At 36.3% G+C, this 461,373-nt stretch carries 384 protein-coding genes, 3 tRNA genes, 1 other RNA gene and 1 pseudogene (1 of these 389 only partly in view); 221 read left to right on the top strand and 168 right to left on the bottom strand.

Annotated elements, in window-relative coordinates; genetic code table 11:
• Positions 1–795, bottom strand: the 5' portion of a protein-coding gene (locus P176_RS0102015; RefSeq protein WP_026753133.1) for a bifunctional oligoribonuclease/PAP phosphatase NrnA. It extends 225 nt beyond the left edge of the window; only the first 795 of its 1,020 coding nucleotides appear in the window; the start codon lies at positions 793–795; the stop codon falls past the left edge of the window.
• A gap of 327 nt (positions 796–1,122) precedes the next feature.
• Between P176_RS0102015 and P176_RS0102010 the strand changes: the two genes are divergently transcribed.
• Together P176_RS0102010 and P176_RS0102005 are read left to right on the top strand one after the other, a co-directional pair.
• Entirely contained in the window at positions 1,123–1,542 is a 420-nt protein-coding gene (locus tag P176_RS0102010) for a nucleoside-diphosphate kinase (RefSeq protein ID WP_026753132.1), read from the top strand.
• Positions 1,543–1,708: 166 nt separating this feature from the next.
• Positions 1,709–4,267 carry a M4 family metallopeptidase gene (locus P176_RS0102005; RefSeq protein ID WP_051605370.1) on the top strand — a complete coding sequence of 853 codons (2,559 nt, stop codon included), beginning with the start codon at positions 1,709–1,711 and terminating at the stop codon, positions 4,265–4,267.
• Between the two features lie 92 nt (positions 4,268–4,359).
• Here the strand turns inward: P176_RS0102005 and P176_RS0102000 are convergent, their stop codons facing one another.
• The 5 genes from P176_RS0102000 to P176_RS0101980 form a co-directional block, all read right to left on the bottom strand.
• A complete protein-coding gene (locus P176_RS0102000) occupies positions 4,360–4,716 on the bottom strand; it encodes a hypothetical protein (RefSeq protein WP_026753130.1) in 357 nt (118 codons plus the stop codon).
• Positions 4,713–7,121: a penicillin acylase family protein gene (locus P176_RS0101995; protein WP_026753129.1), complete on the bottom strand. Its 2,409-nt coding sequence runs from the start codon at positions 7,119–7,121 to the stop codon at positions 4,713–4,715. Before P176_RS0101995 ends, P176_RS0102000 begins: the two co-directional genes overlap by 4 nt.
• Before the next feature lie 83 nt (positions 7,122–7,204).
• Positions 7,205–7,501 carry a DUF721 domain-containing protein gene (locus tag P176_RS0101990; protein WP_026753128.1) on the bottom strand — a complete coding sequence of 99 codons (297 nt, stop codon included), beginning with the start codon at positions 7,499–7,501 and terminating at the stop codon, positions 7,205–7,207.
• A 35-nt stretch (positions 7,502–7,536) separates the two neighbouring features.
• Positions 7,537–7,959 (bottom strand): lipocalin family protein, encoded by a 423-nt coding sequence (locus P176_RS0101985; RefSeq protein ID WP_037348632.1) that lies wholly within the window; start codon positions 7,957–7,959, stop codon positions 7,537–7,539.
• 9 nt (positions 7,960–7,968) lie between these two features.
• On the bottom strand, positions 7,969–9,048 hold the full coding sequence (locus P176_RS0101980) for a DNA replication/repair protein RecF (protein WP_026753126.1): 1,080 nt from the start codon (positions 9,046–9,048) through the stop codon (positions 7,969–7,971).
• 121 nt (positions 9,049–9,169) lie between these two features.
• Between P176_RS0101980 and P176_RS0101975 the strand changes: the two genes are divergently transcribed.
• From P176_RS0101975 to P176_RS0101940, 8 genes are all read left to right on the top strand, one after another.
• Positions 9,170–9,937, top strand: coding sequence for a tol-pal system YbgF family protein (locus P176_RS0101975; RefSeq protein ID WP_026753125.1), 768 nt, complete (start codon positions 9,170–9,172; stop codon positions 9,935–9,937).
• 29 nt (positions 9,938–9,966) lie between these two features.
• Positions 9,967–10,452, top strand: a complete 486-nt coding sequence (gene ribH / locus P176_RS0101970) for a 6,7-dimethyl-8-ribityllumazine synthase (protein WP_026753124.1) — start codon at positions 9,967–9,969, stop codon at positions 10,450–10,452.
• 160 nt (positions 10,453–10,612) lie between these two features.
• Positions 10,613–10,834: a hypothetical protein gene (locus tag P176_RS0101965; protein ID WP_026753123.1), complete on the top strand. Its 222-nt coding sequence runs from the start codon at positions 10,613–10,615 to the stop codon at positions 10,832–10,834.
• Between the two features lie 4 nt (positions 10,835–10,838).
• Positions 10,839–11,126 (top strand): hypothetical protein, encoded by a 288-nt coding sequence (locus tag P176_RS0101960; RefSeq protein ID WP_026753122.1) that lies wholly within the window; start codon positions 10,839–10,841, stop codon positions 11,124–11,126.
• On the top strand, positions 11,126–12,979 hold the full coding sequence (mutL, locus tag P176_RS0101955; protein ID WP_026753121.1) for a DNA mismatch repair endonuclease MutL: 1,854 nt from the start codon (positions 11,126–11,128) through the stop codon (positions 12,977–12,979). The genes P176_RS0101960 and mutL overlap by 1 nt, the downstream gene beginning before the upstream one ends.
• Before the next feature lie 9 nt (positions 12,980–12,988).
• Positions 12,989–13,738, top strand: a complete 750-nt coding sequence (locus P176_RS0101950; protein WP_026753120.1) for a rhomboid family intramembrane serine protease — start codon at positions 12,989–12,991, stop codon at positions 13,736–13,738.
• On the top strand, positions 13,738–14,613 hold the full coding sequence (locus tag P176_RS0101945; RefSeq protein WP_026753119.1) for a rhomboid family intramembrane serine protease: 876 nt from the start codon (positions 13,738–13,740) through the stop codon (positions 14,611–14,613). Before P176_RS0101950 ends, P176_RS0101945 begins: the two co-directional genes overlap by 1 nt.
• Positions 14,614–14,617: 4 nt before the next feature.
• Positions 14,618–15,649: an endonuclease/exonuclease/phosphatase family protein gene (locus tag P176_RS0101940; RefSeq protein WP_026753118.1), complete on the top strand. Its 1,032-nt coding sequence runs from the start codon at positions 14,618–14,620 to the stop codon at positions 15,647–15,649.
• A gap of 68 nt (positions 15,650–15,717) precedes the next feature.
• Here the strand turns inward: P176_RS0101940 and P176_RS0101935 are convergent, their stop codons facing one another.
• The 10 genes from P176_RS0101935 to P176_RS19895 form a co-directional block, all read right to left on the bottom strand.
• A complete protein-coding gene (locus P176_RS0101935) occupies positions 15,718–16,032 on the bottom strand; it encodes a DUF6122 family protein (RefSeq protein WP_026753117.1) in 315 nt (104 codons plus the stop codon).
• Positions 16,029–16,649 (bottom strand): WbqC family protein, encoded by a 621-nt coding sequence (locus P176_RS0101930; RefSeq protein WP_026753116.1) that lies wholly within the window; start codon positions 16,647–16,649, stop codon positions 16,029–16,031. Before P176_RS0101930 ends, P176_RS0101935 begins: the two co-directional genes overlap by 4 nt.
• A gap of 98 nt (positions 16,650–16,747) precedes the next feature.
• Complete coding sequence (gene lepB / locus P176_RS0101925) at positions 16,748–18,328, bottom strand: signal peptidase I (protein WP_026753115.1); 1,581 nt, start codon at positions 18,326–18,328, stop codon at positions 16,748–16,750.
• A 59-nt stretch (positions 18,329–18,387) separates the two neighbouring features.
• Positions 18,388–19,089 (bottom strand): 4-hydroxy-tetrahydrodipicolinate reductase, encoded by a 702-nt coding sequence (gene dapB / locus P176_RS0101920; RefSeq protein WP_026753114.1) that lies wholly within the window; start codon positions 19,087–19,089, stop codon positions 18,388–18,390.
• 3 nt (positions 19,090–19,092) lie between these two features.
• Positions 19,093–19,695: a DUF5683 domain-containing protein gene (locus tag P176_RS0101915; protein ID WP_026753113.1), complete on the bottom strand. Its 603-nt coding sequence runs from the start codon at positions 19,693–19,695 to the stop codon at positions 19,093–19,095.
• A complete protein-coding gene (locus P176_RS0101910; RefSeq protein ID WP_026753112.1) occupies positions 19,685–20,584 on the bottom strand; it encodes a ParB/RepB/Spo0J family partition protein in 900 nt (299 codons plus the stop codon). The genes P176_RS0101915 and P176_RS0101910 overlap by 11 nt, the downstream gene beginning before the upstream one ends.
• Complete coding sequence (locus P176_RS0101905) at positions 20,584–21,348, bottom strand: ParA family protein (protein ID WP_026753111.1); 765 nt, start codon at positions 21,346–21,348, stop codon at positions 20,584–20,586. The genes P176_RS0101910 and P176_RS0101905 overlap by 1 nt, the downstream gene beginning before the upstream one ends.
• Positions 21,349–21,478: 130 nt before the next feature.
• The gene (locus tag P176_RS0101900; protein WP_231481162.1) at positions 21,479–24,322 is read right to left on the bottom strand and encodes a pitrilysin family protein; all 2,844 of its coding nucleotides are present in this window, start codon (positions 24,320–24,322) and stop codon (positions 21,479–21,481) included.
• A gap of 221 nt (positions 24,323–24,543) precedes the next feature.
• Positions 24,544–24,681 (bottom strand): hypothetical protein, encoded by a 138-nt coding sequence (locus tag P176_RS20520; protein WP_369793784.1) that lies wholly within the window; start codon positions 24,679–24,681, stop codon positions 24,544–24,546.
• Between the two features lie 67 nt (positions 24,682–24,748).
• Complete coding sequence (locus tag P176_RS19895) at positions 24,749–28,681, bottom strand: T9SS type B sorting domain-containing protein (protein WP_051605369.1); 3,933 nt, start codon at positions 28,679–28,681, stop codon at positions 24,749–24,751.
• Between the two features lie 460 nt (positions 28,682–29,141).
• Between P176_RS19895 and P176_RS0101885 the strand changes: the two genes are divergently transcribed.
• Positions 29,142–30,371 carry a tail fiber domain-containing protein gene (locus P176_RS0101885; RefSeq protein ID WP_026753109.1) on the top strand — a complete coding sequence of 410 codons (1,230 nt, stop codon included), beginning with the start codon at positions 29,142–29,144 and terminating at the stop codon, positions 30,369–30,371.
• A gap of 173 nt (positions 30,372–30,544) precedes the next feature.
• Here P176_RS0101885 and scpA read toward each other — a convergent pair whose 3' ends face one another.
• From scpA to P176_RS0101845, 8 genes are all read right to left on the bottom strand, one after another.
• Positions 30,545–32,680, bottom strand: a complete 2,136-nt coding sequence (gene scpA / locus P176_RS0101880; protein ID WP_026753108.1) for a methylmalonyl-CoA mutase — start codon at positions 32,678–32,680, stop codon at positions 30,545–30,547.
• Positions 32,681–32,729: 49 nt separating this feature from the next.
• Entirely contained in the window at positions 32,730–33,389 is a 660-nt protein-coding gene (locus P176_RS0101875; RefSeq protein WP_026753107.1) for a hypothetical protein, read from the bottom strand.
• A gap of 83 nt (positions 33,390–33,472) precedes the next feature.
• Positions 33,473–34,837 (bottom strand): methylmalonyl-CoA mutase subunit beta, encoded by a 1,365-nt coding sequence (locus P176_RS0101870; protein WP_026753106.1) that lies wholly within the window; start codon positions 34,835–34,837, stop codon positions 33,473–33,475.
• Positions 34,827–35,147 carry a septum formation initiator family protein gene (locus P176_RS0101865; RefSeq protein ID WP_026753105.1) on the bottom strand — a complete coding sequence of 107 codons (321 nt, stop codon included), beginning with the start codon at positions 35,145–35,147 and terminating at the stop codon, positions 34,827–34,829. The genes P176_RS0101870 and P176_RS0101865 overlap by 11 nt, the downstream gene beginning before the upstream one ends.
• Entirely contained in the window at positions 35,125–35,739 is a 615-nt protein-coding gene (gene udk / locus P176_RS0101860; protein ID WP_026753104.1) for a uridine kinase, read from the bottom strand. Before udk ends, P176_RS0101865 begins: the two co-directional genes overlap by 23 nt.
• A gap of 71 nt (positions 35,740–35,810) precedes the next feature.
• Positions 35,811–36,266: a cytochrome c gene (locus P176_RS0101855; RefSeq protein WP_026753103.1), complete on the bottom strand. Its 456-nt coding sequence runs from the start codon at positions 36,264–36,266 to the stop codon at positions 35,811–35,813.
• Positions 36,263–37,369, bottom strand: a complete 1,107-nt coding sequence (locus P176_RS0101850; RefSeq protein ID WP_026753102.1) for a PQQ-dependent sugar dehydrogenase — start codon at positions 37,367–37,369, stop codon at positions 36,263–36,265. Before P176_RS0101850 ends, P176_RS0101855 begins: the two co-directional genes overlap by 4 nt.
• A 31-nt stretch (positions 37,370–37,400) precedes the next feature.
• Positions 37,401–39,698 carry a TonB-dependent receptor domain-containing protein gene (locus P176_RS0101845; RefSeq protein WP_231481161.1) on the bottom strand — a complete coding sequence of 766 codons (2,298 nt, stop codon included), beginning with the start codon at positions 39,696–39,698 and terminating at the stop codon, positions 37,401–37,403.
• Positions 39,699–39,848: 150 nt separating this feature from the next.
• On the opposite strand from P176_RS0101845, the gene P176_RS0101840 reads away from it, so the two are divergent.
• From P176_RS0101840 to P176_RS0101805, 8 genes are all read left to right on the top strand, one after another.
• Positions 39,849–39,926: transfer RNA gene (locus P176_RS0101840), tRNA-Pro, on the top strand.
• A gap of 441 nt (positions 39,927–40,367) precedes the next feature.
• Positions 40,368–40,820, top strand: a complete 453-nt coding sequence (locus tag P176_RS18830; RefSeq protein ID WP_197022130.1) for a site-specific integrase — start codon at positions 40,368–40,370, stop codon at positions 40,818–40,820.
• 145 nt (positions 40,821–40,965) lie between these two features.
• Positions 40,966–43,692 (top strand): substrate-binding domain-containing protein, encoded by a 2,727-nt coding sequence (locus P176_RS0101830; protein ID WP_037348629.1) that lies wholly within the window; start codon positions 40,966–40,968, stop codon positions 43,690–43,692.
• A gap of 351 nt (positions 43,693–44,043) precedes the next feature.
• On the top strand, positions 44,044–45,363 hold the full coding sequence (locus tag P176_RS0101825; RefSeq protein WP_026753099.1) for a sugar porter family MFS transporter: 1,320 nt from the start codon (positions 44,044–44,046) through the stop codon (positions 45,361–45,363).
• 6 nt (positions 45,364–45,369) lie between these two features.
• Positions 45,370–46,989, top strand: coding sequence for a glycoside hydrolase family 32 protein (locus tag P176_RS0101820; protein ID WP_026753098.1), 1,620 nt, complete (start codon positions 45,370–45,372; stop codon positions 46,987–46,989).
• A gap of 12 nt (positions 46,990–47,001) precedes the next feature.
• Complete coding sequence (locus P176_RS0101815) at positions 47,002–50,157, top strand: TonB-dependent receptor (RefSeq protein WP_026753097.1); 3,156 nt, start codon at positions 47,002–47,004, stop codon at positions 50,155–50,157.
• Positions 50,158–50,169: 12 nt separating this feature from the next.
• Positions 50,170–51,915 carry a RagB/SusD family nutrient uptake outer membrane protein gene (locus P176_RS0101810; RefSeq protein ID WP_026753096.1) on the top strand — a complete coding sequence of 582 codons (1,746 nt, stop codon included), beginning with the start codon at positions 50,170–50,172 and terminating at the stop codon, positions 51,913–51,915.
• A gap of 106 nt (positions 51,916–52,021) precedes the next feature.
• Positions 52,022–52,909, top strand: coding sequence for a carbohydrate kinase family protein (locus tag P176_RS0101805; protein WP_037348627.1), 888 nt, complete (start codon positions 52,022–52,024; stop codon positions 52,907–52,909).
• A gap of 467 nt (positions 52,910–53,376) precedes the next feature.
• Here P176_RS0101805 and P176_RS0101800 read toward each other — a convergent pair whose 3' ends face one another.
• Positions 53,377–54,225 carry a formate/nitrite transporter family protein gene (locus P176_RS0101800; RefSeq protein ID WP_026753094.1) on the bottom strand — a complete coding sequence of 283 codons (849 nt, stop codon included), beginning with the start codon at positions 54,223–54,225 and terminating at the stop codon, positions 53,377–53,379.
• Positions 54,226–54,535: 310 nt separating this feature from the next.
• On the opposite strand from P176_RS0101800, the gene P176_RS0101795 reads away from it, so the two are divergent.
• A tRNA-Arg gene (locus P176_RS0101795) sits at positions 54,536–54,609 on the top strand.
• Between the two features lie 173 nt (positions 54,610–54,782).
• Here the strand turns inward: P176_RS0101795 and P176_RS0101790 are convergent.
• From P176_RS0101790 to P176_RS0101780, 3 genes are all read right to left on the bottom strand, one after another.
• Entirely contained in the window at positions 54,783–56,351 is a 1,569-nt protein-coding gene (locus tag P176_RS0101790; protein ID WP_026753093.1) for a M28 family peptidase, read from the bottom strand.
• Between the two features lie 95 nt (positions 56,352–56,446).
• The gene (locus P176_RS0101785) at positions 56,447–57,484 is read right to left on the bottom strand and encodes a M28 family peptidase (RefSeq protein ID WP_026753092.1); all 1,038 of its coding nucleotides are present in this window, start codon (positions 57,482–57,484) and stop codon (positions 56,447–56,449) included.
• A gap of 76 nt (positions 57,485–57,560) precedes the next feature.
• Positions 57,561–57,872, bottom strand: a complete 312-nt coding sequence (locus P176_RS0101780) for a hypothetical protein (RefSeq protein ID WP_026753091.1) — start codon at positions 57,870–57,872, stop codon at positions 57,561–57,563.
• A gap of 449 nt (positions 57,873–58,321) precedes the next feature.
• On the opposite strand from P176_RS0101780, the gene msrB (P176_RS0101775) reads away from it, so the two are divergent.
• The 7 genes from msrB (P176_RS0101775) to P176_RS0101745 all read left to right on the top strand — a co-directional run bounded on the left by msrB (P176_RS0101775) (position 58,322) and on the right by P176_RS0101745 (position 63,693).
• Positions 58,322–58,783: a peptide-methionine (R)-S-oxide reductase MsrB gene (gene msrB, locus P176_RS0101775; protein ID WP_026753090.1), complete on the top strand. Its 462-nt coding sequence runs from the start codon at positions 58,322–58,324 to the stop codon at positions 58,781–58,783.
• Positions 58,784–59,335, top strand: a complete 552-nt coding sequence (gene msrA, locus P176_RS0101770; RefSeq protein ID WP_026753089.1) for a peptide-methionine (S)-S-oxide reductase MsrA — start codon at positions 58,784–58,786, stop codon at positions 59,333–59,335.
• A 27-nt stretch (positions 59,336–59,362) separates the two neighbouring features.
• On the top strand, positions 59,363–60,925 hold the full coding sequence (locus tag P176_RS0101765; RefSeq protein ID WP_026753088.1) for a YdiU family protein: 1,563 nt from the start codon (positions 59,363–59,365) through the stop codon (positions 60,923–60,925).
• Complete coding sequence (locus P176_RS0101760; RefSeq protein ID WP_026753087.1) at positions 60,925–61,188, top strand: hypothetical protein; 264 nt, start codon at positions 60,925–60,927, stop codon at positions 61,186–61,188. The genes P176_RS0101765 and P176_RS0101760 overlap by 1 nt, the downstream gene beginning before the upstream one ends.
• Positions 61,185–61,466 (top strand): DUF427 domain-containing protein, encoded by a 282-nt coding sequence (locus P176_RS0101755; RefSeq protein WP_026753086.1) that lies wholly within the window; start codon positions 61,185–61,187, stop codon positions 61,464–61,466. The genes P176_RS0101760 and P176_RS0101755 overlap by 4 nt, the downstream gene beginning before the upstream one ends.
• Positions 61,467–61,482: 16 nt before the next feature.
• Complete coding sequence (locus P176_RS0101750; RefSeq protein WP_026753085.1) at positions 61,483–62,706, top strand: bifunctional alpha/beta hydrolase/OsmC family protein; 1,224 nt, start codon at positions 61,483–61,485, stop codon at positions 62,704–62,706.
• Positions 62,707–62,850: 144 nt separating this feature from the next.
• Positions 62,851–63,693, top strand: a complete 843-nt coding sequence (locus P176_RS0101745; protein WP_037349101.1) for a universal stress protein — start codon at positions 62,851–62,853, stop codon at positions 63,691–63,693.
• Positions 63,694–63,770: 77 nt separating this feature from the next.
• Here P176_RS0101745 and P176_RS0101740 read toward each other — a convergent pair whose 3' ends face one another.
• From P176_RS0101740 to P176_RS0101715, 6 genes are all read right to left on the bottom strand, one after another.
• The gene (locus P176_RS0101740) at positions 63,771–64,214 is read right to left on the bottom strand and encodes a hypothetical protein (protein ID WP_026753083.1); all 444 of its coding nucleotides are present in this window, start codon (positions 64,212–64,214) and stop codon (positions 63,771–63,773) included.
• A 75-nt stretch (positions 64,215–64,289) separates the two neighbouring features.
• Complete coding sequence (locus P176_RS0101735) at positions 64,290–65,135, bottom strand: universal stress protein (protein WP_026753082.1); 846 nt, start codon at positions 65,133–65,135, stop codon at positions 64,290–64,292.
• A gap of 18 nt (positions 65,136–65,153) precedes the next feature.
• A complete protein-coding gene (locus P176_RS0101730; protein ID WP_026753081.1) occupies positions 65,154–66,002 on the bottom strand; it encodes a universal stress protein in 849 nt (282 codons plus the stop codon).
• 108 nt (positions 66,003–66,110) lie between these two features.
• A complete protein-coding gene (locus P176_RS0101725) occupies positions 66,111–66,950 on the bottom strand; it encodes a universal stress protein (protein WP_026753080.1) in 840 nt (279 codons plus the stop codon).
• A gap of 89 nt (positions 66,951–67,039) precedes the next feature.
• Positions 67,040–68,086: a response regulator gene (locus P176_RS0101720; protein ID WP_026753079.1), complete on the bottom strand. Its 1,047-nt coding sequence runs from the start codon at positions 68,084–68,086 to the stop codon at positions 67,040–67,042.
• Positions 68,083–69,588 carry a PAS domain-containing sensor histidine kinase gene (locus P176_RS0101715; protein WP_026753078.1) on the bottom strand — a complete coding sequence of 502 codons (1,506 nt, stop codon included), beginning with the start codon at positions 69,586–69,588 and terminating at the stop codon, positions 68,083–68,085. The genes P176_RS0101720 and P176_RS0101715 overlap by 4 nt, the downstream gene beginning before the upstream one ends.
• Positions 69,589–69,760: 172 nt before the next feature.
• On the opposite strand from P176_RS0101715, the gene trxA reads away from it, so the two are divergent.
• The 6 genes from trxA to cysM all read left to right on the top strand — a co-directional run bounded on the left by trxA (position 69,761) and on the right by cysM (position 75,586).
• Entirely contained in the window at positions 69,761–70,060 is a 300-nt protein-coding gene (trxA, locus tag P176_RS0101710; RefSeq protein WP_026753077.1) for a thioredoxin, read from the top strand.
• Between the two features lie 155 nt (positions 70,061–70,215).
• The gene (locus P176_RS0101705) at positions 70,216–72,183 is read left to right on the top strand and encodes a heavy metal translocating P-type ATPase (RefSeq protein ID WP_026753076.1); all 1,968 of its coding nucleotides are present in this window, start codon (positions 70,216–70,218) and stop codon (positions 72,181–72,183) included.
• Between the two features lie 178 nt (positions 72,184–72,361).
• Positions 72,362–72,817, top strand: a complete 456-nt coding sequence (locus P176_RS0101700) for a pyridoxamine 5'-phosphate oxidase family protein (RefSeq protein ID WP_026753075.1) — start codon at positions 72,362–72,364, stop codon at positions 72,815–72,817.
• A gap of 1 nt (position 72,818) precedes the next feature.
• A complete protein-coding gene (locus P176_RS0101695) occupies positions 72,819–73,715 on the top strand; it encodes an RsiV family protein (protein ID WP_026753074.1) in 897 nt (298 codons plus the stop codon).
• A 199-nt stretch (positions 73,716–73,914) separates the two neighbouring features.
• The gene (epsC, locus tag P176_RS0101690; protein WP_026753073.1) at positions 73,915–74,715 is read left to right on the top strand and encodes a serine O-acetyltransferase EpsC; all 801 of its coding nucleotides are present in this window, start codon (positions 73,915–73,917) and stop codon (positions 74,713–74,715) included.
• Positions 74,708–75,586, top strand: coding sequence for a cysteine synthase CysM (cysM, locus tag P176_RS0101685; RefSeq protein ID WP_026753072.1), 879 nt, complete (start codon positions 74,708–74,710; stop codon positions 75,584–75,586). Before epsC ends, cysM begins: the two co-directional genes overlap by 8 nt.
• Before the next feature lie 157 nt (positions 75,587–75,743).
• On the opposite strand, the gene P176_RS18825 is transcribed toward cysM, so the two are convergent.
• The 5 genes from P176_RS18825 to P176_RS0101660 form a co-directional block, all read right to left on the bottom strand.
• Positions 75,744–76,130 carry a response regulator gene (locus P176_RS18825; RefSeq protein WP_081820657.1) on the bottom strand — a complete coding sequence of 129 codons (387 nt, stop codon included), beginning with the start codon at positions 76,128–76,130 and terminating at the stop codon, positions 75,744–75,746.
• Between the two features lie 9 nt (positions 76,131–76,139).
• A complete protein-coding gene (locus P176_RS0101675) occupies positions 76,140–77,153 on the bottom strand; it encodes a response regulator (RefSeq protein ID WP_026753071.1) in 1,014 nt (337 codons plus the stop codon).
• Between the two features lies 1 nt (position 77,154).
• Complete coding sequence (locus P176_RS0101670) at positions 77,155–77,595, bottom strand: response regulator (protein WP_026753070.1); 441 nt, start codon at positions 77,593–77,595, stop codon at positions 77,155–77,157.
• Between the two features lie 58 nt (positions 77,596–77,653).
• A complete protein-coding gene (locus P176_RS0101665) occupies positions 77,654–84,037 on the bottom strand; it encodes a PAS domain S-box protein (RefSeq protein WP_026753069.1) in 6,384 nt (2,127 codons plus the stop codon).
• A 725-nt stretch (positions 84,038–84,762) separates the two neighbouring features.
• A complete protein-coding gene (locus P176_RS0101660) occupies positions 84,763–86,367 on the bottom strand; it encodes an ATP-binding protein (RefSeq protein ID WP_026753068.1) in 1,605 nt (534 codons plus the stop codon).
• Positions 86,368–86,942: 575 nt separating this feature from the next.
• Here P176_RS0101660 and P176_RS0101655 point away from each other — a divergent pair.
• The 13 genes from P176_RS0101655 (at position 86,943) to P176_RS0101595 (ending at position 100,146) form a co-directional block, all read left to right on the top strand.
• Positions 86,943–87,944, top strand: a complete 1,002-nt coding sequence (locus tag P176_RS0101655) for an alpha/beta fold hydrolase (protein WP_081820656.1) — start codon at positions 86,943–86,945, stop codon at positions 87,942–87,944.
• Positions 87,945–87,951: 7 nt separating this feature from the next.
• Entirely contained in the window at positions 87,952–88,428 is a 477-nt protein-coding gene (locus tag P176_RS0101650; RefSeq protein WP_026753066.1) for an anthrone oxygenase family protein, read from the top strand.
• A 113-nt stretch (positions 88,429–88,541) separates the two neighbouring features.
• Positions 88,542–89,204, top strand: a complete 663-nt coding sequence (locus P176_RS19890; RefSeq protein WP_026753065.1) for an NAD(P)H-binding protein — start codon at positions 88,542–88,544, stop codon at positions 89,202–89,204.
• A 107-nt stretch (positions 89,205–89,311) separates the two neighbouring features.
• Entirely contained in the window at positions 89,312–90,187 is an 876-nt protein-coding gene (locus tag P176_RS0101640; protein WP_026753064.1) for an RNA polymerase sigma factor, read from the top strand.
• Between the two features lie 22 nt (positions 90,188–90,209).
• Positions 90,210–91,079: an alpha/beta fold hydrolase gene (locus P176_RS0101635; protein WP_037348622.1), complete on the top strand. Its 870-nt coding sequence runs from the start codon at positions 90,210–90,212 to the stop codon at positions 91,077–91,079.
• A gap of 20 nt (positions 91,080–91,099) precedes the next feature.
• Complete coding sequence (locus P176_RS0101630; RefSeq protein WP_081820655.1) at positions 91,100–91,462, top strand: DUF4345 domain-containing protein; 363 nt, start codon at positions 91,100–91,102, stop codon at positions 91,460–91,462.
• A gap of 33 nt (positions 91,463–91,495) precedes the next feature.
• Entirely contained in the window at positions 91,496–92,440 is a 945-nt protein-coding gene (locus P176_RS0101625; RefSeq protein ID WP_026753061.1) for an SDR family NAD(P)-dependent oxidoreductase, read from the top strand.
• Between the two features lie 168 nt (positions 92,441–92,608).
• Complete coding sequence (locus tag P176_RS0101620) at positions 92,609–93,376, top strand: SDR family oxidoreductase (RefSeq protein WP_026753060.1); 768 nt, start codon at positions 92,609–92,611, stop codon at positions 93,374–93,376.
• A gap of 2 nt (positions 93,377–93,378) precedes the next feature.
• Entirely contained in the window at positions 93,379–93,876 is a 498-nt protein-coding gene (locus P176_RS0101615; RefSeq protein WP_026753059.1) for a hypothetical protein, read from the top strand.
• A gap of 20 nt (positions 93,877–93,896) precedes the next feature.
• The gene (locus P176_RS0101610; RefSeq protein ID WP_026753058.1) at positions 93,897–94,127 is read left to right on the top strand and encodes a hypothetical protein; all 231 of its coding nucleotides are present in this window, start codon (positions 93,897–93,899) and stop codon (positions 94,125–94,127) included.
• A gap of 33 nt (positions 94,128–94,160) precedes the next feature.
• Positions 94,161–97,859: a metallophosphoesterase gene (locus P176_RS0101605; protein WP_026753057.1), complete on the top strand. Its 3,699-nt coding sequence runs from the start codon at positions 94,161–94,163 to the stop codon at positions 97,857–97,859.
• An 8-nt stretch (positions 97,860–97,867) separates the two neighbouring features.
• Positions 97,868–98,914, top strand: coding sequence for an adenylate/guanylate cyclase domain-containing protein (locus P176_RS0101600; RefSeq protein WP_026753056.1), 1,047 nt, complete (start codon positions 97,868–97,870; stop codon positions 98,912–98,914).
• A gap of 5 nt (positions 98,915–98,919) precedes the next feature.
• Positions 98,920–100,146, top strand: coding sequence for a Pycsar system effector family protein (locus P176_RS0101595; RefSeq protein WP_026753055.1), 1,227 nt, complete (start codon positions 98,920–98,922; stop codon positions 100,144–100,146).
• Between the two features lie 359 nt (positions 100,147–100,505).
• Here P176_RS0101595 and P176_RS0101590 read toward each other — a convergent pair whose 3' ends face one another.
• The 4 genes from P176_RS0101590 to P176_RS0101575 form a co-directional block, all read right to left on the bottom strand.
• On the bottom strand, positions 100,506–102,701 hold the full coding sequence (locus P176_RS0101590; protein ID WP_026753054.1) for a PepSY domain-containing protein: 2,196 nt from the start codon (positions 102,699–102,701) through the stop codon (positions 100,506–100,508).
• 9 nt (positions 102,702–102,710) lie between these two features.
• Positions 102,711–103,193, bottom strand: a complete 483-nt coding sequence (locus P176_RS0101585; RefSeq protein WP_026753053.1) for a DUF2271 domain-containing protein — start codon at positions 103,191–103,193, stop codon at positions 102,711–102,713.
• A 1-nt stretch (position 103,194) separates the two neighbouring features.
• Positions 103,195–104,685: an ankyrin repeat domain-containing protein gene (locus P176_RS0101580; protein ID WP_026753052.1), complete on the bottom strand. Its 1,491-nt coding sequence runs from the start codon at positions 104,683–104,685 to the stop codon at positions 103,195–103,197.
• A gap of 374 nt (positions 104,686–105,059) precedes the next feature.
• Complete coding sequence (locus tag P176_RS0101575; protein ID WP_026753051.1) at positions 105,060–107,315, bottom strand: FUSC family membrane protein; 2,256 nt, start codon at positions 107,313–107,315, stop codon at positions 105,060–105,062.
• Positions 107,316–107,534: 219 nt separating this feature from the next.
• Between P176_RS0101575 and P176_RS0101570 the strand changes: the two genes are divergently transcribed.
• A complete protein-coding gene (locus P176_RS0101570) occupies positions 107,535–107,756 on the top strand; it encodes a hypothetical protein (RefSeq protein WP_026753050.1) in 222 nt (73 codons plus the stop codon).
• 88 nt (positions 107,757–107,844) lie between these two features.
• Here the strand turns inward: P176_RS0101570 and P176_RS19885 are convergent, their stop codons facing one another.
• The 3 genes from P176_RS19885 to P176_RS0101555 form a co-directional block, all read right to left on the bottom strand.
• Positions 107,845–111,099 carry a T9SS type B sorting domain-containing protein gene (locus P176_RS19885; RefSeq protein ID WP_026753049.1) on the bottom strand — a complete coding sequence of 1,085 codons (3,255 nt, stop codon included), beginning with the start codon at positions 111,097–111,099 and terminating at the stop codon, positions 107,845–107,847.
• 412 nt (positions 111,100–111,511) lie between these two features.
• The gene (locus tag P176_RS19880; protein WP_051605366.1) at positions 111,512–115,489 is read right to left on the bottom strand and encodes a PAS domain S-box protein; all 3,978 of its coding nucleotides are present in this window, start codon (positions 115,487–115,489) and stop codon (positions 111,512–111,514) included.
• Between the two features lie 8 nt (positions 115,490–115,497).
• Positions 115,498–115,935 (bottom strand): response regulator, encoded by a 438-nt coding sequence (locus P176_RS0101555; protein ID WP_026753048.1) that lies wholly within the window; start codon positions 115,933–115,935, stop codon positions 115,498–115,500.
• A 708-nt stretch (positions 115,936–116,643) separates the two neighbouring features.
• On the opposite strand from P176_RS0101555, the gene katG reads away from it, so the two are divergent.
• From katG to P176_RS0101540, 3 genes are read left to right on the top strand one after another with little or no spacing between them, the layout of a single operon-like run.
• Positions 116,644–118,941 carry a catalase/peroxidase HPI gene (gene katG, locus P176_RS0101550; RefSeq protein ID WP_026753047.1) on the top strand — a complete coding sequence of 766 codons (2,298 nt, stop codon included), beginning with the start codon at positions 116,644–116,646 and terminating at the stop codon, positions 118,939–118,941.
• Positions 118,942–119,001: 60 nt separating this feature from the next.
• The gene (locus P176_RS0101545) at positions 119,002–119,280 is read left to right on the top strand and encodes a hypothetical protein (RefSeq protein ID WP_026753046.1); all 279 of its coding nucleotides are present in this window, start codon (positions 119,002–119,004) and stop codon (positions 119,278–119,280) included.
• A complete protein-coding gene (locus P176_RS0101540; RefSeq protein ID WP_197022129.1) occupies positions 119,255–119,740 on the top strand; it encodes a hypothetical protein in 486 nt (161 codons plus the stop codon). The genes P176_RS0101545 and P176_RS0101540 overlap by 26 nt, the downstream gene beginning before the upstream one ends.
• A gap of 344 nt (positions 119,741–120,084) precedes the next feature.
• On the opposite strand, the gene P176_RS20640 is transcribed toward P176_RS0101540, so the two are convergent.
• A complete protein-coding gene (locus tag P176_RS20640) occupies positions 120,085–120,357 on the bottom strand; it encodes a hypothetical protein (protein ID WP_231481158.1) in 273 nt (90 codons plus the stop codon).
• A complete protein-coding gene (locus P176_RS18800) occupies positions 120,354–120,902 on the bottom strand; it encodes a hypothetical protein (protein WP_231481157.1) in 549 nt (182 codons plus the stop codon). Before P176_RS18800 ends, P176_RS20640 begins: the two co-directional genes overlap by 4 nt.
• Positions 120,903–121,366: 464 nt before the next feature.
• Between P176_RS18800 and P176_RS0101525 the strand changes: the two genes are divergently transcribed.
• From P176_RS0101525 to P176_RS0101460, 12 genes are all read left to right on the top strand, one after another.
• Positions 121,367–121,903, top strand: a complete 537-nt coding sequence (locus tag P176_RS0101525; RefSeq protein ID WP_026753044.1) for a hypothetical protein — start codon at positions 121,367–121,369, stop codon at positions 121,901–121,903.
• A 250-nt stretch (positions 121,904–122,153) separates the two neighbouring features.
• On the top strand, positions 122,154–123,269 hold the full coding sequence (locus tag P176_RS0101520) for a T9SS type A sorting domain-containing protein (protein WP_026753043.1): 1,116 nt from the start codon (positions 122,154–122,156) through the stop codon (positions 123,267–123,269).
• Positions 123,270–123,429: 160 nt separating this feature from the next.
• Entirely contained in the window at positions 123,430–124,086 is a 657-nt protein-coding gene (locus P176_RS0101515; protein ID WP_026753042.1) for a hypothetical protein, read from the top strand.
• Positions 124,087–124,442: 356 nt separating this feature from the next.
• A complete protein-coding gene (locus P176_RS0101510) occupies positions 124,443–124,718 on the top strand; it encodes a hypothetical protein (RefSeq protein ID WP_026753041.1) in 276 nt (91 codons plus the stop codon).
• 1,796 nt (positions 124,719–126,514) lie between these two features.
• Complete coding sequence (locus tag P176_RS19875; protein WP_051605365.1) at positions 126,515–127,591, top strand: ATP-binding protein; 1,077 nt, start codon at positions 126,515–126,517, stop codon at positions 127,589–127,591.
• A 130-nt stretch (positions 127,592–127,721) separates the two neighbouring features.
• Positions 127,722–128,150: a hypothetical protein gene (locus P176_RS0101495; RefSeq protein ID WP_026753040.1), complete on the top strand. Its 429-nt coding sequence runs from the start codon at positions 127,722–127,724 to the stop codon at positions 128,148–128,150.
• A gap of 191 nt (positions 128,151–128,341) precedes the next feature.
• Positions 128,342–128,824 carry a hypothetical protein gene (locus P176_RS0101490; protein ID WP_026753039.1) on the top strand — a complete coding sequence of 161 codons (483 nt, stop codon included), beginning with the start codon at positions 128,342–128,344 and terminating at the stop codon, positions 128,822–128,824.
• A gap of 74 nt (positions 128,825–128,898) precedes the next feature.
• Positions 128,899–129,366 carry a hypothetical protein gene (locus P176_RS0101485; protein ID WP_231481155.1) on the top strand — a complete coding sequence of 156 codons (468 nt, stop codon included), beginning with the start codon at positions 128,899–128,901 and terminating at the stop codon, positions 129,364–129,366.
• A gap of 514 nt (positions 129,367–129,880) precedes the next feature.
• Positions 129,881–131,347: a potassium/proton antiporter gene (locus P176_RS0101475; protein WP_026753037.1), complete on the top strand. Its 1,467-nt coding sequence runs from the start codon at positions 129,881–129,883 to the stop codon at positions 131,345–131,347.
• A gap of 293 nt (positions 131,348–131,640) precedes the next feature.
• A complete protein-coding gene (locus P176_RS0101470; RefSeq protein ID WP_026753036.1) occupies positions 131,641–132,060 on the top strand; it encodes a hypothetical protein in 420 nt (139 codons plus the stop codon).
• Positions 132,061–132,214: 154 nt separating this feature from the next.
• Complete coding sequence (locus P176_RS0101465; protein WP_026753035.1) at positions 132,215–133,123, top strand: hypothetical protein; 909 nt, start codon at positions 132,215–132,217, stop codon at positions 133,121–133,123.
• A 158-nt stretch (positions 133,124–133,281) separates the two neighbouring features.
• The gene (locus tag P176_RS0101460) at positions 133,282–134,049 is read left to right on the top strand and encodes a hypothetical protein (RefSeq protein ID WP_026753034.1); all 768 of its coding nucleotides are present in this window, start codon (positions 133,282–133,284) and stop codon (positions 134,047–134,049) included.
• Positions 134,050–134,098: 49 nt separating this feature from the next.
• On the opposite strand, the gene P176_RS0101455 is transcribed toward P176_RS0101460, so the two are convergent.
• Complete coding sequence (locus P176_RS0101455) at positions 134,099–135,070, bottom strand: IS110 family transposase (RefSeq protein WP_026753033.1); 972 nt, start codon at positions 135,068–135,070, stop codon at positions 134,099–134,101.
• 357 nt (positions 135,071–135,427) lie between these two features.
• Here P176_RS0101455 and P176_RS0101450 point away from each other — a divergent pair, with 357 nt between their 5' ends.
• The 3 genes from P176_RS0101450 (at position 135,428) to P176_RS0101440 (ending at position 139,265) form a co-directional block, all read left to right on the top strand.
• Entirely contained in the window at positions 135,428–136,042 is a 615-nt protein-coding gene (locus P176_RS0101450; protein WP_037348617.1) for a DUF6563 family protein, read from the top strand.
• A gap of 238 nt (positions 136,043–136,280) precedes the next feature.
• Positions 136,281–136,601 carry a 5-fold beta-flower protein gene (locus P176_RS0101445; RefSeq protein ID WP_026753031.1) on the top strand — a complete coding sequence of 107 codons (321 nt, stop codon included), beginning with the start codon at positions 136,281–136,283 and terminating at the stop codon, positions 136,599–136,601.
• A 1,206-nt stretch (positions 136,602–137,807) separates the two neighbouring features.
• Positions 137,808–139,265 (top strand): S41 family peptidase, encoded by a 1,458-nt coding sequence (locus tag P176_RS0101440; RefSeq protein ID WP_026753030.1) that lies wholly within the window; start codon positions 137,808–137,810, stop codon positions 139,263–139,265.
• Between the two features lie 1,558 nt (positions 139,266–140,823).
• Here P176_RS0101440 and P176_RS0101430 read toward each other — a convergent pair.
• Both P176_RS0101430 and P176_RS0101425 read right to left on the bottom strand, forming a co-directional pair.
• A complete protein-coding gene (locus P176_RS0101430; protein WP_026753028.1) occupies positions 140,824–142,164 on the bottom strand; it encodes a PAS domain-containing sensor histidine kinase in 1,341 nt (446 codons plus the stop codon).
• A complete protein-coding gene (locus tag P176_RS0101425) occupies positions 142,154–143,503 on the bottom strand; it encodes a sigma-54 dependent transcriptional regulator (RefSeq protein ID WP_026753027.1) in 1,350 nt (449 codons plus the stop codon). The genes P176_RS0101430 and P176_RS0101425 overlap by 11 nt, the downstream gene beginning before the upstream one ends.
• Before the next feature lie 218 nt (positions 143,504–143,721).
• On the opposite strand from P176_RS0101425, the gene P176_RS0101420 reads away from it, so the two are divergent.
• The 12 genes from P176_RS0101420 (at position 143,722) to P176_RS0101365 (ending at position 166,946) form a co-directional block, all read left to right on the top strand.
• Positions 143,722–144,972: an efflux RND transporter periplasmic adaptor subunit gene (locus P176_RS0101420; RefSeq protein ID WP_026753026.1), complete on the top strand. Its 1,251-nt coding sequence runs from the start codon at positions 143,722–143,724 to the stop codon at positions 144,970–144,972.
• A 205-nt stretch (positions 144,973–145,177) separates the two neighbouring features.
• On the top strand, positions 145,178–145,858 hold the full coding sequence (locus P176_RS0101415; protein WP_026753025.1) for an ABC transporter ATP-binding protein: 681 nt from the start codon (positions 145,178–145,180) through the stop codon (positions 145,856–145,858).
• Between the two features lie 310 nt (positions 145,859–146,168).
• On the top strand, positions 146,169–148,535 hold the full coding sequence (locus P176_RS0101410) for an ABC transporter permease (protein WP_231481153.1): 2,367 nt from the start codon (positions 146,169–146,171) through the stop codon (positions 148,533–148,535).
• A 28-nt stretch (positions 148,536–148,563) separates the two neighbouring features.
• On the top strand, positions 148,564–150,963 hold the full coding sequence (locus P176_RS0101405; protein WP_026753023.1) for an ABC transporter permease: 2,400 nt from the start codon (positions 148,564–148,566) through the stop codon (positions 150,961–150,963).
• Positions 150,964–151,136: 173 nt separating this feature from the next.
• On the top strand, positions 151,137–153,554 hold the full coding sequence (locus tag P176_RS0101400) for an ABC transporter permease (RefSeq protein WP_026753022.1): 2,418 nt from the start codon (positions 151,137–151,139) through the stop codon (positions 153,552–153,554).
• Positions 153,555–153,570: 16 nt separating this feature from the next.
• Positions 153,571–155,991: an ABC transporter permease gene (locus P176_RS0101395; protein ID WP_026753021.1), complete on the top strand. Its 2,421-nt coding sequence runs from the start codon at positions 153,571–153,573 to the stop codon at positions 155,989–155,991.
• A gap of 133 nt (positions 155,992–156,124) precedes the next feature.
• Positions 156,125–158,530 (top strand): ABC transporter permease, encoded by a 2,406-nt coding sequence (locus P176_RS0101390; protein WP_026753020.1) that lies wholly within the window; start codon positions 156,125–156,127, stop codon positions 158,528–158,530.
• Between the two features lie 146 nt (positions 158,531–158,676).
• Entirely contained in the window at positions 158,677–161,124 is a 2,448-nt protein-coding gene (locus tag P176_RS0101385) for an FtsX-like permease family protein (protein WP_026753019.1), read from the top strand.
• A 395-nt stretch (positions 161,125–161,519) separates the two neighbouring features.
• On the top strand, positions 161,520–163,904 hold the full coding sequence (locus P176_RS0101380) for an ABC transporter permease (RefSeq protein WP_026753018.1): 2,385 nt from the start codon (positions 161,520–161,522) through the stop codon (positions 163,902–163,904).
• A 97-nt stretch (positions 163,905–164,001) separates the two neighbouring features.
• Entirely contained in the window at positions 164,002–164,751 is a 750-nt protein-coding gene (locus tag P176_RS0101375; RefSeq protein WP_026753017.1) for a GIN domain-containing protein, read from the top strand.
• A gap of 70 nt (positions 164,752–164,821) precedes the next feature.
• A complete protein-coding gene (locus P176_RS0101370) occupies positions 164,822–165,499 on the top strand; it encodes an ABC transporter ATP-binding protein (RefSeq protein WP_026753016.1) in 678 nt (225 codons plus the stop codon).
• 10 nt (positions 165,500–165,509) lie between these two features.
• Positions 165,510–166,946 (top strand): TolC family protein, encoded by a 1,437-nt coding sequence (locus P176_RS0101365; RefSeq protein ID WP_037349089.1) that lies wholly within the window; start codon positions 165,510–165,512, stop codon positions 166,944–166,946.
• 432 nt (positions 166,947–167,378) lie between these two features.
• Here the strand turns inward: P176_RS0101365 and P176_RS20325 are convergent, their stop codons facing one another.
• Complete coding sequence (locus tag P176_RS20325; protein WP_156032937.1) at positions 167,379–167,522, bottom strand: hypothetical protein; 144 nt, start codon at positions 167,520–167,522, stop codon at positions 167,379–167,381.
• A 429-nt stretch (positions 167,523–167,951) separates the two neighbouring features.
• Between P176_RS20325 and P176_RS0101355 the strand changes: the two genes are divergently transcribed.
• The 8 genes from P176_RS0101355 to P176_RS0101320 all read left to right on the top strand — a co-directional run bounded on the left by P176_RS0101355 (position 167,952) and on the right by P176_RS0101320 (position 174,184).
• The gene (locus tag P176_RS0101355) at positions 167,952–168,296 is read left to right on the top strand and encodes a single-stranded DNA-binding protein (RefSeq protein WP_026753014.1); all 345 of its coding nucleotides are present in this window, start codon (positions 167,952–167,954) and stop codon (positions 168,294–168,296) included.
• Between the two features lie 119 nt (positions 168,297–168,415).
• Positions 168,416–168,868 (top strand): JAB domain-containing protein, encoded by a 453-nt coding sequence (locus P176_RS0101350; RefSeq protein ID WP_026753013.1) that lies wholly within the window; start codon positions 168,416–168,418, stop codon positions 168,866–168,868.
• An 11-nt stretch (positions 168,869–168,879) separates the two neighbouring features.
• Positions 168,880–169,077 carry a hypothetical protein gene (locus P176_RS20805; RefSeq protein WP_026753012.1) on the top strand — a complete coding sequence of 66 codons (198 nt, stop codon included), beginning with the start codon at positions 168,880–168,882 and terminating at the stop codon, positions 169,075–169,077.
• Positions 169,078–169,509: 432 nt separating this feature from the next.
• Positions 169,510–169,911: a BfmA/BtgA family mobilization protein gene (locus tag P176_RS0101340; RefSeq protein WP_026753011.1), complete on the top strand. Its 402-nt coding sequence runs from the start codon at positions 169,510–169,512 to the stop codon at positions 169,909–169,911.
• A 12-nt stretch (positions 169,912–169,923) separates the two neighbouring features.
• Positions 169,924–170,955: a MobB family relaxase gene (mobB, locus tag P176_RS0101335; protein WP_026753010.1), complete on the top strand. Its 1,032-nt coding sequence runs from the start codon at positions 169,924–169,926 to the stop codon at positions 170,953–170,955.
• Between the two features lie 10 nt (positions 170,956–170,965).
• Positions 170,966–172,546 (top strand): type IV secretory system conjugative DNA transfer family protein, encoded by a 1,581-nt coding sequence (locus P176_RS0101330; protein WP_026753009.1) that lies wholly within the window; start codon positions 170,966–170,968, stop codon positions 172,544–172,546.
• Between the two features lie 73 nt (positions 172,547–172,619).
• Positions 172,620–172,907 (top strand): helix-turn-helix domain-containing protein, encoded by a 288-nt coding sequence (locus P176_RS0101325; protein WP_026753008.1) that lies wholly within the window; start codon positions 172,620–172,622, stop codon positions 172,905–172,907.
• Between the two features lie 5 nt (positions 172,908–172,912).
• Positions 172,913–174,184 (top strand): type II toxin-antitoxin system HipA family toxin, encoded by a 1,272-nt coding sequence (locus P176_RS0101320; protein ID WP_026753007.1) that lies wholly within the window; start codon positions 172,913–172,915, stop codon positions 174,182–174,184.
• A gap of 5 nt (positions 174,185–174,189) precedes the next feature.
• Here P176_RS0101320 and P176_RS0101315 read toward each other — a convergent pair whose 3' ends face one another.
• The 9 genes from P176_RS0101315 to P176_RS0101275 form a co-directional block, all read right to left on the bottom strand.
• Positions 174,190–174,555 carry a hypothetical protein gene (locus tag P176_RS0101315; RefSeq protein ID WP_026753006.1) on the bottom strand — a complete coding sequence of 122 codons (366 nt, stop codon included), beginning with the start codon at positions 174,553–174,555 and terminating at the stop codon, positions 174,190–174,192.
• A gap of 7 nt (positions 174,556–174,562) precedes the next feature.
• A complete protein-coding gene (locus P176_RS0101310; protein WP_026753005.1) occupies positions 174,563–175,402 on the bottom strand; it encodes a DUF4138 domain-containing protein in 840 nt (279 codons plus the stop codon).
• Between the two features lie 31 nt (positions 175,403–175,433).
• A complete protein-coding gene (gene traM / locus P176_RS0101305) occupies positions 175,434–176,363 on the bottom strand; it encodes a conjugative transposon protein TraM (protein ID WP_026753004.1) in 930 nt (309 codons plus the stop codon).
• 75 nt (positions 176,364–176,438) lie between these two features.
• Entirely contained in the window at positions 176,439–177,053 is a 615-nt protein-coding gene (locus tag P176_RS0101300; protein ID WP_026753003.1) for a conjugal transfer protein TraK, read from the bottom strand.
• Positions 177,054–177,064: 11 nt separating this feature from the next.
• The gene (locus P176_RS0101295) at positions 177,065–177,907 is read right to left on the bottom strand and encodes a hypothetical protein (RefSeq protein ID WP_026753002.1); all 843 of its coding nucleotides are present in this window, start codon (positions 177,905–177,907) and stop codon (positions 177,065–177,067) included.
• A gap of 2 nt (positions 177,908–177,909) precedes the next feature.
• The gene (locus P176_RS0101290) at positions 177,910–178,530 is read right to left on the bottom strand and encodes a conjugal transfer protein (RefSeq protein WP_197022128.1); all 621 of its coding nucleotides are present in this window, start codon (positions 178,528–178,530) and stop codon (positions 177,910–177,912) included.
• Positions 178,531–178,534: 4 nt separating this feature from the next.
• A complete protein-coding gene (locus P176_RS0101285; RefSeq protein ID WP_026753000.1) occupies positions 178,535–180,937 on the bottom strand; it encodes a TraG family conjugative transposon ATPase in 2,403 nt (800 codons plus the stop codon).
• Positions 180,924–181,208 (bottom strand): hypothetical protein, encoded by a 285-nt coding sequence (locus P176_RS0101280; protein ID WP_026752999.1) that lies wholly within the window; start codon positions 181,206–181,208, stop codon positions 180,924–180,926. The genes P176_RS0101285 and P176_RS0101280 overlap by 14 nt, the downstream gene beginning before the upstream one ends.
• A 2-nt stretch (positions 181,209–181,210) precedes the next feature.
• On the bottom strand, positions 181,211–181,498 hold the full coding sequence (locus P176_RS0101275) for a hypothetical protein (RefSeq protein ID WP_026752998.1): 288 nt from the start codon (positions 181,496–181,498) through the stop codon (positions 181,211–181,213).
• Between the two features lie 189 nt (positions 181,499–181,687).
• On the opposite strand from P176_RS0101275, the gene P176_RS0101270 reads away from it, so the two are divergent.
• From P176_RS0101270 to P176_RS0101240, 7 genes are all read left to right on the top strand, one after another.
• Positions 181,688–182,344 carry an N-acetylmuramoyl-L-alanine amidase gene (locus tag P176_RS0101270; protein ID WP_026752997.1) on the top strand — a complete coding sequence of 219 codons (657 nt, stop codon included), beginning with the start codon at positions 181,688–181,690 and terminating at the stop codon, positions 182,342–182,344.
• Positions 182,345–183,350: 1,006 nt separating this feature from the next.
• On the top strand, positions 183,351–183,914 hold the full coding sequence (locus tag P176_RS0101265; protein ID WP_026752996.1) for a hypothetical protein: 564 nt from the start codon (positions 183,351–183,353) through the stop codon (positions 183,912–183,914).
• A 1-nt stretch (position 183,915) separates the two neighbouring features.
• Positions 183,916–185,715 (top strand): tetratricopeptide repeat protein, encoded by a 1,800-nt coding sequence (locus tag P176_RS0101260; protein ID WP_231481151.1) that lies wholly within the window; start codon positions 183,916–183,918, stop codon positions 185,713–185,715.
• On the top strand, positions 185,688–186,506 hold the full coding sequence (locus P176_RS0101255; protein WP_231481149.1) for a LytTR family transcriptional regulator DNA-binding domain-containing protein: 819 nt from the start codon (positions 185,688–185,690) through the stop codon (positions 186,504–186,506). Before P176_RS0101260 ends, P176_RS0101255 begins: the two co-directional genes overlap by 28 nt.
• Before the next feature lie 150 nt (positions 186,507–186,656).
• Positions 186,657–187,331, top strand: a complete 675-nt coding sequence (locus tag P176_RS0101250) for a hypothetical protein (RefSeq protein WP_026752993.1) — start codon at positions 186,657–186,659, stop codon at positions 187,329–187,331.
• Between the two features lie 31 nt (positions 187,332–187,362).
• A complete protein-coding gene (locus tag P176_RS0101245; protein ID WP_026752992.1) occupies positions 187,363–188,094 on the top strand; it encodes a hypothetical protein in 732 nt (243 codons plus the stop codon).
• A gap of 152 nt (positions 188,095–188,246) precedes the next feature.
• Entirely contained in the window at positions 188,247–188,732 is a 486-nt protein-coding gene (locus P176_RS0101240) for a putative adhesin (RefSeq protein ID WP_026752991.1), read from the top strand.
• 851 nt (positions 188,733–189,583) lie between these two features.
• Here the strand turns inward: P176_RS0101240 and P176_RS0101235 are convergent.
• The 5 genes from P176_RS0101235 to P176_RS0101215 form a co-directional block, all read right to left on the bottom strand.
• The gene (locus P176_RS0101235; RefSeq protein ID WP_026752990.1) at positions 189,584–190,246 is read right to left on the bottom strand and encodes an ATPase; all 663 of its coding nucleotides are present in this window, start codon (positions 190,244–190,246) and stop codon (positions 189,584–189,586) included.
• A complete protein-coding gene (locus P176_RS0101230; protein ID WP_026752989.1) occupies positions 190,230–190,982 on the bottom strand; it encodes a hypothetical protein in 753 nt (250 codons plus the stop codon). The genes P176_RS0101235 and P176_RS0101230 overlap by 17 nt, the downstream gene beginning before the upstream one ends.
• Positions 190,983–190,985: 3 nt before the next feature.
• On the bottom strand, positions 190,986–191,270 hold the full coding sequence (locus tag P176_RS0101225; RefSeq protein ID WP_026752988.1) for a helix-turn-helix domain-containing protein: 285 nt from the start codon (positions 191,268–191,270) through the stop codon (positions 190,986–190,988).
• Between the two features lie 263 nt (positions 191,271–191,533).
• Positions 191,534–192,376, bottom strand: coding sequence for an RteC domain-containing protein (locus P176_RS0101220; protein ID WP_037348612.1), 843 nt, complete (start codon positions 192,374–192,376; stop codon positions 191,534–191,536).
• A 30-nt stretch (positions 192,377–192,406) separates the two neighbouring features.
• The gene (locus P176_RS0101215) at positions 192,407–194,806 is read right to left on the bottom strand and encodes an aminotransferase class I/II-fold pyridoxal phosphate-dependent enzyme (RefSeq protein WP_026752986.1); all 2,400 of its coding nucleotides are present in this window, start codon (positions 194,804–194,806) and stop codon (positions 192,407–192,409) included.
• Positions 194,807–195,005: 199 nt separating this feature from the next.
• Between P176_RS0101215 and P176_RS0101210 the strand changes: the two genes are divergently transcribed.
• The 5 genes from P176_RS0101210 (at position 195,006) to P176_RS0101190 (ending at position 198,404) form a co-directional block, all read left to right on the top strand.
• A complete protein-coding gene (locus tag P176_RS0101210) occupies positions 195,006–195,380 on the top strand; it encodes a hypothetical protein (protein ID WP_026752985.1) in 375 nt (124 codons plus the stop codon).
• Between the two features lie 48 nt (positions 195,381–195,428).
• Positions 195,429–196,391, top strand: coding sequence for an AraC family transcriptional regulator (locus tag P176_RS19870; RefSeq protein WP_026752984.1), 963 nt, complete (start codon positions 195,429–195,431; stop codon positions 196,389–196,391).
• Between the two features lie 109 nt (positions 196,392–196,500).
• Positions 196,501–196,947, top strand: coding sequence for a MauE/DoxX family redox-associated membrane protein (locus tag P176_RS18780; protein ID WP_197022127.1), 447 nt, complete (start codon positions 196,501–196,503; stop codon positions 196,945–196,947).
• Positions 196,944–198,020 carry a hypothetical protein gene (locus P176_RS0101195; RefSeq protein WP_026752983.1) on the top strand — a complete coding sequence of 359 codons (1,077 nt, stop codon included), beginning with the start codon at positions 196,944–196,946 and terminating at the stop codon, positions 198,018–198,020. The genes P176_RS18780 and P176_RS0101195 overlap by 4 nt, the downstream gene beginning before the upstream one ends.
• 108 nt (positions 198,021–198,128) lie before the next feature.
• Positions 198,129–198,404, top strand: coding sequence for a DUF6520 family protein (locus P176_RS0101190; RefSeq protein ID WP_026752982.1), 276 nt, complete (start codon positions 198,129–198,131; stop codon positions 198,402–198,404).
• A gap of 41 nt (positions 198,405–198,445) precedes the next feature.
• On the opposite strand, the gene P176_RS0101185 is transcribed toward P176_RS0101190, so the two are convergent.
• The 5 genes from P176_RS0101185 to P176_RS18770 form a co-directional block, all read right to left on the bottom strand.
• A complete protein-coding gene (locus tag P176_RS0101185; protein ID WP_197022126.1) occupies positions 198,446–200,623 on the bottom strand; it encodes a zinc-dependent metalloprotease in 2,178 nt (725 codons plus the stop codon).
• A gap of 126 nt (positions 200,624–200,749) precedes the next feature.
• Positions 200,750–202,153, bottom strand: coding sequence for a RagB/SusD family nutrient uptake outer membrane protein (locus P176_RS0101180; RefSeq protein ID WP_026752980.1), 1,404 nt, complete (start codon positions 202,151–202,153; stop codon positions 200,750–200,752).
• A gap of 11 nt (positions 202,154–202,164) precedes the next feature.
• Positions 202,165–205,470, bottom strand: coding sequence for a SusC/RagA family TonB-linked outer membrane protein (locus P176_RS0101175; protein ID WP_026752979.1), 3,306 nt, complete (start codon positions 205,468–205,470; stop codon positions 202,165–202,167).
• Positions 205,471–205,564: 94 nt separating this feature from the next.
• Complete coding sequence (locus tag P176_RS18775) at positions 205,565–206,716, bottom strand: FecR family protein (protein WP_051605359.1); 1,152 nt, start codon at positions 206,714–206,716, stop codon at positions 205,565–205,567.
• Between the two features lie 57 nt (positions 206,717–206,773).
• The gene (locus tag P176_RS18770) at positions 206,774–207,316 is read right to left on the bottom strand and encodes an RNA polymerase sigma-70 factor (protein WP_051605357.1); all 543 of its coding nucleotides are present in this window, start codon (positions 207,314–207,316) and stop codon (positions 206,774–206,776) included.
• A gap of 390 nt (positions 207,317–207,706) precedes the next feature.
• Between P176_RS18770 and P176_RS0101160 the strand changes: the two genes are divergently transcribed.
• Complete coding sequence (locus P176_RS0101160; protein ID WP_026752978.1) at positions 207,707–208,021, top strand: hypothetical protein; 315 nt, start codon at positions 207,707–207,709, stop codon at positions 208,019–208,021.
• Between the two features lie 403 nt (positions 208,022–208,424).
• Positions 208,425–209,036 carry a hypothetical protein gene (locus P176_RS0101155; RefSeq protein WP_037348610.1) on the top strand — a complete coding sequence of 204 codons (612 nt, stop codon included), beginning with the start codon at positions 208,425–208,427 and terminating at the stop codon, positions 209,034–209,036.
• Positions 209,037–209,043: 7 nt separating this feature from the next.
• On the opposite strand, the gene P176_RS0101150 is transcribed toward P176_RS0101155, so the two are convergent.
• On the bottom strand, positions 209,044–210,015 hold the full coding sequence (locus P176_RS0101150; protein ID WP_026752976.1) for an IS110 family transposase: 972 nt from the start codon (positions 210,013–210,015) through the stop codon (positions 209,044–209,046).
• 379 nt (positions 210,016–210,394) lie between these two features.
• Between P176_RS0101150 and P176_RS0101145 the strand changes: the two genes are divergently transcribed.
• The 5 genes from P176_RS0101145 (at position 210,395) to P176_RS0101120 (ending at position 215,818) form a co-directional block, all read left to right on the top strand.
• A complete protein-coding gene (locus tag P176_RS0101145) occupies positions 210,395–211,576 on the top strand; it encodes an AraC family transcriptional regulator (protein WP_231481147.1) in 1,182 nt (393 codons plus the stop codon).
• 92 nt (positions 211,577–211,668) lie between these two features.
• Positions 211,669–213,312, top strand: coding sequence for a serine hydrolase (locus tag P176_RS0101140; RefSeq protein ID WP_197022125.1), 1,644 nt, complete (start codon positions 211,669–211,671; stop codon positions 213,310–213,312).
• Positions 213,313–213,596: 284 nt separating this feature from the next.
• A complete protein-coding gene (locus P176_RS0101135) occupies positions 213,597–214,109 on the top strand; it encodes a hypothetical protein (RefSeq protein ID WP_156032936.1) in 513 nt (170 codons plus the stop codon).
• 354 nt (positions 214,110–214,463) lie between these two features.
• The gene (locus P176_RS0101130; protein ID WP_156032935.1) at positions 214,464–215,072 is read left to right on the top strand and encodes an ankyrin repeat domain-containing protein; all 609 of its coding nucleotides are present in this window, start codon (positions 214,464–214,466) and stop codon (positions 215,070–215,072) included.
• Positions 215,073–215,542: 470 nt separating this feature from the next.
• On the top strand, positions 215,543–215,818 hold the full coding sequence (locus P176_RS0101120; protein WP_197022124.1) for a hypothetical protein: 276 nt from the start codon (positions 215,543–215,545) through the stop codon (positions 215,816–215,818).
• A gap of 476 nt (positions 215,819–216,294) precedes the next feature.
• Here P176_RS0101120 and P176_RS0101115 read toward each other — a convergent pair whose 3' ends face one another.
• Positions 216,295–217,701 carry a BamA/TamA family outer membrane protein gene (locus tag P176_RS0101115; protein WP_026752970.1) on the bottom strand — a complete coding sequence of 469 codons (1,407 nt, stop codon included), beginning with the start codon at positions 217,699–217,701 and terminating at the stop codon, positions 216,295–216,297.
• 91 nt (positions 217,702–217,792) lie between these two features.
• A complete protein-coding gene (locus P176_RS0101110) occupies positions 217,793–218,818 on the bottom strand; it encodes an AraC family transcriptional regulator (RefSeq protein WP_026752969.1) in 1,026 nt (341 codons plus the stop codon).
• Positions 218,819–219,358: 540 nt separating this feature from the next.
• Between P176_RS0101110 and P176_RS20635 the strand changes: the two genes are divergently transcribed.
• From P176_RS20635 to P176_RS0101045, 10 genes are all read left to right on the top strand, one after another.
• The gene (locus tag P176_RS20635; protein WP_231481145.1) at positions 219,359–219,616 is read left to right on the top strand and encodes a hypothetical protein; all 258 of its coding nucleotides are present in this window, start codon (positions 219,359–219,361) and stop codon (positions 219,614–219,616) included.
• Between the two features lie 45 nt (positions 219,617–219,661).
• On the top strand, positions 219,662–220,045 hold the full coding sequence (locus tag P176_RS20630) for a 2'-5' RNA ligase family protein (protein WP_231481143.1): 384 nt from the start codon (positions 219,662–219,664) through the stop codon (positions 220,043–220,045).
• Between the two features lie 625 nt (positions 220,046–220,670).
• Positions 220,671–221,825, top strand: a complete 1,155-nt coding sequence (locus P176_RS0101090) for an erythromycin esterase family protein (RefSeq protein WP_197022123.1) — start codon at positions 220,671–220,673, stop codon at positions 221,823–221,825.
• 351 nt (positions 221,826–222,176) lie between these two features.
• Complete coding sequence (locus tag P176_RS0101085) at positions 222,177–223,754, top strand: tetratricopeptide repeat protein (RefSeq protein WP_026752967.1); 1,578 nt, start codon at positions 222,177–222,179, stop codon at positions 223,752–223,754.
• A gap of 165 nt (positions 223,755–223,919) precedes the next feature.
• The gene (locus P176_RS0101080; protein ID WP_026752966.1) at positions 223,920–224,801 is read left to right on the top strand and encodes a T9SS type A sorting domain-containing protein; all 882 of its coding nucleotides are present in this window, start codon (positions 223,920–223,922) and stop codon (positions 224,799–224,801) included.
• Positions 224,802–225,095: 294 nt separating this feature from the next.
• Complete coding sequence (locus P176_RS18760) at positions 225,096–226,958, top strand: cytochrome-c peroxidase (RefSeq protein WP_051605354.1); 1,863 nt, start codon at positions 225,096–225,098, stop codon at positions 226,956–226,958.
• 2 nt (positions 226,959–226,960) lie between these two features.
• Positions 226,961–228,970 (top strand): cytochrome-c peroxidase, encoded by a 2,010-nt coding sequence (locus P176_RS18755; RefSeq protein WP_156032934.1) that lies wholly within the window; start codon positions 226,961–226,963, stop codon positions 228,968–228,970.
• 298 nt (positions 228,971–229,268) lie between these two features.
• Positions 229,269–237,170 (top strand): LamG-like jellyroll fold domain-containing protein, encoded by a 7,902-nt coding sequence (locus tag P176_RS18750; RefSeq protein WP_081820651.1) that lies wholly within the window; start codon positions 229,269–229,271, stop codon positions 237,168–237,170.
• A gap of 87 nt (positions 237,171–237,257) precedes the next feature.
• Positions 237,258–238,163, top strand: coding sequence for a leucine-rich repeat domain-containing protein (locus P176_RS18745; RefSeq protein WP_037348604.1), 906 nt, complete (start codon positions 237,258–237,260; stop codon positions 238,161–238,163).
• Positions 238,164–239,532: 1,369 nt separating this feature from the next.
• Positions 239,533–240,252, top strand: a complete 720-nt coding sequence (locus P176_RS0101045; protein WP_156032933.1) for a CPBP family intramembrane glutamic endopeptidase — start codon at positions 239,533–239,535, stop codon at positions 240,250–240,252.
• 357 nt (positions 240,253–240,609) lie between these two features.
• Here the strand turns inward: P176_RS0101045 and P176_RS0101040 are convergent, their stop codons facing one another.
• Together P176_RS0101040 and P176_RS0101035 are read right to left on the bottom strand one after the other, a co-directional pair.
• Positions 240,610–241,821: a site-specific integrase gene (locus P176_RS0101040; RefSeq protein ID WP_026752963.1), complete on the bottom strand. Its 1,212-nt coding sequence runs from the start codon at positions 241,819–241,821 to the stop codon at positions 240,610–240,612.
• Positions 241,822–242,058: 237 nt separating this feature from the next.
• A tRNA-Ser gene (locus P176_RS0101035) sits at positions 242,059–242,143 on the bottom strand.
• A gap of 216 nt (positions 242,144–242,359) precedes the next feature.
• On the opposite strand from P176_RS0101035, the gene P176_RS0101030 reads away from it, so the two are divergent.
• From P176_RS0101030 to P176_RS18740, 4 genes are all read left to right on the top strand, one after another.
• The gene (locus P176_RS0101030) at positions 242,360–242,989 is read left to right on the top strand and encodes an NAD(P)H-dependent oxidoreductase (RefSeq protein WP_026752962.1); all 630 of its coding nucleotides are present in this window, start codon (positions 242,360–242,362) and stop codon (positions 242,987–242,989) included.
• An 82-nt stretch (positions 242,990–243,071) separates the two neighbouring features.
• Positions 243,072–243,488 carry a thioredoxin family protein gene (locus P176_RS0101025; protein ID WP_197022122.1) on the top strand — a complete coding sequence of 139 codons (417 nt, stop codon included), beginning with the start codon at positions 243,072–243,074 and terminating at the stop codon, positions 243,486–243,488.
• Positions 243,489–243,497: 9 nt separating this feature from the next.
• Positions 243,498–244,691, top strand: coding sequence for a DegT/DnrJ/EryC1/StrS aminotransferase family protein (locus tag P176_RS0101020; RefSeq protein ID WP_026752960.1), 1,194 nt, complete (start codon positions 243,498–243,500; stop codon positions 244,689–244,691).
• A 97-nt stretch (positions 244,692–244,788) separates the two neighbouring features.
• On the top strand, positions 244,789–245,760 hold the full coding sequence (locus P176_RS18740; protein ID WP_051605349.1) for a family 16 glycosylhydrolase: 972 nt from the start codon (positions 244,789–244,791) through the stop codon (positions 245,758–245,760).
• A gap of 212 nt (positions 245,761–245,972) precedes the next feature.
• Here the strand turns inward: P176_RS18740 and ribB are convergent, their stop codons facing one another.
• From ribB to pheT, 8 genes are all read right to left on the bottom strand, one after another.
• Entirely contained in the window at positions 245,973–247,124 is a 1,152-nt protein-coding gene (gene ribB / locus P176_RS0101010) for a 3,4-dihydroxy-2-butanone-4-phosphate synthase (protein WP_156033187.1), read from the bottom strand.
• Between the two features lie 35 nt (positions 247,125–247,159).
• Positions 247,160–249,031: an LptF/LptG family permease gene (locus P176_RS18735; protein WP_081820649.1), complete on the bottom strand. Its 1,872-nt coding sequence runs from the start codon at positions 249,029–249,031 to the stop codon at positions 247,160–247,162.
• 93 nt (positions 249,032–249,124) lie between these two features.
• The gene (locus tag P176_RS0101000) at positions 249,125–249,766 is read right to left on the bottom strand and encodes an outer membrane lipoprotein carrier protein LolA (RefSeq protein ID WP_026752958.1); all 642 of its coding nucleotides are present in this window, start codon (positions 249,764–249,766) and stop codon (positions 249,125–249,127) included.
• A gap of 50 nt (positions 249,767–249,816) precedes the next feature.
• On the bottom strand, positions 249,817–252,237 hold the full coding sequence (locus tag P176_RS0100995) for a DNA translocase FtsK (protein WP_026752957.1): 2,421 nt from the start codon (positions 252,235–252,237) through the stop codon (positions 249,817–249,819).
• A gap of 148 nt (positions 252,238–252,385) precedes the next feature.
• A complete protein-coding gene (locus P176_RS0100990) occupies positions 252,386–252,757 on the bottom strand; it encodes a diacylglycerol kinase family protein (protein ID WP_026752956.1) in 372 nt (123 codons plus the stop codon).
• Entirely contained in the window at positions 252,757–253,257 is a 501-nt protein-coding gene (tpx, locus tag P176_RS0100985; protein WP_026752955.1) for a thiol peroxidase, read from the bottom strand. The genes P176_RS0100990 and tpx overlap by 1 nt, the downstream gene beginning before the upstream one ends.
• Before the next feature lie 160 nt (positions 253,258–253,417).
• Entirely contained in the window at positions 253,418–254,269 is an 852-nt protein-coding gene (locus P176_RS0100980) for a phosphatase PAP2 family protein (protein ID WP_026752954.1), read from the bottom strand.
• Positions 254,270–254,273: 4 nt separating this feature from the next.
• Complete coding sequence (gene pheT, locus P176_RS0100975) at positions 254,274–256,700, bottom strand: phenylalanine--tRNA ligase subunit beta (RefSeq protein WP_026752953.1); 2,427 nt, start codon at positions 256,698–256,700, stop codon at positions 254,274–254,276.
• Between the two features lie 118 nt (positions 256,701–256,818).
• Here pheT and P176_RS0100970 point away from each other — a divergent pair, with 118 nt between their 5' ends.
• The 3 genes from P176_RS0100970 to P176_RS0100960 all read left to right on the top strand — a co-directional run bounded on the left by P176_RS0100970 (position 256,819) and on the right by P176_RS0100960 (position 259,400).
• Positions 256,819–258,048, top strand: coding sequence for a peroxiredoxin (locus P176_RS0100970; protein WP_037348599.1), 1,230 nt, complete (start codon positions 256,819–256,821; stop codon positions 258,046–258,048).
• A 73-nt stretch (positions 258,049–258,121) separates the two neighbouring features.
• A complete protein-coding gene (locus P176_RS0100965; RefSeq protein ID WP_026752951.1) occupies positions 258,122–258,880 on the top strand; it encodes a Rossmann-like and DUF2520 domain-containing protein in 759 nt (252 codons plus the stop codon).
• Entirely contained in the window at positions 258,870–259,400 is a 531-nt protein-coding gene (locus P176_RS0100960; protein WP_026752950.1) for an HAD family hydrolase, read from the top strand. Before P176_RS0100965 ends, P176_RS0100960 begins: the two co-directional genes overlap by 11 nt.
• Before the next feature lie 105 nt (positions 259,401–259,505).
• On the opposite strand, the gene P176_RS0100955 is transcribed toward P176_RS0100960, so the two are convergent.
• From P176_RS0100955 to msrB (P176_RS0100945), 3 genes are all read right to left on the bottom strand, one after another.
• Positions 259,506–260,171 (bottom strand): hypothetical protein, encoded by a 666-nt coding sequence (locus tag P176_RS0100955; RefSeq protein WP_026752949.1) that lies wholly within the window; start codon positions 260,169–260,171, stop codon positions 259,506–259,508.
• Between the two features lie 110 nt (positions 260,172–260,281).
• On the bottom strand, positions 260,282–261,658 hold the full coding sequence (gene lpdA / locus P176_RS0100950) for a dihydrolipoyl dehydrogenase (protein ID WP_037348598.1): 1,377 nt from the start codon (positions 261,656–261,658) through the stop codon (positions 260,282–260,284).
• Positions 261,659–261,841: 183 nt separating this feature from the next.
• On the bottom strand, positions 261,842–262,303 hold the full coding sequence (gene msrB / locus P176_RS0100945) for a peptide-methionine (R)-S-oxide reductase MsrB (RefSeq protein ID WP_026752947.1): 462 nt from the start codon (positions 262,301–262,303) through the stop codon (positions 261,842–261,844).
• 178 nt (positions 262,304–262,481) lie between these two features.
• Between msrB (P176_RS0100945) and glgA the strand changes: the two genes are divergently transcribed.
• The 11 genes from glgA (at position 262,482) to P176_RS0100885 (ending at position 278,652) form a co-directional block, all read left to right on the top strand.
• Positions 262,482–263,702 (top strand): glycogen synthase, encoded by a 1,221-nt coding sequence (gene glgA, locus P176_RS0100940; RefSeq protein ID WP_026752946.1) that lies wholly within the window; start codon positions 262,482–262,484, stop codon positions 263,700–263,702.
• Complete coding sequence (locus P176_RS0100935; RefSeq protein ID WP_026752945.1) at positions 263,692–264,957, top strand: glucose-1-phosphate adenylyltransferase; 1,266 nt, start codon at positions 263,692–263,694, stop codon at positions 264,955–264,957. Before glgA ends, P176_RS0100935 begins: the two co-directional genes overlap by 11 nt.
• Before the next feature lie 128 nt (positions 264,958–265,085).
• Positions 265,086–267,023: an alpha-1,4-glucan--maltose-1-phosphate maltosyltransferase gene (locus tag P176_RS0100930; protein ID WP_026752944.1), complete on the top strand. Its 1,938-nt coding sequence runs from the start codon at positions 265,086–265,088 to the stop codon at positions 267,021–267,023.
• Position 267,024: 1 nt separating this feature from the next.
• Positions 267,025–268,656, top strand: a complete 1,632-nt coding sequence (locus tag P176_RS0100925; protein WP_026752943.1) for a trehalose synthase — start codon at positions 267,025–267,027, stop codon at positions 268,654–268,656.
• A 3-nt stretch (positions 268,657–268,659) separates the two neighbouring features.
• Positions 268,660–270,570, top strand: a complete 1,911-nt coding sequence (gene glgB / locus P176_RS0100920) for a 1,4-alpha-glucan branching protein GlgB (protein ID WP_026752942.1) — start codon at positions 268,660–268,662, stop codon at positions 270,568–270,570.
• Positions 270,571–270,751: 181 nt separating this feature from the next.
• The gene (locus P176_RS0100915; protein WP_026752941.1) at positions 270,752–273,160 is read left to right on the top strand and encodes a glycoside hydrolase family 31 protein; all 2,409 of its coding nucleotides are present in this window, start codon (positions 270,752–270,754) and stop codon (positions 273,158–273,160) included.
• Positions 273,161–273,261: 101 nt separating this feature from the next.
• Complete coding sequence (locus tag P176_RS0100910; protein ID WP_026752940.1) at positions 273,262–274,092, top strand: M48 family metallopeptidase; 831 nt, start codon at positions 273,262–273,264, stop codon at positions 274,090–274,092.
• A 95-nt stretch (positions 274,093–274,187) separates the two neighbouring features.
• Positions 274,188–275,570: an MFS transporter gene (locus tag P176_RS0100905; protein WP_026752939.1), complete on the top strand. Its 1,383-nt coding sequence runs from the start codon at positions 274,188–274,190 to the stop codon at positions 275,568–275,570.
• An 11-nt stretch (positions 275,571–275,581) separates the two neighbouring features.
• The gene (locus P176_RS0100900) at positions 275,582–276,205 is read left to right on the top strand and encodes a hypothetical protein (RefSeq protein ID WP_026752938.1); all 624 of its coding nucleotides are present in this window, start codon (positions 275,582–275,584) and stop codon (positions 276,203–276,205) included.
• 89 nt (positions 276,206–276,294) lie between these two features.
• The gene (locus tag P176_RS0100895; RefSeq protein ID WP_026752937.1) at positions 276,295–277,125 is read left to right on the top strand and encodes a lipocalin family protein; all 831 of its coding nucleotides are present in this window, start codon (positions 276,295–276,297) and stop codon (positions 277,123–277,125) included.
• Between the two features lie 849 nt (positions 277,126–277,974).
• Entirely contained in the window at positions 277,975–278,652 is a 678-nt protein-coding gene (locus tag P176_RS0100885) for a hypothetical protein (RefSeq protein ID WP_026752936.1), read from the top strand.
• Between the two features lie 63 nt (positions 278,653–278,715).
• Here P176_RS0100885 and P176_RS0100880 read toward each other — a convergent pair whose 3' ends face one another.
• From P176_RS0100880 to P176_RS0100865, 4 genes are all read right to left on the bottom strand, one after another.
• A complete protein-coding gene (locus P176_RS0100880) occupies positions 278,716–279,441 on the bottom strand; it encodes a head GIN domain-containing protein (protein ID WP_026752935.1) in 726 nt (241 codons plus the stop codon).
• A 62-nt stretch (positions 279,442–279,503) separates the two neighbouring features.
• A complete protein-coding gene (locus tag P176_RS0100875; RefSeq protein WP_026752934.1) occupies positions 279,504–280,598 on the bottom strand; it encodes a hypothetical protein in 1,095 nt (364 codons plus the stop codon).
• 10 nt (positions 280,599–280,608) lie between these two features.
• Positions 280,609–281,157, bottom strand: a complete 549-nt coding sequence (locus P176_RS0100870) for a hypothetical protein (RefSeq protein ID WP_026752933.1) — start codon at positions 281,155–281,157, stop codon at positions 280,609–280,611.
• A gap of 51 nt (positions 281,158–281,208) precedes the next feature.
• Positions 281,209–281,769: an RNA polymerase sigma factor gene (locus tag P176_RS0100865; RefSeq protein WP_037349077.1), complete on the bottom strand. Its 561-nt coding sequence runs from the start codon at positions 281,767–281,769 to the stop codon at positions 281,209–281,211.
• A 228-nt stretch (positions 281,770–281,997) separates the two neighbouring features.
• Here P176_RS0100865 and lon point away from each other — a divergent pair, with 228 nt between their 5' ends.
• From lon to cmk, 3 genes are all read left to right on the top strand, one after another.
• Complete coding sequence (gene lon, locus P176_RS0100860) at positions 281,998–284,451, top strand: endopeptidase La (RefSeq protein ID WP_026752931.1); 2,454 nt, start codon at positions 281,998–282,000, stop codon at positions 284,449–284,451.
• Between the two features lie 96 nt (positions 284,452–284,547).
• Positions 284,548–285,570: a type IX secretion system protein PorQ gene (porQ, locus tag P176_RS0100855; RefSeq protein ID WP_026752930.1), complete on the top strand. Its 1,023-nt coding sequence runs from the start codon at positions 284,548–284,550 to the stop codon at positions 285,568–285,570.
• Positions 285,571–285,615: 45 nt separating this feature from the next.
• Entirely contained in the window at positions 285,616–286,305 is a 690-nt protein-coding gene (gene cmk / locus P176_RS0100850) for a (d)CMP kinase (protein WP_026752929.1), read from the top strand.
• A gap of 217 nt (positions 286,306–286,522) precedes the next feature.
• Here cmk and P176_RS0100845 read toward each other — a convergent pair whose 3' ends face one another.
• On the bottom strand, positions 286,523–286,900 hold the full coding sequence (locus P176_RS0100845; protein ID WP_197022121.1) for a LysM peptidoglycan-binding domain-containing protein: 378 nt from the start codon (positions 286,898–286,900) through the stop codon (positions 286,523–286,525).
• 283 nt (positions 286,901–287,183) lie between these two features.
• On the opposite strand from P176_RS0100845, the gene rpsA reads away from it, so the two are divergent.
• From rpsA to P176_RS0100810, 7 genes are all read left to right on the top strand, one after another.
• A complete protein-coding gene (rpsA, locus tag P176_RS0100840; protein WP_026752927.1) occupies positions 287,184–289,049 on the top strand; it encodes a 30S ribosomal protein S1 in 1,866 nt (621 codons plus the stop codon).
• A gap of 218 nt (positions 289,050–289,267) precedes the next feature.
• On the top strand, positions 289,268–289,807 hold the full coding sequence (gene pyrR / locus P176_RS0100835) for a bifunctional pyr operon transcriptional regulator/uracil phosphoribosyltransferase PyrR (RefSeq protein WP_026752926.1): 540 nt from the start codon (positions 289,268–289,270) through the stop codon (positions 289,805–289,807).
• Between the two features lie 37 nt (positions 289,808–289,844).
• Positions 289,845–290,774 carry an aspartate carbamoyltransferase catalytic subunit gene (locus tag P176_RS0100830; RefSeq protein ID WP_026752925.1) on the top strand — a complete coding sequence of 310 codons (930 nt, stop codon included), beginning with the start codon at positions 289,845–289,847 and terminating at the stop codon, positions 290,772–290,774.
• A 4-nt stretch (positions 290,775–290,778) separates the two neighbouring features.
• Positions 290,779–291,111 (top strand): hypothetical protein, encoded by a 333-nt coding sequence (locus P176_RS0100825; RefSeq protein ID WP_026752924.1) that lies wholly within the window; start codon positions 290,779–290,781, stop codon positions 291,109–291,111.
• An 84-nt stretch (positions 291,112–291,195) separates the two neighbouring features.
• Positions 291,196–292,104, top strand: coding sequence for a ribonuclease Z (locus P176_RS0100820; protein WP_026752923.1), 909 nt, complete (start codon positions 291,196–291,198; stop codon positions 292,102–292,104).
• Positions 292,105–292,192: 88 nt separating this feature from the next.
• Positions 292,193–292,840 (top strand): pyridoxamine 5'-phosphate oxidase, encoded by a 648-nt coding sequence (gene pdxH / locus P176_RS0100815; RefSeq protein WP_026752922.1) that lies wholly within the window; start codon positions 292,193–292,195, stop codon positions 292,838–292,840.
• 192 nt (positions 292,841–293,032) lie between these two features.
• Entirely contained in the window at positions 293,033–293,524 is a 492-nt protein-coding gene (locus P176_RS0100810) for a CAP domain-containing protein (protein WP_026752921.1), read from the top strand.
• Between the two features lie 669 nt (positions 293,525–294,193).
• On the opposite strand, the gene P176_RS0100805 is transcribed toward P176_RS0100810, so the two are convergent.
• From P176_RS0100805 to P176_RS0100795, 3 genes are read right to left on the bottom strand one after another with little or no spacing between them, the layout of a single operon-like run.
• Positions 294,194–296,131: an OmpA family protein gene (locus tag P176_RS0100805; RefSeq protein ID WP_026752920.1), complete on the bottom strand. Its 1,938-nt coding sequence runs from the start codon at positions 296,129–296,131 to the stop codon at positions 294,194–294,196.
• 12 nt (positions 296,132–296,143) lie between these two features.
• A complete protein-coding gene (locus tag P176_RS0100800) occupies positions 296,144–297,064 on the bottom strand; it encodes a type IX secretion system membrane protein PorP/SprF (RefSeq protein ID WP_026752919.1) in 921 nt (306 codons plus the stop codon).
• Positions 297,065–297,077: 13 nt separating this feature from the next.
• A complete protein-coding gene (locus tag P176_RS0100795; protein WP_197022120.1) occupies positions 297,078–304,121 on the bottom strand; it encodes a gliding motility-associated C-terminal domain-containing protein in 7,044 nt (2,347 codons plus the stop codon).
• Between the two features lie 392 nt (positions 304,122–304,513).
• On the opposite strand from P176_RS0100795, the gene P176_RS0100785 reads away from it, so the two are divergent.
• From P176_RS0100785 to P176_RS0100775, 3 genes are read left to right on the top strand one after another with little or no spacing between them, the layout of a single operon-like run.
• A complete protein-coding gene (locus tag P176_RS0100785) occupies positions 304,514–304,999 on the top strand; it encodes a histidine phosphatase family protein (RefSeq protein ID WP_026752917.1) in 486 nt (161 codons plus the stop codon).
• Positions 305,000–307,048 carry a polyphosphate kinase 1 gene (gene ppk1 / locus P176_RS0100780; RefSeq protein WP_026752916.1) on the top strand — a complete coding sequence of 683 codons (2,049 nt, stop codon included), beginning with the start codon at positions 305,000–305,002 and terminating at the stop codon, positions 307,046–307,048.
• A gap of 3 nt (positions 307,049–307,051) precedes the next feature.
• A complete protein-coding gene (locus tag P176_RS0100775; RefSeq protein ID WP_026752915.1) occupies positions 307,052–307,957 on the top strand; it encodes a Ppx/GppA phosphatase family protein in 906 nt (301 codons plus the stop codon).
• Positions 307,958–307,997: 40 nt separating this feature from the next.
• Here P176_RS0100775 and P176_RS0100770 read toward each other — a convergent pair whose 3' ends face one another.
• From P176_RS0100770 to P176_RS0100755, 4 genes and pseudogenes are all read right to left on the bottom strand, one after another.
• Positions 307,998–308,579 carry a tRNA-(ms[2]io[6]A)-hydroxylase gene (locus P176_RS0100770; protein ID WP_026752914.1) on the bottom strand — a complete coding sequence of 194 codons (582 nt, stop codon included), beginning with the start codon at positions 308,577–308,579 and terminating at the stop codon, positions 307,998–308,000.
• On the bottom strand, positions 308,579–309,145 hold the full coding sequence (locus P176_RS0100765; RefSeq protein ID WP_026752913.1) for a hypothetical protein: 567 nt from the start codon (positions 309,143–309,145) through the stop codon (positions 308,579–308,581). The genes P176_RS0100770 and P176_RS0100765 overlap by 1 nt, the downstream gene beginning before the upstream one ends.
• 131 nt (positions 309,146–309,276) lie before the next feature.
• A pseudogene (locus P176_RS18730) lies at positions 309,277–311,002 on the bottom strand (DNA polymerase III subunit gamma/tau).
• A gap of 159 nt (positions 311,003–311,161) precedes the next feature.
• Positions 311,162–312,142, bottom strand: a complete 981-nt coding sequence (locus P176_RS0100755; protein ID WP_026752912.1) for a hypothetical protein — start codon at positions 312,140–312,142, stop codon at positions 311,162–311,164.
• Between the two features lie 88 nt (positions 312,143–312,230).
• Here P176_RS0100755 and rnpB point away from each other — a divergent pair.
• An RNA gene (rnpB, locus tag P176_RS20170) (RNase P RNA component class A) lies at positions 312,231–312,550 on the top strand.
• A gap of 55 nt (positions 312,551–312,605) precedes the next feature.
• Here the strand turns inward: rnpB and P176_RS0100750 are convergent.
• Positions 312,606–314,024 (bottom strand): T9SS type A sorting domain-containing protein, encoded by a 1,419-nt coding sequence (locus P176_RS0100750; protein WP_026752911.1) that lies wholly within the window; start codon positions 314,022–314,024, stop codon positions 312,606–312,608.
• Positions 314,025–314,102: 78 nt separating this feature from the next.
• On the bottom strand, positions 314,103–315,500 hold the full coding sequence (gene fumC, locus P176_RS0100745) for a class II fumarate hydratase (RefSeq protein WP_026752910.1): 1,398 nt from the start codon (positions 315,498–315,500) through the stop codon (positions 314,103–314,105).
• A gap of 188 nt (positions 315,501–315,688) precedes the next feature.
• Here fumC and P176_RS0100740 point away from each other — a divergent pair, with 188 nt between their 5' ends.
• On the top strand, positions 315,689–315,868 hold the full coding sequence (locus P176_RS0100740; protein ID WP_026752909.1) for a hypothetical protein: 180 nt from the start codon (positions 315,689–315,691) through the stop codon (positions 315,866–315,868).
• Positions 315,869–315,966: 98 nt separating this feature from the next.
• Here P176_RS0100740 and P176_RS0100735 read toward each other — a convergent pair whose 3' ends face one another.
• The 5 genes from P176_RS0100735 to prfB form a co-directional block, all read right to left on the bottom strand.
• A complete protein-coding gene (locus P176_RS0100735) occupies positions 315,967–318,486 on the bottom strand; it encodes an outer membrane beta-barrel protein (protein WP_026752908.1) in 2,520 nt (839 codons plus the stop codon).
• Between the two features lie 6 nt (positions 318,487–318,492).
• Positions 318,493–318,906 (bottom strand): hypothetical protein, encoded by a 414-nt coding sequence (locus P176_RS0100730; protein ID WP_026752907.1) that lies wholly within the window; start codon positions 318,904–318,906, stop codon positions 318,493–318,495.
• Between the two features lie 79 nt (positions 318,907–318,985).
• Entirely contained in the window at positions 318,986–319,327 is a 342-nt protein-coding gene (arsC, locus tag P176_RS0100725; protein WP_026752906.1) for an arsenate reductase (glutaredoxin), read from the bottom strand.
• A 3-nt stretch (positions 319,328–319,330) separates the two neighbouring features.
• Complete coding sequence (locus tag P176_RS0100720; protein WP_026752905.1) at positions 319,331–319,948, bottom strand: HAD family hydrolase; 618 nt, start codon at positions 319,946–319,948, stop codon at positions 319,331–319,333.
• Positions 319,949–320,370: 422 nt separating this feature from the next.
• Positions 320,371–321,481, bottom strand: a protein-coding gene (gene prfB, locus P176_RS0100710) for a peptide chain release factor 2 (protein ID WP_156032930.1) whose coding sequence is annotated in 2 segments (ribosomal slippage) — positions 320,371–321,417 and positions 321,419–321,481 — 1,110 coding nt in all. Because the reading frame shifts where the segments join, the coding sequence is not laid out codon by codon here.
• 193 nt (positions 321,482–321,674) lie between these two features.
• On the opposite strand from prfB, the gene P176_RS0100705 reads away from it, so the two are divergent.
• From P176_RS0100705 to P176_RS0100695, 3 genes are read left to right on the top strand one after another with little or no spacing between them, the layout of a single operon-like run.
• The gene (locus tag P176_RS0100705) at positions 321,675–322,700 is read left to right on the top strand and encodes a low specificity L-threonine aldolase (protein WP_026752903.1); all 1,026 of its coding nucleotides are present in this window, start codon (positions 321,675–321,677) and stop codon (positions 322,698–322,700) included.
• A 39-nt stretch (positions 322,701–322,739) separates the two neighbouring features.
• Positions 322,740–322,976, top strand: a complete 237-nt coding sequence (locus P176_RS0100700) for a T9SS type A sorting domain-containing protein (RefSeq protein ID WP_026752902.1) — start codon at positions 322,740–322,742, stop codon at positions 322,974–322,976.
• Positions 322,977–322,987: 11 nt separating this feature from the next.
• Positions 322,988–324,727 carry a T9SS type A sorting domain-containing protein gene (locus P176_RS0100695; RefSeq protein WP_026752901.1) on the top strand — a complete coding sequence of 580 codons (1,740 nt, stop codon included), beginning with the start codon at positions 322,988–322,990 and terminating at the stop codon, positions 324,725–324,727.
• A gap of 12 nt (positions 324,728–324,739) precedes the next feature.
• On the opposite strand, the gene P176_RS0100690 is transcribed toward P176_RS0100695, so the two are convergent.
• The 5 genes from P176_RS0100690 to P176_RS0100670 form a co-directional block, all read right to left on the bottom strand.
• On the bottom strand, positions 324,740–325,222 hold the full coding sequence (locus P176_RS0100690) for an acetyl-CoA carboxylase biotin carboxyl carrier protein subunit (protein ID WP_026752900.1): 483 nt from the start codon (positions 325,220–325,222) through the stop codon (positions 324,740–324,742).
• 73 nt (positions 325,223–325,295) lie between these two features.
• Positions 325,296–325,961 (bottom strand): 3'-5' exonuclease, encoded by a 666-nt coding sequence (locus P176_RS0100685; RefSeq protein WP_026752899.1) that lies wholly within the window; start codon positions 325,959–325,961, stop codon positions 325,296–325,298.
• Complete coding sequence (locus P176_RS0100680) at positions 325,961–327,880, bottom strand: DUF294 nucleotidyltransferase-like domain-containing protein (protein ID WP_026752898.1); 1,920 nt, start codon at positions 327,878–327,880, stop codon at positions 325,961–325,963. The genes P176_RS0100685 and P176_RS0100680 overlap by 1 nt, the downstream gene beginning before the upstream one ends.
• A gap of 28 nt (positions 327,881–327,908) precedes the next feature.
• Positions 327,909–328,589: a PrsW family intramembrane metalloprotease gene (locus tag P176_RS0100675; RefSeq protein WP_026752897.1), complete on the bottom strand. Its 681-nt coding sequence runs from the start codon at positions 328,587–328,589 to the stop codon at positions 327,909–327,911.
• A 3-nt stretch (positions 328,590–328,592) separates the two neighbouring features.
• Positions 328,593–329,153, bottom strand: coding sequence for an NUDIX domain-containing protein (locus P176_RS0100670; RefSeq protein WP_026752896.1), 561 nt, complete (start codon positions 329,151–329,153; stop codon positions 328,593–328,595).
• A 201-nt stretch (positions 329,154–329,354) separates the two neighbouring features.
• Between P176_RS0100670 and P176_RS20320 the strand changes: the two genes are divergently transcribed.
• Positions 329,355–331,745: a DUF4397 domain-containing protein gene (locus P176_RS20320; protein ID WP_026752895.1), complete on the top strand. Its 2,391-nt coding sequence runs from the start codon at positions 329,355–329,357 to the stop codon at positions 331,743–331,745.
• A gap of 125 nt (positions 331,746–331,870) precedes the next feature.
• Here the strand turns inward: P176_RS20320 and P176_RS0100660 are convergent, their stop codons facing one another.
• Positions 331,871–332,959 (bottom strand): M42 family metallopeptidase, encoded by a 1,089-nt coding sequence (locus P176_RS0100660; RefSeq protein ID WP_026752894.1) that lies wholly within the window; start codon positions 332,957–332,959, stop codon positions 331,871–331,873.
• 124 nt (positions 332,960–333,083) lie between these two features.
• On the opposite strand from P176_RS0100660, the gene P176_RS0100655 reads away from it, so the two are divergent.
• The 4 genes from P176_RS0100655 (at position 333,084) to P176_RS0100640 (ending at position 339,150) form a co-directional block, all read left to right on the top strand.
• Positions 333,084–333,971 carry an ATP-binding cassette domain-containing protein gene (locus P176_RS0100655; protein ID WP_026752893.1) on the top strand — a complete coding sequence of 296 codons (888 nt, stop codon included), beginning with the start codon at positions 333,084–333,086 and terminating at the stop codon, positions 333,969–333,971.
• Between the two features lie 27 nt (positions 333,972–333,998).
• The gene (locus P176_RS0100650; protein ID WP_026752892.1) at positions 333,999–337,646 is read left to right on the top strand and encodes a M1 family aminopeptidase; all 3,648 of its coding nucleotides are present in this window, start codon (positions 333,999–334,001) and stop codon (positions 337,644–337,646) included.
• 185 nt (positions 337,647–337,831) lie between these two features.
• Complete coding sequence (locus P176_RS0100645) at positions 337,832–338,521, top strand: DUF4294 domain-containing protein (RefSeq protein WP_026752891.1); 690 nt, start codon at positions 337,832–337,834, stop codon at positions 338,519–338,521.
• Positions 338,521–339,150 carry a hemolysin III family protein gene (locus P176_RS0100640; RefSeq protein ID WP_026752890.1) on the top strand — a complete coding sequence of 210 codons (630 nt, stop codon included), beginning with the start codon at positions 338,521–338,523 and terminating at the stop codon, positions 339,148–339,150. Before P176_RS0100645 ends, P176_RS0100640 begins: the two co-directional genes overlap by 1 nt.
• Here P176_RS0100640 and rsmD read toward each other — a convergent pair.
• From rsmD to P176_RS0100625, 3 genes are all read right to left on the bottom strand, one after another.
• On the bottom strand, positions 339,147–339,689 hold the full coding sequence (gene rsmD, locus P176_RS0100635) for a 16S rRNA (guanine(966)-N(2))-methyltransferase RsmD (protein ID WP_026752889.1): 543 nt from the start codon (positions 339,687–339,689) through the stop codon (positions 339,147–339,149). The two genes, P176_RS0100640 and rsmD, sit on opposite strands and share 4 nt — an antisense overlap.
• Positions 339,689–340,498, bottom strand: coding sequence for a DUF3822 family protein (locus tag P176_RS0100630; protein WP_026752888.1), 810 nt, complete (start codon positions 340,496–340,498; stop codon positions 339,689–339,691). Before P176_RS0100630 ends, rsmD begins: the two co-directional genes overlap by 1 nt.
• 128 nt (positions 340,499–340,626) lie before the next feature.
• Complete coding sequence (locus P176_RS0100625; RefSeq protein WP_026752887.1) at positions 340,627–341,367, bottom strand: hypothetical protein; 741 nt, start codon at positions 341,365–341,367, stop codon at positions 340,627–340,629.
• A gap of 206 nt (positions 341,368–341,573) precedes the next feature.
• On the opposite strand from P176_RS0100625, the gene P176_RS0100615 reads away from it, so the two are divergent.
• The 6 genes from P176_RS0100615 (at position 341,574) to P176_RS0100590 (ending at position 346,905) form a co-directional block, all read left to right on the top strand.
• Complete coding sequence (locus tag P176_RS0100615) at positions 341,574–342,998, top strand: ATP-dependent RecD-like DNA helicase (RefSeq protein ID WP_026752886.1); 1,425 nt, start codon at positions 341,574–341,576, stop codon at positions 342,996–342,998.
• Between the two features lie 138 nt (positions 342,999–343,136).
• Positions 343,137–343,865, top strand: a complete 729-nt coding sequence (gene kdsB, locus P176_RS0100610) for a 3-deoxy-manno-octulosonate cytidylyltransferase (protein ID WP_037348596.1) — start codon at positions 343,137–343,139, stop codon at positions 343,863–343,865.
• Positions 343,866–343,899: 34 nt separating this feature from the next.
• Entirely contained in the window at positions 343,900–344,607 is a 708-nt protein-coding gene (locus P176_RS0100605) for an HAD family hydrolase (RefSeq protein ID WP_026752884.1), read from the top strand.
• Entirely contained in the window at positions 344,604–345,224 is a 621-nt protein-coding gene (locus P176_RS0100600; protein WP_026752883.1) for a CatA-like O-acetyltransferase, read from the top strand. Before P176_RS0100605 ends, P176_RS0100600 begins: the two co-directional genes overlap by 4 nt.
• Positions 345,225–345,272: 48 nt before the next feature.
• On the top strand, positions 345,273–346,355 hold the full coding sequence (locus P176_RS0100595) for an iron-containing alcohol dehydrogenase family protein (RefSeq protein WP_026752882.1): 1,083 nt from the start codon (positions 345,273–345,275) through the stop codon (positions 346,353–346,355).
• Between the two features lies 1 nt (position 346,356).
• Positions 346,357–346,905: a 1-acyl-sn-glycerol-3-phosphate acyltransferase gene (locus P176_RS0100590; protein ID WP_026752881.1), complete on the top strand. Its 549-nt coding sequence runs from the start codon at positions 346,357–346,359 to the stop codon at positions 346,903–346,905.
• Between the two features lie 177 nt (positions 346,906–347,082).
• On the opposite strand, the gene P176_RS0100585 is transcribed toward P176_RS0100590, so the two are convergent.
• Positions 347,083–347,559, bottom strand: a complete 477-nt coding sequence (locus P176_RS0100585) for a nuclear transport factor 2 family protein (protein WP_026752880.1) — start codon at positions 347,557–347,559, stop codon at positions 347,083–347,085.
• Positions 347,560–347,727: 168 nt separating this feature from the next.
• On the opposite strand from P176_RS0100585, the gene P176_RS0100580 reads away from it, so the two are divergent.
• Positions 347,728–348,765 carry a hypothetical protein gene (locus P176_RS0100580; RefSeq protein WP_026752879.1) on the top strand — a complete coding sequence of 346 codons (1,038 nt, stop codon included), beginning with the start codon at positions 347,728–347,730 and terminating at the stop codon, positions 348,763–348,765.
• A 262-nt stretch (positions 348,766–349,027) separates the two neighbouring features.
• Here the strand turns inward: P176_RS0100580 and P176_RS0100575 are convergent, their stop codons facing one another.
• The 6 genes from P176_RS0100575 to P176_RS0100550 all read right to left on the bottom strand — a co-directional run bounded on the left by P176_RS0100575 (position 349,028) and on the right by P176_RS0100550 (position 355,354).
• Positions 349,028–351,127 carry a DUF349 domain-containing protein gene (locus P176_RS0100575; RefSeq protein ID WP_026752878.1) on the bottom strand — a complete coding sequence of 700 codons (2,100 nt, stop codon included), beginning with the start codon at positions 351,125–351,127 and terminating at the stop codon, positions 349,028–349,030.
• A 178-nt stretch (positions 351,128–351,305) separates the two neighbouring features.
• Complete coding sequence (locus tag P176_RS0100570; RefSeq protein ID WP_026752877.1) at positions 351,306–352,046, bottom strand: shikimate dehydrogenase; 741 nt, start codon at positions 352,044–352,046, stop codon at positions 351,306–351,308.
• The gene (locus P176_RS0100565) at positions 352,039–353,058 is read right to left on the bottom strand and encodes a DUF368 domain-containing protein (protein WP_026752876.1); all 1,020 of its coding nucleotides are present in this window, start codon (positions 353,056–353,058) and stop codon (positions 352,039–352,041) included. The genes P176_RS0100570 and P176_RS0100565 overlap by 8 nt, the downstream gene beginning before the upstream one ends.
• Complete coding sequence (locus P176_RS0100560; RefSeq protein WP_026752875.1) at positions 353,058–354,026, bottom strand: DUF368 domain-containing protein; 969 nt, start codon at positions 354,024–354,026, stop codon at positions 353,058–353,060. The genes P176_RS0100565 and P176_RS0100560 overlap by 1 nt, the downstream gene beginning before the upstream one ends.
• 59 nt (positions 354,027–354,085) lie before the next feature.
• Positions 354,086–354,589: a hypothetical protein gene (locus P176_RS0100555; protein ID WP_026752874.1), complete on the bottom strand. Its 504-nt coding sequence runs from the start codon at positions 354,587–354,589 to the stop codon at positions 354,086–354,088.
• Between the two features lie 3 nt (positions 354,590–354,592).
• Positions 354,593–355,354: an MBL fold metallo-hydrolase gene (locus tag P176_RS0100550; RefSeq protein ID WP_026752873.1), complete on the bottom strand. Its 762-nt coding sequence runs from the start codon at positions 355,352–355,354 to the stop codon at positions 354,593–354,595.
• A gap of 91 nt (positions 355,355–355,445) precedes the next feature.
• Between P176_RS0100550 and P176_RS0100545 the strand changes: the two genes are divergently transcribed.
• Positions 355,446–356,897: a hypothetical protein gene (locus tag P176_RS0100545; protein WP_026752872.1), complete on the top strand. Its 1,452-nt coding sequence runs from the start codon at positions 355,446–355,448 to the stop codon at positions 356,895–356,897.
• 179 nt (positions 356,898–357,076) lie between these two features.
• Positions 357,077–358,009 carry a peptidylprolyl isomerase gene (locus tag P176_RS0100540; protein ID WP_026752871.1) on the top strand — a complete coding sequence of 311 codons (933 nt, stop codon included), beginning with the start codon at positions 357,077–357,079 and terminating at the stop codon, positions 358,007–358,009.
• A 115-nt stretch (positions 358,010–358,124) separates the two neighbouring features.
• Here the strand turns inward: P176_RS0100540 and P176_RS0100535 are convergent, their stop codons facing one another.
• Together P176_RS0100535 and P176_RS0100530 are read right to left on the bottom strand one after the other, a co-directional pair.
• The gene (locus P176_RS0100535; protein ID WP_026752870.1) at positions 358,125–358,553 is read right to left on the bottom strand and encodes a DUF4268 domain-containing protein; all 429 of its coding nucleotides are present in this window, start codon (positions 358,551–358,553) and stop codon (positions 358,125–358,127) included.
• 77 nt (positions 358,554–358,630) lie between these two features.
• Complete coding sequence (locus P176_RS0100530; RefSeq protein WP_037348595.1) at positions 358,631–359,440, bottom strand: alpha/beta hydrolase; 810 nt, start codon at positions 359,438–359,440, stop codon at positions 358,631–358,633.
• Between the two features lie 268 nt (positions 359,441–359,708).
• Between P176_RS0100530 and P176_RS0100525 the strand changes: the two genes are divergently transcribed.
• The gene (locus tag P176_RS0100525; protein WP_026752868.1) at positions 359,709–360,110 is read left to right on the top strand and encodes a hypothetical protein; all 402 of its coding nucleotides are present in this window, start codon (positions 359,709–359,711) and stop codon (positions 360,108–360,110) included.
• A 72-nt stretch (positions 360,111–360,182) separates the two neighbouring features.
• Here P176_RS0100525 and uvrB read toward each other — a convergent pair whose 3' ends face one another.
• From uvrB to P176_RS0100505, 4 genes are all read right to left on the bottom strand, one after another.
• On the bottom strand, positions 360,183–362,186 hold the full coding sequence (gene uvrB, locus P176_RS0100520; protein ID WP_026752867.1) for an excinuclease ABC subunit UvrB: 2,004 nt from the start codon (positions 362,184–362,186) through the stop codon (positions 360,183–360,185).
• Between the two features lie 79 nt (positions 362,187–362,265).
• The gene (locus P176_RS0100515) at positions 362,266–363,066 is read right to left on the bottom strand and encodes a TerC family protein (protein ID WP_026752866.1); all 801 of its coding nucleotides are present in this window, start codon (positions 363,064–363,066) and stop codon (positions 362,266–362,268) included.
• Between the two features lies 1 nt (position 363,067).
• Complete coding sequence (locus P176_RS0100510) at positions 363,068–363,454, bottom strand: hypothetical protein (RefSeq protein WP_026752865.1); 387 nt, start codon at positions 363,452–363,454, stop codon at positions 363,068–363,070.
• Between the two features lie 72 nt (positions 363,455–363,526).
• Positions 363,527–363,916, bottom strand: coding sequence for a helix-turn-helix transcriptional regulator (locus tag P176_RS0100505; protein ID WP_026752864.1), 390 nt, complete (start codon positions 363,914–363,916; stop codon positions 363,527–363,529).
• A 293-nt stretch (positions 363,917–364,209) separates the two neighbouring features.
• Here P176_RS0100505 and P176_RS0100500 point away from each other — a divergent pair, with 293 nt between their 5' ends.
• From P176_RS0100500 to P176_RS0100490, 3 genes are all read left to right on the top strand, one after another.
• Positions 364,210–365,349, top strand: coding sequence for a M14 family zinc carboxypeptidase (locus P176_RS0100500; protein ID WP_026752863.1), 1,140 nt, complete (start codon positions 364,210–364,212; stop codon positions 365,347–365,349).
• 64 nt (positions 365,350–365,413) lie between these two features.
• Positions 365,414–365,893, top strand: a complete 480-nt coding sequence (locus P176_RS0100495; protein WP_026752862.1) for an Lrp/AsnC family transcriptional regulator — start codon at positions 365,414–365,416, stop codon at positions 365,891–365,893.
• Positions 365,894–365,970: 77 nt separating this feature from the next.
• Positions 365,971–366,489 (top strand): DinB family protein, encoded by a 519-nt coding sequence (locus P176_RS0100490; protein WP_369793735.1) that lies wholly within the window; start codon positions 365,971–365,973, stop codon positions 366,487–366,489.
• Positions 366,490–366,545: 56 nt separating this feature from the next.
• Here the strand turns inward: P176_RS0100490 and P176_RS0100485 are convergent, their stop codons facing one another.
• Positions 366,546–367,046 (bottom strand): hypothetical protein, encoded by a 501-nt coding sequence (locus P176_RS0100485; protein WP_026752860.1) that lies wholly within the window; start codon positions 367,044–367,046, stop codon positions 366,546–366,548.
• Positions 367,047–367,185: 139 nt separating this feature from the next.
• Between P176_RS0100485 and P176_RS0100480 the strand changes: the two genes are divergently transcribed.
• The gene (locus tag P176_RS0100480) at positions 367,186–370,113 is read left to right on the top strand and encodes an FAD-binding and (Fe-S)-binding domain-containing protein (protein ID WP_026752859.1); all 2,928 of its coding nucleotides are present in this window, start codon (positions 367,186–367,188) and stop codon (positions 370,111–370,113) included.
• On the opposite strand, the gene P176_RS0100475 is transcribed toward P176_RS0100480, so the two are convergent.
• Complete coding sequence (locus tag P176_RS0100475; protein WP_026752858.1) at positions 370,105–370,974, bottom strand: UDP-2,3-diacylglucosamine diphosphatase; 870 nt, start codon at positions 370,972–370,974, stop codon at positions 370,105–370,107. The genes P176_RS0100480 and P176_RS0100475 overlap by 9 nt on opposite strands.
• A gap of 185 nt (positions 370,975–371,159) precedes the next feature.
• Here P176_RS0100475 and aroC point away from each other — a divergent pair, with 185 nt between their 5' ends.
• Both aroC and P176_RS0100465 read left to right on the top strand, forming a co-directional pair.
• On the top strand, positions 371,160–372,221 hold the full coding sequence (gene aroC, locus P176_RS0100470) for a chorismate synthase (RefSeq protein WP_026752857.1): 1,062 nt from the start codon (positions 371,160–371,162) through the stop codon (positions 372,219–372,221).
• Positions 372,222–372,302: 81 nt separating this feature from the next.
• Entirely contained in the window at positions 372,303–373,745 is a 1,443-nt protein-coding gene (locus P176_RS0100465; protein WP_026752856.1) for a dicarboxylate/amino acid:cation symporter, read from the top strand.
• Positions 373,746–374,034: 289 nt separating this feature from the next.
• Here the strand turns inward: P176_RS0100465 and P176_RS0100460 are convergent, their stop codons facing one another.
• Together P176_RS0100460 and P176_RS0100455 are read right to left on the bottom strand one after the other, a co-directional pair.
• Positions 374,035–374,454 carry a thiol-disulfide oxidoreductase DCC family protein gene (locus tag P176_RS0100460; protein ID WP_026752855.1) on the bottom strand — a complete coding sequence of 140 codons (420 nt, stop codon included), beginning with the start codon at positions 374,452–374,454 and terminating at the stop codon, positions 374,035–374,037.
• 74 nt (positions 374,455–374,528) lie between these two features.
• On the bottom strand, positions 374,529–376,697 hold the full coding sequence (locus tag P176_RS0100455; protein WP_026752854.1) for a DNA mismatch repair protein MutS: 2,169 nt from the start codon (positions 376,695–376,697) through the stop codon (positions 374,529–374,531).
• A 140-nt stretch (positions 376,698–376,837) separates the two neighbouring features.
• On the opposite strand from P176_RS0100455, the gene P176_RS0100445 reads away from it, so the two are divergent.
• On the top strand, positions 376,838–377,503 hold the full coding sequence (locus tag P176_RS0100445) for a uracil-DNA glycosylase (RefSeq protein ID WP_026752853.1): 666 nt from the start codon (positions 376,838–376,840) through the stop codon (positions 377,501–377,503).
• 371 nt (positions 377,504–377,874) lie between these two features.
• Here the strand turns inward: P176_RS0100445 and P176_RS0100440 are convergent, their stop codons facing one another.
• The 5 genes from P176_RS0100440 to P176_RS0100420 form a co-directional block, all read right to left on the bottom strand.
• On the bottom strand, positions 377,875–378,729 hold the full coding sequence (locus tag P176_RS0100440; protein ID WP_026752852.1) for a substrate-binding domain-containing protein: 855 nt from the start codon (positions 378,727–378,729) through the stop codon (positions 377,875–377,877).
• Positions 378,730–378,748: 19 nt separating this feature from the next.
• Positions 378,749–379,624, bottom strand: coding sequence for a nucleoside phosphorylase (locus tag P176_RS0100435; protein ID WP_026752851.1), 876 nt, complete (start codon positions 379,622–379,624; stop codon positions 378,749–378,751).
• Positions 379,614–380,552, bottom strand: a complete 939-nt coding sequence (locus P176_RS0100430; protein ID WP_026752850.1) for a DUF1835 domain-containing protein — start codon at positions 380,550–380,552, stop codon at positions 379,614–379,616. The genes P176_RS0100435 and P176_RS0100430 overlap by 11 nt, the downstream gene beginning before the upstream one ends.
• Positions 380,552–380,884: a translation initiation factor gene (locus tag P176_RS0100425; RefSeq protein ID WP_026752849.1), complete on the bottom strand. Its 333-nt coding sequence runs from the start codon at positions 380,882–380,884 to the stop codon at positions 380,552–380,554. The genes P176_RS0100430 and P176_RS0100425 overlap by 1 nt, the downstream gene beginning before the upstream one ends.
• Before the next feature lie 87 nt (positions 380,885–380,971).
• Entirely contained in the window at positions 380,972–381,919 is a 948-nt protein-coding gene (locus P176_RS0100420; protein WP_026752848.1) for an isopenicillin N synthase family oxygenase, read from the bottom strand.
• A 151-nt stretch (positions 381,920–382,070) separates the two neighbouring features.
• On the opposite strand from P176_RS0100420, the gene P176_RS0100415 reads away from it, so the two are divergent.
• Both P176_RS0100415 and P176_RS0100410 read left to right on the top strand, forming a co-directional pair.
• On the top strand, positions 382,071–384,071 hold the full coding sequence (locus P176_RS0100415) for a thiamine pyrophosphate-dependent enzyme (RefSeq protein ID WP_026752847.1): 2,001 nt from the start codon (positions 382,071–382,073) through the stop codon (positions 384,069–384,071).
• Complete coding sequence (locus P176_RS0100410) at positions 384,071–384,484, top strand: 3D domain-containing protein (RefSeq protein WP_231481141.1); 414 nt, start codon at positions 384,071–384,073, stop codon at positions 384,482–384,484. Before P176_RS0100415 ends, P176_RS0100410 begins: the two co-directional genes overlap by 1 nt.
• A 2-nt stretch (positions 384,485–384,486) precedes the next feature.
• Here the strand turns inward: P176_RS0100410 and P176_RS0100405 are convergent, their stop codons facing one another.
• Positions 384,487–385,047, bottom strand: coding sequence for a biopolymer transporter ExbD (locus P176_RS0100405; RefSeq protein WP_026752845.1), 561 nt, complete (start codon positions 385,045–385,047; stop codon positions 384,487–384,489).
• A gap of 74 nt (positions 385,048–385,121) precedes the next feature.
• The gene (locus tag P176_RS0100400) at positions 385,122–385,757 is read right to left on the bottom strand and encodes an alpha/beta hydrolase (protein ID WP_026752844.1); all 636 of its coding nucleotides are present in this window, start codon (positions 385,755–385,757) and stop codon (positions 385,122–385,124) included.
• Positions 385,758–385,824: 67 nt separating this feature from the next.
• Between P176_RS0100400 and P176_RS0100395 the strand changes: the two genes are divergently transcribed.
• The 4 genes from P176_RS0100395 (at position 385,825) to P176_RS19860 (ending at position 389,886) form a co-directional block, all read left to right on the top strand.
• Complete coding sequence (locus P176_RS0100395) at positions 385,825–386,250, top strand: PaaI family thioesterase (RefSeq protein ID WP_026752843.1); 426 nt, start codon at positions 385,825–385,827, stop codon at positions 386,248–386,250.
• Between the two features lie 2 nt (positions 386,251–386,252).
• Entirely contained in the window at positions 386,253–387,386 is a 1,134-nt protein-coding gene (locus tag P176_RS0100390) for a chorismate-binding protein (RefSeq protein ID WP_026752842.1), read from the top strand.
• A 175-nt stretch (positions 387,387–387,561) separates the two neighbouring features.
• On the top strand, positions 387,562–389,076 hold the full coding sequence (locus tag P176_RS0100385; RefSeq protein WP_026752841.1) for a DEAD/DEAH box helicase: 1,515 nt from the start codon (positions 387,562–387,564) through the stop codon (positions 389,074–389,076).
• Between the two features lie 87 nt (positions 389,077–389,163).
• Positions 389,164–389,886, top strand: a complete 723-nt coding sequence (locus tag P176_RS19860) for a hypothetical protein (RefSeq protein WP_051605342.1) — start codon at positions 389,164–389,166, stop codon at positions 389,884–389,886.
• 5 nt (positions 389,887–389,891) lie between these two features.
• On the opposite strand, the gene P176_RS0100375 is transcribed toward P176_RS19860, so the two are convergent.
• Genes P176_RS0100375 through P176_RS0100360 form a run of 4 tightly spaced genes read right to left on the bottom strand, consistent with a single transcriptional unit; the run spans position 389,892 to position 395,095 of the window.
• The gene (locus P176_RS0100375) at positions 389,892–391,355 is read right to left on the bottom strand and encodes a TolC family protein (protein ID WP_369793734.1); all 1,464 of its coding nucleotides are present in this window, start codon (positions 391,353–391,355) and stop codon (positions 389,892–389,894) included.
• A gap of 37 nt (positions 391,356–391,392) precedes the next feature.
• On the bottom strand, positions 391,393–392,742 hold the full coding sequence (locus tag P176_RS0100370; RefSeq protein ID WP_026752839.1) for an HlyD family secretion protein: 1,350 nt from the start codon (positions 392,740–392,742) through the stop codon (positions 391,393–391,395).
• 6 nt (positions 392,743–392,748) lie between these two features.
• Complete coding sequence (locus P176_RS0100365; protein ID WP_026752838.1) at positions 392,749–394,416, bottom strand: peptidase domain-containing ABC transporter; 1,668 nt, start codon at positions 394,414–394,416, stop codon at positions 392,749–392,751.
• A gap of 4 nt (positions 394,417–394,420) precedes the next feature.
• Positions 394,421–395,095 (bottom strand): TetR/AcrR family transcriptional regulator, encoded by a 675-nt coding sequence (locus tag P176_RS0100360; RefSeq protein WP_026752837.1) that lies wholly within the window; start codon positions 395,093–395,095, stop codon positions 394,421–394,423.
• A 167-nt stretch (positions 395,096–395,262) separates the two neighbouring features.
• On the opposite strand from P176_RS0100360, the gene P176_RS0100355 reads away from it, so the two are divergent.
• Entirely contained in the window at positions 395,263–395,721 is a 459-nt protein-coding gene (locus P176_RS0100355; RefSeq protein ID WP_026752836.1) for a cold-shock protein, read from the top strand.
• 73 nt (positions 395,722–395,794) lie between these two features.
• On the opposite strand, the gene P176_RS0100350 is transcribed toward P176_RS0100355, so the two are convergent.
• The 5 genes from P176_RS0100350 to P176_RS0100330 all read right to left on the bottom strand — a co-directional run bounded on the left by P176_RS0100350 (position 395,795) and on the right by P176_RS0100330 (position 401,147).
• Positions 395,795–396,166 carry a hypothetical protein gene (locus P176_RS0100350; protein ID WP_026752835.1) on the bottom strand — a complete coding sequence of 124 codons (372 nt, stop codon included), beginning with the start codon at positions 396,164–396,166 and terminating at the stop codon, positions 395,795–395,797.
• Between the two features lie 123 nt (positions 396,167–396,289).
• Positions 396,290–396,868, bottom strand: coding sequence for a pseudouridine synthase (locus tag P176_RS0100345; RefSeq protein ID WP_026752834.1), 579 nt, complete (start codon positions 396,866–396,868; stop codon positions 396,290–396,292).
• On the bottom strand, positions 396,861–399,167 hold the full coding sequence (locus P176_RS0100340) for a type IA DNA topoisomerase (protein ID WP_026752833.1): 2,307 nt from the start codon (positions 399,165–399,167) through the stop codon (positions 396,861–396,863). The genes P176_RS0100345 and P176_RS0100340 overlap by 8 nt, the downstream gene beginning before the upstream one ends.
• 96 nt (positions 399,168–399,263) lie before the next feature.
• The gene (locus P176_RS0100335; RefSeq protein ID WP_026752832.1) at positions 399,264–399,860 is read right to left on the bottom strand and encodes an SET domain-containing protein; all 597 of its coding nucleotides are present in this window, start codon (positions 399,858–399,860) and stop codon (positions 399,264–399,266) included.
• Positions 399,861–400,268: 408 nt separating this feature from the next.
• Positions 400,269–401,147, bottom strand: a complete 879-nt coding sequence (locus P176_RS0100330) for an AraC family transcriptional regulator (RefSeq protein ID WP_026752831.1) — start codon at positions 401,145–401,147, stop codon at positions 400,269–400,271.
• A gap of 99 nt (positions 401,148–401,246) precedes the next feature.
• On the opposite strand from P176_RS0100330, the gene P176_RS0100325 reads away from it, so the two are divergent.
• Positions 401,247–401,603, top strand: coding sequence for a DUF983 domain-containing protein (locus tag P176_RS0100325; protein WP_026752830.1), 357 nt, complete (start codon positions 401,247–401,249; stop codon positions 401,601–401,603).
• A 68-nt stretch (positions 401,604–401,671) separates the two neighbouring features.
• Here P176_RS0100325 and P176_RS0100320 read toward each other — a convergent pair whose 3' ends face one another.
• From P176_RS0100320 to P176_RS20315, 8 genes are all read right to left on the bottom strand, one after another.
• Positions 401,672–402,256 (bottom strand): outer membrane beta-barrel protein, encoded by a 585-nt coding sequence (locus P176_RS0100320; RefSeq protein ID WP_026752829.1) that lies wholly within the window; start codon positions 402,254–402,256, stop codon positions 401,672–401,674.
• 100 nt (positions 402,257–402,356) lie between these two features.
• Positions 402,357–403,151, bottom strand: a complete 795-nt coding sequence (locus P176_RS0100315; RefSeq protein ID WP_026752828.1) for a hypothetical protein — start codon at positions 403,149–403,151, stop codon at positions 402,357–402,359.
• A 200-nt stretch (positions 403,152–403,351) separates the two neighbouring features.
• Positions 403,352–403,903, bottom strand: a complete 552-nt coding sequence (locus P176_RS0100310) for a hypothetical protein (RefSeq protein ID WP_026752827.1) — start codon at positions 403,901–403,903, stop codon at positions 403,352–403,354.
• Positions 403,893–404,381 carry an RNA polymerase sigma factor gene (locus P176_RS0100305; protein ID WP_037349072.1) on the bottom strand — a complete coding sequence of 163 codons (489 nt, stop codon included), beginning with the start codon at positions 404,379–404,381 and terminating at the stop codon, positions 403,893–403,895. Before P176_RS0100305 ends, P176_RS0100310 begins: the two co-directional genes overlap by 11 nt.
• Positions 404,381–405,232, bottom strand: coding sequence for an alpha/beta fold hydrolase (locus P176_RS0100300; protein WP_026752825.1), 852 nt, complete (start codon positions 405,230–405,232; stop codon positions 404,381–404,383). Before P176_RS0100300 ends, P176_RS0100305 begins: the two co-directional genes overlap by 1 nt.
• A gap of 307 nt (positions 405,233–405,539) precedes the next feature.
• Positions 405,540–406,346 (bottom strand): DUF1853 family protein, encoded by an 807-nt coding sequence (locus tag P176_RS0100295; protein ID WP_026752824.1) that lies wholly within the window; start codon positions 406,344–406,346, stop codon positions 405,540–405,542.
• Positions 406,347–406,414: 68 nt separating this feature from the next.
• Positions 406,415–407,275 (bottom strand): transglutaminase domain-containing protein, encoded by an 861-nt coding sequence (locus tag P176_RS0100290; protein ID WP_037348590.1) that lies wholly within the window; start codon positions 407,273–407,275, stop codon positions 406,415–406,417.
• A gap of 156 nt (positions 407,276–407,431) precedes the next feature.
• The gene (locus P176_RS20315) at positions 407,432–408,103 is read right to left on the bottom strand and encodes a carboxypeptidase-like regulatory domain-containing protein (protein WP_026752822.1); all 672 of its coding nucleotides are present in this window, start codon (positions 408,101–408,103) and stop codon (positions 407,432–407,434) included.
• A 266-nt stretch (positions 408,104–408,369) separates the two neighbouring features.
• Here P176_RS20315 and P176_RS0100280 point away from each other — a divergent pair, with 266 nt between their 5' ends.
• Both P176_RS0100280 and P176_RS0100275 read left to right on the top strand, forming a co-directional pair.
• Positions 408,370–409,491, top strand: a complete 1,122-nt coding sequence (locus tag P176_RS0100280; RefSeq protein ID WP_026752821.1) for a DEAD/DEAH box helicase — start codon at positions 408,370–408,372, stop codon at positions 409,489–409,491.
• Between the two features lie 128 nt (positions 409,492–409,619).
• Positions 409,620–410,246 (top strand): NADPH-dependent F420 reductase, encoded by a 627-nt coding sequence (locus tag P176_RS0100275; protein ID WP_026752820.1) that lies wholly within the window; start codon positions 409,620–409,622, stop codon positions 410,244–410,246.
• Between the two features lie 70 nt (positions 410,247–410,316).
• On the opposite strand, the gene P176_RS0100270 is transcribed toward P176_RS0100275, so the two are convergent.
• From P176_RS0100270 to P176_RS0100260, 3 genes are all read right to left on the bottom strand, one after another.
• A complete protein-coding gene (locus P176_RS0100270; RefSeq protein WP_037348588.1) occupies positions 410,317–410,613 on the bottom strand; it encodes a hypothetical protein in 297 nt (98 codons plus the stop codon).
• A gap of 78 nt (positions 410,614–410,691) precedes the next feature.
• The gene (locus P176_RS0100265; RefSeq protein ID WP_026752818.1) at positions 410,692–410,835 is read right to left on the bottom strand and encodes a YqaE/Pmp3 family membrane protein; all 144 of its coding nucleotides are present in this window, start codon (positions 410,833–410,835) and stop codon (positions 410,692–410,694) included.
• Between the two features lie 91 nt (positions 410,836–410,926).
• Positions 410,927–411,844 (bottom strand): mechanosensitive ion channel family protein, encoded by a 918-nt coding sequence (locus tag P176_RS0100260; protein ID WP_026752817.1) that lies wholly within the window; start codon positions 411,842–411,844, stop codon positions 410,927–410,929.
• A 176-nt stretch (positions 411,845–412,020) separates the two neighbouring features.
• Here P176_RS0100260 and P176_RS0100255 point away from each other — a divergent pair, with 176 nt between their 5' ends.
• From P176_RS0100255 to P176_RS0100245, 3 genes are all read left to right on the top strand, one after another.
• Positions 412,021–413,088 (top strand): alkene reductase, encoded by a 1,068-nt coding sequence (locus P176_RS0100255; RefSeq protein WP_026752816.1) that lies wholly within the window; start codon positions 412,021–412,023, stop codon positions 413,086–413,088.
• 86 nt (positions 413,089–413,174) lie between these two features.
• Complete coding sequence (locus P176_RS0100250) at positions 413,175–414,224, top strand: NAD(P)-dependent alcohol dehydrogenase (protein WP_026752815.1); 1,050 nt, start codon at positions 413,175–413,177, stop codon at positions 414,222–414,224.
• Positions 414,225–414,436: 212 nt separating this feature from the next.
• Positions 414,437–414,844, top strand: a complete 408-nt coding sequence (locus tag P176_RS0100245) for a hypothetical protein (protein WP_026752814.1) — start codon at positions 414,437–414,439, stop codon at positions 414,842–414,844.
• 72 nt (positions 414,845–414,916) lie between these two features.
• Here the strand turns inward: P176_RS0100245 and P176_RS0100240 are convergent, their stop codons facing one another.
• Complete coding sequence (locus P176_RS0100240) at positions 414,917–415,915, bottom strand: NADP-dependent oxidoreductase (RefSeq protein ID WP_026752813.1); 999 nt, start codon at positions 415,913–415,915, stop codon at positions 414,917–414,919.
• A gap of 226 nt (positions 415,916–416,141) precedes the next feature.
• Here P176_RS0100240 and P176_RS0100235 point away from each other — a divergent pair, with 226 nt between their 5' ends.
• The 8 genes from P176_RS0100235 (at position 416,142) to P176_RS18705 (ending at position 424,033) form a co-directional block, all read left to right on the top strand.
• Positions 416,142–417,026 carry a YihY/virulence factor BrkB family protein gene (locus tag P176_RS0100235; RefSeq protein ID WP_026752812.1) on the top strand — a complete coding sequence of 295 codons (885 nt, stop codon included), beginning with the start codon at positions 416,142–416,144 and terminating at the stop codon, positions 417,024–417,026.
• A 106-nt stretch (positions 417,027–417,132) separates the two neighbouring features.
• Complete coding sequence (locus tag P176_RS0100230) at positions 417,133–418,686, top strand: DEAD/DEAH box helicase (RefSeq protein ID WP_026752811.1); 1,554 nt, start codon at positions 417,133–417,135, stop codon at positions 418,684–418,686.
• Positions 418,687–418,796: 110 nt separating this feature from the next.
• A complete protein-coding gene (locus tag P176_RS0100225; RefSeq protein WP_026752810.1) occupies positions 418,797–419,171 on the top strand; it encodes a hypothetical protein in 375 nt (124 codons plus the stop codon).
• Positions 419,172–419,259: 88 nt separating this feature from the next.
• Entirely contained in the window at positions 419,260–419,865 is a 606-nt protein-coding gene (locus P176_RS0100220; protein WP_026752809.1) for a fasciclin domain-containing protein, read from the top strand.
• A complete protein-coding gene (locus P176_RS0100215; RefSeq protein ID WP_026752808.1) occupies positions 419,865–420,371 on the top strand; it encodes a peroxiredoxin-like family protein in 507 nt (168 codons plus the stop codon). The genes P176_RS0100220 and P176_RS0100215 overlap by 1 nt, the downstream gene beginning before the upstream one ends.
• Before the next feature lie 146 nt (positions 420,372–420,517).
• Entirely contained in the window at positions 420,518–421,795 is a 1,278-nt protein-coding gene (locus tag P176_RS0100210; RefSeq protein WP_026752807.1) for an FAD-dependent oxidoreductase, read from the top strand.
• Between the two features lie 156 nt (positions 421,796–421,951).
• Positions 421,952–423,406 carry a membrane dipeptidase gene (locus P176_RS0100205; RefSeq protein ID WP_026752806.1) on the top strand — a complete coding sequence of 485 codons (1,455 nt, stop codon included), beginning with the start codon at positions 421,952–421,954 and terminating at the stop codon, positions 423,404–423,406.
• 66 nt (positions 423,407–423,472) lie between these two features.
• Positions 423,473–424,033: a DUF4251 domain-containing protein gene (locus P176_RS18705; protein ID WP_197022119.1), complete on the top strand. Its 561-nt coding sequence runs from the start codon at positions 423,473–423,475 to the stop codon at positions 424,031–424,033.
• Between the two features lie 57 nt (positions 424,034–424,090).
• Here P176_RS18705 and P176_RS18700 read toward each other — a convergent pair whose 3' ends face one another.
• Positions 424,091–424,930, bottom strand: a complete 840-nt coding sequence (locus P176_RS18700) for a phospholipase A (protein WP_051605335.1) — start codon at positions 424,928–424,930, stop codon at positions 424,091–424,093.
• A 186-nt stretch (positions 424,931–425,116) separates the two neighbouring features.
• On the opposite strand from P176_RS18700, the gene P176_RS0100190 reads away from it, so the two are divergent.
• From P176_RS0100190 to P176_RS0100175, 4 genes are all read left to right on the top strand, one after another.
• Positions 425,117–426,505, top strand: a complete 1,389-nt coding sequence (locus tag P176_RS0100190) for an NAD-dependent succinate-semialdehyde dehydrogenase (protein WP_026752805.1) — start codon at positions 425,117–425,119, stop codon at positions 426,503–426,505.
• 26 nt (positions 426,506–426,531) lie between these two features.
• Complete coding sequence (locus P176_RS0100185; RefSeq protein ID WP_026752804.1) at positions 426,532–427,032, top strand: pyridoxamine 5'-phosphate oxidase family protein; 501 nt, start codon at positions 426,532–426,534, stop codon at positions 427,030–427,032.
• Between the two features lie 204 nt (positions 427,033–427,236).
• Positions 427,237–428,919, top strand: coding sequence for a tetratricopeptide repeat protein (locus tag P176_RS0100180; protein ID WP_156032928.1), 1,683 nt, complete (start codon positions 427,237–427,239; stop codon positions 428,917–428,919).
• A 201-nt stretch (positions 428,920–429,120) separates the two neighbouring features.
• Entirely contained in the window at positions 429,121–429,633 is a 513-nt protein-coding gene (locus P176_RS0100175; protein ID WP_026752802.1) for a hypothetical protein, read from the top strand.
• A 52-nt stretch (positions 429,634–429,685) separates the two neighbouring features.
• On the opposite strand, the gene P176_RS0100170 is transcribed toward P176_RS0100175, so the two are convergent.
• Positions 429,686–429,958, bottom strand: a complete 273-nt coding sequence (locus P176_RS0100170; protein ID WP_026752801.1) for a hypothetical protein — start codon at positions 429,956–429,958, stop codon at positions 429,686–429,688.
• A 253-nt stretch (positions 429,959–430,211) separates the two neighbouring features.
• Between P176_RS0100170 and P176_RS0100165 the strand changes: the two genes are divergently transcribed.
• The 12 genes from P176_RS0100165 (at position 430,212) to P176_RS0100110 (ending at position 439,877) form a co-directional block, all read left to right on the top strand.
• A complete protein-coding gene (locus P176_RS0100165; protein ID WP_026752800.1) occupies positions 430,212–430,838 on the top strand; it encodes an SDR family oxidoreductase in 627 nt (208 codons plus the stop codon).
• A gap of 11 nt (positions 430,839–430,849) precedes the next feature.
• Entirely contained in the window at positions 430,850–431,605 is a 756-nt protein-coding gene (locus P176_RS0100160; RefSeq protein WP_026752799.1) for an SDR family NAD(P)-dependent oxidoreductase, read from the top strand.
• A gap of 108 nt (positions 431,606–431,713) precedes the next feature.
• The gene (locus tag P176_RS0100155) at positions 431,714–432,091 is read left to right on the top strand and encodes a nuclear transport factor 2 family protein (RefSeq protein WP_026752798.1); all 378 of its coding nucleotides are present in this window, start codon (positions 431,714–431,716) and stop codon (positions 432,089–432,091) included.
• A 147-nt stretch (positions 432,092–432,238) separates the two neighbouring features.
• Complete coding sequence (locus P176_RS18695) at positions 432,239–432,853, top strand: hypothetical protein (RefSeq protein ID WP_037348586.1); 615 nt, start codon at positions 432,239–432,241, stop codon at positions 432,851–432,853.
• Positions 432,854–432,925: 72 nt separating this feature from the next.
• Positions 432,926–433,807 carry a carbon-nitrogen hydrolase gene (locus P176_RS0100145; protein ID WP_026752797.1) on the top strand — a complete coding sequence of 294 codons (882 nt, stop codon included), beginning with the start codon at positions 432,926–432,928 and terminating at the stop codon, positions 433,805–433,807.
• Positions 433,807–434,835 carry an agmatine/peptidylarginine deiminase gene (locus P176_RS0100140; RefSeq protein ID WP_026752796.1) on the top strand — a complete coding sequence of 343 codons (1,029 nt, stop codon included), beginning with the start codon at positions 433,807–433,809 and terminating at the stop codon, positions 434,833–434,835. The genes P176_RS0100145 and P176_RS0100140 overlap by 1 nt, the downstream gene beginning before the upstream one ends.
• 182 nt (positions 434,836–435,017) lie before the next feature.
• Positions 435,018–436,286 (top strand): sorbosone dehydrogenase family protein, encoded by a 1,269-nt coding sequence (locus P176_RS0100135; protein WP_026752795.1) that lies wholly within the window; start codon positions 435,018–435,020, stop codon positions 436,284–436,286.
• Positions 436,287–436,359: 73 nt separating this feature from the next.
• Positions 436,360–437,025 (top strand): FAD-binding oxidoreductase, encoded by a 666-nt coding sequence (locus P176_RS0100130; RefSeq protein ID WP_026752794.1) that lies wholly within the window; start codon positions 436,360–436,362, stop codon positions 437,023–437,025.
• Positions 437,026–437,170: 145 nt separating this feature from the next.
• Positions 437,171–437,746, top strand: coding sequence for a Crp/Fnr family transcriptional regulator (locus P176_RS0100125; protein WP_026752793.1), 576 nt, complete (start codon positions 437,171–437,173; stop codon positions 437,744–437,746).
• A 105-nt stretch (positions 437,747–437,851) separates the two neighbouring features.
• Positions 437,852–438,250, top strand: a complete 399-nt coding sequence (locus tag P176_RS0100120) for a heme-binding protein (protein ID WP_026752792.1) — start codon at positions 437,852–437,854, stop codon at positions 438,248–438,250.
• Positions 438,251–438,331: 81 nt separating this feature from the next.
• Positions 438,332–439,438 carry an alkene reductase gene (locus P176_RS0100115; protein ID WP_026752791.1) on the top strand — a complete coding sequence of 369 codons (1,107 nt, stop codon included), beginning with the start codon at positions 438,332–438,334 and terminating at the stop codon, positions 439,436–439,438.
• 16 nt (positions 439,439–439,454) lie between these two features.
• On the top strand, positions 439,455–439,877 hold the full coding sequence (locus P176_RS0100110) for an OsmC family peroxiredoxin (protein WP_026752790.1): 423 nt from the start codon (positions 439,455–439,457) through the stop codon (positions 439,875–439,877).
• Positions 439,878–439,980: 103 nt separating this feature from the next.
• Here the strand turns inward: P176_RS0100110 and P176_RS0100105 are convergent, their stop codons facing one another.
• The gene (locus P176_RS0100105; protein ID WP_026752789.1) at positions 439,981–440,502 is read right to left on the bottom strand and encodes a 5'-3'-deoxyribonucleotidase; all 522 of its coding nucleotides are present in this window, start codon (positions 440,500–440,502) and stop codon (positions 439,981–439,983) included.
• 172 nt (positions 440,503–440,674) lie between these two features.
• Positions 440,675–441,337 carry an arylesterase gene (locus tag P176_RS0100100; RefSeq protein ID WP_231481139.1) on the bottom strand — a complete coding sequence of 221 codons (663 nt, stop codon included), beginning with the start codon at positions 441,335–441,337 and terminating at the stop codon, positions 440,675–440,677.
• Positions 441,338–441,452: 115 nt separating this feature from the next.
• On the opposite strand from P176_RS0100100, the gene P176_RS0100095 reads away from it, so the two are divergent.
• Positions 441,453–442,142 carry an ABC transporter ATP-binding protein gene (locus P176_RS0100095; RefSeq protein ID WP_026752787.1) on the top strand — a complete coding sequence of 230 codons (690 nt, stop codon included), beginning with the start codon at positions 441,453–441,455 and terminating at the stop codon, positions 442,140–442,142.
• A gap of 47 nt (positions 442,143–442,189) precedes the next feature.
• A complete protein-coding gene (locus P176_RS0100090; RefSeq protein WP_026752786.1) occupies positions 442,190–444,688 on the top strand; it encodes an ABC transporter permease in 2,499 nt (832 codons plus the stop codon).
• Positions 444,689–444,805: 117 nt separating this feature from the next.
• Here P176_RS0100090 and P176_RS19850 read toward each other — a convergent pair whose 3' ends face one another.
• Positions 444,806–449,191: a T9SS type A sorting domain-containing protein gene (locus tag P176_RS19850; RefSeq protein WP_026752785.1), complete on the bottom strand. Its 4,386-nt coding sequence runs from the start codon at positions 449,189–449,191 to the stop codon at positions 444,806–444,808.
• Between the two features lie 283 nt (positions 449,192–449,474).
• Here P176_RS19850 and P176_RS0100080 point away from each other — a divergent pair, with 283 nt between their 5' ends.
• A complete protein-coding gene (locus P176_RS0100080; protein WP_026752784.1) occupies positions 449,475–449,666 on the top strand; it encodes a cold-shock protein in 192 nt (63 codons plus the stop codon).
• An 84-nt stretch (positions 449,667–449,750) separates the two neighbouring features.
• Here P176_RS0100080 and P176_RS0100075 read toward each other — a convergent pair whose 3' ends face one another.
• A complete protein-coding gene (locus P176_RS0100075) occupies positions 449,751–450,491 on the bottom strand; it encodes an acyl-CoA desaturase (RefSeq protein ID WP_026752783.1) in 741 nt (246 codons plus the stop codon).
• 163 nt (positions 450,492–450,654) lie between these two features.
• Complete coding sequence (locus P176_RS0100070; protein ID WP_026752782.1) at positions 450,655–451,224, bottom strand: Crp/Fnr family transcriptional regulator; 570 nt, start codon at positions 451,222–451,224, stop codon at positions 450,655–450,657.
• A gap of 317 nt (positions 451,225–451,541) precedes the next feature.
• On the opposite strand from P176_RS0100070, the gene P176_RS18685 reads away from it, so the two are divergent.
• Together P176_RS18685 and P176_RS18680 are read left to right on the top strand one after the other, a co-directional pair.
• Complete coding sequence (locus P176_RS18685; protein WP_051605332.1) at positions 451,542–452,873, top strand: D-arabinono-1,4-lactone oxidase; 1,332 nt, start codon at positions 451,542–451,544, stop codon at positions 452,871–452,873.
• Complete coding sequence (locus P176_RS18680; RefSeq protein WP_231481137.1) at positions 452,842–453,516, top strand: HAD family phosphatase; 675 nt, start codon at positions 452,842–452,844, stop codon at positions 453,514–453,516. The genes P176_RS18685 and P176_RS18680 overlap by 32 nt, the downstream gene beginning before the upstream one ends.
• Before the next feature lie 80 nt (positions 453,517–453,596).
• On the opposite strand, the gene P176_RS0100055 is transcribed toward P176_RS18680, so the two are convergent.
• Positions 453,597–454,349, bottom strand: a complete 753-nt coding sequence (locus P176_RS0100055) for a DeoR/GlpR family DNA-binding transcription regulator (RefSeq protein WP_026752781.1) — start codon at positions 454,347–454,349, stop codon at positions 453,597–453,599.
• A 197-nt stretch (positions 454,350–454,546) separates the two neighbouring features.
• Between P176_RS0100055 and P176_RS0100050 the strand changes: the two genes are divergently transcribed.
• From P176_RS0100050 to P176_RS0100015, 7 genes are all read left to right on the top strand, one after another.
• Positions 454,547–456,139: a glycerol-3-phosphate dehydrogenase/oxidase gene (locus tag P176_RS0100050; RefSeq protein ID WP_026752780.1), complete on the top strand. Its 1,593-nt coding sequence runs from the start codon at positions 454,547–454,549 to the stop codon at positions 456,137–456,139.
• 67 nt (positions 456,140–456,206) lie between these two features.
• Entirely contained in the window at positions 456,207–457,700 is a 1,494-nt protein-coding gene (glpK, locus tag P176_RS0100045; protein ID WP_026752779.1) for a glycerol kinase GlpK, read from the top strand.
• Positions 457,701–457,711: 11 nt separating this feature from the next.
• Positions 457,712–458,443: an MIP/aquaporin family protein gene (locus tag P176_RS0100040; RefSeq protein WP_026752778.1), complete on the top strand. Its 732-nt coding sequence runs from the start codon at positions 457,712–457,714 to the stop codon at positions 458,441–458,443.
• Between the two features lie 21 nt (positions 458,444–458,464).
• Positions 458,465–459,244 carry a hypothetical protein gene (locus P176_RS0100035; RefSeq protein ID WP_026752777.1) on the top strand — a complete coding sequence of 260 codons (780 nt, stop codon included), beginning with the start codon at positions 458,465–458,467 and terminating at the stop codon, positions 459,242–459,244.
• A 326-nt stretch (positions 459,245–459,570) separates the two neighbouring features.
• Positions 459,571–460,044 (top strand): hypothetical protein, encoded by a 474-nt coding sequence (locus tag P176_RS0100030; protein ID WP_026752776.1) that lies wholly within the window; start codon positions 459,571–459,573, stop codon positions 460,042–460,044.
• Positions 460,041–460,295, top strand: coding sequence for a hypothetical protein (locus tag P176_RS0100025; protein WP_026752775.1), 255 nt, complete (start codon positions 460,041–460,043; stop codon positions 460,293–460,295). The genes P176_RS0100030 and P176_RS0100025 overlap by 4 nt, the downstream gene beginning before the upstream one ends.
• Positions 460,296–460,499: 204 nt before the next feature.
• On the top strand, positions 460,500–460,727 hold the full coding sequence (locus P176_RS0100015) for a hypothetical protein (protein WP_026752773.1): 228 nt from the start codon (positions 460,500–460,502) through the stop codon (positions 460,725–460,727).
• Positions 460,728–461,373 lie beyond the last annotated feature (646 nt).

Here is a 461,373-nt window from a genome sequence, read left to right as displayed (position 1 = left end):
ACCCTTGAGAGACAAACAGTAATTTACAAAGCCTTCAGTGTCCCCTTTTCTAAAATTATAGGTGTTTAGTTCTTCTTGCTTTAAAGTGATATAAGCGGTACGGTACTCTGGAACAACCTTTAGGTTTCTTAAGGCACAACCTAAAAGTTGTAACCGTTCATAACTATTGGTATCGTAGATATTATTGTGGATTTCAGAATTATTGGCTCCTTTTTCAATAAGCTTTCCTACAATGTAATGCGTATGATTTGTGGTAGACGAAAACCTAAAAGAACCAGTATCTGTCATTATGCCTGTATACAAACAAGTAGCAATGTCTTGATCAACAAGATTTGAATCGCCAAGCATCTCTATAAAATTATACACCATTTCGCAGGTAGATGACATGCTTACATCACTATAGGTATAAGTGGCATAATCATCTGGTTGCTGGTGGTGGTCTATCATCAACTTAATCGCTTTAGCGTGAGTCACAGCAAACTCCATATCGCCAATACGTCCTAGCGCATTAAAGTCTAGAGTGAAAATCAAATCAGCATCACTAATAAGTGGTTTGCAAAGATCTGTTTGGCTATCGTATTTTAGGATGGAACTTTCGCCAGGTAACCACTTTAAAAAATCGGGATAATCATTTGGAGCGATGATCACTGCTTCATGATTAGATTTTTTAAGATAATGTAATAATCCCAACGTAGAGCCAATGGCATCGCCATCTGGATTTTTGTGCGGGATGACCACAATTTTTTTGGGTGAACTTAAGAGGCTTTTTACACCTTCAATATCTGCTTTATTCATACGCTGCGAAGATACAATTTAATAGTAAATTCAAGATATTACTCATTTACTTTTGCCTAAAATTAACGGTTTAAGAATAGGATATAGAAAAAGTTGAAAACGGATTGTTTCAGAGTGTTTTGATACTAGGTTTGTATGCAATGGTTTGTGCGAGAATCCTAACTCAAGATGAGGTTTCGTATTGAGAGCAGTGTCTAGGTTTGATTGCTTTTGTGTTGTGACTTTAAGAGTGTATGGTTTGTTTCGTCATTCGCATTGAATCAATTCAATACTATTAATCTTGGATTTGAAGTTAATTGGTTTAATTTTGCACAAAATTTAAACGAAATGGCAACAAATAGAACATTTACAATGCTTAAACCAGATTCTGTTGAGAAAGGGAATATTGGTGCAATTTTAGAAAAAATCACGGCTTCCGGTTTTAGAATCGTAGCGATGAAGCTTACTCAGATGACTACTTCTGATGCTCAGAACTTTTATGCTGTACATAACGAAAGACCGTTTTTTGGAGAATTGGTAGAGTATATGACCAGAGGGCCAATAGTAGCAGCTGTCTTAGAAAAAGACAACGCTGTTGAAGATTTTAGAACCTTAATTGGTGCTACCAATCCAGAAGATGCTGCTGAGGGAACTATTAGAAAATTATATGCTGCATCTATCGGTGAAAATGCTGTTCACGGAAGTGATAGCGATGAAAATGCTGCTATTGAAAGTGCATTTCATTTTTCAGGAAGAGAGCAATTTTAAGAACATCCACGCATAGTTTTAAAAGCCCATAACTTAGTTGTTATGGGCTTTTTTATTTATCTAAACTGATGCTAAGTTGATAGGATAGCGGGTTTTTAACGACAAACTGACCTAAATGCTCATTTGGAGCCTATTTATATTATTAAATTCGTAAAAAAAAACACCTTTGAAGAAATCAGCCCTATATCTTTTTTACTCCATATTTCTCATCAATATAGTCCAAGCTCAAAAGTCTAGCGATGCGATTGATTATTTTAAAAACACTACGAATGCAACATTAACGATCAATTCAAATAGCGGCATTATTGACTTTGTGAAGTTTCCTGCTGCTCAGCCCTTAGTGCTCAAAGGTGGCAATGCAACACAAAAGGCGATGTCCTTTCTAGAACGTTACGTTGGCATATATGGCATCGCAGATGTTAATGAGCATTTTATTTTTGAAAAAATAATCACGGATAATTACGGATTGAAACACGTTATTTTTAAACAAAAATATAATGGAGTTCCTGTGTATGATGGTCAATTACGGTTTCATTTCAATAAAAATTTAGAATTAACAGCCATTAATGGTAATGTCATCCCTAATATAAAATTAGAAGTAGCGCCTAATTTAACAATGGAAGATGCCGGAGCAAAAGCCTTTAATCTTATAAATGATCAACAGATAAACAATTCTGGGGAGCCATTGAAAATATTTGAAAACCGATTGCTTGTTTTCCCTAAGGGATTAGCTCAAGGCACTCTTATTTCTAATTATTTGGTATATGAAGTTGAAATTAGAAACAATGTAGACGTACGAGAGTTTCTTTATATTAACTCTTACACAGGAAATTTAGTAGAGCAATTTACAGGCATCGCCCATGCCTTGGAAAGAGCTGTTTATGAGGGGGATTTTAATAATCAAGTATGGCAGGAAGGAGATGCGTTTCCGGGGGATTTAGATGTATGGCAACAAAATGAAGTCGCTGCCTCAGGCCATATTTATCATTTATTCAATAATACATTTGGATATGATTCTTATAACGGCGCAGGTATTTCAATGTTGACTATTAATAATAGTCCCGGAATTGATTGTCCTAATGCAAATTGGAATGGAGTAACCGCAAATTATTGTTCAGGAACCGCTTCAGATGATGTTATTGCTCACGAATGGGGGCATGCTTACACACAATATACTAGCGGACTCATCTATGCGTATCAAGCGGGAGCTATCAATGAGTCTTATTCTGATATTTGGGGTGAAACCGTAGATATCCTAAATAGTTATAGAGATGAGGATGAGGATTTATCGCTTAGAGAGGGCTGTAATAGTTCTGATCGATGGAGAATTGGAGAAGATGCCACGGCTTTTGGGTCGCCTATTCGTGATTTGTGGAACCCGCCATGTAATAATGATCCTGGTAAAGTAACCGATGGTCAATACCGATGTGGGGAACAAGATTCTGGTGGAGTGCATTCTAATTCAGGAATACCTAACCATGCCTATGCACTATTAGTGGATGGTGGAACTTATAACGGACAAACCATGAATGCTCTTGGCTTTACCAAGGCAGCTCACATTTTCTGGCGAGCACAGAACGTCTATTTAATGCCAACAAGTGGATTTTCAGATTTAGCCGATGCTCTAGAAGCGTCTGCTATTGACTTGCTGGGTATGAATTTAGAAGGAATATCCACAACTGAATTTCCTTCAGGATTATCTGGTGAAATCATTACAGAGGCAGATGTCCAGCAAGTGGTTAATGCCATGCTAGCGGTTGAGATGAGAGTCAACCCGGATGCTTGTGATTATATGCCACTACTTGCAGCATCAGATCCATTATGTGGAGCAGCAACTACAGGGCGTGCATTTTTTGAAGATTGGGAAGCAGGTACAGAAGGTTGGACTTTTGACGAGTTACCCGTGAATGAGGATACTTGGAACCCTCGCTCGTGGATTGTAGTAGGGAATTTACCAGGAGAGCAAACAGGAAACGCCATATTTGCTGCAGATCCTATTATAGGTAATTGTAGTAGCGACTTAGAAAATGGCATTATGCGTTTAGAAAGCCCTATAATTAGTCTGCCAAATATAGAAACCGGTCATTTTGATATGGCATTTGAGCATTTTGTGGCTACTGAAAACAATTGGGATGGTGGAAATTTAAAATATAAATTGAATGATGAAGATTGGCTCATCATACCAAGTACAGCGTTTACTGTAAATCCATATAATGATGCTATTAACCCTGCGAATCAAGGTAATGACAACCCTATGGAAGGTGAAGAAGCTTTCACAGGAACCGATGGTGGGTCACTTACAGGAAGTTGGGGTACGAGTGTGATTGATCTCTCTGTTTTAGGAGCAAACGCAAATGATGCCATACAGTTTCGATGGGAACTAGGTACCGATGGTTGTAACGGCAGATTGGGATGGTTTTTGGATAATATAGCCGTTTACAATTGTACTGCGGAAACTTTAGCCGTTTCAGATTTAAGTCTTAAAAATGATATTGAAATATTTCCAAACCCTTCTTCTGGACAGTTTACCATTAAAAAATCAAATACTATTGATTTGAAGTCTGCTGCCATTTTTGATATTAATGGTAGAATGATTAAGCAATTGGATTTATCTTACTCTGGAGACGAAATTTTAATAGATTTAAACAACGTGAGCTCAGGAATGTATTTTATGCAAGTAAGAAGCGATTCGTCAGAATCAACGTTTAAACTTATAAAACAATAAACACTTTATTTTAATCATTTATAATAAAAAAGCGAGGCCTTACGGCTTCGCTTTTTTATTGATATATAGCTATGATCTAGCTTTGTAACTGATTAGCGTTTTACAAATACAACATTGCATTGTTTCCCGAAAATGGCTGCTATTCCTGCGGCTAATCCACCTATTAGTCCTGTGACTAAAATCAATAGATAAGGATTTCCACTTAAGGGTAGTAATACGGCAATCTTTTGAGCCAATATAAAATCATTGTTTGCACTCACAACAAAAGCATAGAGGGACCAAAATAAAAGTATGGCTAAAAATGGTACAAAAAACACCGAAGCTTTACTTAGGCTAAAAAAAAGAGCCGAAATAAAGCCAGCAATCATTACAGACCACCATGGTAAAAACAGTGATAAAATTATCGCCAAAAATACTGTCATTATAAAATTGATGCTTATTTTTTTCATTTGGTCAAAGTTTGTGTGGCAATTATGTTTTCGTTACTCTTATAATTCTGTAAGAACAGCAATTGATGGTAATTTCCTGCAGCCCAATCATCAATAAAATTATCATAATAACGACTTCCTGGATTGCCAGATTGACCTCCCGGATAGATTCCTAGGGCTACTGGCGGCGAGCTCATTTCAACAATCATGCGCCATGATGGCCCATGATTTTCAGATGTGGCGTTTACAATGCTGCGTCCACCACCAATCGGTAGGTTAAAACGTGAAAATGCAGGTAAACCTTGTAGCAAGTGCCCAGCATAAGTCGCTTTATAGGCTTGCCAATTATAATCTCCATGTTTAGATTCCCACTCGAGAAGTTCTTGTGCTGTAGCCTTAAAGGTAGTTAAAAATAGGTCCTTAGCGGTTTCTCTCTCTGGGGTAGAAACAACATCCATAAACTCATTTTCAGAATCATTTTTAAGTAAATAAATGGTTTGGTAGGTAAAAGGAGCTTCAAGCGCCACATTTTCTACATCAAATTCATCCCAAGTGAGATCGTAGAGTTTAGTCCACCACATATCCCAAATACTTGGTCCCAAAGCCTCAATAGTATTGTTAAAATCCCAAGCTTGTATTTGAGCGTAGATTTCTTTTTCTTCGGAAGTCAAAGTTGACACATCCATCGTTTCAAAGATAAATGGTAAGAGTTCAGCAGCCTTTAAATTATAGTTGTTGTTATGAAGGGACTTGAAGTCCTCTACAGTGATGTTGTTCTTGCTTCCCAGAAAATCATTGATCACGCGATTTCTATAGGTTTCGTATCCGTCGTTAAAAACATAAAAAGGATAGTTCTCATCAACGGGGTGCTGGTTGGCAGAACTCACAAAGCCGCGTTCAGGGTTTTTTGTGTGTGCATTAAATTCCATAGGAATAAAACTTTGCCAGTCGTTATAAGACTTGCTGCCATCCATTAAAAATTTTCCTTGACCTTTCCATTTGTTTGGAAAAAGACCTTGTACCCAAAGTGCTATATCACCTTGGGTTGATGCGAATACAAAATTTTGAGCTGGAGCAATAAAATGCTTTAAGGCTTTTGTATAATCGTTGTAGTTTTTGGCCTTGTTAAGTTCTAAAAAGGTGAGCTGACTATTGCCTCCAAGATGCCCTATCCACTTCATTGCATATCCTGCACGTTCATTATCACCTTTAAAAGTATGGTCATAACTTACCGGACCATGATGGGTGTAGATCACGCTGTCTAAAACGGTTTCAGAATCACGTACTTTAATTTCCTCTACTCTAAGAGTGCTAGCTTTCCATTGATCGTCATATTTGTATGCAGATCTCGAAGTGTCTTTAAATTCAATTTTATACCAATCTAAAACGTCTCTAGTAGCATTGGTTACACCCCAGGAAATTGTATTGTTAAAACCTGAAATCACACCTAAAGCTCCAGGAAGTGTAGCACCCATAACATTTTGATTAGGTGTGCTTAATTGCATGACGAACCAAATGGATGGTAGGTTGAGTCCTAAATGAGGATCATTGGCAAGAATGGGATGTCCAGAAGCAGATCTTTTACCAGACACAGCCCAATTATTGCTACCGTTGTCTGGATTTGGTTTCTCCATAGTCTCTGCGATAGAATCTAATGGTAGTTCACTCTTTGGAGTTTCAGTCATTTTTGTATCAATATAGCTCCAATCCGTATCTTTAGGAATCACAGGATCGTTGATATCAAAAAAGTCTGGAAAAAGTAAATCAAACTTCGCTTTTCCGAAGAGACGAAGCGCATTGGTATATTCTAAATCACTATCATGCCCAGCGAGCATCTTCGTCATGTACTGAAGTAATAGCGCTGTTTTTTTGGTTGTCCATAATTCTGGTTTGTAGTTGAGCAGTTTGTATTCTACTGGCAAATCGGCATCTGTAAGTTGGTTAATGTAGCTATTAATGCCATCGCGATAGGCCTCCACTAACTTAAACGACTCAGGGCTTGCCTTCATTTTTTCCAAAGCTTGCTCAGCACCGTATCCCATACCTATACGTCGTTGTTGGCGATCGTAATCTAAGGCACCTTCCCCAATAATTTCAGAAATACGACCAGCAGCGGCATAGGTTTGAAATTCCATTTGCCATAATCGGTGCTGTGCGGTCACAAAGCCTTGAGCTCTGTAAAGATCTGTATCATTTTGTGCAAAAATATGTGGGATGAGTTGCTCATCATAATGCACGGTGACATCCTCTAATAAACCATCGATTTGAATAGTGCCATCAATATTGGTTTCGGAATCATTCTGCCAAATTCCCGTAGTGGGATTTAGAAATTTTCCCATCGGGGGAGCGCTTCCTATCTTTGTGTTTAAAGCGTAAAAAACACCAATTACGAGAATTAGGGAGAGGAGTAATTTTATAATTTTCATGTGGATGCTAAAGGTTGTGTAATTTAAATTTCAAGAGCAGAGGTTGTACTGATGATTTAATTGAAAGTTCTAAAATAATGGGTTTATCTTAAAACAAGCTTTTTAATGACGTTTTTGCCAATAGACTCGTTGAGCATGTCCACAATTTTTTGTTTGCCATAACTTAACTCCTCGCGAAGTACGCTAGAACTTAGGGCTACGTATAAAGTGTCTCTATCTAATTGAACGTCTGTAGTATAATTATTAACGCCATTGCCCATCATTTTGTTCCAAGCTTCCCTAACATCTACTTTGTCAAGACCAGCTTGAAGTTTGTTAGATTCCACAAATTCTTTGAGAATGTCGCTTATGGGCATATTATCATTATGTCGTTTAGCCATAACTGGAGATTTAAAACAAGGACGATAGCCTTTATCTAGTTAATATCAATAGGTTCATAATGCTTATAAAGGTACAAATCTTTATTGGCATTTATGATGAGCATTTCCTTTTCGTTGGCATTCAAAATCGTTTCTTTCCACGCCGAATAGGGGGTTTTATAATAGATGTTCAAACTGTCATTTTCAATTTTGAGCTCAAAGGTTTCCATGCTTTTAGAGGTCTCATAGTTGCCAAAAAGATTGGGTTTTAGTTTTTTTCTGAAACCGCTCATATTATCGGTAACTTCAATATAATCTATAGTATCGCTAAAATTATACTCTTTTTTAACACCTTCGGAAAGTGTAACCTCTTCAATTTGCCAATAGCCATCTAAGTGAGGGATGAGGCTTTCAGGGTCTTTGCTGCAACTAAAGAGCGTTAAGGTTAAGATTAAAAATAAGGGGTTTTTGTAATTCATTATATGAAGTTAGAGTTTAAAAATCTTATAGGATTGATGTACTTGTTTGACCACGTTTTCGGTTCTTTCAGCATGCGTATCACTAATAAATAATTGTCCGAAATTTTCATCATCGACTAGACCAATAATTTGTGCCACACGGTTTTCATCTAATTTATCAAAGATATCGTCTAAAAGCAATAGAGGAGTAACGCCACTTTGTTCTTTTAAAAAATCAAATTGCGCCAATTTCAATGCGATTAAAAAGGATTTCTGCTGCCCTTGACTACCAAATTTTTTAATCGGGTACGACTCAATTTCAAAAATAAGATCATCTTTATGGATGCCGACGCTTGTATACTGCAAGGCCTTATCTTTGTTAAGGTTTTTGGCTAGAAGATCACTGAGCTTGTTTTCAAATAGATGTGAGTCGTATATTAAATTAACTGCTTCATTATTATTGCTTATGGCCTTATATCTTGCTTTAAAGATGGGGATAAAGGTTTCAAGAAAGGCGCTTCTTATCTCAAAAATCTCCGTTCCGTAGGTATTTAACTGTTCATTATAAACCGCAATGGTCTGCGCGTTATAGGTGTTGTTGACGGCAAAATATTTCAGTAATGCGTTTCGCTGTGCCAGTACCTTATTGTAATTGATAAGATTGGTCAAATAGCTTTTATTGCTCTGCGAAATGACGCTGTCTATAAATTTTCTTCGGGTAACGCTACCCTCAATGATGAGGTCACGGTCGGCGGGTGAAATAATGACTAGGGGAATAAACCCGATATGATCGCTAAATCGCTCATAAGCTTTCCCATTACGCTTGATCATTTTCTTTTGTCCGCGTTTTAAAGACACGATAATCTTTTCTTTTTTCTCATTTTTCTCAAAAATACCGTCCACCACAAAAAAGTCTGAATCGTGATTGATATTTTGCGATGCAATGGGATTAAAGTAGCTTTTTCCAAAGGATAAATAGTAGATGGCGTCCAAAACATTGGTTTTTCCTACACCATTTGCACCAACAAAGCAATTTATTTTGGTGTCAAATTCAAAATCTTCACTTTCGAAATTTTTATAGTTAACAAGGCTTAGCGTATTTAAAATCATAAAAATGGGAGGAGATATCTGTTTTAAGGCTTGGGTAGACCAAGAAGGCATAAAAATAACAAATAATTTACCTTTTAAATCCCAATAAAAATTTTATTTTTGCGGGCACAAATAACGAATCATGGCATCATACAAGAAAAGAGGATATAAACCCAAAACTGAAAAGGAAAAGATTGAGGTTGAAGAAGAAAACTCAACAACAGCAGAGGTTTTTAATAGTCTAGACGAAGGCGCAAATAAAGCCGAAGACTGGGTTGGTGAAAATCAAAAAGGGATCTTTATTATTATTGGGGTTGTCGCTTTAGTAGTTTTAGGCTATTTAGGTTATGATAAGTTAGTTGCTGGGCCTAAGGCCGAGGAGGCAATGAACGAAATGTACACCGCTCAAAAGTATTTTGATGAAGCCGTTACAGGAGAATCTAAAGATTCATTGTATACATTGGCCATCAACGGAGGAGAAGGTAAATACGGAATGGTTGATATTGCTGAAGAATATAGCAGTACTCCTGCAGGGAATTTAGCAAACTACTATGCTGGTATGGCGTATTTGAACTTGAAGGATTATACCAAAGCGGTTCAATATTTAAGTGAATTTGAAACTGATGATGCCGTATTGGGACCTGTTGCAAAAGGAGGCGTTGCTGATGCCTTTGTACAGTTAAACCAATTAGAGGATGCTTTAGGCTATTATGAGCAAGCCATCTCGGCGTCTACAAATGATTATACCACACCAATGTATTTGTTTAAAGCGGCAAACGTTGCTTTAACATTAGGTAAAAAAGATAAAGCTCTAGATTATTTCAAGCGTATTCAGAATGAGTTTTCTGATGCTGACCAAGCTAAAAACATTGAGGTTTTTATTGGTAGAGCAGAGGCGAGTACTAAATAAATACATCACTTTGCTTAAACGCAAACTATATGGCAACTGCAAATCATAATTTATCCAATTACGATAAGAACACAATCCCAAATGCGAGCAACTTTCGATTTGGGATTGTTGTTTCAGAATGGAATCATGAAGTTACCGATGGCCTTTTTAAAGGAGCTCAAGAAGCGCTCCTAGATTGTGGTGCATTAGAAGACAACATTTTAAAATGGGATGTTCCTGGTAGTTTTGAATTGATCTACGGAAGCAAAAAAATGATTGAGCGCCAAGTAGATGCGATTATAGCTATTGGTTGCGTTATTCAAGGCGAAACCAAACACTTTGATTTTGTTTGTGAAGGTGTGACCCAAGGGATCAAGGATTTAAATGTAACTTCTGACACCCCAGTTATTTTTTGCGTACTTACAGACAATAATATGCAACAATCTTTGGATCGTTCTGGAGGAAAACACGGGAATAAGGGTACTGAGGCAGCAATAGCTGCCATAAAAATGGCCCATTTGCGTAGAACGTTCTAAGGAACTTCCTACAGAGGCTCATGCAAAAGGGATGAGATTTTTTTTAATAGCTCTTTTGAATATAACTTCCCCTGTTCTGTTAACAATTTTTAGCAGTTGAGCCGCCTATTTTACTGGTGAATTCTGTACTTTTGAAAGAACACAAATTTCGAATTTTGTAGTGTCTTTATTTCAACAACGTAAGCCAAAACGCTTTCAATACATTCCGCGAAGCGAAAAAGATTCCGAAGACGATAAGGCCGAAAGCCTTAAATCGCACTGGAAGTCTGTTAGAAAACAAGGTAAGCGTAAGGGTCAATCTAAAACCTTGCCCGTATTGTTGATTATTTTAGGTATGATAATTGCATTCTGGTACCTACTAACACGTTACGAAATCACATGACATTATGGGAATTTTAAGCACTAGAAAAAACAAGAAATACAGTTATACACCGCGCTACTACAAAGGTGATGGTAATCCGTACGAATTAAAACATAAGTTTGATGATTTTCGGGTAACCGCGGGGAGTAATAAGGGTATAAAGACGAAATTCAACAATGCTGTAGATGATTATAAGCACAACCAAGATACAAGTGGTGCTAATCGGAGGGTTTTAATTATTATAGGGGTTTTAATATTGGCCTTTTTATTCATTATTGATTTCGATCTTTCCATATTTTCTAATAACAACTAATGGCAGATATTATTCAATTGCTACCCGACCATGTAGCCAACCAAATTGCGGCGGGAGAAGTTGTACAACGTCCGGCCTCTGTAGTCAAAGAACTTTTAGAAAATGCCATTGATGCAGATGCAGCGATGATTAAGCTGGTGGTAAAAGATGCCGGTAAAACATTGATTCATGTTATAGACAATGGTAAAGGCATGAGCGGCACAGACGCCCGACTTAGTTTTGAACGTCATGCCACTTCCAAAATACGCTCTGCGGAGGATTTATTCAGTTTAAACACCAAAGGATTTAGAGGCGAGGCACTTGCCAGTATAGCGGCTATTGCACATGTTGAGTTAAAATCTAAGCAAGAGGAAGATGAGCTTGGGACCCATATAGAAATTGAGGGCAGTGAAATTAAATCGCAAGAGGTGACGGTAACCCCAAAGGGAACTTCAATTGCAGTAAAACACCTATTTTATAATATTCCGGCCCGACGCAATTTTCTAAAATCGAATACGGTCGAGCTAAGACACATTATTGATGAGTTTCACCGTGTAGCCCTAGCGCATCCAGATATTACCTTTTCTATGTACCACAATGGAAGTGAGAGTTTCAACCTTCCTAAGAGTAATTATAGACAACGTGTGGTCAACATCTTTGGAAATAAGGCCAATGAAAAGCTGGTTCCAGTTGAAGAAGAAACGGAAGTACTTAAGATCTCAGGCTTTGTGGGAAAACCAGAATTTGCAAAGCGCACAAAGACCGAGCAGTTTTTTTTCGTGAATAATCGATTTATTAAGAGCGGTTATTTGAATCATGCTGTAAATGCTGCTTATGACGGACTCATAAAAGACGGAAGTCATCCCAGTTATTTTTTAAAATTAACGGTTGATCCCAAAACGATCGATATCAATATACACCCAACAAAAACAGAGATTAAATTTGACGATGAGCATACGTTGTATGCCATTCTAAGATCTTCTGTAAAACATAGCCTCGGACAATTCAATATAGCTCCTGTACTTGATTTTGATAGAGACTCCAACTTAGACACACCATATACTTACAAACAACGCCAAGCTATCACGCCTTCAGTGGAGGTAGATCGGGATTTTAATCCGTTTCAATCTGGAGCATCTATGAAGGTGAGCCCCATAAAAACATTTAAAAGGGAACCCGTAGGTCAATGGGATAGTTTGTATGTGGGTTTAGAATCTAAGGGTACGCAAACACATTCTAATTTTAACGAAGTTCAGTTTGAGAGTCAATCTCATGATGGTGCTTTGTTTAATGATGAAACCTCTTTAAAAACAGCAAATACCACTTACCAACTCCATAATAAATACATTATAAGCACCATAAAGTCAGGGATGATGATTTTAGATCAACATCGTGCACATCAGCGGGTGTTGTATGAAGGTTTATTAAAAAGTATGACCATTAAAGAAGCGGTGAGTCAGCAATTGCTATTTCCTTTGCAGTTGCAGTTTTCTACTACTGAAATGGAACAATTAAAGGAGCTTCGGGAGGATTTAGAACATACTGGATTTGTGTTTTCTGAGTTTTCAAACGCAAACGTTGAGATTACTGGTGTGCCCATTAATGTTTCAGAAAGTGAAGTAGAACGTATTTTAGACCAACTCCTTAGTGACGTTCAGGATGAAGTACCTGATGCAAATTTTAGTGCTACCGATCTTTTAGCAAAATCTATGGCAAAGAGTTTGGCTATTAAAACAGGACAGTCTATGACAGCTATGGAACAAGAACATTTGGTAAACAGTCTGTTTGCTTGTAAAGCGCCATCTGTGGCGCCAGACAATAGAGTAACCTTTATTACGATGAGTGTAGAGGATTTTGATAAAAAATTTATGTAGCTAGTTATGATGAGAGGAATTACAGATGCCGTTAAACATTTGATCATTATCAATGCCATCATGTTTGTTGGTACGTTGACTATAGGGGGAGGGGAGCTGTTCTATCAATGGTTCGCACTTCATTTTCCCAAAAACGACTTGTTTCAGCCCTGGCAAATAGTAACCCACATGTTTATGCATGGTAATTTTATGCACATTCTATTTAACATGTTTGCCTTATGGATGTTTGGTACTGCCGTAGAGCAAGTATTGGGATCTAAAAAGTTTTTGTTTATTTATTTTTCTGCTGGATTAGGAGCCGTTTTGTTTCAACTGGGATTCTATTACTTTAACTATCTTCCGATTTATGCAGATTTGGTTGCATCAGGATTAACTGAAAGTCAAATTGTTCAAATGTTTACTTCAAACGAAACGATAAGCACCGTTACTCAAAATCAGTTGGGCTTGCTTAAGCAGGCTTATCCTATTTATAATGCGTCAATGGTTGGAGCTTCAGGGTGCATTATGGGAATTCTTGCCGCTTTTGGAATGATGAATCCCAATGCAAAATTGATGCTCATTTTCTTACCAATTCCTATTAAGGCGAAGTATTTTATTCCAGGTATTATTCTGTTGGATGTGATATCGGCTATTTCAGGACAGTCCTTTTTTAGCCCGAGCAATACCGCTTACATGGCTCACATTGGTGGAGCTCTTACAGGCTTTTTTATCATGTGGTACTGGAAACGCACACAGTTCAATAAAAACCGCTGGAACTAATGGCATCGCTGTCAAACGACATATCAAACAAATTGAGAAACCTCAATGTTCTTGAAAAGATCATCGCCATTAACGTATTGATTTTTTTAATAGGTTTGATTTTAGGAACTTTACAAGGGTTGCCTAGAGGTTATTCTTTACGATGGCTAGAGTTACCCAAGGATTTTTTCGATTTCCTTTTGAGACCTTGGTCTATCTTAACTTACGGATTTACGCATTACGATTTTATGCATATATTATTCAATATGCTGGTGCTTTATTTTGTGTCCCGAAGTTTGTTGAATTTGTTTTCTGCGAAACAGACCTTAAACATCTACTTTTTAGGTATTATATCTGGAGGTTTCGTATATCTATTGGTTTATAATGTACTGCCTTCGAGCATGCATGCTTCTGTAGGATCTTTAGTTGGGGCCTCAGCAGGAGTCAACGCGCTTTTGATTTTTTTGTGTACCTATTTGCCCAATAATGAAGTACGCTTTTTTACCATTAATATCAAGCTTTGGTACATTGGTGTGGCTATTGTGGTCTTTGATGTTATTGGACTCTTTGGCGTAAATCAAGGCGGTAAATTAGCCCATCTGGGAGGTAGTCTTTTGGGATATCTGTATGCCACACAACTCCAAAAAGGGATAGACATTGGCAGCGGTTTTGCGAAACTGACAGACAGCATTTCAAATTGGTTTAAACCAAAGTCAAAGCTCAAAACGGTGCACCGCAACCAATCAAAAGGTTATGCCGGCTACAACAAAAAGGAATTTAATGAGTTGAACAAGCAGAAAAAGATTGATGCCATTTTAGATAAAATCTCAAAAAGCGGTTATGAAAGTTTGACCAAAGACGAAAAAGCGATTCTTTTTCAAGCGGGCAAAGACTAAAAATATGGGCAAATTAAAGGCTTTTGAAAAGGTAATGTTCCTCATCAATTCCTTGATGGCTTTTCTATTATTGATGTCTTACATTCTCCCTTATGTCCCACCAAAACGCTTTGCATTTATTTCGGTATTGAGTTTAGGAGTTCCGTTCTTAATCATTATCAATATATTGTTTGTAATCTATTGGTTGTTTAAGGTTAAAAAGCAATTGCTTCTTTCGGTTTTAGCCCTAGCTATAGGTTATATTTATTTATTATCCCTTTATAAATTTTCGGCTTCTAAACATGTTGATGATCAAGAAAATATTTCGATCATGAACTATAATGTACGCTTGTTCAATGTGTTTAAATGGATTGACAACGATAATATAAAACAGCATATTTCAGATTTTATAAGTGAGCAAAATCCAGATGTGTTATGCATTCAAGAGTATCGTCCTGATGATGAAATTATTCTTAAAGACTACTTTAAGTATGAGCAGTTATCTGGAGATAAGGTTAAAAATGGGCAAGCGATTTTTACTAAATTTCCGATAGTGAACTCTGGATCCATTGAGTTTCCTAATACGTCTAACAACGCCATTTTTGTAGATATTGTAAAAAACAAGGACACGTTAAGAATTTATAATGTGCACTTACAATCTCTAGGAATTGATCCTACGGTTGAAAAATTAGCTCAAGAAGATTCTGAAAATTTGGTGAGACGTGTAGGCAATACCTTCAAATTGCAACAAGAACAGACGGAGCAATTTCTTCAGCATAAAAATGAATGCCCGTACCAAATGTTAATTTGTGGTGATTTTAATAATACGGCCTATTCTTATGTTTACAAAGAGGTAAAAGGTGATTTAAGAGATGCTTTTGTTAGAGCAGGTAATGGTTTTGGTAGAACGTTCGATTTTAAATTTTTTCCTGTTCGTATAGACTTTGTCTTGGTAGATGATGGCTTCGATATTAATGCCTTTAAGACCTATGATGTCAAATACTCAGATCACTATCCGGTGATGGCAAAAGTGAAGCTGAAACAGCCTAAACTTTAATGTAACCTCACAACTCATCTTGCTTTCCCATTTCCGCAGAACAGAACAATAAAAAGAATTTTAAAAAATTAGGACATCAACTGGCAGTCTACCAAATCTGCTAAAATATGTATGACAAGTCCTAAGCCGATCCATCTGGTTTTCTTCGGAAATACTAAGATGACATAAAAAGCTATGGCGTAATAGGAATGAAGAGGATGAAAGCCAATACTACAGCGGTTAGGATCTAAAATTGGTGTTGCCAATAAATGATCGACATCAATGAGAAAGCCACAAAGCATGATCAAATAGGCCTTAATCCATTTTGGTTTGTAAAACATTATGGCGGCCAATAATGGACCAAAGACGTGAATGCCGTAATGTAGGACGAAACGTAATGTCATAGTTTTACGGTCTGTTTGTTAAGATAGAGCTCTGTACTAGGACCTTCATTAAACAGTAAATCTAAGATGCTTAAATTAGATAGGAACCCATGTTTTTGTTCGAAAACTTGAGGGTATCTTGTAAAAGATTGCGGTATTTCCTTTCTAGAATTGGCCAACGAACGAGCATCTAAACTATGTTGCGTTTCTAACTCAAATTCTGTAGTTGTAGTATAACGTAATGGAAGCTGTAAACAGTCAAACACTAAGGTGAGGCATTTTAAATTAAACGCCATGAGATTGGTGAATTCTGTTTTAAAAAGTGGCAAAAGATCATCAATATAATATTCAAAAAAAGGAGAGGTGCTATAGGCAGACTCTAAAGATTTTAAATGTTGTAATTGCCAATTTTCCATATTGGATATGGCAACGTCTTTATACAATTGACGGTTTTTTTGAGAGTAGATTACAGGGATGTTTAAATCTAACCGGCCATTGGAACCGTAGATAGAAGTACGATTTCTATAGGTTTGCTTTTGATAATTATCACAAATTTCAAACACAACTGCTTCTGCCTTTAGCATTGCTGCCACATGGGCAACATTTGGAAAATAGGTAGGATGAATCAGCGTTTGCATTAGGATTGAATTAAAAATGCAGGTTAGATTTGATTTCGATTTGCCTTTTGATTGGAGTAAAAGTTAACAATCAAAAGGCAAAATGAAATGTCTATTTTTTAGGCTTTATTGCGCTTGCGCCATTTTGTATATCCAAAGATAACAGCGATCAATATTAAAAATGGTATTAGAAAGGACGTGGCCTTACCGCTGCCACTTACCGTAGTAAACCAACGTTCCCATCTTGGGTTTTTCAGTCCATCCCAGCTCATCCAGATGAGTACGGGCTTACCAACCACGTGGTCAAAAGGTACATAGCCCCAGGCTCTCGCATCAATGGAGTTGTTTCGGTTATCTCCCATCATCCAATAATAGTTTTGTTTGAAGGTATAGGAGTCTGCAGGCTTACCGTTAATAGTTATTTGGTTACCATTTACTTTGAGATCGTTATGTTCGTACTCTTCGATAATACGTCTGTAAAGTGGTAAGACTTCAGTATTTAATTTCACCGTTTTTCCTTCTTCTGGGATATAGATAGGTCCAAAATTGTTGTAGCTCCACGGGTATTGAGGCGCTCTAGGAAATAAGTTCTGGTTTAAATCTGGCGGGGTAATTCTTTTCGTAATGCTAGCAATATTGGGATGATCTTTCGCTTTTGCAGCATTGGTCTCTGTAGCTTGTACAAAATAGGTCTCTTTTTCAGGATCAAAACCAATGCGGTCTGTAATATCGTAGCGTTTAAGAATACGATACACTTGTTCATCTGAGCTAATCTGACCTTGGAAGGTGATGTCAAAAGAGAACTGTAGTTGTGCTCTTTCTGGCAACTCATTCTTTTTTCCGTTGATATAAACATAACCGTCCTTAACTTGTAATGAATCTCCTGGTACACCTACGCAACGCTTTACAAGGTTGGTTTTTTTATCTATGGGCTTGTAATAATTTCGGTCTGGATTGAAATTATTCATGTCCAACAAGGTATCTGCTGGTTGATTAAAAACAACAATATCATTACGTTCAATATCCTCAAAACCTGGCAATCTCATGTAAGGGAGTTGCAGTTTGTTTTTCCAAGAGGTCTCGTTCTCATCCTTATGGTCATTAAAAAGGTAAGACTTGACGTTCAACTTAGGAATGGTATCGTGCACCATCGGCATGGCCACGGTGGTCATAGGGACTCTAGCACCGTAATTGACTTTGCTCACAAATAAGAAATCACCCACTAACAAAGACTTTTCTAATGAAGAACTAGGAATTGTAAACGGTTGAACAAAGTAGGTATGTACAATTGTTGCTGCCACAATTGCAAAGAGAATAGAGCTTACCCAATCTCCAGAGCTGGATTTAGGATGTAAGTCGCGATTTTCAATATGGCTTACGTCAGCGACGTAATTGAGATAAAAATTGTAGAACCCCAGAGACACTATAGCTAATAGGGTATCTTGGTAGGTGTTTTTGCCAAAGCTTCTTGCTGTTTCAACCCAAACCACAGGGAACATAATCAAGTTGACGATAGGAACAAACAATAAGATGGTCCACCACCAAGGTCTGTTGATGATTTTCATTAAGATGACAGCATTGTAGATAGGAACAAATGCTTCCCAAGCGTTTGTTCCTGCTTTTTTATAAAGTTTCCAAGTCCCAAGACCGTGAATGATCTGGATAATGAGAATAAATATTAACCACTGTGTGAATGTCATATCGAAAAATTGATTTCTGAGTACAAGCTATAAATTAAAAGTAGCCGTAGCATTGCAAATTAACTAATATTTAGAACGTCTTTCATGGTAAACACGCCTTTTTTATCTTTAATATATTCTGCAGCAACAACAGCCCCTAAAGCAAAACCCTGTCTGGAATGTGCTGTGTGTTTTATTTCTATGGAATCTATCTCTGAGGTATAGCTTATGGTATGGGTGCCAGGAACGTTATCCACACGCTTGGCAGTAATTGGTAATTCTTTATGTTGAGACGCATTTAAAGACCAACTTTCAAAAGATGAATGGTCTATGATGCCTGCAGCCAATGTAATTGCAGTGCCGCTTGGAGCATCTAATTTTTGAGTATGATGTATTTCTTCAATATGGGCGTTATACTCAGGAAGTTTCCCCATTAATCTTGCTAAGGTCTTATTAAGTTCAAAAAAAACATTAACACCTAAACTAAAATTAGAAGCGTAGAGAAAAGTACCATCATGTTTTTTACAAAGCGCTGTAATCTCACTATAATGGTCTAACCAACCCGTTGTTCCAGATATTACGGGCACGCCAGCTTCTAGGCATTCTGAAATATTAGCAACAGCGGTTTCTGGAAGGCTAAAGTCTATGGCCACGTCACAGTCTTCTATAGTGTAGCTTTTGGTAGAACTATTAACTTTAAGAACAATATCATGACCTCTGTCAACAGCAATTTGTTCTATGGTTTTGCCCATCTTTCCGTAGCCTAACAAACCAATTTTCATAGTTTAAAATTTAAAATTCAAAGTAAGACCAAGATTGGCCGTATTTTCCATTTCGTTATATTTCATATGAGGTTTTAGGGCGAGATTTTCGTCGACGTTAAATTGTAGTAAATGAGCATCGACATTTGCATCAATAATGTTGAGGGCATAACCAGCTAAAGCAAGTAATAATGAGAGTTCTTTGTTTCTTCTAAACGTACGCTGGGCCCTAATTAAGCCGTCATTGGAAATAGTTGCAAATTCAGAATTTGAGTCATCCACTCCGGCCAAACGATTTTTGTATGCATCGCGATAACGGTCATACTCTTTATCATTTCGAATGTAAAAATAAGCAGGGATTCCAATAGCAGCATATACCAAAGGAATTTTCCAGTATTTTTTATTGTAGGCTTGACCCATTCCTGGGATAACTGCAGAAAAAAATGCCGCTTTTGATGGCCCTAATATGTTGAGAGGTTCACGTGAAATGGTGTCTTGTACCTTAATGAAGTTTTCTTCCATTTCTTCAACGGTAGTTTCATCTTCAGCAGGGGGTTCCTCTTGTGCAAATACTAACGTTGTAGATAAGCAGATAAAAAAGAAAAAATATAAAATTTTATTTGGCACTTTGAACCAGTTTTTTGATACGATTAAAATCTTCTTCGGAATGAAATGGGATGCTAATTGACCCCTTGCCATTCTTTGAGACCTTAACGCTTATTTTATGGCCAAAGTATTCTGAAAATTCTTTTATGCCTTTTTTAACAAACTTAGGTTGTTCCTGGGGTTCTGAGGTTTTTGAAGGTGCAGGATCGTTTAATTGTTTTACTAAAGCTTCGGTGGCTCTTACCGATAATTTATCTGAGATGATCTTCTCATAGATATCCAATTGTTTTTCTTGATCATCTACATTAATAATGGCACGGCCATGCCCCATGGAAATGAAGCCATCACGCATTCCTGTTTGAATGATAGGGTCAAGCTTTAAAAGTCTAAGGTAATTGGCTATAGTGGATCTTTTTTTACCAACACGCTCGCTCATTTGCTCTTGTGTAAGTGCAATTTCATCAATGAGTCGTTGATAGGATAGAGCAATCTCGATAGGGTCAAGGTCTTGACGTTGGATGTTCTCAACCAATGCCATTTCCAAGGATTCTTGATCATTGGCAATACGAATATATGCAGGAATGGTTTGAAGCCCTATCAATTTAGAGGCTCTAAAACGACGTTCTCCTGAAACCAACTGAAACTTATTAAACTCTAGTTTTCTAACCGTAATAGGCTGGATCACTCCTAATTCCTTTATGGAAGAAGCAAGTTCCCTTAAGGTTTCTTCATTAAAATTGGTACGAGGTTGAAAGGGGTTGATGTCGATGGCATCAATATCTAACTCTACGATATTACCAATAATGGTATCCGCATTTTTATCCTGAATCGAATTAATATCGTTGGAAGGATCTTTTAACAAGGCAGATAAGCCTCTTCCTAAAGCCTGTTTTTTTGTAGCCTTCGCCATTATGAATTTTTATTTATAATTTCCTTGGCCAAACTTAAGTAATTTATGGCACCTTTACTGCTCACGTCATATTTAATGATGCTTTCTCCGTAACTAGGTGCTTCTCCTAAACGCACATTTCGTTGAATAATAGTATCAAAAACCATATCACTAAAGTGCTTTTGAACTTCTTCAACCACTTGGTTAGACAGTCTTAAACGTTGGTCATACATTGTTAAAAGCATGCCTTCAATATCCAAGTCTTTATTGTGGATTTTCTGAACACTTTTAACCGTGTTTAGCAGTTTCCCTAAACCTTCTAACGCAAAATATTCACATTGGATAGGGATAATTACAGAGTCTGAAGCGGTAAGCGCATTTAGAGTAAGTAACCCTAAAGATGGTGCACAGTCAATGAGAATGTAATCGTAAGAGGATTTTAAATGTGAGATGGCGCGCTTCATCATGTACTCACGCTCATCCTTATCTACCAGTTCTATTTCTATAGCTACTAAATCAATATGGGCAGGAATGATATCAACATTTGGCGAATTAGTAGAAATGATACAATCTTCGGCCTTTGCGGTATGCTCTAAAAGCTGGTAAGAACCCACTTCAACAGACTCTACGTCAATTCCTAAACCAGAGGTAGCATTTGCCTGTGGGTCAGCGTCTACTAAAAGTACTTTTTTCTCTAAAACACCTAGCGAAGCAGCAAGATTTACTGAGGTTGTTGTTTTTCCAACACCTCCTTTTTGATTGGCAATTGCAATGATTTTACCCATTAAAAGATTTGGTTTTTTGAGGTGTAAAAATACGATTATTTACGACTTTATAAAATTCAAGTTGTTAACATTGAGCCATAAAAAAAGCAGCCTTTTATAGCTGCTTCTTTATGAATCAATTAATTCAGAATCATGATTCTGGATTGTGAATGCCCACAATATAATCTCCAGAAAGATATTTTTTAGCGATATCTTGAAGGTACTCTGTAGTTAAGCCTTTAACTTTAGACTCATACTCCATAATGGCATTTGGATCTTTTTGAAGATAATCGGCATTTTTCAATGCTCTTAACCAAAATCTATTTTCCTTCATTTCTTCTTTATGATCAAGCATATAGGTTTCCTTAACCTTGTCTAAATCCTTTTGCGTAGGTCCGTCTGTAACTAGTTTTTGAACTTCTGCTAAGGCTGCTTTTTTCAGTTTCTCTACATTTTCAGGACCGCAAGGAAAACTGATGTTGAAGCTATACCAATCATAGGGCATATTGCTAATATTTCCTCTAGCACCTACACCGTAAACACCACCTTCTTCTTCACGCAATTGCTCAACTAATTTAATGGTTAAAATTTCACCCAAAGTTTCTAGTGCAAAATCTTCTTTAGCTTTATATTCGGTTGGACCGTGATAAGTTATTCTAACAGAACTTTTTGGATCTTCTCCTTTTTCAATAATCTTTTCGTGCTGGCCTGTGAGAGGTCTAAAATCACTAACCTCATACATTTCGTTAGAACCTTTACCAGGCAAACTGGCTAAATATTGACTAGCGAGTTCCACAAGTTCCTTTTCATTGATATTTCCAACAAAATAAAAGTGAAAATCACCGGCATCTGCAAATCGTTCTTGGTATTTTTTATAAGCAAGATCATAATCGGCTTCATCCATTTTTTCTGGGGTTGGGAATCCTGTGTATCGCGGGCTATCACCGTACATAAATTCTCCCATTTTTATAGAAAAATAGGTTTGAGGATTAGACATCATATTTCCTAAAAAGGACTTTTGTTTTTCGATGTAAGATCCAAAGGCTTCTTCATTTTTATTCAAGGACGTAAAATAGAGATGCACTAATTGAAATAGTGTTTCTAAATCTTTTGGAGAGGCATTTCCAGAGATATCTTCACTATATGTGCCTACCCTTGGTCTTACATTAACGATTTTACCTGAAAGCATTTTGTTCATTTCATTAATATCGAAGCCGTTAACTCCCGCTTCCGATAAGCCTCCATTGGCGTTAACAGTGGCTATGTGTTCTTCATCGGTGTAAAGTGATGATCCACCATAGCTAAAGGCATCAAAAAGGATTTCATCGTTTTTGAAATCGGTAACCTTATAAGTCACTTTAGCACCATTGCTCAAGGTGAGAGTGGTAGTTCCAAGTTTATCATTCACCTTATAGTCAGTAACAGTTCCTGCTGTTGGCATATCTGTAATCATAGATTCGGCAACGGCTTTATCTTCATAAGGTTCTAAAGTTCTTTTGTTAACGTCATCTAAAAGAGATTTGACCTCTGCTTCTGTAACTTGTGTCATGCCTTCTTTTTCAGGACCAGTAAGAATGATCACTCTGTTTTCCTCTTTTATATAATCTGAAATGAGCGCATTAACCTCCTTTAATGATATGGTTGGTAATTGTTGCTTGTAAAAGTCATACTCCCAAGAGATACCAGGCATTGGTTCATTTTCTAGATAATGTCTTACGTACTCTCCAACAATTCTGTTAGATTCCATTTTGTCTTTATCTTTATAACTTTTTTCCATACGAGCCATAATGTCTTTTTTAGCACGCTCAAATTCACCTTCAAAAAAGCCATGTTGTTTCACTCTTTGATTTTCTTCAAGCAATGTTTCTAAAGCTTTTAATTGACCTGTTTCGCTGGTCATGGCAAAGGATCGGTAGGCTTCCTTCGTTTTGGCATAAGTACCTCCATGGTAGCTGAAACCATAAACAAAAGGAGGATTTGGACTGTTTCTTAATTCATCTAAGCGATTATTGATCATTTGTGAGAATAAGCCTTCTACCATTGACTCGCGATAATCTTTCAACGTATGATCTGGTTGTGCATCTTCTTTATCTTTAAAAAGCACTTGCACTTGAGAGAAAGAGGCTTCTTTGTCAGATTCTATAGCAATAAATGTTTCTTTGTGATTGGGTAGGTCAAAGGTCTTTCTTGGTTTAGGATCTTTTGGCATTTCTATACCACCAAAATGATCTTTGATTTTTTGTTCAAGTGTTGCAACATCTACATCTCCTACAGCTACTACAGCCATTAAATCTGGTCTATACCAATCCTTGTAAAAACGTTTTAAGCTATCATATTCAAAATTTTCAAGAACATCTTTAGTACCAATTGGCAGGCGGTCTGCATATTTGGATCCATAGAGCAGTTTAGGAAGATAATTTTGCATCATTCGCTCATCGGCACCTTGTCCAAGACGATATTCTTCTAAAACGACACCGCGTTCATCATCAATTTGCTCACCGGTTAAAAGGGCATTGTGAGCCCAATCTTCGATAATTTGAAATCCTTTTTCTAATTTTTCTGGATCATCACTTGGAATTGGTAAAATATAGACTGTTTCATCAAAACTCGTATAGGCATTAAGGTGCGCTCCAAATTTTACACCTATACTTTGTAAATAATCTACCAATTCATTCTTTTCAAAGTTTTTAGTGCCATTAAAGTTCATGTGCTCCATAAAATGAGCCAAACCGCGTTGATCATCTTCTTCAAGAATAGAACCAGCATTTACAACTAAACGCAACTCTACTTTATCTTCTGGCTTTCCATTATTTTTAATGTAATAGGTAAGTCCATTGGCAAGTTTCCCCATCTTAACCTCCGGGTTAAAGGGTATTTTTTCTTCGGAAGAAATCTCAGATTTAATCGCTTCTTTTGTCTCTTGTGCGAGGGAGGTTCCCGAGAGCATAAGAGTACAGATACCTACTAGTAGCTGCATTTTTGATAATTTCATCATTTTTTAGAGGGTTTTGTGGATTATTATAGATGTAATAAATATAACTAAATTTTTAGTTATAATTAAACCTAATCTGATTAATAGCCTATTCCTCATGAAATTATGAAAATAAACTATCAATTTAAATGTTTTTAAAAACAACTTCAATGTGTAATAATTAAAAAGCCCTATCCGTTGGATAGGGCAAAATTTTAGAAAAGAAACTAAATGTGAATAAATGGTTAACCCATTAAAATTTCCAATATCATAATGGCGGCATCGCTTATTTTAGTTCCTGGACCAAAAATGGCAACAGCACCAGCATCATATAAAAATAGATAATCCTGTTTCGGGATGACGCCTTCTAGAATTTGCAGCAATGGCCAAAACTACCTGTTTTGAATGTGGGTTGTATCGTTAAAACGTCAATATCTTTCTAAGAGGTTCTTAGCGTTTCAAGGCAAAATGCCCCTTGAACACGGCAGGGGCATTGGTCTTGGGATCGGTAAACTCAACCGAGAACCAGTAATCGCTTGTAGGCATCGGACTGCCGTTGTAGTTGCCGTCCCAGCCCAACTGTTGCGTACCCAGTGTCACCAAGAGTTTGCCGTAACGGTCAAAGATCCTTATGCCGGTACTGGGCCGGTTTCTTAGCGATGGTATCTCCCAAATGTCATTGTGGCCGTCACCATTGGGCGTAAAATAGGGTGAAAACCCAAGTACGGTAAACTCCACTTCGGTAGCGCCACAGCCTGCTACATCCCTTCCGGTCACGGTGTATGTGCCGTCGCCAACATTGCTGAACAACAGGCTCGTTGCGCCTTGGTCAAGTAACCGCCATGGACCACTATCCAGGCGAAACTCAAAGCTGCCCTGCCCATCAATATTCTGAACTTCCACCTCTGCCGTTGGTGAGAATGACGGACTTAAGACGACAACATCAAATATTGGTGGGCTAACCGCCTCAACCAAAGTGCTTTGTTCGTAACTGCAACCTGTACCGAAATCGGTTACGATGGCCGTGTAATTTCCTGGAACGTCAGCTAAAATACTAGATGTGTTCAGTCCCAGGGATTCACCATTGCGCAACCATTGGAAAGTAGCACTGCTTCCAGCTAGACCCGTATCAAGTACTGGTGGTGAAAACGACAGGTCCAATGGCTCGCCAGTTTGGGCATCTACACATAAAGGGAGCCGTTCTGGTAAATTGAATACAGGTAATGGATTGATATTGATTTCAAACGAGATAGGTACAGGTGAGCTACAAAGGGTCTCGGTATTGACGATATGCGCTATGATGTTGGCATTGGGCACATCCGCTACAAAACTTTCTGGATTTTCTATGGAACCATCGAGATTAAAATTTGCCCAGCCCTGGTAATACCTTACTTCTGTGGTAGTAGCAGCGTCAGGGTTGATAAGTGTATCATAAAGCCTAAGATCTATAGTGGCCAACAACTGTATTGGATCCTCACTACATAAGGTGATATCAGCAAGCGTGCTATCCTCTGCAATAAACGTGCTGGTAAGTACATTGAATTCAAATCTGGCAATGGCATAACAGTTGTTGCTATTGGCAACGCCTAGCCATAGGGTCTGTGGGTTGGATGTATTGCTAAAATTACTGGGATTAGCAATGGGATTGGCACTGTTAAGGGCGTCCGCTTCGCTTAAAAAGTACTGCACATCGAATTCGGTATTAGCAGCATTCTCAATAAGTAGTGGTTCAATGTCCGTAAGATTAAAAACGCCTGTGCTGCTATCAATGGCACATTCAGATAGCACAGCGCCGTCATCACTGAGCTGCGGCACTTCCAAAGCCTGAAGTTCCAGGCTACCCGTAAAACCACAACCGTTGGCCGTATCTTCGGTACGGAAGTAAACCGTTTGAAACCCTGCCACGGTATTTGTATAGCTCGTTGGCAAAGGATCTATATTGTTTTGGGCATTGGCCAAAGAGATATGGAAGGTTACACCAATATTGGGATTGCCAAAACTGATATCGGTAATGGATTGGTTGAGATTGAACACTGCAAAACCATCACCATCACTAGCACAGATTTGTAAGGGCGTTGGATTAAAATTAATCTCTGGCGTTCCTACGATCTCAATATCAAAAGGTGCTACGGCATAGCAAAGCGGTAGGACATCGTTGCGCTCCAAGCGTAGCCAAAGTGTCTGTGGGTTACTGGTGTTTTCATAGTTGGAAGGATTACTTATGGTATTGTTGCCATTCTGCGCATCGGCTTCCGTGGTATGATAGCTCAGGTTAAATAGAAGTGGATCTTGCTCACCAAGTGCTATGTTGGAATTCTCGGTAAGGTCAAAACTTACCGGTTCGTTGGGAAACACACAAGCCTGTATGCTCAGGTCGCTCACATTCTTCACTACCGTTAAGGGCTCGGTGGTAAGTGTAAAGCTGTCCACGGCTGCACAGCTTGTGGGTGCAGTATCTAAAGTAAGCCGTAACCAAATGGTTTGGCTAAGGGCTGTACTGGTATAGTTGCTTGGATTGGCTATGGCGTTGTTGCCATTCTGTGCCTCGGCTTCGGGAAGGTGATAGCTAAGGCTTACTGTTGATGGGTCTTGGTTACCAATGGCCAAAGGGGCATTAATTGTAAGGTCATACACCGCATCTAGCCCAAGGCTGGTACAGGCTTCTGAACTAAGGTTTTGCAGATTGCCTATATTTACCGTAAAGGTATTGAGTTGAAAGGATGCCGTAGAGAAGCAACTGGGATTAGTGCTGTTCTGGGCACGGACGTATATGGTTGCATTAGTAGTATCAGCATTATAAGCAGCTGTATTGCTAATAACATTGTCGCCACTCTGGGCATCAGCCAGGGTATTATGATAGCTTATGGTAGAAGCAGCTGGGTCTGCAATGCCCATGCTAGTGGCATTGTTAAGGCTGAGGTCAAAAAGTACAAGATCCGAACCAATCTGACACTCGTTGATATCTAGGGTCTGTTGAATCTGAGGCACGGCTTGATAGCTGACCTCAAAGCTAGGTGTAGCAAAACAGGCTGAGGACAGCACGCTTTCCACACGTACAAAAATAGTCTGTGGATTGCTTGTAGCCATAAAACTATTGGGATTGGCAATGGGGTTGCTGCCGTTTTGTGCCTCTGCATCCGAGAGGTGGTAGCTAATAGAGTATTCTTCTAGGTTTTGCACGCCCAAGGACGTGAGATTGTTTTGGGTAAGATCTATTACAGTATTGTCCTCAAGGCTACCACAAAGACTAATATCTTCTGCTGCATTAGTAATGCTTGGTGTTTGGGGCAATACCAATGGTAAGCTCACCTCATTATTAAGCACATTACTCTCATTAGTTGGGTTGCTACCGTCTTGTAATGTATTTGCCTTTAGAATAAGTGTAGTAGCATTGGGTATGTTTGGCGGAATACTAATGTTCACCGTTTGGGTTTCACTGCCATCTATGGGTAGGGCCGTCTGTGTAAAAAAACTGGATATAAACATCTCATTGCCCTCAGCGTCTAATGCAAAAATGGAATAAGGTGTGTTAGCAGGCAGTACCTCAAAACTGTTAAGGTTGTTGATGTTAAGGTTTAAGCTAATATCACGGTCATCACAGGGATCTTGGTTACTAATAACTATATTGCTGAGTGTAGCATCGGGTAGCTCTGAAGGGATGACGGTGACGACGTTTTGGATGATTCTATCAAAGGCTGATGTAAATGTTAAAGTCGCTTCTGTATCACCTACTTCAATCAAACTGGAAATATCAAAAACATCCAAATCCATATTCCATAGATCTGTTTCACCAGTATAGCTGTTAGTACTGTTGAAGGGATTATCGGTTGGGTTTAAGGCATTACTCAGTACCGAACTATTAAAGGAAATACTTTCGTTAAAAAATGAATTAGAGCTGCCATTCCATGCCAAATAGCCTATAGTCGCATTTGTATTGTCCGAGACATTTAAATTACCAATATTTATGGTAGTACTAGCATTGTCTTCTAATCCATAGACAGATACCAATCCATCATAAATATTTAGCTGTTGTATGGGCAGCGTATTATCTTCATAAACCACCAAAATTGACCAGCCAGAATAATACTGCCCTGTTGAGCAATAATTACCAATTATTGAATTTAAATCTAAATCGGAAAAATAATATATACTATTACCAAATATGCTAACCTGATTGGTAATATTTTTAAAACTACCAAAGTAAAGTGCACTACCAGTTTGTTGAGTGTCTACAGCCAAGATTTCATCTGCAACTAGAGGTATACCATTAAGATTTATAAAAGGATTGTCTGTACCTTCACCAATACCCGACCAGTACAGGTAAGCAGAAACTAATACTTGATTTGGTGTAAGGTTTAATGGGGCTGAGGACTCAGTCAACATTTGGCAAGGTGTAATTGTTTTATTATCAGCTTGATTTAATGTATTGCCGATTACAGTATAGCCATATTGCCCATTAAACTGAGCACGGAGTTCTAAGGGTACATCCGTAGGAATTTGTCCATAAGCTAAAAAATTTACAATTAAAAAAAATAATAGAGCTGATTATCTTTTTCATAACACAAAGTTAAAATTATTAATAATTCTGTAAAACATTGATAATGTTAAATATATGATAAAAAAAAACACTTTTGAGAGAATATTGTAATCGATATCCTAATTTTATTACATAAACTAAAAAATCTTAAAATTACTTTTCGTTTGCCTTGTTTTTAGTGGACTTGGCAATTCACAAAATCAATCGGATAACTTAGTAAACCAACAAATTTTAATTAATCCAGCAACTGGCAGCCCTTTTCCTCAGCAATTCAGCGGTCAAGAAATCTTTAGATTTTAACCTGGTTTGGTAACGCAACTACAGGATGGTACTGGGTTTGGCTTTGCCAGTGACCAATGGTTTAGTATCGGTCAACTCAATACATCGCCTAACCAAATGGTCTATGGGCTACGTTTTCAGCTACCTAACAAAGCGTTAACCTTTGGTTACCAAGATATTATTGATAACAGCCCTAGAATACAATGGATTGGTGATTTGTTTAATCAGGGAGATTTAGAGTTTCGGTTTGCAGATAGTTTTACCTCTACCACCTCTAACCTTATTGCAAGTATGACCAACGAAGGACAGCTTATTTTACCAGAAAGCAACACCACAGGTTTAGCAAACATTAGCGGCGTTAAGCTGGCTGTGGAAAGCGATAGTTTTAGAACAGGTATACGAGTTAATACAATACAAGCCAATACCACAGGTGAAGGGGTTGGGCTTTCTGCTACTGCTGCATTTAACCAAAGTAATGTATCTGTTAAAGGTACAGCCAATGGAGGTATTGGGATTGGTGGCAGTAATATCGCCATACAAGGCATATCTAATTTTGGTTTTGCAGGTTTTTTTAATGGCAATGTGACGGTAACAGGGACATTTAGTAATCCCTCCGACCGTAAGTTAAAAACAGAAATTAATAACACCGAAAATGCTTTAGAAAATATTAGCCAACTTAATGGCTATACGTATACCTATAAAGATCATGAGGATTTGAATTTAGCTAAGGGCTTGCAACATGGTTTAATAGCTCAAGAAGTGGAGCTTGTGTACCCAGAGCTCGTGGAAACTATCACTTATCCTATGTACAATAAGGAAGGTGAATTTGAAGGCACAGGGAGTTATAAGTCTGTAAATTATATGGGTTTAATTGCGGAGCTCACCGAAGCTATTAAAACATTAAATGTAAAAGTAAAGGATTTAGAAAGTCAATTAGAACCTCGTGTGGTTTATGAGAAGTCATTTACCGAAGAGGAGTTCGATAAAATACAAAGAAATGCCTATCAACTATCTCAAAACACACCTAATCCGTTTAGCAGTAGTACTATTATCAGTTATGCTTTGCCAGAGGGAATTGCGGAAGCTTCAATCCTTGTTTTAGATCTTAATGGTAAATTATTAAAGACCTATGATGTAAGTGAACAGCGTGGGCAACTGAGTATATCTGCAAGTGAACTCAATGGGGCAGGCATGTACTTGTACACGTTATATGTTAATGGAAAAGATATGGTTACCAAGCGTATGATACTAAAATAAAGGAAAACAAGAAGTGTACCACTTATAAAGCGTAAAGATTCTTAGATCCTTATTACACAATTAGACCCTCTGCTAAGATTGAAAACTTAATTTTAAGAGAGGGTTTAATATATTTAAGTAAGTATATTTATAGATATTTTGAATTCATGGTTTTAATCCAATAGCAGAGTTACTCAATCAATCAAAATTTCCAAAATCTGAATCGCCGCCTCACTAATTTTAGTACCTGGACCAAAAACTGCCACGGCACCAGCATCATATAAAAACTGATAATCCTGTTTTGGGATGACGCCTCCAACAATGACCATAATATCTTCACGGCCGTAATCTTTAAGTGCTGCTATAACTTGTGGAACCAATGTTTTATGACCAGCGGCCAATGACGATACGCCCAGAATATGGACGTCATTTTCAACGGCTTGTTTCGCAGCCTCTTTTGGTGTTTGAAAGAGCGGACCAATGTCTACATCAAACCCCACATCTGCATAACCAGTTGCTACAACTTTGGCGCCGCGATCGTGCCCATCTTGTCCCATCTTAGCGATCATAATACGAGGGCGTCTACCGTCTTGCTCTGCAAATGAATCGGCGAGTTCTCTAGCTTTCTGAAAGCTCTTGTCGTCTTTTATTTCTTTACTATACACACCCGAAAATGATTTTATTTGTGCTTTATAACGTCCAAACTCAACTTCAAGCGCATCGCTAATTTCACCTAAGGTGGCGCGATGTCTCGCAGCTTCTACAGCTAAAGCTAATAAATTTTCTTGACCAGATTTGGCCGCAGCTGTTAATTGCGAGAGGGCAGCATTGACCTTATCAGAATCTCTAGTCAATTTAATATGCTCGAGACGCTTAATTTGGCCAATTCTTACGGTTTGATTGTCTACTTCTAACGTAGAAATAGGGTCTTCTTCTTTACGTCTGTATTTATTGACACCTACAATAATATCCTGTCCAGAATCTATGCGGGCTTGTTTTTTTGCAGCAGCTTCCTCAATACGTAACTTCGGAATACCTGCTTCTATGGCTTTTGTCATACCACCTAATTCTTCAACTTCCTCAATCAATTCCCAAGCTTTATGGGCAATATCATTGGTTAATTTTTCTACATAAAAACTACCGGCCCATGGGTCTACTGTTTTTGTGATTTGAGTTTCCTTCTGAAGAAAAATTTGAGTGTTTCTCGCAATTCTCGCGGAGAAATCGGTTGGCAAAGCAATAGCCTCATCTAAGGCATTGGTATGTAAGCTTTGAGTGCCGCCAAATGCAGCAGCTGCCGCTTCAATAGTGGTGCGAGCAACATTATTGAACGGATCTTGTTCTGTTAAACTCCATCCTGAAGTTTGACAATGCGTTCGTAAGGCAAGTGATTTTGGGTTTTTTGGATCAAATCTGCTCACCAATTTAGCCCAAAGCATTCTTGCAGCTCGCATTTTGGCTATTTCCATAAAATGGTTCATGCCAATAGCCCAAAAGAAAGAGAGGCGAGGTGCAAAGGTGTCAATATCCATCCCGGCATCTAAACCTTTTCTAATATATTCTAAGCCATCTGCCAAAGTATAGGCCAGCTCAATATCACAGGTAGCCCCAGCTTCTTGCATATGATAGCCCGAAATACTAATGCTGTTAAATTTCGGCATATGTTGACTGCTATATTCAAAAATATCAGAAATGATTTTCATGGAGGGCGTTGGTGAATAGATATAGGTATTACGCACCATGAACTCCTTTAAAATATCATTTTGGATGGTCCCTGAGAGTTGAGCAGGTTTTACGCCTTGTTCTTCCGCAGCAACAATATAAAAGGCCATAATGGGTAGTACAGCACCATTCATAGTCATAGATACGCTCATTTTATCTAACGGAATTTGGTCAAATAAAATCTTCATATCTTCTACCGAATCAATCGCAACGCCGGCTTTTCCAACATCACCAACGACTCGTTCATGATCAGAGTCATAACCACGATGTGTTGCCAAGTCAAAAGCAACTGATAAACCTTTTTGTCCTGCGGCTAAATTGCGTCTATAAAAGGCATTACTATCTTCAGCCGTTGAAAATCCGGCATATTGGCGTATCGTCCAAGGTCTGCTCACATACATTGTAGCATAAGGACCGCGAAGATGGGGCGCAATGCCCGCTGCGAAATTTAAGTGCTCTAAAGATTTTAAATCTTCCTTGGTGTATTGCGATTTTACAGCAATACCTTCAGCCGTTTTAAAGCTCGTGCTCTTTTTCTCTTGCACAGATACTGAGTCAGACTTTTGGTCTAGATCTTTTAAATGGATATGTTGGAGGTTTCTACGCATGGGTGAATTAAAGGTTCAATTTAAAAATCATAGCATACTGATGGAGTTTCTAATGGCCATGACCTTCATGACTATCTGAACCCGCTTTTTCTGCTCTGGTCGGTTGTTTCGCGTTCTCAGTAGGTGGTGTTTTCGGTTGGGTAAAATCTACGTCTTTAAAATGATCATAGTAATTGATTAAAGCAGCAAAAGTAGAAGCGTAAGGATCATCTTTTAAAGTGTAGGCCTTACGTTGTAATTCATAACCTATCATTCGCATAGACATGCTATTAGTGCTCGTTAAAGCATTATAGGTTTTTCTTAAATCACTATTTTTCATGTTATCACCAATACACTTAAATATGGGGTGATTAAAATTAAGCTCTTGTCGCTTTTCTGTAGCATGCCATAAAGGCTTTTTAGCTTCTAATGCTTTGTAAACATCTCGTGAATGTTCACTAATTACATCATTATAACTAACACGGTTACCAATGGCAGCGCGCATGTATTGGCTATAAGCTTTGGAGAGGTTTGGTTGATCTGGGGTGTAAAATTTAATTAAGTCATCTTCAAAAGACCGCAGAGCTTCTTCAAAGAGTTTAGCGTCTGCCTGTTGGCAATTAAGGGTAGGTTCACCAGTCACGAAGGTATATTCGAGTTTTGGCTTTGATTCGGTATTGCAGTTTAATAGACAAATACTTAAAGCGAAAAGAATAAATTTTGGTTTCATGGTTATAAATTATAATGGTTATTTAAACTTTGATCTATTTGAGTATATGGCAAAAGCCCTTCATAAATAGCCTTAAATGTATCTTAAGACTCTTCTTTTAGTCTGATTTGCTCCAGTTGTTCCGATAGACGTTTAGAAATGATTGGCTCAATAAGGGTTTTTACGGGATTCGTTTTTACAAACGGATAGAGCTCTAAATCGTCTTTCATTTTATCATCTAAATTTGCATGCTTATTACTGCCCAATAGCACGAGATCTCCTGCCTCAAACTGCGCTTGCTCTTTAGCAGCACTTTCCTTGACTTTGCGTTGTATGGTTCCGTCTTTTAGTTGGTGCAATATCCCCCCGTTAGCTTCAATATCTTTGAACAACTCCAATGCTTTTTCTGCAAGCTCATTGGTCAAGGTCTCTATATAATAGCTGCCATCTGCAGGATTATCTACTTTGTCAAAGTAGCTTTCGTGTTTTAAAACTAATAATTGATTTCTAGCAATACGTTGACCAAATTCATTGTCTTTATGATAAATGGTATCATAGGCCAGATTATTGATAGTGTCTGCGCCACCAAGAATAGCACTCATGCACTCAGTGGTAGTTCGTAACATATTAACATTATAATCATAAATGGCCATGTTACGTTTAGAGGGCAAAGCTATGATGTGGCAGTTGCTATTTACTTCAAATTCTTCAGCGAGAATCGACCAAAGTACTCTGACGGCCCTCAATTTTGCGATTTCAAAAAAGTAATTTGTGCCTACGGAAACATTAAATATAACCTCTAAGTTCTGTTTTTGATCTTTAGAAAGCTTTTTATCTAAATGATTTAAATACTCGGCAGCTTGGGCTAGGGCATAGGCCAATTGTTGCGTCATTGTAGCTCCTGCATTTTGATAAATGGAAGCATCTATTGAAAACTGACCAGAATGTTTAACGATCTCTAAAAATTGGAGATGATCCTCGTTTAAATTTTTAAACCAATTTCCCGTCTTGGTTAGATTTCCTATGATATCGGTTAAGATAAACGTGTATTTTGAAGGGATGGTTTTGACGTATTCTGAAGATAGAAACTGAAGTTCAAAATAAACTGCGGTGTTATCTAATTGGATGTCTTGTAATAACTCCTTTATGATGATTTTTTCAGAAGGAATAATAAATCGAATCATTTCTGCGCCTCTAGCAATAGCATCTACAGCGATGTGTTTTGCTAAGTTGAGATCATGAACAAAGACCGTTTGGCAAATTTTAAATTCGCCTGGTCGTGTTTTGGAGACATCGGGTAAAACCTTAAAATGATCTGCGTGGTAAAAAGGCTTTACATTGATGCCTTCATTAGATTGCCAAATTAGGGTCTCGTTGTAGTCGGCGCCTTTTAGATCTACTTGTATTTTTTGTTTCCATTGTTTCGCGGAAACCTCGTCAAATTTATCAAATAAGGGTTCATTCGTCATGTGCTATCAGTTTTAAACTATCCTCATATTCAATGATATAAATATCTTCATTTTCTTTTTTCATGTAATATTTTTCGCGTGCAATACGCTCAATACCTTCATCGGTACTTAAGCTTTTGATGGCTTTTTTATCTTTAGTGATTTCTTTGCTATAATAGGTTTTTTCATCTTCCAAATCACTAATCTCGTTGTTGAGCTCATTATGAATGAGTAGCGAGTTGGCGTCAAAGAAGAGCATCCAAATAGCAAAGCCTATAGAGATAATCACAAAAATGTTCTTCAAATACTTAAGCATATTTAAGTTTTTCATTAATTATGGTTTTTACAATGCCTACTGCCACCGTATTGTATTTATTGTTTGGGATAATGATGTCTGCATACTCTTTCATAGGTTCTATAAACTGCTGGTGCATTGGCTTGAGTGTGTTTTGATAACGTGACAAGACTTCATCTAAATCGCGACCACGTTCAGAAATATCACGTTTTAAACGTCTTATCAGGCGCTCATCACTGTCAGCATGCACATAGATCTTGATGTCAAACAACTCACGAAGCTCGGGGTGCGTTAAGATCAAAATGCCTTCTACAATCATTACTTTTCGCGGGTGTGTGTGGATGGAGTCTCCAGTTCTATTGTGTTTTACAAAAGAATAAACTGGTTGGTCTACAGCAAGCCCTTTTTTAAGCGCTTTTAAATGTTGCTCTAGTAATTCAAAATCAATAGATCTTGGATGGTCAAAATTGATTTTTACACGCTCTTCATAACTGAGATGCGTTGTGTCTTTGTAATACGAATCTTGAGAGATTACACCAACCTCGCCCTCTGGCAATTCTTTGAGAATTTGGTTGACCACAGTTGTTTTTCCACAGCCTGTGCCGCCTGCAATACCAATTATGAGCATAGCTTTTTATAGAGTTTTGTTAGAACCTGATCTATCAGATTGCCTACAAATTTAGCAATTCAAAACAAAAATCAGGGTTCAATTTTTGAAACTTCTTCTACGGTTAGCATTTCACCATAAGAGTTGCCCCAACTGTTATTGATGTAGTTCATCACATCGGCCACCTCTTTGTTAGTAAGCCCCAAACTGGCCATCATATTATTATAGGTAACACTGTTAACCACAATTTTTCCAGACTTACCATATTTAATGGCTTTTATACTTTCGGTCTGTTTGTTTTTTAAATAGTCAGAATTCGCTAAAGGGGGATAAGCTTTGGGCACGCCTTTACCGTCGGGTAGGTGACAGCTCATACAGAAATCCATGTAAATAGCTGCTCCTCGTTCCATGCTCTCTTTTAGCTTATCCTTTTGTGCTATTATAGTTTCTGTTTCCGAAGACATCGCAATGGTATCGGTTCTTTTTTCAGAAGAATTACAACTTAAAACTAAAAGTGCTGGAAGAATTAATAGTATAGCTGCTCTCATTTGGTTTGAATTAATTTCACAATGCCTAAGTTTTCAATGCCGACATACATATAACCGTCAGGACCTTGTTCTATTGAGCGCACGCGACCTAAGCCATCAAGTAAGCGCTCCTCTTTTACGACTTTGCCGTTTTCGATATAGCAATTGTCTAGATATTGAAATTTTAATGATCCTACTAATAGGTTACCCTTCCAGCCGTTGTATACGTCACTCGAAATAAAAGCCATACCACTTGGGGCAATAGAGGGTACCCAATAATGTAGCGGTTGCTCCATACCTTCTTTTTTTGTAATATCTGTAAACGAAGTACCGCTGTAATTGACACCGTAACTTATTACAGGCCAGCCATAATTTTTACCAGGTTTGATAATGTTGATTTCGTCCCCACCTTTTGGACCATGTTCATGTGCCCAAATCTCGCGGGTTTCTGGGTGTATGTCCATGCCTTGCGGATTTCTATGTCCGTAAGAATAAATGGCCGTTTTAGCATTGGCAGCATCTACAAAGGGATTATCGTTGGGTATGGTGCCATCAGCATTTAGGCGGTATACTTTGCCGCCATCTCTAGTAATGTCCTGCGGGTTTTCGTCCCGATTACCACGTTCTCCAATGGTAAAAAAGAAATAGCCATTATCATCAAAAACAATTCTTGATCCAAAATGTTGTCCTTTGGTTGTGTTTGGCGTTGCCTTGTAAAGCACTTCTTTTTCAACAAGTGCGTTATTTTTTAATTTACAGCGCATCAAGGCGGTGTGTCCTCCATTATCATCACCTTCAGAAGACGCATAGGTCAAATAAATCCACCCGTTTTGCGCATAGTCTGGGTGTAATGCAATATCCAGTAGACCACCTTGGCCACGGTTGTATACTTGAGGAACTCCAGTTATCTCGGTTTTTCTACCGTCTTTAAAGTGAATGATTTCTCCTGCTTTTTCTGTAATAAGCATAGCGCCGTCTGGAAGAAAGGTAAAGCCCCATGGGATATTAAGATCAGGAACAATGACTTCATGTGTGTTATTGGTGTTAATCGGGTTTTTATCTTGAGCACAGGCGAAAAGGCTCAAAAAAAAGAGGATAAAAAAGCTGTGTTTTGAAAGCGTCATGAATCGTGTTTTAGTTTAGGCATCAAGATACTTAAAATACATAATTTAAATTTAGTCCCGAAAAATAGTTTACAGGATTTCCAGGATAATAATATCGAGGCGCACTATCTCCAAAACCGGTGGCATTGATGAGCACCTGAGCGGCATAATGTTTATCAAAGAGATTGTTGAGACCAGTAAAGATATTAAATGTTAAGCCCTTGCTTAATTGGTTCTTATAGCCGAACTTAAGATTCGTAAGCATATAACTTTCAGTATATAATAAATTGCTATCGGTTATTGGTATGGCACCAACGTATTGTTGGTTGATGTTGCCATAAAGACCCCAAGCGGTATTAAAATCAATTCCCAAATTGGCAATTTGATTGGGAACACCCGTAAGATCATTGCCAGAAAAATCAGTCTCGTTATCCACAAAGTCTTGAAAGGTGTAATTATTATAAGTATAAGATAAAAAAGAACTGAGTTGAAATGCTTCTTTTTGCAACCATTTATAATCAAGACTTAGCTCTAAACCATCATGGCGGGTTCTCCCGGCATTAATGCCAATAAATTGATCTAAAGCTGTACGACGTGATACAACGAGGTTTTTAATGTCTAAACGGTACAAAGAAGCCGTGTATTGTAATCGGTTTTTCAAAAGTTGTCCTCTAGTGCCTATTTCAAAATTCCATCCAGTTTCTGGTCGTAGATCGGTATTAATTTGCCCATCTGGTAATAACGTTTCATTGAGTGAAATAGGAGAGAAGCCATGACTAACACTTGCAAAAAGACTAATTTCTTCGGAAATGAGATGAGAAAGTCCCAATTTAGGCGATAAAATCGTGTTGTATTTAAACGTTCCTGACTGGTCTGGATTGACTTCGGAAGATGGAAAATTATCATCTAAATCGTAACTCGTTTGATTGAGGTTTAACCCAAAAGTTAGGGTGGTAAGATCAGAAAACGAATAATCAGTTTCAAAAAACAAATTAAAATAGCGTCGGTCTTCTTCAAAATCTGAAAGCTTACTGCCCTCAACACTGCCAGTTCCTGCGGGAAAATCTTCATATAGATTTTCAAATGTGCGAGCCGTGTATGTATCGTTAAAAATTTCGCCGCCAAAGGTGTAGTTAAGTGGTTTGTTGAATACTATAATATTGCCAAGAAGTCGAGTTCTTAACCCAACAGCAAAACTATTTTCTCTTAAGACATTAAAAGGTCTCGGTTCCAAAGCAGTTCTAAAAGACGTGAATACGCTTGTAATTTGTTTGAGATTGCTGTTGTATTGATGATTCCAGGATAAGCCTAAAATGCCTCGGTTAGCGTCTTCAAATCCTTGTGACTGTTGCCAAGTAAATGCTGCTTTTTCTGGATTATTTTCAAAGTCTGAAGCATTGATAGAACTAGGAATAAATGCTTTGAGATTGACGAAACTTCCTAAAACTGAAATCTCATTGGTATCATTAATATAATGTTGAGAACTTAGAGTAAAGGTTTGCCTGTTGTAATTGTTATTGTCTCGATATCCATCACTTTGTGTATGGCTGTATACCGCACGAATACTATTGTTTTTAAATCCTAGATTAAGATTGTTAATACCTTTGATCAAACCAAAAGATCCCACTGTAAGTTCATTATTTAGAGAGGATTGGTTTAAGTAAGAATTTTGAGGTTTTAAAATGATTGTACCGCCAAGACCAGCACCGTAACTGCTAGATGTCGCCCCTTTGATAATTTCTATATTTGAAATACTCGCCAGTTCAAAATCTTCTATAGTAGTTTCACCACTGCCATTTGTAAGTGGGATGTCTTTAAAATAAGCTCTAATTTTTGATGTGCCGTACAGGGTCCGTGATCCAATCCCTCTAATGGTTATACGATTTGTGTTTAAAGCGCCACTTTGCATAAAAAGTCCGGGTACACGATTGAGAATAGGAGCAAAATTGGTGTTGTTTGAACGTTCGATATCCTTTTTACTGATGATATTGATGGTAGCTGTTGCCTTTTCTAAAACAGTTGGGAGATGATTGGCGTTAACTATAACCTCGCTGAGTTTTGAAGGATTGGGTTCTAATGATATAATGCGGTAGGATGTTGTGGTCAAGTTAACAGTTTGCTCATAGAAACCAAATTTCTGTAATTTATAGTTTCCAGAATTCGGAATTCTGAAAAAACCATTACTATTTGAAACTAAGGTATCTTGGGATATGGTATTGATAATGCGCACGCGTTCAAGTGCATTACCAGAGTCTTTATCAATCACTTTTCCGTGGTAATCGATTTGAGAAAAACTGTTTAAAGAGACTAAAATGAATATAAGGAAAAGACCGTAAGGTTTGGTCATCATCTAACTTTGGTTTCTGAAATTTAACAAGCAGCAAAGTTACGAGTTTTCATGGGATAGATGCGTTGCCCAAGGTCTTGTATATTTTAATGAGAATTCCTTTTTAAATAAAGAAAAACAATTATATTTGCAACCCGTTACAGATAACCAATTCGGGGTGTAGCGTAGCCCGGTTATCGCGCCGCGTTTGGGACGCGGAGGTCGCAGGTTCGAATCCTGCCACCCCGACCATTAAAAGCCAAAAAATCATCGATTTTTTGGCTTTTTTATTTGGTAGCGTTGACAACATAGTTGTGCATTAGCAATTAAATCAAAAAAAGCCTTTAAAAACCGCTTTTTGCAGTTTTGGCTTTTGATGAGCAACAACTCCTTTTCAGAATCAACAAAGTTAATTTTGCCACCCCGACTACTTTAAAAATAGATTTAACACAAAATATTGGTAATCATATGATTATATAGGTTTTGTAGTTTTTAGGGCAACATAAAATTTGAGCTAAATTGATTTAAAAAAGTGACCTATTCGGTTACCTTTTTGAAATCACCAAAAAGAAGTAACCGAATTGTTGATTTGACTTTCGTCCAAAAGCAATTTTCAATTAAACGTCTTTGTTTGGTTAGGATATGTTTGTTTATGAATGCTACATAGACTTAAGTTATATTGATGCAATTAGTTTGGAACCTTCTGACATTCTTCACGGTATTGATGGAAAATTATGGATTATTACTCATAGGGTTACAACGAACAACCCTTTAAAAATTCCAATATTATCAAAAGCACTAGAGTTGATTAATAAATATAAAAAACATTCAAAATCACTGGCCAAAGCTACTGTTTCTCCGAAAATTTCAAATCAAAAACGCAACTCATATCTCAAGAAAATAGGAGACCTGTCTGAAAGACATAAAACCCTAACATTTCATTTGGCCAGACATACATTTTCTATGACAATAACATTAACTAATGGCGTACCAATGGAAACAGTATCAAAATTATTAGGGCATTCAAGATTGTCTACAACTCAAATTTATGCGAAAGTAATTGAAAGTAAGGCAAATGATGATATGTTGCAATTGAAGGAGAAACTAAAAAATGCTAGTATATCCAAAGTGAAAAAAGCCAACTAAAATTTTTGCTTTAAATTGGATACACTGAATCAAATCGATTCTAAATATATCAAATCAAAATTTCGCGATATTAAACCTTTTAATTTAACAGATTGTGAATTATAGAATATGAATTCTATACATTTATCAAAATTCTAATTATAAAATGTTAAGATTAATATTTTTAGTGTTTGTTGTATTGAGCTTGGTTTCCTGCAATAAGCTCGAAGATGAGAAGAAATTTAAGATTGGCTTTTCCCAAACTGGAACCAAGGATGACTGGCGAAAGTCTATGAACAAATCTATGGAAATTCAAGCGGAATTTCATCCAGAAATTGAACTTAAAATTCTTGATAGTGATGACAAGGTTGAGAATCAGATTAAAGATATTGAACAACTTATTTCCGAAAACGTTGATATTCTCATTGTATCACCGATAAAGTCAAAGCAGATTACACCAGTAGTTGAAAAAGCATTTAAAAATGGAATTCCTGTTATTATTGTGGATAGGAAAACAGAGGGCGAAAATTACACCGCGTATTTGGGTGGAGATAATTATCAAGTTGGAATTAATGCAGCAAAATATATTGCTTCCTTCTCCAATAGTCTCAAAAAAATAATTGAAATAAAGGGACTTTCTGGATCTTCGCCAGCTTTGGAAAGAAGTTTAGGCTTTGAGGAGGTTGTAACCAATAATCCAAATTTAGAGGTTATAAAAGTGATTGAGGGTAATTGGGAGAGTTATTCCATAAAAAATAGTTTAAGTAAAGTACTTGATAGTATTAAAGATGTGGATTATATATTTGCCCATAACGATAGAATGGCCTTGGGAGCATGGCAGGTTGTTAAAGAAAAAAAACTTCAAAACCGAATCAGTATTATAGGTGTTGACGGTCTAAATGGGCCAAATGGAGGCATTCAAATGGTCAAGGATAATAAATTATTGGCTACAATTTTATATCCTACAGGAGGGGATGAAGCAATACGTCTTTCTTTAGAAATATTGAAAGGAAAAACAGTAGCCAAAAACAATCTCTTGAACACTATAGTAATTGATGCTCGCAATGCTGACATCATGAGTAAACAGTTCGATAAAATTTATCAACAACAACAAGATATAAATTTTCAACAGGACAAAATTAAATTACAAGAAAAGAACTATACCTCTCAAAATATTGCCTTAAGGTTGCTTTTGGTTTTATTAATCCTCAGTATTCTTTTAGGGGTTTATAGTATTTACACAAGCTATAATTTAAAAAAGAAAAAACGGGAGTTAGAATTACAGAATCGAAAAATCACAGTTCAACGAAATCAAATTAAAAAAATAGCTAAAGAGGTCAAGGCAAGCAATGAAGCGAAAACAAATTTCTTTACTGGTCTCTCACATGAGTTCAAGACACCTATTACTTTAATATTGTCATCCATCGAATCTCTATCCGAAGAGAAGAAAATTAGGGACTCCAAAATTTTAAACGAACTCTCATTAATCTTCAACAATTCAAAACGCTTATTGAGACTTATCAATCAATTACTGGATTTTAGAAAGTTAGAAGACAGGAAATTCATATTCAGAGCATCGGAAACCAACCTTTTTACTTTTATAAATAACATCTATAAAGATTTTGAAAGGGAAGCACAAAAGCGGAATATTGATTTTAAAATAGAAGGCAACAATTTAGATTTAACCATATTCTTGGATAGAAATCTTATGGATAAGGTGTTCTTTAATTTATTATCGAATGCTTTTAAATTTACTCCAAACAATGGTAAAATCATAATTGATATTAATGATGAAAGATCTACCAATTTCGTAAAAATATCGATTAAGGATTCTGGTATAGGGATTCCCGACAATGAGTTGGAAAGCGTGTTTAAAGCATTTTACCAAGGCTCTAATAATAATAAAGCCAGCTCTGGAATTGGCTTACATATCTCTCGTGAAATTGTTGAACTGCATAAGGGAAGTATTGAGGTGCACAGCAAGCATGGTTCGGAATTTCTAATTACACTATATAAAGACAGAGCACATTTGAGCAGTGATGAAATCGTATTGGAACCAGCTATGGTTGATAATGAAGTTTCAGGTTTTAATCAAGAGTATGAGGATGATATTTACGATACCGAAGTAATATCAAAATCTGAAGAAAAATACACCATATTGATTATTGAAGACAACTCTGATTTGGTTAAATTTTTGAAAAACAAACTATCGATCTCTTATGAAATATATACATCGGACGGCAATGATGGCATAGAGAAGGCTATAGAGATAATACCAGATATAATCATTTGTGACGTCAACTTACCTGTTAAAGATGGTTTTGAAATCTGTGAAACCTTGAAAAAGGATTTACGCACATCGCATATACCAACTGTTATTCTAACGGCTTTGGGCAATAAAGAGTCTTATATTAAAGGTTTGGAATCTGGTGCAGATTTATATTTGACTAAACCATTTAGTCTGGCAATTTTAAGTCAATCCATAAAAACATTGTTGTATAACAGAGAAAAATTGAGGTACTATTATATCAATAGCATTCATAACATAGGTCAAGAGGCTGAGTTTGGAACTATCGAACAAGAATTTTTACAAAAATTGAACCTAATTATTCGAGAAAATATCGACAACTCAAATTTTACTGTAGAAAATTTAGCCGATCAATTATTAATTTCAAGAGTTCAACTATATAGAAAAATTAAAGCTATTCTAGGTATTAGCATAAGCGATTATATTCAAAATATCCGTCTGGATAAGGCCAAAGAATTATTGAAAGATTCTACATTGTCTATTTCTGAAATTGCATATGCATCAGGCTTTTCGTCTCCCAACTATTTCTCCACGGCATTTAAAGCAAAATTGAATATATCTCCAAAAGCATTTAGAGATAATTAATTCATTATTGATGTACCGTTTAAAGCGGGTTGTCATATTGACAATATTTTGATAGTTTTTAATGAATTTCTTAAATATGATATGAAAAAATGAATTATTTAAGAGATTGTCTATTCCATTTTATCATATTCAAAACGATTATCTGACCTTTTGTTGTTACACAATTGAAATTTCATGTAACATATTTACAATACAACGTTTTAGTTGAAATTTTAAAAATAATATAACTATTTAAAAATCAATTGATTAAATTTAATTAATATTTCTTTAACAATATTGTAACATATTGATACAATTTCAAATATCCGAAAGAGGTATTTGAAATACATTGTAACTTCAAATGGATACAATATGAATAAGAAAATTTTAATCTGGTCAATTACAGCTGCATTAGCAGGTTTTTTATTTGGCTTTGACGTTGTCGTCATATCTGGAGCTGAAAAGAAACTGCAATTATTGTGGGGTTCTTCAGATATCATTCATGGTGTAGTTGTAATTGGAATGGCTCTTTGGGGCACCGTTGTTGGTGCTCTTTTCGGTAGCATACCAACCAATAGACTGGGGCGTAAAAAAACACTAGTTTGGATTGGCGTCTTATATACTGCATCTGCAATCGGTTCGGGTCTGGCAAACGATCCTATTACATTTGCGATTTTTAGGTTTATTGGAGGCCTTGGTGTAGGTGCATCAACTATAGCAGCTCCTGCCTATATATCAGAGATAGCACCTGCAAAAGATAGAGGTAAATTAGTAGCCCTCTATCAGTTCAATATTGTGTTTGGTATTTTGGTAGCCTTCTTTTCTAATTATATGTTGAATGGCATTGGTGAAAATGCATGGAGATGGATGGTGGGTATAGAAGCACTTCCAGCAGCTATTTATACGGTCTTTGCTTTAACAGTGCCAAAAAGTCCAAGATGGTTATTGACAAAATTTAGAAATAGTGAGGCGAAGGAAGTTTTAAAGCTAATAAATCCTGATTTAGATCCCGAGAAATTGATGTTGGAGATAAAGGATGAAATGGATAACACGGTTCCGAATGAAAACATTTTCCTCAAGAAATATAGGTTTCCTTTAATTCTAGCATTTTCTATATCGTTTTTCAATCAATTATCAGGCATTAACGCATTTTTATATTACGCACCCAGAATTTTGGAAGAAGCAGGATTAGGAGAAAGCGCAGCCCTATTGAGTAGTATAGGTGTAGGTGTAACCAATATGCTCTTTACACTATTAGGGATCTTCTTAATTGATAAGTTGGGAAGAAAACAATTGATGTATATCTGTTCTTTTGGATATATAGTTTCATTGTCTTTAGTATCGGCAGCATTCTTTTTGAATTGGGAAGGCAATGCGATGCCAATATTTTTATTCATGTTCATCGCTTCTCATGCCATTGGGCAAGGAACTGTGATTTGGGTATTCATTTCAGAAATTTTCCCTAACCACCTACGAGGGTCTGGACAATCATTTGGTAGTTCGGTTCACTGGATATTAGCTGCAGTGGTGCCCTCATTAGTACCAGTGCTATTTTCAACCATAGGTGCTGGAGTCGTCTTTCTGTTTTTCGCTGTAATGATGGTATTTCAATTATTATTTGTAGCATTTGTTATGCCGGAGACAAAAGGTATTTCGCTTGAAGATTTAAGTAAAAAATTAACTAAAAGGTAAGAAGTAATGAAACGATTTTATTATTCAAAATTTATGTTATTGATGATTTGTGTGTCATTATTTCATAATTGTAAAAATAAGTCCACAGAGAGTCAAAAGATAGAAACTAAGGCTGATAAAGTGGCATATTCAGAAGAAGAGCTGTATCGTCCCAATTTTCATTTCACACCAAAGAAAGCGTGGATGAATGATCCAAATGGTATGTTTTATTACAATGGATATTACCATTTGTATTTTCAGTATTACCCTGACGGCAATGTTTGGGGCCCTATGCACTGGGGACATGCTGTAAGTTCTGACATGGTTACTTGGAAAGAAATGCCAATAGCTATATACCCAGATGAAAAAGGATATATATTTTCTGGTAGTGCAGTAGTCGATGTAAATAATACGTCTGGTTTTGGCAAAGGTGGAGGTGAGCCTATTATTGCTATGTTTACCTACCATGATATGGACGGTGAAAAATCTGGTAAAACAGATTATCAATCCCAGGCGATCGCCTATTCTTTAGATGAGGGACAAACGTTTACTAAATATTCTGAAAACCCTGTAATTAAAAATCCAGGAATGAAAGATTTTAGAGATCCAAAAATTGTATGGGACTCTATACATGAAAAGTGGCTTATGGTATTGGCCGCTGGTCAAAAAATTATGTTCTACAGCTCTTCAAATTTAAAAGACTGGAAATTAGAATCTGATTTTGGTAATGGAATAGGTGCACATGGCGGCGTTTGGGAATGTCCAGATTTCTTTCCAATGGCAGTTCAAGGAACAGATGAAGTAAAATGGGTGTTGTTTGTTAGTATTAATCCAGGAGGACCAAATGGAGGTAGTGCGACCCAGTATTTCGTCGGGGATTTCGATGGTAAACAATTCTCAATAGATCCATCATTTGAAAATGACTTAAATAATTCAGAACATAAATCTATTTGGATTGACTACGGAAGAGACAATTACGCCGGAGTAACTTGGGCTAATATCCCAGATACCGATGGTAGGAAGTTGTTTTTAGGTTGGATGTCTAACTGGAACTATGCTCAAGAAGTGCCTACTGAAACTTGGAGAAGTGCCATGACTATTGCAAGAGCAGTAGAACTTCAAAAAATAGATTCAAGTTATAGATTATTATTTCAACCAGTTAAAGAAATAGCCAGCTATAGAAGCACGAAATTTAAAGAAGATTCAATAATAGTTAACGGCAATACAAAACTTATAGATTCAAAATTGATGGATTTATCAAGTACAGAAATAAATTTCAAAATTTCAGATTTAGAAGATTCCGGTTTCACCTTCAGCTTGACAAATAAGTTTGGAGACAGTTTAGCCTTTGGATATAATACTAATGATAAAAACTTTTTTGTTGATAGAAGACAATCTGGAAAAACAGGTTTTTCAGAAAAATTTGCTGATCGCGTCTCTTTAGCTAAAAGAACCTCAGATAATCCAGATTTTTCAGGAACCATAATAATTGATAAAACATCTATAGAATTATTTTTTGATGACGGAGAAACAGTAATGACAGAAATATTTTTTCCAAATACACCATTCGATAAATTAAGTATTGAACCAAAAAAGAAAGAATTCTTTCTTGACCATATTGAAATTCACAAATTAAATTTTAACTAACACTAAATAATTATGAAATTAAAACAACTCATATTTTTACCTGTATTCATTCTTATGGGCTTATTGACTCAAGCACAGGTTAGCGGTACTGTTATCGCGCAAGTGGACGGTATGCCTTTGCCCGGTGTTACTATCGTTGTGTCAGGCACCACTCAAGGTACCGCCACAGATTTTGATGGTAATTATACTTTGGAAAATGTTGATCCAAATGCAATATTGGTTTTTAGCTACATAGGTTATAAAACTCAAGAAGTACAAATTAACGGACGTTCTGTAGTGAACGTTGAAATGAATGAAGATGCAGCGGCACTTGACGAAATTATTGTTACAGGATATTCTACAGAGAGAAAAGTTGATGTCACTGGAGCAATTACCGTCGTAGAACTTGGACCTGCAGAAGCCGTAAGCATGAGTTCTGGTAGTTCAGTACAGGCATTACAAGGGCGTGTTTCAGGTTTGTTCATCCAAAAGAATGGAGGAGACCCAACAGGAATTAACAATAATGTTTTAATTCGTGGTGCTACTACATTAGGTGATAACAATCCGCTGTATGTTATAGATGGAGTGCCTACTGTAAGGCAGGAGATTTTTGCAGGGTTAAATCCAAGTACTATTGAATCCGTTCAAGTGCTGAAGGATGCTTCAGCTTCTTCACTATATGGTGCACGAGCTGGTAATGGTGTTATTATTGTTACCACAAAAAATAGTGCTAAATCAGGAGGAGAAGAAAAAATAAAAGTAAGCATAAACTCCAATGTATCAGTGCTGTCAGAAAAAAAACAACGCTATGATATGCTTAATGCACAACAAAGAGGTGAGGTATTATGGCAAGCTTCAGTAAACGATGGAGCGGATCCTAATGGTGGTTACGGTGAGATTTATAACTTTGATTGGAATGGTGATTTTAATAATCCTGTATTAAATGGTGTTACTGTACAGCCTTTCGTAGGTGGAGACACCTCTGTGCCTTCTGGTGATACTGATTGGCAAGATGAACTTTATCAAACAGGTTATGTTTATAACAATGAAATCTCCGTTTCTGGAGGTACAGATAAGTCTTTTCATTTATTAAATATTGGACACTTAAGAAACACAGGGATTTTAAAATTTACAGGGTATGAAAGAATTTCAGCAAAATTAAACTCAAACTTTAATTTTTTAGACAATAGGATACGTTTAGGTATTAATACTCAATTTACAACATCAGATGAAACCTTGGCTTCTCGAGATGTTGGTAGTGCACCAACTCCAGGGTTGGGTATCACTTTGGCACCAACCTTACCCGTTTACGATGCCAATGGAAATTATGCAGGACCATTAGGAGCTGGTTATTCTGATAGGAATAACCCCCTTTTAATGCAAGATATAAATCAAGATGATAATACGGAAAGGACAAACATCTTCGGAAATATTTATGTAGAATTTGACATCGTGAAGAATCTAACTTTTAGATCAAGTTTAGGACTGGATTATGGGGATTTCAAAAGAAGAGATATTGAACGCAGAGTTTTCAATGGCTTTATAACACGTGCTGATAACAGACTTATAGAGAGCTCCAGTAAGTTTTCAAGTGTTGTATTCAGTAATACATTGAACTATCAATTAGAACTTGGAGAGGACCACAAAATAGGCGTTTTATTGGGCACAGAAGCAATAAAAACTGATTTTACAGGAGTCAGCGCTACCGCAAATACTTTCGCAGTAGAAACAGAGTCATTCTTTCAACTAAATGCAGCAACAGGCGCACGCACAAATTCAGGCTCATCGACAGGTAGTAGATTATTGTCACAGTTTGGGAAAGTGAATTATGCTTTTCAAGATAGATATTTAGCGTCTTTCACCCTTCGTAGAGACGGGTCATCAAGATTTGGTCCTGAAAACAGATATGGTGTTTTTCCAGCAGCCAGTGTTGGTTGGAGAATAGACAATGAAAATTTTTGGAAAGAGAACGATATTGTCAATGCGTTAAAATTTAGAGCAGGTTACGGCGAAGTTGGTAACCAGACTATTGGGGATGTGTCGCGATTTGGACTATTTGAAACTAGATATGGGCCTAATGAGGTTCAGTTCACTGATGGTTTTTTCGAGATCTATAACAACGTTGGTACTGCATATGATTTAAATGGAAATAACGGTGGCACTTTACCTTCGGGATTTGTATCAATACAGGCAGCAAATCCTGCTTTAAAATGGGAAACTACCAGAGAGATAAATGTTGGTGTTGATTTTACATTGTTCAATAATAATATAAAGGGGTCCTTTGATTATTTTACGAGAGAAACGAGTGATATCCTAACGACTCCTCCTATCGCTTCAGTAATTGGAGAAGGTCAATTGAGAGTATTAAATGGCGCAACCACCGAAACAAGAGGTTGGGAATTATCACTCGGGTATTCTAAAGAATTCAATAATGGTCTAAGGGTAGGAATATCAACAAATTTTGGAGCATTTAATGATGAAATCACAGCATTACCTGCTGAAGTGGTATCATCTTATCCTGGTACTATCGATAATTCTATCATTGGACACTCCCAATTTTCAATCTTCGGATATAAAACAGATGGATTATTTCAAAGTCAAGCAGATATAGATTCGAGTCCTACTCAAGTTGGTGCTAGACCTGGAGGCTTAAAATTTCAAGATTTGAATGGTGACGGCGTTATAGATGGTGATGATCGCGATTTTATAGGTACGACTTTGCCAGATTTAGAGTATGGCGTTAGAATCGATTTGAATTATAAGAATTTTGATTTGTCAGTGTTTGGGTCGGGCGTTACAGGAAGAATTGGTCAAGATCCTTATATTTTCTGGAATAACTTTGTTCAGGGTAGAGAAAATGGAGGAGTTGGTTTATTAGACGCTTGGACACCTACTAATACGGGTTCTTCAATTCCATCTTTATCATTAGCGTTCAATGACCAAAGAACATCAGACTATTTGTTTAGAAAGAATTCCTATTTTAAATTAAGAAACCTTCAATTTGGCTATACATTACCTGATAACATTACTTCAAAGTTGGGAATGACTAACTTAAGAATTTACTTTCAAGGAGAGAATCTGTTTTGGTTCACCCCAAAAGATTATATAGGTGCCGATCCTGAAAGAACGGACGTTAATAGTATTCCAGTGCCTACAACCTTATCCTTGGGGCTTAACATTAACTTTTAATAAATATTAGAAATGAAAAATATTAAAATAATAACAATAGGAATTTTAGTTACTTTTTTAGTAGCGGCATGTTCTGAAGATTTTTTAGAATACGAGCCTGAAGGTGTTTTGTCAAATGAAAATGTTGCCACAGCAGAAAACGCAGAAGCATTAGTGGTTGCTGCCTATGCAGGAATAGCAAATGATGATATGGTGGGCCCTTTAACGAGTATGTGGGTTTATGGTAGTGTACGTTCGGACGACGCCTATAAAGGCGGTGGTGGTCGTGGAGATGTTGATATTATTGATCGTTATGAACAATATAATCTAACTATTGCCGATGATCCTTCAGATTTTATGGGGCCACGAACTTGGACAAATTACTATAAAGCCATCTCTAGAGCAAATTTTGCTCTGGATGTCATTAATTCCATTCCAGATGCCGAATATCCTGATAAGGCTTTGAGACAAGCTGAATTGCGTTTTTTAAGAGCGCATTCCCATTTCATACTTAAGACATTGTTCAAAAAGATTCCTTATATAACAGAAGGTTTATCACAAGAAGAGATCTTACAAATTTCAAATGACGTCGATAATGATGACTTATGGAATACTATTGCTGAAGACTTTTTATTTGCTTACGATAACTTACCACAGGCTCAAGACCAAGTTGGCAGAGCCGATAGAAATGCTGCAGCAGCATATCTGGCTAAACTGAGACTATATCAAGCTTATGAACAATCTCCAACCCATCAAGTAACGAATATAAATGCTGCTAGATTGCAAGAAGTTATCGATTATGCAAATGAAGTGACCTCAAGTTTAGAGCCAGATTACGGAAATAATTTTTTAGATGGATTTGATAACGGTCAGGAGTCTATTTGGGCGGCACAGTTTTCAATCAATGACGGAACAATTGTTAGTAGAGTAAGTTTTGTTACTGGCCTAAACTCGCCGCATGGAACAGGATTATATGGTTGTTGTGGTTTCCATTTGGCAAGTCATAATATGGTAAATGCATTTAAAACGGATGCTTCAGGATTACCATTGTTAGATACTTTTAATAATACGAATATTTATGATGTTGTTGACGACAATGGTGAAACTGCTTTAGCTCCAGGTATTACTTTAGATCCAAGAATTGATCACACGGTTGGTATTCCTGGGCGTCCATTTAAATACCGTAACACTGTGAATACAACAGGCGATATGATCTATAACTTTGCTTGGGCGAGAGATCCTGGTGTATATGGTTATTTTGGCAATATGAAAGAACAACAGTCGCCAGATTGTTCTTGTTATGTAAAAGAAGGACCATTTGTTGGAACTTCTAAAAATATTGACTTTATACGTTATGCCGATGTGCTATTATTCAAAGCGGAAGCTATGATTCAATTAGGTCAGGTTAGTGCGGGCGTAGACATAATTAATCAAATAAGAGCTCGTGCAGCAGCAAGTACACAAAGGCAAATAGATGCAGGTGCTTCGAATGTTTACAATGTGGGTATGTACCCTTCGGGAATGTCTCAACCTGATGCATTTAAGGCGCTAATGTTTGAAAGAAGATTGGAGTTTGGTATGGAAGGGCAAAGGTTTTTTGATTTAGTGCGATGGGGAATGGCGGAACAAGTGCTTAATGGTTATTTGGAAGTTGAAAGAACGCGAAAGGACTTTCTTTCCAACGCACAATTTACAGCAGGACGTGATGAATATTATCCAATTCCACAACGTGAGATCGATTTTACCGGTGGATTGTATTTGCAAAATCCTGGCTATTAATTTTTAATTAAGAAGTTTAATTTTTTGAGTTAATTTTTGAATTGGTTTTTTAAATTCCAGAGGAAGTAATTAGTTTTATTTCTTCTGGAATAATTTTATAGATACTATGGCTAGAATAACATGTTTCGGAGAAGTCTTATGGGATGTATTTCCAACCCATAAAAAAATAGGTGGAGCACCTTTAAACGTTGCTATTAGACTTGCCTCATTGGGCAATCACGTTTCCATGATTAGTAGGATAGGAAATGATACTAATGGAGAAAAATTAGTAGATTTTATATTGGAAAATAATGTAGACACATCTCTAATACAGGTGGATGAGCAATATAAAACAGGTAAAGTAAAAGTGATGTTAAATGAAAAGGGTTCAGCATCCTACGACATTAAATTTCCGAGAGCTTGGGACAAAATAGAGTTATCTGATAAAATAAAAGACAGCATAAAATCTTCAGATGCATTTGTTTACGGAAGTTTGGTTGCTCGTGATGACACATCAAGGCATACACTCTATGAACTTCTGAAATTGGCAAAACACAAGATTTTTGATATCAATCTTCGTGAGCCTTATTATAAAAAAGAGGTCTTGATTTCATTAATGGAGGCGGCAAACTTCATTAAGTTCAATGATGATGAATTATTTCAAATCTGTAAGTCCTTAGGTTCAAAATTCAACTCATTAGAGCAAAACATTCGATACATTTCCGAAAAAACCAATACAAAAAGTATATGTGTCACCAAGGGCAGACATGGTGCAGTGTTACTATTTGAAGATTCATTTTTCTATAATAGTGGCTATCAAATTAAAGTGGTTGACACCGTTGGAGCGGGAGACTCTTTTTTAGCATCCTTGACAAGTCAGTTGCTTAATGACAAAAAGCCGCAAGATGCTATAGATTATGCCTGTGCCGTTGGTGCTTTGGTAACACAAAGTGAAGGTGCTAACCCAAAAATCTCTCAAAAGGAAATCGATAGCTTTATAAATCCTTATGAATAGAGTTTATAAAAAATGAAAATAACCTTAAAGGAATTGGCCGTTATATGCAGCGTTTCTATTTCAACACTGTCGAAGGCGTTGAACGATAGTTAAGATATAAGTAAATCCACAAAACAAAGAATTAGAATATTAAGGGAATGCTCTTTTAAATATCATAAAATTTGCATAAAAATAGTAGGATTAGATGATAGGTTAAGAAACTTATTTTTCAATCTAATCCAAATCGAAAGTTGTTATTAATACAGTTGCCTAATCGGTTATCATTGGGAGTTGTGTTATAGATTAATTTTTAATCATATTGGTGATAGGGTTCATTCCCTGCCACCGGAACAAAATAAGCCTGAAAATCTCAATAAGATGTTCAGGCTTATTTTATGATTTATTTTCTAAAATGAATGCTACTGAATATGAATGCTATTGAATAGGAGTAAGATTGCTAGCTTAAAAAACTACTTGAGCTACTCAAATTATTCAGCGGCGTAGTTAGATTCGAAAATCCTGTATTTAAAAAGTCCTACAACAATAGCACCGCCAAGTCCGTTTCCTAATAGAGTTAACGCTAAGAAAACCAGATAATCTAAAATGGAGATATCATCGGCATATAAAAAGGCTCCGAAGGCTTCAATGTTTCCAACGATACTATGATGGAAGCCTGCAAAGCCAATTGTGCCCGTTATGATAATAATGATGATGATGCGTGTTAACACGTCTACCGAGGAGTTTAAAAGCCAAGTTAACAAGCCCATCAACCAACCCGCGGTAATAGCACTAATAAGAAGTACCCAATATTCATGATCTAAAATATGAGATCCTACGGTCACCATGGTCTCTTGATCAAACAAACCTAGTTTGGTGGCCATAGACGTAATGAAAAATACAAACAGAATCCCGCCAATCACATTTCCGAAGATAACAATACCCCAAATTTGAAGTAACTCCCAAATGGTGCGTTGCCCATTTAGTACTGGTAATGCTAAAACTGAAGTCTGCTCTGTAAAAAGTGCAGACCTTCCTAAAATAACTAGTATAAAGCCTATGGGATACACAAACCCAAACATCTTGTAGATGTAGGCCTCGTCAAAGCTTCCAGCAAAAAGATAGTACAAGGTGCAAACCAGTACGTAACTAAAACCTATTTCTAAGCCAGCAATACAGGAGCTAAGAAAAACAGCTCTTTTTTTAAGCTTGAAAATTTCCTCACCTTCGTGTATGACACGACTTAAAATTTCGGTGTAATTCTTGACATCTTCAACTTCATTAGACTTTTTTTCTAAATCTTTTTGATGTGCTTCCTGTTTTTTTTCTTCTTCTTCCATTAATAATCAGAGCTGGTTAGCAAATAGTGTGTTCAAAATCAAACGGGTTGACATATAAACCCATATTTTGAATTTCAATAAGAGATTCGCTTTTTATCAAAGATAAGTGATACTTCGCTGATATAAAAAAGTGATTCTTATGCTTTTTGCTTGGGACAGAAAGGATATGCTATAATTAACCGATTGATTTTCAGTAAACCATATTTAAATAAAAATTAAGGGGAAAAAATAATGTTTTCCTTATGACTTTTTAATAGAAATCGTATATTTGCCGACCATAAGAATAAGTATCTTCTTATGTTTTTATTTCGGGCTCTTAGCTCAGCTGGATAGAGCACCTCCCTTCTAAGGAGGCGGTCGAAGGTTCGAATCCTTCAGGGCTCACGAAAACCCTTGCATCTAATGCAAGGGTTTTTTGTTTTTAATTGTCTTGTTGTTTGTAAGATCAGTTCCATTTACGGTATCTCAAAAACCTAAAGATTAAATAGATAGTATAAAAAAACCTCGCTAAATACATAGCGAGGTTTTTTGTAAACTCATATAAAATTTCTACTGTCTTATTGCGCTTTGTCCACAGTAATTCTGTCATTGCGATTGGCGAGTTCCCAAGCAGTATAAAACACGAGGCGAGCTCTGTTCTCAAGCAGATCATATTGAATTTTATCTGGTGTATCACTAGGTTGGTGGTAATCTGCATGGGTGCCGTTAAAATAGAAGATGACCGGTATGTTGTTTTTAGCAAAATTATAATGATCTGAGCGGTAATAAAAACGATTAGGATCATTATCATCATTATACTTGTAATCTAAGGTGATGTTCATATATTTTGAATTGACTTCCTCAGAAATTGTATGAAGTTCTGTGCTTAATTTATCGCTACCAATTAAGTAGATATAGTTACGATCGCCTTCACGCTCGGGATCGGTACGTCCAATCATATCAATATTTAAATCGGCCACTGTATTTTTTAAAGGAAAAATAGGATCGTTATCAGAATAGTGTCTTGATCCCAAAAGTCCTTTTTCTTCTCCAGTAACGTGTAAAAACAAAATAGATCGTTTTGGGGCGTAGCCGTCTTTTTCTGCTTGTTTAAAAGCTTCAGCAATTTCTAAAATGGCAATAGTGCCCGATCCATCATCATCAGCACCGTTATATACTTCTCCATTTTTAATGCCTTCGTGATCTAGATGTGCCGATATGACCAAAATTTCATCTGGTTTTTCAGAACCTTTAATAAAGGCCACGACATTTTCAGAAGCAACCTCCTCAGTTTTACTTGTAATGTTTATAGTGAAGCCTGTAGTTAAGACTTTAGGTTGATCTGCTGTTTGAATTTCAGGATAGATGGCTTCAGCAACTGCATTACTAATTAACATAGAAATCATTGGGATGTCATTAGACTTTAATGACATTCTGCCCGAGTTGCTAGATAATTCCAACTGTTTGTAATAGGCGCCATATTGCTCTAATAGTTCTGGATATAAAAATAATAAGGCTTTAGCACCTTTAGCTTCTGCAGCATCTCGTTTTGAAGATACAGATTGTCTGCCATTGCTCCATTTTGTGTCTAAGTTAGAACCTGAGCTTAAGTAATTGCCATCGGAATCTTTTGGTTCTCCTGCTTTTATAAGTACAATTTTATCTTTAACATCAAGGCCATCGTAATCTGAATAATTTTCAGAATCTATCCCGTAACCAGCATAAACAACTTCAGTAATATCTAATTTTTGTGTTTGTACGCTTCCAGAGACCAGAAAATCATCAAAATTCTCGAATGTTGTATCTCCAACAGAGAACTCGACGTCTGGTGTTTTTTGTTTTTGCAATGGCACGTCTTGAAAATAGGTGTCTCCAGGTAATGGAGAAGGGATGCCCATAGCGATATATTGATCTTTTAAATAGTTAACCGCCTTTTTTTGACCAGGAGCACCAGTCTCACGGCCCTCAAATTCATCTGAAGCATAGGTGTAGAGCATTTCCTTGAGCTCCGCTGAAGTAATTGTGCTCGCATAATCTACGGGATTTGCTGCTGCTTTAGGCTTAGAATTTTCAGAAGTGGTTTTGTTTGAAGAGCCACATCCTGCAAATAATAGGGCAGAAGCAATGACTATTAAGGCATTTTTCATGAAGTAGTAATTATAGTTTTAAGTTTACGATATTACGAAAATTCCACCAACCTTTTATTTTCAGGGGATTGGCTTTAACATTATTTAACGACAAATCAATAGTCTTGATCTACAATAATGCGTTTATCGGTATTGACCAAATACCAAGCCGTAGAAAAAATCAGTTGTGTCCGTTTTTGGAGAAGCTTGTAATTTATTTTTTCGGCAGTGTCTGTAGGTTCATGATAATCTTTATGTTCGCCATTAAAGTAAAAGATTACAGGTACGCCTTGCAATGCAAAATTATAATGATCTGAGCGATAGTAATAGCGGTTGGCGTCGCGCTCTGCATTAAAGGTGTAATCCAGATCTAAATTGGTAAACTGCGTATTAGCAGCCTCAGAGATATAATGTAATTCTGTGCTCAGCCGATCGGCCCCAATAATATAAATATAATTAGGGTTATTTGTATGTGCTTCATCCACACGGCCAATCATATCAATATTAAGATCGGCAATGGTATTCTTCATTGCGAAAACGGGATGCTGGGTGTAATAGAGCGAGCCCTTTAAGCCAACTTCTTCACCAGTGAGATGCAAGAATAAAATACTTCGTCTAGGTTGAAAACCATCATCGGTTGCTTTTTTAAAAGCTTGCGCAATCTCCATAATGGCCGAGGTGCCAGAACCATTATCGTCTGCTCCGTTATAAATTTCGGTATCGGTAAAGCCTTCATGGTCAGAATGTCCAGAAATGATGAGCACTTCTTCTGGGAATTCGCTGCCTTCTATATAGGCCAAAACATTTTCAGACGATTTTAGATCTCGTGAGAAAAACGATTCGGGAATAGCTTGAAAGTAATGTTCTCCTCCAAAAGGAGAGGCAATTTGATTTTGTAGGTAATAATTTTTAAGAAAGTGAGCGGCTTTGTGATGACCAACTTCTCCAGAGCGTCGTCCTTCAAACGCGTCTGATGAAAAGGCGTAAACATGTGTTTTTAATTCATCCGCGGTGATGGTCTCAGCATATTTAGAAACCACTTCGGCATCTTCAAACACGATATTGGTTTGCAGCTGCTTTATTTTCTGCTCGTGGTTTAATGTGGCGCAAGAACCAACCAACGTTAGCGATAAGGCAATCAATTGAAGTTTCATTTGGTAACTGTTGGTTTGGTTCTAGATTCCAAATAAAAGAAAATTAATCTTAGAAAATGGTATTGAGCTGTATAATTTACTGCACATCAATACTATCTGTAGCAGATTTAATTTGAAGATTTTCAACGTCTTCTAATTGATCAACTTCAGAAGGTTCTTCTTCACTATAAATGCTTTTATAAATGGTAAGACTTAAAGATAAAATGGTCAATAAAAAGATCAACTGGACTGCTTTTTTCGATTTCTGCTTAGAAATAAAAAAGGATAGAGCACCTAAAACCAATGCTAATATGGCTGGGATGTAAGCCATATTGGAGAAAGATGTGACGGCAAGAACCACCGCTGTGATGGCTGAAATTAGACCTAATAGTGTAACGATTTGTTTCATAATGTTCTTAAATCTTTAATTATGTTAGAGTGGCTTTATGCTTAATTAACGTCTCAAAACGAGATGGTTCAAATTACTAAAAGTATGTTTTGATTCTATAGTTCTAAAATTTTTACTTCGGAAATGATAAGTATTTGACCATGGTTATCAAAAAAAAGTAGGTGGTAACTGGACCAGATTAGAAATATAAAATTGCAATCGATGTCAAGACGAAATTAAACATTTATTGTGCCGAAATATTCTGCTTATATAAATAGTTCAAAAAAAACTCACGAGTTCAGCTCTTAAAATCCTCTTAATTCTAGCACTATTTACAACCAAGGTTTTAAGGTTTTCGTAACTTAGGGTTCTAGCAATAATGCCAAAATAGAAGACCGGTAAGTTGTAATGAGAAGTACTTGATTACGACAAACTTCAACTACAATAAAAATTTCAGAAAAAATAAGCTTATGATTACTTGGAAAGATGTTATCAATTATAGTGTCAACGGAAATCCCGAACCAGATCGTCGTGTTGAAAAAACAGAGGCAGAATGGCGGGAGCAACTCACTCCAGAACAATATAGAATTGCAAGACAGAAAGGCACTGAGGCGCCTGGTACAGGTGATTTTTGCAGTAAATTTGATGCTGGGCAATACAATTGTATTTGCTGTGACACCCCATTGTTTGATTCTACAATAAAATTTGAATCAGGCACGGGTTGGCCTAGCTTTACTCAGCCTATTAAAGAGAATGCCATTAAATATGAAAAAGATACCAAGTTTGGTATGGTGAGAGTAGAGGTGATGTGCAATGTTTGTGACGGACATTTAGGGCATGTTTTTCCTGACGGACCTGAACCAAGCGGATTGCGCTATTGTGTCAATTCAGATGCCATGAAAGTAGATGAAACCATTAAAGAAAACAGCTAAATGAGTACAGAGAATTTAAAACAAATCACCGTTGGCGCGGGATGCTTTTGGTGTATAGAAGCCGTTTATCAAGAAGTTAAGGGTATTAAGGAGGTCGTTTCGGGGTATACAGGTGGTACTGTACCGGGAAAACCGACCTATAGAGAAATTTGTTCAGGGTTAACGGGACATGCTGAGGTAGTGCAAGTCACTTACGATGCCAATGTGGTGTCATATGAGGACTTGTTGGTTATTTTTATGACCACTCATGATCCTACAACCTTAAATAGGCAAGGCGCCGATGTTGGTACACAGTATCGATCTGTAATTTACTATCACGATGCTGCTCAAGAAAAAATTGCGAATGCCGTAGTAAAGGCCATGCAAAGTTATTACGAAGATCCTATTGTTACAGAAATTAGCGCAGCAGAAACCTTTTACAAGGCAGAGGACGATCACCAAAATTTCTACTCAAATAATAAGGGTTATGGCTACTGCACTTTTGTTATTGAGCCAAAACTTTCAAAACTTAGAAAGTTACACGCTGAAAAATTAAAATCAGTTTCAGCATAATCTGATAACAAAAAGTATAAAACAAGCATGAAGTTAAATGTAAAAGATACCTTTAATAAAGAATTACCCGCCGATCCTGTTCAAGAAAATGAGCGTAGGCAAGTGCACAATGCTTGTTTTTCTTATGTAACTCCTAAAAAGACGGCTACACCAAAATTAATCCATGTGTCTCCAGAAATGTTAGATCATATTGGTTTAACTATGGAAGATTCTTCATCTAATGATTTTTTACAACTAGTAACGGGGAATACCGTTTTACCAGATACAAAGCCTTATGCCATGTGCTACGGTGGTCATCAATTTGGCCATTGGGCAGGACAGTTGGGAGATGGGCGAGCCATCAATCTTTTTGAGGTCAATCATAAGCACCAACAATGGGCCTTACAGTTAAAAGGGTCGGGAGAGACACCATACTCGAGATCTGCAGATGGTTTGGCCGTTTTAAGATCTTCTGTTAGAGAATACCTTTGTAGCGAAGCCATGCATCATCTTGGTGTGCCCACAACACGAGCACTCTCTTTGGCAGAAACAGGCGATCAAGTTCTTCGGGATATGATGTATGATGGCAATGCTAAGTATGAAAAAGGAGCTGTAGTATGCCGAGTGTCTCCTAGTTTTATTCGCTTCGGAAATTTTGAGATTTTGGCCGCTAGAAAAGATCATGTGGCACTCAAGCAACTTGCAGATTATACCATCAAGCATTTTTTTTCTAATTTGGGAGCGCCATCTAAGGCAGTATATGTCGCATTTTTTCGTGAGATAGCGAGAAGAAGTATTGAGATGGTTGTGCATTGGCAGCGTGTTGGTTTTGTTCATGGGGTGATGAACACAGATAATATGAGTATCCTAGGGCTTACCATAGATTATGGTCCTTATGGCTGGCTTGAAGATTATGATAAAGGTTGGACCCCAAATACGACAGATCGGCAGCATAAACGTTACCGATTTGGTGCCCAGCCCGATGTGGTATTATGGAACCTGTATCAATTGGCTAATGCCCTTTACCCTTTAATCAATGAGGCAGAAGGATTGGAAGAAGTGTTGCAGAAATTTAGAGCAGATTATGACCAAGCTTATTTAGAGATGATGCGATCTAAATTAGGGCTTGACCTTAAATGTGATGAGGATGAACAGCTCATACAACAGTTGGATCAAAATCTAGAATTGACAGAAACCGACATGACCTTGTTCTTTAGAAACTTAAGTGGTTTTACTTCGGAAACCGTCGCAGAAGGTTTAGTGTTAGTAGAAGATGCGTTCTATAACATTAATGAGGTGTCAGATAAGATACGGCAGCAGTGGAACCGTTGGTTTGAAAGCTATGCCCATCGATTGAAAAAAGAAATACAGACTTTAGAAGAGCGACAAGAGCAAATGAATAAGGTCAATCCTAAGTATGTTCTTAGAAATTATATGGCGCAATTGGCCATTGATGCCGCAAATGATGGTAACTATGAGTTAATTGATGAGTTGTTCACGCTTTTGAAAAAACCGTATGATGAACAGCCTCAATATCAAAAATGGTTTGCCAAAAGACCAGACTGGGCAAAGGATAAAGTAGGATGTTCTATGCTATCCTGCAGTTCGTAATGGATCTTTTAGAACGCATTCAAAAACTGCCTAAAGGGTATTCTGAAGTAACATTTCAACATAAGACTTATGGCGTAACAAGAACGGATTTTAATGCCGGAAAAAGTATAAAAATGTATGCGGAAGAATTGGGAGGAACCAACGTCATCAGTTTAAATATCTATCTCACATCAAAAGCCAGACTGATCAAGCCTTGTGAAATGCCCATGGAAAAAGTCATACATTTTTTAAATCACTATCAACTTAAAACACTAAGATCATGAAAGCCATCTGGAACGGACAAACTATTGCTGAAAGCGACGATACCATCGTTATCGAAAACAATCATTATTTTCCTCAAGAATCCATTGAGAAGGATTATTTCAAACCTTCAGAATCAAAATCTATGTGCCCTTGGAAAGGTCAGGCGAGCTATTATACGCTTGAAGTAGATGGCAGTAACAATAAAGATGCTGCTTGGTATTATCCAGAACCGTTTGATAAAGCGAAAGAAATTAAAAATAGGGTGGCTTTTTGGAAAGGAGTTCAAGTGGTTGAATAAAAAAAATGTAAGAACAATGCAGAGCAAAACATTAGAAATAAAGAACTCTAAAGGGCACCTTCTTCATGCCACATTAGAGCTACCTGCAAATCAAAAGCCTAATTATTTTGTCATTTTTGCACACTGCTTTTCTTGCAGCAGCAACTATAAAGCAGTGACAAATATTACGGGAACCTTAACCAATTTCGGTTTTGGTGTATTGCGATTTGATTTTACGGGTTTGGGTAAAAGTGAAGGCGAATTTTCAGAAAGTCATTTTTCTGCTAACGTAGAGGATCTCATGGCTGTTAACGATTTCCTGGCTAAAAACTATAAGGCTCCATCGCTTTTAGTGGGACATTCCTTAGGAGGAGCAGCAGTTATTGTAGCCGCGTCACAGTTAGATAATGTAAAAGCTGTGGTGACCATAGGAGCGCCTTCAAATATTCAACATGTGACGCATTTATTTTCTCATGCGGTTGATGAGGTGAAAGATAAAGGAGAGGTCGAGGTGAATATAGGTGGCAGGCCATTTGTTATAGATCAAGATTTTATTTCAGACTTTGATAAGACAGATTTGTCGGAGATCATAAAAAATCTCAGAAAACCAATTTTAATATTACATGCACCATTTGATAAAATTGTTGGTATTGAAAATGCTCAAGAGATTTATGAAAATGCCTTGCATCCCAAGAGTTTTATAAGCTTAGATGGCGCAGATCATCTTTTAACAGACGCCAAATACAGCAACTATGCTGCTAATATGATTGGTCAATGGGTAAGGGCTTATTTACCAAGTCAAAAAAATGAGATGTTAGAAACTAAAGGAGAACAGCTTGTGGCTCATTTAAATCTTCAAGAACATAATTTTACAACCAATATTCAAACCGTTAACCATAATTTCATAGCAGATGAGCCCAAATCTGTAGAAGGTGATGATTTTGGACCTTCTCCCTATGATTTTTTAAGTGCAGCTTTGGCTTCATGTACTGCAATGACCTTAAAACTGTATGCAGAACGAAAGCAATGGAACTTAAAAGAAGTGTTTGTGTACATCACTTATTCTAAGAAACATAGCGATGATCTTATGGTTGAAATTGATAAGCCTGGTCAAATAGATCATCTCAAAAAAACATTGAAATTAATTGGGGATTTAGAGGATTCTCAACGGGAAAAATTAAAAGAAATTGCTTCTAAATGTCCAGTGCATCGCACCTTGCTAAGTCAAACAGTTATTGAGACAGAACTTGTGGCTGAGTGAGACATCAAACGGAATTTAAAAAGCGAATATCGCATACACTCTAGCAAGCAAAGCATTAAATTAGAATTAGTTAGTTTAGATTGACGAATATCAGTTTTATTGTCTCTCACTAAGATTATGTTTATGGTTCTAAATAGGACAACCATGAAACGGATTCTTTTACTCACAGATTTTTCAGATAATTCTATAAACGCAATGCATTATGCCATGCAGTTCCTTAAAGAAGAGATTTGTACCTTTTTTATACTCCACACTAAAAGTTCATCCTCTTATATTAGTGGAGATCTTATAATGTCTGGCTCTAATTCAATCTATCAGTCTATCATCAAAAACGAGAAAGATCAGTTAAAGGACCTTATCGTTGATTTGGTGAAAGTCTTTGATAATGACAATTTTCAATATGAACCTATAGTTGAATATGGCGATTTAACCAATGCAGTAAATGAACTGGTGATTTCAAAGCAAATCGATTTTATCTTCATGGGAACTAAAGGTAATACTGGAGTTAAAGAAAAGGTTTTTGGCAGCAATACGATTCATGTGATTAGAAACGTCGATTGTGCAACCTTTGTGGTGCCAGATGGTTTTCTCTATAAAAAACCCGAAGAAATCATATTTCCATTAGATCCTTTTGATGCTATGAACGGTGTTGCTTTTTCTAAAGCGATCAGGGTGATCAAAAGCTTTAGTAAAAAAATACATGTTTTAAGAATTAACGAAAATAGCGTAGATGAAGAGCGAAAACATAGCGATCAAGAAACGCTAAAAACGGTACTCCATAAAGTTCCTTTTGTCTATTATGCAGTTCATGATTTGCCAAAGCATCATGCTGTTAATGGCTATGTGCAAACCAACAATATTGATTTAATAGTGCTTATAAAACATAAGGAGCTCATGTTTGAGCATTTCTTTATGGGGTCATCAACCACTAAAATTGGAAGTCATTTAGAAGTACCACTTTTGGTTGTTCATGATGAACTGGACTAAATGATGTATTGCTTGAGGTCTTAAATTATACTAAGCGCATAAAGGGCTACCACCTATAAATATTTAGGATTGGTAGCTTATTTTTTATCCATCAAATCTCTTTGTTTCCCGTCTTTGGTGATGGTTTTTATAATGTCAAACAACTGCGTTTTTAATAGTTTATATTCTTTTAAAAACTCTGCAATAGTGGCAATTAAAGTGGTGTGTACTTTAACGTACATCTTTTCTTCTTTTATTTGATCAATGCCATCCAGCATCACTTCAAGTTCATTTTGATGATCGTTCACCGCTTTAATGAGTGTTTGGTTTTGTTTTTGAGATGTATTAAGAATGTCTATAATTTCAATGTAGTTATCCTTACTGTTCTCTTCTGCTATTTCTGATGCCAATGAATTGATGAGATTTTGATAGAACAGATGTTCGTCTTTGATAAAATTTAGCTCAGACAGCCATTCTTGAGAATTATTGTGCATGTCTTCGGCACTAAGCCATTTGGAATATCGCGTTTGTGTTATTTTCATAATGAGATGGTATTAAGTGTATACTCTAAAAATTTGATCATTATTGAGATAAGATATACCTCGGCAAAACTTTATTTATTTGTTTGATGGAATCACTAGAAAAGGAATATTTAAATGAAACCCTATTTGATGGACTGTATTCTTGAAAAATAAATTTTCAAAAAAGGAGTGCTTATTATTTACCATGACCAATAAATTGATCTCATAAGTGGTCTGGAATTTATCAATCGCTTCTGGAATACTCATATCTGTGACATCATGAAAAAGCATCACGGTATTTTCAAAACTAGATTCTAATTGTAGCTTATTTTCCTTTTGTACATCGTTAAGAGCATTTCCTGTTGAAACATGCATTAAGTGCACTCGAGAGTGGTTGGATAAGGTAATTTGCTGTAATATCTTAGCCTCTATATGTTGATGGTTTACCTTTAGGTCTGTAGGAAATAAAATCTCATAAGGTGCTTTGTATTTGAAGTTAGAAGGAATGGCCAAAACAGAACAGCTAATGGCGTTAATTACATGTACGGTATTTGATCCAAAAAGCACTTCCTGAGCTCCAGTGGCACCTTTGGTCCCCATGATGATGAGGTCTATAGGCTGTGTCTCTAAAAATTCAGAGATGCACGGGACGAGTGTATTAAATCTAGCAGCTGTTTCGAAAGTGTGTTTGGGATTTACTTCAAAGGCATTAGAGACACGCAATACAAGCTCCTCTAATTGTTGTTGAGATGTGTTTCTAATAGTGTCCCCCAAGCCAAATTGAGCGGGATAGCCCATTACATATTCAGCATGATAGACAACAGGGGTATAGGTGTTTAATAAATAAAAAGTGCAGGTTTGTTCTTTAAATAACTGCATTGCATAGACAATAGCGTTCCAGGAGTTTTCAGAAAAATCGGTTGGTAATAGGATATGTTTCATGGTGCAGATGTTTCAATGTTATATGCGAGTGGTATTTTGTAATGCGAGTAATGGAATGTCTAGACCAAGACCTACTTTATCAAGGGTTGAAGGAAATAAAAGATCTTCTAAAAAAGAGTGCTGAGTATTGACCATAGTCAGCATATCCATTTGGTTTTCTTTGATGTAATTGGTTATGGTATGCGGAATATGATGACTATCTCTAAAGCAAAAATTCAATTCATTATCACTTAAAACGTTCTTGATAAATGCTTGATTGTCTTCTTGTCTAATGGATAGTTTGTCACTTTTAGAAACATATAAGATGTCTATTTTACATCTGTAAGATTTGGCTAATATGGAAAGCAATTTTAATTCACGACGCTTATATGGCATGAGGTAATTGGTAGGAAATAGAATTCGCTTTGGCTGTGTGTTTGAGTAATTGCATGGAATGGCAAGAACAGGGCATTCCACACATTTCAAAACTTGAAAGGTCTGACTTCCAAAGACGGTTTGGCGCTCATCTGATATGCCTTTAGTCCCGATGACAATTAAATCTATATGTCTTGCATGGGCGAGTGAATTGGTTTCGGAAACAAGAGTATTATTGGCAGAAATACTGTCATAAGTAAATCTGGGATTTGGCGCCAATGCATTGACATCTTTGAGCAATTGCTTTAAGCTGCTTTCGGATTCCATTTTAACTTTTTCTAAAACTGTATCAAAATGGTCTCTCGAAGTGAGTTCTTCGTGGTCATAAAACTCATTTTGATAGGCGTGCATGAATAAGAATTGCGTCTCTTGATATTTAAAAAATTCTAGAGCGTACTTTATAGCATTCATTGAATTTTCAGAAAAATCAGTAGGAAGAAGTATAGATAGCATAATGATGTCGTTGAGATAGGTGAGTGAAGTTATTATCTTTGAGCGCGGTGAACTATGATATATATCAGAGTTAGAATAATGGATTGAAATTTATAATACCAACAGCCATTATTCATGCATCACAAAAAACGGTATTTTAGTGTGATAGCTGATGTGTTCAACTCTTGAGTGAAAAAATATATTTTGCAAATAGTTGAGGTTCTTCGCCACCATGGTAATAAGATCGACATGCTGGTTTTCTACAAAATATTGAATGGCATTCTCTACTTTGTCATCACTAAGAAAATGAAATGTCGGTTTAAAGTCATCGAAATATTCATTGAGTAAATCCTTGTTGGCAATCTGTTCACTGCTTAATGTTCTATTGTGTTTGAGCATATGTATGATTCGTAAACTGGCTTTAGTTGCATAGAGTAAATCGGTGAGTTGCTGAAGGGTTTTTATGTTATAGGAGAGTAAGTAGTCTGTAGGAAATGCGATTTCGTTGAGCGCTTTATATTTTGCAAGCTCAGGAACCACTAGCGTATTACATTTTACTTTTTTGATGACGTCACCAGTATTGCTCCCCAAGATGTAACTTTTTAATCCAGATGCGCCTTTGGTGCCCATGACTATCGTGTCTATTTTTTTATTGGCGACGTGTTTTCTAATCGATTCCACCAGCACACCATAATCGGCCACTACGTGAAATTTATGATTTTTGTTATAACTGTGTTTTTTACTAAGAGTTGCAATGGTTGCTTTTAATTTGCTTTTTGAAGGCTTGATGTACATCTCTTCAATATCTTTCTGGCTGGGCGTGTACATGGTGTCACCAGGGCTGAGACCTAACATTCTGTTGACATGAAGTAAGTAGAAATCGCAGGTTGAATTCTCGAAAAAATCGAGTGCATAATGCATCGCTTTATAGGAGTTCTCAGAAAAGTCAGTGGGTAGTAAAATAGTCATTCTATACATTTCTCTTTGTGAGAGTAAATCTATAAGGAAGCCTACTAAAGAGCTATGATATTCATCATATTTTAAAAGTTAGTATAGAATCATTGTATGTCCTGTAGTTTTTTAAGGTTCAAAACTTTAATGTTTCGTCCTTCCATTTCAATAAGACCTTGTCGCTTAAACTCAGACATGGTTCTTATTAAGGTTTCTGTGGCAATACCTGCTACGCTGGCGAGATCATTTCTAGAAATCCTAATGGGATCTTCAGGTTTAGTGTTTATTTTTTCAGCAAATCTTAGTATTGTGGCAGCTGTTTTTCTTTGAACAGAGCTATAGGCCATTTGCAGGAGCTGGTCTTTAGTTTCTATAAGATCATCGGTTAATAATTGAATGACTTCTAATGTTAATGCGTGATGATTACTTAAAATAGAATCCAGTTCACTTTTCGAAATGCTTAAGGTTTTAGCGTCGCTTATAACAGTAGCCGTTTCTCTGTAAGGTATGTTTTGCGAAAAAGAGGTGTAACCAAAAAGATGATCTTTTTTTTGAAGTGCAGTAATCAGTTCTTTACCATTTTCGTCAAATCTGTAACACTTTACAATACCTTCAAGCACATAGTAAATAGTATTTGAGTGTTGACCTTCTTGGTAAATCACATCATTTTTTTGAAAAGAGGAAACTTCCCCATGCGCTTCAAACACCGCCTTAAGCCCATGTAATGACTCAGCCATGTCACTGTCCAACGTAGTTTTAACAAGCGCTTGTTCCTCTTTGAGAATGGAGACTTTTGCTAATCTACTCTCAATGGCACTCACAATCTCCTCTTCATTAAAAGGTTTTGTAAGGTAGTCATCTGCGCCAAGATTCATGCCTTTTCTAATGTCGTGCCGTTCACTTTTGGCAGATAGAAATATAAAAGGAATAAATTTTGTTTCGTTATCCTGAGATAGGCCTTTTAGAACGCCGTAACCGTCAAGCACAGGCATCATAATATCACAAATAATGAGATCAGGTCTCTGTTTTTTGGCCATCTCAAGTCCTATTTGTCCATTACTGGCTGTAATAACTCGATAATTTGAAAGTTCTAATATTTCCGAAGTATTCTCTCGTAATACGTTATCATCTTCTATTAAAAGTAAGGTTGTCATGACTGTGCTTTATTTGGGAGTTCTATGATAAATGTTGACCCTTCATTCTCTATACTTTTAAAAGTAATGGAGCCGTTGAGTTTTTTTAAATGATCTTTTACAATAAAGAGGCCAATGCCTGTACCTTGCATAAGTAATGCGTTTTCTGCCCTGAAATAGCGATTAAAAATATTTTTTTGATCCTTCTCAGGGATTCCAATGCCTTCATCTTTTATTTTGAAGGTGGTTTGGTGTTCATTTTGAGAAATAGAGATATCTATTGTGGTGTTTTCTGAAGAATATTTAATGGCGTTATAGATCAAGTTTGACAGGGATAATTCTAGAATTTTTTCATCTTGAAATAAATAGATCTCGTCTATATGTTTAGGATAATTAATTTGCTGGCCGTCTTTTAAAAGCATGTTGGCATTATAAATCACCTCATTTAAAACCTTGCTTAAATTAAACTTGGTGAACTTATAGTTGATCTTGCCATTGGCTAATTTTTCTACGGAAAGAAAGTCGCTTAAAATAGCATTGAGATATTGCACTTTATCGGTGATGGTCTTGATGTGTTTTTCTCGTTTTTCTTGCTGTTCTGTTTGTTTATACTTGCTGAGTAAAATGGTTGATGTTAGAATGCCGCTCAAAGGCGTTTTAAATTCATGAGACACCATAGACAGAAATTTTGTTTTCAAATCATTAAGCTCCTTTTCTGCAGCCAAGGCTATTTTTAATTCTTTGGTTCTTAAGGCAACGGTTTTTTCTAACGTGCTCGTGTAATTTTTCTGTTCTGTAATGTCTATGATAATGGCCAGAAATACATTTTTGTCTCCTAAGACTGAGCGCTGCAGGTGTACGTTTACGGGATATGTGCTTCCCGATTTTCGTTTGTGTATGGTGTCAAATTCTATTTTTTCTTTAGTACCATCGCTCAGGTCTTTTAATTGAATTCGAAATTGGGCTTCAGTAAAATTGGGCTTAATATCCAAAGGCGTCATAGTTACCAATTCTTCTAATCCATACCCAATATTTTTTTGTGCACCATGGTTGGCATTTATAAATTTTAAGGTCTTAGAATCAAACACATAGATTTCATTCAAAGATTCAAGAAAGATTTTAGCCAAATGTATCTTTTCTTCTTCTAGCTTTTTACGCTCAGTAATATCAACAACTAAAGCCATTATAAAATTTTGACCGTAGATATTAAATGGGTTTAAACTCGCCTCAATAGGGAAAATAACTCCATTCTTTTTTAAGCCAAAAATATCACGACCTTGACCCATTTGCCGATGCTTATTTTGCTTGATAAACCCCTTAAAATGTTGATCATGTTTAGTGTGATAATTTTGAGGAATCAAATTTTGAAGCGGAAGTTGCAACAGTTCTTTTCTATTGTAGCCAAACATAGTTTCGGCAGAGCTGTTTGCCTCAACAATGGTCTGATTTTGATCAACCACGATAACGCCCTCTGATACAGAGTCTAGGAGGATATTAAAAATTTCTTGGTCTTGCTGAAACATAGGATAAGATCTTGATTTTGAGAATAGAAAGATAGGTGATTACAGCCTGTTTCATTGATTAATCCAATAAAGCTTTATATTTATTTTAGTTGATCAATATCAGCTTTTATAATTTAGAGATTTAGTAATTTTAGTGAATCAGAATATTGAGAATTATACTAAATAAAAGATCATGAAAAGTAGTTTTAATGAGATCATTAATGATGAAACACCAGTTTTGGTCGATTTTTTTGCAGATTGGTGTGGCCCTTGTAAAGCCTTGGCGCCTATATTAAAAGAGGTCAAAGCAGAACTGGGGGAAGGTGTGAAAATTGTAAAGATCGATGTAGATAAAAACCAGCCACTCGCGGCAAAATATCAAGTTAGGGGCGTTCCCACCATGGTTTTGTTTAAGAAGGGGCAACAGGTATGGCGACAATCTGGAGTTGTTCAAAAAAATGACCTTATTAAGGTGATTACATCTCACTCATAGTTTAAAAAGCGATAAACTAATTTTTTTAAAGCTACTAAATGACTTCATTTTTTTGGTTTTAAGGTTAAAGGGTGCGGTCCGTATTATAGATATTGCCTGTAGGCTATACATTTCAAATAACATCGAATTTGATTAGCGCGTAAAAAAGAGTGGATATGAAAGATCATCAAGATGGGGCCCATGGGGGACATCAATTTTTAGGTAAAAACACAGAGCTCTATTTTGCTGTGCTTTGTGGCGTATTTCTTTTAGTTGCTTTTTTGATTGAAATGTTTTCTCAACTGTCTTTTGCTTTGGCGCTTACAGGCTATAGTATTGCGTATTTTTTTGGAGCCTATTTTATAGTTATTGAAGCTTCAAAAAAAATCATTAAAGGAGGGTTCGATATTGATTTCTTAATGATTGCCGCTGCGGCAGGGGCTGCTTATATTGGGAGTTGGGCAGAAGGAGCACTATTGCTGTTTCTTTTTAGTTTGGGTCACGCTCTTGAGCATTATGCCATGAACAAGGCTAAAAAGTCCATTGAAGCACTAGGAAATTTATCTCCAAAAACGGCCTTGGTTAAAAAAGGAGATCAACTTGAGGATGTTGCCATAGAAGCATTACAACTAAAAGACATTATTGTTGTAAAACCTAACACAAAGATAGCGGCAGATGGCGTTATTGTAAGTGGTAGTAGCACTGTAAATCAAGCCCCAATCACTGGCGAAAGCATGCCTGTAGATAAGACCTATTTGCAAGACACAAAAGATTTACCAAGCTTTATTGATATAGACAAAAAGCATGTTGTATTTGCTGGCACCATCAACGGAGATCACAGTATAGAAGTCTTGGTATTAAAGCTTACTAAAGATTCTACGGTATCAAGGTTGGTTAAAATGGTAAGTGAGGTTGAAACTCAAAAGTCACCGACACAACGGCTCACCAAAAAGTTTGAAAAGTGGTATGTGCCATTGGTTATTCTTTTGGTCGTTCTACTGTGTTTTGCATACCTAGTGGTTGATGAAACCTTTAGTGAAAGTCTATATAGGGCCATCACGGTATTAGTAGCGGCTAGTCCATGTGCATTAGCTATTTCTACACCTAGTGCAGTTTTAAGTGGCGTTGCTAGAGCCGCACAAGATGGTGTGCTGATTAAAGGCGGAAGAGCATTGGAAGATTTAGGCGAAATCACCACCATTGCCTTTGATAAAACGGGGACGTTAACCGAAGGAAAACCAAAACTCACCAATATTCTTCCGTTAGGTAATTTTGATGAAGTGGAATTGGCCAGATTGGTTTTAGAAGTAGAGAACCTAAGTAACCATCCCCTTGCAAAAGCAATCGCGAGTGACCTTAAAACAAAGTACAAGATAGATTCTCAAAATAAGGCCACTAATGTTAATGCCATTCAAGGAAAGGGGATTACTGCAACCTATGAGAACCACAAGGTATCTATTGGTAACGCCACATTGATGGAGTCTTCTGAGATCACAATTAGTGAGAAAACAAGGCTTGAAATGAATGCACTTTTAAAAAACGGTCATACGGCCATGTTGGTAGCTTACAAACAAGAAATTGTGGGTCTGGTGAGTGTTATGGATTTACCTCGGAAAACGGCCGTGGATACGTTGAAGCGTTTAAAAGCGATTGGGATCAAACGGATGATCATGCTCACGGGAGATCATCAAAACGTTGGAGATGCTATTGCTAAACAAATTGGTCTTACCGAAGCCAAGGGCAATTTATTGCCAGAAGACAAGGTTGACGCCATTAAGACATTAATTAAGCGCGATAAAAAAATAGCTATGGTTGGAGATGGCGTGAATGACGCACCAGCTATGGCTTTAAGTACCGTAAGTATAGCCATGGGAGCGGCTGGGAGCGATGTGGCTTTAGAAACTGCAGATGTTGCGCTCATGTCTGATAAAATAGAGAACTTGCCGTTTGTTATCAGTTTGAGTCGTGAGAGCAAAAGAATCATCAAACAAAATATCGCCATAAGTCTAGGCGTTGTGGGTTTATTGGTACCGGTTACTATTTTGGGGCTCACAAATATTGGCGTGGCAGTGGCATTTCATGAGGGATCTACTATTGTGGTGGTGCTAAATGCTTTACGACTACTGCGGTACAAATCCATCTAGTTTACTATCTCATGTCCAAATTGTTATTATCATCTTCATCTGATTTCAGAAATAGGTAACATGGTTATCTTTATTTCATTTAGCAATAACTTCAAGTTAATTTAAGAGAACTGACTAAAATCATAATTTAAGGATTTTAATCTTGATAGATTTACCTATTCATTTAACAATTAGCACGATGATTAGAACCTTGAACCCAAAAGAATGTAGCAGAGTCTTAGAAACCAATTACATTGGTCAGTTAGCTTACATCTATAGAAACCGGCCTTACGTAGTACCTATTACTTACTTTTTTGATAAAGACCAACATGCCATTATTGGTTACTCTGCAGAAGGGCATAAAATAAATGCAATGCGAAAGCACACGAGTGTGTCTTTGGGAGTTTCAGAAATCGACTCTGTAAATTCTTGGCAGTCTGTTTTAGCTCAGGGCGCTTTTGTAGAGCTTTCTGGTAGTGATGCCAAATCCCAATTGCATTTGTTTTCTTTGGGCGTAAAGCATTTGATTATAGAGAACGAGCATCGAGAACTGGATTTTATCAGTCAGTTTTCAAGTAAAATCCATACGGAAGATTTCCCCATTATTTTTCATATTAAAGTTGAAGAAATGACCGGTAAATTAAGAAGAAACTAAAATGAGAAAACCATCTTTGAAATATACATCTCTAGTTCTTGTACTCCTTCTGTTTTTCAATTGTAAAAACGAAAAGCATCAAGAGGTTTTAGATCAAAATGACACTCCCGAAAAGGAATACCCATTTCCAATAGATACGCTAAGCGCAGAATATACAGATAAGGACTTTTTAGATAAGTCTATTACCATAGAGCTCAAGCAAAGTAATTTAATTAAAAAAGAAGATGAAAGGGAAGCCTTTAAGGGGTTGATTTCAGATGAGCGCTATGTTGTAGATAAAAAGGACTACAAGATCAATTTTAATTATCCGGTTTTAAATGAGAATTTCAAGAACTCCAATAAAAACTTTAATGATTTCATCACCAACTACTACGCAAATGTCACCCAAGTAGCATCTGAAATTATGCAAAGCAAGCTCTTATGTGATAGCATTGCTGCAGAGAATTTTAGAGAGGAGCGCTATATAGATTATAAAATCTACATTGTTAGTGATCAACTGGTGAGTGTGCTCTTTTACAAGGAGAATTTTTACTCTGGCGCCATGCATCCTAGCTTTTCTTTTGATTGTTTCAATTTCGATTTAAACGAAGGCGCTTTCATGACTTATGAAGATTTCTTTGTTCAAGGATCTGAAGATGAATTGTTGGAAATTATCAACAAAAAAATACAGCAACAGATTCATAAGGGCGAGCTGTATTACGAGTGTTGGGAGTTGTCTTCAACCGATTTTTTCAGTAGTAAAAATAACTTTGTATTAAATGATACATACTTAGAGTTCTATTTTGATGATTGCGTGATGTGCCCATCCTACACAGGTACCTATTCTATAGAATTGCCATTGGTAGAGCTATTGCCTGTTTTAAAGAAGTATGCTTCTAATGGGTTGGTATTTCAATAGAAATGCTTTTTTTTCTACGGAAACGTGATTGCTCAAGACGCTTTCATTATGATTAAAATGTTTGGCATAAATCAATTGCCTCTATTGAAAAATTAGGATGATCGACAGAAGTTTTAAAGAAGGACTAAAAATTAATATATTTTTAGTCCTCTTTTTTTAAGTTTTATTAGAAAAATCCGTCTCTTTGAAAAAAGGAGTTATGAATTCATCGACATTGTTGGCCGCGATAAGTGATCAAAAAAGGGAAATAAAGGTTTCTGTCAAGTTAAAACAGGAATCTCAACGGTTTACCCAATTGCTGTTCAACGCTTTGTTTGATCAAGGTACAGATGCAGCACAGGCGCTTAGAGAACTGGAAGATTTATTTCTTGTGATTAGAAATCTGGCCTGTCCTGAAAAAAAGGGCAAACCCTGTAAAACATGGGATGACTTTACTGAAATCATTCCGGAGTTGTTCTGTAGTCTAAAAAAAGACGCTATGGCCATTCATAATAATGATCCGGCGGCACAGTCTATAGAAGAGGTCTATTTGGCATATCCTGGTTTCTTTGCTATTGCCATTTATAGAATGGCCAAGGAGTTTTTTAAATTAGGCTTGCCGCTCATTCCAAGATTGATGACGGAATATGCCCACCAACTTACGGGTATCGATATTCATCCTGGAGCCACTATAGGCAATTCCTTTTTTATTGATCACGGTACTGGGATTGTCATTGGGGAAACGGCAGACATTCATGATAATGTAAAAATCTATCAAGGCGTTACCTTAGGTGCGCTCAAGGTTAAAAAACAGCTTCAGAACACCAAAAGGCACCCTACCATTGAAAAGGATGTGGTTATTTATGCCAATGCCTCTATTTTAGGTGGAGATACCGTTGTGGGAGAAAACAGTATTATCGGCGGGAATACTTGGCTGACCGAGTCTGTGGCCAAAAATTCGATTGTAGTAAACAGTTCAAAAGTAGAAATCATATCAAAATCACGTAAAGAGGATGAGTAAGACATTAGTTGATCAAATAGGAAACACACCACTTGTGAAATCGATGGTTTTAAATACCAATCCCAATGTGACCTTGTATTTTAAACTCGAGGGAGATAATCCAGGTGGGAGCGTCAAAGATAGAGCTGCTTATAATATGATTAAGACCGCACTTGATGCTGGTAAAATAGATCATAATTCAAAGTTGATAGAGGCCACCAGTGGTAATACGGGTATTGCGCTAGCCATGATTGCTGGTATATTTAAATTAGATATAGAATTGGTCATGCCGGCAAGTGCCACTAAAGAGCGCGTGCAAACCATGAAGGCCTATGGTGCTAAAGTCACTTTACATCCCGATGGTATTGAGGGGGCTCGAGATTATGCTACTGAAAAGGTTGAAAAGGAAAACTACTTTTCTTTCAATCAATTTTCTAATGAAGACAATTGGAAAGCGCATTATAAAACCACTGGTCCAGAAATTTGGAGAGATACCGAAGGTCAAGTCACTCATTTTGTATCGTCAATGGGAACTACGGGCACCATTATGGGGACGTCTACCTATTTAAAAGAGCAAAATGAGAACGTTCAAATTGTTGGGGTGCAACCCACAGATGGTTCAAGTATTCCAGGAATACGCAAATGGCCAAAAGCCTATTTGCCAGAAATATTTGATGCAAAAAAAGTAGATCGAATTATTGAGGTAAGTACAGAGCAATCTGTTGCAATGGCAAGACGTTTAGCTAGAGAAGAAGGTATTTTTTCGGGTATGAGCAGTGGAGGAGCCACAACAGCAGCATTACAGCTGGCAAGTGAGTTAAAAAGTGGTGTCATCGTAAGTATAATCTGTGATCGAGGGGATCGTTATCTGTCTTCAGACCTTTTTGAATAGGGCAGAGGGAACGTCTAAATATATGGTTGACAGCTCAATGAGACCTGCCGCTAAAATTTCAGTAAAAACCTTTAAAAAAGGGACATCTTAAAATAGATTTTAAAGAAGTGGTATTGGTTGTCTTATTACCAGTTAAGCAAGGCTAACCTAAGATAGATTAGTTTTTACCGAGAATGGATTTAATGTTTTCCTTGGTTAGAGGCTTGGAAATAAACCCTTTGAGAAATTTATAGCTTTTGCTTTTTGAAATATCACTTTCATCAGTTGAAGAGGAGACCATATAGATGTTGATGTTGTTTAGAATTTCAGGAGTGAATTCCTCTAGTTTTTTTAAAAAACTCCAGCCATTCATAAAAGGCATATTGATGTCCAGTAGAACGGTAATAGGTTGAACTGAATTTTCAAAAGAGGTTAACTTATCCAAGCCTTCAACTGCATTTTCACATTGATGAATCTCTAAAGAGTTGTCTACGTGATGTATCATTTTTGAAGTGATCAATCTGTAAATATAATCGTCATCTATTATGACTAGTTGTTTTTTCATAGAGGGCACTTATTTTTGATCGATATGATTGGTTTCATTAATGATGTTTTTGACAATATCATCCATTTCATTGCTTGAAACCCTCAATTGCTTTAAGTAAAACTCTAGATTCTCTGAGCCTTCGTTCTCCATCTCAATGAGATTAATAATTCCTAATATTCTTGCTAAAGGTGCACGAACAACGTGAGACTGCGTCCAAGCAATTTCTTTTAATTTCTTATTCTGAACTTCAATAGTGTTAATATGCTTCAATGTTTCTGAAATATCGCTAGATTGTACAATAAGATCAGTAGTCGCAATACTTTTAATTTTTCTGTAATAGATCTTCACTTTAATAGTCTCTCCATTTTTTAAGATGTGTGTAAAATGGTTTTTTTTAAGATTATAATCTTGACTAGTTAGTTTATCTCTTATGATGGTTTCTTCACTTTCGGGATGCAATGCTGTAAAAGACATTTCTCGAAAATCTTCATAAGAATAGCCGTATTTTTTCTGAGCGGCTTTGTTTGCATTACGTATTTCTAAGGTCGTTGCATCTAAAAGCCAGGTGGGTTGCGGACTAAAGTTAAACAGATTCTCATAGTTGTGCTTTTCATCTTCAATTTGATAAACAAATTGGCTTCTGTTGAGCGCGTATATAATAGTTTTATGAAGTATGATTGGGTTTATTTCATCTTTAATTAGATAATCATACACCCCTATTTGAAGACTTTTTTTGGCGAGGTCTATATCTGCATATCCCGTGAGTATAATGATAGGCACATGAAAATTATAAGATAAAATTTCATTAATGAGCTTAATACCTTCTAATCCCGGTAAATGTAGATCCATTAAAATACAGGACACTTTATGTTTGGAATTTTGAAGGTAATGAATTGAATTTTCGAAATTTGAAAAATGGACAATTTCGATGCTTTTAAATTTTTCAAGCAAATAGTCTTCAATCAAAATAAAATCTCCGGGATTATCTTCAATCACGAGAACCGTTAAATCTTTTAAAAGGTCTTGAATTTGATCTGTCATATTATTCTGATAATGTGGTTAATTGCAGCCAAAACTCTTCAATTTTGAGAACGGCAGTTATAAACTCATTCATGTTAAGTGGTTTTTCCACATAACTGTTGCAGTGATTATCATAAGCATGCTTGATGTCCTTTTCGTTAGACGAGGTGGTGAGCATAACCACAGGTATTTTTTTTAGATCAGGGTCTGTTTTTATTCGTTTTAAAACTTCGTGCCCATTATAGATAGGAATGTTGATATCTAAAAGGATAAGGTCTGGTTTCGTGGCATTGGTATAGTCACCTCTCTTATATAAATAATCAAGAGCTTCTTTCCCGTTTTTTGCAACACTGAGTTCTATTTTTATCTTACATTCTTCAAAAGCCTCTTTAGTAAGAATGATATCACCTTCATTATCTTCTACAAATAAAATGTGAGCGAGTGTTCTTTTTTGCTGTTTCATAAGATTTAAAGTTTAGGGATTGTAAAATGAAATGTTGTGCCTTCTCCAGGGGTAGATTCTAACCAGATTTTCCCCCTAAAAGCTCAACGTGTCTTTTAGCAATAGAAAGACCTATACCTGTGCCTTCATAGGTATCATGGTTATGGAGTCTTTGAAAAATTACAAAGATTTTATCAAAGAACTGCGCTTCTATACCAATACCATTATCTTTAATAGAAAAGAGCCACTCTTTTTCGTTTTCTATAGCACTAAACTCTACTACAGGAGTCATACCCTCTTTCGAATATTTAAGCGCATTGTCTAAAAGGCAATGGCATACTTGAGTGATAGCAGCCTTATAATTGAAGATGCTTGGTAAATCAATACTTTTAATTACCGCCGACTTTTCTAAAATGAGCTTTCTTCTTAAATGCTCAAAGTCTGAGATCACATCATTCAAATCAATGAGCTCTTTTCTATCTTTGGGATCGCCTGCCCTTGAATATTCTAATAAGTCGAGAATAATTTGTTTCATGCGTTTCGCGCCATCTGTAGCAAAATAAATATATTGGTGGGCCTTGTCATCAAGTTGATCCCCATACTTTCTGCTTAAAAGATCCATAAAGCTAGAAATCATCCTTAATGGCTCTTGAAGATCATGAGAGGTCACAAAAGCAAATTGCTCGAGATCTTCGTTAGAGCGTTTAAGCTCCAGGTTATATTTTTTTAGCAATTCTTTATTTTTGACTTCTTGTGTAATATCTGAAGAAATACCAATGATTCCCGATAAGTTATTCTCTTCATCATAAATGGGAGAGTTGGTAATAGCTGCGTGGAAATTAGTACCATCTTTTTTCTGTACTTGAAATTCTCCAGACCAGTTTTGTCCATTCTTAAGTGCAGCCATAATTTGCTTGGCTTCTTCTTCATTGGTCTGGGTTGGGGTTAAATTTATAATATTCTTTCCAATCGCTTCTTCAGCGGTCCAGCCGTAAATAGATTCAGCAGCATGATTCCAATAATTAACAGTGCCATCTAAATCTGTTGCAATCGCAGCCTGACCGATTGTGCTTAATAAATTGGCTTTAAACTTATTGTCTTGGTCAGATTTTTTCTGTTTAGACATATCGGTCATGGCGCCTACCATACGAATAGCTTTACCGTTGATGTCTCTTACAATGATGCCTTGGTCTATAACGTAAATAATGTCTCCCTCCGGGTTAACTATTCGGTATTCTTGTTCCCATCGTTCACACTTGGGATCTGCTAACGCAGCATCTACACTATTAATGATAGTCTCCTTGTCTTCTGGATGAAAACGGTCTTTCCAGAAATCTAATTTTGAAAATGATTTTAAGGTGTTTCTACCAAAAAAATGTTCAATCGCTTCAGAGCGATAAAAGGTGTCGTTCTCAATATCCCAGTCCCAAATAGCATCATTTGTGGCTTCGGTGACTTTCTCAAACCGCTCATTAGCAAGAAGAATTTTTTCTTCAGCTTTTTTACGTTCTGTAATATCCAATATAATTGCCAAAAACCTCTTGTTTTCCCTTTCATCGAATAGTTGTAAATGCACTTCTACGGGATACATGCTTCCATCTTTTCGTAGATGATTTGTAAAAAATAAAATCTTCTCTTTTTCTTTACGTATTAAAGGTGCTACAAGATGATTAAAAGTGTTTGGCGTATAATCGGGTTTAATATCTATTGGGGTCAAGGTCTTCATTTCATCCTCAGAATACCCCAGGTTACGATAAGCACCTTTATTGACATAAGTAAATAGAAATGTTTTGGCATCGAAAATATAGATTTCATTTAAGCTGTTTTCTATAGTGACTTGAAGATTGTTTTTCTCTTGTTCTGCTTTTTTACGTTCGGTAATATCAACGTTGGAGCCCAAATAACCAATAAGCTCATCATTTTCATTAAATAATTCTTTTGCGGTACCGTTAACCCAAGTAATATTCTGTTTTTCATCTGTAAATCGGTATTCATAGCTCCATTTGCCATTTGACTTAACCGATTTGTACCAATTTTTTTGAACATATTCCAAATCCTCTGGATGTAAGGCCTTAACCCATCCCTTTCCTAAGGCATCTTTTAACTGCATGCCTGCCATTTTGAGCCATGTTTCATTAGCGTAAATACAGTCACCTTTGATATCTGTGGTATAAATGGCTATTGGTGATTGTTCTGTATACGATTTAAATTTCGCTTCACTAACTTCTATTTTTTCTTTGGCTTCTAAAATTTCTTGTTCTGCTATCTTCAGATCTGTAATATCTATATTACTCCCTATCATTCTTAAAGCATTTCCCTTTATATCTCTTGAAACAATTGCAGTTCCTTCTATATAGTGAACTGATTCATCTGGCCAAACTACCCTGAAAACTGATTTAAAATCTCTTACCCCAGTAACAGCATCATATAAATCTTTAGTTGCTCTTTCAACATCATCAGAATGAATACCATTTGTCCAAGCACTTATTGTCCCTTCAAAATCTTCCTCTTTAACGCCATATAAGGTATACATCCTATCATCCCAAGTCAAATTATCGTTTACTACATCCCAATCCCATATTCCCAATTTTGCAGATGTTGTTGCCAAACGTAATTGTTCTGATGTGGTAATTAAACTTTCTTCTACTCTTTTTCGCTCAGTGATATCAAAACGAATGGCTAAATATTGAAAGGGTTGATTGCTTTCATCTAAGAAGGGCACAATAGTAGTATCTACCCAATAATAGGAGCCATCTTTCGCTTTGTTTTTTAATTCTCCTCGCCACACTTTACCGGAACTTATAGTTTCCCATAAATTTTTAAAATATCCTTTAGGGTGATGGTTAGAATTAATAAGTCTGTGCGTTTTTCCAATAAGTTCCTTTTCATTGTACTGTGAAATTTTACAAAAGTTGTCATTTACAGACGTAATCACTCCTTTATGATCCGTAGTAGCGATGATGGCCGACTGATCTAAAGCAAATGTGTAATCTTTTAGCGCCTTCAAACTTTTCTCTAATGCTAGAGCGGCTACTTTTTGTTCATGAATATCCTGATAGCTACCATAAATTCTGGTCACCTTATGATTGACTATTTCACATTTACCAATGGCTCTATTCCATCGTTTATTTCCTTTGGCAGTAATTACCAAAATTTCTTCATCAAATTCAATGCCTTCTTCAATTAAACGATGAAGTGCTTTTTTTATAATATCCTGACTATCATCAGTATGAAATTCTATACCAGCTTTTAAAGTTGGTTTAAAGTTATGGTCTAGCTCAAGTATCTCAAATAACATGGGAGACCAATACATCTCATCGCCTTCTTGATTGATTAAGTTGAGTTCCCAACTCCCTATTCTCGAGACCTTTGTAGCGAGTTCTAATAACTCTTCGTTTTTCGCTTCTTGTGTAATATCTAAAGCGATATTATTAAATAAGACTGTACCATCTGCTAAAAAGTTGGGCATTCCAAATCCCATATGGGTACGAACTTCTCCAGTTGGTAAAACATATTTATACCGACATGTCCACTTTGATTTTGTTTCGATGGATTTGCGAATACTGGACTTAAACTCTTCCATATTACCACCCGCTTCAATTTGATTGAATAAAAGGTTTATGTTATTGGTCCACTCATTGGCCGTAAAGCCCGATGTTCTTTCCGCTCCTTTTGAAACATATCTAAGCTCGTCTGTTCCATTAGGATTTATAAGATATTGGTAGACCACGCCCGGTAAGTTTTCTGAAAGCGATAGCAATCTATTTTCTGTTTCCTTAATAGCGCTAATATCTTGAAAACTTCCATAAACTCGTGTGCACACACCATTGATGAACTCTGCTTTCGCAGTGGTACGTACCCACAATTCTTTATTATTAGAGTTGACGATAACGGCTTCAATAGTATATGGTTCTTGGTTTAGAATACATTTCTCAAAGCTTGATCCTGCTAGTTCCCGATAATCTTCTCTGTAAAAGTTAATAGCGGCATCAATGTTCGGCACAAATGAGCGGGGGTCTGTTCCGTAGATTTGATGAACCTCGTCTGACCAAAAGACAGTTTGATTCACTACATCTACTTCCCAACTTCCAATTTTGGCAAGTTTTCCAACTTGACGATTCAATTCTCGAAGCTTCTTTTCTTCAGTGATGTTCTTAGCAGCGGCATATACAATACCATATTCCGGAGCAGAGGTTGCTGTCCAACTCAACCATATTGTATGTCCTGTTTTTGTAATGTATCGATTCTCAAAGCTTTGAAGTTTCTTGCCTTTATAGAGTTTTTTTTGTTTTTTGTTAGTGATTACTCTATCATCTTGGTGCATAAAGGACACAATTGGTTTAGAACGTATTTCGTCTAAAGAATAACCAAGCATTTCTAATCCAGCGTGATTTATACGTTTGATAAATCCGTCAAAACCTGCCACACAGATCATATCTGGAGTAAAGTCAAAAATTTGGGCTAATTCAATTTCTACTTTTTTACGATTTAGTTCAGCACTAATGGTTAATTCTATTCTTTTAAAAATCGATTTATATTTATTGATAAAGGATTTCGTTTTAGGTGTTGCTATAAGTAATACGCCCAAAACGGCCTCTTTATGTATCAAAGGTATGCCCATCATACATTGGAGACCAACGTTTATTGCTGCATTCTTTCTTTTAGAGATCCAATTACCGTCAAATTCTTCCCAGATCTCGATGGTTTTGGTTTTCCAAACATAACCAGGTAATCCTTCTCCTAATTCTAAAGAGTTAATCGACTTTGTTGCTTTATGAAATGCATGTCCAGCTTCATTTTCCGCATAATTAGCAACACGATTGATGCGCTTTTCATCAATAGCGGTGAGCCATATTTCTGAAAATTCAAAATCGCCAAACGCTGTAAGTTCTCGTAAAAGATCGGTTAAACAGATAGACAGGTCGTTGTCAATATCTTGGTTAAAAATGGAATTTATGTTACTGATGAGATCTTTTTCTAATTCTCTATTCTTTTGCTCGGTTACATCGCGCTCAATCGCAATCCAATGCGTATATCTTCCAGTTTCATTAGCAATAGGTGATACTTCAAAGTTGATCCAAAACTCTTCTCCGTTCTTTTTATAGTTGATGGTGGTTATTTCATGAGATTCCCAATTTCTAAGCGCGCGGCCCAGTTTTTCTAAATCTTCTTTATTGGAATTAGGACCCTGGAGTATCCGTGGTGTTTTACCTATAACTTCTTCAGCGGTATAACCTGTCATTTTAACAAAAGCATCATTAACATAAATGATCTTAGGTCCTGGTTCATCAAAAGGTTCTGCTTCGGTAATTAAGACGGCTTCTTGAGTATTTGTAATGACACTTTCAAGCAACTTAAGTTGATGTTTTTCTTCAACCTCTTTTGTAATATCCCTAGAATTAATAACAATGCCATTTACCGCTGGATGATCTAACATATTAGTGAGTACGGTCTCAACCCATCGCCATTCATTATGTTGATTTTTGGCTCGATAGAGCTCCATGACCACTTTACCTTCGGTCGCTATTTTTTTAAGACTGGATCGGGTTTGCTCAATATCATCAGGATGAATAAATTCAAAGGCATCTCTACCGATAAAAGCTTCTGGTGGAATGCCTATAATAGCCGTACTCGAAGGACTCATATAAATATAGCGGCCTTCTAAATCGATAATAGCGTAGAGGTCATTGCCTCCTTGAACTAAGGCTTTAAAACGTTGTTCACTTCGTAATAATTTCTCTTCTTGCTCAACTTGTTCCTGGTTATCTCTTGCTACCGAATAAAATAATTTGGTAGTATCATCCCATCTTGATGACCATAAATTATAGGCAACCCCTCCATCTTTTTTTCTATACCTATTATAAAAGGTTTTAATGTTTTGACCACTTTCAATAGCAGCAGTTATCTTCTCTGATTTGGATACATCTTCCTCTAAGGTGAACTCTATATATCGCTTCCCAATCAGCTCTTCAGGGGTGTAGCCCCATTGTCTTTCAGAAGCTTTACTTACGTACACAAATTCACCATCTGCATTAAGTGTACAAAAAACATCTAAAGAAGAATCCATTAATTGATTCTCTTCATTTCTATGTTTTATAATCTTTGTAACGTTTTTCCATCGGCAAGCAACAGCAAAAATCACGTTATCATCATTTGTTAAAGGTTCAAAAGTAGTTTGACCGTATTGAGTTTCTTTTAACTCTGAATCATAATAATGATCTGCTATCTCAACATACTCTCCTTTAAATGCCTTGTTATAATTCGTTCTCCATTTTTCATATTCTTCTTTACTAAGCTCTTCACGAAATACAGAATCGTAAAGCTTTTGCTCCTTTCCTGTAATTGTATGCATAATACTCAGATAAGTTTTATTGGCATAAAGCAATTTAAAGTCAAGATCGACCATCCAAAGAGAGTCTTTGCTTTTATCATTATACAAACAGTTTAGTTGAGATGAGGTCATGTTAGAATTGATTTTTGGGGACTAGCTTAACTAATAAAATATGGAAAAGGACAGTGGTACTATAACAACAAGAATCTTGACAACAGCTTGGCTGATGAGGTAAGTTTTTAAAAGTTAGATGTTTCGTATCCATAATTGAGTTACTCAATTACGTGACAGTGGAGTATTCACGTAGGTTGGTAGTTGGTTTGCTTATTGGTTGAGAATCTAATTTAGTAAATATTTATTTAATAGTAAAAAAGCAAATTGAGATCTGTATGAAAGTATTTTGAAGTATTTCCCTTTATGGAGAACATCTCCTCGAAAAAATAAAATCAGCAAAATTACATCTCTAAACAACTTAGTATTGGTATGTCGAGCAAAAAATCAAAATATAAAAGACTTACTTACAGTAGATAACCTAATTGTACAGTAATTAGATTTTAAGTATACAGATAAGTTACGTGAAAATTCAGATTATTAAAAATGTCTCAGGAATCAAAATAATCTGTAGTTGAAAGGATAAATCAAATACCATTAACATCTAAAAATTTTGCGAGTTACTTATATTTCTTATCACAATGTAACCGGTTTTATCATAAAACCCATATCAAAGGCGGTCTTGCATGCGTTAATTATTGAATTGGGATTGCTTCTGATATTACAATTACGGCGTAGAATATGAATTGTTCCTATTTATCTCTTAATAGTTTCCATGCAACCTAATTAGAACTTAAATTTCAATATTAAGATTTGAAATATTCTTGAATAGTAAGCATTAATTTATTCTTGTTAATTGGTTTAAGCATAAAGTTGTTACATCCTACGCCTATGATCTTAGACTTGTCTTCAGATAATCCAGATGCGGTTTGCGCGATAATAATAACATCTTTATTAAATTCACGAATTTGTCGGGTAGCTTCAAATCCATTTAAAACAGGCATCTGAATGTCCATAAGTACCAAGTCAACGTCTGGATGCTCTCTCATAATATCCACAGCCTCAACTCCTGTTCTTGCTTCAAACAGTTGAGAACTATAGGTCTTTACTACAAACCTGAGGAGCATTCGAGAAACATCATCATCTTCTACAATTAATATTTTTAGCTTTAGTGGTTTCTTATTAATTATTTCAACAAGCTGTTCAGGATTGTCTTTGATTTTAGAGCTTTCAGGTTGTTGTAGTTTGGTATTGTAAGGCAGCGTGAAATAAAATGTGGTGCCTTTACCCTTGGCACTATCTATCCAAATTTTTCCACCAAGCAGTTCTACATATGCTTTAGAGATAGACAAACCTAAACCGGCACCTTGAAACGCCATTTTATTAGAAATATCAGCTTGGGTAAACCGTTCAAATATTAACTTTTGTCTCGATTTTGCTATGCCGATACCAGTATCTTTAACGTAAAACACCAACTCGGGTATCTGCTGGTCTGTTTTTAATGTATATCCCAATTCTATAGCGCCTGTCTCAGTATGTTTAATGGCATTTTTAACCAAATTGGTGAGTATGGCGTAAATTTTTTCAGCGTCAGAGTTGATAAAGGCATGATCTCCTTTTAGCGGTTTTTTAGTTGAAAAAAGAAGTCCCTTTTTAGTGGTTTCAGGAAGAAAAAATTGATGGATGAATTCAATTTTATTATTGACATTCAATTTATGAATATTGGCTTCCATCAAGCCCGCTTCTATCTTTGAAATGCTAATGATATCATTAATGATGTTGAGCATTCGTGCGCCGCTTTTTTTTATGATATCAATGTACTCTTGTTGTCTTTTTCCAGAAAGTTTAGGTTCCTTGAGTAATTCAGAAAAACCTAAAATACCATTCATAGGCGTTCTTATTTCATGGCTCATATTGGCTAAAAAAGCAGACTTCAGGCGATCGCTTTCTTCGGCGCGATCTTTCGCTTTGAGCAATTCTAGTGCTAGTTTCTCTTTTGCCTTACTTTGAACTACAAGTTCTGCATTTGCAATTGCTAATTCTATTGTACGTCTCGCTTTTTCTTGATTTTGGAAAACAAGTTCTTTATTGGCAATTACCAATTCAGCAGCCCTTTTCCCTTTTTCCTTATTTTGATAGACCAATTCTATGTTAGCTGTAACTAACTCTGCAGCACGATTGGCTTTTTCTTCATTAAGAAACTTTAATTCGAGGTTGGCAATAATCAATTGGGCTACTCGTTTTGCTTTTTCTTCATTTTCCAAGGAAATTCCAAGCAAGGCGGCAGACAGTTCTGCTTTAAGTTGGTTGCGCTTAACATCATCGATGTCTTCTACGGATGACAAAAAGTCTTCTTGTAAATCCTTAAAATCGTCTGGCAGTGACTTCTTTGAAAAGTTCTTATTGTTCATAAGTATTGGTTTGGATTTAGTAACTATTAATAGTGTATTAAGCTTTTAGACGGAGAGGATACTTAGTGTTGTTGCTAAGTGTTCTAGGACCTAAGAATAATATGGAGTAATAAAAAAAATCTTTAAAACAACATGGCAAAAAAAACAAACACTAATTCATGTTTGCTTCATATAGACCCTAGAGTTTTATTGATTTCTTTAATAATGAAAACCATTTTATGACAGTGTTATATTTAAACAAAAATGATTTTTCCGAATAAAATAAAGATAAGCTAATGAAGAGTTTATACTTAATCGCATTAAAACCATTGTTAACTCTAAAGTGATTAAGTCTTAAACTATTAAATAGTAATGATTTAACATTTAAAAACCAATGCGCGTTTTATAATTCATCCTATTAAAATATTTAATGCTGATTGAAATATGGCAAACGAAAACGAAATAAAAATAAAAAAAGACCATAATCCTTTTACACATGACTAACTCATCTGTCTAAGTAAAAAAAAGACGACACAGTTTTGATGAAAAAAGTTACATGTGTTTTCTAAAAAACGTCTAAAAAAACCTTGATAATAATGATATGTCAAATTAAAAAATGGAGAATCACTCTTTTAGTGTGTTTAGGATTTTCTCTAATGAATGGTCAAGAAGTCTATCCTGGTAAAGCAAAAAAGGTTGAAGCCAATATTTCAGATGAATTTTCTTTTGAATCGAAATACATCGACATAGGAGCTGAAAAAATTCATTATGTCGAATCTGGAGAGGGAGACCCAGTCTTGTTGCTTCACGGACTGCCTTCCTGGTCTTATTTATGGCGTAACGTAATTCCAGAAATTGATAGCAATAAACAAGTGATTGCATTAGATTTTTTAGGTTTTGGAAAATCGAGTTTTCCAAAAGACAGAAATGTGTCTGTTGAAGCGCAGTACAAAATGCTGACTGATTTTATTGAAGCCAAGCAACTCAAAAACGTGACGCTATTTGTTCAGGATATTGGCTCATTAGTGGGGATGCTCTATGTGATGCGACAGCCTGATAACGTGAAGGCAATTGCGCTCTTTGAAGCGCCATTTATGCCGGCTGATTATTTTTATAATCAGTTTCCACTTACTATGAAATTATTCACAAAACTCATCAGCAGACCACAACGTGCTGAAAGATGGATGGTCAAAAAGAATTTTGCTGGGAAAAATTTAGCAGTTAATTTCTTTACAGGTCGCAAGTTATCTAAAGAAATAAAAGACAATTACACCAAACCTTGGGATGAGAAAGAACGCCGATACGCGATGGTTAACGGCCCAGACCCAGGCTCATTACCAAAGAATAAGGGAAAAGGCGATAGTGATTTTGAACAACTTCTAAATACAATCGCTGAAGGGATGAAAAAAACCGAAACGCCTATCTTATATTTTTATGCGAAAAGAGGCCTTATCAACCAAAAAGAAGCTGTTGAATATGCACGAGAAAACTTTAAAAATTACACCGAAGTCTATTTAGGAAAAGGCAAACACTTTTTGACCGAGAGTCATCCCAAACAGATGGGCGAAGAATTTAACAAATGGTACGAAAATCTCTAATATAGGAATGAAAAAAATTCTGCCTTTTATAGCCATCATAGCATCAGCTGCTTTCGTAGGAAATATGATAACTATTGGATTGAGTCACTGTGTCCATTGGCAATCATTAGATCCGATTACGTTTATGGAAACCTTCAAGGTTGATTTTCCGCTATTATTGGGTCCAACTGCTGTAACACTAATGCCAGGATTTTTGGCAACTTTATCGCTCGTTATTTTGACCAAAGACAATAAGGAGGCCAAACGCTATTACCTTTATGCCTTTTTAGGTTTGCTTTTGACGATAATTCAAACCGCTGTATATCACTTGCCTATGAATTTTGATTTTATGGAATTAAAGTATAGCGCTGCTGAAGCGACCAGCAAATTGCAAGGTTGGGTGTTTTTTCATTGGGTACGGATTGGCGTTGCAATTATGGCAGCTGTATTTTTGATACTTGGTTTTCAAAAATCAAATCTTATAACCGTTGATAAATCGTCTTAATTTCTTATTTCTTGAGCTATTTAATCTAAACGGAATTATTTATAAGAAAAGGATTTAATTTCAATAAAAAATAGAAGTAACTATTTAATTCGGAACTTTATAAACAACAACAAATGAATAGCATAACAATTGGAGTTCTTGGAGCAACTGGCCTCACAGGTCGTCATGTTGTAAACTATGCGCTAGAACAAGGCTATAATGTTCAAGCTTTGGTAAGAAACCCCAGTAAAATAAAAATTAAAAATGATAAGCTTAAAATCGTTAAAGGGGATTTTGAAAATGTAGATGCTTTGAAAGAGACTGTTCATGGAGCAAACTATGTCATCTGCTGTGCAGGTGGAACCTACGGTAAGGACTACGACAAGGGGATGATGACACGTTTTATTGAATGCCTGTGGCCTATTCTCGATAATGAACTATCGCTAAAGGCATTCTTATATCAATCTGTCTTTTTTGCACCAAAACCGGATGGGTCAAATCCAATGCTCTTAAAATTGTTAGCACCGACTGCTGCTTTTTTTACTGGTGCCACAGAGATGTTGAAAGACAATACAACTGTTACCAAATTTATGGCATCCAATAAGAAAGATTCCTTTGATTATATCATCACACGACCAGGAAAGCTTGTAGATAAGAAAGGAAGTGTTTCGCTTGTGGCTAGCAGTAAACCAAGTTTTGATGCTATTTCATTTGAGGATTTGGGAGTGTTTAATGTGAAAACGGTAGTAGACGAAACACTCTATGGAAGCTACCCATTTGTAGCAGTCAAAAAGTAACTGTCAAATTGAAATCGATGTTTAACAGAGCATCTTAAAAATTAAAGAGTTTATCAACGGTCATAAGAAAACCGACAACTAATAAAAATAAGCAAAATCTCAACAATATGAACCCATTTTCAGCAGCATATCCATCAGACGAACTGGACAAAGAATTAATAGGACTTACCTTGAATGGCGACAAAAAGGCCTTGAGTTTATTGATAAAAAATCACCAAGCCTATATTTATAACGTGGCTTGGAAGATGACTGGAAATATTGATGATGCCAAAGATTTAAGTCAGGAAGTTTTTATTAAAATCATTACCAATTTAGGAAAATTCCAGTTTAAGAGCTCCTTCCGAACTTGGGCCTATCGTATTGTTTTCAATCATTTTATGAATGATAAGAAAAAAATGAATTTCGTGATTCCAACAAACTTTGAGGAAATGGGTGCGCACCTAAATGCAGCGCCTGATCATGACATGACTGAAGACGAAAAAGAAGAGAAAAGAGAACTGATTCGAGAAGTCAGACTTAATTGCCTTTCGGGTATGATTCTTTGTTTGAATAAAGAACAACGGCTCGTTTATATTATAGGTGAAATATTTGGTGCAGACCATACCATAGGCTCGGAAATCATGGATATGAGCAAGGCGAATTTCAGAATGAAATTGAGCAAAGCTAGAAAGGACCTTTATAATTTTATGAATAAGCAATGCGGTTTGGTCGATAAGAGCAATCCTTGCAGATGCCATAAAAAAGTAAAAACGGCGGTGGATATGAAGTTTATCAATGCAAAAGATTTGCTTCACAATAAAGCAGAATATGACACCTTTCAATCGTATTTGGGCGATGATGCCGATTTCTTAACCGCCAATGCCGATTTGAAGTATGCAGAATTACAGCAAAACCTTTCGTTTAAAAAAGATTTTGATAAAAAAGGTTTTATCGAGGACATTTTGGATAATGAAAGCTGGAAATCCATACTTAACCTTAACTAATGATTTATAAAAGTTGCAACTAATGAAGTTGAAATTTTTTAGATGGATAGCTATAATTCTTATTGCAACGGCCTCCTTGTCATCCTGCACAATATTACAATATAGAGCATCAGACAAGACGATTAAAACGCAATATCAGAAATGGGGCATCGCAACAGATTTTGCTTACTTCAAAGTTGATAGTCTCGATAGAACCTTACGTATTCAAAAAGTAGAGAAGGAGGGAAACACTATAAGTATTGTTTTTATTCACGGTTCGCCAAGTTCATCTCTTGTTTGGATGGATTTTATGCCAGATTCTACTCTAATTAAAGCAGCAAATCTTTATGCAGTAGATAGACCAGGATATGGCTATTCAGACTTTGGAAAGTCCATGGCTTCAATACAATTACAATCGTTCCTTATAAGCGAATTTCTAAAGGAAATCAAAATTAGAAATATCATTCTTATAGGGTCATCTTACGGAGGTCCCATTGCAGCGAGAATAGCTGTTCTCAATACAAATGTGGATGGTGTGATGATGATTTCCGCAGCCATTGACCCAGCTATTGAAAATGATATTTGGGCGTCCCGTTTTACAAGATGGAACCTGACGAGATGGATAGTACCAACGGGGTATAGGGTTGCAGGCGATGAAAAATCAGTTCATGCCGCAGAACTGAAAAAAATAGAAAACGATTGGTCGCAAGTCAATGTGCCTGTCTATCATCTTCACGGCGATGCAGACGATATTGTACCTGTTGAAAACTTAAAATATACCGATAGTGTTTTCACGAAAGTAGAGACTAAAATATTCCCAAATGCTGGCCATGAACTTGCTTGGCGGCATCCACAAATTATTAAGGATGAAATAATTTCATTTCTAAATACCATATATAATTCCAATCAATAGGAACTAAAAACATAACATATATGAATGCAATCATCATACAAGTATTTCTGGTCTTATACGGAATCATAGCTTTAATAACAGGATTTATGGGCATTACGGCTAAATATGACCCATCAATAAATGTGATGGCAGATAACTCTCATCGTTTTGTTGCGGCCATTTGGGCAGCTACGGCCATCGGTTTCGTTTATTGCGCTTTTAATCTTAATGAGACCGCACTTTTTCGTTTTTTAATAATAAGTCTGGTCATAGGTGGTATTGTAAGAGCTTCATCAGCATTTTTATATCATTTGACACCTTTTATTATTTTCGGCATTTTTTTAGAAGTAGTCGTTCCTCCGATTCTGTGGTATTTGCAATCCAACATTTCTTCAAATAAATAGTAGACGTTAACCTAATTTAAAAAAATCATTGTTATGAAAAACTGGACTAGAACAAATATACCTTCAGATTTAAGCGATAAAACCTATGTCATCACAGGAACCAGTTCTGGTATAGGAACCGTCATTGCTTATGAGTTGGCAAAAAGAGGGGCACAAGTCATCGCAGGCAACAGAAATCTGGAGAAGGCGCATAAAGCAATTGCAACTATCAAAAAACCATCTGATGATTTGAGTCGCCTCAAAATCTTACCATTAGACATCTCTTCATTACAATCGGTAAGGGAATTTGCTAAAGAAGTTAACACCACTTCTGATATTTCGCAAATTGATGGTTTGCTTTTAAATGCTGGGATTATGGCATTGCCCGAAAGAAAGGAATCTGTGGATGGATTGGAATTGCAAATGGCGACGAATGTGTTGGGCCATCATTTACTCACATCCTTACTCATGCCAAAAATTAAACTGGCAAACAAGGCTGTGATTGTATCCACAAGTTCATCCGCCAGCAGTACGGCAAAAGATAAAAATCTTTGGGATGATTTAAACGCTGAAAAAAAGTATGACCCTTGGGAAGTGTACGGACTATCAAAAATAGCTGCGATTCAATTCAGGGATGGATTGCGTGATTTTATTAAAGAAGACAAACTTGACCATAAGATTCATGTCCATTCCACACATCCAGGTTTAACTGCCACACCGTTATTTGATGCTTCCAAAGGTGTTTTCGCCTCGGTCTTCAGAAGTATCAGAGGCCTTTTTATGATGGATGTAGAACAAGGCGCCTTGTCGACTTTGAGAGCAGCGGTTGATGAAACACTTCCTGATGGCAGTTTTATTGGACCTGGAGGTATTACAGGGATGACTGGAAATCCTGAAGTGCGAAACGTTTACAATCCCAAGTTAGCGCTCGACCCGATTTTAAGACAGAAAATGTGGGACTATTGTGATGAAGTTACTGGTGCAGTTTGGCCAAAATAGATGTAATGAAATTAAATTTTAAGTTAATAAGCGTATAAAAAATTTGTGATGAATAGCAATTAAGGCTGGACACGTTGTTCGGCTTTTTTTTTAAAGTCTTTACACATTTGATACTTTGATGTCTAACCAATACATGGTAAACTCTATGGTCATTAATAAAAAAAAGACATGAAGCAATCAAACAATACGGTACTCATTACTGGTGGAGGTTCAGGAATTGGATTGGCATTGGCTAAAAAATTTATGGAACACGATAATACTGTCATTATTACTGGCAGAAATCTGTCCAAATTGCTCGATGTGCAAGCTGAATTTCCAAAAATCAATACGATTAAAAGTGATGTTACAAAAGAAAATGATGTGGCAGCATTGGCAGACAGAATGCAGACAGATTTTGGAGGTATTGATATTTTAATAAATAATGCGGGAATAATGAACTTGTTAGATGCTGGTCATGACGATAGCAATCTGGATCAGCAGATAAACGAGATTGAAATCAACTTTAGTGCTCCAATTCGGATGTTTCACTATTTCTTACCACAATTAAAGAAGAGTCATAACGCTGTCCTTATCAATACATCATCTGGTTTGGCTTATGTCCCGTTTGCTCAAGCTCCGGTCTATTCGGGTACAAAAGCGGGACTTCATTTTTGGACAAAATCAATTAGACCTCAATTGGCATTGCACAATATAAAAGTTGTAGAACTGTTGCCACCTGTTGTAGATACCAAGTTGGCAAAAGATGCCGATTTATCTGATGATAAATTAAAACCGATGCCGCCCAAAAAGTTGGCGGATATTTTCTGGAAAGACTTTACAAGCGGCAAGGAAGAAATAACTCCTGGAATATCAAAGCAACTTAAATTCATGAGCAGATTGGCGCCAAAATTTATCTTCAAACAACTTAATAAAGAGTTTATTCCTAGACATAAATAATTATGGACAATTTTCTAATTTTCAACATGCAAACCACAGCTGGCTTGATTACGTTTTATCTTGCCATTAAATGGTTTGTCTTCCCAAAACTTGCTAAACGCAATATTTACGATGCACTGGTACCCATGGTGCTCATTCATGGTCTCAGGTATTTGGGTATGGTATTTATGGTGGATACCCAAGTATATGATGCCTTTCCTGATGACTTGGCTTTTACCGTTGGCGTATGGGATTATAGTACCGCTATTTTAGCAATAATGACTGCCATTGCTTTGAGAAACCATTGGAAATATGCAATCCCCTTAGCTTGGGTATTCAATATTTTTGGTTTTACAGATTTGATTGTTGCTTTTCCTCAAGTGTTTGAAATTGAATTTTACAATTATTATTTAGGTACCATGTGGTGGGCATTCTCAACCATTGGAGTAGTTAATGTGATAAGTCATATCTACATCTTTTACCGTTTGTTTACATATAAAAAGGTGAAAATCAATAATTAAGTTATTCTAGTTTGACATCAATGGACATCAAAAAGACAATTATAATTGTTTTAAGAACATCAATAAAAAATGAAAAGGATATTAAAAAGGTATCTGAATATTTAAATATCCATGAGGCAATTTTTTCTTGGAATTTTGATTTAGAAGACCGGGAAAATATATTAAAGCTAAAAGCCACAAAAGAAATTCAGTTAGAAGATTTGATAGAACGTATGAAGCTATTGGGGTATGATTGCGAAGAACTATTATAAAAAATAAGGTTATATAAAAAGCATATATTTTTTATGAATAAATTAAAACTTTTATTCCTGTTTCAATTGATACTATATAGTTGTGCAACTCATCAACTTCAAATCAAAGAAGCTATAAATAAAGAAAGTCCGGTTTTAGACCGGCCAATAGCGCATACCTTTTATCTTATTGGCGATGCTGGAGTCAAGAAAGATTCATTATCAAGTAATTTACGTCGTTTTAAAGCTGAATTGAGTAAAGCCCATAATAACAGTACCGCCATCTTTTTGGGAAATAATATCTATCCTTCTGGCTTACCTAAGCAAGAGGATATTGATAGAAAGAAAGCAGAAAATATACTCAACAATCAAATCGCGACACTATCAAATTTTAAAGGAAAAACAATTTTTATTCCTGGTAACTATGATTGGTATAATGATGGTGTGAAAGGTCTAAAAAGACAAGAAAAGTACATTGAAGATAAACTAGGAAAAAACACATTCCAACCTGAAAAAGGGTGTCCGATTGAAACTGTTAAAATAGGAAATAACATTGTTTTAATTATCATAGATTCTGAATGGTATTTGACAAATTGGGATAATCAACCAACTATAAATGATGATTGTGACATAAAAACACGTACCCGCTTTTTTGAAGAAGTGGAAGATGAAATCAAAAAAGCGATTGGAAAAACGACCTTGATAGCCATCCATCATCCCATTTTTTCAAATGGACCACACGGTGGCGCATACAGTTTTTCAAGCCATTTAAAACCGTTACCAATTGTAGGTTCGATAAAAAATCTGGTCAGAAAAACAGGTGGGACATCCTTGACCGATATTCAAAATACGCATTATAATGAGTTACGAAAACGGTTGGTAACGCTCGCACAACAAAATGATAAAACCATTTTTGTTTCTGGGCACGACAACAGTCTTCAATATCTTGTTCAAGATAGTGTGCCTCAAATCATTTCTGGTTCAGGGTCAAATACGACGGCTACAAAAAATAAAAATGGAAGTCTTTTTTCTTACGGCAGTCTTGGATATGCGAAATTGGTCGTTTATAAAGATGAAAGTTCCGAAGTGATTTTTACGTCTTCCGAAGATAAGAAGGTCGTTTATAAATCGGTCGTTTTTGAGGCAAATGACCCAAATCCATCTTTTAGTTTCCCAAATTCTTTTCCTGATACGACGATGGCATCCATTTACACCAATGACGAAACCGATAAAAGTAAGTTCTATCAATTCTTATGGGGCGAACGCTACCGCGACGATTATAGCACAGACATAGAAGCAGCTACAGTCAATTTAGACACGCTTTATGGAGGTCTAAAACCTGTAAAAAAAGGTGGCGGACATCAATCCAAATCCTTACGTCTTGAAGATGGGAATGGCACTCAATATGTGATGCGTGCCTTGAGAAAACAGGCCATCCAATATCTTCAGGCAACCATTTTTAAGGACCAATTTGTCGAGGGTCAATTTGAAGACACCGCTACAGAAGGGTTACTGTTGGACGTATTTACAGGGTCACATCCCTACGCACCCTTTGTGATTGGCGATTTGGCAGATGCCATTGGCGTTTATCATACCAATCCCAAACTATTTTATGTTCCCAAGCAAAATGCGTTAGGCGATTTCAATTCGGACTTTGGAGATGAACTGTATATGATTGAAGAACATACATCGGAAGGCCATAACGATAAAGCCAGCTTCGGTTTTTCAAATACATTCATAAGTACCAATGACCTTTTTGAGAAAATACAAAAGGATGAATCCATCGTGATTGACGAAGACTCATATATCAAAGCCAGATTATTCGATATGTTGATTGGCGATTGGGATAGGCATCAAGACCAATGGCGCTGGATTGAATTTAAGGAAAATGGAAAAACCATCTATAGACCGATGCCAAGGGATAGAGACCAAGCCTTTTCAAAAATGTCTGACGGATTTGTACTTTCTGCAGCTGTTGCACTTATTCCAACCGCAAGATTGCTGCGAGCATATAAAGACGACCTGAAGGACGTTAAAGGCTTTAATATAGAACCGTATCCCTTGGATATGGCCTTTATAAAAAACGCCACGAAAGCTGATTGGGACAAACAAGTCGCAATTATTCAAAAAGGCATAACGGAACAGATAATTGAAACCGCATTTTTAAATATTCCCAACGAAGTAAGGAATGACAAGGTCGAAACCATTAAAACTATTTTAAGGGAACGCTTGAAAAATCTTCCGCAAATTTCGGATAGATATTTTAAGTTCGTCAATAAATTTGGTGTGGTCACAGGAACAAATAAAGATGATGCGTTCATCATAACCGCAAACGATGATGGTAGTATTTTGGTGGAAGCTTTCCGTAAAAAGGATGGTGGATTAACAGATGAATTCCACAGTAAAACTTACAGTCCAGAATTGACAAAAGAACTTTGGATATATGGATTGGATGACGAAGATACATTTGTTGTAAAAGGCAAAAGTAAGCGTATTAAAATCAGATTGATTGGTGGCCAAAATAACGACGATTACACAACTGATTTTGGCAAAAACATTGTTATCTACGACTATAAATCGAAAAAGAATTCGCTAGAAAACGCTTCAGAAGCAAAAATCAAATTAACCGATGATTACGAAACAAACGTCTACGATTACAAAAAACTAAAGACCAACACGAACCAATTGATACCAACATTGGGCGTCAATCCTGATGATGGTTTTAAATTAGGGGTTTCAAATGTCTTTACAACCTATGGTTTTGAACGCAATCCATTTACTTCAAAACACGCTCTAAAGGCTGAATACTTTTTCGCAACGCAAGGGTTTGATGCCTCCTACAGTGGAGAATTTGCCAACGTCATCAAAAATTGGAATCTGAACATTGACACAAGAATAACAAGCGATAATTTTACCCAGAACTTTTTCGGCTATGGTAACTCCACCCCAAATTTTGAAAGTGATGAGGAAGATGGAATTGATGCCGATTTAGATTTCAATCGAGTCAAACAACAATATGCGCACGTTATCCCATCATTTATTTGGAAAGGCTACAATGGTGCTCAATTTAAAATCGGCGCAGGCTATGAAAATGTAAAGGTTACAAGAACTGCAAATCGCTTTTTGGAAACGTATTTCGCAGCAGCTAATTCTGTTTTTACAGACCAAGAATTTTTGGTGTATTCGGCCAACTATCATTATAAAAATCAAAACAACAAAACATATCCTACATTAGGAATGGAAGTAGGTTTGACGGCTACTTTTAAGGACAATATCAACAATTCAAACAATTATGGAACAATTGAGCCACTACTGGCATTTCAACATAAAATTTCAGCCAACGACAAATTGGTTTTAGCAACAAAATTCAAAGGCCGGGTCACATTTGGCAATGACTTCGAATTTTATCAAGCCGCATCCATCGGCGCCAATAATGGGTTGCGAGGGTATAGAAACGAACGCTTTACGGGGAAGCATTACATCTATCAAAATACAGATGTGCGGTATAATTTCAACAGTATTAAAACGTCTTTGTTACCAATAAGTATTGGTATTTACGTAGGTTTCGATTACGGTAGAATTTGGGTTGACGATGATTTGGTTTCTGATAGTTCATTCAACGAAAACCAATGGAATACGTCGTATGGTGGCGGTTTTTGGATAGACGCTGTTGAATTGCTATCCGCACGTTTCGGTGTTTTTAATTCAGATGATGGCATACGGTTGTCCTTTGGTCTGGGCTTCGATTTTTAAACTAAAAAATGAAAAAAATAAGATTTCGCAGAGTTATTAAGATTACGATATTGTCTATAGCTATCGCAATTATTCAGGTATTTTATGACCATTTGGTTTTAACCAGTCACTTTGGGCTTGGAACATCTGACGACTATAGTTTGACGGCTGCGCTCTTACTCAATATCATTTCAGGTTTGCTTGGCGGTATTTCAGTTGGGCTTGCACTTAATTATATCGACGCCAAGTTTCGCGATAAGCCTTATGTTCAAAGCCTTTCAATTATCATTTTGGTGTTCATGTCAATGTGGGTCATCAGGAACATAATGGAAGGCATCGCTATTTCAGAAACCAATGACATGACGTTCAAATGGATGTTTAATTCGGAAGACGTCAAGAACATTTTGTTCTGGATGATTATTGTAATCTTGACACATTTTTTACTTCAGATGAGCAACAAATTTGGTCCGGGCAAATTGGTAGAGTTGTTTTTGGGTAAATATGATAAACCAAGTGAGGAGCAACGTATTTTCATGTTGCTAGACCTAAAGTCTTCCACCACAATCGCAGAGGAATTAGGAAACATTAAATACCATCTGTTTCTGAAAAAGGTGTTTTCAGATGTTACCAATCCTATTTTAAATTCTGGAGGGGAGATTTATCAATATGTAGGAGACGAAATCGTGATTTCTTGGCCAATTAACAAATTCAAAAATACTTTAGGATTTGCGAAGTGCTTTTTTAACATTCAATCTTTTTTAGAAAGTAAAAAACAAAATTATCTGAACGATTTTGGTGTATTTCCCATATTCAAAGCTGGTGCCCATTTGGGCGAAGTGACCGTTGGGGAAATCGGCGTCATCAAACGGGACATCACCTATTCTGGGGATATTCTCAATACGTCTGCTCGCATACAGGGACTTTGCAATGAGCTTGACAGTAAACTTTTAATTTCAGAAAGTTTGTATGATTACTCAAAAGATATAGAAGATTTTTATAGCATTGAATTTAAAGGCTCGATACCCTTGACAGGGAAAAAAGAAGTTTTGAAATTGGTCAGTATTACGAATAAATAATAGCTATGAACAACGAGTTGATTTTAAAAGCACAATACTACGTGACTAATCTCTTAACGACAAAACTTTCTCAAGATTTTAAGTATCACAATCTAAACCATACTGCCATTGTTGTTGAAGGCGCAATGGCCATTGGTAAGGGCGAAAATGTTACAGATGAAGAGATGGAAATTCTGCTAATTGCCGCATGGTTTCATGACACAGGATATGTTCATACAAAACTCGATCATGAAGATGAAAGTGCACGTATTGCTACTGAATTTTTGAAACAAGCCAATGCAAGCGATGACTTCATATTAAAAGTAAGTCGCTGTATAATGGCCACTAAAGAGGGTGCGGTTCCAAAAGAAATGTTACACAAAATCATTCGGGACGCAGATATGTTCCATCTATCTAAACAGGAGTATAAACATTTTGCGGAAAACTTAAGAGCAGAAATGGCTTTGCTTTATGATAAGAACTATACTGATTTAGAATGGCAGCATTCAAACCTCACGTTTTTGGCCAATCACCAATATTACACTAGATATGCAAAGGAATCATTCTTTGAAAGTAAAGAAAATATTAAAAAGAAGATTAGAAAAACAATCAAGAAGTTAGAGCAGGAAATTGACTCCAGATTGACCCAAGAATTAGGGGTAACTGCGGCAGAGCTAAAGGCACTAAAGAAAAAACTTATAAAAGCAGAGGGTAAACCTGAAAAGGGTATTGAAACCATGTTTCGATTAACCTCAAAAAATCATATAGACATCAGTGGAATGGCAGATAGTAAAGCGAATATTATGATTTCCATTAACACGATTATCATTTCTGTACTTTTAGGGTCTTTGATGCAAAAATTGGATAATAATCCACACCTCATTCCACCCACAATTATACTGCTAATTGTTACTCTAACTTCAATAGTCTATTCAGTACTATCCCTAAGGCCCAACATTACCACGGGAAAATTCAAGAAAGAGGATATTGCAAATCAAGACACGAACCTGCTTTTTTTTGGTAATTTTCATAAAATGAAAAGAGAAGATTACCACTGGGGAATGAATAGACTCATGGAAAACGCTTCATTTCTCTATTCTAATTTGATTGATGATATATTCTTCCTCGGCATAGTACTGGCAAAAAAGTACAATTATCTTAGAAAAGCTTATAATATTTTTATGTACGGAATAATTATATCAGTAATTTTCTTCGTGCTCTCTATCTTGTTTTTTGATGAAAGTACAATGTAATAGCAACTAAAATGACCGAAAGAATAAGAGGTCATCATCTTTAAAGGATGTTGGTTAAAAATTTAGATATTTTTTCGACGTTTCAATTATTAATGCTAATACAACTTGAAACTTTAGGAAAATAATGTTCGTGCAATATTCTACAAATAACAATCCTGAGACATATTATATCAAATACTTTTTTATTATTCGGTCACTTTTTAAAAGCAAAAAGAAAGATTACTTAAATAGTTTTTGTGTGGCACTTAAATTCAAGTCGAGGGCTGATATTGTATAAACTACGGTTGGTTCAATCGGAATGATCAAGAGCTACATAAAATATGCTAGAGATCTTTTAAATTCAACGATAGGTTATATAATTAATAACAATCCATCATAAGCTGTCCATTCTCTTCAAGTGCCTCAAGACTAAAATGTGGATGTTCCAAGAGCAGATGTTCTAAAACATCAAGAACATCGTGTTGCATAGCCAGCGAACCGCAAATCATTATGACACCGCCCTCTATGACGGTATGCAACAGAAGCTCTTTTTGTTTAGCGACCATATGTTGCACATACTGCGTTTCACCTTCTCTGGAATAGCTTTTATGAACAGTCACCGTTTGGGTATGCTCTAAAGTGTCTTTAAGGATGGCATCGTAAATTTTTGATGAAGACGCCGTTTTACCACCCCAAAATAAATGTATTTCTGTGGGATGGTGTTGTTCTATCATTCCTAAAAATGGAGCAATACCTGTACCATTGGCTATTAGCACTGCGGAAGTTGCAGCTGTAGGAAAATGAAAATCGGGATTTAGATCAATAGCTGCATTTAGAAGATCACCAGCCTTTAAGTGATATAAATACGAAGAACCGCGACCAAACTCATGTTTTTTGATGCTCAACAAGAGGGCACTGCCCATTTTTGCGATTGAATATTGCCTGAAGGTCTCTGTGTCATCTGGAAAAATGGCCAATAAATCTCCGGATTCAAAATCAACGTCCTTCTCCGGTTTTAAGAGCAGTAGAAATGTATTATCAACATTCAACTCGGTACGTTCTAAAACTTCAAAAGGCATGCGTTTACGTGTCTTGGTCTGTATTGTTGATAGTTCTAGGTGTAAGGAGAGCTGTAACATTTGACCTAAAGTTTGACTCCAGTCTTTGAATACATTAACGTCTGCATTGTTGATTTTGCAGAGTGGGAGTAAAGGTTGAAAACCGTCATTAATTTGTAAAAGTGCATCTAGCTTTAAAGCAAACTTGCAAAAGTCTGGGTAGTCTAGAGAACCAAAGCCCACAACCGCATATTGAATCTGGTGCGGCTGCTCTATTTTTGGAAATACGGCCTCAAACTTTCTGGCATTTGTAGGTGGTTCACCATCGCCATAAGTAGACGTGAGAATGATGATGTGTTTTGCTGTTGCGAAAGTCGTGTAGTTATTGAGTTCGGTGAGGTACACGCTTTTGCCCAAAGCACTTAAATTTTCATACAGACGTTTAGAAAAGTCAAAAGCCGTTCCCGTCTCAGATCCTACTAACAAGATGATTTCACAATGGTCTTTATCTGGCATTTTAGATGAGGTCTTCACTTTTTTTAGTCGTTTTAAAGTCATCACAACACCAGAATACATAAAGAATAGGATTGAGGCGCTGGCCAACATTAGAATCACCGACCATAATACATTACCCTCTCCAGTGTGGAGCAACAAGCTCCAGCGAGATGCCAATGCCACAAAGGGATATGATGCACTGCTTACTATAGTTCCCGTCTCTTGATTAACCTTTATCTCTCGATCTTGAAGCGCGATTTGATAATACTCTTCGGGATCTTCAGAAAATGGAAATTCTATGCTTCTAACCTGGTCGAGCATGGTGCTTTTAAAAAACGGAATCTCCAAAACACTGTGAAATCGTTCTGCACGATCTGTTGCTCCAGTGTGCTCATGATGAATAGAAGTGTCGGGAAGTAGATCAAACTTTTCCGCAGAAAGATAAACGCCAGTTAAGGCGAGTATCATTAAGGGGATAAAGAGCCATCTGCTCAAAATGACATGGTAACGCAATTCAAAATAATCCTTCTGTACTTTGGAAAACAAACGCTTAAAGCCACCTTGTCTTTTAGCAAGCAAGAGGAGTCCTGTAACGGTGATTAGAAATAGGAGTAGAGCGATAAGACCCACAAAAAAACGTCCGACACTTTTCAAAAAGAGCGAACGGTGTAAATTGGTGGCGAAGCTATAAATTTCAGCACGTTCTTGTACGTCACCCAATTGTTCTCCTGTACTGGGGTTGACGTAGATCTCTAGTGTTTCCATTTCCGCAGTAAGTACAGACGCCTTTACAAAGCCAGACGATTCGACCTCGAGCTCAAAAATCTCATCATATTGAGATCTTAGAGTGGCAATGGCAGTGCCTAAAGAGACGTTCTCCAAATCTTGAACCGCATAGCCTTTTGCTTGATGCGAGATGGGTTCTACAGCGAGAATAACTCCTGTAATAGAAGCTATAAGTAGAAATAGGGAAGAGGCGATAGCGAGTACGAGGTGACTGTACCGCCAAATGGAAATGGTCATAAGCTATTTTTACTGCGGAAGCATTCGCACATAACGAATAAAGCCTTTACCTTCTTTTTTGGTTTTAATATTTTCTGCGGTAAGTTCAAATTCGATATCATTAGCATAATAGCCTTTATCTTCAACTGAAGTTTCAAATCGCAGACGGTAGCCCTTGTCAATTTTATCTTCTGGTATATTTAAGACGGTCATGGTACGCTCGCCACCACTTATGGTTGCACCAGAAATGGCATCTATATTAGGCCGGTATTTGCCATAGAATTTCCACCATTCAGTGATTTCACTGTACCACTCATTATCTTTGCCTTGTACGTAAAGCGTTTCTTCATAGTCACCCGACGGATTTAAAAGAGACACCACAACATAGGCACCCTCTCCAGAATAATTGGTCATTTGTATCAAACATTTTACAGCTTTCGTTTCCGCAGTAAATGCTGTAAATAGGGCACCCGCAAGTAATAATGCAGGAATAATTTTAATAAACTTTCTCATATTATCTTAAAAAATTCAATGGAGTATGGTGTTGCTGTAGCAGTTCGTTTTCACTTGCGAGATCAAAAGCGCTTTCTTCAAAATCGGTTTTGATTTTTGTGTCAGCACCTTGAGAGATTAGGTATTTCATTAGCTCATCATTTTCAGCTTTCATAGCGGCAAGATGCAGTGCTGTTAAACCTTCGTCGTTTTTAGCATTAATATCTATAGTGGCATCCCCAAGTTTTTTTAGAACTTCAATAGCGTCATTTTTGACGGCCAAATGATACACCGTTTCTCCATTGGCTTGGATGGTATTCCATTTGATACCCTGATCTTGTAAAAGTTGGAGTTTGGCATCAAACACTTCGGGCTGCCTTTTGTTAAAGGATTCTACCAGATAAAAAGCAAGCGTGTTGCCTTCTGCATCTTTAGCAAATGTATTTATTTGAGTATCGAGTAGAAATTTGACCACATCTGGACTATTTCGTTTTACGGCAAGCATTAAAGCATTTTGTCTCTTGTTGTTTGTAGCATTAAAATCATTGACATCTTGAGCAAGCAGTTGCACCATCTTAAGTTCATTTCGAGAAGCGGCATTAAGAAAAGGCGTCTGGCCTTCAGCATCTTTTTGATTGACATCTGCGCCGGCATCTAAGAACAGTTTTAAAATTGCTGGATCAGTGGTGTTGAATGCTAGCCGATGTAAAGGAGTGCTTCCCTCAATGGTGACATTATTAGGATCAAGCCCTAAACTTTTTAAATACTCATAAACTGCTATGGGATTACTATGCCCACGACCTCCTTGCACAGCAAATAAAAAGGCGTTACCCCCTTTTGAATTTAAGGTTTTGTAATCTGCTTCTTTAGAGACGAGTAGTTTGAGAAAATCAATATTGCCTTTTTTGGTCGCATAATTAAAGATGCCGTTTCCATGATGATCTTTAGCGTCTAGCGTAAATCCTTTCTTTAAGAAAAAGTCTAATTCTTCTTGATTAGAAAGAGAAGGGGCCACTAACAATAAAAGGTTAGCTCCATGCACGTTAGTTTCATTGGTAAGTTGAACACCATGTTTTTCAAAGGCGTTATATAATTCAGGATTGGTTTGACCTGCATTGGCAGCAAACATCAAAGGTGTATTACCGTGACTGTCTAATGCCGCAGTGGATGCGCCTTTATCTAGCAAATACTTAACAATATCTATTTGACCGGCGTATGCTGCCCAGTGCAGATAAATACGACTATCATGGGTTTTTTTATCAACAGAATTCCCTTCTAACGATAACAGATATTTTACAACGGGAGCATCTGTTTTTGCCAGAATTGCATAAACCGTAGCGTCAAAGGCATTAGAATTAAAAGCCGTGGCATCGTTCCCGTTTTCAATTTTTTGCTTTACAGTGTCAAGATCAGGCTGGGTTTGCCAGAATGATCGCTCAAGTAAGCTGTTTTCTTGTTGTGACTGTACAGCGATTGAAATCAGGAAGAATAAAAAAAGGGAGAGCTGCTTCATAGTTTTGAAATTAATTAACGTCGGCAAAACTAATTATTTTTATTTGTTCTAAATAACAATTGCTAATTTATTTCTGGTCTATTAAGATTAGGTCTAAATAATATTGTAAATAAGGTGCTATTTATCAGATGTTTACGATTGTTATTTTTTGAAATTGCCATTTTCTACTTTTTGAGTTCTAAATTTTAAGTAGATAATTTTGAGCGGGTTATCGGTATGGATTGCTTCGGAAAGGAAGAAAAAGAATTGCTTTTCTATTTACTGTTGAAGAGATTATAGTGAAGCACTTGTCGATTTTACTAGAGACTAAAAGCGCTCTGCTACGAAGTTGTAGTTCATGTTTTTGATACAAGGAAATTGTGACAGACAAACAATTATTGCTCAATGACTAATGAAGCCTGATAACGCTCCGTAGCTTTTTTGAGACTTTCTGAAAGTGATTTTAGCCAATTCATATGATTGGCTATTAAATAGGCTTCCTGTAAGCCGTGTAAGGTTTCTGTATCTATTTCCGTATGTCCTTTTTTGATGTTTTCATCCCGTAGATTTGATAATTTATGGTATTTACCCATTAATTTTTCTTGAGCATCATCTACCGTATCTTCATCTAGTTTTTTATGGATTTCCGTATGGTCTAGGCGATCGTAAGCCCTTTGAAGCGTATTGGCGATTTTTTTAACAAGCACATTAAAATCTTCAGAAGCAGGTGTGGTTTTGTGATTGATGATAAAGTTTCCGATAGAGGCAATGGCAGAAATCATCGTTTGGTTAAGCGTTACAATTTCATAAATAAGCTGAAACTCTTTCTGTTTAGACTTTGGATCTTGGGTCAATCTTTGAAAGGCTGCATTTAAATTGCCAATGGCAAGAAAGGCCTCTTTTCTTGCGATGTTATAAGGGAGTTTTTGGGTTGCCGTTTCTTGATATAACTTTTGGGTTGCTAAAAGATATGCTTTGTTCATTTTTAAAGCATTTAAGAGCACTTGTTTTAAATTATCGGCTTCCCAACTAGGTAAAATAATATAGTTGGCAATAACCGCAATTACTGATCCAATTACAGTATCAATCACTCGGTACTGAATCACTTCAAAGGCATCGGGATTAATTAAGCAATACACAAAAACAATACTAATGGTGATTAGCGCTGCAGCAGACTTATAGTTTTGTTGAATCAATGCAAAAGCAAATATTAAAGAGACCACGGCTAAAATAGAATAGACCACGACATTTTGTGTGATTAATACAATACCAGCAGCAATGGCGGCACCAATAAGTGTGCCTATGATACGATCTTTTGAGCGTTCTCTTGTAAGGCCGTAGCTAGGTCTCATGATTACGATCACAGTAAGCAGAATCCAATAGGTGTTTTGAATGTTGAACAAATAGCCCAATAGATACGCAAATACAATGGCGATGGTAAGCCTCAATGCATGCCTAAACATATTTGAATTGAAACTAAAATTTTGAACAAGTACATTTAGTCTGTATTCCTGGAGGGTTAAAAAGTGACTGGAATCTTGTCTTTTAAAGGATACTTTGGAAGCGTCTTTTACATTGGCCATGACCCGTCTTATGGCTCTAATTTCTTGAAGTAACTGTTCTTGATAATCATATAGATTTTTTAATACTAAGGCGCCTTCTCGGGCTTCTGGTAATTGAACAGCTTCAATATAATCTGTGATAGAATCGTTGGCTTTTGATAAGGCCTCTAAAAGCAGGTTCTTATTAGGAATGTCATCATTTTGAATCAGTAGTTCAGACAACCGAATAAGATGGTTTCCCATAATTTTATTCAATTTCTTAGAAGCCTTTAAAAACTGTTTTTGCTTGCCAAAAATGCCGTCAATCATTTTGTAATCTAAATGCTTGGCTTCAATTAACTCGAAGATATTGATGGTGGAAAGAAAAATGAGCAGTTGTTTTTCTTCATAACGAGAGCGTCCCGATCGTTTTCGCTCGGTAAGTAATGCTTCTCTTAGCGTTTCGTGCTTTTCGTTAATTTGATGCTGCAGCGTAAAAGCTTTTTTTAAAAGCTCGTCGCGCTTTGTTTTTTTGGTTAATAATTTTGCTCTTAATTTAAGATAGTCGCCAATAAGATGAAGCGTATCAGATAAGAGTTGATTCTCATCTTTTTCGGGTGCAAGTTTTTGGAATACATAGGAAATAACCAAGTACCAAAGTCCGCCAATCCCCATTAATCCCACTTGAACAAAGATATCTTGAGTGGTTTCTTTTTGAATGGCAAAAGCCAATACCATAGCCAATAATCCAGAAAAGGAAACCAATGATGCTCTAAAGCCATATACTGAAATGAGCGACACAAAGAACGAAATGACCGCAATAGCCACCAATAGAAGTGGTAAAAATGGTTTTGAAAACAAGATGATGGTTGTAATTACCATCGTTAGTCCAATACTAATTAAGATCGCGTTGACTTTGCGCTTTACACTGCCAGGAATATCTCCGGGTGCATTTAAAAAAGCACCCACAACAACAGCCGGTGCATATTGTAAATAGCCTAAAAGATAAAGCAGACCAAAGGGCACAACAATGGCTACGCCCAGTCTAATGCCGCGGTCAAAGTTTGAACTTTTTAAAAACAATTCTAGCTGTTTGAGCTTCTCTTTCAACTGTTTTGAATTTTAATTGCAAAGTTAGGATAATTGAAGCCGGCATATGACCCCGATCGGTTATTTTAGTTGTGATGTCAAATATGGCTTTTTTTAAAATTACAATTTGATAGCAATACTATCTTGATTAAGAATGACGGCTTCTGAAAATTTCCAAGGAAGTTAATAATGACAACAATTATTCTAATCTTAAATCGTTTTAAAATAAAATATTGGACAATGGAAAATCAAAAGAAACATAAGCGTAACCTGAAAAAAATATTAGGGATAGCTTTCGGTTTATCTATTTTTGGATTTTTCTTAGATCTCAATGAACTTGATCCAAGTTTATTACAAAATGGGATAGATATTTCATTAATGACGGTGTTGTTTTTTGGTGTAGGGTTTATGGTGTATGTGATTTCAGTAGTCCTCAAAAAATGGATAGCGAAGGCTACTTGAAAGTTTCTGCAGTAAGTAAGTTGGATTTCTCATCTTAAACCAAAGACAAATAGGCAATCAAAATGCCGCCTCTAAAGGGATGTAACTTTTATCTTTTAAGTGTGAAATGACCTTTGTAAGTTGCGCCGTTACCACGCTCTACAACAAACCAATAATCATTTGTGGGCATGTTATGACCATTATAAACGCCATCCCAACCTCTATCATCTCCTCTAAAAGAGGTTAAGATTTTTCCGTATCTATCAAAAATAAAGATCTTTAGATCGGGTTCAAATTGCGATCCAGAAATTTGCCAATATTCATGTTGGTCATCTCCGTTAGGTGTAAAATATTTTCTGTAATTTAAGAGGTAAACATCCTCGGTCACTATCCCACAACCTTTTTCATCTTTAACGTAAATGGTATACTCACCCGTTTGTAAGTTATCAAAATAACCGTCTGGCTGATAATAGATACCATCAATAGAATATACGTAGTCTCCAAATCCTGAAACCTCTACAGTAATGGAATTATTGATTGAAGAAAAATCTTCAAGAACGATATTTTCTATAGTGGCTGTTCCAGAAATATCGACCGTAAAAGTTTTAGTAGCATCACAATAAAAGCCATTGTATTCTTTTGAAACGGTTACTGTGTATGCTCCAGATTCGTCTACCGATATCGATGGCGTCGTTTCGCCTGTAGACCAGAGGTAATTGGCAAAACTGGGATTGACTGAGAGCATTATAGCGTCGCCATCACAAACCAGAAGTGTTTCATCTGGTCCCAATTGAGGAGGGGATCCCAAAATCAACTTGAAAGATGTCGTTTCGTAGCAGATATTTAACGTATTGTGAATCACTCTAACGTAAATGGTCTTCATGCTGGATGTCAATTCATAAGTATCTGGAAGAGGATTAGCTCCAGTGTCAGCATCATTTTGACTTAAGTGGTAGCTTACAGTTAAATTATCTGGGTTTTGGTTGCCTATAATGATTGGGTTTTGTTGAGATAAATCAAAAATAGCTTCAGTATTTCCCACTTCGCTACACATCACTAAGTCTGGAGGCGTTAAGACACTGACGACGGGAAGTAAATCCTGCAGATTAACACTAATGTTCTCAATGCTCCCGCAGACGTCTTCTACTTTAATTTCATATGTACCAGGGCTTAAATTGGTAAAAATATTGTCGCTGCCATTCTCTATAGTTATTGGAGAAACAATCGAAAAATCATAAGGTGGTACCCCGATCACATCTACCAAGACATCTGAAGGTCCGGAGCCACCATCACAATTGAGATTATACACGCCTTTGACTTCTAATTCTGAAGTGACTTCAAATTCTGCAAAAACATCATAACACCGTTGCCCAGGATTGGGATTGTTATAGGGCTGAAAAGCTTTGATCAATCGAAACTCTCCGGTAACAAAAATATTGAAAAGCGTTTCTTCATTTTGAATTTCTCTGGAATTTGTAGTGTTGGGCATGTCACCTTCGGTATAAAGCACTCCAGTATTAGGATGACCCCAAGAATCACTTGCTGGATAATATTTTTGAAACCAATAGCTTTTGTCGTAGACATTTTGGTTAGAATCGGATATACCAACGTCAAAGGAACCACAGTTTCTTTGCAGGGTATAGATGAAAGGATCAGTGCTATAGGCCTCAATAAGTTGATCGAGAACAAATTCATTTCCGCAACTGTCAGTAAATTCAAGTGTATAGTTGCCTTCAGGGAAATCACCAACATAAAAAATACCAATTGCAGATATTTGTGAGCTGTAATCAAACGGTAAAGTCTGCTCAAAGGTATCAGGTGCAGCAGTAATTAGCATTGATTCTATATCTCCATATGGACTCGAGATGCGTAGCGTGCCAGTTTCGGTTACGCAATTGGGTGAACTAAAAATACTAAGAGGCAGTTGGGTATAAGGGGGAATGGTAAATTCTATGACGTAAATACTGCCACAATTATCTATCAATTCGAGAATGTAATCGCCTTCAGGTAAATCTTCTCCCATAAAAATGCCACTGCCGGTAATAAAGTTTGAAACGTCAACGGGGACAGTAGCTGTATAGTTTTCGGGAACTTCAGTAAATGTGGCAGAAACCGCTTCTCTGTCTGGAATATTAATGGTGACCGCTCCAAAATCAGGATTACAGCCCACGTTTGATGGGTTTACAAAAGGCTCTATAGGCTCCTCTTCAATTTCAATAGTATCTGTGCCAATTCTTCCGCAAGCATCAATAACGATAACCGAATAAACCCCATAAGGCACGCTGGCATCTTCTTGCCCAAAAGCCACCACACCGGTATTATAAGTACCGTCAACATCTTCATTAAATGCAGAAGGTTCAAAATCACTAGGAGCTTCCGTAAATAGCAAGGTATAAGGCGGTAAAAAATGTTTAACAGTCACGTTAAAACTTTTCCCGCAGAAACCTTCCGTGGTAATAATATCAACGTTAGGGTTAGGATCAATTTCTTCGGTAATTGAAACGACGTTGCCGCACAGATCCTCGGCTATAATGTTGATGTCAAAGAGCTGCTCGTCAAAAATTGAAATGGTTTCAGAAACTTCGAGTTCCATCTCAGGCCCAGAATTATAGGTAGTTGAATAGTTTACAGGAGCAGAACCATCAGGTGGAAAAATAGTATAAGTTACGGTTATTGGGTAGGCCAATACGCCTTCATTTTCGGCAATAATGGGGTTGGTAATTGTGGTTTCCTCGCAATTTTCAAGAACATTTGGCAGCTCCACAGGATCGATCTCAAAAGGATCATTAGTAAGCAAGACGGTAAAAGTCTTGGTAAGTGCATTGCCACAAGTATCATATACACGTATGACATATGAACCTTCTGGGAGATTGTCAAATGTATTCTCTGTTTGTGGTGGCACTATAACAGGTCCTGATATAATTTCATAAGACTCTGCGTTTCCGCTCAGCATGGTTACTGTTAAAGTAGCGGAGTCGCAATCGCCCATGAAAGATTGAGCAACTTCAAAATCTAGAGCAGAGGTCTCGTCGTTTATAGTGGCATCGGCACTTTGGGTATTTTGTAAATTGCCTAGGGTTTGTGTAGCCACCACCAAATAAGCACCGCTGCTTAAATTGCTAAATACGGTTGCCGTAGTTTGCGCAATGGGAGTATTGGTATCTGGATATAAATATAGGGTGTAAGTGAGGGTGGCATCAGGCGTGGTATTGGAAACCGTCATCGAGATGGATCCGTTTCCAGAGCATGTTTCATCTGTTGTTGATACCGAAAAATTAAAATCATTCAGTTGACAAAACACAGGTTGGCTTATCATAAACAACCAAAACAGAAGGTATCGCTCTACGGGAAATTTTTGATGCATCGTTTCAATGATTAACGACTGGTGAACTCAAATATACAATTAATTCATTTTTGATGAGAGAAAACTTGAGCATAATTAGCAATATCTATGAAGGGAGACAAATTTTAAGTGCTTGTTGTATGGTGGTTTATACCTCATTCAAACCAGAGAAAGGCCATTCAAAACAGTTTTGAAAACAAAAATCAATAAAAGAATTAATCATATAAAACTGCTATTTTAATCCTTGAATAAATGGTACCGAAGTGCAGTAATGCCAATCATTTAAATGTAAAGTGTCATCTTAAATATAGATGGTGCTTCTAGAGAAATCTTTTAATACTCTTCAGGTTTATATAATAGGAGAGGGTGAAGCAATATCTAAAAGCTTTAGCCTTCTATCAAACAGAAACATACTAACCTAGTTGTATTTCTATCATGGCGCAGGAATATAGATATCAAAGGTGGCGCCCTCATTTAATATGCCATTTGCTAAAATAGCGCCTTCATGGTTTTCTATAATTCTTTTTACAATAGCAAGCCCTATGCCCGTACCTGTATAAGCGTCTTTACTGTGAAGACGTTGAAAGACTTCAAATATCTTTTTACTATATTCTTGTTCAAAGCCAATACCATTATCGCTAAACCGAATATGACTGTAGGCTTTATTTTTTGATAAGGTCTTGATACCAGTTTCTGCTCCATTGACCATCTTACGCGTTATCGTTATATCTAAAGATTGAGCTTCTTTTGCAAATTTTATAGCATTGCTCATTAAATTAAGAATCACTTGTTTAAACTGAACCGTTATAATTTTAAGCTCGCAAATGTCATGAAATTTAAAGTTTACGACCTGTTGCTCCAGTTCTTCACTCAATGTTTCTTTAACATCGTCAATAATAGCATGTAAGTCAACAACCTCATAGTTATTGTCTTTAACATTGGTCCTAGAGTAAGCGATTAAATCTTGGATGAGATGTTGCATGCGAAAGGCCGAATTTTGCATCCGCTCAAAATACTTTTTGGCATTCTCAGTCAGAGTCTCGTATTCGGTTTCTATAATTCGAGAAGAAAAGGTTTGAATTTTACGTAGGGGTTCTTGCAAATCATGACTAGAAATGTACACAAAAGACTGCAACTCCTTATTCATTTTTTCAAGATCGATATTCTTTTGTTCCAGCTCTTTGGTTCGCAAGCGTACCTGTGTTTCCAATTTGGAGGTAAACATCTTTTGCTCTTGAATGTCAGTACTGGTACCTACCCATCGCTTTATAGTGCCATCAACATCACGTTGTGGAATGGCACGACTTAATTGCCAGCGATACTCACCGTTATGCTTACGAAATCGCTGCTCAAACAGATAGTTCTCTCCTGTTTGTATAGAGTGTACCCATCTTTTATAGTTTTCGATTCTATCATCTGGATGCACCATATTTAACCATCCCCTGTTATTGAGTTGGCCTTCTTTTATGCCCGAAAAGTCGTAGGCAGATTGATTAAAATAGGTAATATTACCTCTGGGATCGGCCGTCCAAATGTATTGGGGCATAGAATCTGCCAACAAGCGGAACTTTTCTTCTCTTTCTAACAATTCTTGCTGAAATCGTCGCTCTTCCGTGATATCTCTTATCGTGCCTAAAATGCGTTCGGGTTTATCGTCTGAGTCAAAAAATACTTTGCCTTTTGCATCCATCCAGTGTACCGATTTATCATCCCAAATAATCCTGGCCTGATAGTGAAGCTTCCCATCAATATAGGCTTTTTGAAAGGCGTCCTGTCTTACATCCAGATCATCAGGATGAAAGTTGGTCAGCATCTCTTCGTTTGTGAGACCTCTCTTATCTTTAAACCCAATGATTTCATAGCAACGATCTGATGCAACAACATCTGAAGTTTTAAGATTAACATCAAAAATTCCCAGCTCACTGCCATCAATTACAAGTTCTAATTTCTCTTCATTTTCCTCGATCAATTGTTTGGCCCGCACTGTTAATGTCACATCTGTGGCAACAACTATAAAACCGGAGATCGTGTCATGTTCCTTTAAAGGATGATAAAAGAAGTTAAAATATTTAATCACGTTTTCACCATCGTGATTAAACTGTACCGGCAACTCGTAGCCGTGATAGTCTTTTCCAGTTTTATAAATTTCGGCGACTATAGGTGCTAAGGTCTTTTCAACTTCAGGAACAGACTCAAACATAGGCCTTCCTAAGAAGTCATCTTCTGTTTGATTGATGAGCTGTAAATAGTGTTCGTTCGCCATTTCGGCTCTATATTCTGGGCCTCTAAAAATAGCAATCCCTACAGGAGCTTGTTTTACCGACTCACGGAATCGTTTTTCACTCTCTTCAACTTTTTGTTTGGCTTCATGAAGTTCGGTAACTTCTGCAGCAGTGTTCATTACGGCAAAAACCTTACCCTTTTCATCTATTAATGGCGTAAAACTGTAATTAAAAGCGTGAGATTTTAACTCGCCATCATGAAGAAGATCCACCCGTTGATTTTTGGCATGATATGGGATTCCTGTTTGTAATACGCTACGCAGTTGTTCAAAGATTTGTTGGTTTCGTAATTCTGGTAAAATATCAGTATATAGCTTACCCACAACATCATCTCCTTTTCCCCAAATCTCAATAATGGATTGGTTGGCCAGTGAAATGCGCAACTCTTCTCCTTGGTAGACCCCTATGGGAAATGGAGCACTTTCAACCAATGCTCGAATGCTCTGTTCGCTTTCTTCTACGATTTTTCTAGATTTTACCTGGGGTGATACATCATGACCTATGGCCATAATGCCATTGATTTTTCCATCAATATCAGAGAGAGGTTCAAAAGAAAAATTGATGTATATTTTTTCTAGAATCCCGTTTCTCAAAAATTTCAACGGCATTTCTGGAGTAGAGAAGGGCTCTCCAGAGGCTGATACATCATCAAGAAAGCCTTTGATCCCTTGGTTTAATAATTCGGGAATGGCTTCAAGAATGGGTTTGTTTAAGACATCTTGTTCTGTTCTTCCCCAAAGTTCTAATGCAAATTTATTAGCAATCTCAACGATATAATCCGTACCTCTAAAAATAGCAATGGCAACAGGTGCCTGCAAAATCATGAGTCTCAGGTTTCTTTCGTTGATTGTGATTTTGTTACGAGCTTCTACCTTTGCTGTATTATTTTGTACCCATACAGCAACCTTTATCACATTATCATGCTCGTCTTTTAACGGAGCATACACAAACGAAATGAATACCTTTTCCTCATTACCTTGACGCACAAGCTCTAATTCTACCTCGTCTGCACTAAATGCTACTCCTGTCTTGATCACGGTATGGAGTGCTTTTATGTACATTTCCTTAACTTCTGAAAACGTATCCCAGTAATACTGACCAATAACCTCATTTCGAGATTTATCAGCTATTTTAATAAAACTGTCATTAACAGTTTCGCAAATCAAAGTGTGTGCATCCAATACGCAAATGCCTACTGGAGATTCTAATATCATGGTTTGAATATGACTTTCTGCTTCTTTAGTCTTTATTTGAGCAATGGTTTGCTCGGTCACGTCCTTAAGTGCACCATTAAAACGGTAAGCTATCTTATCATCATTAAACCAAGCTCTACCCCAAGCTTGTACAGTTGTTCTTTTATTTGTAATGGCATTGATAATAGTATAGGTTTCATTATAAGCTCCGCTAGACTCGTAATTTAATGTTTTTTTTATAGCATGTATGATACGCTCTCTATCTTCTTGAACAATTGAATTGATAGCATCATTGATTTTGAGGGTTTTATGATTTGGCAAGCCAAACCAGTCTTTCAACCTTTTATTTCCCGAGAACTTATCTGTGATCGGGTTGTAATCAAAAGTGCCGAGTTGTGCCGCCTCAATAACGTATTTTAACTCTTCTTCACTTTCTTCTAAATTTGACTGGGCTTTCTGCTTGGTCGTGGTTTCTATAACGGTAGCTAAAACCCCGCCTATGTCTCCGGTATCTAATCTTATGGGACTATAGGAAAAATCAAAATAACACTCTTCTATTGAGCCATTTCTATAAATGGGGACCATCAAATCGGTAAGCCTTACAGCTTCTCCATACAAAACACGTTCAAACATGGGGCCTACGGTCTGCCATATTTCAGAAAAGGCGACTTTTGAGTTCGCTCCCAAAGCCTGCGGATGCTTGCCATGACCTAAAACAGGAATAAATGCATCATTATAAATTTGTGTAAAATCTGTTCCCCACGAGATGCACATGCCAAAAGGATTATCAAGCATGACTCTTACCATATGCTGTAAAGGTTGGGGCCAAGTCTCTGGGTTGCCTATTGGTGTCTGGCTCCAATCTTTGGCTTTAATGAGTTTGCCCATTTCACCTGCATTTTCTAAAAAATGATAAGCTTTACTCTCAGAAGTCATATTTGGGGTCAAGGTTGAATGATAAATTGGTCAAAAGAAGGTCGCGCTACAGTACTATGATTAAACAACAGCAAAGCTTTTTTAATGACTGTTTTTAAGCTTGAGAACTGTCCGGGTTTTTGGATGTAATGGTGTGCACCTAGATCAAATATTTTGTCAACAACGCTTTTGTCTAAGGAAGTAGAGAATACAATGATAGGGATGGCGCTTAAGTGATTTGACGCTTTAATCTCTGCAATACATTCCATACCCGACTTTTTAGGCATGTTGAGATCAAGAAATAAGAGGTCGGGATAGGTGTCTTCTTGGGCTGTTAGAAAATCCATCAATTCTACACCGTTATTCACTACGGTAAGGTTTACGTTATCTTTAATTTCGTCTAGGGCATCCCTAAAAAAGTCACAATCATCAATATCATCATCTGCCAATAAGAGCTGTAGCTTCATAGTTTATATTTTATTTCAGTCTAGAGCCAAATTGCGACTATCATTAAAGACTTTGATTGATGGTAAAATCAACACATACTAACATTGTTTTAGGGTAATCACTAAAAGTGAATTTTAAATTCGCACGATACTTACTCCTAAGTGAATTGTACAGAAGAGCAGAGTTATAAATCGAGCGCTAAAATAACAATTAATTTTATATGGTGTTAAGCTATAAAAATCTGATGACATCACCTTTATGCTTTGATATTCCTAATTTCAAAATAGTGTGTCATGGGTACTTAAAATGACATGATTGCGATGGTTTACACTTGTTTTAAAAGTGCAAAAAATGTCTTTCGATTTATGATTCAGTGATTTATAGATTGTAATACGGCATGTGGGATTGCAGTCGTTATCTAGCACGAAAATTTTAAGTAAAAGCAAGTATCAAATTAATGATATTTCTGTCATAAAGGCGCAAGTCTTTTTCGAGAACCCAAGGTGTCTTTTATGTAGCCGAGGTTTCAGGTCCTTTAAGTTTCCGTATTTAGAAAAAAATTAACGGCTTAATAAAAATAGTCTTAAACATTTCCCTTAATTTTAGGGAAGATTAAAACCTGACCTATTAAATTTTCTACGGAAAGTCTTATTTTCTAGTCAAATGATATCATTTAAACGGCAATGGTTTTTTTAATGATTATAAATAATAAATCAAATTAAAATATTATGAAAGATATGGATCATGGAGATGGTATGGGAAAATGCCCATTTAGAGGAACCCGCGTAGGCGGAGCATTAGGAACCTCTCCACAAGCAGATGATTGGTGGCCCAATCGTTTGCAAGTAGAATTATTACATCAAGAACAACCTGTTGCCAACCCTTTAAGTGATGAAGACTATAAAGCAGCATTCAACAATATCGATTATCAGCAGCTCAAACAAGACATTAAAGCGCTTTTGGTAGACTCTAAAGAATGGTGGCCTGCAGATTATGATAATTACGGTCCTCAAATGATACGTATGGCTTGGCACTCTGCCGGTACTTACCGTATTGAAGATGGTCGAGGTGGTGCAGGGCAAGCCATGCAACGTTTTGCACCAATCAATTCTTGGTGGGATAATGGTAATATTGATAAGTCACGCCGACTCATTTGGCCCATTAAGAAAAAATATGGAGCAGCATTATCTTGGGCAGACCTTATTGTCTTAACTGGTAATTGCGCTTTAGAAATTATGGGCTTTCCTACCTTTGGTTATGGAGGAGGACGTCGCGATGCATGGGAACCAGACCGCAGTACCTATTGGGGACCAGAATTTTGGAATGGTAAACCGTTTAAGGAATCTAAAGTAGGAGAGTACTATGATGGCCATCCAGAAGAAATGGTAACCCAAACATTACGATGGAAAGGAGCACCTTCTGACGATAATCGAGATCTCGAAAACCCATTAGCAGCAACACACCAAGCATTAATTTATGTCAATCCTGAAGGACCAGGCGGTAATGGAGACCCTATGGATTCTGCCCGAGCCATAAGAGAATCCTTTAAACGTATGGCAATGGATGATGAAGAGACCGTAGCCTTGATTGCGGGAGGACATGCCTTCGGAAAAAGTCACGGTAAAGTAAGTGCCGATAAAATAGGTCCAGCGCCAGAGGCAGCACCTATACAAGCGATGGGTATGGGATGGCAAAATCCTGAAGGAACCGGATTTGGAAAGTACACCATGACCAACGGTATTGAAGGTTCTTGGACGCCAGATCCAACACAATGGGATAACAATTACCTAATTAATCTCTTTAAGTTTGATTGGAAAAAGAAAGAAAGTCCTGCGGGAGCCATACAGTGGACCCCAGTAGATCCTAGTGCGCCTAAAACGCCAGATGCACACGTTGATGGCAAGATGGAAGATTTGATGATGATGACCTCTGACTTGGCTTTAAAAGTAGATCCAGCCTATAAAGCCATATGCGAAAAATTTCTCAATGATTTTGATTATTTTACAGATGCATTTTCAAAAGCTTGGTACAAATTAACGCACCGTGATATGGGGCCTAAGGACCGTTATTTAGGTCCAGAAGTGCCTGCTCAAGATATGTTATGGCAAGATCCAGTGCCGGCGAGAGATTATGATCTCATTGAGGCGAGTGATATTGCTAATTTAAAGCAAGAGCTTTTACATAGTGGTTTAGGTGTTTCTGCTTTGGTAAATGCCGCATGGTCTGCTGCCTCTGTTTACCGCCATTCAGACAAGCGTGGTGGAGCCAATGGTGCACGTATTGCTTTAGAACCTCAAAATAACTGGGATTTAAACAGACCTCAAGAACTTAATACAGTACTCAGTAAACTCAAAGAGATTAAAGCTAATTTTAAATCTAATCAATCTGGAAACAAAGACGTCTCTCTTGCAGATTTAATTGTACTCGGTGGTTGTGTAGGGGTAGAGAAAGCAGCAAAAGATGCTGGTTTTAATGTCAACGTACCGTTTACTGCTGGGCGTACAGATGCCTTGCCAGAACAAACAGATGTAGAAAGTTTTGATTGGCTAAAACCAGTATCTGACGGATTTAAAAATTACCACGATAGTAGTATTGGATACAACGTTCCTCCAGAGCGTATATTTTTGGACCGAGCGCAACTGTTAGCACTTTCTGCTCCAGAGTGGACGGTTTTAGTAGGCGGACTTCGTGTATTAGATCAAAATTTTGATCATTCTAAACATGGGGTGTTTACCGATAGACCAGGACAATTGACCACAGATTTTTTCCAAGTATTGACCAGTATGGACTATGAGTGGGTTCCTAAAAGTTCTGACGAAATGCTTTTTGACCTGAACCATAGAGCTAATGGAGAAACTAAATATACCGCAACACGTTGCGACCTTATTTTTGGATCTAATGCGCAACTGCGCAACATTGCCGAAGTATATGCAGCAGATGATGCTCAAGAACGTTTTGTGCATGATTTTGTGGCCGCTTGGGATAAAGTGATGATGCATGACCGTTACGATGTAAAAGACGAATAACTCAACCTACATCATGTTATCTAAATGCCCGATAGTTTTAAAATACTATCGGGCATTTTAATGAGATGTATTTTTGAGAGGGTTTTAGGTTTTAAAGGACCTATATTTGATTGGGTAAAAGGAGTTGTACAACATTTGAGAAAAGTCCTAAAAATATTATTAATTATAGTTTCGATTGGTGCAATATTCTTAATTGGATTTTTGCTTTTGGGAATAACCGCAATCCAAGACAAATACGAACCTGAACAATTTAAAAATGAAACTGAAATTTTCAAAAATCAGCAAGCAGAACCTATAAATAACATCCATCTGATTGAATTTCTCGAAAAATCCGATTGATATTTTAGCTTATAAGAAAAAGAAAGAGATGCGATTTACAACGAGCATTACAAGTGGGACTGAATTCTACTTTAAACCAAAAATAGAAGACTCTATTTTTTATGTTTATTATTATCCAGCCGAAAAATTTGATGACCCAAAAAAAATAGACCAAATCATAGTTTATAAACACAGAGAAAATAAACATAAATACGAAGACCAAACTGAAATTCTAATTGAATTAAGAATTTTTAATAAAGATGCTGATTTAGGAGAAGCTAATCTCATCGGATTTTCAAAAATAGAATTGGAATCGAAATTCGGGAATGACTTTCTGACTTTCGATAATGGAATTACTTACTCGAATAAAAATAAATTATTGATTTTGGAACTTGACAACTCTAAAGTCAAATCTTATCGATATATAAAATTAAACACCGAGGAGATTAACAACGGTTTAATCGAGCAAATATTAAAATAGAAAATGTTTTACGACTTGGTTTATGTTAGTTGTCTGTAGCTTGTATACTCTAAAAATACTACGAATTTCCCTTAAGTTCCTTTTCTTTTACTAATTTAGTTTCTTAAGATTGCAACTAAACATATACTATTACATTGACTGTAATTTAAAACAACCTTCCTAATTTATCATTTAACGTAATAGATAAGTCAATAAACTCAAAACTTAAATTATGAGAATCAGATAGAGGTTTAATCATTTTCGTTAATGATTTTCTGTCTTTCGTTACAAATGCATCAATATTTCTATTGTGAATTTGAGAAAATAATTTAATATCATTTATTACTACTTTTCTATCACCGAAATCACCGAATTTTCCAAGTTGCTAAAAATTGACCAGCAAATTTAGCATCTGCATAATCAAATTCTAATAAGCGGAATGAATTTAAAGAAAGCAAATTATCTGGATTGTCACCGACTGCATATTCACTAACAACAATAGTAGAAAGATACATTTCAATTCGATTTTCTAAAAAATACTCAAAATAATCTACTGTATTTTGGTGAAAATCCGCATCTGACTTTAATAAACGAATACAAAAGGAACTATCTAAAAGAACACTATTCATTCCTTTCATAGTCCTTCAGCTTTAATATCATCTAACCAAGTGTCTACGTTTGTTATTTTGCTTAAATTAGTAGAAGCTTTTTCAATTACTTTATCTAAAAGTGATTTGTTAAAAACAGGCTTATATTGAATGAATTCTATTAATTCTAAATCCGTTAAGGAATCATCTTCAAAACTTTTTTTACCTAGAACTTTAATTCCATAAGGTTTATATGTTTTTTTCTCACCATCCATTATCTGCTCTTTAGTGGCAGAAATTGTTAGATTTCCATACTTCTTGGTACTTATATGAAGATTAGGGTTTTTTCCACCTTCCTGATAAATTTCACCATATAGATAAAATTCACTTTGATAAAAATCTGGTGCAATCATTTCAAAATCAGTATTATAATCAATAATTAATGAGAGTTCGTTGGAAATTGAATTATTAAACTCAATTACGTAGCCTTCCTTTACTGCTTTCTTTTGAAATTTGTCAATAATTGACTGTCTTTTATAATCTAAAAAATCAAGGTTATTTCTGTTTTTAATCTCATTTGTTAATCCATTGAACAAAATAACCGCTGTAATTGATAAAAAGAATTTATGTTTAGCAGAGCCTTCCTCAATATCATATGAAATTTGTGGTCGATTTTGTTTTTACTTTCGGTTTGGATATAAGAAAGACTCTATATCTGATATAAAATCTTTAACCTCATTTATATCAATGTCTCTAGGACTTAAAGTATTGTCCTTATTAGTTACTCTTAACTCTATGTAGCCTTGTTCTTCCACCTGCCTAAAATACAAATTTACTGAATATAAAAAACTTCAGCCAACACAGTATATGATTAATTTTTAGTTCTAGTCCACTTGTAAATCCCGAGACCTAACGCGACTCGCGAATTATCTATTCAAATTGTTTTTGGTAAATTGGATTCTTGAAACTCTCAAGAAGGCATACATAATAAAGTTTCTTACAAGCAAAAAAGACTGTGAACTGGAAAAACATATCTGAAAATTGGCAAAAGTTCACTGATATGAATCATCTTATCGTAGAAAAGAACGAGAGAAATTATTTTTATGGAAAACAAAACATTTGCCAAGCAAAAGAGAAATTCAATGATTTTGAGATTTTCTATGAATATAAATTCAACAAATCCGCAGATTATGGCTCGTCTTTCAATTTAGGTCATCAAATGATGATTGTTGTTCCAGTTGAGCTCACCCAAAATGTGGGATTGAAAATGAGAAGAAACTCGCTTTGGAATAGATGGATCAAACGAAAAACAAATATCAATATTAATGCTCATAGAATGGAAGTTAAAGGCTTACTTCCCTTAGCCGACATTGAGAATTTAATGAAAACCCTGACGGATTTGGAAATCTCAATCGAGAGTTTTAACAGGTATCAAAACCCAAACATTAAGTTCGGACAAAAAGTGGTTCTTATGGAATCTAAATATCACCCCACAGAACTTAAACAATTTGAATTATCACGAACCATTACAATTGCGCTTTTGGAGGAATTAATATTTAGAAAAATAATAAAAGCTAGCACACAGCACAGTATATAATTTATTGCTGGCTCAAGCCTTTTTTGCGGACCCCGATCACTATCGGGACTCGCAGATGTTCCATTCCGGTTCCATCTTCTTTTTAGCAGGCAGGTTTAAAATTATTTGCTTAGCCTCTTCAACTTATCTTATACAATAAAGTTAGCAATAATATAATCCATAAGCTGTATATAAGATTATGGGTAATTCAACTTATAAAGCTATATTGGATTGTTATTAAAAAACCGAAACGAAGCTCTAAATAAACTAAATGAAAAAAATAATTTTAATATCTGCTTTTGTTTTAGGGACGTTCCATGCAATAGCGCAAATAACAAATATTCAAGAGAAATTTGATTTGCCAGCTTCTCTAGAAGAATCATCAGGTATTATTTTTTTTAATGATAAGCTAATAACCCACAACGACTCGGGCAATGCTAACACACTTCATGAGTTAGATACCATTTCAGGAACTGTTACAAGAATGGTAACAGTCACCAACGCCACTAATATAGACTGGGAAGATATCACTCATGATGAGACCTCAATTTACATTGGCGACATCGGTAATAATAGCGGGGATAGAACTGATTTAAAAATTTATAAAATCGGTAAGAATGACTATCTCAACGCCATTAATGTAACTGCAGAAATAATACATTTCAACTATTTAGATCAAATTGATTTTACGCCTCATCCTAATGCTACAAAATGGGATGCTGAGGCATTAATTTCTTTTGATGAAGATGACTTGATTTTATTTACCAAGAATTGGATCGATGGTGTAACAAAGGCCTACGCCATCCCAAAAAGCACGGGATCATATACTGTACAGCCCTTAGCGACAACGTTGGATAGCGGTGGCCTGATTACAGGAGCTACCTACAATCCGTTTTCAGGAAAAGTATATTTAATTGGCTATAATTCAATATTACAACCCTTAGTTTGGGTTAGTCAGATATTTACAAATAATGATATTTTTTCAGGGACTAACATTCAAACTTTACTAACGAGTCTAGGCTTTGAACAAGTAGAGGCCATAACATATATTGAGGCGAATCGTTATTTTGTGATTTCCGAATCTTTTAGTTTCGCTCCGCTATCTAGTAACGGGAAATTAATTTCATTTACCACAAATGATAATGTCTTGTCTCATACCAATCCTGACATGGCAACAAATAGTCTATATCCAAATCCTGCTCAAGATGTTATATTTATTGAATCATCACATTTTAGCTCTGTAGAAATCTATGACACAAAATCTAGACTTGTTTATAAAGGACATGCCAAAACAGTAAATATTTCAAAACTTAGTAAGGGGTTTTATTTGGTTAAAATTAATTTGAAAGACGGCACCTATGATGTTAAAAAAATAGTCAAGGATTAATTAAATAAGAAATTATAAAATAGAGTATTAGGCCATATCATGGATCAAAAGGCTTGCAGTGAAATCCTATCGGATTTTCTATCTGGATTTTATTTGTAAATTTCAATCTTTAAACACACCACAAACCCAAATTAAGGGTTGTAAATACTTGACCTAAGCTATGAAAAAACAGGTACTGCTATTGTTTTCAATTCTTTCTTTTTCTTTAACCTATGCGCAATACGAATGGACTCCTGCAGTAGTTATTTTGAAAAATAGTACGTCTTTAAGGGGATGGGTAAAGTTTCCAAAGCATTCTGGCGTCTTAATGTCAATTGGAACTACAAAATTTAAATTCAGAAAAAATAGAAAAGATAAAACTGAAAAATATGGAAGTGATACTGTGGATGAAGTAGTTTTTGGAGATGAAAAATTTGCTACAGTGCATTATAAATATGTACCAATCCAGAAGGAAAAATTTGTACTGATGGAACTCCTTGTTCAGGGAAATGCCAGCTTGTTTGCTAGAACAGTTTTAAGTAGTACTAGTATATTTGCTACTACCGCAAATATTCTTTCTGTTAATCCAAATTTTCCTGACAATCCAAATTCTAATTTTGAAACTCGTTATTATGATGGCATTGAATTTTATGTCATGAGAAACGAAGAAGAAAAAGCAACATTGTTAGTTGATCCAAATAGTTTTGAAGGACTGATTTTAAAAGCGAAGAAATATTTTTCGGATTGCCGTAAAATAGTGGATTATTTAGATGGTGAAGTATATGAGTTAAATAATATCGAAGAACTGGTTGAAGATTATAATTTGTTTTGTCAATAAAAAAAAGAGCTTATGATTTATCTTCGGAAAATCACTTCCGTAAACATTAGGCTTTGAAAAACAAACGTTCTGTGGCTAATGTTAAAAACGTTACGTTAAATTTCATTATATGAACGATTGATGGATCTATAACTGGATATAAGTAGCGTGGTTTTTTAATATTAGATAGATATTCTAAAGGTCATCTTCTTTTACAAACATACTTTTAAATGTTTAAAGGGCTTACCACTTGTCTATCCGCAGAACGGTTCCATTTGTAAAAATTAGTCAAGTTTGCTAAATTTGATGCATATAGCACACAACGTATCCTATAAAAAGGTTACCTTTAATTGGGATTGAACTTAAAAATGAGACTTATGAGTAACTTATCAATTATAAAAACTGAAATCGAAAATTATGCCGGTGATTCCAATTTAACCGAAATGCAGATTTTGGAAAAATTACAAAATCACTACTTCAAGAAAAAAGTAAACGAGAATTTGAAGCTTTACAAAAAGGGACAGAAAAAAGTGAGAGACATCACTAAAGACTTGAAAATCTCACCTAGAAAATTTTATGCACTTTTAGAGCAAAAGAAAATAAGTCATAAAAAATATAACAAGAGTGACCAAGAACAAGCTATTGATTCTTAGGTCTTTTATTAGCTTCATTTAGAACATAGATGATAGCTGATGTCTATATGTCAATCTAGTTTCGTGCTATTTTGAAAAATCCTCGTTATTTAATTTTAATAATGGCTATTTATAAAGATAAAACCTACTTAATTGGTCATTTTTTTTTTCGTCTTATTCATAATTACTACGTTACTAACTCTCTTTACTATTATTAATCTTATAGAAATAGAGGGGATGAAAGAATGTGTAAATATTAAAATCGCTTGAAATATTTCTAACAAGAATAATTGGAAAGAGGACGCTATTCATGAATAATCGGATAGTATTAATACTTTTTTTTGATAAAAAAAACTGATTACGGTAAACAGATTATTGGTGTTTACAATACTGGTCACATTTTGATAAATTAACTGTTTTTCTATATTAAAGTCATCACAAATCTTATCCAATTATAGATGGAGTCGTTTGACTAAATTTCAATAGAAATAAATTAAAATTAAATATGAGAACATCAACCTCGATCATATTCCAAACCCATTTAATAAAAAGGGTTGGATAAAAATAGGTTTAACTTGGGGTGGTTTGATGTTTTTGATCATGTCAATTGGTTTTCCGTATTATAATGAACAAGAAATATCATGGAAAACACTGTTGTTAGGGGTGATCCTTTGGTCCATAGCAGGACTAGGCTATGGTTACATTATGAAATTATTTATGAATTAGGCAACCAATAAAAAAGATAAAAATACAGCTTCCGAGAATGTATAAGCCAGATGCTGAATAGCGTTTATTTAAAAATCGAACTTTCGAAAACATCTTTAATCGAGTTTAAAGTCTATACTAGGTCCAAATCATTTTTAATAATAGGCTTTAGCATCAATGAGTACATATTATGATAAAACGGAAAATTAGAATTAAAATAAACAATTTAAAACTATAGGGATTGTTGTATTATCAGTAATATTGGTCAGTATGAAATCATAAACGGTTAAAGAGAACAAGACCTTATGTTCAAATAGAAATCTTTTCAGTAAGATCCACTAGAAATGTAGCAGATATTTATTTAACATTATTCAACTGACAAAAAAACATTTCTAAATTGATCTTCCTTTATCCAAAAAGGATTACTACCTTAGATACAATAACTAAAATCAAAAAAATAAATGAAAGGTATCGTCATAGGCATTGTAGTAGCAATCATTTTCTTTATTGTATTGTTCTACGTATTTAAATTTGTATTGATAACCTCACTTGTCATTTCAGCCGCGATCATCATTATCCCAATCCTATACCTTGTATTCAAAGTAAAAAGTGATTAAAAATTAGTATCATCTCTTTTCTTAATCAGAAAAATCAAATGCATAAGCGTTTTTAATAAACACTTGTCTTAGGTTTTTAAATCGTTCTCTTTGAATAGAGCTTCATAGTCGTGTTTCAATAAGCATTTTAATTTGCTTTTTTCTCGTTTGTCTTCATATGAAGATCAAATAAACAATATTTAAATTTTGTTTGAGAAAGGGGAGGGTATTCAGCAATTTTATATTCCAAAATGCAATTTTGAACAATAAAAAAACGGCACGCAACATACAGCACCGATAGTAATGAATGGCTTGGTTTGTATGTACTCATGAAAAAACTAAGGGATCTTCATCTACTTTGTGTTCTTTTACTATTTTAGATGTTAGTCAACGTACTGACCACGACCAAAGGCTTTAGTGACACATAAACAGACAAAGTCAAGAACCTTTAATAGGCTTCAATAATAAATGGCTGTTGCTATAGATAACATTATTCAAAAGAAAGGTTTTTAGGACATGAAAAAGGGCTTAAACATAGAAATTCTTACCAAAACATTTGACGACTTGCCTCATGGCGTAGGTATTTTTCAAGTTGTTGGTTTAAGTGATATCAAAAACATTAGATACGTCTTTATGAATAAGGTCATATTACAGGAGATGAGAAAAACACGGGAGGAGGTTATAGGGAAGAAGATTATTGAGGTAGCTCCAGAAGCATACGCTCATGAAGGAGGGTTACAAGTGATTAACGCTTACAGAAAAGTAGCCGAAGATCACGAACCTATTAATTTGGGCTTGGTTGAATATTCAAACCATATGGTCGCAGGCACATACGAATGCTCTGTTCATCATATTCAAGATGGTTTTATATACGTGATGCTTAGAAACGTAACAGAATTAGAACGAACAAAGAATGAGTTGGAGCTAAAGAACAAGGAACTCACTCAATTTGCCCACATGGTATCTCATGATTTAAAGGAACCGCTGCGTACCATTTCTGGTTTTGTGAAATTAATTGAAAATAAGCATCAAAACAAATTAGACGAACAAGCGCACAAATTATTAGATTTCATATCCAAGGCAACAGACCGAATGAGAATTTTGATTAATGATCTATTGGATTATGGTAGCATAGGGCAAGTAAAAGAAATGATGACGGTAGATTGCAAAAAACTAATTGAAGTCGTCCAGCAAGATTTGCAAGCCATAATTAAAGACACGAATGCGACTATTGATGTTGCCGAATTACCCAAAATTAGAGGGTATCAAACGGAGCTGCGCTTACTTTTTCAGAATTTAATTAGCAACAGTATTAAATTTAGTAAACCTGGGATAGCTCCTAAAATCAAAATATCTGCAAAAGAACAGGATGGTTGGACGTTTAGCATACAAGACAATGGTATTGGCATTTCAGATGAACACATGGATAAGATTTTTATTGCCTTTCGACGTTTACATTCTAAAAGCGAATTTGAAGGATCGGGCATTGGACTTGCGCATTGCAAGAAAATAGTTGAATTACATAATGGTAAGCTCTGGGTAACATCTAAATATGGAGAAGGAAGCACCTTCCATTTTACAATTCCAAGCTAATTATTATTGTTTCGCACTTTTAAACGCTAGAGTATTAAGAGCCAAAAGGTGAATTTTAAAGAATTCGAAGTGAAGTTTTTTAAATAATATATATTTGTTTGGATAGTACGAGTTGTGCAACATTTGATAAATGACTAAAATCGAATTTCTATTTCATTTACAGGGAGCAAGTTTCCAAGCACTTAAATTTGCTGAAAACTATGTGAAAACTGAATTGAAAACTAACTTCCGATATAATGTCATTTATGCAGAATCTTCAAATGACACAAATCATTCAGAATTTGATATTTACGAAAAGGATTGTGGGAAAATGAAATTGGATTTGAATGAGAACGAGGTTACTGAGCTTTTGTATAGAAAAGGTAAAGTTCCAATTTGGATTGACATTAATGTTCTAAAATCAAGTAGAAAAAGTACAACTTTCAATTTATTATGTGCCGGTAGATATTCCGATGACAAAGAGAAATTTTATTATAATCACAACGGTTCGGGACCTTTTGGAGTGAAAAGCCCAATACTACCTTGTGACTATAAAGAAGGAAAGAAATTTAAATTATAAGAAAAATGGATTTCGAAATAAAAACTATTTGTTTGCCACAATGGCTTTAAGTAATTGCAAGTTCTAGCCTACTAACTAAATTCCCAACGTATCTTCTATTCGGTTTGTATTTGGTAAATTAGATGCTTAAAATACAAAACAAACCATACACAATTACGTTCTAAATAACCCTTAAAACAAAGCCCGAAACTATGAAATATCTAAAGCCTTTCACTCTGATTATCGCCGTATTCTTTTTTTTGAGTTGTAATAGCGACGATAATAATAGTGTTCTAAATGACGAGCCAAGCGCAATTGAGATTGGAAACTATAGATTTCAATTTGAAACAAAATTTACGCTTGAAGAATTACAGGGGATTGATTCCTATGTTGGCAATGTAAATGGATCTGGAATCACCATATCTTTTGATTATGGATGGTATACAAGGCCTGTATCAAATTTACCGACGGATGAATACATAGTCACAGAAGATGAGATTAATGGACACTACAGACAAATTGTTGAGCCTATAGATTCTGAATCAAATTATACCCGAATTCATTTGTTTAAAATCAGTGATTCAATTGAAAGCCCTGATGGTTATAATTCACTAACGCTGTATACAAATAATCTAAACACCGTTGAACAAAACATGATCATTGAGGTATTCAATAACGTAACGATAGTTGAATAAATTTGAGATAATAAACTTTGGGACCAGAATTATAAATTATTTCAATAAGTTGAAAAACAAAAACGGATAGTGTCATGACTAAATCAAATGATATGAAGCTTAAAAATATAATTCTCTTTTCAATTATGATATTACTGACATCTTGTGCCTTAAAACCAATTTCTTCTGATTTTGCTTTTATCAAAACGACATTGGATAAGGTTGATCTTGATCAATTAGGAAACGGAACAATACTAATATATAACGGAGCTGACATCTTGCATAAAATTGATAATACAGCTAGGTTAAATATTTGGATTGACGGTAAACCGTTAGGACAAATTAGACCTAGTGAATATGTTATTATTAATCTTAAAAATGGAAAGCATCTCTTTAAAGCCCTACATATTGACGTCGTAAATATGAGAAGTGAGCACGATGTTAAAATTGACGAAAAAACGAAAGTCATTGAAATTAAGCCAAACATAACATCTAACCGATTAAGAGTCACCGATGAATTACCAAAGAGATTCGACAAATTTAAATATGCTGAAAAGAGATAATCAAAAACGACTTTCAACAGAGTAAATAAGCCTATACCTTTCCTAAACCAAAGTTAGGAGCCCATTTTGCTAGCTTCTAATCGTTCTATAAAAAGCCCACATCAACACGCAACTTTTTATTTGCTTGACAGTTAATAATGATATGCCATATACTAAAAGGTGATTCGTCTATAGGGATAAATTCATTCCCTTTATTATTTAACTGTCACTAATAATTTAATTGTAGTTAATTGATAAAATGTCATCGTATTGCATGATATATGGTGCTAGTAGGCGTAGTGTTGATCTTTTTCAAGAGTATTGAGTTCTAAAGCGAATGCTAACTGTTTCCTCAAAGAAGAGCCCTCAAAACACACTTCTAGATCTGGTTTGTTTACAAAAATTCTATCGCTTATCAGATTCAGTTTGTATGTCATGTTTTCGGCTCTCAAAAAACAAAATAACTACAACATCTTGGCTATTTTTTTAAAGGAGGAAGAGTACATTTGTAACCAAAGTCCTTAAAGGAAATAGCATGAATTTAACCATTGAAAACATACTTTTAGTAGGATCCTTACTGCTTCTCGTGAGTATATTGGCGGGTAAGACCTCTTATAAGTTTGGCGTTCCCACGTTATTGCTCTTTTTAGGCATAGGAATGTTGGCTGGTTCTGATGGGATTGGGGGCATTCGCTTTGATGATCCACAGTTGGCACAATTTATAGGCATCGTATCCCTAAACTTTATATTGTTTTCTGGTGGTTTAGATACCAACTGGGCCGCTGTAAAGCCCATTCTGCGCGAAGGGATTATGCTATCTACATTAGGCGTATTGATAACGGCCGTTTCGTTGGGCACCTTTGTATGGTGTGTTACAGACTTTACCATTTACGAAAGTTTACTCTTGGGCTCCATCGTATCTTCTACAGATGCCGCTGCGGTATTTTCAATTTTACGTTCAAAAAGTTTAGCGCTCAAAACCAATTTAAGACCAACTTTAGAGCTAGAGAGCGGTAGTAACGATCCAATGGCCTACGTGCTCACCATCGCATTTTTGACTTTGGTGATCAATCAAGACCAAAGCTTCTTATCCATCATTCCGTTGTTCTTGCAGCAAATGATTTTAGGGGGAATAGGAGGTATCGCTTTTGGGGTGTCTAGTAAGTATATCATTAATAAAATCAAATTAGACTTTGAAGGTCTTTACCCTGTATTGGTCATTACCCTCATGTTCATTACATTTTCAGCTACAGATTTTGTTGGCGGCAATGGGTTTTTGGCTATTTACATTTGTGCCGTTTATTTAGGTAACCAAGACCTTATTCATAAAAAAACCATCCTAAAGATGTTTGATGGCTTAGCGTGGCTCATGCAAATTGTCTTGTTCCTTATCTTAGGTCTGCTTGTATTTCCTTCACAAATCATTCCGTATATGGGCATTGGTTTACTCATTTCCATGTTTTTAATTGTCGTGGCCCGTCCCATCGGCGTATTTATGAGCCTCATGTTTTTTAAAATGAAACTAAAAAGGCGGTTCTACATTTCTTGGGTCGGTTTGCGTGGCGCTGTACCAATTGTATTTGCCACATATCCGCTTTTGGCAGGAATAGACAAGGCCAATATGATTTTTAACGTAGTATTTTTTATCTCTGTCACGTCCATATTAATTCAAGGCACAACGCTTTCCATTATTGCAAAATGGCTTAATGTTGGACTGCCAGAGACACAAAAGAAATTAAGCGCAACAGATTTACTTTTGGCAGAAAATCCCAGAGCCGAAATGAAAGAGCTTCTCATTACTCCAAACTGCGCTGCTGTAGATAAAAATATTGTAGAATTAGGCTTTCCTAAAAATGCAATTATAGCAATGATTAAAAGGGAAAATGCCTCTATCATTCCAAATGGACTAACCACAATCAAGGCACAAGATACCTTGATTGTTCTTGCAGACAGGCCTAAGATTTTTGAGGAGGTAAACACCGTTCTTAAAAAGGAATTTTAACAAGAAATCTGTATACCGATTGGGATTCACTTACACTCATTACAAAAGACAACTTTTAAAACTACAACCCCAATTCTTACAACTCCTGAAAGGAACAGTTATTCAAACACTAATTTTAAAAACACAAGGTGTTGATAACCAAAAGCTAAATATAAAAAGTTCTCTAAATAACATATATTTGTTTGAATAAAAGTTGCCAGTAATTTAAACTAAACGAAAACTGATAGAAACACATAAAAATATAAAGAGCAATGGTAAATTTATCCTTGCTAATTTTGTTAAATTTTAATCACATGAAAATATTAATCTTTCTTTTCGGTATTTTAGTTTTTACGTCATGTAATAATAATGACGATGATAACACAACAGAACAAAACCAGTATGAAACCATTGGAGAATGGCATTTAATCACTTATAGATGTTGTTTATTCGAATCTTATGAGTATACTGATGAAATTACTTGGATTTTTAATCCCGATAATACAATTGATATCGCAATAGATTCAGGAACCAATGTAAGCTCAAATATGCCTTTTAATTCTAGTGGGAATTACACATACAATATCAATGAAAATGAAGACAGGGATGAAATAATAATTGATGGTATAACTTACTATTATTTAACGAGTAATACAGGTACACAATTAATAATAGAAGATGAGATAGGTTTTTCGGCGGATGGTTTATTATTGCTTTTTGAGAAAATAGAATAAAAACTACTGGCAACACAGTGTATAATTAATTGCTTGGTTTTATACTACTTAGGAACATTCCTACGGAATATTCTATCTGTGATTTATTTGCTAAATTAGTTGCTTAACCACGCAATTAACCATATACAACAAAGTTGCCAAAAATAGTTCAAGAATGATTCATTTTTCAAAAATACTATCTAAGAAGACTGCGATATTAATTCTATTTATTGCTGCTATTAATTTAACCTACAGTCAGAATGATATAGACAAAAGGGATAAATTGCTAAACCAAGCATTTAGAGAATGGAAAAGTGGTGATTGTGAAAAATCAACATTATTATATAAAGAAGCATTTAAAATTAGTAAACCTAAATATGGTTCTCCATATTTAAACTTAGCATTTTGTGAATATCAAAATCACAATTATTCCAATGCAATTACCTGGATTAGAGAATCAATTAAAATTGGTGGAGCATCTAAGGAATATATATTAAATTTTGAAAATTTTAGTGAAATAAAAACAGAAGAATTCTTTCAAGATGTATTTGATGATTATGATGAATTGATTCAAGAATACTATTCATCAATACCTAATCTTAGCCTCTATTTGAAAATCAAAGAATTAATTTGTAGAGATCATTTTGCAAGAAGTTCTGGTAAATATTTAAATGGCTATAGTGAATCTCAATACCAGGATGCAATTCAGCAATTCAATATTGCAATGTCAAATAATGATACTATAACAGGATTAAAACTAAAAAATACAATTCTAGCCCCTCCGGAAGAAAAGCATAGAGAAACTATTTCAGATCTAACCCGTAGAGTTGATTCCCTAAATATTAGAAGACTCATTGAAATTACTCAGGAATCAGGTTGGCAGAATCAAGCGTGGATTTTACTATATCGACATATAGATAGTTATGACGAAAACAATTTTATATGGAATCATTTTATACCACTTATAAATAAAGAAATTGAAAACGGAACTGTTAGAAAAAATTTCTGGGCTGTTTTTAATTATGTGAGAAATAATAGTGACAGTAAAGGCGGTAGCGACTTGTGGAAATTAGATGAAAATTAGATTATAACATTCACTACTTTAGGCAACAACGGTTAATCGCTAATAAGCGGCACCGTTAGAAAGAAAATAATTAATTTGACCAGCGAACCAATACTAAGCCGACATATCCGTGTCCCTTACTCCGCCAACTGGCGATAACCGAGACCGTTGCCAATAACGTGAGAAAAATAACGAACAACAATTCAATTGAGGAAAATTACAATTTCCTCGAAGATATTATTGACTCCCATATTTCCGAGCTTTTAAAAGACCGGATAAAAAATCAACAGAAAATTTTAGAAATTTGTCATTTAGGTAAGTTTTTGATTTTTTTTAACGGAGACTTAAATATTTCCCAAATATCTGAAAAACCAGATTTTATTCTAAATGATGGAAAAATAAAAATTGGATTGGAACACCAAATTATTGTTGATTTCAAACCAAAAGAACGTGAAGGGTTCTTTAAAAACATATTTGACCGAGCAGAAGAACTTTTGAAAGCAGACAATACTCTACCAAACTTTTTAGCTAATTGCTACATCAAACCTTATGTTAATTTTAAAATCAATCAAAAAGAAGAATTAATTGAAACAGTTAGGGTTATCATTAAAGAATATGTACTAAACAATAATTTACCGGACAACCCAATTATCGATAGAATTACTCATACACCACACTCTCAAAAAAGTGTTTCATCAAATTTAGGAGCTTGGTGGAGAAAAGATATTTCAGCTAAAATAGTTGAAAAAGCAGTAGGAAAAAAAGAAAAAAAATTAGTGAACTATCGAAAAACTGGAATTCTGGAACAATGGCTTCTACTTGTTATTGGAAGTACAGGAGAAAGCTCATATGATATGAACAAAGATTTTGAAATGGAACTTAAAACAAACTTTAATAGAGTTTATATTTTGGAGGATTTTTATAATAATTTATATCAATTAAAATAAAAACACTATTGGTAACAAAGTACTGTGGTAAAAAACAAGTAAAATTCCATTAATTTCTCACTAGCTTACTCTTATATTCTTGATCAAATATCAAACCTGATTTAGCTATAGCAAATGCTTGTTTCAACAGCTTATTGCATACCGCTATTAGCGCAAGTTTTTTGCTCTTTCCCTTAGCGACGATTCGCTCATATAAATCACGACAATCTTTATTGTATTGACAAGCGTTAAAACTGCACATAAATAATAAATTTCTAAGTTTCTGGTTTCCTATTTTACTTATTCGTGGCCTCCCTTTTACACTGCTTCCACTTTGCCGTATCACTGGCGTTAAACCTGCGTAACTGCATAACTCACCTGCACTTGTAAAACGATCAAATCCACCTGTTAAAACCACTAGCGTAATGGCTGTTTTAGGACCTATACCAGGTATGGTTTTTAATCGCGTTAACAAATCTTGATGAACCTCTTTTACCAAAACTAATAACTTGTCCTCTAATAGTTTTATCTCTCTCTGGAGCTGTCTTAAACTACGTTTTAAAGACGTCAACACGACCTTACTAGGATTGCCCAATACAGACTCACCATGTAATTTGTTTTTAAGCATAGTGCTCTGTTTTGTATAAACAGAAAGAGCTCTATTGATTTGAAGACATTCTATTTCATTCTTAGAGTTGCCTTTCCAAAGCTTTAAGTCCACCTGCTCTGCATAAGAACAAATAAGTTTTGAATCGCTCTTGTCGGTCTTAATTTTTGATAAGCCCATCTGAATAAAACGTTTAACAGATAATGGATTCTCTACAGATACTTTTATACCTGATTCTAATAAATGGTACGCTAACTGATAATGATAATAACCCGTAGCTTCCATTACACAATGACTAGTGTTATTTAAGAGTTTTGTAAACTTCTCAAAGCCCAATCCATTGTTTTTAAACTGATAATAATTACCATCAGAATCTGTAACATCGAATACTAACGCACTAATGTCAATACCAAAATATTTAATATCTTTATTCATAAGAAAATGTTTTTTGAAAGGACAATCTACGCGAGTTTCAACGACTTGAAAGCGAGGTCTAAAAGCCTCATAGAACTGTACGAAATCTGTGTAGAAAAGAGAGGGGGTTTTCAATGTTGACGAGATCTAGGTCTCTGCGTGTATATTAACCTTATTCCTCTCTTTTGTCTTTTCTGTTTTATACTTAAATTTAGTGAATTGTAAACTTAAGACGTGTATAATTAATGGCTAGTTTTAGCTTGCTTACGAAAATCCTTACGGATTTTCTATTCCGTTTTTATTTGTTAAATTAGTGGCTTAGACACGCCACTAATTATATACATCAACGTTTTAGTGAATAAAACCTAAATCTAGAAAATGAAGATAGTGATTGCGAAAATATTTATGATAGGTATAATGATTTCTAACCTAAATGCTCAAGAGTTCAAAGAAAGTAACGGAGTATTTATAAACTTTGAACAATTTAAGTCAAATGAGCCTTGTCCATTGGAATCTATAGATTTAAAAGAACGAAGTGAGTTGTTCTTATCAGTAAACAATATTGAATCTGATTGTAAATTTAAAAAAGTAAATAAAATTATCGCTATATCATTTGATAATGAGATTTATTATAATATGCGTTTTAATGTTGAGTTTTTAACAAAGAATAAATTTTCCAAACTTCAAGTTAAAGGGAAGTATTGCGCATTCATGGTAGACGAATCATATCCGGAAAATATTCAAGGACAGGCAGGATTCAATACAGATGGACTTATAGGAGAGATTATTTTAGGTGCGAACGGTAAGAATAAAATTTATTATTTAGATACATCTAAAGGATATAAAACAAAAGTTTTGACAAAGAATAGACTTAAAGAACTATTGAGTCAAGAAAAGGATCTTTTAGATTCATTTAATAAAGAGAACGATATTACAGCGGAATTGTATTTGAACTACCTAGAAAGATTAAATAAAAAATTTGAAAATAAATAAGTTATTCACTACAACAATGTGTGTAATTCATTGCAAGTTATTACCTACTTACGAAAGTCCTCGCAGACTTTCTATCTGTGATTTAGTTGCTAAATTAGTTGCTTAACCACGCAACTAACTACACACAATTACATTGTAGCACATCTTTAGAAAGGCCCAATTGTAACATTTTCGATTCAATTAATACAAATGTGTTTAAAGTAGTAATTGAATTATAATAACTTAAAACCCATTAAAGATGAATACATTAAAAATCAAAAATGATGCAATTCTAATAAATTCTATTGGTCAAGAATTGCTATTTTTAAAAGAAGATAGAATTAGTAATAATTTAGGACAACCACTTGGCTATTTTAAAGAAAACTTCCTCTACAATATGAGTGATCAGAAATTAGGTTCCTATAAAGGACAAGAAATTATTAATCTTCAAGAAGAAGTTATTGGAAAAGTCGACAATGATGAGGTAATAAATTTATACGGACAGCCCATTATGAAAATTATTGGAAAAAAGAATGAGGACAAAATTAAAATTGGAACTACTTTCTTTTTCTTCTTTTAATAATAAATGAGGTCTTAAAGAGAAAAACACCGTGTATAATTTATTGCCAGTGCAAGTCAACTTAAGAAAATCCTCTCGAATTTTCTATTCGGTTTTTATTTGCCAAAACAACTCAATAGCCTTTAGAAAAACACGTAGAAAACATTATAAACCAACTATGAAAGGTATTTATATTACAATCATATTATGTTTTTTTATAAGCTAAGAATCATCTCAAAAAGTTGTTAAAGTAACAAAGTGTCAAAAAATTAAAAAAATAAGTTCAAAGAAATTTTGAATGAAAAATATATTACTGTTAACAATAATGATACAGCTGCCATTGATGAAATCATATTTGAATGCGTTTATTCTGCATTACACACTCAAAGTAATGTATGACGACTATGGGAAATGGAATGAGGAAATTTAATCGAGTAACAGAAATCACCCAATTCTAATTTGGAAAAATATTGACATATTTTTAAACGGAAAGAAATATAGAATTCTAACAAAAGGACTTTAGGAATGGAAACATATTTACGCATCTATTATGATTTTAGATGAAAATGAGAAATATATTTTTTGACAATGCTGTTCAGTTCTTGAAACTGAAAGAATAAATATATGATAACAACAATTACCTTTAATTTACGACTTTTATAGATTCTATAATGATTTTAGTTTGGCTTCCATTTAAAGAGTTGGGGATCATACCGTAAATATGTGTTTGTAAGGAGCGTGATAATTATTTATAATTTAAGACAATCACTTGTTCCATTATCATAAACATTGTTTAGGTCTTATGACAAATTATCTAGTATAGTATATTTTGTTATTCTTTCAAGAAGTGATTTTGTTGAGTTCACATAACAAAGCCACCTCTGTTGGCTGCAAAGGGTTGGTCACGCCCATGAACCTAAAGCCTAAACAGAGGTTCACCCGTAGGTAAGCCATGTCAAAGCCATATAAACCTCATGTCGTACTTGTATTAACATCATGGCGCATCCATGTAAGATCTCTATAATTTTATTTTAAAATGCTATTATCAAGGATTGGGGCAGATTAAAGCGTTCATAAGTTGCTAGAGGAAGGCTTTTTAAGTTGTTATATCCAATGTGAAGTCTTATTTTCATCAGTTAAAAAGTAACCGAGCCAACTAACTTGTAACAAAACAGATTATAGAGTGTCCTATAATTATGAAACATTATTCATATAACCAATCAATTAATGACAAATCTTTTTAAAGTATCAATCTACACCATCCTATTGGTGTTGCCTTTGCTGAGTGCATGGGCACAAGAATGCAACTGCACCAATTCCTTTGAAATAGCTCGAAATGCTTACGAGAAAAATTATTCTCTCTTCAAATATAAAGTTACCGATGAGAATAGGGATTTGTATGAGGCGCATTCGGATATCATGTTCGAAAAAGCTAAGAAAACAACAAATTTGAATGACTGTAAAGTAGTGTTGGAACGCTGGCTGTCTTTTTTTAGGGACGGACACGCCTACATTATGATGTCTAATGACCAAAATGGTGAAATCTATAGTGAACACATAGATCTCACAGAGAATGAATTTAAATCAAATTATCAAAAGAAATCTTACGATTCCAACCCTCTTTTAGGCATTTGGAAAAATGGTGGTTATACTGTAGCGATAATACCAAGTCCGCAAAATAATACTAAAGAAAGGGATTATGTTGGTGTTGTGTTGGAAAGTAGTAATCCAGCTTGGAAAAAGGGCGAAGTGAAACTAGAATTCAATACTGTTTTTGGCACCTCGTATGATATCAACTATATGATGGGAGATCACTCAATCAAAAAGACCTTTGGGAAACAAACAGATCGTGGTGTGCTTGAAATTGATGATCTCAGCGAATGGACGAAGCTATGGCCAGAAGTTGAAAATATTAAAAAACAGAGTGAGATTGAGCTTAAATACGATCAATTTCATATCGCTTATGTTGATAAAGTCCCATATCTAAGATTACCAGACTTCTATTCGGTAGAACCAAGTTATGTTGATAGTCTAATGCAAGCACATCACGATAGAATTATAGCTTCAGATGTATTTATAGTGGATATTAGGGGTAACGGTGGTGGTAGCGACGGAACGTACTTTCCAGTACTACCCTATGTTTTAAATGGTCCAATAGAACTTCCCTTCAATGGCTTTTGGCTCAGTGAGGATAACACAGAGTATCTTATAAACGCCATGGCTGCCAGCAAGGAGCTCACACTTGATGAATATAAACAGAAAGATAAAAAGGAATACGAGTCTTTTATAAATAACAAAGGCACATCTTATTTTAAAGGTGAAGGGACATGGACATTTACAACAGATACTATTTACAAGGGGCCTAAAAAGGTTATTATATTAATTGATGAAGGGGTAGGTAGCTCTGGTGAAACCTTTGTATATCGGGCTAATCAAAGTGATAGGGTAGTAGTATATGGTCAAAACACTGCTGGCGTAGTGGACGGATTTAATGGCTTCCCTCAAGATCTTGGTTGTCTTACAGCGGTATTTCCCACGTCTTACAGAGCACCAGACATAGCGACAAACCCTATTGATCCCTACGGTATTGCGCCAGATGTCTATGTTGATAAAGAAATCGATGTACTGTCCTATGCAATAGAACATATGAGGCGTTTACTTGAACTTGACAGTACAAATGAATAGAATGAGTCTGTTACAAGAAGTTTTTCTTGATAACAAATTATTTTACTTCTATATCGGCTAGTAATAGTATAAGCAGGTTTGGCCTAAAGTTCTATGTTTTTTTAAGATACGCCATGAAACCACAAATAAAAAGTTGACAAATCATTAGCGGCACTAACGTAAAAAAATTAAGAAATGAAAAATAAAGTACAGTCATATCGTTTAGAAAAAATATGACACAAAGCCAATTAGCTAAAAACACGTTGTACTTTAGTATTGCAATTTTTAAACCGAACTTTTCTTCTAAAACTGAATTTAGCTCATCTTCCATCAAAAATTATATTTAAGTAAATATAGGCTATGTAGAGTCCGTTAGACTTACTTTTTTTAATATAAAATAAATGATAAAGTGAGAGTGACATAATTTTTGTGCTTCGATTTCCACCGATGCACTAAAAAAATACTGACTTCAAAATAAAGTTTACCAACTTGATTACATTTATTTATATCAATCTGGTGGAGCTTTCTGAAACTTTAAGAGTTATACTGAATGAGCCCCTTTTAGACTATTATCATTTGATAGCAATTAAAATTTCAAAACTAAAAATCCTTTAAATCAAAGATTTAAAGGATTTTTTGATGCCTTTCAAAGGACTTTTAGCGGAGAATGAGGAACTATCTAATATCCTGTAAATATCTATATTACAGTGTTTTATAAATAAAATATTTAATAAACGCACCGAATTACGTACCTCAATTTTAACTGATTAGAATACAGTTATTTATCTGTTTTATACATTTGGCGAAAGGTTCTGAAAAGCAAAATCACATACTTTTTCCCAATAAAATAGAATATTAAAAAAAAATAAATTCTCAGGAATATAAATTTTATAGCTCGCAAATTTTTTTAAAATTGAGTGCAATAATTAATTAATAATATTGCTTTCAGAAACAAAGTCTTAATAAGAATCGCATATAATTTTCGTTATTCAAGTTAAGGGTGTCTTTGAATGATTACTCAAAAACGACTTTAGATCTAAAGTTTCTACCGTAAACCAAAATAACTAAATAAGAAAAAATGATGATAATAAAAAAAGAATTTTATTCATCAATTGATATAAAATCTGATGATGGTGCAATAGTTAAATCAGTACTCAACTTAGAAAGCTGGATTCAACGTTTTGTGTATGATTAGTAGCGTGGTTAAGCAACTAATTTAGTAAACAAAAACTTGCCAGAGAAAATTCCGAAGGAATTTTTAATATAAGCAATAGCCATAGCAATTAATTATACACTGCTTAAGTTAGCATTTTATCAAATTAGGTTATAAATCAGAAAGAACAAAAAAGAGGATCAAGGTTATATACGCAGAAGTTTAAGACTTCGTCAACATTGGAAACCCCCTCTCTTTTCTACACAGATTCCGTACAGTTCTATGAGGCTTTTTTTTTTCAGGTACAACATAGGAACAACATTTTGCTTGTTTTCTTTAGCAAATTAAAAATGACGTGTTTTAGTTGCAAATTATTTCAATCAACTAAAATTTGATTAGAGTCTATAAAATTTATTAATTTTATTTTTAAAATATAAGGCTAAAAACCGACCCTTCACCATCAATACTTTTCACTAAGATTTTTCCTTTGTGTAGCATCATGATTTGCTTGCAAAGGCTTAACCCAATGCCACTTCCAGCTGCTTTACTCGTGAAAAATGGTACAAATATATTTTCTAACAAGTCTTGCGGAATGCCTGAACCATTATCATAAACCTTAATCATGATATCGCGAGTTGGACTTTGGGATGCAATAACTTTAATTTGTGCGCCCTCTTGGTCTTTACAAGCATCAACCGCGTTTAGAACAAGGTTTATCAAAACCTGCTCTATCAAATGCACGTCAATATCCAACTCTAGTTTTGGAGGGGTGATATCAAATTCAATTGCAATGGATTTTGATTCTATTGAGGGTTGCATCAATAACTGGATGTTTTCAAATAGTGCTGAAGCGCTGGTTCTTTGTAATTTAAGTTGTGTGACCTTACTTAAACTTCTATACGTTTTGGCGAATTGTAATAAGCCCTCGCTTCGGTTTTTGATGGTTTTAATGCCGGCATTCAAATCTTCCAATTCTAATTTTGATTGGGGATCTGAGATATTGATTTGAACATTGCGTTGAAGTGTATCGGCTAAAGATGAAATAGGGGCAATGCTGTTCATAATTTCATGGGTCATCACGCTCAGCAATTTTTTCCATGATTCCGATTCATTTTTATTTAAGGTATCGTCTATATTCTGAATCACGATAAGTTTAAAAGCATCAGCTTCCACCTGAAACACTGTATCGGAAATCAATATTTTTATGGTTTCATTTTGAAGTGCGATAGACATAGAATTCGGCTCCCGATGATAGGTTTCAAAAACAATATTGAACAAATCTGGTTTTCGATTTTCAACAAAACGAATGTTTTTAAAAGAAGGCATGTCCAGAATTTCGCCAAACGTATCGTTGCTCCAAAGCACATCACCACTTTCAATATTAAAAGCGATGATACCGATATCTACCATCTCCAATATCTTCTGTAAATAGACATATTGGGCTTCATTTTGGGAGTTAATTTCCTTTATGGTTCTGTTGATTTCGTTAAAACCTGTGTAAAGAAACCGAATATCGCTTGGACCTCTATCTTCTGGAAACCAGCGTGAGAAATCTCGATATTTTACCGCTTCAAAAAAATCATCCATCGCTAAAAAACGGCGTTTTATAAACGAATACAGGTTTGAAATAAGATATAAGACCGCCAAACTAACAATGCTAATATAGACCGTTTGACCTTTATATATAAAATAGGCTAGCCCGAAAAGTGCAGCCACCAATAGAAGAATCCTAAAAAAAAGTTTGAAAATGTAACTTCTATAGTTCATACTTGTCGAGACGTCTATAAAGTGCAGCCCTTGTAATACCTAAGTCTTTTGCAGATTTAGAAACATTGCCCTTATTTTTTTCCAATACTTTTACGATGGCATTTTTTTCAATGTCATCTAAATTGGTTGTAGATATGCCGGGATTTGGAGTGGAGGCCCTTTCAATGGTTGAAAACACCAAGTCTTCTGGATTTAAAACGTTGCCATCGGTCATAATGACTGCACGTTCCAACACATATTGAAGCTCTCTTACATTACCCGGAAAATCGTGTTTTTTTAATTTTGTAATAAACCCAGAATCAAAGTTAAACGGACTCTTGTTATATTTTTCGGCATAAATCGTTACAAAATGTTTAGCTAATTCTGTAATGTCTGTCCCTCGCTCTCTTAATGGTGGTACAATGATATCAACGGTATTAATACGATAAATTAAATCTTTTCTGAATTTTTTCTCATCGGCCAGGATTTTTGGGTCAATATTAGTGGCGCAAATCAATCTAATATCGATGGGGATTGGCTCATTAGAGCCTAGAGGTGTTACTTGTCTGTTTTGCAAAACAGTTAACAATCGCGCTTGTTGATCAAGACTAATGTTTCCTATTTCATCGAGGAACAAAGTCCCGCCGTGAGCGGCTTCAAACCGCCCTTTTCTATCTTCACGAGCATCAGTAAATGCTCCTTTTTTATATCCGAACAATTCACTTTCAAAAAGTGAAGACGTCAATGCACCAACATCTACCTTTACAAATGGATGATGTCGTCGATTGGATTGGTCATGGAGCGCTTTTGCAACCAAATCTTTACCCGTTCCGTTCTCGCCTAAAATCAAAATATTGGCTTCGGTGGGGGCCACTTTTTTTAGTTTGGTAAAGACGTCATTCATTTCATCGCTACTCCCAATAATATCAACACCTCCAGAAATGAGATGGTCTTTTTTTGGTTGTAGGGATTTTTTTGACTCTAGAATATCCTTTATGGTTTGAATGATTTTCTCATTCTTCCAAGGCTTGACCAAAAAATCTGAAGCACCCTCCTTCAAGCCTCTAATGGCCAAATCGATATCGGCATAAGCCGTCATTAAAATGACTTCGATTCCGGGTTTCTCGTCTTTGATATGGTTGAGCCAAAAAATACCTTCATTACCAGAGTTTACCAATCCGCTAAAATTCATATCTAAGATAACGATATCAAACAGGTTTCGGTTAATTAGGGCATCTATATTACCAGGATTTTTCTCTATCACTACTTCCTTAACGAGTGGCTTTAACAGCAAACGCAAAGCGGTTAGTACGTCCTGGTCGTCGTCTATAATTAATATGTTGGCGTTTTTTATAAGCATCATTACAATAATACAATGAAAAGGTTTAAACCACTTCAAAAATAATACAAACTTCAAAATGAAAATTTTAGCTTCTGAAAACTGTACATTAATGAACATAAACTGTATCAAAAGCGGACACTTCCAATTTTGGTAAATTATATAAAACACTTGCTTTTAAAGGATTATGATTTTGGCATTATCTTCACTATAGATATATCAAAATCAGAATAAATTATATGGACGTTCCAATTCAGAAGAAAAAATTTACAACCCAGAAGATATTGACCATCGGCGGTATACTGATGCTCATCGCTTTAATCATATATGTCATATTGCAAACGTCGGGTGGTTCTAAATTGAATATAGAAAAAGAACGAATTTCCATAAGTACAGTAACCAATGATGTGTTTCAAGAGAATATTCCTGTAAATGGAATCGTCTTACCCATAACCACTATTTATTTGGATGCTTTGGAAGGTGGTCGCGTTGAAGAGAAATTTGTTGAGGATGGGGCCATCTTGAAAAAAGGTGAGCCTATTTTAAGACTGTCAAACACAGATTTAGAGCTCAGCCTTATTAATCAAGAAACTTCAGTTTATAACTTGTTGACGCAGATGCAGATTTCCCAGAATGCGGCGAGACAAAATACCATTAACCGCCAAAATCAATTTACAGATGTCGAAAATAATTTGATTGAAGCAAAACGCATTTATGATTTGAATAGCCGATTGTATGAGAAAGGCGCAATAGGACGCCAAGATTACGAATCTTCCCAGAATTTATATGAATATCAAAAAAACAGGATGGATTTAGCTGAACAGGTTTTAGCAGAAGATTCTGTGGCCACAAAGCTAGAAGTCAATCAAGCGCAGAATTCGTATGCCAGAACTCAAAGCGCTTTGGAGTTGATGCGTAAAAAAGTAGGCGATCTTGTGGTAAAAGCTCCAGTTGATGGGCAGTTAACTTCACTGGATGCTGAAATTGGCCAGTCAAAAAACAAAGGGGAACGCTTGGGACAAGTCGATGTTCTCAGCGGATTTAAAGTAAGAGTTGATATTGATGAACATTACATTTCTAGAATTTACAACGGTCAAAAAGGGACATTTAAATTTAATGATACTACTTATGTTTTAGCTATAAAAAAGGTGTTTACCCAGGTCACAAACGGAAGGTTTCAAGTAGATATGCAATTTGAAGGTGACGTCCCAGAGGGCATTAGACGCGGGCAGAATTTACAGATCAGGGTAGCGCTTAGCGCGGAAAAGCAAGCATTATTGATACCTAAAGGCGGATTTTTCCAAAAAACAGGAGGCAACTGGATTTTTAAGGTGAGCGAAGATGGCAGCACCGCATATAAGGTCGACATCAGATTAGGCAGTCAAAATACAGAGTATTACGAAGTCCTTGACGGGCTGAATCCCGATGATAAAGTGGTGACCTCGAGTTATGATTCATTTGGGGAAACTGAGGAGCTAGTTTTGAAATAGGAGAGCGATATTGAAATTGAAGAAGAAAATGAAAGCGGGAATATGAAGATAAATTTGCAAACGAAACAAAAACCGAATAGAAAAAAGTCCCAACGGGTCGCTATAAATTAGATTCCAACGCAATTGGATTTTTAAAAATAAAACCAAAACAATCAATAAAACGCCAAAGGCTCTTAGCTCACGGCTCAAAGCTAAATACTACGTTATGATACAAATTACCGATTTAGAAAAATATTACCGCACCGAGGAAGTGCAGACCATAGCGCTCAACAAATTATCCTTTAATGTGAAAGAGGGTGAGTTTGTTGCCATCATGGGGCCTTCGGGCTGTGGTAAATCTACTTTACTGAATATTCTCGGGTTGTTGGACGACCCAGATGGGGGTAGTTTCAAATTCAACGGTGAAGAAGTGGCGGGATATAACGAGCGCAAACGTTCACAATTAAGAAAACATAACGTTGGGTTTGTTTTCCAAAGTTTTAATCTTATAGACGAGCTTACGGTATTTGAAAATGTAGAGCTTCCGTTAATCTATACCGGTGTTAAACCTGCGGACCGCAAGATTAAGGTGGATGCTGTTTTAGAAAAGATGGGGATTATGCATCGCCGCAATCACTTTCCGCAGCAATTATCTGGAGGTCAACAACAAAGGGTTGCCGTGGCAAGAGCCGTGGTCAACAATCCTAAACTGATTTTGGCCGATGAGCCGACCGGTAATTTAGATAGCACCAACGGTAATGAGGTCATGGATTTATTGATTGACCTTAACGAAGCGGGAACGACCATTATCATGGTAACACACAGCGAGCACGATGCAAAGTACAGCCATAGAATTATTAGAATGTTGGATGGTCAAAAAGTGACCGAGAATATTTTGGCGCTATAGAGGGCGACATCATCCACCCGCCACGAAGTGAAACTAACGTGGGAAATTGAGTTTGAAATAAAGTTTTAATGTGAAGCATCATCATCAATCAAAATCGTACAGTTTAATCAACAATCAAATAGGCTGAAAGCACTTCAGTATAGGGAGTAATCAACCCATAGAAATATACTGAAGTGTTAAGGCCACAATCAATCAAACCTCTGTCTTCGCTTACCACGAATTCGGGTGAAAAAGAAAACGAACAGGAAATAATCAGACCATGAACTTTCTCTATTTTAAAATCGCATTTAGGTACTTGTTTAAAAATAAGATGTATTCTTTTATCAATATTTTTGGACTTTCACTAGGTATTGCGGCATTTATAATCATTTCGCTTTATGTAGGTTACGAAAAGAGTTATGATTCTTTTGAGGGGTCAGATACGGTTTACCGTGCCTATATGGATTATATAAAAGGTGATACTTATGAAGGTGGCGACGCGCAGACTTATAATCTATCCGGCCCAACGCTTCAAAAAGAATTTCCAGAGGTTATTGATAATGTTAGACTTTACAGACTAGATAAAGTAACCTTCGTAAATCAGGAAAAAATTATTGAGCAACCCAATGGAGCGTTAGTGGATTTCTCATATTTTAATATTTTCAATACAGAGTTATTAGAGGGGGATATTAACGCCTTTAAAAAACCGAATACCATCGTTTTGTCCCAAAGTTTGGCTAAAAAAATCTTTGGTGATGAAAACCCGCTATCAAAAACAATATCCGTTTTCTACGTTTCAGAAATTGTATTGGAAGTTACTGGTATTATGGAGGATGCGCCTGAAACGACGCACATGAAGCTCAACTATTTAATATCCTTTGAGACTTTAGAAAATTGGGATACATTAAGTGGGCAGGCGGAATTGAATTGGAATCAAAATAATTTTTTCACCTATCTAAAAGTAAAAGAAACCACCAATTTTGAAGCGCTCCAAGAAAAAATCAAGAGTAAGGATATTGAAAATGACCCAGATGAACGACATAATATTGAGCGCCTTTCAGATATTCATTTGCATTCAGACAAACCTTATGAGGCCGAAGCAAACGGAAGCAGTAGCCGCGTAAAATTTTTATCGGTTATTGCAATTATAATTTTAATACTGTCTTGGCTTAATTACATTAATTTATCAACCGTAAAGTCTTTAGAGCGCTCCCGCGAAGTCGGTATCAGAAAAGTAGCTGGTGCCCAGCGGTCGCAACTCATTTTTCAATCGTTAATAGAATCTTTCTGTTTATTTTTTATAGCGCTTCTAGTTGCGGTACTCCTTGTAATTACATTATTGCCAGTCTTTAATGGATTTGTAGGTAAATCTCTAGTACTGGGAATTTCAAATTTAAAATCACTATTGCCCTTTGTTGGATTGATGATATTGGGAAGTCTTTTGGCAGGTTTTTACCCAGCGCTGATTTTGAGTAATTTTTCGCCTGTAAAAGCTTTAAAAGGCAAAATAGTCAACTCCTCAAAACGGCTGAACATTCGTAAGGGACTCATTACAGTTCAGTTTTTCGCAACAATAATCCTTATTATCGGGACATTAGTGGTTGCGAAACAAATCAATTTTTTAAAAGAACAGCCCATTGGTGTAGAACTTTCCCAAGTTTTGGCATTCAAGGGATTGGTCCTTGAAGCTGTGCCAGATTCAGTATTAATAAAGAAGATAGAAGTATTTGAAAATGAACTAAGCAACTTAGCCTTCGTGGATGAGGTGGCCAGAGCATCAACCTATCCAGGCGATGGCTACGATAATTTATCTTCTTCGGTTGGGATTGAATATCCCGATGGGACTGTTGATGAGCGCCAAATATTTTATGCTTACGGGGCAAGACCTAATTATTTTAATGTCGTTGATATTCAATTTGTAGCGGGTCAAGCCTTTAAAGCAAGTAAAAAAGATAACAATCTTGAAAGTATAGTGATTAACAAAAAGTTTGCTGAACAAATGGGATACCCAGATGCGGATAAAATCATCAACAAGCAAGTTAAATTGTGGGGAGAGACCTGCACAATTACTGGAGTTATTGAAGATTATCATCATTTTGGATTAAAGAATGAAGTCCAACCACTCCTAATTTATCAGAACCAACCCGACGATAATGTTCTCATAAAACTTAATGCCTCTTCGGGTTCAGTTGCAGGAATGCAATCAAGTTTGGATAAGATTGAGACCCTTTACAAATCCATTTTCCCCAACAGCACATTAAACTATACATTTTTAGATAAAAAGTTTGAATCCCAATACGACGAAGACCGAAAATTCGGTATCGCTTTTCAGATTTTTACTGTTCTGGCAATTCTTATAGCAGCCTTGGGATTATTTGGTCTGACCTCTTACATGGCCTTACAAAGACGCAAGGAAATAGGAATTAGAAAAGTAACTGGAGCGAGTGTTTTTCAGATATTAAAATTATTGAACAAGGATTTTATTGCACTCATCATTTTGGCGCTTGTTATTGCAATTCCGGTGGCATGGTATATCATGGGGCAATGGCTCCAAGAATTTGCCTATAGAACGGAATTGAGTTGGTGGATATTCGCACTATCTGGGGTTGCTACGATTGTTATTGCTTTGGTTACTGTAAGTTTTCAATCCGTAAAAGCGGCAACATCAAACCCTGTAGAATCTTTGCGAACGGAGTAAATACTAATCAATCAAAATCGAAAAATCAATGTTTAAAAACTATATCAAAATCGCCTTTAGAAACCTATTTAAAAATAAGGTTTATTCGTTCATCAATATTTTTGGGTTGGCCATTGGTATGGCGGCGACCATTATGATTGGGCTTTGGGTAGCAGATGAACTGAGCCACAACAATTATTTTCAGAATAGGGAGACTATTGCCCAAGTTTGGCAGCACCAAACAATTAATAATAAAACCGAAACAGGTTCTGCCATTCCCATGCCTTTGGAATTTGCCCTACGTGAAAAACATAATGATAACTTCAAGCATATCATTATGTCGTCTTGGACCTTTCCCCAGTATTTAGGCTATGGCGAAAAGAACATCTCTATTCAAGGTAATTTTATGCAGGAGGGGGCTCCAGATATGCTTAACCTTGAAATTTTAAAAGGAGAGAAAAATGGGCTCAAGGAAAAAAATTCCATTATGATTTCCCAGTCAACTGCACTAACTCTTTTCGGTTCTAAAAATCCATTGGGTGAAATTATAAAAACAAATAATAAGGATGATATGACCGTGACCGCCGTGTACGAGGATATTCCTAAAAATAATTCGTTTAGCGACACAGAATATATCATGCCTTGGAAACACTATATCACGACCCAAGAGTGGCTCAAGATATCCAAGGATTATTGGGACAACAACAGCTTTCAAATGTTTGTCCAGATAAACGATAATACCACCATGGAAGCGGTAACCGATAAAATTTCAAAAGTTAAACAAATTGAAGACCCAGAAATGGTTCAGTTTGATGCTAGAATGTTTTTGCATCCCATGAAAAATTGGCACTTACGGTCTGATTTTGAAAATGGTGTCCAATCTGGTGGAAGAATAGAGAATGTATGGTTGTTTGGTATCATTGGAGGGTTTATTCTGCTTTTGGCCTGTATCAACTTTATCAATCTAAGCACGGCACGTTCTGAAAAGCGAGCTACTGAAGTGGGAATAAGAAAATCCATCGGTTCGCAACGCAGTCAATTGATATTTCAGTTTTTATGCGAATCCTTCGTCATCGTCGTCCTGTCATTTATTGTGGCCTTGGGCGTTGTTTTATTGTTCTTGAATGGTTTCAATAATTTAGCGAGCAAAATGATTGAATTTCCATGGGCGAGCGCTCAATTTTGGATTATTTCTATCGTGTTTATTTTATTCACTGCAATCTTGGCGGGAAGTTACCCAGCCTTGTATCTTTCGTCTTTTAATCCGGTTGCGGTTTTAAAAGGCACCTTTAAATCTGGAAAAAATTCTTCGCTTCCGCGGAAAATACTCGTTGTGGCTCAATTTACGATTTCCGCAGCATTGATAATTGGAACGCTGGTGGTAATGAATCAAATTCAGTTCAGTAAAGATAGACCAACGGGTTACAACAAGGAGGGTTTGATTCAAATCCCGACCATGAGCGGCGCTTTCTCAGGGAAAACCGACCTCATGCGTAACCAGTTTATAGAAAGTGGAGCGGTTTTAGAAATGGCCACCACCAGCAGTCCAACCACCGAAGTTTGGTCAAATAGGTCTGGTTATACTTGGGACGGAAAACCAGAAGGATTTCAAGAAGATTTGGCATATACTGATGTGTCTTGGGAATTTGTGGAAACCATTGGTGCAAAAATTATTGACGGTCGCGGTTTTTCGCGCGAGTTCGCTACAGATTCCAATGCCGTCATTTTGAATGAGACCGCTGTAAAATATATGGGTATCAAAGACCCAATTGGTAAATATATTAGGGATTCTGATGTAGAAGACCCAAATACGCCTTTGAAAATAATTGGGGTAATTGATGATATTGTGATGCAGTCGCCCTACAGCCCCGTCAAGCAATCTATGTATGTTTTTGATTATTACGGTAATGCGAGTTATTACAATTTGCGTTTAAATCCAGATAACAGCCTTAGCGATAATCTGGCCACGATTGAAAAGGTGTATAAATCCAATTTCCCGAATATTCCCTTTGACTATCAATTTGTAGATGAAGAATATGGTAAGAAGTTTGCTTCCGAAGAGCGCATCGCCAGCTTAGCAAGAATATTTACGATTCTGGCCATTTTTATCAGTTGTCTTGGATTGTTTGGATTGGCCTCCTTCGTCGCCGAACAGCGCACCAAGGAAATAGGTGTTCGTAAAGTTTTGGGTGCCTCCATGAACCAGTTGTGGTTATTATTATCCAAGGATTTTATAACGCTCGTGGTCATCGCACTATTAATCGCATCGCCATTAGCGTATTATATTATGGGGCAATGGCTACAAAAATTTAATTATAGAACAACGGTCACTTGGGATGTTTTGGCGATTGCCTGTCTGGGTGCATTGGCAATAACCTTGATTACCGTAAGTTTTCAGGCGATAAGAGCGGCAATGGCGAATCCTACCAAGTCGTTGCGAACGGAATAAAGCCCCTTAGCCCCCTAAGGGGGGACTGATTGTGGTAAAATGAAATGGAATAGAATCTAAGTTGAAGTCTAAAAAAACAAATACTAGTTACAGCCAGCCTCCAAATATTAAAATATCAACGTCCGTTAAGACACCGCAACTTTGCGAGAAAACCCGTATAAAAATAAAGAACCATGTTTAAAAACTATATCAAAATAGCTTGGAGAAATATAGTGAAGAACAAAGTCATGTTCGGAATTAATATACTAGGTCTAGCAGTAGGTATTGCCAGCTGTTTGATTATTATGTTGTTTGTTACAGACGAATTCAGTTATGACAGATACAATGAAAAAGCAGATGACATTGTCCGGGTAGTTTTTAAAGCAAAGATAAATGGAGAAAAGATAAATGAAGCCGTTGTAATGGCACCTGTTGGGCAAGCTCTTAAAGAAGAGTTTCCAGAAGTGTTAGATGCAACACGTTTCAGGATAATGGGTACTCCAAAAGTTGTTTATAATGATGTATCATACCGTAATGGCCGATTCGCCTATGTAGACCCTAATTTTTTTGATGTATTTACCCTTCCAATTCTAAAAGGAGATAAGGCTTCGCCTTTAAAAGAACCCAATACAATAATCTTAACAGAGGACGAAGCCATAAAATATTTTGGGAATGAGAATCCCATCGGAAAAATACTTAAAATTGATGCAGAAGGAGAACAATTTAAGGTGACGGCTATCATAGATAAAGTACCTGATAATTCACATTTTCATTTTGATATGATGGCCTCCATGGAAGGGCATAATGATGCCAAACAAAATACATGGATGAACTCTAATTTTTACACGTACTTACTCCTTAAAAAAGGAACTGACTACAAAAATCTGGAGTCAAAATTATCTGCAATTTTTCAAAGAAATGTAAGCGAACCATTGAAGGAAGCATTTGGGTTAACCTATACTGAATTTACTAAAGAAAATAAACTTGGTCTATTTCTTCAACCTTTAACTGATATCTATTTAAGTTCAGAGTTTTCTTCACGAGGTGAATCTGAATCTAGTGGAAGCTTAACATCACTCTACATTTTTGCTGCTACTGCTTTATTTATGTTAATGATAGCCTGTATTAATTTCATGAACCTTTCTACAGCTTCAGCCACAAAAAGGTCTAAAGAAGTAGGTATTAGAAAAGTTTTAGGTTCAAAAAAGAAACAAATCATTAAGCAATTTCTAACAGAATCATTTATTTCAACGTTAATCGCTACTCTTATCGCATTGATTTTTGTGATTATTATGCTTCCTTTTTTTAATGAAATTTCTGGCAAAGAACTTCAAGTCAGTTATTTATTGACGCCTAAAATTTTCGCAACAGTAATCCTATCAATACTTTTAATTAGCTTATTGGCTGGAACGTATCCTGCTTTTTATATTTCTTCTTTTAAACCAATTTTAGCTCTCAAAAGTAAATTTTCGGGTACTGGAAATACCAAAGGCATTCGAAGTGGATTGGTTGTTTTTCAATTTGTGATTTCTACTGGACTAATACTCGCAACAATCGTGGTCAGTCAACAAATGTCTTTTATTCAAAATAAAGAATTAGGGTATGATAAAGACCAACTCTTGGTCATAAGAGAATCCTATTTTCTTGAAAATAATCAAGAAGCTTTTAAAAATAAAATCTTGAGCGACCCAAGAGTCATTAATGTGACGACATCTGCTTTTGTTCCTGTAGGTGATTCAGATAACAATATGTCCTCATTTTACATTGACCAACAGTTCAACAGAAGAATGTTCGTATATAATATTGACGAAAATTATATTCCAACGATGAAGATGGAATTACTAAAAGGTAGAAATTTTTCGAAAGAGTTTGGTGTAGATTCTTTAAATGCCATCATTAACGAAACATCCGCAAGAATTTTGGGCTTTGGAGATGATGCAATAGGCAAATCAATAACTCGTGGCACAAATAATCAAGGAGGAAGACAAACCTTAAAAGTAATCGGAGTTGTAAAAGATTTTCATTACCGATCACTTCACGAAAAAATTGATCCCTTAATTATGTTAAACGACCCTTACGGTGGCTTTATCATAAGAGCAAATGTTGCCGATATGTCCGACCTCGTCAAAAGCATGTCTGCTATGTGGAACAGTTTTAATGTGGAGCAAGCTTTTAATTACACCGTGATGGATGATTCCTATAATCTCACCTATGTAAAGGAGCAAAGGTTGGGTACTATTTTGAAGATTTTCGCCTTACTGACGATTTTCGTGGCTTGTTTGGGCTTATTTGGATTGGTCACTTTTACTGCTGAACAACGAATCAAAGAAATCGGTATTCGAAAAGTATTGGGCTCAAGTGTGGCACAAATTGTAGGTCTGCTCACAAAAGATTTTATAAAGCTTATTATAATTTCATTTTTAATAGCCTTCCCTTTAGGAATCTATTTAATGAATAAATGGTTACAGGATTTTGCTTACCGTATTGACATTTCAGTTGAATCTATTCTCTTGGCCGCACTTATAACCACACTAGTTGCATTTTTAACCATCAGTTTTAAAAGCATTAAAGCCGCTACCATGAACCCTATAAAAAGTTTAAAAACAGAATAAAGCAAAACTCAAAATCATGTTTAAAAATTATTTCAAAATCGCAATCCGAAACCTCTGGAAACACAGAACGTTTACAGCATTGAATATTATTGGGCTTTCTGCTGCTTTCGGTGTGGCTATATTATTGGCCATGTTTGCCATCTATCAACTGTCTTTTGATAAATTCCATGAAAACATAGAACAGCTCTATCTGGTTTATACTCAAGATAGTACTCCAGATGGTCTTGATGCCAATACCTCAAAATCAGAGCCTTTTGCAGCAGCATTAAAAGAGGAAGTGGCAGGAATTGAGAAAATTACACGACGTAATGGCAAGAATATTTTGTTGACACATAGAGGTGAACAGTTTCAAATGAATGCCTCTTACGTTGACCCTGAATATTTGAAGATGTTCAGTTTTCCTGTCATTAGAGGTGATAAACAAAATCCGATTACTGCAGAAACAACCATTGCCATAACCGAAAGAACTGCAAAAATTTTATTCGATGGGGAAAATGCCATCGGGCAAACGGTCACTATTCTTAGGGACGGTCAAGATGTACCCTTTACTATAAATGCGATTATTGAAGATTTTCCGGAAACAAGTTCCCATGGTTTTGACGTCCTTCTTAATTTTAAGAACCAGTCCAAATCAGCCTATGCGGAAACCATTGGACGATGGGATAAGGAAAACCATGAAGTTTACCTGCAGTTAGCAAAGGGTATGACGCCAGAACAATTTGAAAACGGTACAACGGCATTTACAGAACTTCACTATAAAGATGAAATCGAAAATGCCAAACGCGACGGTGCCCAACCCGATGCCAGTGGAAATTATCGACAGTTAAAATTACTGGCTTTCGCCGATACTAGATTTGCCAATTTTAATCAGGGTGCAGTAGTTGTAAACCGAACGATGCCTTATTTGGTTATGGGTATTGCCATTTTGATTTTATGTATTGCTTGTGTCAATTTCATCAATATGAGTATTGCCAAAAGTGCTCAACGCTTGCGTGAAATCGGTATGAGGAAAACCTTGGGTGCAGGAAAGGCACAACTGTTCTTTCAATTTTGGGGAGAAAGTATTATCGTGTTCCTGATTTCTATAAGTAGCGGAATTTTAATGTCGTTTTTAGTCTTAAAGCCTTTCCAGACACTATTTAAAACCAGAGCTAATTTTGAGGTTCTAATGTCGCCATCAGTAATGATAGGACTTGTTTTTAGTGTGCTCCTAATTTTAATTATTGCGGGAGGTTATCCTGCATTGTTGATGAGTCGTTTGGGAACATTGCAGAGTCTAAAAGGAAAAATTGAGACTAGTGGAAAAAATCGCTTACGTAATAGTTTAATGGTCTTACAATTTGGGATTGCCATTTTATTGATTAGTGGCACACTTGTACTTTGGAGTCAGGTGGAGTTTATGCGTACCAAGGATTTAGGCTTTAACAAGGAGCAGGTCATCGCCTTTCCGCTCAATGGAAAACGTAACGACCAGCAAGCACTTCAGCTATTAAGAGATAAATTACAGAATAGGCCTAATATAATTAACATTACCGCATCTAATAATATTTTGGGTCTGGGTAAAGACGGTACACGTTCTACAAGCGTTTTGGGATTTGAATACAAAGGTCGAGGCATTGATACCCACATGTTAGTGGTAGATGCGAATTATGTGGAGACATTGGATTTGAAATTGATTGAAGGGCGTTCGTTCCGAAAAAATCTGGCGAGCGATAGTCTCTCGATTATCATCAATGAATCTATGGCGAAACAAATGAATGAGGATGACATATTAAATTCCAGAATAGTCTTGGATGATTCTACTGTGTATGCTGTGGTAGGGGTAATCAAGGATTTTAATTTTCAGGAAATGGATAGAAACATCGCACCGATGACCCTTTTTGCATTTCCCAATTCGAACTTAAGCAACGCTTACGTAAAAGTTGCTTCGCAAAATTTAGAACAATCCTATTCTGATGTTAAAGCCGCTTGGAAAATTATTGAACCCAACGCCGAATTTCAAGGCTCATTTTTAGACGAAAATATTGAAAGAACTCTCAGCAACGAGCGTACCATGACCACAATGATTGGCAGCGGTTCTGTTCTCGCTATCGTGTTAAGTTGCATTGGATTGTTTGCCATGTCTTTATTGATTGTTGCACAGCGCCGAAAGGAAATTGGCATTCGCAAAGTGGTGGGAGCGAGCATAGGGGCCATTACCTATTTATTAACCAAGGATTTTCTAAAATTGGTAGCTATTGCCTTTGTGATTGCGACACCAATTGCTTGGTGGGCAACCAACGCATGGTTGCAAGACTACGTTTATCGTATCGATTTGAATATTTGGATATTTCTTGCTGCTGGCGGATTGGCCCTGATCATAGCCTTAATAACCATAAGCGGAAAAACCATTGGAGCTGCGGCAGCAAATCCGGTTAAGAGTTTGAGAACAGAATAATCCCCCTTTAATCCCCTAAGAGGGAATGGAGTCGAATTCGAATTCGAAAATGAAAAATTATAAAAGATCTGCATCGTGAAATGTTGAAGTCTTTCCGCATTGAGAAAAAAAGGAATCTATAAAATATGGCATCATGATTAAAAACTATCTTAAAATCGCTTGGCGAAATATCTTTAAGTACAAATTGACTGCTATCATTAATATTTTGGGCTTAGCCTTAGGCTTGACCTCCTGCTTGATTATTTTGGTTTTTGTGGATTATGAATTGAGTTTCGACGAGCAGCATTCATATTCAAATCAAACTTATCGGGTGGTTCAGCAACAAGACTTTCCAGAGGACACTTATTATTTCAATACAACACCATTTCCACTTGCAGATGCCATTAGAACTGAAATTCCAAAGGTAGAACGTGTCACGCAGATTGCTGGTTTGACTTCGGAAACTTTGAGTGTTGAAAACATCTCAGGAATAAAGTCAGTTTACGAAGAATCTGATGTGCTTTATGCCGATGCTGATTTTTTCAAGGTTTTTGACGGCGTAAAATGGCTCGCTGGAAATAAGGCCGACGCTACTCAAGATTTAAATTCTGTTGTTCTTACCGAAAGGTTGGCAAAGAAATATTTTAATCAAGGAGCGTTAAACTATGAATCGATTATAAACAGTACCATACTATTAAATAACGAAGAATTACTATCGGTCAAAGGAATTGTAGAAAATCCAGCGGGAAATAGTAGCTATAAATTCGGTATGGTATTACCTTATAGGTTGTTCAAAAAACGAAATGAAGGATTTGCAGGCAATTGGTCTGCCACTCATATAGGCACGACTTTCGTAGTTCTTGGCGAACCGTCTAAAATCTCAAAAACTGAACTTGCAATTAACAAAATGAGCAAGAATTATTTGGATGAGATTCATGCAAAACGGGTTAGCTATAAACTTCAAGCTCTAATTGAAATACATACCGATTCACTTTACGGGAGCGGCCCTGGAGGCTACATAATGCCTAAGAAAATTTTAATGATTTCAGCAACCGTTGCAATATTCATTTTACTAATTGCTATTGCCAATTTTATAAATTTAGTTACCGCTCAATCTGTTTTAAGGTCTAAAGAAGTCGGAGTTTTAAAGGCACTGGGCAGCAGCCGTTTTAAATTGGTAATACGTTTCGTCATCGAGAATACCATGTTGGTCTTACTTTCACTCGGGCTTTCTTTTGTTTTGGTTCACCTAAGTCTGCTTGAACTAAACGCATTCTTTAGCATCATAAGTTTAGATTTGGTTTTGGGAAGCAATTTTGTCTACATGCTTATAATTGCAGGCCTACTTACCGCTTTAATTGCAACCGTTTATCCTGCGCTGGTGCTTTCAAAAATTAATCCAATACAGGCCCTGAAAAGTAAAGAACTGAATAGTTTAAAAGGAGTCAATACTCGAAAAGCTTTGATAACCTTTCAGTTTATTATTGTACAGGTTTTTGTAATTGCGGTTATTGTTGTTGGGTTGCAAATGAATTATTTCAATACTAAGGATGTTGGTTTTGAAAAGGATTCAATTGTTATTACGCCAGTTCCAGAATTTGATAAAATTGATGTTTTTAAAAATAAGTTGAATGCAATAGCTGACATTGAAAGCGTCTCTTTCGGTTCGGGTCCTCCCATGGGAATAGACGGATTATCCTTAGGAACATCGTTTCGTCTAGCATCAGAAAATCAAGAAAATGGAATGTATTCTGAAATGAAAATCGGCGATGAGAATTATTTAAACCTTTACGATTTAAAACTTTTAGCGGGCAGAAATTTTAAGACGACTAAAAAGACGTTTGATCAATTTGTGGTTAATGAGGCTTTAATAAAAACCTATAATTGGACGCCCCAAGAAGCTATTGGGAAACAACTCACTATCAATGAGGGCGAGGGAACAATTGTTGGCGTAGTTTCAGATTATCACAACAACGCCTTACAGTATGAAATCACACCTAGTATCATCATTAATTGGAATAGTTTTCAAATGAATGCTTTTATGAAACTCTCCAGCGCCAACCCAGGTGTTATAGTAGATATTGAAAACGCTTGGAAATCCAGTTTTAAAAAATCCTTTTTTGAGTACGGTTTTCTTTCCGAGGCCATAGAAAGAGAATATGCTGTTCAAAGTATGATTTATCTTGGGTTCAAAATACTGTCCTTACTCTCAATCTGTATTGGCGGTCTAGGTTTATTAGGTTTAATGACCTTTGTATTGTTATCAAAATCGAAGGAAATAGCTATAAGAAACGTTTTAGGTTCTTCAACTTCGCAAATTGTAATGCTCCTTTCGAAAGAGTACACAACACTTATTTTAGTTGCCTTTGTCATAGCAGCACCAATAACGTATTACTTAATGTTTTCTTGGCTCAAGGATTTTACATATCAAATTGAACTTTCGGTCTGGATGTTCGTAACTGGAGGTCTGTTTACATTTATAATAGCCTTTGTGGCTTGCAGTTTTCAGTCTATAAAAATGGCCTTGGTCAAACCGATAAAATATTTAAGAACAGAATAATTCCCCTTTAATCACCCTAAGGGGGAATGAAGACGAAATCGAAATCGAAATCGAAGTCGAAAATGAAAAAGTATAAAGAATGAGTATAGTAAAATTTTGGAGTTTTTCCGCATTGAGAAAAAAACGAATCTATAAAATATGGCATCATGATTAAAAACTATCTAAAAATCGCTTTGCGAAATATCTTAAAAAACAAGGTGTTCTCGCTAATCAACATCATCGGTCTTACCATTGGTTTAAGTGCAGCTTTTGTGATTGGACTGATGATTTATTATGATGCCACGTTTGATAAGTTTCATAAAGATGGCGATAGGATTTATCGTGTGGTGACTGATTTAAAGAGTCCTGACGATGTGTGGAAAATCCCAGGAGTAACATTGGCTTTGGAAGATGCTATTAAAGATAATTCAAATTTTGAAACCGTTGCCGGGTTTTACATTGAGCGCCCAGCGATAGTGGAGAACAGAGAACAGGAATTAGAGTTCAAATGGCCTAATTTTGTGGTGTTTGCCGATGGAAATTATTTCGATATTTTCAAATACAAATTCTTGGCTGGAGAGGAAACGAATGTGCTTTCAGAGCCAAATACTGTTATTTTGACCAAAGCGCGAGCTTCAGAATACTTTCCGAAGATACCCTCATCAGAAATTATTGGCAGAACCTTGGTTTATAATGATTCCTTAAATGTTACCGTCACTGGAATTGTTGAAGATTATAAAGAGCGAACCGATATTATTTTTCAAGAATTTATCTCAAGCCCTACGATTTTACAGACCAGACTTCGACAAAATTTTCTAAATAAAAACTGGGATAATACTAACTCTAATGCACAGCTTTTTGTAAAAGTCGCCAATAATGCCAATTTAACGGCTATTCAATCTCGTTTTGATGGGTTGTCAAAAGAGCACCGAAGTGAAGAGTCAATAAAATATGGTGATGAGCAGATTTTTCAACTTCAGCCATTGGCAGATATCCATTTTAATGAAGATTACGGCATTTATGATTGGTCTAAAGGTCAAGCCAGTAAATCGCTTTTGACCTATTTGGCCTTGATTGCGTTGTTTTTATTGGTATTGGGCTGTATCAATTTTATCAATTTGAATACCGCTCAGGCCACACAACGCGCCAAGGAAATCGGGATTAGAAAAACGCTGGGAAGTAGTCGCAAACAGTTGATAGGTCAATTTATGGGCGAGACGTTTTTATTGGTTTTAATAGCGTCACTGTTGTCTCTAGGACTTTCAAAATGGCTAATAACCATATTTTCAGATTTTGTACCAGACGGTTTAGAGTTTGAATTATTTAAGTCACCGCTAATTATCTTCGGAATTGTTTTACTGTTGGTGTTGGTCACGTTTCTTTCAGGGTTTTACCCAGCCTTGGTTTTATCGCGTTTCAATACAGTTTCCGTCTTAAAAAACCATTTAGCGATTGGCGAGAATAAAACGAAACTTCGAAAGTTTTTAACGGTGTTTCAATTTACAGTCGCCCAAGTGTTTATTATCGCCACGTTGCTCGTTGGTAAACAAATCAATTATTTGTTAAACAAGGATATGGGATTTAAAACTGAAGAGGTTGTTTCTGTGTTTCAACCACGCTCTGAGCAGGAATTATCGAAAAAGGAACGTTATGCTGAAGCCTTAAGTACAATCCCTGAAATTGAGAACATCAGTATTGGTGGCGTTCCTCCAGCATCAATGAATACAAATACAAGTATGGCGAATTATCGCGACGGTAAAAAGGAAATTAATGCAGAGTTGCAGTTTATATTTGGAGACAGAAGATACCTAGATGTTTTTGAATTGAAGTTGTTAGCTGGCCGCAATTACAGGAATGATACCATAAAAGAAATGGTAATCAACGACACTTATAGAAAAGTCTTAGGTTTCAAAACGCCAGAAGTTGCCATTGATAAAACAGTTGAAATCGATGAAGAACAAGTCACAATTGTTGGCGTCATGGCAGATTTTCATCAGCGTTCTCTAAAATCAGATATTAAGCCAATGGCATTAAGAGGCGATTGGTACAGACCAGATTGGAGTCAATTTCAGGCTGTTCATATAGCTTTTAAAAATACGTCTTCGGAAAATTTAAGCAGTACGCTATCTAAAATAGAGGAAGCCTATAAAACGGTGTATTCTGAAACTGATGATTACCGTATTGAATTTTTGGATGAGACGGTAGCACGTTTCTACAACCGAGAGCAAAAAGTATCAAAACTTCTCAATTGGGCAACAGGTCTTTCCATCTTAATAAGTTGCCTTGGACTTTTGGGTCTGGTCATTTACACCACCAATCGACGCGTAAAAGAAATAGGTGTGCGTAAAGTTTTGGGTGCATCGCTACTTCAAATTAATGCGCTGCTTTGTAAGGAGTTTTTGATATTGGTTGCCGTTGCTTTTATTGTCGCAACCCCGATAGCTTGGTATGGAATTCATAATTGGTTGCAGGATTTTGCTTATAAAACTAGCATCAGTGTCTGGATATTTCTGGCAGGTGGTATTGCAATGATTGGCTTCGCCTTATTGGTGATTAGCGCCAAAACCTTACAAGCGGCAAATGCAAATCCGGTGGATTCGTTGAGGTCTGAATAAAGCCCTAATCAACAAAGGGTAATAGGATTGATTAAAATTGATACGGCACCTCTTTAGACCTCACAGTTTTCAGCTTCGATGATTATTCGACTTTTAAGCACTGAACGCGTTCAAACTGATAACATAGTTAATCAGGAAATGTCTTAGTGCTTCTTTGGGTTACTCTGTTAAATAACTCAAATTTTGCTAGTTTATAAAGTGTTCGATTACGTACAAAATATGTATCAAAATCGAACACTTTCTGTTTTATGAATTATTGTAAAACCCTATATATTAGATTTTTAAATAATTGGCATCATCTTCACTATATAATAAGTGTTATTAGTTGTTCAATTCGAAGTGGAAAAATTTGAGGGAATAACTGTTTGAGGCCAGTTTATCAAAAATAGAATCTCATGTTCAAAAATCATATCAAAATCGCTTGGCGAAATTTAAAGGGCAGTCCGCTTTTTTCTACCATCAATATTTTGGGACTCACCCTTAGTCTGGCCGTTACCGCTTTACTGTTTATGTTCATCTATCACGAAAATAGTTTTAATAACATGTATGCGAAAAAAGATAACATCTATCGTGTATTGGTGGAGACTTCAGAAAGTTTCAACAGCAAAACCTATGCAAATGCGCCAGCCATGGTCGCGCCAACTGCTATTGCTGAAATTCCAGAAGTCATCGATGCCGTGCGGTTTTACAAACATGGATTTGGCGATGCGGCATACATTAATACCGATGATTCCGAATTTATCGAAAACTCCTTGTATTATGCAGACCCCAATATTTTTGACGTTTTTGATATTACCCTTGAAAAAGGCCTAGTTGCGGGAGCACTGAACAATCCTAACACAGCAATTATTTCTATAAGCACAGCAAAACGGTTTTTTGGCACCGACCAAGTTGTTGGTAAAACATTTAAGATTGACGATAAGACTGGGATAGAGATTACAGGGGTGTATGAAGACCTTCCAACAAATTCAACTCTTGATGGCAATATTTACGTATCCTTCGCCACCAGTTTTTTTGCTAGAAGACCAACGTGGTCAAATTCAAGTTTAGAAACGTATCTATTGACAGCAGAAGGTGCAAAACCGAGCATACTCAAATCAAAAATGAAAGAGATGCTTGATGAAAATGTTGAAAAGGACCAACAATGGTATTCATTAAATGTGCAGCCGTTTGACGAGGTTCATTTATATTCAACTCATTTGGATAACGGCTACAGCTCTAGAAAAGGTTCAATTGACCAAGTGAATAGTTTAACCTGGTTGGCCTTGTTGATTCTGGTTATCGCCTGTATTAACTACATGAATTTAACAACAGCGCGTTCACAAAAACGGGCGCTAGAGGTAGGCGTGAGTAAAACCCTCGGGGCCTCAGTTTCAAATTTGATAGCACGATTTTATGCCGAAACCGGATTGATGACCTTCATTTCCATCATTTTGGGCATTGTTGTCGCATTGATTTTCTTGCCTTATTTTAATCAGATTTCTGGAAAGTCTATTCCTGCCTCATTATTATTGTCTGGAACTTTTATCGCTGCAATGCTTGCTATTTGGGCGGTTACAACCCTTTTAGCAGGGTCTTATCCTGCGATTTACTTATCCAATCTTTCAGCAAAAAAAATACTGAGTGGTGGTAATACGGGTTCTAATTGGTCGGTCAACGTAAGAAAAGGATTGGTGGTTCTGCAGTTTGCGGCATCTATCGTTTTGATTATCGGTGTTTTCGTCATATATAGTCAGCTGCATTTTATTCAAAACAAAGACTTGGGATTCAATTCAAATCAAGTCATGGCCATTACAACTACTGGCATTAAGGAATCCAATACTGTAAGTTTACTCAAGCAGAAATTAGAGGCATTGCCCATTGTATCTTCAGTTGGCGCAGCGCAAGGCTACCCTGGAAAAACGGTAAGTGGTCGTTTGGTGCATAACCCTTTGGCAAACGACGGCGGATTTTCCGTACAGACCAATCGTGCAGATGCAGAGGCATTGGATGTTATGGGCTTAAAATTTCTCGCCGGAAAAAATTTACCAAAAGTCAAGACAGAAGGCGATACCTTGGTTGAAGTCGTGGTCAATAAAAAAATATCCGATTATTTAGGTCATACGCCAGAGGAAGCCATAGGAAAAACTATTTATATGCTTCCTAAAGATGCTACTATTGTTGGGGTAGTGGACAATTTTAATTTTGCGTCCTTAAGAGAGCCAATAGGAGCTTATGCTTTTCATAACCATACAAGTGAGTCTAAGGAATTTCTTTTGGTAAAAATGAAAGTTTCAGATTTGGCCCAAAGTATTTCTGCCATGGAAAGCAATTTTAAAACGGTTGCTCCCAATGTTCCATTTGACTATAGCTTTTTAGATAAAAATATTGAAAAGCTATATCTCGAAGAAAAACGTACGGCTTCCATTGCGGTTATCTTTTCAACTCTGGCAATTTTTGTGGCGTGCTTAGGGCTGTTTGGGTTAGCAGCGTTTACGGCAGAGCAGCGTCAAAAGGAAATTGGGATTCGCAAAGTTTTAGGGGCTTCCGTCGCAGGAGTCGTAAGATTATTATCAATCGATTTTGTGAAGCTGGTCTTAGTGGCATTGCTCATTGCATTTCCATTGGCATATGTCGTGATGGATAATTGGCTCAAGGATTTTGCATTCCGAATTGATATTGGTTGGCAGCCATTCGTATTTACAGGATTTTGTGCCTTGGTTATCGCCATATTAACAGTAAGCTTTCAGGCTATTAAAGCGGCAATTGCGAATCCTGTTAAATCATTAAAAGCTGAATAATTTCATAGACCTTAAGGGTTTTTGAAACCTGTGAGGTCTTATTAAATAATTTTTAAACAGAATTAAATTCAATCAATACTATAAATCAACAAAAACCATGAGAACCATTTTATATATATCAATTGTTATTTGCGCTTTTGCTGTTCAAATCGCTTCATCTCAAACCAAGACTCCGGTCAAAGACTTTGACAAAGTAATTATAAGTCCACATATTGAGAGCAAATTTGTGCAAGGCGATGAGAATTCAGTAACCATACTAAGCAGTACGGAGCCAGAAGATAAAATCAATATTGAGCTCAAGGGCAAGACGCTTCGAGTCTATCTAGACGATGCCAAAGAAACGACGAAGCAAGAGAACATTGTCAAGAATGGCATCAGCATGAAAGTCCCAATTTATAAAGGGAAAGTGCTTTCCATTTTGGTGATGTACAAAAATATTAATGAATTGTCATTAAGAGGCGAACAAGTCACGCTGTGCGAAAGTCCAATCAATATTGAAAAATTTACGCTTAAGATTTACGGAGAATCCCAAGTCACCTTTAATGAAGTTAATGTATCTGAAATTGATGTCGATGTGTATGGTGAAAGTAATTTAACCATTTTAAAAGGTAGCATCGGTTTTCAGAAAATTACCGCTTATGGCGAAAGCAAAATGAATCTGTTAGGTGTGGAAAATAAAGAATCCAAGCTGAAGGCCTTCGGCGCAGCGCAATTTGACGTCAATGTTTCCGAAGCTATAAAATTTACATCTTACGGTGAGGCCGTTTTGAGATACAAAGGAGGCGCCAAGGTGACAACGGGACTGAGTTTTGGAGATTCAGAGATTATCGCTTTAGAATCTAATTAGGAATAAAAACTAGTCTCTACAAGACATTATAAATAATAAATAGTCGTAAGACCATTTAAAAAGAGAAACCATGAAAAACACATTATTAAAATTAACCCAAGCTTCAAGGGAGGTCAAGAACGGAAGTAAAGAAGTAACCCTTTTAGACAATATCAACCTCGAGGTTCAAGAAGGCGAATTTATCTCACTCATGGGGCCATCTGGCTCTGGGAAATCTACGTTACTAAACTGTATAGGTATGCTTGATAATTTTACCGATGGCGGTTATATTTTTCTAAATGAAGTGGTACACAGCATGAAGGACAAGCAAAAGTCCAAACTCTATAAGGATTATATTGGTTTCGTCTTTCAAGCCTATCATCTCATTGATGAACTCACGGTTTTTGAAAATATAGAAACACCGTTGCTTTATAAAAACGTAAAATCTTCTGAACGAAAAGCCTTGGTTGCCGATATGTTAGACCGTTTTAACATCGTTGGGAAAAAGGATTTGTTCCCCATTCAATTAAGTGGCGGCCAGCAACAGCTCGTAGGTGTTGCAAGAGCCTTGATTTCAAAGCCAAAATTGATTCTCGCCGATGAACCGACCGGGAATCTCAACTCTAAGCAAAGCACAGAAATCATGGAGCTGTTTACCGAACTCAATAAGGAAGGTGTCACCATTATACAGGCCACACATTCAGAAAGTAATGCGGCCTATGGCTCAAGAACCATTAATCTTTTGGACGGAAAAATTGTTCAAGACTAAACCAAAATTCATGTACCTCAATATTAGAATAATTTTATGCCTCAGTTTGTTTTGCAACTTTATATCTGCTCAAAATGAATTACAGGAAAGCTATACCTTAGAAGATTGTATATCGATTGCTATTGAAAATAATCTGGAGTTAAAGTCGGCAAAACTAAGCTCAAATACTGCTGAAGTTAATTTTAAACAATCTAAAGCTAATTTCTTGCCTAACCTAAACGGAAACATCAATGTAGGTGTTAACAATGGGAGGAGTATTGACCCGTTTACCAACGATTTTATCAATCAACGGTTGACCTTTTCAAGCGCGAACTTAAATTTGGACATGACTATTTTTAATGGTTTCAGATTAATCAATCAGGCGAAACAGAATAAACTCAATATATTGGCTGCCGAAATGGAAATTGAGGAAGCCAAACAAGACCTTATACTGCGCGTCACTTTGGCGTATCTGCAAGTTTTGAACAATCGTGATATTTTAACCTTGGCCAAAAACCGATTGCAAACTACCGAAGAGCAGTTGGAGCTGCAAAAAGAGTTCTACGAAAACGAATCGGGCAACCCTGCCGATTATGCCGATATCAAAGGTCAACTTACCCTAGATGAAACCAGTATTTTATCGGCACAGAGCGGTTTCAACAGTTCAAAATTGGAATTGTTACAATTGCTTAATCTTACCGATAATGATATTGAGCTCAATGCCAAAAATTTGCTGCTGGATTTTGAGCAGTATGAGCGTTCGGCAGAGGAAGTTTATCAAGATGCCACTCAAAACCTAGCGACTTTTAAAGCTAGGGAATTGCGAGTGGACGCTTCAAAAAAAGGCGTCAATGTTGCAAAGGCGCAGTTTACACCTGAAATTTCGTTCTTTGCCGGCCTAAATACCAATTATTCAAGCGCAGCGCAACTATTTACAGAGACCGGTACCAGCTTTGTAGAGACGGGAGATTTTATCACTATTGATGGCGAGAATGTTCCCGTGCTTACTGAAAGTAGCAGTTTTGATTCAAACGATATTGGCTTTTCAGAACAATTCGATAATAACCTGAGTACGAATTTTGGTGTTTCGATGAGGGTACCGATTTTCAATGGCTTTCAAGCAAAAAATAATGTAGCGCTAGAGAAAATTAGGGTAGAAGAGTCAATGGTGGCATTAGAACAGACCCAATTGGAAATCAAAAATGCCATTGCACAAGTACATTTTGATATGGAGACTACCTACCTGCGCTACGAAAGCTTACTAAAACAAGTCACAGCCTTTGAAGAATCGTATCGCATTAATGAAATAAGGTTCAATAACGGCATCTCAAATTTTTTAAACTATGTAACCAGTAAAAACAATCTAGACAACGCAAAAATTAATTTGACCAATGCTAAGTATGATTATTTGTTGAGAACCAAGGTGTTGGATTACTATCGCGGGAATTTTAGATATGGATTATACTAAATAGGTTGTCTTTTTTTGGTTAATAAATAGATGTTCTGAAGTTTTTTAGCTATTTCGACGGCTAAAAAATAGTTTAAACGAGGTCTGTTATTAAATGGTGAGTTCAGGTAAACCTTCATAACTTATTAGATTGGATTTAAAAGTAACTCATTGGGTTTTTTTAGGTCTAGACTGAAAATGGGTTATTCGGTTGTTATAGATATAGACGCTTACATTACTTTTTTTAATTTTAAATAAGTAGCTAAAATCGATATTTAGTATCATGTTCCACTCAGCCCATTCCCTACATTCCACTTTTTCTGCTTTACAATCAGAAAAAACTTCATTTCGCGAAAAGCGCTTCCCTAAAGGTCTTGGACACAATCCCCGATTTTAGCTTTCCATTTCGATTATCCTTCCCGTCCCGATGGCTATCTAGACAGGTAAGCAACACTACATTCCTGAGCAGAAATCGTGAATTACGTCCGCTTTTCCAGAGCTGAAAGCCATCCCTTCAATTTTCTTAACAGGATTTACGGTAAACCCTTCTTTGGTGTTTCCTCGAAAATCCTTAAAAACCGAACCGCTGTCCTGCACATTTTAAGGGGTTTATAATGGAGGGTGCCTTTGTTGTTTTTCGGGTCATCGAAAAACAGGCAGGGCATAACTAATTCTAATTTACTCACAACTGCTTTTTTCGCTTAACTCTCTGTACGCTCAAACACAGCTGCGCCCAAAAAGAATTGCTAATGCCCTTATGGAACTTGTCAAGACTGTACAAGTTTTATTGAAAAATAAGGCTTCTACTTCCTTGAAAACCTGAAGACCTATCTATCGATAGGCGGGTTTTACTACGTCGCAGACACTCCTGATTTGTTCCCTAAAAGTCTTGACAAAACCCACACTATCCATTGTGCGGTGCACGAAAGAAAAGAACAAACACCCCTTAAAATTTAATCTGTTTTGAATCCATAGGGGAAATATGAACCTTGTCTGCCGAATAGGTGGGCACTAAAATCTTTTATTATGAGTACTATTAGAAATCATGTACAGTTAATTGGAAATGTTGGTGTGGAACCAACGATTACGAACCTTGAGAGCGGTAAGAAAGTCGCCCGCTTTTCATTAGCCACGAATGAGTATTACAAGGATGGCAAAGGAGAAAAACAAACCGACACGAATTGGCATACCGTTGTTGCCTGGGGCAAGACCGCCGAAATTGTGCAGAACTATGTCGAAAAGGGCAAAGAGGTAGGGATAACGGGTAAACTAAAGACCCGAACCTACACGTCCGATGATGGGAGCCAACGCTATGTAACGGAAGTTGTAGCTGATGAAATCCTTTTACTTGGAAGCAAAAATGACAAGTAAGATTTGAACATTAAGGAGGGCGTAAGTGTTTAAAGATGCGCCCTCTTTTTTATTATTCACACATTAAAATTAGATAATAATGAAATCGAAGAGTCACGATTTCCATAAAAATATAAACGATGAAAAAAGCACAAGTTAATGAAGTCAGGATTAGCTATAAAGAGGGCTTAAGGTCTTCCATGTGGCATAAAATAACAAATTCAAAAGATGCAGCCCAATTGGTCTTCGATAATTGGAACAAGGATACAATCGCCCTACAAGAAACCTTTAAGGTCGTGTTGTTGAATAACAGCAATAAAGTAAAAGCTATATTTCAAGTGTCACAGGGTGGAATAACGGGAACTTTAGTAGATGTAAGAATCTTATTTGCAGTCATTTTAAAATCCTTATCGGTAGGTATCATACTTGCGCATAATCATCCGAGTGGAAAATTGATCCCGAGTGATGCAGATAAGCGGTTGACCACTAAAATTAGGAACGCATCTGAACTGTTCGATGTAAAGCTTATTGACCATTTGATCCTAATTCCGAATGGGGATTATTATAGTTTTGCAGATAACGGGATCTTGTGAATATGGGAGCTATGATATATCTCAATTTTACCGACTTGAGTGAGGACCCTCAAAAGCGACTTTTGGAAAAATCCAAATGTGATGTGGAACGAAAATTTGGCGATGCTATCGGCAAATATGTAAAACAAAATTATTCTTGCTTTGAAACTATGATCGAAGAGGAAGCTATAAGAAATTTATATTCCTATTCCTTCGTGTTCAAGATATGAGTTCTTAAAATCCAATGGGAACACCTCTAAAATTTAGAGGTGTTTTTTTATTTGAACATTACAATTTCAATAAAAAAACGTATCTTTATTTTAGCTGAACTTCAGCTTTGATACTTATGTAGGGTTATCCTATTCTCGACTTTCGCCGATAACCATACGCATCTAAAATTAACATATTGGAAATTCATTTCCCTAAAATGGCAATTGGCTTTTTAGCCAGATTGTAAGGAATTTTTGGTACGCCATAGCGCACCGAAAAGGAGTAGCAAGAGGGTAACACGCTGCGCAATGTTAATACACTCCTTTTTTGTTTTAAACCACTAACGTTCAGTAGTTTATGATTTCAAATAAATTCTTGTTTATCAGCCATTTGCGACAAATGGCAATGAAACGCCCATTTTACGGACAGAATTTGTGACAAATCGGCGAATTATGGACTCATTTACAGGAATTAGATTTAAACGGGAAACGGCAAAGCGTTTCCAGAAATTTTCAAGAACGCACTTCAAATCCCATACAGAGGCATTGACAGCAATGCTGGATTTTTTCTTCTACAATGAAATATCCCCAAAGGAAAAATTGGGTCCTACAGGCAGAACAATCGAGGCTTCTATAAAGAAGCGTATTAATGCGGTCATTGCCATAATGCGCGATATGGAAAAGACCCAGACCAAACCTACCGCCGCCATGATGGCATCTCTTTTCCAAACCGAGGAGCCTAAAAGGAAACCCTTGATTTTGGAAAAAAAAATCATCGAAGAGAGGAGGGAGGGACGACTTCCTGACATCAAGACAGGCTTTGATGAAAAGCAAAATGATAATAACGAACTCTAATATTTTTGCGCTATGTACATTACAATAACACCTCAAAAATTGGGAAACAATTACTCGCAAAGTTCAGTTGATTTTGTAGGCTATTTAGAGAAAGAAAATCAAGGTTTGGAACAACATGAAATGGAACATTTTTTCAATCAATATGGCGATGAAATTTCCGCTGAAGAAGTGGTAAAGGAAATTGACGGAAACACCGCAAAATTGAAAAAGAAAGAACCCAAGTTTTATTCGATTACGGTCAATCCTTCAAAGTATGAATTACGAAAACTTCAGAACAGTAGTCAAGATTTAAAAACCTACACTCGCGAGCTGATGAAAGATTATGTGGCGAGCTTCAATCGAGAAATACAGGGACGGCCCATAACTATAGATGATATAAAATACTATGCAAAAATCGAACATCAAAGAACATTCAAGGGAACAGATTTTCAAATAAAAGAAAACCAAGCTTATGCCACAAAAATACTGCATCTAAAAACCGAAATCAGAAATATTCAAGAGGGACGGGGCGAAGGCGATATTAAAAAGATGAAAAAGGAAATTGCCAAACTGGAACGCCAAGCACCACATCAACAAAATGGAAAACGTATCTTTCAAGGCATGACCAAAGCGGGTAACCAAAATCATATCCATATCATCATCAGTCGAAAGGACGCCTCCAATACTTATAGTCTTTCCCCGGGGAGCAAGCACAAAGCTTCAGAAGTCATGATGCATGGCAAAACCGTCAGACGGGGCTTTGACAGGGACCAATTTTTTAATTCAGCGGAAAAGACCTTCGATAAAACTTTTGGTTACCAAAGAAACTTTGCCGAAACCTATAAGGCCAAAAAGGAGTTTATCAAGAATCCGAAAATTTATTTTGAATCGCTAATGAAATTGCCCACCAATGAAAAGGCGATTGCCTTAAAGGTCCTAAGGGAAAGCCATGTCCCAATACTACCGAGTATTCCGGTCTCTCAGGCACAGCTGGCAATGAAACTATTCAACAGATTGCGCCGTGGTATCGAAGTAGCGGTCAAATCAAGTTCTATAGGAATCTAAATCAAGACCGATGCACATGGACAGTTTTTTTACGATGTTTTTTACCTTAGGCGTCACCAGTATGTTATTTTATGGATGGTATCGGATATCAAGATATGCATTTGCTCTAAGCAGCCTTATGTTGTTTGCAATTGCTTATTTTTTATTACAATGGAATAGTTTGATTTTAGTTTTGTTAAAGGTGGTTTGCCCACTTTTATTGATCAATACGATGATGTACGTTTTCTTGCATAAAACGGAAAGATCAAAAAATGCAGATCAAAGATATCAAGTTCTTTTTCGTACTACTAAAGGAATTTTTAAGGTTGAAAATATTAAACGAGGGGCATCGGTCATCGGCTCCGCAGGAAGTGGCAAGACTGAAAGTGTCGTATACGGATTCTTAAAGCATTTCCAGAAAGAAGGATTTTGTGGTATCGTTCACGATTATAAGGATTTTGAATTGACGGAAATGGCGTATCCACTTTTTAAGGATCGGGATATTCCGTTTAAGATCATTTCCTTCGATAACATTATCCATAGGGTAAATCCTATTGCGCCTCAGTATTTAGAGAACGAGGAGAGCATCAATGAGGTGTCTCGGGTGCTAATAGAAAACCTTTTGGAGCAACGGGAATCTGGAACGACGGGAACAACTAAATTCTTTAATGATGCAGCGGAAGGTTTGATAGGTGGATTGATCTGGAAACTGAAAACCACATATCCCCAATTCTGTACGCTGCCACATTTAATTGCCATTTATCAATATTTGGACACGGATAGTCTGATCCAGTTTTTGGAAACCAATACCACATCAAGAGCAATGGCAGATGCTTTTATAAGTGGCAAAGATTCGGAACGTCAAACCGCCGGTGTAAAAAGTACCTTGGCCAATGCACTTAAGCGCATCAGTACACAACGCATTTTTATGGCCTTATCAGCAGATGAAGTGCCGTTGAACATCAATGATCCTAAAAACCCCTGCGTGATTTCCATAGTGAATAACCCAAAATACGAAACGTCGTATTCACCAGTAATCGCCACGATTATCCATACCATTACCAAACAAATGAGCGTTCGAAATTCCGAACCGTCATTCCTTTTAATGGAAGAAGCACCAACCATTCGATTATTGAACATGCATCGCATTCCAGCGACCTTGAGAAGCTATAATATTGCTACAATTTATGTGATGCAGGATAAGATCCAAAACGATATGATGTATGGAGACAAGGCCAGCAAAGCGATTTTAAGCAATTTGTCCTACCAATTTTTCGGCAAGGTCAATGACCCAGACACCGCCAAATATTACGAGCGCTTTTTCGAAATCATAAAAGATCCAACGAAGAGCGTGAGCCGTGGCCATAATCTCGACTTTGATACGAGAGTTACTACTGGCGAAAAGGAAATTCCGAAAATCAGGGCAGATGTTTTCTTTAGATTAAAGCAGGGGGAGTTTATTACGTATGCGGATGGGAAAGATCAAAAGTTACAGTTTAGATTACAGAACATTGAAAGAGAATTACCAATGAAATTGCGGAAATTTTCCAAGGTTGATTTAGCAGCAAATTTTGAGCGCATCTATGATGAAGCCAAATCAATATTTAAATAACACATAGAGATAGTTCTCTGTTTGTCGCTTATTTGTATCTAAAACAATATATTTGTTGTAAATAAGCAACAAAATGAATTCTAAAAAAGCAATAGTGCTTCCAAAGTATCTTAAGATTTTTGAGCAAATTGGGGAAAACGTAAAGCTTGCCCGTAAGCGAAGAAAGCTTACTACAGAGCAAGTTTCTGAACGTGCGGGTATTCATAGAGCAACACTGTATCGCATTGAAAAGGGTGACCCTGCTGTGGCGATTGGCTTATACTTTAATGTGTTTAGGGTACTAAATCTTCAGGATGATTTTCTAAAATTGGCGGTGGATGATGAATTCGGCAGGAAACTGCAAGACCTTGATTTATTATAAATACTATGGCAACAGGTAAATTTGATATATACGTATTTGCAGATTGGGAAGCTTTAAAAAAGCCAACTTTGATAGGCGTACTTTCAGCACACTTCGCCAAAGGTAAAAAAGCATTCAGTTTTGAGTATGACAAGTATTGGTTAAAGACCGATGCGCAACGATTGTTAGATCCAGATATGGAATTTTATTCAGGGCCACAATATCCTACCAACAAAGAGAACTTTGGAATCTTCCTTGATAGTATGCCAGATACTTGGGGTAAAACATTAATGAAACGTAGAGCTGCACAGGATGCCAGAGCTAAGAATGTAAAAGCAGATACACTGTATGAAATAGATTATCTGCTCGGTGTTTTTGACGAGAGTAGAATGGGAGCTTTGCGTTTTAAAACGGACTTGGAAGGTCCTTTTTTAGATAATGATGCACAAAATCCAACACCACCTTGGTCTTCATTGGGCGAGCTTCAAGAAGCAGTAAATCAGTTAGAAAATGATGAACAAAGTGATGCCGCTAGAAAATGGATAGCTGTTTTAATTGCACCTGGTTCGTCTCTAGGAGGTGCAAGACCAAAGGCTAATGTGCTTGATGCTCAAAAGAACTTATGGATAGCAAAATTTCCTTCTAAAACAGATGTCGTCGATAAGGCAGCTTGGGAGTTTTTAGCTTATAAATTAGCTATCGCTTCTGGAGTTGAAATGGTAACATCTAAAATAGAAAAGATAAGTGGTCAATACCATACATTTCTGACCAAACGATTTGATAGGGATAATGGAAAACGCATTCACTTTGCCTCAGCAATGACAATGACCGGGAATACAGAAGATATGATCAGGGATACAACACCTAGTTATTTGGAAATTGTCGAGTTTATTGAGAATTATGGAGTCGATGTGGAAACTAATTTACACCAACTGTGGCGAAGAATTGTATTTAATATTGCTATTTCAAATACGGATGACCACCTTAGAAATCACGGGTTTATTCTAACCGAAAAAGGTTGGATCTTATCGCCAGCTTATGATTTAAACCCTTCAATAGAAAAAGATGGTCTATCCCTAAATATAGATATGGATGATAATGCTTTAAGTTTTGATTTGGCGAAAAGTGTAGGGATGTATTTTCGCTTAAGTGAAAGTGAGATGGAAAACATACTTTCTGAAGTCCTGATGGTGGTTAAAAACTGGAAACATATTGCAGAAGAAATAGGAATAAAAAGAAGTGAAATAGAATTGATGACTGGTGCATTCAGGTGGCAATTATACAACAAGCCATTATAAAATAATCAAAAAGGTCCTTTATCACTCGGGATATTATGCGTGACCTTCCACAGGCCATCTTCTTTAACCAATTTAAAAACACCAGGCTTCGGGTCGTAAGACGTGGTGTATTTTACCCAAGCAAACTCACCATCCATAGCCTCACTGATAATACTGAAATTGGATTCTGAATGTTCATTTTCAATAAATAGAGCCTGTATGCCATGAAGGTTTGAGAAGCCTTCTGCAGTAGTATATTTTTTTAGAGTTGCTTCGTCGCCGTGGTAAAAACTTTCAGCAACAACTTTGGCGGTTTCAGAAGGGGACCCATGCTTGTGTTCTGAGCAGGAAATCAATAAAAGCACGACTGAGAAAATGACAACATTTTTCATGACAGTATTAATTGGGATGGTTAATGTAATGGTGGGACAACTTCAATTCTATATTCCGTTCACCACGTTTTTCATTAAGCTCTAAAACCAATCTACGATCCTTATCTATTGAAAACTTAGGCATGACGTAAACAAATCTTGCCACGTCATCTTCTCCAATTCTAGAGGGTAACTTATATTTGAAAATGGGCTCTTGTTGTAAGGATTGTAGGGATTTCTTTTTCCCTTTTCGTCGGGTCTCTAAATACAGGTTCAAAAAATTCACATCGTAATCCAAGCTGGATTTGTTTTCGATTCGGATAACAAAGTAAAGCTCATCCTTATCAAAAACGATATTCTCAACAGATAAGATGATGCGTTCGCGTCTTTTTTGTAGACTTCCTATGCGCTGCTCCTTTCTTAAGAGATAAGATGAAAATTTGTTGTAATAATAAGTGTCAGGGTCAATAGAGTCTTCAATACGACTTTCGTTTTTAATGTCTTTGACTAAAGGTTTTTCGTTCCCAATGCGACTTGAGATCGGAATAAAATAATTGAGCTTTGAAAGCGCTTTTCTATATTTTAAGATGAAGCTGAAGATGGAGCCGTCTCTGCTCACTACCAAAAGATTGCTTTCTTTGCCAGGTTTTGCCTGAAGTAGCCCAAAGTACTGTTCTTTGTCTCGGTTATAGGTAAATATAAAATTTTCGGAACCTGATATGCCTTGACGGATAGGCTCATGAAAAAATAAAGCCACGTTTTTAGTGTCGTTAGCGTAAATGGTATCGAGTAATTGAGCGGTTTGTGCGTTAACTTTTGCGAAAGTTGAAGTAAACACTAATACTATTATTATAATTGAATTTTTCATTAGAGTGAAATTTTAAAGGCCCATTATGGGCTCATAATTGAGGTTTTAATAGAAGTTTGTAATTGTTCAATACAGTTACTTTGACGTTCCGGTTATTTCGTTTGAGTACCTTTGTGATGCCTCCTACTTGAGGTACAGTTGGAATGTTGATGTCACCAATAACATCATCAAGGACTTCATTGGTAGCTTCTGCTCGAAAGTTATTTTCAACATAGATGCCTTCGCTACCATCTTGTAGGTCAAAGGCCTTAAGTTGGGTAGGGCGGTGTTCCACGTTTTCAATTTCAATTAGGGCGCGATTGGGCTGAAAGCTTATAAAGCCGAAAACAGCTGTGTTCTTTGGCATATGTTTTCCATTGATAACGGCCGCTTTGGTTATGCGCATTTTTAATCTGGAATTGGCCTTGACAACTTGGTCGCCATCAACTACCGCATAAATGGTGTGATCTGTGGTTCCAATGATTGAAATTTTGTTAGGTTGGGGGGAAGCGGCAAAGAAGAGCTGATGCTCCAAGCCCAGTTCTTTCGATTGGATGTTTTGTTCCTTCTTTAATTTGATGGAATCTATGGGTTCGAGGTGCTTTTGAACGATTTTTTTCTGATTGAAATGTTGACGTCCTTTATCTGAATACTGAATTCGACCCGCATTATAAATGCTGTCCACAATCCGCTCTTTTTCGCGCTCTGGTAAATTGGGATCATAAACACCCATAGAGTCAATCAGGCTCTCGTCATAAATACTGGGAGCATTGTTTTCCTTTACTTTTTTCAAATCATTGATGGCATCCAATTTAGAGGTGTACTCCTTTTGGTTGTCCTCCAGTTCTGGCACCAAGGTCTGTTGAAGACTTTCATTTTCAGTGTCATCATCCCCCATGATCATTATGGAATAGGAAATTAGAAATATGAAAATGACCGCGAGTACTGAGCCAAATACAATTTTGTTTTTTTCTATTTTCATCTATTTATGGTTTAATGTTATTACAATGGTTCGGTGTTGTTTTTATAAACTGCTGATATTTTGTAGGATGAAGGGTTATAAATCCTCACTCAGCTTTTTTAAGGTGTTTTCGAAATAATCGGTAATCAACAAGCCATGTGGATTGTTAGGAAAGTTTCGGTCCACCATAATCAGGTTTCCAGTGGAAACAAGTTCGTAGGTATCTATGATCGTACCTCTATTAATTTCAAAAACGGTCGTTGTGCTAAAGCTATAGGAGCCCTCGTTTTCTATGATCCGTGAATCAATACGTATGACTTTTTGCACTAAGGAATATTGCAACAGGCGATTATAAACACCGTCCGCTTTTTTCTGACGATACAGATTGTCTACAGAGCTATTCCCCAGCCATAAGGCCTTTTTTAGATTCCGTTCGTAATTACTGGCGTCGATATTATAGAAGTAATTGTGGAAGAGTTCCAAATGTGCCAAGGCTTCAACCTTAAAATTCTCTTTTTGGGTAACCAGCTTTAGTGGAATGATACTGCCATCTGTATTAATGGCAAAGGCGCTATTAAGAGCATTCCTATGGGTGCTAAATGCCATCCAAACGGAGATGGTACTGCATAAAAACGCGAAAACAATCACAGCCAGTACGATGAAACGATTTAGTTTTAAAATATTGTAAATGGTTTTATAAGGTGTTTTCATTCTAGGTTTGATTAATTGGTGAATAATCTCAGGGTAAAAGACGTCGCTCTCCTGTAAAGCTTAAATTTGAGAAACACAATAAAACCAACGGAGCCTAACTGGACCACAGGGGCGAAAAACCCTTGACCAAAATCAGTACCGAAGAGGTTACTCCAGAAATTGGTATTTAATTCTGTGTAAATCGCGTTCACAAATACATTCACAAGAAAGAACGCGGGAACTAACATGTAGACCGCAGCATAAAGTTTAAAAAAGGTATAGGCCAATGATCTGAATTTCTCAAATACGGCCAAACTGATGACCAATGGAAAAAAGGCCTGCATGAGCCCCAATAGAAAAAAGCGTTCAGCTAAGAACAATGGGTAAATGAAGAGATCCAGAATCCATAGTATAATGCCAATAATAAAGGCCAATATTTTAAAGCCATATAACGGTGTGAGTAAGGCTTCGTAAAGCAGGGTCATTGCATTTTTAGCAGCATCAATAAGGTTCACGTCTTCCTCTATGGGGATATCCTGCATCTGTAAAGGCAGTAACGCTGGTGCTGTGTCACGGTATTGGGATTCTATCGAGACCAGAATACCATCAAAAAAGCCTAAGAATTGGGTCGAAAAGATGACCAACAGGACTATTGCGAAATTCTTGGCGAGCTCTGTTGGGCTTAACCCCCAAGTGTAGCCATCCTTGTCTGCAACGCCTTCGTTGTATTTCTTAAGGATATTTACAAGAAAGAACAGGACGGCAAGAGTTTTCATTCCCGCGATGGTATACTGTGAGAAACTACTATCCTGTATGGTCTGGAATATGGTGTCGATGTATTCCAATCCAATGCCTAAAATGATGGTGACAGTCATTTTTAATAGTCGGTTTGGCGATTATTGATTTTATCCTGCATTTTTCTAAAAGAGATGATGTCACGATAGCGTTTGGTCTTGATATTAATTTGTGAAACCATTTCCTTAGACTCGCGCTCTTTTTCTTTTAAAATCTCAGCACGTTCGGAGTCGGTCATTTTTAGATAATCATTGGATAGGATTTCCTGAATAAAATCTGCAGTATCCAATGAGCTGTCCAAAAGATTTGTAAAGGATGCCGTAATATTCTCTATTTCGTTGACCTTGATGTAAGGGGAGTTGAGAATACTGGCGAGTTCATTTTGAACAAGATTAAAGAGTTGCTGATTGTTTTGGGCTATTTCTTGAACAGCCCTTAATTGTTGTACCGCACCCGTTACTTTTTCTAGGTTTTCCTTTTGCTGTTTTAAGAATTCTACGGTCTTTAACAGTTGGGAGGTCTGTTTGGCAGATTCGATAAGGGACTTTGCCAAACTTATAAAATTAGTGTTGTCGTAGACGGGCATTCCTTGTGCCTTCATGTTTAAGCTAAACAGTAATGCTATTGCAAGCATCACAATTTTTGTTTTAGCGACGTTCATTCTCTTCGTGAACGCTCCTTTGGTTTGTTTTGATAATGTCATAGTATTAGGTTTTTGATGTGAATTCAATAATTGCTTTTTGCATATCTTGATGCTGCTCGTAAAGCTTCATAATGTTCTCGTTTTCTTTTCCATCGGTCAAATAGGCCGCATAGACTTCCTTGGGGACTTCGAGCCTAAAAATGTTACTGTCCTTGCCAATCTTGATGAACATTTCAGTATACTTTCTAGGCCCGGAAAGATTGTTTTTTATGGATTTTAGTTGATTCAAGTCGTGACTGGATAGATGGAGTCGTTTCACCAGTTCATCATAGCCCTTTTCATTGTTGAGGCTATAAATGACCTGAGTATTTTCAAGAATACTGGCAGAAGTTGAATTATTTGGGAGTTGATTAATGGATTGCAGAATAATGCCAATAGCGCCATTTTGTTTTCGAATGGCCTGATAATAAAACTCAACGCTTTCCAAAACGTTATCAAACTTCAATTGTTTGGCAAACTCATCAAATAGAATGATGCCCCTTTCAGCACGATTTTTCCAAATGGTTCTTTGGATAGCTGACTTAATCAGCTTCAACATAACAGATAAGATTTCCTTATTGTCCTTGACTTCATCGAGTTCAAAGACAATCAAGCGCTTGTCCTCAATTTTATAGGTTTGGTCTTCATTGACTTCAAAAAGAAAGCTATATAGACCATCGCCGACATATTCAGACATCACGTGCAGAAAATTCGTGACATCGAAATAGTCGGGATGGATTTTAAGGATGTCAAGTAGCGTATCCTGATGCTTTTCAATAAAGGTATAGAACCCCGCTAATGAGTAGTTTTCTGAAGCGCTATCATAATAATGGCGCAATATTTTTTTGACGGAAACCGACTGGGCTTTTGTTACTTTTAGGTCAGAGGCAAACAATTCAAAAAGAAATACAGATAAATCCTCTAGACGCTCAGGGGTCAAATCGGTTACGTTACTAATGAAGAATGGATTGATCCCCAAATTTTTTCCGCTTTCATATCGGAGTACGGTGTACTTTTCTGGATAAAGCTTGGCAAACTTGGTATAGGATCCACCAAGGTCGATGATGACCAGTCGAACACCATTTTCAAAATATTGGCGTAAAATGTTATTGGCCAAAAAGGACTTTCCTTCGCCAGTGGGAGCAAAAATGGCAAAGTTCCTGGCCTTGATGCGTTTCTTGCCTTCATCCCATACATCTTTTATAACCGGGATGTTATAGACCCTGTCATTGAAAATGATGCCACTAGGGTCCGATTTATAATTACCATTATTGATGAATAGGCAAAGGGCATGTTTTAAATCGGTGACATAGAGATCTGTATTTGAGAAATTTGAAGCGAAGCAGCAATAACTGTTTAGAATATAATTTTTCCGTTCCTCACCTCTTGGATAGTAAGGGATGATATCCAGTTCCTTAAATTCAGTCTTGATTTTTGAGGTGATCTTGTCCAAGTCCTTGGCTTCCTTTGTCCAATAGATGATATTCAAGTGCCCTCGCACAATACGGGCATTGTCATCTGCATTGATTTGGTTGAGGATGTGCTCAATTTTTGCAAGTACCACTTTGTTTTGAGAACCAAAATTGGAGCTTTTGTTCAGTTCCTCGACCTTCTTATCCAGTAGCTTGCGCCACTTTTGCTTGTCATCCAAATAAAGGATTTGATTGACAATATGGTTCTCGTTTAGCGTAAGCCCTAATCCATCAATAAACCCTTGATGAAATACAAAATCGTCAGATGTGAATTTCTCGTTGGTTTTGCTACTCTGTACACTCTCGCCAAAGCACAGTTCGCTATTGATGGCTAGGGCATCAAAATGATTTTCGCCAATGGTAATGTCTTTCTTTTCCAATAATATATCGGTATCAAACCCTTCGTTGAATCCATTGAAATAGCTACTGGTAAGTTGACGGATCTCCTCTGGCGCCATCGGAATAAAAGCCATCTTTCTACTGTTGTTGATAAAGGATACAGAATCGCTAACAGCGTTTACAAAGATCTTGATCGTGTCATCCAACTCTTGGACCATCCCTTTTGAGATGTTACGAAAGGGATTGATGTATTTGGCATTGTTAAGTGCTTTGTTCTTGGTTAAAATAAAGAACAGATAACTACTATGCTCAAGATGTTTGCGTCCCTTAAAATGGTCGTGGGTAGCCTTTTCCAAAAAAGTATGATTGGGCAGTGCTTCAGAGGAATAGGATGTTTTGCGATAAATGTCCTGTTTATGAACGACCGTGCCTACGGGTAATGATTTTAAAGCTTGAAACCAAGCGCTGTGCATATCCTCAAAGTCTTTTTCGGACAAGGAGTAGATCTCTGGTAGATGCCCTTTGTAACAGAGCACGACATTGCCATTATTGGCAAAGACCGTATGATCTTGAATATCTGCAATGGGTGTGGAGACCGAAAGGTTAATCTTCTTCATAGTGAAGTCCAGAGTTTTGTTTATTACTGATAATTTTTGGAAAAGGAGTTGCTATTTGAAATAGTTGCGGGTTATTCGTAATTCGAGTCAATACGATATAAAGGATGGCATTGCAAATAAATACACCGATGACTGTTCCAAAACTGAACGAGAAAATGATAATCAATAAGGATGCGAGTATGGCCACCATCATGATGGCAAATAGGGAAATAGGCAGTCCAAAAATGACCGCCTTTTTCCTGATGTTTTTATAGACTTCAAATGTTTTCATCATTAGACTACAATTCCAATGAGGTACGTGAATATCCCAACAACGGCGCCTGCAATGAGTACAAAGACCAGTACCCTGGTAATTCCCTTTTTGAGATCTGCATTCTCTCCAAAGAAATGTCCGGCATTAAAGAGAAAGCCAATTAAAAAGATGACACCCAAAATGATGGGGAAGATGCTTCTTATGGTATCAGAGACATCGTTAACGGAATCTTCAATACCTCCAATTTGAGCGAATAAAGAGCTTGAAGCAAATAATAGGAGCGTTGTGGAATAAATTGATTTTTTCATAACGGAACAGTTTAAGATTTTGTGTTGTTTTCGTTATTTTAAATTTACATATATTTGATTATAAATAATTTAAAATCAAATAATTGTGAATAAAATATTATTTAAAATTAATTGAATACTGTTGCCATTATTTGATATCAAATACTATGAATTTTAAAAAGGAAGTTGTTAATAACCTGAAAACTAAAAATGAAAAAAGTACTCAAAGACGTCAGTTTTGTGATTTTACTTTTAAAAATGTGCGTCTTTTTTGGTCAAGAAATGAATACTGAAAAAAGAATTGTAATTGACGTTGGTCACGGTGGAAAAGATGCCGGTGCAATAGGTGTAAACGGCATTCAAGAAAAGGATGTGGTATTGAATATTGCCATGGAAATTTTAAGGCGTAATGAAAAGTCGGAAGCTCCGTTTGATATTTACTTGACCCGTTATAGCGACACGCTTATTTCATTATCGGATAGGACTAAATTGGCCAAGATTCTGAATGCTGATTTATTCATTTCCTTGCACTGTAATCATTCTCATAATCCGAATGCAAGAGGGATTGAGATGTACGTTGGCGAAACTCACTCTGAATATTCAAAGAAGTCTGTTTGGATTGCATATCAATTACAGAACCAGTTTAAAAAGAAATTAGGGTTTGAAATTAGGGGTGTGAAGTTTGCGAATTTTCAGGTGTTGCGGTCAACGGTTAATTATTGTCCCTCGGTGCTTTTGGAACTGGGGTTCTTAAGTAATGAGGATGAAAGTACTTATTACAATAGCCCAAATAGCTTTCATTCTTTAGCTTTGATAGTATTCGAATGTATAAATGAAATAATAGGAAGTGAAAGATTTGGGAACTGAAGTTATGGATGTGACTCATAGCATCCTATTTATATGAATAGAGGGATTTTATAAGGAAGTAAAATGTATAAAAAACATTAATAGTTGACAGTAATAACTTATAAAGCTCTGCTAAATTGATGAATCATGTTATCTGGGAAAGCTTATGTGACAACATAACTATCGAATTCATATCTTTTAAATTTGCCAGTCCCAAGAGCTGTTTGACATCATTGCTAATTATTTCATAAATAAGGCGATAAAGAAATTTAAGAGGGAATTGATGTTTTGGCAAAGTCACGGAATCCGTTTAATAAAGTTTAAGGATCTTGTTTTAAGTTTCAATCGATTCTCATAGGTTTTGTTTTTTTACATAATAGAGTAATAGCCTACAGAAATACTGTTGGTTTCAAATTTAGTTACACCAATTTAAAAAATAATGTACCGTGCTATTTAACTTGAATTTAGGTTAGGGCATAAAAATAAAGTATTGAGAATTTTTTCGTTTTTGAGCGAGTTGATCCGCTAGATTAAGTTGCTGCCATTTTTATCGTTTTTTTCTTTCTAAAATATTTCTTTTCAAAAGTTGGTGAAACACTTATTTTTCGAACTGAAGATAGAATGGAAGTAAAATATATTTGGAATTATATTTTACTAAAAATTCTGTTTTCTAAAGTGTTTATGTAATTGATTACTAGTTTAAAAAGCATATATTTATACTCCCCCACATTCTAAAATATATATTACTAAATCCATTAGTACTCGGATATCTTTGTTTGATGAAATTGAAATATTGAGTATACTTAAGTAATATTCGCAGAAAACTAGAGTCAAGTAAAAAGTGATTCTCAATTTGTTTCTGGATAACCAAATGATATAAAAAATCTATTCGGACTCAATTAAATATCATTAAAATATAACCATATTCGATTAGAACTAATAAAACTCTAATGTAAACCTACTAAAACTTTGAGGATTGCAAGTTTGAAATATTGTATAAGACAACTAATTAAACAATTATAAGATTATGAAAATTAAAATCGCTACCAATATGTCTAGTTTATATTTAGAGGTACTAGGAATCTATTTAGATAAAGCAGTAAAACACATGGATTTGGGAGAAGGTACTTTGTCTTATCCAATTGCACTTGATAAATTTGTGGTTAATACCGCTGATGCCATTCCAGAAATCATAATTGGTACTGACAAGTACATTACATTAACACTGGAGTGCAGCAATAATGAGGAAAAGAATTATGAGCCCATATTACATTATTGTAAAGGATCTGATTTGACTAAAGCTTCAGAACAATTAATAAATTGGAGTGATATCTTCAAACTCGCTAATAAGGGATCTGAGCCTGATGACAAAATTACTATTTCACCAGATGGGTTTTTGTATTTAAAATCAGACGAAACTAATAAAAACTGTACTATCGAATTGAAATCAGAAGCACCTTGGTTTGAGCGCTATATAGGTTACAGTGCTATATTATCTCTAAGTATGGAAATAGCAGAAGATGGACGAAAAAAACGCTTGTATTTTATTCTAGATCCGTTAATGAAAGTTAGCTCTAATCAAAGCAAGTAATGTGTATATAGCAATTCATTGGCGTGCATTAAATCCGTGTTTGTATAAAAAGTGTATGTGGGTTTTTGTTATATATCTAGGTTGTGTTTTTGGTGCAATTGCACAATCACAGCAAAAGGTAGATAGTCTCATATCTATTTTAGAAACTAAAACTATTACACAAAAGGAAAAAGCTAGACTTTTAAGCAAAGTTGCCTATAATCATCCTAAACCAGCAAAGTCACTTGAGTATGCGAACGCATCTTTAGAAATTGCCTTGGATTTAGACGATGTAGAACTACAAGCAGAGGCATGGGAAGAGTTAAGCCATGTTGAACGATTATTGGGGAATAATCCAAAATCGTTTGAAGCAACGTTTAAGGCATTGCGCATATATCAAAAACTCAATTTGAAAAAAAGACAGGCGGCGTCTTATGTGCAGCTCGGAGTTAACTATGTTAATGATAAGGATTATGCATCTGCAATCATTAATTTGAGTAAGGCCTGCGATATCTATAAGGCTAATGGCAACATAACTAATTACGCAATAACTTTAGTTAACTTGGGTGAAGCTTATAGGTTATCTGGCGCTTTGGAATCGGCTACGGTAAGCTTTAACGAAGTTCTCAATATCAATTCTACTCTAAATAATGATATGATTCTAGCATATGCCTTAGGGAATTTGGGTATGGTTTATGCGACGAAAGGCAAGACTCTCGAAGCTAAACAAAGATTGAAATCTGCTATAGAAATTTTAATGGTTTTGGGTGACCCTTATTCTCTATCAATTTTTTTGGCGGAAATGGGCAAAATATATAAAAGAGAAGGCCAATTAATTAATGCAGAAAGGAATTTTATAGAGGCTCTGGAATTGGCCAAAAGTAATGGCTTGAAAGAGCAAATAAAAGATATTAGTGCAATATTATCTACATTTTATGAAGATCAGGAAAACTATAAAAAAGCCTTAGACTATAAGAATGTATATCAAAAATACCAGGATAGTCTTATCAATAAAGCTAATATTCAGAAAATTGAACAGATTAAAGCGAGTTATGAAATTGGATTACGTGAAACTGAGATTTATAAACTTAATGAAATTAGTGAAAACAGAAAAACACTAACGATAGGACTCGTTATTGGTATTTTGCTTTTAGGGCTGTTTCTCAATCTATTATCAAGAGCTAATAAGAATTTAAAAGAGCAAAAGGCAATAATCAGTTTAAGGGAAAAAGAAAAAGCACTATTGTTAAGTGAGCTAAATCATCGTGTTAAGAATAATCTCCAAATGATGTCAAGTTTATTAAATCTTCAGAGCCGCGAGCTTACGGGTCACCCAGCACAAGAAGCCTTATTAACAGGAAAAAATAGAATAGAAGTACTATCCCTAGTACATAAAAAGCTTTATAAAGAAGGCGCAGAAACAAAAGTTTTTTTGAGAGACTATTTAGAAGAACTTGTACTTGGTCTTTTCTATGGTTATGATATATCTTTTAACCCAGAAATTAACATGGATAATACCAGTATTTCCATAGATAAAGCAGTACCACTTGCATTGATTATTAATGAACTTGTAGTTAATTCTCTAAAACATGCCTATAAGGATATAAAAAATCCTAATTTAAAAATACAGATCAAAGAAGTAAACGATAAGTTGGAAATAGATATTAGTGATAATGGTATTGGTTTCACAGAAAAAGAAGGGGGAAAGAAAAATTCATTTGGTATTAAACTTATAACCTCTTTAGTTAATCAATTAGATGGTAGTATTATTAAACTGCATTCTCAAAGTACACATTGGAAAATAATAGTAAAAAATGCTTAGATTTTATAAAAAAAGATAAGATGTATCATAGTACCACTAAGGTGAAAATACTAATTGTAGAAGATGAAATTTTATTGGCAACCGATATTGCTTATAACCTTGGTGACAATAACTATGACATTGTAGGTATAGCAGATACTGCAAAAAAAGCATTAGAAATTTTGGCTCGCAACAAAGATACTGATATGGTATTAATTGATATTATGCTAAAAGGAGAGTTTGATGGTATAGAGCTCGCACGATTTATAAACGATAAGTATAGTATTCCCTTTCTTTTTTTAACATCTCATGCAGACAACTATATTTTTGAAAGAGCAAAAAGTGTGAAGCCTCATGCATACTTACTTAAACCATTTAACAAACGTCAGGTCTATTTAGCAATAGAACTTGCTTTGAAGAATTTTTCTAATAAAGTTACAGAAAATGAGATTCTAGCTAAAAAACAGTTTAATACATCAGAAAATCATGTACTAAGTATAAAGGAAAGCTTATTTCTTAAAAAGAACAATCATTTCGAGCGTGTACATCTACAAGAAATCCTTTTTTTAAAAGCTGACAGTAATTATTGCACAATTTACACCAAAACAGATCATTTTATCTATTCAGTCGGACTAAATAAAATTGAAGAGCAGCTTCCAGTAACTGCTTTTATGCGTGTGCACAGAAGTTATGTCGTTAACATTAATTCGGTGAGTGGTTTTGAAGGTAATATGCTTTACATTTTGGATAATAAAATACCAGTTAGTAAATCACGCAAAGAGGAAGTCTTTAAACTTTTTAGAACTATATAAATATACACCACTTTATTTCTACATTTCATAATTAAGTACTTACTCATCAATTTTAGTTGTTTACTAAAATAATCTGCCCATTCACTCATCTATTTTCTTTTAAAGATTTTGTTTTATCAAATTTGAGAAACGAAATTTAAATAAAGAGTTATGCCTAATTCAATCTACATGTTTAATTCCAATGGCTATTTACAAGGAGCTCCAATATCATTATCTAAAGCGCAAATTGAAGATCATTTAATTGTTGTAACATGGATTTCAGACGTAGCAAAAGGTATAATGAAACAGAATTCTACAACAAAATCCAATGATGCATTATTATCTGCAATTTCTGATTATAGTAAATTTATTACTATAGAAAATAACAATGAAGCAACATCTTCTGTAAATAGTCATAAAGGAAAGATAAATATCTCTGACTATTTAAAAGATGAAATGTTTGCTAATATTGATAATAACTTCAAACTAATTTTTCAGTCTTTATTTGATGTCTTGAAAGAAGGTGCTAATAATAACTCTAGCTTTATTTTAGACTGGTGGAACTCTCTTGAGAGGCAAAATAATGCGCTTATAATAAATTTAGGAATCGCAAACCTAACCAGTGATGGGGGAATTAAATTCTCAATTCTTACAGCCAAAATAAACCAGCATATATCAAGTGGTTTTGATTTTTTCAATCCTTTAGATTTTAAAAAATCCATAGAGATTTCTACATTATTTCTCACTTGTAACTATCTCATTTCAGAATTTGAAACCAACAAGTCAGATATCGTTAGTCAATTAATGAAATCGAAAATAAATCTTCCTAAAGTAATAACAACATAAGAGTCAATATTAACAATTAAACAATTATAAAATGGAAAAATTAAAACCAAAAGTTTACGGTATTACAGGTAATGGCTCTTTAGCTATTGGGTCGCCAAATTTGACAAAAGATCAAGTAGATGCGCACGGACATTTAATTGCTTGGGTGCAAGATGTGGCAGAAGGTATTGTAAAGCAAGATCCAGAAACATGGGGAGATCCATCAAATTGGGAAGCTGAAATGAAATCTCAAGGGTGGTTTGATGCATGGGTTAATGGTGTAGTAAACTATACCAAGTTTGTTACTATAAAAAGTGACCAAAATGCTTCATCATCTAAACATTCTAGTAAAGGTTCTGTAAAAATTGGAGAATTACTAGATGCGGCAATTAAAATTTATTTCGGTGTAGAGGCTTTAGCAACTTATGAAACCATGAACGATCTGTTGGGCAATCCAAGCGTTGATGTTACTAATTTCATGAATTTCTGGTGGTCACATGTTAAGAAAACGAAAACAAACACAGGTGTTAAATTTGGTCCAGCAATTCCAGTTGACGGAGGTGATGCCGTAGAGTTTACGGCTATATTTTACTCCGTAACAGAATCTGTTGATGATTGGAGAGCTCTATTTATTGAATCAGTTAATGAAGATGTTGATATATTTACTGTTGGGTTAACATTTCAGTACTCTAACGACGACTGGAAAAAGTTTGGTCCGGAAATCATGAAGCAATTATCACCGGACATTAAAAAAAGTATTCATAATGCACCATTAGGAGGTTAGTCAAGTCTATGAGTGTATTTTAAATAGTCTTAAACACTGGATGGTTTTTCTATTGCGAACTCAATCCAGTGTTGCTTTATTTTTCTACGCTCAAATATATTTTTAATTAATTACTCAAATACAATTGAATTTTAAAAAATAATCTAAAAATTATGAGTGTAAGAGTTACAGATAAAGATATTGTCCTTTTGGGACACGGTAGCTATTCAGGAGGTCTGCAAAACACAGAACTTCCAAAAAACATTGACCTTTATATTTTGCCACCTGTCGGCTATACATTGAAAACGGATGTAGCGGAAGCGTTAATTGAACAAAGGCTAATAAATAAGTTAGAGTTGCATCATAGAGATGGAGATAATACTATTATAGATACTCCTATGGCAGTATACCAAGGTGGAAGTAATGCGCCTGATTTGAAGCTCTATGATTTAGGAAGTCTATCGGAATGGGGACGAACTACTATTGGAAGAAAAAAGAATGTTGTAACCGTAAATAGACCGACATTTTTGTCTCAATTAATTAAGGATGATCCAAAAATTAAAGAAGATCTGAGGCAACTGCCCAACGGTGAAAAATTAAAATTGTATTGGTCGGCATGTGCAGCTCAGATAAGTGGTAATAGTGCGAGCTTGATGTAAATATGTTCAGTAAACTTTATTTAGTTTATGGTTTAATTTAAATATCTAGTTTTTATAAACACTTATTAAAAGAAGGGTGGTCGATGATTACTTTTTAGTCATACCTAAATCTTAAGAAGAATCATGATGTTTTCCTTGGTTTCTTAAAGTTTTGGCAACACAATAGGGAAATGAGCGTCCATATTTTATGAGGGTTAGTAATTTGATTTCTTCAGAGTTTTGATTATAGAAAGTATTTCAAAGTAATCTTAACGAGCTACAATATTTTCTGATATAGAGGATTAGCCGTTAATTATTTCTAAAATTTACGAGGTATTGAACTTTTGTTTCTTTTATTTCAAGACAAAAGAAAATGAAACACACAAAAGTGAAAAATTAGAGTTCTGTAATTACTAGGTACATTGAATTTTTCTTAAAATTTATAGTCTTTTGGCAATCAGTGAGAATCTGTTAAAAATTTTTATTGTGCACATTTTATTTCTAATGCCATTTTAAATAGGAGTAAAATGTTCGCTTTTATTCTGTTGTTGGAAAGCGCTGATAATCGTGTATAAAATAAATTACCACGGTAATTCGATTTTATAAAACAAACGAAAATTTGGAGGCTATTTCACATAAATATAAATTATAGTTTACAATGGCGTATTTTCTTGTTTGCTGAAATACTATATATGACAGGTATAAAACTCATTATTAGAAATCTTTGCGACGGAGATTAAAAAGGGCTAGCGGATCCTTTATAACTTATCTTAATTATTATGCATTTGGGGAAGATTTGATGGTTGCATTCTTCAGGAAATGAAATCTATGAATTGGAACTTTTCATAAATTGAAATAAGTCTGAATCCATGCTACTTCCGCTTATCCCCAGCCCCCTTATCAAAAGCAATCAAATTAAACAGCTCCCGCATTCGACTACGGACACGATTGCCATAGCGTTCCTCTAATTCTTCAGCAATTAAGTTTGTTGTGACGTGTGTTTTAATTTTGTGCTTTGTTTGTTGGTACAACTCGTATCTTGATAAAAGTACTTCGCCCATCACGTTTAAATCCTTTCCGTAAAATCTGCCGGCAGGCTCTACGCCCAAATCGTCAAAACAGTAGAATTTGGTATTGCCATATGCTTCAACAGTTTTAAATCCCAGATGATTAAAACTGAAGGTTACATTTCGACACGGTATGATCTCGTATGGCCTTTGAAGCGGTACGATGTGGCGAAGCAATTTCATCATACTGGTTTTGCCACAGCCTACAGGACCAGAAAGTAAAATGCCTTTGTCAATATCAATTCCATAGGATTTACAGGTATCTCTGTCCTTGATGAAATAGGAACACAGCATTAATAGAATCTCTCTGTCTTCATCGTGAATCCTGAATTTTTTTCCGAAGAGTAACTTCCCCTTGGCATTTAGATAGATCAAGATTTTCGAAAAATCATAGAGAACGTTTTTGCCATCAAATTCTCCAAGCGAATACGCCACACCACCTTCGGTGATTTTAGAGGGGTTGTCCATAGTCTTTGTTTTTAGTGGTTCGCAAGTTGTCCTTGATTTGGGACGCTTGTTTTTTATTTGATTTATTTTCCTCATTAAAAAGTTCCGTTCTGTCCATCCAGTTTATGGCAACTGAGCGCCAATCTCGAATCTCTTTTCCATCGCTTGTCTGCCAGTTACGAGTTTGGTAATGCTCAAAGAATTTTTTGGCTTCATCGGCATTAAAACCTTTTTCTTCAAAAAAAATAAAAACAGCCTGCCAGCCCTTTGGCTTTTTTATAGAGTTTACTTGTTTGTGATTGTTTATAGTAGATCCCAAAGTAAGTCCTGTGGTGGGATGGTACTGTCCCTCGACTTGTTCTAATATGGGACGGTACTGTCCCTTTACTGGGTCATTTTTGGGACGGTACCGTTCCGCTAGCTGTTCTAATGTGGGACTGTACTGTCCCGTATCGGGCTCAGCTGTTGTAAAAAGTACAGCCATTTTGATCTTACTTCCTTTATAAGGGCTATTGGATGGAAAATAGGAAAGATAGCCCCAAGAATGAAGATCGGTCACACATCTATGGTAGTTAGATTTCGAACCAATTTTTGAGGCCAACATCAAATCCCTTCGATTTACATTAAATTCATCTGCAAAGCGGCTGCTGTTCCATTCTTGGAATAGTGCCATATACAAACTGATATGTGTGGGATTCAAACGGTCATCAAAATAGAACTTTTCAAAAGCCGCATTAAGTAGCTTTATATAATTCATGGATTAGGGGTTTTGGACGTGCTGTACACGATTGGCTTCCATCACATTTTGAATTTCTTGGGTGTCATAGTAAATAATGCCACCCACTTTGGTGTAAGGCAATGTACCATTGATCCGAAGGTTTTGTAAGGTGCCGGGACTTACTTGAAGCATATCCATGACCTCTGAAGATTTCAGGTATTTTTTAATCGTTCCGCTTGCTTGTTGGGCTAAAAGTTTCTTAATGTCATCGAGTAATTCCATTTTGAATTCCCGAAGATCGTCTGTAGTAATAATACTTGTTGGCATAATAAAATGGTTTTAATAGTAAGGGACCATCTTGTAGCTGTCAACTATTTTGATAGCCCCTGACATGATTTGACTTTCGTTCTACAAAATTGCTGCGATTTGGTGGTAAAGCTTCAATAGTGCCTCTAGAGGTGGGGGAATTTTTTGAATTTTGGAACGGACTTAAGAATGATGGTAATACGCTGAATTTATTCAGGAATTGAAGCTGTTTTTGGTCGATAAAACACAAATAAACGGATTCCCAATAGCATCCAGAGGTGGGCTTAGACATCAGAGTCCTCAAGTCGATTTTGAAGTTGTTGTTTGAGCTCGTCCAGAAATTTAGTTGGATTTGATTTTCGGGCCCTAATTTCAACGAAGGTATGATAGAAATTACCGAGTTTGATATGAAAGACCTGTTCAAAAAGGGATGCTATTTTCTTTAGCTCCACAACACTATTATTAAAAACACCAGCGCTATGAAGCGCATAGATCAATTCAATTAAATCTGTTTTACTTGAGGTCCATTTTAGGTTAGAAGAAATGGCTTTCAATGGGTAGTCTTGGTCTGCTTTTTTTTTGATCTTCAATTTTTTGATTTCCTTTTGCAAATAGCTAATGACCATATCGTGGGCCATTATTGTGGCTACAGAGGTGTCTTGGCAGGTAGAGAATTGATCGTCAACAAAGGCATTAATAGACGCTATAGGTAGGCGCAAGTTAGATTGCCCACGTGTAAAATACACATCGTCTAAAAGAGTAGATCCCCGTCGATAATAATGGTAAAACTCCAGATTATCATTAAAATACATTTGAAGTCTGGTAATATGGGTGTTAAAGTATTTGATCTGGTGCTTAGCTGTATTGCGAGGCCTTCTACTTTCAATATTGAAAATTTTAATGTAATAGATCAGTCTGCAAAGGAGCTGGGGCTTCGTATGCTTAAAAAACCGGATTTCCTCAAGTCTGGAGTTGAATCCTTGTCTAATCACCTTTTTTCTTAGCTTCTTGATGAAGACTTCTGTTTTTGAAATGCCATTTTCAGCTTTTTTTAAAATATCATCATTCCTAGACTCTATAACGTCTAAGTTGCTTTCAAATCGCGATATTAATTTTTGGTACTTCATACCTGTTGGGGCGGTGTATTCTAGTCATATTTACTGTCCCTCTAGAATTCCCAGCAATTCCAAGGCAAAATTGTCTGAGGTTTGAATAAAGGCAAACTTCTCTTCAACGGTTGCTCCTAGCTTCTTTTTTTCAAAGGATGCCGTGATTCCAAAATTGATTTGCTTGCACTCTAATGCTTTAGCTCGTTTAATGGTTTGATATAATAATTGTCGATAGGTACCATAAATTTCTAAGTACTCGTAATCCAGTCCAACTAAAGACGGAATGTAGGTTTGATTCACGTTTCTGTAACAAAACATAACGCCTATGATCTTGTCATCTTTTGGGGACTTTATCAGGATGAATTCCCAGTCCTTGTGTTCAGACATGTTTTTAAACAGTTGTATGGGATAGGGAAAAGTGTTTAATCCTAAATTATTGTTTCTAACGTGATCATAAAGTTCATGCACCCGTTGCAATGCATTGACTGATAAATGGTCTACGATGTCAACTTGTATCAAATCGGTATGGGCCAAGATATCCTTTCGTAAATGTCTTCTATTTCTCGAGGAAAGTTGATTACAGTAGTCTTCAAGACTCTCATTAGGTTTTAATTCGACCATGCAGGCCTCTGGCATTCGTATTTTTACAAAGCCCTGACCGTGAAAAAAGGCTTCCAGAAAGTGATCCTTGGGGAAATCACGAAGAACCGACATTTCTGTTTTGATGTTACTCTCAATATGTTCCAGGTTTTTTAGAAGAATGTGCAGTGCTTCTTTATGGAAATCATGCTGTGCATCGATATATAAATGCTGTCCTTCTGTAAACAGGCATCCCGTACTTAACACCATGCTGGTCATATAATAAGGGTCGTTGACGCGCTCTGCTTCAACAGCCTTAGAAGCTGTGACATTGGCTAACATATCATCTTTCCAAAGACTTGCAGATAAGAATGTCGCTAAAACCGGGTGATCCTTCTTATCGGTAATTACAATGTACCAAAAACGCCAGTTATGTTCTTTTAGCGGGTTATTGCGGAATGTTTGTTCTAAAAACCGTAGACCTTCCCAATCATGAAGTCCTTGCCCACCAATGGTCGTGTTCCACAAATCCTGATCAATATTTTCGATGGAGTTTTCAATCTGAATGGAAAGTGCGTCTGAGGCTGTCGTTTCTTTAGGTTTTGCGTTGCCCATCCTAAAGGCATGACGCACTCGGGATAGGTCGGAATTGGTCTCCTCTAGTGCTTTAGGTAAATGGTATGCCATCGCTTCAACCAATCCCTTGATGTCTTCAAGCTGATTATGTCTAGAAATGGTAATTCTAACGCCTGTATTTTTAACGGGCACTGCAGGAAATAGTCCGAGGTTGGTATAATAGCCCTCTTTCATCAACCGATTGACAAAACTATAGCCTGTTTGGGGCATACCAGTACCTATAAAGAACACTGGGGAGTCGTTATGATCAATTAATGGAAGGTCGGTTTGGTTAATGACCGTTTTGAAATACTGGATCCGCTTTTTCAAGTCCTCTTGTAATTGATAGATCTCTGGTGTCAAATGAATTTCAGCAGAGGCAGTTGCGGCAGCTACAGAAGCGGGCTCTAATTGTGCGGAAAAGGTGAGTGGGCCACCAAAGGTCTTGATCTCACGATACATTTTTTTATTGGAGCAGACCAGCACAGAACCACTCGCCCCAAATGTCTTGCTCAAGGTTCCAAACAAAAGCATGTTTTCAGATAGCTCTTCGAGCTCACTCATTACATACCCAGCGTCATTTTTTCCAATCCAACTCATCCCGTGTACGTCATCAAAATACAGGTGCAGTTGGGGGTATTTTAAGCTAAGTGTTTTTAATGCTTTAATGGGAGCATAATCACCATACATGGAATAGATCCCATCTGCCATGTACCAGATTCTTTTTCTACTGTTGGAGTAAGATTTGATTTTATCCTCAAGCATGTTCAAATCGTTATGCCTGATCATATCAATGGGCACGCTCCTGGACTTTAACATCTTTGCGGCGCTCTGCACGCTCCAATGTACTTGGTGGTCCAAAATGATGGCATCCTGATCCTTCACCGCGCTTGGGATAACGCCAATATGACCAAGGGTACTATTTTTGGTAATGACCACTGGATGGTTAAAGATGGCTGATACGCGTTCTTCTAGTTTTTGATACAAGGGATTGGATATATAAGACTTTGACAGGGGAAATTGAGTGCCATAATGCTCTATGGCATGTATCGCCGCTTTCTTTAGCCTGGGGTCTTGTTCTAGGCCTAAATATCCAGTGGTTCCAAAATGGAATAAGCTTCTTTTGTTAATGCCTATTTTTCTTCCAGAAAAGCTATCGCCATCGGCATATAAATGCAATACGCCTTGATTAATTGCATCGGTAAATATATCATTTACAGAGTCTAAAAAGTTGTTGGGTTTGATCTTTGCCATGTCTTAAAAATTTTGGTGATATAATTTAATGGGTTTTGAATGATAATGAGTTCATTTGATAAACCATAATCCTTTTTAGTCAAGTCTTAATCCTTAGCGGACAAGTATTAATCCATATTTACAAAGCTTAAAGCTGTTAGAGGTAATTTTTATATTGATTATTTAGTAATTTTAATCTTATAACCAGTTTTCAATTCATATGCAAAAAACTGAACATAATGAGTATGCTACCTATGACGTTTTGGAAGGGGTATTGCACATCACCTATGCCGATGATGTCATTCTTGATCTGCCTGCAGCTGTTCAAATCGTTAAAGACCGTCTTAACATACAACAGGGAAGGTTGATGCCTGTGTTATGTGACATCAGGCGAATAAAATCCATTAATAAAGCTGCTCGAGATTACCTCTCGATTGAGGGCTCAACGTTGGTAAAGGCGGTAGCGTTTATTGCGGAATCCCCTGTATCTAAAATGTTATCGGAATTTTATCTAAAAACCAGTAGGCCTCCAATTCCAACAGAATCATTTACAAATATTAAGAAAGCCTTGTTGTTTTTGGATACTTATAAATAAGATCATATCTATAAACGTTAGTCATTTGAAAAAAAATAAATTTATGTAATGGAAGTGGATGTGGCCCGTAGAATGAAAATTATCAATACGATGTTGTTGGAAATGGCATCGGGCAATTTTCATTTCCGTATTGAACGTTCTGAACGTAATGATAATTTGGAGGCGCTGATCGTTACATTGAATATGTTGGCCGAGGAAATTCAAGAAGCAATGATACATCAGGGCTATGCCAATACGAACGGAGTGGTGGTTGATCTGGTCCAAATGAGTTTTTTGCTGGATCATAATGGACTTGTAGAAATGTGTAATCAGCAAACCTGCACCATTTTGTCAAGATTATATGACGACACGATCGGGAAACCGTTTCATTCATTTCTCTCTAGTGACTCCGCTTCAGATTGGATATCGGCTATGCGTAAGAAAGGTAAAAAGCAGCTTCAGGATTTTTCCTTGGATTTAAAATTTAAATCAAGCCACGACCTGATCATTCCAAAGACAGCTTATATTTCTAAATTTCATCAAGGAAAAAACGGAAAAGGAAAAGTATTGATCACGGTAATCCATCATTCAAACTCCCAGAAAGAATTGGATGATACCCTAAAGTTGAAAGTGATAACGGCAGAAGATTCAGACTCAGAGGTAACCTCTCCAAAAACAAAAATCCGATTGAGCTTTGAGGATATTCGTAAGATTCGGGAAGGTCACGACATTATGGTCAATAACCTTGATAAGGATTTTCCGCCACTGAGAGAGTTTGCGCATCAATTGGGAACCAATGAGTTTAAATTGAAATACGGATTCAAGGAACTATATGGTACTAGTGTACATCGTTTTTTAATGCAAGAGCGCATGCGTAAGTCGCAAATGATGATTCAGTACACAGACTTGCCCATAAAATCCATTGCGTTGATGAATGGTTTTAAGAGCATGCCGCATTTCTCTAGAGCCTTTAAAAAACGATATGGCTATTCTCCCAGCCAATTGCGCAAAAATGCATTATCCGATGAATAGGAAATCGTATGCTTCATAGGATTAAGCTCCATTTAATCCTTATTGGTCAATAGTTTAAGGTTCTAAATACATTATAAGTACCGAACTTTATCATATCAAAACAAATGATATGAAATTGTCCAAATCTTTACCGTCTTATATACTGTCTATATCAAAAAACCTATTCATAGTGTTATTTGTGTATGCGGCGATGAGTAAGTTTTTTGACTTTCATACCTTTCAAGTACAGCTAGGTCAGTCCCCAATATTTACGGCATTTGCTGATGTTGTATCTTGGAGTATTCCGTTGACGGAATTGATAATTGCCAGCCTTTTCTTGGTGCCTAAATATGTTCCTTTGGCATTTTATGCTAGTTTTTCTCTAATGACCATGTTTACGGTTTACATCATTCTGATTCTGAATTTCAGTGATTTTATTCCCTGTTCTTGCGGTGGTGTCTTGGAAAATTTAAGCTGGACAGATCATATTATTTTTAATTCGGCCTTCATTGTTATAGCAATATTAGGGATATACGCTTATAACGCGCAAAACCAGGTAAAATCTGAAACGTTATGACATCAAAAAATAGCCTTACGTTGTTGGTTCTGGCGCTTGTTAGTACAGGTATCGTTGTTATCTTATTTCTGCTTTCTGAGAAAGAGATACATCGCAATAATGCATTCGTAAGGAGATATCCCCACCATCCAGTCAACAAGGTTTATGATCTCCCCATTACATATAATTCCTATTACATATCGGGGCGTCATCATCACAAGCTGTATTTGGGAAACAGTACAGCGCCCTTACATCTTTTAGAGGTCAATCTCAAAACTAAAGATACACAGCATATTAGCATAACTTTGGAGCCTAAGCATTTGAGGTTTCACAATCTTCAAGTGCAATTGCAGTACCCTTACTTTTTTGTTTCAGACGGGACAACGCCCTGTATATTTCGTGGACTCATGGAAGATTGGAAAGCGAAGCTTTGGACGGAAGACCTCGCTTACTTTGATAAGTCCATTCCATTGGATAGTAATACGATGGTGATCAGTACCATAGATAGTAAATCTCAAACAACAACTCTAGGGAGAATTTTCCAAAAGAATACAGGGGAGATGAGGGTAACGCTCCGTGATAGCATTCTTGAAAAACAAATTGATGGGGTTTTTGATGTGGATGGTATCATGACGGCAACTCCAAATGGTAAAACGCTGAGCTATGTCTATTTCTATCGCAATCAATTCATAATTATGGACTCCCAATTAGCAATAGTCCACCGGCAACGTACGATAGATACCGTTCAAAATGCTCAATTGGATGTAGCGATATTGGGTAATAACTCAAAGCAAATTGCTGCACCAACGCTAACAGTCAATAAGATGGCTGCAATTAATCAAGACTTAATCTTTATAAACTCTACTAGAATAGGGAAGTATGAAGAAGCGCATATGCTCAAAGAAGCTGCTATTATTGATGTGTACAATTGGAAGAAAGCAACCTATGAATTCAGTTTCTACATCTATAATATCAACAGAGACCGTCTAAAAAACTTCACCGTCATTGATAATTACGTTGTAGGGCTTATTGGAAATACATTATCAGTTTATGAAATGGATCAAAATCAATTCAAAAGGGCATCCTTGGAATGAAAATTTCAAGTGAATATCAACTAAAAATTTCTACTGGCCAGTAGCGGGGGTAAGATTGAAAACCCGAGCAATAGAGTAGATCGTATTATTAATTTAAATTTTATTATTATGAAAATTCAAAAAATTAAAGCCTTGATTCCAGTATTGGCAATCGCTTTTGCTATGACTACAAGTGCTTTCACGGCAAGCGACAAAGTAAGTGCAGATAGCGATGCTGTCATGATCACAGGGTATACGGCGAATGACATCCCAGGACAGCCATGTGAGAAGCGGCAGAATCTTAACTGTTCTGTTACTGGAAGTGAAATTTGTACTGTTGAAGGAAAACAAGTGTACCAATTTCTAAACGGCACATCGTGTTTTAGTCCTTTAAAAAGAAACTAAAATTAGATGTTTAAAAAGTAAAGGCTGTTTTATAACAGCCTTTATGTTTTAGGGACAATTTGATCTAAACATAATTCAAGATAATATTTTAATTCTCTAGTCTTTGCCTCATCTAATTTCTGGGATAATGCTTGCTTGAGGGAATATAATTCAGAATTTAAAATCCGTTTGGATTGGGCTGTATAAAATCCATTATTTTCTCCAACTCTTATTTGAGAATAGGTTCTGTCTTGTTCAACAGCATCTATAATTAAATTTAAATAGCCAATTTGAAGTTCTTGTCGATGTCTATTTAAAGGCGCTTTCTCTCCAAGCATTTTATTAAAAATCCCTTTTGTCAATCTTGACATCAATAATGTGTTAAGGTCTTTATACTCACTTTTATCTTCCATGTTTTCAAGTCTTTTCATTCTGTAGGGACTAACTAACTCAGCTAATACCATCAATTGGTAATCCATTAATATATCCGTGTCTGTTGAATATTGAAATCTGGCAGTGAACTCTGGATGTGACAACCAATCGGGAACTTCAAAGGCATTGGCAATTAAAAAGTCCATCGCCTCAAGTTGAAGATGGGCAGGCACAGGCGCATAGACTGCACCTTTTTGCGATCCAGATTTATAGTGGATGGTATAGCCGCCAATTAAAGACAACACATGTTCCATCTCAAAATGCCATAATTCTAGAGTCTTTTTATAAAGCCTTTTTAAATTGCTATTGTCTTTTTGTTTGTAATTGATTTTTGGTAAAAGTTCAATAACTCTTTTTATGTTTTTCAAACCCAGTGCAGTACTCTCTATGGGATTGTCATTGTCTACCACCTCGTCAGTACTTGCTGGACCAATTGTGCCAAACTCAGCATTATGATAAGCGTACCAAGGTACCTCTTCCTGTAAGCGTACTAATTGTTCTAATTTTGATGGAACTTCAGTCATGGGGATATGGTCATAGGTTTGATAGCCCCATTGAATCTGGTAACGATCTGCAGGGCCTGCTTTTTGGATGAGCAAATCTGGCGGAATGTGGTCTTCAGGTTGCACTATATAATTATGTCTAGCATAGCTCATAATGCTTGGTGTATGTCCCATTTGATCTAACCATTCTATATCTCGCATTTTTTTAAAGGGGTAGGCATACTCACCATAATGAGCATCCTTTATCCCAAAGGCATGACCAGCCTCATGTGCAATTATAAATTGAATCAGTTCTCCCATGAGATCATCGGGAAAGGGATATTGCTGCGCCCGTGAATCTAGAGGGGCGCATCTCACCAAATACTCATCTGAAAGACTTTGAAAGGAACTGGCAAATATAATATCAGACTTTAAAATCTCTCCAGATCTAAAATCGACTATTTTCGTGACGGTGGAACCACTTTTAGCCGCACTACCTCTTATTCCAGAGTAATTTTTCCAACGTATCATAGAGTAGTTCATACTATTTGGATTCCAATTAGGATCATCAACTGGAGCGTCCTTTACCACTATAGCGTTTTTAAATCCTGCAGCCTCAAACGCGGGAAGCCATTCCATAATACCAGCCTTTATATAGGGTTTCCATTTATGAGGTGTAATGGAGTCAAAATAAAAGACAATGGGCTGTTTTGGTGTGCTCATCTCCTTTTCTTTATGGGTCTTCTCCAATCGCCATCTTGAAATATTGGCTTTAGGTGTTCGGGCGATACTATTCATGATATCGTAGGGGTCTTCACTTGAAAATCCCATCCTATGATCAAATAGACGCGGTTCCATCGGCTCGGGTAACAGATAAAAACTGAAACTCACCTCATTTGTAATGGGTTTATGGTCTAGCATTGAAGTCATTTGGGTGATGATAATGGTCTCATTATTTAAATGCTGTACCCCATCAACATAAGATAAATTGGCAATGACGGATGGAGGTGAACCAGTAGGCCATTGTAAATTAGTGTTTAAGATAAAATCTGTGATGTCAATTTTAAAATGATCTGTATTGTTTTGAGAATCAATTATGGGGAATCTACCAATGATGCTAGCTTTGTGACGGTAATTGTGGTGCAAGGGTATGGTGACCCCTGAAGAGGATTCTATTTGAGGAATCGTCAGGATTAAATGATCCTCGTGTGTTGTCCAAATGACCTGATGATATCCTACGTCATGCCGTACAAAAAGCATGGGCACATTAAGGTTATCTGGGCTGATGTTTAAGAGAAGTCTGTCATCTTCTAAATAAGCCTGCATATTTTTGTTAGCCTGCCCCCAAGAGAGGCAGGAGACTAACAAAATAATCAAATTAAAAAAAAGTCTAGATTTGAGTCTTAATAACATTAGGGAGTACGTATAAAAATTATACATGATGCATATATTTTAATAGCCACTGTTTTGGGGCTGTAAATTAGTGTTGAGAATAAGCTCAGATTCAGGCAACGGAAAATATAAATGGGTGTCATCCCAATTGGGTTTAATAGGTGATAGTACTTCAGAAGCTTTTCCAGTGCGCTTCAAATCAAAAAAGCGGTGTCCCAACTCACTAAAGAGTTCTACACGTCTTTCTTTTAAAATGGCTTCTAAAACGGCAGTTTGGCTATCAGAATTTATTGGTGCTAAAGCTGCCCTCTCCCTTATTGCGTTTAAATAATTCATAGCCTCAGGGATGTTGTTGAGCTGAGCGTTGGCTTCAGCGGTTATCAAATAGAGTTCTGCCAATCTTAAGAGAATAGAACACTCCTGTGTGTTTCCTGTAGGGAGATTAAGCTTGTATTTAAAAGGAAAATAATAAATGTCTGAGCCCTCAGAAATAGAACCTAGCCAATTTGAAAACCGAGCGTCATTAGGTTCAAAATCATTTTTAAGATAGCTGCTAATAGCAGAATTTGGAGGTGGTGCAGTAACAAAGATAAACGTTCTTCCTTCGGCTGTGTTATCTCCGGGCATGCCTGCATCGAGCTGCAATAAGGTTTCGGTGCTATTTTTTAAGAACACCGCATTTAAATCTAATTCTAAGGCATAGTTTCCACTTAAAATAACGGCTTCGGCTTCATCACGTGCCAACTCCCAATTTTGATTATACAGATACGCTCTTGCAAGCATGGCAGAAGCCGACCAAAAATTGGCCCGAAAATTCTCGCTACCATCTGGGATATTGTCAAACAAAGCCTTGGCGCTTGAAAAATCATCAATAATATGCTGGTAGACGATGGCCTCGCTTTGTCTAGAAACCGATTGATTAACGCGGTAATCGGTGGAATTGATATAAGGAATTTCCCCGAAGAGATTCACTAAATAGAAATGGATGTAACCTCTTAAAAAATAGCACTCTCCCAAAAAACGGGACCGATCTTCTTCTGAAATGCTCGTAGAATTGGCAACACCTTCATTGATGCTATTAATGGCATAGATCAAATTATAACTGGTGTCCCACCAATTTTTTACGGCACTGTCAGTGGATAGAACGGTATGGTTTGAAAACGCTTCGGCATTTGTAAATGACAAACTATAGAGCTCCAATTCATCAGCATAATGGCCCAGTAAATAAGAAGTTCCTGAAATAGAACCATCGGTAAGGGCATTGTCTCTTAATTGGCTATAAATATGGGCAAAAGCCGCATCGATGGTATTGGCATCTTCAAATACTTCGGCGCCAATTAATTGGTTGTTGGGCGGGTCTACTTCCACGAAGTCTTCGCAAGACCATGTTATAAATGAGATCACAATGGTTAAGGAGATCCATATTAAGCTTTTGGAAGCTGTTGTTTTAGATATGATTTTCATAGTAATACATTTTAAAAAGTGAGATTGGTGCCTACGGATATCACTCGCAATGGAGGCACCGTTTGATTGTTTCTTGTTTCTGGATCTAAGCCAATGTAGTTGGTAATGGTCCATAGGTTTTGACCTCTTAAGAATAGTTCGCAACCAAAATTTTTACTGAGTTGTGGGATTTGGTAAGACAGCGAAACGGTTTTAAGCCTTAAATAAGAAGCATCTGTAATGGCAGCATCACTTTGGGTGTAAGTTCTAAAGGCCTGTAAAGCTTCTGGATCGAACCCTGATGAAAAGCCTTGAGTAGCGCTTTGATCACCTGCGGTTTGCCATCTATCCAATACCTCTATGGGTTGGTTGGCCATACCCCCAGGAAGCACCCCACCACTGGACCAGAAATTGGCGCCCAATTGTTTGGTGAATTGAAATAAAATATCAAGACTTAAATTTTTATAAGTGATGTTATTACTGACACCCCCAAAGTATTTTGGATTCAGATCTCGCACCGCCTGTCTATCGTTAGGGCTGGATATGACGCCGTCCCCATCAAAATCTTCAAACTCATAGATCCCCGTTTCAGGATTGACCCCTTTAAGTTGATACACTTTTCTAATATTTATGGGCGCTCCAATAACCAATTGATTGGCATAGGTAGAGCCCTCTAGGTTAGGGAAGGCCACTAATTTGTTTTTTGGTAGGGTAAGATTAATGGAGGTAGACCATTTAAAATGCGCTGTATCTATATTGACGCTGTTAAGTGAAAATTCCCAACCCGTGTTTTCTACTGTAGCATTAAGATTGGCATTAATCGAATTAAAGCCTGTAGTGGCAGGAAGCGGAATGCCGACAAGTTGATTGGACGAACGGTTGCGATAAAAATTAGTGCCCACCACAATGCGATCCTTTAAAAATCCAAGATCTAATGAAAATTCCAATTTTTTATTGGATTCCCAACTGTAATCGGGATTGAATAATCGGGTAGGGAAGAGACCAACAGTATTTTGGTACTGAGAAGACCCAAAAGAGTAGGTGTCCAAGTATTGGTAATCGCCAATTTGATCATTGCCTGATGTACCATAACTGGCTTTAAATTTTCCAAAACTGATAAAGGGTAAAGCCTTTTTTACCAATGCTTCTTCGGAAAAAATCCATGCGGCACCAACAGCACCAAAATTAGAAAAGCGTCTATTGGTGCCAAAACGACTTGAGCCGTCACGCCTGCCTGTAAAATTAAGGATGTATCTGCTTTTATAATTAAGATTAAGACGTCCAAATACAGCTTGATAACGGTAGCGTTCATCAATATCAGCAATGGGAAAAAGGGTGGAGGCAGCAGAGAGGTTTTCAATAAAGTTATTGTTAGAAAAGCCCAAGGCAAATTGAGAGATACGACTGGTATTGCGCTCCTGAAATGTCGCCCCTGCCAGTGCCTCGATGTTTAAAACGTCCCAAGCCTTGCTCCAATGCAATTGCGGCTCTACGATCCATGAGGTTCTTTGGGAGGTATTATGTACAGCCAAGGACGATTCAGAGCCTACCCCAAAGGCAGGATCATAGATGGTTGAGGGGGTGGTGTTGAGTTCGGTAAGGTGATCTTCGGTATACCCCAAGTTGGTGACCAGTTTGAATTGACCTATCAGTTGGTAACTCAAATTGAGGTTGCTAATCAAGGTCGAGCCATTGGCATTATAACCGCCTTCAAAACGACTTAACGGATTGCTCCAGGTTGAGTTTTCCCAATTAAGACTGCCGTCATCGTTATACAAGTTAGGAGCATTGGGTGCAAGGGTGAGGGCGTTAAAGACGATAAGGCCGTCACCGGGCAAGTTGTTTTGGTTAGAGGTGTAATTGGTAGAGAATTGAAGCGATAATTTGTCGTTTTCAGATCTATGGTTTAAACTGGCCAAACCAGAGAGCTTCTGATTACTATAGTCTCCGGGAAATACGCTAGTCTGCTTATGGGTATTGGCACTTATTAAAAACCGGGTTTGCTGATTGCCTCCAGAAATAGAACCTTGAAAATTGCTAAGGGTTGCCGTTTTACCAAACAATACCTTTTGCCAATCGGTTTCTCTTGTAGCATCCCAAGTGCCATTAATGTCATAGGCATTAAAGGGGATTGGGTCTATGCCGTCATTGGCATAGGCCTCACGTCGCATGGCTAAATACTGTGGGGTGCTTAGCACATCAAGCGAATTGGAAACGGCCCCTAAACCTGATTGCAAATTCAACCGTACTTTGGTAGCGCCATATTCCCCTTTTTTTGTGGTGATCAACACCACGCCATTGGCACCCCGAGAGCCGTAGATGGCCGTGGCATCGGCATCTTTTAAAATTTCGATACGCTCAATGTCTAGTGGGTTGATGTTGTTTAAGGGACTAATCCCGCTCCCAGGAATGCTTATTGAGGCCTGTTGTTCTCCCAGACTTGAAGAGGCATAGGGGACGCCATCAATCACATATAGGGGATCATTACCATTGGTGCGGATACTGTTTTGCCCTCTGATCTTAATATCAAAACCAGCACCAGAAACTCCTGAGGTCTGTACAATCTCTACGCCTGAGACCCTGCCCTGTAGTGCTGCTAAGGGATTGGAGATGGGCTGCTGCTCAATCTCGTGTTCTCCTATCTTCACAATATTGCCTGTACTTTCGCGCTCTTTCACCGAGTAATATCCCGCATTCAAAGTCACGGCATCCAACTGTGTGACATCCTCAAGCAGTATCACGTTCATTTGGGTTTGGCCACTGATGGCGATGGTTTGGGTTTGATAACCTAATAATGAAAATTTAAGTGTGGCATCTTCAGGTGCCATTATAGTGTAAGATCCATCAAAATCTGAGGTGGTTGCGGTAGTGCTGCCTTCAACCGAAACCAGAACCCCGGGAATGGGCATGCCGTTCTCATCGGTAATAATACCGTTGATGGCCGCCTTGTCTTGTTGAACGGGCTGAGGTTCCTTCTTACTAATAGTGATGTAATGAGCCTTGGTAATGCTAATATTGAAACTGTCTTTAGGGAGACATTGCTGCAATAGTGCTTTCACCTTAATTTTTCCTTTTTTGATCGTAACATCAGGCACATCTTTAAAAATATCAGACTGATAAATAAAGGTGCATTTGGTCTGTTTGCCTATCAGCTCTAAAACCTCGTAAATGGTCATAACGCTGTCAGTGTCAATAATAACGTTCTCATTTTGAGAATACAGCGTCTTTGAAGAAAAACTAAAAACAGTGGTACAGCAGAGCAATAACAAGGTTTTTACAAGGAGTGTTGAGAGGGCCTTCCATCGAAAGAAAAGCACGGGTGTTCGTTTAATTTGCATAGATTTGCATATTAGTTGGTTTTTAAACCGATTAGTGTATAAGGGGATTTAGCTGTAAACTGTCCAGGTAGAAGCTTTATTCCCTTTCTTTTTTTTACTGAATGGTGATGGTCTTGTGGTCTATCTCATAGCTATTTATAAAGGTTGTGGTTTGTATGCCGTTCAAAATGTCTTCAATAGCTTGTGTTTTGTTAAGCAACCCGCTAAAGGTGACCTGTTCTAAAGATGGGGATTCAAAAATAATCTCCACATCATACCATCGGGATAAAACCCGCATGATCTCTTTTAATGGGGTGTCCTTAAAATGAAAATACCCTTGGGTCCAAGCAATATGGTAATCCACATTCACTGTCGTTTTGCTCACCTGTTTGGTCTCAAGCTCGATGGCCAATTGTTCCGAAGGCTTTAAGGAAATGGTCTCACCATTGGTAAGAAGATGAATATTGCCTTCCACCAAGGTGGTATAGCTGTAGCGTTCCTCTGGGTAGGCCTTAATATTAAAGGCCGTACCAACCACGGTGATCTCTTGGGCATTGGAGACTACCTTAAAACGGTCGCCATTGTGGGAACTGCTAGGGGAGACCTCAAAATACACTTCCCCGTATAAGAGTTCTACTTTTCTGGGTTCGCCACTTTTAAATGCCACTGGGTATTTGAGTTTGCTATCGGCATTTAACCACACCAGCGTGCCATCAGATAGTTCTATTTGAAACTGCCCGCCTCTAGGTACGGTCAAGTAATTAAAGGCAACCTCAGAACTCGTAGTGCTTTTAGTGTAGGTGAGGCGCTGTCCATTACTGGAGGCCACGCTGTTGTTATAGGGTTGTTGGGTATCAAGCGCAACATCCACCCCATTATCAAGACTTAAAATGGCCTTATCGGTACCTGCGGCAATGGGACTAACGCATTGGTCTAACGGCGTGGTGTTGGTAGCATTAAAAACAAGAAAACCACCTACCGACATCAATATCAGGATCAGGGCCACCAACTTGTAAATTGGCTTACGCGAGGCTGTTTTATGGGGTTGCAGTTGGGCAAGCACCTTATTCCAATCCTTTTCGGTATCTATCTGCTCAAGTTGTTTAGCATAGGCTTTTTGGTTGGTTTCAGATAAGCTTTCTATGGCATGGCGCTTGGCAGCATCACTTAAAAGCGTTGTATTGTTGAGGTCCACAGGGGGGTGTCCCTTTTTAAGAGAACGGGCTAGGTGTTTGGCAAGCGCAAAGAGGTCACGATAAGGTGTCATAAAGTACAGTATATACCTCTATAACCACAAAAGTTTAAAAGTGTCTATAAAAACCGTTTAGAAATTTAAAAACAATTGATTCAAGTGGCTGAGTAGCCCTTTCAGTTTTTGGTACGCCATGCTTTTTTGAGTTCTTACGGTGCTGGTGGTGACCGCGAGTTCTTCGGCAATTTCGGTATTGGAATAATTGTTCATGGCCAGTTGCATCACCTTGGCTGTTTTATCGGGTAGGCTGGCAATGGCTTGGTGCAATTGGGCATAGGTCTCCACCGCAAGTAGTTGCGCTTGAAAATAATCTTCAGTGTCCATGACCTCAAAATCAGCTCTTATGGCTTCTAGCTGAATTTTATAATGTTTGCTCTTTAAATGATTGAGACATTTGTTTTTTACTGCGGTATAGAGGTAGGGCTTTGCAGCTTGAGCGCTAGCAAAGGCCTTTTGCTTTTGCCAAAGGCTTATAAACACCTCTTGCACTAAATCTTTAGAGGTATCTATATCTCTAAGGTAGCTATTGGCAAATAGGCATAAGTTGGGGTAGAGGGTATCAAAAAGCGATTGAAACCCTGTGAGACTTTTGGAATGTGGTTTGCCATGGGACATTTGCCATTGGTATTAGAGGGAATTTATTGACCAGTTCCCTGTAAATTATGAGTTTCAAGCGTTTTTGCTTAAAACTACCCAATGTTTTTAGACCTGAGAAAAGACTAAAAAAATGTGCGTGAAACTCAACTTATCATGATAGGGGTACTGGTATACCGTGCAAGGATAAGAGAGCTCACGCCCGGGACGTGAGCCTTTCTACTTATCATCTCCTTGCAAAAATTACCAGTTTTCTATCAAGAGATTCAAAGCGAAGACTTCAAATATGTTCTATACGAAGGATCGCAAATATATGTATTCACTAACAAAGGTAATAATTTTTTTTGAATCGTTCGCTTTAGCGAACAGTTTTTTTTCGATTGTTCGTTTGCTTTGAAGTGATATCATACAATGGGAAGACGAGTAGAAAAGGATAAAACTAATGAATTAAATAAAGCAAACACTTTATTAAATAAGTATTTGTGTAATTTCATTAATCAAAAATTTTTGCAAACTTATAATGACCAAAATGGAAATTTAATATCTCAAAATAAGTATGCTGCGCTGTGTGGTTTATCCTCATCAACTCTCACTAAATTAAAGAACACAGAGGGTTATGATACTCCCATGACTACGATTTATAATATTTGTAGACATGAAAAATACTCTTTGAAGAAATTCTTTGCCGAATTCGAAGATAAGTACGGTATAAACATACCAGAGTGAAATAGTGGATTTTCAAAAAACAATTTGAATCTATTCGAATTTAGAATTTTCGAAATTATTGTTTTGATGCGATGCAATAGGAGCAAATTATAGACATAAGCATCACTATTTATCTTTCCGATATTGTTTTGTAAAGTCATCTTCTTCAATCCCTAAAGGGAACAGTACATAGTACCATAAGCAATTAAAATAATAGCGAATGATCCTTATCCATCTGGGGAGTTTTGTTTTGGGCATGGTTTGATACGTTTTCAGCAAGAAAATTTGCTAATCATCTAAAAGAGAGCAATATTGGCGGTGATAATTGCCTCTAATTGGATTTGAATGTTGGTTTATCCCGTGAATTTAAAGTTATAAAAACTATATTTGATGAGATATAACGAGTTGTGTGCAAGCGAAAAAAATGACCGATAAAGAATTAAAATATTACGACAGAATCAACTCGACTTTTATCGGACGAAAAATAATTGAAGTTTTTTACCAAGAGTTGGACTATGAAACGGATTCTGAATGTTGGGAACATTCGTCTGACCTTCACTCTGTCGATATGAATGTAATTTTCAGACTCGACAATAATGAATTGATTCAAATTAAATGGGACAATGAGTTCTATTGTTACGGAATCGGATTTGATAAATTGACCGAATTAAAGAAAAAGGAAGGATTTAAAACAATTTCGCTGACTGACAATCTGAACTGGAAAAAGTTGACGCAAAAAAAAATAACTGAAATAGTTGTTCTTTGGGACGAAAGTTACAGTCAAGAAGTTGAGAAAGTGAATAATAAATTTGTGGCCAAAGGTGAAAAAAAACCAATCAAACTTCCTCAAACTTGGCAAATCGAATTCGGAAATGAAAAAATATGGATTTCAGCACTTGAGATTAAAGAAAATGAAAAGGATAATTATTATTGGGCTGACCATTTGACGATAATATTCACTGATAAAGAACAAGAAAATTATAAACTGTTAAAAAACGCCAGCACACAACAAAGTACTGTGGTAAAAAACAAGTAAAATTCCATTAATTTCTCACTAGCTTACTCTTATATTCTTGATCAAATATCAAACCTGATTTAGCTATAGCAAATGCTTGTTTCAACAGCTTATTGCATACCGCTATTAGCGCAAGTTTTTTGCTCTTTCCCTTAGCGACGATTCGCTCATATAAATCACGACAAGCTTTATTGTATTGACAAGCGTTAAAACTGCACATAAATAATAAATTTCTAAGTTTCTGGTTTCCTATTTTACTTATTCGTGGCCTCCCTTTTACACTGCTTCCACTTTGCCGTATCACTGGCGTTAAACCTGCGTAACTGCATAACTCACCTGCACTTGTAAAACGATCAAATCCACCTGTTAAAACCACTAGCGTAATGGCTGTTTTAGGACCTATACCAGGTATGGTTTTTAATCGCGTTAACAAATCTTGATGAACCTCTTTTACCAAAACTAATAACTTGTCCTCTAATAGTTTTATCTCTCTCTGGAGCTGTCTTAAACTACGTTTTAAAGACGTCAACACGACCTTACTAGGATTGCCCAATACAGACTCACCATGTAATTTGTTTTTAAGCATAGTGCTCTGTTTTGTATAAACAGAAAGAGCTCTAGTGATTTGAAGACATTCTATTTCATTCTTAGAGTTGCCTTTCCAAAGCTTTAAGTCCACCTGCTCTGCATAAGAACAAATAAGTTTTGAATCGCTCTTGTCGGTCTTAATTTTTGATAAGCCCATCTGAATAAAACGTTTAACAGATAATGGATTCTCTACAGATACTTTTATACCTGATTCTAATAAATGGTACGCTAACTGATAATGATAATAACCCGTAGCTTCCATTACACAATGACTAGTGTTATTTAAGAGTTTTGTAAACTTCTCAAAGCCCAATCCATTGTTTCTAAACTGATAATAATTACCATCAGAATCTGTAACATCGAATACTAACGCACTAATGTCAATACCAAAATATTTAATATCTTTATTCATAAGAAAATGTTTTTTGAAAGGACAATCTACGCGAGTTTCAACGACTTGAAAGCGAGGTCTAAAAGCCTCATAGAACTGTACGAAATCTGTGTAGAAAAGAGAGGGGGTTTTCAATGTTGACGAGATCTAGGTCTCTGCGTGTATATTAACCTTATTCCTCTCTTTTGTCTTTTCTGTTTTATACTTAAATTTAGTGAATTGTAAACTTAAGCAGTGTATAATTAATGGCTGGTTCTCGCCTACTTACGAAAATCCTTGCAGATTTTCTCTTCGGTTTTTATTTGCTAAATTAGGTGCCTAAACACGCCACTAATCATACACCTCAACGTTATGTGCAAGCTGAAGAAACAATTTCCCAATTCAATAACACTTAAAAACATTGGGTGAATTAATAATTTTTAACTTTAACCAAAAAAGTTCGATATTACTTATTTTCTTTTTTAACGCTATTGTATTTTCTTTTTTATTGTTAAAAAAAGGCTTTAGAGAAAATCGTCGAGACAGTTATTGGTTAGGTTTGTTTATTCTGTTATGTGGAATGTATATTTGCCCATTTATGCTGGGTTATGCTGGTTGGTACTCCATAAAGAATTATAGAGAATTTCTTTTTTTTACACCATTTCAACAACTATTTCTAATTGGTCCCATAATCTTCTTCTACACGCAAAGTCTTTTGAATAAAGATTTTAAACTTTTAAAAAAACATTACATTCATTTTTTGCCAGCAATGTTATATATGTTATACAGCATAATAATATTTATTACAGACAAATGGATATTGAGTGAATTTTATTTTTATGCAGATGGCAGAGATAAGGATTTAGCATTTTGGTATCAAATGACTGGTTTAGTCTCAATGTTATTTTACCTTATCCTAAGCCTTAAGTTTTACAAAAATTACAGAAAACTGATAGTCCAAGAGGTTAGTTATGCAGATGAAGTTTTGTTGAAGTGGATAAGCCATTTTATGATAATTTTTAGTCTTTTACTTGTTTTGCGAGTTTGCTTTTTTATTCTAAACCCTGAATGGGGAGAATTCGGTAGTAAATACTGGTATTATCTCTGTTTTTCAATTTTATTTTTCTACATAGCTATAACTGGTTATTCCAACACGATAAGAGCAACAGTTGCTTTCAACGCTGGCTTGCCTCAAAAATTAAAGATGGAAGATGAAATTCACCTTTCGATTTTTGAAAGCGATGAGATTGAAGTTTCCAATATTGAAGATTGGAAAATAAAAATACAATTGCTACTCGAAGAAAAAAAAATCTATACTAATTCTAATCTAACTTTGTCCGACATTGCATTACATTTAAATACCAATCGCAATTTAATTTCAAAAATTATTAATCAAGGTTTCAATATGAATTTTAATGATTTCATAAATTTAAAACGGATTGATGCAGTTATAGAAAAAATAAAAAATGGCGATCACATAGATAATACGCTTTTGGGAATTGCACTTGATTCGGGGTTTAATTCAAAAACCACTTTTAATAGGGCTTTTAAAAAACACACTTCACTAACACCAAAGCAATTCATTTTGAAAAATAAATACTAAAAGGGTATCAAATGATCTTTTGGAGCGATTTGCTTATTTCATTGTCATTTATTTGTGCAGAAATAAATTCATATAAAGCAAAAACAAAATCTATGAAACAAAGCTTAATTTTTACGATCCTTCTTTTATCCTTTCTAGCTAACTCACAAAATTTTGATCAAGAATTGGTCAATAAACTTGACTTGCAAATTGAGCAATATGTTGAGGGTATTTCACCCGGAATGGCTGTTGGTATTGTGAAAGACGGCGAAATAGTTTATCAAAAATATATAGGCTATTCAAATCTCGAAAATCAAATAGAGATAAACGAAACAACTAGCTTCAACATCGCGTCCAATGCAAAACAGTTCACAGCTCTGTGTGTATTAAGACTTATTGAACAAGGCAAAATTAACTTGGAAGATGATTTTAGAAAGTTTTTGCCAGATTTATACACTAACATTGAGGACAAAATCACCATATCAAATCTATTAACACATACAAGCGGTATTCGGGATGTTTATGATTTATGGGCACTAAAAGGGCAAACTTGGTGGCAACTTTTTATTGATAATAGCGATGCAATTGAACTTCTGCAAACTCAAACTGATTTGAATTTTAAACCAGGAACAAAGTATTTGTATAGTAATTCAAATTATATTTTGCTCACAGAAATAATTGAAAATATAACTGATAAAACATTTAGTGAGTTTTCAAAAGCATTATTTCTAGAACTAAAAATGCCAAACACGTCTTTTCTCACAAATTATATGGAAGTTATTCCAAATAAGGCAAGACCATATGGAAATTGGGAAGGTTGGAAAGAATATCCAGTAATAACTGAAGTCAACGGTGATGGTGCATTATTTACAACATTAAATGACCAATTAAATTGGGAAAAAAGAATACAACGTGTTGATGATAATATCTTATCAAAAAAGCTTATTAACCAAAGTCAATCTCCAATAGAAAAAATTAATTTCAAGAATTATGGATATGGACTAATGTTTGGAACTTATCGAGGTTTAGATTATTCTTATCACGATGGTAGTACAGGTGCTTACAATGCAACTTTTTTAAGATTTCCTCCTCAAAATATTTCTATACTTGTAATTTCTAATAACGGAAATGTACCCACTAATTATTTAGCAAAACAATTATCAGATATCACTTTAAATCTAGAAACTGATAACACTATATATCCGGCTGTTCCAGTAAAAATTGAAAGACTAAAGGACTTGGGAAACATTGTTGGTAATTATAAAAACGATGATGGAAAAATCATTAAAATTACTGAAAAAGATGGTTCAATTTTTAGAGAAATTTACCAACGTGACCCAATAAAACTAATAAACGAAAAGAATGGCTTATTTCATTATGAAACGAACGAGGAGCTTAAAATGAACTTTACAAATATTAAAAAAGGTCAACAAAAACTAACAATTTATCTTTCATCTCAAGAACCAAATACTTATTATAAACTACCTTTTAACGATTTAGATAAAAGTGATAAAAGAATTATAAATGGGCGATACTTCAATGATGAAACTGATACAGAAATCTTGATAAAGTTTTTGGATAATAACACTTTTTTAATCACTAAAAACGGTCGAGAACGAAAAGCCGAACTGATTTTAAAAGACTATTTAAGAATGAACTCTTATGAAATTAATATCATACGAGACGCAAAAGGAAATGTAAGTGGATTGAATGTTAAAAATGGTCGAATTGAAAATGTCATATTCAATAAAACGTGAAAAAAGCCAGCACATAATACCGTATACATCTCATAGATAAGAAGTTGTTTAATGGAATTTTAGGCATATTTGCGAAGTTCGCCAAATTCTTTCATTTGGCTTATTGAAAAGAAAGGTAAAATAAGAAAATTAAAAAATTCGGCTTGTGCTTAACCGAATAGTTAACGCTAATTTGCTGCTAAGAGCTATATATAACACCGTTGTAAACAATTATGAGACGAACTTTTCTGCTAATTTTAATAATCGTGAATTTGACTAATTTTAGCTGTCAAACCGAACAAGATTTGTCGAATATTAAAGGTGTAGAAATTTACTTATTCCAATCGGAATGTTGGAACGAAAACTCATATAACGAATACAAAACGGAGACCGAACAAAAAACATTTTCAGATAAATACGAACAGACTGAAAATATACCGATAGAAAAATGTGCATATTATATCGATTTAGAGAATTGTAAAACTAAAAATGAACCACTTTTAAACAATAATGATATTGAGAGATTTGACTGGAAGTCAAGTAAAATTCATCTTTCAAAAAGCGGAATTGAAAAATTAAAGAACCAAGAAATACCATTACGTGGATTACCATTTGTTATTAAATTAAATGGAAATAATATTTACGGCGGTTGGTTTTGGAATATGTTTTCATCTTTTGGTTGTGATAGAATATTCTCATATCCAGATAAAAATGTTAAAGGAAACGAATTGGATTTAGAATTTGGATTAGGTGGATTTAAATGCGGAAAAGACCCAAGACAAAATATGGAATTGATTGAAAAAGCATTGAGAAAATAACTGTTTACAACAAAGTACTGCTGTAAAAAACAAGTAAAAACCCGTTAACTTTTCGCTATAACACTTCGATAGGTGGCATTGTAGATCAAGCCTGATTTAGTAACTGTAAATACTTGTTTAATAGTTTATTACTAAGCCAAATTTTGATTTTAATAGAAGGGCTATCAAAGTTTAACATTACTAAATTCATTAAAAAAATCACGAATACTCTTGATCCTTTCTGGGCAATATTTTCGTAAATTAGTGTGGTTTTTTAGTTTTTAAAAGCTGGATGTTTTTGAACAGTTTTTTTATAATTTGAAGTTTTTTATTCTACAATATATAAAATGTAATAATTCGATTAGTTATGAAGCCATGAGTATGTTCAAAGGTCTGTTTTCTTCAAATAAATCAGAAATCAATTTAGAGGTTCAGCTTTTTAGAGCACTATTTGAACCAAATAAACAGAAAGTAATTGATATGATAAAAAAGGGGAAAATTAACCTTAATGCATACAGAGACAATTATTCCAACACTATTCTAATCAATGCGGTAAATTGTGGATCAGAATTTCAAGGCAACAACGATCAGTTAGAACTAATCCATTATTTGCTTGATCATAAGGTCAACGTCAATTATATAAACGATAATGGATTTAATGCTTTGCATATAGCTCTTGCTAATCACAATCTCTCAAAAGTAGCTTTGCTTTTATTAAAAAAAGGAAATCCCAACGTCAATGATGTGGAACGAAAACATGGAAATAGTCCGATTTTCACAGCCATACGTGAATATGGATTAACATTAAGGGAAGAACAAAAAGAAGTAAACCAATTGCGGTTTGAGATTATAGATGAATTGTTGAATCGTGGAGCGGAATTGAATAAAAAGAATAAACACGGAATTAATGCAGGAACTTGGCTCGAGAATATTCCGAAACAGGACAAATTGCATAAGCTGATAAATGATTATGACGGAAAATAACACCGTATAAAATCAATTGATAGTGCAAGCTTACTTACGAAAATACTCGCGGATTTTCTACCTGTCTGCCGCTAGGTAGGTTTGGTCTGTATTTGCTAAATTAAGTGCTTAAAACACGCAACTAATCTTATACAATTAAGTTGTGGTGCATTTGCGAAACTATGATAAAAACGATAATATTAATTTGAATAATTCTATTTTCAAGTTGCAAAACTGAAAATAAGAAACTTGAAAAATTCACATCCGAAATACCTCAAGTGAATGACCAATTCCAGACTTTTATTGACCAATTTCCTGAAATTAAATTACCAATAAAAATTAAAGGTTACGAAGATGATTTTCAACCATTAACTGAACTGAAAAAAGAAATAAGCTCGCCTTATGAAAAGGAGGCTTATTATGTTTTTTGAAAGATTCCAACAAATGGAACTTATGTTGCGACAATTACTCTTGGAGCAACAGATTGTTTTTTGCCAATATTGACAACCTATAAATTAAACGGAGAAAGAATTGACTCAAAAACTATTGCAGTAGGTGGTTGCGGACAAGGACCTTGTTTTGAATGCGAGGAACTTATGGAAATTGATAAAGAATTAAATATTTATACTGCTAATAAATTAAAATACTACGATTGTGATGAAGATTACAACGAAATAAAGGGAACTGAAAAAACAGAAACAATTTTTAAAAGTGGTAAACTTACAGAGAAAGGAATTATCGAATTGACTGCTGAACTGAAAAAATAAAAAAAAACACCACAACAAAGTACTGTTGTAAAAACAGAAAAAAAAATATTAGTTTTTTACTAAAACACTTCTATATTTTTCATAGTAAATCAAACTTGAATTAGTAAGAAACCAAAGCACTTATAACAGCTGCAAATACCAATGATCTATTTTGTATACTGTTTTATCAAGAGATCGGGGAGTATCGTTTTGTTTATTAATGGTTGGATGTTGGTTTACCTGAGATTTTTACTTGTAAACTGTAATATTTGGTTAGATACAACGAGTTGTACACAATATCCAAACCGACCGCAATCTAAACATCAAAATTCACCGGAATTGACCTTTTTAAGAAATATTCTGCAATAAAAGTTTTAAGAAAAGTCAGAAATAACATACCGCAAGAGTATAAAATTTTCCAACTGCATTTGCTCTACTTAAAAATTATATACACTTGCAGATTTTCACTTTCAATTGAACATTCTTTAGCAGTTAGCCTAAAATGCTTGTCCAATTCCTATGTAAAACAATTTATCCTCTTTTGAAATACCATAATCAAAAGAAATGATAGTGGATTGATTCCAAGCAATTCTTGCACCCAAACCATAAGAATATCTTATTTTATCAAAACTTAAATCTTGCCAACGATTTCTAACTGTTCCTGCATCAATAAATGGTGCTACTCCAAAAGCAAAATTTTGTTTTAGAAATTTAGTTTCGACGATTCTGTATCGTAATTCTACATTTGTAAACCAAAGTGAACGAGATAAAAATCTGTTTGCTCTATAACCACGTAAAGATTGTTTACCACCAAGTGCATTGATACTTCCTTCCGGACTCCATTGGTCTTGAAACTCAAAAAATGGTGCGTTTGAACCAAAAATATGTCCTATTCCAACCCGACCTGCTAAAACCGTCCTTTTTCCAAAAGGTAACTTTTTATAAGCACGTCCTTGAACAAAAAGTTTATTGAAATCAAATTCCGAACCTATGTATTTACTTGAATATTCGTTTGCAATTTCAAAATAATAACCTTTTGTTGGGTCTGGTTCAAAATCTCTTGTATCATAGATTAAAGCTGTTTGAAAAATGGAAACCCAACCACCGTCTAAACCTGAAATATTTCCTTGGTCAAAGTCTCTTTGCAATAATGAAAATCCGTTAGGTGCATTTGTTTCTTCTCCAGTAACTGGATTAACTGCTTCGGCCTCTTCTCCTTCAAAAGTTTTATATTGTAAATTTTGAATTTCATAACCACCCATTATTCGCCATTTTCCGTTTCCTATTGCATAATCTGCTTTCAGATTTAACATAAATTCGGTTTCTCTAAATCTATTTGACAAAGCATCTGTCACAAAATCTGCTTCTCCACCTTCTCCTGGTCGCAAAGTTTTTCTTGCGTTATCGTATTCATCATAAGTAGCAAATGTTGTATTCGGGTCTGATGGTAGACTTAAATTACCAAGTGTAGCTTCTGTTAAACCAAAATATAAGTTGGCTGGATTTTGTTGTGCTTTAAAATCAATTTTAAATCTCCAACGTGTTCCTTTATAATATGGGACATCTAACGACAATATTAATTCTCTCGCATTTGAAGTATAATAGGCTGCATTTGCTTTTAATTTTGCCAAATACGGTGTGTATGCAAATAATGGATTTGTTCGTCCTCCATTCCAATAGACATTACTTCTAACTCCAAAACCGAAACCTGTAATTGGGTCTGAAGAAAAATCTGGAATTCCTGTTATAAATGTCCCTTCTCTTTTTTTAGAAAGGTCTTCATCGGACATTTTTCTTGATTTAATAAACGATAGCGAATCTTTTACTTGCGCATTAACTGCATAATTTGAAATAGTTAAAATCAAACAAATAAATAATTTTTTTGATATTTTCTGGAACTCCATTTTTTGATCTTTTCCAGCAAAGAAAGGAAGTATTGAATTAAGTATTAAAAAAGAAGAGTCCAAAACAATCTATCTATACAAATTGGCCAATTCACGTAAGCGTTTTCTTAAATTGAGTAGGTGTTAAACCTTTAAATTTCTTGAATATAGCATTGAAAGAAGATTTAGAATTGAAACCTACATCTGTTGCAATTGCCAATAGTGTAAAATGATTATTCCGGTCGTTTTTTAACCTCTTTACAAATTCTTCAACTCTGTACTGATTTATAAAATCCTGAAAATTGATATCCATATGCTCATTTAAAACTTCCGAAATATATTGACGCTGTATATTGAGTTTTTCCGAAACATCGTGAATAGATAATTTTCCATTGAGATATAATTTATCGGTTTCCATTGCATTGATTAAATCGGATTTATATTGTTCAATTTGTTTTATGTTGAGATTAGAGTTTTTGTACTTACGTATTTCGTTTTTAGGCAATATTTCCTTGTCATTATTAAATAATTTAAAAGCAACAAAATAAAACAGAAAGGCAACAACCAATAAGAGATAAGAATTGAAATTTTGGTCGTTATAAAACGGTAATTCTGACAATCCTATTATTTTAAGAATGTCATTTATAAATGAAAACACAAATAAAATAACAATCGGAATGGCAAAATAAGTAAACCAAATTTTCCTTTTATCTGTAACAACTGAATTTAATATTAATAATAAGTAAGCCACAAAAGTTAATTCAGCAAACACTTCAAAAATTTCAACAAACAAATTCTCTTTGACCAATTGTATTTCAATTACTTCAAGGATTAAATAAAAAATATTGGGCAGAAAAAACAGATAATCGAAAGAAGAGAATTTTTCCTTTCCACTTTTGTAATACCTAAAAAACAAGAAAAGAAATGTTACAAAAAGTGTATTATCGAAAAGAAACCAATCTGTATTTTCTACAAACAGATTATTTTTATCATCACACAAAATGTAAAACAAAACAGATAATAAACTACCGAATAACAACCAAAAAGTAGTCTTTTTGTAGTCTTTGCGATTGACAAACAAAACTGAAAGGACAAAAAGGCCTTGAAGTAAAGCGATTGTTTGGATTGTTTTAAGCATTGATTTTATTTAACATTTGGTAAGTTAGAAAAATTTGTGCTTTTATTGCCATTCCATACGTTTTTACACCATCTACTTGAGCCAACGTAAAAAAGAGTATTCCATTACATTGTAACAGAAACATTTTGCAAGAAAATTTTTGAGAAACTTTAGTACTTTTAAAAAAGATTTTAGAAAGATGAATTAAGATGAGGTTTTTAGAAAAACTACAAAATTAGAACTAAAAAAAATACTGTGCACAACAAAGTACTGTGGTAAAAAACAAGTAAAAACCCATTAACTTTTAAATAAAACACTTGGATAGGTTGCATCGTAGATCAAACCTGATTTAACAATAAATGAGAGTACTTATAATAGCTGTAAATGCTCATTATCTGTTTTGGATACTATTTGATCAAGATAGGGGATTAGGTTTTAGCTTTTGATGGTTTGATGTTGGTTTATCTTGTAAGCTTAAGGTGTAAAGGCTTATATTTGAGGGGGTATAACGAGTTAGTTTAAATTAAAAAAACATCCGTAATATTTAAAAATTTGTGATTAATGAATTTGGAAAGTCACTATAAAAAACTTTACAATGAATCAATAAGTAAAATATCTTCCGACAGTTACGAAATTGACGAATTAATAGATTCTAAAAAAGACAATAGGTTTGGAATAACACTTTTGATAAGACCTTCAATTGAGATAAAAGAAAAAATTCAAAATTTTATAAAAGAAATTAAGAAGATTGAACCGAATCAATATTATTATCCAAACTCTGATATTCATATTACTGTAATGTCAATCATTTCTTGTTAAGATGGATTTGACATAAAAAAGATTGATTTAGCAAACTATATTGAATTGATTGAAAAATGTATTGTAGAAAAGAAAGATATAAATATCACTTTTAGAGGAATTACGGCCTCACCTTCTGGCATTATGATTCAAGGATTTATTGATAATAACGAACTAAATGCTATTAGAGACAGGTTGAGAACAGAATTTAAAAACTCTAATTTGGAACAAAGTTTAGACAAAAGATATTCCATACAAACTGCTCACTCAACAATTGTTCGATTTAGAACGGAATTAAGTCAAAAGAGAAAATTATTAGAATTTTTGGATAAAAATATTAATTACGATTTTGGAACTTTCAAAGTAAATGAATTTGAACTTGTTTATAATGATTGGTATCAAAGAGAGAAACACGTGAAAGAAATATACAAATTTGTTACGGAAAAATAACGTAGCCTAACACCGTGTAAAATAATTGTTTTGTTCTCGCCTACTTGTAAAATCCTAAAGATTTTTAACTGATTCGTTCCATTTTTAATAAGTTAGTTGCTCAAACGCGCAACTCTCCTTACATATTAACGTTAGCCATAATTAAGACCAAACAACCAGAATTCAATAACTTAACGCAACAAATTTAATCTTCTAGATTTGTAAAATGGAAATAAAAAACACACCATTTTTAAAGTCGTATAAGCATAAGAAAGGTGAATATTCACATAGGGCTATAGTTAATTAATGCTACTTTAAAAGTGGAAGCCTCCTTTGTCCCTTAATAAAAAGCCCCAGCCCTCTGCTATAAACCGTTGGTCATGCCCATATGCTTAATGCTTAATACAGGGTTCACCCGTAGGTAATCCATAGGTGACCCGTACAAACCCCATTTCATGCCCATATCAGCCTTATGTCGCATCCACGTAAGATCTTGGTAGTCTTCTAAAATGATCTTTATATGGCCCTAAGCAGTCTTATGAGCAGATCTGTTTATAGAAGAATGCTGTTTCAGGTCATAAAAGTATGGCCTAAACGCTTATATTTGATTGGATATAACGAGTTGGCAACAATATTAAAAAGGATTATGAATAAAATAAAAATCATACTTTTTATACTCATTGGTATAAATTTAACCTTTGCTCAGATAGAAAAAAATACTTACCAATTAAATTCAGTAGAGAATCTCTTGACAGACGATGTTAAACAGGTTTTAGACTCAAATTTAAACGATAAAAACGTAGTCTTTTTAGGAGAATCAAATCATTACTTTGGTTCTGACCTTTTAGCCAAAACTGAATTTGTAAAGTTTTTGGTTCTAGAAAAAGGATATAAAGATATCGCGTTTGAAAGCGACTTTTTCGGACTTTATTTTGACCATAATAATAACATTAAAACGAACCTATATCCTTTTTGGTCTCGTTCTATTCAAGGTAAAGAATTATTTGAATTTTTGAGCGAACATAATGTAACCATATGGGGTTTTGACAATCAGATGACATCTGGTTACACATATCATAATTTTGCGAACCAATTATCTCATATTTTAAATGAAAATTCTATTGATCTTGACAAGGACTTTATTGAATTAACCGAGACTTTCATTAAGAACAGAAGCGACGCATACAATGTGGTTGGTAAATCAAATCTGCAAATATTAGTTAATGAAATTGAACGAATATTAAAAAATGAAAAAATCGCTAAGAATAAACTATGGGTTCAATTTTTAAAAAGTTACAAAAGCGATGTTCTCATTAGTTTGACTAATAATAGTACACAACAAGCAATACCGATCAGAGATAGTCAAATGGCGAAAAACTTGGATTTTATAGTTAATTCAATGCCCGATAAAAAATTCATAGTATGGTTACATAATTCTCATATGATAAAGGACGAGTATGGAACTCAAAGCGGTCAAACTATGGGTTTTCAATTTATAGAAGAAAATCCTCATATATCATATCATATCGCATTTTCGTCAATAAATATGCCGTACAGAAAACCTAAACTGATTAAAAAATACAGTAATGACGATGCAAACTTATTACACTTTTTACCTACAACACAAAAGAATTATTTCATTGACTCAAAAGAAATCATTGTTGAAAATCCTGTTTATCAACAAAAAGAATTCGAAGGAATGTTTGTTGTCGACGATAACAAAATAAAAACAAACTGGTTCAAGCATTATGATGCTTTGGTTTTTATATCAAGAGGAGAAGACATCATATTTGTTGAATAAAATACTGTTGCTAACAAAGCCGTATATAATTTATTGCTAGTTCTCGCCTACTTACAAACATCTTATCTTTTTCCCTCTGTCAACGTGCGCTTTTGATATCGCAATTCGCTATCATGCTGTATCCCTGAAACGACTCGCAAATTTCATGAATATATTCATTTTTTTATATGTTAATCGATTAAAAGAAATAGGAATTTCCTGAGGATTCTAGAAGATTAAAATCACAATTTTAATTTACTGTAATTAACCTCCTTTTTTGGAATTTAGGCTTATTTTTGAACTTATTTAAAAACAATTATCATTAAAAAAAGTCTGCTAATCTTGTTTTTTATAGGTCTATGGCAAACTACTATGTTTGGCAATACAACTGCCTATTGTGATTCTATTATTAAAGTAAGTGTTGACTTAATGCACAGCAAAAAACATGTAGCTTCTTTGGGGTTACTGGCTGAAGTAAAAGAAATTGCAGAAAAGAACAAATGGTACAAACAGTTGTTTTTAGCCCAAAATAATATAGGGAACAACTACTTCATGCTTCTCGATTATGGGGAAGCCTTAAAACAGTATCTTGAAAGTTACAAAACAGCTACGACTTATTTAGACGGTACAGAAACAATGATTGTGCTTAATAATATAGCTATTTTGTACAGCAAAGAAAAAAAATATGACCAAGCCAATACCCATTTCAACAAAGCTTTTGTTCTAGCTAAAAAACACAATGACTCTTTAAAAATGGGGCTTTATTCAATGAATTTAGGTCTTCTAGCCAATGAAGAGAATAAACTAACTAAAGCTCGAAATTTTTTTAAAAAATCATTGCAATTTACCGAAACACCTGAAATAAGAGTGGCTACATTGGTAGGGCTTTACACTAATGAGCTGCTTCAGGGGAATACTCTAGAAGCTCGTTTAAATGCTGAAAAGTTGCTCTCAAATTTAAAAGAGGAGCAAAATAATGACAACAGAATTGATTTATCAGTGCTAATTGCCAGAGCCTATTTAACGGAAAATGATTTATCCGAAGCTTTAAAATGGACTAATGCCACGTTTCTTGAAAGTCCTGATTTAGAAAAGAAAATCGATTTATATGATTTACTCTCTCATATTTACTTTAGACTAAAATCCTATAATTTAGCTTTTCAATATAAAGATTCTGTTGCGCTTTCAAATATAAAGTTCAACACCATTAAAAATGGTAAGTTATACGAAAGCAGTGAAATCAAATTTCAAATTCAGAATTACAAAGAAAAGATTATAGAGAAGGACACTAGAAACAAGAATGAACGAAAGCTCTTTTATTTTATTTTAATTGCAATAATATTTGCCCTAATTATTTTAGTGTTGATTTTTAGAAATTATACTGTAAAAATGAAGCAAAAGCAAGTGCTTGCAAAAAGAGAACAGCAAATCACAGCAGTTAAACTTGAAAAAGAAAAAGCCGAAAATCAGTTACTAATTGAAAAAGAAAAAACAGCAATTTTAGAACGAGAAAGCTTGCAAAATGATATTCAACTCAAAAATCAAAAAATCCTATCTAAAGTTTTATACATTTCGGGGAGAAATCAATTGCTTCAGGATATCATAAAATCTTTTGCAACGCATTCTACCATAAAAGAAAACAGTACTTTCAAAAAAGATATTCAAGCTTTAAAAGAACATATAAAAACAGATGATAGTTGGGAAAATTATGTCCGTCATTTTGATGAAGTAAATCAAGGCTTCATCAAAAGATTAACCGAAAAACATGCCGACTTAACCGTTACTGATATAAGATATATTTCATATGTGTACATGAATTTGGATACCAAAGAAATTGCCACCATGCTTAATATAACTCCTGCAGCATGTAGAAAAAGAAAAGAAAGAATTGAAAAACGATTAGAACTTCCTGCTGGTGTTTCATTCTACTCCTATTTATTAAGTATATAAATCAAAAAGCGATAGGGTAGATTTGGTTTAAAAAATATAAGAAATGTCCCTCTTTCTAAACTTGTCACAGTTTGTATATATGCATGTCACAATTTGTCACAATTCAGTAAGGCCCTAATAACGTTGGGTTCACTAATTTCGAAACAATTAATTAAAATTTATATTATGAAAAAAATTTTACAAATTCTTGTTTTTATTAGTGGATTGGTAAACGTAATTGCTCAAAGCCCACAAATTGAAGGTGACGTAATGCTTTGTCCGTGGACGGATGGTACGGCAGCGGTAACCACAAATCAAACTTATGACACCTACCAATGGTATTCTAAATATTGGTTTGATTCAGAGCCATTTGTAGCCATTCCTGACGCTACATCTGCCTCTTTTACTTATGATTGGTTTACGTATGATCAATCGCTTTTTAAAGTAGTAGTTACCTTAGGAAACGATACCTATGAATCTAACGAAATCCAAATTGATAGTTACGCTTGGGCTAGTTTAACCATTATAAACGATTTGAACCCAAGTGTTTCTGTTGATAATACTAATGGTAATTTTTTATTGTGCCCAGGAGGTAGTTTTAACAATACACTAAATAGCCCTTATGACACCAATATACAATGGTATAAAGATGGTACCGCTATTTCTGGTGCCACAAGTATTTCTTATGCTATTACAGAACCAGGAAGTTATTATGTAGAGGCGGCTCCTAGTTTTTGTCCAAATAGTTCAAGTAACAATCAAGGTATACCTATGATTGTTGAATTAGATACCAGTTGCAGTTTAAATGTTAATAATGAAGAATTTGAAAACAGTATTGATTTATATCCGAATCCTGTAATCGGCAAACTTAATTTAGATATACGTAATGATGTGCAGATTAAAAATTATAGTATTATTGATTATTCTGGAAAAGTATTGATGAATGAAAACAAAGGAATTAAAACAACTAATATTTCAATTGATGTAAGTGATTTATCTTCAGGTTTGTATATTTTAATAATTGAGAGTGCTTCGGGTAAAGCAATCAAGAAATTTATAAAAAAATAAATCAAAAAACCCGAACAACAATAATGAAAACAACCTCTAAAGTTAGCTTTAGAGGTTTTTTATAACTTATTTATAAATTTCTAGTAATTCTGTAAATGAGCAATAGTTTAGAATCCCTCTAGTGTACTTCTGTACTAGCCAGACTTTTAATTTTGTAGAGGATAACTCATTCAAGCTGCTATATCGCCTTAATAACAATTCTATTCCACATTTTAGTTTGATAAACATTTCTTAACCTAACCATGACACCTGTTATAGATACCAATTATACATTAGTGGTCTTGAAAAAACCACATGCATACTCCTAAAATTTACTATCAAATCATTTACAGCTTAGCTGCTTGTGCCATTAGCATAATCTTAATATCTTTTTGTTCTATAGATAAAGAAAACCAAGGAAAAGCTTTCATAAAAAATGAATTGCTGAAATCTCATAAGGTTTTTATGGAGCTGGACGCCATTGCTGAAATGTATCAAAATAATAATGCTGAAATTGAAGATTTAAGAAGTGCCACTGAAAAAGCGAGACTTCAATTTAAGCGAATAGAGTTTTATGTAGCGTTTTATTTCCCAGAATACACCAAAAAACATTTCAATGGGGCGCCTCTTTTGCGTTTTGAGTTTGGAAATTCTAAATCGGTAGTAGAACCAGAAGGACTTCAGGTTCTGGACGAATTGGTGTTTTCTGAAGAAGCTCTTGAGAATCGATATGTCATTTTTGGTTTAGCTAAGAAGATGCAGAGTAGTTATTTTATGTTATTTGATCGCATCAGTAATAAAAATGTAGAGGATGATGACCTATTGGAAGCCATGCGTCTGCAATTAGTGCGCATTTATACATTAGGACTTACTGGCTTTGATACACCGGGATCGTTAAATGGGATTAAGGAATCGCAATATGCTTTAGAAGGTCTAAAATCATATATTGTCAATAGCATCTTTGAAGAGCGCAACACTAAGGCTTATCATAACTCTATTTCATTTTTTGATGCAGCAATAGAATATTTAGAAACTAATACAGATTTTGAAACTTTTGATCGATTGGAATTTTTGAAAAAGTATTTGGACCCTTTGTATAAAAACTTAAGGTCATTTCAAATCAAAAAAAACAAAGAGACAGCTTCTAAATATCCATCTTGGAATAGCAATAGCGAGTCTCTCTTTTCTAAAGATTTTCTGAATCCTTACGCATTTACTGAACTAACGGAGAAAGAAGATAGTGATGTGCTCAAGCATTTAGGAGAAAAGCTTTTTTACGACACCAACATTAGCGAAGATAAAAGCATGAGTTGCGCCACTTGCCATCAACCAGATAAAGGGTTTGCCGATGGTCTTCCAAAATCAATGAGCTCAATTAATGGCCAGACTGTTTTAAGAAATGCGCCCACCTTACTGAATGCCGTATATGCCGATCGATTTTTTTATGATTTAAGAGCTTATTCTTTAGAGCAGCAGGCAGAACATGTCATATTTAATCCAGCCGAGTTTAACACAGTTTATACTGACATTATTGACAAATTAAATAATGATCAAGAGTATAAAGGTGCTTTCAAAAAACTATTTGGGGATAACGGTATAGATCGAAAAAACATATCTAAAGCTTTGGCATCATATGTGCTGTCCCTACAGTCTTTTGATAGTGATTTTGATAAATACATAAGAGGAGAAATCAATATATTACCTGAGGATGTTAAAGATGGGTTCAATCTTTTTATGGGTAAGGCAAATTGCGCAACCTGTCATTTTGCACCTACTTTTTCCGGACTGGTTCCGCCGTTTTATAATGAGAATGAAACTGAAATACTTGGCGTTCTTGATAATGAAAATGGTTCCGTTACCGATGTGGATAATGATAGGGGTAGAATAGAAAATGGTATTTATAAGGAAGAAGTCTGGATTTACGATAAATCCTTTAAAACAACTACAGTGAGAAATGTAATCTATACTGCACCTTATTTTCATAACGGTGCCTACAAGACCTTAGAGTCTGTTGTGGATTTTTACAATTTGGGTGGAGGCGCTGGGATAGGGGCAGAGGTTGTGAATCAAACCTTACCTTCAGATCCATTGAATTTGACAGATCAAGAAAAGAAGGATTTGATAGCATTTATGAAAGCCCTAAGTGATAATCCGGCGAAAATCAATAAAAATAACTAACCTTGAAACATTATACTATCAGTTCTTGGGCGAGAAAAGGGTGGATAGGGAGTGTCATGGCATTGGGTACAATTGTGATTTGGACCTTATTGAGCGCTCATACCTCAGAATATGTGAATCGACAGGACGATACCACGATTGCTTATAAGGTCTTTTTAGATAAGGAGTTAGCTGCCATTTCCTTAAACATAGAGCGTTTACAAGATGTAGCCAAAGCATACAAAACCGGTGGCCAAAATTTGGAAGAATTACAGATGCGGGTGGCGAATACGAGAATGGCTTATAAACGCATTGAGGGAATGTTGACCTATTATTTTCCAGAACATATAGATGCTTATATCAATGGAGCGCCCTTAGATCATGTAACGCCAAGACCCACTAGTAAAGATTCAAAGGATCTAAATTATTATTTAGGATCTGTAGAAAATTATAAAAACTCTTTACCCTTAGATATGCTAGAAGCAGGTCACTATAGCGGAAACACATATGATATATTACCACCGGTAGGCTTGCAACGTTTGGACGAATTGGCTTTTTCTGATGAAGCACCAACGAAAATGGCAGAACTTGTGACCTTGACAGACCAACTCCATACATCCTTTAATGTGCTTAAAGAAACTTTAATTCTTCGGAAATACTATTACGATTATGAAGTGATAGAAGCTTCAAGATTGCAAATCGTCCGAATTCTAGGACGAGGAATCACTGGTTTTGATACCCCGGGTTCGTTAAATGCCATGCAAGAAGCAGCGGCATCCCTTTCTGGAATAGCAGACTTACTGCAGCCTTTAATTCAAAAAAGCAGTATAGATACCCAGAATTCACTTCAGATCCGTTTCCAAAAAGGCAAACAATATCTAAAACGGCATGATAACTTTAATAAGTTTGATAGATTGGTGTTTATCAAGTCGTATCTAAACCCCCTGTACAAAGGTTTATTAGAGTTGCAAATGGAATTGCAAATTCCGTCGTCGGCAGATAAATTCAATACCACTCCCTCATGGAACGCCAACAGCAGTAACCTCTTCGACGCAGAGTTTTTGAATCCTTATTATTATAGTATGCTCAAGGCATCAGAGGATGGTCCACAGTTACAGCAGTTGGGAGAGCGCTTATTTTTTGATACTCAATTAAGTCATGGTAATACCATCAGCTGTGCAAGCTGTCATGATCCACAACGTGCCTATGCCGATGGCGAAGCCACCTCGCTTTCCAGTGTTCAGGGCAAACGTCTCGCTCGGAATGCCCCCACACTTATTAATGCCGTGTTCTCAGACCGTTATTTTTATGATTTAAGAGCCCTTGATTTGGAAGACCAAGCAGAGCATGTGATCGCAAGTCATATGGAGTTTAATACCAGCCACGAAGAAATAATAGAAAAACTCAACCAAGATAAATCCTATGCTCAAGGTTTTAATGCTGTCTATGGAACCGATAAAATTAATAGGTATCAATTTTCCGGAGCACTCGCTTCATACGTGATTTCCCTAAACTCGTTTAATAGTGATTTTGATAAGTACATTCGTGGTGAAAAGGATCATTTAGATCCTAGTGCCAAGCGAGGCTTTAACCTTTTTATGGGGAAAGCCAATTGTGCTACCTGTCATTATGCACCTACTTTTAGCGGACTCACACCACCTTTATATAGAGAAAATGAAAGTGAAGTGCTTGGTGTCTTGAAAGAGCCAGGATCATTTCAGGTGGATCAAGATTTAGGGCGTATGGAAAATGGAATCAAAAAAGACCATCAGAACATTTATAACCGGTCCTTCAAAACTACTACCGTACGTAATGCAGGGTTAACAGCGCCTTATTTTCATAACGGTGCTTATGATTTGTTAGAAGACGTCATCTCATTTTATAATTCTGGAGGGGCCGCAGGAATAGGGCTATCTTACGAAGTTCCCAACCAAACCTTATCGCCAGAGCCTTTAGGTTTGTCTGATAAGGATATCCAGGATATCAAAGCCTTTATTGTGTCTTTAAATGATGTTCCTGACACATCTCATTAAGGGAATTTTGATGTAAACCTAGTGTTAACCAAAAACATCAATTTTTTAACAAAGCCTACAATTACATCTCTTCTTTACCAATTTAAAATATTGTTTTTAAGCAGGTTATTGTTGTTAGTGAGTATTCTACTTGTAGTATAGCCCTTTCATAATTCTTAAACAAGACTCACTTATTACCGAAAGGTTAAGAATCTCAAAGAACTTAACAATCAGTTGATTTTTAGTTAAAGCGCACGCAGGAATTGCAACCTAATTTTGGTGTATTAATTATTCAATCCATAAAAACTAAACAACTAAAATGAAAAAAACTGTACTATGCCTTAGTCTATTGTTTTCTCTATGTATGAGTTTTGGTCTAGAAGCCCAAACGGTCATTCCCGGAGATTCTTTAGTATTCGGTCCCATGTTCAGCCCTGTCTATGAAAACAAAGTCAGGGTTTGGGTGCTCACCAAAGAAAACACAGGATCTGGAGATGAAATTTCCTTATCCATGACTGCTTCTGAAAACCCTACAATCGAGATTGCAGGAACTGTATTTAATTCCGATGACCGTTTAGGGTATCACCTCCGGTCTTATGAATTTGAAAATTTGATCGTAGGGGAAACTTTTACGGCGGGCTTACAAGTAAATGGCTTATCAACAGCCAGATCTTCAATGATTACTAACGGCCAGAACCTAATTGACGATTTTGAATTCTTGGCAGGTGGTTGCGGGCGTATTTACGATACCTCCAGATGTATCGATGTGCCGGAATCCTTGACACATATTAATGGTAATCCTGAAATGTTCAACCACATGGCTGAAGAAGAAAGTGACCTTATGGTATGGCTAGGAGATGCTACTTATTTATTGGGGTTACAACATGCTATGGGCCAATGCCCTGATGGTATTGATGACTGGGCCAATAAAGATATGGCCTTTGATCGCTATATGTTTTACAGACAATTTCACGATGAGTTAACTATGGCGATGCCACAATTGGCAATTACCGATAATCACGATACGGGGCCTAATGAATTTGATAAAACCATGCCTACCTTACCAGAGATGCGTGAGATTTTTATGGATTGGTGGCCAAACCCAGAGTACTTAAGTACAACAGAAGGCCAAGGCTTACACTCATCTTACGTATATAAGGATGTAGAATTTTTTATGACCGATAATAGAAGTTATAGAGATGGTACTGCCGATCATTTTGGTGATGAGCAGTTGGAGTGGCTAAAACAAGGATTGCTAAATTCTACAGCAACCTTTAAAGTAATCATCAACGGTACACCAACCTTCAGACCAATTGGAGGGCGTAATTTCAGCGTGAGCAATCAGGCTGATGAATTGTTACAGTTCATTCAAAACAATAACATCAATGGCGTCCTGTCCTTTTGTGCAGATATCCATAACCAACGGTTTATGGTGCGAGAAGATGGAAAGTATCCTTTATATGATATCATGTCGGGTAATATCAATTCAGATATCGGTGGTAATGGTGAAGCGGGTAGCTACGCTATCAATTACAGTGCTGGTAATGATATTATGTCTGGTGTAAAACATGGTTATATGAGAACCAACGTCTATGGTGACGAAGGGGATAGACGTATGAAACTGGAATATGTAGGTTTTGATGGTGAGACCTTCTTTGAAGAAACGCTTCATGAAGATATGTTGACCAGTCAAAATTCGGATGCATTAAACCTGTCATTGGCATTTTCCAATGACGTGACAGATGCCTCTACCTATGCGCATGCCGTAGAAGGGACTAACTATACCTTCGGTGCCGACAGAGATGGCAACGCCAACAGTGCCTTGGTGTTGGAAAATAGCGCCTTAACTGTGCCTGCTGCCAATGAATTAGCATTCCAAAACAAAGCATATAGTGTGAGCTTTTGGGTGAATCCAAGCAGCTTAAATGACAATGGGTCGAGCATTCTATCCAACGGGGAGGCTAGTGCAGGAATGACTTTCGGACTATCGGACAATGGTAACTTAACCTATACTGACCATGCAACCGCAACAACTTATGAAAGTAACTATAGCGTATTGGAAGACTCTTGGTCTTTCATCACTTGGAAATATGACAATGTGCGTCGTAAGTTATCTTTGTATTATAATGGCTTTTTAATTCAAAACTGGAGCAATGTCTTGTCACCTGAAGCTTCTCCTGCAGCATTGACCATTGGTAACAATTTTGAAGGGAAACAATTTGCAGGACGTCTGGATTCGGTCATGTTGTATGGTCGTCTGATTTCTGATACGGATATTTTAGGTGAAGCCAATGTGGAAACCAACAGAGGTGAAGTTCTTAAGCTGAACGGTGGCCAACAAACATTAATCCCAACCGATTTAGTGAATCCTATTTTAGACGGTAGCCATACCATCGAATTCTGGGCAAAACTGAATACCGACCCTGGAACCAACGCTACCATTTTTTCAACACATGGGCGTATCAACAATAATACCACTGGAATTTCCTTGGAATTTCCAGATAGCAATCAACTAAACGTGGTCTATGGCAATAATACTTCTGGATGGAGCACCATCTCTAATCAAGGCGATACTTGGTCCGTAGGAGAATGGAACCACGTGGCAATCACTGCTACTGCTGGTGGTACGGTGGCCTATTATTTAAATGGCAACTTTGTTGCTGATATGCCATATGGTGGTTATGTACCAAACACCTTTGGTATGGGGCTTGGTTATAGTTTCAATTATAACAATAACTCCATCAACACAGAAATGGATGAGTTTCGTTTATGGGACAAGGCATTGTCTGCTGAAGAAATTAAGTCTGCAATGCACCATCCATTGCAAGGAGATGAAACAGAGCTGGCGTTATATTATGATTTTGCACCGTCTTCAGAAACTGAAACAAGCGTCATAAGTCAAGGATCTATTGACTATGATATGGATATTACTACTGCAGAATTAGCAACAGCTACATCTCCAGTAGGAAACATAGCAGTCGAATATCGCGATGAAGTGTCCGGCAAATGGAGTAAAAACAATAGCATAATGAATCATGGCTTAAGTTTTCCTGAAGACATTAATTTATTTACAAGTAACATCGTGGTAGGGAAACATGAAGATGCTACTATAGCAGAAGTGCCTTTAATGCCAGAGGTGTTTTACTTACAAGGAGGGTGGAAAATAGATCCATTAAACCGTCCGTTCGCCACAGTCAAATTTAATTTGACTGAAACCTTAGGGGATGCTGCAAATAGTGTAGCGACAACAGCTGGTCATTACTATCTTCTAAAGCAAGATGAGAATGCTGAAGGTTTAACCATGGTTGAGGAAGGTACTTTTGACGGTACTAATGTGACGTTTTATAATGCTAATTTGGAAGAGTCTGTGTACTATCTGGCATGGGAAGAAGGTGAGTTTGTACCTGGAAGAGGTGGAGCTTTGGCTTTATCTGATGGGCATGATATAGAAATTCATTATACGCCAGTTGAGATTGCCTTTGGTGGCGCACATACCATCGAATTTTGGATCAACTTAACAGAGGCCCCTAGTGGAAATGATAAGACCATCATCTCAAACCATGGACGCATCAATAATTTGACTACGGGTCTAACGCTAGAAGTGGGTTCCAATAATGTGGTAAACGCTGTATATGGCAATAATACCAGTAATTGGACTACGGTTAATTCAGGAGAAGGATTGCAATTGGGTGAATGGAATCACATTGCAGTGACAGCAACACCAAACGGTCAATTACAAATGTACTTAAATGGCGAATTGAAGGGATCAACGCCTATCACAGCCTATGCACCTAATAATACTTGGGAGTTTAAGTTTGGTACAAGCCAAAATTATGGTGGCGACTTTAATTATATGATGGATGACTTTCGAATATGGTCTGAAGCACGTAGTCAAGATCAAATTATAACAGATATTCACAAAGTATTGGATAACCAAGGGGAAACTTTAAAATATTATTTTGCCTTTGACCAAGAAGATAATGGCACACTTGTCAATAATGGCAACAATACCGCTGTGGATATCCTGTATACCAATGCGTCTATTTTGGATGCTACAAGCCCTGTCGCAGAAGCAACCGAAGGTTTTGAAGATAGCGTTAATGCGAGCTGGAGTTATATTAGTGAAGCTGCAGGCGGTATGTATGTAGATAATACCATTGCCGATTTTAACGAGAATATCATCTTTGGTAGAGACCAAAATAATACCATCAATACGTTACCAGATGCTGCAGAAGAAGATACTTACTATATTACTGGGGGTTGGAATCTGAATGCTATGAACATCACTACAGCAGATCTTGCTATCGACCTCTCAACAGTATTTGAAAACGTAAGTATGGTAGATGCTACAGTGGCAGACTATCTATTGATCAAAGGCGATCCACAGGCGGCTTATGAGATAGTATCCTCAGGCGCTACGGCAACTGATGGTGTCGTAATATTTGATGAAGTAACCATTACTAATGGTAATTACTTTTTAGCTTATGAAGTAGATGTTACAGCTGCAATTGATGAACAAGGTGGTGCTATAAATTTAGCAGGAAATCATGAAGTGTATATTCCTAAAGAAGGGGTAAACGCAGCACTGTCTGATGAGTTTACTATAGAAATGTGGGGAAGATTAAATGCGCCTGCAGGAAGTAACGACAAACTTTGGGGCTTTACCTACTATGGTGGTGGAGAATTTGGAATTGAGATGGAATTCGAAAGCAACCAAAAATTGGTCACAACTCGGGGTAAAGGTGTCAATGCAGGTTGGCAGCACTTGAATTCTGATCACGTCTGGAATGTAGGAGAATGGAATCATGTGGCTGTTACTTTTGTGCCCAACGGAAGTTTTAAATTTTATGTGAATGGCGAATTGGCCTCTAGTGTAGAGAATGCAGGGACCTTCGTAGATAATATATATGACTTGGCTTTAGGGAAAAATATCTTCAACAATGGAGAAACCAATGCATCTATCGATGAATTCAGAATCTGGACCAAAGCGAAGACTCAGGCAGAAATCAAAGCAGATATGTATCAAACAATAATTGGTACTGACGCCGATTTATCCTATAACTATACCTTCAACCAAGAAGACAACGGATTCTTGATCAATACAGGCACAACCAATGTGGAAGTAGCCTATACCAATGCCACAATCATTCCAGCAACCGCACCAATCCGAGTGATGGAAGCACCATTCAATACTGAAGTGACGGGTAGTTGGAGCATCAAGAATGACAATGGTAATGGCTTGTATTATGGTGACGTAATCACTGACTATAGCACGAACATCGTAGTTGGAAAAGAAGAGGGTGAAGACGTGCTACCAACAGTAGATGCTGCTACGACCGATATCTTATACTTGAACAGCAGATTTAAAATCGATCCGTTGTTTATCGCATCAGGCACTGTAAAAGTGGATGTATCTCAAGTGTTTGATAACTTAAACCAAGTGGAATTGATTGCCAATGAGTATTACTTGTTGTCAGGCGATCCAAGTGTAGCAGTAGAAATAGTAGCGTCTGGAATCAAAGAGAACAACATCATAACCTTTGAGGGACTGGCCTTTGACGAAGTGCCGCTATACTTGGCATGGATAAATATCGACGAGTATCCAATAGGGACTTTCCCAATAGCATCTGGTGGTTTATGGAAGTATAACGACACAGGGGCTGATTTGGGTACCGACTGGAGAACAAATACTTATGACGATAGCGAATGGGTATTCGGAAATGCCATCTTAGGCTACGGAGACGGTGTCGAATCCACAACGTTGGATTTTGGTCCAGATTCCAGTAACAAATATCCAACCTATTATTTCCGTCATATTTTTAATGTAGAAGATGCTTCTGCACTCGGCAATTTAGTATTTAATACTACATTTGATGATGGTTTGGTGGTCTATGTAAATGGTAGCGAGGCCTTTAGGTTGAACATGCCAGAAGGTGATATTTCCTATGACATGTATGCAGCCTCCACTATAGATGGAAGTGCAGAATCGGAATGGACAGAAACTTTGACATCTAATTTGTTACAGGATGGTGAAAATGTCATTGCGGTTGAATTGCATCAAAGAGGTGCAAGCAGCTCTGATGTGCGTTTTGATATGGAAGTGAATTTTCAATTACCAGCCTTGGAAGTTACTAGCTATCCGGTAATTAAAGATGAAGAATGGTACTATATGGATGAAGGCACCGATTTAGGAACAGCTTGGCTAGCTCCAGATTATGATGTCATTCCTTGGAACAGAGGAGACGCACCGTTCGGTTATGGAGATCCTGTAAATACAGAAGTATCCTACGGTCCAGATGCAGGTAATAAATATATTACGACCTATTATACAAAAGATGTTGAGGTCACATTGAATGATTTGACAGAGCTTGTAGAATTTGGATTGCGTAGGGATGATGGTGCTATTGTATATATCAATGGTATCGAAGCCTTCCGAAGTAATATAACAGACGGCACAGTAGATTATCAAACAACAGCAAACGCTGCAGTCGATGGTATCAATGAAAACATTTACTTTATAGAAAATGTTTCGAAAACACTATTTGTAGAGGGGGTTAACCGTATTGCTGTAGAAATACACCAAGCGAATGCTACAAGTTCTGATACACGTTTTGACTTGTATATCAAGAATACACAAGATTTAACAGTGGATTGTACCGAAGACCATATAGGGTGTTTAACTTCTATTGCGCCAACCTCACAAACCAATAATTTGATCATCTCTCCAGAACACGCTTTTCAAGTGATTATGAAAGAGGGTGATCAATATTCCATAGGTGGTGGTAACATGCCAGGAAACAATGACTTCACGGCCTATGTGGCCATCGAGGGCAGTAGCGAATTAGGGTATTTGTTCGTCAATCAGGAAAACACACCTGGTGGGGTGTCTATGTTGGATATTCATTTTAATACCGAGACCCAACTTTGGGAAGTAGATAATAGCCAAGCGGTCGATTTGTATGATGAAGATTTGGTGACAACCACACGTAATTGCTCTGGAGGGATTACGCCTTGGGGTACTGTGGTAACAGCTGAGGAAAGCACAAATTCTGGTGATGTCAATGGAGACGGTTACCAAGATGTAGGTTGGTTGGTAGAAATCGATCCTGCAACAGCATCTGTTATGGATTATGAAAATGACGGACAAAAAGATAAGCTTTGGGCAATGGGACGAATGAATCATGAGAATGTGGTCATTAGTCCAGATGCGACAACAGCATATTATGGGGAAGATGGTGGTACCAATTGCGTTTACAAATACGTTATGGATACACCGGGCAACCTTACCGAAGGAACCGTGTATGTCTTGCATATGGACTTACCATTGTCTGGCAATGACCCAAGTTCTGCAACAGGAACCTGGATCGAAGTGCCTAACGATACACAGTCCGATAGAAACAACATCAATACCATTGCAGCCAACCTTGGCGGTACAGCGTTTAATGGTGTGGAAGACGTGGAAATCAATCCTATAACAGGTCAAGTCTATTTCGCAGCGAAAGGCTTAAGCCGTGTGTACCGATTTACGGATAACGGTAACACCCTAAGTAATTTTGAAACCTTTGTAGGGGGTATGAACTATGAAATCACTACAGGCAATGGACAACAATCCGAACCTTGGGCAGGTGGAAATGACAACCTGACCTTTGATGACCAAGGGAATCTTTGGGTACTACAGGATGGTGGTAAAAACTACATATGGGTAGTGAGACCAGATCACAAACAAGGAACACCAAATGTGGAATTGTTTGCCTCTATGCCAGCAGGTTCAGAACCAACAGGATTGACCTTTACACCAGACTACAAGTATGGATTCTTCTCTGTGCAACATCCTAGCGGAAGTAATGCACCACAAGAAGATGCTACAGGAGAGGACATCACTTTTAACGCATCAACCACAATTGTATTTGCGTTGGAAGACCATTTAGGAGAAAGCGCGTTGAATGTAGAATTGCCACAAGCTGTATCAGGACCAAAATTATATCCAAATCCAACAAATGGATTGGTGACCTTGGATTTTGGAACAGCAATAGTAGGTCAGGACATAACCATCGAAGTGCGTGATATCTTGGCGAGACAATTGATGACCTATCAAAACCTTCCATTGGAAGGAAACACAGTAACATTGGACCTAAGCACCCTGAAAGCGGAAAGCCAAATCCTGTTATTGAGTGTCAAATTGAATCAGCAAAGTTATCATTTTAAAGTACTTATGAAATAAGTACTTCACATTTAATAAAATGATTTTTAATTCATGTTTAGAAGCCGACAGCAGTGTCGGCTTCTTTTCATATTAACAAAACTACCTATGCGTTATGTTATTTTTGTATTATGGATCTTTTGTGGTCTCACAATGGAGGCACAGAATGCCAATCCAAACGAGGCTCAAGTGTACAGTAATCTTACAACAGCGTTAAAAATACCAGAAGATGTCAAACAGTTAAGTTTAAGGGATCAGCACTTGTTTTATTTGCCTGATAATATTGGGGATTTACAATCATTACTTTTTTTGAATGCCATGGGAAACAATCTGGAATCCTGGAATCCAAATCTATTAGGGTTAAATACATTGGAAGTCTTGATTTTAAAACAGAATGATCTCAATTACATTCCCAAGGATATCGCGAAGCTAGATCATTTGATACTCTTGAATTTGGCAAAAAACAAACTCACAGACATCCCAGAAACTCTGGGGCAATTAAAAGATTTACAATTTCTACATTTGTCATTTAATGATATTACAGAATTACCAGAAACCATTACCAACTGTAAGCAATTGGAAGTATTGGAGCTAGATAACAATCAATTACGGTTTTTGCCTCAAAATATTGCCAAGCTAAATGGCCTAAAAACACTCAACTTGGGTTACAATCAGTTTTATGAGTTTGATCCAGCTTGGTTAATTATAAAAAATCTGGAAACGCTCAACCTAGAACACAATCATCTCATAAAACTACCCACAGAAATAAAAAACCTAAAAAAACTCAAAACCCTAGTTTTAAATGATAATCAGCTCGAGAGTCTACCAGAAGGAATAGCCAAACTACCTCAGTTGGAGTTATTATTACTATCCAACAATAGCATTACCACATTTCCGAATGACCTTTCAGGGTTAAAAAATCTAAAAACCTTGATCATATCAGGGAATACAATCGACCAAAGTGAAAAAGAAAGACTTGTAAAGGAACTACCTAATTGTAAAATATTTTGGTAAGACAGTGTTTACAGTAATGCGGTCAACATCAGTTTAAGAAGTATATGATTTATTGCTAGTTATCGCCTACTTACAATCATCTTAGCGTATTTTCTTTATACACAATTACCCAGCAGACAAGTTCGTTAAATGAGTTAATAAATAATGAAACTAATTTGTACAATAACGATTTATCTCCGTTTATAAAAACAGTCATTTGAATATGTTGAGAAGTCTTCGAGATTTAGCCAAATTTGGTTATTTACCTAAAAAGCAAAGAAAAGTAAAAGACACGGTTGTTTTAGGTCTTAAATTATATCTGATTCTATGGCTTCTGAAAGCAATATGTTTCGGCATATCGTATTTTTTGGATTATTATAATATCTTCAAAATACCAACCCATGTTAGTTTTCAACTCTTAAGAACATACCATCCACTATTCCAAATTACCTTAATTGCTATTGTGGCACCAATTGTTGAAGAATTAGCATACAGACTTGGTCTAATTTTTTCTAAAAGAAATTTAACTCTAACTATTACTGGCATATCTTATTTTGCATTTAAGAATTTTACAGAATTAGATAGAATTTATTGTATAATGCTGTCATTGGCCTTAGGGGTGATTTTTTTTTAAGCTTAAATCAAAGCACTGTGGTCAAGCTTTCCGAATTTTGGAAAAATAACAGACCTAAAGTGTTCTATGGGTTACTCCTAATATTTGGACTAATGCATTTGGTCGATTTTGAAATAACGGTAGAATTATTAATCTTCTCATTAATAGTCATATTACCAAAGCTTGTCGCTGGATTTATTTACAGTTAAGCGAGATTAAGTTCAGGAATTGTTTTAGCCATATGCTTACATAGCTTAAACAATGGATTACCTAAATTAATCCAAATGCTAACGGGATAAAAGGTGCCATTATAAAGTTTCTAAAAGACAGCGGTAGTTGTTAATGCAAATATTTAAGATTTTTGAAAATCATGGATTATCTCTTATTTACAATATATGCCAACAACTATTAGTAATACATCAAGCAATTAGTTGTTTCCTACTAATAAACCCCAATAAAGAGCTTTAAACCAAAATATCAAACCGATTGATACCTATGCAACCTTCGTTCTATGAGTTTATATTTTATTATCCCCAGAGGCGTCAGCACATCATGCCAAGTACGATTTAAATAGTTGCAAATACTCTTGATCTACTTTGGGAAATATTTGAGCCGGATAGGGGAGTGAGGTTTGTTTTTTTGATTTTTGGATGTTGGTGTATCTCGTAATTTTTAGGTGTAAACTATTAAATGGCATGAGATATAATTAATATGCCACCTATTCCTAGTGAGTAACAATAGCCAAGTTGAGTCGTCATAATTATAGAAATCAAAAAAATGATGACAGAAACCGTCCAAAAAAAACCAGGTAGAGTAAAAATTTTGGCTGTCTTTATCCTAACTATTATAATGGGATACGGTTTGTTTATATTACCAGATATATTTTTCGGAGTAACTAAAATAAACGGTGGGAAGATTGGAATTAACTTACTGCTTATAGCTTTGTTTCAATTTGTATCAATCTTGATTTTACTTTTCACTTCACTCAAAGTATTAAGAAAAGACTTTAAATATATTGGGCTTGAGTGTTCCAACTTTAAAAGTGATATCTATTTAGGACTTTTATTCGGAGCCCTGTGGGCTATACTTCAATTTGTTTTGATCATCCCTAACACAGGTGGTGCAAACCGAGCTGATATCGCAGGAATGTTAGATATGTACGACGGAAGTTTGGTTGGTACAATCTCCTTTATAGCTTTAGGTGTAATTGGTGGGGGAATATCGGAAGAATTATTTAACAGAGGTTATTTCATTAAAATTCTAAAAGATGTTTTTAAAAACCCTAAAACTGGTATTTGGATTTCCTCAATTTTATCAATTATCATTTTTTCTTTAGGTCATATGCCAAATGATAGTTTGGCCTGGTTTGATATTTTAGTTCCCACTATAATGTATACGTTACTATTCTTAAAAACAAAAAGATTGACCGCTTCAATAGTAGCACATGGCATTTATAATATGTCAACGATTTTATTAGTATATTATATTTACAATTAATAAAATTGAAAAGAACATCTAGGCTCTTCCCTTTAGTTTGTTTTCTTTTATTAATTTAGTTGCTTACAAACGTAACTGCCTACATGCGATTAACTAACTTTCATTCTAAAATACGTTGACTAAAAATTAAACACTTCAAGCTTCCGAGAAATTTCCGAAAGATAATTGAAAAAAAGGGTTTCCTTAATGATTCAATGTCTAACCGTTAAGTAGAAGCTAAAATCATATATTAGATTTTGAAATAGATATGTTTAAAGCCAATCTTCAATAAGAAGTGTTTTGCACTATAAGCAGTAGGTGAAATGTTCAACTTAAAATTCATAATATGTTGCTATATATGCAAAGCCCTTAAAAGCTTTATTTGAATTTTGATCTTAAAATGGCCATATCCTTGCTCACTTTCATATCCAAAATTTTAGCATAATGTTGGGTCGTCTTTAAATTGGTGTGACCAAGCATCTTGCTTACAGATTCAATAGGCACACCGTTTGTAAGCGTAACCGTAGTTGCGAAAGTATGTCTGGCCAAATGAAAGGTTAGGTTTTTAGTAATACCAGCCAAAGTCGCGATCTCTTTAATGTAAGCATTCATCTTTTGATTGCTTAAAACAGGTAAAACCAAATCTTTCTCGTTTAATACTCTATTATCTTTATATTTTTCAATAATCGATTTGGCTATAGGCAAAATTGGAATATTACTTCTGGTATCTGTTTTTGAACGTTTTGTCTTGACCCATTGCTCACCATCCATACCTAAGCTAATATCCCCTTTATTTAATTTTTTGACATCTGCGTACGCCAAACCAGTAAAGCAACAGAAAATAAAAATATCTCTTACTTGATCCAAACGCTCCATTTTTAAATCAAGATCTATGATTTTCTGTATTTCTTCTTCAATAAGAAATTCACGTTCCACAATTTTGAGTTTTCCTTTCCAGTTCAGGAAAGGATCTTTATGGATCCAATCGTTGGCGTAAGCAATGCGGATTATTTTCTTAAAATTGGTAATATATTTAACAGCAGAGTTATGAGCACAATGCCTAACTGTTTTTAGATAATATTCTAAACCCGAAATAAATTCATGATTAACATCCTTAACAGGGATGTCTTTTAAATTATATTCGAGTTTTATATAATCAGCAACATGATTTTTTGCGGTTTTATACCTTTCGAGAGTTCCAGCAGCAAATTCTTTGCCAACGAGTTTTTCAACCTTGTTATTATGGGACTGAAAAATTTCTAAAACCATTTTGTGCTTAGCGTTCTTGCCTAAATAGGCATTTTTAATTATTTGTGAAGTGATTAAATCATTATTGTCGAATAGAGTCTGTTGAATCTTATTGATTTTTACTTTAATTGAGTCCATGTAATTATTAAGTTCTCGAACATCTGATGTTGTACCACGAATTTTTCCAGCTTCAGAGTTCCATTTCTTTAATAATACCTTCCTCTTTATACTTAATTCACTGCGTTTTCCATTTACAGTAATCCTTAGATAAATAGGAGCATTTCCATTTGCATCGACGTCATTTCCTCTAGGATAGAAGAGGACCGAGAATCTTGTATTCATAGGTGCGTAGTTTTATACGCATTAAAAGTACAAAATATTTTTTTCGGAAAAGATTGTAAACATCTGGCAAGTAGTATTCAAGGGGTAATTCGGTGCGTATTTTTTGTCAAAATTTTACGCACCTAATGCCGCACCTTTTATTTGATATTTTATGTTTTTATTTGATTTAGACAAAAAATAAAAAGTCCCGTAAACATTTAGTTTACGGGACTTTAGTGGAAATTAATTAAATTTCTGCGGAGAATGAGGGATTCGAACCCCCGGAGGTGTGACCCTCAACAGTTTTCAAGACTGCCGCATTCGACCACTCTGCCAATTCTCCAAGTGTCTATTGCGTTTGCCTTTTTATGGAAGACTAACCAACCTAATTGAACAAAATGCATTTCCTTAGGCGGGTGCAAATATAGAACGCTTTTTTATTTCTTTCAAATAAATTTAAAGTTTTTTGAAACTATCCTTATCGCAGCATTGTTTTTATTTATGATTCAAGTGATTGCGAACCCAATTTCATACCTTATTTTTGCAAAAAATGTAGGTAATGAACATTATTGAACGTCTTCGTTGGCGCTATGCCACCAAAAAATTCGATCCCAACAAAACACTCTCCAAAGAGCAATTACATGTGCTTAAGGAGGCATTTAATCTAACGGCAACCTCTTTTGGACTTCAAACCATAAAATTAGTGGTGGTAGAGGATAAGGCCATTCGTGAAAAATTGGTGGAACAAGCATTTTTTCAAAAACAAGTATTGGAGGCATCTCATCTATTAGTAATCTGTATTCAAGACGATGTAGAAGGACAAGACGTTGAAAAGCATTTTGAAAACGTAGCATCTATTAGAAACACTCCCGAAACCATATTAAAGCCTTTTAGAGCAGATCTTAAAAAAATGATGGCCGATAAAACGGTTCAAGAGCGTCGTAATTGGTCAGTAAATCAAGCCTATATTGTTTTAGGAAATCTAATGACTGTTTGTGCTATTGAAGGAATTGACGCTTGCCCTATGGAAGGATTTAGGCCACAACAATTTGACGAAATTCTAAACTTAAAGGAACACAAATTACAATCGGTATTGTTATTGCCAGTAGGCTTTAGGGCCAAGGATGATATGTTTGCCGATTTTAAAAAGGTTAGAAAAGACCTCCAAAGCACCATCATAGAAATATAATTTAGACTTTGCATACGCTGAGCAATAGCTTATATTTGTTACATTAATGGTATTATTAATAATACACAAACCCTTAAGTCTTATGAAAAATCTAGTATGTATGTTTTTGATGGTATTCGCTTTAAGCGTTTCCGCGCAGTCCGATAAGCAAGATTGGTTAACAGATTACAAAGCTGCAATAACGGCTGCTAAAACTCAAGACAAACCTTTATTAGTATTTGCTGTTGATGGTTCAGATTCGGAGGCGTTGCGCTTGTTGGAGCAAGAATTTTTTCAGTGGGAAGGCCTAAAGTCAATGGCAGACGAAGTCATTTTCTTAAAGCTCGATATCGATAGTGACCTGTACGCAAAACGTATGGCCATTCACTTAACCAAGAGTAAAACGACACCTGCTTTAGCATTGGCTTCAAATGATCAATCTGTGATAGGAACGCCATTAAATAAAATTACCCCACAAAATATTAAAACTTTTATCGAGTTTTTAAACGAAACATTATAAGGCTAGCTTATGCCAGGATTTGAATTATTTGGAGATTTAGAGCGAAAGGAAGTTCATGACGTTTTAGACAGTGGTGTATTAATGCGCTACGGTTTTGACGGGATGCGTAACGGTCATTGGAAAGCGAAAGAACTAGAGGTAGAACTTCAATGTACCTTTGAGGTAAATCATGCGCAATTGGTATCAAGTGGTACTGCTGCGGTTTCAGTTGCTTTAGCCTCTGCAGGAGTGGGAGCAGGTGATGAAGTGATTATGCCCACCTTTACATTTGTTGCTAGTTTTGAGGCTATTTTAATGTTAGGTGCCATCCCAGTATTAGTAGATATAGATGATACCTTAACCTTAGATCCTCAGGCTGTAGAACAGGCCATAACACCAAAGACCAAAGCGGTTATGGTAGTGCAAATGTGTGGGAGTATGGGGCACATGGACGCCTTAAGGAGCTTATGTGATCATCATAATCTTATTTTTGTAGAAGATGCTTGCCAAGCTATTGGTGGCACTTACAATAAAAAGCCTTTGGGAAGTATTGCTGACTTAGGTTGCTTTTCATTCGACTTTGTTAAAACCATTACCTGTGGAGAAGGTGGCGCTGTAATTACCAATAATCCCAAATACTATACCCATGCCGATTATTATAGTGATCATGGTCATGATCATGAGGGGACCGATAGGGGAGCAGAGACGCATCCATTTTTAGGCTATAACTTTAGAATTTCAGAGCTGCATGCGGCTGTTGGCTTGGCACAAATCAAACGCTTACCAGAGTTTTTGACCGTTCAAAAAAAGAACTACACACTACTTCGTGATGCCATTGCCAGAGTGCCTGGTGTCACATTTAGAAAGGTGCCAAAAGGCGGTGTAGAAAGTTATGCCTTTCTTAATTTTTTCTTGCCAGATCTAGAGTCTGCTCGTAAAGTTTCCGCAGCATTTAAACAAAACGGTCTGGACGTTTGCTTTCATTATTATGATAACAATTGGCATTACTTTAGAAAATGGCAACATTTATCAGAGCAAAAATCGCTGTATCCTTTAGCTTCGGAAGTCAAACAAGGTTTACAAGAACTTCAAAATAAAACTTTTGACCAGTCTGATCACTACATAGGTCGAAACATCTCTTGTCTTATAAAATTATCTTGGACGGAAGAACAAGTTCAGGAGCGTGCTCGTAAAATGGTGTCATGCATTAAAAGCTGTTTATAGCATTTCAGCAATAAAAACTGCATTGTAGGGGTTTTGTATAGGTCATAAATTAGAAATCATTAAAAGAGATTTATAATTTTATGCTAAACAAATTGTCATGCGATTTCAATACTATTCTCTTTCACTAATCATCTTAATTTTTAAGGTATCTCTTGCTCAGCAAAAGGCCCTTGATGTTTCTGATAGCCAAAACCACGCTTCGGGACTTGAGGATGGAAGCTTTTCACTTCATAATAATCCAGACCGTAATAATAAGATCACAACAAATAATACGAGCAGCATAGACGTCACTTACGCAGATTTAGTATGGTCTGACGAGTTTGATACAGACGGTGCAATTGATCCAAATAAATGGTTTCATCAAACGCAGTTACCGGCTGGAGGCAGTTGGTTTAATGGGGAGCAACAGCACTATACAGACCGTATTGAAAATTCATTTGTACAGAACGGTTTTTTAAATATTACCGCTATTGCAGAACCGTTTACAGATCAAGGCGTCAGCAAGCAATACACCTCTGCGCGTCTTAATTCTAAATTTGCATTTACTTATGGCAGGGTAGATGTCAAAGCAAAGCTGCCCTTTGGTGAGGGGACTTGGCCAGCTATTTGGACCTTAGGCAAAAATGTAAATGAAGATGGTGGTTATTGGGACGAAAACTACGGCACCCACAATTGGCCGTACTGTGGTGAAATTGATATTATGGAACACGGTATTAGGAAAACAAATCAAGTAAATAGTGCATTGCACATGCCATGTAAAGGTTGTTTTGGGGAGACTATACATTTTAAGGCCCAAGTTTTAAATGATGTTGCTAATGAGTTTCATGTGTATAGTGTGAATTGGTCGCCTAACCAAATTACATTCCTAATTGATGGAGAGGCATTTTACAGCTATCAGCCAGCAGTAAAGAATGACAAGACATGGCCTTATGATAAGGATCAATATCTGTTACTCAACATAGCTCTAGGGGGTATCGCGGGTGAACTCAGTTCTGATTATACGCAAAGTACAATGGCCATTGATTATGTAAGAATTTATCAAAATAAGAATGGCAATATTGTAGACTGATTTTTAAGATCAATTTAAAATAGATATAAGTGTTCATTTAATTGATCTAATGAGGTGTAGAACCAATACAACGATCGGGCATATAGCCTATAATTTAAAGATTAAATTAAGGTTGTATTAAGGCCAAACAGTTAAAAAAAACTGGTGGTATAATTATAACATGATCCGTATTTGGATTTTAAAGTATGGATTTCAAACAGAAAATACTCAGTTTAATAACCTACATATTCTACAATCTCTAGACCGTAGCCAATAATCCCAACACGTTTGGTCTGTTGGCTATTAGAGATTAATTTTAGTTTGTGAATATTGATATCATGTAGTATTTGTGCGCCAATTCCAAAATCTTTGGAGTCCATTTCAATTCTCGGGGCTTTTACAATCTCGCCTTCCACTTGATTCTTTTTCAGTACGGATAGTCGTTTTAAAAGATTCATGGATTCTGCTTGTTGATTGATAAACAAGATGGCTCCTTTACCTTCAGTATTAACGACTCTAAACATATCGTCTAACTTTTCGTCAGCATTATTGGTGAGCGTACCTAAGATGTCATCGTTAACCAATGTGCTGTTGACACGGGTTAATATCGATTCATTTTTAGACCATGTTCCTTTGGTAAGTGCAATATGAATTTGGTCATTTGTAGTTTGCTCGTAAGCTCTTAATCTAAAGTTTCCGAAGCGTGTTTCAATATTGAAATCCTCCTTTTTAACAATTAAGCTATCGTGCTCCATACGGTAAGCCACAAGATCTTCTATAGAAATGATCTTTAAATCGAATTTTTTAGCAACCTTGGTGAGTTCTGGTAAGCGGGCCATTGTACCATCTTCGTTAAGAATTTCAACTAAGATTCCTGCAGGTTGAAAACCAGCCAAACGAGCCAAGTCTACAGCTGCCTCAGTATGCCCTGTACGTCTTAAAACCCCACCGTTTTTAGCTTTGAGCGGAAAGATATGACCAGGTCGACCTAAATCTCCAGGTTTTGTATCCTTATCAACCAATGCTTTTATGGTTTTGGCCCTATCATGCACCGAAATACCTGTGGTACAACCATGACCTATCAAATCTACCGAAACTGTAAATTGGGTATGATGTAGCACTGTATTGTTCTGTACCATCATGGTCAAATCTAATTCATCACAACGATCTTCGGTTAATGGGGCACAAATTAAGCCTCTCCCGTACTTCGCCATAAAGTTGATCATCTCAGGTGTAACCGCTTCTGAAGCCGCGATAAAATCACCTTCATTTTCTCGGTTTTCATCGTCAACTACAATAATTACCTTGCCTTGCTTTATATCTGCAATAGCATCTTGTATAGAGTCCAACTGAATATGGTTTGTTCGTTTTGATGTTTCGGTCATCATAAAATAGAAATTTTAGATTGCAAAGATATGGCTTATTTGAGGTCTAGAGAAAAGTCCTCTGCGATTTTATTGCGTCTTAAGTAAAAGGCTAACGGATAGAAAAGAATGCCTAAAAAGATCAAAAACGGACTTTTGGACACTTTTTTATCTTCGATATACGTATAGATTTTATGTAAATCAAAAGTAGATTTTACATAGTAAATGATAAAAATAAGAGCGGCTATAATGCAAAGTTGAAGCGATGAGCTTGCAAACTCTGGAAATTTATTATTCTTGAATACAAAATGTAGTACAAGAAGCGGAATCGCGATATAGTAAAACACCAACGCCATTTTAGCATAGAATTTATAATCTTGATGTTTGCTCTCAAAAGCCGCCGTGTTTGAAATCGTTACGGCATCATCTTCTATAATATCTAAATCGCTGAGAATGGCTTCATCAAGCTTCAATTCAAGAGCGCTCCTGTTTTTTTGCTTCTTCTTAGAACGGATATTGAACAATTTTTTAATAGGTTCAATAATGTGGTCAAATTCAAAAAGGCCTCTGTCTTTTGTGGCTCGCGTTGTTAAAAAGACACTTAAAGGAAGCATTATGGCCGTGGAGAGCCATGTCGCGAGTATAGGGCTAAAAGAACCGTCTTGCGAGCTATTTTTGGAAAAAATCCCAATGAAGTGATAGGTTAAAAACAGTAAAATGGCAATGACCAATGGCAATCCAATTCCCCCTTTTCTAATTAATGCTCCTAATGGTGCACCTACAAAGAATAGAATAATACAGGCTATCCCCAACACATATTTCTCATGAAGTGAAATCACGTGTTTACTGAGCCATTTGGTAGATAAGGTAAAACCAGATTTATTACTCGAAATAATTTGCTTGGTGCTTGTCACCGTATTTGAGGCCAAACTTAAGAGCTGAATTTTTGTTCTATCATTAAAGAGTTCAATGATCTCTCCCTTATACAAAGAGTCTTTCTTAGGTGAGATATTGGTTTTTAGTGTATTGATAGAGGTTCTCTGGTAAAGGGTGTTTGAGAAGTTTTGCTCATGTTCCCTTTTCTTCTGATAAAGACTATCTATTGTGTAATTTAAAGCAGAAACATCCAACATGTTAAACCGGTTATCATAGCTCTTGTCATCAATATCAACCTCATTAAGCCCTTCTATATCTACGTTGATGGTATAGGTTTCAAAATAACTTTTGGCGTGAGGTTTTTTTCTGTTTTGCTTTGGGTTTTTACGGTTAAAAATCTCTTCGTATCTGTTGCCTTCGTAGAGAACCAATTGTAAAATATTAGAATCTTCGCTACTTTTTAGTTCGCCACGTTTTGCAATTATTATTTTTCTGTTGGTAGGTGAGGTAACAGATTTTTCGTGAATAACCACTGTTTCTAAAAACTCGTCATTCTCGCCAGATTTCTTTTCAACTTTAATATTGTAACTGCCAATATCATTAAATTGACCTTCAGAAATGGCCAAAGCGGGTTTTACTTTAGCAATATTCTTTCTAAGATTATAGACATTATAATTGGCCCAAGGGATCACGTTATTTGCAAAAATAAAGGTCACCACACCCAAAAACACAATAAAGAAACTCAAACTACGCATGGCACGCTGTAAAGAGATGCCCGTAGATTTCATGGCGGCGAACTCATAATTCTCGGCAAATGAGCCAAAAACCATGATAGAAACCAATAAAATAGTGAGTGGTAAAATTAATGGAATAAGGGTGGGAGTAATGTAAAGCAATAATTTTACAATCACAAAGCTGTCTAAATCCTTACCTGCCAAATCGCCGATATATAACCAAATGGCCTGTAAAACAAAAATGAACATGAGTATTAAAAACACGCTCACAAAAGTTTTTAGGTAGGTCGTTAGTATGTACCTATCTAGTATTTTCATTATAATCCCTGCAAAAGAGAGAATTTTTATTTTAAGTTATTGGCTTAAATTTAAGGCCATTACAAACAACTAATTAATGGGATTTATTAGGTATTAATCTAATTTGTTGATGTAATAATTCTTGTACTTACTCTGGTCAAAAGTAAATAAGGATTTTGAAACAGGCTCGTTCGTTTTAAAAGAATTAACAGTAAGCGTGGTCTGTGTACCATTTTTGCCAGTTTCGATAAGATTGTAGATATGCTTTGTATTGGCATCAATACCTAAAAGAATGTGTTTGATTTCAGAGTTGCTATCCATAGGAATCAATTTTACATACTGTATTTTACGACCTCTTACATCCTGAACAATATCCATTTTATAAGAATAACCTTCTTTGTAAAAAGACAACATTTTACTAGGGGTAATGGTGTTTTCATCTTCAGTATTATCTGATGAAATGGTAACTTCCTCGTCTTCTGGGCTAATGGTATACATGGTTTTTCCATCAAAAATACGGGTCACACCTAAGATGTTTAAACGGTATTTATCACCTTGCATAGCGACATCACCACGAGTTTCTTGATTAATATTTTCACTGGCATTATTGAGCACATATTTAAAATCTATGGCAATATTGTCATAAGACTTTGCTTTTTTATAAACGTCATTTAATAAAGCTTCTGCTTTATCAGAATTTTGTGCAAATGATAATGTGCCTACTAAAAGAGTAAAAAGTATACTTAGTTTTTTCATGATTATTTTGTGTTTCGCTTTCGCGGAAATTTTATGTTGTTTTATTTTTTTTAACCTTCATTAGATAAGAGTTCATCTAGAGCAACAAGATCTGTAATCAACACCTGACGTGCTTTACTGCCCTCAAATCCACCGACAATACCAGCAGCTTCCAACTGATCTATCAGTCGTCCGGCTCTGTTGTAGCCCAGTTTTAATTTTCGTTGTAGTAAAGAGGCAGATCCCTGTTGTGCGGTAACAATGATTTCAGCAGCTTCTCTAAACAATTTATCACGGTCATCAATGTTATTATCAAGAGTTGTGCCACCTTCTTCCCCTACATACTCTGGCAGAAGATAAGCATCTGGGTAGGCTTTTTGTCCACCAATAAATTCCGTGATTTTTTCAACCTCAGGGGTATCTACAAAAGCACACTGAATCCTGGTAATGTCATTACCTTGCGTATACAGCATGTCTCCACGACCAATCAATTGATCGGCTCCAGAACCGTCTAAAATGGTACGCGAATCTATTTTAGAAGTCACCCTAAATGCAATACGCGCAGGGAAATTCGCTTTAATAATCCCTGTGATCACGTTAACAGAAGGGCGCTGTGTCGCAATAATCAAATGTATTCCGATAGCACGTGCCAACTGCGCTAACCTAGCAATAGGCGTTTCTACCTCCTTACCAGCGGTCATAATTAAATCGGCAAACTCATCAACCACCAAAACAATATATGGTAAAAAATGATGCCCGTCGTTAGGGTTGAGTTTCCGTGCCTTAAATTTGACATTATATTCCTTAATGTTTCTACAGAGTGCATTTTTGAGCATCTCATAGCGATTGTCCATTTCAATACACAAGGAGTTCAAGGTATTGATAACCTTAGTATTATCTGTAATAATGGCTTCCTCACTGTCTGGAAGTTTTGCTAAATAATGGCGTTCTATTTTATTAAAAAGCGTAAGCTCCACCTTTTTAGGATCTACCAAAACAAATTTAACTTCCGCAGGATGTTTTTTGTAAAGTAAGGACGTCAACACAGCATTTAAACCGACGGATTTTCCTTGACCTGTAGCACCTGCCATAAGCATATGTGGCATTTTGGCGAGATCTACCACAAAGGTTTCGTTACTAATGGTTTTACCAAAAGCAATAGGCAGTTCCATATCGGTTTTTTGAAATTTCTGTGAGGCAATCACAGAGCGCATGGATACAATGGTAGAACTCTTATTGGGAACTTCAATACCAATGGTGCCCTTACCAGGAATAGGAGCAATAATTCTAATCCCTAAAGCTGAGAGCGACAACGCAATATCATCTTCAAGATTTTTAATTTTAGAAATACGAACTCCAGCCTCTGGTACAATTTCATACAAGGTTACTGTAGGGCCAATGGTAGCTTTAATGCTAGAGATTCCAATTTTATAATTGTTTAAGGTCTCAACAATTTTATTTTTATTTTCCTCAAGTTCTTCTTGGTTGATTGTGATCCCCTCAGTATCGTATTTTTTCAAAAGGTTCAACGGCGGAAACTGAAATTTGCTTAACTCTAAGGTAGGGTCAAACTGTCCGAAATCTTCAACCAGTTTATTTGAAAGATTATCTTCTTCGGAAACTTCCTCTTCGGTAGTTTCAATCTCAATATCCAATTCGGTATCGTCTTCTTTTACTTCGGAAACTTTAACGGGAACATCAAATGTGACTTTTGATTCTGAAGGTTTTTCCGAAGCGATTTTCTTTTCAGGTTGTTTTTTAGAATCGTCTGCATTAAGATCGAAGGCAGATTTAATATCTTCAGCTTCGGCAGTAAGGTCGTTATCTAAAGCTACAACGGAATCTTCATCTCGGTCGTTATTAAGGTCTGATTTTATATCTGATTTCGCAGTTTTGAAAAATTGTACGATGGCAGGACCCGTAACTTTAAATCGAATGGCCAAATAGATGATGAATACAAAGAGCAGTAAAAGTACCGTTCCAATTTTACCAATATAATCCTTTAAAAAAGTGTTCATTTCAAAACCGATGATTCCGCCTAGGATATCATAACGGTGTGAAAAAAATCCGAAGAAAATAGAAAGCCAAATAGCAATGAGTGTTCCCCATATCCAATGACGGGTCAAACGGGTTTTAGGAATGTCTAGAGTGATATAAATTCCTGATAAAAATAAAAGGCCAGAGAATATAAAGGAGGATACACCAAATCCTTGATTGATAAAGATGTCACTTACCCAAGCGCCCAATTTATTAAGCCAATTTTCGGCTTCAACCTCACGCTGAGTTAATTGGGATAAGGTGCTTTGGTCTGCATCTCCCGTAAATAAGTAAGATAAAAAAGCAATAAACATCAAAACACCCAAGATAATCAACAAGCTCCCAAAAATGAGCTTTTGCTGGCTTGTCAACTTCATTTCGATTTTTCGAAATGATTTATTAAGCTTTGGAGACGGTTTTGACTTGCTTTTGGATTTGGTTTTTCGTTTCGCCATGCTAACCTTCCGCAAAAACGGAACTCTTTATAATCAATTTAAGATGCTAATTAGAGAACGAAAAGGTAAGACTGTTTTTCAAATTTACCAACGTTCACAATGAAGCAAAAGTACAAATTGTTAACGGTTATCCTAACTCAAATCGTATTTATAGTAGCTTCGGAATATAAATAATAAGCGCCACAATAAATGCAGAAACCGCTCCAATAAAGACAGCTCCCGCGGCAATATCCTTGATGCGTCCTATGCTAGAATGTAGATCGGGATGAACAAAATCTGCTATATATTCAATAGCAGTATTGACGCCTTCTAGACTAATGACCATGCCGATGCAAATTACCTGTAGAATCCATTCTGTTCTAGAAATATTAAAATAGAAACCAGCAAGCGTAACCAATAGGCCCAAAGCCAATTGAATTTTAGCGCTTGCCTCTGTTCTTATTAAGTATACCGCACCTTTATAAGCATAGCCTACACTTTTTAATCTATTAACAAGAAATGATTCTTTTTTCTTGTCCATTAGTTTAAGGCATCCAAAGCAGCTTTATAATTTGGTTCATCAGCAATTTCACTAACTTGCTCTGTGTAAATGACTTCACCATCAGGGTTCACAACTACTACAGCCCTAGAGAGAAGCCCCTCAAACGCACTGTCTGTAATTGCCGCGCCATAAGATTTGCCGAAATTTCCATCTTTAAAATCGGAAAGATTTACAACATTTTCCAATCCCTCTGCAGCACAAAAACGATCTAGTGCAAAGGGTAAATCTCTAGAAATGCATAGTACTTTCGTATTATCCAATCCACTAGCTTTTTCATTAAATTCCCTAACAGATGTTGCGCAAACACCAGTATCTACACTAGGAAAAATGTTTAAAACGAGATTGTGACCAGAAAAATCTGAAAGTGATTTTTCCTGTAAATCAGTTGAAGTTAATTTGAAATCTGGAGCTTTTGTTCCTTTTTTAGGAAGTTGACCAGACGTGTGAATTTCAGAACCTTTTAGAGTTATTGTTGCCATAATTTTAGTTTTTAGTTGATGTTTAAAATTACATATATTTAATCTCTAAACCTGCTTCATCGCTGTATTTTTACAATTGTTTAACAGCTGGATTCAGAATTGAAAAGAGATTATAAGATGAAGAACTTGTGAGAAGCTTTAGATTGATAGCAGATCATCCTTAAAATGTTCCCACGATACCAATTGTATTTGCTCCGAAACAAAAATTCCATGAAACGGATTTCTTTTTTTGGGGATAGCTATAAGCGTTTTCATTGAATAGAAACTTATCCATACTATCCACGACTATAATGCTCAAGGCAGCGCTAAAGGCGACGTCTGAGATCCAATGAGCGTCATCGATCAATCTTGATGCTGGTGGTATGGCTCCAATGGCATACACCCCAGCTTTGATCCATATATTGTCAAACTGTTTCGCAATAGCGTGTGCCATAGTGATGGAGAGTACGGTGTGTCCGGATGGAAAGGAATGGAAAGCACCCGACTTGGAAAAAGGCGAGAAATTTAAGTTATCGTCATTGGCATTTGGTCGTTGTCTCCCCACAGCATTTTTCAAGAAGGTTTGCATTAGGCCTGTAGTTATAGATGAACTAATAATGAGCACACTGGTTTTTCTGATTTTTTCGTTTTTTGTAAGCACACCAAAACCATAAAGACCAGCATTGGCCAAAAAGTAATTTTGCGGGCTCCCAAAATACCATCCGAAGTCTCGTAATACCTCAGGAACATTTTTTTTACCATTAGATACAAAATCCCTAACAGGATCATCTGCTAAGGTCATAGCTGCGGTACCTGCAAATAAAATTCCCATTTTGGCATAATCTTTTCCTTTCCAATATAGAGGGCGTGAAAATCCATGCCCAACACTTTTTAAGGTGTATTGGGCATCATATTTTATTAATTGCCAATATGAAGACGTATCACTAGGCTTAGATGGATCTAAATTTTGCGCTGTTATGTGTAGATGACCAAACAAAAGAGCGATCCCAAAAAGCAGAAATGCTAGTTTCAAATGCTTAGCGTAATTCAGCACCAAGTTCTTTCTCAAAATTAGCTTGCAACTTGTTCATTATTTTATCGACCTGCTTATCCGTCATTGTCTTTTGTTCATCTTGAAACACAAAACTTACAGCATAACTTTTCTTGCCTTTAGGAAGATTTTTGCCTTGGTATACATCAAAAAGATCGACGTCAATCAATAATCTTTTTTCAGTTTGAGACGCAATGTGATCAATATCTCCAAAAGAAACCGCGTCATTAATTAATAATGCAAAATCACGTCTTACTTCTGGATATTTAGGGATATCCTTAAACATCACATTGTGATGTCTAACTAACTTTATGATATTATCCCAATTAAAATCGGCAAATAAAACCTCTTGATCAATATCAAAATGTTTTAAAACACGCTTGCTCACAAGGCCAAATTCTACTAAACGTTCTTTGCCTAAAGACAAGCAAATACCTTCTGAAAAGAAATCCTTATCAATAGCAGAGACCCTGTGACCAGTGATTCCCAAACGGCTCAATATCGCATTTACGACGCCTTTCATATAAAAGAAATCACTCTTTGTTTCAGAACTGTTCCAACGTCTTTGGGTTTTGTTACCGGTTAAAAACAGAGAAAGATGCTTAAATTCTTCTCGGCTTTCACTGTAATTATGGTATGTTTTACCAAACTCAAATAATTTGAGATCTTGTCGTTTACGGTTTAAATTATGTCTCACAGCTTCTAATCCTGAGAATAATAAACTTTGTCGCATCACGCTAAGATCGTTACTCAAAGGATTTAGCATCTCTACGCTATGGTCATCCTTAAGATCTTCGGTTAGCGCTATGTACTTAGGAGTCGTCAACGAGTTGGAAAGAATTTCAAAAAAACCTTGAGAGGCCAATTGATTTCCTATAATATTCTGCAATTTAAAATCCTCAAATCTTGAGGTATTAGATATGGAAGCATTGAGTTTTTCAGTGGTCTTGATATTATTGTAACCATAAACTCTAAGGATTTCCTCTATAACATCGGCTTCACGTTGCACATCGTTTCTATAGGCAGGGACGGTAAGGCCTAATCCGGTTTCGGTAACGTTGTTGATTTTGATTTCTAGGGAGGTCAAAATGCTCTTAATGGTTTCCTTCGGAAGATCTTCGCCAATTAACTTTTTAGCATTCTCAAAACTTACACGAACTTGGAAATCTTCAATTTTCTTAGGGTAGAAATCCATTAAATCACTGGTAACATCACCTCCGGCTATTTCCTGAATGAGTAATGCTGCTCTTTTTAAAGCATATTCAGTAATATTTGGATCAATACCGCGCTCAAATCTAAATGACGCATCTGTATTAAGGGCATGTCTTTTAGCTGTTTTTCTAATGCTCACGGGATTAAAGAAAGCACTCTCTAAAAAGATACTCGTGGTATGTTCGGTCACGCCAGAATAAGCACCTCCAAAAACACCTGCTATGCACATTGGTTTTTCTGCATCACAGATCATGAGATCTTCTGCACTCAACTTTCGTTCAACACCATCTAGAGTTTCAAAAACTGTTCCTTCTGGAAGAGTTTTTACAATGACTTTATTACCTGAAATTTTATTAGCATCAAAAGCGTGCAATGGTTGCCCTAATTCATGCAACACATAATTAGTAACGTCTACAACATTATTTTTTGGTGTCAAGCCAATGGCCTTCAATCGGTTTTGTAACCATTTTGGGGAGTCTGTTACTTTAATGCCAGAAATGGTAAGGCCACAATACCTCGGGGCCAAAGTGTTATTTTTAACATCGATGTCAATTTTTAGCGTTCTGTTTTCGACGTGAAATGCACTTACCGAAGGGGTTATGAATTCGGTTTTAATATCTTCTTGTATTAGACCCGCTCTAAGATCACGTGCGACTCCAAAATGACTCATGGCATCAGCCCGATTAGGCGTAAGTCCGATTTCAAAAATCTTGTCATTTTCTATCTCGAAGAGTTCTGCAGCTGGAGTACCTACTTTAATATTTGCATCTAAAACCATAATCCCGTCATGGGATTTGCCCAATCCAAGTTCATCTTCAGCGCAAATCATTCCGTGACTTTCCTCTCCTCTAATCTTACCTTTTTTAATGGTCCAAGCTTCACCTTCCGCAGTATATAAAGTCGTGCCAATAGTGGCAACCGGTACCTTCTGTCCTTTGGCAACATTGGGCGCGCCACATACAATTTGTAATGGGGTGTCTTGACCAATGTCTACAGTGGTTACTTTTAAACGGTCGGCATTGCTATGTTGGTTACAGGTCAAGACCTCTCCAACAACAATTCCTTCTAATCCGCCTTTTACAGATTGATAGGTGTCAATGCCTTCAATCTCTAATCCTAAATCGGTTAAGAGTTCGCCAGTTTTTTCTGCCGTCCAATCGGTTTTTAAGAACTGCTTGAGCCAGTTATATGAAATTTTCATGAGTTTTTTCTAAATGAGGGGCAAAGATAATAAACTGCTTAGTTTTATAAATGCCACAAAGGTTTTCTTTGTAAGAAGTTTATCTTTGTCGAGACTTACAATCTCTTAAAGCGCTCCCATGTTTAAATATTTTAGTGGTTTTATTGTATTCATTACTTTATCTGTTACCCTGTTTTCTTGTAATTTGAATGCTCCAGATCCTTTAGAGCAAGGGACTTGGCGAGCTGAATTACAGTTAACCGATACCGAAGTGCTTCCTTTTAATTTTGAAGTGACTGCTAAATCTTCTTTAAAGATTTTTAATGCAGAAGAGGTCATACAAGTAAATGAAATGACTTACACTAACGATAGTGTACGCATCCAAATGCCCGTTTTTGAAGGATTTATCAAGGCTAAACATAGCCAAGGTAAGTTGAAAGGTCATTTTTTTATAGAAAGTTTGGATAGAACCGTACCTTTTTCGGCAGATCTTGATAATGACCAACGTTTTCTGGTTTCAGAAGCAGCGCCAACCACAGATGTTAGTGGCAGTTGGGAAACGGTATTTAGTCCAGATTCCGAAGAAGATAGGTATTTGGGTAAAGGTGTTTTTGAACAAAAGGGCAAAGAGGTTACCGGTACTTTTTTAACCACAACAGGAGACTATAGGTATTTGGAAGGCGTAATTGATGGCGATGACGTGAAGCTTTCTGCTTTTGATGGATCGCACGCCTTTTTATTTACAGCAAAAGTGACCGATAGTAGCATGACAGGCATGTTTTATTCTGGCAGCCATTGGCAAGAGCCTTTTACAGCAAAACGAAATGCTGATTTTGAATTAGCAGATGCTAACGAACTTACGTTTTTAAAAGAAGGTTATGAGCAATTAGAGTTTACATTTCCAGATACCAATGGACGTCCAGTATCTTTAACCGATAAGCAATTTAAAGATAAGGTAGTCGTGGTTCAAATTATGGGATCTTGGTGTCCTAATTGTTTGGATGAGAGCCGATATTATTCTGAATATTACAACACAAATTCTGATAAAGATCTAGAATTTGTAGCCTTAGCCTTTGAATATGCAAAGAGTCCTGAGGCGGCTTTCGAGAACATCAACCGCCTAAAGGAAAATCTGGCAATAGGGTATCCCATTCTTTTAGCGCAATATGGCTCTTCTGATAAGAAAGAGGCTCAAGAGAAGTTACCAATGCTCAACCATATTTTATCTTATCCAACCTCAATCATTATCGATAAAAAAGGTAAAGTTCGTAAGATTCACACAGGTTTTAATGGTCCTGCAACTGGAGAGAAGTTCAGGGAATTTAAAGAAGATTTCACCGGTTTTATAGAGCAATTGTTAGCAGAGTAATTGGTTAAATTTGTTGTTGCTTGATCTTTACTGAAACCAGCCTTATGTCTAAAATCTATTGTACTTTTACGGCATGATTACAGTTGTACTTATTGGCGCAGGTAATGTTGCCACTCATTTATATAAAGCGTTTTCTGCTTCGGAAAAGGTAAGCGTCACACAATGGTTTAATAGACATCGAGAAACGTTGGAGTCTTATAAAAATGAAGTTGAGATTATCGACGATTTTTCAAATATTAAAGAGGCAGACGTCTATATTATCGCTGTTAGTGATGATGCCATTTCTAAAGTTTCCCGAAAACTACCTTTTAAAAACCGATTGGTAGTGCATACTTCGGGAAGTGTTATCATGCATGATCTTGATAAAAAGCATAGGCGAGGCGTGTTTTATCCGCTTCAAACTTTTTCAAAATCTGCTGACATTGATTTTTTAGACGTTCCAATTTGTTTAGAGGTCTTAGATAAGAAGGACTATCCTTTAATCAAGACATTGGCCCGAGCCATTAGTAATAATGTAAAGCGTATTAATAGTGATCAAAGAGCTGCCTTGCATTTAGGGGCTGTGTTTGTCAATAACTTTACCAACCAACTGTACCGAGTGGCGCATGAGATTACAGAGTCTCAGGGTGCGGAATTCGATTTATTAAAGCCTTTAATTACAGAAACGGCTAAGAAGGTGCAAAACTTATCACCATATCAAGCGCAAACAGGACCAGCACTTAGAAATGACAAAAAAACAATCAAGAACCATTTAGAACTCATAGAAAAGTCTAGCCACAAAGAGATCTATGAACTATTGACCAAATCGATTAAAAAAACCCATGGAAGATAAAAGTTATAAAGAATATTTAGAGCAAATCACCACCTTTATTTTAGATGTTGATGGAGTGCTTACAGATGGTACTGTGACCATAATGACCAATGGAGACATGCTTAGGAGTATGAATATAAAAGACGGTTATGCTTTAAAAACAGCTATAGATGCCGGCTTTAACGTCTGTATCATTTCTGGAGGGAGTAATCTTGGCGTTCAAAAACGATTAGAGGGTTTAGGTATTACTGATATCTATTTGGGAGCGCATCAAAAAGTGAATCAGTTTAGGGAGTATCTTAAAAGTAAAAATATAAAAGCAGAGCATGTTTTGTATATGGGGGATGATATCCCAGACGTTCCCGTTATGAAGTTAGTAGCGCTGCCAACCTGTCCGCAAGATGCCGCCATAGAGGTCAAAGGAATCAGTAAATATGTGTCTCATAAACTAGGGGGCAAAGGAGCAGTAAGAGACGTTATTGAGCAGGTTATGAAAGTTCAGGACAAATGGGATGGCAATTTTGAAGCCAAGTACGATTGAGTTAAAAGGGAATGAAAACACAAAACCGAAATCTCTGGACTAAATTTCAAAATTAGTTAAAATGGTTTAGTCTAATGCTTCATAGTATCGAGCGCTTTTTTCTAATCAATCTTCGTTGTCCTCATCTTCAAATTCAACAACTGTCACATCAAACTCAGCGTCTTTAAATTCGTCGCGGCTCATCCAGTATTCTGAAGTGGTCATAATAAATGACGATTTGCCAGTGGCTGTCAAATCCCAAACGATGGACTCAGCCTCATCAAATGCTTCTTTTCCTGCAAGTTGATTTCCGAAAAGGCGCTTTATAACATTACCTTGTGCCAGTGTTTTGTCTAAAGCTTTTAATATAATTTCCTTGGAAATAGGGTTGCTTGGAGAAATTTCAAATTCAATAATTGTGGCTTTCGCATTTGGAAACGTACCATTGTACGCTTTATATAGTAATTGGTTGCTATTGAAAAGTTCATGGTGCAATGAAATTTCTGGGTACTCCTCAGAGATTTTATCCTGCAACATGTCATAGGACATCTGGTCAATTTGATTTTCATTGAGATGTTCAGAAAGTCTATAATCTAAAACAATGGCCGCAGCTTCATTAGGTTCGTATTCTGAAATGGCTAAGAACAACAGTTCCTCCAATTCCTTGATACTTAAATGGCTTTCGCTTTCCAATTCAAATTTTTCCAATAAGGCTAAATAGTCTTCTTTGCTCCAAGCGTCTTTTAATGATTCAACTGTTTTTACGCTATTGATAATGATATGGTATTTCATATTTGCTTTTGAATAAAGTTAAGGTTAAATAATCCATTAAACTTAAAAATCCCAAATCAATTATAATCGATTTGGGATTTATAAATTTTCTCGAAGTTCTATCTTTCTACTTATAGATGTATGACTTCATCGTAAGCTGCTGCAACAGCTTCCATCACAGCCTCACTCATCGTAGGGTGTGGGTGAACTGCTTTTAGCACTTCATGACCTGTAGTTTCTAATTTACGGCCTAAAACCGCTTCTGCAATCATGTCTGTAACGCCTGCGCCAATCATATGGCAGCCTAACCATTCGCCGTATTTAGCATCAAAGATCACTTTTACAAAACCGTCTTTGGCTCCAGAAGCACTTGCTTTACCAGACGCAGAGAATGGAAACTTACCAATTTTTACATCGAGACCTTGATCTTTCGCTTGTTTTTCGGTCAATCCAACCGAGGCAATTTCAGGAGAACAATACGTACACCCAGGAATATTTCCGTAGTCTAATTTTTCAACATGCTGTCCAGCAATTTTTTCAACACATAAAATACCTTCGGCAGAAGCCACGTGAGCTAAAGCTTGACCAGGCGTAACATCGCCAATAGCATAATATCCAGGAATGTTGGTTTGGTAGTAATCGTTGACTAAAATTTTATCCCTATCAACTGCAATCCCAACATCTTCTAAACCAATGTTCTCTATATTTGATTTGATCCCTACTGCTGATAAAACGATATCAGCTTCAAGTGTTTCTTCGCCTTTTTTCGTCTTAATAGTGGCTTTAACACCATCTCCAGAGGTGTCTACTTTAGTAACTTCAGAAGAAGTCATTATTTTAATCCCGCTTTTCTTAAAGCTACGCTCTAATTGTTTAGATACCTCTTCGTCTTCAACAGGAACAATGTTTGGTAAGTATTCTACTATGGTAACTTCAGTTCCCATAGAATTATAGAAGTAAGCAAACTCAACACCAATAGCACCAGATCCAACAACAATCATCTTCTTAGGTTGCTTCTCTAGAGTCATCGCTTTTCTATAGCCAATCACTTTTTTACCATCTTGCGGTAAACTTGGCAACTCTCTAGAACGTGCACCTGTGGCAATTATGATATGGTCGGCACTGTATTCTGTACCGTCAACATCAATTTTTTTACCGGTTTTTAATTTTCCAAAGCCTTCTATAACATCAATTTTGTTTTTTTTCATAAGGAATTGAACACCCTTACTCATCCCGTCTGCAACACCACGACTACGCTTAACAACGGCATCAAAATCGTGTTTGGCATCTGTAACAGATAAACCATAATCTTCGGCATGTTTCAGATATTCAAATACTTGAGCAGATTTTAAAAGCGCTTTAGTTGGGATACATCCCCAATTCAAACAAACACCTCCAAGGCTTTCTTTTTCAACAATGGCTGTTTTAAAGCCTAGCTGTGATGCTCTAATGGCCGTAACGTAACCTCCAGGGCCACTTCCAAGTACTATGATATCGTATTTACTCATTATGATTTTGTTATATTATTTCGAGGTCACGAAGTTACGAAACCAAACTCCAAAACTCAAATGCACTAAAAATAAAATTAGAGATATCTGTTTAAGCACTATGAAAAGCTAATTTTAGAATATCAGAAAACAAAGCATCCAATGATAATGATCATTGGATGCTAATCGGAATATTTTACAAATTTATTTTTCAGGTTCAAAATCTAAAGCCACACCATTGATGCAATGGCGTTTTCCTGTAGTTGCTCTTGGGCCATCATTAAAGACATGTCCCAAATGGCCACCGCAAGTGGCGCAGTGCTCTTCAGTTCTATTACCATCAGCTTTATAAGCGACATTGCCCTCAATAGCTCTGTCAAAACTTGGCCATCCTGTACCAGAGTCAAATTTATGTTCACTTTCAAACACAGGGGTATCACAAGCTGCACAATGATACGTGCCTGTACGTTTTTCATTATTCAGCGGACTCGTAAAGGCGCGTTCTGTGCCTTCTTCCCAAAGCACATAAAATTCTTCGGCAGTGAGTTCTTGTTTCCACTCCGCTTCGGTTTTTTGAACCTCGTAGTTTTCTGTCTTTTTTTTCTGGGCTGATGAATTACAGCTAACAAATAAACTTATGGCGCAAATAGCAATGATTTTTTTCATGGATTTTTGTTTTCTGTTGAATGATCTTTAAGTCGTTTCTGTTCTTTCGTACTTACATGAAAAATAAAGAATAATTAATGTTCAAAGCTATGTTAACTTGTAAGATTTCGTTAAATTGTAAGACTTTTAGCGCATTACAAAGGCTATAACGTTATAATTATTAGTTCCAATTACATTTATGAAGGCATTATTTTATACAAGAGAGTTTCCACCTTATGTTTATGGTGGTGCAGGTGTTCATGTTGAGTATTTAGCTGCGGAGTTGGCGAAGTTGATGCCTATGGAGGTGCGCAGTTTTGGAGACCAAAATGATATTTCAAAAAATTTAAAGGTAAAAGGTTTTGAATTTGAGAATGCAGATTTTGATTCTGCAGATGGCAAATTGAAGGCGGTATTGCAAACCTTAAGAACTTGCGTGAACATGAATATTGATCCCGTTGATGCTGATATTGTACATTGCCACACTTGGTATGCCCATTTCGCAGGGATTGTAGCTAAACTTTGCTACGGTACGCCTTTGGTCATTACTACACATTCCTTAGAGCCTTTAAGACCATGGAAAAGGGAGCAATTGGGCAGAGGCTATGAAGCCTCCTCTTGGATAGAGAAAACGGCAATTGAAATGGCAGATGCCGTGATTGCTGTTTCCGAGGAGACCAAGACAGATTTGCTGCATCATTTTAATGTGGATCCTGAAAAGATCAAGGTGATTTACAATGGGATCAATCTAAAGGAATATGCGGTCACCAGTCAAACAAACACGCTAACACAATATGGGGTTAATTTAGAAAAACCCTATGTCTTATTTGTTGGACGCATAACCAGGCAAAAAGGAATTATTCATTTGGTAAACGCCATACAGCATATTGATAAGGATACTCAAATTGTACTGTGTGCTGGCGCCCCAGATACTAAAGAAATTGCTGCAGAAATGAAAGCCAGTGTAGATGCTGTAAAACAAGAGCGTGATAATGTGATTTGGATTGCAGACATGCTGCCAAAACCACAAGTCATTGAGTTGTATTCTCATGCCGCCGTATTTTGCTGTCCTTCTATTTATGAACCATTCGGAATCATTAATCTAGAAGCGATGGCTTGTGAAACAGCGGTTGTAGCAAGCGCCGTTGGTGGCATTAAGGAAGTGGTTGTGCAAGATGAAACTGGATATCTCGTGCCAGTAGCGCAACAAAAAGAGGCGCCTTTTGAACCCATGGATCCAGAAGAATTCTCAAAAGATTTGGCCAGTGCCATCAATAAAGTGGTAAATGATAAAGATTTACAGGCTGCAATGGGTAAAGCCGGTAGAGCTCGAGTTGAAGCTATTTTTGATTGGTCTGCCATTGCGAAACAAGTACAAGAATTATATCAAACTTTAATACATACTCATGATGATAAATAATAAAGTGCTCTCCATAATTTTAGGAGGCGGACAAGGTTCAAGATTATATCCCTTAACAGAGAAACGCTCAAAGCCAGCGGTGCCAATTGCAGGAAAATATCGTTTGGTAGATATTCCTATTTCTAACTGCATCAACTCAGACATTAAGCGCATGTTTGTTTTAACTCAGTTCAATTCTGCATCATTAAACAAGCACATCAAGAACACCTATAACTTTAGCTTTTTTAGCTCAGCTTTTGTAGACGTCTTAGCGGCAGAGCAGACCATTAAAAGCGGTGAGTGGTTTCAAGGTACTGCAGATGCTGTGCGCCAAAGCATGCATCACTTTTTGGAGCATGATTTTGAATATGCACTTATTTTATCTGGAGATCAACTCTATCAAATGGATTTTAATGATATGATTGCCAGACATGAACGTAATGGTGCCCAGATTTCAATCGCGACCTTACCTGTAACTGCAAAGGATGCAACATCATTTGGTATTTTAAAAACAAATGAAGACAACTTAATTACGTCATTTATAGAAAAACCAAATACTGAAGCCCTGAGAGGTTGGGAGTCTGATGTAAGTGAAGACATGCAACGCAGCGGGAGACATTATTTAGCTTCTATGGGCATTTACATCTTTAATAAAGATTTACTGGTAAAACTTATGGATGAGCCCGATACGGTTGACTTCGGAAAAGAGATTATTCCACAATCCATCCATAAATACAAAACCTTTAGTTATCAGTATGAAGGCTACTGGACAGATATTGGTAATATCGACTCATTCTTTGAGGCGAACTTAGGGCTTACTGACGCTATTCCGCAGTTCAACCTTTATGATGATCATCAACGTATTTATACCCACGCAAGGATTTTGCCGACTTCAAAAATTTCAGGAACGCTTTTGAACCAGACCGTCATCGCTGATGGCTGTATTATTCATGCCGAAAGAATTGAACGTTCTGTAATTGGCATTCGTTCTAGAATAGGAAAGGGCACTAAAATCTCTAATTGTTATATGATGGGTAATGACAGTTATGAATCACTTCAGTTTATAGAGGAAAATAACATTGATACGTTTATGGGTGTTGGAGAGCGCTGTGCCATCAATAATGCAATTATAGATAAAAACTGTCGTGTTGGTGATGATGTGATCATTGACGGCAGTAAACATAACGAAGACTCCGAAACCGAGAATTATGTGATTAAAGATGGAATTGTTGTGGTGAAGAAGGGCGCAAAAATACCATCTGGAACCGTCATTTAATTGGACAGTCGCTTTCAAGCTATATAAATCACAAATCTATAATTCAGGAAAGATATTTTAATAGTATAGTTATTAAATGCCCTGAATTTTATTAAATTCACAATCTAAAATTTCAAGTAACCAACACTATGCAAAACCAAAAACGAGTTGTCATTGATGCAGTATTTCCTCAAATCAATTGTGGGGAACATTATATTAAACGTGTTGTTAATGAAATCGTTCAAATTAGAGCCAATGTATTTGGAGACGGCCATGACATCATTGCAGCCTCCGTTTTATATAAACACGAGAAATCTAAAACTTGGAGTGAAACACGGTTACAACATATAGTTAATGATGAGTGGAAATCTGCTTTTACTGTTGAAAAACAAGGATTTTATACCTATAAAGTTCAAGCTTGGGTAGATTATGCCTTAAACTGGCAACACGGTACCATCCGGAAAATAGACGACAATCAAAATGTGAAGTCAGAGTTATTAGAAGGAGTGACCTACATCGAGCCACTGCTCAATAAAATTTCGAAAGACGCAAAAGCGTATTTAAAAAATTGTATTGAGGCGTTTTCAGATGCCGATAGATATGAGGAAGCGATTAATGAAGTTAAAAGCGAAAGACTCAATAATTTTTTTCTAAACTATCCGGCCAAACATTTGGCAAATGAGTCTAAAGAATTACAGGTTTATGTAGATCGAAAAAAAGCCCGTTTCAGTACTTGGTATGAGTTTTTTCCTCGTTCTGCTTCCGAAGAAAAAGATAAACATGGCACCTTTAAAGATTGTGAGCGCTTGTTGCCAAGAATTGCTCAAATGGGGTTTGATACCCTTTATTTCCCGCCGGTTCATCCTATTGGAGAAGTCAATCGAAAAGGTAAAAATAATACTACCGAAGCTAAAGAAGGCGATGTTGGTTCTGCTTGGGGTATTGGTTCTAAGGATGGTGGTCATAAGGACTTACATCCAGAACTGGGATCGGTTTCAGATTTTAAAAGCTTAATCAAAAAGGCAAAAGAACATGGTATAGAAATCGCCATGGACTATGCGTTGCAGGCAGCACCAGATCATCCTTGGGTAAAATCTCATCCAGATTGGTTTAAATGGAGACCTGATGGAACGGTTCAATACGCAGAAAATCCTCCAAAAAAATACCAAGACATTCTACCTATTTATTGGGAAACAGATGATTATAAAAATCTTTGGAAGGAATGTTTAGATACCATGTTGTATTGGATCAAGTGCGGTGTTGAGGTTTTTAGGGTAGATAATCCGCACACCAAGCCTTATTATTTCTGGAACTGGCTCATTTCCGAAGTAAAGAAAAAACATCCTAATGTCCTCTTTTTGGCAGAAGCATTTACGCGTCCTAAAGTGATGCAACGTTTGGCCAAAGAAGGCTATACACAGTCTTACACTTATTTTACTTGGAGAACTGGCAAACAAGAATTTATAGAATACCTTACCGAGTTGACCCAAACAGACCAAAAAGAATACATGCAACCTAATTTTTGGCCTAATACTCCGGATATCAATCCTTATCATCTACAAGGTGCTTCAGAATCTAAATACCTGCAGCGTTATGCCTTGGCAGCAACCATGAGCTCTAGTATTGGTATTTATGGGCCAGTGTTTGAGCAACAGATTGATCAGGCCATTCCTGGAAAAGAGGAATATTACATGTCTGAAAAATTCCAAATCTGTAATTACGATTGGTTTAAGGAAAATAAACTCACCTTGTTGATTTCAAAGATTAATGCTATCAGGCATGAGAATGAAGCATTACAGCAAACCAATAACATTCGATTTTGTAACATCAATAATGACCAATTACTTGCTTTTTACAAATGGAATGAAGACAAAACCAATGAGCTGTTAATTATCATAAGTTTAGACCAATACTATGCGCAGCAAGGACATGTGCAATTGCCATTGCAAGAATTAGACTTTCACGCAGGTCATAAAGTACAAGTGTTTGACTTGATAACAGGAAGCAGCTATAACTGGTACAATGAATGGAATTACATAGAATTACACCCAACTTTGCCATTTCATATATTTAAGATTACGAAATAAGATGACAAAGAAGGAAAAAATAAATACCGCTTTACAGCCACCTTATAATTTTAGCGATAGGTGGGAAGACCTTCTAGAAAATAAGGAGTTTATTAAGGTGTTTCTTTCCGATATTTTAGAAAATTATATCATTAAGCAACGTTGGTATGGAGGCAAAGCCAGTAAGCTAAAATACATTGAATTGTCTGAATATTTCAGGATCCAACAGCATGATGAAATGTATTATGGTTTGATACTGGAGGTCAATTTTACAGAAGCCTTTTATCAACATTACTTTTTACCTATTGCTTTTGTTTCAGATGAAAACTTTGCACAGGACGATAGGATTTTACCAATCAGTATTCAAGATCAAGAGGGTTATATTATTGATGCCATTAACCTAGAAGCTTTTAGACGTGTGGTTTTTGAACGTATTCTTACCGCAGTCCCAAAAGATAAGACGCGCGTAAGATATCATAAGAGCGATGTTTTTAAAGATTGCCAGTATGAATCGTCAAGATATATGGGGATGGAGCAGAGCAATACCTCTATTGTCTATAACGAAAAATATGTGCTCAAATTCTTCAGACGTATTTATGCCGATAGAAATCCAGATTATGAGATGAGTCGGTTTTTATCAGATAAAAAAGATTTTAAAAATACCCCTGCCTACCTTGGGAGCATTCAAATTAAGGATTTAGAAAATGTAAACATCACCATTGGCCTAATGCAGGAAATGGTCGAGAATGACGGTGACGCTTGGGAATACATGTTAACTGAGTTTCACAAAGTGTTTTGTAATCTAGAATATAAAGACATCGATATTTCCAGTCTTCCCAAAACAGAAGATTTTGGAAAATTAGATATTATTAATGTACCTCCACAAATTATTGATTGGGTCGGCTTAAATGTGTTTACAAAAATTCAAAAGTTGGCGCTTCGTACGGCAGAAATGCACATTGCATTAGGGAGTGAGTTTGAAGATACAGCGTTTACACCCACTCATTTTAATGGGGATTATACCGTTTGGTTAAAGAACAGATTGCTCTACCAGTTTCAAAACCGGTTAAATACCATAGAAAATAGTCTTCATAAATTAGATGGCTTAGCTCTAGAATTGGCGAATGAGTTTCTTGAAAAGAAGAATACCATTAGGAAGCGATTTGTAGATTTTGATTGGACAAAATTAAAAGGTGAACGCATTCGTGTTCATGGTGATTATCACTTGGGGCAAGTTTTGGTTAAAGGTGATGATTTTTACATTTTGGATTTTGAAGGAGAACCAGAAAGTACTATTCGGGATCGTAAAGTGAAACAACCTCCATTAAAGGATGTTGCTGGAATGTTTAGATCGTTTCATTATGCCATTTATGCTACCATCTTTAATAATACAGAATCTTATAAACATACTCAAGAAGAATTATTTGAAGCTGGGGAAATTCTGTATCAATACCTAAAAGGTGTCTTTTTAGGAGTTTATACCATTAAAATACAAGAAGCCAATCTTAACATTGGATATGAACAAGAACGCATTTTTTTACTGAAATATGCCATGCTCGAAAAAGCCGTTTATGAACTAGGCTATGAGCTTAATTCTAGACCGAGATGGGCTGTAATTCCTTTAAAGGGCATTTCAAATATTATTAATAACTGATTTATGGCAGAAGTCACTACTTATAGTCTTTTCACCGATTTTGATATCAATCTTTTTAAATCTGGTAAGCATTATCGCTTATACGAGAAATTTGGTTCACATATCACCACCATAGATGGTGTTAAAGGCGTTTATTTTGCCGTTTGGGCACCAACAGCTAAAATGGTATCTGTCATTGGAGATTTTAATTTTTGGGTGGAAGGGGAGCATCGTTTAAATGTACGTTGGGATTCCAGTGGCATCTGGGAAGGATTTATACCTGGTGCTCAAAAAGGACAAGCCTATAAATACAAGATACAAAGCAATAATAACGATATTAAAACCGAAAAAGCCGATCCTTACGCAAGGCGAAGTGAACATAACCCAAAAACAGCCTCTATTATTTGGGAGGACGATTATCGTTGGAAGGATGCTAAATGGATGAAAAAACGTAAAAAGAATAATGCCATAGATGCGCCGTATTCTGTTTACGAAGTGCATTTGGGTTCTTGGCAGCGCAAATTAGAGGGAAATCGGTTTTTGAGCTACACAGAGCTCGCAGATGATTTGGTCTCCTATGTTAAGGAAATGAATTTTACACACGTAGAATTAATGCCTATTATGGAATTTCCTTATGACCCGAGTTGGGGCTATCAAATTACAGGATATTTTGCTCCAACATCAAGATTTGGCTATCCAGACGAATTTAAGTTGCTGGTCGATAAGCTACATCAAAATGACATCGGGATTATCCTAGATTGGGTTCCCTCACATTTTCCTGAGGATCCTCACGGTCTAGGCTTTTTTGATGGATCTGCGCTTTATGAGCATCCAGATAAAAGAAAAGGTTATCATCAAGACTGGAAAAGTTTGATTTTTAACTACGGAAGAAATGAGGTCAAGTCATTTCTAATTAGTAATGCGATATTTTGGTTAGATCAATACCATGCTGATGGACTTCGCGTAGATGCTGTGGCATCAATGTTATTTTTAGATTATTCTAGAAAAGAAGGCGAGTGGGAACCCAATATCTTTGGAGGCAGAGAAAATCTTGAGGCCATGGCTTTTCTTCGAGAGATGAATGAAGCCGTTTATGGTGCCTATCCAGATGTACAAACTATTGCAGAAGAATCTACAGCCTTCCCAATGGTGTCAAAACCAACCTTTTTAGGAGGTTTGGGATTTGGCATGAAATGGATGATGGGGTGGATGCATGATACGCTACAGTATTTTGCTAAAGAGCCTGTGTATAGACCCTTTCATCAAAATGATCTCACGTTTTCAATGACGTATGCATTTACTGAGAATTTTATGTTGCCCTTAAGTCACGATGAGGTGGTATATGGTAAAAAGTCGATTCTGGGAAGGATGCCTGGTGATGAATGGCAGCGATTTGCCAATTTGAGACTTTTGTACAGCTATATGTTCACCCATCCAGGAACCAACTTATTATTTCAAGGATGTGAATTTGGCCAAAGTGGTGAATGGAACTTTCAGCAAAGTTTAGATTGGCATTTATTACAATACGATCCTCACAAAGGAGTGCAAGAATTGCTAAAAGATTTAAATACGCTTTATAAAGGTCAACCAGCACTCTATGAAAAACAATTTTCTGCGGAAGGTTTCGAATGGATAGACTATTCAGATCATAAGAATTCAGTATTTGCCTATATTAGAAAAGGAAATAATGTCAAGGATGATGTGATTGTGGTATGCAACATGACGCCTATTCCTCGCGAAAATTATCGCATCGGACTTCCGAAGAAAGGAAAGTTGAAAGAGATTTTTAACAGTGATCTTAAAAAATACTACGGCAGCGGTGCTTATGTTAATAAAACAATATCATCAGATAAAGAGGCTTGGCATTTTAGGGATGATTCAGTAGAAATTAATATTCCACCGTTGGGAATGGTCGCTTTTAAATATACGAAATAGATCTTTTAATCTTTTCCAGTCTAGAATCATAGGTCATAACTCTATTTTGACTTCGTAGAAGTCTCAGTTTGTTATGTCGCAAACCTTTGCGTTGATAACAAGTAGCAAATAGCATTTAAATAGTTTTATAACTTGACCTTTTTTGCTTTTTTTTACATACTTTTTAGCTAAATGCCACATTATGATTACAAATACAGAACTGGAATTTAAAGGAAATCTAGTCCCTTCAAAGGTGATTGACTTTAACAAAGATGTTGATACCTTATATTTTACTACAGATAATGATGTTATACTTCAATTAACCGTACTAAGAGATAGTGTTTTACGATTCAGATATACTACTACTGGTACATTTGAAAATGATTTTTCCTATGCCATTACCAAATATGCAAGTACAGGTTATAATCATCTAGAAATAGAAGACTTAAAAACCTTTTATAAAATCACAACCTCTAAGCTCATTTGTCATATTTCAAAGGATAATTTAGGCGTCCAGATCTATGATGCTTTAGATAATCAACTCATCAATCAAGATGAAATAGGGTTTCATTGGGAAGAAAGTTACCAATATGGCGGTAATATCGTTAAGATGAGTAAAGTGTCTAACGACGGCGAAAGCTATTATGGACTAGGAGATAAACCTAGCCATTTAAATTTAAAAGGCCGTCGTTTTGAGAATTGGGTGACCGATTCTTATGCCTATGGAAAAGAGTCAGATCCTATCTATAAGGCCATTCCTTTTTATACAGGCTTGCACCATAATAAAGCTTACGGCGTTTTCTTTGATAACTCGTTTCGCTCATTTTTTGATTTTGCTCACGAACGTAGAAATGTAACCAGTTTTTGGGCCATGGGCGGGGAGATGAATTATTATTTTATCTACGGCCCTAAAATGACCGAAGTTGTAGAAAGTTATACCGATTTGACGGGGAAACCACATCTTCTCCCGCCATTGTGGGCACTAGGATTTCACCAATGTAAATGGAGCTACTATCCAGAAAAAAAGGTCAAAGATGTAACGGCGACGTTTAGAAAATTGAACATTCCCTGTGACGCCATTTATTTGGATATTGACTACATGGACGGTTTTAGATGTTTTACTTGGAATAAAGACTACTTTCCAGATCCGAAACGAATGGTGAAGGAATTGGCTGATGACGGTTTTAAAACGGTTGCCATTATAGATCCGGGTATTAAAATAGATAAGGATTACTTCGTTTTTAGAGAAGCGCTTGAAAAAGATTATTTCTGTAAACGTGCAGACGGTCCTTATATGAAAGGGAAAGTATGGCCCGGTGAATGTTATTTTCCAGACTTTACAAATCCAGAAGTAAGAGAATGGTGGTCTGGTCTATTTAAAGAATTGATAGAAGAAATTGGAGTGAAAGGCGTTTGGAACGATATGAACGAGCCCGCCGTAATGGAAGTTCCAAATAAAACATTTCCAGATGATGTGCGCCATGAATATGACGGCAACAGATGCAGTCATAGAAAAGCACATAATATTTATGGCATGCAGATGGCAAGAGCTACTTATCAAGGGCTTAAAAAATCAACATATCCAAAGCGTCCTTTCGTCATTACGCGCTCTGCTTATTCAGGTACCCAGCGTTATACTTCTACTTGGACGGGAGATAATGTAGCAACATGGGAGCACTTAATGATTGCTAATACCCAAGCACAAAGGCTGGCAATGTCAGGCTTTAGTTTTGCGGGCAGTGATATTGGAGGTTTTGCTGAGCAACCTCAAGGAGAACTTTTTGTAAGATGGGTGCAGTTGGGGGTTTTCCATCCATTTTTTAGAGTGCATTCTTCGGGAGATCATGGCGATCAAGAACCTTGGGCTTTTGGAAAAGAAGCGACGGATATTGTTAGAAAATTTATTGAGATCCGCTACCAATTACTACCATATTTGTATACTTCTTTTTGGAAATATGTTGAAGAAGGTACACCAATATTAAAGTCTTTGGTGCTGTTTGATCAAGAGGATGTTCAAACGCATTACAGAACAGATGAGTTTATCTTCGGAAATCACATTTTGGCATGTCCTGTACAAGAGCCTAATGCAAAAGGACGACGAATGTACATACCCCGAGGAAATTGGTATAACTTCTGGTCAGACGAGCACATCAAAGGCGGTAGAGAAATATGGGTAGATGCGGATATTGATAGCATGCCAATATTTGTATTGGAAGGTGCTGTGATACCAAAGTATCCTGTACAACAATACGTTGGAGAGAAAACTTTGGATGAGGTAGTGTTAGACGTCTATTATAAGGAAGGAAAGGAAACTTCCATGATGTTTGATGATGCTCATGACGGTTATGATTATACCAAAGGAAGATACAGTCTAAGAACCTTTAAGCTTACAGGAAAACAAAATCAATTGATCATCCAGCAACATAAAGAAGGTAAATTTGATGCAGAATACCATTCCTTTGAAATAAAAATTCACGGGTTGCCTTTTGAAATTTCTGAGATACAAATTGATAATGTTATCAAGCCATTAGAGCATGTCAACGTTAATGGCGTCGCTACAATGACCATAGATAAAGAGTTTACAGAATTACATCTTATCGGGAAAGAGTGATATGCTAGTCAATGCTTTAATAATGTTAAAATTGTATGGATTTGAGGCAATCTCAGCAGAATCATTCACTACATTTATATGCAATTTTAAAAACACTAAAAATGAATTATAAAAATCATATTATTGCGATAGGTACTATTGGCTTGTTTTTGTCTTGTGCGACAAATCCATTTACTGGGAATAAGACTTTAGCATTTGTTTCTAATGATTCTCTTTTCCCGTCGGCTTTTGCACAGTACGACCAATTTTTAACAGAAAACAAGGTGGTTACAGGAACAGCTCAAGCAGAGATGATTAAGCGTGTTGGGCAACGTATTGCTGTCGCTGCAGAACGCTATTTAGATGCTAGGGGATTTCAGGGTTACTTGAAGGACTATAAGTGGGAATATAACTTGGTAAATGATGAAGCTGTAAATGCCTGGTGTATGCCTGGCGGAAAGATTGTATTCTACACAGGTATTTTACCTATAGCTCATAATGAAACGGCAATTGCCGCGATAATGGGTCACGAGGTAGCCCACGCGCTTGCAAATCATGGTCAACAACGTATGAGTGCTACATATATTCAACAAGGCATCTCTGTTGCTGGAAATATAGCCTTGGCTGATAGTGAAAATTTGGGAATATACAACCAAGCTTTTGGTATAGCTTCTAATGTGGGAGGGATGTTACCATTTAGTAGAAGTCATGAAACGGAGGCTGATGAAATTGGACTTTATCTTATGGCGATAGCAGGATACAATCCTGATGAAGCTGCTGAGCTTTGGAAACGCATGAAAGCCAATAGTGGAGGTCAAGCACCACCAGAATTCTTAAGTACACACCCGTCTAACGATACCAGAATCAATAATCTTCAGAGCTGGGCAGATAAAGCTAAAGCAGAAGCTAAGAAATTTGGTGTTGATTCTTTTAGACCTTTAGGTAAGTTTTAATAAGATCATTTGAAATAAAAAATAATTTAAAGCCGTTCAAGATGAACGGCTTTTTTATTTAAGCTATTTTTAGACCTTATTAAAAAGCGTTTTAGATGAACCAACCAGAAAAGGGAAGTAAAAAACTATTAAATGCATGGGCTTTTTATGATTGGGCAAATTCGGTATATACCCTAACCATTGCCTCGTCCATATTTCCTATTTTTTATTCCGCTTTGTTCGTTTCTCAAGTCGAAAAAAATGTAGAGGCCTTTGGGTTTGTTTTTAAAAGCACGGCGCTTATCACCTATGTAACAGCATTTACCTTTTTGGTGGTCACTTTTACATCTCCAATTCTTTCGGGTGTTGCCGATTATGTTGGAAATAAAAAGAACTTTATGAAATTCTTCTGCTACCTAGGAGGAGCAGGATGTATTGGTTTATATTGGTTCAGCTTAGATCAGATCCATTTGAGCTTACTTTTTTACTTTATGGGGTTAATAGGCTATTGGGGGAGTTTGGTGTTTTATAACTCATATTTGCCAGACATTGCGTTTCCAAATCAACAAGATGCCGTGAGTGCCAAAGGTTTTAGTCTTGGTTATATTGGAAGTGTACTTTTACTTTTATTAAACCTAGGCATGGTCATGTATCCTCATTGGTTTGGTTTTGATACCAGTATTTCAAGTAGTTTAAGCGAAACAGGTTCCGAAATTCAAATAGCAGAAGCCTTAAAAGAAGCCAAGGACAACGCTGCTCTCAGAGCGATGAGAGTTGCTTTTATTACCGTTGGAATCTGGTGGATACTTTTTAGTCAGTATACATTTTATGTGCTGCCAAAAGGGGTTTCTAAGGGTCACAAAGTAACCAAGGACGTGCTGTTTAATGGTTTAAGAGAACTCAGACAAGTTTGGAAACAACTCAAACAGAACTTTAGGCTAAAGCGTTATCTCACTGCATTTTTTGTGTTTAGTATGGCTGTTCAAACCATCATGCTGGTAGCGGTTTATTTTGGTGAGGAAGAAATTGCTTGGGGAGATGATGAGGCAAAGACCTTTGGATTGATTGTAAGTATATTGGTCATTCAAGTTGTAGCCATTTTAGGAGCATTTCTAACATCGCGTGCTTCTGCCAAATTCGGAAATATCAAAACGCTCATTGTAGTTAATTTTATTTGGATGGGCTTATGTTTTTATGCCTATTTTATGGAGACACCTTTCCAGTTTTATGTTGCAGCCTCCATCGTGGGTTTTGTAATGGGAGGAGTTCAGGCTTTGGCGAGATCAACCTATTCAAAATTTTTACCAGAGACTAAAGATACCACGTCTTATTTTAGCTTTTTTGATGTAGCTGAAAAAATTGGAATAGTCATCGGCATGGTCATTTTTGCAACCATTGATCAAATCACTGGAAGTATGCGAAATGCAATCCTATTCTTATTTGTTTTCTTTCTCTTCGGAATTATACTACTGTTCCGTGTTCCAAAGGAAAACGTTTAAAAAATTTTGCTATGTTTGTTGAAACATCTAAAAAAATCCCTCTAATGAAAAAATTTAGCTTTTTACTATGCCTTTTTGTTTTGTTATCAGCCTTTACTTGTGAAGACGAACCTTTAGAGGGGGAGTTTGATGCACAAAATGAAAATAATGCTTCACTAGTAGGTACATGGGAACTTATTTTATTTGATACCGAATTCTTAAACGAATCAGAGTTTCAGGGTCAAAGTACAACTTCCGAATTTTCTGCGGAAGGTATAAATATGGACTATAATTTATTGTTTTCTGAAACCAACTATACCGTTTCAGGATCTTATGATTTATTGACTACAATACAGATGTCTGGTATGGAATCTGAGACAGTTACTTATTCTTATACCGATATACAAGGAAACGGAACTTATACAACCAATGGAAACGAAATGACAATCAATGGTTCTTTTGTTGAAGTAGAGATTGAAGGCTTTGATGATATTCAGCTTCTAGATTCAGAACAAGAACAAACCGCAGAATTTATATTAAGCGCAGATGGACAGACTTTAACTTTTCTACAAAATTTTGAAGAGTCACAAAACCAGCAAGGGTTAAATTTCACCATTAGTGGATCTAGTAGTTCAGTTTGGCAAAAAATAGAATAGAATATCATCATTAGTTAATTATTTGGCATAATATAACGCATGAGAACTCATTTGTTTCACAATCTTTGATTATTTAAAACTCCATACCTATGAATTTAATAAAACACACTTTTAAAATTTTAGCTTTTTTAATTTTAACCTTAATGTTAAGCTGTGACAATGAGCCTTACGAAGGTGGTTTTTCAGGAAATCAGGAAAACAATTGTTTGATAGCTTCACAAAACACGCAAGAAGCTATATTAAATTTTGTTGGTGCAAATGTGGATAATTATGTACAGGTATGTACTGCTTATAAAGCGGCCTTACAAGCTCAAATACAGACTTGTGGCGATCCTAATGGTGATCTTTTAGCTTTAGTGAACCAAGTAGGGGACTGTTCTGAATCTACCCCAGATCCTTGTCAATTGGCAACCACGGCTGCAGATGCTGCTGAAATAGCATTGGAAGAGGCAGGCGCAGATAATTATACACCATTGTGCAATGCCTATAAGGCTGCGTTGGAAAATGTTATTGATGCTTGTGGTGATGAGGATGGAAGTATTCAAGATACTATAGACGGTCTCGACTGTAGCTCCAATCAAACTAATGCCGGCATTATCGGTACTTGGAGAATAACCTCATTGACATCTAACGGTGTTGAAGAATTAGAAGAAGAGTTAGATAATTCTGGAATTTGTTATTGGCATGAAGTTTATACGGAATCAACTTTAGTAGAAATTGATTTTTCAGGAGATAATTGTGATGTTGAGGATGCGGGTGCACCAATAGATTATACTATTGATATGGATATAATTTCTTTTGCAAATGGGGACGATTCTGTAGAAATATTACAATTGACAGAAACTACATTAATCTATCAAGATGTTTATTCTGAAATGGGTGAAGATTTTACTGATATTTACACTTTTGAAAAGCAGTAGGTTTTTAATCAAGAACATGAGTAAATATAAAGCCAAATACTATTGAGCAAGCGATAGTCTTTTTAAGATAACAGGCTGTTTCGATGTATGTATTTTAATAATAAAAAAAAGAGACCATCTGATAATTACAGATGGTCTCTTTTTTTTTTTTTATAATAAATAGTTAATTCTAATTACTCCGAAATGTGTCTTCTTCATAAGGTTCCCCTTTAGTTTAATAATCCCATATCTAGTGACTAGAGCCTTTCATTTTTTGGAAAAAATAATTGGTCATCACTCGAAAAATCTAAAAATAGTCTATAGCTTTCAGCTTCAATTAAAACGATCATGACTGTCAAACCCAATAACTCCGGCATTTAAATCTTTAGCAGCTATTTTTGATTTGAAAATTCTTCGGCAACAGCTTTAAATGAAATTTTCATCCTGCTGGTTTTATTTTTATTTAACTTAAATTGAGATTTTGTAATGTTTGAAAGACTATTATTTTCTTTAACACATCTTCTTAATCTATTAGAAACCTAAGACTCAGTTTAGATAAGAATTTGATTTAAAAAAAGACTAACTATAATTTTCAAATAAGGATAAGTTTAGATTTCTTAAATCACTTGATTTGATTGCAAGGAGATTTTATCAACTCATTTTAACCGTTTAAATTGTTTCAGATTTAAGCAACTCAGAGCATAAGAGATTTACTTAGATTTATTTTTTGTAAGAATATTCTGTTTTTATGATGAAATTTTATCAATTCCTTGATAAGCCTTATGAAAATTAAAATATTCGCAAAAGAAGGAATGTTCTTATAAAATTAACATTTTTTTAATATTTTTGACGAAACTATAAAACCATATAATGAAACATTTTAAATTTATTTTCGTCTTTTTTTTAGTAGCAACCTTTTTACAATCTTGCGATTCTTCTGATGACTCTGTGGATCCGGCAGAAGTTGAAGGTGAATCTACTGGGGATTATTGGCCTAGAGCTATTGGTAACGTGTGGAATTTTGAAGACACTTATTACGGTAATGTAACCTATAATATGGTTTCTACAGAAACGATTGACGGAGATACTTATTACAAATTTGACGATTTGTTTGGAGGTGAGTCATGGCTTAGAAAATCTGGAGATAGCTACTATACAAGATCAATAGCTACTGGTTTGCCAATTCCAGGATATGATGTGTCTACAACACCTATAATTACAAAAATACTTAAAGACAGTGCTTTGGTTGGCGAAGAATGGTCTAGCGATGTTAGTTATACAATTACGTATACATCCAATGATGCTAATTTTCCAGATATTCCTAATATTGATTTTAGCGCTACCTATGCTTTTAAAATGATTGAGAGAGATGGTGTAAGAACTGTAGAGGGCGTGGATTACGAAAATGTATTAAATGTCGAACTCAAACTTTTAGTAGCTGGACAAGTTCAGTCAACTGTAAATTATTATTTTGCCAAGGACATTGGTATCATTGAGTTTGTAGGAGATCAAAGTTCAGGAACATTGCTAGGCTATACTTTAAATTAATAAGTGATCCTAATAAAAAAAAGCCACTCAACTGAGTGGCTTTTTTTGTTTAAATTATAAAATCTAATTCTCAATACTCCCAGACCCAGCCACTTTAGTGTCTTCTTTCTTCGGGTTTCCTTTGTATTTTATATCTCCCGATCCACTAACGCGAGCCTTTAAATTTTCGGTAGAAACCACTTGAGCATCCCCTGAACCTGTAACCGATACTTCGGTGTTTTCTGAGTTTAAATCAAAACCATGAAAATCGCCCGATCCTGTAACACCAGCATCTAAATTTTCAGTAGTTCCTTTTAATGTAAGATCTCCAGAGCCTGTTACACGCGCTTTTATTGACTTTGTTTTAACATTCAAGATAATATCTCCAGATCCTGTTATTGCGGTAGAGAAACTGTCTGCATTAATTAAGTCTTCATTCCAGAGATCTCCGGATCCAGATAAAGAAACATCGTCAATATCCTTAAAGGGGATGGTGATTTTAATGGTTTTGTTTCTGCTGGGCTGTAAGTTGACATTGTTATTGGTTTTGATGATAAGCTTATTCCCGCTCACTTCTGTTACAATATATTCTAGCAAGTTGCCTTCGCCCTCTATAGTGATTTTTCCTTCGGTTCCTGCTACTAAAATGTAATCGAAGGACCCTGAACAATGGATGGCATCATAATCAGAAGTGCTTCTGGTAATGATGGTGGTTGATCCATTACCTTTAATTTTTTTTCCATTTCCCCATTGTGCCTGAGTACAAGAAAAGCTTAATAGTGCTGCTAATGCTAATAGAATTGTTTTCATAATTGATGTTCGTTTAATGTTGATGAGAGTTGATTGTATATAATATTTACTGGTTGAAATATTTAGTTTTTCTTAAAGGTTACGCTTCCGTAATCTGATTTGATCTTTATTTGATTTCCGCTATTGCCACTTCCATAAAATCCTTGATAATATTTATCTGAAGATTCAATACGTTTCTTGTTGAACTGAAACGCACTATCTTCTCGTAATGAGGCGTATTCAAGATCAATATCGAAACTAAAATGATAGGCGGGATCAAAACCAATGGTAATGCCGTTATAATCAGATTCAATCTCAATATTGCCGGCATTAGCGGCCATGTTATCAATTTTGATAGAACCATAATCTGCCCTAATGCTTACGTTTTTATAGATGGTTCCTAAGCGCACAGTAAGATAATCACCATTGCCATTGACATTATTAGCATTGTTGATTTCAACAGAACCATAATCGCAATTGTAGTTGACGTTTTCGGCCACTTCTACCTCAGATTTTGTATAATCTGCTGAAATATCTAGGTTTTTAGCTTTACCTACGGTGAAGCTGCTGTAATCTGCATTGATTTTTCCACTTTTGATATATTCAAAATAACAATTGTTGGTGTAGTCAAAACTAATGGCATTGTTATCTGCTAACAGTTCCTTAGTGTTGATTTTTCCATAGTCACAATTGATTGTTGCTCGGCCTTCAAGACGGTCTAAATTGATACTGCCATAATCATTATTTAAATCGACATTGTTAGTAATTGGTAATTTAATAATATAGTTAACCTCCATATTGACGTTGCTATTATTGCCCCAATTCCACCAAGATTTGGATTTATTCTTATTGAAAAGGGTCTTTGCTGAGACCATTGCATTTGTACCGCTAAACTCAACGGTAATGTCATTCAGCTTTTCTCTCACATTGTCTTCGTCGTTACCATTTGTTTTAATGTGTACTTCAATGCTTATGGTGGCGCCTTCGTAGGTGGTCACGTTGATGTTTCCGTAGCTGTTATCTACTCTCAAGGTCGCATCTTTAGATACTGAAAACTCCTTTTTGATTGTTTTTTCTTTAGTGTGAACTCCGATCCAATTAGGATTATTATTAGCAAACAGCATTGCCGGAGCAAAACCTAAAATGAAAAGGAACTGATATATTAGTTTTGTGCTCATATGTTTTGAATTATAGGATGTTATTAGATTCGTTATTAAGCCCTTTTAAGGTTTCTATATTATCCATGACGTGCTCAAGGACATCGATACGACTTTGGAAATTGGCGATCATGGCGTAAACAACACGCTTGTCGTTGCCACTTTCGGCAAGATCTACTTTGAGCTTTTCATAGTCTTTCTCTAAGAGATCTAATTGTTCGAGAGCATCATCTATAAGCGCATTGGTTTTTGGTGACCGTTTTTCTTTAAGGGATTTTAATTCTTGTTCTATGGCAGAGGAGAAAAAGGATTGTGTTTCTGATAACTCTGGAGAAACGCTTGCTAATCCACCTAATTTTCGCTCTTGGTTAATGGTTATAAAAAGAGCAAAGCACAGAATGATTGATGCTGCAATGGCCAATAAAGGTTTCCACGCCACTGTTTTTTTAGGAATAGTTGTAGTGACGCTTTTATCTTGTAATTTATTTAAAAATCGTTGTTGGTGTCCAAGATCTGGAGATTCCAAATCAAAATCATTTGCTAACCTCTCAAATAGTGTGTCTAAATTATCTTTCTTCATATGCTATTCATTCTTAAAACCACAATTGTAATTTTTTTTAGGGTGCTCAACTTAATTGAGCATTAATTCCATTTTCTGTCTCAAACTAGCTTTTGCTCTAGAAATCATGGTGCGGCAATTGGCATGTGATATTTCCATAATCTCACAAATTTCCTGATAGTCATAACCTTCAATTAAATGTAGGGTCAAACTAATTTTATAATTATCCTTCAAACTTTTCATGACCTCAAGTACTTGTTTTGCCTTAAGGTTTGAAAATACCTCCGTCTCATCTATGCCTTGGTGCTCGTGTTCAATTTTATACAGCACCTCTTCTAAAGGTACATCTGGATGTACCATATTTTTTTTATAATGGCTAATGCTATTGTTTATGACAATACGTTTTAACCAAGCCCCAAACATGTTATGGTCTTTTAGTTTGCCTAATTTTGTAAATGCAGTTAAAAACGAATCCTGCATAATATCCTCAGCTTCAAATCGATCTTTAACAATACGAAGCGATGTATTGAACATGGCTTGGTAGTATCTGTTATAGATTTCCAATTGGGCCTGTTGATGGCCTTGCTCACATTTCTGTAAGAGTTGTGCTATGTTTTGATGGGTTAGTGTCAAAAAACAAATGCTTTGATATAGAGATGAAATTTTAACCATATTGTTACACTTTGGACAAAAAAGTTTTTTAGTATGTTTGGTGCAATGGCATAACTATTGAAACTTGATAAGAATAAAACCGAATGAATTCAATTTAATTTACTGATAATCAGATATCAATTGAATTTATAGAATTGAATGTAAAATAATCTTCTGTTATGATAATGACAGAATGACCAAAAATATACTATGGCGAAATCTAATTTTTTAAGTCTTGACAGTTTGTCATTTCAGGATTTTGATGAAAATTCAGAATTAATTCCTCTAATGACGCCTGAAGACGAGGCAGAAATAAACAACGAATTATTACCAGAAAGTTTGCCCATTTTACCGTTGCGCAACACTGTTCTGTTTCCTGGAGTGGTTATTCCAATCACCGCAGGTCGAGATAAATCGATCAAGTTAATCAATGATGCCAACAAAGGAGGTAAAGTGATTGGCGTTGTTTCTCAAAAGGATGAAAATGTTGAGGATCCAACAGCTAAGGACATTTTTTACAAAGGGACCGTAGCTCGTATCTTGAAGGTATTAAAAATGCCTGATGGCAACACCACAATTATTATACAAGGTAAAAAGCGCTTTGAAATAGAAGAGGTTATCTCTGAAACACCTTATATTACCGCTAAGGTAAAAGATGTGGCAGAGGCTAAGCCTGCTGTAGATAACCAAGAGTTTTCGGCAATTATAGATTCTATTAAGGATTTGGCGCTCATGATCATTAAAGACAGCCCAAACATTCCTACAGAGGCATCATTTGCCATTAAGAATATTGAGAGCAATTCTTTTTTGGTGAATTTTGTATCTTCTAATATGAATCTTTCTGTTGAAGAAAAGCAAAAGTTATTAGAAATAAATGATTTAAAAGAGCGTGCGCTACAGACGTTAAAGTTCATGAATATCGAATTTCAGAAATTGGAATTAAAAAATGATATTCAATCTAAGGTTCAAAGCGATATGAACCAACAACAGCGTGAGTATTTCTTGCACCAGCAAATGAAAACCATCCAAGAAGAACTTGGTGGTGGCGTATCTTCTGGAGAGGAAATAGAAGAAATGCGAGCTCGTGCTAAAAAGAAGAAATGGAGTGATAGCGTTGCAGAGCATTTTAACAAAGAGCTCTCTAAAATGCAACGTATGAATCCGCAAGTAGCTGAATTCTCTATACAGCGAAACTATCTCGATCTCTTTTTAGATTTACCTTGGGATGAATTTAGCAAAGATAAATTTGATTTAAAACGTGCCATGCGCATTTTAAATCGTGATCACTACGGTCTAGATGACGTTAAAAAACGAATCATAGAATACTTAGCTGTTTTGAAGTTAAGAAATGATATGAAATCGCCTATTCTCTGTTTATACGGTCCTCCAGGTGTTGGTAAAACCTCTTTAGGGAAGTCTATTGCTGAAGCTTTAGGTAGAGAATATGTACGCATGTCTCTAGGTGGTTTAAGGGATGAGGCCGAAATACGCGGACACCGTAAAACCTACATCGGCGCAATGCCGGGACGAATTATTCAGAACCTTAAAAAGGCAGGAACATCAAACCCTGTTTTTGTTTTGGACGAAATAGATAAACTTTCTAATTCTAATCAAGGCGACCCATCCTCTGCCTTACTAGAGGTCTTGGATCCTGAGCAGAATAGTGAATTTCATGACAATTTCTTGGAAATGGGATTTGACTTGTCAAAAGTGATGTTCATTGCTACCTCCAATACATTAAATACCATCCAGCCGGCATTGAGAGACCGAATGGAGATCATTAATGTTACAGGGTATACTATTGAAGAAAAAGTAGAAATTGCAAAACAGCATTTGCTTCCTAAGCAATTAAAAGAGCATGGTCTTAATACAAAACATTTAAAAATTGCCAAACCGCAGTTAGAGAAAATTGTAGAAGGATATACCCGAGAATCTGGTGTTCGTGCTCTAGAAAAGCAGATTGCTAAGATGGTAAGACACGCGGCAAAAAATATAGCCATGGAAGAGGAGTATAACCTTAAGGTCACCAATGATGATATTATTGATGTGCTAGGGTCTCCAAAATTACAGCGCGATAAATATGAGAACAATAACGTTGCGGGTGTGGTTACAGGCTTGGCTTGGACGCAAGTAGGCGGAGACATCTTATTTATAGAGTCTATTCTCTCTAAAGGGAAAGGTAATATGACCATTACCGGTAATCTCGGTAAGGTCATGAAGGAATCTGCAACCATTGCTATGGAATATATAAAGTCTAATGCAGATGAGTTTGGGATCAATCCTGAGATTTTTGAAAAATACAACGTTCATATCCACGTGCCAGAAGGTGCTACTCCTAAAGACGGGCCAAGTGCAGGGGTTACAATGCTTACGTCATTGGTGTCTTTATTCACTCAAAGAAAAGTGAAGAAGAGTTTGGCTATGACGGGAGAAATTACGTTGAGAGGTAAGGTATTGCCTGTTGGTGGGATTAAAGAAAAAATTCTTGCAGCAAAACGCGCTAGGATTAAAGAAATCTTATTGTGTGAAGAAAATAAACGCGATATTGAAGAGATCAAGCCAGAATATTTAAAAGGACTTACATTTCATTATGTTACCGATATGAGTGACGTACTTAAGTTGGCACTCACCGAAGAAAAGGTCGAAAAGGCAAAAACTTTATAGTAGAAATGGCAACAATTTGTTGCCATTTCTTTTGTGCTAAAAATAAAACGTCCATACAGCCGTTTTAAGATAGATTTATTTACTTTGCACACGTTTATGCTAAAGGGTTTTGCCACGTTTTGCTGTTTGTTATTCTCAGGCTTTTGCTTCGCGCAATTGGGTGGAGAGTCTACCTATCAATTTCTTAACTTAATTGCATCGCCCAGACAAGCGGCTTTGGGAGGTAAAGTCATTACCAACTATGATTATGATGTTACAGGCGGTCTCTTTAATCCTGCCAGTATCAATACCGAGATGGATAATCAACTTGCCTTAAATTACTCAAGCTATTTAGGTGGTATTAATTATGGAACGGCAGCCTATGCCTATACTTGGGACAGGCACGTACAGACGTTTCATTTTGGTGTGACTTATATCAATTATGGGACTTTTGACGGTTATGATTTAAATGGTGCTTCTACAGGAACCTTTACAGGAAATGAAGCAGCTGTTTCTGCAGGATATGCCTATCAAGTTCCTTATACCGATTTTTATTTGGGAGCCAATCTTAAGGTAATAACCTCTAAATTAGAAATCTATAATTCTATTGGTTTAGCGGCAGATTTTGGCGCAATGTATATCAATGAGCGGTTAGATTTTCATATGGCTTTAACCGTACGTAATTTGGGTACACAAATAAAGACCTATGCGGGTCTTCAAGAATCCTTACCTTTAGAAGTAAATTTAGGGTTGTCTCAAACCTTAGAAAATATGCCGTTGCGTTGGCATTTAACTTTTGAAAACTTACAGCAATGGCCTATTGGTTTTTCTAACCCGTCACGAACAACCACAGATCTTGATGGCAATCAAACACCAGAGGAAAAGAGTTTTTTTAACGAAGTATTACGTCACACCATTGTAGGGGCAGAGTTATTTCCAGACCGCGGTTTTAATATTAGGTTGGGTTATAATTTTAGAAGAGCAGAGGAGCTAAGAATCATAGACCAGCGTAATTTTTCAGGATTATCCTTTGGGGTTGGTATTAAATTGAATAAGATGCGTTTTAGTTATACCCACGCAAGATTTACTGGAGCATCAAATGCAAACTTTTTTGGTTTACAAATAGATTTAAATAAATAATTAAAATTGAATGTCCGTAATAAAGGATATCGAAACAAATCGTTCATGAAACAAATAACTATTGCTATTGACGGCTTTTCATCAACAGGAAAAAGTACAGTTGCCAAACGTTTGGCCAAGGCCTTGGGCTATGTGTACGTAGATTCTGGAGCCATGTACCGTGCGATCACGTTGTTTGCAATGAGAGAGAGCTTTATTAGAGAAGGACATTTTGATAGGGGCAAACTTATTTCAAAATTAACAGACATCACTGTAAGTTTTAAGTTCAATCCTGATTTGGGTTTTGCAGAAGTGTTTCTTAATGGTGATAATGTAGAAAAACAGATTAGAACGCTGCAGGTTTCAAACTACGTGAGTCAGGTGGCTACAGTCCCAGAAGTGAGAAAACAACTGGTAAAGCAGCAACACAATCTAGGGAAGGATAAAGGTGTTGTTATGGATGGAAGAGATATAGGAACCGTAGTGTTTCCTGATGCTGAGCTAAAATTATTTATGACTGCTTCTGCTGAAAAAAGAGCACAAAGGCGCTATGATGAACTTATAGAGCGTGGGGATGATGTGAGTTACCAAGAGGTGCTGGAAAATGTGGAATCCCGTGATTTAATTGATTCTACTCGAAAAGATTCACCTTTAGTTATGGCCGACGATGCTGTCAGGGTTGATAACTCCCATATGTCTTTGGATGAGCAGTTTGATTACATCCTAGGCTTGGCAAAAGCTAAAATTTCCGAATAAAAAAAGAGATGGTTTTCCAGACGGAATTCTATCTCTTTTTCAGACTAACTCAGCATGTTGTTTATCATCTTTTCATGAGGGTATTTCCATTTATTAAACTTCAATGTGTTGCTAGATAAGATGACTTGCTTGTATTGACCATCGTTGAATTAAAGAAATGTCATCACCGAAGGGCAAAAAAAAAAGCGACTCGAGAGTCGCTTTGATAAGTTTAAATCTATTTATTAGGAATAATCAATTCTTGATCAGGATAGATAAGATCAGGATTCTTCAAGATATCTGAATTTGCAGCAAAGATCTTTTGATATTTTGAAGGATCACCGTAATAATGCTTTGCAATCTTACCTAAAGTTTCGCCACTCTTTACGGTGTGTCTATGATATACAGAAGTATCAGCAACTTTAATGTCTGCCATAATATCTTTAGGCTCTTCACCGCCAATAGCTTTTATTTCATCCCATAATAGGTTTTTTTCGTATTGTGTTTTGGCGGTGCCATATACTTTTAGAACGCCATTTTCTTCTTTAACATCTCCGTTTTGAATGTTTAATTTTTCACCCAAATCTAAGACGCTTTGGTATTTTGATTTAACCATAATATGTGTTTTTAGTTTTTGTTTCTTAGCAATAAATATATCGATTTTAATTTCAAAGCGTTTGTTCTTGCTTCATATATTTATGACGTATTTTTTATTTCTGAAATTCAGTTTATTAGCTATTGAAATAATTTTGAAAAATGAATGATATTCATTACTTTTGCACTCCTTTTTAGCGGAGTCGAAAGATAAAAGGGATTATAAAAATATAAACAATAACACTTCTGTGAGTGATTCGCTTCATTCTTTCTAAGCCCACGGAATACAAATTATTATTCAGCAGATGTCTGAAAAAGAAACAAAACAAGCTGAGGTAGAGAACACTACTGCTACCGAAGCAACTACTGTAGAAACTACAGAAACGAAAACAGCAGAGGCTCCTAAAGTTTCAGAAGCTCAAGCTAATCCAGAGAAATTTCTTGAAGATTTTAATTGGCACAACTACGAAGAAGGAATTGATCCTGTAGATGACAAACAATTAGAAGAGTTTGAGAAATTAGTATCAGAAAACTTTGTAGACACTTTAGATGATGAAGTTGTTGAAGGAGAAGTGATCCACATTTCTGATCGTGATGCCATTATTGATATCAATGCAAAATCTGAAGGTGTTATTTCACTTAATGAATTTCGCTACAATCCAGACCTTAAGGTTGGAGATAAAGTAGAAGTTCTTATTGATGTTCGTGAAGATGCTACTGGTCAATTGATATTATCGCACAGAAAAGCTAGAGTAATCAAAGCTTGGGAACGTGTTAATAATGCGCATGACAATGGTGAGATTGTAAATGGTTTTGTAAAATGCAGAACTAAAGGTGGGATGATTGTTGATGTATTTGGTATTGAAGCATTCTTGCCAGGTTCTCAAATTGACGTGAAGCCTATTCGTGATTACGATCAGTATGTAAACAAAACAATGGAATTCAAGGTGGTGAAAATCAACCACGAATTTAAGAACATTGTTGTTTCTCATAAAGCGCTTATTGAAGCGGATATTGAAGAACAGAAAAAAGAAATCATCAGCCAACTTGAAAAAGGTCAAGTACTTGAAGGTACAGTTAAAAACATTACGTCTTACGGGGTGTTTATTGATCTTGGTGGCGTTGACGGATTGGTGCATATTACAGATTTATCTTGGTCAAGAATCAACCATCCAAATGAGATTGTTGAATTAGATCAAAAACTTAACGTTGTAATCTTGGATTTTGATGAGAACAAATCAAGAATTCAATTAGGTCTTAAGCAATTAACTAAGCATCCTTGGGAAGCGCTTGGCGATTCTGTTAAGATTGGAGACAAGGTTAAAGGTAAAGTTGTAGTTATTGCAGATTACGGTGCTTTTGTTGAAGTAGAAGAAGGTGTTGAAGGTCTAGTTCACGTAAGTGAAATGTCTTGGTCTACACATTTACGTTCTGCTCAAGATTTTGTAAACGTTGGTGATGAGATTGAAGCGGTGATTCTTACTTTAGATAGAGAAGATCGTAAGATGTCTCTTGGTATTAAGCAATTAACGCCAGATCCATGGACAGATATTACAACTAAGTATCCTGTAGGATCTAGACATAAAGGTATCGTTAGAAACTTTACAAACTTTGGTGTATTTGTTGAATTAGAAGAAGGTATTGATGGGTTGATTTACATCTCAGATTTATCTTGGACTAAGAAAATCAAGCATCCAAGTGAGTTCTGTAACGTAGGTGATACGTTAGAGGTTGTGGTATTAGAATTAGATGTTGAAGGACGTAAATTATCTTTAGGTCACAAACAAACTGAGTCTAACCCATGGGATAAATACGAAACTGAATTTGCATTAGGAACAACGCATAAAGCTGAAATAGGTGAAATCGTTGATAAAGGTGCAACAATCGACTTTAATGAAGATATCGTAGCATTTGTTCCATCTCGTCATTTAGAGAAAGAAGATGGTAGCAAATTGAAAAAAGGAGATACTGCAGAGTTCAAGATCATTGAGTTCAATAAAGAATTCAAGCGTGTTGTAGCTTCTCATACTGCAATCTTTAAAGAAGAAGAAATAGCAAATGTTAAAGCGGCTGTTAAGAAACAAGAGTCTCAAGCAGCAGAATCTAAGCCAACCTTAGGTGATGCCAATGATGCTTTACAAGCGCTTAAAGATAAAATGGACGGAAAATAAGCTTCGGAAATTTTAAATATTTAAGAGCCTTATGGAAACATGAGGCTCTTTTTTGGTTTATAATGAATTACTAACCTTTTTTTTACAGCAATTTAAAATATTGAATTACCGATAACAACGTTTACAAATTTAGAGTTCTTGACATGTGGTCTTAGAAAAACCATTGCAAACACATAATTTTAAACTAACTTTGTTATGCAAATAGGTTGCTGTTACATATGAGTCAAAGAGTACTGCTTAATGCTAAGGAAATAAATATCATTCTTCACCGATTGGCGTGTCAGCTTATCGAGAATCACGGCGATTTTTCTGATACTGTACTGATAGGTCTTCAGCCTAGAGGGAAATTTTTGGCCGAGCGTTTGGCTCAAATCCTAAAAACAGACTACAAGATTAAGAACATTCAATTTGGTCATTTAGACATTACTTTTTTTAGGGACGATTTCCGAAGAGGAGAAAAAATATTAGAAGCCAATACCACAGAAATCAATTTTGTTGTAGAAGATAAAAACATTGTTTTTATTGACGACGTACTGTATACAGGAAGAAGCATAAGAGCAGCGCTAACTGCCATACAATCTTTTGGAAGACCCAATGAAATTGAGTTGTTGACCTTGATCGATAGACGATTTAGCAGACATTTACCTATTCAACCCAACTATAGAGGACGTCAAGTAGACGCCATAAACGAGGAGAAAGTAAAGGTGAATTGGATGGAGAACGAAGGAGAGGATGCAGTTTATTTGATTCATAGTTGAGTAATACCAATTTAGACACACATTTAAAGCATAAACAATGAGCGAATTAAGTGTTGACCACTTACTGGGGATAAAATATCTAAACAAGGCTGATATCAAGTTGATTTTTGAAACGGCCGATCATTTTAAAGAAGTGATCAATAGACCCATTAAGAAAGTACCTTCACTTAGGGATATTACTATTGCCAATTTATTCTTTGAGAATTCTACACGTACAAAACTATCTTTTGAGCTTGCAGAAAAACGGCTTTCTGCCGATGTCATTAATTTTTCGGCATCACAATCCTCAGTAAAAAAAGGAGAGACTTTAATAGACACCGTTAATAACATCTTATCTATGAAGGTAGATATGGTGGTAATGCGGCATCCTAATCCTGGAGCGGGAGTATTTCTTTCTAATCATATAGGAGCTAGTATCATTAATGCTGGAGATGGAGCACACGAGCATCCTACACAAGCTTTATTAGACAGTTTCTCGATTAGAGAACGTTTGGGGTCTGTAGAGGGTAAGAACGTCGTGATAGTTGGAGACGTATTGCACAGCCGTGTAGCACTATCCAATATTTATGCACTTAAACTCCAAGGTGCCAATGTTATGGTATGTGGCCCTAAAACCTTATTGCCAAAATACATTGGTACATTAGGTGTAAAAGTAGAAACTAATTTAAGAAAAGCATTAAATTGGTGTGATGTTGCAAATATGCTAAGGGTTCAGAATGAACGCATGGATATTAGTTATTTTCCTTCTACGAGAGAATACGCACAACAATACGGACTTAATAAAAATCTCCTGAATTCATTAGATAAAAAAATAACCATCATGCATCCCGGTCCCATCAATAGAGGGGTAGAGATTACAAGTGATGTTGCCGATTCAGATCAGGCCATTATTTTAGATCAAGTTCAAAATGGTGTGGCCATTAGGATGGCTGTTATCTACCTTTTGGCATCAAAAATAAAACGATAATATCATGATTATAGACAAAAATGAAAATACCGTAATTATAACTCAAGAAAAGTTGGGTCTTATTGACTTTGTTAAACGTATTGAAAGTTCTTATGACACGTTTAAAAACAACAATATTATTGTAAATATAAATACGCTAAAACAAGCAGATGTTGCTTCTATAGTAGAGTTTTTGCAATTGAGTAATAATCATAGAGGTGCAAATCATAGCTTTGTAGTCGTTTCTGATTCTGCAGATTTAGACAAAATGCCAGATGAGATCATTGTAGTTCCAACAGTAAAGGAAGCTTATGATGTGATTGAAATGGAAGATATGGAGCGTGATTTAGGCTTTTAATTTTAGCAGGCTATATTTAAACCTATGTCTTAATAAGCATGAGGATTTGCTCACGTTTCAGAATAAATTAAAACGAATTACAAGATGAAACTTACCATACTTGGTTGTCACAGCGCAACACCAAAAGTAGGCTCTATAACCACTTCGCAAGTATTGGAAATTAAAAAGCATACGTTTTTAATAGATTGTGGAGAAGGTACCCAGGTAGAGTTGCGGCGACGAAAAATTAAATTTGGGCGTATCAAGCACATCTTCATTTCGCATTTACATGGAGATCATGTTTTTGGTCTTTCAGGATTGGTCTCAACTTTTAACTTATTGAGCAGAGATGCAGATTTACATATATATGCTCCTAAAGGACTCAAAGAAGTCATCACGCTTCAAATGAAATTGGCTAAGTCGTGGACCAATTATAACCTCGTTTTTCATGAACTTTCTTCTCATACTTCGGAAATGATCTATGAAGATGACCAGGTAGAGGTACACACCATTCCCTTAGAGCATCGTGTTTACACCAATGGATTTTTGTTTAAAGAAAAAATAGGGCCAAGAAGATTAGATATCAATGCCGTTGAGGCGAATGATATTGATGTTGCTTATTACCGAAAGCTTCAGCAAGGTTATGATGTTGAGAATAATCAAGGAGAACTCATTAAGAACAACACTGTAACCAAGTCTGCAAAGCCTCCAAAAAGTTACGCGTTTTGTAGCGATACGGTTTATAACGAGCGGGTAGTGCCAATTATAAAGAACGTCAATGCGCTTTATCACGAATCTACTTTTCTCGATATAAATAAGGAATTAGCAGAAACAACGAAGCATAGTACTGCCAAGCAAGCAGCTGAAATTGCCAAACAAGCCGAGGTAGGCCTGCTTATCTTAGGGCATTACTCAACTCGATATAATGGTTTTGAGCCGTTTAAGGAAGAAGCTGAAACTATTTTTAATAAAGTGGAACTGGCGCTAGATGGGAGGGAATTTTTAATAGAATAACCATTAGTGACCACTATTGAATGCTCTCCTTCACTTTGACACTGAAATTAAACAGGCTAGAGCATTAAAATATAAAAATCAAATAGCTATGAAAACAGATTTAAGTAATTACCGTAAATCTTATGAAAAACAAGAGCTTTTAGAAGATAATGTGGGTGATAACCCGTTTGCGCTCTTTGAGAGATGGTTTCATGAAGTAGATCATCATTTTGAAGTGGGAGAGCCCAACGCAATGACTTTAAATACAGTTGGTATTGATGGCTACCCTAAAAGTAGGGTAGTGCTTCTCAAATCGTTTTCTGCGGAAGGTTTTGTATTCTACACTAACTATGAAAGTGAAAAAGGAAAGGCTATTGCAGCAAATCCAAATGTCTGTTTATCTTTTTTCTGGCCTGAGGCAGAACGACAAGTCATTATTAAAGGAAAGGCACAAAAAGTGAAGGCAGAGGAAAGTGATCAGTATTTTCATTCGAGACCTAAGGGCAGCCAATTAGGAGCATTAGCATCTCAACAAAGCGAGGTTATAGAGAGTAGGGAAGTGTTAGAGAAAAAATTGATGGCCTTAGAGAAGGATTATGATAGTAAAGAGGTACCTAGACCAGACTTTTGGGGCGGTTTTATAGTAGAACCTATAGAAGTTGAATTTTGGCAGGGACGGCCTAACCGTTTGCACGATCGCCTAAGGTTTTTGAAACAATCCAATTTAGATTGGAAAATTGATCGTTTGTCACCATGAGACAAAAAAACCGATAAAGAGTAATGTTTTGAGGTTTAATTACCTAAAATAGGATCACGAAATTGTATTTCATCGATGTTTGACATAAAAAATCGACGAAATACATGTTGTTTATCGATTTTAACACTTTGTTAACAGGTTATTGAAGATTGGCGTACTACTTTAGTATCACCAAATTGAAATAACCTACTTATGAAACCTACTAAAGCGCTATTAACCATGGCCTTACTGGCTATGCTCTCGTTTTCATGTTCACATGAACCTTTATCTGAGAATGAAGTTAATACTATCGATCTTCCAGCTGCACCTACAGCTAAAGAAATTGAGATAGAGATTATAGAGCGGATTAACGAACACCGTTTAGCTCTAGGATTAAATGCCTTAAATAGTCATAATACAATAAAAGCCGTGGCTTTTACCCATACAGATTATATGATTGAGTCTAATCATGTATCTCACGATAATTTCTTTTTACGTAAAAATAGTCTTGTTCAAAATGCTTCTGCTACCGTAGTTTCAGAAAATGTGGCTTACGCTTTTAGTTCAGCAGAAAGCGTTGTTAATGCATGGCTTAGAAGTGAAGGTCACCGACTTAATATTGAAGGTGATTTTACCTATTGTGATGTTTCAGCAGAACTTGATGCCGATGGCAAATGGTATTTTACAAATATCTTCATGAAATGAAAATTTAATCAACCTAATCCCTATCGTTAAGGAGCCACAACATTAAGTTGTGGCTCTTTTTTTTATTGTACCCTTGACCCTTTTTAAGTTGAAATCAATATTGGTGGTTATGGGATATTTAAAATAAGTTAGGCTACAAATTTCTAAGTATTCCAATCAACTTCGGAAAATGGTATTCATGTTGATATTGTAGTACTTGTTAGTTGGTGTAATTCTGAAAGATAAGTAGGACAGACGTCCTTTATTCAGTTAATAGGAGAGGGATTTCTGTTTAGAAACTAATGCTTAGTATCTTTATTCAATTTTAAAGATGTAATCCTCTATTAAGACCTGTATGTCGTAGTAGATTGGATGCTAATTAATTGAGAGTCTAGGTCTTTTATTCTGGATTATGATCGCCGAAAATTACGTTGCTGAATTTAAATTAATCAAGTATACTAAATGAAGTGATGGTTGAGTTGTTTAGACTTTAGGAATTATGTTGTCAAATACTAGGGGACAGCTTGTTGATTAGAGAATTGCAATCTCAGAGTATTGTTACTGCTATAACATAACAGCAATAGGTATCGTTACTATATGATGTTATTCCTTCTTTTGGATATGTTCAAAAACAAAGAAGCAGGCTCTTAAGCCTGCTTCTTTGATATTCAGTTATTATTAGGTTGTATCTTATTCCTTTAAAATATAGAAGTAAGATCGTCTATTCATTTGGTGTTGTTCCTCAGTACATTTTACGCCATTAGAACATTCATTTAATAATTGTGATTCACCAAAACCTATGGCGCTTTCTATGCGTTCTGGAGCAATGCCTCTAGATAAAATATAGTCTCTGGTTGCAACAGCGCGTTCATCTGAAAGCTTCATATTGTACAGATCACGTCCGCGGCTATCCGTATGAGATTCGATTCTAATTACCATTTCTGGGTGCGCTCTTAACACATCTACGATGTTTTCTAATTCATATTGAGCATCTGTTCTAATTTCAGCTTTATCATAATCAAAAAAGATAGGATTGATTACAATTTGATTATCATTAATTAGAGGCTCTAAAAAGAGATCTGCCGCAACATTTGGATCATTTGAGCCATCTGTAGTGATTTCTTTTTGGTCTTTTTTATGATCTTTAAGCGTGCCAATTAGAGTGTACTTCGATTCACATTCTGCATCAAACTCATACGCGCCATCATCTCCAGTAACGACTTCTGAGATGACTTTTCCAACCTCATTGATCAATTGAACCTTAACGCCACCTAAAATAGTATTGTCTACACTTAAGCGTGAAAATCCTTTGATCACTTTGGTACAATACCTAGTGTCAAAACCGTAAATATCGTCGCTTCCTTTTCCGTTAGGTCTATCTGAAGAAAAATAACCGGTATATCCATTTTCGCTTTCTACAACTTCTGCATCATTGAAATAGGCAAAATCATCATAGCCACTATTGTAAGGTGCACCCATGTTTTCTGGCATGGCATTTTCATCTTTGAGGATGTTAGATTTAAAAATATCCAATAATCCTAAATTCAAATGACCGTCAGATGAGAAGTATAAGGTACTGTCCTTACTAACAAAAGGAAACATTTCTCTGCCTTCGGTATTGATTTTATCGCCTAAATTTCTCGGTTTAGAGAATTTTCCGTTTTCAGCAATATCAACTACATAAATATCTGTATTGCCTAAGCCACCATCTCTATCAGAAACAAAATATAATTGTTTATTATCTGGACTTAATGCAGGATGACCTGTTGAAAACACGTCATCATTGAAGGGTAACTCCATTAAATAAGTCCATTGTCCATCAACAAGAGAAGCTTGGTAAATTTTAAGGTGTGTGGTTCCTTTTTTATCATAATCTAATTTATTTCTTCCAGAAACGTTGTCTCTAGTAAAATACATTGTTTTTCCATCATTTGTTATGGCAACAGAAGCTTCATGGTATTTACTATTTATTTGTTCGGCAGGTATAAAATCTGGAGCTCCGTAAGTTGTAGAATCAATACCTTTACTAACTTCTACTTGATAGATATCTAAAAAAGGCTCTTCGTTCCAGCCATACAGTTTTTTGCTATCTGTATTTCTAGCAGAAGCAAAATAGAACTGTCCGTCATGAATAAAAGCGCCAAAGTCTGAATATTTAGAATTGAACGGAAGGTTTTTTAATTTTACCACGCGATTTTTTTCAGGATCTTCAAGTTCTTCATATTTAGAAATATTTTCGGTATTGTAATCTTCTACACGAGTATCATCGTTCTGGATTATCATGAATTCTTTCATCCATTTTTCAGCCTCTTCATAATCGTTTTGGCTTCTTAAGGACTGTACGTACTTGTACATGTACTCAGGATTGATTTTATTCTTCCCGTATTTTTTAAAGGCTTTACCGTACCAAAATGCTGCTTTTTCAGATTTAGAATTATTGTAGTAACAATCTCCCAAATGCGTTAAGACATTTATCGAGGTATCTCCTTTTTTAAGGACTTCTTCGTAGAGTTCGGTCGCCTTTGCGTAACCATAATTGCTAAAAAACTTATCTGCTAGTTTTTCTTGGGCAATCATAAATGTGCTACTAAGCGCAAATATTATTAAGAGTAAAAACTTTGATTTCATATGAGCTGTTTTTTAGAAGTATCTAGGTGATTTAATACGTTTGCTTTTGAATAATTCAAACATTAGCAATATTTCGTGTGTACCTGTTGTATAAGGTCTAAGGTCTGATGTAGGATTTTCATAAGCATAACCTACACGCAGTTGTTTTGAAATTTGAAAGTCAATGATGCCTCCAAAAGCCCCAGCATTTTCATTCATTCTATAAGCTGGACCAATCCATAATTTTTCAAAGAACAAAAAGTTTGCGGTAACATCCCAAGAGAGTGGTGCTCCATTGGTAAGTTTGAGTAATGTGGCAGGTTTAAATTTAACGTCATTACCAATATCAAACACATAACCAGCAGTTGCGTAATAACTAATACGCTCTAAAGACTGAAAATCATCATTACCTGTATAATCTGTATTTAAAATTCTTGGAGCAGATAATCCTAAATACCACTTATTTGTATGAAGATATAGTCCCGTACCTATGTTGGGTTTCCAACGATCTTCAAAGCCAAAAATCACTTGATCTACTTGGCCTTCTGAAGACTGAAAATCACCATCAAGGCTGTATCCTGTAAACCCGGCTTTTAAACCGAATGCCAATTTAACTTCCTCTCCTAAATTTAAGGTATAAGAGAAATCAGCATAGAGGTATTGAAAATTTTGATATCCAAGTTCATCGTTGATGAAAGAGACTCCCAACCCTACCTTTTCATTTCGCAGAGGAGCGTGTACAGATAACGTTTGGGTGGTTGGACCTCCGTCTAGACCAACCCACTGGCTTCTATGTAATCCTACAACACTTAATGTTTCTCTACTACCTGCATAAGCCGGATTTATAGAAATGGTATTGTACATATATTGCGTAAACTGCGGAAGTTGTTGCGCAATGCTCGTCATCCCACTAAGGAGCATGACGGCTATGATACTAAACTTTATTAATTTCATAATAGGCTAAGATTTATTTAGTTGATACGTAAATTGGTCCTGCAATAGGCTCAAATCCACTATTCTTTATATTTAAAACATAATAGTATGTTCCTGTTGGTACAAGACCAGAGCTTCCAATAGATCCATCAGATACTTGGCCACCCCAATCATTCTCATAGTTATTGTTCTCATAGATTTTGGCACCCCATCTATTGAAGATTTGTACCTCAAAAGCGAATCCACAAGTTTCAACTCCTGTAATAGTGAAGGTTTCATTAACACCATCGTTATTAACAGTTACAGCTCTTGAAATAACAACATCATCTCTACCACATGGTAAAACAATACAGTCATCATTTATGTTAAGCGTTGCTGTAACACTACCAGAACAAGCACCATCGTAGGTATAGGTAAATGTATAATCTCCTACATCTTCAGTATTTGCGCTACCGTCTAAGTTTAACAGTTGTGAAGGATTAAAGAAATTACCATCAATTATAATATCGGTATTAGTGGTAGTCCAGGTTCCTCCTTGATCAACGTCTCCTTCGAGTAAATTGAAGAGATCATAACTAAAGTCGTCTCCAATACAAATAGATTCTCCTTCAACAACAGTGATGGAATCACCATCTGTATTGACAGTAATGGTTTGAGTAAATAAAGTTTCATTACCACAATCATCGCTAACTAACCATTCTCTAATAATTATATAATCACCACCGGTACCATCATCTGTAGAGTTTTCAGTAAAGGTTACAGAAACGTCGTTAGTACAATTATCTTGAAATGTCAATTCTGGAACTTCAGGAACTTCTGCACAGTTCACGGTGACTTCAGATTCATATTCTGAAGTTAGATCTGGCGCAGTGGTATCTTGAACAGTAATAGTTTGATCAAGAGAGGTTTCATTACAACCGTCGCTTAAGGTCCAAGTTCTTGTAATGATAGACTCACCAATACAATCTCCATTTACAACTTCATCGGAATATGTTGCTTCAATATCTGCAGCGCAGTTATCAGCTTCATCTGTAACATCGCCAGTTACCGAAAGGTCTGTGATATCTACGTCACACTCAACAGTAATACTTTCTGGAACTGTAAATGTAGGCGCGGTTTCATCTATAAGGGTGATGGTTTGAACCATAGTGGTTTCGTTACAACCATCACTTAAGGTCCAAGTTCTTGTAATAACAGAACCTCCTGCACATTCACCTTGTTCTATTTCATCTGTAAATACAGCGTCAAGGCCTGTAGTAGCACAATTGTCTGCTTCGTCGGTAACATCTCCTGTTATGGAAAGGTCGGTAACGTCAACATCGCAATCAAGAGTTACATCTGCAGGAACGGTAAACATAGGGGCAACACTATCTTGCATAGTAATGGTTTGCACCAAAGTGGTTTCATTTCCGCAGTCATCTGTTAAGGTCCAACTTCTTAAAATGGTCATTGCACCTGCACAATCTGTTTCCTGGAAGGCGTCAACATAGGTTGCTTCCAAATCTGTTGTACAGTTGTCTGCTTCATCGGTTACATCTCCAGTTAAACTTAAGAATGTTGCATCATCGTCACATTCGATCGTAATATCATCTGGAACCGTGAATGTTGGTGCTTCAGTATCTTGAACGTTTATTTCTTGTGTGATTTCAGTAGAAACGCCACATGTATTAATCAAGGTGAACACTCTATTAACTATAATAGGACAGCTATTATCGTCAACAATAGTATCTATATACGTAATGCTCTCAATATTTTGAGGCGCAGTAGCTGTATAGCCGTCTACCGTGTTGAATACATCTTTAATATCTTCTGACATTGTTTCGCTAAGTGGGAACACTGCATTTTCAACAGTAATAACACTAGTATCGCAACCTTCAATAACTAAAGGATTAGGGATCTCTATTGTAGGATCTGTAATTTGAGTAACCGTTGTATTTGTAACTCCAGCAGTTTGAGGATCATCTGATGTGACTGTCAAAAATTCTGAAGATAGCGTAGCTTGATTACTAATTATTCCATCAATAATAGAACAATCGGTAACGACATCAATTTGGAAGGTACTTGATCCTGTAGCAATATTACCGATGGTAAGGTTTGCAGAGGTAAGACCATTTGTAGTACCTGTTATAGACATGCCGTTAGTGATGTTATAAGGATCTGAAGTAAACACTAGACCAGACATTAAATCATCAATAAATTCAAGATCATTCAAGATGCCGTTAGTTGCATTAGCTATAGTAAAGGTATAAGTAAACACTTGGCCTAAATCTACAGTTGCTGGAGCATCTTTTAACAATTCAAAGCCAAAAGCACAAGACGCACCGTCATTTGCTGTTACTTCAGGGCCAATACCAATAGTGGTAGGTATACCCGTTGCTAAGTCAAACTGTACAACACTTTCTTGAGAATTCCCTGGACTTCCAACATTTGTGTCATTTCCGTAGCCGAATAATTGACCACTAGCCGTGAAATACAAACCTCCAAAAGAAAAGTAGTTACTGGTATTAGCATCAGGGCCTATAATTTCAAGATCACCTGTTGATAAGTCTACTCTAAATAATTGTCTTGTATTACTGTTCCATCCGTACATTTTAAAATCTGAAGGATTGATCGCAACGTCAGGAGAGTTTACATTTAAATTATAAAGGAAGGTTGATGTAATAGGGTCACCCGGATTAACTTCACCAGATAAATCAATGCTCACCAGACTTCCATTATTACCTAGAACATAATAGGTTCCATCATTGTCAAACGTTCCAGAGTAATTACTAGAGTTGGATATAGGTCCAGTAACCACACCTAAGTTTTGTACATAGCCATTTGGCATGATACGATATAGGTAATCATCAGTAGAATCTACACCATACAATAATCCATCTACAGTGTTAAAACCGATCCCATTAATTGAATCTACAAGCGCTTCATCTTCAGTTCCTGCTCCATCATCATCTACAGATAGGTTAGCAAAGAAAGAGAATTCTCCACTAGGATTTACTAAGTATAAAATAAAGTCACCAGCAGAACCTACACCTTCAATATTGTTATTGATTCGGATAGTTTGATAGAATACTGTACCATCACAAGCAAAGGATGGATCATCTACCAAGGTTATAGTTTGCGATACAGAAGAGCTATTTCCGCAATTGTCTACAAACGTCCACGTTCTAATGATAACAATCATATTAGGATCTGATTCATCTACAGTATCAACTGGAGTAGCTTCAATTTCACCAGAACAGTTATCAAGAGCTGTTAAATTTTCAGAAGGTACATCTTCAATATCCGTACCTTCAATAGTGATATCTTCTGGAGCATCAGGTGCTACGGGAGCAGTGGTATCTTCAACTGTTATAGTTTGTGTATGAATTCTAGTATTTCCACAAGCATCAGTTGCTGTCCAAGTTCTTTCTACAATTTGTCCGCAATCTTGTAAGACGATATTTTCAGAAAAAACAACGTTTGCATCGCTACAGTTATCTTCAGCAGTTAATACAGGAGCCTCTGGGATATTTCCACATTCTAGGGTCACATCGGCCGGTAGACTTTCGATAAAGGAAGGTAAAACTGAATCGGTTACATTTATAACTTGAGTGATAACGCTTACAGCTCCACAAGTATTTGTTAATGTGAAATTTCTGTTCAATACTATAGGACAGCTATTTTCATCAACGATGGTATCTATGTAGGTAATGCTTTCGATATTTTGAGGAGCGTTAGTTGTGTAATCGGTCACAGTATTGAAAACGTCTTTGACATCATCAGACATTGTTGTGCTAATAGGAAAGACAGCACTTTCAATGTTGATTACACTAATATCACAACCCTCAATAACTAAAGGATTAGGAACGTTAATGGTAGGATCTGTAATTTGTGTAACTGTTGTATTGGTTACTCCTGAGGTTTGAGGATCATCTGAAGTCACCGTCAAAAACTCTGAGGACAAAGTGGCCTGATTACTAATTACGCCTTCAATAGAACAATCTGTAACCACATCAATTTGAAATGTGCTAGAACCTGTAGGGATATTGCCAATTGTTAGGTTGGCAGATGTAAGACCATCTGTTGTCCCTTCAATAGACATCCCATTTGTGATATTATAAGGATCAGAAGTAAAGGTGAGGCCAGACATCAGGTCATCAATAAATTCTAAATCATTTAGACTATCATTTGTGGCGTTTGCAATTGTAAAGGTATAGGTAAATATTTGTCCTAAATCAACAGTGTTAGGAGCATCTTTTAAAAGCTCAAAACCAAAGGCACAAGACGCACCGTCATTTGCTGTAACTTCAATGCCAATTCCAATAGTTGTTGGCTCACCTGTAGTTAAATTAAACTGAACTACGCTTTCTTGAGAGTTTCCTGGAGTACCAACTGTGGTATCATTTCCGTAGCCAAATAATTGACCACTCGCGGTAAAATACATACCACCAAAAGAAAAGTAATTACTGGTATTAGCAGCAGGGCCTATGATTTCTACATTGCCATTGGTGAGATCAACTCTAAACAACTGTCTTGTAGAACTGTTCCAGCCATACATTTTAAAATCTGAAGGATTTATTGCAACGTCCGGAGAATCAATATTTAAATCATAAAGAAACGTTGACGTAATAGGATCTCCAGGATTGACTTCACCGGATAAATCAATACTTACCAAATTTCCGTTACTTCCAAAAACGTAGTAAGTCCCATCATTGTCAAATGTACCAGAATAATTGCTTGAATTGGAAATAGGGCCAGAAACAATGCCCAGATTTTCTACATATCCATTTGGTTTTATTCTATAAAGGTAATCAGCTGTAGAATCAACACCATAAATCAAACCATCGACAGTATTGAACCCGATACCGTTAATAGTATTCACTATGGCTTCATCTTCTGTACCAGCACCATCATCATCTACGGATAAATTAGCAAAAAATGAAAAATCGCCACTAGGGTTTACCAGGTAAAGTACAAAATCACCTGCTGATCCAACGTTTTCTATATCCTGATTAATCTGAATGGTTTGGTAAAATACCGTGCCATCACATGCAAATGATAGATCATCAATTACTGTTATGGTCTGAGATACGGAAGAACTGTTACCACAGTCGTCAACGAAAGTCCATGTTCTAATAATAATAATATTACTAGGGTCTGAGTCATCTATGGTGTCCACAGACACTGCTTCAATATCTCCAGAACAATTATCAATCGCTGTTAAAGTTACAGGATCAATAGTGTTTGGATCAACGTTCTCATAAGTGATGTCTTCTGGTGCAACGGGAGCCTCAGGCGCTGTAGTGTCTTGTACTGTAATTATTTGCGTATGGGACGTTGTATTATTGCAGTCGTCAGTCGCAGACCACGTTCTTTCAATAGTTTGTTGAAATTCACATTCTCCAGCGATTACGTTTTCTGAAAAAATCACTTCAATAATACTACAATTATCTTCCGCTGTTAAAACAGGAGCTTCAGGAATGCTATCACACTCTACGGTGACATCTTCTGGAAGAGACTCTAAAATAATTGGTAGTACAGTATCTGTAACATTAATGACTTGAGTGATTACTGTTACGGCACCACATGTACTTGTTAAGCTAAAGTTTCTATTGACCACTTTAGGACAACTATTTTCATCAATAATCTCATCTATATAAGTGATGCTCTCAATGTTTTGTGGAGCTGTAGTTGTATAATCTGAAACCGTATTAAAAATGTCTTTTATATCGTTAGACTGGGTTGTTGTAAATGGAAATAAGGCATTATCCTCATTAATTACATTGAGATCACATCCCTCTATAACTAAAGGATCTGGAACATTGATCGTTGGATCTTGAATGTCTGTAATGGTGGTATTTGTTACACCTGCCATTTGTGGGTCATCCGAGGTTACTGTAAGGACATCAGAGGATAAAGTCGCCTGATTACTTATAACCATATTCTCTGTAGAACAGTCCGTAGTTACATTAATCTGGAATGAGCTAAAACCTATAGGTACTTCATTGATTGTCAGGTTAGCCGAAGTTAGACCCTCCGTGCTTCCTATAATCTGCAAGTTATTTGTTATATTGAAAGGATCTGTTGTAAAAATAATGCCATCAATCAAGTTATCAATAAATTCTAAATTAGTTAATGGAACTCCAGAGGCATTATAAATTGTAAAAGTATAAGTAAACTCTTCACCTAAACTAACATTTTCGGGAGCAGCTTTAAAAAGTTCTAAACCATAAGGGCAAGATGTTCCATCGTTAGAGTTAACACTTTCTCCAGTAGCAATAAATGATGGAATACCTGTATCAACATTTATTTGTACTAAGGTTTCTTGAGTGTTAAAACCATTAATATTGGCGTCATCACCATACCCAATTAGTTGTCCTCCTGCTGTAAAATATAAGGCACCAAAAACCCTATATTGGCTTGTTGCTTCAGCTGGACCGATGACACTAATATCACCATTATTTGTGTTTATTGTAAATAATTGTCGCTTTGTTCCTTCATCCCAACCGTATATTAAATTATTGATTGGGTTGATTGCGATATCAGAAGTTGCTTTTCCTGTATTGAATAAAAATGTCGATGTGATAATGTCTCCTGGCGAAGGTGACGACGATAAATCTATGCTGTAAAGCTTTTGAGAACTGCCTGTAACGTAATATATTCCATTTTGATCAATAACACCGGCTTGCTTTCCACTGACATTTGCTAATGGTCCAGAAATATTTCCAAGATTCTGTACGTATCCATTAGGAGAGATTTTATACAATATAGGTGTCAAGTTTGTACTGATGCCATAAATAAATCCGTCAATAGGATTAAAACCAATCGAATTTATATTTCCAGAGATCGCTGTATCTCCATCGGCTCCACCATCATCGTCAACAGATAAGTTATTTACAAAAGTAAATTCTCCTGTCGATGGATTTACGCTGTAGAAAATGAAATCTCCTTGGCTACCAACTCCTGGTATATTCTCTTCAATACTGATAGTCTGATATAAAGCAGTGCCATCACAAGTAAAAACAGCGGGACCCTGTGCAAAGCCCTCTAAGTTCAATAATAATAGAAGCATAATAATGCAACTATTCAGCGTTTTCATGTAAGTAATGTTTACCATACACTTAAAATTTAGTTTGTTGAAAAAAATTATTTTTTTAACCTTTGATACATCTTAGAACAAAATAATTGTTAATCGGATGTATGCACTTTATTCCATGACGACGTTTGAATTCCTGATTAAACAATTCAAGCGAGTATAAATAAAGTCATCAATAAAAAATGTTGAGGGAAGTGCATTGACGAGCAATGCAAGGGAAATGGATTTATTAATATATCTTTGATTTGGGGTCATTTTAATATTTAATAATATGAACAAATGAACTCATTACTAAAAGCTCACGCAAATTTAAATGTTGAAGGGACGAAAATAATCGTTAAAAAGGAATTATGCAACATTTTATCGGAAATATTTGCGTTTAATCGATATGAATTATGAAAACACTTATTCTTACTAGACACGGAAAATCCTCTTGGGAGCATGATCTTCCTAATAAAAAAAGACCACTGAAAACACGCGGAATCAATGATGCGCACTTGGTTTCCAACGAATTTAAAACTAAGCTAATACGTCTGGATTTAGTGCTCTCGAGCCCGGCCGTTCGTGCTTTTTCGACTTGCGAAATTTTTCTTAAAAATTTAGAAATTTCAGATGAAAGTGTTAAAGTCAATGAAGATTTATATGACTTTCAGGGTGAAAAGCTCATCAAAGTCATTAAAAATCTTGACAATAATTATGATAATGTTATGATTTTTGGACACAATCATGCTTTCACATCAATTTGCAATATATTTGGGAACAGATTTATTGAAAATTTGCCAACAACCGGTTTAGCGATTATTCAATTTGATTGTAAATCTTGGCAAGACATTAAAAACGGACAAACAATTGCTACAATATATCCCAAGGATTTAAAATAAATGGTTAAAGAAAAAAACGAATATATAAATAGAGAGTTAAGCTGGTTGCAGTTTAACGGTAGAGTGCTGCAAGAAGCTTCAGATGAAAATGTACCGCTTATCGAACGACTTCGATTTTTGGGGATTTTCTCAAATAATCTAGATGAATTTTTTAAGGTACGATATGCTACCGTTAAACGTATTGATGAAGCTGGTAAAGGTGGTAAAAGCGAACTAGGAATCAAGGCCAGTGATCTTCTAAATATCATTACAGATATTGTAATAAAGCAACAAACCAAGAGTTTGGATATTTTGAGTAATATTCAGAAGAAATTAGAAAAAAAGAACATTTTCGTAATTAAGGAAACGGAAATATCATCAGATCAACACGACTTTATTAAGCGCTATTTTATTGAGCATATAAGTCCGGCTTTGGTAACTATAGTGCTCAACGATTCTGTGAAATTACCTTTACTCGAGGATATTTCAGCATATTTGGCAGTTAAAATGGAACTTAAGGATAACTCCCGTCAATATGGATTGATTGAGATTCCAAAGTCAATGGATCGTTTTGTTGTACTGCCACGCAAAGATGGCAAGGATTACATTATTATTTTAGATGATGTTTTGAGATATTGTCTCAATGACATTTTCAATATCTTTAGTTATACCAAGATTTCGGCTCATATGATCAAAATTACCCGTGATGGTGAGTTGGATTTTGATAGTGATTTGAGTAAGAGTTTTATTGAAAAAATTTCTGCCAGCGTCAAGGACAGACAAATTGGTGAGCCTGTAAGGTTTGTGTACGATAAAACCATCGATGATGAAACTCTAGAATATTTGATGTCTAAAATGGGGATTGATTCTAAGGATAGTGTGATCCCGGGAGGTCGCTATCACAACAGACGAGATTATATGGGGTTCCCTAGTTTGGGAAGAACCGATCTTTTATATAATAAGATTGTACCTTTAAAAGTTAAGGGCCTAAGCTTAGAGCATAGTATTTTTAAATCAGTGTCCCAAAAGGACTTCATGCTGCATACCCCATATCAAACGTTTTCTTATGTGGTAAAATTTTTAAGAGAAGCAGCGCTTGATCCAAAAGTAAGTAGCATTAAAATCACTATTTATCGTCTGGCAGAAATCAGTCATGTTGCTAGTTCATTAATAAATGCAGCTAAAAACGGAAAAAGAGTCACTGTATCTATAGAACTTAGAGCGCGATTTGATGAACAAGCGAACATCGATTATGCCGAACAAATGCAAGGCGAGGGCATCAACTTATTGTTTGGAGTAACTGGACTCAAAGTACACTGTAAAATGTGCGTGGTTGAGCGAGAGGAAGACGGGTTAACCAAACGTTATGGATTTATAAGTACAGGAAACTTTAATGAGTCTACTGCTAAAATCTATACCGATTTCACGATGTTTACTGCAAATCAAAAGATATTGAAAGATGTCAACAAGGTATTCAACTTCTTTGAAACCAATTATCTAGTTTATAGATATAAACATATTATAACATCTCCACATTATACAAAATCAAAGCTCTTTATGCTTATTGATAAGGAGATAGAGAATGTTCAAAATGGAAAACCGGCTTTTATTAAACTGAAATTGAACAGCATCTCAAGTTATAAGATGATTGATAAATTGTACGAAGCCAGCAGAGCCGGTGTGAAAGTTCAAATGATTGTTAGAGGGATTTGTTGTTTAATTCCTGGAGTTAAAGGGATGAGTGATAATATAGAAGTCATTAGTATTATCGATAAATTTTTGGAACATACCAGACTTTATGTATTTTGTAACAATGATGATCCTAAGGTGTATATTTCATCTGCAGATTGGATGACAAGAAATATTGAAAATAGAGTAGAAGTGAGCTGTCCTATTTACCAAGAAGATATAAAACAAGAGCTCCTGGAAGTTTTTGATATGTGTTGGAGAGACAATGTGAAATCACGCATTATTGATGGCAGTCAAAAAAACAAACACAAACCCGATTTAGAACCTAAAGTTCGTGCACAGTTTGCATTGTACGATTATTATAAAAATAAATTGAATTAAGAAATGCTCAATATAAAAAAGTACGCCGCAATAGATATAGGGTCTAATGCTGTGCGTTTATTAATTTCAAATATTATTGAGCAAAAAGGAAAACCAGCTCAATTTAAAAAAAGCAGTTTGGTGAGGGTGCCTATTCGTCTTGGATCTGATGTTTTTGTTAACGGTGAGATTTCAGAAGATAATAAAGTAAGAATGCTAGATACCATGACAGCATTTAAATTACTTATGAAATCGCATAAAGTAGTTACTTACAAAGCTTGTGCAACGTCGGCAATGCGAGAGGCAGATAATGGTGCAGAACTTGCAAAGCTAATTTCAAAAAAAGCGAACATTTCTATCGATATCATTGATGGAGAAGAAGAGGCGGCAATCATTGCCGCAACCGATCTTCACTCGTACATCAAGGAAGATAAAACCTATTTATATGTTGATGTAGGTGGCGGTAGTACCGAGTTTTCAGTGTTTCATAATGGAAATACCGTAACTTCTAAATCATTTAAAATTGGGACGGTAAGATTGCTCAATGATATGGTCAAAAATGAAACTTGGCATGAAGTCGAGCGATGGATAAAACGTGTGACCGAAAGTTATGACAAGGTAGACCTTATAGGGTCTGGAGGAAATATTAATAAAATATTTAAAATTTCAGGCAAAGCTTTAGGGAAACCATTAACGTATTTTTACCTCACCAGTTACTATAACAAGTTACAGACCTATAATTACGAGGAGCGCATTACCGAACTGGACCTTAATCAAGATAGGGCAGATGTGATCATCCACGCCACCAGAATTTATCTTTCTGCAATGAAATGGAGCGGTGCCAAAGATATCTATGTACCAAAAATTGGGCTGTCTGATGGTATTATCAAAAGCGTTTACTTTAACACCGTATCTAGCATAAATCTGTAATAAGTCTCAAATTACTTTTAATAAATATTATTGCCACCAATTAGCCGTGAATAGATTCATGTTTGCTTAAATCTTTCATGATTTTTGCTTCATACTCTAAAAGTGCTTGCCATTTTTGGTCCACTTCATCACGTTCACCATATTGTCTTGCAAAACCTAAAAACATGGTATAGTGATTGGCTTCGCTTACCATAAGTTTCCTATAAAATTCTGCGAGTTCCTGATCTTTCAATTCTTCTGAAAGTAATCTAAATCTTTCGCAACTTCTAGCCTCTATTAAAGCAGCATAGAGCAATCGATGAATTAGTTGAGTTGTTCGACTTCCTCCTTTGGGAAAAAACTGAATCAACGCAATGACGTATGCGTCTTTTCGATCTCTACCAAGAGTCCATCCGTTTTGTATGATTCGGTCATGAACCAATTTAAAATGGCTCATTTCCTCCTTCACGAGAGCAGTCATTTCAGTAACCAATTCGGTATATTCAGGAAAGCTAACAATGAGTGAAATTGCAGTACTAGCAGCTTTTTGCTCGCAATACGCATGATCTGTTAAAATGTCTTCTATGTTCTTTTCAACGATATTTACCCAACGAGGGTCTGTGGGAAGTTTGAGTCCTAGCATTATGATGTGGTTTCTTCTATTAAATTCAATGTTTCGTTTCCTTCACGGTCTATAAGCATTTCATATAGCTTAAAGGTTTTGAGTTTGGGATTTAAAATAGAGATGCCCAAAGATAAAGAAGTTGAATTAGAGTACTCTTGATTTACCCAGACATGCTCTAATGTGGCATCTTTCCAAAATCCTGTTTTTGGATTTAAACTAAAATGTGCTGCGGAAATGTGCTTTTTAAAGATAATGTCATCTTTTACAGTGACCAAAATATCACTTTCAAATGTGCGGTGAAATAGGCTTTGAAGACCTGTATCTGAAATCTTCTCACTCAATAATATTGCCGAAGAAGAATTAGAGTAATTCTTGATGCTCACCTGAAATGTATCTGAAATTATAGAGTCGGTTTGGATGACCACTTGTTCCTTAGGCTCGTAAACATTAAGAGGATCTAGTGTGACATTCTTATTGAAATTTGAAACAGCAGTTTTGAGATGATCTTTCTTGCTCGTTCTGTGATCACAACTTGCAAAAACAATGAGTAAAATAAAAGGCAGAAGTAGAAAACGTTTTTTCATCTGTAATTGGTTGTTAAATAGATGTTTTGTAGTGTCACTTTATTTCGAAACTATCCTAAAATAGAATAACTAAAGTAAGCATTTTATCAATGAGATGTGTTTAGAAGATTTTTTAAAAGGGAACCTTAATATTAAACATCTAAACCAAAAGTCTTCCGGAGCAGTTCAATATTGGGATTTTTTTCCTTAAGTTTTTCGTATTTATCTAATGCTGTAAAGACATATTTTTTAGAAATTTCCTCATTAACACTAATATCTAAGTTGAGATCATAATTGAGCAATCGCTTTCGTAGATAATCCATTAACGGATATTGGGCACGTTCTAATTCGACTTTTAGGGTGTCATTGGGAAATGCTAATTTGATATCGGTGCCATTTAATTTAGGAGTATCCATTTCTAAAATGGACGCCATTATTTTTTCTCCTTTTTTATGGAGTTGGTCGATGTAAGCATTCCAAGCATTTTTAAAAGCCTCTTCAGTAAAAGCGTTTTTTGGTAAATCTTCTTGATCAACCACCACATCCATTTGTTTGATCTGATGCTCTTTTTTTGCTCTTATGCTTTTTAAGGAAAGTCCTGAAGTGCGTTGATCCTTTTTAATGTCGAGAACATTTTCTTTTTCCTCGGTGGTTTGTGTCGCTGGTACTTCCACTTTTGGGGTATCTTTTTGACTTAATGTTTCCGAAGGTGAAGCTACCGCTTTTTTCTCATTAGGAACAGTCACAGCAATAGGTTTGATGCCTTTTGCTTTAAAATAGGAGGGTGGTATTATGTAATGTTTGCTATTTTTTTTTTTCTCCATCAAAAGTGATAGAGGCAAGTTGCATTAAACAAAGTTCGACCAGCAGTCGCTGGTTCTTACTGCTTTTATACTTGAGGTCGCATTCATTAGCGAGTTCGATACCTTTTATTAAAAAAGGATATGGTGCTTTTCTAGATTGTTCTAGATATTTTGCTTTGGTGTCTTCTCCAACCTCTAATAATTCTAGCGTCATTTCATTTTGGCACACCATCAAGTCTCTAAAATGGGAAGCTAATCCAGCAATAAAATGATGACCATCAAATCCTTTAGAAAGGGTATGGTTAAAGTGAACTAATAATTCGGGAATCTTATTTTCTAAAATGAAATCAGTGCTTTCAAAATAGGTTTCATAATCTAAAACATTTAAGTTCTCTGTAACCGCTTGTCTAGTGAGATTTTTACCCGAAAAACTTACCACCCTATCAAAAATAGAAAGGGCATCTCGCATGGCGCCATCTGCTTTTTGAGCAATAATGTGTAAGGCATCATCTTCTGCAGTAATACCCTGTTCTTCTGCAATATATTTAAGATAATCTTTAGCGTCTTTTACTGTAATTCTCTTGAAATCGAAAATTTGACATCGCGATAAGATGGTGGGAATGATCTTATGTTTTTCAGTAGTTGCTAAAATAAAAATACAATGTTTTGGAGGTTCCTCTAAGGTTTTTAAAAAGGCATTGAAGGCCGCTTGAGACAACATATGCACCTCGTCAATGATATAGACTTTGTACTTGCCAACTTGTGGTGGAATACGAACCTGATCGGTTAAATTCCTGATATCATCCACAGAGTTATTAGATGCGGCATCCAGTTCAAAAATATTAAAGGCAAAATCTTCATCTCCTGTAGCGTTACCATCGCTATTGATCATTTTTGCCAGAATTCTGGCACAAGTTGTTTTTCCTACACCTCTAGGTCCTGTAAATAGTAGTGCTTGCGCAAGGTGGTTATGTTCAATTGCGTTGAGTAATGTGTTTGTAATAGCCTGTTGCCCCACAACGTCTTTAAAGGTTTGAGGTCTATATTTTCTGGCCGATACTACGAAATGTTCCATACTCAAGTCAATTTTGATAGGACTTTTTAGTACCTAAATCAAAACATAACAAAGTTAAAAATTCAGGCTTAAACATAGGATTGCACTAACTGATTTTAATATTAGTTATCAACAAAAAAAAGAGGCTTTTAAAAGCCTCTTATGAATTTGGTTCTATAATCAATCGATATTCTTTATTATTTTTTCTAAATCCTTTTCGGTAGTATTACGATTGCTGGAGCTAGTTAGGGCTCCTAGATTTCCTCCTAACCCCATAGCGGAAGGTGCAGCATAGCCCAAAATTTTACCATCCTCGGCACTTACCACATATTGTACAAAAATAAGTTTTGACAATTTGACTACTGAATTTTTTCCGCCAGATTGTTGCGTTACTGGAACAGCTCTTATATAGGCAATTTCAGCATTTCTGCTAAGTATTGCTTTGTCTATTTCCTCCTTACTGGTTAATTTATATTTGAATTTATAAATCTCATTAATATTTTTTTTAAGATCGTCATCTACAAAATTCTCGTCTAAAAGTAAGGTTTTAGTTTTGAGTAGATTGGCATTTTCTTTAAGTTCTTCTCTAATGTCTTTTTTGCTTTTTTTATCAGTTTTAAGTGCAATCCTTGTATTAAGATAGTTTTGGAATTGTTGAATAATAAATGTTAAATCAGCCTCTGTAGGGTGCAAAGTAGCATACATCATTTGATACACTGGTTTTTTTTGATCTGTAAGTCCTAAAACCAAAGAATAGGTGTCTGGGTCACCAGCCTTTGAAGACGAAGATGTAAATCTACTAGGTGATCTATTGATTTGGTTATCAAAATAAGCATAGTTACCTTTTTTAGATTTGTCCTTTTCAATTGATGCCAATTCTTCTTGAGTTATATATTCAATTTTATTTGAAAAAGTCCAAGTTTTATTGAATGCTTCTTTCAATGCCAAATTATATTGATCGATTTCGTCTGAATATTCTGTATATTTTTCTGGATCTTTTTCAATTTTTTTCAAAAGGCTACTACTTTGAGCATCCGTTATCACCAATAGCGTTTTTTCTTGAACTTCCATAACGTCTTCTAGCTTACCAAATCCCATTTGAGCGTTGGAGTTAGAAATGAACAATAATGTAAACAAAAAAATTAAGGATAGTTTTTTCATAATATGTAGACTGTTTTATTTTTCGTGCAATATAGACAAATACATTTTTGATAAAAGATTTAACTTAATTTTATTTGTAATTTTGAGGCTAGTAAATCGCCCTATCGCTGTTCCAGTTTTGGGATGGAGGAAAGTCCGAACACCATAGTGCAATCATAGTGGTTAACAGCCACCGGTCGTGAGATCAGGAAAAGTGCAACAGAAAGCAAGTACAGGTTATGCTGTAGTGAAACCAGGTAAACTCTATGTGGTGCAATGTCATGTATACTAACGTTTGAGCGTACACGCGCGATTGTTAGAGGGTAGACAGCTAAAGTTTGCTGGTAACAGTAAACTCAGATAAATGATAGGGTAATCTTAGATTCAATTTGAGATGAACAGAATTCGGCTTATAGATTTACTTACAAAACAAGCGCCAAGATTTGATCTTGGCGCTTTGTTTTTTGAAATATGTTAAGCTATTTTACTTTTTGATAAATTTTAAAGTCTCAGAACTGTTGTATAATTTGATGGTGTACAAACCACTTTGCAATTCAGAAACATTTATTGATGTTTGTCCGTCTAATTTTGAGTTCAAAACTAATTGACCAATAACATCATAAACTTGAACGGTATTGATGTCTGCTGAAATACCTTTAAAATTTAGAGTATGATTGGCTGGATTTGGAAATATAGAAATGAGATGATTTTCTAGCGTGTTGGTACTTAATGTAAGTCTTTCATTTTCATATAGATCTAATCGATCATTGAGATTTGCCAATGAAGCAATGTCTAAATCGCCATCACCGTTAAAATCTGCTGCAGACATGTCAAAAACTATAAAAGGTTGATTATCTATAAGTGTTGGAATTGCTTCGGGAGAAGCGTTAGCTACACCTGTAAAATAGATGATGGTGTCATCTGCTGGCAATGCACCACTTAATATCACATCATTTAAATTATCACCGTCTAAATCTGCTACAAGAACTTTACCTGGACGGTCAATAATGCTTTCGTCGGAAATTATATTTTCTGTAGAAGGTCCGTCTTTAATTTTATTGTACCAAGCGACATCACCCGATTTGTTATCTAATTTAACAATATCCATAACACCATCGTTATTAACATCGGCAAATCTCACCTCCAAAATAGTATTGTCAGTTAAGTTACCAGAATAGACAGTTACAGCATCTTGAATCCAGCTCACGGTATCTGTACCACTTTCTGTTAATTGATTGTAAAAAATTTCTATTGACTGGGTATTGTAAGATCCTACTAACACATCAAGATCATTATCATTGTCAAAATCACCTACATCTATATAAAATGGACCATCAGACGCTCCAGTTTCAATATCAGGTTCACTAGTAAAATTACCGGTGCCATCTCCAGAATACCATACGGTTTTATTGTCTACATAAGACATAGATACGATATCAATATGACCATCATTATTGATATCACCAGTAACGACTTCGCCTGGTTCAATTAAGGCAGCATCAATAGTGATTTCTTCACTAAAACCGCCATTACCATCACTGAGAAAGTAAACCAGTTTACTTTGATTTCCAGAACTAACAATAATGTCATCTCCAAATTGGTTATCAATATTGGCTACAGCTAAACCATCAATAAAGGTAATAGCAGAGGATATAGTAGCTTCGATAGTAAAATTACCTAAACCGTCATTTTTATACCATTTAATAAAATCCTGTTCTGGTGATGACAAAAGGGTGGCCATAACTAAGTCTAAATCTCCGTCACCATCAAGATCACCACTCTCTAGCTCATAGGGTTCGTTCCCTGTATTAGGATCAATATTTATGGGGCCATTAAAAGGTTGTGCGTGATTTAATTGAATAATACCGATTAAGAATAAGACGTTGAGTAGAATTTTTTTCATAAAAAAATGTTTAAATGCTAATATAAATCAATTAACCGATAAAAAACTAATTTTATCGGTTAATTGATGCTTTTGTCCCTATTTCAGCGTACCTACCATGTCTTCTGGCTTAACCCAGTCATCATAGTCTTCTGCAGTTACATAACCTAGATTAATAGCTTCTTCTTTGAGCGTTGTACCATTTTTATGGGCTGTATTTGCAATTTCAGCGGCTTTATAATAGCCTATTTTTGTATTTAAGGCTGTTACTAGCATTAAACTATTGTTCAATAATTGTTTAATAACTTCATGATTAGGCTCTATTCCTGAGGCACAATGTTCATCAAAACTGACACAGGCATCTCCAATGAGTTGCGCAGACTCCAATAAATTAGCAGCCATCATTGGTTTAAATACATTAAGTTCGTAATGGCCCTGTGTGCCTCCAACGGTTACAGCAACATCATTACCCATAACTTGAGCACAAACCATGGTCAAGGCTTCACATTGTGTTGGATTGACTTTGCCTGGCATGATGGAACTACCCGGCTCATTTGCTGGGATAATTATTTCTCCAATTCCACTTCGAGGTCCTGAGGCCATCATTCTAATATCATTGGCTATTTTGTTTAGAGACACCGCTAATTGTTTGAGTGCACCGTGAGTTTCAACTAAAGCATCGTGGGCGGCTAGCGCTTCAAATTTATTATCTGCTGAAACAAATGGCAGCTTCGTAAAGTCAGCAATATATTCTGCAACGAGTTTGCTATAACCTTTTGGCGTGTTAAGCCCTGTACCTACGGCTGTTCCACCAAGGGCTAATTCTGATAAATGAGGTAAGGTGTTTTCTAAAGCTTTAATACCGTGATCTAACTGAGATACGTATCCTGAGAATTCCTGACCCAAAGTTAATGGTGTTGCATCCATGAGGTGTGTTCGACCTATTTTGACAACATGCTTGAATTCTTGAGATTTTTCGTGAAGTGTATTTCTAAGTTTTATGACTCCTGATATGGTTGTGTCTACGACTTTTTTATAGATCGCAATGTGCATTCCTGTAGGAAAGGTATCGTTGGAGGACTGCGATTTATTAACATCATCATTTGGCTGAATGGTTTTTTCGCCTTCGCCAATTGTTTTCCCTGCAATTTGGTGTGCCCTATTAGCAACTACCTCATTAACATTCATGTTACTTTGTGTACCAGAACCTGTTTGCCAAATAACCAAAGGAAATTGATCATCATGTTTTCCATCAAGAATTTCATCACAGACTTTTGCTATTAAATCTCGTTTTTCTTCGGCCAGTACGCCAAGTTCATGATTGGTGTAAGCTGCTGCTTTTTTGAGGTATGCAAAGCCATAAACTATTTCCAAGGGCATAGATGCCGTTGGGCCAATTTTAAAGTTGTTTCTAGAGCGTTCAGTTTGGGCACCCCAAAGTTTATCTGCGGGTACTTTAACCTCGCCCATAGTATCTTTTTCTATTCTGAAATCCATATGGGTTGAAATTTTAGTTGTTCCACAAAGTTAGGGTTTTCAATGTTTTTTAATAGGAAATAATTGGTTCAATCTTAAAGTTTGAGATGGATATAGGTGTATTTTAATGAGGTTTTAAACAAATCCTCAATAAACTATTGCAAAACAAAGTGCTTTATTTTATCTTTGCCGTAATAAAAATTAATCTCATGTTTGAATTTGACCAATATTTAGGATTTTTAGCGTTTTTAACTATTTTAACCATAGGGTTTTGGCTAATGATTTTCCTCATTACTTTTGTTGTTCCTTACTGGATTGGAGGATCACTTATTGAGCGTTTAAATGAGATAAAAGAAGAACGCAAAAGAAAAAAAGCATTAAAAAGCTAATTCAATTTAGCTAAATATAGCACATAAAAAAAGGGAAATTCTTATAGAATTTCCCTTTTTTTATGTGCTTCCAAGGCCATCATTTTAAGAGGTTGTGATTAGCCCTCAAAGTCAAATTCATCACCGCCATCACCTCGGCCCTCTGCCTTTCTTTCCTTTTTCATATTAAATCTATAGATAAGCGCTAAAGTTACTTGGCGTTGTCTCCATTGTGATTCAGATTCTCTTGAGAAGAATTCTGTAGTAGTCAATTGTCTTCTAATTCTAGAGTTGAATACATCTCTAATGTTGAGGGATACAGTTGCCTTGTCCTTGAAAACTTCTTTACTAAATGCTAGGTCCATTGAGAATAACCCATTGGTTTTAGTTTGTGCGCCTTGTTGTTGACCTCTATAAAATGCATTTGTTTGCCAATCAATTTTTCCGGGTAATGTCACTTTACCGCTAAAACGCGCAAACCAACTGTTATTTTTAGCACTGTAATCTACACCATTAAAATCACCTTCGGTTTCAAACTGAAAAAAGTTAAAACTTGTATTTAATCTTAACCATTTAGCTGGGTTGTAAAGAATACCTAATTCGGCACCAATTCTAGTATTTGTTGATAAATTGACTGGGATAGTTCGTATAATATCAATACCATCTGAAGTTTGTTGTCCTGTGTTCTCTTCAACACGCTCAAAAGAATCAGTTTCGTATTGATAATATACAGAAGAGGTCAACGTTAATTCTTTCCAACGTTTTAAGTATCCTAAGTCAAAAGCACTTGAAAAAGCCGGATTAAGATTGGGATTTCCCTGAAAAACTCGAGTTCTACTAGAACGCGTAGGAAACGGATTGATGTACCAACCTCTAGGTCTATTGATACGTCTATTGTAACCAACAGTAATACTTTCTTCTATATCCTCTTGACCTGCGCCCAAATTATAAATGAGATTGACAGTAGGGAAGAGGCCTAAATAATTTTTATTGAAATCGGTATCTATAGGAAAATTGAAGGCATTATTCAAATCTTCGTCACTTAGCTGAGAGTCTATTTTACCTTTAAGCTGTGTGTTTTCTAAACGAAGCCCCAATAAAAAAGAAAACTCACCAAATTTAGTACCATATTGAGAATAGATGGCATTGACATTTTCGTCATAGTCAAACACATTGCTTATGGTGTCATTTATAAAAAAGTTTCCGTTGGTAATATTTTCTTGTTCTAGGCGATAATCAGTCACTTCATTTTCAAAACTACCTCTGTATCCCGCTTCAAATCGTGCATTTTCGCCTATAGGTAATACATAATCTGCTTGAAGTAAATATTCATTTTGAACCTCATCTTGAAAAATACGTTCCATTTGAAAAGCCTCTGGATTATCCTCTTGGCTAACAAGGTAATTTTCATCTATAAAAGTGGTTTGATACTCATCATCATTTACATATTGAAAATCTGCTGTGAGTTGATGACCATCGTCATTGAACTTGGTAATGTAGTTTAGCGCCACCTGATAACTATTATCTTCTTCATTTTGACGCTCGGTTCTTAAGGTGCGCTCAATGATAGCACCCTCATTAAAACGATCACTGTTATTGCGGGATTCATCGGCATCTTCTCCATATCTATAAAATAAGCTCCCTGTAACCGAGGTTTTATCAGACAAGAAATATTCCATTCCAATATTCCCATTGTAGTTGCGGTTAAGCCTTGTTACCTTTTGATCTTCTCTAATTCTTTCATATTCTGGCTCAATGAGCTCACCGTCATCAATTCTATCAAAATATGTAGCATCACTAAAACTGTTTCTTGGCGCGTCAAAATATCGAAACCCAACATTGGAAAAGAGATTAAATTTTTCGGTTCTATAATTAAGATTAGCAGCAACACCGGCTAAATCAGGATTTCCTAAATTCAAACTTAATGAACCATTAAAACCAAGGGTTTCTTTTTGTCTTAAAATGATATTTAAGATCCCAGCAGTACCTTCTGCATCATATCTTGCAGATGGAGAGGTAATCACTTCTACTCGTTCTATGGCCTCTGCTGGTAGTTGACTCAATACGTTTGAATCTCCAAAACCAGCGAGTGCAGATGGCTTTCCATTAATCAAAATACGAACGTTTTCATTTCCTCTCAGACTAATCGAGCCTTCAACATCAACGGAAACGGAGGGTACATTATTAAGAGCATCACTTACAGTACCGCCTGCAGTAGTCAGATCTTTACCTATATTGTATATTTTTTTATCTAGCTTTATCTCTACGGTTGTACGTTCTGCAACAACTTCAACAGCATCAAGTGCTTCTAAATTGATTTTAAGAGCTACAGTACCTAAATCAATATCGGTATCTATACTTTTATTTTCGTAAGTTTTGTTTTTGTAAGAAAGATATTCAATTTTAACATTGTAGGTTCCTGGAGCGACCTTAATTTCAAAGCCCCCTTGAAGGTCTGTAATGCCTCCGTTAGCAACGGTATTATCAGAAGGATTTATAAAAGAGACTGTAGCATATTCTAAAGGATAACCTTCGTCGGCATCTACCACCTTACCAGTAACAGTTATTTCTTTTTGAGCGTGTAGCTTATCGGCGTTAAAAATGGTAATTAGGCAGAATACTATTAGAAGATATCTCATAAATAATTAATCGTTGTTTTTCTTTCGTTTTTTTCTTTTCTTTTTTTCGTCCTTAGGATTCCATTTCCCTGTAAGCGCGTCTTCGATTTTCATCATAACGTCTTCGTTAACAATGGCTCTGACATCTGTAAAATGACGAGCTCTCATTTTAACCACTTCGTCTTTTGCTTCAAAGCTTTTCAAACCTAACTTTGATATCTTAACGACTTCATCAAAATAGCTATCCATGGTTTGTCTAATGATTTCCTTTTGGAAATCATCAACATCCAAAGTTTTTATAAATTCATTGAGAAATTTTTGTTTGTTCTCCTCAACCTGTTCTTCGTAACGTTCTTTTTCTTTCTCGTCAGTTGCATTTTGAGCATTCAACGTTGTATGTAATGAGAAAAAGCAAAGTAAAATGGTGAAAATTCGTATCATTTTAGAATATTAAAAGGATATGACGGCAAAAATAAACGATGGTTTAGTTTAACTCCGTTAATTATTCGTTAAACAAAAATTAGATAATTTCCAGTATGTTTTCCGAAGGTCTACCGATCACTGCTTTATTGTCGTTAACAACAATAGGCCTCTCGATCAGTTTAGGATGACTTAGCATGGCTTCAATAATATCTTGATCGGATAGTTGTTTATCTTGAAAATTTGATTTCCAAATCGATTCGTTTTTGCGAACCAAATCTATAGGTGACATTTTAAGTTTGGTAAGAATTGATTTTAGGTCTTCTTCGGAAATGGGATCTTTCAAATATTCAACGACTTTGAAATCTTTTTTAGAATCTTTTAAGAGTTCAAGCCCTTCGCGGGACTTTCTGCAACGTGCATTGTGGTATATCTTAATCATAAATTAAAGTGTAATATGTAGTTCTTGTAATGCTTTGGTAAGTTGTTCAGGAGATTTAAAATGGATGCCTGTGATGCCCATGGTTTCCGCAGCTTTGATATTTCGTAGGTTATCATCTATAAATACGGCGTCTTCCGCAGCAATATTAAAACGTTTTAAAGTGAGTTCGTAAATTTCTTTAAAAGGCTTGCGTGTTTGTTCTTCTCCAGAAACAATAATCCCTTCAAACCAATGTAAAAACTCAAAACGTTGTAAGGCAATGGGGAAGGTCTCGTGGCTCCAATTGGTAAGTGCTACGACTTTATAATTTGGATTATTGATAAGCGATTTAAGAATCTCTACCGTTCCTTCAATAGCTCCTCCTAACATTTCTTCCCAGCGTCCATAAAACATACGAATGAGTTCTTCATGTTCAGGAAACATGGCCACACGGTCTTCTGTAGCTTTTTCTAAAGGATACCCAGCATCCTGATTCTCATTCCAATCATGGGTGCAGATCGTGTCAAAAAACCATGTCATTTTATCTCGATCACCATTAAAAACTTCTAGATAAACATATTCAGGATTCCAATCGATGAGCACGCCTCCAAGATCAAAAATGATAGTATGGATAGTTTTCATAATATTAAATTTTGAAAGTTATTATGTTATAATATCACAGCATAGATCATTAAGGCTCCAAAACAAAAAGCAAAAGGAGGAAACCATCTTACTTGTGTGCAACTTATTTTATGGCTTGATTTTACTGCAAAATCATGATGCCATTTCATAGGGACGAGATATAGTACAAAAGAAGTTAGAATCATGAACCATCCAAAAACAAAAAACAGTTTAGGAAGTTTAGCGTATATAGCATAAATGACCAAAGCTATTGCCGGGAGCAATCGTAAAGTGATTTGCCCATAGTTGATTAAAGCATTGCTTCCTGCTTTTCTTAATAGCGCTTTCGCATCTCTAGGATTACATAACATCAAGAATCCAGCACCAATGATGAAAAGGCCAAAAGCAATACAAATCCATTTGGCGATTTAAATCATACTGGTTTACAATTGATTAGAGTCTTCTTCTTTTTGTCCCATCATCATGAGATAGGCTTTTAGAAATGGCTCAATATCACCATCTAAAACGGCATCTACGTTACCTGTTTCATGAGCCGAGCGAACGTCCTTTATCAGTTTATAGGGATGTAAGACATAATTTCGAATTTGACTTCCCCATTCAATTTTCATTTTTTCGGCCTCAATGTTCTCGCGCTGTGCTAATTGTTTCTGAAGTTCAATTTCATACAATTGAGATTTCAGCATCTGCATAGCTCTGTTCCGGTTATCGTGCTGTGAACGTGTTTCGGAACAAGAAATTTGAATCCCAGTAGGTTTATGGGTTAATTGTACCTTGGTTTCAACTTTATTCACATTTTGACCCCCGGCACCACTAGAGCGTGCCGTAGTGATCTCTATATCGGCTGGATTGATGTCAATTTCTATGGTGTCATCAACAAGCGGGTAAACGTAAACCGAAGCAAAACTTGTGTGACGCTTAGCATTACTGTCAAATGGAGAAATACGTACCAAACGATGTACGCCATTTTCCCCCTTAAGCCAGCCAAAAGCAAAATCGCCCTCAATTTCTAGAGTAACGGTCTTAATCCCTGCAACATCACCTTCTTGAAAGTTCAATTCTTTAACCTTGAAACCGCTCTTTTCAGCATACATGAGGTACATACGCATAAGCATACTTGCCCAATCGCAAGACTCTGTGCCTCCTGCACCTGCCGTGATTTGAAGTACGGCACTAAGCGCATCTCCTTCTTCAGAAAGCATGTTTTTAAACTCTAACTTCTCAATTAGGTTAATTGCTTTTTCGTAACGGTTTTGAACGTCTTCTTGAGTAGCTTCTTCCTCTTTGTAAAATTCATAAATGACCTCAAGGTCTTCTACAAGTGTTTTGGAGGCGTCATAGTCTTGAACCCAACTTTTTTTCTCCCGTAAAGATTTCATAACGAGCTCTGCTTTTTTAGAGTCGTTCCAAAAATTGGGGTCAAAAGTTTGTTCTTCTTCGTTAGAAATTTCTATCAGCTTGGCATCTATGTCAAAGATAGTGCCTAAGCTTGCCTAGGCGGGTATTGAGATCTTTAATTTGATCTGATGTAATCATGTCAATATATTTTTAAATTTGCCTTTTCGGCACAGCACAAAATTAGAGCTATTTATTGTTGATGTGAAACCTCAGGACATTATTTTATATCATTCTCCTTTAGCACAATATTGTATTTTCGGTATTTCACATTTATAGCTCGGTATATTTATATAGCTTTATCAAAATTAAAGATTTTAAATATTTAGTGACCATGATTATAGATTTAAGAAGCGATACCGTTACGCAACCCACAAAGGGCATGTTAGATGCCATGATGAGCGCTAAAACGGGAGATGATGTGTATAAAGAAGATCCTACGGTTAATGCTTTGGAAGCGCGCATCGCAGAACTATTTGGCATGGATAAGGCCTTGTTTTTCCCCACGGGAACTATGGCGAATCAAACTGCTTTAAAATTGCACACCAATCCTGGGGATCAAGTGATCTGTGATAGTAATGCTCATATATATCATTACGAGGGCGGTGGCGCTTCCTTTAATAGCGGAATTTCCTGTAAACTCATCCAAGGCCAAGGCGGCATGTTTAAAGCAGAACAAGTAGAAGAGGCTATTAATCCGCCTGATTTTTATCATAGTCCGTTGACCTCATTGGTCGAAATTGAGAATACAGCAAACCGCGGCGGTGGCTCTTGCTGGGATTTTAATGAAATTAAAAAAATTAAAACCGTTTGTCTGCAGCATAATTTAGGCTTGCATTTAGATGGCGCACGATTTTGGAATGCCCTTGTGGCCACTAATGAAACCGCAAAAGATTATGGGAGCGTGTTTGATACCATTTCTGTATGCTTGAGTAAAGGTTTAGGTTGCCCTGTTGGTAGTGTTCTCGTCGGAAATTCTAAGTTGATGGATAATGCCGTAAGGATAAGAAAAATTTTAGGTGGAGGAATGCGCCAAGTGGGCTATCTGGCAGCTGCAGGACTATACGCCCTTGATCATCATGTGGAGCGTTTAGCTGAAGACCATAAAAAGGCTAAAGACATTGAATCAGTTTTAAAAAAGCTTTCCATTGTAAAGCATGTACAACATGTAGAAACCAATATCATCATTTTTGAATTGCACCAAAAGGCTGATGAAGCAAAATTTTTGGAGGCTTTATCAAAACACCAGATAAGATTAAGTGGCATGGGCCACGGTAAACTACGTATTGTTACCCACTTGGATTATACAGATCAAATGCATGATAAGGTCTTGGATATTTTGAGTAAAATGAAATTATAAAAAATCAATACTTTATGAATTACACCCAAAGATCAGGTATTGCTAAGTCCTAATCCTTCTCAAGGAAAAACGGCTTTATTTTACAATCTTGTGAACAAAGGGGAGGTCACCATATTATTGTCAGATCCCACTGGTCGCGCCCTATGGCAAAAGACCGAGCCTTTTCAAAAGGGGCAGATCACCATTGATACCCAAGATTACGCCTCTGGGTACTACCCAATTGTTCTGTTCCAGAACGGTAAGGTGGTAGGTAGGGTCAAGTTGATCGTTAATTAATTTTTGTTTTTATGAAAAAGAAATCATTGTTTATAATTGTCTTTTTACTATCGCTCTTTGCGAGCGCCCAAGATTGGCAATGGATCAAGCGAGGCGGTAGTAACAATACGCTCAATACTAGTGGTACTACAAGACAGGAAGAGGTTTATAATATTGTTACTGACAGTCAAAAGAATGTTTACGTCATGTCGCAAGTGGGTTATACTGATACGGATGTAGAGGGTAATGAGATCGAAACCTATGCAAGTCCTACTACAATTACAGACCATATGATCTCGAGTTTTTCTTGCGACGGTACCTATAGATGGAGTAAGGTCATTGGGGGCGGTGGTATCGAAGTGATTGAGGATTTGGCAATTGATAGTGATGATAACGTCTATGTTGCTGGTAGGGTAGGGAATTGCAACGGTAGTGATCCCAGCGACCCCTATCCTGCACAAATTGGGGAAGACTACGTGTTTCCAAACTCAAGTTCCGGCTGCGCCAGTCTTTTTTATGCCAAGTTCGATAGTGAAGGTGTTTTTCAATACATTGTGCGCCCTCAAGAGCCCACTGCTCTGTCGATTGAGATTAAGGCAACTTCATTGGGTTTCGATGTGCAGGATGATATCATCTACTGGCATGTATGGCTCAATCAGGGCAATCATATTGATGGTGCTTTGGTCAACGATAACCCGGAGGACTCAACCCCCTACATTTTAAAATACCAGCCAGATGGTACGTTTATCGAGGCGATCCAGATGGGTACTATCGAAAGCGTCAGCGGAAATAGGATTAAATACTACCGTAACCCAAACAACGGTAGGCACTATGCCACCATGATGAAACAGGATAGCCAGAGCAGTATCATGATCAACGGTACAGAGCTAAACGCGCCTTCAAGCCTTGTGGCATTTGATACCGAAGGACAGTATCTATGGCAGCGCGGTAATACCTATGATATTAATAACTCGCTAAAATTTTTCAATATTGATTTTGATCCAGATAACAATATCTATATTTCCGCCGTCATGCCCGGTTTTGAACTGGACAGTTTTCTTGGTTATAGTATGACGTTTTCTGGTGTGCCAACATTTTTATTAAAGACCGATGCTGACGCCAATGGATATATCTGGGCGACGCACTATAGCGATCAAGGTACAAGTGGTGATGGTGCTATGGTATATAGCAATGAAGAGGTGGCTTATACAGGTCGAATTACAGGTACAGACTTTTCTTGGGGCGACCAAAGTTTGGTGGGGCCAGATGTCAACGAAGGGCAGGATGTTCTCTTGGCAAGGTTTGATGCGGCAACGGGAGCATGTACGGCATTGGACAAGATTGATAGTGATGTTGGCTCAGGGGAAAACGGTACGGCCATAGCTGTGGATGCCTCTGGGGACTACTTGGTGGGCGGCGGCTTTGGCAGCCAGCTCTTTGATGTCAATGGGAACATCATCCAGAACCAGGGCCCGCAGACCGACTTCTTTATCGCCAAATATGCCACTGAGGCCTGCTCTGCGCTTAATATCAATAGTAAAGAAAACAATAGGATCGATGTGTTTCCGAATCCAAGTAAAGGTGTTTTTACTGTGAAGGTTTTGCGAGAAACCCAGTTTAGATTATATGATATTACCGGAGCCTTGTTGAAAACAGGTATACTAAATCAAGATGATAATAAAATTGATGTTTCAGGATTTTCAGCGGGTTGTTATCTCTTGCAACTGAATACAGGACTTCATTTGGAAGTAATTAGGATTCTCAAAAATTAAACTATAAAAGACCTACTCAAACTCCACCAACAACTGGTTTTTGTCTACAGCGTCGCCTTTTTTAATGGCAACAGATTTGATAATGCCATCCCTTGGTGAGGTCAGCACATTCTCCATTTTCATGGCCTCTAAAATAAGGAGGGTATCATTTTCTTTAACCTCTTGGCCATTTTTAATGTTGATTTCCAAAACTAGACCAGGCATTGGGGCTTTAATGTCGCTAATCATTTTGGCACTACCAATTTCAAAACCCATATCTTTAATGAGTTCATCTAAAGCGTTGTTTATTTGAACCTTATAACGGTTATTATTCACCTTTACTTCATAGGAGCCCTTATTTAAATTTGAAGAGGCGATTTCCGCAGAAAATGATTTATGATGGTCTAGTACATGAAAATGATTATTGGAAGTTTCAATGCTATCAAATTGAGACAGCGCTTTGTCATCAAATTCAAATTCGTGGGTATCGTTAACAACGGCTTTGCTTGGATTCATTTGTTTTATTTTCTGATATAAATATACGTAAGTCTTTGCAAGTTCTAAAATAGAAATGGCAAAAGCCATCAACTCAAAGTCTAAATAGTTGTTTTAAAGTGAGATCGCGCCGCTTTATCAATAGGGTTGTTGTTCTTAAAAAAATAACGGCTGTAAGTAGAGCATCTCCTGCAGCAGTATGCCTATCTGTAACATCTAGAGCAAAATTATCTGCAATGTCGTCTAGGGTGTAATTACTATTATTTATAAAGTTAGATTTAATTCTGGTAGCTCGGTAGATATTTACCGTATCAAGTACCTTGTTCTTTAAAACGGGCAGGCCTTTTCGGTTTAAAATTTTGTTGAGCATGGTGATGTCAAAATCGGCATGATGTGCTATTAAAATAGCGTTACCGATATACTCCAAAAATTGTTTTATGGCTTCATCTTCAGTTAAGGTTTTTAACCGCTCGTTTCTAATGATTCCATGAATTTCAACCGTATCTTCATTAAAACGCTCTTGTTCCACATAAATTTCTAAACTGTTGGAGATATGGATTTCATGGTCTAGAATTTCCACAGCACCAATACTCAATACTCTATCATTATCATAATCAAAACCGGTCGTTTCTGTATCAAAAACGATATACCGATTCGCTTTAATGGATTTGGGATATTTGTGCTTTGAGAATTTCGACTCGTAATCTTGCCAAAATTCGGGCAGCTCTTTGGTTTTGAAAATAGATAGCCAATCTTTCATTAGAGTATGCCGCTAACATTAAACTTAATTTTAACCACTTCTTGAATGTTACTAATGGTTTTAAAACAACGCTTGAGCTTCATCTTTTCTTCCTTGGTCATGGTTTCTAATTTAATAAAGCGTCCGTTGTCATTATTAATAAGACCATGTTTAGTTCTAAATTTAAGCAATGCTTTATGCGCATAAGAGCAGGAGAGGTAAAGCTCTCTGTTTTCTGGGGCTAGATCGGCAAGACGCTCAAAACGTTCGGCTGTATTGTTGAGTGTCTTGATTTGATAATTTAAAGCTAATACTCTACCAGCATCTACAACAGGCATAATGGCTCGTTTCTTTATATCGAAAAAATCTTTGTGTTTGCCATCGCTCTCTAAAAGAAACTGTCTGAAAAACCCCAAGGGCGAGGCACTTCTTAAAGCATTAGCGGCCAATTTGGATAAAAAGATTTTATTGCCTTTCGTAATCTCGAGCAAATGATCACCTAAGGCGTTGGTCAAGGTGGCATCTCCATAGCTGATGTCAAAATCAAAAAAGATGGAGCTGAGTAAAATTTCATCGTTTCCGGTATATATCGTCCAATCGGTAAACTGTGATTTCCATTCATCTAAACTCAAACACCAGCGCGGATTCTTCGCCATCATATCTGCATCACAAAATACAAACCCAATTGTGTTGAGGCGTTTGTTCACTTTTTTAGCTAAGGTCAAAAAGTAGCTTCTAACAGACTCTAGATCTTCTTCAGGGACATTTTCAAACACAAGAGCATTATCCTGATCGGTATGTAACAACTGTTCCTTGCGCCCTTGGCTTCCAATAGACATCCAAGCAAATTTAACCGGTGGTTCCTTTTTCATTTTCACCAAACAGCGCTCTACAATACGTTTTATAGTGGCGTCATTAAGTTCAAAAATAATCTTGCTGATGTGCGTTAGTGGGATATTTTGCATAATGTACCCCTTAAGCAGTACCATCATTTTCTCGCGAATGCGTTTTAGATCTTTAGTACTGTCAGACCGCTGTATGGCTTTCATCAATACCGACGGATTGTTACCTTCCATCACTGTCATATCGTGCTCAGAGACCAGTCCTATTAACTTTGTGTTTGGTGTGCCATCCTCAGTAATACAGATGTGCCCAATATGATGTTTCATCATTGTAATACGGGCCTGTGCAATCGTCATGTTGCTCTTATAACATAAAACGGGAGAACTCATAATACTTGCGGCAGTATCATCGATATTATGAAGGCCTGTGGCAACTTTGTTTCGTAAGTCTTTATCTGTAATAATGCCCATTGGAATGTCATTTTCAACGATAACTATAGAGCCTATTTGATGTTTGTGCATTTTCTGCGCCACTGCGGAAATTTTAGAGTCCAGTTTAGCCGTAATAATTTTAGTGATGTACGTTACGGGTTGGAGTTCGAAAAGATTATCTGTAGGATTTTTAATGATGGATGCATCAGAAAAAAACGCCGCATGGTGCTTTTGTGTATAAGGATTCTCTGTGTTTGAGGCAAAGCTTTCAATGAGATACTTACCAATTACCGAGTTGCTCTCGGCCATAGGTTTAAATAATTCAATAGGTATGATGTAGAGAATGGTACTCTCGTCTGCAATAGCATTATGGGCATAATTTTCTTTTGCAAACAAGGGTCTAAGTCCAAAAACATCGCCTTCATCAAATTTATCAACTACCAATAAGGCGTTATGGTCATCTTCTCTTAAAGACACTGCGCCTTTATGAACGATGTAAAATTCATTTTTAAGGGCATCATTAATTTTATAAACGGGATCATCCTTATCAAAATACTTAATTTTTACTGCTGAGGAAATTTCAAGTAATTGTGATTTGTTCAACAATTCAAAAGGAGGATAGCGTTTTAAGAAATCCGCAACCCGTTCTGCAATGGTGTTTTTCATGATTACAAGTTACAAAAGACGACGTAAATTAATCCTCAATTTTAAAATGTGATGCTTCCTGATGCCTTTTAATGGCCTTCCAAGACAATATAATACCGATAAAAAGAGAAATGAAGGCTCCAATCCATATACCTGGAATAAAGTTAATGAATAAGAAGAAATCATAAAACCCATGAAAGACCATTGCTAATGCTAATCCGCAGAGATTTAAGACCATTCTATTTTTTGAAAATTTTGCTTTCCCCATAAAGTAGCCCATCAAAATCCCAAAAGTAGCATGAGCGGGCACTGCCGTAAAAGCTCTTAAAATAGCTGTTGAAACGCCGCCTTGCATAACGTAAAATAAGTTTTCTGTTGCGGCGAAGCCCATAGATACCATGACGGCATACACGATACCGTCAAACGGCTCATTAAAGTCTTTCTTAGGTTGGTTAAAAAATCGAACGATAATGTATTTGCTAAATTCTTCAGTAAGCCCCACAATGAGGAAGGCTTTGAAAAATTGCTGAGGGACACTAAATTCATCTGTCAGCGGAACTACAATATCGGTCGCAGAATAGATTAAAGTAGTAATGATAATGCTTACGATGGCTCCCAAAAGGAAACTTACCAACATTAGACCAATAGGTTCTTTCTCATACAGATCTTTATAGTAAATGTAGGTGATGACTATAAAGACAGGGGCGATGGCTAGCAGTAGTAAATTGATCATCTATAAGTTTGATTCAATCGCCTGGACGATGCGGTCTATGACAAATTGATAATAGGTTTTATTGGTTGGTACAAAATGATTGTTTTTCCCTATGGATTTTAGAATGTCATGAAATTGAGCAATACTAACGTATTTTAAGGCTTCAACCTCTGTTTCTTGAGGCACAAAATCTTCTAACTTCACTTTGGTTTTGGCAATAAAAGTATGATGAAATTCATTATCCAACAAACCGTTGGGATAACTATTGAAACATTGAAATACGCCGATTTTTTGTAACTCGGTTTCTGAAATATGGGCTCCAATTTCCTCTCTAATTTCTCTTACTGCAGCTTGCCTTACAGTCTCTCCTGCATCTACATGTCCAGCTACCGAAACATCCCAAAGCAAAGGACAAATAGTTTTAGTTGCAGAACGCTGTTGAAGCAGAATATCACCATCGGCCGTATAAAACCAAATATGAGCCGTGTTATGGTATAAGCCTTTTTGGTGTACCTGTAATTTTGGAGCTATGTCACCCGTGGGCTGCCCTGTTTTGGTGAGAACGTCAATTAAATCCTCCATGTTGAAATTTCAGAATGTCGCTTTTAGTGTATCCTATTAGATACACAAATATCAGTATTAAAATCAGTTCTTAGTATAAAATTTGAGATTTGTTTACTCTCTATTGTTTAATGTTTTAACAAAAAAGTTTAACAAAATTTTAAATATGAGTTTATGATTTATCAATTAATTTTATAGAAAACCATTAAAAAACAGATTATTATGAAACAAAAAGACTTTTTTTTAACAATTTTCGTAATTTTTATAGCGTTATGTAGTTTTGGTCAAACCGCCAGAGTACAAGCTATTCATAATTCTGCAGATCTAGCGGCTCAAACAGTCGACGTCTATTTAAATGATGAGATATTCCTTAATGATTTTGAGTTTAGAACGGCAACACCATTTACAGATGCGCCTGCGGGGATCCCCATCAACATCAAGATTGCTCCAGGAAACAGTACTTCCAGTGCTGACTTTATTTATGAGATCAATCCTACCTTGGTAGATGGTGAGACCTATATTATGGTGGCAGATGGTAATGTAAGTACAGAAGGCTACGTTGAGAACGCCAATTTCAGTATAGAGGTTTATGCAACGGGTAGAGAAGCTGCCTCACAAACCGGCAACACCGATATTTTGGTTCATCATGGGGTCACAGATGCTCCAACGGTCGATATCAATGAGGTTACAGGACCATCGGTATTGGTAGATGATATCTCCTTTCCTGAATTTGCAATGGATTATCTTGAACTTCCAACGGCAGATTATATCATCAACGTGAGCACAGCAGATGGGGCAACAGTGGTTGAGGAGTACAGCGCTCCATTGAGTACCTTGATGTTGGACGATGCTGCCATCACGGTCTTGGCCAGTGGTTTTTTAGATCCAAGTGCTAATAGTGACGGACCTGCATTTGGGCTATGGGCGGCTACCGCAGCTGGTGGCGCACTTGTGGAGTTACCAGTAACAGAAGAAGATGAAACGGCCAGAGTACAGGTCATTCATAATTCTGCCGATTTAGCGGCTCAAACAGTTGACGTCTATTTAAATGACGAGATATTACTTGATGATTTTGAGTTTAGAACGGCAACACCATTTATAGATGCACCTGCGGGAACACCAATAAACATTAAGGTTGCCCCGGGAACAAGTACTTCAAGTGCTGACTTCATTTATGAGATCAATCCTACCTTGGCAGATGGTGAGACCTATATCTTGGTGGCAGACGGTAACGTAAGTACAGAAGGCTATGTTGCGAACGCGAATTTCAGTATAGAGGTTTATGCCATGGGTAGAGAAGCTGCCTCGCAAACTGGCAACACCGATATTTTGGTCCATCATGGGGCCACAGATGCTCCAACGGTCGATATCAACGAGGTTACAGGACCATCGGTATTGGTAGATGATATCTCCTTTCCTGAATTTGCAATGGATTATCTTGAACTTCCAACGGCAGATTATACCATCAACGTGAGCACAGCAGATGGGTCTACAGTGGTTGAGGAGTACAGCGCTCCATTGAGTACCTTGATGTTGGACGATGCTGCCATCACGGTCTTGGCCAGTGGTTTTTTAGATCCTAGTGCTAATAGTGACGGACCTGCATTTGGGCTATGGGCGGCTACCGCAGCTGGTGGCGCACTTGTGGAGTTACCCGTAACAGAAGAAGATGAAATGGCCAGAGTACAGGTCATTCACAATTCTGCCGATTTAGCGGCTCAAACAGTTGACGTCTATTTAAATGACGAGATATTACTTGATGATTTTGAGTTTAGAACGGCAACACCATTTATAGATGCACCTGCGGCAACACCAATAAACATTAAGGTTGCCCCGGGAACAAGTACTTCAAGTGCTGACTTCATTTATGAGATCAATCCTACCTTGGCAGATGGAGAGACCTATATCTTGGTGGCAGACGGCAACGTAAGTACAGAAGGCTATATTGCGAACGCGAATTTCAGTATAGAGGTTTATGCAATGGGTAGAGAAGCTGCCTCACAAACTGGCAACACCGATATTTTGGTTCATCATGGGGCCACAGATGCTCCAACGGTCGATATCAACGAGGTTACAGGACCATCGGTATTGGTAGATGATATCTCCTTTCCTGAATTTGCAATGGATTATCTTGAACTTCCAACGGCAGATTATATCATCAACGTGAGCACAGCAGATGGGGCAACAGTGGTTGAGGAGTACAGCGCTCCATTGAGTACCTTGATGTTGGACGATGCTGCAATTACGGTATTGGCCAGTGGTTTTTTAGATCCAAGTGCCAATAGTGACGGACCTGCATTTGGATTATGGGCGGCTACCGCAGCTGGCGGCGCACTTGTGGAGTTACCGACAACTTCTCTAAGTGTTCTTAATTTCGAGAATTTTGCAATTGATGTCTTTCCAAATCCTGTAAAAGATTATCTGAATATTAATTTGGAAAAAGATATCGAATCAGAATTATATGTTTTTGATATGTCTGGTAGAACTGTTTTCAATAAGACTTTAAAAATGGTGAATAAGATATCTGTAAAAGATTTGTCTAACGGCACATATATTTTTAAGATTTCAAACAGCAATGGAAGTGAATCTGTGAAAATAAATGTTATGCATTAGAAGTTCTCCAAATATGTGATATGAAAAAGCCTTGAACTATTTCAAGGCTTTTTTATTTTATAAATTTATCATGATTTCTGTTGTAGAATACTTAATCTATTCTATTTGACAGATTAACAGAAGTATTAATCAAAATAGCTGAACGTATCGCCATCCTTGATGTTCAACAACGTCTCATAAATCATTTTAATCACGTTTTCGACATCATCACGATGCACCATTTCAACAGTGGTATGCATATAACGTAATGGTAAAGAGATTAAGGCAGAAGCCACACCACCGTTACTATATGCAAAGGCATCTGTATCAGTTCCTGTAGCTCTTGACAAAGCAGAACGTTGAAAAGGAATCTTGTTCTTTTCAGCAGTATCTGTAATCAAATCACGTAATTTTTGCTGTACAGCAGGCGCATAAGCAACTACAGGTCCTTTACCCATTTGCAATTCACCTTCTTTTTTTCTTTCGATCATTGGTGTGGTGGTGTCATGGGTCACATCTGTGACTATAGCAACATTTGGCTTGATGCGCTCGGTAATCATTTGTGCGCCTCGTAATCCTATTTCTTCTTGTACCGAATTGGTGATATACAATCCAAACGGCAATTCTTTTTTGTTTTCTTTTAAGAGTCTGGCTACTTCTGCAATCATGAATCCGCCCATTCTATTATCTAAAGCACGGCATACAAATTTATCCTTATTAAGAATATGAAAAGTGTCTGGATACGTAATCACACAACCTACGTGAACGCCTAATGCTTCCACTTCTTCTTTAGTATTACAACCACAATCTATAAATATGTTTTCTGGTTTTGGAGCTTCTTCTTTCGATTTGTCCCTTGTATGGATAGCTGGCCAGCCAAAAACACCCTTAACAATGCCATTTTTTGTGTGAATATTTACAATCTTACTTGGTGCAATTTGATGATCACTACCACCGTTACGAATGACGTAAATCATTCCATTGTCAGAAATATAATTTACATACCAAGAAATTTCATCGGCATGTCCTTCAATAACGACCTTGTATTTGGCCTTTGGGTTGATGATGCCTACCGCAGTTCCATAGGTATCAGTAATAAACTCGTCCACATAAGGTTTGAGATAGTCCATCCACAATTTTTGACCAGTCCATTCATAACCTGTTGGAGCAGCATTATTGAGGTAGTTTTCTAAGAATTCTAATGATTTTTTATTGAGTATGCTTTTTGTAGCCATAAATGTATTGTGTTTGCTTTTCCGTAAAAATAATGGGATTTTGAAGACTTCGAAACTATTTCTGTAACAAAATCGGTTATTTTTACACCAATACCCAAACACATTTTACATTAAAACGAAAATCATGAAGCTAGTCATTACAAATCTCACAAAAACTTACAAAAATGGAGTTAAAGCCATTGATGACCTTAACTTAACTATAGGAACAGGCATGTTTGGCTTGCTAGGCCCTAATGGTGCTGGTAAATCTTCATTGATGCGAACTATTGCTACTTTACAAAGTCCAGACTCTGGAACCGTCACTTTTGGAGAGATCAACGTTTTAGAAGATAAAATGGCACTACGAAAAGTGCTAGGATATTTACCTCAATCCTTTGGAGTGTATCCTAAGATGTCTGCGGAAGATTTGCTGGATTATTTTGCAACGCTTAAGGGCATCAGTTCTAAAACGGAAAGACAAGCTCTGGTTAAAGAGGTTTTGGATATTACAAATCTTTACGATGTACGAAAAAAACATGTGGCCGGTTACTCTGGAGGTATGAAACAACGTTTTGGTATTGCGCAATTGTTGCTTAACAATCCAAAATTAATTATTGTAGATGAGCCTACTGCAGGGTTGGACCCCGCAGAGCGTCATCGATTTTTAAATGTGTTAAGAGAAGTAGGCACCAACTGTACCGTGATTTTCTCAACCCATATTGTTGAAGATGTTAAAGAATTATGTAATGACATGGCCATATTAAATGGCGGACGCATCTTAAAACAAGCAACACCAAGTCAAGCAAGAAAGGAGCTGATTGGTCAAATTTGGACTAAAATTATAGACCGAGACGATCTTGAGGCTCATGAAGCCCAGTTTAATGTACTGTCTTCAAATTATAATGAAGACAATTCACTAAATATAAGAGTACACGCTCCTGAACAACCTGATGTGGCGTTTAAGGCCGCTGAACCGCAATTAGACGATGTGTATTTTATTGCTTTAAAACAAGACGAGCCTGTATTAAGCTAATTTTTTTCTTCAATTTAAAACCAACTTATGTTTTCTACCATATTTTTTCACGAAATTAAATATTGGCTAAAGAAGCCAGCCTTTTATATTTACATGGCCATCTTCTTTCTGCTCGCGCTTTTCTTGGCGGCTACTTCCGCAGGAATTTTTGATAGTATTACCGCAACAACAGGATCTTCGAGAATTGTTAATGCACCTTTAGGCGTTACCAATATGTTTAACGGATTGACTGTTTTTATTTTCTTTCTATTTCCATCCATCATTGGTGTTACCATTTATCGTGATTTTAAAAGCGATATGCATACCATTTTGTATTCCTACCCATTTACAAAAGCCAATTATCTATTTGCTAAATTTTTTAGTGGCATCACCATTGTCACGTGTATTGTGCTAACTATTGGCGTGGGTATGTTTATTGGTTTTAGATTGCCAGGAACCAATGCAGACATCGTAGGCGCTTTTGACATCAAGTCTTATTTTGACGCCTATTGGCTATTTATTTTACCAAATATTTTGCTCTTTGGAGCTATAATTTTTGCTGTAGTGACGTTTACAAGAAATGTCGCTGCAGGTTTTATCACTGTTATTCTCTTACTATTCGTTCAGGGATTTACAGAAAGTTTATTGTCTGATCCAGATAATCGATACTTGTCTGCTTTATTAGATCCTTTTGGAGGTGCAGCTTCTGCGTATTACACGAGATATTGGACGGTTGCCGAACAAAATGAACTTCACATTCCTATTAAAGAGGTGATTCTCTATAATCGATTGATTTGGTTAGGTGTGGCCAGTATTGTTTTTGGCTTGGTCTATAAGTTTTTCAGCTTTAGTCAAAATGCGATGACTATTTCACTCTTCAAAAAAGAAAAAGGAGAACGCTCCACCAAGCGTAATTTTGGTGGCATTACCAGAATCAATCTTCCTAAGGTTAATTTTAATTACTCGTGGGTTCAAAATTTAAAAACGACGTGGAAACTATCAACTATTGATTTTAAATATATCGTAAAAAGTTGGCCATTTATAAGTATTGTGCTGGTTGGACTTATTATTGTTTTAATTGCACTTTCAGATTTCAGTAATCCTTTTGCTACGCCTACCTATCCCAAAACTTGGCGTATGCTACAAGGTGGTGGTGCCTTTGTAATTGCTATAAACATTTGTGCATTTTTATATGCAGGAATGTTGGTAAACCGGAGCAAAACTGCGAACATGAACGGTATTGTAGATGTAACTCCAGTGCCAAACTGGACGCTGTTTATGTCCAAATTTATTGCCATAATAAAGATGCAATTACTCTTGTTATCTGTAGTTATGGTTGCAGGAATATTGTTCCAAATGTATCAAGGCTATTATGACTTTGAAATTGGTCTCTACATCAAAGAACTTTTTGGTTTAAAGTTTATCAATTATATGATATGGGCCTTTTTGGCACTTATGGTGCAAACCCTGATTAGAAACCCTTATTTGGGACTGTTTGTGCTTATTGTGTTGTCTATTGGTATCCCATTATTATCATTAGCAGGAGTAGAACAGCCTGTTTTTAAATATAATGAAGGACCAGGATTTGATTATAATGATATGAATGGTTACGGAGATTCTTTAAGCAGATACTTGCTCTACAAAGGCTATTGGTTTTTAGCAGGCTTATTATTGTTGATCGTTACTGCTTTATTTTGGGTACGTGGTTTGCCAAATTCATTTAGGGAGCGACTCAAAATAGCTAAATCGAGATTTCAATTGCCCATAGCTATATCTGCCGCTGTATTATTAATTGCCTTTTTATCATTGGGGTTCACCATTTATAAAGAAACCAATCAGGAAAATGAGAGCTATTCTTCAAAGGAACGTGAAGAATTACAAGTGAAATGGGAAAAAACCTATAAAAAATACGAAGATTACAATCAACCCAGAATCATTTCGGTTAAGTTGGATTTGGATCTTTTTCCGAAGCAAAGAGATTTCAAGGCCGCTGGAGATTATATGATGGTGAATAAAACAGAAACGCCTATCGATAGTATTTTTCTTAACCATAATGACTATCCAAGTACCTTTACATTTGATAAGGAAAATAGCTTGGTCTTAGAAGATACTATTTTCAATTTTGATATATATGAACTTAAGAGTCCGTTAATGCCCGGTGATAGCATGACCTTGCATTTTGAGATTAAGAATAAGCCCAATACCTTATTTAAAACGTATTCACCCATTGTAAGTAACGGGACGTTTGTAAATAACATGGAACTTTTTCCAAACTTAGGATATAGCGGTGGAGAGTTAACAGACGACAAAACTCGTGAAAAGTATGATTTACCGCCAAATGATCTTAAGCCAAATCCTTCAGATTCTACGGCATTAGGGAATACTTACATTTCAAAAGATAGTGATTGGATCGATTTTGAGGCCACGGTTAGTACTTCCGAAGATCAAATTGCCATTGCTCCAGGATATCTTCAAAAAGAATGGAAAGAGGACGGGCGTCGCTATTTTAATTATAAAATGGACAGTAAAATCTTAAATTTTTACGCGTTTAATTCTGCAGCATATGAAGTAAAAAAAGACAAATGGAACGATGTTGATTTAGAAATTTATTACCATAAAGGTCATGAATACAACTTAGATCGAATGATGGAAGGGATGAAAGCTTCATTGGCTTATAACACTGAGAATTTTAGTCCGTATCAACACCGTCAACTGCGTATTGTGGAGTTTCCTAGCGGAAGTTTTGCGCAGTCCTTTCCTAATACCATTCCATTTGCAGGTGATGCCGGTTTTATTGCCAATGTAGATGATAGTGAAGAAGGAGGGATCGATTATACCTATGCCATCACGGTTCATGAAGTGGCGCACCAATGGTGGGCACACCAGGTTATTGGAGCCGATGTTTTGGGAGCGACTATGCTGTCTGAAAGTTTATCAGAATATGTAGCGCTAAAAGTGTTGGAAAAGGAACTTGGGAAACCTCAAATGCGAAAGTTTCTTAAAAAGTCTTTAGATGATTATCTCACCCAGCGCACTTTTGAACGTAAACGTGAAAATGCACTGATGTATAACGACGGGCAAGGTTATATTCGATATCAAAAAGGATCTCTCGTATTTTATGCGATGAGTGATTATATTGGTGAGGATAAATTAAATAATGCTCTTAAAAAATATGTAGAGAAAGTCAAATTTCAAGACCCACCGTATACCACTTCTATAGATATGGTCAATCATATTAGAGAAGTCACTCCAGACAGCTTGCAATATGTAATTAAGGATATGTTTGAAACCATAACCCTTTATGATAATAGAGTAGTGGATGTGTCTTCTTCGGAAATGGAGAATGGTAAGTACAAGGTGGATATTGAATTTAACGTGAGCAAATATCGAAATGACGAAAAAGGAAAACGTTTTTACTCTGAAGAAGGGAGAGATAGTATTTCTTTTATTCCTGAAGGAAAAACCAAGCCTATAGTGTCCTTACCATTAAAAGACTATATTGATATTGGGATTTTTACAGAGCATGAAGTGGATGGCGTGATGAAGGAAAAAGAGTTGTATTTAAAGAAACATAAAATCACGAGTATCGATAATAATATTTCTATAATCGTTGATGAAAAGCCTACTGAGGTTGGAGTTGACCCTTATAATAAATTGATTGATACAAGGTCTGACGATAACAGACAAAAATTATAAAAGGGATGGGTTTTCATCATTTCAGAACTATGAATTCGTTTCTGAAATGGTGAGAACCCTTTCCTTATTTACTAAAATGGTTCAAATAACATAATATTAAGACCGTTTTAAGGATGGAACGAAGACAAATAATTAGATTTGCGTTTCATTTTAGTATTGGAATGATTTTGGATACACCTATAAACATGAAACAATTAGTTTACATCTTACTCATGTTTCCAGTGATGCTCTCTGCTCAAATAGAACCTGTAGAAACAGACTCTACCGATATTCAATATATTTATATTAAAGGCGATTCTATACCAAAAACGACCATTGACCTTCACGAAATATTGTTGCTGCACAAACTTAAATTCAAAAATAAGGAGGAGCGCATCAGGTATTTGATTCTTAGAAGAAAAACATTAAAAGTTTATCCTTATGCTAAATTGGCAGCAGATAGACTGACCACTCTAAATGAACGTCTGGCCACCTTAGATCGTAAGCGCGATCAAAAACGATATGCTAAAAAAATTCAGAGTTATATAGAAGATGAATTCTCTACCGAATTAAAGAAACTCACTAAAACAGAAGGTCAAATTTTGGTAAAATTGATTCATCGTCAAACAGGTACAACAACGTTTGATTTAATTAAAGAACTTCGTAGCGGCTGGCGGGCCTTTTGGTTTAATACCACGGCGAGTCTATTTGATATTTCTCTAAAAGAGGAATTTAATCCCATGCTTGTTGAAGAAGATTTCTTAATTGAGGATATTTTGGAGCGAGCCTTTCAACAACGTCTATTGGAGCGTCAAGAACCTGCCATAGTCTTTGATTTTTACGACCTCACAGATAAATGGCTGAGTAACAAGGCCTCTACAGAATCAAAAAAATAATGCGAGTACAAACGGCTTTTGAAGAAAAATTAAATGCTTGGAGCCACGGTGCTGGTGCGGTACTAGGAATTATTGGTTTAATATTACTCGTTATATTTCTTCGGAAAGAATCCCCATTCGCTTTATTTAGTGTTGTGATTTATGGCGTTTCTATCATCATTCTTTTTTTAGCATCCACCTTTTACCACGCCGTTAAAGGAGAACAAAGAAAACACTATTTTAGAATTGTAGACCACATTAGCATATACTTGCTAATAGCTGGAACGTATACGCCCGTTCTTTTGTTGACCCTTCCCGATAGTTTAGGTTGGATTTTATTTTATGTGGTTTGGGGCATTGCTGCCTTTGGTTTGATTTTAAAGCTATTTTTTACGGGCAGATTTGAGACATTTTCTACCTTATTGTATCTAATTATGGGTTGGTTAATTGTCTTTGACTTTTCCACTTTATCAGAGCGTATGCCAAATGAGGGGCTATCTCTGCTGTTTGCAGGAGGAGCCTTCTATACCGTTGGCATTATTTTTTATGCTATAGAAAAAATACCTTTTAATCACGTGATCTGGCATTTTTTTGTTTTAGCTGGTGCCATCTGTCACTTTCTAATGATTTATTTTTTTGTGATTGCTTAATCTTCAGCAATAAAAAAACTAAAGGCATTACTTCCGTAAAGCTTAGAATGAGAATAATGATCTGCAGTCGATAAGTCTGTATGCTTAGAATGTTCAATCACAAGCATGCCTTCATCTTTTAAGAGTTTATTTTCAAAGACTAATTTGGCGATTTTAGAAAACTCTTCAGTAGACCAGTCGTAAGGAGGATCAGCAAAAATAACATTATGCTGTTGTTGGGTTTGTTCCAAATACTTCATAATATCACTTTTAATGGTATTGATGGTCATTCCGAAGGCTTCTGCAGTTTCATTGATAAATTTAATACAGCCGTAATTTTCATCTACTGAGGTGATGTCTTTAGCACCTCTAGATGCAAATTCATAACTGATATTTCCCGTGCCAGCACATAAATCCAATACAGAGATATCATCAAAATAATAATGATTGTTCAAAATATTGAAAAGCGATTCTTTCGCCATATCGGTGGTTGGACGTACTGGTAACTTTTTTGGTGCAGTAATTCGTCTTCCTTTAAATTCTCCTGAAATAATTCGCATTAGTTAAAACTGTTTAAAAGCATATAGTGCTGGAGTAAATTTGATTGTTCGATAGTGTCGTCACATTTAAATTCGGTTTTAAAATCTAAAAGGTCTACAAATCGAACGTATTTGTAAGTTAACTTAAAAAGATCGTCTTCTCTTCTAATTTCACCTAAGAACCAAAGCTTTAAAGTTTCCACATCTAAATCGAGTTGTTCAATTGTAAATAGGAGGTAATAAATAAAATCTTCTTTGGTGTGATATTGAAAGGTATTATAAAATTGTAATTCTTTATTTTTTATGATAATGAGCTCAAACGATTGGGCGTTAACATGCACATAGAATTGAGTATCTTGATTGGATTGAGCTTGATAAATGAGGTTTTCCAACAACACTGTCGAGCTGTGTTTAAAAACAAAGCTTCCAAAGAGATCAAATAGATAATTATTGATATTGACCAATGGCACATACACATTAACCGCATTTACATTAGAAATCTCGTCAAAAGTAATGTAGTCAGTCTTGAGAATCTTGGCATTAAATTTTAAATAATCGGCCAAAAAAGCTTCATCAAATAAGGTTTTGGGGACTAAACAGGATAAATCATTCTGAAAAATACAAATTACATTTTGAAATGATTGCTCAAAAACCGAATGGGTATCAATGGCTGTTTTTAAGCGATGCAGGAGCTCATGCGGCGTTTCTTTTTTTTCAAAAGGAACGTGTTTTAAAAATTCAACAGTAGCGTTTTCTTTATTTAATATGCAAAAAGAAAGTCCATTCAAATGAATTTGAATGGACAGGTCTTTTACTGGTTGTGTTTTCAATCTATGTCAAATTTAATTCCAAATTGTATACTTTCTTTGGTGACCTTGTATTGAGGCCTATTAAATGAATGTTATATTGATCACTCCGTTTTGGTCAATTGTAACAACCAAAACCTAAAATTATATGTCTAGTTATTGGCTAAATTCTTAGGCCAGTTACCGGTGGTGTCAGCTTCATCCATAGAACCTACTTTAAGGGTTGGTCCTCTAACGCCATCAACAGACATGACCTCTTCTTCTTTAGATATGAGATTAGGCGCTTGATCTTGTAATATAATAGACTTTTTAACTGAGGCCTCAAAAACAGGAATGTTGCCATCTGGTAATTTACCTGCCTTTAATTCAAATTTTTCGCCTGATGCCGGACCAATGTTTTTTGGTAAGTTCATCATCGTTTGGTATCTTTTATCTGCGCCAAAGAGTGAATCTCTAACAGATACAGTTCCTAAAGTATCCGTAATAACGATATCTCTAGTGGTTTCTACACCTCCAAAACGACGGGTTAATTCTTCATCAATAATGGTAGAGTCACGACGTTGTGTAATGGTAAATTGAGCAGTATCAATAAATTTAATCAAATCATCAAAGTTTCCAGCAAAAGTTCCAGTCACTGTTCTATGGGCTAACTCCGCGTCTCTAATGTCTTGAAGTTTGGTAATTACCTTTTTATAGCGATCTTCTTTTAATTTATTAAACTTAATTTCTCCATAAACTGAGTTGAATGTGAGGTAGCCTAAAAAGATGATTAAAGCCCATAAGGCTAAATTTAGTACTGGTTTAAGTCCTTTTGGTACGAACTTATCTATTAACCAAACGATTAATATTGTAAGGAAAATAAGGCCTACAACAACAAGAATAACGTTTAACATAGTTAGTGTTTTTATTTTTTAATTTAGGAGTTTGACAAATCTACAATTTTTTTCCAATGCTAAAAACATTGTAGCGAAAATTCAAATAAAGGGGAAAGATATAAAAATACTTCCATATTTAAACAAGAAATTTGTTCTTCCCCTTGCATTTATTGGTCTAAGCATTTAACCTTATCTTGCAAGCGCTTTACAAAATTTTGCTATTAATGACTCCCTCAGATTTTTATAAACTTCTCAAGCGTAAATTTCCATTTGAACCCACCTCAAAACAAAATGTCGTTTTAGAGCATTTATCAAAATTTGTTCTTAATGACGACGAAAAATCCATCTACCTTTTAAAAGGGTATGCAGGTACAGGAAAAACAAGTATTGTAGGAACCTTAGTTTCTAATTTATGGGAGGTCAAAAAAAGTGCAGTATTAATGGCGCCTACAGGACGTGCAGCAAAAGTGATTTCTAATTATTCAAAGAAAGAAGCTTTCACCATCCACAAAAAGATCTATTTTCCTAAAAAAGATAAAGGAGGTGGCGTTAAATTCACCTTACAGCCCAATAAGCATAAAAACACCATATTTATAGTAGATGAGGCATCCATGATTCCAGATGTTTCTACCGATTCTCGCAGTTTTGAAAGTACGTCTTTATTAGATGATTTAATGCAATACGTCTATTCTGGTGTTAAATGCAAATTGTTATTAATAGGAGATAAGGCGCAGTTACCACCGGTTAAGGCCGATGTCTCTCCTGCCTTAGATAGTCAATTATTAGAGCTTAATTACAATAAGCGGGTGACAAGCATTGAGCTTGATGAAGTGGTCAGACAAGAGCAGGATTCAGGTATTCTTGTTAATGCTACCCGTTTGAGAGAAGTGCTTCATGATGAGTTTTTTGAATCTTTTAAATTTGACATTAGAGGATTTAAAGATATTATTAGACTCATTGATGGTTACGAAATCATGGACGCTATCAATGATTCGTATTCTGAAAACGGCCATGAAGAAACTGCCGTAATCGTAAGAAGTAATAAACGCGCTAATCTTTATAATCAAAATATAAGACAACGTATATTATTTAATGAGAATGAGCTAACAGTAGGCGATTTCCTGATGGTGGTTAAGAATAATTATTTTTGGATCAAACCCACAACTGAAGCTGGTTTTATTGCCAATGGAGATATCATTCAAGTATTAGAAATATTTGCAATTAAGGAGCTGTATGGATTTAGATTTGCCGAAGTAAAAATCAAAATGGTAGATTATCCTAAAATGCAACCTCTTGAAACAGTCCTTTTATTGGATACCATAGAAGCCGAAACCCCATCCCTTACTTATGAAGATAGTAATAAGCTATATTTGGAAGTGCAAAAAGACTACGAAGAAGAATCTTCAAACTATAAGAAATTTTTAAAGACAAAGAACAACTCCTTTTTTAATGCGCTCCAGGTTAAGTTCTCTTATGCCATTACTTGTCATAAATCACAGGGTGGCCAATGGACGACTATTTTTGTGGAGCAACCCTATTTGCCAAATGGTATAGATAGAGACTACGTAAGATGGCTCTATACAGCCATTACCAGAGCTAAAGAAAAGTTGTATCTCATAGGTTTTAAAGATGAATTTTTTGAGGAATAAACCGTTTGACTCTATTGAAATGATCAGAACGCAAAATATTTAAAGACAGATCAAGAGAAAAGAAATTTTTGAACAATCCAGAATTCAATCTGAAATTTCTATTTTTGATATTCTATAATTAATATGTAATACTGCCCGATGAAAATCATTTCAATGATCCCAGCACGATACGCTGCCTCACGCTTTCCTGGTAAACTTATGCAGGATTTAGGAGGTAAGTCGGTCATTTTAAGAACCTACGAAGCCACGGTTGCTACCCATCTTTTTGATGACGTTTATGTAGTGACTGATAGTGAGATTATCTATGATGAAATTGTAAATCATGGCGGTAAGGCCATCATGAGTATTAAAGAGCATCAATCTGGTAGTGATCGTATTGCCGAAGCTGTCGCACATTTAGATGTGGATATTGTGGTCAATGTTCAAGGCGATGAGCCTTTTACAGAGGTAGAAAGTCTTAGAAAAGTATTGGAGGTTTTTAAAAACGATGATAAAAAATCCATTGATTTAGCCTCTCTGATGGTAGAAATCAAGGATTGGGAAGAGATTAATAATTCCAATACCGTGAAGGTTATTGTAGACCAAAATGACTTTGCACTCTATTTTTCAAGAAGCCCGATACCTTTTCCTAGAGATAAGGAAGTTGACACAAGATATTTCAAACATAAAGGCATTTATGCGTTCAGAAAAGAAGCGTTGTTAGATTTTTATAAGCTTCCGATGCAATTTTTGGAAGCCACAGAAAAAATTGAATGCATCAGATATTTAGAATACGGTAAACGTATTAAAATGGTAGAAACCAACGTACAAGGTGTAGAGATTGATACGCCCGAAGATTTAGAACGCGCAAAAAAACTTTGGCGATAAATGACGGTTACTGGTCTAATAATCAAAATAAACATTGAAAATTAACTACAAAAACGTAAAAGTAATCGGTTTTGACGCCGATGATACACTGTGGGTCAATGAGACCTATTTCAGAGATGCCGAGACTGAAGTGGCTAAACTCTTATCTCCATATGAAACCGCAAATAAAATAGACCAGGAGCTTTTTAAAATGGAAATTAAAAATCTCCCTTTATATGGTTATGGCATCAAAGGGTTTACATTATCTATGGTTGAAATGGCTTTAGAAATGTCTAATTATAGCATATCTAATGAGACTATTTCTAAAATACTGAATATCGGCAAAGACATGCTCAATAAGCCTGTAGAGCTGCTGGAAGGCGTAGAAGATACCTTGAAAAGCTTATCACAAAATTATAAACTCATTGTACTCACCAAGGGAGATCTGTTAGATCAAGAGCGTAAACTGGAAAAATCTGGTTTGATGGATTATTTTCATCATATCGAGATCATGAGTGATAAGCAAGAAAGCAATTACTCCAAACTTCTCAATCGCTTAGAGATTAAACCCTCAGAATTTTTAATGGTTGGCAATTCCCTTAAATCAGATGTGTTGCCATTAGTGCATCTAAAGGCAGGAGCGGTACATATCCCTTTTCATACCACTTGGTTACATGAACAGGTGGAGAATCAATCTCCAAAAAATCAAAAATATGCCACTTTAGATCGTTTAACAGATTTAAAAGCCCTATTAAATCAATGACAAAAGTTGATATCCAAACTTGGGAGCGAAAGCAACATTATGAGCATTTTATAAAGCTTAAAGATCCTTATTTTGGGATGACCATTCCATTTGATGTGACTCAAGCTTACCACTTTTCAAAAACGAAATCCGTATCTTTCTTCGGAAAATATATGCACAATTGCATGCAGGCTATTAATGATGTAGACGAACTAAAGTTAAGGATCATAAATGACGAGGTGGTGCGTTATAATACCATTCATGCCTCTGCAACAATTATGAGGCCGAATAAAACTTTTGGTTTTTCTTTCATCGAATTTGATAACGATTTGAATGTTTTTTTAGATAATTTAGCTTCGGAAAAAAGACGCATTGAAGCATCGAACGATTTATTTCCGCCGCAAAATGGTTTAGATTGTATTCATTGCTCTGCGGTGCCTTGGCTTCAATTTTCAGGACATAAAGAACCAGTTTCAGAACAAATAGAATCTGTACCAAAAATTGCTTTTAGTAAAATAGAACATAAAAAAAACGACACTATAAAAATGAACGTTGCCATAAGCGTAAATCATGCTTTGGTAGACGGGTATCACCTCGGATTGTTTTCAGAGAAATTTCAATATTATCTCAACAGTTAAGGACATATATCCAACTATGTTTTTATTTTTGTCAAAGAAGATTATTAAATGATTTATAAAAATTACCCAATGGTGTCCAGAGTCGTTTTTGGACGTGGATGTTTTAATCAATTAGGCGATATTTTACAGCCTAAACGATTAAATGTCAAGGCACCATTTATTTTTTTGGTAGATGCCGTATTCAAGGGCAACTCTTGGTTGACCTCCCGGATACCTTTGGCATACGATGACCAAGTGTTCTACATCTCTGCAGACGAGGAACCAAAAACATCTCAAGTAGATGAATTGGTAGAAAATATCATACTTTCTTATAAAGACCGACCATCTGGTATTATTGGCATTGGAGGTGGAACCATTTTAGATTTAGCAAAAGCGGTATCTATCATGATCACTAACGAAGGCCAAACCAAAAATTATCAAGGTTGGGATTTGGTTAAAAACCCTGCCATTTATCATGTAGGTGTACCTACAATTTCTGGTACAGGTTCAGAAGTTTCAAGAACTACCGTATTAACGGGACCTGATAAAAAATTAGGAATTAATTCAGATTATACACCCTTTGATCAAGTGGTGTTAGATCCGGAGCTCACCAAAGGCGTGCCCAAAGATCAATGGTTTTATACAGGTATGGATTGCTATATTCATTGTATAGAGTCTTTAAATGGAACCTATCTTAATGCCTTTAGTAAGAGCTACGGCGAAAAAGCATTTGAGTTATGTAAATCCATTTTTATGGAAGGGGACTTGTCAAAAGAAGAGGCACAAGACGAATTGATGATGGCCTCTTGGCATGGCGGTATGAGTATTGCGTACTCCCAAGTGGGAGTGGCACATGCTATGAGTTACGGACTTTCTTATTTATTGGGAACAAAGCATGGCATTGGTAATTGTATTGTTTTTGATCATCTTGATGAGTTTTATCCAGAAGGCGTGCAACTGTTTCGAAAGATGAAAGAAAAACACGACATCAGTCTTCCTCAAGGGATTTGTAAGCATTTGTCTGATGAAGAATTTGATATCATGATTGATGTGGCTTTAGGTTTAGAGCCTCTATGGGAAAACGCTCTTGGTAAAAACTGGAAAAATATAATAACTCGTAGTAAGCTAAAAGCGCTATACCAACAGATGTAGTATGTCTTGGCTAGCTAAATTTATTTATTTTAAGCTTTTAGGTTGGCAAATTACTGGAAACACTAATTTTTCAAAAGATACCATAAAAAAAGTGGTGATCATAGCGTTGCCTCATACAAGTTGGCATGACTTCTATATTGGTCTTCTTCTTAGAAAAATCACTCAACTCAAAACCAATTTTGTAGGTAAAAAAGAACTGTTTAAATGGCCTTTTGGCTATTACTTTAGAGCTATAGGTGGTTCTCCTTTAGATCGTACTCCAGGTCAGAACAAAGTAACTGCCATTGCTCAGTTGTTTGAGAATACATCAGAATTTAGGTTGACACTTGCTCCAGAGGGAACTCGTAAAAAAGTACAAGATTGGAAAACAGGGTTCTATTACATTGCTAAAGCAGCCAACTTACCTATTATCATGTTTACGCTTGATTTTCAGAATAAAAAAAATCACATTTCACAACCATTTTATCCAACTGATAATATGGAGGCAGATTTTAAATTTATGAAGTCTTTTTTTGATGGGGTAGTAGGTAAAAAGCCCGAATACTCCTAAAGCCATTGTCGCATTAACAGATGTTTTTGGCATCGTTTTTGATTATTTAAAAGTATACTAAGAGACTGAAATATAAAGTAAACGTCCCGTCCCTAAAAAGAAACAGTTCTTAAGTATGTTTATAATGAGGCCATTTTAGAAATTTCTAGAATGGCTTTTTCATTGCATATTTTGAAATTATGCAGATGATTTTTGTTTTTCCTCAAATTTAGTCAGAAGGTTTTTTGTAGTATGTCTCAATTTATTCTTAAAAAATAAGGTCTTGCCCAAAACCGTTCCTTTGAAGCCAAAAGCCTGTTTAGACCATTTGTAAAGATCAAAACGATCAACATGTTTGATGATTTTTCCGTCTTTGAACTCAAATTGAGCTTCTACGGTATTATGTACTTTTCTTCCTGTTTTAGTAAACGTGTAAAACGCTTCCCAATGTGCACTGCCAGAATCTTCATGAACTGTAATGTTAGAAAAAACCACTTTAAAATCTTTATTTTTTTGAGATTTACAGAGCATTCGCCACATATTACAAGCGTGATTGCCTTTTAAAGTTCCAAAAGCGGGATCTTCAAACACAATGTCCTCATGGTAACAGGCTACCATTTGCTCTGCATCTAGATTTTGAAAACCTTTATAAAATGATTCTATTATCGATGTCATTAAAATTCAAATTTTTATAAAGTTACGATAATTTCAGAGGTCTGTTTTAGAACCACATAACAAATGCGATTCTTAAAGTCATGTTAAACCATCAGTATTTACAGACACTATAAGAACTAATAGTCCGTATGCGTCGTATATAGAATTATAACAATTAAATTTTAATTTATGAAAAGAGTACAATCATTTAAATTTTTAACCTTGCTTTTTGCAAGTTCAATAGTAGCATTCTCTTGTAGTGATGATGATGACAGTGGATCAAATCCCGCGCCTGCAAGTATGACAACGCTTTATGCTTCAAATAATTCAAACGGTAACATCACATCTTACGATGTAACAGATGTTGCAAATATTACTACCAAAACACTTGTAACCACTTCAACTGCTGCAGACGGAATTTATTACGATTCTTCAGCTGATGCTGTAGTGCAAGCCTCTCGCTCATCTAACGGTCTAGAAGGCTACAATAATGTTTCTGATGTGGTTTCAGGAACTACAATTGAAGTTAATCTTTTAGGAACTACAGATATGGAGAGCCCGAGAGAAGTAGCCGTTAATGGCGATTTTTACGTTGTTGCAGATAATACCGATTTAGATAATAATCCAGAGACAGCTGAAGGTCGATTTTTTGTGTATTCTAAAAACGAAAATGCCTTTGCTTTAAGAAATACAATTACAGTAAATTTTAAAGTTTGGGGAATGACATTTAACGGTAACAATTTATATGCAGTTGTTGATGGAACAAATAAATTGGCGGTATTTAGCGACTTTTTATCAAACATGGATGATGTGACTATTGCTGCTACAAAAACAATTATAGTCGAAGGAATTGTTAGAACTCACGGAATCACTTATGATTCTAATTCTAATACAATGATTCTTACAGATATTGGTGATGCTACCAATACTCAAGATGATGGTGGGTTTCATATCATTGATGATTTCACAAGCAAATTTAATGCTACTGCAAATGGAGAAATCTTAGCAGTAGGAGAACAAACTCGAGTTTCAGGTGCATCTACATTATTGGGTAACCCAGTGGATGTAGCTTATGATTCTGTTACAGGTATTGTTTATATAGCCGAAGCTGGAAACGGCGGTGGTAGAATTTTAGCGTTTAACAATATTGGTAATGGCGGCAATTTAACACCTGCAGTTAACAATAATTTAGCGGCTGCATCTTCAGTATATTTAACGAAGGAGTAGTATAAAAATTTGGGATTAGATTTGAAAAGAGGTCATCAATTATTGATGGCCTTTTTTTTGTTTATTTTTTTTCGTCTTTTATAAAACCCTACTTCAATTTACTTCGTATGTATATTGAAGGGAATCACAAAATGCTATTAGTCAACCTTTCAAATTAACGTAAGTTAATCGTTAATTGCTATGAAGAGGAGAAAAGGCCATCAATTATTGATGGCCTTTCTTTTTTTTAATTACTACAGTATTGGTTAGAATTCTGGGATTCTTAATACATACTTCTAACTTTTCTCAATTTATCTTCCCAAGTGGAAAGGTCAGCTTTCTGCTTATCGATATTTTTCAATACGTCTTTTACCAATGGATTGCTCTCATCAACATTAGAGAAAAATTGAAGGTTGTTTTCTAATTGATTGATTTCCCCTTTAAGCTCGTCAATACGTTTCTTAATGAAGTTCTGCTCATTATCCAATAATCGTGTATCGTTTGGCTGTGCCAAGCTTTCCAATTTATTTTCAAACTTGATCATTTCAACCTTAGATTTGTCCATATCCAATTGGCCAAATAATCCGTCTAAGACCTTATTAAATTTACCGTCTATGCTTCTTTTGTTTGATGGTACATGACCAATGGTCTTCCATTGTTCAATGAGGTCTTTGATGGTTTTTAAATCTTCTTTACGTTCTCCAGAAAGTTTTAAAGCTTTTACCTCTTCTAAGAGGTCTTGTTTCTTCTCAAAAGCAACCATTAATTCTTTGTTGGCCTCGTTGCGTTCTGCGTTAATGCGCTCAAAATAATGATTACAAGCAGCTTTAAACTGTTTCCAAATTTTATCACTGTCCTTTCTTGGGACATGACCTATTTTTTTCCAATCGCTCTGGATTTTTTTCATTAAAGGCGTTGTAGACTCAAAGTCTTCATTATCCTTGTTGTCTTGAGCAATTTTAATAAGTGCCTTTTTCTTCTCAAGATTTTCGTATTGATCTTTTTTGAGATCTTTATAGAATGTGTTTTTCTTGCGGTTAAAGTTTCTTACAGCACTTTTAAATTTACTCCATGTAGCATCGTTGGCACTTTTAGGAACGCGTCCTGCGTTAAAGAATTCTTCTCTTAAAGCTTCAATAACCTTTATTTTTTTCTGCCATGCTTGATGAGAATTAGAAGCATCTAAAGCAACCTCCTCAATTTTGGAAATAATGTCTTCTTTACGCTCAAGGTTTTTTTCCTTCGCCTTGTCTACATCTTCGTAATACGCTTGGCGTTTGTCATGTATAGCTTTCGTGGCATTGCTAAAACGATCCCAGATCTCATCGCGATGCTCTTTAGCTACTGGCCCAAGATCTTCTTTCCAAAGCTTATGTAATACTTGCAATTCTCTAAATGCACGGTTGATGTTGTCATCTTTTGCAAGTTCTTCTGCGCGCTCTATGATTTTAAGTTTCTGGTCGAGATTGTGTTTAAAATCCATGTCACGCAAATCTCTATTGAGGTGCAGAAAATCATAGAAAATCTCAACGTGGTGATGGTAAGAATTCCAAGCATTGTTATAGACATCTCTAGGAATTGGTCCAGCAGTTCTCCATTGTTCTTGGAGATCTTTAAAGTGCTTGTAAGTGGTGTTTATATTTTCCTCAACATTGATAAGTCCTTTAATCTCTTCAATGATTTCGAGACGCTTGTCAAGGTTAGACTTTAAATCATTTTCTCTTGCTTTGTAATACGTCTTAATCGCATTTCTGTAAGCTTTATATGCTGTATTAAATCGTTTTTTTGCAGGAGTTGAGAAATAAAAATCAATTTCATTACCACCCTCACTTAAAAACTCCTCTTTTTTCTCTTCAAGCAGTTCTTCAAATTTAGAATTGAATTCTGCCTTTATTTCATCGACTTGTGATTTTATGGTCTGCACCTTTTTTTGTGCATTAAGTTGCTCTAGTTCTTCGACCAAAGCATCCATACTCATTTTATCATAATCTTTACTTTCCAATTCATGACGTTCGCTATTGCTCTCATCCTCGGCATCCTCGGCATTAGCGGCTTCAATCTCCTCAACGTGGGCCTCTTTCTTTTTCTCTTCGGAAGAAGTCTCAGTAGCTACAGCTGCTGATGCCTCTTTTGAGACAGTCTCATCTTGTTTTGCTTCTACTGCAGGAATTTCAGTGTGGCTTTCTGAAGGTCTCTCAATCAATTGATCAGAAACATTAGAAGGTATAGCGACGGCTTTATTTTCTGTGTCTTTTACTTCGGTTTGATCTGAAGAATTTTCAGAAGTCGTGTTTTCAGAAGCTTCCGTTTTGCTACCCTCTTGTTGCTTAGTATTTTGCTCTAGTATTCCATCTGCTTTTGGCAGGTTATCTTGCTCAGACATGGTGTCATTATATTTGTTAGATGGCTAAGATACTAAATAGGCAACTGATAGTCAAAAACGAGACGTGTGTTTATGGTAATAGGGCACAGCATAAATAGATCGTATCATATAAGCAGCCCATGAATTTTGAAGCTGAAATTTTAATTTCAGAATTAACCTTTAATGATAAGAGGTGCTTTTAAGATTCTAAATTCCAGATTTGCCATGCCTTTTCTGCCTGAAATCGCAGCATATCATGACCGTTACAGGTGGTTGCACCTTGTTCTTTTCCGAATTTCAAAAACTGTGTTTCTTCAGGATTATAAATTAAATCGAATAGCACGTGTGCTTTTGAAATGCCTTGATACGGAATCTCAGGATACAACTCCACCTTAGGGAAAGTGCCCAAAGGGGTGCAATTAATAATAATTTGATATTGCGCTATAATTTCTTCTGAAAGTAAATCATACGTATATGTAATGCCATCCCGCATTGTTCTTGAGACGTAGTCAAAATCAATTTCCATCTGCTTTAGCGCATAAGCCACGGCTTTAGATGCACCACCTGTACCAAGAATTAAAGCCTTTTTGTGGCTGGGTTTGAGAAGTGGCGTAATTGATTTTTTAAAGCCATAATAGTCGGTATTAAAACCTGTTAATACACCTTTTTTTGAAACGGTAATGGTATTGACAGCTCCAATTTCTTTGGCAGTTTCATCAAGACTGTCCAAAAAAGACATCACCTGTTGTTTGTAAGGGATGGTCACGCTCATACCAACAATATCAGGATTGTTTTCAAGTAATTTTGGTAATTCTGAAATAGAATCTAAATCAAAATTCTCATAGGTATGGGGTAAATTTTCAGCAGTAAACTTTTTAGTAAAATAACCTCGCGAAAAGGAGTAATCAATATGTTTACCTAAAAGACCTAATCTAGACATAAGCAGTTTTTGTTTTTTCGCCGTACCATTCTAAAGCTAGCACAGCAATGATCCCTATTAAAACAAATCCTATTGCTAGGAGCGTTTCAGAGTTGAAGTCTGGGATATAACGTTCGTAATTTTCGATAATTTTTTTTCCTGTAGAATCATATAAAAATTGGTCTTCATCTGTAGATTTAAAAATGGTTTTTTTCCAAGGCCAGACAACGCCTAGTGACCCGACGATAAATCCAATAATAGAGGCCGTAGTAATGCTTCTGTAGTTTTTGAGGACGTAGCTCAACATGTGAGAGAAGGTGACTAATCCTGTAACCGAGCCTAGTGTAAATACAGCCAAAACTTTTAGCAAACGAATACGTGGTGCATTTTGAAAAAAGCTAAAATCACCTGAAATGACTTCGGCAAAAGTATCATAAAGCGAATTTACCGAATCCACCAAAAGCAATACATAATTGCCTAATAAAATCAATATGAATGAACCAGAAAAACCAGGTAAGGTCATCCCGGAAACACTGATGATTCCGCAGAAAAACACAAAGAAAAGATTGTCATTTTCGGTGGCAGGATTTAAAAAACTAATTCCAATACCCAAAGAAATGCCTATGGCTAGAGATGAAATGCTTTTATAGTTCCAATCGTTAAAATCTTTATTAATAGAGTAGATGGAGCCTAATATCATCCCGAAAAACAAGCTCCACACAAAAAGTTCGTAATGATGTAAAAAATAGTCAAGAATCTTTGAGATGCTAAAGTAGCTCACAATCATTCCCAAGAATAACAGACTTAGAAATTTTCCGTTGATATACCTATAGAAACTCTTGAATCTACCATTAAGTATCAGTTTAAAAGCATTCTTGTTAACGTGTCTAAGAGAATAAATAAACTCTTCGTAAAACCCTGCAACAAATGCCACAACGCCACCAGAAACACCAGGCACCTTATTTGCAGCCCCCATTCCCAGACCTTTAATGACCAGAAAAAAACGATCTGCAAACGTACGGGTGCTTTCCATTAGGCCTGAGGTTTTTTATTGCCTAAACGTTCTAAAATAAGAATAAGAGCGAAACCAATAATTACAAACAAAAGGGCCATCCAGAAACGACTATCTCCGTCAAAATTTTGAGGTAAAATACTTCTATCTAGCACAGTGACTTCGATGTCCTCTGAATTGATCCTTGTTTTAAGCGTTTCTTTCCAAGGCCATATTTTATTGAGAGATCCAATCATAAACCCTGTTAAAATGGCCAAGATTAAGTTTTTTTGATGCTTAAACATCCAGTTTAAAGCTTTGGAGAATACTTTTAAGCCAATAATAGCTCCAATCCCGAGTAAAACTACTTTTAGAAAAGCATCTTTAAACATTTCAAAATTACCAGTAGACAGACCTTCAATAAGCTTATTTATAGTGTTTATGGCAGTTTCATAAGCACCTAAAATTAGCAAGATAAACGCCCCAGAAACTCCAGGTAAAATCATGGCAATTATGGCGATGAATCCGCAAAACAAAAGATATAAGGAACTATCAGGTGAGGCAAACGGCTCTGCCATTGTGATAAAGTAAGACAAAACGGTGCTGGCCACAATAGCCAAAATTACTTTTGGAGACCAACTTGTAATTTGTTTGCCAACATATAATATACTCGCCAAAACAAGACCAAAGAAAAACGACCATAGTAGAATAGGTTCGTTGAGTAACAGCCATTTTATCAGTTTGGCCAATGATAAAATGCTAATGATAATTCCTGAGAACAAGGCTAATAAAAAGGAGCCGTTTATAGATTCCCATGCGGATTTAATCCCTTCTTTTTTCCAAACTTTGAAGACATCAATATTGATTTGATCAATGCTTTCAATAAGTTCTTCATAAATCCCGGAAATGAACGCAATGGTTCCCCCAGAAACTCCAGGAACTACGTCAGCAGCGCCCATACCGATGCCTTTTAGGGCAATGACTATATAATCCTTAAGATGTCTTGACATGTGTTTGAATCTAAAATCGAGTTGTTAAAGATAAAAAAATAATGACCTCCTCGTTTTATTTAAGGCATATACATGGTTGAGGCCAACACCTTAAAGCGCAGTTCTTTTTTATCGATGACTTCATAAGACAATAGCATTTCTCCCCAATACGTTCCATCTGTAAAACTCGCAATGATCCACTTGTGGTTAAGCATACGCACTTGGTCAATAAGCATTTTATTCTCTGTCATTGAGGCGTAAGGCACCAAAGGGTGATCTTCAGTGTCGTAAACGTTAAGCTCGTACAACTCGTCTTTTATAAAAGGAATAAACTCAGAAATCTTAAATCCTTCATTCTCAATGTAGGTCATGGCATCATCATTGGTTTCAAAATTGAAACTATAGATGTTTGACGCTTCTCTATCTTTAAGTAATTGAATGGAGTCTTTGTAAACCGTATTTTTTTCCATGTAATTGGTTAACTTTTCATCATAGTTTTCTATGATGCTTTTTGAGTTAACAAATTGAAAAATCACCAGTAAAAGGGTGAAGATAAACAGGTACATGAATAATCTATTCTTCATAATCTAAATATGGATTTGTAAAGTATCGTAAGCTAAAAAAACGTTCTCAGGCAATTTTTGTTGCACCACATCATGAAAACCTAAATGATGACTAATATGGGTAAGATAAGCACGTTCGGGTTTCACTTCTTCTATTAATTCTAAGGCTTGTTCAAGATTAAAATGTGAGATGTGTTCGGTTTCCCTTAGCGCATTTACCACTAATACTTTGACGCCTTTTAGTTTATCTATTTCCTCTTGGGCAAGGGTCTTCATATCGGTTAAATATGCAAAATCTCTAAATCGAAAACCAAAGACCTGAAGTTTATGGTGGTATCCATTTATGGGCATCACTTCTAAATTTCCTAAAAGAAAAGGGGTGTTCTTAATTTCGTTTTCAATAACGCTTGGAACTCCTGGATATTTGTCTTTTGTAGTAAAAATATAAGCAAAACGCTGATGTAATTGATCCAAAACACGTTCGTGGGCATAAAAAGGGATATCACCTTGTCTAAAATAAAAGGGTCTAATATCATCAAGACCTGCAGTATGGTCGGCATGTTCATGAGTAAAAACAATACCGTCAATTTTAGAACAATTGGCCCTTAGCATTTGTTGTCTAAAGTCTGGGCCACAATCAATGACATAAGAGTAATGCTCCCATTCAATCAATACCGAAACGCGTAAGCGTTTATCCTTATGATTGTCGCTTAAACAAACGGGGTGATCACTGCCAATTATCGGGATACCTTGTGACGTTCCAGTTCCTAAAAATGTGACTTTCATCGCTAGATTGTTTAACGCAAAAATAGGGTTTATTTTTTTAGTTTAAGGGGCTAATTTAATACCTTTGTAGGAAGAAAAACCCAAGCTAAAGATGGAAATAACCTTAAAAGGAGATAAGGAGTTTGATGAGATTCCTTCATTAAAAACGAAGTGTCTTCGCATTAATCTTAACGAAAATATCTACGGAACCTTTGCTGAAATTGGTGCAGGCCAAGAAACAGTAAGACAGTTCTTTAGGGCTGGGGGAGGTTCTGGCACAATAGCAAAAGCAATGTCTGCTTATGACAAGGCTTTTAGCGATGCCATTTATGGAATTGAAGATGACAAGCGCTATGTCACAGAGGCAAGATTGCGTAAGATGTTAGATCACGAAATTGGTCTGGTTGAAAAACGCTTGATTAGAGATGAACATCCAAATAAGATGTTTTTTGCTTATGCTAATACTGTGGCAACTATAGATTTCGCAAAGAAATTTAAAGGTCACGGTTGGGTAGGGCTTAAATACCAAGTGGATCCTAAGCAAGAGTATAACGAAATTGTGTTACACTTACGTTTCAAGGAAAATGATGCCAGATTACAACAAGAAACATTGGGAATTTTAGGGACTAATCTTATTTATGGCGCCTTTTATAAATATAACGAACCCAAAAAATTACTGCGCTATCTCTACGATCATTTAGATAAAGATCAAGTAGAAATAGATACCATCAATTTTGCAGGACCCATTTTTGAAGATGTAGATAACCGTTTGATGAGCTTACAGTTGGTCAAAAACGGAATGACAGATGCGGTAATGTTTGCGCCAGATGGTAATAACGTGTTGCCAGCTAGAGTACTTTATAAAAAGAATATCTTAACCTTAAGAGGTAGTTTTAGACCTGTAACTAAGGTGAATATGGACATGTACAAGAAATCGTACGATATGTTCATTAAGGAAAATAAGGTCGATTTAGATAACACACAAGTCATTTTTGAAATCACCCTTTCTAATTTAAGAGCTGAGGGCGAAATCGATGAACAGGATTTTATGGATCGCGCCAAATTACTCTGTTCTCTAGGCCAAACGGTGCTTATTTCAAACTTTCAGGAGTATTATAAACTTGTGGAGTACTTCTCTCAATATACCAAGAATAGAATGGGTCTGGCCATGGGTGTCAACAACCTGGTGGATATCTTTGATGAGAAATACTACAGACATCTAAGTGGTGGTATTCTAGAAGCCTTCGGAAAATTATTCTTCAAGGATCTTAGGGTATATTTATATCCAATGAAAAACGATGATGGTACCATTACCAATAGCGAAAACTTAAAAGTCCACCCGCGTATGAAGGAGCTTTATAAGTTCTTTAAATACAATGGTAAAGTCGTCGATATTACCGATTTTGATGACACCATTTTGACTATTTTCTCTAGAACTGTCTTAAAGGCAATTTCAGACGGAAAAGAAGGTTGGGAAGAAATGTTGCCACCGGGAGTTTCAAAGTTAATCAAAGAGAAAAGCCTATTTGGTTGCGAGACCGAGCAGGTGCATCTAGAAGAGTAATACTTTAAAATACAAACCATCTTTCATAAGGATGGTTTTTTTATGTTGTTACACTTCGGAAATATGACTTCAAATAAATGGATTATCACTCAAAACTAAGTGAAGATAATACATATTTTACCTCGTTGAAGTTCACTATCTTTGCAATCTGAAAAAATATACGAATTTAAATAAATATTATGCAAGACGGATTATTCGCAAACTTCCATACAAATAAAGGAGACATTCTAGTCGCTCTAGAATTTGAGAAAGCTCCAGGTACCGTAGGTAATTTTGTTGCCTTAGCCGAAGGTAATTTAGAGAATTCTGTAAAGCCTCAAGGTCAGCCATTTTATGACGGACTAAAATTTCATCGTGTGATACCAGATTTCATGATTCAAGGCGGATGCCCACAAGGCACCGGTACAGGAAATCCAGGGTATAAGTTTGATGATGAGTTTCATCCAGACTTAAAACATGATGGTCCTGGCGTTTTATCTATGGCAAATTCTGGTCCTGGCACCAATGGGAGCCAATTTTTTATTACGCACGTTGAAACGCCATGGTTAGATAATGCCCACACCGTTTTTGGTAAAGTAGTAGAAGGTCAAGATGTTGTAGATGCTATTGTACAAGGCGATAAGATTGAAACCTTGGAAATCGTGAGAAAAGGCGATGCTGCAGAAAAATTTAATGCCATTGAGGCGTTTCGAGTATTTGAAGGTTCAAGAGAAAAAAAGATCCAAGAAGCACGTGAAGCTGCGAAAGCAGAACTAGAGCAATTGGGAGCTGGGTTTGAAGAAACCAAAAGTGGTTTACGTTATAAAGTGATTCAAAAAGGCGATGGAAAACCAGCTAAAAAAGGCGATATGGTTTCTGTACATTATAAAGGTCAACTTGCTGACGGCACTGTTTTCGATTCTTCTTACAAACGCAACAAACCGTTAGATTTTCAAGTAGGTGTAGGTCAAGTGATTTCTGGTTGGGATGAAGGTATTTGTTTGTTAAACGTTGGTGATAAAGCCCGTTTAGTAATCCCAAGTGATCTTGGCTATGGCTCAGCAGGAGCAGGAGGAGTGATTCCTCCAAACGCGACTTTGGTTTTTGATGTCGAGTTAATGGCTGTAAAATAGAGCGATTTCTATCTAGTTTTAAAAAACGACAATAAAAGATTCAAACATTTAAGCCTGTGCTTATTTTTCTTCGGAAATGTGAGCACAGGTTTTTTTGTGTTGTTTTAAGAATGCTTTAGGACTCTAAAATGTCTTTATATTCTGAGAAGAATAATTCGAATTGGTTCATGGTCTCGTTAAAGAAGGTCATGACCTCTTGCCAGCTGTTCTTGTTGTGGATGGAGACCTTTTTATCTAAAAGAATATAAATTCTAGAGATTTCCTTTCCGTTTTCAAGAATGTAAGATTCGTCAAAAATGGCTTCAGGTAGATATTCTGAAATTAAAATAGATTTTAGCGCACTTAATTTTTCCCAATAGTTAATTCTATTTTCCAGATCATCTTCCAAGTCTAAGGCCACTAAAGCAGTTTTCGTGTCAAAATGAAATTTAAATGACAAACCTTTGATCTTTGTATCGTACAAAATCCATTTTCTAGGGAATGATTTTCCGAAGCTAGTCCAAAAATCTTGTCTCAGTTGTCTTGATTCTTCTTTTGTAAACATTGTGAAACTTTAATTGTGTTTAGCAAATCGTTTTTTGAAACTTCAGAAACGATAATTCTGAAATTTAGATTTTAAGCTTAGTTCATTAGCCATTGAAAGGCGTCTGGGAAATTATCGCGCCAAAGCTTTTCATTATGTTCACCACCTTCAATCACAGTAGATTTGATCTGCTTGTCCTTAATACCCTTCACCTTCAAAAGGGTGATTACCTTCTTCATGTCTGCTATCATAGTATCACTTTCCGCACTTCCTGCCATGAAATAAAATTTTGTGGATTTTAAAATTTCCGAAGTCTTAATAAAATCGTTTATTTCTGGATTAATCCAAAATGCAGGAGAGAATACACCTGCTTTGGTAAAGGTTTCGGGATATTTAATAACAGCGTATAGTGCCATTAATCCCCCAAGAGAAGACCCGAAAATAGTGGTAAACTTGGCACTACTTTTAGTTCTGTAAGTTTTATCAATTTCAGGTTTTACATTCTTGATGATGAATTGTAGAAAGAGGTCTCCGTTTCCGCCACCATGTTTTTCGTGCGAATAAGGCGTAAGTTCATCAATACGTTTATCATTACCATGCTCAATCCCGACGATGATGGCTTCCTTGTCCTTCGTGGTTAAAGAATCTAAATATTCATCAATCTCCCATTCGCCCGCATAGGAGGTTTTAGCATCAAACAGATTTTGTGCATCAAACATATAGATCACGGGATAAGACTTATTGGAATTTTTGTAGGATTTAGGTGTGTACACCCAAATTTTCTTTTTGATTCCTAAATCAGGTGAAGCAATATTAAATGTTGAGATTTGCTTTGAAGCAGTGCTTTGTGCATGAACAAATCCAGCGGTAAGCGCTATTAAAAGGAGACTGATTAAAAGTATTTTCATAATAAATAATCGTAGCCACGAAATTAATAAAAAGGACAGAATATAACCACGTGCATTTCATCGATAATGATATTTGAAAACCGAAAAATCGATGAAACACAAAATAATTATAAGTGATTGAAAAATAGTGATTTATATTTAAAAATCGCATGAACGTAGGGAAATTGCGACGAATTGCGATTTGTTTTTCGATAAGTGACGGATAATCAACGTTTATCAAAAGAAAAAACATTTTAAATTTATAATGAACATAATTGATATCCCTATAATGATAAACCGCGTCGAAAAATTAAGTCTCCTCTCCGAAATGATTGCTTTTGCGCAGAGTGATGATCAAATAAGATCTATAGAGTATAAGTTTCTCTATAGTATTGCCAAGCAATTGGATATATCTAAAGACGATTTTGACTATTTGTTTGATCATCCCGTAACCTATATTCATCTAAAATCGCATAGTGAGCGTATTGTGCAATTTCACAGATTGGTGTTATTAATGAATTTAGACCATGAGATCTCAAATAAAGAACTCGTGAAGGTTCATAACTTTGGCTTAAGAATGGGGTTAGGTCACGAATCTATAAATAGAGTATTAGACCTCATGGAAAGTTTTCCTAATAAAATGGTTCCGCCAGATTTCTTAATTGATATTTTTAAAGTGCAGTATAATTAAAATAGCACCATCCTAATTGTTTCAATTTCAGAAATAGGAGGGTAGAGCCACATTTATACCATCTCTAGAAATTTAAGATTTGAGCGTTTCCAATTTACCTTGATAACCTTTAATTTCATCACGTAACTGTGCCGCAATGATAAAGTCTAACGCTTTTGCAGCCTGTTCCATCATTTTACGTTTTTCTCGAATTTTCTTTTCGAGTTCACCTTTGGTTAGATATTCACTCTCTGGTTCAGCAGCCTTTGCTGCCTCTAATTCATAGCTATAGGTACTTACCGAGTTTCTCGCCAAAACGCTGTCTAAACTCTTTTTAAGAGCTGTTGGTGTAATGTTGTGTTTTGTATTGTAGGCGATCTGTTTTTCTCTACGATAATTGGTTTCATCAATCGTTTTTTGCATACTCTTGGTAATGGTATCGGCATACATAATGGCTTTACCGTTAAGATTTCTAGCGGCTCTACCAACAGTTTGAGTCAATGAGCGATTACTTCTAAGAAAACCTTCCTTATCTGCATCTAAAATCGCCACTAAAGATACCTCAGGAAGATCTAAGCCTTCGCGCAATAAGTTGACGCCTACCAAGACATCAAACAGACCCTTTCTAAGATCTTGCATGATTTCTACGCGTTCCAATGTGTCCACATCGCTATGTATATATCTGCATCTAATTTGAATACGGTCTAAGTATTTGGTCAATTCCTCGGCCATACGTTTGGTAAGTGTCGTCACCAAGGTGCGCTCATCTTTCTCAATACGTTGCTGCATTTCTTCTATTAAATCATCAATCTGATTCAAACTCGGTCTCACCTCTATGACGGGATCCAATAAACCTGTGGGACGTATGAGTTGTTCTACAAACACACCGTCAGTTTTTTGTAACTCATAATCCGCAGGAGTGGCACTTACATAAATCACTTGGTTTTGAAGTGCCTCAAATTCTTCAAATTTTAAAGGTCTATTATCCATCGCAGCGGGAAGCCTAAAACCGTATTCTACCAAATTTTCCTTTCGGCTACGGTCACCACCGTACATGGCATGTACTTGAGACACGGTCACGTGACTCTCATCAATCACCATTAAGAAATCTTCGGGAAAATAATCCAAAAGGCAGAACGGTCGTGTTCCAGGTTGACGGCCGTCTAAATAGCGAGAATAATTTTCAATACCAGAGCAGTAGCCCAATTCTCTAATCATTTCGAGATCAAACTCCGTACGCTCCTTGAGTCTTTTGGCCTCTAAGTGTTTACCAATGTCCTTGAAGTAATCGTGCTGTTTGACCAAATCATCTTGGATCTCTCTAATGGCACCCTGAAGTACATCAGGAGAGGTCACAAACATATTGGCAGGATACAGATTCAAACGGTCATAATGTTCGATGACCTCGTTGGTCTGTATATTAAATTGCTCAATATCTTCTATTTCATCGCCAAAGAAATGAATCCGAAAGGCATCATCGGCGTAGCTAGGAAAAACGTCAACAGTATCTCCCTTAATCCTGAAATTACCGTGGTTAAACTCAGCTTCGGTTCTAGAATACAAACTCTGGACCAAGCGGTGCAGTAAATCGGTTCTAGAAATTTGCTGATCGACTTCTAAGGAAATTACATTTTTCTGAAACTCTACGGGGTTTCCTATACCATAAAGACAAGATACCGATGCTACAACGATTACGTCTCTTCGACCTGACAATAAAGAAGACGTGGTACTGAGTCGCATTTTTTCGATTTCCTCATTAATAGAAAGATCCTTTTCAATATAAACACCAGAGACAGGAATGTAAGCTTCTGGCTGGTAGTAATCATAATAAGATACAAAATACTCTACAGCGTTATCAGGAAAAAACTGCTTAAATTCAGAGTATAGCTGTGCCGCTAACGTTTTATTGTGAGCCAAAACTAAGGTTGGTTTTTGTACGCTCTCTATAACGTTGGCTACAGTAAATGTTTTTCCCGAACCTGTCACACCAAGAAGGGTCTGAAATTTTTCTTGAGCGTTGATGCCTTCTGAAAGCTTTTTTATAGCTTGAGGTTGGTCTCCAGTAGGTTCGAATTCGGATTTGACTTTAAAGCGCATGCTATTGATTTTTACTGATAAATTTACAAAACGTGTGTCGGTCTTTCCGATTTAGATCAGGAAATAAGAATTTGATCATTTACTCTTTCAATTTGTTCTTGTTCGATGTGATTTTGAAATTCAAAAACTCAACAAAAAGTGAAAAGGCGATGGCAAAATAGAGATATCCTTTAGGAATTGCGCCCACTTTGTTTCCAAAGAGTTTCGTATCCGAAAGATGAGCTGCCTCTGTGATCAACATAAAACCAATCAATATTAGAAACGCCAAACCTAACATTTGAATACTTGGGTTTTTATCGATAAATCTTCGAATACCGTTGGCAAATCCAATCATGATGCCAATCGAGATCATTACCGCAACAATCATTAAAATCAGGGTGTAATTGTGATTAGGGTGCAAGCCATTGGTCATCCCAACCGCTGTTAAAATAGAATCTATCGAGAAAATAAAATCAATAAGCAGTATTTGAATGACGGCTTGAGTTAAAGAGGTGATTTTTTTCGATTTTAACTCTTCTTCATCCTCGTCTGGCCTCGAGGCCTTTTCTCTTATTTCAGAAGTGCTTTTATAAATTAAAAATAATCCACCGCCAAATAAGATAATGGCCTGCCAACTCACGTTAATGGTTAGCCAACTACTATCAAAGGAAAAGAAAGGCTCAGATAATCCAATTAAGAAGGATACAAAAAACAAGAGTAAAATACGCTGTACCATCGCTAATAGCAAACCAATATTTGTTGCTTTAGAGCGTTGATTTTCAGGTAATTTATTAGCGGCAATAGATATAAAAACAATATTGTCTATTCCTAAGATAATCTCTAAAAAAGTTAAAGTTAGAAGCGCAAAAACAGCGTCACTACTTAAAAGAAATTCCCACATATTATTTGATTTTTGTTGCTGTACCCTTTTCTATCCTTTTTTTCTTATACGGATCTTTCATGGCTAACTGATATTCAAAGGTATATGAATCTTTATTGGTGGTTAGAATTTTGAAGTGAATGGCCTTTTCTTCAGACTTATTTTTGGGGTTAAGCTTCGTTAATACAAACTCACAGTCGTTGATCCATCGTACGGAAGCAGAATCTACTTTATTCTCGTAATAATCGATATTTAGCTCCTCAGTTCGTACAAATTCTCCTTTTTTGTCAACGCCGTCTACTTGATACGTAAATTCAAACGTACCCGTTTTAAAGTCAGAACAATCGCGTTCTACTTGATAACAGCTTAAACAAAGCAGTAACGCTAATCCCGTTGCAATTCGTTCCATAAAAACATTTTTGCAAAATTACGAAACACAATACACTCACAGATATCAAAAGCGTTCAATTACTAACGCAAATCAAAATTGTTCAAAATTTTTAAATGTTCCGTCTTTGTAAAAAATCACAATACGCTCAATAGATCTATCGCCAGAATTTGAAACTTGTGGTATCATTTCTTTTACCGGTTTTGGTGCTTCGGAAATAGGAGCATCTGGAGTTACGGTCGTTTGCTTTTCTGATGAGGAAGGAAAAGTGCCTTTGCCATTTAGCAGCCAATACAATTCTACATCAGGAAAGGAGGAAAGTACCTTCAGTACAAAATCTAAACTTGGCTTATTTCTGCCCGAAAGAATATGTGAAATACTTGAACGTTGCACACCAATTTTTTCAGCAAAAGAGGATGCAGATTCGCCGTAAAAATCAATCACTTTTTGAAGCCTAATTATAAATTCTTCGTTGTTGATCATTGTAAACTCTGTTTTTGGTGGTAAGCCCTTTACAAAAGTAAACATATCTAAATTATAAAAGAAATTTACTTTGCAAACTATTATATTTTAATAAACTAATACTTTATAATATGTATTATATAATATTGATTTTAAATATTTTATAAGTTAATTTTAAATCACTAGTGTTTTACGTGCAACACGCCTCTATAAAATGATTACAAATGTAACTAATTAATCTATGAAGCATCACTTCTTAATGTTTACAATTGTAATATTCCAATTGTTTACCTTTGTAACCTCAATTGAAATACATGAACGCAGAGCAATTAAAAAATCTATTCAAGCGCTATAAAGAGCCTTCTCTTTTTGGGCGTTATATTCATAACGGTTCCATTGAAAAATGGCTTAGCGGTGCAATCCAAAAAAGCAAGATTGATGTTATAGGAAAATCGGTTCAGGGTCGAGATATTATTTCCATAACCATAGGAAAAGGTTCGAAAAAAATATTGATGTGGTCTCAGATGCACGGTAATGAAAGTACTACCACTAAGGCGGTATTTGATCTGCTGAACATTCTTGAGGGCGATAATGCGGTTTCTGATTTAATTCTGGACCAGTGTGAAATCAAGATCATTCCTATTTTAAATCCAGATGGAGCAAAAGCTTATACTCGAGAAAATGCAAATAGCGTAGACTTAAATCGAGATGCACAACAACTCTCACAGCCAGAAAGCAAGGTTCTTAGAGGGGTGTTTAATGATTTTAGTCCTGATTTCTGCTTCAATCTGCATGGGCAGCGAACCATTTTTGGTGCAGGTCTTACTGGTCAGTCTGCAACCGTGTCCTTTTTGTCTCCCGCACAGGATGAATTACGGAGTATCACGCAAACAAGAAAAATCGCAATGGAGCTCATAGCTGTAATGAATGCTCAGCTTCAACAGCAGATTCCTGCCTCTGTAGGTATTTATGATGATTCATTTAACGCGAACTGCGTTGGTGATACCTTTCAATCGCTACATGTTCCTACAGTGTTGTTTGAGGCAGGACATATGGATAACGATTATTCTCGAGAAAACACCCGTGAGCTTATCTGTCACTCTCTTTTAGTAGTTGTGAGGCATATCGCTATTGCTAAAACGCTTAAAGGTGATGTTCAAGGGTATTTTGATATTCCTAATAATGAAAAATGTTTTTATGATATTGTGATTCGGAATTCGGCACTTGGAGATATTGCCATACAATATGAAGAGCGATTGGAGGCTGACAATGTTGATTTTTGCCCTAAAGTGGTACGTATTGATGATTTAAGTAATTTTTATGGTCATATGGAAATCGATGCCAATGGTTTAGAGGTCTTGTCAGGAATTGGAGAGCCTTTAAAAGTGGATTCCGAAATCGATTTCGTAATGATGAATAATGAGAAATTCGCACTAAAACCAAAAAATATCTGAATTATTGTTGTATATCTTTAGTGAAAATGCTCTATTTTTGTAGAAAATCTAATAAAACTAAAAAATGGCAAAATTTAAATTGGATGACGTTGATCATCAGATTTTAGATATGTTAATTGACAATACCAGGATTCCTTTTACTGATATTGCAAAAAAATTGGTGATTTCAGCAGGGACGGTTCACGTGAGAGTTAAGAAAATGGAAGAAGCGGGCATCATTAAGGGGTCGTCTTTAACTTTGGATTATAAAAAACTTGGCTATGCTTTTATTGCATATGTTGGCGTGTTTTTAAATAATACGTCTCAGACCAAATTCGTTTTAGAACGTATTGCTGAAATTCCTCATGTTACTGTTGCGCATATCACTACAGGGAAATTCAATATCTTTTGTAAAGTGAGAGCTAAAAACACGTCTCATGCTAAGGATATCATCTTTATGTTAGATGATATTGAAGGTATCTACAGAACCGAAACAATGATCTCTATGGAGGAAAGTATCAACGATAAAAAACGTTTGATGCATACCATTTTTAATGACCTATAGCATTGAGAATATATAACGTATTAAAACCCTTTTTCATTCGTGTTAAAGGGTTTTTTGTTTTTTAATAAATTGAGTTGATGATGACAAAAGATGATTTAAACAATGACGAATATAATTTATTTTACCAATCTTATATTCAAAGAACTGGAAGCCTTGATCTGTATGAAGGCTTAAAGGTAAAAGGCAACGATACAATTAAATTTTTTGAGGGTGTTCCCGAGGATAAACTTAACTTTAGTTATGCTGAAGGTAAATGGACAATTAAAGAAATCTTGCAGCATCTTATAGATACCGAACGTGTTTTTGGGTATCGAGCATTATGCATTTCGAGAGGTGATCAAACGCTCTTTCCTGGCTTTGATCATGAGGCTTATGTAGTAAATTGTGACGCTAATGATCGTTCTATGCATGATCTCGTTAACGAGTATAAGGCGGTGCGTTTATCGACGCTAATGCTGTTTAACAGCTTTAGTGCAGATATGTTATTAAAGATGGGGACAGCAAGTAACAACAGTTTGTCGGTAAGGGCTTGTGGTTTTATCATTATTGGTCATGAGATGCATCATTGCCAAATTATAAAAGAAAAATATCTTTAAATAAAAAAAGTCACCCGATAGGGGTGGCTTTTTTATTTGCTTTATGTCTTTTGTGACTAGAATTGATATCTAATCCCTAAAGCGATATCGAAGTCAAGATCATCGTTACCGTAATTGCCGTCACCAAAGCCTATCTCAGGTCTAAAGTCAAGAGACAATAGTAATGGGATATCAAAATTGTATTCAATACCAACGTCACCAGCAGCAAATACAAATGTTTGGCTATCATCATTTCTATCAAAACGATCATCTTTGTCAAAGCTGTATGATGCTAAACCTGCGCCGGCTCCAGCATACCAGTTAAATCCGCCATCAATGTTCCATACCCATTGGTATAAACCTGCTAATTTAAAGCCGTCATAATTTTTACCGCTTCTTAATCCTAAATCAAATTCTAAACGATTATTATCGCCTAAACCTCTTTGGTAAGATACTTCTGCTCCAAAACCATCACTATCACCTAAACGTAGTCCTATCGCGTTTTCAGAGATCTCTTGAGCGTTAGACATTAATGTAAAACCAAGAACGGTCATGGTTAATAAAATTACTTTTTTCATATTGTTGAATTTATATTTAACTTATATTGACAACGAATGGTCGTCGTCATTTTTAACGGATCAAAACTATGTTAAAATTAATGAGGTTGATTGTTTTTAAGACAATTTTATAACAATTTTCAAGTAAGTATTAACTCAAATGTCAAAGGAAATCAACGTTGCGCTACAAGAGCTTGAGGCTAACCTGTCAGGAGAATTGTTTGTAGATGATTTAATGAGGTCGTTATATGCCACAGACGCATCGGTTTATCGAATGATGCCCTTGGCGGTGGCTGTTCCGAAGAGTACGTCTGATTTGAAGCAGCTTATCGATTTTGCGACGCAACACCGTGTCTCCCTAATTCCAAGAACTGCTGGCACTTCACTAGCAGGGCAGTGTGTGGGTAGGGGGATTATAGTGGACACCTCTAAATACTTCAACAGGATTCTAGATATCAATGAGAAAGAAAAAACTGTAACGGTACAGCCTGGTGTTGTTCGTGACGAGCTAAACAGTTATTTAAAGCCATTCGGTTTGTTTTTCGGGCCCAATACCTCGACGTCCAATCGTTGTATGATAGGAGGTATGGTTGGAAATAATTCCTCTGGCACCACTTCAATTAAATTCGGGGTGACGCGGGATAAAGTTTTGAAATTACACACCTTAATGGCGGACGGAACTGAGGTTGTTTTTTCTGACTTATCTGCTGTAGAGTTTGAAGCAAAAACAGAACTCAAAACCATGGAGGGTCATGTCTACAAGGTTTTAAAAACAGAGTTGTCTTCGGAAACGGTCCAAAATCAAATTCGGTCTCAATTTCCCAAATCAGAGATTCATAGAAGAAATACAGGGTATGCTATTGATGAGCTTATCAAAACTAGTGCATTCTCAACTGAAGAAAGCCCTTTTAACATGTGTGCATTGCTTGCTGGAAGTGAAGGAACACTTGCATTTACTACTCAGATCACGTTGAAGCTTGATGAGTTACCACCTTCGGAAACCTTAATTGTGGCAGCTCATTTCCGAAGTATTGAAGATTGTTTAACGTCGGTAGCATTGGTAATGCAGCATGATTTATACGGTTGTGAGATGATGGATAAAACCATTCTTGATCTCACAAAACACAATAAGGCCCAGCAAGTCAATCGTGAGTTTGTGGAGGGAGATCCGCAGGCTATTTTACTATGCGAAATCCGAGGAACATCTAAAACGGATACAGCTAAGCGCTCTGCTGAATTATTGACAAGTCTGCACGAGTCGCAATTGAGTTATGCCGCTCCAGTGCTTGAAGGGGCGGATATTGATAAAGCAATGGATCTTCGAAAAGCGGGGCTTGGTCTTTTAGGTAATATGATTGGAGATGAGAAAGCTGTGGCTTGCATTGAGGATACGGCTGTAGCATTGCCAGATTTATCAAATTATATTGCCGATTTTTCAAAATTGATGACTACTTATAAGCAAAGGCCCGTTTATTATGCCCACGCTGGTGCTGGTGAGTTGCATTTAAGACCCATACTCAATCTTAAAAAAGGAGCCGACGTGGTCAAATTCAGGAAAATAACCACAGATGTTGCGCATTTGGTGAAGCAATATGGCGGCTCTATGAGTGGTGAGCATGGCGACGGTATTGTGAGAGCTGAGTTTATACCAATGATGATTGGAGATGCTAATTATGCCATTTTAAAGAGAATAAAAGCGGCTTTTGATCCTGAGAACATTTTTAATCCCGGTAAAATAGTAGATGCTTTCCCTATGGATGCTGCTTTTCGCTATACTCCAGATCGCGTTGAGCCTGATATAGAAACGCTAATGGATTTTTCTTCTTCTAAAGGTATTTTAAGAGAGGCGGAGAAATGCAACGGTTCAGGAGATTGCAGGAAATTACCTGAATTTGGGGGTACGATGTGCCCTAGTTACAGAGCCACAAGAAATGAAAAAGATACTACAAGAGCGAGAGCCAATGCCTTACGGGAGTTCTTGACGAGGTCTGATAAAGCCAATAAGTTTGATCATGAAGAATTAAAAGACGTATTTGACCTTTGTTTGAGCTGTAAGGCCTGTGCAACAGAGTGTCCTAGTAGTGTGGACGTGGCGAGTTTGAAGGCTGAGTTTCAATATCAATACCAAAAATCAAACGGCATGAGTTGGCGTACAAAACTCTTTGCTTATAATAATAGATTAAATGCGTTAGGGAGTCTGATCCCGGCACTCACAAATTTCGTTTTTTCTAATTCGATTACTAGTAATTCTTTAAAAAAATCGTTTGACATTGCTTCTCAACGGACCTTGCCTTTAGTTTCAACTGAAAGTTTATATAAATGGCATAAAAAGCATATTAATCAAATATATAGAGACGAGTACGTAAAAACAGTTTATCTTTTTGTTGATGAATTTACCAACCATTTAGACACAAATATTGGCATTGATGCCATTGAGCTATTAGCCCGTTTAAATTATGACGTGAGGTTGGTGAAGCACAACGAATCAGGTCGGTCCTTTTTGTCAAAAGGATTATTAGAACAAGCTAAAAAAGTAGCTAATGCGAATGTGTCTATTTTTAAAGGATTGATTTCAGAAAATGCGCCGCTAATTGGTATTGAGCCTTCAGCTATTTTAACCTTTAAGGATGAATATTTACGTCTCGCTGATGATAAGACTTCTGCGGTGCACATTGCAAAGCACACGTTCTTAATTGAAGAATTCATTCAATCTGAAATAAAATTAGGTCACATTCAGCCTGAACAATTTTCTTCAGAAACAAAAAAGATAAAATTTCACGGCCATTGTCATCAAAAAGCGATGGTCAACCAAAAGTCAAGTTTTGCGATGTTAAGTCTTCCTTCAAACTACAGTGTTACCATCATCCCGAGTGGTTGTTGCGGAATGGCAGGTAGTTTTGGTTATGAAAAGGAGCATTATGAAGTGAGTATGCAGATCGGTGAGCAAACGCTGTTTCCTGCAATAAGAAAGGCAGAAGAGGAGGTTCTCATAGCTGCCAATGGGACGAGTTGTAGGCATCAAATTAAAGATGGCACAGGAAGAGAGGCGCTGCACCCTATAAGTATTTTACGAAAAGCCTTAATCTAGCTTTGCTTTCTTTTTTTTCTTTTTCTTTTGTTCAGGTTGAACCACGGTAATGGCAGCAATAAGATCTTTGACGTTCATATCCTTAATGTCTTCGTCTGCGTAAAAGGCTCTTAACTTATCATTGTTATAATTGTAGATTTTCCAACGCTTAAATTGATATTCTAAAGCAGTGAAATTTTCGATCCAATCTCCAGAGTTTAAATAGGTGGTCTTGCCCCATTTGTTTTGCATGGTCACCATTTTGGGCTGATGGATATGTCCGCAAATTACATAATCATAACCGTTTTCAATAGCGAGGTCAGAGGCTACTTTTTCAAAGTCATTGATGTATTTTATAGCGCCTTTTACACCGTTTTTAATCTTCTTTGAAAGTGAATACTTTTCTTTGCCCATTTTATCTAGGCACCAGTTAACAAGACGATTAAGTAGGATAAGGAAGTCATAGCCATAGCCGCCGAGTTTTGCAAGCCACTTGGCATTTTGAATAGAGACGTCAAACACATCACCGTGAAAGAACCACGCTTTTTTACCATCAAGTTCTAGTACAATTTTATCTACAATGGAGATGTTGCCAATAGTCATGTCGCTAAATTTCCGTAACATTTCATCGTGGTTTCCTGTGATGTAAATAATTTCTACACCGTCAGCAGACATGTCCATGATTTTTTTGATGACTCTTAAATGGGATTTTGGAAAGTAGCGCTTATTGAACTGCCAAATGTCGATAATATCACCGTTAAGAATCATTTTTTTAGGCTGTATGCTGTTGAGATAAGTTAATAGTTGTTTGGCGTGACACCCGTATGTACCAAGGTGAACGTCTGATATGACTGCTATTTCAACTTTTCTCCTGTTTTTCAAGAACTTCTGGTTTTATAACTACAAATAAATTGATTCAATTTGACTTAGAGATATTTTCCTAATTAACAAACAATGAGCAAATTGTTAAGCTAATGTTACTCGATTTATAAGCCGAGATTGTTCGTTTATGGATTTCGGTTTTTAATTCTGTGTTTTTAAGGTTATTTTAGCTAAAAATAGCAGGTATGGCAGGAAATTCCTTCGGAAAATTATTTAAGCTCACCACCTTTGGAGAGTCTCATGGCGCAGCAATTGGCGGTATTATAGATGGTTGCCCAGCTGGGTTAAAGTTGGACTTTGAGGCCATTCAAAATGAAATGAATCGCAGAAAACCAGGTCAGTCTGATATTGTAACTCAACGTAAAGAGCCAGATAGCGTGGTATTTCTATCTGGGGTTTTTGAAGGCGTAACAACAGGAACTCCCATTGGTTTTACGATTGAAAATACCAATCAAAAATCTAGGGATTATTCGCATATCAAAGAGGTTTACCGTCCCAGCCATGCCGATTATACTTACGAGAAAAAATACGGTGTTAGAGATTATCGAGGAGGCGGGCGCAGTTCTGCCAGAGAAACGGCATGTCGCGTTGTCGCAGGCGCTATTGCCAAGCAAATGATTTCAAAGATAAAAATTAACGCCTTTACCTCTTCAGTTGGTGACATTCATCTAGAAAAACCCTATCAGGACTTAGACTTTTCTCAAATAGAAAGTAACACGGTTCGTTGTCCAGATGCGATGGTTGCAGAACAAATGATTTCTAAAATAAAAGCGATTAAGAAAGATGGTGATACTGTTGGGGGTATTATTACTTGTGTCATTCAAAATGTACCGGTAGGTCTTGGGGAGCCTGTATTTGATAAATTACATGCAGAGTTAGGGAAGGCCATGCTATCAATCAATGCTGTAAAAGGGTTTGAATATGGTAGTGGTTTTGAAGGGGCAAGCTTAAAAGGTTCTGAGCATAATGACCTATTTAACCAAGACGGCTCTACTAAAACCAACCATTCTGGAGGGGTGCAAGGTGGTATTTCTAACGGGATGGACATTTATTTTAGAGTCGCTTTTAAGCCAGTTGCTACAGTTATTCAAAAACAAGACACTCTAGATAGTGACGGCAATATTGTTGAAATGCAGGGTAAAGGTAGGCATGATCCCTGTGTAGTGCCTAGAGCAATCCCCATCGTGGAAGCTATGGCAGCATTGGTTTTGGCCGATTACACATTACTAAGAAAGCAAGAGGCTTAGACAATTGGTTCGGATTCGATATTAGATTGACCTTCTAACATAAAACTATAATATTCTTTCAACAGGACGAAAATAAATTTCATGAAGAAACTAGCATTACATTGGAAAATTATCATTGGTATGGTGCTCGGCATCATTTGGGCTTTAATTTCAAGCTCCATGGGATGGAGTGCTTTTACTATAAATTGGATTGATCCATTTGGGACGATTTTCATCAATCTGCTAAAACTAATTGCGGTACCGCTGGTTTTATTTTCGATTATAAGTGGTGTTGCTAATATTGGAGATCCTTCAAGTTTAGGACGAATGGGAGGGAAGACTTTAGGGATCTATCTTTTGACAACAATCATGGCCATATCTTTAGGCTTACTATTGGTAAACACCTTTAAGCCCGGTAAATTGATGGACGAGCAAAGCCGTATAGATAACCGTATCAGCTACGAAATTTGGGCAGATGCTGAAGGCTATCAAATTAAAGATGGAATTAATTATTTAAAGGATCCAGCCTTTTTGGAGCGTGCCCAAGAAATTTCAGAATTATCCAAAAGTGAGCTTAAAGAAGCCTCTGTTGCCGATAAAATGCAAACTGCTGAAAAAAGTAAAGAGTCCACGCCATTACAGCCTTTAGTTGATATTGTACCAGACAATTTTTTCTCATCCTTAGCAGATAACGGAAGAATGCTTCAAATTATATTTTTCGCCATATTTTTTGGGGTGTGTTTATTGTTTATTCCTTCTGATAAGTCAAAACCTGTTCTAAAATTAGTAGATGGTATTAATGAGGTGTTTCTCAAAATGGTGGATATTGTGATGCAAGCGGCACCATTTTTTGTGTTTGCATTATTGGCAGGTGTAGTGTCTAAAATGGCTGGAAATGATATTGGAAAAGTACTCGAAATATTTAAAAGTTTGAGTTGGTATTCATTAACCGTTCTTGTGGGCTTGTTGATGATGATTTTCGTCATCTATCCTTTAATTCTAAAATTATTTGTGAAGCAAATTCCGTATACCGGATTTTTCAAATCCATGAGTCCGGCGCAAACCTTGGCATTTTCTACATCTAGTAGTGCGGCAACATTGCCTGTAACTATGGAATGTGTGGAGCAAAATTTAGGAGTCGATAAAAAAATCAGCAGTTTTGTTTTACCAATCGGTGCGACCGTTAATATGGACGGTACTAGTCTTTATCAAGCTGTTGCGGTTATTTTCTTAGCGCAAATCCACATGATTGATTTAACTATTGGTCAACAACTCACCGTGGTGCTCACAGCAACATTGGCGTCTATTGGTTCTGCAGCTGTACCTAGTGCAGGTTTGGTGATGCTAATTATCGTCTTAAGTTCAGTAGGTTTAAACCCTGCATGGATTGCCATCATTTTTCCAGTAGATCGCATTCTTGATATGTTTAGAACTGTAGTAAATGTCACAGGTGATGCGACAGTATGTTCAATTATTGCTGATGGCGAAAATATGCTAAACTATAAAGAAAAGGACCCTGCTGAAACATTCGATTTAGATTCTTAAAATTATTCTGATTGGGATACAGATTTCTAACTTTTATCTATCCCTGAAACGTGCACCTCAAAGATGATTTTTGCATTTTAAGAACCTTAAACAAAATTTTGAGGTCATTGGTCGAAAATGTTGTGATGATTTTGTAACCTCTATTATCTTTGAATTAATAATGTGCTATTAATCAGTGCTATAAAAGCATTTTTTTTTGATTAAATTATTTTAAAGTTTAATTAGTTGTTAAGTATAAAAGTCCTTTCGAAAGATTGGACTTTTGTATTTATATGAATGTATTTCACCACTAATCCAAAAATTTAGCCTTCAGTTCAGGTGTTGGGATCATGCAGTTTTCTTTTTTTCCAAACCATTGGTATCTGTTCTTAGCGATATAGTCATACACCCAATTTCTAATAAACGCTGGCACAATTAAGAATATAGACATGACGTTTCTGGGAAATCCTAAATGTTTAGAAATCTGAAGCGCAGCAGTCGATTTCATGGAGAGGCCTTTGTCTTTTGAGTAAAGTAGAATAGAATCTATCTTTTCGGTATCCACATCAAACTCATCAATAATGGTTTTGGCAGTTTCGCCTTGTAAAGGCGCAAATAAAAATTGATTTTGAGTATCGTGCTTAATAATATATTGAATGGCCGCATTGCAGAGATTGCAAACACCGTCAAATAGAATCAGTTTTTTGTTATTTGGTACCGTTTCATTCATTTGTTAAAGATATATCACACATTGGTAACATGACTACATCAAGTTTATGTTTAGTAGGTCTAAATTGAAAATACTTACTTCTTAACAGCTTCTACCAACTCTAGTAAATCTAAGTTTACATTGGTGGTAAACATGCCATAATTAACAATAGCCTTTCCTTTTTCTATGGTATCTACAGTACCCACAGCCTTACCGTCAAACATTCGCACACGATCGCCCAACCTTATGATAGGTTTCGGTTTTTCAATAGGTTTTGCTTTCGCTTTCGCCTCTTTTTTCTTTTTACGAATGACCTCTACCTTTTTCTCTGCCTCTTGTTTGATCTGTGTTTCCTTTGCCTTCTCTGCCTTTTTTTGTTTTGCAGATACTTTCTGTCGTTTTGAATTTTCAATTTGAACCAATCGGAACAACTCGTTCATCAGTGGGCGTTTCTTCTTATCGTCAAAATATTTTTCAGCCACATCATTCACTTTCTGTCCTAAATAGATCAAGCGCTGATTGCTGTCATACAATTCTTGAAAATTCTCTAATTTCTTTTGAACTTTGGCATTAACTTCTTCTAGCTTATCAGCTTCACTTTGTTTCTTTTTCTCGTTTTCTTTTAATGACCGTTCGGTTTTCTCCAGCTTACTTCGCTCTTTCTGAAGTTTGGCAATAGTAGCATCAAATCGAACTTTGCCACGCTCAATTTTCTTTTTTGCACGATTGATGAGACTGAAGGGAATGCCATTTTTTTGTGCAACTTCAAAAGTAAACGAGCTTCCGGCTTGCCCTAGTGCTAGTTTGAAAAGTGGTTCTAAACTCTTTTCATCAAAAAGCATATTGGCATTTTGCATAAAAGGCATTTCGTTGGCCAAAACTTTTAAGTTGGAGTAGTGGGTGGTGATAATTCCGAAGGCTTCACGATGGTAAAATTCTTCTAAGAAAGTTTCGGCTAAAGCACCACCAAGTTCAGGGTCACTTCCCGTACCAAACTCATCGATAAGAAAAAGCGTGTTTTTGTTACATTTCCGAAGAAAATAATTCATCTGTTTGAGTCTGTAACTATAGGTGCTCAAATGATTTTCTATAGATTGATTATCACCAATATCTGTCATGATCCTATCAAAAAAGCAGACATTGCTCTTTTCATGAACAGGAATCAAAAGTCCGCTCTGTAGCATGACCTGTAATAAGCCCATCGTTTTTAAAGTGATGCTCTTTCCGCCGGCATTTGGTCCAGAAATCACAATGATTCTATTGTCTTGAAAAAGATCAACAGATTGGGGATAGGTTTTCTTGCCTTCTTTTTTATTGGTTAGATAAAGTAAAGGGTGGTAGGCATCTCTAACCTCAAACTGGCGATCTGTATTGATGTTTGGTAAAATCGCTTCCATAGATTGCGCGTATTTTGCCTTAGCGAAAATAAGATCTATGTGGGTAAGAAAGGTCTGGTAATTTTCAAATAAAGATTTGTAAGGTCTCACAAACTCCGTAAGACGGCGTAAAATATGATCTACTTCCTCTTTTTCATCATACTCTAAATTATTGAGTTCTCGCGCATATTGAAAGGTGGTTTCGGGTTGAATATAAACAATACTTCCTGTCTTGCTATTGCCCATGATACTCCCCTTGACCTTGCGACGATACATGGCTTTAACGGCTAAAACACGTTTGTTTTCTACAACAGATTCTCTAATATCATCTAAATAATCAAGATTATGATAGGTATTAAGTGCCGAAGTAAAACTTTGATTGATTTTGCCTCTAACCGAGTTTATAGCTTTTCTAAGTTGGTAAAGGGTGTCAGAAGCGTTGTCCTTTACTTCACCAAAGCGATCAATGATACTATCAATTTCTTCAATAACTGATGTGGTAATCTCTATAAAGGAAGATTTTTGATAGAGGCTAGGATAATATTCTTTGAATTTTTTTAGAAATTTTAAAATCTCATTTGTGGTCAATGAGATGGAAGCTAAATTCTTAAAATGACTTGTGTCTAAAAATGAGTTTTCAATTTTAAGTAATTGTAGCTCTTTAGAAATGTCATCAAACCCATGATTGGGTATGCGGTTATCGTTATAAAAGGAGGACAGGTACTCATTAGTAAAATTCAACGACTTTACAATGGCGTCATGATTATTGTAAGGCGAAATGTTAAGCACTTCGGCCCGTCCTAAATTTGTAATTGCTAAATTTGAAACCTGCTCAAGGACCGCGTTAAATTCTAAATCCTTTAAGGTTTTTTGATGGATATGGATCATGTACTCTTTCCCCTAAAATTTGATAGGAATGCAAAGGTACTTATTAATGCAATAGAAATAAAATGTAGAGAAGTACTAGAGCTCTTCTTTTCTTTTATTAGTTTTCAAACAGAAATAATAGAATGTATACTTAGGCAAAAATGAACGTTAATATAGAAGACAGCTGGAAAGCAGAGTTAAGTACAGAATTTGAAAAACCATATTTTAAGAATTTAATAGATTTTGTTAAAGAGGAATATCGTCTCCACCAGTGCTTTCCGCCTGGTTCCGATATTTTTGCGGCTTTTGACCATTGTCCTTTTAATGATGTCAAGGTGGTGATCATAGGTCAAGATCCTTATCATGGAGAAGGGCAGGCCAACGGTTTATGTTTTTCTGTAAAAGATGGGGTTTCGCATCCACCGTCTCTAATCAATATTTTTAAGGAAATCGAGACCGATATCCATAAACCTTACCCAAAATCTGGAAATTTAGAAGCTTGGGCAAAACAAGGTGTGCTGTTATTGAATGCGACGTTGACCGTAAGGGCACATGAAGCAGGAAGCCATCAAAAAAAGGGTTGGGAGCAATTTACAGATGCTGTGATAAAATCGGTTAGTGACCATAAAAAGGAGGTGGTATTTTTACTTTGGGGTGGTTTTGCTAAGAAAAAAGCAAGCTTGATAGACGCTTCAAAGCATCATGTGTTAACATCAGGGCATCCATCTCCGTTGAGCGCAAATAGAGGGTATTGGTTTGGTAATAAAAATTTTAGTAAGACTAATGAGTTGCTAAGGCAATCTGGAAAACAAGTTATAGCGTGGTAGTTGTCTAAAAAAACAGAAATTAACTTCCAGTTGCAGCTAATTGAGAGGAAGCCAATTGCTTAGTAGTCACTTTTGGTTTTTCAACTTTGCTTAAGGTAGGCTTTGAGAGAACTGTTTTCGATTTTGTGTTTTTATTACAACTAAATATTAAAAGTAAAAAGTTGAGAGCAACTAGAGCAGAGATAATAAGGGTTATAGTTATAATCATATTTTAACAATTCTAATAATCACGCCATCGATTCGGTTATTCAAAAGTAAATAAATTTTTGAACATTAGAAAGTTATGACCTACATCTGTTAAAAAATTAACATTATAGCAGTGTCATTCAGCTTATAAATTGTGGAATTTTCAATATATCTAATGTTTGTAATTACAGCTTGAATACCAATTTGTTATAATCTACTTTATGATCAATAATATTTAGGCCGTGCAGTTTATTTTGAACGGTTTCCATAACCTCCTCTGAAATGACCTCTTGAGACCATTCTGTTAAATCTAACCAAGCTTGAACATCTTCCAATTTTTGATCATATCTTGAGGCAATGGTCTGATCGATATCAGGGATTTGTTTAAACTCAGAAGTTGTTTTGTTTATGATCTTCAGGATTTTAAGGATGTCTTCGGAGTGGTTTTCAAGAATTTCGTCTCTAACGGCAATCACAAAGCAAGGCCATGGTGTAGGACAATTTCCTATACGTCTAAAAACATCACTATCAACAAGCGGTTTCGTTGTGAATTTTTCCCACATAAAATAATCGGCACTTCCATCTGTCAATCCTTTTACGGCACCGTCTAAATCTTGAATCACTTCAAAGTCAAGATCTTTATCTAGGTCCCAGTTATGGTTTTGAGCATTGATATAAGCCATCAAGTGGGAACCAGAACCAAAACGACTAATTGCGGCTTTTGTTCCTTTTAAATCCGAAATTTCCTGATATTTAGAATTTTCGGCCACATGAATGCCCCATATTAAAGGGGATGACACAAAAATTTGCACAATTTTACTTGGGTTGCCATCAATAATATCTTTTGTAATGCCCTCTGTCAAAATAACGGCCATATCAATCTCTCCTTCTCTAAGTGCTTGGTTCATTTGGCCTGTGCCACCAAAGTAATCTTTCCATCTTAAGTTGATGCCTACATCTTTAAAATCGCCATTTTTAAGGCCTAAATACCACGCAAGATTGAAGTGTTCTGGGACACCTCCTATATTTATTTTTTTCAAACTGTCTTTATTAATTCAACTAAGTTAAAGTTACGATTTTATTCAATGTATATAAAATCAAATCGTCGACCACTTCTTTTGGTCTAGAGCTAAACTGCCCAGTGGCTCTGTTGGCTATAATGGCGTTCATGGAAAGGGCACGGTGACCCAATAAAAGTGCGAGTCCGTAGATGCCTGCTGTTTCCATTTCTAAATTGGTAATGGGTTTACCATCATAATTAAAACTGGCCAGTGTGTCATTAAGATGTTCGTCTTCAAGTTTAAGTCTTAGGGTACGACCCTGTGGCCCATAAAAACCAACGTTAGTTCCAGTAAAGCCTATGTGTGTGTGATCTCCTTTAAAATGATCTAAAAGTTCTGCGTTGGCCTTAACAACATAAGGATCTGATTTGTGAGTAGACCAATTGGTGTGCACTTTTAAGGCTTCGGAAATGGGATGATCTTGAATATTTTGGCTGTCATAAAAATGCAATAAGCTATCAAACCCAGCGGCAAATTCGCTAATGAGAACAGCGTCTATGGGGATGTGCTTTTGGATAGACCCAGAGGTTCCTACTCTAACAATCGTTAAACTGGTATGGTTTGATTTGATTTCACGACGTTCTAAATCGATATTGACCAAAGCATCTAGCTCATTTAAAACAATATCGATATTATCAGTTCCAATACCCGTTGAGATTACTGTAAGTCGTTTGCCTTTGTAGGTTCCTGTCTGCGTATGAAATTCTCGCTTCCTGGTTTTGAAATCAATGGTATCAAAATGACGTGTAACTGCGTCTACGCGATCTGGATCACCAACGGTAATAATGGTTTGAGCAATATGTTCTGGTCTAATATTGAGATGGTAAATGCTACCATCAGGGTTCAAGATCAGTTCGCTGTCTTTAATTGGCATTCGTTGATGATTTAATGAGTTTATTCATGTCGACATTAAATTGGAAGTCTGAGCGTTTAATGCCTCCGTAAGCAATATCATCATTTATTTTCGATGCAAAGTTTTTCGAACCCAAAAGGGCCTCATGGCCAAGCCTATTGAGAACGATTTTATCTTCAGACTCATCAAAAAAGAGACTCAAATTATTGATTTTTCGTTTAAGTTGAAGATCACCGTAGCCATAATAGCCTTGGTAGTTTAAGATATAGCCCAGTAAATGGTGTCTTGATTTAATGTCTTTAGATTTAATGATCTCTAAAATATTGCGCTGAATGAGATTAAGTCCAGACTTGGAGTCTGGAAACCGTTGTAAATGTGCTTTAAGACAGTTGCTCAAGTATTTGAAGGAAGAATTTTTTACGATGTAGGGCTTAAACAAGTTATGATCTTTTCCGCAGTACGTGCGCCACAGCGAGATGGCTAAATCCCGATCTTCGAGGGTCATTTTTATTTTTTCCTTGTAATGTTTTAAAAGTTGACTTTTATTTAATTCGGCCAAACCTTTCAATTCCTTTTCGCCTTCAATTCTGCCGCTGCACACCAGGTAAAGAGGCAAGTTGATTTCTCTTTGATGTATCAGGCTCATAACTGCAATAAGATTGATATGGCAGAACAGATCATATTCAAACCAAAGTACAATTTCACTATATTTTTCTACAGCATTCAGTTTTTTAAGTTCTGCCTTAAACTGAACAACGTCTAACTCAATATCGTAATAGTGATTTAAGAATTTTGTACGTGCGGCTATAAATTCTTCAGAATCTATTCCTGCTACGGTAGGACCTTCACACAGCATCTCATGCCAAGTAAGTATGTCACCTTCAATTTCTAATTCCGATAGATAGTCTGTTAAAACTTGTCCGTTGGTAACGTGTAAAGTCTTACTCATTAACCACCTACGCGTTTAACATTAAACCCCTTATCTTTCAATATCTCCATAATTTGAGTGCGATAATCGCCTTGAATGATTATTTTTTCGTTTTTATAACTGCCGCCAACACTTAGTTTTTGTTTCAGCTCTTTCGCAAGAAGCTTAAAATCCTCATCCGCTCCGGTATAACCTTCTAATATTGTGATGGGCTTGCCTTTTCTTTTTTCGTATTTACAAATAATGGGATCATCTTGAAGCCAAAGATCAGTTCCCTCCTCATTTTTTTCTTCGGAAATATCCTCCGTTTCATGTTCGGGGAAAAGGTTTTTAAGTTGGTCTTTTAAATCCATTAGCTCTTCATTTAAAAATTATATTGTTGGTTAACGAGAAGTGGGTATTAATTCTATTTCCTATAGGAACGATTTCAATTTTTAAAATCACTTTTTAAGTCCCAATTCAATGAGTCTTTCATTTAAAAATTCTCCCGCGGTAATATCTTCGTATAATTTTGGGTGATCGGCATCGATGCAGCTTTCAAGCACATCCAATTTCATCTCGCTAATAGGATGCATAAAAAAGGGAATGGAGTAGCGTGATGTGCCCCAGAGTTCTCTTGGAGGGTTCACCACACGATGTATCGTTGATTTTAGTTTGTTATTGGTATGTCTTGAGAGCATATCTCCTACGTTTATCATCAGTTCATCTGGTTCTGCAATGGCATCAATCCAGTCGCCATTGTTGTTTTGAACTTGTAACCCTCTACCTTGAGCGCCCATTAATAAGGTGATCAAATTAATATCTCCGTGCGCTGCAGCACGAACCGCATTATCTGGTTCTTGAAGAATTGGCGGGTAGTGGATAGGTCTTAAAATGGAATTTCCATTATGAATATAATTATCAAAATAGGTTTCTTCCAAATCGAGAAATAACGCTAAGGATCTTAGTACATATTTTGCCGTTTTCTCTAGCATTTGATAGGTTTCCTTACCAACAGCGTTAAATTCAGGAACTTCTTTGACTTGAACATTTTCTGGGTATTCTTTCGCGCGCTCAGGATCGTCTTCAACGTATTGGCCAAAATGCCAAAACTCTTTTAAATCCCCTTCCTTTTTGCCTTTGGCGCTCTCTTTTCCGAAGGACACATAACCTCTTTGACCTCCAATGCCGTCAATTTCATAGTTGCGCTTAGTCTCCACCGGAAGTTCAAAAAAGTGTTTGACTTCTTTGTAAAGATGATCTACCAAGGCGTCATTAAGAAAATGACCTTTAAGCGCAACAAAGCCAATATCCTCATAAGCTTTGCCGATGTCATTGATGAATTTTTGTTTTTTATCTGGGTCTTCAGATAAAAAATCCTGAAGGTTGACACTAGGTATTCTGTTCATCTCTAAAAATGGGATTAATTAAATCGATCTTAACAAAAGTAGCGAAAATACTCATTAATTCATAGTTGCTATCCCTCCAAAAAAATGGATAATAGGGTTTGAATACTTCATTTTTTAATTACATTTGATTAACTAATGTAATGAAATACACATGCTGACATCCGCTAAAAGTGCGATAGAATTTGACCGAAAAAACCTTGATAATAGTGTGCTTTTAAATCTTTATGAAGGCATGCTCAAGCCCAGAATGATAGAGGAAAAAATGCTTATTTTGCTACGCCAAGGTAAGATTTCAAAGTGGTTTTCTGGGATTGGTCAAGAGGCAATATCGGTTGGGTTAACCATGGCCATGAAACCAGAAGAATACATTTTGCCAATGCATCGTAATTTGGGTGTATTTACAAGTAGAAATATTCCATTATATCGTTTATTTTCACAATGGCAAGGCAAATCGAATGGCTTTACCAAAGGGAGGGATCGTTCTTTTCATTTTGGTACACAAGAATTTCATTTGGTGGGAATGATATCACATCTTGGTCCTCAATTAGGGGTTGCAGATGGTATTGCCTTAGCTAATCTTTTAAAAGGAAATCATCAGGCCACTGCTGTTTTTAGTGGTGAAGGCGGTACAAGTGAAGGTGATTTTCATGAGGCGCTTAACGTAGCGTCGGTTTGGCAATTACCAGTATTGTTTTGTGTGGAGAACAATGGCTATGCACTTTCAACGCCAACCAATGAACAATATAGATGTGAGCATATTGCAGATAGAGCCAAAGGTTACGGCATGGAATCTCATATTTTAGATGGAAATAACATTCTAGAAGTATTTACCAAGTTAAGCGAACTTACCGAAAGTATTCGTCAAGAACCAAGACCGATTTTATTAGAATTCAAGACGTTTAGAATGCGTGGTCACGAGGAAGCGAGTGGTACAAAATATGTTCCTGATGCGTTAATGGATGAATGGGCCAAGAAGGATCCATTGCTCAATTATAAAATATTTTTAAAGGAAACGGGCGTATTGTCAGACGCTCTTGAGGCTTCTATGGAAGCTAAAATTTCCGAAGAGATCAGCGTACATTTACAAAAAGCAAATGAGGAATCTAAAATAGTTCCTGATGAAACTATAGAGTTAAATGATGTCTACAAAGATTTTGTATATCAGGAAACTGTGTCAAATTCAAATAATGAAAACATTCGATTGATTGATGCGATATCTCAAGGATTAAGACAGTCCATGGAACGTCATGATGATCTCGTTATTATGGGACAGGATATTGCAGATTATGGTGGTGTTTTTAAAATTACGGAAGGTTTTCTTGAACAATTTGGTTCAGAGCGCGTAAGGAACACACCAATTTGTGAATCGGCCATTGTTGAGGCTGCGATGGGATTGTCAATAGTGGGAATAAAGTCTGTGGTTGAAATGCAATTTGCAGATTTTGCGAGTTCAGGATTTAATCCTATTGTCAATTATCTTGCAAAGTCACATTACCGATGGAATCAAAATGCAGACGTTGTGATCAGGATGCCTTGCGGTGCTGGTGTAGCTGCGGGACCGTTTCATTCTCAAACCAATGAAGCTTGGTTTACGAAAACACCCGGTCTAAAAGTGGTGTATCCCGCATTTCCATATGACGCTAAAGGATTATTAGCCACAGCTATCGAAGATCCTAATCCTGTATTGTTTTTTGAGCATAAGGCTTTGTATAGAAGTATTCGTCAAGACGTTCCGGTTGATTATTATACCTTACCATTTGGTAAGGCATCGCTACTTTCCGAAGGTCATCAAGTTTCTATTATTACCTACGGTGCAGGCGTACATTGGGCATTGGAGATATTGGATAAACATCCAACTATCGCTGCAGATGTATTAGATTTAAGAACCTTACAACCTTTGGATCTAGATGCCATTTTTGCTTCTGTAAAGAAAACAGGAAAAGTGATTGTGCTCCAGGAAGACTCGCTTTTTGGCGGTATTGCAAGCGATATTTCTGCAACCATCATGGAGCATTGTTTTGAGTTTCTAGATGCTCCCGTAAAACGAGTGGCAAGTATGGATACACCAATTCCTTTTATTAATGATTTGGAAGAGCAATATCTCGCTAAAGGAAAATTAGAAAAAACACTTCTAGAATTATTAGACTATTGATGAGATGCTTTTCCATTTTCGTGATGTTTGCAGTGCTCTTTTCCAATTGTAAAGAGAAAGAACGGGATATCTATGAATGGAAATCATTACAAGTCACATCTAGTGCCTTTAATTCCTTAGAGTATCAAACCAGCTCTAATCCGCACATTACCGCTTTTGGGGATAGCTTAAAACCAGGACTCAGGTATATTGCGGTCTCCAGAAATTTGCTAAAAGAAGGACTTGGGCATAATACCTTGGTAGAGATCGAAGGCCTGGAAGGCACTTATCTCGTCAAAGATAAAATGAATCAGCGTTTTAAAAATAAAATCGATATCTACATGGGAACTGATGTTGAAGCCGCACGGCAATGGGGAAGACGCAGGGTCAACATCAGTTATAGAGTGGAGATTGAGCAAGATTCCTTAAAATAGACTTACCTTAATGATGCTTCAGAAAGTATGAGCGGATAAGCAGTTCTCACCTCCTGTAGTTCCTCTTTGTTCAAATCATTTGAACTTTTATCAAACGTCTTTAATGCATAAACCGATCTGAGCTCATAATAGGCTTTTGTAATTTCATCTTGGACTTTAATGTAGAAATCATAAGAGGTTTCTAGATCATTTTTTAATGAGATTACCGCTTTTTTGGGATGGTCTGAAGCTGTTTTATTTTGATCTCCAAAACAGTAATCACAAGACTGATCACCGTTGTTGTCTATAAAGTTTTTGGTAATATCTTTTAGCTCATCTATAGAAATACGTTCGTTAGACACTAACAGTTCATTTTTCCCATTGATATAGATTTCCAGAATGTTGCGTTGTGCTATGGTAGCATCGCAATTTTGATTTGGCGGACAAATTCCCGGTAGCTTACGGCTGATGCCCTTATCTTTCGGAATCATGGCGGTTACTAAAAAGAAGATGAGAAGTAAAAATGCAATGTCGGCCATAGAACCGGCATTTACTTGGGGGGAATCGCGACGTAAATTTTTCATGAGAAAGCGTTTTTAAGATTTTTTTAAGAACTTCAAAAACAATACCAAAAATGATTATAGATTTAAAAATCTATTTATAATAACTTGTTTATGAAGGATTTGTTGACTTCGTGAACGCCTTCAAATTCAACGATATTTACAGAGTTCCCAAATAAAGACTTCGCTCTTTCAGTTTCACTTTTGATGCGTTCTTCGGTAAGATAGGCGTCTTTATTGCCATAAAGAAGGGAGGTGTTTCCTTTGAAAAACTCAAAATCGATAGGCTTCAACTCTTTGGGGATACTTCCAGAATGAATGACCAAATGGTCACATTGTAATTGTCGTTTGGCAATATAACGTAAAGCAACACTAACGCCTTGAGAGTAACCTAATACAATCATTTTTTTATCCTTATAATTCGTTTCTTTTTCTAAAATGGCATCAAAAAAACGTAGGATATTTTCGGTTTCTTTCTCGGTATTTTCTTTAGTAAGCCAGCTAGCTCCAACATGCTTAAAATTTGAGGATAGATAATATTTGCTTTGTGCTTGTGGTGCAATAATATAGTGCTCTTCAGGGTTGAGTTCTTTAAAATACTTTAGAAAATAACGGCTCAAATAACCCAAACCATGGCATACAAACCAAACGTATTTGGTTTTTGCTGTTAATACATTTAAAGTGGAGTAGGAGTTGGTACTTTTATAGGAGATTTCTTTTTCTTCGGAATTCATTTCGTAAGGGCTTTTCGTACTTTTGTAACTATTAAATACTATTCTAAACCCAAAAGTAAAGGAATCTATGCAATTATCTAAAGAAGAGGTCTTGGCAAAAGCCAACGCAGCAAGTAAAAACACCTTAATGGAAACATTGGATATCGAGATGGTTGATTACGGTGCAGATTTTTTAGTTGCAAGAATGCCTGTAACGCCTAAAGTACATCAACCAGATGGTGTTTTGCATGGTGGAGCCACAGCGGCTTTAGCAGAAAGCGTTGGGAGTTTTGCATCACATATTTTTTTAGATATCGAGAACAAGTTTGTGCGAGGCCTAGAAATCACGGCCAACCATTTAAAAAGTGTAACAGAAGGATATGTTTATGCAAAAGCCACCTTTTTACATAAGGGAAGAACGACTCAGTTGTTAGATATTAGGGTAACTGATGGCGATGATAATCTTATTTCCATTTGTCGCTTATCTACGATTTCCTTGCCTAAAAAGAAGTAAAAATGTCCCACCTTGAGTTTTTTGAGTTTTTAGAAGATCAGTTTGATAAAGACTTCCCTTTTGTAGCTTATAGAAAACCGGAGGAATCTCATTTAAAAGCCCTTTTACAATCTACAGATGCATTGCATCAGGCCATTAATTTTTCTGAAAGTGGTTTTATTTGCGCTCCTTTTGATTCTGAAAAGCAAAATGTCTTGATTCCTTCTGAAATTTCAGCAACAATCACTTCAGATGATTTTTTAGAAACAACGTTAGAAAATAAACCCACCGTCAATACTGAAAAGGATGGTGTTGAAGATAGTGCTAGAACCAAACATCTCCAGTTGGTTGAGAAAGGAATTTTGGCCATAAAGGAGAATCGCTTTAAAAAGGTAGTACTTTCCAGAGTCAAGGAAGTATCTATTTCTGAAGAAGAACCTTTGGTGATTTTTAAATCGCTTTTAATGATGCATCCTACGGCATTTGTGTACTGCTGGTATCATCCAAAAGTGGGGCTTTGGTTAGGTGCAACACCAGAGACCTTGTTGAGTACTAAAGGGCTTAGCTTTAAAACCATGGCTTTAGCAGGAACGCAGCTTTACCAAGGAACGCTCGATGTAGAATGGGATAAAAAAAATCTTACCGAACAGAAATTAGTGGTTAATTATATTGAGGAACAATTGGTGTCTGTTGCAGAATCAGTAGTGGTTTCTGAACCAAAAACCACCAAAGCAGGGCAACTTTTACATATCAAGTCTGACATTTCGGGTCGTTTAAAACCAGATACCAATACACTTAAACAACTTGTTTCTTCGTTGCATCCAACCCCAGCTGTGTGCGGATTGCCAAAAAGCGAAGCCAAAACGTTTATCCTTGAGAATGAACTTTATGATCGGGAATTTTATACTGGGTTTTTGGGAGAACTAAATTTGTCTAAAAAAATATCGAGAAATAAAAACTCACGAAATGTTGAGAACAATGCCTATGCTTCTATAAAAAAAGAGAGTCATTTATTCGTGAATTTGCGTTGCATGCAGTTAAAAGATAAAAAAGCCCTTATTTATGTAGGAGGAGGCATTACCAGTGCGTCAGAACCCGAGCTAGAATGGGATGAAACCGTTAACAAGGCGCAAACCATGTTGGGTGTATTTAACTAGAATGTCTAGACCATTATAAATTGAAATCGCATATCCTTATGAGTTAGATTATTAACTCATAAGCGTTAAAAGATAGAGCTGTTAAAACTTTATAAATTCTTGTCAACATTATGGAACGATAACGTTATAATACCTTAATTTTGTGGGGATTTTTCTAGAAGCAGCAGATATTTTTATGTCCAATACTCAAGAGGTTCAGTCAAAAAAGGCGAACAAAAAGCGATTATACGATTACCAAGTTGACGATCTTCATCGCATTTTCGATGTTATGGAGAATACGCCAGATGATTATAATCTGCTCTATCAATTACCCACTGGTGGTGGAAAAACCGTCGTTTTTTCTGAAATTGTAAGGCGTTATATTGAGCAAAAGAAGAAGAAGGTGGTGATTCTCACGCATCGTATCGAGCTCTGTAAACAAACCTCACGCGTGCTTAAAGGCTTTGGAGTAAATAACAAAGTGATCAATAGCAAAGTGAAAGAATTGCCAGATCAAGACCAATACAAGTGTTTTGTGGCCATGGTAGAGACCTTGAACAATAGGCTTAATGATGGTAAGTTAAAGCTAGAGGATGTTGGTTTGGTCATTATTGATGAGGCACACTACAATTCTTTCAGAAAACTCTTTAAATTCTTCAAAAACTGTTTCATTCTAGGGGTTACCGCAACACCTTTGAGCAGTAACATTAAGCTGCCGATGAAAGATCATTATAAGGAGCTTATTGTCGGGGATAATATTTCGACCTTAATTAAAAATGGTTTTTTAGCTTCCGCGGAAATTTACAATTATGACGTCTCTTTAGATACTTTAAAGATTGGGATGAACGGGGATTATACGGTGAAATCTTCCGAAGCATTATACACCAATAATACCATGCAGAGCAAATTGCTTTTTGCATATGAAGAACTCTCTAAAGGAAAGAAAACGCTTATTTTCAATAACGGTATCAATACCTCTAGAGAAGTCTATTACACCTTTAAAAGGGCAGGTTACAATGTAAGGCATTTAGATAATACCTGTAGTAAACAAGAGCGAAAGGAAATTTTAAAATGGTTCAAAAACACGCCAGATGGTGTTTTAAGTTCGGTAAGTATTTTGACTACCGGTTTTGATGAGCCCTCGGTAGAATCTATCATCTTAAATAGAGCGACCCGATCACTGACGCTTTATTTTCAAATGATTGGAAGGGGCTCTCGTATTAATGGGGATAAAACAACCTTTAATGTGATTGACTTAGGAAACAATGCCATGCGCTTTGGGCCTTGGAGTCAAGATGTAGATTGGCAACACATCTTTAAAAATCCAGATTATTATTTAGAGAACTTAAGAAATGACGAAGACATTGAGCGTGATTTTGTTTATGAAATGCCAGAGTCTCTGAGAAGACGTTTTGTAAAGAATCCTAATGACGATTTTGATATTAAGGAGGAGTACAAAGAAGTGACCCGAAAAGGTAAAAAATCAATGCAAGCCATAGAAAATAGTATTGCCCAGCATTCGCAACTCGTCATCGCTAACAGCAGTGATGTTTTTGAGGCAAGAGAACTAGCAAAACTCCTTCATGATGATATTTGTTACCGCATAAAACAATACTGTTATTGCATTATGAACAGTACCAAAAACTACAAAGAGTGGCTTATAGAGGAGTACATGCGTAAGTTGCGTCTTAGTTTTAACGGAAAGTTTTAACTAATAATTAAAATTTTTAAAAGTCAAACGCATTACATTTGAAAATGGGAACGGTTTTTGAATCTTGGTTCCCAAATCATTGTCATTATGAAAATTAACGGTATTCTTAGCGCTTTAGTCATGTTCACAAGTCTGGGTTTTGCCCAAGTGGATAATAGCGAAAAAAAGAGCATCAGAATTCCTGCTAAGGAAATAGAAAAAAAAGATTCACTACCAGCTGGTTTCGAAATTAAACCAAACGAAAAATTTAAAACCCCCAAACCCAAAACAAATAGCGAAGGTCTTCCCACCGAGAGTAAAATCACTATAAAAAAGCCAGAGAAAGAATTCTCAATGATCGACGATAATGGTTTGCGCCAACCAGGCGAGCTTTTCGAGCAACGCTATAAAAAAGTGGCTGTAGAGCAAGGTCTAGCTATTGAAACTATGGCCGATGTTTTTTTAGGAGACATTAGAAACAACGGTAAGTTTGTAAATATTGTTTGTCGGGATCATGAATATCCTGATGGGGATATGGTGCAGGTTATTGTAAATGGCAAGGTGATTATCCCAAGGTTACTCCTTACCTCTGGGTTTAAAGGTTTCGACGTGTATTTGGAGCCTGGTATCAATCAAATTGTTTTCCTGGCCCTAAATCAAGGGGATTCTGGTCCAAACACGGCAGAATTTATCGTCTATGACGACAATAAAAACTTAGTGTCTTCAAAAAAATGGAATTTACTCACTGGCGTCAAGGCTACCATCAACGTGATTAAGGATAAAAACCCAATCACCCGTAAAGAAGTCAGCGAGGAGAAGAAGGAGGAATAATAAGTTTATAGGTTCTCTAAATCTCTTGACAAGCTGTTAAACAATTTCGCTTTGGCCTTTAAAAATTTATTTTGAAGTTCAATGGCCTTTAGTTGAGAATCGATAAAGTTCTTCTCTCGAGTATTTATAAGAAATATGGAACTTTCACCGTAACTGAATTTTCGTTCTTCTGCCTCCAACATTGTATTATTATCCGCTACAATTTCTTCAATAAGCATATTTTGAGTTTCAAAAGACTCCAATTCTCTATAAATGGCTAAGATCTTGTTTTGTATGTTGATTTTTTCATTGTCAATTTCAAATTGAAGATCTTGTAGTTTGAACTTCGCCAATTTCAAATCACCACGCTCTTTCCTTAGAAATAAAGGAAATGCGATGTTGAAACCGCCTTTATAATTATTAGTAATATAGGAATTACCAAGATCTGGGTTTTCAGTTAAAAAATTATACTGTACGTCAATTTTAGGTAAGAGTTTATTGGCTTTTAATCGTTTATCAACTTCTAAACCGCTATACTTTAAATTTAATGACTTTAATTTTGGGTGATTTTCTAAAACAAAATCAATTAAAGGTAATCCCGAAATTTCTAAAGTTTGATCAATGGACTCCTCGATATTTGCATCTGGAATCACGTTTTCTTGAATTTCAACAGGAAGATTATCGCCTAACCACAAATAGCTGGATAAGTCTAATGCAGCCTTCATAAGTTTGACCTTAGCCTGTTCTAGACCCAAAGCTCTATTTTTTACCGTTATTTTTGATTCTGTGGCATCAATTTCAGCCTTGTCACCATTTTCTACACTTCTTACAACGCCATTATATCTAATGGTCGCATTTTCTAAAAACTGCTCATACGTTTTAACTTCTGTATAGGCCTGGAGCCAATTAAAATAGGCTAATGACGCATCGTACAAGATTTGGTTGACTAAAATTTCACGATCTGCGATACTTTGCTCTCTAAAGAATTTCGCTTTTTTCAAGTCTGCCATGCGCTGGTTTATAAATAGCCCTTGACCTAAGGATGCTGAAATTCCTGCACTGTATAATCCGTCTTCTGGAACATTGTTTTGCGGATTTAAATACTCGCCTTCATTTTGCTCAAAATTAGCCTTAAGTTCAATGCCATACCAAGTTGGTATTTTAAAAGCCGCATTAAGTTGCTCATAATACTCTGTGCTTTTGAATTTTTTTCGATCGTGATCCACTTCAATTTTAGGATCAAACCCGCCACGCGCCTTCATTAAATTGGCTTGACCAATTTGCAAGGTCAATTCTGCTTGCTTCGCAATGGGATGAAACTTTTTGACATAGCCCAGATATTCATTAAAATTCAAAACAATAGTATCATTGCTTTGTGCATAAAATTGCGGCAAGTAAAAGAACGCCATACAGATAAAAATTGTTTTTTTCTGCGGAAAGGCTTTGCCTAAATTTCTAATGCTGAAACGTGTAAAAAATAAATAGGTCATTGAACTATCGATTAGTGGCGTTTTAAAATTTTATTAATTATTTTGCCTTTTCTTGGCTAGTTCCGTTTGGCTGATAATAGTTTGGTGGGAACCCATTGAGTTTACGCCACATCTCGTACCAAATTGGTACATCTTCTAATAGCGCAATAGTTCTTGCACCAGAGCCAACCTGTATGGCGTCTGGCCAATCATGGTCACTTTCATCTGGTGCCAAAAGCACTCTAAATTTCCCATTGGCGCTAATAAAATTTTCTATGGCAACAACCGTGGCGCCGTATGTTCCGTAGGAAGCATTTGGCCAACCGCTAAATACAATTGCAGGCCATCCATCAAATTGTACTCGTACAGATTCTCCTTTGTGAATTAAGGGTAAATCTAAGGGGTTGATAAATGTCTCCACTGCCAAATCATAATTAGCCGGCATGATGCCTACCAACTGTTGTCCTTCTTTAAAGGTTTCTCCTATTCCGCCAATGATCGCTTTATTGATGAATCCATCCTGTGGCGCTTTAATGTAGTACATGTCATTTCTCATCTCATAATTGCTAAAATCACTTTCCAGTTTAGAAACTTGGGCCTCTACATCAAATTGATTGGATTGGGCTGTAAACTTATCGCTTTGGGCTTTTGAGATCTTATCAGTGTATTCTGCATTAATTCTATTCAGCTCAACCATGGCATTGATTACTTCATTTTTAGAGGCTAGAAATTTGTTTTCCTGACTTAAGAGCTTGGCTTGTGTTTCTTGAAGTTTTGAGCGTTTGTTTTCTAATTCGGTTAAGGATTTTAAGCCCTCATTATAAAGTTCTTCGAAAGCGCCAAATTGACGTTCTGCAATCTGTAAATTGGTTTTCACAGCCTCTAGATCGATACTGTCACTTTTAACCTTGAGCTTGCTTTGTAATAATTTATTTTGAGCTTGTTCATATTTTAAGCCACGCTCTGTATTAAGTGCACCTACTTGATTATCTAATGCTTTGATTTTTTCAGAATAAGAACTAACCGAAGAGTTCTTGGATTGAATCTGCTGGCCAGTGCGTTCTACAAGTCTGGGGTCAAAATATTCGCCTTTAACTTCAGAAATTCGTAAAATGGTATCACCTGCTTTTACAGCTTGACCCTCACGAACAAACCATTCCTCAATTCTTCCAGGAATTGGGGATTGTATGGTCTGTGGTCGTTGACTAGGCGTTAAGGTGGTCACGTTTCCGGAGCTTATAATGGTTTGCGTCCACGGTAAAAATAGCGTAATGATCATTATAACAGCAAAAGTGATCAAAAAGCGATTAAATTGTTTATAGTGTCGCTTATGAAAGATCTTTTGCCCCGACTTATAGGCGGTTAAGTCTACGTCCTTATTAACAGATTTATGTGTTATATTAAGCATTGTGTCTTATAAATTTGAGTTTATTTTTCCGTTCTCCAGATCAATGGTTCGATTGCATTTTGTTTGCCAATCATCATTATAACTAACAACAACTATAGACCAAGGATGATTAGTATCTGTTAAAAAATCCATGATTTTTAAAGCTTCACCCTTCTCTAATTTATCCAATGGATTTTTGAGCAATAATAATTTAGGTTTGTTGATGATACTTCTTGCTAAAACAATTTTTTTACTTATTGAAGATGACAGGCGTTGCCCTTCTGGATAAAGAATGGTTTTTAAACCCGAAGGTTGTGATTTCACGAAACTATCAAGCCCTGTATTTTCTATGGCCCATTGTAGGGTTTGATCATCAATATTTTGATTGCCGAAAGTGATATTATCCCTTATACTTCCTTCAAAAGGTGTTTCTTCTGATAAAGATTGACCAATATAAGATCGATAATCATTGAGGTTTAAGCCCTTCAAAGATCGACCATTGACGTAAATATCACCCATTGTAGGCTCATTAATGCCAGCAATGAGTTTTAGAAGACTAGACTTGCCCGATCCATTGAGTCCTTTTATAAATATGCGTTCCTTGGGATGTATAGAAAAAGAAATATTGGATAATATGGGACGTTCTCTATCTGGAACCTTAAACTCTATGTTTTCAAGCTCAATGTGTAATTTGTCATTGTCAAGTATTACCAATTCTCCACCTTGAGATTCTAAATCCTTATCAACTACCTGTCCCAACTTCTCCATTGAGGTAAGCACATCATAAAAGGTTTCTAATCCAAAAATGAGTTTTTCGACAGATTGAATGACCAATAAAATAATGATTTCGGCAGCAACAAACTGTCCAATATTCATTTGTTGATTGAGCACTAATAACCCACCAATCACCAAAAGCCCCGCTGTAACGAGTACTTTAAAACCAATAAGCTTAATAAACTGTTGTATCAAAATTCGAAAGTGACTTTCTCTAGCATCCAAATATTCTGAAACGAGATAATCATTTTTGTTAAGTGCTAGACTCGTTCTTCCTGAAAGTTTAAAGCTTATAATAGACCTTGCTACTTCCTGAATCCAGTGCGCGACTTTATATTTCTGTTTCGATTCATCAAGACTTGTGTCTAGACCTTTTTGCGCTGAAAATTTAAATACAATATAGATTAATAGGATAAGCAAAAGTCCGTAGATGATGAAAAAGGGATGGTAAAACGATAATAGTAGCAAACCAAAGATAATCTGAAGGATTGCTGCAGGAAAATCTACCAAAAGCTTGGAAAGGCCTTTTTGAACCGTCAAGGTATCAAAAAAGCGATTGGCTAATTCAGGAGGATAATAATTACGTAATTCCTTCATTTTTATCTTTGGAAATCGATACGAAAATTCAAAAGAGGCTCTGGTAAATATTTTTTGCTGTACGTTTTCTATAATACGCATTTGCATGAGTTGTAAAATTCCTGCAAAGACAACACCTAAGGTGACAAGTACAACCAAAACTATCCAAGATGAGCTAATCTGGGCGCTTTGTAGTAAATTGATAATGGCTTGAATACCTAAGGGTAAAGACAGACTCACTAAGCCAGCAAAAATTGCATAAAAGAAAATTTGTCGAATGTCCTTTTTATCCAGCTTAAGCATTTTAATAAGACGTTGCCAGGATGATAATAAGGTTTTTGCCATATGGTTATTTGGTTAAAGCATTAAAAACTAAATGATTAAAATAGTCTGAAGGTTCTGTATGTTCGTTACAATCTGTTAACGATTTGAAATGATTTCTTAAAAAATGCTGATGTAAGGCACCTTCAATAACAGTGCTCGCTAAGCTATGTGGAAATTTGTAATCACTATTTACTTCTACCATCATATCTTGTAATCTTATCACAAGACGTTTGTAGATGGCAAAATAGCCTTCTTTATTCTCTTTATCAACTACTTTGGTGAGGTATGATTTCGAATATTCGTTGATGACCACTCGGTTCAGCGTCACTTCATCAATATGCGCAAAGGTAGAATCGGCTTCTATGGTTCTTGTCAAAACATTTATAGCCTTTACTAGCTTTTCTTTGGGATTATCCATATTATTGGTTGCAAATACCAATTGGTATTCTAACCAGGCCCAATACCAAGAGGTAAGGTAAACCAACAGTTTATGTTTATTGTCAAAATAGCGATAAATTGAACTTTCATTAGAGCCAATACGTGCACCTAGTTTTTTAAAAGTAAAGTTGTCAAATCCTATTTCATCTATTAAAAGAATGCTGTGCTCCACGATACGAAGGCCTAAATTTGAAGACTCTGGATCTTTAAGATAGATGTTATGATTGATGTCAATCTTTAAATTTGAAAGTAAATTATGCATAATAATAGTAATTACACGCAAATATAATAGTAAGACTATTAAAAAAAATAATTTTAACGTTATTTGGCAATAATAATCAACTCATTATAAAAATGTCATCCTTATGACGTATCTTTACGACGGATGGTGCACGTAGCATTATCTTAAAAAAAATGTGCATATAAAGAATGGCAAAGTCGCAACAGACCTTCAACAAAAGTGAAAAAGAAAAAAAACGTTTAAAGAAACGCGAGGACAAACGCAAAAAAATGGAAGCGCGTAAGCTCGAAAAAGAACAAGGCGGTACGGAAAATATTCCGTTTGCTTATGTGGATCAATTTGGAAATTTATCAGATTCACCTCCAGATCCTGCCGATAAAATTAAAGTTAAGGCAAAAAACATTGTATTGGGTGTACCCAAGAAGGAAGAAGGAGATGAAGAGGAGTTTGATCCTATAAGAAAAGGTAAAGTATCTTATTATGACAATTCCAAAGGTTTTGGTTTTATTATAGATACTGAAGATCAAGAGAAATATTTTTGCCACGTGAGTGGTCTACTCGATGAAATTCAAGAAAATGACAAGGTGCAATTTGAATTAGAAAAAGGACAGCGCGGTATGAATGCCGTTCGTGTGAAGCTTATTTAAATTCATCAACATATGTAATCAAAAAGCCAGTTCTAATTTTTTAGAACTGGCTTTTTTTTTAATCGATTGTCTTTTATACTATAGAACGATTAGGTTTTTTAGGTAACGTCGCATATTTAAATAGCATAATCAAAGAGACAAATAGCGTTGATAGGAAATAGAGCAAGCCAATAATGAGGAACTGTTTTGATTTATCGCTAAATGTTGGAAATTCATAAAACTCAGACAGTACGGCAAATACCATGAACAGGCTTAATATTATAATAATACAAGACAGAATGATTCCTGAAATCTTATTTTTAAAGATAATTTGAAGTACTAAAATGGTAATCAAACCTATAGCGATTGGATTATACATGTTTAAGGTGGAGTACCAGTAGTACAGCGCTGAAGCTACTAGAACGTATTCAGGAAGAATTAGAAATAGTTTTTTTAGTGTATTCATATGTTCTGAAAAAAAATTAGGTGGTGTTTAAGACACTTAAAAAAACACAAATTGGTGTATTGATCGTTTTTTTTGTTTTCAATTTAAAATTAAATAAGCACTTCTGGTAATATTCAATTGATTTTATAGCGTATTGAGCTCTGCAACTTGTCCCATATCTAAGTCCTCTAAGGTGATGTCTCCAACACGAACCCGCACCAAACGTAATGTCGGGAGCCCTACTTGAGCAGTCATTTTTCTTACTTGTCGAAATTTACCTTCACTAATTGTTATGGATAACCATGTTGTTGGTCCGTGACGCTCATCACGAATTTTTTTTGCACGTTCAGGAAAATCAGGAGCCTCCTCAAGTTCAAAGACCTTGCATGGTTTTGTAACGTAAGTTTCTGATTTATGACTAATGCTAACGCCGTTCTGTAAAGCATCAATAGCGTCTTGTCGCACTATACCGTCCACCTGTACATAATACTCCTTTTGGGTATTTGTACCTGTAATTTTATAGCTTGTTTTTCCGTCTGTAGTGAGTAATAAAAGTCCTTCGGAATCTTTGTCTAAGCGACCAATAGCCATTGTTCCTTCAGGGAAATCATAGAGTTCTCCCAAAAATGTTTTATTTACCTCATGCTTGGCATTGGTTTGAAACTGGCTCAAATAGCCGTAAGGTTTAAATAATTTAAAATGCCTATGGACAGCCTTAGACATTGGATTTCAAGATATCATAAACCAATTCCTTGGTGAGTTTTCGATCTTTTGCCTTGGCTCTAATAGCATCAAAACTCATTCTAAAATCACATCCTGTGGCATAAGCGGAGCAACCATAGGCCGTTTTTCCTTTGATAACGGTTCCTTTTTGACATTTAGGACAAGTAAGCGGATCGCTCTTTTTTTCTGCGGAAACTTTCGTTTTTTTAGGTTCTAGCACTAATTTAAAATGATCATCAAAGCGCAATAGGCCTTCAGTTTTTCCTGTTTCCGAAGTAAACCCCTTAAGATTTACGGTAGATCCTTTTTTTAGTAATCTGATAAACTGTTTTTCCGAAATGGTCTTGCCGAAAGCTTTAAAAGGTAAAACGAAGTCACAACCCGATTTGAATTGGCTACAGCCATAAGCCGATTTTCCTTTGAGCAGCTGTCCTTTTTTGCATTTGGGACAGATTTCTTCTGCAATACCTTTGATTTTGGTCGTTTTTACAGTTGCTTGACGTTGTTTTACCACAGCGGCTTGAGAAATGTTGGCACGAGCAGTTTCGCTGCGTACTTCATACACCAGATCATCTACCATTTTTTTCATGTTGCTGATAAAACGGCCAGCACTATAAGTGCCTTTTTCAATGTCTTTCAATTGCTTCTCCCAAAGTCCGGTTAGCTCGGCCGATTTCAAAAGTTCGTTTTGAATGGTATCAATTAGTGCAATACCGGTAACCGTTGGCAGTAACTGTTTCTTATTACGTTTAATATACTGGCGCTTAAACAGCGTTTCGATAATATTGGCGCGGGTAGAAGGACGACCAATACCGTTCTCTTTCATTAAGTCCCGAAGTTCATCATTATCTACTTGTTTTCCTGCGGTTTCCATGGCACGCAGGAGGGAGGCCTCGGTAAATTGATTAGGTGGTTTGGTTTGTTTTTCTAAAAAGGAAGGCTCATGAGGTCCCTTTTCCCCTTTATTGAAATTGGGTAAATCAGTTTCCTTGGAGTTAGTGCTTGAAGCCGTTTTTCCAAACTTAAACACCGTTTTCCAACCCTCTTTTAAAATTTCTTTGCCGGTAGTCTTAAAATGAACATCATCTGCTTTGCCCACAACTGTGGTATTAGAGACATCACAATCGGGATAGAATACTGCGATAAATCGTTTTACAATGATGTCATAAACCCGTTGTTGGTTATACTGTAAATGGATCTCAACTCCTGTTGGAATAATCGCGTGGTGATCGGTTACTTTTTTATCATTAAAAACTTTCGATGATTTTTTGATTTTTTTATCTAGAAGAGATTGAGTCAGCTCCTGGTATTTGGTCAGGTTTTTAAGAATTCCGGCCACTTTTGGATAGACATCCGAAGGTAAAAACGTGGTGTCTACCCTAGGATATGTAACCACTTTTTGCTCATATAATGTCTGTACAATTTTTAACGTGTCATCTGCTGAAAAACCAAATTTAGTGTTACAATAGACTTGAAGACCAGTTAAATCAAAAAGTTTAGGAGCATACTCTTTGCCTTTCTTTTTGGTAACAGAAACGATTTCAAAATCATGCTCTTTCACTTTTTTAGCAAGGACTTCTCCATCTTCCATTTTGAGAAAACGTCCTTCTTCGTAGGCAAATAAGGTATCACGATATAAGGTTTGCAACTCCCAATAAGGCTGGGGCTTAAAATTTTCAATTTCCTTAAATCTATTGACCATCATGGCCAAGGTTGGTGTTTGCACACGGCCAACAGATAATACTTGTTTATAGCCGCCATGTTTGAGGGTATACAATCTTGTGGCATTCATTCCTAACAACCAATCGCCAATAGCACGAGAAAATCCAGCGTAGTACAGATTGTCATAACTTTCAGATGATTTTAGATTTTCAAAACCCTCTTTAATGGCTTCCGTTGTTAATGAAGAGATCCATAAACGCTGCACTTTGCCCTTATAATTGGCTTGATCTAAAACCCAACGTTGTATCAATTCTCCCTCTGTACCGGCATCTCCGCAGTTAATGACAACTTCGGCCTTGTCAAACAAGGATTTTACAATTTTAAACTGTTTTTGTATGCCAGAGTTACCAACGACCTTGGTTTTAAACTTCTCTGGTAACATGGGCAGATTGTTAAGATCCCAACTTTTCCAATAAGGTTTATAGTCATTAGGCTCTAAAAGCGTGCAAAGGTGTCCGAAAGTATAGGTTACAGCATAGCCATTGCCTTCAAAATAACCATCATGCTTAGTGTTAGCTCCAAGTACTTGGGCTATTTCTCGTGCTACGCTAGGTTTTTCGGCAATGCAGACTTTCAAGATATTTTGGATAATTTTAAAGATTACGGACTTCAAAATTACCCAAAAATTATCTATTCTGAAGGGTTAAGTTTTGCTATTCTGTATTTCAGGTGATTAAACTTTAGAAGTGCTGTTGAAGTAGTTTTTAAGTATGGAATCCATTTTTGTTTTACCGACTGTAATGTCTTGGATCTTTTTCCAAATCGTACTAGAGACCCATTTTTTTAGGGGTTGGTCTAAAGTAACAATATGACCAAAGACGGCGTTGAGTTGCTTATCCCAAACAGCATGAAAATTCACCAAGTCATCAGGATATACCACTTTACGCTCGGTACCTTCATCAATACCTTTAAATGGTTCTGAAATATTGAGGTACCCATAATCATCGGTCAATTGCTCACCAGGTTGAATGTCCCTAACCGCGATCTCAAAATCATAAGCGGTGGTGAGGCAATTGGACTTAAAACTATGGTTCACATATTTACCATCATCCCAGCAAAGCACATGGTTTCCTTTACTATTACGATAAGAATAGATGTCTAAAATTTCTTGAGTATTAGGAGGTAAGTTCGAAATTTGTGATGGGGTAAACTCCCGATCTAAAGGATCTAAAACCCATTTAATGGTACCAGCGGGAATAAATTCTGTAGCAACTAAGCCATAGCCAACATCATCATTGATATATTGCACTTCTGTTTTTGGGTGTATCATATAATTAATTTTTAGTGGTATGAATTTAGACATTTGTAGCATACAAAACTTAAAATTAATTTGAATTCAAACGCTTTTTTTGCTCTTTAGAAATTAATCTTAATGCTATTTTAACCGATTGTATAACGTACGGTCATTTTTGTTTGATTTAAGCTAATAATTTGAAGAACAGTAATCTAATCCTTTAGAGAATTCATCGCGTTTTATTAGGCTTCCTATAAAGTTAAGAAAATCAACGTAATTAAAAGAATTTTAGTGCTTTTGGTGAGCTAACGATTTTATGAGTAGTTTTAGATAAGACTATTTTAGGCCTGAAGTTAAAGCAAACCAGGTCTTTTTAAGTAAAGTGTCATTTTTAAAACTAGGAAGATTTCAAAACAGGAATACCCGATTTATAGCTATTACTCATCAATCTATAATATATTTCTTTCTGAATTCTAGCGGTGTAAATCCTGTTTTGGTTTTAAAAACCTTAGAGAAATAGGCATAATCCGTAAATTCCAAAGTATCTGCAACCGAGGATAAGTTGCCTTCAGAATGCACAATGAGACGTTTTGCTTCTAGTATAATTCTTTCAGAAATTAGCTCACTTGTGGTTTTGTCTATTGTTGTTTTTACAATTCTGTTTAGGTGCTTGGTGGTCATGCTTAAAGTTTTGGCATAAAATACAGGCAGCTTTTCATTATAAAAATTCTCGTCAATTAAATGCTCTAGATGCTCCAAGGTTTTCAAATAATTTGGAGGGAGCAGTTTTTGTGGATTGATATGAGACGTGTATGCCCTTGTAAGGTCTATGTAAATGCTATTGATGAGATTGACGATTTTCAACTCCCTAAAGTGCTGCTGTTGTTTAAACTCTTGAAAAACTTGACTAAAAAGCTGTTCTGTCTTTATTAATTGATTTGAATTTAGATCGAGATAAGGTGGATTTTGATAGGAATAATAAAATGGAAAGGCGCTAAGTCTATGATTCAAAAACTTCATTTCGTAAAATGCTTGCGAATGGAAAAAAATAAAACCTTTAGGGCTTGTCTTGAATTTCCAGAAATGGTTTTGTCCAGGTTTTAGAAAAAACACTGTTCCCGGTTGTATGTCATAAGAGTGAAAATCAATTTCATGGGTGCCAGTTCCTTCTGTAAAAAGCACACATAAAAAGAAATCATGGCTATGGGGCTTATCTATAAGATCTTTATTGGCTTTGATATGAGCTGAAAAATCATTGACATACAAGCCGTTCAAAGGCCTTAGGTCTTCAAATTGATTGATATTTAAAACAGGGATCTTCATGCTAAATGTCCGAAATGTACAAAAAATGGCGTTAAAACTATAAGATAAACGAGTAACCGAACTTCTACCTTTGTTAAAGAACATTAAGATCGAAAAGTTATGAACACAGTAGTCAATATCTTAACCTGCAAATGTCCTAAGTGCGAAAAAGGAGAACTTTTTTATAAAAAAGGGAATATTTTTTTATTGCAAATGCCTAAAATGAACGCGCATTGTAGCGAGTGTCACTTTAAATTTGAAAAAGAACCTGGTTTTTTCTTTGGGGCTATGTTTGTAAATTACGGCATTGCTGTTGCTGAAATGATTACGAGTCTAGTTGTATTTTGGCACTTTTTAGACCTTTCGCCGCTACATGTTTTTATGGTTATTGCTAGCTTATCTATTTTAACAGGAGCCTTCAATCTCAGGATTTCAAAATCCATCTGGCTGTATATGTTTTACAAGAAAGAATCGTAGGTTTTAAAATCGAAAACCATTTAAATTATAGAAAGGAGGGACGCTTTATAGCATCCCTCTTTTTAGCTTTAATTCAGCACATAGGCTAGCCCCAGTGTTGGTCCAACGCCAGAGTATAAGTTATCTGCCTTGTTAGAAGTGATGTTCTTAGAGTTAATATAAGGGATGATGATTTCGAGACCCAACTTTTCATTGAAAAAGTAATTGGCTCCAACGCCAATATTGAGAACCGAAATACCACCGCTTAAATCACTGTGTTGTGAATTTCGTAATTCGTCATCATCTGCATCATACTTTATGGTCCCAAGGCCAAAACCAAATTCACCAAATACTCTTAGTTTTTGTTTGTTTAAAAAATGATGCCTTAAGGTGGGTACAAACGCATAAGAATTATAGTAAGAGTCAACGCTACCTACTTTAAGGTCTTTCAGTGTGGCGTAAGAAAAATTGATGTCTATTGAAGTGTTATTTGAAATAAAATATCCAATGGCAGGTTTGACGACAATACCAATAATGCCAGATTTAAAGCCTTCAGAAGACCCGAAGAGCGGCAATGCAGAGAGGGTTAATTTGAGATCGTTTTTTTGAGATTGTGAAAATCCATTAAAGATGCTTAATACAAGAACTGCTGTTACTACTAAATTTTTTTTCATAACCGTTTGTTTTTAGATGTGATGATGCGTAGCAGACAGTAATAATTGTTCCGTTTTTTTAGGAGTTTTTAAATTGATTAAAGGGAAAGAGAGGTAGTTTTTACTCATATTCGTAACTAATGGTTTCTACAACCTGACCGTTACTATCTGTTTTTTCTCTTTCAATGGGAAAACCATCAGCATCATATTGATAAGCATAGGAGAAGGAACTTAGAAGATTGTTATTTTCATCATAGGTGGCATAAGACAAGATATTATTTTCATTCATGGCATTGAGTCTATAGCCCCAAATTCGTCTCTTGATTTGGATATCTAAGTTTTTTAGCGGGTGTTTTTTATCGTCATATGTGTATTGAAGTTTAAAAACGACAGCATCGGTATTATCCGTTTGAACTTCTTGAATGATATTTCCATAAGAATATTCGAAAATTCGGCTGCCTCCAGAATTCCATTGATTATTTGTGAAGTTGAAAAAATTATATAAAACTATTTTTCCACTACTTTGCAGGAAGTAGTCGTGCTTTTGAATAGGATTTCCGTTCACGGTGACTACATCAGACTTAAGAATATTATTTTCATATTCAAAATCAGTTTGCTCATATTCTAAGTCATAAATTTCTGTTTGAAAGTTATATTCTAAAATACGCTCGTAATCTAATTGACTTCCTAAGTAAGCATATTCCGTTTTTCGGTCAAGATCATTGGTTAGTGAGACCAGTTTATTATTACCATATTCAAACGTCAAAATAGATTGAGATATATCATTTTGCGAAACGGTTATTTTTTTTATTAATTTTTGACTTTGATTAAAGGCATTTTGATTGTTATCATCAGATGAACAGGCTAAAATTGTGATTCCAATTAAAATTATAATTAGCAGGTTAAGTTTATTCATTTAAAAAAATGTTTTAAATACGTTTTTGTATATGATTTTCAATTTCATTTAATAAACAAACTTAAAAAATAAAAAGATTTTCAGTTGCCACGGCTCATAAAATAAAGAGATTTATTAGTATTTATTTAAAATCGGCTTCATTAGATAGAGGTTCTTTATATACATTATCCATTTCTATATGCTATTGGATGTTTCTAATTTTATATTTTATTTAACTGCTTTAAAAAACGATGTTCTTTAATAGTACCAGAGATTATGATACAAATGACTACAAGTAGAGATATGATACCAGAAATTAGAATATAGTTATAGAATGCCTCGGAAAAGTATGTCTTAAAGTAAGGCAATAGCAGATAGAACCCAATACTATAAACTATAATGCAGATTGGTGTAATGAGGTAATTTACAGCTAATCGAATTTTATAGTATTTTTTGAGATAGGTGTGATAAGATTTATGGTTCATTGTAATAAGCTGACTCTCTTTGCGATATACAGAATAAAACTCCAATATAACTCGGAATGTAAGGCTTAAGATCATAAGCATTAAACCTAAATTAAATGTATTCCATTGATTAAATGCAAAATAGAAAGTATAGGTAATTAATATAATTACTGTTATTGACATAACCGTGATATTGATATATTGGCCACTCCGTTGTTTTTTTGCTTTCGCAATTAGGTCCTTAGGATCGTAATTTGAGATGTTTTTATCTTGTGTCTCCCATATGTTATCTAAACTATCATTTGTCATTTTTAATACATTTTAAAAGTGATTTGCGAATACGACTCAAGCGCGTTCTCAATGTGCCGTGGGCTAGACCAACAGTCTCTGCAATGGTGGCCTGAGCAATATTTTCTAATTCTAATAATATCAAAGCTCTATTCTGTTCGTTTAGTTGATCAATACACTGATACATTTTTTTAATATTTTTTTCATTATCGTCATCATAATCACCTGTTTTACTATTTGATAAAACAGCTTCATTAATTGGAATATTCTTATTGGATTTACGTAAATCTCCCAAACATACATTTACTGCAATTCTGTAGATCCAAGTGTCAATAGCTGAGTTGCCTTTAAATGAATTTCTATGTTTCCACACCTTTATAAAAGTCTCTTGAAGCCATTCATTTGCAAGGTCATTATTACCAGAAGCATATCCTAAACATAACCTATGGACCTTAGAAGCGTATGAATTATAAATTTTGGTAAAGTCCGTTTCTGTCATTATTCTTGTGATAATAAAATCATTTGTATTTGTTCTAAAAACCATTCAGGTTGGTCTAGCATTATAAAATGAGCGCTGTTTTCTGCCACAATGAAATCGTAATTTTTTAAATTTTCATATTGGTTTTTATATGTTTTCATTGTCGTGTCTATTCCGTAGGGTTCTGATGCTGCAATTATGGTAACAGGGATTGAAATCTTTTTTAAATCTTCTCTGAGATCTAATTTAAGATAATCTGTGTAGCCGTAAACATAGGTTTTTCGATCAGATTCTAAAATCCAATTTTTGATTTTTTCTTGTGCCGATGCATTAAGGCTCATGCTTTTTGATAGCGCTGTTGCAGTTTGCGCAAAGGTGGCATCATCCATTGCCAATTGTTGATTGCTATAGGGGTTGTCATACGCTAAGTTTTCAGGATTAAAATTAGGAATCATTAAAGCTCCCGAAGCCGGTAGCGCATCCACCAAAATTATTTTTGAAAGGTTTAAATCCTTATTGGTAGCAAGCCAAGTAGCCACTGTACCGCCTAAGCTATGACCAATTATCGTTACATTTTGTAATTTATTTTTTGAGATATAATCTTTAATAGACGCATTAACTTTTGGTAACCAAGGAAAGCTAATGGGCTTTTTTCCTCCAAAACCAGCTAAGGTAACGATGTGACATTCGTAATTTTTTTCTAATACTTTTACCAAAGGATACCATACATCACCAGGAACTGTAAAGCCAGGAATCAATAGAATCGGATTGCCTTTTCCTGTAACTTCAACGTAGATCGGTTGATTTTCATCTTGCGCGTAGATTACTAAAGTAAAAGAAAAAAAGAAGAGTAATAAAATAAGTTGTTTCATGGTTTCTAAGTTTTGATTTCTCTTTAGATGCGGAAATCAAAAAATGTTACATGTGTTTTAAAGAATACTCAAAGAAATGATTTTTTTACGCGCTAAGAAGGTGTAATATTAGTTTGTGAAATATTTTGGCTCTTTAAGAACCGCTAAAAAATTGTAGTAGATAATTTTCTATAATTTAACAACGAGTTTATGACTAGTAAGATCTTAATAGGTTCTACATAATTATTACAGATATCTCCTATTTAGTTGCCAAATCAGCACTAAATTCACATAAGATCAAAAGTTTAACCAATAGCTTATAAGTATTTTACCACCATACCAAAAAGACTTTGTGTAGAGTTCCGGTTTCATCTTTTATCCAAATCATCGGTGCTCTGTGGTTTTCTAAAAGCAGATCTACCGTGCTTATAAAAGTTTGCCAAGAGCTCCAAATCACATCTGCTATTGGGTCTAAAAACCAGTCTAATTTTTTGGGGATATAAAACTTACTGGCTTTGAAGTGTTGCAACTGGTTTCTATGCAAATAAAACCCTTTAAGAGCTTTAGGGTTGAGCTTTTCAAAATCCACCTGTTCTCCATAAGGCGCAAACAACTGCGCCTTGAATAAAACCCGTTGTTCTAATTGTTGAGCCTCTAATCCTAATTGTCTGAGAACCGGTTGACAAGTGTCTGTGTGCAATAATGGCAATTGTTTTTGACTTAGCTTATCGAGCTTTTCAGAAAAGCTGTCTTTGCGATTGGGACCAATCCAACGTACTATGGTATTGCTGCCCAAGCTCGCATCATATAGGTAAAATTTATAAACGATTTCTAAATGAATGGGGGAGCGGTGATGTTTGATCAAGGCATCCAACTCTCCTACGGTCTGTTTGCCGTCTTGAATTTGAATGTTTTCGGCAATACTTTCAAAATCTTCGGCAGTATCCATCTGGTTAAAAACAAAGCGTTCTGCCAGTTGCCCCAAGCGTAATGGTCGTTCCAATTTCCGAAGAAAATGGAGACTAAAGTCTGTGATTTCTAATTGGTGCAAACCTCTTATGTCGTCCTGTTTCCATAGTAGTGGCGTAGCGCAGAAGCCTTGGTATAATGCTTGTAAATTGAGTATCTCTTCCATAAATAGAGCCCTAATTTACAATTATCTTTGAGATACTTAAGCGATGGGCTAAGATTGATCAGCTGTCACTATTTTGAGACGTGTATGATATGGGTGGAGATCATGTCTTTGTCAACTTTTAAATGCACATCATAGGTGCCTTTATGGTCAAAAGCATAAGTGAAGGACAGTAAACCATTTTCTGAAATTACATTTTTAATCTTGAGATTTTTTTCACCTTGATGCGAATAGCTTACCAATTGAATGTGCTTGGGGTTTATTGGCTTGAGGGTTCGATACTTAAAGATGATGTCACTGTTTATGCTAGTTCCAACATTAAAAGCTGTTGAAGTTGCTGGTATGATTTGATGCTGAAATGCGTCGTCGTAGATTAATGGGGCTTTCACAAAAGTGCTTGGAGAAATGGATGCTTCTAATAACCATTTGGTCTGCAATGGATAGTGGTTGCTTCCAAATAATTCAGGATCAGCTAAAAAATAACCATCGTTATAATCCTTAACAAAGGTCGATCCGTTGCGTAAATAACCACTAGACCAAGTGGCATCGCACAAATACCATTTATTGTTGAGAAACACAGCATTCCACGAATGATTAGCCACCTCTAAGCTATCCACGTTAGTGGCTACTGTTCTGCCATAGCCATCGATAATTTCACAATGGATATTCGCCAAAAAACAGAGTTCCTTAATGAGATAGACATAACCGGTACACATGGTTTTTTTATATTTTAGCAGCTTTTTAAATGCCGTTTTTTTGTACTCTTCGTTCCATTTGAGATACTCGCTTTCATCATTTTGATAGGTTTTGCGTTTTCGGCTCACGATGTTTTGCTGTCTCATATCGCCTCTAATATTATTACAGACCCAAGTGTAAATTGACCGAAATTTTTCTGCTTCGGTTGGTAGGTTATTGGTGAGTTGATACGCCAACAACGGGAGATTATTTAAACTGCTCCCTTCGTTTCATTGGGCGACCCGATCTTCTCTGCTAAAATCAATGGCATCAAAATCTGAAATTTGTGCATGCGTGCTATATAAAATGACTAAGAAAAAGAATAGGAGCAACGTTTTCATTTAGAACTTTTGTTAATTTTTTTTAGAACTATACACCTCTTTTACAGCCACTTTTCCCATGATGATACAGGCGTCCATTTTCATATTGACTTCAAGAGCTATCGCCAGTGCCGCATCCTCATTGGTAATCACTACTTTTTGAGATGTAAAGCCCAGATAACTAAAAATAAGAACGTCACCTTTTTTTAGTGTTCTAGGAAACTCAAAATCGCCGTCAAAATTGGTGGTGGTTCCTATAGTGGTGCCTTGCAATAGAATATTAGCTCCAGGCAGAGGAGCGACACCATCGGTCACATGACCTTTCACCACGATATCATTTTCAAATTGAGAGGCTTTAATTGCTAGTGGTTTCTTTTCACCTGTAGCTGTTGGCGTGTTGGCCTCTTGCGCCTGACCTGTAGATATAGAAAATAAGGAGAGACAAGCCAAACCAATACCGGTAAGAAATCCCATAGTGGTTCTTTTTTGCTGAAAGGGTTGCAATTGGGTACTATTGAATCTCCCGCAGGTATTTTGAGAGGCGTTGTGTTTAAAATAGTGGGCAACCTCATGAGCCTTCATACTGGTGAAGTCAATCACTTCTTTTTCACAGGAGCCGCAAAAGCCGCCTTGGGTAGTGGGGGAGAACTGATCAAATTTCTCAGAGCAAGGTGTTTTAATGTTCAATTGGAATTGCTTTTTCATAATCTTCAGGTTTTTAGTGTTACAAAACATCAAACCTAAAGTCTTATCCTGTGGTTAAAAACCCATAATGAGCGAAATGCCCTTTTCAGTGGGTAAACGGTCTCTTTTATTTAGTTTGTAACTTTTAAAATGATGAGCGCACTAAATAAGTGAACCAAGAATGGGCACATGCGGTAATTAAATCAGCTTACGGTGGTGATATATATTACTTAAACTTGCTAAATACGTAGTGTTTACGCTACCTTTGTACTCAATAATTACGCACTATGGCAACGACTTTTTTTGATTTAGGCATTCGTAAATCTCTAGTAAAGGGATTAAAGGAGCTCAATATTAAGACTCCTACAGATATACAGGAGCAGGCAATCCCAATCTTGTTGAAAAACAATACAGATTTAGTAGGTTTGGCGCAAACGGGAACAGGAAAAACCGCCGCTTTCGGACTGCCAATTCTTCAAAACATTAATCCGAAGGCAGATCATGTTCAAGCCTTAATTTTAGCGCCTACACGAGAATTGGTGCAACAAATTCAAAAACAGCTTTTCAAGTTTACAAAATATAGCGAGGATAAAATTTTCTCTGAAGGCATTTATGGCGGAGAGAAAATGGATATTCAATTAAAACGAATTCAACGTACCACTCATATTATCGTGGCTACTCCGGGACGCTTATTGGATTTTATTGAACGTGGAGAAATCAATATCAAGAACATTGACATCTTGGTGCTTGATGAAGCTGATGAAATGTTGAGCATGGGCTTTAAGCAGGATCTCAACAAAATTTTGAAATACACAACGGGTACCAGACATACGTGGTTATTTTCTGCTACAATGCCAGAGGAAATTGAAAAAATGGTGAAAACCTATATGAGCCCTAAAGCGGTGAGAATTGAGATAGACAAAAACAGTTTGGTTAACGCCAATATCTCGCATCATTATGTGGTGACTTCAATTAAGGAGAAAACCAATATGGTCATTCGTCTATTAGATAAGTACAGTGAAGACCGCGGAATCATTTTTACAAGAACCAAAGCAGGAGCCATGCAACTTACCGAGAAATTAAAAGCAGAAGGCTTTTCGGTAGATGCGCTTCAAGGCGATATGCAACAAAAGGAACGTGATAAAGTAATGCGCGCCTTTAAAAATGAATCACTACAGTTTTTAATCTCAACTGATGTATCGGCTCGAGGCATAGACGTTAACAATTTAGCGTTTGTGATACACCACCAACTTCCAGATCAATTAGAATATTATACGCACCGTAGTGGTCGTACCGCGAGAGCTGGTAAAACAGGCGAGTCTATTGCGCTCATCATTTCTGGCGAAGAGCAAGAAATTCAGAAAATTCAAAAAGACCTGGATATCAAGTTCAAGCAACTAACCTTGTAAGACAACCAAGTCGTATTTGAGGCTTTAACAGGAAGGCTCCCATCATATGGGTTAAAATGTAATTCGTTTACGTTTACCGATATGCTTGTTTTTTAAGATATTTAGTTTTTAATCAAAACACATATATCATGAAAATAGGAGTTATAGGAAGTGGAAATATTGGCGGAAACTTAGGAAAGCATTGGGCAAAAGCAGGGCATGAAGTGCTCTTTAGTTCAAGACACCCTGAAGAATTGGGCGATTTAGTTCGCGAGAGTGACGGTAAAGCCAAAGCTGTAAGTATTGAAGAGGCTTTTGAAGCAAATGCAGACGTATATCTTTTGGCAACACCGTACAAAGCCATTGATCGCTTATCGGAATTGTATGCAGGAGAATATGGTGGTAAAATTATTATTGATGCTACTAATCCGTATCCAGAACGTGACGGAGACATGGCACAAGAGGTAAAAGATAGCAATCGTAATGCTTCGGAATATACGGCCATGAAATTTGGAACCGCAAAAACGGCTAAGGCATTCAATACAATTCATGCAGAGCATTTAAAAGATAGAGCTTGGAGAACAACTGATAAGGTTGCTATTCCTTATGCCGCGCAAGATGAAGACAGTAAAAATAAGACCAGACAACTTATTGAAGACATTGGGTTTGATGCTGTTTATGTTGGAGATCTTAGAAGTACCAAACAAATGGATCCTGATCAAAAACTCTACGGAAAATCAGTAGGGCGTCAAGAATTAGAAGACATGATGCGTTAATTCCAAATGATATCTATAAAAAAAGGACTGCAGTTTTGCAGTCCTTTTTTTATAGATATATGTGAAGTTATTATTTAACATGTTCTGAAGTACGCTCTAGATCTTCATTCCCTGGTCCGCCTTGACCATAAAGTGAATTCTCTTCATCTTTAAGCGTTTTCTTTGTTTTATCGCTAGGTAAATCCCTTCCCGGAACATCAAGATCTTTTCCTGTAAAGTCAACATCCTTTTCCCGATTTTTAAGCAATTCATCATCGCTCATATCGGTCTTGAGGTTACCGGCCTTGTCGCCCAAAGCTTGTTTATCTTCTTTTGTAATTTCAGGATTATACGTGTTTTCTTCTTTCTTTTTATTATCGTTTGACATAGTATACATTTAATTTTGGTTAATTACAGTTATTAAAAAGTAAGGCATCTAATCCTTAAGATTAGATACCGCATCTTATTAATTTACGTAAAATGCATAAATTACACCAGGTAGCCATCCTACTAGGGTCAATAATAAACTAATTAGAAACTCAGTACCTAGACCGTGATTTAAGAATACAGCTAATGGTGGTAAAAGAATATTTAAAATTATAGTTAACATATGATTGTGTTTTTTTGGTTCATGACAAGTTAATTCTACAAGTCCCATAAAACTGTCGCTAAAACAGAAATTATTAATCCATATACCGAGACTACTTTTGTTTTAACTTATCTGTAACCTTATCATCGGCAAGACGCACAGTGAAATCGCTCTCTCCACCATAAAGCTTGATTTCTTGTATGTCTGCAGGTAAATAGTACCCAGCATCTTCTAAGGCTTCCTTTACCTGGCGTACCACATTACCTTTGGTGATAAGTGCCATACGTCGAAAATCCTTAGTATCTACCCAAAAGAACACTTTAAGATTAACGGTACTTGTAGCAAGTTCATCTTCTATCACAAAATTCTCGTGCTCTTCATCTTCAATAACATTGGGTTCTCTTCTAAGCGCTTCCATAACGGTAGATTTGGCGCCATCAATGTTATCTTCATAAGCAATACCTATAGTAAAGGTCCAACGGAAAAAGCCATCTTCGGTGTAATTGGTAACAGGTTCTGTAAGGACGTCACTGTTCGGGATATACACATCTTTTCCGTCAAACGTTTTCAATTTGGTATATCGAAACTCCAAGGCTTTTACTTTTCCGAAGTTGTCCCCAATTTCAACTGTATCGTTCACATCAAACGGACGGTTAAAAGATAAAATGATCCCTGCGATAAAATTTTCACCAATATCCTTAAATGCAAATCCTAAAACCACAGCACTTGCTCCGGCAGCAGTTAAAATGCCAGCTGCAATACCTCCAAGGCCTGCCGCTCTTAAAGCGAGCATAATGGCAATGACAATTAAAGTATATTTAATGGCTTTCCCCAAAAATTTACTCATCAAAGGATCTGCTGTTCTTGCAGAAATACGGGCTCTAGCAAAACGTCCCAGCCAAGAGCCAATAAGCGTTCCCAATATAATTATAACGATTGCAATGGCAATATTAGGGAGTTGATCAATAAATGAGGTGACATAATCATGAAAAGATTCTGTTACGGTTTTGGTAGTTGTTGGTTGCTGCATAATTTAAGTTTGGTTCAAAATACTGCCATTTTTAATGTTTGATTAACTGAAAATCTAAAAATTGGTCTTTTATCGCGAGAATGGATAAAGATGCTTTGCGTCAGTATTGAAATTGTATGCGTTAAAATAAAAGGATTAGAGGCATTATATTGTAATTAATCAAACAAAAACAAACTATGAAATTATACGAATCTTACAAATTAGGGGACATTACCCTGAAGAATAGAATAGTGATGGCGCCCATGACGCGCTCAAGAGCTATTGATAATATCCCAAACGATTTAATGAAAACTTATTATTCGCAAAGAGCGGGTGCGGGTTTAATTATTTCAGAAGGCACATCACCCTCCGTTAACGGATTAGGATATCCTAGAATTCCTGGTGCTTTTTCACCAGCGCAAGTAGAGGGCTGGGGAGATATTGCTAAAGGCATTCACGATCAAGGCGGTGTGTTTTTTGTGCAATTGATGCACACAGGCCGTATTACAGCCAATGAAAATTTACCTGCTGAAGGTACGACGCTAGCACCAAGTGCGGTTAAGGCAGATGGCAAAATGTATACCGATGCTAAGGGTGAAGTTGACCACGAAACACCAAAAGCGATGTTGCAGGAAGATATCGATAACGCCCAACGCGAATATGTAAACTGTGCAGAAAACTTAGTAAGAGCTGGGGTTGATGGAGTAGAATTACACGCAGCCAATGGGTATTTGATGGAGCAATTTTTAAATCCAAAATCTAATTTACGTACAGATAATTATGGTGGTAACTTTGAGAACAGAGCTCGTTTTGTTATCGAAACTGCCAAGAAAGTAGTTGCTGCAGTAGGTGCACATAAAGTGGGAATTCGTTTTTCTCCTTATGGTTCTATGAATGATGTGGAGCCTTATTTTGAAGATTTAGAAGAATTGTACGTGTATTTGGCGGCAGAATTGAAAGCTTTAGGTATTGCTTACATTCATATTGTAGATCATCGAGAAGCCATGGGGTCTCCAGATTTTAAAACGGATATTAAGGAAACGATCAAAGGCACATTTGCAGGTACTGTTATTACTGGTGGTGATATTGATTCAGAGAAAAAAGCCAAAGCGGTTTTAGAGGAAGGCTTTGATTTAGCTTATGTAGGACGCTCTTTTATCTCAAATCCTGATTTTGTGGAAAAAATTAAAAATGGAGAAGAATTAACAGATCCCAATCCAGACCTTTTTTACACACCAGGAAAGGAAGGTTATACAGATTATTAAAGTAACTGTGAAGGAAAAAATCTAGATGCTCAATTCACTGCATCTTGAGATACAATTAATTAAAACGAACTAAAATTAAAATTGAAATGAATAAGATAAAAGCTTATGGCGCGGACGAACAAGGCGCAAATTTAAAAGAAATGACTATAGAACGTCGCGATTTACAACCTAATGACGTTCAAATAAAAATAACCTACTGTGGTGTTTGTCATAGTGATATTCATCAAGTGGATAACGATTGGAATAACAGTAAATACCCAGTAGTGCCAGGCCATGAAATTATTGGTAGAGTTGTGGCTGTTGGTGATGACGTAAAAAACTACAAAAAAGATGATTTAGTAGGCGTTGGCTGTATGGTAGATTCATGTCAAGAATGTGGAGCTTGCGAAGACGACATGGAGCAGTTTTGTGAAAAAGGCATGACCGCTACTTATAACGGTAAGAACAAACATACGGGCAAAAACACCTATGGCGGCTATTCTGAAATGATAGTAGTGCGCGAAGAGTTTGTATTAAGCGTCCCGAACAATCTAGATGAAAAAGCTACTGCACCTTTATTATGTGCTGGTATCACAACGTATTCTCCATTGGCGCATTGGAATGTGAAAAAAGGAGATAAAGTAGGAGTGATTGGTCTTGGCGGTTTAGGTCATATGGGGATCAAATTTGCTCACGCCATGGGAGCGCATGTGGTTATGATTACAACTTCTCCTGGGAAGGCAGAAGACGCGAAATCCTTAGGTGCTGATGAGGTGTTGATCTCAAAAGATGAAGAAGCGATGAAGAAACATCAAGGTTCTTTTGATTTTCTGTTGAACACTGTACCTGTAAAACATGATATTAATCCTTATTTACAATTGCTGAAACGAGATTCAACGATGGTTATGGTAGGTGCCATAGAGCCCTTAGAGCCAATGCACGGTGGAAACCTTATTATGGGAAGAAAACGTGTTGCAGGATCGTTGATTGGAGGTATTAAAGAAACCCAAGAGATGTTAGATTTCTGTGGAAAACATAATATTGTAAGTGATATTGAGATGATCAATATGGATAATATCAATGATGCTTACCAACGAGTGAAGGATTCTGATGTGAAGTATCGTTTTGTAATCGATATGGAATCATTGAAAAATTAAAAAATCTTAGGCAGATAATTAAAAGAGGGAAGCGATCTATCGCTTCCCTTTTTTGTTTTATAACTCTTTTTTGAATCAAGATTTTTGTGTGCCACACGATATTTTTTTAACAATACAAATTTTGATTTAGATGTTTTTATAATTATTATCTTTATGTTCAGTGTAATATATTGATTGCTAAGGCGCTATTCTAAATTAAAACACCTATCGTAATGTTAAAAGTTCCATTAACTATTTTAGTTTCTATTTTCACGATCTTATTAATAACTCTTTTTGGTTTCGCGGTGTTCATACTAATCCAAAATGATTTAAATAGAGATGCATTTAAATGGTTAAATCAATTTTACATTAATTTTACGCTTTGTGCATTTTTTCTTGGTTCAGTTTTCAATCAATCAAAAAAGAATAAACTTAAATGTATAAAGTCTCCATGGTTGACTTTATGTATGCTCATTGGAGGCGTTTTAATGTTTGGTTTTTTCATTTTAAAATTAATTGAATTTGGACTTTCAAATTCGGGTAAAGTTTTATTCTGGCAATTATCAATTGCGCTAATGGCAATTTGCTCAATAGGTTTATTTGTGAAATTACATGTTGGTTTGATAAATTCGAAAAACTAAAAATCACGAAGCAGATAAATAAGAAAAGGGAAGCGATAGATCGCTTCCCTTTTTTTATGCTAGGTCACCATCTTAGATTTTTACGATCATCTTACCAGTATTTTTGCCTTCAAATAAACCCATAAATGCACTCGGGATATTTTCAAAACCCTCTACAATAGTTTCTTCATAAGTTAATTGATCTTCTTTTAAATACTGTGCAAGTTGCTTACGCGCTTCACCAAATTTATCAGCGTAGTTTCCAATAATAAAACCTTGCATTAAGGCACTGTTCTTAATAAGAAACGGTCTTACACTCACGCTTTTTGGCGTAGACGTTTCATTGTAAACGGCAATGGCTCCACAATTGATCGTTCTAGAAAACTTATTAATATTGAACAAGATGGCATCTGAAATCTCACCACCAACATTATCAAAATAGATGTCTACACCATCTGGACAATTTTTTTTAATGGCTGCTCCCATATCATCTGTAGTATTGTAATTGATGCCCTCATTATAACCAAATTTCGATTTGAGTTTATCTACTTTTTCGTCGGTACCAGCGATACCTACTACCTTACAGCCCATTATTTTACCTATTTGCCCCACGGTACTTCCTACGGCACCCGCTGCGCCAGAGACAACTAAGGTTTCCCCTTTTTTAGGTTTTCCAATTTCTGTAAGCCCTAAATAGGCCGTTAGACCTGTCATGCCTAATACGCCTAGGTAGGCAGATAGAGGGACATCTTTGTCGTCAATTTTTTGAATGTTCTCACCGTTAGAAATTTGCTCTTTTTTCCACGGAAGCATTCCTGTAACCATATCGTCTTTTTTAAACTTATCGTTTTTAGAATCTGTGACCTTGGCCACCACCAATGACGACATCGGTTTGTCAATCTCAAAAGGTTCAACGTAAGATTTTGCATCGCTCATGCGTCCCCTTAAATAAGGATCTACAGATACGTATTGCAATTTGAGTAGAATCTCACCAGATGACAATGCTTTGAGGGTGTCCTCTACAAATCCAAAATCGGATTCTTTTGGTTTACCGTCGGGTCTACTTTTTAATACTATAGTTTGAGTTTTCATGTGTGTATATTTTTATGTACTCTAAGATGATGATTTTGATATCAAAGTTGTGCTGTGTTACTAAAAATATTAACCCGGTTGACTTTTGGGCCTATAAACCTAGGAGGCAATGCTGGGTTTTAACAATAGTTTATCTATATTCCGAAGGCAATAGGCTAGTGGCTTTGTAAATTCTTACTTACATTTAATGTTGGCTAAAAATGCCTGTAAAAATTGTTTTTAATTAATGGATTCACCAACTTTTAAATTACAACACCTTCCGAAGTTATTGGTTAAAACTGGTAAAATTTGGTTTAATGATGAACCGTTTAGGCTTAGTGCGATTGTGGCATACTACGCCATTTTATCCCTGCCAGCGTTAATCATTATCATCTTGAACGTTGTAGGAAGCATTTGGGGAAGAGATATTGTTCAGGGAGAATTGTTGGGAGAAATTTCATCAGCACTAGGTCCAGAAACAGCAGATTCTATAAGAATGATGATTGTAGATCAAGGGAGCAAATCGACTTCGGTGTTTGCAACAATTGTTGGTATAGGGACTTTGATTTATGGTGCAACGGGTGTGTTTTTTCAATTGCAATCTACTTTTGACCAAATTTGGAAAGCAGAGGAGAAGTATAGCAACGGTATTGTGGCCACCTTAATGAGCCGGCTTAAAAGTTTTGGGTTTATACTTATTCTAGGATTTTTGCTGCTGGTCAGTTTTATTTTAACGTCTTTATTAAGCACGTTTAGCAGACGCTTAAAGGATTTATTGCCAGAGTATCTCTTTCAGTTTATTTACATTTTTGATATTGTGTTATCCTTAGGGTTTATATACGTGCTCTTTGCAGCCATGTTTAAATTTCTACCTAGTAAATCAATACGATGGAGAGCAGTTAGAATCGGTGCTGCAATTACCGCCATATTATTTATGATTGGTAAATACCTGTTGGCCATCTATTTTAGTGAAATGCAACCCGGTTCTACTTATGGGGCTGCGGGCTCAATTATTTTGATCATGCTCTGGGTGTCTTATTCAAGCTTGATTCTATTTTATGGTGCCCATTTTACTAAGGTCTATTCTGATACCTATCTTATCACAGAAGATACCGAAGATAGTTCTGCGTAAATAAATAGGCAATCCATGCGGGATATTGGATAATTTTAAATTTTACTTAAAATCGCTCGCATCTAAAAGACGAAGGCATTAACTTTGTAGTTCTCAAAAACAAAGCATGACAGATCAGGAATTAGGACTTCAAGACAAAAAAACAGACAAAGAATTATATACCTATCAAAAAGGAGCCATTGATCAAATCTTCGAGAAATTTGATACCGCTCCCGATAATCACCATTTATTATACCAATTGCCAACAGGGGGAGGTAAGACCGTTATTTTCTCTGAGATGGTACGCCAATATTTAAAAAATCACCAGAAGAAGGTATTGGTCATGACACACCGTGTAGAGCTTTGCAAGCAAACCTCTACAATGCTTACCAATTTTGGGGTGACCAACAAGGTGGTAGATAGTAAAGCAAATCTTGATGATCAACAAGATTATAGCTGCTATGTGGCCATGGTAGAAACGCTTAACAATAGACTTAATGATGATAAACTCGACATTTCTGATGTAGGTTTGGTTATTATTGATGAGGCACACTACAACTCTTTTACAAAGCTGTTTAAGTTTTTTGAGAATTCATTTATTTTGGGAGTAACGGCTACCCCGTTAAGTTCTAATAAAGACCTTCCTATGAAGGATAATTATAACGAACTTATTGCAGGAGAGTCAATAGAAGCTTTAATCGAAAATGAATTTTTGGCTAGAGCAGAGGTCTTTCAATATGATATGGGCTTAACATCTTTAGAGATTGGAAGCAATGGTGATTATACCGTAAAATCTTCTGAAGATCTTTATACAAGTCCAGCGATGTTAGAGAAAACATTGGACGCCTATAAAAAACACTCCAACAATAAAAAAGCCTTGATTTTCAACAATGGTATCAATACGTCAATTATGGTGTATCATACCTTTAAGGAGGCAGGTTTACCGGTAATGCACCTAGATAATACCGCTACAAAAAAACAAAGAAAACAGATTCTGAAATGGTTTAAAGAAACTCCAAATGCCATTCTAACTTCGGTGAGTATTTTAACCACCGGTTTTGATGAGCCTACCATAGACACCATCATTCTTAATCGTGCCACAAAATCACTTACCTTATATTATCAAATGATTGGTAGGGGATCACGTATTCTTAACAACAAATCGAAATTTACGGTGATTGATTTAGGTAATAATTATCACCGATTTGGTCCATGGGGAGCCGATCTGGATTGGGGAGCTATTTTTCGCTCGCCAAATTATTATATGGATCGTCTTAAAGATGACGAGACCATAGAAAGTGAGTTTAAACATGTAATGTCTGACGAGCTCAGAGAGGAGTTCTCAGATTCTGAAGAGGTGTACTTTGATATTAAGCAGGTCTATAAAGATGCTACATTTAGTGGAGAATCTTCTAAGGTGGTTTTGGAACGCTCCATTGAGCAACATGCTAGAATCTGCGTAGAGAATAGCGAAGATGTTTATGATGCTTTAGCCCTTGCCAAAATGTTAGGAGAGGATATTGATGCAAGAATTGAGGTCTATGCAAAATGCATTAGTAAGAGCACCTATAATTTCATCAAATGGTTACGTGATGATTATAGAAAAAAACTGAATAGCTACTTACGTCAAAATTTTGATGAAGTTTTTGAGGATATTCATGGGCACCCTCCTGAAGAATGAAGATAGATTTCTCACTAAAACCGTTAAAAGCTCTTAAATTAAGTTAATAAAGCTTAAAAAAATTGAAGAATTAGAGTGATGCGATTATATTAAAAGAAAAACATATAATCATGACACGTATATTTACAATCACATTTATTTTAGTTTCTTTCTTTTCATTTGCTCAAGGGCATCCTTCAGTAGAAGATACCTCTTTAAAAACGGAAGAAGTTGCAGATAATATTACAGATCAGTACGATCAAAAATTAGCAATGACTTACAAGCAGAAGGAGTTGTTTAAAAAGAAGGTTGAAGACTTCTTAATTTTGCGCAAAAAAATTATGGATAATAATGAGGGCGAAGCAGAATTGAACGCGTTGGTTAATTTACAGGCAGAAGAAACCTTGGCGATGAACGATGTACTTACTCGGATTCAAATGGATCTTTACAAAGATATCAAACCCACGATTCAACCTCTAAAAGTTGTAGAAAAAGAAAAGAAATAAGCAAATCAAAATATTTGATTCAAGCACCTATAAATGGCAAATACGTTAATACGATTTGCCATTTTTTTGTTTCTTAAAAGAAAAAAAGATGAGAAAGTTCTTATTACTATTCGTTCTTGCCAGTACATCTTTAATCAATTGTAAGGGCAACTCTAAAGACAATCCGTTAATTAAAGAAGACTCTGGGCTTATGGCTCCCAATGCCGAGTTTGGAGAACAGCAATCCTTATTTGAAGCCTTGGAAACCAACCCTAAATATAACGGATTTTTAAAAATGGTCAATATGGCCAAAATGTTTGATGAATTAAAAGACTTAGATAACGTTACCATATTTGCACCAGATGATGCAGATGTTAATAACCTTATTGATAACGAGCTTGAGGGATTAACCGCTCAGGAACGTCTGGAAAAGTTGAGAAACATCATCAATTACCACATTGTAGATGACGTTATCACAGGGAGCGCACTCAATGCTTCAGTGGTGCCAGTAGATAAAGGCGTATATCGATTGATGACTAAACAAGGCGCTTTCATTTCATTCGTAAAAGAAAATAACATCATCATCATTACTGATGAGTTAGGAAATGAAGTGAACATTTTAAAATTAGATATTGAAGCAACTAACGGCGCAATACATAACATAGGTGGTATGTTAATGCCACAAGATAATAATACCATAAACACAGAAAAATAATGATAAAACCAAGAACAAAAGTACCCAACATTAGTATAGATTTAGTAAATGATACCAAATGGAATCTAGAGGAACAAGATCCTAAGAATTTTAGTTTGATTGTATTTTATAGAGGGAAGCATTGCCCAGTCTGCAAAAAATATCTTGAGGAACTTCAAAGTAAATTAGATCAATTTACGAGTAGAGGCGTTAACGTGATTGCCATAAGTGCCAATACCGAAAAATTAGCGAAAGCTACTTATGACGAATGGGATATTGCAGATATTCCTGTAGGGTTTGAATTTCCGATTGAAAAAGCAAAAGAATGGGGATTGTTTGCATCTAAAGGCATTAAGGAAGAGCCAGACATGTTTTTTGAGCCAGGGTTGTTTTTAATTAGACCAGATGGAGAACTGTATTGTTCTTCGGTACAAACCATGCCTTTTGCCCGTCCAGATTTTGACGACCTTTTAAAAGCTATTGATTTTATTCTAGACAAGGATTATCCGGCTAGAGGAGAGGCTTAAATGCCATTTCAATACATAAAATGTAACGGACGTTCGGCATCATTTAGTCATGAAGCCAAACGTCCTTTTTTAATTTCAGTATGAAATTCTCATAAAAAGCAAAACCGCAGCTTTTGTAGCAATGGTTTTACGATTATCTTTATAACATGAAAAGAACGGACTATAAAATCCACATCGTTGGTGCTGGAATCAGTGGACTCATTGCAGCCAAAACATTAGAAGCACAAGGCTATAAACCTGTCATTATTGAAAGTTCTGGCCAAGTTGGAGGTCGGGTAAAGACAGATATTATAAATAATTATCAGCTAGACCATGGATTTCAAGTACTTCTAGAGGCTTATCCAATGGCTAAAAAGCATTTGGATTATAAGGCGTTGCAACTTCAAAAGTTTATTCCAGGAGCCGTTATTTTCAAAAACGGTAAAGCTTCAACTATTGGCGACCCGCTTCGGGATCTATCGCTACTCTTTTCAACCTTAACGGCAAACGTGGGGAACTTTAGCGACAAACTTAACATTTTAAAACTCAATGTAAAGCTTAAAAAGAAATCCTTAGAGGATATCTTTTCTTCGGAAGAATTAAGCACACATGACTATTTGGTAAAAGAAGGATTTAGTGCAGATATGATTTCAAGCTTTTTTAAACCCTTTTTTGCCGGAATATTCCTAGAACCACATTTAGAAACGTCTAGTAGAATGTTTGAATTTGTCTACAAGATGTTTGGAGAAGGACTCGCGGTGATGCCAAAAGCTGGTATCAAGGCCATCCCTGAACAATTACAATCGCAATTAAAGCATACCAAATTTTTATTCAATACTAAAGTTTCCGAAGTAAAAGATGATCACATCCTTCTAGAGAACCAAGAAAAACTGGATACCCATTTTACCATTATTGCCACTGAAGCCACGTCATTAATTTCTAATTTGAACACAGAAACTCATTGGAAATCTTGTGATAATTTATATTTCACATTGGCAGACCGCCATATTAAAAAGCCAATTATTGGGCTAGTGGCTGATGATGATGCGCTTATTAATAATCTATTCTTTAATTCTAACCTAGACACCTCAACATCAGGAAACCAAGAGCTATTATCGGTTACCGTGGTAAAATCCCATAACTTAAACGAGGAGCAATTGATTGAGCGCGTGCAAGCAGATTTAAAGACCTATTGTGATATTAAGGACACTGTTTTTTTGAAACGCTATACCATCAAAAAGGCGCTTCCGAAGTTAAAAGATTTACAAAACAACTGCTCTCCAACCGAAACCCAATTAAAACCAACGATATTTTTGGCAGGAGATCAAATGCTTAACGGATCTTTAAATGCCGCTATGTGCTCTGGAGAACGTGCGGCCCAAGGTTTGATTTTAACCTTAGAAGATGGATTACGCGTAGAAGGCATTACTTCAGAATACCGATAAAGGATATTTGCAGTATCCTCTAGATTTGAGATTTTAGTTTCGATAATGTCATAAGTATTTGTTCTTATAAACTCGAGATTTTGGGATACAAGACAACCTTAATTTTTATAACTTTAGAACACAGTTTTATTGAGAAGCTGTTTAAACCTAAAGTAAATGTCTCTAGAGAAAAATAATTATGTTGACTTTCATTGCCACCCGGCGCTAAAGCCTTATGGTAAAAGTTTTAACTATAAAACGATTGGTGTTAACAATTTTAACCGAAGTCGCTCTAATAGCATTTGGCACTACAACCCGCCATCAATTGGGGATAAGCTTCTTAATTACATTGTGAATTTAACCAAATTTTCACAAGCCAATTTCACCAGTTTATCCAAAGGAGGAGTATCTGTAATTTGCGCTTCCCTGTATCCCATAGAAAAACCCTTTTTTGATAATAAACTAAAAACCGAGTTTTTAAAGGACATGGCTTCTAATTTTGCTACTGGCGTGGGTAAAAAGCGTGTGGATGCCATACAGAGAATGGTTAATTATTTTGAAGATCTAGATCGAGAATACGACTTCTACCTGCAATTGAATAATGTTGTGTTTACTTTGCCAGAGGGAAAGTTTAAATATCGAATTGTTCGAAATTATCAAGATATTGAAGCGGTTATCGAGGCTTCAAAACAACCCAGCACCAAGATTACGACCATTTGCGTGATCCTATCTATAGAAGGATTACACGTGCTAAACAGTAATATAGAGTTACCGCCCAACGAAGACGATTTTCTGGCCAATCTCAAGGCCATCAAGCAATGGGATGCACCGCCGTTTTTTGTGACCGTTGCGCATCATTTTTGGAATCACATTTGCGGACATGCAGAAAGCTTTACCAATCTGGTAAAAAGTCAAGTAGATCAATCTCAAGGATTAAATCTCGGTTTTACAGCCATGGGTGTAAACATTATAAATGAGCTTTTGAGTGATACCAATGGACGTCGCATCTTAATAGATGTCAAACACATGAGTGTGGCTTCGCGACAAGAGTTTTATGATATTATAGACAACACACCTGCCTATAAAAACCTTCCTATAGTTGTTAGTCATGGTGCAGCTAATGGTTTGGCTTCCTTTAAAGATCAAACTCAAAAGGGATCTACTGTAGCTACAAAGCTTAACCCAGTGGATATAAATTTTTTCAATGCCGAATTGATTCGTATTGCTAAAAGCAAAGGCATTTTTGGCCTGCAACTAGATGAGCGGCGAGTGGTCAATAAGCAAACCTTAAAGGACACTAAGAGCGCTTTGAGCCGTTCTAAAATTATGCATTATAGATCTGAGTTACTTTGGTACCAAATGCAACATATTGCTGAGGTCTTAGATGCAGAAGGACTTTTTGCTTGGGATTGTATGGTGATTGGTAGTGATTTTGATGGTATTATTGATCCCTTAAATTCATTTTGGACTGCGGAAGAGTTGCCCTTTCTAGCTGATTTTCTAGAGCGGCATGCTTATAATTACCTTCAGAAGAAACCCTTTAATAATCCAGATAATAATCTGGAGGCTGACGAGGTGATCTCTAGAATCATGACTAAAAATGGCATGCGTTTTTTAAAGACTAATTTTTAAGATTTTCTTTGGAATAGATCAAAGATGATTTTTGTAATTTATAACGCTATTGAAAAAATCATAAACATGAAATTACTACTCACATTTCTAACGGCCTGTTTTTTGATGAGCTGCGGGTCTTCTAAGACAAGTGCTACTCCAGAACAGATTGCAAAATTAGATCAGTTGGTGCGTGAGAAGTCATTTGAAATAGAATCAGACTGGGCTTCGCCTATGGCAACAAATGCGCTATTGAGTCTTCAAAATGCGGGTTTTTTTCCTCCAGGAAGTTCTGCGAGTAACGTTAGCCTAATTGGTAACTCTAACTATTTCAGAATAAAAGGTGATTCTATTTCTGCGGAATTACCTTATTTTGGCGAAGTACAGATGTCTTCTGGTCATTATGGAGGCGATGCAAGTATAACGCTTGAAGGCACTATAGAAGATTATAAGGTGAATAAAAACGAGAAAAAGAACAGCTATACCATGACCTTTAGGGCACGTAGCAAAAATGAAGGCTATTCGGTTTTTTTAACCTTATTTCCTAGCGGAAGAACGTCGCTGCGATTAAATGGTGATAAACGATTTTCAATAGAATATACTGGCGATGTGATGGCGTTAGATCCAGAAGTTAGCATGACGCATTGAAATAGAATCGGTCATCAGAAATTGTAACTTCAAAATAAGTGCTACTAAGTCAACAACTTACTTTCTAAATTTCAAAAATAAATCCTTAAAGACAATTCCCAACCTCAATCTCTGGGTGTGCTGGTCATATGTAATTAAGTTCTCAGAATAGCCTAAAAAGTATTGGAGATAGATAAATTGATCAGAAGCGTCAGAGATACGGTAATTGGCGCCAAGAAGGATGCTGCCTTTCCAATCTAAGCTAAACCCTTTTCTAATTTCGGTCTCAAATATAAAATTGTGGTTCAGTTTATAGGACAAATCAATTTGTTGATAGCCTCTATAATCTGTAATATCTCTATTGTCCTCTTTATTACCAACAGGCAACCATACTTTTAAACTTCCAGTCAAATGGTCAGATAAATAACGCTCATAAATGAGAGAAAGGCGGTTCCAACTTCTAGAACTGTCACCACTTAGTCCGTTGCTCTCATGTTCAAACTGAAATTGTACCAATCCATCATAGGCTTTCCCTTTATAAAGCGGTTTTACCAAAGCTACTGAAGGATTATAATTGGTTTCTCTAAAAGGGAATGATTTTTTGTAAACATCCCAAAATGCAGTTTGTTGATAGGTAAAAAACAAATAGGTGTCAAAAGGAAGCGTTTTGTTGGTCAGCCGTTGCTTAAACCCAATTTTTAGTTTTCCGTCGCTATTATTTTCATCAGGTGTTTCGCCTACAGTAGTTCCAGTAATAAAGTAATTGTTGCCATAAATAGTAAACCCTGGCATATCCTTTATTTTATTGTTGAGCGTTGTGCTGTCTTTTTTAATGTCCGATTGGGCAAAAGCGACGTATTGCATTAAAATGACACAAAAGGAAGCAACGAGGTGCCGTTTTGAGAAAAAAGCATTCATAATTAAGACGGGATTGGTTTATGCAAAATTAATTATAAAAACAGGATTCGCTTTTATCTGTCCAAGATATTTCTTGTTTTACGGAAAACGTCTGTTTCAATTGAAACAAAGCAATTTTTGATTGGATACCGTCAGTCTAAACAGCCAATCGTCTCTATCTTGTAACTGAATATAAAAACAAAAAAAATGAGTGATAAGAAACAAATAAAAACCATAAACCCAACAACAGAGGAAACCATTAAAACCTATGACTTAATGACTGAAGCCGACGCTATTAAAAGTGTTGAAAAATGTCATGAGGCTTTTACGGAATGGAAGCACAAGTCCTTAAAGGATAGAGCAGAACTAATCAAAAGTATAGGAAAACAACTTTCTAAGCAAAAAGATGAGCTGGTACAGCTGATGACTGCGGAAATGGGTAAACTTATAAAACAAGGGCATCAAGAAGTTGAGCTTTGTGCTGCTATCTGTGACTATACAGCTACAGAAGGAATGAAAGAACTTCAAGACAAACACCGAGAATTGCCTGAAGGCGGTAAAGGGGTTATTCAATATGCACCAGTAGGAGTGATTTACGGAATTCAACCATGGAATTTTCCTGCATATCAAGTGATTCGTTATGCTATTGCAAATTTAATGGCAGGTAACGGTGTATTATTAAAGCATGCAGAAAACGTAACAGGATCAGCATTGAAGATTAAGGAGATTTTTGAAAAAGCAGGACTTCCTAAAGACCTATTTACTGTATTGGTGATAGATCATGACGTGTCAGATAAAATTATAGAACATGATTTGGTGCGAGGAGTTACTTTAACAGGGAGCTCTGCAGCTGGTAAAATTATTGCTAAAAAAGCTGGAGAGAATCTTAAAAAGACCGTATTAGAACTTGGTAGTAATGATGCCTATTTGGTGCTAGAGGATGCTGACGTTGAATTAGCGGCAAAAACTTGCGTACAAGGGCGTATTTACAACAATGGTGAAACTTGTGTAGCTGCAAAACGATTTGTTGTGGTAGAGGCGGTGTACGAAGAATTTAAAAAGGCCTTCGTTAAAGGGATGGAAGCCATTAATCATGGAGATCCTACGAAAGACGACTCTAAAATGGGGCCAATGGCAAGAAAAGATCTTCGCGATAAATTGCATGAGCAATTAGAAGAAAGTGTAAAGAAAGGCGCAACCATTCTATGTGGTGGTAAAGTACCGAGTGGGAAAGGATTTTTCTATCCATCAACAGTGTTAGCCGATGTAAAACCAGGTCAACCAGCTTACGATGACGAGTTATTTGGGCCTGTGGCCTCTCTAATTAAAGCAAAAGATGATAAGGACGCCATGCGTATTGCCAATGATAGTCGATTTGGTTTAGGTGGTGGAATTTTCTCTAAAGATGAAGATAAGGCCTTCGAACTTGCCAAATCACATTTTGATACAGGGATGGTATTTATTAACTCCTTTGGATTAGCACAGCCTAACATGCCGTTTGGTGGCGTAAAAAATTCAGGCTATGGTAGAGAACATGGTGGCTTCGGAATTAAGGAATTCATCAATGAGAAATCTGTTATGAGTCTTAATAAGTAAATAGTTCAAACTAAAACAATAAAATAATGAGCACTAATAATTTATATAATAAAGAAGCCAAAGCTAAAATCAAAGAGCTTGCAGAGTCGATTGATTTTGCAATGTTGGCAACAACAATCAACCACATGCCGTTTCATGTGATCCCTATGAGCACAAAGAAAGTAGATGATGAAGGGAACGTTTGGTTTTTGAGTGGAAAGGATAGCGATCACAATAAAAATATTATCGCAGATCCTAAAGTACAACTAATGTATAGTAAGCCTGGAGATATGACCTTTATGGTAGTTTCTGGTGAAGCTACGATTACAACCGATCCTCAGATTCTGAAGGAGTTGTACGGCAAAACTGATGATAATTGGTTTGATGGTTTAGATGATCCTAATTTAACAGCCATACAAATCAAACCGCATTCAGCACATTATTGGGAACCAAAACATAATAAATTGGTGACTTTGTTTAAGATGGGCGTAGGTGCCATATCTGGAGAAAACCCTGATATTGCAGAACAAGGGAATTTACATTCTTAAGTATAGAATTTTGATAAAAAAGCCAGTAGAAATTATTCTACTGGCTTTTTTTATGCTTGTGTGGCAATAAGTCAATGTCATCTAAATGGTTTATCTTTAGGCTGTTTTACTAACCAATATGACGTTGACGTGTTAAAATCGATAATACTGGTTTGTGTTATTTTAATAACGTTCTCTTTTCCATTGAGAGCTCAAAACACAGACTTGAGTAGTGACGAGGCTTTTGAGAAATATCAATCCATAACAGCGCTTATGGAACAGTCTTTCTCTGAAAAGGATATGAAAACGTTCAGACGAAGCTCATTTACAGACAAACAACTTCAAAGTTATTTATCAAATCATTTTAGACGACTTGATTTACTCACCAATATTGAAGGGCATCATAGTTTAAAACTCGACAGTTACCTCCACTCAGGAAATTGGTTCCGGGAAATTGGATTTCCTAAAGAATCTATAAAGTATTACAATGCGTTTTTTGATCACCATAAACGTTATGCATCAGAACTCACCAATGGTGAAAGGGCCAAATACGTAGATATGCTCAGCTATGCCCATTCTATTTTGGCTGAGAACTATGCCAAAGTCGGACTTTTAGATAGTGCCGCCTTAGAGCATAAGGCAAACATGAACTACACGAAGTCTTTAGATTACATCTATTATCCGTCCGCCATTAATAATTACGGGCTCTATTTTCTATGGTACAAAAAAGACTTAAAAACGGCTTTACATCATTTCGAAACGGCTTACGATATCTTGAAATCTAAATTTCCAGATCATACACTTATTGGCAGCGTTAGGGATAATATTGCAGATGTTTATATAGAAACCAACCGTTTAAGTGCAGCTTATGACTTATACAAAACCAATTTTGAATTCTACAAAACAGCCATTAATGAAAAAACCTCACAACCAGATGTGCAGCGCTTGATCAATGCCGGCGCTCAATTAATTACAACCGGCGTAAAATTAAACCAATTGAAAGAGGCTCAAGAGACGCTCACTCAATTGGAGCGCATTATGGAAACAGATACTACTGGCGTTTCAAAAAGTGAGAATGCAGTAATCCCTTATTTGGACGCTAAAGAACGCTTGCAATTTGCACAAAATAAAACATTAGAGGCTTACGAGACGGTAAAGGCTTCTAAGTCATTTTCAGATAGTTTAAGAGAAATAAGTAATGCGGCAGATAAAAAATGGCGGGAAGAGTTAAATGATATTACTCTAGATCGCGTGGCTTTAAATTTTATGATAGATCGCATCCAAAAGGAAAGTGAACTTAAAAAACAACGTTCAAAACTCTGGATTTCTGGTTTGATATCCTCCTTTTTTATTGTCTTGCTCTTGTTTTTATTTTTAAGCAGAAGGCAGCATTTGGTCAATGCAAAAAACAAACAATTGATAGCAGAGCATGAATATGAAAATGCAACACTTAAGGTTTCTCAACTCAATACAGAAATTGAATCTAAAAAAAGGGATCTATCAGACTTTGCTATTACATTAACCCAAAATCAAGAATGGGCGAACCATCTGTCTGAAAAATTAGAACAGATCAAACAAGTTAGTGGGGCTGAGAAAACAAATTTACTTCAAGAATTAGATATAGAAATTTCAAATAAAATCACTTTTGATGAAGATACCAAAGCGTTTTTTGAGCGTTTGGAAAAATTAAGTGATGCCTTTTTTAGTAAGCTTACAGAACAATTTCCTAATCTCAGCAAAAACGAAATACGATTGTGCTCGTTGATTCGATTAAAAATTGAAAGTAGAAGTATTGCGACACTTCAAAACATCACCTTAGCATCTCTCAATACCAGCAGGTATCGTCTTAGAAAAAAACTCAATCTTCAAGAACATACAGATTTAGATGCATTTATTCAAAATCTATAATTTCCCTATTTCATATAAAAAAGAAGTTACAAAATAGAACTGTCTATTGATTGTCTATAGGCTGTTCATTGTCTGTCTATCTCATTTTTAAGGTTTTAGCTAAAGTTGTGTCTAACTTAGCGATATCTAAAAGTGCGCATCTAGTACCCTTATTATAAAGCTAGTGGCCTCTTAATTATCAACCTTAAAATCCATTTGATTATGAAAAGCTGTATTCTTGGTTTATTTTTTTTAGGTCTAACCACCCTTTGCAATGCGCAACATGAAATGGCCATGGTCACTTCAAAATTAGATCATGCTCCTAATATGAAATCCGTTTCGATCAATGCCGACTATCTTAATAGTTTTAAGAATCATGATGTGGCAAAAAGAGCTCAGAAACTTCAAAAAATTGCGGCCAACTACAACATAAAAGCACAATCTGTATATACATCAAGCAAAAGCGTTACTTACACTGTAGATTTTAATGAAGCCTTAAATCATATTCAGGCCATTTATGATCATACTGGTAAATTGGTGCAATCTATTGAGATTTATAAAAATATGAGATTACCATACGCTCTTAGTAAAGAAGTGTCAACATCTTATCCAGGTTGGGCTTTTGAAAAAATTGAATGTCACGTAAATTATACCCAAGGCTTAGAAAAAATAGTGGAGTATCACGTTGAACTATCCAATGGAAAAACATCTAAAACAGTAACAGTGACCCTATAATTAAAAACAACTTGTCTTAATTGAAACAGAATCTTTTTTGGATTCTGTTTTTTTATGCGCTTTCGTAGCGGCGTTCCATGACAGAGTCTTTAATGTGTAGCAAACTATTAACCACGGCAGTCAATTCGAAATTTAAAAACTTTGAATTTTTCTTACTGAATTGAGGAATATGGTAAGCATATAAATTCTGACTTCCTTTTTTGACACGAACAAAATAACTGTCTTTGTCTGCATCTAAAATCACAGAACTTTTGTAATTACTTTCAGTAAGTAGCCAATAGCACAAACTGTTGATTTGGTTGAAAAGTGAAAGATTTGCATTCATAATGTCTTATTTTTTAGTAGGTTAAAAATAAAAGCTATCACAAAGCTATAGGGAAAGGACTCTGCTTCAAACTTTTTTTGTTAAAGTCTATCTTTAGTCCGACAAAGTGAGCGTATTTACACGTTGTCGATATTAAATTGATTTTGTGGAGTATAGCTCTAAACAAAAGTGTATATAGTGTTAGTGTTTCTATCGAGTTAATGTTTTATGTGTTCCCATTAAACAGGTTTCGAAAATTTTAATTTATTGTTGTATGGAACAAATATTAGTAGCAGGTGCAAATGGCACCACAGGAAAAAAAATAATAGATCTTTTAGAAAACTCTCAACTTTATAGTCCAGTTGCAATGATTAGAAAGAAGGAGCAGGAAGAACAATTTACTAAAAGAGGAATTCAAACCATTTTAGCAGATTTAGAAGAGGATATCCAGGATGTCACAACAGGTATGGACAAAGTTATTTTTGCAGCTGGTTCTGGCGGTAAAAAAGTAACAGCCGTAGATCAAGAAGGTGCGAAAAAAATGATGGATGCAGCTAAAAAACACGACTGCAAGAAATTTGTGATGTTGAGCTCCATTGGAGCAGATCAACCAGAGAAAGCCGATCAACTTCAAGACTATTTAAAAGCAAAGCATAATGCAGATGAATATCTTTTAAAAAGTGATTTGAAATACACCATTGTACGTCCAGGATCTTTAAACAATGATCATGGTACTGGCAAAATCAAACTGGCAAAACACTTAGACAATTCGGGATCAATTAGTCGTGATGATGTTGCGCAAACTTTGGTAAGCGCACTTCATGATGATGTTGCCAATAATAAAACTTTTGAAATCTTAAATGGTGATACCTTAATCGCCGATGCGATGAACACTATATAATACATCTTACAATGGAAGTAAATAAAGCCGTAATTGTTACTGGAGCAGGTTCTGGTATAGGTAAAGCAACGGCAAAAAAGTTTGCCAGTAAGGGCTTTAACGTGGTATTAAACGGAAGAACAAAAAGTAAATTAGAAGCAGTTTCGAAAGAAATCAATGCGAGCAATACCTTAATAGTTGCAGGCGACGTCTCAAAACCTGCAGATGTGAAGCAACTCGTAGAAAGCACGATTTCTAAGTTTAAGACCATTGACATCTTAGTCAACAATGCCGCAATATTTGTTGGTGGTACGATAGACAAGGTCTCGTTGGAAGATTGGAATAAGCAATTGGAAGTAAACGTCACTGGGCCTTACTTGATGATTAAAGAGACCTTACCATATCTTGAAAAGAGCAAGGGGAACATAGTGAATGTATGTTCTGTCTCTGGTTTAGGAGGAGATTGGAACGCCTTTGCTTATGATAGCACTAAAGGAGCCATTCAGTTAATGACCAAAGCTCTGGCATTGGATTTTGCAGCAAAAGAGATTAGAATCAATGCAGTGGCGCCTAGTTTAACAGATACTGATATGGGAGAAGGCGCAATGGATGATGAAGAGGTGATGAAGGAATTTAAAAAGCGAATTGCTATGGGCCGTGCAGCTAAACCGGAAGAAATCGCAGATGTTATTGCTTTTTTAGCCAGTGAAGAAGCAAGATTTGTTACCGGAACAATTTTACCGGTAGATGGCGGTTTAAGTGCATCTAACGGACAGCCAAAATTATAAAATTAAATATGTTTACTGAAGCCAGAATTAATTATAATTCTGGCTTTTTTTATTAAAAACAAGTTTAATTTTTAAATTGAAGTCCAATCATTTTAAATCGATCAAGCCATGAGTACAAAACAAAATAAGAAAAATGCCATCAGTTTTTATGAAATGGCCTTCTTGGGAGATCCTAAATTAGCGATGGATACCTTTGTTGGAGCCACCTATATTCAGCATAATCCAGATGTGAGTGATGGTATAGAGGGATTTATCGATTATTTTGAACGGATGAAAGTGGAATATCCCAAAAAATCCATAGCATTCGTCCGCTGTATTGCAGAAGATGATCTCGTGGCCTTACATACCCATCAAATTTGGCCAAATGATGATCAATATGTCACGATGGATTTCTTTCGTTTTGACAACTCCGGAAAGATTTGCGAACATTGGGATGCCATTCAGCAAATTCCTAAAACGTCTAAAAATGATAATACCATGTATTGAGCTAAGTCCATTCTGAAAGAAGTGCATTTCAACGGAAAATTTTGAATCTAATTTCAGTTAATCCTAATTTATTCGGTGTTCATATAGTTTTTTAGGTGTTAAAGTGCTGTATATAATAGCTTTGGGTAAACTCCAAATCCAATTCGCATGAAAACGCTTAAATATCTTATCAGTGCCGCCATTATTTTTTCTGCATTTACAGTTCAATTAAATGCACAACAAGATGCTAATAATATCAATGATACAAAACAGCACCCTATTTATAATTATGGTGAGCGAGCGCTAACCGCTGTTGACACAATTCCAGAGTACGCGCAAGCGGAACAAAAACTTAAAATTTCAGGAACAATCTTTGAAAATGATGGGATTACTCCTGCAAAGGATGTTATCGTTTTTATCTATCAAACCAATGAAGACGGTAAATACGATTTAAAAACAGAAAATGAAGAAGACTACATCTACCACCGTGCTTGGGTTAAAACTAATGAAGAGGGGGAGTACACGTTCTTTACCTTTATACCAGGAACAGATTATGGTAGTAATGAAATGAAGCACATTCATACTGTAATTAAAGAACCAAACACACCGGAGTATGATATGGATGGTTTCTTATTTGAAAATGATCCTTATTTATCTAGATACTGCCGTAAGAAACTTAAAAAAGCTGGAGCAACCAATATTCTAAATCCTGAAAAGTCAGGTGATATTTTAGTTGCCCAACGTGATATTGTTCTTCCACAAACACTTCAGGCCTCTAAGTAAGAGATTCTAGATGCTCTCTATTTGTTGTTCATAATATTCATTACTTTTATAGCCTTATTTTAGTTTTGATATATGAAGAATTACAAAATAGCGGTCATTCAATTGAATCTTAATGACCTTCCCGAAAACAATTTAAAAAAATGTTTAAAATGGGTACGTGATGCTGCTGCAAAAGGAGCAGAAGTCATTTCCCTACCAGAACTCTACAGCAGTCATTATTTTTGTCAAAGTGAAGACGTAGATAATTTTGCATTGGCAGAACCACTTTACAGCACATCTTTTCATGCGTTTAGTGATTTGGCAAAGGAGTTGGGCGTTGTCATTATCGTTCCTTTTTTCGAAAAGCGTATGGCTGGCATCTATCACAATAGTGCTTATATTATTGATACTGATGGTACCGAAGCTGGTCTGTACCGAAAAATGCACATTCCAGACGATCCTCATTTTTACGAGAAATTCTACTTTACACCTGGCGATTTAGGCTTTAAAAACCATGCCACCAAAAAAGGAAATATCGGGACGCTTATTTGCTGGGACCAATGGTATCCTGAGGCGGCACGTTTAACGGCTTTAAAGGGATCTGAGGTCTTGTTTTATCCTACAGCCATTGGTTGGCATCCACAAGAAAAAGAACAATATGGCCCTAATCAGTATGGTGCATGGATGAACGTAATGAAAGGGCACGCCGTAGCCAATGGTGTTTATGTAGCTGCAGCCAATAGAATAGGGTTGGAGCAATATTTGCCAGATACTAAGGGAATTGAGTTTTGGGGAGCCTCATTTATTGCTGGTCCGCAAGGAGAAATCTTAGCACAAGCATCTCATGATAAAGAAGAAATCTTAATTGCAGAAGTAGATTTAGCGCAACAGGAAAATGTACGTCAAAATTGGCCATTCTTTAGGGATCGTCGTATTGATGCTTTCGGAGAAATTACCAAAAGAGCGATAGATTAATGAGAAGGTTTCCAGCAGAGTGGGAGAAGCAACAAGGGGTGCTGTTGTGTTTTCCGCATAATGGCAACGATTGGCCAGGAAAATATCAAGCGGTTCAATGGGCTTTTGTGGAGTTTATTAAAAAGGTGGCGACTTATGAAACCGTTTTTTTAGTTGTTGCTCACAACGACTTAAAAGCTAAAGTTTCAGAAATGCTCACCAACGCAGAGGTCAATCTTGAGCGTATTACATTTATCATTCAAAAAACCAACCGCAGTTGGATGCGCGATTCTGGACCTATCATTGTAAAAAATGGGACCCAGCGAGAAGCCTTAAATTTCAATTTTAATGGTTGGGCCAAATACAAAAACTACCAATTAGATAGAAAAGTACCTGAACGTGTTGCAGGTGTTCTTGATATCCTTTTGACACAAGCTACTTATAAAGGGAAACCTGTAATTCTTGAGGGCGGTGCTATAGATAGTAATGGTAAGGGCACGCTGCTCACATCAGAAGAATGTTTGCTTCACCCGAGTATTCAAGTAAGAAATCAAAACTTTACTAAAGCAGATTACGAATCTATTTTCAAAACCTATTTAGGAGTTACAAATGTCATTTGGCTAGGTGACGGTGTTATTGGAGATGATACGCATGGTCATGTTGATGATCTTTGTCGTTTTGTCAATAAAAACACTATTGTCACTATAGTCGATGAGGATCCTAAAAGCCCTAACTACAAAGCGCTACAAGATAATTTTAATCGTCTGCAAAAGGCTAAATTAGAGGACGGCAGTTCACCTAAGATAGTGAAGCTACCTGTACCAAAACCCATCATCTTTGAAGGTTTGACCTTACCTGCTAGTTATGCCAACTTTTTGATATTAAACAACTGTGTTTTAGTTCCAACATTTAATGATGTCAATGATCGTATCGCACTGCAAATAATAGCAGAATGCTTTCCAGAGCACGATGTTATTGGCATAAATGCCATCGATTTGATTTGGGGTTTTGGAACCTTACATTGTTTGAGTCAGCAAATTCCGGTTTAACAGTAGCACTTACAATCTTTTATAACATTGTTTTTTTCTATTGAAAAACAGATAAAATCCCTAGTTTTCATTACTATCCCTTGATTTTAGACGCAAATGAGGATATGCGTTAAAATAATGTTGAATAGCGTAGGTCTGTGTTTCATGCTTTGATTATTTTCATGACAACGAAAAAATCAACTATGAAAAAACTACCCTTAGTCATTATAGCCGCCACTTTATTTTTAGGCTGTAAGGATAATGTAAGTAAAGAAGAAAAAAAAGAAATTGCCAGTACGGCAAACGATAAAGTAGAAACTGCTATTGGCACTTTAGAGCTCGTAGCACCTTATTCGTCAGAATCTGTAACCAAGGAAAGTAAGATTGTGCCTTGGCCAGATGGCATGACTCCAAAAGCACCAGCAGGATTCACGGTGTCTCGTTTTGCAGATTCACTTGAACATCCTAGATGGACCTACCTTGCACCTAACGGCGACTATTTTGTGTCTGAGGCCAATACTAAAAATAGTGCTAATCAAATAAGTTTACTTAGAGATACCGATAATGACGGCATGATAGATGAACGTCACGTATTTCTTGAAGATTTGAATCAACCATTTGGAATGCTTGTGATTGATGATCATTTTTATGTAGCCAATACCGATGGGCTTTATAAGTATCCTTACAAAGAAGGGATGACTAAGATGACCTCTCCAGGTGATAAAATTGTAGAACTTTCAGCCAGCGGATATAACAATCACTGGACACGGAACATCATCACCAATAAAGCCAAAGATAAAATCTATATTTCTGTAGGATCTGCAAGTAATGTAGGAGAACAGGGTATGGAGAAAGAAGAACGTCGGGCCAATATTTTAGAAGTGAATTTAGATGGTAGCGGTGAAATTATTTATGCTTCAGGATTAAGAAATCCAGTTGGAATGGATTGGAATCCATCAACAGGAGCGTTGTGGACTGCTGTAAACGAGCGTGATAAATTAGGAGACAGTTTGGTGCCAGATTATATGACCAGTGTCAAAAAAGGGGGTTGGTACGGTTGGCCCTATAGCTATTATGGCGCTATCAAAGACCCTCGATGGAAAGATGAGCCGCATGATAGTTTGGTTCAAAAAGCCATTATTCCAGATGTACCATTAGGTAGCCACACGGCATCACTCGGCTTAACGTTTTATACCAATGACGCTTTTCCGTCAACTTATAAAAATGGCGCTTTTATTGGACAACATGGGTCTTGGAATCGTGCAAATTTTGCTGGTTATAAAGTGGTGTTTGTACCTTTTACCAATGGAAAGCCGCAACAGCCTGAAGATTTTCTTACTGGTTTTATAGCCGAAGGAGAAGAGAGTGAAGTCTATGGTCGTCCTGTTGGTGTTACTGTTGCCAAAGATGGTGCACTTTTGGTAAATGACGATGACGCAGGAATTATTTGGAGAGTTGCACCAACATCTTAAAAGATAAATTCTGCAATTGGCTTCTAACAGTCAATTAAACAGCACTTTTTTTTGAGAACATTAAATAAAAAACATGGAACATAGAATAGAATTAAAAAAAATAGAACATATCAATCACAATGTCGTGCATTTGGTTGCAGACAAACCAAAAGGGTATACCTTTCATCCTGGTCAGGCCACAGAAGTCTCAATTGACAAGGAGGGTTGGAAAGACAAGAAGCGTCCGTTTACCTTTACAAGTTTACCAGAAGATCACGAACTAGAATTTACCATAAAAAGCTATCCTTCACATGATGGCGTAACCGAACAAATAGAGCAACTCAAAGTAGGTGACCATATGTGGATTGGTGATGCTTGGGGAGCCATTTCTTATAAAGGAAAAGGAGCCTTTATAGCAGGAGGAGCCGGTATCACGCCTTTTATAGCCATAATGAAAGATTTAAAACGAAAAGGTGAGTTGGAGGGTAATCAATTGTTCTTCGGAAATCATAAGGAAAAAGATATTATTTACAAGAATAATTTAGAAGCTTGGTTAGGAAATCAATGTCATCTCATTCTTTCTGAGGAAAATCATGAGGATTATGATCACGGTCAAATTGATAAAGATTTTCTTAAAAAACATAATTTAGAAACCACGACACCAGTTTATCTCTGCGGACCACCACCAATGGTTGAGGCAATTTCGGCTACCCTTTATGAAATGGGTTTGCCAAAATCTCAATTAGTCACAGAAGCGTAAAATCTGAATGGATTAAAAAAATAAGGTCTCTAAATTAATCTGATGTTATTTTTAGGTTTTATAATGCTATAAATTTTTTAATGAGTTTTGGGTTTTATTTTAGGACATCCCGTAGTTCAGATTCAATATTCTTCATATTTGTAATATGCATGCATCAATCAAAGAACATTTAAAGCGTTATGTCGCCCCTTCAGAGGAGGCTATCCATCTCTTTAAGACATCCTTGAATGATATTTCCGTCTCAAAAGGAAAATATTTATTGCAACCAGGTACTGAGGTAAAATATATATGTTTTGTTGTAAAAGGATGTTTGAAAGCATATTACATGGATGAAAAGGGTAATAAACACATCATTCAGTTTGCCATAGAAAATTGGTGGATCTGTGATTTCGAGGCCTTTTACAATCATGCTCCCTCAAGATTGTATATTGAAGCCATTGAAGATTCTCAATTGTTTTCTATGCGCTATGATCGGCTTGAGCAAATTTACAAAGAGGCTCCCGTGTTTGAGCGCTACTTTAGAATCCTGATCACCAATGCATTTATTTCTCAGCGTCAGCGAATATTATCTTCTTTGGAAAAAGACACGAAAGCCCGTTATTTAGAGTTTTGCAAGGCTTATCCCAATATTGAGAATCGGGTGACCAATTATCATATTGCCAATTATCTCGGGGTAACGCCCGAAAATTTAAGTCGAGTTCGTTCTAAGTTAAAACGTTAATGTTTTACTAATTGATATAGGTTAAGGGTTTTGCTATTTATGAGTGATAACTTTATGGTATTCAAGAGCATATAACTGCTATTAATTAACTAAAAACAAAAACTCATGAACATTACATTAGAACAAGCCCAAAACATTATTGAGAAAGCAAAAGCAAAAGCGATAGAAATCGATACAAAAATGAATATCTCCGTAGTAGATTCAGGTGCTAATCAAGTAGCATTCGTAAGAATGGATGGCGCTTGGTTAGGTAGTGCAGATATTTCGCTTAAAAAAGCAAAGACAGCACGATTTTTTGATATGCCAACTGGAGACATAGGAAAACTATCCCAACCAGCAGGATCACTTTTTAATATTGAGCACTCTAACGGCGGATTGATTTCATTCCCAGGAGGTATACCAATTAAAAATGCATCAGGCGAAATTATTGGCGCTATCGGCGTAAGTGGGAGTTCTGTAGAGAATGACCATACTGTTGCAGAGGCAGGTGCAAAAGCACTTTAATAATGAGTTTACAACGGAACAAGGCAACTTTACGGCTGTCTTGTTTTTTATTTTATTTAAATTTAAACGAAAAACCAATTTATGAGTACACAACACTTATTAACCCCTTATCATAAAAATTGTTCTTTAAAAAATCGTGTCGTTATGGCGCCGATGACGCGAAGTCGAGCAGATAACGATGGTAATGTCCCCACGAATGAGCTGCATGGATTATACTATGAGCAACGCGCTTCTGCTGGACTTATTATTACTGAAGGCTCTCAGGTTTCAGAGAGAGCGGTAGGCTATATCCATACCGCTGGAATTCATTCTGAAGCTCAAGTAGAAGGATGGAAGCAGGTTACAAAAAGAGTGCACGATAAAGGCGGAAAGATTTTTATTCAGTTATGGCATGTTGGGCGTATGTCTCATCCTGATTTTCACGATGGGAAATTACCATTATCAGCCTCGGCCATAAATCCTGATGCGCAATGTTACACACCCGAAGGCTTTAAAGATACGGTTATTCCAAAAGCGATGAGCTTAGAGGAGATTAAAACCACCGTCAACGACTTTAAAAATGCTGCAGCTAATGCAGTTAAAGCTGGTTTTGATGGTGTAGAGATCCATTCATCCAACGGGTATCTGTTTCATCAATTTTTTAACGGGACGTCAAATAAGCGTACAGATGATTATGGAGGAAGTATTGAAAATAGAACGCGCTTCTTTTTTGAGGTGCTAGATGCTATCAAAACGGTCATTCCTCAGGAAAGTATAGGCGCTAGGTTCAATCCGTCACTTCATGGCTTGTTCGGGATTACTATGGATGAAGAAACGATTCCAACATTTGAATATATTATTAAAAAACTGAATGATTATAATTTGGCTTACGTTCATTTATCAGAACCATTTACAGATGTTTCGGAAATTGCTTATGCAGTAAAAGATATTGCCAAACATTTCAGGCCATTGTACAATGGTACTTTGATGATCAATTCAGAATTTGATCAAGATAAAGGGAACAAAGTGATTGAAGAAGGTCATGCAGATTTGGTTTCCTACGGAAAATTATACATTTCTAACCCTGATCTCGTAGAACGTTTTACATACGATTTAGAGTTGGCAGATTGGGATAAAGACACCTTTTACACCACTGGTGCGAAGGGATATACCGATTATCCAAAAGCGAAGAAAACACAAGAAGTTTAACTAAAAATAGATAACTATGAAATTTACAAGAAAAGCAAATGCTGAATGGAAAGGCAGTGGAAAAGAAGGAAAAGGAAAAATTACTACAGGAAGCAAGGTGCTTGATGGTACGCAATATTCTTTTCACACACGATTTGAAGATGAGAAAAAGGGAACAAATCCTGAAGAATTAATTGGTGCGGCACATGCAGGTTGTTTCGCAATGCAATTGAGTTTTCTCTTAAATGAAGAAGATTTTACAGCAACAAGTTTAGATGTTGATGCTACTGTAACCTTTGAAGACGGTGCTATTACTAAAGTTGTGCTTAACTTAAAAGGAGATGTTCCTAAGATTGATGCTGAGAAATTTCAACAAATTGCCCATAAAGCAAAAGAAGTTTGTCCAGTGTCAAAATTATTGAATACCACTATAGAACTCAAAGTGGAGTTGGTAAGTTAAAAACCAATCCATTAAAAGTGAATTTAAAAACAGCAAGTCCATATGGTCTTGCTGTTTTTTATTATAATAGTTTTTTAAACGAAAAGGTCTACTGATTTGGAAATCAAAGTAGCTTTTCTGCAATTTCTTTCCAGCTTCCCACGCGTTCATAACCAACATCTTTGCGGTTATGAGGTGAATTGAATAATAGGGTATCTCCTTCAAAAGGATCTAAATTATAGGAGCGATCATCAATTAGTAAATCTCCATTCAAAATAAATTTATGCCCGCACATAATTTGATGTTGCCAAGTAATAAAAGGAAAGAACTCTGCAAGCCACGCACTCTTCTCTTGTAAAGAATTCGGGAACTGTGTAGCCGCTGTAGCAATATATACTTCATGTTGATCCCAAAGTGCTTTAATCACTTCTTGGCTGTCTGCAATAGGCTCTAAATTTCTAAAAAATCCTGGAGTGTGAACATGTTTGTTAATGCTGCCAGCGTGCGCTTCAGGAACATTTTGCCAAACCTCGCCGTGCTCAATATTGGCAACGGAAAGTGAAGTGCTGTGCTCTTTATTATATAATTCAATGTGCTTGCCGTAAGTGTCAGCCAAGACATCATCCATATCTACAAAAATCGTCATATCTGTTTTTTTTTTACGAATTACGGGAATAGGCTAAAACAACCCAAACGTATTTAAAAATTTAATAGAATCGTAACTTGTAAGCCTTCTTGTTTTCTTAGAATAAGCTTATTTATTGAATTACAATATTCTAAATAAAAACTTGAACTCAATTGGTTTAAGGCTTTATTAATCAATTCACAAGTATTGGTTTTAAAACCTCCCAAACGGTGTTGGCTACAATTTCATGACCTTCTACTGTGGGATGGATGCCATCACTCTGGTTCAGGTCAGGAATGCCACCGACATCTTTTAAAATAAATGGAATAAAGGACAATTGATATTGCTCTGCTAAATCAAAATACATGGCTTTAAATCCTGAGGTATAGGTCTCTCCCATATTTGGTGGAAGTTGCATGCCTGCTAAAATGATTTTCGTTTTGGGATCATCCTTTTGTACCGCTTCTATAATAGCTGCCAAATTGGTGCGGGTTTCGGTTAACGGAATGCCTCTTAAGCCATCGTTAGCGCCTAGTTCTAATAAAAAAACGGCGATATCTTGGTTTAGGATCCAATCGATCCTGCTTTTGCCTCCAGCGGTGGTTTCTCCGCTAAGGCCAGAATTTACCACAGTATACTCTAGATCTAAAGCATCTATTTTAGATTGTAGTACAGCAGGATAGGCATCATCACTATCTTCTAACCCGTAACCTGCCGTAATACTGTCACCAAAGCATAAAATGGTTTTAGATGCTGTTGTTGATGGCGCCGTAGATTCTGAATTTTCAGGGGTTTCTGTGGCGTCATTAGCTTTTGTTTTCGTCTTATTTCCGCAAGAAAAAAGAAAAAGAACCATTAGAAAATAACAAAATTTTAAGGGTTTCTGGCCTAAAGTGTGGCTTACAATTAGCCTGCTTTGATTATCTTGGGAACATTGCATATGTTAAAGAATAAATGTGAATTGAATTAAGATGTCAAAGATATTAAAGATAAAGGGTCTGGAGAAAACTTATACCAGCGGATCCAAACAATTAACGGTATTACATGATATTTCCTTTGAGGTTGAGAAAGGTCAGACGTTTTCTATCGTTGGCCCTTCAGGAAGTGGTAAAACAACCCTTTTAGGGTTGTGCGCAGGCTTAGATCGACCAAACTCAGGAAGCGTTGAATTATGCGGACAGGATCTAGGGACGCTTTCAGAAGATGAATGCGCCCAACTTAGAAATAAGGAAGTAGGTTTTATTTTTCAAAACTTTCAATTGCTGCCAACCCTAACGGCCTTAGAGAATGTGAGTGTACCATTAGAGCTACAAGGCGCAAAACATGCTGCAATAACAGCGGCGGAACTGTTGGAAAAAGTAGGTCTAGGAGATCGAAAGCACCATTATCCATCACAGCTTTCTGGAGGGGAGCAGCAGCGTGTGGCATTAGCACGTGCATTTTCAAATGCGCCTTCTATTTTATTTGCAGATGAGCCTACGGGAAATCTCGATGAGGATACTGGTGAAAAAGTCATTCAGCTTTTATTTGAATTAAATAAGGACGCCGGCACCACATTAGTTATTATCTCACACGATTTGGATTTGGCCAATAGAACTCAGCAAATTTTGAGACTTAAGGGCGGACAAATTATCACCAATCAATCTACAGCTGCGCTTTGATAGATCAACAATCAACCTCTAACGGACGAACAGCATGGCTTTTTAAAATGGCTTGGCGTGATGCCAAAGCCAGTCGAGTACGTCTACTATTGTTTATGGCTTCCATTATTTTAGGAATTGCCGCTGTAGTGTCTATTCAATTATTTAGCGAAAACCTGAAGTCAAATATTCAAAGTCAATCTAAGGCCTTGATGGGTGCCGATTATATCATAGATAGTCGGCAAGTACCAACTGAACGAGCACAATCTATCATCGACTCACTTCAACCAGACGCCTCAGAAGTCAATTTTGTATCCATGATTGCCTTTCCAAAAAATGGAGGCACAAAATTGGTTCGGGTTAGGGGTATAGAAGGCCAATTTCCGTTCTACGGCACCATAACAACCCAACCAGCAGATGCCGCAACTCACTATCAAGAAAATGGTGGTGCCCTTGTTGATGCCACCTTAATGCTACAGTTTGGTATCAAGCCTGGAGATTCTATTAAAGTTGGAGCGTTGACCATACCTATTGCCGGGGCATTAAAGGCTATTCCAGGGAGTACGGCCATTTCTACTAGTGTTGCGCCGCCTGTAATAATGCCTTACCGAATGATTGCTTCTACGGAATTGATTCAATTTGGAAGCCGAAAAGAATATCAATATTTCTATAAAGCATCAGATACTTTAAATCTTGAAAATCTAGAACAGCGCTTAAAACCGATGTTAGATGCTGAAAATGTAGATTTGGATACCCATACCAGTACTAGTAGACGTTTAGGTAGGCGCTATGAGAACGTTGGAAAGTTCTTGAACTTGGTAGCCTTCATTGCGCTGTTATTGGGTTGTGTAGGTATTGCGAGTTCTGTACAGATTTATATCAAGGAAAAATTAAATGCAGTTGCCATTTTAAAGTGCATTGGTGCAACAAGACGACAAAGCTTTTTGATCTTCCTGATTCAAATTGCAGGAATCGGTTTGGTTGGCGGCCTCATAGGAACGGCCATTGGCGCTGGGCTTCAATATGCGTTTCCCTACCTTCTGGCGGATTTTCTTCCATTTGAAGTAAACATCAATATTAGCATTCAACCTTTGATCATGGGTGTGTTTTTAGGTGTTTTTATGTCGGTATTGTTTGCGCTGTTACCGCTCATGCGCACTTGGTATGTATCTCCATTAGAGGTATTACGCGTTGGGGCAAATCCGTTGGTCAAAAACTCAAGAGCTGCTCAATTCACGGTGGGGGCTACCATAATTATATTTCTGTTCTTATTTTCATTCTGGCTTCTTAAAGACGCAGTGTTTGCCTTAGCGTTTGTATTCGGAATTTTGGTAACCTTTTCAATTTTGGCAGGTATTGCCATGCTTACCATGAGAATGTTTAAAGCTTTTTTTCCTAAAACATGGAGTTATCCTGCGCGACAAAGTGTATTGAATTTATTCAGACCCAATAATCAAACGCTGGTACTTATTGTGGCTATAGGTTTAGGAACCTTTCTTATGAGTACCCTGTACTTTACAAAAGATATTTTACTGGATAAAACAGAAGTGGGTCAAGGTAAAGAACAGGCCAATGTGATTTTGTTAGATGTACAAAGCGATCAGTTGGAAACCATTAAAACAACTTTTGAAACTAAGCATCTAGACCTTATGGATAATATTCCTTTGGTTACCATGCGAATGCACAGCATTAAGGGGCAATTGGTTAAAGAGTTAAGGGCAGATAGCACCGCCCAAATACGAAGTTGGATCTTAAATCACGAATTTAGGACCACCTATAGAGATTCATTAATTGCTTCGGAAGAGCTCATAGAAGGGGAGTGGACGCCTAAACTTCAGCCAGGAGCACCTATAGTCATTTCTATTTCAGATAATATTGCCGAAGATGCGAAAGTCGGCATTGGAGACCCTATTGTCTTCAATGTACAAGGCGTTTTGATGGAAACAACAGTGGGTAGCATTAGAGCGGTAGACTGGGGACGATTGCAACTTAATTTTTCAATCGTTTTTCCGAAGGGTGTTTTAGAAGCGGCACCGCAATTTAATGTACTCACAACTTATGTTGAAGATGAAGCTGCTTCTGCAGAATTACAGCGGGATTTGGTGGCTAAATATCCTAACGTTTCGGTTATAGATCTCAGGCAGGTGTACAGTATTGTAGAGGATATTTTAGACAAAGTCTCTTGGATTATTAATTTTATGGCTTTCTTTAGTATCCTTACGGGTATCATTGTATTAATTGGCTCGGTACGCAATAGTAAATACCAACGCATTAAAGAAAGTGTGTTGCTCAGAACCCTAGGTGCAAAAAATGCGCAAATTTTAAAAATTTCAGCTTTTGAATATCTTTTTCTAGGAGTTATAGGAAGCTTTGTGGGCATCATTCTGGCTTTGTTGAGTAGCTTGCTTTTAGCGCTATTTGTTTTTAAGGAACCCTTTGTTCCTTCGGCAATGCCGTTTTTGATTTTGCTTCCAGGCATTTCGCTTTTGGTATTGGTGATAGGATTAAGTAATATTAAAACGGTGCTGAGGAGTTCTCCGCTTGAGGTGCTTCGGAAAGCGATTTAGAAGCACAGCATCCTATCTAGATGAAATGACAAGGGCTAATAAGCTTTTAAATAAAAACAGCATCCCGTTAAAGAGATGCTGTTTTAAATTTATGCAGGCTTGATTCAGATCAAGTGCTTACTTTTTAATAATCTTTTGATTGATCCCTAATTCTTGAACGTTTAGAATATAAACACCAGAAGACAAGTGGCTCAGGTTTTCAACACGAAGCTGACCATTATATAGCATCAACGCGTTGCTATAGACTACAGCCCCCATAGTATTCACAATACGAAGTGTTACCTGCTGTGGTGTTTTAAGATTCACCGCAATATGCAATACATTGCTGAATGGGGTAGGATAAATGGTTGCACTCAAATTTGATAGACTAGGATTGTTGACGCCTAAAGTAGGTCCTTGATTTCCTGGAGAACCAATAGCAGCTTCTCCCATGTTATTAGTGGCTGTAGCAATAGGTGAGTAGGGTAGCTCTCCAACCTCGCTAAATCCTCCTTTTTCAACATCGTAAGATTGACCAGGGTTTGTTGCTGTAGTTGGAAATACTTCATAATCTACAATATTACCAACTGTTGTTGGCTCACCAATCCACAGTGTGACCGCATCACCGCCGCCAGATAGACCAGCTCCAGCGTACGTTCCTATTTGAATGCCTGAGAGATCGTAATTAGCCCAAACTGCTTCAAAATTAGCGCTGTCTCCAGCATCAATGGCAACAACGGTTTCTCCTGGAGCAATAGAAGAAATTCCACTGATTAATACGGCTGAGTTAGGATCTTGAGACTCGTCATCAAAATAAAGACCTCCTAAATCTAGAGTATAAGCAATAGGACCATCGTTCTTGATTTCAAACCAATCAGCCGTAAGATTGTCTCCTTCTCCATTTCCAGGCCAGATTTCAGTAATTTGAAGTGTTGGTCCCACCAATTTGTTAGAGGCATTTGGCGTATTGATGGCTTCTCCGTCATCAGGAGTTCCTGTAAAGCCTTCGAGACCTTCACCGTCTACGTCATTTCTTACCCAATCAGCAGAAGTATCGGTATCGGTTCCGTTGGGAATACGTGACGCACCACCAACTTTACTATCGATACCATCAAAATTTGGAGCTAAATCTATAGCGTAAACCAAATCACCAGTATCACCATCTGATCGTCCTACACCATCAACAACGGCAGACCAAAACGTGACATCAATAGTCCCATCATCATTTGTATCAATATCGTCATCAAGAGTTCCGGTATAATTTTCTACCAACAATAAGGTGGAGGTTCCATTTTCAAAACTATTAGCTTGAAATGGTGTGGTCCAGAATCCATTAGCATCCGTTGTACCCAAAGTAAATGTACCATCATCAATTAAGCCGGTAGCAGTGCCATCTCCCTCAATTTCAACCAAAGTGTAGTTAGAGTAATCGGTAAAGGGATCCCCAAGAATTTCAACATACTCAGCCGTGTCACCACCAACATGGTCTACCACAAATTCATTGATTAGAGGAGTAGCTACGTTCGGTTGAGTCACGCTTCCTAAGGTGATGATTTCACTTCTAAACTTTTTCCATTCGTAGCGTTGGTCTTTATTTTCAACACCATCTTCATAAATTACCGTAGCACCTAAATCTACTAATAAGGTGACATTGTCTGTATCCCCATCACTTCCTAAAAAGGTAGAGTTTGGTAAATTCACTAAGCCTTCAAAAGATCCATTGGTGTTAAGGGCGCTTAAATCGGCACTTCTTAATTCTGGTTCATCAGAGGCGTCCCCCGTCCAAGTATATAATTTGAAATCGGTATTGTTTCCAAATGGTCCGCCAATCAAGACACAGCCGTCAGCATTACATTCTATGCTTCTAAGAGTTCTTCCGTTCAAATTTATAAGAATTGGAGCTCCAAATGTAGAGGAGCCAGCAGTTGCGCCTGGTAAATCTGTAAAATTAGTGACTGGAATTATAATAGCGTTTCCTTCCGAAGTAGAACTGCGCAATCCTAGATATGCAGTGGTTGTACTATTAGGAGCTAATGCCAATGCTTCAATTTCCAAAGCGGTGTTTAGCCCAAAGAAGTTTACTCCCAGACCATGCGCGTTATTGGCATCCCATGCCAATAAATCATCACGTAAGCCTGTATATTTATCAATGTAAGATAGGGTAGATGTGGCTCCTGATCCAGATATGTTGGTCGAGAATAATGAAGCACGTTCGTCAGATTCATGAGATCCCATCCAATAAATGGTATTGTCTATTCTAAAAGAACCTTCTAAATCTACTTCATTAGTACTTCCTAAATCAGTATTAAAGTTAATTTCCTGCACAGCAAGTCCAGATTGACTGCCATTGTAAAGACGCAAGGTTTGATCTTCGTCATCTCCAATCCAAATATAATTGTCTTCAATAGCAATTCCTGTAGAGCCATCTGAAGATCCCGAATGAAAAATGCTTGTATTTGGCGTCACTGAAGCAGCTGAGGCAGCGTAGCTAATGTTATAAGATTGCGTGGTGCTGTTGGTGTTTTCAACAGTAACAGCAATCGTGGTAAAACCAATTGCAGTTGGTGTGATGGTTAACAAACGATTGGAATCTGTACCAGTAAGTACTAAATTGGCGTTAGGCACAACCGACTCGTTACTGCTTGTGGCAGTTACCACTAAATCGGCAATAGGGCTCACTACATCTGAAATGATAAAAGGAATTCCAAAAACACTTGCTGGGTCTGAGGGGTCATTGACAACACCGCTCACCGCTCCAGAATTTTCTTCTGGTAAATTTAAAAACGACGTCAAGTTTACAGTATCAACCTTAATGGAAAGCGGTGTTTCTGCAACTGGTCCTAAATTACCAGGAGATCCCACGGCAGACTCACCGCCATCATTTGTTGCGGTCGCAACAGGAAAATAAGGAGCTTCTCCAATAATGCTAAAGCTTGTACTAAGCACATCATAGGATTGTCCGGGATTGGCATCGGTATCAGGGTAGGTTTCAAAAGCTATAATACTTGAGGCATCGGTAGGTGCGGTTTCACTCATAAATAGTGTAACACCGTCACCGCCGCCTCCTAATCCTGAGCCATCATAAGTTCCAATTTGTACGCCGTTGAGGTTATAGACAGCGCCCCAGACAAGTTCGAATTCCATCACTCCGGTAGCATCTGTATCCATAGCAATCACAGATTCACCAGGAGCTATTGTGCTAATACCAGTAATAAGTGCTGCATCAGCAAAATCTTGGGATTCGTCATCAAAATAGAGGTTGCCCATAGTGGAGCTCCAAGCCGTGTTTCCTGTATTGGTGATTTCAAACCAGTCTGCAGTAAGGTTCTCGCCTTCACCGTTGCCTGGCCAGATCTCTGTAATTTGTAAATTAATTGTTGCAGGACCTAAATTACCAGGAGACCCCACGGCAGATTCACCGCCATCATTTGTTGCAGTTGCAACCGGAAAATAAGGAGCTTCTCCAATGATGCTAAAGCTTGTACTAAGCACATCATAGGATTGTCCCGGATTGGCATCCGTATCAGGATAGGTTTCAAAAGCTATAATACTTGAGGCATCGGTAGGAGCGGTTTCACTCATAAATAGTGTAACACCGTCACCGCCACCTCCCAATCCTGAGCCATCATAAGTTCCAATTTTTACGCCGTTGAGGTTGTAAACAGCGCCCCAGACAATTTCGAATTCCATCACTCCCGCAGCATCTGTATCTATAGCAATCACAGATTCACCAGGAGCTATTGTGCTAATACCATTAATAAGTGCGGCATCAGCAAAATCTTGGGATTCGTCATCAAAATAGAGGTTGCCCATGCTTGGAGTCCAAGCTGTAGTTCCTGTGTTGGTGATTTCAAACCAGTCTGCAGTAAGGTTCTCGCCTTCACCGTTTCCTGGCCAGATCTCTGTAATTTGTAAATTAATTGTTGCAGGACCTAAATTACCAGGAGATCCCACGGCAGCTTCATTCATGTCATTTACAGTTGTGGCCACTGGCAAATAAGTACCGGTTCCAGCAACACTAAATGTAGCTTCAATCACGTCGTAGGATTGTCCGGGATTGGCATTTGCGTTTGGATAAGATTCAAAATCGACTATGCTTGAGGCATCGATTGGCGCATCAACACTCATAAATAATGTAACGCCGTCACCACTGCCACTAAGCCCGGCACCCGCGTAAGTCCCTATTTGTATATTGGTTAAGTTGTAAACACTTCCCCATACAGCAATAAACTCTTCGGTGTTGTCATCATCTATAGCAATAACAGATGCTCCGGGAGCAATTGAGGTAATACCGCTAATAAGGTCTGCTGTTGAAAAATCTTGGGAATCATCATCAAAATAAAGATTACCCATGCTTGGGGTCCAAGTGTCGTTACCTGTATTGGTGATTTCGAACCAGTCTGCAGTAAGATTTTCACCTTCTCCATTTCCTGGCCAGATCTCTGTAATCTGCAAGGATACTTGAGCAAAAGCCAAGTAATTTGTAAGCAGGATTGCTGTTAGAATCGTAATTTTTTTAAACATAATTTTTGGTTTGGATTAAGGGGATAAGTTACTTTCCAAACGTTAAGCGCATTACAACTTAATATTATGCCTTAGTTATCTATATGTGTTTTATGTTATCTAAATGTTTACTGGTGTTGCAATTTCGAAAAGTGGATGTTGCTGCATTTAAGAATTGAAGATGAAAACACGATGCTATTATCTTCTCAAAACACAATAAATTGAAAATAAATGAATTAATAGGTTGGATGTCTCTAAATTGGAGTCACCTTTACAGTAATATTATAAATTTAAGAATAGTATCATGAGTAAAGGAACAGTAAAATTTTTCAATGAATCTAAAGGATTTGGATTTATTACCGAAGAAGGTGTAGATAAAGATCACTTTGTACACATATCAGGATTAGTTGACGAAGTTCGCGAAGGCGATAGCGTTGAGTTTGATCTACAAGAAGGCAATAAAGGTCTTAATGCAGTGAATGTAAAAGTGATTTAAAACACTTACATTGAATCAACAAAAAAGCCCATCAATTATGATGGGCTTTTTTTTGTGCTGTTATTTCACAACTTATAAAGTAATCTATTTTTTAATGCGCATGGGTTTCAATTGTATGAGTCCAAAAGCATCAAGGATTTTTATGATAACGTATGTCAAATCAACTTCATGCCATTTCACTCCAAAGTTGGCGCGACTGGCGTGTTTATGATGGTTATTATGATAGCCTTCACCCATCATTAAAAAATCAAAACGAAATAGGTTTTTACTGGTATTCTTCATTTGGTAATTAACATACCCGTAGATATGGCCAAACCAATTGATGATCACCCCGTGAATTGGTGCCATAAAAAAGGCTATTGGTAATAATAACCATTGCCACCAAGCTGTTACAAAATAAATAAAGAACAGCACGTAGAGCGAAATCCAAAGCAGTCGTGACAGTCTAGAGCTGGCAAATGCATCAAATGTTTTCCATTGCGGTACGTTCTTAGTAAAACGTTGGTCTACCGCAATGCGTTGTGTATTGATATCTTGATAAATGGTTTTTGTCTTCCACATCATGGCAAAGACGTTTGGGTCATGAGAAGGGGAGTGGGGATCCTTTTCAGTATCGGTATAGGCATGGTGCATGCGGTGCATAATGCCATATCCGTAAGCGCTCAAATAACTAGAGCCTTGAAAAATCCACGTTAAAATAAAGGTCAAGCGCTCCATGGTTTTAGACATGGTAAAGACTTGATGGGCAGCATAGCGATGTAGAAAGAAAGATTGAAAAAACAATCCACCGTACCACAGCACTAAAACAAATATAATTATGGTCATAGGTTTTTTTTACAAAGATAGGTGCACTAAGCGTGCCAAACAATGAACCTAAATCAATAAATCCGATGAACGGTAAGACTTGTATGAGTCAGTGGAAATTGAATAGAGAACCTTGATTTAGTCTATATGATTAGTTAAAGCTTTATTTTTAAGTACTTTATGTTTAAACTCGTTTTCTGATTCTGCTCAAAGCTTGTGGCGTAACCCCTATGTAAGAACTAATGTATTTTAAAGGAATGATTTCTAAAAGTTCAGGACGCTCCTTAAAAAGTTTGATATAGCGTTCTTCTGCCGAAAGATTGAGAAGATTTTGTTCACGTTTGGATTTTAACAAAAACAAGCGTTCTGCAGTTAGTCTTCCGATCAAGTTGCCAATTTGCGTGTTTTGATAAACAGACTGTAAGTCGCTATAATTGATACTCAAAAGTCGTGTTTCAGTGAGTGCTTGAAGTTGATAGTCTGAAGGTAGGCGTGTTAAAAAAGAATCATAAGCACTTATGAACTGATCTTTAAAACTAAAGCCAAAGGTTATTTCCTTCTCAGGATCTTCCTTTGGGATGAACAGTCGTACAACGCCAGATTCAATAAAAGAAATATGATCTTCTACAGCATTTAGCTTTAAAAATATTGATTTTTTAGGGATGATTCGTGGTTGCAGTTTCGAGGTGAAAAAAGACCAGTCCTTCGCAGAAATGGTGGCTATTTGATCTAGATATGCTTTTACTTGTTGCAAGGGTTGTGTTGTCTTGTTAATACTGTAAAGATACGTAAACTCAGAAAGTACATGGTGTCTTTTTATCGGTTTGACGAGCTTTGATGTTTATTTTATTAGTAGGCTTTGTTAGGTTGGTCTCAATAACCGACAGATGTCAAACTTGAATCCGTTTTACATTCAAAACAATCACATACCAATAAAAATCGGTATTGTTTTTTAGAAGTCTTTAAAATGCGCATCGTTTTTTTGGAGACTATGCATAACTTCTATTAAATCTATAGATAAAGGGCTTATCGGTATTTAAGTATGGTTAATAATTACGAATTTTGCAACCCATGGAAAAAGAGAAAATTTGGAAGAGTTGGAATGAAAACATCCAACATGCTTATACAAACTTACATAACATCACTACCGAAAAGGAGCTGCAAACACTTATTGCGGCGTCCCATCATATTAAAATCTTCGGAAATAAGCAGTCCTCAGCAGATATTAGCGCGGGTGTGTCTACTTTGGTAGATATGAGATCTTACGATCAAATTGTTAAGATCGATACCGAGAATAAACGTTTTACGGTGCAGTCTGGAATGCGATTAAGCACACTCTTAGAAGCTGTAGAAAATCAGGGTTGGTGCATCCCGTGCTTGCCAGATATCAATACCATTACTGTTGGTGGTGCCTTGGCAACAGGAACCCACGGTACGAGCGGATACATCTTATCACAATATATGGTGGAATGCCGTCTGGTTTTAGCCGATGGTACCCTCAAAATTATCACGGCCGGAGAGGAGCTTATGGATGCTGTGCGTGTGTCTATGGGGTTGTTGGGTGTTATTTCGGAGGTGACGTTTCAATGTGAAACCAATTATACCTTGCATGTTAAGGAAGGTCCGCAAAAGGATGACCACTGGTTATCTCAAATAAAGACCGCTCTCAAGCAGCATGATTTTCTCAGAATCTTATGGCTGCCACATACGGGAATGGGCTATGTAATTACTGGCGATAAAATAACTTCGGAAACTTTAGTACAAGAAAAACAGGGTCCTAAGTATTTAAAACACCGTCGAGCAGCATCAAAGATGCTCTATAAATATTCACACAGGTTTGCATGGACCACGGCTATAGCCAATAAATTATTAGCGTTTTTGTTTTTCTCCTCTAAAAAGGAACATAAAGGCTCTTTATATCAAGCCACAGTCACCAAATCTAGAGGTTCGACCTTAGAATTGGCGGAATGGACCGTCGCTTTAGATCAATTTCCGCAGGTGTTTAAAGAGATCAAGGCAGAGCTTGATGCTTGGAGCAATCGGTCTTTTGTGCACATTCCTATGGATGTTCGTTTTATATATAAGGACAAATCCTGGTTGAGTTATGCCTACGGTCAAGATACGGTGACCATGGGCTGTGTGTCGCGAAATGCCGCTACAGCAGATACCTATGCCGCTTTTGAAAGTGTGGAGCGCATTTTTCTGAAATACGGCGGAAGACCACATTGGGGCAAACGTTTTAAGGCTGGAGATGCTGAATTATCTGAACGCTACCCAAAATGGAATGACTTTAAACAGTTACGCCTTGAGATGGACCCCACCAATAAATTTCTAAATGCTTACACCACTCAATTATTAAATGAAACCCCTTATGATGATCAAACCAAACGCGTTGCTATTTGATTTTGATGGCGTAATTGTTCATAGTTTTAAAGTACATTCTGCAGCATGGCATACGGCATTTCAGCATGTATTTGGGTCAGCGTTGCCTCAATTGCCCCATGAGGCTTATGCGGGTAAATCACCAAGACTCATAGCAGCATTGTTTTGCGAGGTCGCTGGAGATAAGCAAAAAGCGAACATGCTATTAGATGCCAAAAAAACTTTTCTCGATGAAAGTACTGTGGCTCCAGAACTATTGCCTGGTGTTCACGAGATTCAAAAGTTTGCTGTAACTCATAAGATTCCTTACGGTATTGCCAGCAATGCCAACAGGCAATTTATTAAAAAGAGTATTGCTCAATTACAGATTCAATTTGAGCTGTATTATGGTTATGAAGATTATACCAATCCCAAGCCAGATCCAGAGCCTTATGTCAAATTAGCACAACGATTGGGTATTGCACCTTCCCAGTTTCAAAACACTTGGGTGTTTGAAGATAGTTTGGTAGGAATTTCCGCAGCAAAAAAAGCGCATATGTTTCCTGTTGGGATCTTAACCCAGTACAGTGAGCAACAGCTTAAAGATGCTGGCGCTGTGCTTGTGTTTCCAACGTTAAAAGAAGCTTATTTGGCCTTAGAGCGCGCGTACGCAACGGATAAATAGGGTAAAAATGGAGTAGGATAGGAGTTGTCTTTTAGTCGGCTATCGTTATATCCTATCCTTAATTTATGTGTTTTGAAAACTTAGACTAAGGTGAGTTTGATTCCCATTTCTTGAATACGATCTACAAAAGAGCTAGACAGACCTTTATCGGTAATAATTTCGCTGATCTCATCCAAATTGCAGATTTTAGCTAAACTGCGCTTTCCAAATTTAGAAGAGTCTGCTAAGAGAATGGTCTTTTGAGCCGACTGCATCATTTTTTGATTAAGGATGGCTTCTTCAACATTTGTAGTGGTACATCCAAAATCTAAATCAATACCATCCACACCCATAAAAAGTTGATTTGATGAAATGTGATTGAGAATATGTTCGGCATAATGCCCGGTAACAGAGGCGGAGCGGTGTCTTAAATTGCCTCCTAACTGAATGATGTCAATCTCTTGATGTTTGAGTAATTCTAAGGTTACGTGCAATGACGAACTGATCACGTTGATTTTACCTATTGGTAAAATGGCTTTTGCTAATTCTAAAACGGTGGTGCCACTTGCTATAATGATGGCATCGTTTTTCTGAATTCGGCTTGCTGCCGTTTCTCCTATTAATGACTTTTCCGCTGCTGAGATTTCAGCTTTTTCGGTTACATCACGTTCATTCATGTAGGGATTCTCCAAAGAGGCGCCACCGTGGGTTCGAAACAAAAGTCCTTTGTCTTCAAGAAGTTTCAAATCCTTTCGAATGGTTACGGCAGAAACGTCTAAATGTTCACAGAGTGCTGCTACTTTAACGTGCTTTTCCCTTTTTAATTGATCTAAAATTTGTTGATGCCTTTCCATGATGGTTGAGATATTCGTCTCTTTTCAAGTTAATCTTTACAAAGATAAGAGGTTTCGAAGAGATAAAAAACTACTTTTGTTTTATTTCGTTTTATGTTAAATGTTTGTTTTAATAGAAATTTTAACTTTCGTTTTTAATCGTTTTATTTCATTTTTATTATATTTGGTTATAATTGATAATATATCAAAACTAAATTATGACAACTATTTTTAACAGAGAACAGCTTATAAGTACACTTTCTGGGGTAAAAACCTGGGACGTAATTATAATAGGGGGTGGTGCCACGGGGTTGGGACTTGCCGTCGATAGTGCTACTAGAGGTTATAAAACCTTACTGCTTGAGCAAGTAGATTACGCTAAAGGAACTTCTAGCCGAAGCACTAAGCTGGTTCATGGTGGCGTACGCTATTTGGCTCAAGGAAACATTGATCTGGTGCGTGAAGCACTTCATGAACGTGGTTTGTTAGAGAAAAATGCACCACATTTAGTTAAAAATCAAAGTTTTGTCATTCCAAATTACCGTTGGTGGGAAGGTATTTATTATACCATAGGTTTAAAAGCATATGATTTTCTTGCCGGAAAATTAAGTTTAGGAAAGTCTACCCACGTCAATAAATCACAAACTGTTGAAAGATTAGCTACCATACGCCAAAAGGGGCTTTATGGTGGTGTGGTATATAAGGATGGTCAGTTTGACGATTCAAGATTGGCAATTAACCTAGCACAAACCGCTATTGAGCAGGGCGCTACGCTTCTCAATCATTTCAAGGTTACCGATTTGGTTCAAGATGCTTCAGGACAGATTACTGGTGTTGAAGCGAAAGATACCGAAACTGATCTCAAGCATACCTTTGAGGCCAACCTTGTTATTAATGCGACAGGCGTATTTTCCGATGACATATTAAAAATGCAGAAAGCAGATGCTAAAAAATCCATTGTCCCTAGTCAAGGTGTACACTTGGTGTTTGATAAATCCTTTTTACCGGGTGACGATGCCATTATGATTCCTAAAACAGACGATGGAAGGGTGCTCTTTGCAGTGCCGTGGCACGATAAAGTATTGGTAGGAACCACAGATACTAACCTCGATGATCACAGTCTTGAGCCACAAGCGCAAGAACAAGAGATTGAATTTATTCTTAGAACCTTCAATAATTATTTATCAAAACCAGTAAAACGTTCAGATGTTCGTAGCATTTACGCAGGTTTACGCCCATTGGCAGCACCAAAGGACGATTCAGAAAAAACAAAGGAAATTTCACGTAGTCACAAGATTATCGTTTCAGATTCTGGCTTGTTAACAATTACCGGAGGAAAATGGACCACCTACAGACGTATGGCCGAAGACACCATAGACAAAGCCATTTCGCTAAAACGTTTGCCTAAAAAAGAGTGTCAAACTAAAGATCTTGCCATTCACGGTGCCATGCCTACTACAGAGCGTGATAACCACATGTACATTTATGGTACAGATCAAGAGGCTATCAAATCTTTAATAACGGATGATGCGAGCTTAGGCGAAAAATTACATCCAAGATTACCGTTTTTAAAGGCCGAAGTGGTTTGGGCTGTACGCTACGAGATGGCTAGAACAGTAGAAGACGTTTTGGCTAGACGTGTAAGAGCATTATTTTTAGATGCCGACGCTGCGCGTAGCATGGCTGCTGAAGTTGCAGCAATTATTGCAAAGGAGCTCCATCGTGATGACGCTTGGAAACTTCAGCAAATAGATCAATTTACAACATTAGCAGGTCACTATTGCATTGATGGCAATACCGTTTCCGTATAAATTATAGTTCATATGCACCTCAGTATTCTTGGGGTGCTTTTTTTTAACCCTTAAAACATTCATTCAAATGGATCAGTATATCTTATCTCTAGATCAGGGAACTACGAGTTCTCGCGCAATCGTTTTCGATAAAAAAGGAGAGATTGTTTCAATAGCACAAAAGGAGTTTCATCAGCACTTTCCCAAACCGGGATGGGTAGAGCATGATCCACAAGAGATCTGGTCCACACAGGCAGGAGTAGCAGCAGAGGCTACAGTTTCAAAAGGATTAAACGGCAAAAACATTGCCGCCATCGGGATTACTAATCAACGGGAAACGGTTGTGGTTTGGGATCGTAAAACTGGTAAAGCCGTATACAATGCCATTGTTTGGCAAGATAAACGTACGGCAGCCTATTGTGATGAATTAAAGGATAGCGGTAAAGCTGAAATGATTAAGGAGAAAACAGGACTCGTGATCGATTCTTATTTTTCTGGAACCAAGGTCAAGTGGATTCTTGATAATGTAGAAGGCGCCAGAGAAAGGGCAGAAGCTGGCGAACTGGTGATGGGGACAATTGATACCTGGCTGATCTGGAACTTTACTAAAGGAGAACTTCATGTTACCGATGCCACAAATGCTTGTAGAACCTTGTTATATAATATCAATACCATGGATTGGGATGATGAGCTTTTAAAGTTATTTGATATTCCTAAGAGCATGTTGCCTACCGTTAAAGACTCCAGTGAAATTTACGGACATACCAAAACCACCGTTTTTGCTTCAAAAATTCCTATTGCAGGGATTGCAGGAGACCAAATGGCGGCACTTTTCGGACAAATGTGTACCAAGAAAGGCATGGTAAAAAGTACGTATGGCACAGGGTGTTTTATGTTAATGAACATCGGAAAGAAGCCTATTCTTTCAAAAAATAATTTATTGACCACTGTAGCCTGGCGTATTAACGGTAAGACCGAATATGCCCTAGAAGGCAGTATTTTTATTGGTGGTGCCGTGGTACAATGGTTGCGTGATGGACTTGGGATTATCAAAAGGTCATCAGATGTAGAAGCCCTTGCAGGCTCAGTGGATTCCACCGATGGCGTATATTTTATTCCTGCGTTTGCAGGATTGGGCGCCCCGTATTGGAATCAAAAAGGAAAAGGAACCATTTTCGGGATGACCAGAGGTACTACCGATGCCCATATTGCTCGAGCTTCATTAGAGGCTATAGCATATCAAACCATGGATATTTTAAAAGCCATGCAGGAAGATTCTGGTATTGAGATCAAAGAATTGCGGGTAGACGGCGGTGCTTCCATCAATAATACATTGATGCAATTTCAGTCCGATGTTTTAGAGTCGGTTACCATTCGTCCTAAAATTACAGAAACCACGGCATTAGGAGCAGCTTATCTTGCGGGACTTGCTGTAGGCTATTGGGAGAGTCGTGAAGAGATAGAGGCCATGTGGCAAGAGGACAAACGTTTCAATCCAGAAAAAGATCGTGAGTCTGTAGAAGCTGGTGTCAAAGGTTGGTATCAAGCGGTTAAAGCATTAGAATATTGGACAACCCTTTAAAACTTTAGCCAATGACACCTTTTATAGCAGAAATTATAGGCACAGGAATGTTGATCCTTTTGGGAGGAGGCATTGTTGCGAACGACATATTGAGTAAAACGAAAGGAAACGGCGGTGGTTGGATGACCATTACAACGGCTTGGGGACTCGCTGTATTTGTAGGCGTGGTGATTGCAGGTCCCTACAGTGGAGCGCACCTAAATCCAGCCGTAACCATCGGTTTGGCTGTGGGTGGTTTGTTTCCCTGGGCAGATGTTCCCACATATTTGGCAGCAGAATTTATTGGTGCTATGATTGGCTCAACTTTAGTGTATGTGATGTATAAAGACCACTTTGATGCCACTGAAGATGGTGGACTTAAAAGGGCTGTGTTCTGTACAGATCCAGCGATTCCTAATAATTTTAGAAATATCATGAGTGAGATCATTGGAACCTTTGTCTTGATCTTTTGTGTGTTCTATTTCTCAGGAGCAGAAATAGCTGATGGCACAGGTACCAAAGTTGGATTAGGTTCAATTGGCGCTATTCCCGTAGCCTTTGTGGTATGGGGCATTGGGCTTTCCTTAGGTGGTACTACCGGGTATGCCATTAATCCTGCACGGGATTTAGGACCACGAATTGTACACGCGCTATTGCCCATTAAAGGTAAGATTGATAGCGGTTGGAGTTATGCTTGGATTCCTATTGTAGGCCCCATCATTGGTGCTGTTCTAGCTGCCGGACTCTACTTAGTATTGAATTAAAACACTCTAAAACATTACATTATGAATGTATTTAAAACCGCCTTAGGGCTGTTGTGTATGCTTGCACTTCAGCAACTACAGGCACAGGAAGACTTACGCTCGTCAGATCTTGAAATCCAAGATTCAATAGCGGTGACTTATAAACCTTTTGACTTCAATTTACAGGTTAAAAACATGCACTTATGGAAAGGACTTCGGGTAACCGATGCGCCCATGACTGCCGCAGACATCAACTATACCTCTAAGGACGGCCGCTTTAGGGCAGGACTCTGGGGCGGTGCTGGAGTTACCGGCTATTATTCGGAATTTGATTATTATGTGTCTTACAGCTATAACGGATTTTCAATTGCGGTATGGGATATCAATAATTCCAGTGATTTCCCTGATGCGAAGATTTTTGACTATGATCGCGGGAGTACGTCTCATTTCATAGACGTTACCGTTGGTTATCAGTTTCAGAATGTTCCATTGAAATTATCTTGGAGTACAATCGTGCAGGGTAGAGATACTTATGTCAATAGCTCGGGCGAATTGCGGAACGCTTTCTCGAATTATGTAGAAGCCAGTTATAAGCTTATAGTGAAAAAAGATTGGTCTTTGAGTGCCTATGTGGGAGGCGCATTTTCATTTCAAAGTGAATCCCATTTTTATGGAGACAATCCTAATGTGACCAATTTGGGTCTGATTTACGCCAAACAAGTCCATGTTCTTAAAAAGTTTATATTACCAGTTTCGGCGACGGCCATGTGGAACCCAGAACAAGACTATGGCGCCATACAAGTGGCGGTAACGTTATTCTAAATGAGCGTTAGATTTATAGTAAGACCATGATAAAACCATTAAAAAGATGATGCTAATGGCTGTGCTATCAAATTATTTGAGATAAACATCACAGTGGTTGCTATCGTAAATTAATATTGAAACGTTTGTATGTAGAGAGGAAGTAAGTATTAAGATCATTTGGGGAGATCTTAGTGCTTTGTGTTTTTATTTTACATAATATAAAGACTAATACACTTTTAAAGGTGTATTTTTTGTTAATACCTTCGGGACTAGGGGATTAACTTAAAAACGTTTCTATATGGAATTGTTTTTGTTCGTTGTTGTTTTTATAACCAAAAAACAACATGACTAGAAGATTCAATGATTTAAAAGAGGCTTTAAAAAAGCATTCAACACATTTAGATTTAAAACCCCATTATTCCGTTGATGTAATAACATCACGGACTTTTTATAAAAAAAGGGATGCTATCAATCACATAAAAAAGCTTGATACAATATCCCAAAAATTAGAGGTTCAAATTTCTTTAAATAACCTCATTATAAATTCTTTTGCCATCAATCTTGATGCTTTAGAAGATTCTCACAATTTACCTTCAAAGATTATAGGCATTCAGCAATTAAATGCTAAGAAATTCGAGGTTTTCGGCTGTGAGCCATATATCAGAAAATCATTCCAAATTTTAGAAGCGCAATATGATGTTTGTTGCGGTATATCTGATTTTTATAAGAATAGGTCAGAAAAATCAATCTCCCTTCCTGCAAAAGTATTGAGTCAATCAATTATGCGGGATGTTTCATTTTATAGACAATCGATATGAGTACTGTTAGACAAAATTTGATGGCCTTTGGTGAGGATTTGGGTCAACGTGCTTGTGACCTTTATACGGGGTTTAAATTTTTAGATGCCGATTCCTGTTTATATCCATCGGATGAACTAGAAAACGCTTTTGATTGGTATTCTACAGATGAGGGTTATGACTTTTGGAATGATGTTTTTTTCGAACAACGAATTATTGATGAAAATAAATTTTATAAATCCTTAGAAAATGAAGATCCAAACGAATACTGATTTTATTAATGAAGTCGGTTTAACCATTCCTAATACATCTAAAGACATACTCATAATGATTGAGTATTTGTCTATTAAAAACGCATTGCGTGATCTTCTGTACTACACTGAGAAAACATTATCCGTGAAGTTCGTTTTTAAGTACACTTCGAAATACAATTTCAACGATGCTGAGAAATATTTTAATCTTAAAAGACAAGAATTATGAAAATGCAATATCAAAAAAATACAGTAGGATTTTCAATTAAAGTTCCTAACCGTTTTAGAAGGTATTTTTTCCGTTATATGGAAGATTCCTTTCACGGTTCACATAATATTTTCGCTGTAAATGAATATAAAGATCATGAAGTTCATAAAATAGAACATGCTGACGAATGGCGAATTGCAAAGATGGTAAAGTCTATTAATTCAGGTTGGAAACCTGATTTCTAAAAACACAACAATTATGAAAGTTTCATTTACACAGAACGGTACATATAGAAGATTGAAAGTTTCAAATGAGAATTTACCTGATTTAGTGGATTTCATTTGTTTACGCCTTGGATCAATTAAAGTTATGCGTTGTTACCGATATCGGGGTTATTCCGTTTTACATACTGATATTAATGTTAAGCTTCTTGCGTCATCAGTTAAAGAATTTAATGAGATTGAGAATTTATGAAAAAAATTTCTTCAGATAATAAGCAAAACAGACGAAAGTTTGTAAAGGATAAGGTTTCAGACTTATTCAACAATCCCCCTTCAAACATTCAGATCGATACGTATAATCAAGCTTTTCAATATATAGCTGATAATCTACTCTTTTGCCATTACGATACAATACGTCGCATATATAAGGGCGAGCTATAACAAATCTCTGATTTGTTTTCTTGGTTTATCATTAGTAACGGTAAAAACGAATCCAAGTAATAACCGTAAAAATTCACTTTCAAATTTTTTTGTTTTAAAAACTATGACATCAAGCGCATATTTTCAAGTACGTAATGGGGCAATATTACAATTATGGGATAATTCACATTTAGATTTTGTTCGTAATGGTTGTCGAAAATCATTGAGACAAAATCAAGAAAGTTATATA

It is taken from the genome of Sediminibacter sp. Hel_I_10, assembly GCF_000688335.1.
Classification (GTDB): Bacteria; Bacteroidota; Bacteroidia; order Flavobacteriales; family Flavobacteriaceae; genus Psychroserpens.
The sequence above is the reverse complement of the archived record's forward strand: the minus strand, read 5'-3'. Positions and strand labels throughout refer to the sequence as shown.

What these genes read in the sequence shown, in the direction of transcription:
- P176_RS0102010 (WP_026753132.1), top strand. Translation starts at nt 1,123, where the DNA reads ATGGCAACAAATAGAACATTTACAATGCTTAAACCAGATTCTGTTGAG.
- P176_RS0102000 (WP_026753130.1), bottom strand. Translation starts at nt 4,716, where the DNA reads ATGAAAAAAATAAGCATCAATTTTATAATGACAGTATTTTTGGCGATA.
- P176_RS0101995 (WP_026753129.1), bottom strand. Translation starts at nt 7,121, where the DNA reads ATGAAAATTATAAAATTACTCCTCTCCCTAATTCTCGTAATTGGTGTT.
- P176_RS0101990 (WP_026753128.1), bottom strand. Translation starts at nt 7,501, where the DNA reads ATGGCTAAACGACATAATGATAATATGCCCATAAGCGACATTCTCAAA.
- P176_RS0101985 (WP_037348632.1), bottom strand. Translation starts at nt 7,959, where the DNA reads ATGAATTACAAAAACCCCTTATTTTTAATCTTAACCTTAACGCTCTTT.
- P176_RS0101980 (WP_026753126.1), bottom strand. Translation starts at nt 9,048, where the DNA reads ATGATTTTAAATACGCTAAGCCTTGTTAACTATAAAAATTTCGAAAGT.
- P176_RS0101975 (WP_026753125.1), top strand. Translation starts at nt 9,170, where the DNA reads ATGGCATCATACAAGAAAAGAGGATATAAACCCAAAACTGAAAAGGAA.
- ribH (WP_026753124.1), top strand. Translation starts at nt 9,967, where the DNA reads ATGGCAACTGCAAATCATAATTTATCCAATTACGATAAGAACACAATC.
- P176_RS0101960 (WP_026753122.1), top strand. Translation starts at nt 10,839, where the DNA reads ATGGGAATTTTAAGCACTAGAAAAAACAAGAAATACAGTTATACACCG.
- mutL (WP_026753121.1), top strand. Translation starts at nt 11,126, where the DNA reads ATGGCAGATATTATTCAATTGCTACCCGACCATGTAGCCAACCAAATT.
- P176_RS0101950 (WP_026753120.1), top strand. Translation starts at nt 12,989, where the DNA reads ATGAGAGGAATTACAGATGCCGTTAAACATTTGATCATTATCAATGCC.
- P176_RS0101945 (WP_026753119.1), top strand. Translation starts at nt 13,738, where the DNA reads ATGGCATCGCTGTCAAACGACATATCAAACAAATTGAGAAACCTCAAT.
- P176_RS0101940 (WP_026753118.1), top strand. Translation starts at nt 14,618, where the DNA reads ATGGGCAAATTAAAGGCTTTTGAAAAGGTAATGTTCCTCATCAATTCC.
- P176_RS0101935 (WP_026753117.1), bottom strand. Translation starts at nt 16,032, where the DNA reads ATGACATTACGTTTCGTCCTACATTACGGCATTCACGTCTTTGGTCCA.
- P176_RS0101930 (WP_026753116.1), bottom strand. Translation starts at nt 16,649, where the DNA reads ATGCAAACGCTGATTCATCCTACCTATTTTCCAAATGTTGCCCATGTG.
- lepB (WP_026753115.1), bottom strand. Translation starts at nt 18,328, where the DNA reads ATGACATTCACACAGTGGTTAATATTTATTCTCATTATCCAGATCATT.
- dapB (WP_026753114.1), bottom strand. Translation starts at nt 19,089, where the DNA reads ATGAAAATTGGTTTGTTAGGCTACGGAAAGATGGGCAAAACCATAGAA.
- P176_RS0101910 (WP_026753112.1), bottom strand. Translation starts at nt 20,584, where the DNA reads ATGGCGAAGGCTACAAAAAAACAGGCTTTAGGAAGAGGCTTATCTGCC.
- P176_RS0101905 (WP_026753111.1), bottom strand. Translation starts at nt 21,348, where the DNA reads ATGGGTAAAATCATTGCAATTGCCAATCAAAAAGGAGGTGTTGGAAAA.
- P176_RS0101900 (WP_231481162.1), bottom strand. Translation starts at nt 24,322, where the DNA reads ATGATGAAATTATCAAAAATGCAGCTACTAGTAGGTATCTGTACTCTT.
- P176_RS19895 (WP_051605369.1), bottom strand. Translation starts at nt 28,681, where the DNA reads ATGTTGACTGAGTCCTCAGCCCCATTAAACCTTACACCAAATCAAGTA.
- scpA (WP_026753108.1), bottom strand. Translation starts at nt 32,680, where the DNA reads ATGCGTAGAAACCTCCAACATATCCATTTAAAAGATCTAGACCAAAAG.
- P176_RS0101875 (WP_026753107.1), bottom strand. Translation starts at nt 33,389, where the DNA reads ATGAAACCAAAATTTATTCTTTTCGCTTTAAGTATTTGTCTATTAAAC.
- P176_RS0101870 (WP_026753106.1), bottom strand. Translation starts at nt 34,837, where the DNA reads ATGACGAATGAACCCTTATTTGATAAATTTGACGAGGTTTCCGCGAAA.
- P176_RS0101865 (WP_026753105.1), bottom strand. Translation starts at nt 35,147, where the DNA reads ATGAAAAACTTAAATATGCTTAAGTATTTGAAGAACATTTTTGTGATT.
- udk (WP_026753104.1), bottom strand. Translation starts at nt 35,739, where the DNA reads ATGCTCATAATTGGTATTGCAGGCGGCACAGGCTGTGGAAAAACAACT.
- P176_RS0101855 (WP_026753103.1), bottom strand. Translation starts at nt 36,266, where the DNA reads ATGAGAGCAGCTATACTATTAATTCTTCCAGCACTTTTAGTTTTAAGT.
- P176_RS0101850 (WP_026753102.1), bottom strand. Translation starts at nt 37,369, where the DNA reads ATGACGCTTTCAAAACACAGCTTTTTTATCCTCTTTTTTTTGAGCCTT.
- P176_RS0101845 (WP_231481161.1), bottom strand. Translation starts at nt 39,698, where the DNA reads ATGATGACCAAACCTTACGGTCTTTTCCTTATATTCATTTTAGTCTCT.
- P176_RS0101830 (WP_037348629.1), top strand. Translation starts at nt 40,966, where the DNA reads ATGTTAAGATTAATATTTTTAGTGTTTGTTGTATTGAGCTTGGTTTCC.
- P176_RS0101825 (WP_026753099.1), top strand. Translation starts at nt 44,044, where the DNA reads ATGAATAAGAAAATTTTAATCTGGTCAATTACAGCTGCATTAGCAGGT.
- P176_RS0101820 (WP_026753098.1), top strand. Translation starts at nt 45,370, where the DNA reads ATGAAACGATTTTATTATTCAAAATTTATGTTATTGATGATTTGTGTG.
- P176_RS0101815 (WP_026753097.1), top strand. Translation starts at nt 47,002, where the DNA reads ATGAAATTAAAACAACTCATATTTTTACCTGTATTCATTCTTATGGGC.
- P176_RS0101810 (WP_026753096.1), top strand. Translation starts at nt 50,170, where the DNA reads ATGAAAAATATTAAAATAATAACAATAGGAATTTTAGTTACTTTTTTA.
- P176_RS0101805 (WP_037348627.1), top strand. Translation starts at nt 52,022, where the DNA reads ATGGCTAGAATAACATGTTTCGGAGAAGTCTTATGGGATGTATTTCCA.
- P176_RS0101800 (WP_026753094.1), bottom strand. Translation starts at nt 54,225, where the DNA reads ATGGAAGAAGAAGAAAAAAAACAGGAAGCACATCAAAAAGATTTAGAA.
- P176_RS0101790 (WP_026753093.1), bottom strand. Translation starts at nt 56,351, where the DNA reads ATGAAAAATGCCTTAATAGTCATTGCTTCTGCCCTATTATTTGCAGGA.
- P176_RS0101785 (WP_026753092.1), bottom strand. Translation starts at nt 57,484, where the DNA reads ATGAAACTTCAATTGATTGCCTTATCGCTAACGTTGGTTGGTTCTTGC.
- P176_RS0101780 (WP_026753091.1), bottom strand. Translation starts at nt 57,872, where the DNA reads ATGAAACAAATCGTTACACTATTAGGTCTAATTTCAGCCATCACAGCG.
- msrB (WP_026753090.1), top strand. Translation starts at nt 58,322, where the DNA reads ATGATTACTTGGAAAGATGTTATCAATTATAGTGTCAACGGAAATCCC.
- msrA (WP_026753089.1), top strand. Translation starts at nt 58,784, where the DNA reads ATGAGTACAGAGAATTTAAAACAAATCACCGTTGGCGCGGGATGCTTT.
- P176_RS0101765 (WP_026753088.1), top strand. Translation starts at nt 59,363, where the DNA reads ATGAAGTTAAATGTAAAAGATACCTTTAATAAAGAATTACCCGCCGAT.
- P176_RS0101760 (WP_026753087.1), top strand. Translation starts at nt 60,925, where the DNA reads ATGGATCTTTTAGAACGCATTCAAAAACTGCCTAAAGGGTATTCTGAA.
- P176_RS0101755 (WP_026753086.1), top strand. Translation starts at nt 61,185, where the DNA reads ATGAAAGCCATCTGGAACGGACAAACTATTGCTGAAAGCGACGATACC.
- P176_RS0101750 (WP_026753085.1), top strand. Translation starts at nt 61,483, where the DNA reads ATGCAGAGCAAAACATTAGAAATAAAGAACTCTAAAGGGCACCTTCTT.
- P176_RS0101745 (WP_037349101.1), top strand. Translation starts at nt 62,851, where the DNA reads ATGAAACGGATTCTTTTACTCACAGATTTTTCAGATAATTCTATAAAC.
- P176_RS0101740 (WP_026753083.1), bottom strand. Translation starts at nt 64,214, where the DNA reads ATGAAAATAACACAAACGCGATATTCCAAATGGCTTAGTGCCGAAGAC.
- P176_RS0101735 (WP_026753082.1), bottom strand. Translation starts at nt 65,135, where the DNA reads ATGAAACATATCCTATTACCAACCGATTTTTCTGAAAACTCCTGGAAC.
- P176_RS0101730 (WP_026753081.1), bottom strand. Translation starts at nt 66,002, where the DNA reads ATGCTATCTATACTTCTTCCTACTGATTTTTCTGAAAATTCAATGAAT.
- P176_RS0101725 (WP_026753080.1), bottom strand. Translation starts at nt 66,950, where the DNA reads ATGACTATTTTACTACCCACTGACTTTTCTGAGAACTCCTATAAAGCG.
- P176_RS0101720 (WP_026753079.1), bottom strand. Translation starts at nt 68,086, where the DNA reads ATGACAACCTTACTTTTAATAGAAGATGATAACGTATTACGAGAGAAT.
- P176_RS0101715 (WP_026753078.1), bottom strand. Translation starts at nt 69,588, where the DNA reads ATGTTTCAGCAAGACCAAGAAATTTTTAATATCCTCCTAGACTCTGTA.
- trxA (WP_026753077.1), top strand. Translation starts at nt 69,761, where the DNA reads ATGAAAAGTAGTTTTAATGAGATCATTAATGATGAAACACCAGTTTTG.
- P176_RS0101705 (WP_026753076.1), top strand. Translation starts at nt 70,216, where the DNA reads ATGAAAGATCATCAAGATGGGGCCCATGGGGGACATCAATTTTTAGGT.
- P176_RS0101700 (WP_026753075.1), top strand. Translation starts at nt 72,362, where the DNA reads ATGATTAGAACCTTGAACCCAAAAGAATGTAGCAGAGTCTTAGAAACC.
- P176_RS0101695 (WP_026753074.1), top strand. Translation starts at nt 72,819, where the DNA reads ATGAGAAAACCATCTTTGAAATATACATCTCTAGTTCTTGTACTCCTT.
- epsC (WP_026753073.1), top strand. Translation starts at nt 73,915, where the DNA reads ATGAATTCATCGACATTGTTGGCCGCGATAAGTGATCAAAAAAGGGAA.
- cysM (WP_026753072.1), top strand. Translation starts at nt 74,708, where the DNA reads ATGAGTAAGACATTAGTTGATCAAATAGGAAACACACCACTTGTGAAA.
- P176_RS18825 (WP_081820657.1), bottom strand. Translation starts at nt 76,130, where the DNA reads ATGAAAAAACAACTAGTCATAATAGATGACGATTATATTTACAGATTG.
- P176_RS0101675 (WP_026753071.1), bottom strand. Translation starts at nt 77,153, where the DNA reads ATGACAGATCAAATTCAAGACCTTTTAAAAGATTTAACGGTTCTCGTG.
- P176_RS0101670 (WP_026753070.1), bottom strand. Translation starts at nt 77,595, where the DNA reads ATGAAACAGCAAAAAAGAACACTCGCTCACATTTTATTTGTAGAAGAT.
- P176_RS0101665 (WP_026753069.1), bottom strand. Translation starts at nt 84,037, where the DNA reads ATGACCTCATCTCAACTAAACTGTTTGTATAATGATAAAAGCAAAGAC.
- P176_RS0101660 (WP_026753068.1), bottom strand. Translation starts at nt 86,367, where the DNA reads ATGAACAATAAGAACTTTTCAAAGAAGTCACTGCCAGACGATTTTAAG.
- P176_RS0101655 (WP_081820656.1), top strand. Translation starts at nt 86,943, where the DNA reads ATGATATGTCAAATTAAAAAATGGAGAATCACTCTTTTAGTGTGTTTA.
- P176_RS0101650 (WP_026753066.1), top strand. Translation starts at nt 87,952, where the DNA reads ATGAAAAAAATTCTGCCTTTTATAGCCATCATAGCATCAGCTGCTTTC.
- P176_RS19890 (WP_026753065.1), top strand. Translation starts at nt 88,542, where the DNA reads ATGAATAGCATAACAATTGGAGTTCTTGGAGCAACTGGCCTCACAGGT.
- P176_RS0101640 (WP_026753064.1), top strand. Translation starts at nt 89,312, where the DNA reads ATGAACCCATTTTCAGCAGCATATCCATCAGACGAACTGGACAAAGAA.
- P176_RS0101635 (WP_037348622.1), top strand. Translation starts at nt 90,210, where the DNA reads ATGAAGTTGAAATTTTTTAGATGGATAGCTATAATTCTTATTGCAACG.
- P176_RS0101630 (WP_081820655.1), top strand. Translation starts at nt 91,100, where the DNA reads ATGAATGCAATCATCATACAAGTATTTCTGGTCTTATACGGAATCATA.
- P176_RS0101625 (WP_026753061.1), top strand. Translation starts at nt 91,496, where the DNA reads ATGAAAAACTGGACTAGAACAAATATACCTTCAGATTTAAGCGATAAA.
- P176_RS0101620 (WP_026753060.1), top strand. Translation starts at nt 92,609, where the DNA reads ATGAAGCAATCAAACAATACGGTACTCATTACTGGTGGAGGTTCAGGA.
- P176_RS0101615 (WP_026753059.1), top strand. Translation starts at nt 93,379, where the DNA reads ATGGACAATTTTCTAATTTTCAACATGCAAACCACAGCTGGCTTGATT.
- P176_RS0101610 (WP_026753058.1), top strand. Translation starts at nt 93,897, where the DNA reads ATGGACATCAAAAAGACAATTATAATTGTTTTAAGAACATCAATAAAA.
- P176_RS0101605 (WP_026753057.1), top strand. Translation starts at nt 94,161, where the DNA reads ATGAATAAATTAAAACTTTTATTCCTGTTTCAATTGATACTATATAGT.
- P176_RS0101600 (WP_026753056.1), top strand. Translation starts at nt 97,868, where the DNA reads ATGAAAAAAATAAGATTTCGCAGAGTTATTAAGATTACGATATTGTCT.
- P176_RS0101595 (WP_026753055.1), top strand. Translation starts at nt 98,920, where the DNA reads ATGAACAACGAGTTGATTTTAAAAGCACAATACTACGTGACTAATCTC.
- P176_RS0101590 (WP_026753054.1), bottom strand. Translation starts at nt 102,701, where the DNA reads ATGACCATTTCCATTTGGCGGTACAGTCACCTCGTACTCGCTATCGCC.
- P176_RS0101585 (WP_026753053.1), bottom strand. Translation starts at nt 103,193, where the DNA reads ATGAGAAAGTTTATTAAAATTATTCCTGCATTATTACTTGCGGGTGCC.
- P176_RS0101580 (WP_026753052.1), bottom strand. Translation starts at nt 104,685, where the DNA reads ATGAAGCAGCTCTCCCTTTTTTTATTCTTCCTGATTTCAATCGCTGTA.
- P176_RS0101570 (WP_026753050.1), top strand. Translation starts at nt 107,535, where the DNA reads ATGGAAAATCAAAAGAAACATAAGCGTAACCTGAAAAAAATATTAGGG.
- P176_RS19885 (WP_026753049.1), bottom strand. Translation starts at nt 111,099, where the DNA reads ATGCATCAAAAATTTCCCGTAGAGCGATACCTTCTGTTTTGGTTGTTT.
- P176_RS19880 (WP_051605366.1), bottom strand. Translation starts at nt 115,489, where the DNA reads ATGACTTCTGAGAGTAAAGCTTATCATTTTTTAGAAAATGCAGGTGAA.
- P176_RS0101555 (WP_026753048.1), bottom strand. Translation starts at nt 115,935, where the DNA reads ATGAAGCTACAGCTCTTATTGGCAGATGATGATATTGATGATTGTGAC.
- katG (WP_026753047.1), top strand. Translation starts at nt 116,644, where the DNA reads ATGAAAGATATGGATCATGGAGATGGTATGGGAAAATGCCCATTTAGA.
- P176_RS0101545 (WP_026753046.1), top strand. Translation starts at nt 119,002, where the DNA reads ATGAGATGTATTTTTGAGAGGGTTTTAGGTTTTAAAGGACCTATATTT.
- P176_RS20640 (WP_231481158.1), bottom strand. Translation starts at nt 120,357, where the DNA reads ATGAAAGGAATGAATAGTGTTCTTTTAGATAGTTCCTTTTGTATTCGT.
- P176_RS0101525 (WP_026753044.1), top strand. Translation starts at nt 121,367, where the DNA reads ATGAATCATCTTATCGTAGAAAAGAACGAGAGAAATTATTTTTATGGA.
- P176_RS0101520 (WP_026753043.1), top strand. Translation starts at nt 122,154, where the DNA reads ATGAAAAAAATAATTTTAATATCTGCTTTTGTTTTAGGGACGTTCCAT.
- P176_RS0101515 (WP_026753042.1), top strand. Translation starts at nt 123,430, where the DNA reads ATGAAAAAACAGGTACTGCTATTGTTTTCAATTCTTTCTTTTTCTTTA.
- P176_RS0101510 (WP_026753041.1), top strand. Translation starts at nt 124,443, where the DNA reads ATGAGTAACTTATCAATTATAAAAACTGAAATCGAAAATTATGCCGGT.
- P176_RS19875 (WP_051605365.1), top strand. Translation starts at nt 126,515, where the DNA reads ATGAAAAAGGGCTTAAACATAGAAATTCTTACCAAAACATTTGACGAC.
- P176_RS0101495 (WP_026753040.1), top strand. Translation starts at nt 127,722, where the DNA reads ATGACTAAAATCGAATTTCTATTTCATTTACAGGGAGCAAGTTTCCAA.
- P176_RS0101490 (WP_026753039.1), top strand. Translation starts at nt 128,342, where the DNA reads ATGAAATATCTAAAGCCTTTCACTCTGATTATCGCCGTATTCTTTTTT.
- P176_RS0101485 (WP_231481155.1), top strand. Translation starts at nt 128,899, where the DNA reads ATGACTAAATCAAATGATATGAAGCTTAAAAATATAATTCTCTTTTCA.
- P176_RS0101475 (WP_026753037.1), top strand. Translation starts at nt 129,881, where the DNA reads ATGAATTTAACCATTGAAAACATACTTTTAGTAGGATCCTTACTGCTT.
- P176_RS0101470 (WP_026753036.1), top strand. Translation starts at nt 131,641, where the DNA reads ATGAAAATATTAATCTTTCTTTTCGGTATTTTAGTTTTTACGTCATGT.
- P176_RS0101465 (WP_026753035.1), top strand. Translation starts at nt 132,215, where the DNA reads ATGATTCATTTTTCAAAAATACTATCTAAGAAGACTGCGATATTAATT.
- P176_RS0101455 (WP_026753033.1), bottom strand. Translation starts at nt 135,070, where the DNA reads ATGAATAAAGATATTAAATATTTTGGTATTGACATTAGTGCGTTAGTA.
- P176_RS0101450 (WP_037348617.1), top strand. Translation starts at nt 135,428, where the DNA reads ATGAAGATAGTGATTGCGAAAATATTTATGATAGGTATAATGATTTCT.
- P176_RS0101445 (WP_026753031.1), top strand. Translation starts at nt 136,281, where the DNA reads ATGAATACATTAAAAATCAAAAATGATGCAATTCTAATAAATTCTATT.
- P176_RS0101440 (WP_026753030.1), top strand. Translation starts at nt 137,808, where the DNA reads ATGACAAATCTTTTTAAAGTATCAATCTACACCATCCTATTGGTGTTG.
- P176_RS0101430 (WP_026753028.1), bottom strand. Translation starts at nt 142,164, where the DNA reads ATGAACTATAGAAGTTACATTTTCAAACTTTTTTTTAGGATTCTTCTA.
- P176_RS0101425 (WP_026753027.1), bottom strand. Translation starts at nt 143,503, where the DNA reads ATGCTTATAAAAAACGCCAACATATTAATTATAGACGACGACCAGGAC.
- P176_RS0101420 (WP_026753026.1), top strand. Translation starts at nt 143,722, where the DNA reads ATGGACGTTCCAATTCAGAAGAAAAAATTTACAACCCAGAAGATATTG.
- P176_RS0101415 (WP_026753025.1), top strand. Translation starts at nt 145,178, where the DNA reads ATGATACAAATTACCGATTTAGAAAAATATTACCGCACCGAGGAAGTG.
- P176_RS0101410 (WP_231481153.1), top strand. Translation starts at nt 146,169, where the DNA reads ATGTATTCTTTTATCAATATTTTTGGACTTTCACTAGGTATTGCGGCA.
- P176_RS0101405 (WP_026753023.1), top strand. Translation starts at nt 148,564, where the DNA reads ATGTTTAAAAACTATATCAAAATCGCCTTTAGAAACCTATTTAAAAAT.
- P176_RS0101400 (WP_026753022.1), top strand. Translation starts at nt 151,137, where the DNA reads ATGTTTAAAAACTATATCAAAATAGCTTGGAGAAATATAGTGAAGAAC.
- P176_RS0101395 (WP_026753021.1), top strand. Translation starts at nt 153,571, where the DNA reads ATGTTTAAAAATTATTTCAAAATCGCAATCCGAAACCTCTGGAAACAC.
- P176_RS0101390 (WP_026753020.1), top strand. Translation starts at nt 156,125, where the DNA reads ATGATTAAAAACTATCTTAAAATCGCTTGGCGAAATATCTTTAAGTAC.
- P176_RS0101385 (WP_026753019.1), top strand. Translation starts at nt 158,677, where the DNA reads ATGATTAAAAACTATCTAAAAATCGCTTTGCGAAATATCTTAAAAAAC.
- P176_RS0101380 (WP_026753018.1), top strand. Translation starts at nt 161,520, where the DNA reads ATGTTCAAAAATCATATCAAAATCGCTTGGCGAAATTTAAAGGGCAGT.
- P176_RS0101375 (WP_026753017.1), top strand. Translation starts at nt 164,002, where the DNA reads ATGAGAACCATTTTATATATATCAATTGTTATTTGCGCTTTTGCTGTT.
- P176_RS0101370 (WP_026753016.1), top strand. Translation starts at nt 164,822, where the DNA reads ATGAAAAACACATTATTAAAATTAACCCAAGCTTCAAGGGAGGTCAAG.
- P176_RS0101365 (WP_037349089.1), top strand. Translation starts at nt 165,510, where the DNA reads ATGTACCTCAATATTAGAATAATTTTATGCCTCAGTTTGTTTTGCAAC.
- P176_RS0101355 (WP_026753014.1), top strand. Translation starts at nt 167,952, where the DNA reads ATGAGTACTATTAGAAATCATGTACAGTTAATTGGAAATGTTGGTGTG.
- P176_RS0101350 (WP_026753013.1), top strand. Translation starts at nt 168,416, where the DNA reads ATGAAAAAAGCACAAGTTAATGAAGTCAGGATTAGCTATAAAGAGGGC.
- P176_RS20805 (WP_026753012.1), top strand. Translation starts at nt 168,880, where the DNA reads ATGATATATCTCAATTTTACCGACTTGAGTGAGGACCCTCAAAAGCGA.
- P176_RS0101340 (WP_026753011.1), top strand. Translation starts at nt 169,510, where the DNA reads ATGGACTCATTTACAGGAATTAGATTTAAACGGGAAACGGCAAAGCGT.
- mobB (WP_026753010.1), top strand. Translation starts at nt 169,924, where the DNA reads ATGTACATTACAATAACACCTCAAAAATTGGGAAACAATTACTCGCAA.
- P176_RS0101330 (WP_026753009.1), top strand. Translation starts at nt 170,966, where the DNA reads ATGCACATGGACAGTTTTTTTACGATGTTTTTTACCTTAGGCGTCACC.
- P176_RS0101325 (WP_026753008.1), top strand. Translation starts at nt 172,620, where the DNA reads ATGAATTCTAAAAAAGCAATAGTGCTTCCAAAGTATCTTAAGATTTTT.
- P176_RS0101320 (WP_026753007.1), top strand. Translation starts at nt 172,913, where the DNA reads ATGGCAACAGGTAAATTTGATATATACGTATTTGCAGATTGGGAAGCT.
- P176_RS0101315 (WP_026753006.1), bottom strand. Translation starts at nt 174,555, where the DNA reads ATGAAAAATGTTGTCATTTTCTCAGTCGTGCTTTTATTGATTTCCTGC.
- P176_RS0101310 (WP_026753005.1), bottom strand. Translation starts at nt 175,402, where the DNA reads ATGAAAAATTCAATTATAATAATAGTATTAGTGTTTACTTCAACTTTC.
- traM (WP_026753004.1), bottom strand. Translation starts at nt 176,363, where the DNA reads ATGAAAATAGAAAAAAACAAAATTGTATTTGGCTCAGTACTCGCGGTC.
- P176_RS0101300 (WP_026753003.1), bottom strand. Translation starts at nt 177,053, where the DNA reads ATGAAAACACCTTATAAAACCATTTACAATATTTTAAAACTAAATCGT.
- P176_RS0101295 (WP_026753002.1), bottom strand. Translation starts at nt 177,907, where the DNA reads ATGACTGTCACCATCATTTTAGGCATTGGATTGGAATACATCGACACC.
- P176_RS0101290 (WP_197022128.1), bottom strand. Translation starts at nt 178,530, where the DNA reads ATGACATTATCAAAACAAACCAAAGGAGCGTTCACGAAGAGAATGAAC.
- P176_RS0101285 (WP_026753000.1), bottom strand. Translation starts at nt 180,937, where the DNA reads ATGAAGAAGATTAACCTTTCGGTCTCCACACCCATTGCAGATATTCAA.
- P176_RS0101280 (WP_026752999.1), bottom strand. Translation starts at nt 181,208, where the DNA reads ATGAAAACATTTGAAGTCTATAAAAACATCAGGAAAAAGGCGGTCATT.
- P176_RS0101275 (WP_026752998.1), bottom strand. Translation starts at nt 181,498, where the DNA reads ATGAAAAAATCAATTTATTCCACAACGCTCCTATTATTTGCTTCAAGC.
- P176_RS0101270 (WP_026752997.1), top strand. Translation starts at nt 181,688, where the DNA reads ATGAAAAAAGTACTCAAAGACGTCAGTTTTGTGATTTTACTTTTAAAA.
- P176_RS0101265 (WP_026752996.1), top strand. Translation starts at nt 183,351, where the DNA reads ATGAAAATTAAAATCGCTACCAATATGTCTAGTTTATATTTAGAGGTA.
- P176_RS0101250 (WP_026752993.1), top strand. Translation starts at nt 186,657, where the DNA reads ATGCCTAATTCAATCTACATGTTTAATTCCAATGGCTATTTACAAGGA.
- P176_RS0101245 (WP_026752992.1), top strand. Translation starts at nt 187,363, where the DNA reads ATGGAAAAATTAAAACCAAAAGTTTACGGTATTACAGGTAATGGCTCT.
- P176_RS0101240 (WP_026752991.1), top strand. Translation starts at nt 188,247, where the DNA reads ATGAGTGTAAGAGTTACAGATAAAGATATTGTCCTTTTGGGACACGGT.
- P176_RS0101235 (WP_026752990.1), bottom strand. Translation starts at nt 190,246, where the DNA reads ATGGACAACCCCTCTAAAATCACCGAAGGTGGTGTGGCGTATTCGCTT.
- P176_RS0101230 (WP_026752989.1), bottom strand. Translation starts at nt 190,982, where the DNA reads ATGAATTATATAAAGCTACTTAATGCGGCTTTTGAAAAGTTCTATTTT.
- P176_RS0101225 (WP_026752988.1), bottom strand. Translation starts at nt 191,270, where the DNA reads ATGCCAACAAGTATTATTACTACAGACGATCTTCGGGAATTCAAAATG.
- P176_RS0101220 (WP_037348612.1), bottom strand. Translation starts at nt 192,376, where the DNA reads ATGAAGTACCAAAAATTAATATCGCGATTTGAAAGCAACTTAGACGTT.
- P176_RS0101215 (WP_026752986.1), bottom strand. Translation starts at nt 194,806, where the DNA reads ATGGCAAAGATCAAACCCAACAACTTTTTAGACTCTGTAAATGATATA.
- P176_RS0101210 (WP_026752985.1), top strand. Translation starts at nt 195,006, where the DNA reads ATGCAAAAAACTGAACATAATGAGTATGCTACCTATGACGTTTTGGAA.
- P176_RS19870 (WP_026752984.1), top strand. Translation starts at nt 195,429, where the DNA reads ATGGAAGTGGATGTGGCCCGTAGAATGAAAATTATCAATACGATGTTG.
- P176_RS18780 (WP_197022127.1), top strand. Translation starts at nt 196,501, where the DNA reads ATGAAATTGTCCAAATCTTTACCGTCTTATATACTGTCTATATCAAAA.
- P176_RS0101195 (WP_026752983.1), top strand. Translation starts at nt 196,944, where the DNA reads ATGACATCAAAAAATAGCCTTACGTTGTTGGTTCTGGCGCTTGTTAGT.
- P176_RS0101190 (WP_026752982.1), top strand. Translation starts at nt 198,129, where the DNA reads ATGAAAATTCAAAAAATTAAAGCCTTGATTCCAGTATTGGCAATCGCT.
- P176_RS0101185 (WP_197022126.1), bottom strand. Translation starts at nt 200,623, where the DNA reads ATGCAGGCTTATTTAGAAGATGACAGACTTCTCTTAAACATCAGCCCA.
- P176_RS0101180 (WP_026752980.1), bottom strand. Translation starts at nt 202,153, where the DNA reads ATGAAAATCATATCTAAAACAACAGCTTCCAAAAGCTTAATATGGATC.
- P176_RS0101175 (WP_026752979.1), bottom strand. Translation starts at nt 205,470, where the DNA reads ATGCAAATTAAACGAACACCCGTGCTTTTCTTTCGATGGAAGGCCCTC.
- P176_RS18775 (WP_051605359.1), bottom strand. Translation starts at nt 206,716, where the DNA reads ATGACACCTTATCGTGACCTCTTTGCGCTTGCCAAACACCTAGCCCGT.
- P176_RS18770 (WP_051605357.1), bottom strand. Translation starts at nt 207,316, where the DNA reads ATGTCCCATGGCAAACCACATTCCAAAAGTCTCACAGGGTTTCAATCG.
- P176_RS0101160 (WP_026752978.1), top strand. Translation starts at nt 207,707, where the DNA reads ATGGGAAGACGAGTAGAAAAGGATAAAACTAATGAATTAAATAAAGCA.
- P176_RS0101155 (WP_037348610.1), top strand. Translation starts at nt 208,425, where the DNA reads ATGACCGATAAAGAATTAAAATATTACGACAGAATCAACTCGACTTTT.
- P176_RS0101150 (WP_026752976.1), bottom strand. Translation starts at nt 210,015, where the DNA reads ATGAATAAAGATATTAAATATTTTGGTATTGACATTAGTGCGTTAGTA.
- P176_RS0101140 (WP_197022125.1), top strand. Translation starts at nt 211,669, where the DNA reads ATGAAACAAAGCTTAATTTTTACGATCCTTCTTTTATCCTTTCTAGCT.
- P176_RS0101130 (WP_156032935.1), top strand. Translation starts at nt 214,464, where the DNA reads ATGAGTATGTTCAAAGGTCTGTTTTCTTCAAATAAATCAGAAATCAAT.
- P176_RS0101115 (WP_026752970.1), bottom strand. Translation starts at nt 217,701, where the DNA reads ATGGAGTTCCAGAAAATATCAAAAAAATTATTTATTTGTTTGATTTTA.
- P176_RS0101110 (WP_026752969.1), bottom strand. Translation starts at nt 218,818, where the DNA reads ATGCTTAAAACAATCCAAACAATCGCTTTACTTCAAGGCCTTTTTGTC.
- P176_RS20635 (WP_231481145.1), top strand. Translation starts at nt 219,359, where the DNA reads ATGAATTTGGAAAGTCACTATAAAAAACTTTACAATGAATCAATAAGT.
- P176_RS0101090 (WP_197022123.1), top strand. Translation starts at nt 220,671, where the DNA reads ATGAATAAAATAAAAATCATACTTTTTATACTCATTGGTATAAATTTA.
- P176_RS0101085 (WP_026752967.1), top strand. Translation starts at nt 222,177, where the DNA reads ATGTTTGGCAATACAACTGCCTATTGTGATTCTATTATTAAAGTAAGT.
- P176_RS0101080 (WP_026752966.1), top strand. Translation starts at nt 223,920, where the DNA reads ATGAAAAAAATTTTACAAATTCTTGTTTTTATTAGTGGATTGGTAAAC.
- P176_RS18760 (WP_051605354.1), top strand. Translation starts at nt 225,096, where the DNA reads ATGCATACTCCTAAAATTTACTATCAAATCATTTACAGCTTAGCTGCT.
- P176_RS18750 (WP_081820651.1), top strand. Translation starts at nt 229,269, where the DNA reads ATGAAAAAAACTGTACTATGCCTTAGTCTATTGTTTTCTCTATGTATG.
- P176_RS18745 (WP_037348604.1), top strand. Translation starts at nt 237,258, where the DNA reads ATGCGTTATGTTATTTTTGTATTATGGATCTTTTGTGGTCTCACAATG.
- P176_RS0101045 (WP_156032933.1), top strand. Translation starts at nt 239,533, where the DNA reads ATGATGACAGAAACCGTCCAAAAAAAACCAGGTAGAGTAAAAATTTTG.
- P176_RS0101040 (WP_026752963.1), bottom strand. Translation starts at nt 241,821, where the DNA reads ATGAATACAAGATTCTCGGTCCTCTTCTATCCTAGAGGAAATGACGTC.
- P176_RS0101030 (WP_026752962.1), top strand. Translation starts at nt 242,360, where the DNA reads ATGAACATTATTGAACGTCTTCGTTGGCGCTATGCCACCAAAAAATTC.
- P176_RS0101025 (WP_197022122.1), top strand. Translation starts at nt 243,072, where the DNA reads ATGAAAAATCTAGTATGTATGTTTTTGATGGTATTCGCTTTAAGCGTT.
- P176_RS0101020 (WP_026752960.1), top strand. Translation starts at nt 243,498, where the DNA reads ATGCCAGGATTTGAATTATTTGGAGATTTAGAGCGAAAGGAAGTTCAT.
- P176_RS18740 (WP_051605349.1), top strand. Translation starts at nt 244,789, where the DNA reads ATGCGATTTCAATACTATTCTCTTTCACTAATCATCTTAATTTTTAAG.
- ribB (WP_156033187.1), bottom strand. Translation starts at nt 247,124, where the DNA reads ATGACCGAAACATCAAAACGAACAAACCATATTCAGTTGGACTCTATA.
- P176_RS18735 (WP_081820649.1), bottom strand. Translation starts at nt 249,031, where the DNA reads ATGAAAATACTAGATAGGTACATACTAACGACCTACCTAAAAACTTTT.
- P176_RS0101000 (WP_026752958.1), bottom strand. Translation starts at nt 249,766, where the DNA reads ATGAAAAAACTAAGTATACTTTTTACTCTTTTAGTAGGCACATTATCA.
- P176_RS0100995 (WP_026752957.1), bottom strand. Translation starts at nt 252,237, where the DNA reads ATGGCGAAACGAAAAACCAAATCCAAAAGCAAGTCAAAACCGTCTCCA.
- P176_RS0100990 (WP_026752956.1), bottom strand. Translation starts at nt 252,757, where the DNA reads ATGGACAAGAAAAAAGAATCATTTCTTGTTAATAGATTAAAAAGTGTA.
- tpx (WP_026752955.1), bottom strand. Translation starts at nt 253,257, where the DNA reads ATGGCAACAATAACTCTAAAAGGTTCTGAAATTCACACGTCTGGTCAA.
- pheT (WP_026752953.1), bottom strand. Translation starts at nt 256,700, where the DNA reads ATGAAAATTTCATATAACTGGCTCAAGCAGTTCTTAAAAACCGATTGG.
- P176_RS0100970 (WP_037348599.1), top strand. Translation starts at nt 256,819, where the DNA reads ATGTTTAAATATTTTAGTGGTTTTATTGTATTCATTACTTTATCTGTT.
- P176_RS0100965 (WP_026752951.1), top strand. Translation starts at nt 258,122, where the DNA reads ATGATTACAGTTGTACTTATTGGCGCAGGTAATGTTGCCACTCATTTA.
- P176_RS0100960 (WP_026752950.1), top strand. Translation starts at nt 258,870, where the DNA reads ATGGAAGATAAAAGTTATAAAGAATATTTAGAGCAAATCACCACCTTT.
- P176_RS0100955 (WP_026752949.1), bottom strand. Translation starts at nt 260,171, where the DNA reads ATGAAATACCATATCATTATCAATAGCGTAAAAACAGTTGAATCATTA.
- lpdA (WP_037348598.1), bottom strand. Translation starts at nt 261,658, where the DNA reads ATGAGTAAATACGATATCATAGTACTTGGAAGTGGCCCTGGAGGTTAC.
- msrB (WP_026752947.1), bottom strand. Translation starts at nt 262,303, where the DNA reads ATGAAAAAAATCATTGCTATTTGCGCCATAAGTTTATTTGTTAGCTGT.
- glgA (WP_026752946.1), top strand. Translation starts at nt 262,482, where the DNA reads ATGAAGGCATTATTTTATACAAGAGAGTTTCCACCTTATGTTTATGGT.
- P176_RS0100935 (WP_026752945.1), top strand. Translation starts at nt 263,692, where the DNA reads ATGATAAATAATAAAGTGCTCTCCATAATTTTAGGAGGCGGACAAGGT.
- P176_RS0100930 (WP_026752944.1), top strand. Translation starts at nt 265,086, where the DNA reads ATGCAAAACCAAAAACGAGTTGTCATTGATGCAGTATTTCCTCAAATC.
- P176_RS0100925 (WP_026752943.1), top strand. Translation starts at nt 267,025, where the DNA reads ATGACAAAGAAGGAAAAAATAAATACCGCTTTACAGCCACCTTATAAT.
- glgB (WP_026752942.1), top strand. Translation starts at nt 268,660, where the DNA reads ATGGCAGAAGTCACTACTTATAGTCTTTTCACCGATTTTGATATCAAT.
- P176_RS0100915 (WP_026752941.1), top strand. Translation starts at nt 270,752, where the DNA reads ATGATTACAAATACAGAACTGGAATTTAAAGGAAATCTAGTCCCTTCA.
- P176_RS0100910 (WP_026752940.1), top strand. Translation starts at nt 273,262, where the DNA reads ATGAATTATAAAAATCATATTATTGCGATAGGTACTATTGGCTTGTTT.
- P176_RS0100905 (WP_026752939.1), top strand. Translation starts at nt 274,188, where the DNA reads ATGAACCAACCAGAAAAGGGAAGTAAAAAACTATTAAATGCATGGGCT.
- P176_RS0100900 (WP_026752938.1), top strand. Translation starts at nt 275,582, where the DNA reads ATGTTTGTTGAAACATCTAAAAAAATCCCTCTAATGAAAAAATTTAGC.
- P176_RS0100895 (WP_026752937.1), top strand. Translation starts at nt 276,295, where the DNA reads ATGAATTTAATAAAACACACTTTTAAAATTTTAGCTTTTTTAATTTTA.
- P176_RS0100885 (WP_026752936.1), top strand. Translation starts at nt 277,975, where the DNA reads ATGAAACATTTTAAATTTATTTTCGTCTTTTTTTTAGTAGCAACCTTT.
- P176_RS0100880 (WP_026752935.1), bottom strand. Translation starts at nt 279,441, where the DNA reads ATGAAAACAATTCTATTAGCATTAGCAGCACTATTAAGCTTTTCTTGT.
- P176_RS0100875 (WP_026752934.1), bottom strand. Translation starts at nt 280,598, where the DNA reads ATGAGCACAAAACTAATATATCAGTTCCTTTTCATTTTAGGTTTTGCT.
- P176_RS0100870 (WP_026752933.1), bottom strand. Translation starts at nt 281,157, where the DNA reads ATGAAGAAAGATAATTTAGACACACTATTTGAGAGGTTAGCAAATGAT.
- lon (WP_026752931.1), top strand. Translation starts at nt 281,998, where the DNA reads ATGGCGAAATCTAATTTTTTAAGTCTTGACAGTTTGTCATTTCAGGAT.
- porQ (WP_026752930.1), top strand. Translation starts at nt 284,548, where the DNA reads ATGCTAAAGGGTTTTGCCACGTTTTGCTGTTTGTTATTCTCAGGCTTT.
- cmk (WP_026752929.1), top strand. Translation starts at nt 285,616, where the DNA reads ATGAAACAAATAACTATTGCTATTGACGGCTTTTCATCAACAGGAAAA.
- P176_RS0100845 (WP_197022121.1), bottom strand. Translation starts at nt 286,900, where the DNA reads ATGGTTAAATCAAAATACCAAAGCGTCTTAGATTTGGGTGAAAAATTA.
- rpsA (WP_026752927.1), top strand. Translation starts at nt 287,184, where the DNA reads ATGTCTGAAAAAGAAACAAAACAAGCTGAGGTAGAGAACACTACTGCT.
- pyrR (WP_026752926.1), top strand. Translation starts at nt 289,268, where the DNA reads ATGAGTCAAAGAGTACTGCTTAATGCTAAGGAAATAAATATCATTCTT.
- P176_RS0100830 (WP_026752925.1), top strand. Translation starts at nt 289,845, where the DNA reads ATGAGCGAATTAAGTGTTGACCACTTACTGGGGATAAAATATCTAAAC.
- P176_RS0100825 (WP_026752924.1), top strand. Translation starts at nt 290,779, where the DNA reads ATGATTATAGACAAAAATGAAAATACCGTAATTATAACTCAAGAAAAG.
- P176_RS0100820 (WP_026752923.1), top strand. Translation starts at nt 291,196, where the DNA reads ATGAAACTTACCATACTTGGTTGTCACAGCGCAACACCAAAAGTAGGC.
- pdxH (WP_026752922.1), top strand. Translation starts at nt 292,193, where the DNA reads ATGAAAACAGATTTAAGTAATTACCGTAAATCTTATGAAAAACAAGAG.
- P176_RS0100810 (WP_026752921.1), top strand. Translation starts at nt 293,033, where the DNA reads ATGAAACCTACTAAAGCGCTATTAACCATGGCCTTACTGGCTATGCTC.
- P176_RS0100805 (WP_026752920.1), bottom strand. Translation starts at nt 296,131, where the DNA reads ATGAAATCAAAGTTTTTACTCTTAATAATATTTGCGCTTAGTAGCACA.
- P176_RS0100800 (WP_026752919.1), bottom strand. Translation starts at nt 297,064, where the DNA reads ATGAAATTAATAAAGTTTAGTATCATAGCCGTCATGCTCCTTAGTGGG.
- P176_RS0100795 (WP_197022120.1), bottom strand. Translation starts at nt 304,121, where the DNA reads ATGAAAACGCTGAATAGTTGCATTATTATGCTTCTATTATTATTGAAC.
- P176_RS0100785 (WP_026752917.1), top strand. Translation starts at nt 304,514, where the DNA reads ATGAAAACACTTATTCTTACTAGACACGGAAAATCCTCTTGGGAGCAT.
- ppk1 (WP_026752916.1), top strand. Translation starts at nt 305,000, where the DNA reads ATGGTTAAAGAAAAAAACGAATATATAAATAGAGAGTTAAGCTGGTTG.
- P176_RS0100775 (WP_026752915.1), top strand. Translation starts at nt 307,052, where the DNA reads ATGCTCAATATAAAAAAGTACGCCGCAATAGATATAGGGTCTAATGCT.
- P176_RS0100770 (WP_026752914.1), bottom strand. Translation starts at nt 308,579, where the DNA reads ATGCTAGGACTCAAACTTCCCACAGACCCTCGTTGGGTAAATATCGTT.
- P176_RS0100765 (WP_026752913.1), bottom strand. Translation starts at nt 309,145, where the DNA reads ATGAAAAAACGTTTTCTACTTCTGCCTTTTATTTTACTCATTGTTTTT.
- P176_RS0100755 (WP_026752912.1), bottom strand. Translation starts at nt 312,142, where the DNA reads ATGAAAAAACTATCCTTAATTTTTTTGTTTACATTATTGTTCATTTCT.
- P176_RS0100750 (WP_026752911.1), bottom strand. Translation starts at nt 314,024, where the DNA reads ATGAAAAAAATTCTACTCAACGTCTTATTCTTAATCGGTATTATTCAA.
- fumC (WP_026752910.1), bottom strand. Translation starts at nt 315,500, where the DNA reads ATGGATTTCAGAATAGAAAAAGATACTATGGGCGAGGTTAAAGTACCC.
- P176_RS0100740 (WP_026752909.1), top strand. Translation starts at nt 315,689, where the DNA reads ATGTTTGAATTTGACCAATATTTAGGATTTTTAGCGTTTTTAACTATT.
- P176_RS0100735 (WP_026752908.1), bottom strand. Translation starts at nt 318,486, where the DNA reads ATGAGATATCTTCTAATAGTATTCTGCCTAATTACCATTTTTAACGCC.
- P176_RS0100730 (WP_026752907.1), bottom strand. Translation starts at nt 318,906, where the DNA reads ATGATACGAATTTTCACCATTTTACTTTGCTTTTTCTCATTACATACA.
- arsC (WP_026752906.1), bottom strand. Translation starts at nt 319,327, where the DNA reads ATGATTAAGATATACCACAATGCACGTTGCAGAAAGTCCCGCGAAGGG.
- P176_RS0100720 (WP_026752905.1), bottom strand. Translation starts at nt 319,948, where the DNA reads ATGAAAACTATCCATACTATCATTTTTGATCTTGGAGGCGTGCTCATC.
- P176_RS0100705 (WP_026752903.1), top strand. Translation starts at nt 321,675, where the DNA reads ATGATTATAGATTTAAGAAGCGATACCGTTACGCAACCCACAAAGGGC.
- P176_RS0100695 (WP_026752901.1), top strand. Translation starts at nt 322,988, where the DNA reads ATGAAAAAGAAATCATTGTTTATAATTGTCTTTTTACTATCGCTCTTT.
- P176_RS0100690 (WP_026752900.1), bottom strand. Translation starts at nt 325,222, where the DNA reads ATGAATCCAAGCAAAGCCGTTGTTAACGATACCCACGAATTTGAATTT.
- P176_RS0100685 (WP_026752899.1), bottom strand. Translation starts at nt 325,961, where the DNA reads ATGAAAGATTGGCTATCTATTTTCAAAACCAAAGAGCTGCCCGAATTT.
- P176_RS0100680 (WP_026752898.1), bottom strand. Translation starts at nt 327,880, where the DNA reads ATGAAAAACACCATTGCAGAACGGGTTGCGGATTTCTTAAAACGCTAT.
- P176_RS0100670 (WP_026752896.1), bottom strand. Translation starts at nt 329,153, where the DNA reads ATGGAGGATTTAATTGACGTTCTCACCAAAACAGGGCAGCCCACGGGT.
- P176_RS20320 (WP_026752895.1), top strand. Translation starts at nt 329,355, where the DNA reads ATGAAACAAAAAGACTTTTTTTTAACAATTTTCGTAATTTTTATAGCG.
- P176_RS0100660 (WP_026752894.1), bottom strand. Translation starts at nt 332,959, where the DNA reads ATGGCTACAAAAAGCATACTCAATAAAAAATCATTAGAATTCTTAGAA.
- P176_RS0100655 (WP_026752893.1), top strand. Translation starts at nt 333,084, where the DNA reads ATGAAGCTAGTCATTACAAATCTCACAAAAACTTACAAAAATGGAGTT.
- P176_RS0100650 (WP_026752892.1), top strand. Translation starts at nt 333,999, where the DNA reads ATGTTTTCTACCATATTTTTTCACGAAATTAAATATTGGCTAAAGAAG.
- P176_RS0100645 (WP_026752891.1), top strand. Translation starts at nt 337,832, where the DNA reads ATGAAACAATTAGTTTACATCTTACTCATGTTTCCAGTGATGCTCTCT.
- P176_RS0100640 (WP_026752890.1), top strand. Translation starts at nt 338,521, where the DNA reads ATGCGAGTACAAACGGCTTTTGAAGAAAAATTAAATGCTTGGAGCCAC.
- rsmD (WP_026752889.1), bottom strand. Translation starts at nt 339,689, where the DNA reads ATGCGAATTATTTCAGGAGAATTTAAAGGAAGACGAATTACTGCACCA.
- P176_RS0100625 (WP_026752887.1), bottom strand. Translation starts at nt 341,367, where the DNA reads ATGTTAAACGTTATTCTTGTTGTTGTAGGCCTTATTTTCCTTACAATA.
- P176_RS0100615 (WP_026752886.1), top strand. Translation starts at nt 341,574, where the DNA reads ATGACTCCCTCAGATTTTTATAAACTTCTCAAGCGTAAATTTCCATTT.
- kdsB (WP_037348596.1), top strand. Translation starts at nt 343,137, where the DNA reads ATGAAAATCATTTCAATGATCCCAGCACGATACGCTGCCTCACGCTTT.
- P176_RS0100600 (WP_026752883.1), top strand. Translation starts at nt 344,604, where the DNA reads ATGACAAAAGTTGATATCCAAACTTGGGAGCGAAAGCAACATTATGAG.
- P176_RS0100595 (WP_026752882.1), top strand. Translation starts at nt 345,273, where the DNA reads ATGATTTATAAAAATTACCCAATGGTGTCCAGAGTCGTTTTTGGACGT.
- P176_RS0100590 (WP_026752881.1), top strand. Translation starts at nt 346,357, where the DNA reads ATGTCTTGGCTAGCTAAATTTATTTATTTTAAGCTTTTAGGTTGGCAA.
- P176_RS0100585 (WP_026752880.1), bottom strand. Translation starts at nt 347,559, where the DNA reads ATGACATCGATAATAGAATCATTTTATAAAGGTTTTCAAAATCTAGAT.
- P176_RS0100580 (WP_026752879.1), top strand. Translation starts at nt 347,728, where the DNA reads ATGAAAAGAGTACAATCATTTAAATTTTTAACCTTGCTTTTTGCAAGT.
- P176_RS0100575 (WP_026752878.1), bottom strand. Translation starts at nt 351,127, where the DNA reads ATGTCTGAGCAAGATAACCTGCCAAAAGCAGATGGAATACTAGAGCAA.
- P176_RS0100570 (WP_026752877.1), bottom strand. Translation starts at nt 352,046, where the DNA reads ATGTCTAGATTAGGTCTTTTAGGTAAACATATTGATTACTCCTTTTCG.
- P176_RS0100565 (WP_026752876.1), bottom strand. Translation starts at nt 353,058, where the DNA reads ATGGAAAGCACCCGTACGTTTGCAGATCGTTTTTTTCTGGTCATTAAA.
- P176_RS0100560 (WP_026752875.1), bottom strand. Translation starts at nt 354,026, where the DNA reads ATGTCAAGACATCTTAAGGATTATATAGTCATTGCCCTAAAAGGCATC.
- P176_RS0100555 (WP_026752874.1), bottom strand. Translation starts at nt 354,589, where the DNA reads ATGAAGAATAGATTATTCATGTACCTGTTTATCTTCACCCTTTTACTG.
- P176_RS0100550 (WP_026752873.1), bottom strand. Translation starts at nt 355,354, where the DNA reads ATGAAAGTCACATTTTTAGGAACTGGAACGTCACAAGGTATCCCGATA.
- P176_RS0100545 (WP_026752872.1), top strand. Translation starts at nt 355,446, where the DNA reads ATGGAAATAACCTTAAAAGGAGATAAGGAGTTTGATGAGATTCCTTCA.
- P176_RS0100540 (WP_026752871.1), top strand. Translation starts at nt 357,077, where the DNA reads ATGCAAGACGGATTATTCGCAAACTTCCATACAAATAAAGGAGACATT.
- P176_RS0100535 (WP_026752870.1), bottom strand. Translation starts at nt 358,553, where the DNA reads ATGTTTACAAAAGAAGAATCAAGACAACTGAGACAAGATTTTTGGACT.
- P176_RS0100530 (WP_037348595.1), bottom strand. Translation starts at nt 359,440, where the DNA reads ATGAAAATACTTTTAATCAGTCTCCTTTTAATAGCGCTTACCGCTGGA.
- P176_RS0100525 (WP_026752868.1), top strand. Translation starts at nt 359,709, where the DNA reads ATGATAAACCGCGTCGAAAAATTAAGTCTCCTCTCCGAAATGATTGCT.
- uvrB (WP_026752867.1), bottom strand. Translation starts at nt 362,186, where the DNA reads ATGCGCTTTAAAGTCAAATCCGAATTCGAACCTACTGGAGACCAACCT.
- P176_RS0100515 (WP_026752866.1), bottom strand. Translation starts at nt 363,066, where the DNA reads ATGTGGGAATTTCTTTTAAGTAGTGACGCTGTTTTTGCGCTTCTAACT.
- P176_RS0100510 (WP_026752865.1), bottom strand. Translation starts at nt 363,454, where the DNA reads ATGGAACGAATTGCAACGGGATTAGCGTTACTGCTTTGTTTAAGCTGT.
- P176_RS0100505 (WP_026752864.1), bottom strand. Translation starts at nt 363,916, where the DNA reads ATGATCAACAACGAAGAATTTATAATTAGGCTTCAAAAAGTGATTGAT.
- P176_RS0100500 (WP_026752863.1), top strand. Translation starts at nt 364,210, where the DNA reads ATGAACGCAGAGCAATTAAAAAATCTATTCAAGCGCTATAAAGAGCCT.
- P176_RS0100495 (WP_026752862.1), top strand. Translation starts at nt 365,414, where the DNA reads ATGGCAAAATTTAAATTGGATGACGTTGATCATCAGATTTTAGATATG.
- P176_RS0100490 (WP_369793735.1), top strand. Translation starts at nt 365,971, where the DNA reads ATGATGACAAAAGATGATTTAAACAATGACGAATATAATTTATTTTAC.
- P176_RS0100485 (WP_026752860.1), bottom strand. Translation starts at nt 367,046, where the DNA reads ATGAAAAAAGTAATTTTATTAACCATGACCGTTCTTGGTTTTACATTA.
- P176_RS0100480 (WP_026752859.1), top strand. Translation starts at nt 367,186, where the DNA reads ATGTCAAAGGAAATCAACGTTGCGCTACAAGAGCTTGAGGCTAACCTG.
- aroC (WP_026752857.1), top strand. Translation starts at nt 371,160, where the DNA reads ATGGCAGGAAATTCCTTCGGAAAATTATTTAAGCTCACCACCTTTGGA.
- P176_RS0100465 (WP_026752856.1), top strand. Translation starts at nt 372,303, where the DNA reads ATGAAGAAACTAGCATTACATTGGAAAATTATCATTGGTATGGTGCTC.
- P176_RS0100460 (WP_026752855.1), bottom strand. Translation starts at nt 374,454, where the DNA reads ATGAATGAAACGGTACCAAATAACAAAAAACTGATTCTATTTGACGGT.
- P176_RS0100455 (WP_026752854.1), bottom strand. Translation starts at nt 376,697, where the DNA reads ATGATCCATATCCATCAAAAAACCTTAAAGGATTTAGAATTTAACGCG.
- P176_RS0100445 (WP_026752853.1), top strand. Translation starts at nt 376,838, where the DNA reads ATGAACGTTAATATAGAAGACAGCTGGAAAGCAGAGTTAAGTACAGAA.
- P176_RS0100435 (WP_026752851.1), bottom strand. Translation starts at nt 379,624, where the DNA reads ATGCCAATTAAAGACAGCGAACTGATCTTGAACCCTGATGGTAGCATT.
- P176_RS0100430 (WP_026752850.1), bottom strand. Translation starts at nt 380,552, where the DNA reads ATGAGTAAGACTTTACACGTTACCAACGGACAAGTTTTAACAGACTAT.
- P176_RS0100425 (WP_026752849.1), bottom strand. Translation starts at nt 380,884, where the DNA reads ATGGATTTAAAAGACCAACTTAAAAACCTTTTCCCCGAACATGAAACG.
- P176_RS0100420 (WP_026752848.1), bottom strand. Translation starts at nt 381,919, where the DNA reads ATGAACAGAATACCTAGTGTCAACCTTCAGGATTTTTTATCTGAAGAC.
- P176_RS0100415 (WP_026752847.1), top strand. Translation starts at nt 382,071, where the DNA reads ATGCTGACATCCGCTAAAAGTGCGATAGAATTTGACCGAAAAAACCTT.
- P176_RS0100410 (WP_231481141.1), top strand. Translation starts at nt 384,071, where the DNA reads ATGAGATGCTTTTCCATTTTCGTGATGTTTGCAGTGCTCTTTTCCAAT.
- P176_RS0100405 (WP_026752845.1), bottom strand. Translation starts at nt 385,047, where the DNA reads ATGAAAAATTTACGTCGCGATTCCCCCCAAGTAAATGCCGGTTCTATG.
- P176_RS0100400 (WP_026752844.1), bottom strand. Translation starts at nt 385,757, where the DNA reads ATGAATTCCGAAGAAAAAGAAATCTCCTATAAAAGTACCAACTCCTAC.
- P176_RS0100395 (WP_026752843.1), top strand. Translation starts at nt 385,825, where the DNA reads ATGCAATTATCTAAAGAAGAGGTCTTGGCAAAAGCCAACGCAGCAAGT.
- P176_RS0100390 (WP_026752842.1), top strand. Translation starts at nt 386,253, where the DNA reads ATGTCCCACCTTGAGTTTTTTGAGTTTTTAGAAGATCAGTTTGATAAA.
- P176_RS0100385 (WP_026752841.1), top strand. Translation starts at nt 387,562, where the DNA reads ATGTCCAATACTCAAGAGGTTCAGTCAAAAAAGGCGAACAAAAAGCGA.
- P176_RS19860 (WP_051605342.1), top strand. Translation starts at nt 389,164, where the DNA reads ATGAAAATTAACGGTATTCTTAGCGCTTTAGTCATGTTCACAAGTCTG.
- P176_RS0100375 (WP_369793734.1), bottom strand. Translation starts at nt 391,355, where the DNA reads ATGACCTATTTATTTTTTACACGTTTCAGCATTAGAAATTTAGGCAAA.
- P176_RS0100370 (WP_026752839.1), bottom strand. Translation starts at nt 392,742, where the DNA reads ATGCTTAATATAACACATAAATCTGTTAATAAGGACGTAGACTTAACC.
- P176_RS0100365 (WP_026752838.1), bottom strand. Translation starts at nt 394,416, where the DNA reads ATGGCAAAAACCTTATTATCATCCTGGCAACGTCTTATTAAAATGCTT.
- P176_RS0100360 (WP_026752837.1), bottom strand. Translation starts at nt 395,095, where the DNA reads ATGCATAATTTACTTTCAAATTTAAAGATTGACATCAATCATAACATC.
- P176_RS0100355 (WP_026752836.1), top strand. Translation starts at nt 395,263, where the DNA reads ATGGCAAAGTCGCAACAGACCTTCAACAAAAGTGAAAAAGAAAAAAAA.
- P176_RS0100350 (WP_026752835.1), bottom strand. Translation starts at nt 396,166, where the DNA reads ATGAATACACTAAAAAAACTATTTCTAATTCTTCCTGAATACGTTCTA.
- P176_RS0100345 (WP_026752834.1), bottom strand. Translation starts at nt 396,868, where the DNA reads ATGTCTAAGGCTGTCCATAGGCATTTTAAATTATTTAAACCTTACGGC.
- P176_RS0100335 (WP_026752832.1), bottom strand. Translation starts at nt 399,860, where the DNA reads ATGATACACCCAAAAACAGAAGTGCAATATATCAATGATGATGTTGGC.
- P176_RS0100330 (WP_026752831.1), bottom strand. Translation starts at nt 401,147, where the DNA reads ATGAAGATCCCTGTTTTAAATATCAATCAATTTGAAGACCTAAGGCCT.
- P176_RS0100325 (WP_026752830.1), top strand. Translation starts at nt 401,247, where the DNA reads ATGAACACAGTAGTCAATATCTTAACCTGCAAATGTCCTAAGTGCGAA.
- P176_RS0100320 (WP_026752829.1), bottom strand. Translation starts at nt 402,256, where the DNA reads ATGAAAAAAAATTTAGTAGTAACAGCAGTTCTTGTATTAAGCATCTTT.
- P176_RS0100315 (WP_026752828.1), bottom strand. Translation starts at nt 403,151, where the DNA reads ATGAATAAACTTAACCTGCTAATTATAATTTTAATTGGAATCACAATT.
- P176_RS0100310 (WP_026752827.1), bottom strand. Translation starts at nt 403,903, where the DNA reads ATGACAAATGATAGTTTAGATAACATATGGGAGACACAAGATAAAAAC.
- P176_RS0100305 (WP_037349072.1), bottom strand. Translation starts at nt 404,381, where the DNA reads ATGACAGAAACGGACTTTACCAAAATTTATAATTCATACGCTTCTAAG.
- P176_RS0100300 (WP_026752825.1), bottom strand. Translation starts at nt 405,232, where the DNA reads ATGAAACAACTTATTTTATTACTCTTCTTTTTTTCTTTTACTTTAGTA.
- P176_RS0100295 (WP_026752824.1), bottom strand. Translation starts at nt 406,346, where the DNA reads ATGGAAGAGATACTCAATTTACAAGCATTATACCAAGGCTTCTGCGCT.
- P176_RS20315 (WP_026752822.1), bottom strand. Translation starts at nt 408,103, where the DNA reads ATGAAAAAGCAATTCCAATTGAACATTAAAACACCTTGCTCTGAGAAA.
- P176_RS0100280 (WP_026752821.1), top strand. Translation starts at nt 408,370, where the DNA reads ATGGCAACGACTTTTTTTGATTTAGGCATTCGTAAATCTCTAGTAAAG.
- P176_RS0100275 (WP_026752820.1), top strand. Translation starts at nt 409,620, where the DNA reads ATGAAAATAGGAGTTATAGGAAGTGGAAATATTGGCGGAAACTTAGGA.
- P176_RS0100270 (WP_037348588.1), bottom strand. Translation starts at nt 410,613, where the DNA reads ATGTCAAACGATAATAAAAAGAAAGAAGAAAACACGTATAATCCTGAA.
- P176_RS0100265 (WP_026752818.1), bottom strand. Translation starts at nt 410,835, where the DNA reads ATGTTAACTATAATTTTAAATATTCTTTTACCACCATTAGCTGTATTC.
- P176_RS0100260 (WP_026752817.1), bottom strand. Translation starts at nt 411,844, where the DNA reads ATGCAGCAACCAACAACTACCAAAACCGTAACAGAATCTTTTCATGAT.
- P176_RS0100255 (WP_026752816.1), top strand. Translation starts at nt 412,021, where the DNA reads ATGAAATTATACGAATCTTACAAATTAGGGGACATTACCCTGAAGAAT.
- P176_RS0100250 (WP_026752815.1), top strand. Translation starts at nt 413,175, where the DNA reads ATGAATAAGATAAAAGCTTATGGCGCGGACGAACAAGGCGCAAATTTA.
- P176_RS0100245 (WP_026752814.1), top strand. Translation starts at nt 414,437, where the DNA reads ATGTTAAAAGTTCCATTAACTATTTTAGTTTCTATTTTCACGATCTTA.
- P176_RS0100240 (WP_026752813.1), bottom strand. Translation starts at nt 415,915, where the DNA reads ATGAAAACTCAAACTATAGTATTAAAAAGTAGACCCGACGGTAAACCA.
- P176_RS0100235 (WP_026752812.1), top strand. Translation starts at nt 416,142, where the DNA reads ATGGATTCACCAACTTTTAAATTACAACACCTTCCGAAGTTATTGGTT.
- P176_RS0100230 (WP_026752811.1), top strand. Translation starts at nt 417,133, where the DNA reads ATGACAGATCAGGAATTAGGACTTCAAGACAAAAAAACAGACAAAGAA.
- P176_RS0100225 (WP_026752810.1), top strand. Translation starts at nt 418,797, where the DNA reads ATGACACGTATATTTACAATCACATTTATTTTAGTTTCTTTCTTTTCA.
- P176_RS0100220 (WP_026752809.1), top strand. Translation starts at nt 419,260, where the DNA reads ATGAGAAAGTTCTTATTACTATTCGTTCTTGCCAGTACATCTTTAATC.
- P176_RS0100215 (WP_026752808.1), top strand. Translation starts at nt 419,865, where the DNA reads ATGATAAAACCAAGAACAAAAGTACCCAACATTAGTATAGATTTAGTA.
- P176_RS0100210 (WP_026752807.1), top strand. Translation starts at nt 420,518, where the DNA reads ATGAAAAGAACGGACTATAAAATCCACATCGTTGGTGCTGGAATCAGT.
- P176_RS0100205 (WP_026752806.1), top strand. Translation starts at nt 421,952, where the DNA reads ATGTCTCTAGAGAAAAATAATTATGTTGACTTTCATTGCCACCCGGCG.
- P176_RS18705 (WP_197022119.1), top strand. Translation starts at nt 423,473, where the DNA reads ATGAAATTACTACTCACATTTCTAACGGCCTGTTTTTTGATGAGCTGC.
- P176_RS18700 (WP_051605335.1), bottom strand. Translation starts at nt 424,930, where the DNA reads ATGAATGCTTTTTTCTCAAAACGGCACCTCGTTGCTTCCTTTTGTGTC.
- P176_RS0100190 (WP_026752805.1), top strand. Translation starts at nt 425,117, where the DNA reads ATGAGTGATAAGAAACAAATAAAAACCATAAACCCAACAACAGAGGAA.
- P176_RS0100185 (WP_026752804.1), top strand. Translation starts at nt 426,532, where the DNA reads ATGAGCACTAATAATTTATATAATAAAGAAGCCAAAGCTAAAATCAAA.
- P176_RS0100175 (WP_026752802.1), top strand. Translation starts at nt 429,121, where the DNA reads ATGAAAAGCTGTATTCTTGGTTTATTTTTTTTAGGTCTAACCACCCTT.
- P176_RS0100170 (WP_026752801.1), bottom strand. Translation starts at nt 429,958, where the DNA reads ATGAATGCAAATCTTTCACTTTTCAACCAAATCAACAGTTTGTGCTAT.
- P176_RS0100165 (WP_026752800.1), top strand. Translation starts at nt 430,212, where the DNA reads ATGGAACAAATATTAGTAGCAGGTGCAAATGGCACCACAGGAAAAAAA.
- P176_RS0100160 (WP_026752799.1), top strand. Translation starts at nt 430,850, where the DNA reads ATGGAAGTAAATAAAGCCGTAATTGTTACTGGAGCAGGTTCTGGTATA.
- P176_RS0100155 (WP_026752798.1), top strand. Translation starts at nt 431,714, where the DNA reads ATGAGTACAAAACAAAATAAGAAAAATGCCATCAGTTTTTATGAAATG.
- P176_RS18695 (WP_037348586.1), top strand. Translation starts at nt 432,239, where the DNA reads ATGAAAACGCTTAAATATCTTATCAGTGCCGCCATTATTTTTTCTGCA.
- P176_RS0100145 (WP_026752797.1), top strand. Translation starts at nt 432,926, where the DNA reads ATGAAGAATTACAAAATAGCGGTCATTCAATTGAATCTTAATGACCTT.
- P176_RS0100140 (WP_026752796.1), top strand. Translation starts at nt 433,807, where the DNA reads ATGAGAAGGTTTCCAGCAGAGTGGGAGAAGCAACAAGGGGTGCTGTTG.
- P176_RS0100135 (WP_026752795.1), top strand. Translation starts at nt 435,018, where the DNA reads ATGAAAAAACTACCCTTAGTCATTATAGCCGCCACTTTATTTTTAGGC.
- P176_RS0100130 (WP_026752794.1), top strand. Translation starts at nt 436,360, where the DNA reads ATGGAACATAGAATAGAATTAAAAAAAATAGAACATATCAATCACAAT.
- P176_RS0100125 (WP_026752793.1), top strand. Translation starts at nt 437,171, where the DNA reads ATGCATGCATCAATCAAAGAACATTTAAAGCGTTATGTCGCCCCTTCA.
- P176_RS0100120 (WP_026752792.1), top strand. Translation starts at nt 437,852, where the DNA reads ATGAACATTACATTAGAACAAGCCCAAAACATTATTGAGAAAGCAAAA.
- P176_RS0100115 (WP_026752791.1), top strand. Translation starts at nt 438,332, where the DNA reads ATGAGTACACAACACTTATTAACCCCTTATCATAAAAATTGTTCTTTA.
- P176_RS0100110 (WP_026752790.1), top strand. Translation starts at nt 439,455, where the DNA reads ATGAAATTTACAAGAAAAGCAAATGCTGAATGGAAAGGCAGTGGAAAA.
- P176_RS0100105 (WP_026752789.1), bottom strand. Translation starts at nt 440,502, where the DNA reads ATGACGATTTTTGTAGATATGGATGATGTCTTGGCTGACACTTACGGC.
- P176_RS0100100 (WP_231481139.1), bottom strand. Translation starts at nt 441,337, where the DNA reads ATGGTTCTTTTTCTTTTTTCTTGCGGAAATAAGACGAAAACAAAAGCT.
- P176_RS0100095 (WP_026752787.1), top strand. Translation starts at nt 441,453, where the DNA reads ATGTCAAAGATATTAAAGATAAAGGGTCTGGAGAAAACTTATACCAGC.
- P176_RS0100090 (WP_026752786.1), top strand. Translation starts at nt 442,190, where the DNA reads ATGGCTTGGCGTGATGCCAAAGCCAGTCGAGTACGTCTACTATTGTTT.
- P176_RS19850 (WP_026752785.1), bottom strand. Translation starts at nt 449,191, where the DNA reads ATGTTTAAAAAAATTACGATTCTAACAGCAATCCTGCTTACAAATTAC.
- P176_RS0100080 (WP_026752784.1), top strand. Translation starts at nt 449,475, where the DNA reads ATGAGTAAAGGAACAGTAAAATTTTTCAATGAATCTAAAGGATTTGGA.
- P176_RS0100075 (WP_026752783.1), bottom strand. Translation starts at nt 450,491, where the DNA reads ATGACCATAATTATATTTGTTTTAGTGCTGTGGTACGGTGGATTGTTT.
- P176_RS18685 (WP_051605332.1), top strand. Translation starts at nt 451,542, where the DNA reads ATGGAAAAAGAGAAAATTTGGAAGAGTTGGAATGAAAACATCCAACAT.
- P176_RS18680 (WP_231481137.1), top strand. Translation starts at nt 452,842, where the DNA reads ATGATGATCAAACCAAACGCGTTGCTATTTGATTTTGATGGCGTAATT.
- P176_RS0100055 (WP_026752781.1), bottom strand. Translation starts at nt 454,349, where the DNA reads ATGGAAAGGCATCAACAAATTTTAGATCAATTAAAAAGGGAAAAGCAC.
- P176_RS0100050 (WP_026752780.1), top strand. Translation starts at nt 454,547, where the DNA reads ATGACAACTATTTTTAACAGAGAACAGCTTATAAGTACACTTTCTGGG.
- glpK (WP_026752779.1), top strand. Translation starts at nt 456,207, where the DNA reads ATGGATCAGTATATCTTATCTCTAGATCAGGGAACTACGAGTTCTCGC.
- P176_RS0100040 (WP_026752778.1), top strand. Translation starts at nt 457,712, where the DNA reads ATGACACCTTTTATAGCAGAAATTATAGGCACAGGAATGTTGATCCTT.
- P176_RS0100035 (WP_026752777.1), top strand. Translation starts at nt 458,465, where the DNA reads ATGAATGTATTTAAAACCGCCTTAGGGCTGTTGTGTATGCTTGCACTT.
- P176_RS0100030 (WP_026752776.1), top strand. Translation starts at nt 459,571, where the DNA reads ATGACTAGAAGATTCAATGATTTAAAAGAGGCTTTAAAAAAGCATTCA.
- P176_RS0100025 (WP_026752775.1), top strand. Translation starts at nt 460,041, where the DNA reads ATGAGTACTGTTAGACAAAATTTGATGGCCTTTGGTGAGGATTTGGGT.
- P176_RS0100015 (WP_026752773.1), top strand. Translation starts at nt 460,500, where the DNA reads ATGAAAATGCAATATCAAAAAAATACAGTAGGATTTTCAATTAAAGTT.